General features: G+C 71.0%; 395 protein-coding genes, 6 tRNA genes, 3 rRNA genes, 5 pseudogenes and 3 riboswitches (1 of these 412 running past the window's edge). Of the genes and pseudogenes, 246 read left to right on the top strand and 163 right to left on the bottom strand.

The genetic code is table 11. The annotated features are described in order from the left end of the window. Nucleotides 1–275: 275 nt before the first annotated feature. Nucleotides 276–695, bottom strand: a complete 420-nt coding sequence (locus ACQUQD_RS14210) for a Fur family transcriptional regulator (protein ID WP_428952425.1) — start codon at nucleotides 693–695, stop codon at nucleotides 276–278. A gap of 135 nt (nucleotides 696–830) precedes the next feature. Between ACQUQD_RS14210 and katG the strand changes: the two genes are divergently transcribed. Beyond that, on the top strand, nucleotides 831–3047 hold the full coding sequence (katG, locus tag ACQUQD_RS14205; RefSeq protein ID WP_428952424.1) for a catalase/peroxidase HPI: 2217 nt from the start codon (nucleotides 831–833) through the stop codon (nucleotides 3045–3047). A gap of 175 nt (nucleotides 3048–3222) precedes the next feature. Here the strand turns inward: katG and ACQUQD_RS14200 are convergent, their stop codons facing one another. Together ACQUQD_RS14200 and hisN are read right to left on the bottom strand one after the other, a co-directional pair. Further along, nucleotides 3223–3624 (bottom strand): CBS domain-containing protein, encoded by a 402-nt coding sequence (locus ACQUQD_RS14200; protein ID WP_428952423.1) that lies wholly within the window; start codon nucleotides 3622–3624, stop codon nucleotides 3223–3225. A gap of 168 nt (nucleotides 3625–3792) precedes the next feature. Further along, a complete protein-coding gene (gene hisN / locus ACQUQD_RS14195; protein WP_428952422.1) occupies nucleotides 3793–4590 on the bottom strand; it encodes a histidinol-phosphatase in 798 nt (265 codons plus the stop codon). Nucleotides 4591–4741: 151 nt separating this feature from the next. On the opposite strand from hisN, the gene ACQUQD_RS14190 reads away from it, so the two are divergent. Then, entirely contained in the window at nucleotides 4742–5353 is a 612-nt protein-coding gene (locus ACQUQD_RS14190) for a TetR/AcrR family transcriptional regulator (RefSeq protein ID WP_428952421.1), read from the top strand. Here the strand turns inward: ACQUQD_RS14190 and ACQUQD_RS14185 are convergent. Further along, on the bottom strand, nucleotides 5346–7031 hold the full coding sequence (locus tag ACQUQD_RS14185; protein WP_428952420.1) for an ABC transporter substrate-binding protein: 1686 nt from the start codon (nucleotides 7029–7031) through the stop codon (nucleotides 5346–5348). The genes ACQUQD_RS14190 and ACQUQD_RS14185 overlap by 8 nt on opposite strands. A 203-nt stretch (nucleotides 7032–7234) precedes the next feature. Here ACQUQD_RS14185 and ACQUQD_RS14180 point away from each other — a divergent pair, with 203 nt between their 5' ends. The 3 genes from ACQUQD_RS14180 to ACQUQD_RS14170 are packed head-to-tail and all read left to right on the top strand — an operon-like array spanning nucleotide 7235 to nucleotide 11151. After that, nucleotides 7235–8218, top strand: a complete 984-nt coding sequence (locus tag ACQUQD_RS14180; RefSeq protein ID WP_428952419.1) for an ABC transporter permease — start codon at nucleotides 7235–7237, stop codon at nucleotides 8216–8218. 13 nt (nucleotides 8219–8231) lie between these two features. After that, nucleotides 8232–9137, top strand: a complete 906-nt coding sequence (locus tag ACQUQD_RS14175; RefSeq protein WP_428952418.1) for an ABC transporter permease — start codon at nucleotides 8232–8234, stop codon at nucleotides 9135–9137. Further along, complete coding sequence (locus ACQUQD_RS14170) at nucleotides 9127–11151, top strand: dipeptide ABC transporter ATP-binding protein (protein ID WP_428952417.1); 2025 nt, start codon at nucleotides 9127–9129, stop codon at nucleotides 11149–11151. The genes ACQUQD_RS14175 and ACQUQD_RS14170 overlap by 11 nt, the downstream gene beginning before the upstream one ends. Nucleotides 11152–11179: 28 nt before the next feature. On the opposite strand, the gene ACQUQD_RS14165 is transcribed toward ACQUQD_RS14170, so the two are convergent. The 4 genes from ACQUQD_RS14165 to ACQUQD_RS14150 all read right to left on the bottom strand — a co-directional run bounded on the left by ACQUQD_RS14165 (nucleotide 11180) and on the right by ACQUQD_RS14150 (nucleotide 14723). Then, nucleotides 11180–11503, bottom strand: coding sequence for a DMT family transporter (locus tag ACQUQD_RS14165; protein ID WP_188336959.1), 324 nt, complete (start codon nucleotides 11501–11503; stop codon nucleotides 11180–11182). 128 nt (nucleotides 11504–11631) lie between these two features. Further along, entirely contained in the window at nucleotides 11632–12642 is a 1011-nt protein-coding gene (gene rsgA / locus ACQUQD_RS14160; protein WP_428952416.1) for a ribosome small subunit-dependent GTPase A, read from the bottom strand. A gap of 11 nt (nucleotides 12643–12653) precedes the next feature. Then, complete coding sequence (aroA, locus tag ACQUQD_RS14155) at nucleotides 12654–13985, bottom strand: 3-phosphoshikimate 1-carboxyvinyltransferase (RefSeq protein ID WP_428952415.1); 1332 nt, start codon at nucleotides 13983–13985, stop codon at nucleotides 12654–12656. Between the two features lie 36 nt (nucleotides 13986–14021). Beyond that, the gene (locus ACQUQD_RS14150; protein ID WP_428952414.1) at nucleotides 14022–14723 is read right to left on the bottom strand and encodes a M50 family metallopeptidase; all 702 of its coding nucleotides are present in this window, start codon (nucleotides 14721–14723) and stop codon (nucleotides 14022–14024) included. A 60-nt stretch (nucleotides 14724–14783) separates the two neighbouring features. Here ACQUQD_RS14150 and ACQUQD_RS14145 point away from each other — a divergent pair, with 60 nt between their 5' ends. From ACQUQD_RS14145 to ACQUQD_RS14100, 10 genes are all read left to right on the top strand, one after another. Beyond that, a complete protein-coding gene (locus ACQUQD_RS14145; RefSeq protein ID WP_428952413.1) occupies nucleotides 14784–15599 on the top strand; it encodes an SOS response-associated peptidase in 816 nt (271 codons plus the stop codon). Between the two features lie 512 nt (nucleotides 15600–16111). Then, the gene (locus ACQUQD_RS14140; protein WP_428952412.1) at nucleotides 16112–16762 is read left to right on the top strand and encodes an alpha/beta family hydrolase; all 651 of its coding nucleotides are present in this window, start codon (nucleotides 16112–16114) and stop codon (nucleotides 16760–16762) included. A 229-nt stretch (nucleotides 16763–16991) separates the two neighbouring features. Beyond that, nucleotides 16992–17666: an RNA polymerase sigma factor SigR gene (gene sigR, locus ACQUQD_RS14135; RefSeq protein ID WP_428952411.1), complete on the top strand. Its 675-nt coding sequence runs from the start codon at nucleotides 16992–16994 to the stop codon at nucleotides 17664–17666. After that, nucleotides 17663–17953, top strand: coding sequence for a mycothiol system anti-sigma-R factor (gene rsrA, locus ACQUQD_RS14130; protein ID WP_428952410.1), 291 nt, complete (start codon nucleotides 17663–17665; stop codon nucleotides 17951–17953). Before sigR ends, rsrA begins: the two co-directional genes overlap by 4 nt. Before the next feature lie 177 nt (nucleotides 17954–18130). Continuing rightward, nucleotides 18131–19462, top strand: a complete 1332-nt coding sequence (locus tag ACQUQD_RS14125) for an HD-GYP domain-containing protein (RefSeq protein WP_428952409.1) — start codon at nucleotides 18131–18133, stop codon at nucleotides 19460–19462. Between the two features lie 62 nt (nucleotides 19463–19524). Beyond that, nucleotides 19525–20751: an HD-GYP domain-containing protein gene (locus tag ACQUQD_RS14120; protein WP_428957556.1), complete on the top strand. Its 1227-nt coding sequence runs from the start codon at nucleotides 19525–19527 to the stop codon at nucleotides 20749–20751. A gap of 108 nt (nucleotides 20752–20859) precedes the next feature. After that, nucleotides 20860–21840, top strand: coding sequence for a tetratricopeptide repeat protein (locus tag ACQUQD_RS14115; protein WP_428952408.1), 981 nt, complete (start codon nucleotides 20860–20862; stop codon nucleotides 21838–21840). A 126-nt stretch (nucleotides 21841–21966) separates the two neighbouring features. Beyond that, the gene (def, locus tag ACQUQD_RS14110) at nucleotides 21967–22626 is read left to right on the top strand and encodes a peptide deformylase (protein ID WP_428952407.1); all 660 of its coding nucleotides are present in this window, start codon (nucleotides 21967–21969) and stop codon (nucleotides 22624–22626) included. A 302-nt stretch (nucleotides 22627–22928) separates the two neighbouring features. Beyond that, nucleotides 22929–24014 (top strand): terpene synthase family protein, encoded by a 1086-nt coding sequence (locus ACQUQD_RS14105; RefSeq protein ID WP_428952406.1) that lies wholly within the window; start codon nucleotides 22929–22931, stop codon nucleotides 24012–24014. Further along, nucleotides 24011–25390, top strand: a complete 1380-nt coding sequence (locus tag ACQUQD_RS14100) for a cytochrome P450 (RefSeq protein ID WP_428952405.1) — start codon at nucleotides 24011–24013, stop codon at nucleotides 25388–25390. Before ACQUQD_RS14105 ends, ACQUQD_RS14100 begins: the two co-directional genes overlap by 4 nt. Nucleotides 25391–25438: 48 nt before the next feature. Here the strand turns inward: ACQUQD_RS14100 and ACQUQD_RS14095 are convergent, their stop codons facing one another. Next, nucleotides 25439–26428: a GlxA family transcriptional regulator gene (locus tag ACQUQD_RS14095; protein WP_428952404.1), complete on the bottom strand. Its 990-nt coding sequence runs from the start codon at nucleotides 26426–26428 to the stop codon at nucleotides 25439–25441. A gap of 94 nt (nucleotides 26429–26522) precedes the next feature. Here ACQUQD_RS14095 and ACQUQD_RS14090 point away from each other — a divergent pair, with 94 nt between their 5' ends. Next, nucleotides 26523–26690 carry a hypothetical protein gene (locus ACQUQD_RS14090; RefSeq protein ID WP_428952403.1) on the top strand — a complete coding sequence of 56 codons (168 nt, stop codon included), beginning with the start codon at nucleotides 26523–26525 and terminating at the stop codon, nucleotides 26688–26690. Here ACQUQD_RS14090 and ACQUQD_RS14085 read toward each other — a convergent pair. Together ACQUQD_RS14085 and ACQUQD_RS14080 are read right to left on the bottom strand one after the other, a co-directional pair. Then, on the bottom strand, nucleotides 26687–27706 hold the full coding sequence (locus tag ACQUQD_RS14085; protein ID WP_428952402.1) for a ribonucleotide-diphosphate reductase subunit beta: 1020 nt from the start codon (nucleotides 27704–27706) through the stop codon (nucleotides 26687–26689). The genes ACQUQD_RS14090 and ACQUQD_RS14085 overlap by 4 nt on opposite strands. Next, complete coding sequence (locus ACQUQD_RS14080; RefSeq protein WP_428952401.1) at nucleotides 27706–30072, bottom strand: ribonucleoside-diphosphate reductase subunit alpha; 2367 nt, start codon at nucleotides 30070–30072, stop codon at nucleotides 27706–27708. Before ACQUQD_RS14080 ends, ACQUQD_RS14085 begins: the two co-directional genes overlap by 1 nt. A 121-nt stretch (nucleotides 30073–30193) precedes the next feature. Beyond that, nucleotides 30194–30324: riboswitch (cobalamin riboswitch) on the bottom strand. Between the two features lie 85 nt (nucleotides 30325–30409). Between ACQUQD_RS14080 and ACQUQD_RS14075 the strand changes: the two genes are divergently transcribed. Next, entirely contained in the window at nucleotides 30410–31249 is an 840-nt protein-coding gene (locus tag ACQUQD_RS14075) for a hypothetical protein (protein WP_428952400.1), read from the top strand. A gap of 21 nt (nucleotides 31250–31270) precedes the next feature. Here the strand turns inward: ACQUQD_RS14075 and ACQUQD_RS14070 are convergent, their stop codons facing one another. From ACQUQD_RS14070 to ACQUQD_RS14045, 6 genes are all read right to left on the bottom strand, one after another. Further along, a complete protein-coding gene (locus ACQUQD_RS14070) occupies nucleotides 31271–32251 on the bottom strand; it encodes a nucleoside hydrolase (RefSeq protein ID WP_428952399.1) in 981 nt (326 codons plus the stop codon). A gap of 96 nt (nucleotides 32252–32347) precedes the next feature. Then, the gene (gene mctP, locus ACQUQD_RS14065) at nucleotides 32348–33970 is read right to left on the bottom strand and encodes a monocarboxylate uptake permease MctP (RefSeq protein ID WP_428952398.1); all 1623 of its coding nucleotides are present in this window, start codon (nucleotides 33968–33970) and stop codon (nucleotides 32348–32350) included. Further along, nucleotides 33967–34224 carry a DUF3311 domain-containing protein gene (locus tag ACQUQD_RS14060; RefSeq protein WP_428952397.1) on the bottom strand — a complete coding sequence of 86 codons (258 nt, stop codon included), beginning with the start codon at nucleotides 34222–34224 and terminating at the stop codon, nucleotides 33967–33969. Before ACQUQD_RS14060 ends, mctP begins: the two co-directional genes overlap by 4 nt. Before the next feature lie 116 nt (nucleotides 34225–34340). After that, nucleotides 34341–34544 (bottom strand): YbdD/YjiX family protein, encoded by a 204-nt coding sequence (locus ACQUQD_RS14055; RefSeq protein WP_428952396.1) that lies wholly within the window; start codon nucleotides 34542–34544, stop codon nucleotides 34341–34343. After that, complete coding sequence (locus ACQUQD_RS14050) at nucleotides 34513–36672, bottom strand: carbon starvation CstA family protein (protein WP_428952395.1); 2160 nt, start codon at nucleotides 36670–36672, stop codon at nucleotides 34513–34515. The genes ACQUQD_RS14055 and ACQUQD_RS14050 overlap by 32 nt, the downstream gene beginning before the upstream one ends. 81 nt (nucleotides 36673–36753) lie before the next feature. Then, nucleotides 36754–37518, bottom strand: a complete 765-nt coding sequence (locus ACQUQD_RS14045) for a GntR family transcriptional regulator (RefSeq protein WP_428952394.1) — start codon at nucleotides 37516–37518, stop codon at nucleotides 36754–36756. Nucleotides 37519–37924: 406 nt separating this feature from the next. Between ACQUQD_RS14045 and ACQUQD_RS14040 the strand changes: the two genes are divergently transcribed. The 4 genes from ACQUQD_RS14040 (at nucleotide 37925) to ACQUQD_RS14025 (ending at nucleotide 42617) form a co-directional block, all read left to right on the top strand. Then, nucleotides 37925–39202, top strand: coding sequence for an extracellular solute-binding protein (locus ACQUQD_RS14040; protein ID WP_428952393.1), 1278 nt, complete (start codon nucleotides 37925–37927; stop codon nucleotides 39200–39202). Between the two features lie 83 nt (nucleotides 39203–39285). Continuing rightward, nucleotides 39286–40278 carry a carbohydrate ABC transporter permease gene (locus ACQUQD_RS14035; protein WP_428952392.1) on the top strand — a complete coding sequence of 331 codons (993 nt, stop codon included), beginning with the start codon at nucleotides 39286–39288 and terminating at the stop codon, nucleotides 40276–40278. Beyond that, entirely contained in the window at nucleotides 40275–41105 is an 831-nt protein-coding gene (locus ACQUQD_RS14030) for a carbohydrate ABC transporter permease (protein WP_428952391.1), read from the top strand. The genes ACQUQD_RS14035 and ACQUQD_RS14030 overlap by 4 nt, the downstream gene beginning before the upstream one ends. A 9-nt stretch (nucleotides 41106–41114) precedes the next feature. Next, complete coding sequence (locus ACQUQD_RS14025; protein ID WP_428952390.1) at nucleotides 41115–42617, top strand: glycoside hydrolase family 3 protein; 1503 nt, start codon at nucleotides 41115–41117, stop codon at nucleotides 42615–42617. Nucleotides 42618–42716: 99 nt separating this feature from the next. Here ACQUQD_RS14025 and nagB read toward each other — a convergent pair whose 3' ends face one another. Continuing rightward, nucleotides 42717–43502: a glucosamine-6-phosphate deaminase gene (gene nagB / locus ACQUQD_RS14020; protein ID WP_428952389.1), complete on the bottom strand. Its 786-nt coding sequence runs from the start codon at nucleotides 43500–43502 to the stop codon at nucleotides 42717–42719. A gap of 309 nt (nucleotides 43503–43811) precedes the next feature. Here nagB and ACQUQD_RS14015 point away from each other — a divergent pair, with 309 nt between their 5' ends. The 3 genes from ACQUQD_RS14015 to ACQUQD_RS14005 all read left to right on the top strand — a co-directional run bounded on the left by ACQUQD_RS14015 (nucleotide 43812) and on the right by ACQUQD_RS14005 (nucleotide 47407). Continuing rightward, entirely contained in the window at nucleotides 43812–44924 is a 1113-nt protein-coding gene (locus ACQUQD_RS14015; protein ID WP_428952388.1) for an SIS domain-containing protein, read from the top strand. A gap of 52 nt (nucleotides 44925–44976) precedes the next feature. Continuing rightward, entirely contained in the window at nucleotides 44977–45600 is a 624-nt protein-coding gene (locus tag ACQUQD_RS14010) for a TetR/AcrR family transcriptional regulator (protein ID WP_428952387.1), read from the top strand. 340 nt (nucleotides 45601–45940) lie between these two features. Next, entirely contained in the window at nucleotides 45941–47407 is a 1467-nt protein-coding gene (locus tag ACQUQD_RS14005; protein ID WP_428957555.1) for a sensor histidine kinase, read from the top strand. Between the two features lie 235 nt (nucleotides 47408–47642). On the opposite strand, the gene ACQUQD_RS14000 is transcribed toward ACQUQD_RS14005, so the two are convergent. Both ACQUQD_RS14000 and ACQUQD_RS13995 read right to left on the bottom strand, forming a co-directional pair. Then, on the bottom strand, nucleotides 47643–47900 hold the full coding sequence (locus ACQUQD_RS14000) for a WhiB family transcriptional regulator (RefSeq protein WP_016639615.1): 258 nt from the start codon (nucleotides 47898–47900) through the stop codon (nucleotides 47643–47645). Between the two features lie 319 nt (nucleotides 47901–48219). Next, on the bottom strand, nucleotides 48220–49188 hold the full coding sequence (locus ACQUQD_RS13995) for a diacylglycerol/lipid kinase family protein (protein ID WP_428952386.1): 969 nt from the start codon (nucleotides 49186–49188) through the stop codon (nucleotides 48220–48222). Nucleotides 49189–49314: 126 nt separating this feature from the next. On the opposite strand from ACQUQD_RS13995, the gene ACQUQD_RS13990 reads away from it, so the two are divergent. Further along, nucleotides 49315–49767: a hypothetical protein gene (locus tag ACQUQD_RS13990; RefSeq protein WP_428952385.1), complete on the top strand. Its 453-nt coding sequence runs from the start codon at nucleotides 49315–49317 to the stop codon at nucleotides 49765–49767. 75 nt (nucleotides 49768–49842) lie between these two features. Here ACQUQD_RS13990 and ACQUQD_RS13985 read toward each other — a convergent pair whose 3' ends face one another. From ACQUQD_RS13985 to ACQUQD_RS13975, 3 genes are all read right to left on the bottom strand, one after another. Beyond that, nucleotides 49843–50868, bottom strand: coding sequence for an RNA polymerase sigma factor SigF (locus ACQUQD_RS13985; RefSeq protein WP_428952384.1), 1026 nt, complete (start codon nucleotides 50866–50868; stop codon nucleotides 49843–49845). Beyond that, nucleotides 50865–51278 (bottom strand): anti-sigma regulatory factor, encoded by a 414-nt coding sequence (locus tag ACQUQD_RS13980; RefSeq protein ID WP_428952383.1) that lies wholly within the window; start codon nucleotides 51276–51278, stop codon nucleotides 50865–50867. The genes ACQUQD_RS13985 and ACQUQD_RS13980 overlap by 4 nt, the downstream gene beginning before the upstream one ends. Before the next feature lie 263 nt (nucleotides 51279–51541). Next, entirely contained in the window at nucleotides 51542–51802 is a 261-nt protein-coding gene (locus tag ACQUQD_RS13975; protein ID WP_428952382.1) for a UBP-type zinc finger domain-containing protein, read from the bottom strand. Between the two features lie 51 nt (nucleotides 51803–51853). Between ACQUQD_RS13975 and ACQUQD_RS13970 the strand changes: the two genes are divergently transcribed. Then, the gene (locus tag ACQUQD_RS13970) at nucleotides 51854–53452 is read left to right on the top strand and encodes a Na+/H+ antiporter (RefSeq protein ID WP_428952381.1); all 1599 of its coding nucleotides are present in this window, start codon (nucleotides 51854–51856) and stop codon (nucleotides 53450–53452) included. On the opposite strand, the gene ACQUQD_RS13965 is transcribed toward ACQUQD_RS13970, so the two are convergent. The 3 genes from ACQUQD_RS13965 to ACQUQD_RS13955 all read right to left on the bottom strand — a co-directional run bounded on the left by ACQUQD_RS13965 (nucleotide 53431) and on the right by ACQUQD_RS13955 (nucleotide 55386). Further along, on the bottom strand, nucleotides 53431–54372 hold the full coding sequence (locus ACQUQD_RS13965; protein WP_428952380.1) for a 1-aminocyclopropane-1-carboxylate deaminase/D-cysteine desulfhydrase: 942 nt from the start codon (nucleotides 54370–54372) through the stop codon (nucleotides 53431–53433). The two genes, ACQUQD_RS13970 and ACQUQD_RS13965, sit on opposite strands and share 22 nt — an antisense overlap. Before the next feature lie 38 nt (nucleotides 54373–54410). After that, the gene (locus ACQUQD_RS13960; protein WP_428952379.1) at nucleotides 54411–55001 is read right to left on the bottom strand and encodes an N-acetylmuramoyl-L-alanine amidase; all 591 of its coding nucleotides are present in this window, start codon (nucleotides 54999–55001) and stop codon (nucleotides 54411–54413) included. A 151-nt stretch (nucleotides 55002–55152) separates the two neighbouring features. Beyond that, nucleotides 55153–55386 (bottom strand): hypothetical protein, encoded by a 234-nt coding sequence (locus tag ACQUQD_RS13955; protein ID WP_428952378.1) that lies wholly within the window; start codon nucleotides 55384–55386, stop codon nucleotides 55153–55155. Between the two features lie 188 nt (nucleotides 55387–55574). On the opposite strand from ACQUQD_RS13955, the gene ACQUQD_RS13950 reads away from it, so the two are divergent. The 3 genes from ACQUQD_RS13950 (at nucleotide 55575) to ACQUQD_RS13940 (ending at nucleotide 59104) form a co-directional block, all read left to right on the top strand. Continuing rightward, nucleotides 55575–56981 carry a family 2B encapsulin nanocompartment shell protein gene (locus ACQUQD_RS13950; protein WP_428952377.1) on the top strand — a complete coding sequence of 469 codons (1407 nt, stop codon included), beginning with the start codon at nucleotides 55575–55577 and terminating at the stop codon, nucleotides 56979–56981. Between the two features lie 112 nt (nucleotides 56982–57093). Next, complete coding sequence (locus ACQUQD_RS13945; protein ID WP_428952376.1) at nucleotides 57094–58254, top strand: family 2 encapsulin nanocompartment cargo protein polyprenyl transferase; 1161 nt, start codon at nucleotides 57094–57096, stop codon at nucleotides 58252–58254. 226 nt (nucleotides 58255–58480) lie between these two features. Next, nucleotides 58481–59104, top strand: coding sequence for a GNAT family N-acetyltransferase (locus ACQUQD_RS13940; protein ID WP_428952375.1), 624 nt, complete (start codon nucleotides 58481–58483; stop codon nucleotides 59102–59104). Between the two features lie 19 nt (nucleotides 59105–59123). On the opposite strand, the gene ACQUQD_RS13935 is transcribed toward ACQUQD_RS13940, so the two are convergent. After that, entirely contained in the window at nucleotides 59124–59714 is a 591-nt protein-coding gene (locus tag ACQUQD_RS13935) for a TetR/AcrR family transcriptional regulator (protein WP_428952374.1), read from the bottom strand. Between the two features lie 167 nt (nucleotides 59715–59881). Between ACQUQD_RS13935 and ACQUQD_RS13930 the strand changes: the two genes are divergently transcribed. From ACQUQD_RS13930 to ACQUQD_RS13905, 6 genes and pseudogenes are all read left to right on the top strand, one after another. After that, a complete protein-coding gene (locus ACQUQD_RS13930; protein ID WP_428952373.1) occupies nucleotides 59882–60469 on the top strand; it encodes a dihydrofolate reductase family protein in 588 nt (195 codons plus the stop codon). Between the two features lie 134 nt (nucleotides 60470–60603). Beyond that, entirely contained in the window at nucleotides 60604–61020 is a 417-nt protein-coding gene (locus ACQUQD_RS13925; protein ID WP_428952372.1) for a YciI family protein, read from the top strand. Next, the gene (locus ACQUQD_RS13920) at nucleotides 61017–62255 is read left to right on the top strand and encodes an RNA polymerase sigma factor (protein WP_428957554.1); all 1239 of its coding nucleotides are present in this window, start codon (nucleotides 61017–61019) and stop codon (nucleotides 62253–62255) included. The genes ACQUQD_RS13925 and ACQUQD_RS13920 overlap by 4 nt, the downstream gene beginning before the upstream one ends. Nucleotides 62256–62280: 25 nt before the next feature. After that, a pseudogene (locus ACQUQD_RS13915) lies at nucleotides 62281–62616 on the top strand (DUF952 domain-containing protein); the annotation flags it as partial. Between the two features lie 18 nt (nucleotides 62617–62634). Then, complete coding sequence (locus ACQUQD_RS13910; protein ID WP_428957553.1) at nucleotides 62635–63183, top strand: sugar O-acetyltransferase; 549 nt, start codon at nucleotides 62635–62637, stop codon at nucleotides 63181–63183. Next, nucleotides 63180–64097, top strand: a complete 918-nt coding sequence (locus ACQUQD_RS13905) for a hypothetical protein (RefSeq protein WP_428952371.1) — start codon at nucleotides 63180–63182, stop codon at nucleotides 64095–64097. Before ACQUQD_RS13910 ends, ACQUQD_RS13905 begins: the two co-directional genes overlap by 4 nt. A 22-nt stretch (nucleotides 64098–64119) precedes the next feature. On the opposite strand, the gene ACQUQD_RS13900 is transcribed toward ACQUQD_RS13905, so the two are convergent. After that, nucleotides 64120–64947, bottom strand: a complete 828-nt coding sequence (locus ACQUQD_RS13900; RefSeq protein WP_428952370.1) for a hypothetical protein — start codon at nucleotides 64945–64947, stop codon at nucleotides 64120–64122. 289 nt (nucleotides 64948–65236) lie between these two features. On the opposite strand from ACQUQD_RS13900, the gene ACQUQD_RS13895 reads away from it, so the two are divergent. Then, nucleotides 65237–65752, top strand: a complete 516-nt coding sequence (locus ACQUQD_RS13895; RefSeq protein ID WP_428952369.1) for a hypothetical protein — start codon at nucleotides 65237–65239, stop codon at nucleotides 65750–65752. Between the two features lie 122 nt (nucleotides 65753–65874). Here the strand turns inward: ACQUQD_RS13895 and sodN are convergent, their stop codons facing one another. Beyond that, the gene (gene sodN / locus ACQUQD_RS13890) at nucleotides 65875–66270 is read right to left on the bottom strand and encodes a superoxide dismutase, Ni (protein ID WP_428952368.1); all 396 of its coding nucleotides are present in this window, start codon (nucleotides 66268–66270) and stop codon (nucleotides 65875–65877) included. A gap of 158 nt (nucleotides 66271–66428) precedes the next feature. Between sodN and sodX the strand changes: the two genes are divergently transcribed. After that, nucleotides 66429–66872 (top strand): nickel-type superoxide dismutase maturation protease, encoded by a 444-nt coding sequence (gene sodX, locus ACQUQD_RS13885; protein WP_428952367.1) that lies wholly within the window; start codon nucleotides 66429–66431, stop codon nucleotides 66870–66872. On the opposite strand, the gene ACQUQD_RS13880 is transcribed toward sodX, so the two are convergent. Continuing rightward, complete coding sequence (locus tag ACQUQD_RS13880) at nucleotides 66776–67405, bottom strand: CGNR zinc finger domain-containing protein (RefSeq protein WP_428952366.1); 630 nt, start codon at nucleotides 67403–67405, stop codon at nucleotides 66776–66778. The two genes, sodX and ACQUQD_RS13880, sit on opposite strands and share 97 nt — an antisense overlap. Nucleotides 67406–67528: 123 nt before the next feature. On the opposite strand from ACQUQD_RS13880, the gene ACQUQD_RS13875 reads away from it, so the two are divergent. Continuing rightward, nucleotides 67529–68299: a class I SAM-dependent methyltransferase gene (locus tag ACQUQD_RS13875; RefSeq protein WP_428952365.1), complete on the top strand. Its 771-nt coding sequence runs from the start codon at nucleotides 67529–67531 to the stop codon at nucleotides 68297–68299. A gap of 201 nt (nucleotides 68300–68500) precedes the next feature. Here the strand turns inward: ACQUQD_RS13875 and ACQUQD_RS13870 are convergent, their stop codons facing one another. From ACQUQD_RS13870 to ACQUQD_RS13860, 3 genes are read right to left on the bottom strand one after another with little or no spacing between them, the layout of a single operon-like run. After that, a complete protein-coding gene (locus tag ACQUQD_RS13870) occupies nucleotides 68501–69253 on the bottom strand; it encodes an amino acid ABC transporter ATP-binding protein (protein ID WP_428957552.1) in 753 nt (250 codons plus the stop codon). An 11-nt stretch (nucleotides 69254–69264) separates the two neighbouring features. Continuing rightward, nucleotides 69265–70218 (bottom strand): amino acid ABC transporter permease, encoded by a 954-nt coding sequence (locus tag ACQUQD_RS13865; protein WP_428952364.1) that lies wholly within the window; start codon nucleotides 70216–70218, stop codon nucleotides 69265–69267. 42 nt (nucleotides 70219–70260) lie between these two features. After that, nucleotides 70261–71223 carry an ABC transporter substrate-binding protein gene (locus ACQUQD_RS13860; RefSeq protein WP_428952363.1) on the bottom strand — a complete coding sequence of 321 codons (963 nt, stop codon included), beginning with the start codon at nucleotides 71221–71223 and terminating at the stop codon, nucleotides 70261–70263. 565 nt (nucleotides 71224–71788) lie between these two features. Between ACQUQD_RS13860 and ACQUQD_RS13855 the strand changes: the two genes are divergently transcribed. From ACQUQD_RS13855 to ACQUQD_RS13840, 4 genes are all read left to right on the top strand, one after another. Further along, complete coding sequence (locus ACQUQD_RS13855) at nucleotides 71789–73012, top strand: NAD(P)-dependent malic enzyme (protein ID WP_428952362.1); 1224 nt, start codon at nucleotides 71789–71791, stop codon at nucleotides 73010–73012. A gap of 174 nt (nucleotides 73013–73186) precedes the next feature. Beyond that, the gene (locus tag ACQUQD_RS13850; RefSeq protein ID WP_428952361.1) at nucleotides 73187–74149 is read left to right on the top strand and encodes a zinc-binding dehydrogenase; all 963 of its coding nucleotides are present in this window, start codon (nucleotides 73187–73189) and stop codon (nucleotides 74147–74149) included. A gap of 100 nt (nucleotides 74150–74249) precedes the next feature. Continuing rightward, nucleotides 74250–74459 carry a helix-turn-helix domain-containing protein gene (locus tag ACQUQD_RS13845; protein ID WP_207827323.1) on the top strand — a complete coding sequence of 70 codons (210 nt, stop codon included), beginning with the start codon at nucleotides 74250–74252 and terminating at the stop codon, nucleotides 74457–74459. Continuing rightward, nucleotides 74459–75016, top strand: coding sequence for a Clp protease N-terminal domain-containing protein (locus ACQUQD_RS13840; protein ID WP_428957551.1), 558 nt, complete (start codon nucleotides 74459–74461; stop codon nucleotides 75014–75016). Before ACQUQD_RS13845 ends, ACQUQD_RS13840 begins: the two co-directional genes overlap by 1 nt. 28 nt (nucleotides 75017–75044) lie before the next feature. On the opposite strand, the gene ACQUQD_RS13835 is transcribed toward ACQUQD_RS13840, so the two are convergent. Together ACQUQD_RS13835 and ACQUQD_RS13830 are read right to left on the bottom strand one after the other, a co-directional pair. After that, nucleotides 75045–76076 carry a helix-turn-helix transcriptional regulator gene (locus tag ACQUQD_RS13835; protein ID WP_428952360.1) on the bottom strand — a complete coding sequence of 344 codons (1032 nt, stop codon included), beginning with the start codon at nucleotides 76074–76076 and terminating at the stop codon, nucleotides 75045–75047. A gap of 1 nt (nucleotide 76077) precedes the next feature. Next, complete coding sequence (locus tag ACQUQD_RS13830) at nucleotides 76078–76953, bottom strand: DUF4097 family beta strand repeat-containing protein (protein ID WP_428952359.1); 876 nt, start codon at nucleotides 76951–76953, stop codon at nucleotides 76078–76080. A gap of 168 nt (nucleotides 76954–77121) precedes the next feature. Between ACQUQD_RS13830 and ACQUQD_RS13825 the strand changes: the two genes are divergently transcribed. Continuing rightward, nucleotides 77122–77946, top strand: coding sequence for a hypothetical protein (locus tag ACQUQD_RS13825; RefSeq protein ID WP_428952358.1), 825 nt, complete (start codon nucleotides 77122–77124; stop codon nucleotides 77944–77946). A 12-nt stretch (nucleotides 77947–77958) separates the two neighbouring features. On the opposite strand, the gene ACQUQD_RS13820 is transcribed toward ACQUQD_RS13825, so the two are convergent. Next, nucleotides 77959–78141 carry a DUF6104 family protein gene (locus ACQUQD_RS13820; RefSeq protein WP_003961784.1) on the bottom strand — a complete coding sequence of 61 codons (183 nt, stop codon included), beginning with the start codon at nucleotides 78139–78141 and terminating at the stop codon, nucleotides 77959–77961. A gap of 169 nt (nucleotides 78142–78310) precedes the next feature. Here ACQUQD_RS13820 and ACQUQD_RS13815 point away from each other — a divergent pair, with 169 nt between their 5' ends. The 14 genes from ACQUQD_RS13815 to fxsT (ACQUQD_RS13750) all read left to right on the top strand — a co-directional run bounded on the left by ACQUQD_RS13815 (nucleotide 78311) and on the right by fxsT (ACQUQD_RS13750) (nucleotide 99185). Next, nucleotides 78311–78709, top strand: a complete 399-nt coding sequence (locus ACQUQD_RS13815) for a CU044_2847 family protein (RefSeq protein WP_428952357.1) — start codon at nucleotides 78311–78313, stop codon at nucleotides 78707–78709. Next, nucleotides 78709–80838 carry a trypsin-like peptidase domain-containing protein gene (locus ACQUQD_RS13810; RefSeq protein WP_428952356.1) on the top strand — a complete coding sequence of 710 codons (2130 nt, stop codon included), beginning with the start codon at nucleotides 78709–78711 and terminating at the stop codon, nucleotides 80836–80838. Before ACQUQD_RS13815 ends, ACQUQD_RS13810 begins: the two co-directional genes overlap by 1 nt. 121 nt (nucleotides 80839–80959) lie before the next feature. Further along, nucleotides 80960–81976 (top strand): AAA family ATPase, encoded by a 1017-nt coding sequence (locus tag ACQUQD_RS13805; RefSeq protein WP_428952355.1) that lies wholly within the window; start codon nucleotides 80960–80962, stop codon nucleotides 81974–81976. 5 nt (nucleotides 81977–81981) lie between these two features. After that, the gene (locus ACQUQD_RS13800) at nucleotides 81982–85239 is read left to right on the top strand and encodes an SAV_2336 N-terminal domain-related protein (protein ID WP_428952354.1); all 3258 of its coding nucleotides are present in this window, start codon (nucleotides 81982–81984) and stop codon (nucleotides 85237–85239) included. A gap of 67 nt (nucleotides 85240–85306) precedes the next feature. After that, entirely contained in the window at nucleotides 85307–85486 is a 180-nt protein-coding gene (locus ACQUQD_RS13795) for a YxD-tail cyclophane-containing RiPP peptide (RefSeq protein ID WP_428952353.1), read from the top strand. 34 nt (nucleotides 85487–85520) lie between these two features. After that, nucleotides 85521–86771, top strand: coding sequence for an FxsB family cyclophane-forming radical SAM/SPASM peptide maturase (locus ACQUQD_RS13790; RefSeq protein WP_428957550.1), 1251 nt, complete (start codon nucleotides 85521–85523; stop codon nucleotides 86769–86771). Nucleotides 86772–86898: 127 nt separating this feature from the next. Further along, nucleotides 86899–89859: an FxSxx-COOH system tetratricopeptide repeat protein gene (gene fxsT / locus ACQUQD_RS13785; protein WP_428952352.1), complete on the top strand. Its 2961-nt coding sequence runs from the start codon at nucleotides 86899–86901 to the stop codon at nucleotides 89857–89859. A 30-nt stretch (nucleotides 89860–89889) separates the two neighbouring features. Further along, entirely contained in the window at nucleotides 89890–90162 is a 273-nt protein-coding gene (locus tag ACQUQD_RS13780; protein WP_428952351.1) for a YxD-tail cyclophane-containing RiPP peptide, read from the top strand. Beyond that, nucleotides 90159–91364, top strand: coding sequence for an FxsB family cyclophane-forming radical SAM/SPASM peptide maturase (locus ACQUQD_RS13775; protein ID WP_428952350.1), 1206 nt, complete (start codon nucleotides 90159–90161; stop codon nucleotides 91362–91364). Before ACQUQD_RS13780 ends, ACQUQD_RS13775 begins: the two co-directional genes overlap by 4 nt. Nucleotides 91365–91395: 31 nt before the next feature. Then, nucleotides 91396–91758 (top strand): CU044_2847 family protein, encoded by a 363-nt coding sequence (locus ACQUQD_RS13770; RefSeq protein WP_428952349.1) that lies wholly within the window; start codon nucleotides 91396–91398, stop codon nucleotides 91756–91758. Then, complete coding sequence (locus ACQUQD_RS13765; RefSeq protein ID WP_428952348.1) at nucleotides 91755–92660, top strand: AAA family ATPase; 906 nt, start codon at nucleotides 91755–91757, stop codon at nucleotides 92658–92660. The genes ACQUQD_RS13770 and ACQUQD_RS13765 overlap by 4 nt, the downstream gene beginning before the upstream one ends. Before the next feature lie 9 nt (nucleotides 92661–92669). Next, the gene (locus tag ACQUQD_RS13760) at nucleotides 92670–94526 is read left to right on the top strand and encodes a hypothetical protein (protein ID WP_428952347.1); all 1857 of its coding nucleotides are present in this window, start codon (nucleotides 92670–92672) and stop codon (nucleotides 94524–94526) included. Nucleotides 94527–94650: 124 nt separating this feature from the next. Further along, nucleotides 94651–95814: a CHAT domain-containing protein gene (locus tag ACQUQD_RS13755; protein ID WP_428952346.1), complete on the top strand. Its 1164-nt coding sequence runs from the start codon at nucleotides 94651–94653 to the stop codon at nucleotides 95812–95814. After that, the gene (gene fxsT / locus ACQUQD_RS13750; RefSeq protein WP_428952345.1) at nucleotides 95811–99185 is read left to right on the top strand and encodes an FxSxx-COOH system tetratricopeptide repeat protein; all 3375 of its coding nucleotides are present in this window, start codon (nucleotides 95811–95813) and stop codon (nucleotides 99183–99185) included. The genes ACQUQD_RS13755 and fxsT (ACQUQD_RS13750) overlap by 4 nt, the downstream gene beginning before the upstream one ends. An 83-nt stretch (nucleotides 99186–99268) precedes the next feature. Here fxsT (ACQUQD_RS13750) and ACQUQD_RS13745 read toward each other — a convergent pair whose 3' ends face one another. From ACQUQD_RS13745 to ACQUQD_RS13730, 4 genes are all read right to left on the bottom strand, one after another. Continuing rightward, a complete protein-coding gene (locus tag ACQUQD_RS13745; protein ID WP_428952344.1) occupies nucleotides 99269–103084 on the bottom strand; it encodes a multifunctional oxoglutarate decarboxylase/oxoglutarate dehydrogenase thiamine pyrophosphate-binding subunit/dihydrolipoyllysine-residue succinyltransferase subunit in 3816 nt (1271 codons plus the stop codon). A 240-nt stretch (nucleotides 103085–103324) separates the two neighbouring features. Beyond that, the gene (locus tag ACQUQD_RS13740; protein WP_428957549.1) at nucleotides 103325–104383 is read right to left on the bottom strand and encodes a HAMP domain-containing sensor histidine kinase; all 1059 of its coding nucleotides are present in this window, start codon (nucleotides 104381–104383) and stop codon (nucleotides 103325–103327) included. Between the two features lie 74 nt (nucleotides 104384–104457). Next, complete coding sequence (locus ACQUQD_RS13735) at nucleotides 104458–105195, bottom strand: response regulator transcription factor (protein WP_428952343.1); 738 nt, start codon at nucleotides 105193–105195, stop codon at nucleotides 104458–104460. A gap of 94 nt (nucleotides 105196–105289) precedes the next feature. After that, nucleotides 105290–105994: a spermidine synthase gene (locus ACQUQD_RS13730; RefSeq protein WP_428952342.1), complete on the bottom strand. Its 705-nt coding sequence runs from the start codon at nucleotides 105992–105994 to the stop codon at nucleotides 105290–105292. Nucleotides 105995–106214: 220 nt separating this feature from the next. Here ACQUQD_RS13730 and ACQUQD_RS13725 point away from each other — a divergent pair, with 220 nt between their 5' ends. Further along, nucleotides 106215–107018: a rhomboid-like protein gene (locus ACQUQD_RS13725; RefSeq protein ID WP_428952341.1), complete on the top strand. Its 804-nt coding sequence runs from the start codon at nucleotides 106215–106217 to the stop codon at nucleotides 107016–107018. A gap of 28 nt (nucleotides 107019–107046) precedes the next feature. On the opposite strand, the pseudogene ACQUQD_RS13720 reads toward ACQUQD_RS13725, so the two are convergent. Next, nucleotides 107047–108048 (bottom strand): annotated as a pseudogene (locus ACQUQD_RS13720) (DUF3626 domain-containing protein); the annotation flags it as partial. A 93-nt stretch (nucleotides 108049–108141) separates the two neighbouring features. Then, the gene (locus tag ACQUQD_RS13715) at nucleotides 108142–108792 is read right to left on the bottom strand and encodes a GNAT family N-acetyltransferase (protein ID WP_428952340.1); all 651 of its coding nucleotides are present in this window, start codon (nucleotides 108790–108792) and stop codon (nucleotides 108142–108144) included. 177 nt (nucleotides 108793–108969) lie between these two features. On the opposite strand from ACQUQD_RS13715, the gene lon reads away from it, so the two are divergent. Then, the gene (gene lon / locus ACQUQD_RS13710) at nucleotides 108970–111390 is read left to right on the top strand and encodes an endopeptidase La (RefSeq protein ID WP_428952339.1); all 2421 of its coding nucleotides are present in this window, start codon (nucleotides 108970–108972) and stop codon (nucleotides 111388–111390) included. Between the two features lie 139 nt (nucleotides 111391–111529). Here the strand turns inward: lon and ACQUQD_RS13705 are convergent, their stop codons facing one another. Continuing rightward, entirely contained in the window at nucleotides 111530–112351 is an 822-nt protein-coding gene (locus ACQUQD_RS13705) for a lysozyme (RefSeq protein WP_428952338.1), read from the bottom strand. Nucleotides 112352–112620: 269 nt separating this feature from the next. On the opposite strand from ACQUQD_RS13705, the gene ACQUQD_RS13700 reads away from it, so the two are divergent. Next, complete coding sequence (locus ACQUQD_RS13700; RefSeq protein ID WP_428957548.1) at nucleotides 112621–113121, top strand: MarR family winged helix-turn-helix transcriptional regulator; 501 nt, start codon at nucleotides 112621–112623, stop codon at nucleotides 113119–113121. 96 nt (nucleotides 113122–113217) lie between these two features. On the opposite strand, the gene ACQUQD_RS13695 is transcribed toward ACQUQD_RS13700, so the two are convergent. Beyond that, entirely contained in the window at nucleotides 113218–114006 is a 789-nt protein-coding gene (locus tag ACQUQD_RS13695; RefSeq protein ID WP_428952337.1) for a protein phosphatase 2C domain-containing protein, read from the bottom strand. Between the two features lie 475 nt (nucleotides 114007–114481). On the opposite strand from ACQUQD_RS13695, the gene ACQUQD_RS13690 reads away from it, so the two are divergent. Genes ACQUQD_RS13690 through ACQUQD_RS13670 form a run of 5 tightly spaced genes read left to right on the top strand, consistent with a single transcriptional unit; the run spans nucleotide 114482 to nucleotide 119973 of the window. Further along, nucleotides 114482–117175: a nitrate- and nitrite sensing domain-containing protein gene (locus ACQUQD_RS13690; protein ID WP_428952336.1), complete on the top strand. Its 2694-nt coding sequence runs from the start codon at nucleotides 114482–114484 to the stop codon at nucleotides 117173–117175. Continuing rightward, on the top strand, nucleotides 117172–117663 hold the full coding sequence (locus tag ACQUQD_RS13685; protein ID WP_428952335.1) for a roadblock/LC7 domain-containing protein: 492 nt from the start codon (nucleotides 117172–117174) through the stop codon (nucleotides 117661–117663). The genes ACQUQD_RS13690 and ACQUQD_RS13685 overlap by 4 nt, the downstream gene beginning before the upstream one ends. Continuing rightward, entirely contained in the window at nucleotides 117660–118064 is a 405-nt protein-coding gene (locus ACQUQD_RS13680) for a DUF742 domain-containing protein (RefSeq protein WP_324766390.1), read from the top strand. Before ACQUQD_RS13685 ends, ACQUQD_RS13680 begins: the two co-directional genes overlap by 4 nt. Next, complete coding sequence (locus tag ACQUQD_RS13675; RefSeq protein WP_428952334.1) at nucleotides 118045–118674, top strand: GTP-binding protein; 630 nt, start codon at nucleotides 118045–118047, stop codon at nucleotides 118672–118674. The genes ACQUQD_RS13680 and ACQUQD_RS13675 overlap by 20 nt, the downstream gene beginning before the upstream one ends. A 42-nt stretch (nucleotides 118675–118716) precedes the next feature. Then, nucleotides 118717–119973 carry a styrene monooxygenase/indole monooxygenase family protein gene (locus ACQUQD_RS13670; protein ID WP_428952333.1) on the top strand — a complete coding sequence of 419 codons (1257 nt, stop codon included), beginning with the start codon at nucleotides 118717–118719 and terminating at the stop codon, nucleotides 119971–119973. Between the two features lie 67 nt (nucleotides 119974–120040). Here ACQUQD_RS13670 and ACQUQD_RS13665 read toward each other — a convergent pair whose 3' ends face one another. The 5 genes from ACQUQD_RS13665 to ACQUQD_RS13645 form a co-directional block, all read right to left on the bottom strand. Continuing rightward, nucleotides 120041–120676: a DUF4232 domain-containing protein gene (locus tag ACQUQD_RS13665; protein ID WP_428952332.1), complete on the bottom strand. Its 636-nt coding sequence runs from the start codon at nucleotides 120674–120676 to the stop codon at nucleotides 120041–120043. 382 nt (nucleotides 120677–121058) lie between these two features. Next, nucleotides 121059–122195, bottom strand: a complete 1137-nt coding sequence (locus tag ACQUQD_RS13660; RefSeq protein WP_428952331.1) for an NlpC/P60 family protein — start codon at nucleotides 122193–122195, stop codon at nucleotides 121059–121061. A 196-nt stretch (nucleotides 122196–122391) separates the two neighbouring features. Continuing rightward, nucleotides 122392–122667 (bottom strand): hypothetical protein, encoded by a 276-nt coding sequence (locus ACQUQD_RS13655; protein ID WP_428952330.1) that lies wholly within the window; start codon nucleotides 122665–122667, stop codon nucleotides 122392–122394. A gap of 10 nt (nucleotides 122668–122677) precedes the next feature. Further along, nucleotides 122678–123403: a TetR/AcrR family transcriptional regulator gene (locus ACQUQD_RS13650; RefSeq protein WP_428952329.1), complete on the bottom strand. Its 726-nt coding sequence runs from the start codon at nucleotides 123401–123403 to the stop codon at nucleotides 122678–122680. 111 nt (nucleotides 123404–123514) lie between these two features. Next, on the bottom strand, nucleotides 123515–124453 hold the full coding sequence (locus tag ACQUQD_RS13645; RefSeq protein WP_428952328.1) for an AurF N-oxygenase family protein: 939 nt from the start codon (nucleotides 124451–124453) through the stop codon (nucleotides 123515–123517). 124 nt (nucleotides 124454–124577) lie between these two features. On the opposite strand from ACQUQD_RS13645, the gene ACQUQD_RS13640 reads away from it, so the two are divergent. Beyond that, nucleotides 124578–125693, top strand: a complete 1116-nt coding sequence (locus ACQUQD_RS13640; protein WP_428952327.1) for a ferritin-like domain-containing protein — start codon at nucleotides 124578–124580, stop codon at nucleotides 125691–125693. A gap of 5 nt (nucleotides 125694–125698) precedes the next feature. Here the strand turns inward: ACQUQD_RS13640 and ACQUQD_RS13635 are convergent, their stop codons facing one another. The 7 genes from ACQUQD_RS13635 to ACQUQD_RS13605 all read right to left on the bottom strand — a co-directional run bounded on the left by ACQUQD_RS13635 (nucleotide 125699) and on the right by ACQUQD_RS13605 (nucleotide 132096). Beyond that, entirely contained in the window at nucleotides 125699–127171 is a 1473-nt protein-coding gene (locus ACQUQD_RS13635; protein WP_428952326.1) for a penicillin-binding transpeptidase domain-containing protein, read from the bottom strand. Then, entirely contained in the window at nucleotides 127168–128559 is a 1392-nt protein-coding gene (locus tag ACQUQD_RS13630) for an FtsW/RodA/SpoVE family cell cycle protein (RefSeq protein ID WP_428952325.1), read from the bottom strand. Before ACQUQD_RS13630 ends, ACQUQD_RS13635 begins: the two co-directional genes overlap by 4 nt. Nucleotides 128560–128599: 40 nt before the next feature. Further along, nucleotides 128600–128965: an SH3 domain-containing protein gene (locus ACQUQD_RS13625; RefSeq protein ID WP_428952324.1), complete on the bottom strand. Its 366-nt coding sequence runs from the start codon at nucleotides 128963–128965 to the stop codon at nucleotides 128600–128602. Nucleotides 128966–129102: 137 nt separating this feature from the next. After that, complete coding sequence (locus ACQUQD_RS13620) at nucleotides 129103–130374, bottom strand: ATP-binding protein (RefSeq protein WP_428952323.1); 1272 nt, start codon at nucleotides 130372–130374, stop codon at nucleotides 129103–129105. Next, a complete protein-coding gene (locus ACQUQD_RS13615; RefSeq protein ID WP_428952322.1) occupies nucleotides 130371–131120 on the bottom strand; it encodes a hypothetical protein in 750 nt (249 codons plus the stop codon). The genes ACQUQD_RS13620 and ACQUQD_RS13615 overlap by 4 nt, the downstream gene beginning before the upstream one ends. 28 nt (nucleotides 131121–131148) lie before the next feature. Next, nucleotides 131149–131769 carry a class F sortase gene (locus ACQUQD_RS13610; protein WP_428952321.1) on the bottom strand — a complete coding sequence of 207 codons (621 nt, stop codon included), beginning with the start codon at nucleotides 131767–131769 and terminating at the stop codon, nucleotides 131149–131151. A 33-nt stretch (nucleotides 131770–131802) separates the two neighbouring features. Continuing rightward, on the bottom strand, nucleotides 131803–132096 hold the full coding sequence (locus tag ACQUQD_RS13605) for a hypothetical protein (RefSeq protein WP_428952320.1): 294 nt from the start codon (nucleotides 132094–132096) through the stop codon (nucleotides 131803–131805). Nucleotides 132097–132357: 261 nt separating this feature from the next. Between ACQUQD_RS13605 and ACQUQD_RS13600 the strand changes: the two genes are divergently transcribed. Next, a complete protein-coding gene (locus ACQUQD_RS13600; RefSeq protein WP_428952319.1) occupies nucleotides 132358–133161 on the top strand; it encodes an NERD domain-containing protein in 804 nt (267 codons plus the stop codon). A 28-nt stretch (nucleotides 133162–133189) separates the two neighbouring features. Here ACQUQD_RS13600 and ACQUQD_RS13595 read toward each other — a convergent pair whose 3' ends face one another. Both ACQUQD_RS13595 and ligD read right to left on the bottom strand, forming a co-directional pair. Further along, nucleotides 133190–134080, bottom strand: a complete 891-nt coding sequence (locus ACQUQD_RS13595; protein ID WP_428952318.1) for an ATP-dependent DNA ligase — start codon at nucleotides 134078–134080, stop codon at nucleotides 133190–133192. Continuing rightward, on the bottom strand, nucleotides 134077–134961 hold the full coding sequence (gene ligD, locus ACQUQD_RS13590) for a non-homologous end-joining DNA ligase (RefSeq protein ID WP_428952317.1): 885 nt from the start codon (nucleotides 134959–134961) through the stop codon (nucleotides 134077–134079). Before ligD ends, ACQUQD_RS13595 begins: the two co-directional genes overlap by 4 nt. A gap of 73 nt (nucleotides 134962–135034) precedes the next feature. Between ligD and ACQUQD_RS13585 the strand changes: the two genes are divergently transcribed. Beyond that, complete coding sequence (locus ACQUQD_RS13585; protein WP_428952316.1) at nucleotides 135035–136096, top strand: Ku protein; 1062 nt, start codon at nucleotides 135035–135037, stop codon at nucleotides 136094–136096. An 80-nt stretch (nucleotides 136097–136176) separates the two neighbouring features. Here ACQUQD_RS13585 and ACQUQD_RS13580 read toward each other — a convergent pair whose 3' ends face one another. Then, nucleotides 136177–137328 (bottom strand): acyltransferase family protein, encoded by a 1152-nt coding sequence (locus ACQUQD_RS13580; protein WP_428952315.1) that lies wholly within the window; start codon nucleotides 137326–137328, stop codon nucleotides 136177–136179. A 248-nt stretch (nucleotides 137329–137576) separates the two neighbouring features. On the opposite strand from ACQUQD_RS13580, the gene ACQUQD_RS13575 reads away from it, so the two are divergent. From ACQUQD_RS13575 to ACQUQD_RS13560, 4 genes are all read left to right on the top strand, one after another. Then, a complete protein-coding gene (locus ACQUQD_RS13575) occupies nucleotides 137577–137972 on the top strand; it encodes a BlaI/MecI/CopY family transcriptional regulator (protein ID WP_428952314.1) in 396 nt (131 codons plus the stop codon). Nucleotides 137973–137975: 3 nt separating this feature from the next. After that, nucleotides 137976–138899 carry a M56 family metallopeptidase gene (locus ACQUQD_RS13570; RefSeq protein WP_428952313.1) on the top strand — a complete coding sequence of 308 codons (924 nt, stop codon included), beginning with the start codon at nucleotides 137976–137978 and terminating at the stop codon, nucleotides 138897–138899. A gap of 316 nt (nucleotides 138900–139215) precedes the next feature. After that, complete coding sequence (locus ACQUQD_RS13565; protein WP_428952312.1) at nucleotides 139216–140295, top strand: hypothetical protein; 1080 nt, start codon at nucleotides 139216–139218, stop codon at nucleotides 140293–140295. After that, nucleotides 140292–140519 (top strand): hypothetical protein, encoded by a 228-nt coding sequence (locus tag ACQUQD_RS13560; RefSeq protein WP_428952311.1) that lies wholly within the window; start codon nucleotides 140292–140294, stop codon nucleotides 140517–140519. Before ACQUQD_RS13565 ends, ACQUQD_RS13560 begins: the two co-directional genes overlap by 4 nt. A gap of 222 nt (nucleotides 140520–140741) precedes the next feature. On the opposite strand, the gene ACQUQD_RS13555 is transcribed toward ACQUQD_RS13560, so the two are convergent. Continuing rightward, nucleotides 140742–140813: transfer RNA gene (locus ACQUQD_RS13555), tRNA-Arg, on the bottom strand. Nucleotides 140814–141208: 395 nt separating this feature from the next. On the opposite strand from ACQUQD_RS13555, the gene ACQUQD_RS13550 reads away from it, so the two are divergent. The 26 genes from ACQUQD_RS13550 (at nucleotide 141209) to ACQUQD_RS13425 (ending at nucleotide 168203) form a co-directional block, all read left to right on the top strand. After that, complete coding sequence (locus tag ACQUQD_RS13550) at nucleotides 141209–141811, top strand: response regulator (RefSeq protein WP_428952310.1); 603 nt, start codon at nucleotides 141209–141211, stop codon at nucleotides 141809–141811. Between the two features lie 344 nt (nucleotides 141812–142155). Next, nucleotides 142156–143187: an ArgS-related anticodon-binding protein NrtL gene (gene nrtL / locus ACQUQD_RS13545; protein WP_428952309.1), complete on the top strand. Its 1032-nt coding sequence runs from the start codon at nucleotides 142156–142158 to the stop codon at nucleotides 143185–143187. Between the two features lie 26 nt (nucleotides 143188–143213). Next, complete coding sequence (lysA, locus tag ACQUQD_RS13540; RefSeq protein ID WP_428952308.1) at nucleotides 143214–144605, top strand: diaminopimelate decarboxylase; 1392 nt, start codon at nucleotides 143214–143216, stop codon at nucleotides 144603–144605. Nucleotides 144606–144722: 117 nt separating this feature from the next. After that, nucleotides 144723–146015, top strand: coding sequence for a homoserine dehydrogenase (locus ACQUQD_RS13535; RefSeq protein WP_428952307.1), 1293 nt, complete (start codon nucleotides 144723–144725; stop codon nucleotides 146013–146015). A 14-nt stretch (nucleotides 146016–146029) separates the two neighbouring features. Continuing rightward, nucleotides 146030–147088, top strand: a complete 1059-nt coding sequence (thrC, locus tag ACQUQD_RS13530; RefSeq protein ID WP_428957547.1) for a threonine synthase — start codon at nucleotides 146030–146032, stop codon at nucleotides 147086–147088. A gap of 366 nt (nucleotides 147089–147454) precedes the next feature. Then, nucleotides 147455–148372 carry a homoserine kinase gene (thrB, locus tag ACQUQD_RS13525; RefSeq protein WP_428952306.1) on the top strand — a complete coding sequence of 306 codons (918 nt, stop codon included), beginning with the start codon at nucleotides 147455–147457 and terminating at the stop codon, nucleotides 148370–148372. Between the two features lie 400 nt (nucleotides 148373–148772). Further along, complete coding sequence (gene rho / locus ACQUQD_RS13520) at nucleotides 148773–150815, top strand: transcription termination factor Rho (RefSeq protein ID WP_428952305.1); 2043 nt, start codon at nucleotides 148773–148775, stop codon at nucleotides 150813–150815. A 317-nt stretch (nucleotides 150816–151132) separates the two neighbouring features. After that, nucleotides 151133–152233, top strand: a complete 1101-nt coding sequence (locus tag ACQUQD_RS13515) for an LCP family protein (protein ID WP_428952304.1) — start codon at nucleotides 151133–151135, stop codon at nucleotides 152231–152233. Between the two features lie 144 nt (nucleotides 152234–152377). After that, a complete protein-coding gene (gene rpmE / locus ACQUQD_RS13510) occupies nucleotides 152378–152599 on the top strand; it encodes a 50S ribosomal protein L31 (RefSeq protein ID WP_018535357.1) in 222 nt (73 codons plus the stop codon). A gap of 119 nt (nucleotides 152600–152718) precedes the next feature. Beyond that, nucleotides 152719–153795 carry a peptide chain release factor 1 gene (gene prfA / locus ACQUQD_RS13505; RefSeq protein ID WP_428952303.1) on the top strand — a complete coding sequence of 359 codons (1077 nt, stop codon included), beginning with the start codon at nucleotides 152719–152721 and terminating at the stop codon, nucleotides 153793–153795. A 37-nt stretch (nucleotides 153796–153832) separates the two neighbouring features. Continuing rightward, nucleotides 153833–154678 (top strand): peptide chain release factor N(5)-glutamine methyltransferase, encoded by an 846-nt coding sequence (gene prmC / locus ACQUQD_RS13500; protein WP_428952302.1) that lies wholly within the window; start codon nucleotides 153833–153835, stop codon nucleotides 154676–154678. A 50-nt stretch (nucleotides 154679–154728) separates the two neighbouring features. Next, nucleotides 154729–155376: an L-threonylcarbamoyladenylate synthase gene (locus tag ACQUQD_RS13495; protein ID WP_428952301.1), complete on the top strand. Its 648-nt coding sequence runs from the start codon at nucleotides 154729–154731 to the stop codon at nucleotides 155374–155376. Further along, entirely contained in the window at nucleotides 155373–156059 is a 687-nt protein-coding gene (locus tag ACQUQD_RS13490; RefSeq protein ID WP_428952300.1) for a protein-tyrosine-phosphatase, read from the top strand. Before ACQUQD_RS13495 ends, ACQUQD_RS13490 begins: the two co-directional genes overlap by 4 nt. Nucleotides 156060–156196: 137 nt before the next feature. Further along, entirely contained in the window at nucleotides 156197–157441 is a 1245-nt protein-coding gene (gene glyA, locus ACQUQD_RS13485; RefSeq protein WP_428952299.1) for a serine hydroxymethyltransferase, read from the top strand. Nucleotides 157442–157598: 157 nt separating this feature from the next. Beyond that, the gene (locus ACQUQD_RS13480) at nucleotides 157599–158912 is read left to right on the top strand and encodes an MraY family glycosyltransferase (RefSeq protein ID WP_428952298.1); all 1314 of its coding nucleotides are present in this window, start codon (nucleotides 157599–157601) and stop codon (nucleotides 158910–158912) included. Nucleotides 158913–159085: 173 nt separating this feature from the next. Then, nucleotides 159086–159427 carry a hypothetical protein gene (locus tag ACQUQD_RS13475; RefSeq protein WP_428952297.1) on the top strand — a complete coding sequence of 114 codons (342 nt, stop codon included), beginning with the start codon at nucleotides 159086–159088 and terminating at the stop codon, nucleotides 159425–159427. 404 nt (nucleotides 159428–159831) lie between these two features. Beyond that, nucleotides 159832–160269 (top strand): hypothetical protein, encoded by a 438-nt coding sequence (locus tag ACQUQD_RS13470; RefSeq protein WP_428952296.1) that lies wholly within the window; start codon nucleotides 159832–159834, stop codon nucleotides 160267–160269. Nucleotides 160270–160494: 225 nt separating this feature from the next. Next, nucleotides 160495–161316, top strand: coding sequence for a F0F1 ATP synthase subunit A (atpB, locus tag ACQUQD_RS13465; RefSeq protein WP_428952295.1), 822 nt, complete (start codon nucleotides 160495–160497; stop codon nucleotides 161314–161316). 73 nt (nucleotides 161317–161389) lie between these two features. After that, nucleotides 161390–161614 carry an ATP synthase F0 subunit C gene (gene atpE, locus ACQUQD_RS13460; RefSeq protein ID WP_018521144.1) on the top strand — a complete coding sequence of 75 codons (225 nt, stop codon included), beginning with the start codon at nucleotides 161390–161392 and terminating at the stop codon, nucleotides 161612–161614. Between the two features lie 43 nt (nucleotides 161615–161657). Next, a complete protein-coding gene (locus ACQUQD_RS13455; protein WP_428952294.1) occupies nucleotides 161658–162203 on the top strand; it encodes a F0F1 ATP synthase subunit B in 546 nt (181 codons plus the stop codon). After that, on the top strand, nucleotides 162200–163021 hold the full coding sequence (locus ACQUQD_RS13450; RefSeq protein WP_428952293.1) for a F0F1 ATP synthase subunit delta: 822 nt from the start codon (nucleotides 162200–162202) through the stop codon (nucleotides 163019–163021). The genes ACQUQD_RS13455 and ACQUQD_RS13450 overlap by 4 nt, the downstream gene beginning before the upstream one ends. A gap of 114 nt (nucleotides 163022–163135) precedes the next feature. Next, complete coding sequence (atpA, locus tag ACQUQD_RS13445; RefSeq protein WP_428952292.1) at nucleotides 163136–164731, top strand: F0F1 ATP synthase subunit alpha; 1596 nt, start codon at nucleotides 163136–163138, stop codon at nucleotides 164729–164731. A 21-nt stretch (nucleotides 164732–164752) separates the two neighbouring features. Beyond that, nucleotides 164753–165673, top strand: a complete 921-nt coding sequence (locus ACQUQD_RS13440) for a F0F1 ATP synthase subunit gamma (RefSeq protein WP_428952291.1) — start codon at nucleotides 164753–164755, stop codon at nucleotides 165671–165673. Then, a complete protein-coding gene (gene atpD / locus ACQUQD_RS13435; RefSeq protein ID WP_428952290.1) occupies nucleotides 165673–167109 on the top strand; it encodes a F0F1 ATP synthase subunit beta in 1437 nt (478 codons plus the stop codon). Before ACQUQD_RS13440 ends, atpD begins: the two co-directional genes overlap by 1 nt. 114 nt (nucleotides 167110–167223) lie before the next feature. Continuing rightward, nucleotides 167224–167598, top strand: a complete 375-nt coding sequence (locus ACQUQD_RS13430) for a F0F1 ATP synthase subunit epsilon (protein WP_428952289.1) — start codon at nucleotides 167224–167226, stop codon at nucleotides 167596–167598. A 149-nt stretch (nucleotides 167599–167747) separates the two neighbouring features. Continuing rightward, nucleotides 167748–168203: a DUF2550 domain-containing protein gene (locus ACQUQD_RS13425; RefSeq protein WP_428952288.1), complete on the top strand. Its 456-nt coding sequence runs from the start codon at nucleotides 167748–167750 to the stop codon at nucleotides 168201–168203. 85 nt (nucleotides 168204–168288) lie between these two features. On the opposite strand, the gene ACQUQD_RS13420 is transcribed toward ACQUQD_RS13425, so the two are convergent. From ACQUQD_RS13420 to ACQUQD_RS13410, 3 genes are all read right to left on the bottom strand, one after another. Next, nucleotides 168289–170148 (bottom strand): glycosyl hydrolase family 18 protein, encoded by a 1860-nt coding sequence (locus ACQUQD_RS13420; RefSeq protein WP_428952287.1) that lies wholly within the window; start codon nucleotides 170146–170148, stop codon nucleotides 168289–168291. A 142-nt stretch (nucleotides 170149–170290) separates the two neighbouring features. After that, nucleotides 170291–170965 carry a response regulator gene (locus tag ACQUQD_RS13415; RefSeq protein WP_428952286.1) on the bottom strand — a complete coding sequence of 225 codons (675 nt, stop codon included), beginning with the start codon at nucleotides 170963–170965 and terminating at the stop codon, nucleotides 170291–170293. Then, a complete protein-coding gene (locus tag ACQUQD_RS13410) occupies nucleotides 170962–172149 on the bottom strand; it encodes a sensor histidine kinase (RefSeq protein ID WP_428952285.1) in 1188 nt (395 codons plus the stop codon). Before ACQUQD_RS13410 ends, ACQUQD_RS13415 begins: the two co-directional genes overlap by 4 nt. A 163-nt stretch (nucleotides 172150–172312) precedes the next feature. Between ACQUQD_RS13410 and ACQUQD_RS13405 the strand changes: the two genes are divergently transcribed. Beyond that, nucleotides 172313–172864: a hypothetical protein gene (locus ACQUQD_RS13405; RefSeq protein WP_428952284.1), complete on the top strand. Its 552-nt coding sequence runs from the start codon at nucleotides 172313–172315 to the stop codon at nucleotides 172862–172864. Here ACQUQD_RS13405 and ACQUQD_RS13400 read toward each other — a convergent pair. From ACQUQD_RS13400 to ACQUQD_RS13390, 3 genes are read right to left on the bottom strand one after another with little or no spacing between them, the layout of a single operon-like run. Continuing rightward, complete coding sequence (locus tag ACQUQD_RS13400; RefSeq protein ID WP_428952283.1) at nucleotides 172861–173433, bottom strand: cob(I)yrinic acid a,c-diamide adenosyltransferase; 573 nt, start codon at nucleotides 173431–173433, stop codon at nucleotides 172861–172863. The genes ACQUQD_RS13405 and ACQUQD_RS13400 overlap by 4 nt on opposite strands. A gap of 13 nt (nucleotides 173434–173446) precedes the next feature. Then, a complete protein-coding gene (locus ACQUQD_RS13395; RefSeq protein ID WP_428952282.1) occupies nucleotides 173447–174220 on the bottom strand; it encodes an ABC transporter permease in 774 nt (257 codons plus the stop codon). Nucleotides 174221–174225: 5 nt separating this feature from the next. Then, nucleotides 174226–175008 carry an ABC transporter ATP-binding protein gene (locus tag ACQUQD_RS13390; RefSeq protein WP_428952281.1) on the bottom strand — a complete coding sequence of 261 codons (783 nt, stop codon included), beginning with the start codon at nucleotides 175006–175008 and terminating at the stop codon, nucleotides 174226–174228. 82 nt (nucleotides 175009–175090) lie between these two features. Here ACQUQD_RS13390 and ACQUQD_RS13385 point away from each other — a divergent pair, with 82 nt between their 5' ends. The 4 genes from ACQUQD_RS13385 to ACQUQD_RS13370 all read left to right on the top strand — a co-directional run bounded on the left by ACQUQD_RS13385 (nucleotide 175091) and on the right by ACQUQD_RS13370 (nucleotide 180024). Then, nucleotides 175091–175729 carry a TetR/AcrR family transcriptional regulator gene (locus ACQUQD_RS13385; RefSeq protein ID WP_428952280.1) on the top strand — a complete coding sequence of 213 codons (639 nt, stop codon included), beginning with the start codon at nucleotides 175091–175093 and terminating at the stop codon, nucleotides 175727–175729. 159 nt (nucleotides 175730–175888) lie between these two features. Continuing rightward, complete coding sequence (locus ACQUQD_RS13380) at nucleotides 175889–176740, top strand: 3-hydroxyacyl-CoA dehydrogenase family protein (protein ID WP_428952279.1); 852 nt, start codon at nucleotides 175889–175891, stop codon at nucleotides 176738–176740. Nucleotides 176741–176911: 171 nt separating this feature from the next. Then, nucleotides 176912–177235: an STAS domain-containing protein gene (locus ACQUQD_RS13375; protein ID WP_428952278.1), complete on the top strand. Its 324-nt coding sequence runs from the start codon at nucleotides 176912–176914 to the stop codon at nucleotides 177233–177235. Between the two features lie 251 nt (nucleotides 177236–177486). Then, nucleotides 177487–180024 (top strand): ATP-binding protein, encoded by a 2538-nt coding sequence (locus tag ACQUQD_RS13370; protein ID WP_428952277.1) that lies wholly within the window; start codon nucleotides 177487–177489, stop codon nucleotides 180022–180024. 60 nt (nucleotides 180025–180084) lie between these two features. Here the strand turns inward: ACQUQD_RS13370 and nucS are convergent, their stop codons facing one another. Continuing rightward, the gene (gene nucS / locus ACQUQD_RS13365; protein ID WP_399066320.1) at nucleotides 180085–180756 is read right to left on the bottom strand and encodes an endonuclease NucS; all 672 of its coding nucleotides are present in this window, start codon (nucleotides 180754–180756) and stop codon (nucleotides 180085–180087) included. A gap of 241 nt (nucleotides 180757–180997) precedes the next feature. Between nucS and ACQUQD_RS13360 the strand changes: the two genes are divergently transcribed. After that, the gene (locus tag ACQUQD_RS13360) at nucleotides 180998–181390 is read left to right on the top strand and encodes an SCO5389 family protein (RefSeq protein WP_428952276.1); all 393 of its coding nucleotides are present in this window, start codon (nucleotides 180998–181000) and stop codon (nucleotides 181388–181390) included. 101 nt (nucleotides 181391–181491) lie between these two features. Here the strand turns inward: ACQUQD_RS13360 and ACQUQD_RS13355 are convergent, their stop codons facing one another. Then, the gene (locus tag ACQUQD_RS13355) at nucleotides 181492–182526 is read right to left on the bottom strand and encodes an LLM class flavin-dependent oxidoreductase (RefSeq protein ID WP_428952275.1); all 1035 of its coding nucleotides are present in this window, start codon (nucleotides 182524–182526) and stop codon (nucleotides 181492–181494) included. Nucleotides 182527–182739: 213 nt separating this feature from the next. On the opposite strand from ACQUQD_RS13355, the gene ACQUQD_RS13350 reads away from it, so the two are divergent. After that, nucleotides 182740–183069 (top strand): ATP/GTP-binding protein, encoded by a 330-nt coding sequence (locus ACQUQD_RS13350; RefSeq protein WP_428952274.1) that lies wholly within the window; start codon nucleotides 182740–182742, stop codon nucleotides 183067–183069. 14 nt (nucleotides 183070–183083) lie between these two features. Here the strand turns inward: ACQUQD_RS13350 and ACQUQD_RS13345 are convergent, their stop codons facing one another. The 8 genes from ACQUQD_RS13345 to mce all read right to left on the bottom strand — a co-directional run bounded on the left by ACQUQD_RS13345 (nucleotide 183084) and on the right by mce (nucleotide 193610). After that, complete coding sequence (locus ACQUQD_RS13345; protein WP_428952273.1) at nucleotides 183084–183950, bottom strand: ABC transporter permease; 867 nt, start codon at nucleotides 183948–183950, stop codon at nucleotides 183084–183086. Beyond that, nucleotides 183947–185074 carry an ATP-binding cassette domain-containing protein gene (locus ACQUQD_RS13340; protein WP_428952272.1) on the bottom strand — a complete coding sequence of 376 codons (1128 nt, stop codon included), beginning with the start codon at nucleotides 185072–185074 and terminating at the stop codon, nucleotides 183947–183949. Before ACQUQD_RS13340 ends, ACQUQD_RS13345 begins: the two co-directional genes overlap by 4 nt. A gap of 114 nt (nucleotides 185075–185188) precedes the next feature. Continuing rightward, complete coding sequence (locus ACQUQD_RS13335; protein ID WP_428952271.1) at nucleotides 185189–185938, bottom strand: hypothetical protein; 750 nt, start codon at nucleotides 185936–185938, stop codon at nucleotides 185189–185191. Between the two features lie 27 nt (nucleotides 185939–185965). Next, the gene (locus ACQUQD_RS13330; protein WP_428952270.1) at nucleotides 185966–186736 is read right to left on the bottom strand and encodes an ABC transporter permease subunit; all 771 of its coding nucleotides are present in this window, start codon (nucleotides 186734–186736) and stop codon (nucleotides 185966–185968) included. 1 nt (nucleotide 186737) lies between these two features. Next, nucleotides 186738–187736 (bottom strand): ABC transporter ATP-binding protein, encoded by a 999-nt coding sequence (locus ACQUQD_RS13325; protein WP_428952269.1) that lies wholly within the window; start codon nucleotides 187734–187736, stop codon nucleotides 186738–186740. A 73-nt stretch (nucleotides 187737–187809) separates the two neighbouring features. Next, a complete protein-coding gene (locus ACQUQD_RS13320) occupies nucleotides 187810–188745 on the bottom strand; it encodes a cellulose-binding protein (protein ID WP_018535394.1) in 936 nt (311 codons plus the stop codon). A gap of 183 nt (nucleotides 188746–188928) precedes the next feature. Continuing rightward, nucleotides 188929–192915, bottom strand: coding sequence for a polarized growth protein Scy (gene scy, locus ACQUQD_RS13315; protein ID WP_428952268.1), 3987 nt, complete (start codon nucleotides 192913–192915; stop codon nucleotides 188929–188931). 254 nt (nucleotides 192916–193169) lie between these two features. Then, nucleotides 193170–193610, bottom strand: a complete 441-nt coding sequence (gene mce, locus ACQUQD_RS13310) for a methylmalonyl-CoA epimerase (protein WP_428952267.1) — start codon at nucleotides 193608–193610, stop codon at nucleotides 193170–193172. Between the two features lie 137 nt (nucleotides 193611–193747). Here mce and ACQUQD_RS13305 point away from each other — a divergent pair, with 137 nt between their 5' ends. From ACQUQD_RS13305 to ACQUQD_RS13295, 3 genes are all read left to right on the top strand, one after another. Continuing rightward, nucleotides 193748–194950, top strand: a complete 1203-nt coding sequence (locus tag ACQUQD_RS13305; protein ID WP_428952266.1) for an acetyl-CoA C-acetyltransferase — start codon at nucleotides 193748–193750, stop codon at nucleotides 194948–194950. Nucleotides 194951–195014: 64 nt separating this feature from the next. Continuing rightward, nucleotides 195015–195971 (top strand): methylmalonyl Co-A mutase-associated GTPase MeaB, encoded by a 957-nt coding sequence (meaB, locus tag ACQUQD_RS13300; protein WP_428952265.1) that lies wholly within the window; start codon nucleotides 195015–195017, stop codon nucleotides 195969–195971. Between the two features lie 121 nt (nucleotides 195972–196092). Then, nucleotides 196093–197283, top strand: a complete 1191-nt coding sequence (locus ACQUQD_RS13295; protein ID WP_428952264.1) for an MFS transporter — start codon at nucleotides 196093–196095, stop codon at nucleotides 197281–197283. 35 nt (nucleotides 197284–197318) lie between these two features. On the opposite strand, the gene ACQUQD_RS13290 is transcribed toward ACQUQD_RS13295, so the two are convergent. After that, nucleotides 197319–197957: a PepSY domain-containing protein gene (locus tag ACQUQD_RS13290; protein ID WP_428952263.1), complete on the bottom strand. Its 639-nt coding sequence runs from the start codon at nucleotides 197955–197957 to the stop codon at nucleotides 197319–197321. Between the two features lie 123 nt (nucleotides 197958–198080). Between ACQUQD_RS13290 and ACQUQD_RS13285 the strand changes: the two genes are divergently transcribed. Then, nucleotides 198081–198752, top strand: a complete 672-nt coding sequence (locus tag ACQUQD_RS13285; RefSeq protein ID WP_428952262.1) for a response regulator transcription factor — start codon at nucleotides 198081–198083, stop codon at nucleotides 198750–198752. After that, on the top strand, nucleotides 198749–200167 hold the full coding sequence (locus tag ACQUQD_RS13280; protein ID WP_428952261.1) for an ATP-binding protein: 1419 nt from the start codon (nucleotides 198749–198751) through the stop codon (nucleotides 200165–200167). The genes ACQUQD_RS13285 and ACQUQD_RS13280 overlap by 4 nt, the downstream gene beginning before the upstream one ends. A gap of 76 nt (nucleotides 200168–200243) precedes the next feature. On the opposite strand, the gene ACQUQD_RS13275 is transcribed toward ACQUQD_RS13280, so the two are convergent. The 4 genes from ACQUQD_RS13275 to ACQUQD_RS13260 form a co-directional block, all read right to left on the bottom strand. Then, on the bottom strand, nucleotides 200244–200720 hold the full coding sequence (locus tag ACQUQD_RS13275; protein WP_428952260.1) for a MarR family winged helix-turn-helix transcriptional regulator: 477 nt from the start codon (nucleotides 200718–200720) through the stop codon (nucleotides 200244–200246). 129 nt (nucleotides 200721–200849) lie between these two features. Next, entirely contained in the window at nucleotides 200850–201599 is a 750-nt protein-coding gene (locus ACQUQD_RS13270; RefSeq protein ID WP_428957546.1) for an AIM24 family protein, read from the bottom strand. Nucleotides 201600–201622: 23 nt separating this feature from the next. Continuing rightward, on the bottom strand, nucleotides 201623–202273 hold the full coding sequence (locus ACQUQD_RS13265; protein ID WP_428952259.1) for an AIM24 family protein: 651 nt from the start codon (nucleotides 202271–202273) through the stop codon (nucleotides 201623–201625). Continuing rightward, nucleotides 202273–202911 (bottom strand): AIM24 family protein, encoded by a 639-nt coding sequence (locus tag ACQUQD_RS13260; protein WP_428952258.1) that lies wholly within the window; start codon nucleotides 202909–202911, stop codon nucleotides 202273–202275. Before ACQUQD_RS13260 ends, ACQUQD_RS13265 begins: the two co-directional genes overlap by 1 nt. A 139-nt stretch (nucleotides 202912–203050) precedes the next feature. Here ACQUQD_RS13260 and ACQUQD_RS13255 point away from each other — a divergent pair, with 139 nt between their 5' ends. The 4 genes from ACQUQD_RS13255 (at nucleotide 203051) to ACQUQD_RS13240 (ending at nucleotide 207532) form a co-directional block, all read left to right on the top strand. Next, the gene (locus tag ACQUQD_RS13255) at nucleotides 203051–203404 is read left to right on the top strand and encodes a DUF3817 domain-containing protein (protein ID WP_428952257.1); all 354 of its coding nucleotides are present in this window, start codon (nucleotides 203051–203053) and stop codon (nucleotides 203402–203404) included. Further along, nucleotides 203401–203697 carry an MTH1187 family thiamine-binding protein gene (locus ACQUQD_RS13250; RefSeq protein WP_428952256.1) on the top strand — a complete coding sequence of 99 codons (297 nt, stop codon included), beginning with the start codon at nucleotides 203401–203403 and terminating at the stop codon, nucleotides 203695–203697. Before ACQUQD_RS13255 ends, ACQUQD_RS13250 begins: the two co-directional genes overlap by 4 nt. A 112-nt stretch (nucleotides 203698–203809) precedes the next feature. Then, a complete protein-coding gene (locus tag ACQUQD_RS13245; protein ID WP_428952255.1) occupies nucleotides 203810–205561 on the top strand; it encodes a glycosyltransferase family 2 protein in 1752 nt (583 codons plus the stop codon). Nucleotides 205562–205564: 3 nt separating this feature from the next. Then, entirely contained in the window at nucleotides 205565–207532 is a 1968-nt protein-coding gene (locus tag ACQUQD_RS13240) for a galactose oxidase-like domain-containing protein (protein WP_428952254.1), read from the top strand. A 28-nt stretch (nucleotides 207533–207560) separates the two neighbouring features. Here the strand turns inward: ACQUQD_RS13240 and ACQUQD_RS13235 are convergent, their stop codons facing one another. Then, on the bottom strand, nucleotides 207561–208598 hold the full coding sequence (locus ACQUQD_RS13235; RefSeq protein WP_428952253.1) for a glycoside hydrolase family 6 protein: 1038 nt from the start codon (nucleotides 208596–208598) through the stop codon (nucleotides 207561–207563). 172 nt (nucleotides 208599–208770) lie between these two features. Here ACQUQD_RS13235 and ACQUQD_RS13230 point away from each other — a divergent pair, with 172 nt between their 5' ends. From ACQUQD_RS13230 to ACQUQD_RS13215, 4 genes are all read left to right on the top strand, one after another. Beyond that, nucleotides 208771–209280 carry a MarR family winged helix-turn-helix transcriptional regulator gene (locus ACQUQD_RS13230; RefSeq protein ID WP_428952252.1) on the top strand — a complete coding sequence of 170 codons (510 nt, stop codon included), beginning with the start codon at nucleotides 208771–208773 and terminating at the stop codon, nucleotides 209278–209280. Between the two features lie 56 nt (nucleotides 209281–209336). Next, the gene (locus ACQUQD_RS13225; RefSeq protein ID WP_428952251.1) at nucleotides 209337–209678 is read left to right on the top strand and encodes a DUF3817 domain-containing protein; all 342 of its coding nucleotides are present in this window, start codon (nucleotides 209337–209339) and stop codon (nucleotides 209676–209678) included. A gap of 83 nt (nucleotides 209679–209761) precedes the next feature. Continuing rightward, nucleotides 209762–211462: an acyl-CoA mutase large subunit family protein gene (locus tag ACQUQD_RS13220; RefSeq protein ID WP_428957545.1), complete on the top strand. Its 1701-nt coding sequence runs from the start codon at nucleotides 209762–209764 to the stop codon at nucleotides 211460–211462. A gap of 215 nt (nucleotides 211463–211677) precedes the next feature. Next, a complete protein-coding gene (locus tag ACQUQD_RS13215) occupies nucleotides 211678–212763 on the top strand; it encodes an alpha/beta fold hydrolase (protein WP_428952250.1) in 1086 nt (361 codons plus the stop codon). A gap of 18 nt (nucleotides 212764–212781) precedes the next feature. Here ACQUQD_RS13215 and ACQUQD_RS13210 read toward each other — a convergent pair whose 3' ends face one another. Next, nucleotides 212782–214152 carry a sensor histidine kinase gene (locus ACQUQD_RS13210; protein WP_428952249.1) on the bottom strand — a complete coding sequence of 457 codons (1371 nt, stop codon included), beginning with the start codon at nucleotides 214150–214152 and terminating at the stop codon, nucleotides 212782–212784. Next, a complete protein-coding gene (locus ACQUQD_RS13205; protein ID WP_428952248.1) occupies nucleotides 214149–214862 on the bottom strand; it encodes a response regulator transcription factor in 714 nt (237 codons plus the stop codon). Before ACQUQD_RS13205 ends, ACQUQD_RS13210 begins: the two co-directional genes overlap by 4 nt. Nucleotides 214863–214950: 88 nt before the next feature. Between ACQUQD_RS13205 and ACQUQD_RS13200 the strand changes: the two genes are divergently transcribed. Next, a complete protein-coding gene (locus ACQUQD_RS13200) occupies nucleotides 214951–216084 on the top strand; it encodes a UDP-N-acetylglucosamine--N-acetylmuramyl-(pentapeptide) pyrophosphoryl-undecaprenol N-acetylglucosamine transferase (RefSeq protein ID WP_428957544.1) in 1134 nt (377 codons plus the stop codon). Continuing rightward, nucleotides 216081–217079: a GDP-mannose 4,6-dehydratase gene (locus tag ACQUQD_RS13195; protein ID WP_428952247.1), complete on the top strand. Its 999-nt coding sequence runs from the start codon at nucleotides 216081–216083 to the stop codon at nucleotides 217077–217079. Before ACQUQD_RS13200 ends, ACQUQD_RS13195 begins: the two co-directional genes overlap by 4 nt. 221 nt (nucleotides 217080–217300) lie before the next feature. Here ACQUQD_RS13195 and ACQUQD_RS13190 read toward each other — a convergent pair whose 3' ends face one another. Beyond that, a complete protein-coding gene (locus tag ACQUQD_RS13190; protein ID WP_428952246.1) occupies nucleotides 217301–217918 on the bottom strand; it encodes a TetR/AcrR family transcriptional regulator in 618 nt (205 codons plus the stop codon). A 296-nt stretch (nucleotides 217919–218214) separates the two neighbouring features. On the opposite strand from ACQUQD_RS13190, the gene ACQUQD_RS13185 reads away from it, so the two are divergent. From ACQUQD_RS13185 to ACQUQD_RS13170, 4 genes are all read left to right on the top strand, one after another. Then, nucleotides 218215–219192, top strand: a complete 978-nt coding sequence (locus ACQUQD_RS13185; RefSeq protein WP_428952245.1) for a tetratricopeptide repeat protein — start codon at nucleotides 218215–218217, stop codon at nucleotides 219190–219192. Between the two features lie 641 nt (nucleotides 219193–219833). Then, nucleotides 219834–220451: a DUF6230 family protein gene (locus ACQUQD_RS13180; RefSeq protein WP_428952244.1), complete on the top strand. Its 618-nt coding sequence runs from the start codon at nucleotides 219834–219836 to the stop codon at nucleotides 220449–220451. Nucleotides 220452–220607: 156 nt separating this feature from the next. After that, nucleotides 220608–221168 carry a DUF6114 domain-containing protein gene (locus tag ACQUQD_RS13175; RefSeq protein WP_428952243.1) on the top strand — a complete coding sequence of 187 codons (561 nt, stop codon included), beginning with the start codon at nucleotides 220608–220610 and terminating at the stop codon, nucleotides 221166–221168. A 94-nt stretch (nucleotides 221169–221262) separates the two neighbouring features. After that, the gene (locus tag ACQUQD_RS13170) at nucleotides 221263–222435 is read left to right on the top strand and encodes a hypothetical protein (RefSeq protein ID WP_428952242.1); all 1173 of its coding nucleotides are present in this window, start codon (nucleotides 221263–221265) and stop codon (nucleotides 222433–222435) included. 99 nt (nucleotides 222436–222534) lie between these two features. Here ACQUQD_RS13170 and pyk read toward each other — a convergent pair whose 3' ends face one another. The 3 genes from pyk to pta form a co-directional block, all read right to left on the bottom strand. After that, entirely contained in the window at nucleotides 222535–223965 is a 1431-nt protein-coding gene (gene pyk / locus ACQUQD_RS13165) for a pyruvate kinase (protein ID WP_428952241.1), read from the bottom strand. A 74-nt stretch (nucleotides 223966–224039) separates the two neighbouring features. Next, nucleotides 224040–225266, bottom strand: a complete 1227-nt coding sequence (locus ACQUQD_RS13160) for an acetate kinase (protein WP_428952240.1) — start codon at nucleotides 225264–225266, stop codon at nucleotides 224040–224042. Next, entirely contained in the window at nucleotides 225263–227353 is a 2091-nt protein-coding gene (pta, locus tag ACQUQD_RS13155; RefSeq protein WP_428952239.1) for a phosphate acetyltransferase, read from the bottom strand. The genes ACQUQD_RS13160 and pta overlap by 4 nt, the downstream gene beginning before the upstream one ends. A 303-nt stretch (nucleotides 227354–227656) precedes the next feature. On the opposite strand from pta, the gene ACQUQD_RS13150 reads away from it, so the two are divergent. Then, entirely contained in the window at nucleotides 227657–228682 is a 1026-nt protein-coding gene (locus tag ACQUQD_RS13150; RefSeq protein ID WP_428952238.1) for a 6-phosphofructokinase, read from the top strand. A 49-nt stretch (nucleotides 228683–228731) separates the two neighbouring features. Here the strand turns inward: ACQUQD_RS13150 and ACQUQD_RS13145 are convergent, their stop codons facing one another. The 4 genes from ACQUQD_RS13145 to ACQUQD_RS13130 form a co-directional block, all read right to left on the bottom strand. Further along, nucleotides 228732–229352, bottom strand: a complete 621-nt coding sequence (locus ACQUQD_RS13145) for an XRE family transcriptional regulator (protein WP_428957543.1) — start codon at nucleotides 229350–229352, stop codon at nucleotides 228732–228734. Nucleotides 229353–229521: 169 nt separating this feature from the next. Beyond that, nucleotides 229522–230349: a carbohydrate ABC transporter permease gene (locus tag ACQUQD_RS13140; RefSeq protein ID WP_428952237.1), complete on the bottom strand. Its 828-nt coding sequence runs from the start codon at nucleotides 230347–230349 to the stop codon at nucleotides 229522–229524. After that, the gene (locus ACQUQD_RS13135) at nucleotides 230350–231213 is read right to left on the bottom strand and encodes a carbohydrate ABC transporter permease (RefSeq protein ID WP_428952236.1); all 864 of its coding nucleotides are present in this window, start codon (nucleotides 231211–231213) and stop codon (nucleotides 230350–230352) included. It lies immediately after the preceding gene. A gap of 88 nt (nucleotides 231214–231301) precedes the next feature. Then, a complete protein-coding gene (locus ACQUQD_RS13130; RefSeq protein ID WP_428952235.1) occupies nucleotides 231302–232675 on the bottom strand; it encodes an extracellular solute-binding protein in 1374 nt (457 codons plus the stop codon). Nucleotides 232676–232898: 223 nt separating this feature from the next. Between ACQUQD_RS13130 and ACQUQD_RS13125 the strand changes: the two genes are divergently transcribed. Continuing rightward, nucleotides 232899–233942 carry a YncE family protein gene (locus ACQUQD_RS13125; protein WP_428952234.1) on the top strand — a complete coding sequence of 348 codons (1044 nt, stop codon included), beginning with the start codon at nucleotides 232899–232901 and terminating at the stop codon, nucleotides 233940–233942. Nucleotides 233943–233945: 3 nt separating this feature from the next. Here ACQUQD_RS13125 and ACQUQD_RS13120 read toward each other — a convergent pair whose 3' ends face one another. Continuing rightward, entirely contained in the window at nucleotides 233946–234623 is a 678-nt protein-coding gene (locus tag ACQUQD_RS13120) for a response regulator (RefSeq protein WP_428952233.1), read from the bottom strand. Next, nucleotides 234620–236287, bottom strand: coding sequence for a sensor histidine kinase (locus ACQUQD_RS13115; protein ID WP_428952232.1), 1668 nt, complete (start codon nucleotides 236285–236287; stop codon nucleotides 234620–234622). Before ACQUQD_RS13115 ends, ACQUQD_RS13120 begins: the two co-directional genes overlap by 4 nt. Before the next feature lie 209 nt (nucleotides 236288–236496). On the opposite strand from ACQUQD_RS13115, the gene ACQUQD_RS13110 reads away from it, so the two are divergent. From ACQUQD_RS13110 to rrf, 4 genes are all read left to right on the top strand, one after another. Then, nucleotides 236497–237894 (top strand): cation:dicarboxylate symporter family transporter, encoded by a 1398-nt coding sequence (locus tag ACQUQD_RS13110; RefSeq protein WP_428952231.1) that lies wholly within the window; start codon nucleotides 236497–236499, stop codon nucleotides 237892–237894. A gap of 708 nt (nucleotides 237895–238602) precedes the next feature. Then, nucleotides 238603–240128: ribosomal RNA gene (locus ACQUQD_RS13105) — 16S ribosomal RNA — on the top strand. A 312-nt stretch (nucleotides 240129–240440) separates the two neighbouring features. After that, a 23S ribosomal RNA gene (locus ACQUQD_RS13100) occupies nucleotides 240441–243561 on the top strand. A gap of 89 nt (nucleotides 243562–243650) precedes the next feature. Beyond that, nucleotides 243651–243767 (top strand): 5S ribosomal RNA (rrf, locus tag ACQUQD_RS13095). The 16S, 23S and 5S rRNA genes sit together here, the layout of an rRNA operon. A gap of 64 nt (nucleotides 243768–243831) precedes the next feature. Here the strand turns inward: rrf and ACQUQD_RS13090 are convergent. Further along, on the bottom strand, nucleotides 243832–244434 hold the full coding sequence (locus ACQUQD_RS13090; RefSeq protein WP_428952230.1) for a TetR/AcrR family transcriptional regulator: 603 nt from the start codon (nucleotides 244432–244434) through the stop codon (nucleotides 243832–243834). A 158-nt stretch (nucleotides 244435–244592) separates the two neighbouring features. On the opposite strand from ACQUQD_RS13090, the gene ACQUQD_RS13085 reads away from it, so the two are divergent. The 6 genes from ACQUQD_RS13085 (at nucleotide 244593) to ACQUQD_RS13060 (ending at nucleotide 250846) form a co-directional block, all read left to right on the top strand. Continuing rightward, the gene (locus tag ACQUQD_RS13085; protein ID WP_428952229.1) at nucleotides 244593–246287 is read left to right on the top strand and encodes an MFS transporter; all 1695 of its coding nucleotides are present in this window, start codon (nucleotides 244593–244595) and stop codon (nucleotides 246285–246287) included. Nucleotides 246288–246446: 159 nt separating this feature from the next. Further along, nucleotides 246447–246995: a cysteine hydrolase family protein gene (locus ACQUQD_RS13080; protein ID WP_428952228.1), complete on the top strand. Its 549-nt coding sequence runs from the start codon at nucleotides 246447–246449 to the stop codon at nucleotides 246993–246995. Nucleotides 246996–247083: 88 nt separating this feature from the next. After that, nucleotides 247084–247446, top strand: coding sequence for a hypothetical protein (locus ACQUQD_RS13075; RefSeq protein ID WP_428952227.1), 363 nt, complete (start codon nucleotides 247084–247086; stop codon nucleotides 247444–247446). Nucleotides 247447–247667: 221 nt separating this feature from the next. Next, entirely contained in the window at nucleotides 247668–248117 is a 450-nt protein-coding gene (locus tag ACQUQD_RS13070; protein WP_428952226.1) for a MerR family transcriptional regulator, read from the top strand. Nucleotides 248118–248119: 2 nt separating this feature from the next. Next, nucleotides 248120–248434: a thioredoxin gene (gene trxA / locus ACQUQD_RS13065; RefSeq protein ID WP_428952225.1), complete on the top strand. Its 315-nt coding sequence runs from the start codon at nucleotides 248120–248122 to the stop codon at nucleotides 248432–248434. 168 nt (nucleotides 248435–248602) lie between these two features. After that, on the top strand, nucleotides 248603–250846 hold the full coding sequence (locus ACQUQD_RS13060) for a HelD family protein (RefSeq protein ID WP_428957542.1): 2244 nt from the start codon (nucleotides 248603–248605) through the stop codon (nucleotides 250844–250846). Here ACQUQD_RS13060 and glgB read toward each other — a convergent pair. The 6 genes from glgB to ACQUQD_RS13030 form a co-directional block, all read right to left on the bottom strand. Continuing rightward, entirely contained in the window at nucleotides 250833–253055 is a 2223-nt protein-coding gene (gene glgB / locus ACQUQD_RS13055) for a 1,4-alpha-glucan branching enzyme (protein WP_428952224.1), read from the bottom strand. The two genes, ACQUQD_RS13060 and glgB, sit on opposite strands and share 14 nt — an antisense overlap. Before the next feature lie 122 nt (nucleotides 253056–253177). Then, complete coding sequence (locus ACQUQD_RS13050) at nucleotides 253178–254560, bottom strand: maltokinase N-terminal cap-like domain-containing protein (protein ID WP_428952223.1); 1383 nt, start codon at nucleotides 254558–254560, stop codon at nucleotides 253178–253180. 176 nt (nucleotides 254561–254736) lie between these two features. After that, nucleotides 254737–255180 carry a hypothetical protein gene (locus ACQUQD_RS13045; protein WP_428952222.1) on the bottom strand — a complete coding sequence of 148 codons (444 nt, stop codon included), beginning with the start codon at nucleotides 255178–255180 and terminating at the stop codon, nucleotides 254737–254739. 57 nt (nucleotides 255181–255237) lie between these two features. Then, nucleotides 255238–256938 carry a maltose alpha-D-glucosyltransferase gene (treS, locus tag ACQUQD_RS13040; RefSeq protein WP_428952221.1) on the bottom strand — a complete coding sequence of 567 codons (1701 nt, stop codon included), beginning with the start codon at nucleotides 256936–256938 and terminating at the stop codon, nucleotides 255238–255240. A gap of 37 nt (nucleotides 256939–256975) precedes the next feature. Next, nucleotides 256976–259159, bottom strand: a complete 2184-nt coding sequence (locus ACQUQD_RS13035; protein WP_428952220.1) for a maltotransferase domain-containing protein — start codon at nucleotides 259157–259159, stop codon at nucleotides 256976–256978. 206 nt (nucleotides 259160–259365) lie between these two features. Continuing rightward, nucleotides 259366–260583 (bottom strand): S8 family peptidase, encoded by a 1218-nt coding sequence (locus tag ACQUQD_RS13030; protein WP_428952219.1) that lies wholly within the window; start codon nucleotides 260581–260583, stop codon nucleotides 259366–259368. A gap of 269 nt (nucleotides 260584–260852) precedes the next feature. Here ACQUQD_RS13030 and ACQUQD_RS13025 point away from each other — a divergent pair, with 269 nt between their 5' ends. From ACQUQD_RS13025 to ACQUQD_RS13015, 3 genes are all read left to right on the top strand, one after another. Then, complete coding sequence (locus tag ACQUQD_RS13025) at nucleotides 260853–261425, top strand: maltokinase N-terminal cap-like domain-containing protein (RefSeq protein ID WP_428952218.1); 573 nt, start codon at nucleotides 260853–260855, stop codon at nucleotides 261423–261425. A gap of 107 nt (nucleotides 261426–261532) precedes the next feature. Continuing rightward, nucleotides 261533–262060 carry a hypothetical protein gene (locus ACQUQD_RS13020; protein WP_428952217.1) on the top strand — a complete coding sequence of 176 codons (528 nt, stop codon included), beginning with the start codon at nucleotides 261533–261535 and terminating at the stop codon, nucleotides 262058–262060. A 390-nt stretch (nucleotides 262061–262450) separates the two neighbouring features. Continuing rightward, complete coding sequence (locus ACQUQD_RS13015; RefSeq protein ID WP_428952216.1) at nucleotides 262451–265069, top strand: glycosyltransferase family 1 protein; 2619 nt, start codon at nucleotides 262451–262453, stop codon at nucleotides 265067–265069. 18 nt (nucleotides 265070–265087) lie between these two features. On the opposite strand, the gene ACQUQD_RS13010 is transcribed toward ACQUQD_RS13015, so the two are convergent. From ACQUQD_RS13010 to ACQUQD_RS12990, 5 genes are all read right to left on the bottom strand, one after another. Continuing rightward, nucleotides 265088–268366 carry an NACHT domain-containing protein gene (locus tag ACQUQD_RS13010; protein WP_428952215.1) on the bottom strand — a complete coding sequence of 1093 codons (3279 nt, stop codon included), beginning with the start codon at nucleotides 268364–268366 and terminating at the stop codon, nucleotides 265088–265090. Nucleotides 268367–268483: 117 nt separating this feature from the next. Next, entirely contained in the window at nucleotides 268484–270049 is a 1566-nt protein-coding gene (locus ACQUQD_RS13005; RefSeq protein WP_428952214.1) for a M4 family metallopeptidase, read from the bottom strand. A gap of 269 nt (nucleotides 270050–270318) precedes the next feature. Further along, nucleotides 270319–272397 (bottom strand): M4 family metallopeptidase, encoded by a 2079-nt coding sequence (locus ACQUQD_RS13000; RefSeq protein ID WP_428952213.1) that lies wholly within the window; start codon nucleotides 272395–272397, stop codon nucleotides 270319–270321. Nucleotides 272398–273000: 603 nt separating this feature from the next. Beyond that, entirely contained in the window at nucleotides 273001–274875 is a 1875-nt protein-coding gene (locus tag ACQUQD_RS12995; protein WP_428952212.1) for an ABC transporter ATP-binding protein, read from the bottom strand. After that, entirely contained in the window at nucleotides 274872–276728 is a 1857-nt protein-coding gene (locus ACQUQD_RS12990; protein WP_428952211.1) for an ABC transporter ATP-binding protein, read from the bottom strand. The genes ACQUQD_RS12995 and ACQUQD_RS12990 overlap by 4 nt, the downstream gene beginning before the upstream one ends. Before the next feature lie 162 nt (nucleotides 276729–276890). Between ACQUQD_RS12990 and ACQUQD_RS12985 the strand changes: the two genes are divergently transcribed. From ACQUQD_RS12985 to ACQUQD_RS12970, 4 genes are read left to right on the top strand one after another with little or no spacing between them, the layout of a single operon-like run. Continuing rightward, a complete protein-coding gene (locus tag ACQUQD_RS12985; protein ID WP_428952210.1) occupies nucleotides 276891–277811 on the top strand; it encodes an ABC transporter ATP-binding protein in 921 nt (306 codons plus the stop codon). After that, the gene (locus ACQUQD_RS12980) at nucleotides 277808–278590 is read left to right on the top strand and encodes an ABC transporter permease (protein WP_428952209.1); all 783 of its coding nucleotides are present in this window, start codon (nucleotides 277808–277810) and stop codon (nucleotides 278588–278590) included. The genes ACQUQD_RS12985 and ACQUQD_RS12980 overlap by 4 nt, the downstream gene beginning before the upstream one ends. A gap of 37 nt (nucleotides 278591–278627) precedes the next feature. Next, on the top strand, nucleotides 278628–279920 hold the full coding sequence (locus ACQUQD_RS12975; RefSeq protein WP_428952208.1) for a sensor histidine kinase: 1293 nt from the start codon (nucleotides 278628–278630) through the stop codon (nucleotides 279918–279920). After that, nucleotides 279913–280554, top strand: a complete 642-nt coding sequence (locus ACQUQD_RS12970) for a response regulator (RefSeq protein ID WP_428952207.1) — start codon at nucleotides 279913–279915, stop codon at nucleotides 280552–280554. Before ACQUQD_RS12975 ends, ACQUQD_RS12970 begins: the two co-directional genes overlap by 8 nt. On the opposite strand, the gene ACQUQD_RS12965 is transcribed toward ACQUQD_RS12970, so the two are convergent. Next, the gene (locus ACQUQD_RS12965; RefSeq protein ID WP_428952206.1) at nucleotides 280551–281666 is read right to left on the bottom strand and encodes a haloacid dehalogenase-like hydrolase; all 1116 of its coding nucleotides are present in this window, start codon (nucleotides 281664–281666) and stop codon (nucleotides 280551–280553) included. The two genes, ACQUQD_RS12970 and ACQUQD_RS12965, sit on opposite strands and share 4 nt — an antisense overlap. Before the next feature lie 145 nt (nucleotides 281667–281811). Here ACQUQD_RS12965 and ACQUQD_RS12960 point away from each other — a divergent pair, with 145 nt between their 5' ends. Continuing rightward, nucleotides 281812–282681 (top strand): helix-turn-helix domain-containing protein, encoded by an 870-nt coding sequence (locus tag ACQUQD_RS12960; protein ID WP_428952205.1) that lies wholly within the window; start codon nucleotides 281812–281814, stop codon nucleotides 282679–282681. Next, nucleotides 282678–283097, top strand: coding sequence for a VOC family protein (locus ACQUQD_RS12955; protein WP_428952204.1), 420 nt, complete (start codon nucleotides 282678–282680; stop codon nucleotides 283095–283097). Before ACQUQD_RS12960 ends, ACQUQD_RS12955 begins: the two co-directional genes overlap by 4 nt. 74 nt (nucleotides 283098–283171) lie before the next feature. Here the strand turns inward: ACQUQD_RS12955 and glgX are convergent, their stop codons facing one another. Further along, on the bottom strand, nucleotides 283172–285451 hold the full coding sequence (gene glgX / locus ACQUQD_RS12950) for a glycogen debranching protein GlgX (RefSeq protein ID WP_428952203.1): 2280 nt from the start codon (nucleotides 285449–285451) through the stop codon (nucleotides 283172–283174). A gap of 146 nt (nucleotides 285452–285597) precedes the next feature. On the opposite strand from glgX, the gene ACQUQD_RS12945 reads away from it, so the two are divergent. The 6 genes from ACQUQD_RS12945 to ACQUQD_RS12920 all read left to right on the top strand — a co-directional run bounded on the left by ACQUQD_RS12945 (nucleotide 285598) and on the right by ACQUQD_RS12920 (nucleotide 292102). Then, the gene (locus tag ACQUQD_RS12945; protein ID WP_428952202.1) at nucleotides 285598–286815 is read left to right on the top strand and encodes an Ig-like domain-containing protein; all 1218 of its coding nucleotides are present in this window, start codon (nucleotides 285598–285600) and stop codon (nucleotides 286813–286815) included. A gap of 168 nt (nucleotides 286816–286983) precedes the next feature. After that, a complete protein-coding gene (locus ACQUQD_RS12940) occupies nucleotides 286984–288177 on the top strand; it encodes a L,D-transpeptidase (protein ID WP_428952201.1) in 1194 nt (397 codons plus the stop codon). A gap of 43 nt (nucleotides 288178–288220) precedes the next feature. Further along, nucleotides 288221–288988 carry an enoyl-CoA hydratase/isomerase family protein gene (locus ACQUQD_RS12935; protein ID WP_428952200.1) on the top strand — a complete coding sequence of 256 codons (768 nt, stop codon included), beginning with the start codon at nucleotides 288221–288223 and terminating at the stop codon, nucleotides 288986–288988. Between the two features lie 283 nt (nucleotides 288989–289271). Further along, nucleotides 289272–289775, top strand: a complete 504-nt coding sequence (locus ACQUQD_RS12930; RefSeq protein ID WP_428952199.1) for an ATP-binding protein — start codon at nucleotides 289272–289274, stop codon at nucleotides 289773–289775. Between the two features lie 309 nt (nucleotides 289776–290084). Further along, nucleotides 290085–290933 (top strand): polysaccharide deacetylase family protein, encoded by an 849-nt coding sequence (locus ACQUQD_RS12925; protein WP_428952198.1) that lies wholly within the window; start codon nucleotides 290085–290087, stop codon nucleotides 290931–290933. After that, complete coding sequence (locus tag ACQUQD_RS12920; protein WP_428952197.1) at nucleotides 290930–292102, top strand: PQQ-binding-like beta-propeller repeat protein; 1173 nt, start codon at nucleotides 290930–290932, stop codon at nucleotides 292100–292102. Before ACQUQD_RS12925 ends, ACQUQD_RS12920 begins: the two co-directional genes overlap by 4 nt. An 11-nt stretch (nucleotides 292103–292113) precedes the next feature. Here ACQUQD_RS12920 and ACQUQD_RS12915 read toward each other — a convergent pair whose 3' ends face one another. Beyond that, complete coding sequence (locus ACQUQD_RS12915) at nucleotides 292114–292752, bottom strand: GNAT family N-acetyltransferase (RefSeq protein WP_428952196.1); 639 nt, start codon at nucleotides 292750–292752, stop codon at nucleotides 292114–292116. A gap of 51 nt (nucleotides 292753–292803) precedes the next feature. Here ACQUQD_RS12915 and ACQUQD_RS12910 point away from each other — a divergent pair, with 51 nt between their 5' ends. Further along, complete coding sequence (locus tag ACQUQD_RS12910; protein WP_428952195.1) at nucleotides 292804–293718, top strand: MerR family transcriptional regulator; 915 nt, start codon at nucleotides 292804–292806, stop codon at nucleotides 293716–293718. Nucleotides 293719–293765: 47 nt separating this feature from the next. Then, on the top strand, nucleotides 293766–293981 hold the full coding sequence (locus ACQUQD_RS12905; RefSeq protein WP_428952194.1) for an EF-hand domain-containing protein: 216 nt from the start codon (nucleotides 293766–293768) through the stop codon (nucleotides 293979–293981). 82 nt (nucleotides 293982–294063) lie between these two features. Here the strand turns inward: ACQUQD_RS12905 and ACQUQD_RS12900 are convergent. Beyond that, nucleotides 294064–295134, bottom strand: a pseudogene (locus tag ACQUQD_RS12900) (2-isopropylmalate synthase); the annotation flags it as partial. A gap of 243 nt (nucleotides 295135–295377) precedes the next feature. Between ACQUQD_RS12900 and ACQUQD_RS12895 the strand changes: the two are divergent. Then, a complete protein-coding gene (locus tag ACQUQD_RS12895) occupies nucleotides 295378–296058 on the top strand; it encodes an NADPH-dependent F420 reductase (RefSeq protein WP_428957541.1) in 681 nt (226 codons plus the stop codon). 21 nt (nucleotides 296059–296079) lie between these two features. Here the strand turns inward: ACQUQD_RS12895 and ACQUQD_RS12890 are convergent, their stop codons facing one another. Further along, nucleotides 296080–296631, bottom strand: a complete 552-nt coding sequence (locus ACQUQD_RS12890) for a glycoside hydrolase family 25 protein (protein WP_428952193.1) — start codon at nucleotides 296629–296631, stop codon at nucleotides 296080–296082. Nucleotides 296632–296876: 245 nt separating this feature from the next. Here ACQUQD_RS12890 and ACQUQD_RS12885 point away from each other — a divergent pair, with 245 nt between their 5' ends. Then, nucleotides 296877–297869, top strand: a complete 993-nt coding sequence (locus tag ACQUQD_RS12885) for a L,D-transpeptidase (protein ID WP_428957540.1) — start codon at nucleotides 296877–296879, stop codon at nucleotides 297867–297869. 15 nt (nucleotides 297870–297884) lie between these two features. Here the strand turns inward: ACQUQD_RS12885 and ACQUQD_RS12880 are convergent, their stop codons facing one another. The 4 genes from ACQUQD_RS12880 to gcvT form a co-directional block, all read right to left on the bottom strand. Continuing rightward, on the bottom strand, nucleotides 297885–299255 hold the full coding sequence (locus ACQUQD_RS12880; protein WP_428952192.1) for an L-serine ammonia-lyase: 1371 nt from the start codon (nucleotides 299253–299255) through the stop codon (nucleotides 297885–297887). A 165-nt stretch (nucleotides 299256–299420) separates the two neighbouring features. Then, nucleotides 299421–300686, bottom strand: a complete 1266-nt coding sequence (gene glyA / locus ACQUQD_RS12875; protein ID WP_428952191.1) for a serine hydroxymethyltransferase — start codon at nucleotides 300684–300686, stop codon at nucleotides 299421–299423. Nucleotides 300687–300692: 6 nt separating this feature from the next. Next, on the bottom strand, nucleotides 300693–301070 hold the full coding sequence (gene gcvH / locus ACQUQD_RS12870; RefSeq protein WP_428952190.1) for a glycine cleavage system protein GcvH: 378 nt from the start codon (nucleotides 301068–301070) through the stop codon (nucleotides 300693–300695). 68 nt (nucleotides 301071–301138) lie between these two features. Continuing rightward, on the bottom strand, nucleotides 301139–302245 hold the full coding sequence (gene gcvT / locus ACQUQD_RS12865; protein ID WP_428952189.1) for a glycine cleavage system aminomethyltransferase GcvT: 1107 nt from the start codon (nucleotides 302243–302245) through the stop codon (nucleotides 301139–301141). Nucleotides 302246–302298: 53 nt separating this feature from the next. Continuing rightward, nucleotides 302299–302417, bottom strand: a riboswitch (glycine riboswitch). Then, a riboswitch (glycine riboswitch) is annotated at nucleotides 302418–302528 on the bottom strand. It abuts the riboswitch before it with no gap. 114 nt (nucleotides 302529–302642) lie between these two features. Between gcvT and ACQUQD_RS12860 the strand changes: the two genes are divergently transcribed. The 11 genes from ACQUQD_RS12860 (at nucleotide 302643) to ACQUQD_RS12810 (ending at nucleotide 314482) form a co-directional block, all read left to right on the top strand. Further along, entirely contained in the window at nucleotides 302643–303323 is a 681-nt protein-coding gene (locus tag ACQUQD_RS12860) for an AAA family ATPase (RefSeq protein WP_428952188.1), read from the top strand. Nucleotides 303324–303363: 40 nt separating this feature from the next. After that, a complete protein-coding gene (locus ACQUQD_RS12855; RefSeq protein WP_428952187.1) occupies nucleotides 303364–304140 on the top strand; it encodes an enhanced serine sensitivity protein SseB in 777 nt (258 codons plus the stop codon). 116 nt (nucleotides 304141–304256) lie between these two features. Continuing rightward, nucleotides 304257–305057 (top strand): enhanced serine sensitivity protein SseB C-terminal domain-containing protein, encoded by an 801-nt coding sequence (locus tag ACQUQD_RS12850; protein ID WP_428952186.1) that lies wholly within the window; start codon nucleotides 304257–304259, stop codon nucleotides 305055–305057. 433 nt (nucleotides 305058–305490) lie between these two features. Beyond that, nucleotides 305491–306489, top strand: a complete 999-nt coding sequence (locus ACQUQD_RS12845) for an ABC transporter permease (protein WP_428952185.1) — start codon at nucleotides 305491–305493, stop codon at nucleotides 306487–306489. Nucleotides 306490–306525: 36 nt separating this feature from the next. After that, nucleotides 306526–308298 (top strand): ABC transporter substrate-binding protein, encoded by a 1773-nt coding sequence (locus ACQUQD_RS12840; protein WP_428952184.1) that lies wholly within the window; start codon nucleotides 306526–306528, stop codon nucleotides 308296–308298. 72 nt (nucleotides 308299–308370) lie between these two features. Beyond that, nucleotides 308371–309378 carry an ABC transporter permease gene (locus tag ACQUQD_RS12835; protein WP_428952183.1) on the top strand — a complete coding sequence of 336 codons (1008 nt, stop codon included), beginning with the start codon at nucleotides 308371–308373 and terminating at the stop codon, nucleotides 309376–309378. After that, nucleotides 309375–310469, top strand: a complete 1095-nt coding sequence (locus tag ACQUQD_RS12830; RefSeq protein ID WP_428952182.1) for an ABC transporter ATP-binding protein — start codon at nucleotides 309375–309377, stop codon at nucleotides 310467–310469. The genes ACQUQD_RS12835 and ACQUQD_RS12830 overlap by 4 nt, the downstream gene beginning before the upstream one ends. After that, nucleotides 310466–311716, top strand: coding sequence for an ABC transporter ATP-binding protein (locus ACQUQD_RS12825; protein WP_428952181.1), 1251 nt, complete (start codon nucleotides 310466–310468; stop codon nucleotides 311714–311716). The genes ACQUQD_RS12830 and ACQUQD_RS12825 overlap by 4 nt, the downstream gene beginning before the upstream one ends. Nucleotides 311717–311798: 82 nt before the next feature. Beyond that, on the top strand, nucleotides 311799–312470 hold the full coding sequence (locus ACQUQD_RS12820; RefSeq protein ID WP_428952180.1) for a trimeric intracellular cation channel family protein: 672 nt from the start codon (nucleotides 311799–311801) through the stop codon (nucleotides 312468–312470). Nucleotides 312471–312544: 74 nt separating this feature from the next. Further along, the gene (locus tag ACQUQD_RS12815) at nucleotides 312545–313405 is read left to right on the top strand and encodes a thioesterase family protein (protein ID WP_428952179.1); all 861 of its coding nucleotides are present in this window, start codon (nucleotides 312545–312547) and stop codon (nucleotides 313403–313405) included. 99 nt (nucleotides 313406–313504) lie between these two features. After that, nucleotides 313505–314482 carry a helix-turn-helix transcriptional regulator gene (locus tag ACQUQD_RS12810; protein WP_428952178.1) on the top strand — a complete coding sequence of 326 codons (978 nt, stop codon included), beginning with the start codon at nucleotides 313505–313507 and terminating at the stop codon, nucleotides 314480–314482. On the opposite strand, the gene ACQUQD_RS12805 is transcribed toward ACQUQD_RS12810, so the two are convergent. Beyond that, nucleotides 314442–315293: an alpha/beta fold hydrolase gene (locus ACQUQD_RS12805; RefSeq protein ID WP_428952177.1), complete on the bottom strand. Its 852-nt coding sequence runs from the start codon at nucleotides 315291–315293 to the stop codon at nucleotides 314442–314444. The genes ACQUQD_RS12810 and ACQUQD_RS12805 overlap by 41 nt on opposite strands. 66 nt (nucleotides 315294–315359) lie before the next feature. After that, nucleotides 315360–315977 carry a TetR family transcriptional regulator gene (locus ACQUQD_RS12800; RefSeq protein WP_428952176.1) on the bottom strand — a complete coding sequence of 206 codons (618 nt, stop codon included), beginning with the start codon at nucleotides 315975–315977 and terminating at the stop codon, nucleotides 315360–315362. A 112-nt stretch (nucleotides 315978–316089) separates the two neighbouring features. Here ACQUQD_RS12800 and ACQUQD_RS12795 point away from each other — a divergent pair, with 112 nt between their 5' ends. From ACQUQD_RS12795 to ACQUQD_RS12785, 3 genes are all read left to right on the top strand, one after another. Then, nucleotides 316090–316248 (top strand): hypothetical protein, encoded by a 159-nt coding sequence (locus ACQUQD_RS12795; protein WP_428952175.1) that lies wholly within the window; start codon nucleotides 316090–316092, stop codon nucleotides 316246–316248. A gap of 121 nt (nucleotides 316249–316369) precedes the next feature. Continuing rightward, nucleotides 316370–316678 carry a hypothetical protein gene (locus ACQUQD_RS12790; protein WP_428952174.1) on the top strand — a complete coding sequence of 103 codons (309 nt, stop codon included), beginning with the start codon at nucleotides 316370–316372 and terminating at the stop codon, nucleotides 316676–316678. Between the two features lie 83 nt (nucleotides 316679–316761). Then, nucleotides 316762–317931 (top strand): cysteine desulfurase family protein, encoded by a 1170-nt coding sequence (locus ACQUQD_RS12785; protein ID WP_428952173.1) that lies wholly within the window; start codon nucleotides 316762–316764, stop codon nucleotides 317929–317931. Between the two features lie 84 nt (nucleotides 317932–318015). Here ACQUQD_RS12785 and ACQUQD_RS12780 read toward each other — a convergent pair whose 3' ends face one another. Beyond that, nucleotides 318016–318702 (bottom strand): N-acetylmuramoyl-L-alanine amidase, encoded by a 687-nt coding sequence (locus ACQUQD_RS12780; protein WP_428952172.1) that lies wholly within the window; start codon nucleotides 318700–318702, stop codon nucleotides 318016–318018. 85 nt (nucleotides 318703–318787) lie between these two features. Between ACQUQD_RS12780 and mnmA the strand changes: the two genes are divergently transcribed. Next, a complete protein-coding gene (gene mnmA, locus ACQUQD_RS12775) occupies nucleotides 318788–319924 on the top strand; it encodes a tRNA 2-thiouridine(34) synthase MnmA (RefSeq protein ID WP_428952171.1) in 1137 nt (378 codons plus the stop codon). 52 nt (nucleotides 319925–319976) lie between these two features. Here the strand turns inward: mnmA and ACQUQD_RS12770 are convergent, their stop codons facing one another. From ACQUQD_RS12770 to ACQUQD_RS12750, 5 genes are all read right to left on the bottom strand, one after another. Next, nucleotides 319977–320255: a hypothetical protein gene (locus ACQUQD_RS12770; protein WP_428952170.1), complete on the bottom strand. Its 279-nt coding sequence runs from the start codon at nucleotides 320253–320255 to the stop codon at nucleotides 319977–319979. A gap of 30 nt (nucleotides 320256–320285) precedes the next feature. Continuing rightward, nucleotides 320286–321404: a hypothetical protein gene (locus ACQUQD_RS12765; RefSeq protein ID WP_428952169.1), complete on the bottom strand. Its 1119-nt coding sequence runs from the start codon at nucleotides 321402–321404 to the stop codon at nucleotides 320286–320288. After that, entirely contained in the window at nucleotides 321401–321754 is a 354-nt protein-coding gene (locus ACQUQD_RS12760; protein WP_428952168.1) for a hypothetical protein, read from the bottom strand. The genes ACQUQD_RS12765 and ACQUQD_RS12760 overlap by 4 nt, the downstream gene beginning before the upstream one ends. A 196-nt stretch (nucleotides 321755–321950) precedes the next feature. After that, nucleotides 321951–322325: a hypothetical protein gene (locus ACQUQD_RS12755; RefSeq protein WP_428952167.1), complete on the bottom strand. Its 375-nt coding sequence runs from the start codon at nucleotides 322323–322325 to the stop codon at nucleotides 321951–321953. 39 nt (nucleotides 322326–322364) lie between these two features. Continuing rightward, on the bottom strand, nucleotides 322365–322691 hold the full coding sequence (locus tag ACQUQD_RS12750; RefSeq protein ID WP_428952166.1) for a DUF427 domain-containing protein: 327 nt from the start codon (nucleotides 322689–322691) through the stop codon (nucleotides 322365–322367). 154 nt (nucleotides 322692–322845) lie between these two features. On the opposite strand from ACQUQD_RS12750, the gene ACQUQD_RS12745 reads away from it, so the two are divergent. The 17 genes from ACQUQD_RS12745 to ACQUQD_RS12665 all read left to right on the top strand — a co-directional run bounded on the left by ACQUQD_RS12745 (nucleotide 322846) and on the right by ACQUQD_RS12665 (nucleotide 345249). Further along, nucleotides 322846–323385, top strand: a complete 540-nt coding sequence (locus tag ACQUQD_RS12745; RefSeq protein WP_428952165.1) for a TIGR00730 family Rossman fold protein — start codon at nucleotides 322846–322848, stop codon at nucleotides 323383–323385. A gap of 7 nt (nucleotides 323386–323392) precedes the next feature. Next, nucleotides 323393–324091: an SDR family oxidoreductase gene (locus tag ACQUQD_RS12740; RefSeq protein WP_428952164.1), complete on the top strand. Its 699-nt coding sequence runs from the start codon at nucleotides 323393–323395 to the stop codon at nucleotides 324089–324091. A gap of 63 nt (nucleotides 324092–324154) precedes the next feature. Next, on the top strand, nucleotides 324155–325162 hold the full coding sequence (locus tag ACQUQD_RS12735; protein ID WP_428952163.1) for a methionine synthase: 1008 nt from the start codon (nucleotides 324155–324157) through the stop codon (nucleotides 325160–325162). 32 nt (nucleotides 325163–325194) lie between these two features. Beyond that, the gene (ligA, locus tag ACQUQD_RS12730) at nucleotides 325195–327435 is read left to right on the top strand and encodes an NAD-dependent DNA ligase LigA (protein ID WP_428952162.1); all 2241 of its coding nucleotides are present in this window, start codon (nucleotides 325195–325197) and stop codon (nucleotides 327433–327435) included. Nucleotides 327436–327666: 231 nt separating this feature from the next. Further along, nucleotides 327667–330150, top strand: coding sequence for a putative bifunctional diguanylate cyclase/phosphodiesterase (locus ACQUQD_RS12725; RefSeq protein WP_428952161.1), 2484 nt, complete (start codon nucleotides 327667–327669; stop codon nucleotides 330148–330150). A 279-nt stretch (nucleotides 330151–330429) separates the two neighbouring features. Next, entirely contained in the window at nucleotides 330430–330726 is a 297-nt protein-coding gene (gene gatC / locus ACQUQD_RS12720; protein WP_018531282.1) for an Asp-tRNA(Asn)/Glu-tRNA(Gln) amidotransferase subunit GatC, read from the top strand. Nucleotides 330727–330731: 5 nt separating this feature from the next. After that, complete coding sequence (gatA, locus tag ACQUQD_RS12715; protein ID WP_428952160.1) at nucleotides 330732–332225, top strand: Asp-tRNA(Asn)/Glu-tRNA(Gln) amidotransferase subunit GatA; 1494 nt, start codon at nucleotides 330732–330734, stop codon at nucleotides 332223–332225. A 5-nt stretch (nucleotides 332226–332230) separates the two neighbouring features. Continuing rightward, the gene (locus ACQUQD_RS12710) at nucleotides 332231–332464 is read left to right on the top strand and encodes a hypothetical protein (protein WP_266873138.1); all 234 of its coding nucleotides are present in this window, start codon (nucleotides 332231–332233) and stop codon (nucleotides 332462–332464) included. A 16-nt stretch (nucleotides 332465–332480) separates the two neighbouring features. Continuing rightward, a complete protein-coding gene (gene gatB / locus ACQUQD_RS12705) occupies nucleotides 332481–333995 on the top strand; it encodes an Asp-tRNA(Asn)/Glu-tRNA(Gln) amidotransferase subunit GatB (protein WP_428952159.1) in 1515 nt (504 codons plus the stop codon). A 115-nt stretch (nucleotides 333996–334110) separates the two neighbouring features. Continuing rightward, a complete protein-coding gene (locus ACQUQD_RS12700) occupies nucleotides 334111–335349 on the top strand; it encodes an SLC13 family permease (RefSeq protein WP_428952158.1) in 1239 nt (412 codons plus the stop codon). Between the two features lie 160 nt (nucleotides 335350–335509). Next, the gene (locus tag ACQUQD_RS12695; protein WP_428952157.1) at nucleotides 335510–337585 is read left to right on the top strand and encodes a phosphocholine-specific phospholipase C; all 2076 of its coding nucleotides are present in this window, start codon (nucleotides 335510–335512) and stop codon (nucleotides 337583–337585) included. Between the two features lie 177 nt (nucleotides 337586–337762). Beyond that, entirely contained in the window at nucleotides 337763–340024 is a 2262-nt protein-coding gene (locus ACQUQD_RS12690) for an MMPL family transporter (protein WP_428952156.1), read from the top strand. After that, entirely contained in the window at nucleotides 340002–340571 is a 570-nt protein-coding gene (locus tag ACQUQD_RS12685) for a GNAT family N-acetyltransferase (RefSeq protein ID WP_428952155.1), read from the top strand. Before ACQUQD_RS12690 ends, ACQUQD_RS12685 begins: the two co-directional genes overlap by 23 nt. A 35-nt stretch (nucleotides 340572–340606) precedes the next feature. Beyond that, entirely contained in the window at nucleotides 340607–341224 is a 618-nt protein-coding gene (locus ACQUQD_RS12680) for a hypothetical protein (RefSeq protein WP_428952154.1), read from the top strand. Between the two features lie 235 nt (nucleotides 341225–341459). Next, nucleotides 341460–341642 carry a hypothetical protein gene (locus ACQUQD_RS12675; protein WP_428952153.1) on the top strand — a complete coding sequence of 61 codons (183 nt, stop codon included), beginning with the start codon at nucleotides 341460–341462 and terminating at the stop codon, nucleotides 341640–341642. A 158-nt stretch (nucleotides 341643–341800) separates the two neighbouring features. After that, nucleotides 341801–344902 (top strand): helix-turn-helix transcriptional regulator, encoded by a 3102-nt coding sequence (locus ACQUQD_RS12670; RefSeq protein WP_428952152.1) that lies wholly within the window; start codon nucleotides 341801–341803, stop codon nucleotides 344900–344902. Between the two features lie 74 nt (nucleotides 344903–344976). Beyond that, on the top strand, nucleotides 344977–345249 hold the full coding sequence (locus ACQUQD_RS12665; RefSeq protein WP_428957539.1) for a DUF6191 domain-containing protein: 273 nt from the start codon (nucleotides 344977–344979) through the stop codon (nucleotides 345247–345249). A gap of 14 nt (nucleotides 345250–345263) precedes the next feature. Here ACQUQD_RS12665 and ACQUQD_RS12660 read toward each other — a convergent pair whose 3' ends face one another. Both ACQUQD_RS12660 and ACQUQD_RS12655 read right to left on the bottom strand, forming a co-directional pair. Continuing rightward, a complete protein-coding gene (locus tag ACQUQD_RS12660; protein ID WP_428957538.1) occupies nucleotides 345264–346442 on the bottom strand; it encodes a PQQ-dependent sugar dehydrogenase in 1179 nt (392 codons plus the stop codon). Between the two features lie 112 nt (nucleotides 346443–346554). Then, the gene (locus ACQUQD_RS12655) at nucleotides 346555–347556 is read right to left on the bottom strand and encodes an aldo/keto reductase (protein WP_428952151.1); all 1002 of its coding nucleotides are present in this window, start codon (nucleotides 347554–347556) and stop codon (nucleotides 346555–346557) included. A gap of 76 nt (nucleotides 347557–347632) precedes the next feature. Here ACQUQD_RS12655 and ACQUQD_RS12650 point away from each other — a divergent pair, with 76 nt between their 5' ends. The 6 genes from ACQUQD_RS12650 (at nucleotide 347633) to serA (ending at nucleotide 357482) form a co-directional block, all read left to right on the top strand. Then, the gene (locus tag ACQUQD_RS12650; protein WP_428952150.1) at nucleotides 347633–348571 is read left to right on the top strand and encodes a 2-hydroxyacid dehydrogenase; all 939 of its coding nucleotides are present in this window, start codon (nucleotides 347633–347635) and stop codon (nucleotides 348569–348571) included. Nucleotides 348572–349011: 440 nt separating this feature from the next. After that, nucleotides 349012–351870: a putative bifunctional diguanylate cyclase/phosphodiesterase gene (locus ACQUQD_RS12645; protein WP_428952149.1), complete on the top strand. Its 2859-nt coding sequence runs from the start codon at nucleotides 349012–349014 to the stop codon at nucleotides 351868–351870. Between the two features lie 243 nt (nucleotides 351871–352113). Beyond that, on the top strand, nucleotides 352114–353964 hold the full coding sequence (locus ACQUQD_RS12640) for an acetolactate synthase large subunit (RefSeq protein WP_428952148.1): 1851 nt from the start codon (nucleotides 352114–352116) through the stop codon (nucleotides 353962–353964). Between the two features lie 29 nt (nucleotides 353965–353993). Then, nucleotides 353994–354521 carry an acetolactate synthase small subunit gene (gene ilvN / locus ACQUQD_RS12635; RefSeq protein WP_363198694.1) on the top strand — a complete coding sequence of 176 codons (528 nt, stop codon included), beginning with the start codon at nucleotides 353994–353996 and terminating at the stop codon, nucleotides 354519–354521. Between the two features lie 99 nt (nucleotides 354522–354620). Beyond that, nucleotides 354621–355622, top strand: a complete 1002-nt coding sequence (gene ilvC, locus ACQUQD_RS12630; protein WP_365511181.1) for a ketol-acid reductoisomerase — start codon at nucleotides 354621–354623, stop codon at nucleotides 355620–355622. A 258-nt stretch (nucleotides 355623–355880) separates the two neighbouring features. Next, entirely contained in the window at nucleotides 355881–357482 is a 1602-nt protein-coding gene (serA, locus tag ACQUQD_RS12625) for a phosphoglycerate dehydrogenase (RefSeq protein ID WP_428952147.1), read from the top strand. 82 nt (nucleotides 357483–357564) lie between these two features. On the opposite strand, the gene ACQUQD_RS12620 is transcribed toward serA, so the two are convergent. Next, on the bottom strand, nucleotides 357565–360552 hold the full coding sequence (locus ACQUQD_RS12620; protein WP_428952146.1) for a helix-turn-helix transcriptional regulator: 2988 nt from the start codon (nucleotides 360550–360552) through the stop codon (nucleotides 357565–357567). Nucleotides 360553–360675: 123 nt separating this feature from the next. Next, nucleotides 360676–362259, bottom strand: a complete 1584-nt coding sequence (locus tag ACQUQD_RS12615; RefSeq protein WP_428952145.1) for an MFS transporter — start codon at nucleotides 362257–362259, stop codon at nucleotides 360676–360678. An 83-nt stretch (nucleotides 362260–362342) separates the two neighbouring features. On the opposite strand from ACQUQD_RS12615, the gene ACQUQD_RS12610 reads away from it, so the two are divergent. The 3 genes from ACQUQD_RS12610 (at nucleotide 362343) to ACQUQD_RS12600 (ending at nucleotide 367171) form a co-directional block, all read left to right on the top strand. Beyond that, nucleotides 362343–362924, top strand: coding sequence for a TetR/AcrR family transcriptional regulator (locus ACQUQD_RS12610; RefSeq protein ID WP_428952144.1), 582 nt, complete (start codon nucleotides 362343–362345; stop codon nucleotides 362922–362924). Nucleotides 362925–362984: 60 nt separating this feature from the next. Continuing rightward, on the top strand, nucleotides 362985–363353 hold the full coding sequence (locus ACQUQD_RS12605) for a TetR/AcrR family transcriptional regulator C-terminal domain-containing protein (protein ID WP_428957537.1): 369 nt from the start codon (nucleotides 362985–362987) through the stop codon (nucleotides 363351–363353). Nucleotides 363354–363724: 371 nt separating this feature from the next. Continuing rightward, nucleotides 363725–367171: an NACHT and WD repeat domain-containing protein gene (locus ACQUQD_RS12600; RefSeq protein ID WP_428952143.1), complete on the top strand. Its 3447-nt coding sequence runs from the start codon at nucleotides 363725–363727 to the stop codon at nucleotides 367169–367171. A gap of 281 nt (nucleotides 367172–367452) precedes the next feature. Here the strand turns inward: ACQUQD_RS12600 and ACQUQD_RS12595 are convergent, their stop codons facing one another. Continuing rightward, nucleotides 367453–368619 carry a PucR family transcriptional regulator gene (locus ACQUQD_RS12595; protein ID WP_428952142.1) on the bottom strand — a complete coding sequence of 389 codons (1167 nt, stop codon included), beginning with the start codon at nucleotides 368617–368619 and terminating at the stop codon, nucleotides 367453–367455. A 185-nt stretch (nucleotides 368620–368804) separates the two neighbouring features. Between ACQUQD_RS12595 and ACQUQD_RS12590 the strand changes: the two genes are divergently transcribed. Continuing rightward, nucleotides 368805–369731 carry a proline dehydrogenase family protein gene (locus ACQUQD_RS12590; RefSeq protein WP_428952141.1) on the top strand — a complete coding sequence of 309 codons (927 nt, stop codon included), beginning with the start codon at nucleotides 368805–368807 and terminating at the stop codon, nucleotides 369729–369731. Between the two features lie 62 nt (nucleotides 369732–369793). Next, the gene (pruA, locus tag ACQUQD_RS12585; protein ID WP_428957536.1) at nucleotides 369794–371425 is read left to right on the top strand and encodes an L-glutamate gamma-semialdehyde dehydrogenase; all 1632 of its coding nucleotides are present in this window, start codon (nucleotides 369794–369796) and stop codon (nucleotides 371423–371425) included. Nucleotides 371426–371506: 81 nt separating this feature from the next. Here pruA and ACQUQD_RS12580 read toward each other — a convergent pair whose 3' ends face one another. Continuing rightward, nucleotides 371507–371878 carry a MerR family transcriptional regulator gene (locus ACQUQD_RS12580; RefSeq protein WP_428952140.1) on the bottom strand — a complete coding sequence of 124 codons (372 nt, stop codon included), beginning with the start codon at nucleotides 371876–371878 and terminating at the stop codon, nucleotides 371507–371509. A 57-nt stretch (nucleotides 371879–371935) separates the two neighbouring features. Between ACQUQD_RS12580 and ACQUQD_RS12575 the strand changes: the two genes are divergently transcribed. From ACQUQD_RS12575 to ACQUQD_RS12560, 4 genes and pseudogenes are all read left to right on the top strand, one after another. Beyond that, a complete protein-coding gene (locus tag ACQUQD_RS12575) occupies nucleotides 371936–373048 on the top strand; it encodes an alkene reductase (protein WP_428952139.1) in 1113 nt (370 codons plus the stop codon). Further along, on the top strand, nucleotides 373045–373629 hold the full coding sequence (locus ACQUQD_RS12570; protein WP_428952138.1) for a GNAT family N-acetyltransferase: 585 nt from the start codon (nucleotides 373045–373047) through the stop codon (nucleotides 373627–373629). The genes ACQUQD_RS12575 and ACQUQD_RS12570 overlap by 4 nt, the downstream gene beginning before the upstream one ends. A gap of 14 nt (nucleotides 373630–373643) precedes the next feature. After that, nucleotides 373644–373760, top strand: a pseudogene (locus ACQUQD_RS12565) (LysR family transcriptional regulator); the annotation flags it as partial. Nucleotides 373761–373974: 214 nt separating this feature from the next. Continuing rightward, nucleotides 373975–374118 carry a hypothetical protein gene (locus ACQUQD_RS12560; RefSeq protein WP_428952137.1) on the top strand — a complete coding sequence of 48 codons (144 nt, stop codon included), beginning with the start codon at nucleotides 373975–373977 and terminating at the stop codon, nucleotides 374116–374118. Between the two features lie 4 nt (nucleotides 374119–374122). On the opposite strand, the gene ACQUQD_RS12555 is transcribed toward ACQUQD_RS12560, so the two are convergent. Continuing rightward, a complete protein-coding gene (locus ACQUQD_RS12555) occupies nucleotides 374123–375691 on the bottom strand; it encodes a purple acid phosphatase family protein (RefSeq protein WP_428952136.1) in 1569 nt (522 codons plus the stop codon). Between the two features lie 155 nt (nucleotides 375692–375846). Between ACQUQD_RS12555 and ACQUQD_RS12550 the strand changes: the two genes are divergently transcribed. Further along, nucleotides 375847–376887 carry a 3-isopropylmalate dehydrogenase gene (locus ACQUQD_RS12550; protein ID WP_428952135.1) on the top strand — a complete coding sequence of 347 codons (1041 nt, stop codon included), beginning with the start codon at nucleotides 375847–375849 and terminating at the stop codon, nucleotides 376885–376887. A 259-nt stretch (nucleotides 376888–377146) separates the two neighbouring features. Further along, nucleotides 377147–378235, top strand: coding sequence for a branched-chain amino acid aminotransferase (locus ACQUQD_RS12545; RefSeq protein ID WP_428952134.1), 1089 nt, complete (start codon nucleotides 377147–377149; stop codon nucleotides 378233–378235). A gap of 78 nt (nucleotides 378236–378313) precedes the next feature. Here ACQUQD_RS12545 and ACQUQD_RS12540 read toward each other — a convergent pair whose 3' ends face one another. Next, a complete protein-coding gene (locus tag ACQUQD_RS12540; protein WP_428952133.1) occupies nucleotides 378314–379477 on the bottom strand; it encodes an FAD-dependent oxidoreductase in 1164 nt (387 codons plus the stop codon). Between the two features lie 147 nt (nucleotides 379478–379624). Next, entirely contained in the window at nucleotides 379625–380317 is a 693-nt protein-coding gene (locus ACQUQD_RS12535; RefSeq protein WP_428952132.1) for a TetR/AcrR family transcriptional regulator, read from the bottom strand. A 131-nt stretch (nucleotides 380318–380448) separates the two neighbouring features. Between ACQUQD_RS12535 and ureA the strand changes: the two genes are divergently transcribed. The 5 genes from ureA (at nucleotide 380449) to ACQUQD_RS12510 (ending at nucleotide 385961) form a co-directional block, all read left to right on the top strand. Continuing rightward, entirely contained in the window at nucleotides 380449–381168 is a 720-nt protein-coding gene (ureA, locus tag ACQUQD_RS12530; protein WP_428952131.1) for an urease subunit gamma, read from the top strand. Next, nucleotides 381165–382877 (top strand): urease subunit alpha, encoded by a 1713-nt coding sequence (locus ACQUQD_RS12525; RefSeq protein ID WP_428952130.1) that lies wholly within the window; start codon nucleotides 381165–381167, stop codon nucleotides 382875–382877. Before ureA ends, ACQUQD_RS12525 begins: the two co-directional genes overlap by 4 nt. Before the next feature lie 10 nt (nucleotides 382878–382887). Beyond that, entirely contained in the window at nucleotides 382888–383913 is a 1026-nt protein-coding gene (locus ACQUQD_RS12520; RefSeq protein ID WP_428952129.1) for an agmatine deiminase family protein, read from the top strand. 55 nt (nucleotides 383914–383968) lie between these two features. Continuing rightward, entirely contained in the window at nucleotides 383969–384517 is a 549-nt protein-coding gene (locus ACQUQD_RS12515) for a TetR/AcrR family transcriptional regulator (RefSeq protein ID WP_428957535.1), read from the top strand. 145 nt (nucleotides 384518–384662) lie between these two features. After that, nucleotides 384663–385961, top strand: coding sequence for a TolB family protein (locus ACQUQD_RS12510; RefSeq protein WP_428952128.1), 1299 nt, complete (start codon nucleotides 384663–384665; stop codon nucleotides 385959–385961). Here the strand turns inward: ACQUQD_RS12510 and ACQUQD_RS12505 are convergent. Genes ACQUQD_RS12505 through ACQUQD_RS12495 form a run of 3 tightly spaced genes read right to left on the bottom strand, consistent with a single transcriptional unit; the run spans nucleotide 385948 to nucleotide 388279 of the window. Next, nucleotides 385948–386811 (bottom strand): biotin-dependent carboxyltransferase family protein, encoded by an 864-nt coding sequence (locus ACQUQD_RS12505; RefSeq protein WP_428952127.1) that lies wholly within the window; start codon nucleotides 386809–386811, stop codon nucleotides 385948–385950. The genes ACQUQD_RS12510 and ACQUQD_RS12505 overlap by 14 nt on opposite strands. Then, nucleotides 386808–387530 (bottom strand): 5-oxoprolinase subunit B family protein, encoded by a 723-nt coding sequence (locus tag ACQUQD_RS12500; RefSeq protein ID WP_428952126.1) that lies wholly within the window; start codon nucleotides 387528–387530, stop codon nucleotides 386808–386810. Before ACQUQD_RS12500 ends, ACQUQD_RS12505 begins: the two co-directional genes overlap by 4 nt. Continuing rightward, the gene (locus ACQUQD_RS12495; protein WP_428957534.1) at nucleotides 387527–388279 is read right to left on the bottom strand and encodes a LamB/YcsF family protein; all 753 of its coding nucleotides are present in this window, start codon (nucleotides 388277–388279) and stop codon (nucleotides 387527–387529) included. Before ACQUQD_RS12495 ends, ACQUQD_RS12500 begins: the two co-directional genes overlap by 4 nt. A 224-nt stretch (nucleotides 388280–388503) precedes the next feature. Here ACQUQD_RS12495 and ACQUQD_RS12490 point away from each other — a divergent pair, with 224 nt between their 5' ends. From ACQUQD_RS12490 to cimA, 6 genes are all read left to right on the top strand, one after another. Next, a complete protein-coding gene (locus ACQUQD_RS12490) occupies nucleotides 388504–389247 on the top strand; it encodes a DUF969 domain-containing protein (RefSeq protein ID WP_428952125.1) in 744 nt (247 codons plus the stop codon). After that, nucleotides 389244–390209 (top strand): DUF979 domain-containing protein, encoded by a 966-nt coding sequence (locus tag ACQUQD_RS12485; RefSeq protein ID WP_428952124.1) that lies wholly within the window; start codon nucleotides 389244–389246, stop codon nucleotides 390207–390209. The genes ACQUQD_RS12490 and ACQUQD_RS12485 overlap by 4 nt, the downstream gene beginning before the upstream one ends. Before the next feature lie 19 nt (nucleotides 390210–390228). Next, a complete protein-coding gene (pcp, locus tag ACQUQD_RS12480) occupies nucleotides 390229–390873 on the top strand; it encodes a pyroglutamyl-peptidase I (protein ID WP_428952123.1) in 645 nt (214 codons plus the stop codon). Nucleotides 390874–391078: 205 nt separating this feature from the next. Continuing rightward, complete coding sequence (locus ACQUQD_RS12475; protein ID WP_428952122.1) at nucleotides 391079–392050, top strand: DUF2891 domain-containing protein; 972 nt, start codon at nucleotides 391079–391081, stop codon at nucleotides 392048–392050. A gap of 92 nt (nucleotides 392051–392142) precedes the next feature. Continuing rightward, nucleotides 392143–393456, top strand: coding sequence for an MFS transporter (locus tag ACQUQD_RS12470; protein ID WP_428952121.1), 1314 nt, complete (start codon nucleotides 392143–392145; stop codon nucleotides 393454–393456). Between the two features lie 316 nt (nucleotides 393457–393772). Next, entirely contained in the window at nucleotides 393773–395392 is a 1620-nt protein-coding gene (gene cimA / locus ACQUQD_RS12465) for a citramalate synthase (RefSeq protein WP_428952120.1), read from the top strand. A gap of 95 nt (nucleotides 395393–395487) precedes the next feature. Here cimA and ACQUQD_RS12460 read toward each other — a convergent pair whose 3' ends face one another. Then, nucleotides 395488–397365 (bottom strand): RICIN domain-containing protein, encoded by a 1878-nt coding sequence (locus ACQUQD_RS12460; RefSeq protein WP_428952119.1) that lies wholly within the window; start codon nucleotides 397363–397365, stop codon nucleotides 395488–395490. A 164-nt stretch (nucleotides 397366–397529) separates the two neighbouring features. Here ACQUQD_RS12460 and ACQUQD_RS12455 point away from each other — a divergent pair, with 164 nt between their 5' ends. Further along, a complete protein-coding gene (locus tag ACQUQD_RS12455) occupies nucleotides 397530–398900 on the top strand; it encodes a hypothetical protein (protein WP_428952118.1) in 1371 nt (456 codons plus the stop codon). 24 nt (nucleotides 398901–398924) lie between these two features. On the opposite strand, the gene ACQUQD_RS12450 is transcribed toward ACQUQD_RS12455, so the two are convergent. From ACQUQD_RS12450 to ACQUQD_RS12440, 3 genes are all read right to left on the bottom strand, one after another. Then, nucleotides 398925–399497: a shikimate kinase gene (locus tag ACQUQD_RS12450; protein ID WP_428952117.1), complete on the bottom strand. Its 573-nt coding sequence runs from the start codon at nucleotides 399495–399497 to the stop codon at nucleotides 398925–398927. A 94-nt stretch (nucleotides 399498–399591) separates the two neighbouring features. Then, nucleotides 399592–401217, bottom strand: coding sequence for a cytochrome bc1 complex cytochrome b subunit (gene qcrB, locus ACQUQD_RS12445; protein WP_428952116.1), 1626 nt, complete (start codon nucleotides 401215–401217; stop codon nucleotides 399592–399594). 121 nt (nucleotides 401218–401338) lie between these two features. Next, nucleotides 401339–402715, bottom strand: a complete 1377-nt coding sequence (locus tag ACQUQD_RS12440) for an oxidoreductase (protein WP_428952115.1) — start codon at nucleotides 402713–402715, stop codon at nucleotides 401339–401341. Between the two features lie 373 nt (nucleotides 402716–403088). On the opposite strand from ACQUQD_RS12440, the gene ACQUQD_RS12435 reads away from it, so the two are divergent. The 5 genes from ACQUQD_RS12435 to ACQUQD_RS12415 all read left to right on the top strand — a co-directional run bounded on the left by ACQUQD_RS12435 (nucleotide 403089) and on the right by ACQUQD_RS12415 (nucleotide 407640). After that, nucleotides 403089–403217: a keywimysin-related RiPP gene (locus ACQUQD_RS12435; RefSeq protein WP_428952114.1), complete on the top strand. Its 129-nt coding sequence runs from the start codon at nucleotides 403089–403091 to the stop codon at nucleotides 403215–403217. A 74-nt stretch (nucleotides 403218–403291) separates the two neighbouring features. Next, nucleotides 403292–405205, top strand: a complete 1914-nt coding sequence (locus ACQUQD_RS12430; RefSeq protein WP_428952113.1) for an asparagine synthase-related protein — start codon at nucleotides 403292–403294, stop codon at nucleotides 405203–405205. Continuing rightward, on the top strand, nucleotides 405202–405453 hold the full coding sequence (locus ACQUQD_RS12425; protein ID WP_428952112.1) for a lasso peptide biosynthesis PqqD family chaperone: 252 nt from the start codon (nucleotides 405202–405204) through the stop codon (nucleotides 405451–405453). Before ACQUQD_RS12430 ends, ACQUQD_RS12425 begins: the two co-directional genes overlap by 4 nt. Continuing rightward, complete coding sequence (locus tag ACQUQD_RS12420) at nucleotides 405450–405923, top strand: lasso peptide biosynthesis B2 protein (protein WP_428952111.1); 474 nt, start codon at nucleotides 405450–405452, stop codon at nucleotides 405921–405923. Before ACQUQD_RS12425 ends, ACQUQD_RS12420 begins: the two co-directional genes overlap by 4 nt. Then, nucleotides 405913–407640, top strand: coding sequence for an ABC transporter ATP-binding protein (locus ACQUQD_RS12415; protein WP_428952110.1), 1728 nt, complete (start codon nucleotides 405913–405915; stop codon nucleotides 407638–407640). The genes ACQUQD_RS12420 and ACQUQD_RS12415 overlap by 11 nt, the downstream gene beginning before the upstream one ends. A 16-nt stretch (nucleotides 407641–407656) precedes the next feature. Here the strand turns inward: ACQUQD_RS12415 and ACQUQD_RS12410 are convergent, their stop codons facing one another. Continuing rightward, the gene (locus tag ACQUQD_RS12410) at nucleotides 407657–408268 is read right to left on the bottom strand and encodes a YceI family protein (protein WP_428952109.1); all 612 of its coding nucleotides are present in this window, start codon (nucleotides 408266–408268) and stop codon (nucleotides 407657–407659) included. Nucleotides 408269–408519: 251 nt separating this feature from the next. Here ACQUQD_RS12410 and ACQUQD_RS12405 point away from each other — a divergent pair, with 251 nt between their 5' ends. Beyond that, nucleotides 408520–409029, top strand: a complete 510-nt coding sequence (locus ACQUQD_RS12405) for a hypothetical protein (protein ID WP_428952108.1) — start codon at nucleotides 408520–408522, stop codon at nucleotides 409027–409029. Between the two features lie 18 nt (nucleotides 409030–409047). Here the strand turns inward: ACQUQD_RS12405 and ACQUQD_RS12400 are convergent, their stop codons facing one another. Further along, entirely contained in the window at nucleotides 409048–409470 is a 423-nt protein-coding gene (locus ACQUQD_RS12400; RefSeq protein ID WP_428952107.1) for a MarR family winged helix-turn-helix transcriptional regulator, read from the bottom strand. Nucleotides 409471–409672: 202 nt separating this feature from the next. Here ACQUQD_RS12400 and eno point away from each other — a divergent pair, with 202 nt between their 5' ends. The 4 genes from eno (at nucleotide 409673) to ACQUQD_RS12380 (ending at nucleotide 416924) form a co-directional block, all read left to right on the top strand. Then, nucleotides 409673–411013 (top strand): phosphopyruvate hydratase, encoded by a 1341-nt coding sequence (gene eno, locus ACQUQD_RS12395; RefSeq protein ID WP_428952106.1) that lies wholly within the window; start codon nucleotides 409673–409675, stop codon nucleotides 411011–411013. An 83-nt stretch (nucleotides 411014–411096) separates the two neighbouring features. Beyond that, entirely contained in the window at nucleotides 411097–414918 is a 3822-nt protein-coding gene (locus tag ACQUQD_RS12390) for an endo-alpha-N-acetylgalactosaminidase family protein (protein ID WP_428952105.1), read from the top strand. Between the two features lie 170 nt (nucleotides 414919–415088). Further along, nucleotides 415089–416684 (top strand): acyl-CoA carboxylase subunit beta, encoded by a 1596-nt coding sequence (locus ACQUQD_RS12385; RefSeq protein ID WP_428952104.1) that lies wholly within the window; start codon nucleotides 415089–415091, stop codon nucleotides 416682–416684. Nucleotides 416685–416735: 51 nt separating this feature from the next. Further along, nucleotides 416736–416924, top strand: a complete 189-nt coding sequence (locus tag ACQUQD_RS12380) for an acyl-CoA carboxylase subunit epsilon (RefSeq protein WP_428952103.1) — start codon at nucleotides 416736–416738, stop codon at nucleotides 416922–416924. An 87-nt stretch (nucleotides 416925–417011) separates the two neighbouring features. On the opposite strand, the gene ACQUQD_RS12375 is transcribed toward ACQUQD_RS12380, so the two are convergent. From ACQUQD_RS12375 to ACQUQD_RS12365, 3 genes are read right to left on the bottom strand one after another with little or no spacing between them, the layout of a single operon-like run. Beyond that, a complete protein-coding gene (locus ACQUQD_RS12375; RefSeq protein ID WP_428952102.1) occupies nucleotides 417012–417269 on the bottom strand; it encodes a DUF397 domain-containing protein in 258 nt (85 codons plus the stop codon). Beyond that, the gene (locus tag ACQUQD_RS12370; protein WP_428952101.1) at nucleotides 417266–417496 is read right to left on the bottom strand and encodes a DUF397 domain-containing protein; all 231 of its coding nucleotides are present in this window, start codon (nucleotides 417494–417496) and stop codon (nucleotides 417266–417268) included. Before ACQUQD_RS12370 ends, ACQUQD_RS12375 begins: the two co-directional genes overlap by 4 nt. After that, nucleotides 417496–418353 carry a helix-turn-helix domain-containing protein gene (locus ACQUQD_RS12365; RefSeq protein WP_428952100.1) on the bottom strand — a complete coding sequence of 286 codons (858 nt, stop codon included), beginning with the start codon at nucleotides 418351–418353 and terminating at the stop codon, nucleotides 417496–417498. Before ACQUQD_RS12365 ends, ACQUQD_RS12370 begins: the two co-directional genes overlap by 1 nt. A 173-nt stretch (nucleotides 418354–418526) precedes the next feature. Here ACQUQD_RS12365 and ACQUQD_RS12360 point away from each other — a divergent pair, with 173 nt between their 5' ends. Next, nucleotides 418527–418973, top strand: coding sequence for an ATP-binding protein (locus tag ACQUQD_RS12360; RefSeq protein ID WP_428952099.1), 447 nt, complete (start codon nucleotides 418527–418529; stop codon nucleotides 418971–418973). A 600-nt stretch (nucleotides 418974–419573) separates the two neighbouring features. On the opposite strand, the gene ACQUQD_RS12355 is transcribed toward ACQUQD_RS12360, so the two are convergent. From ACQUQD_RS12355 to ACQUQD_RS12315, 9 genes and pseudogenes are all read right to left on the bottom strand, one after another. Then, a complete protein-coding gene (locus ACQUQD_RS12355) occupies nucleotides 419574–420236 on the bottom strand; it encodes an RNA polymerase sigma factor (protein WP_428952098.1) in 663 nt (220 codons plus the stop codon). 376 nt (nucleotides 420237–420612) lie between these two features. Next, the gene (locus ACQUQD_RS12350; RefSeq protein ID WP_428952097.1) at nucleotides 420613–421200 is read right to left on the bottom strand and encodes a GTP-binding protein; all 588 of its coding nucleotides are present in this window, start codon (nucleotides 421198–421200) and stop codon (nucleotides 420613–420615) included. Then, entirely contained in the window at nucleotides 421181–421765 is a 585-nt protein-coding gene (locus ACQUQD_RS12345) for a DUF742 domain-containing protein (protein WP_428952096.1), read from the bottom strand. Before ACQUQD_RS12345 ends, ACQUQD_RS12350 begins: the two co-directional genes overlap by 20 nt. A 93-nt stretch (nucleotides 421766–421858) precedes the next feature. After that, nucleotides 421859–422272, bottom strand: coding sequence for a roadblock/LC7 domain-containing protein (locus ACQUQD_RS12340; protein ID WP_026057603.1), 414 nt, complete (start codon nucleotides 422270–422272; stop codon nucleotides 421859–421861). Between the two features lie 10 nt (nucleotides 422273–422282). Beyond that, nucleotides 422283–425518 (bottom strand): annotated as a pseudogene (locus ACQUQD_RS12335) (nitrate- and nitrite sensing domain-containing protein). Nucleotides 425519–425890: 372 nt separating this feature from the next. Then, nucleotides 425891–426481: a GTP-binding protein gene (locus ACQUQD_RS12330; RefSeq protein ID WP_324775236.1), complete on the bottom strand. Its 591-nt coding sequence runs from the start codon at nucleotides 426479–426481 to the stop codon at nucleotides 425891–425893. Next, complete coding sequence (locus ACQUQD_RS12325) at nucleotides 426462–426875, bottom strand: DUF742 domain-containing protein (protein WP_428952095.1); 414 nt, start codon at nucleotides 426873–426875, stop codon at nucleotides 426462–426464. The genes ACQUQD_RS12330 and ACQUQD_RS12325 overlap by 20 nt, the downstream gene beginning before the upstream one ends. 183 nt (nucleotides 426876–427058) lie before the next feature. After that, nucleotides 427059–427472 carry a roadblock/LC7 domain-containing protein gene (locus tag ACQUQD_RS12320; RefSeq protein WP_164305831.1) on the bottom strand — a complete coding sequence of 138 codons (414 nt, stop codon included), beginning with the start codon at nucleotides 427470–427472 and terminating at the stop codon, nucleotides 427059–427061. A gap of 9 nt (nucleotides 427473–427481) precedes the next feature. After that, nucleotides 427482–431303: a nitrate- and nitrite sensing domain-containing protein gene (locus ACQUQD_RS12315; RefSeq protein ID WP_428952094.1), complete on the bottom strand. Its 3822-nt coding sequence runs from the start codon at nucleotides 431301–431303 to the stop codon at nucleotides 427482–427484. A gap of 600 nt (nucleotides 431304–431903) precedes the next feature. Here ACQUQD_RS12315 and ACQUQD_RS12310 point away from each other — a divergent pair. From ACQUQD_RS12310 to ACQUQD_RS12270, 9 genes are all read left to right on the top strand, one after another. Beyond that, nucleotides 431904–432077 carry a hypothetical protein gene (locus ACQUQD_RS12310; RefSeq protein WP_428952093.1) on the top strand — a complete coding sequence of 58 codons (174 nt, stop codon included), beginning with the start codon at nucleotides 431904–431906 and terminating at the stop codon, nucleotides 432075–432077. Between the two features lie 71 nt (nucleotides 432078–432148). Continuing rightward, the gene (locus ACQUQD_RS12305) at nucleotides 432149–432934 is read left to right on the top strand and encodes a fumarylacetoacetate hydrolase family protein (RefSeq protein ID WP_428952092.1); all 786 of its coding nucleotides are present in this window, start codon (nucleotides 432149–432151) and stop codon (nucleotides 432932–432934) included. Continuing rightward, on the top strand, nucleotides 432927–434411 hold the full coding sequence (gene gltX, locus ACQUQD_RS12300; protein WP_428952091.1) for a glutamate--tRNA ligase: 1485 nt from the start codon (nucleotides 432927–432929) through the stop codon (nucleotides 434409–434411). The genes ACQUQD_RS12305 and gltX overlap by 8 nt, the downstream gene beginning before the upstream one ends. A 69-nt stretch (nucleotides 434412–434480) precedes the next feature. Next, the gene (locus ACQUQD_RS12295) at nucleotides 434481–435212 is read left to right on the top strand and encodes an HAD family hydrolase (protein WP_428952090.1); all 732 of its coding nucleotides are present in this window, start codon (nucleotides 434481–434483) and stop codon (nucleotides 435210–435212) included. Between the two features lie 90 nt (nucleotides 435213–435302). Further along, a tRNA-Gln gene (locus tag ACQUQD_RS12290) sits at nucleotides 435303–435374 on the top strand. A 41-nt stretch (nucleotides 435375–435415) separates the two neighbouring features. Beyond that, nucleotides 435416–435488, top strand: a tRNA-Glu gene (locus tag ACQUQD_RS12285). 62 nt (nucleotides 435489–435550) lie between these two features. Further along, nucleotides 435551–435623, top strand: a tRNA-Glu gene (locus ACQUQD_RS12280). 32 nt (nucleotides 435624–435655) lie between these two features. Further along, nucleotides 435656–435727 (top strand) — tRNA-Gln (locus ACQUQD_RS12275). 40 nt (nucleotides 435728–435767) lie between these two features. Then, nucleotides 435768–435840, top strand: a tRNA-Glu gene (locus ACQUQD_RS12270). A gap of 152 nt (nucleotides 435841–435992) precedes the next feature. On the opposite strand, the gene ndgR is transcribed toward ACQUQD_RS12270, so the two are convergent. Then, the gene (ndgR, locus tag ACQUQD_RS12265) at nucleotides 435993–436709 is read right to left on the bottom strand and encodes an IclR family transcriptional regulator NdgR (RefSeq protein WP_026245909.1); all 717 of its coding nucleotides are present in this window, start codon (nucleotides 436707–436709) and stop codon (nucleotides 435993–435995) included. A gap of 186 nt (nucleotides 436710–436895) precedes the next feature. Here ndgR and leuC point away from each other — a divergent pair, with 186 nt between their 5' ends. The 4 genes from leuC to ACQUQD_RS12245 all read left to right on the top strand — a co-directional run bounded on the left by leuC (nucleotide 436896) and on the right by ACQUQD_RS12245 (nucleotide 440291). After that, nucleotides 436896–438320: a 3-isopropylmalate dehydratase large subunit gene (gene leuC, locus ACQUQD_RS12260; RefSeq protein ID WP_428952089.1), complete on the top strand. Its 1425-nt coding sequence runs from the start codon at nucleotides 436896–436898 to the stop codon at nucleotides 438318–438320. 6 nt (nucleotides 438321–438326) lie between these two features. After that, nucleotides 438327–438920, top strand: coding sequence for a 3-isopropylmalate dehydratase small subunit (leuD, locus tag ACQUQD_RS12255; RefSeq protein WP_428952088.1), 594 nt, complete (start codon nucleotides 438327–438329; stop codon nucleotides 438918–438920). 324 nt (nucleotides 438921–439244) lie between these two features. Continuing rightward, nucleotides 439245–439484, top strand: a complete 240-nt coding sequence (locus ACQUQD_RS12250; RefSeq protein WP_428952087.1) for a hypothetical protein — start codon at nucleotides 439245–439247, stop codon at nucleotides 439482–439484. A gap of 132 nt (nucleotides 439485–439616) precedes the next feature. After that, entirely contained in the window at nucleotides 439617–440291 is a 675-nt protein-coding gene (locus tag ACQUQD_RS12245; protein WP_428952086.1) for an HU family DNA-binding protein, read from the top strand. A gap of 111 nt (nucleotides 440292–440402) precedes the next feature. On the opposite strand, the gene ACQUQD_RS12240 is transcribed toward ACQUQD_RS12245, so the two are convergent. Together ACQUQD_RS12240 and cofC are read right to left on the bottom strand one after the other, a co-directional pair. Next, entirely contained in the window at nucleotides 440403–440606 is a 204-nt protein-coding gene (locus ACQUQD_RS12240) for a hypothetical protein (RefSeq protein ID WP_428952085.1), read from the bottom strand. Between the two features lie 13 nt (nucleotides 440607–440619). Further along, entirely contained in the window at nucleotides 440620–441252 is a 633-nt protein-coding gene (gene cofC / locus ACQUQD_RS12235) for a 2-phospho-L-lactate guanylyltransferase (protein ID WP_428952084.1), read from the bottom strand. A 135-nt stretch (nucleotides 441253–441387) separates the two neighbouring features. On the opposite strand from cofC, the gene ACQUQD_RS12230 reads away from it, so the two are divergent. The 3 genes from ACQUQD_RS12230 (at nucleotide 441388) to ACQUQD_RS12220 (ending at nucleotide 444398) form a co-directional block, all read left to right on the top strand. Then, the gene (locus tag ACQUQD_RS12230) at nucleotides 441388–442149 is read left to right on the top strand and encodes a lysophospholipid acyltransferase family protein (RefSeq protein ID WP_428952083.1); all 762 of its coding nucleotides are present in this window, start codon (nucleotides 441388–441390) and stop codon (nucleotides 442147–442149) included. Continuing rightward, nucleotides 442146–443156, top strand: coding sequence for an NAD(P)H-dependent glycerol-3-phosphate dehydrogenase (locus ACQUQD_RS12225; RefSeq protein WP_428952082.1), 1011 nt, complete (start codon nucleotides 442146–442148; stop codon nucleotides 443154–443156). Before ACQUQD_RS12230 ends, ACQUQD_RS12225 begins: the two co-directional genes overlap by 4 nt. A gap of 69 nt (nucleotides 443157–443225) precedes the next feature. After that, nucleotides 443226–444398 (top strand): D-alanine--D-alanine ligase family protein, encoded by a 1173-nt coding sequence (locus ACQUQD_RS12220; protein ID WP_428952081.1) that lies wholly within the window; start codon nucleotides 443226–443228, stop codon nucleotides 444396–444398. A gap of 241 nt (nucleotides 444399–444639) precedes the next feature. Here ACQUQD_RS12220 and ACQUQD_RS12215 read toward each other — a convergent pair whose 3' ends face one another. After that, complete coding sequence (locus tag ACQUQD_RS12215) at nucleotides 444640–445137, bottom strand: DUF3515 domain-containing protein (RefSeq protein WP_428952080.1); 498 nt, start codon at nucleotides 445135–445137, stop codon at nucleotides 444640–444642. Nucleotides 445138–445157: 20 nt separating this feature from the next. Further along, nucleotides 445158–445391: an Lrp/AsnC family transcriptional regulator gene (locus tag ACQUQD_RS12210; protein WP_016642988.1), complete on the bottom strand. Its 234-nt coding sequence runs from the start codon at nucleotides 445389–445391 to the stop codon at nucleotides 445158–445160. A 244-nt stretch (nucleotides 445392–445635) separates the two neighbouring features. On the opposite strand from ACQUQD_RS12210, the gene ACQUQD_RS12205 reads away from it, so the two are divergent. Together ACQUQD_RS12205 and thiD are read left to right on the top strand one after the other, a co-directional pair. Continuing rightward, entirely contained in the window at nucleotides 445636–446619 is a 984-nt protein-coding gene (locus ACQUQD_RS12205) for a thiamine-phosphate kinase (RefSeq protein WP_428952079.1), read from the top strand. Further along, nucleotides 446616–447563 carry a bifunctional hydroxymethylpyrimidine kinase/phosphomethylpyrimidine kinase gene (gene thiD, locus ACQUQD_RS12200; RefSeq protein WP_428952078.1) on the top strand — a complete coding sequence of 316 codons (948 nt, stop codon included), beginning with the start codon at nucleotides 446616–446618 and terminating at the stop codon, nucleotides 447561–447563. The genes ACQUQD_RS12205 and thiD overlap by 4 nt, the downstream gene beginning before the upstream one ends. Here thiD and ACQUQD_RS12195 read toward each other — a convergent pair. The 3 genes from ACQUQD_RS12195 to rpmB all read right to left on the bottom strand — a co-directional run bounded on the left by ACQUQD_RS12195 (nucleotide 447509) and on the right by rpmB (nucleotide 452434). Further along, a complete protein-coding gene (locus ACQUQD_RS12195; protein ID WP_428952077.1) occupies nucleotides 447509–448879 on the bottom strand; it encodes an FAD-dependent monooxygenase in 1371 nt (456 codons plus the stop codon). The genes thiD and ACQUQD_RS12195 overlap by 55 nt on opposite strands. 218 nt (nucleotides 448880–449097) lie before the next feature. Then, the gene (locus tag ACQUQD_RS12190) at nucleotides 449098–452103 is read right to left on the bottom strand and encodes a BTAD domain-containing putative transcriptional regulator (RefSeq protein WP_428952076.1); all 3006 of its coding nucleotides are present in this window, start codon (nucleotides 452101–452103) and stop codon (nucleotides 449098–449100) included. 145 nt (nucleotides 452104–452248) lie between these two features. Further along, entirely contained in the window at nucleotides 452249–452434 is a 186-nt protein-coding gene (gene rpmB, locus ACQUQD_RS12185) for a 50S ribosomal protein L28 (protein WP_003957616.1), read from the bottom strand. Between the two features lie 154 nt (nucleotides 452435–452588). Here rpmB and ACQUQD_RS12180 point away from each other — a divergent pair, with 154 nt between their 5' ends. Next, the gene (locus ACQUQD_RS12180; RefSeq protein WP_428952075.1) at nucleotides 452589–454397 is read left to right on the top strand and encodes a DAK2 domain-containing protein; all 1809 of its coding nucleotides are present in this window, start codon (nucleotides 452589–452591) and stop codon (nucleotides 454395–454397) included. A 12-nt stretch (nucleotides 454398–454409) separates the two neighbouring features. On the opposite strand, the gene ACQUQD_RS12175 is transcribed toward ACQUQD_RS12180, so the two are convergent. Both ACQUQD_RS12175 and ACQUQD_RS12170 read right to left on the bottom strand, forming a co-directional pair. Beyond that, the gene (locus tag ACQUQD_RS12175) at nucleotides 454410–457103 is read right to left on the bottom strand and encodes a tetratricopeptide repeat protein (RefSeq protein ID WP_428952074.1); all 2694 of its coding nucleotides are present in this window, start codon (nucleotides 457101–457103) and stop codon (nucleotides 454410–454412) included. Then, nucleotides 457100–457452: the 3' end of an HSP90 family protein gene (locus ACQUQD_RS12170; RefSeq protein ID WP_428952073.1), read on the bottom strand. The gene runs 1459 nt beyond the window's last position; the window shows 353 of its 1812 coding nt (coding positions 1460–1812); its start codon lies beyond the right edge, outside the window — the gene reads right to left on this strand; the stop codon is at nucleotides 457100–457102. The genes ACQUQD_RS12175 and ACQUQD_RS12170 overlap by 4 nt, the downstream gene beginning before the upstream one ends.

The raw sequence follows: 457452 nt of genomic DNA, 5'->3' as shown, positions 1-457452 counted from the left end.
GTTCTGGTGGGCGCCCGCGAGAATATGACGGTGTGTCAGATTGCGGAAGGGGTCCGTGCGTTGTGCAGGTTTGTTGCCGGGTGCGGGGCGGGGTGGGGTGCTCGCGCAGTTCCCCGCGTCCCTCGGATGCGGGTGCGTGGGGGGCGATCACGTAGTTCCCCGCGTCCCTCGGGTGGGGGTGTGGGGGGCGATCGCGCAGATCCCCGCGTTCCTTTGGGGTGCATCGAGAAGGCCCGCACCTCTTCGGTGCGGGCCTTGTCGGGAGCTGTGTCTCGCTACGCCTGTGTCGCGCAGGTCGGGCAGACGCCTCGGTACGTGACCTCCACGTCCGAGATCGTGAAGCCGAAGCGCTCGGAGTCGGGGAGGGCCGTCAGCGGGTTCCCCGTCGGGTGGACGTCGCGGATCTGGCCGCACTGGGCGCAGACCAGGTGCTGGTGCGGGCGGTGCGCGTTCGGGTCGTAGCGCTTCGCGCGCTTGTCCGTGGCGACCTCGATGACCTCGCCGAGCGACACCATCTCGCCCAGGGTGTTGTAGACCGTGGCCCGGGAGATCTCGGGGAGCTTCGCGGCGGCGCGCGCGTGCACCTCGTCCGCTGTCAGGTGGACGTGGTCCCCGTCGAGGACCTCGGCCACGACGCGCCGCTGCGCGGTCATGCGCCAGCCGCGTCCGCGCAGTCGTTCCAGAAGGTCACTCATAAAACCAGCCTAACAGCAAGGGGACTGAGTCCCGATCGAGTGTGACTTTGGAGCCTTACTTGACTTAGACATTGTCCATTGTAGGATCACGATTGGCTGAGGCCAAGCGACAGGACAGACTCCGGAAGGGTTCGCATGACCGAGAACCATGAAGCAATCGTCACGGACGCGAAGACGGAGGAGACGGGTGGTTGCCCGGTCGCGCACGGCCGTGCCAAGCACCCGACCCAGGGCGGCGGCAACACCCAGTGGTGGCCGGAGCGCCTCAACCTGAAGATCCTTGCGAAGAACCCGGCGGTGGCGAACCCGCTCGGTGAGGACTTCGACTACGCCGAGGCGTTCAACGGACTGGACCTCCCGGCCGTGAAGCGGGACATCGCCGAGGTGCTGACCACCTCGCAGGACTGGTGGCCCGCCGACTTCGGCAACTACGGCCCGCTCATGATCCGCATGGCCTGGCACAGCGCGGGCACGTACCGCATCAGCGACGGCCGTGGTGGCGCCGGCGCCGGTCAGCAGCGGTTCGCCCCGCTCAACAGCTGGCCGGACAACGGCAACCTGGACAAGGCCCGCCGCCTGCTGTGGCCCGTCAAGCAGAAGTACGGCCAGTCCCTCTCCTGGGCCGACCTGCTGATCCTCACCGGCAACGTCGCGCTGGAGACCATGGGCTTCAAGACCTTCGGTTTCGCCGGCGGCCGCCCCGACGTATGGGAGTCCGAGGAGGACGTCTACTGGGGCCCCGAGACCACCTGGCTCGGCGACGAGCGCTACACCGGCGACCGCGAGCTGGAGAGCCCGCTCGGCGCCGTGCAGATGGGCCTCATCTACGTGAACCCCGAGGGTCCCAACGGGAACCCGGACCCGATCGCCGCGGCCCGCGACATCCGTGAGACGTTCCGCCGCATGGCGATGAACGACGAGGAGACCGTCGCCCTCATCGCCGGTGGCCACACCTTCGGCAAGACCCACGGCGCGGGCCCCGCGGACAACGTCGGCGCCGACCCCGAGGCCGCCTCGATCGAGCAGCAGGGTCTCGGCTGGGCCAGCACGTACGGCACCGGCAAGGGCGGCGACGCCATCACCAGTGGCCTCGAGGTGACCTGGACCAGCACCCCGACCCAGTGGGGCGGCGAGTTCTTCAAGAACCTCTTCGGCTACGAGTGGGAGCTCACCCAGAGCCCCGCCGGCGCCAACCAGTGGGTCGCGAAGGACGCCGAGGCGACCATCCCGAACGCCCATGACGCGTCGAAGAAGCAGCTCCCGACGATGCTCACCACCGACCTGTCGCTGCGCTTCGACCCGATCTACGAGCCGATCTCGCGCCGCTTCCACGAGAACCCGGAGGAGTTCGCGGACGCCTTCGCCCGCGCCTGGTACAAGCTGACGCACCGTGACATGGGTCCGGTCGTCCGCTACCTCGGCCCGGAGGTCCCCTCCGAGGAGCTGCTCTGGCAGGACCCGCTGCCGCAGCGCACTGGTGAGGTCGTCGACGCCGCGGACATCGCCTCCCTCAAGGAGCAGGTCCTCGCCTCGGACCTCACGGTCGCGCAGCTGGTCTCGGCCGCCTGGGCCTCGGCCTCCTCCTTCCGCGGCAGCGACAAGCGCGGCGGTGCCAACGGTGCCCGTGTGCGCCTGGAGCCGCAGCGCAACTGGGAGGTCAACAACCCGGACGAGCTGGCGCAGGTGCTGCGCACGCTCGAAGGCATCCAGGAGTCCTTCAACGCGCAGGGCGGCAAGCAGGTCTCCCTGGCCGACCTGATCGTGCTCGCGGGCACCGCGGCCGTCGAGAAGGCGGCCAAGGACGGCGGCTTCGACGTCGAGGTGGCCTTCACCCCGGGCCGCGTGGACGCCACGCAGGAGAAGACGGACGTCGAGTCGTTCGCCGCGCTCGAGCCGTCCTCCGACGGTTTCCGCAACTACGTCGGCAAGGGCAACCGCCTGCCGGCCGAGTACCTGCTGCTCGACAAGGCGAACCTGCTGACGCTGAGCGCCCCCGAGATGACCGTCCTCGTCGGCGGTCTGCGCGTCCTCGGCGCCAACAGCGGCCAGTCGAAGCACGGCGTCCTCACGGACAGGCCGGGCACGCTGACGAACGACTACTACGTCAACCTGCTGGACCTGGGCACGACGTGGAAGTCGACGTCCGCCGCGCAGGACGAGTTCGAGGGCCGCGACGCGAGCGGTGCGGTCAAGTGGACCGGCACCCGTGCCGACCTGGTCTTCGGCTCGAACTCCGAGCTGCGCGCGCTCGCCGAGGTCTACGCGAGCGACGACGCCAAGGAGAAGTTCGTGAAGGACTTCGCCGCGGTGTGGAGCAAGGTCATGGACCTGGACCGGTTCGACCTGGTCTGAGTCCGGCCCGACGGTGCCCGGCCCGCACCGGGCCGGTCCGACGGTGACTTCGGCGGGCGCCGGGTGACGGCCGCGGTCATGGCCCTTCGCGGCCGCTCGCCCCGGCATCCGCCGTAAGGCAGGAGGGCCGGTTCCCCACGGGGAACCGGCCCTCCTCGTCATGTCAGGACGGGCCCTAGACCGTCAGGGGCGGTGCGTGCCGCCTGGCCGGTGTCCAGCAGCGGATGATGTCGCGGACCGAGACGATGCCGACCGGCTCCCGGCCGTCGAGCACGATGAGATGGCGGAAGCCGCCGTGGGTCATGGCGTCCGCCGCGTCCACCAGGGTCCAGGCCGGGGCGGCGAACACGACGTCGGTGGTGGTGTGGGTGCCGGCCGTCTCGCGGTCCGGGTCCTGGTTCAGGCCGAGGGAGTTGAGGATGTCCCGCTCGGTCAGGATGCCGATGCCGGAGCCGTCCGGGTCGAGGACGACGGCCGCTCCGACGCGGCGCGTCGACATCAGCCGGGCCGCCTGGCGCAGGGTGTGGGTGGGTCCGATGGTGAGGACCATCGTGCTCATGGCGTCACGGACGAGCATGGATGGAGCCACCTTCCTGTGTGAGGTACCTGTGGAACCGATCCGGGAACGAGAAAAGGTTCACAAGTTCACAAGTGGGGGGACTCTCAGAGTTACAGGTAAAGGGAGTGTCAACAAGAGGGCGCGGGAGGCGAGTTCAGGGGCGCCCAGGAGTCGTACGGACGCCGGTCAGCGCGCGGAGAGGTAGCTCAGCAGCTCGTCGTGGAGCAGCCCGTTCGACGCCGCCGCGTTGCCGCTGTGCGGGCCCGGGCGCCCGTCGAGGCCGGTGAAGGAGCCGCCCGCCTCGGTGACCACGATGGCGGTCGCCGCCATGTCCCACAGCGACAGCTCCGGCTCCGCGCACAGGTCGATCGAGCCCTCGGCGACCATCATGTACGGCCAGAAATCGCCGTAGCCGCGGGTGCGCCACACCGCGCGGGTCAGGTCCAGGAACCCGTCGAGGCGGCCCTGCTCCTCCCAGCCGGTCAGCGAGGAGTACGCGAAGGAGGCGTCGGCCAGCCGGTTTACCTTGGAGGCGTGCAGCCGGGACGCCGAGGTCAGGCTGCGGCCCGTGTAGGCGCCCGCGCCCTTCGCCGCCCACCAGCGCCGGCCGAGCGCGGGGGCCGAGACCACGCCGACGACCGGCTGGTAGCCGCCCTCGCCCGCCTCCATCAGGGAGATGAGCGTGGCCCAGACCGGGACGCCGCGGACGTAGTTCTTGGTCCCGTCGATCGGGTCGATGACCCAGCGGCGCGGGCCCGTGCCCTCGACGCCGTACTCCTCGCCGAGGACCGCGTCGCGCGGCCGCGCCCGCTGCAGATGGCCACGGATCAACTCCTCGGCGGCCTTGTCGGCCTCGCTCACCGGCGTCATGTCCGGCTTGGTCTCCACCTTCAGGTCGAGTGCCTTGAACCGGTCCATCGTGGCGGCGTCCGCGGCATCGGCGAGAACGTGGGCGAGGCGCAGATCATCGTGGTAGTCGGGCATGACTGCACAGTATCGATCGTGGTCCGTCCGGGGCCACAGGGCCTATGTCCGTACACGGACGTAGGCGCCTCGCACGGGCTATTGACAGTGCGGACAAGCCCGTCAACTCTGGCGGCAAGCCGTACGAAAGCGGCGGCCCGGGGAGGCGACGATGCCTGCAGCGCGGGAATCCTTACTGGACGCGGCCTACACGGCGCTCGCGCGGCGCCCCTGGTCAGGGGTGCGGATGGTCGACGTGGCGGCGGTCGCCGGGGTGTCCCGGCAGACCCTCTACAACGAGTTCGGCAGCAAGGAGGGGCTGGCCCGCGCCCTGGTGCGGCGCGAGGCCGACGCCTACCTCGCGGGCGTCGACCGGGCCCTGAGGGAAGGCGGGCTCGACACGGTCGCCGAGTGGACGGTGGCGAGCGCCCGCCGCAATCCGCTGGTGCGGGCCGCGCTCACCGGCTGCTGGAGCGAGCGGCTGCCCTCGCCGACGCTCTCCGCGGTGCCGTCCTCCTCGGCCGTGCCCGCGCAGCGCCGCGCGGACGGTCCGCTGCCCGCACCCGCCGACCTCATCGCCGCCGTACGCGACCGGGCCCTGGCCGTGCTCGGGGCGGCCGGCGCGGCCAAGACGGACCTGGAGGCCCTCGCCCGGGACTGCGAACTGGCGGCGCGGATCGCGCTCTCGTGCGTCATGGTGCCGCCGGGGGAGGGCGGGGTCGCACGGATGGTGCGCGAGGCGCTCCGCGCGGGACGCCCGAGCCCCGCCCCGGGCGCTACTTGAGCCAGCCGATCTTCGTGTAGTCGCTGCTGGCGAGGCCCTCGGCGCCGTAGTTCGCGAGACCCGAGCGGACCGCGAGGATCTGCGGGCGCTGGTACAGCTCGATGGAGTGGCCGAGCTTCCACAGCTCCTTGTCGGCCTCGTTGTAGAGCTTGTTCGCCTCGGCGGTGTCGGTGGTCCGCTGGGCCTTCTTCAGTAGCCCGTCGATCTTCGGGGAGCCGATGGAGCCGTAGTTCTGGAGCAGGTTCTTGCCCTGCGGCTGCAGGAACGTGGGCACGATGGTCGACTTGAACACGGCGTCCACGTTGCGGAAGCTCGTGATGTCGAAGGTGCCGGTGTTCACGAACTTCGGGAAGTAGTCGTTCGCCGGGACCTTCTTCAGCGTGACCTTGATGCCGACCGCCGCCAGCTGCTGCTGCACCAGCTCCGCCTGGTCGACCTGCGCCGACGCGCTGCCCGCGCTCAGCGTGTACTCCAGGGTGAGCTGCTTGCCGCCCTTGGTGCGCGGCTCGCCCTCACCGGCCGACTTCCAGCCGGCCGCGTCCAGCAGCTTGTTCGCCTTCTCGGGGTCGTACGTCCCGTACTCGCCCGCGTTGTTCTCGTACCCCTCCTGGTTCGGCATGAAGAAGTGGTTGTCGAGCGGCTTCAGTTCGAAGGAGAGGTCCTTGCTGAAGGCGGTGTTGATGCCCTTGCGGTCGATCGCGTTGCCGAGCGCCTGGCGCACACGGACGTCCTTCAGCGGGCCGTGCGCGCCGTTCAGCGCGATGTGCACCTCGTCCCAGCGGGCGCCCCGCCGGATGTCCGTGTCCTTCGCCTTCACGAGCCGCTTGTAGTCCTCCGGCAGCAGCGCGGTGGCGAAGTCGATCTCCTTGTTGAGATACGCCTCGGTGCTCGCCGTGAAGTCGATGACGCGGTAGACGACCGAGTCCAGCCTGGGCTTCGGGCCCCACCAATGGGGGTCGGGCGTGATCGTCACGGTCTGCGCCGTCTTGTCGTACGACGTGATCCTGAAGGCGTTGCCGGAGACCGGCACCTTCTCCTGCCACGCCGCGTTGAACTTCTTCGGCGTGCTCGTGTACGCCGCCGGGTACAGCGGGTCGAACAGGCGCTGCCAGTCCGCGTACGGCTGGTCGAAGGTGATCCGTACACCGTGGGCGTCCTTGCCCCGCTCGACCTCGGAGATCTGGTCGTAGCCGGAGGTGTCGGCCACTTCGTACGCCTTGTCGCGCCCGCTCTGCGCCTTCCACTGGGAGGCGAAGTCCTTCCAGCTCAGCGGCGTTCCGTCGGACCACTTCGCCTTCGGGTTCAGCTCGTACTCGACGACTTGGGGGTCCGTGGAGACGACCTTCGCCGAGGTCAGGAAGTTCGGGTTGGCGTGGACGGCGCCCTTCGCGTCGGAGTCGAAGAGGTCGGGCAGGACCGCGCCGATGATCTCCTGGGTGTCGCCCTGGGCGCCGTCGGGGGTGTTGACGTTGTACTGGACGGGCCACTGCGTGATGTACGTCTTCAGCGTCCCGCCCTGCTTGAGATCGCTCACCGGGTGCGCGTTGATGTCCTGCCCGTCCACCGCCGGCGCGGCCTGCTTCTTCACCGGCTTGTCGTCGTCGGAGGACCCGCAGCCCGCGACCACCAGGGTGGCCGACAGGGCAGCGGCTATGGCGGTGACGGTGGTTCTGCGCATGGTCAGTCTTCCTCCGGGTCGTGCGCGGCCGGATCCGCGGCCGCAGTCGGCGCGACCGTAAGCCCGCGGAAGCGGCCCGTGGAAGGGCTCCCGGGAGATGACATGTGCTCTTCATAGTGCGGCAACAAAACGCGATCATGCTTGCTGCTGCGCGTCGATGACCTGCATGAATACCGGCACGACGGAAGACGGGGGCAGAACGGGTGTGGGGTTATCTGGCGAAGCGGACCGGCTACTACGCCGTCCTGCTCGCCGTCGCCGTCGGCCTCTCGTACCTGATCGCCTCGCTGGCCCTGGACCCGCGCGCGTACTACGAAGGCCGCCAGCCGCCGCTCTCCGCCGCCTCGGTCGACCATCACCTCACCGCGATCGGCGTCAACGACCACAGGCCGCTGCCCGCCCGGTTCCTCTCCTGGGCCGGGCACGCCGTCCGCGGCGACCTGGGGCGGACCATCGACGGGTCGTCCGTCAGCGCCGAGTTCGGCCGCCGGATCGGGGTGAGCCTGCGCCTGCTGCTGCTCGGCACGGTCGCCGGCACCGTCCTCGGAGTGCTCGCCGGGGCGTGGACGGCGGTCCGCCAGTACCGGCTGTCCGACCGGGCCCTGACGGTCGCCTCGTTCGCCCTGCTCTCCACCCCCGTGTTCCTGCTGGCCGTGCTGCTCAAGATCGGCGCGATCTGGTTCAACCAGCAGACAGGCACGGACATCATCCAGTTCACCGGCGAGAAGAGCCCCGGCGTCGACTCCGGAATCTGGGCGGTACTGAAGGACCGCTCGGTGCACCTGCTGCTGCCGACGGTCTCCATCGCCCTCGGCGCCATCGCCTCCTACAGCCGCTACCAGCGCTCCTCGATGCTCGACGTCCTCGGCGCCGACTATCTGCGCACGGCCCGCGCGAAGGGCCTGCGGCACCGCACGGTGCTGCTGCGGCACGGACTGCGCACGGCTCTCATCCCCATGTCCACCTTCTTCAGCTACGGCTTCCTCGCCCTGTTCACCGGCGCCACCTTCACGGAGACGATCTTCGGCTGGCACGGCATGGGCGAGTGGTTCGTCTCCGCCATCGGCAAGAACGACGTCAACTCCGTCGTCGCCGTCAACGTCTTCGCCGCCGTGGTCGTGCTGCTGTCCGGCTTCCTCGCCGACGCCCTGCACGCCGCACTCGACCCGCGCGTCCGCCGCGCCTGAGTGAGCAACCGCCATGACAGCCATCCCTGTTGAGACACCGCCCGTCGCCCGCCCCCGGGGCCGCGGCTCCGTCGTCGCCCGCCGCTTCCTGCGCAACCGGAGCGCCCTCGCCGGAGCCTGCGTCCTGCTCCTCCTCGCCGCCCTCGCCGTGCTCGGCCCGCACCTCACCTCATGGACGTACGAGAAGGTCGACTACACGGCGCTGCGCGCGGCGCCCTCGGCCGACCACTGGTGGGGCACCAACCGCATCGGCCAGGACGTCTTCGCGCAGACCGTGCGCGGGCTGCAGAAATCCCTGGTCATCGGGGTGCTCGTGGCCCTGTTCGCGACCGGGCTCGCCGCGTTCGTCGGCGCGTGCGCCGGGTACTTCGGGGGCTGGGCGGACCGCCTGCTGATGTTCGTGGTCGACCTGCTCCTCGTCTTCCCCTCCTTCCTCATCATCGCGATCGTCTCGCCGCGGCTGCGCGGGGCCGGCTGGTTCGCGTTCGTGGGGCTGCTCGCCGTGTTCGGGTGGATGATCACGGCACGGGTCGTGCGATCCATGACGGTGTCGCTGAAGGAGCGCGAATTCGTGCGCGCGGCACGGTACATGGGCGTCGCACCGTTCACGGTGATCCGGCGGCACGTGCTGCCGAACATCGCCTCGTTCCTCATCATCGACGCCACCATCGCCGTCGGCGGCGCGGTGATGAGCGAGACGGCCCTGTCCTACTTCGGGTTCGGCGTCCAGGCACCGGACGTCTCGCTCGGCACCCTCATCGCCTCGACGACCGGGGCCGCGATCACCTACCCCTGGATGTTCTTCTTCCCGGCCGGCCTGCTGATCGTCTTCGTCCTCGCGGTGAATCTGGTGGGCGACGGGCTGCGCGACGCGCTCGACCCGTCCGCCTCGGGAAAGGGCGCGCGCCGTGCTGCTTGAAGTGACCGACCTGCACGTCGAGTTCGACGGGAAGCCCGCCGTGCGAGGCGTCGACCTGAGCCTTCGGCGGGGTGAAGTCCTCGGCCTCGTGGGGGAGTCGGGGTCCGGCAAGTCGGCGACCGCACTCGCGCTCCTCGGTCTGCTGCCGGGCAACGCGACGGTACGAGGATCGGTGCGCCTCGACGGACAGGAACTGGTCGGGGCGTCCGACCGGGACCTGTCGCGGGTGCGCGGCGCGCGGATCGGCGTGGTCTTCCAGGACCCGCTGTCCGCGTTCACGCCCGTGTACCGGATCGGCGACCAGATCGCCGAGGCCGTGCGCGCGCACCGGGACGTCTCGCGCGAGGCCGCCCGCGAGCGGGCCGTCGAACTCCTCGACCTGGTCGGCATCCCGCGGGCCCGGGAGCGGGCGGACGCCTACCCGCACGAGTTCTCCGGCGGCATGCGGCAGCGCGCGATGATCGCGATGGCCATGGCGAACGACCCCGACGTCATCGTCGCCGACGAGCCGACGACCGCGCTGGACGTGACGATCCAGGCCCAGGTCCTCGACGTGCTGCGCACCGCCCGGCGGGAGACGGGCGCCGCCTTGGTGCTGGTCAGCCACGACCTGGGCGTGGTCGCCGGGACGGCCGACCGGGTGGCCGTGATGTACGCGGGCCGGGTGGTGGAGAACGGGCCCGTGGACGAGGTGTTCCGGGCGCCCGGGATGCCGTACACGCTCGGGCTGCTCGGCGCGGTGCCCCGGATCGACGAGGCGGCCCAGGTGCTGGTCCCGGTGCCCGGAGCGGCGCCGGGCGCGGGCGAGCCGGGGCGGGGGTGCGCCTTCGCGCCGCGCTGCCCGCTGGCCGAGGAGCGGTGCCTGGCGGGCGTGCCGGAGCCGGAGGCGGTGGGCGCCGGGCACACCGCGGCGTGCCTGCGGTCGGGGGAGGTGGCGGGGCTCGCGCCCAGGGACGTGTTCCCGGTGCCCGAGATCCCCCGGCCCGACAGCCACCTGCCCGACAGCAAGGCGGTATTGAAGGTACGCGGACTGGCCAGGACCTTCCCCGTGCACAAGGGGAACGCCTTCAAGCGACGCGTGGGCAGCGTGTACGCCGTCGACGGCGTCGACCTCGACATCGGGCGCGGCGAGACCCTCGCCCTGGTCGGCGAGTCCGGCTCCGGGAAGTCGACCACGCTCTTCGAACTGCTGGAGCTGAAGCGGCCCGAGGGCGGCGACATCGAGCTGTTCGGGCGGTCCGTGGACGGACTCGGCACGGCCGGACGGCGGGCCGTGCGACAGCGCGTGCAGATCGTCTTCCAGGACCCGATGGCCTCGCTCGACCCGCGCATGCCCGTCGGCGACATCGTCACCGAGCCGCTGCGCGCGCAGGGCACCGACCGGGCCACCGCCGCGCGGCGCGCTCCCGCACTCCTCGAACTCGTCGGGCTCGACCCGGCGCACACGGAGCGCTATCCGCACGAGTTCTCCGGCGGGCAGCGCCAGCGGATCGGCATCGCGCGGGCCCTCTCGGTGGAGCCGGACCTGCTGGTCCTGGACGAGCCGGTGTCCGCGCTCGACGTGTCGGTGCAGGCGGGCGTGCTGAACCTGCTGCGCCGGCTGAAGGCGGAGCTGGGCCTCGCGTACCTCTTCGTCTCGCACGACCTGTCCGTGGTGCGGCACATCGCGGACCGGGTGAGCGTCATGTACCTCGGGCGGACCGTGGAGTCCGGGCCGGTCCAGGACGTCTTCGAGCGCCCGCTGCACCCGTACACCCAGGCGCTGCTGTCGGCGGTACCGGTGCCGGACCCGCCCCGGGAGCGGGCGCGGCAGCGGGAGCGGATCCTGCTGACGGGGGACCCGCCGAGCCCCACGGAGCGCTACGCGGGGTGCCGGTTCCGGGCGCGGTGTGCGGTGTACGCCGAGCTGGGGGCGCCGGAGCGGGCCCGGTGCGAGGGGGAGGTGCCGGTGGCGCCGGACCCCGGGCACCACGGGGCCGCGTGTCACTTCCCCCGGGTGCGGGAGGTCGTGTGAGCGGTGCGCCGGTGCGCCCGGCGCGGGGTCAGTGCGCCGACCCCGACAGCTGGAGACCGATCACGCCCGCGATCACCAGACTGATCGAGACGATCTTCAGGGTGGAGACCACGTCGCCGAGGAAGACCATGCCGTAGATCGCCGTGCCCGCCGCTCCGATGCCCGTCCACACCGCGTACGCCGGTCCCACGTCGAGCTTCTTCAGGGACAGCGTCAGCAGACCGAAGCTGCCCAGCGCGAAGGAGGCGAACGCGACCGTCGGCCACAGGCGGGTGAAGCCGTGCGAGAGCTTCAGACAGACGGCGAAACCGGTCTCCAGGATCCCCGCGACGATGACCAGCAGCCACGCCATGTGATGTGCCTCCCGCGTTCCACTGATCTCGTACGGCTTCGATCTTGCGTCCGGCTTGGTGCGATTATGCCTTTACCGGAGCGCCGGGGCAGCAAACAAGACAGAGGTCAGCGCGTGGCGGCCGGGGTTCAGTCGCCCTCGCGGCGCTCGCGCGTGGCCAGCAGCCGGCGCAGCGAGTACAGACGCGCCGGGTCCGCGTGCCCCTCCGCCACCCAGGCGTCCAGGGCGCAGTCCGGCTCGTCGTGGCTGCACGCGCGCGGACAGTTCTCGGTGCCGGCCTCCAGGTCCGGGAACGCGTGGATGACGCGCGACGGGTCCACGTGGAACAGGCCGAACGAGCGCACGCCCGGGGTGTCGACGACCCAGCCCGCGTCGTCCGACAGGGGGAGCGCCAGCGCCGACGTGGTCGTGTGGCGGCCGCGGCCCGTGACCGCGTTGACATGGCCCGTCGTACGCCGCCGGTCCTCCGGGACCAGGGCGTTGACCAGCGTCGTCTTGCCGACACCGGAGTGCCCGACGAACGCCGTGACCTTGCCGTCGAGCTGCTCGCGCACCCGCGCCACCGCCGTGCCGTTCTCCAGCTCCTCGCGGCTGGTCACCACGTACGGGATGTCGAGATCCCCGTACAGGCCGAGCAGCTTGTCCGGCGAGGCCAGATCCGACTTCGTCAGGACCAGCAGCGGGTCGAGCCCGCCGTCGTACGCCGCGACCAGACAGCGGTCGATCATGCGGGGGCGCGGCTCGGGGTCGGCCAGCGCGGTGACGATGGCGAGCTGGTCGGCGTTGGCGACGACGACGCGCTCGTAGGGGTCGTCGTCGTCCGCCGTGCGGCGCAGGACGGACGTGCGCGGCTCGATCCGGACGATGCGGGCGAGGGTGTCCTTCTTGCCCGACAGGTCGCCGACGACGGACACCCGGTCGCCCACGACCGCCGCCTTGCGGCCCAGCTCACGGGCCTTCATCGCCGTCACCGGGATGTCGTCGATGAGAACGGTCAGCCGCCCCCGGTCGACGGTGAGGACCATGCCCTCCGCCGCGTCCTCGTGCTTGGGCCGGATGTTCGTCCGCGGCCGGTTGCCCTTGCGGTTCGGGCGCTGGCGGATGTCGTCCTCGTCGGTGTGCTTGCCGTAGCGGCGCATCGCGATGTTCCCTACGCCCCGAGCATTCCGGTCCACATGTCGGGAAAGTCCGGCAGCGTCTTGGCCGTCGTCGCCACGTTCTCGATCTGCACGCCGTCCACGGCCAGGCCGATGATCGCGCCCGCCGTCGCCATGCGGTGGTCGTCGTACGTGTGGAAGATCCCGCCGTGCAGGCGGCGCGGGCGGATGTGCAGACCGTCGGCGGTCTCCGTCACGTCACCGCCCAGCTCGTTGATCTCCTTGGTGAGCGCGGCCAGCCGGTCCGTCTCGTGCAGGCGCAGGTGCGCGACGCCGCGCAGCGTGGAGGGGCCGTCGGCCAGGGCCGCGACCGCGGCGATGCCCGGGGTCAGCTCGCCGACCTCGCTCAGGTCCACGTCGATCCCGTGGACCGAGCCGGAGCCGGTGAACTCCAGGCCCTGCGCCGTGAGCTCGCAGGACCCGCCCATCTGCGTGAAGATGTCGCGCAGCGCGTCACCGGGCTGCGTGGTGTGCGCCGGCCAGTCGGGGATCGTGACCGTGCCGCCGGTGACCAGCGCCGCGGCCAGGAACGGCTGGGCGTTGGAGAGGTCCGGCTCGATGGTGATGTCCCGGCCGAGCAGGGCGCCCGGCGTCACCCGCCACACATTGGCCTCACCGCCCGACTCCGGGGTGTCGACCTGGGCGCCGACCGCGCGCAGCATGTCGACCGTCATCCGGATGTGCGGCATGGAGGGCAGTGAGGAGCCGGTGTGCCGGACCTCCACGCCCTGGTTGAAGCGCGGCGCGGACAGCAGCAGCGCCGACACGAACTGGGACGACGACGAGGCGTCGATCTCCACCGGGCCGCCGTCGAGAGCGCCGCCGCCGTGCACCGTCAGCGGCAGCGCGCCCCGGCCGTCGTCGTCGATCCGGGCGCCGAGCGCGCGCAGCGCGTCGATCACGCCGTGCAGCGGCCGCTCGTACGAACGGGGGTCGCCGTCGAACCGGATCGGCCCGTCGGCGAGCGCCGCGACCGGCGGCAGGAAGCGCATGACCGTGCCCGCGTTGCCCACGTCGACCGTGGCCGGGCCCTGGAGACCGGAGGGGATGACGCGCCAGGCCTCGCCCGAGCCGCCCGCGACGGAGGAGCTGGAGGACACCGTCTCCTCGATGCCCACGCCCATCGCGCGCAGCGCGCCCGCCATCAGCAGGGTGTCGCGGGAGCGCAGCGGGCGGCGCAGCCAGCCCGGCTCCGCGGCGAGTGCGGCCAGGACGAGGGCCCGGTTGGTGACGGACTTGGACCCCGGCACCGAGACGGTCGCGTCGACGGCTCCGCTCGCGAGAGGGGCGGGCCAGAGTGCGGTGGGCGCGGGGTTCGAGGTCATGCCTTTACTTTAGTGGGCCCATCCGGAGCCACCCGTTCACAGGTCCAGCAGCCAGCGGCCCCCGCCCAGCAGTGAGCACAGTGAGACGGCGTGGAAGAAAAAGAGCCACATTCCCGCGGGGACGTGCGTGAGGCGGGAGAGCTGGTCGGCGTCCGAGTCGCCGGCCCCGCCGCGACGGCGCTTCGACTGGAGCTCGAAGGCCGGCCGTACGCCGCCCAGGAGCAGGAACCAGACGACCGCGTACGCGAACGCCGCCTGGACCTGGGGGCCGGCCAGCCAGGAGACCAGGAGGAACGCGCCGCCGGTGACGACGACCGTCAGCACCCCGTACGCGTTCCTGATCATCACCAGCATCGCCACGAGCAGGGCCGTCGCCAGCCAGAGCAGGAGCGTGATGTGGCCGCTCCCCAGGAGGGCCGCGCCGCCGAGGCCGAGCAGCGGCGGGGCCGTGTACCCGGCCGCCGCGGTCAGGATCATCCCGAGGCCGGTCGGTCTGCCACGGCTGACCGTGAGGCCGCTGGTGTCCGAGTGCAGCCTGATGCCGTCGAGGCGGCGGCCCATGAGCAGCGCGATCAGGCCGTGGCCGCCCTCGTGGGCGATGGTGATGGCGTTGCGGGAGAGCCGCCAGATGTTGTGCGGGACGATCGCTGCGAGCGCGACGACGCCGGTGGCGATGACCACCCACTGGTCGGGGTCGGACTGGGTACCGAAGATCCGGTCCCAGAGGCTGGCGTCCATTTTTTGGCGGCGCTCCCGTTCGGTGGTGGGTCTGCTTCTCGCTCTGGCACTGTGGCACGTATGTGCGGACGGTATGCATCGAGTCGTAGGCCCGAGGATCTCGCAGGAATCTTTGAGATCGAGAAGTGGGAGCCGGAGGAGACCCTGGCGCCCGACTACAACGTGGCCCCTACGAAGGAGGTCTACGCCGTCCTCGATCGTCCGGTGAAAGACGCCGAGGACCCCCGTCCGGTTCGCCAGTTGCGCACGCTGAAGTGGGGGCTGGTGCCGTCGTGGGCGAAGACGCCCGAGGGCGGGGCCCGGATGATCAACGCGCGGGCCGAGACCGTGCACGAGAAGCCGTCGTACCGGCGGGCCTTCTCCACGCGGCGCTGCATTCTGCCCGCCGACGGCTATTACGAGTGGGTGACCGGGGTCGGGGAGCGGGACCTGGAGGTCGAGGGGAAGAAGAAGCGGCCGCGCAAGCAGCCGTACTTCGTGACGCCGGCGGACGGGTCGGTGTTCGCGATGGCCGGCCTGTACGAGTTCTGGCGCGACCGGACGCTGCCGGACGAGCATCCGCTGGCCTGGTGGGTGACGTGCTCGGTGATCACGACGGAGGCGGAGACCGCGCCGCTCGGGGTCGCGCCGAAGGAGGGGCCGCGGTCGCTCGCCGACATCCATCCGCGGATGCCGCTGATGCTGACGCCGGACCGGTGGGACGCGTGGCTGGACCCGGGGCGGACCGACGTGGACGATCTGCGGTCCCTGCTGGCGGCTCCGCCGGAGGGGCTGATGCGGGCGTACCCCGTGTCGACCGCCGTCAGCAACGTCCGTAACAACGGGGCGGAGCTGTTGACGGAGCTGGAGGGGCCGGAGGAGGGCACCTTGTTCTGACGTGGAGGGCTGGGCGGCTTGTTCGGGGCGGGGCGGGGCGGGACGGGGCGGGGCTGGGTGCGCCGTCCGTTGTGGGGTGGGGCGGGGCCGCGTCGGCGTACCTCCTCGGCCGGCTGGGTCTCGTCGCCTCCGTACGCCGTAGGCGCGTCATCCGGCGCTGAGTTCCCGCTGTGTCCTGCGGGGGCACCCCGACACGTCCCCTCCCGCCGGCTTGCGGCCTCCGCCCGGTGGGGCTTTCGACGCCGCTGGCTCATGTCCTTGCCGCTCGTACGCGGCTGACCGCCGGTGGGCTGCCGCCCCGCCCGAGCAGGCGCCGCCCCGTCTTGGGCAGTCTGCCGCCTGGGGCGGCAGGGTGGGCAAGGCGGCAGCCCAGCGCCGGGCCACCGTTCAAGCAGGCCCGAGGGCAAGGCGGCAGCCCAGCGCCGGGCCACCGTTCAAGCAGGCCCGAGGGCAAGGCGGCAGCCCCGCGCCGGGTGACCGTTCAAGCAGGCCCGAGGGTGCACCATGATCCGATGAGCCGTACTGAGACCGTGCCCACCGACACCGGCGATGCCCGCATCACCTGGTACCCCGCCACCGCCCCCCACCTGGTCCTGGCGGCGAGCCACGGCGCGGGCGGCGGCATCGAGGCCAGGGACCTGCAGGCCCTCGCCGGCACCCTCCCGGCCCACGGAGTGACCGTCGCTCTTGTGGAGCAGCCCTGGCGCGTGGCCGGGAAGAAGGTGGCCCCGGCCCCGAAGACCCTCGACACGGGCTGGCGGGGCGTATGGCCCGCCCTCGCCGCAGCCGGCCTCCCCGTCGCCGCCGGAGGCAGAAGCGCCGGCGCCCGCGTCGCCTGCCGCACGGCGAAGGAGCTCGGCGCGGCCGCCGTGCTCGCGCTCTCCTTCCCCCTGCACCCGCCCGGCAAGCCCGAGAAGTCCCGCGCCGAGGAACTGCTGGGCGCCGGGGTGCCCACACTTGTCGTCCAGGGCGGGAACGACCCCTTCGGCAAGCCCGCGGAGTTCCCGGAATCCGATGCGTACGAGCTCGTCGAAGTGCCGTACGGGGATCACGGGTTCGCCGTGCCGAAGCGCGCCGGCATCGGGCAGGACGAGGCCCTCGCCGTCCTCACCGACGCCGTCACCGCGTGGACCCGGTCACTCGTCCGGCCGCCGGGAATGTAGAGCACGGGACTGCTGTTGTGCGGACTGTCGGTGCACACAGTTCGTACGAGAGGAAGTCCGCCGCATGGGTTCGACCATCTGCCCGAGCCGCGCCACCACTCCTGACCTGGAGTGGAGCGTGCTGAGCGCGGCCAAGACCGCTCCTATTCGGGCGGCGGGCGGACCGGATCGTCGTCTATCCTCCGATTCGAGTGGGACCTCTTTGGGTCCTGCGACGTCGTTTGAGGAGGTGGGTCCGGTCACAGGGACCGACGCAGGGACCGAACACGGCCAGGCGGACGAGGGGCCCGAGCCTGTGGAGAGCGCTGCCGAGCGCAGCGCGCGCTTCGAGCGGGACGCGCTGGAATTCCTCGACCAGATGTACTCGGCCGCCCTGCGCATGACGCGCAATCCGGCGGACGCAGAGGACCTGGTGCAGGAGACGTATGCCAAGGCGTACGCGTCGTTCCACCAGTTCCGTGAGGGTACGAACCTCAAGGCGTGGCTGTACCGGATCCTGACGAACACCTTCATCAACTCGTACCGCAAGAAGCAGCGCGAGCCCCAGCGCAGTGCCGCCGAGGAGATCGAGGACTGGCAGCTGGCGCGCGCCGAGTCGCACATGTCGACCGGTCTGCGCTCCGCCGAGTCGCAGGCGCTCGACCATCTGCCCGACTCCGATGTGAAGCGCGCGCTCCAGGCGATCCCCGAGGAATTCCGCATCGCGGTCTATCTCGCCGACGTAGAGGGCTTTGCGTACAAGGAGATCGCGGACATCATGGGGACACCCATCGGAACGGTGATGTCCCGGCTCCACCGGGGCCGTCGCCAGCTGCGCGGCATGCTCGAGGACTACGCCCGTGACCGCGGGCTCGTCCCGGCCGGCGCCGGAGAGTCGAACGAAGCGAAAGGCTCGGGCTCATGAGCTGCGGAGAGCCGCACGAGACGGACTGCAGTGAGGTCCTCGACCATCTCTATGAGTTCCTTGACCATGAGATGCCGGACTCCGACTGCACCAAGTTCGAGGTGCACTTCGAGGAGTGCTCCCCGTGCCTGGAGAAGTACGGCCTGGAGCAGGCTGTGAAGAAGCTGGTCAAGCGGTGCTGCGGGCATGACGACGTGCCGACCGACCTCCGGGCGAAGGTCATGGGGCGCATCGATCTGATCCGCTCCGGGCAGGCCACGCCCGACGAGGGCACGCCCCTCGCCTGAAGCTGAGGCGCGGGCAACTTCCGCATCGTGTGCGGGGGTTGGCCCCGTCCGCCACCCGGTTCACCCGATCGTGCTAATCCGGGGCCTCAGGCCCCGGCAATCCCCGCGATGCCGCCCGGAGGGCGCGGATCGCGTCCTATTCTCCGTGAACTGAATGCCACGGGGAGGGAGTTGGGCATGCGGTCGGTTCCGCCGGTGGCCCGCGCGTACGTACTCCTGACGGTCGTCGGCGCCCTCGTGTGCGCCGCTCCGGCCGTCTCCCGCGACACCTCCTGGTCCGCCGTGGCGCTGCTCGCCTGCGTGTACGCGGGCTGCGAGCAGGTCGGCCGCTGCCGGCTCGTCGGCCGGCGCGCCCCCAAAGGCATGGGCACGTTCTTCCCGGTACTGCTTGCAGGAGCGTTTCTGCTGCCGCCCGCGGCCGCCGCTCTCGTCGCCGTGCCCGGCGCCCTCCTCGCCCGGGTGGAACAGCGGCCCCGACGGCTGCGCCGCCTGTGGCGGGCGGCCCAGCTCGCCCTCGGCATCGGAGCGGCCGCGGAGGTCTTCGGCGCCCTCGGCGGCTCGGACGCCGTCTCCGGGGCCCGCCTCCCGTACGCGCTCGTGCCCGCTGCCGCCGCGGTGCTCACCTTCTGTGTCGTGCTCACCGTCCTCGACGGCGGCATCCTCGCCGCCGCCGAGCGCGTACCGCTGCGCTCCGCCTGGCGCGGCCTCTTCCTGCGGTCCCTGGCGCCGGTGGCCGTGCACGGTCTTGCGGGTCTGCTGATGGCGGTGCTGTGGGCGAGTTCCTACGGGCCGGTGGCCTCGCTGCTCGTGCTGCTGCCGATGTACATCTCCTGCTGGGTGTTCGCCCAGTACCAGCGCGAGCGCGCCGCTCATCAGGCGACCATCCGGGCCCTCGTCCAGGCCGTCGACATCAAGGACGGATACACGCGCGGGCACAGCGAGCGCGTCGGGCAGGCGTCCATGATGATCGCCAGGGAACTGGGCATGGCCGACGAGCGGGTGGAGGTCCTGCGGTTCGCCGGGATCCTGCACGACGTGGGCAAACTCGGCGTCCCCACCCGGCTGTTGCGCAAGGACGGGCCGCTCACCCCAGAGGAGCGCGAGATCATCCAGCTGCATCCCGAGTACGGGCACGAGATGGTGCGCGGCATCGGCTTCCTCGGCGAGGCCCGGGCGGCGATCCTGCACCACCACGAACGGCTCGACGGCAGCGGGTACCCGTACGGGCTCGCGGGGACGCAGATCCCGGAGTTCGCGCGGGTGGTGGCGGTGGCCGACGCGTTCGACGCCATGACGTCCACGCGCACGTACTCGCGGGCGCGGCCCGTGGACGTCGCCCTGGCGGAGCTGGAGCGGTGCGCGGGCTCGCAGTTCGACCCGGTGATGGTGCGGGCGCTGGTGCGGGTCCTCGGGCGGGACGGCTGGCATCCGGTGGTGACCGCCGACGAGAGCGTGCTGCCCGCACCCCGCCCGCAAGGCGTGGCCGTACCGGGGGCGGCCTCCCGGTGACGGCCTGGGCACCCGCCCGGGGCGGCAGCGCGGCCGGGGCGGCGGCGCGGGTGCCCGCCGCCGTGGTCCTCGTCCGCGTCCTCGCCGGCGCGGTCACCCTGCTCGCCCTCGGCGACACCGTCTGGCACGGGCTCGCCGACCGCGGGGTCGCCCTCGCCTTCGGGCTCCTCGTCGCCGTGGGGGAGCTGGCGCGCTGGGGCGGCGGCGAGGACCGGGAGTCCGCGCCGCTGGGGGCCGCGGGGGCCCTCGCGTACGCGCTGCTCGGCGAGGCGGCCGGCCGGCCCACGCACCACGGCGTGCTCCAGGTCGTCACGGTCGCCGTCGCGGGCGCGCTCGTCGGGTGTGTCCCGCACGTGGCCCGCGGCAAGGGGCCCTCGTTCGACCACATGGCGCGCCGGGTGCTCACCGTCGCCTTCGCCGCCGTCTGCTTCCAACCGCTCTACAACCAGGGAAAATTGGAGGAGTGGTTCGGCGACGGGGCGTCCTACGCGCTGCTCGTCGCCGGGCTGCTCGTGCTCACGGCGCTGTGCGACGCCGTGCTGGCCGCCGCCCTGGCCCACGCGCGCACCCGCTGGCCGTTCGGGCCGCTGCTGCGCGACGAACTGCGGGCGATGCTCGGCATCGGGTCGGCCGTCTGCGCCACGGGGGCCGTCATGGCGCTCGCGGTCGCCGTCGCCGGGGTGTGGGCGCTGCCCGTCATCAGTCTGCCGCTGCTCCTCACCCAGCTGGCCTTCCGGCGCTACTCCGCGGTGAAGGCCACCTACCGCCAGACCATCGCCTCGCTGGCCCGCGCCACCGAGATCGCCGGTTACACGCCGCACGGGCACGCCCACCGGGTGGCCGCGCTGAGCCGGTCGATAGGCCGTGACCTGGGGCTCTCCGGGCCCGATCTGACCGTTCTGGAGTACGCGGCCCTGATGCACGACATCGGGCAGCTGTCGCTGCTCGACCCGGTCGCCCAGGGCGCCACGGCCGGGCTGCCCGCCGCCCAGCAGCGCCGTATCGCCCTGCTCGGCGGCGCCGTCGTCCGGCAGACCGGAGTGGACGCCCAGGTCGCCGTGGTGGTCGAGCGGCAGGCCGATCCCTACCGGGAACAGCCGCTCACCGCGCGGATTGTGCGGACAGCGAACGCGTACGACGAAATGGCCAGGGAAGAGGGCCCCCAGGGCCCGCTCACGGCCCTGGAACGGCTGCGTCTGGCCACGGGCCGGGACTATCAGCCCGAGGTCGTCGAGGCGCTGGCCAGAGTGGTCGCGCACCCCGGTCTGAGCCTAGGGTCGGCTGGGTAACCCATGGGTAATGAGCGGGCGTCCGACCGTACGTGGTTGGATGCGAAGGAGCCCACAAAAGAGGAGTGTCCAGGGGGCACAGGCCTCGAGTATCGGCAGGCGGGAATCGTGAGGATCTTCGGCAAGGGACGACACCGGCCCTCCGCCTCGTGGCGGCAGGCCACGGACCGCGCGTTCACGCTGATCGGGGACGGCCGGTACGAGGACGCGGGCGCCCTGCTCACCCGCGCCGCGGACCTGGAGCCCTGGCTGTCGGAGTCCTGGTTCAACCTCGCCCTGCTGCACAAGTTCCGGCACGACTGGGAGCAGGCGCGCGCCGCGGGCCTGCGGGCCGTCGCGCTCCTCGACCGGGAGACCGGCGCCCCGGACTGGTGGAACGTGGGGATCGCCGCCACCGCCCTGCAGGACTGGCCGCTGGCCCGGCGGGCCTGGCAGGCGTACGGGCTGAAGGTGCCCGGTGGCGCGACCGCCGCGGGCGAACCGACCGGCATGGACCTGGGCAGCGCCGCCGTGCGGCTGTCGCCCGAGGGCGAGGCCGAGGTGGTGTGGGGGCGGCGGCTCGACCCCGCCCGCATCGAGGTGCTGTCCATTCCGCTGCCCTCGTCCGGGCGGCGCTGGGGCGAGGTCGTGCTGCACGACGGGGTGCCCCACGGGGAGCGGACCACCGCGACCGGGCACTCGTACCCGGTGTTCGACGAGATCGAGCTGTGGGCGCCCTCGCCGGTGCCGACCTGGGTGGTGCTCCTGGAGGCCGCCACCGAGTCCGACCGGGACGCCCTGGAGCGGCTCGCGGCCGATGCCGGGTTCGCCGCCGAGGACTGGTCGTCGTCGGTGCGGCTGCTGTGCCGGATGTGCTCGGAGTCGCGGATGCCGTCCGACGAGGGCGACGGTGAGCACCTCGATCCGCACGACCACAGCGAGCCGGGGCATCCCGGGCCGCTGGGGCACCGGACCGACGGGCAGCTGTGGGTGCCGGAGCGGGAGTGCGGGGTGGCGGCGCCGGCTTCTCTGGTGCGGGGACTGCTGGACGGCTGGGTCGCGGACTCGCCGGACTCGCGGGACTGGCGGGATCTTGAAGAGGTCTGTTAGCCGCCGCGGCCGGGTGCGGGGTTCTTCGTCGCCCGCGCCGTTCCCCGCGCCCCTGACGGGCCGGTCCTGAGCTCCCCGTACTCTGGTAAAGACATCCCCCGTTCCCTAGGAAGGCTTACGTCCGTCATGGCGCAGCAGGACACCGATCAGCAGCACGTTGCGGGCGCGGGCGTGCTCCCCGTGGACGACGAGGGCTTCGTCATCGACACCGAGGACTGCGAGGCGCGGGAGGCGGCGTACCGGGAGCGCGGGACGTCGCGGCCGATCACCGTCGTCGGGAACCCCGTCCTGCACAAGGAGTGCAAGGACGTGACGGAGTTCGACGACGAGCTGGCCGCGCTGGTCGACGACATGTTCGCCAGCCAGCGCACCGCCGAGGGCGTGGGCCTCGCCGCCAACCAGATCGGTGTCGACCGCAAGGTCTTCGTCTACGACTGCCCGGACGACGAGGGCGTGCGTCACACCGGCGTCGTCGTCAACCCGGTCCTGCGGGAGCTGCCCGCCGACCAGCGCCGGCTCGACGACTCCAACGAGGGCTGCCTGTCCGTGCCGACGGCGTACGCCGAACTCGCCCGTCCCGACTACGCGGTGGTCACCGGGCAGGACGAGAAGGGCAACCCGATCACGGTGCGCGGCACCGGGTACTTCGCGCGCTGCCTGCAGCACGAGACGGACCACCTGTACGGGTACCTGTACATCGACCGCCTGTCGAAGCGGGAGCGGAAGAACGCCCTGAAGCAGATGGACGAGGGCACGCCCCGCTACCCCGTGGTCCCCAACGACTGAGCCCAGCGGGGCAGTTGCGCGCCGAGCGGCGCCTGGTACGGATGTTTCCGGCCAGGCGCCGCTCTTGTGCATGCCCGCACCCTTGCTTGTACGGCCGCGTGTGCGAACAGGACCGGCCGCATGTGACCCATATTCGGTCATGTAAGGGGACGATTCCGGCGGTGGGGGGTAGTGAGGGGAGCAAATCCGTTCCCAGAACGGTCAGTTGTAGTGCTGAATAGAAAGCGCGGGGATACGCAACGGCGCGCGCCCGGCACTGCGGGAGGGGCGTACGCCATCAGGCAGCAGAGAGGGGTTTGTTCGTGCCTGCTTATCCACAGACAGCGGTCCCACCGGCGCTGGCGCTTCCGGTGATCGAGGACGCGTTTCCTCGCAATCTGCACCCGTATTGGCCGAAGCTCCAGGAGAAGACCCGCTCCTGGCTGCTCGAAAAGCGCCTCATGCCTGCCGACAAGGTGGAGAAATATGCCGATGGTCTGTGCTACACGGACTTGATGGCGGGCTATTACATGGGTGCCCCCAACGAGGTGCTGGCCGCGATTTGCGACTACAGCGCGTGGTTCTTCGTCTGGGACGACCGGCACGACCGTGACGTGATCCACGGGCGGACGACGAGCTGGCGGCGGCTCGCCGTCCAGTTGCACGCGGCCACGGAGGCACCACAGCTTCACCTGCGTCACAAGGATCCGCTGGTCGCGGCCTTCGCGGAGAGCGTCGACCGGCTCTACGGCTCGCTGAGCCGGACGTGGAGCGCCCGGTTCGCCCGCCACTTCCACGTGGTGATCGACGCGTACGACCAGGAGTTCCACAACCGGATGACGGGCACCGTTCCGTCCGTCGACGAGTACATTTCCCTGCGCAGGAATACGTTCGCGCACTGGATATGGCTCGACCTGCTGGAGCCGACCGCACAGTACGAACTCCCCGCGTGGGTGCGGAAGAATGCTGCTTTCACCCGTGCGGCACTCGCCTGCCAGGATTTCGCCGCCTGGTACAACGACCTGTGCTCATTGCCCAAGGAGCTCGCGGGCGACGAATTGCACAACCTCGGGATAAGCCTCATCAAGCACGAAGGGCTTTCCCTCCAGGAAGCAATCGTGGAAGTACGCCGAAGGGTTCAGGGAACCATCGAGGAATTCCTTGCCGCGGAGGTGGAGGTGGAGCAGCTCGCGGTCGCCACGGAAAATATCGGACCGCACGGCAGGGAACTCGCGACGGCCATCAGGTCGTGCGTGGGAAATATGCGGAACTGGTTCAGTTCCGTGTACTGGTTCCATCACGAATCCGGCCGCTACGCGGTCGACAGCTGGGACGACCGGTCCACGCCGCCCTACGTCACCGACGACGAGCCGACCGAACAGACCAACCAGGTAGGTGAGTGCGCATGACGGTCGAATCGACCCTGGCAGCGGCACCCGGTACGGACCCGGGGCAGCCGCCGCCCGCCCCCGGCGGCGCGCCGCTGATGGGCCACGCCTGGAACCTGCTGCGCGACCCGCTCGGCTTCCTGACCCGGCTGCGCGACGGCGGCGACGTCGTGCGGCTGAAGCTCGGCCCGAAGACGGCCTACGCGGTGTGCGACCCGGAGCTGGTCGCCACGCTGCTCAAGAGCCCGGACTTCCTGGTCGGGGGGCCGCTGTGGGAGACGATGGGCGTCCTGCTCGGCAAGGGCGTGGCGACCAGCAACGGGCCGCTGCACCGACGCCAGCGCCGGGCGATCCAGCCCGCGTTCCGGATGGACAAGATCCATGAGCACGCGACCGTGATGGAGGAGGAGGCGCGGGCGATGGCCGCGCGGTGGAGCGACGGGCAGACCGTCGACATCGCGGCCGAGGTGTTCCGCACGGCGACCCGGATCGTGGCCCGTTCCGTGCTCCAGGTCGAGTCCATCGACGAGCGGGCCGACCGGCTGAGCGCGGCGCTGCACACCGTCTTCGAGGGCCTGTACCGGAGGATGATCCTTTCCTTCGGCCCGCTGTACCGACTGCCACTTCCGGCCAATCGGCGATTCGAGAGCGCGCTGGCCGATTTGCATCGGCTGGTCGACGAGATCATCGCCGAGCGAAGGGCTTCGGGAAGCAATCCGGGCGATCTGCTCGCCGCATTGCTCGAGGACCGCGACGAGAATGGTGAAACCGTCAACGAACAGGAGGTGCACGACCAAGTCGTGTCCCTCGTCGTGGCCGGTGCCGAGAATGTCGCGAAGACCCTGACGTGGGTGTTCCAGCTTCTCGCCGAACACCCCGAGCAGGAAAAGCGGTTGCACGACGAGGTCAAATCCGTGACCGGTGGCAGGCCGGTCGCTTTCGGCGACCTCAAGGAACTCGCATATATGCGGAATCTGATCACCGAGTCCATGCGGATACGGCCCGCTGTCTGGATATTGACGCGGCTCGCCGCCGTCGACACGACACTCGGCGGGTATCGCATTCCGGCCGGTTCCGACATCGTCTACAGTCCGCTGGCCATGCAGCGCGACCCGCGCGCGTTCGCCGACCATCTGGCGTTCGACCCGGACCGCTGGCTGCCCGAACGCGCCGCGGACGTCACGCCGGCGGCGCACGCGCCGTTCAGCGTCGGCAACCGCAAGTGCCCCGGTGATCACTTCAGCATGGCCGAACTGTCCCTGGTCCTGGGCGCGGTGGTGTCCAAGTGGAGACTGGTTCCGACCGACAGGACGGACAGCACCGCCCGGATCGGCATCACGCTGCAGCCGCGCAGCGCGCTGCTGCGGGTCGAGGCGCGGGCCGCCTCGACGCCGTAGGGGCGCCGGGGCGCGGGTGAGGAGTCAGGCGCCGACGTCACCGGTGCCTCACGCGGACCGACGGCCCTCGGACAGGTGGCTGACCGACCGCACCCGGAACGTCCTCCGGAAGGCGTTGGGCGTCGTGCCCAGCGCCTTCATGAACTGGTGGCGCATCGCCGCCGCGTTGCCGAACCCGGCGCGGAAGGCGATCGCGTCCACCGTCTCGTCCGTGCTCTCCAGCAACTGCTGGGCGAACAGCACCCGTTGGCGCAGCAGCCAGCGGTACGGCGTCGTGCCCGTCTCCTGCTGGAAGCGGCGCGCGAAGGTGCGCGGTGACATGTGCGCCCGCGCCGCCAGCTCCTCGACGGTCACCGGCGCGTCCAGATGCCGCTCCATCCATGCCAGGACCTCGCCGACGGTGTCGCAGCGCGTCGCGGGCAACGGCCGCTCCACGTACTGGGCCTGGCCCCCGTCGCGGTGCGGCGGCACGACCATGCGGCGCGCTATCGCGTTGGCCACCTCGGAGCCGTGCTCGGTGCGCACGATGTGCAGGCAGGCGTCGATGCCCGCGGCCGTCCCGGCGGAGGTGATGACCGGGCCCTCGTCGACGTACAGGACATCGGGGTCGACCCGGGTGCGCGGATACATGACGGAGAGCTCGCGCGCGTACCGCCAGTGGACCGCGCAGCGGCGGCCGTCAAGGAGTCCGGCCTCGCCGAGCACGAAGACCCCCGCGCACAGGCTGAGCACGCGCGCGCCCCGGTCGACCGCCCGCCGCAGCGCGTCGAGCAGCTCGGGCGGGTACTGGTCGAACCGCCGCCCCGCCGAGGGGATCGCGATGAGGTCGGCCTCCTCCAGGCGCTCCAGGCCGTGCGGGGTCGAGACCGTCATACCGGGCACGTGCGTGGTGAGCGAGGGACCCTCCACGGAGGCGACCGCGAAGTCGTACACCGGAAGCCCGGCGTCGCTGCGGTCGAGGCCGAACACCTCGCACACGACGCCGAGTTCGAAGGGATGCACACCGTCGAGCAGCACTGCGGCCACGTTCTTCAGCATGCCCGCCAGTGTGCCGCAGAGTTGGCAGTAAATCGAGGGTCAGTGACAGTCCTGCCACTGCCGGGCGGGGCCCGGCGGCGGGAGAGTGGAGGACATGAACACAGCGATGAACTACCTCACCGTCCTCTTCGTCTTCCTCCTCCTCGCCGCCCCGTCCCTGTACGGGATCGCACACGACCGCCGCATCGACCGGCAGCTCCGGCAGGCGCGACGGGACGCCGAACAGGCCTCCCACCGCGCCGAGTTCACCCGGGCCGCCTAGAACTCCTCGTCGAAACCGACCGAGCCCTCGACCGCGACCTGGTACGCCGAGGGCCGCCGCTCGAAGAAGTTGGTCAGCTCCTGGACACCCTGCAGCTCCATGAAGGAGAAGGGGTTCTCGGAGCCGTAGACGGGCGCGAAGCCGAGGCGCTGCAGGCGCTGGTCGGCGACGCACTCCAGGTACTGCCGCATCGACTCGGTGTTCATGCCCGGCAGCCCGTCCCCGCACAGGTCGCGCCCGAACTGCAGCTCGGCGTCGACCGCCTCCCGCAGCATGTCGGTGACCTGCTGCTCCAGTGCGTCGTCGAACAGGTCCGGCTCCTCCTTGCGGACCGTGTCGACCACGTCGAAGGCGAAGCTCATGTGCATCGTCTCGTCGCGGAACACCCAGTTGGTGCCGGTCGCCAGGCCGTGCAGCAGGCCGCGCGAGCGGAACCAGTAGACGTAGGCGAAGGCGCCGTAGAAGAAGAGCCCCTCGATGCACGCCGCGAAGCAGATCAGGTTGAGGAGGAAGCGGCGCCGGTCCGCCTTGGTCTCCAGGCGGTCCAGCTTCTCGACCGAGTCCATCCACTTGAAGCAGAACTCGGCCTTCTCGCGGATGGACGGGATGTTCTCCACCGCCGCGAACGCCGCCGCCCGGTCGTCCGGATCGGGCAGATAGGTGTCGAGCAGCGTCAGATAGAACTGGACGTGCACGGCCTCCTCGAACAGCTGACGGCTCAGGTACAGCCGCGCCTCGGGGGAGTTGATGTGCTTGTAGAGCGTCAGGACCAGGTTGTTCGCCACGATCGAGTCGCCCGTCGCGAAGAACGCGACCAGCCGGCCGATCATGTGCTGCTCACCCGGGCTGAGCTTCGCGAGGTCGGCGACGTCCGAGTGGAGGTCGACCTCCTCGACGGTCCAGGTGTTCTTGATGGCGTCCCGGTAGCGCTCGTAGAAGTCCGGGTAGCGCATGGGACGCAGGGTCAGTTCGAAGCCCGGGTCGAGCAGGTTCTTCTCGGCAGTGGTGTCGGACATTACTGGCAGGCCTCGCAGGACTCGGGGTTTTCCAGGGAGCAGGCGACCGCGTCCGCCTCGACGACGGGCGTGGCGGTCTGCGCGGGGACGCTGGAGCGGCCCGCCGCGCGGGCGATGCGCGTCGCGGGGCGCGAGCGCAGGTAGTACGTCGTCTTCAGGCCCGACTTCCAGGCGTACGCGTACATCGAGGAGAGCTTGCCGATGGTCGGGGTCTCCATGAACAGGTTCAGGGACTGGGCCTGGTCGAGGTACGGGGTGCGCGCCGCCGCCATGTCGATGAGGCCGCGCTGCGGGATCTCCCACGCCGTGCGGTACAGCGCCCGCACCTCCTCGGGCACCCACGTGAAGCCCTGCACCGAGCCGTTGGACTCGCGCAGCGCCTCGCGGGTCTGCGCGTCCCACACGCCGAGCCGCTTCAGCTCGTCCACCAGGTACGAGTTGACCTGGAGGAACTCGCCGGACAGCGTCTCGCGCTTGAACAGGTTGGAGACCTGCGGCTCGATGCACTCGTAGACACCCGCGATGGACGCGATGGTGGCCGTCGGGGCGATCGCGAGCAGCAGCGAGTTGCGCATGCCGACCGCGGCGATACGTTCCCGCAGCGCGGCCCAGCGCTCCGGCCAGGTGAACTCGACGCCGTAGTGGTCGGGGTGCAGGACACCGCGCGCGGTCCGGGTCTTCTGCCAGGCGGGCAGCGGCCCGTTGCGCTCGGCGAGGTCGGCGGACGCCTCGTACGCGGCGAGCATGATGCGCTCGGCGATCCGCGTGGACAGCGCCCTGGCCTCGGGCGAGTCGAAGGGCAGCTTCAGCTTGAAGAAGACGTCCTGCAGGCCCATCGCGCCCAGACCCACCGGACGCCAGCGGGAGTTGGAGCGGCCCGCCTGCTCGGTCGGGTAGAAGTTGATGTCGACGACCCGGTCGAGGAACGTGACGGCCGTGCGGACGGTCTCGTCGAGCCGCTCCCAGTCGATGTCCCCGGTCGCCGTGTCCACGAAGGAACCCAGGTTCACGGAGCCGAGGTTGCAGACGGCCGTCTCCCCGTCGTCCGTCACCTCCAGGATCTCGGTGCACAGGTTCGAGGAGTGGACCGTGTGGCCGGGCTCCGCGGTCTGGTTGGCGGTCCGGTTGGCGGCGTCCTTGAAGGTCAGCCAGCCGTTGCCGGTCTGCGCGAGCGTGCGCATCATGCGGCCGTACAGGTCCCGTGCGGGGATGGTCTTCTGGGCCTTCCCCTCGGCCTCGGCCTTCCGGTACGCGGCGTCGAACTCCGCGCCCCACAGGTCGACCAGCTCGGGCACGTCGGCCGGCGAGAACAGCGACCAGGTGCCGCCCTCGTTGACCCGGCGCATGAACTCGTCGGGGATCCAGTGCGCGAGGTTCAGGTTGTGGGTGCGGCGCGCGTCCTCACCGGTGTTGTCGCGCAGCTCCAGGAACTCCTCGATGTCGGAGTGCCACGTCTCCAGGTAGACGGCGGCGGCGCCCTTGCGGCGCCCGCCCTGGTTCACGGCGGCGACCGACGCGTCCAGCGTCTTCAGGAACGGCACGATGCCGTTGGAGTGCCCGTTCGTGCCGCGGATCAGCGAACCCCGGCTGCGGATGCGGGAGTACGAGAGGCCGATGCCGCCCGCGTGCTTCGACAGCCGGGCCACCTGGTGGTAGCGGTCGTAGATCGAGTCCAGCTCGTCCAGCGGGGAGTCCAGCAGGTAACAGCTCGACATCTGCGGGTGCCGGGTGCCGGAGTTGAAGAGGGTGGGGGAGGAGGGCAGGTAGTCGAGGCGGCTCATCAGGCCGTACAGCGCGGCGACCTCGTCGACGGCGCGGGCGCTGTCGTCCTCGGCGAGACCGGCGGCGACGCGGAGCATGAAGTGCTGCGGGGTCTCGACGACCTGGCGGGTGATCGGGTGGCGCAGCAGGTAGCGGCTGTGCAGGGTGCGCAGGCCGAAGTAGCCGAAGCGGTCGTCCCCGGCCGGGTCGATCAGCGCGTTCAGCCGGGCGGCGTGGATCCGCACGAACTCGGCGGTGCGGTCGGCGACGAGCCCCTCGCGGTGGCCGACCGCGACCGACTCGGTGAACGAGGTCACGCCCTGCGAGGCGGCCTCGGCGGCGATGGAGAGCGTCAGGAGCCGGGCGGCCAGCCGGGAGTAGACGGGGTCCTCGGAGATGAGCCCCGCCGCTGCCTCGGTGGCGAGTCCGCGCAGCTCGGCCTCGTCGGCGCGGGCACTGCGGCCGCGCAGCGCGGCGGCTGCGACCCGGCCGGGGTCGGCGTCGGGGAGGTCGGCGGTCAGCTCGGTCAGGGTGCGCAGCAGCGCGGTCCCCGGAGCGTCGTCCGGTGCGGCTGAGACCGGTTCGGCGGGCGGCGCGATGGTCACGTGGAGGCTCTCCCTCGCTCGGCTCGGGGCCTGCGGGGAGGGAGTGGCTCGGGCGCACGGAGGCGCCGTCGTCACCGGCCCATTCCGCGAGGCCCGGACGTCGTCGACGCCCGGGCCGGACGGCTCGGGCGTGCTGTCGACAGGTCATCGGACTCACGCGGACGCTTATGTGCGCTTACGTTCACCGTTGCGGGACAGTTCCGGATTTGCACCGGATTCCCCTGCGGCGACAGCGAGAGTGAGCATACATCTTGTGTCAGGCTTTCGCGGCAGGCCCACATCTTGTGTCGGATAGGGTGACGGCGATCTACGGGCGGGCGATCTTGGGGAGGGCTCGATGCGCGCGTGGCAGGGGACGGCCGTGGTGCCGCTGGTGACGGTGCTTCTGGCGGGGTGCGGCGGGGGAGCGGCGGACCGGGCCGCGGCCGGGCCGTCGTCGTCCGCCTCTTCGAAGACGTCCGCGAGTCCGAAGACGTCCGCGAGCCCGACGGCGCCGAGCCCCGAGGTGGTCCGGCCCACCGGCCCCGCGACCGCCCCGGGCCGGGACGCCGTCGCCGCGCCCCGGCAGGTCTTCACCGCCGAGCAGTTGAAGAAGGCGCTGCTGCCCGACGCCGCGTTCGGTACGGGGCTGGAGCGCGGGGAGACCCAGGCGGGCCCGTACGAGAGCACCCACGACCAGCGCAGCGGCCGCTGGTCGTACTGCCTGGACGCGGCCGGGGAGAAGGACCCGGCCTGGCTGGGCCCGGCGGCGTACCGGGGCGCCATGGCGCTGGCCCGCACCCAGTGGGTGGACCGTGCGACCCGGCCGCCGGAGGGGCACCTCGTGGCGACGCAGATGATCGTGTCGCTGCCCGTCGCCGAGGCCCGCGACCATCAGCGCGTCGAGCAGGACATCCTGCGGCACTGCCGGGAGTTCGCCTCCGACATGGAGGCGGGCTCGGCGACCGAGCGGTACGGGACCGTGCCGCTCAAGGGCCTGGGCGACGAGGCGTTCCTGGAGGTCCAGGACGTGATGTACGAGGGCGGGACGACCACCCGGTACCGCGCCCATGTGCGGGTCGGCGGAGTGCTCGTGCTCCTCCTCGGCGAGGAGGGCGCGGGCCGCGACGAGACCGTCCGCTGGGCCGCCCACCTCGCGCGCGAGGTGGGCGGGACGCTGTACGGGGCCGGCGCGTGAGCACCGGCCCCGGCGCCGGTGCTACCCGGCCGCGGGCCGCTTCAGGAGCGTGTTCACGAAGTCCTCGGTGAAGTTGCGCGGGCCCGTGCCCAGGGCGACCCGGCCGCGGTGCTCGGTGCGGGCGGCCACCAGGGGCGACTCCGAGTAGTAAGCGCGCGGGTAGTCGGAGTCGTAGGGGACGAACACCGTCTTGCCGCGGGTGAGTTCGCTCGCGCACTCCACGACGACCGTGCCCTCGGCGGCGGTCACGAACGACTCGTCGGCGCACACCCCGACGGCCAGCGGGTCGTGCAGGGGGCTGCCCCCGGTCTCCTCGTACGCGCCGAGGTAGAAGCGCATCAGGCGCGCGGTCAGCTCCATGCCCTCGCCCGCCTCCTCCAGAGTCTTGAGCTCGTCGGGCCCGAACCGCCAGCCGTGCGTCGCGTCGAGCCCGACCATCGTGTACGGGATGCCCGACGACACGACCAGGTCCGCCGCGTCCGGGTCCGTCCACGCGTTGAACTCGGCGACCGGCGTGATGTTCCCGGGCACCTCGGCCGCCCCGCCCATGAAGACCAGCCGCTTCACGCGCCGGGCGAAGTCCGGGTCCTCGCTCAGGGCGAGCGCCACATTGGTGAGCGGGCCCGTCGCGCACACCGTCAGCTCCCCCTCGTACGCGCGCGAGAGCCTCAGCAGGGCCTGCGCGGAGGACTCGGGGTGCTCCGGCGCGGTCGAGTCCGGCAGCTGCTCCGTACCGAGTCCCGCGGAGCCGTGGAACTCGCCGGCGGCCGCGTACGGCAGGCGGGTCAGCGGGCGGCCGGCGCCCCGGTGCACCGTCACGTCGCCGTCGATGCCGAACACCCGGGCGAGGGCCCGGCCGTTGCGGAAGGTCTGCCCGGCGGGCACGTTGCCGCCGACGGTCGTGTAGGCCTTGAGGTCCCACAGCCCCGTGCCGAGCAGGTACTGCAGTGCGACGGCGTCGTCGATTCCGGGATCGCTGTCGAGCACGATGGGGGCGGCCATGGTTCCTCCGGGGCAGATGGTGCGTTGTATCGATCACCGTAATGCGACGGGCCCCTCCGTGAAGGAGGGGCCCGTCGTCGGCGGGGGAGGCGATTCCTAGTGGCCGGAGGCCCCGACGGTGGGCAGGTCGACCTGCACGCCCTTGTCGCCGGCGTCCGCGGTGTAGTCCTCGGGGGACGTCTCGTCGACGCCCTCCGGGGCCTTCACGGCCTTCAGGACGAAGGTGAGGACCACGGTCACGATCACGTTCAGCACGAACGCGGTCAGACCGATGTAGCCGATCTCCCCGATGCCCGGGATCTCCTTCGAGGAGCCGCCGAAGTGCTTCTGCGTCGGCGAGGCCACCCCGTACGCGGCGAGGGTGCCGTAGACCATGCCGACCGCCCAGCCGGCGAGCAGCGCCCACCGGTGGAACCAGCGGGTGAACAGGCCGCCCACCAGCGCGGGCATGGTCTGCAGGATCCAGATGCCGCCGAGGAGCTGGAAGTTGATGGCGACGGTCTTGTCCATGGTCAGGACGAAGGCCAGCGCGCCGACCTTCACCAGCAGCGACACCAGCTTGGAGACCTTGGTCTCCTGCTGGGGCGTCGCGTCCGGCTTGAGGAAGTCCTTGTAGATGTTGCGGGTGAAGAGGTTCGCGGCGGCGATGGACATGATGGCCGCCGGGACCAGCGCGCCGATGCCGATGGCGGCGAAGGCCACACCCGCGAACCAGTCCGGGAACATGTCCTCGAACAGCTGCGGAATCGCCAACTGCCCGTTCTGCACCTTGATCCCGGCCGCGATCGCCATGAACCCGAGCAACGCGAGCAGGCCCAGCATGAGCGAGTACAGCGGCAGGATCGTGGTGTTGCGCCGGATGACCTCGCGGCTCTTGGACGACAGGGTCGCCGTGATCGAGTGCGGGTACATGAACAGCGCGAGGGCCGAGCCGAGCGCGAGCGTCGCGTACGTCCAGGTGCCCTGCGAGCCGGGCGCGAGCGCCCCGACGGGCTTCTCGGTCGCGGGGTTGATCGCCTCGAACTTCTTGCCCGCGGCGGCGAAGATGTCGTCGAACCCGCCCAGCTTGATCGGGATGTAGATGATGGCGACCGCGATCACGATGTAGATCAGCGTGTCCTTGACGAACGCGATCAGCGCGGGGGCCCGCAGACCCGACGAGTACGTGTACGCGGCCAGCACGCCGAAGGCGATGAGCAGCGGCAGGTCCTTGATGAACCAGTTGGTGTTCTCGCCGCCGCCGACGCCCATCACGTCCAGGACGGCCTGGATGCCGACCAGTTGGAGCGCGATGTACGGCATGGTGGCGAGGATGCCGGTGATCGCGACGGCCAGCGAGAGGCCCTTGGAACCGAACCGGCCGCGCACGAAGTCCGACGTGGTCACGTACCCGTGCTTGTGCGAGACCGACCACAGGCGGGGCAGGAAAGTGAAGATCAGGGGGTAGACGAGGATCGTGTACGGCACCGCGAAGAAGCCGGACGCGCCCGCCGCGTAGATCGCCGCGGGGACGGCCACGAAGGTGTACGCCGTGTAGAGGTCGCCGCCCAGCAGGAACCAGGTGATCCAGGTGCCGAACGACCGGCCGCCCAGGCCCCATTCGTCGAGCGAGTCGTTCTCGGACCGGCGCCAGCGCGCGGCCAGGAAGCCCATGACCGTGACGGCCAGGAAGAAGATGATGAAGACGGTGAGCGCGACACCGTTGACGCCGTCGTTCATCCCTGGCTCCCGGTGGCCTTGCGGGCGCGCTGGTCACGCTGCCACAGCTTGTACGCGGTCATCGTGAGCGCCGTCGAGATGAGCACCCAGAGCATCTGGTACCAGTAGAAGAACGGGATGCCGATGAAGGTCGGGTCGATCTTGGCGTAGGAGCTGACCCAGAGCATCGCCACGAACGGCGCGGCCAGGCACAGCGCGATGACTACGCGCACCGGTGTCACCACCGGTCTCCTCACTTCAGGCGCATCGGACATGTCGCGGCTCCGTCCCCTCGCTGGTCGCACTTATCTCGTGCTTAACGTGCGGGAAATCTAGGCGAGAGTCTTGATCTATGGAACCCCTGTCCGGATAACGGACGAGCTCTTTACCCTCAACAGCAGCGGAACCCGCGCCCCGGGTCCTTTTCCTGGCGGTCCGTCCGCATGCGCTCGAACTCGCGCCGCGAGGCCACGGAGGCACCCGGGTGCGCGGAGCGCGCGTGCGCGACATAGCGCTCGTACGCCGATTCGTCCGTCAACTCACGTACGTACCAGCGCACATGTCTAACCACCCGAAGCAGCACCGATGCCGGCATCGCGCGCCTCCTTCATCTCCGCCTTCTCCTGCCGGCTGGGGACGAGCCCGGCCGGTGCGATCAGCGTGGACTCGACGTACGGTGCCTCGCTGAGTTTCGACGATTCCGGATCCCGTACGTGCCTCAGGCACACCCGTGCCGCGTCCACGATCACCACGACGACGAGCACGGCGAGCGCGGCCGAAAGGACGCCGTCCACCGTGGAGTTGGTGACGACGGTGTGCATGTCGTCCATGGTCCGGGCGGGCGGCAGGACCTTCCCCGCGTCGATGGCGTCCTGGTAGTCCGAGCGCTGCTGGAAGAACCCGACGCGCGGATCGCCGGAGAAGACCTTCTGCCAGCTCGCGGTCAGGGTGACGGTGGCGTCCCAGGCGAGCGGGATCCCGGTGATCCAGGCCCACTTGAGCCGCCCGGACTTCACCAGCAGCGTGGTGCAGACGGTCAGCGCCACCGCGGCGAGCAGCTGGTTGGCGATGCCGAAGATCGGGAAGAGCTGGTTGATCCCGCCGAGCGGTTCGTGCACGCCGACCCAGAGGAAGTAGCCCCACAGGGCGACCACGAGGGCGCTGGTGAGCAGCAGGCCGGGCTTCCAGCTCACGTTCTTGAACGGCCTGTACACGTTGCCGAGCATGTCCTGGAGCATGAAGCGGCCCACGCGTGTCCCGGCGTCGAGCGCGGTCAGGATGAACAGCGCCTCGAACATGATCGCGAAGTGGTACCAGAAGGCGCGCAGTCCGTCCCCGGTCACCTTCGAGAAGATCTCTGAGACGCCGACGGCGAGGGTCGGCGCACCGCCCGTACGGGACAGCAGGCTCGACTCCTCGACCTGCTGGGCCGCCCGCGCCAGCTCCGCAGGTGAGATCGAGTAGCCCAGGTTCGCCACGGCCTGCGACGCGGACTGCACGGTGTCGCCGATGACGCCGGCCGGGGCGTTCATGGCGAAGTAGAGCCCCGGGTCGATGATCGAGGCCGCGACGAGCGCCATCACGGCCACGGACGACTCCATCAGCATGGAGCCGTAGCCGATCATCCGGACCTGCGTCTCCTTCTGGATCATCTTCGGCGTCGTGCCGGACGCGATGAGCGCGTGGAACCCGGAGAGCGCGCCGCACGCGATGGTGATGAAGACGAACGGGAACAGCGACCCCGCGAACACCGGCCCGTCCCCGCGCGAGGCGAAGCCGGTGACGGAGTCCATCTTCAGTGTCGGCAGCGTGACGACGACCCCGACGGCCAGCAGCGCGATCGTGCCCAGCTTCATGAAGGTCGACAGGTAGTCGCGCGGCGCGAGCAGCATCCACACCGGCAGCACCGAGGCGACGAAGCCGTACGCCACCAGCCAGATCACCAGCGTCGACGGCGCGAGCGTGAAGGTGTCCGCGAAGGACGACTCGGCGACCCAGCGCCCCGCGACGAGCGCGAACAGCAGCAACGCGACGCCGATCAGGGAGACTTCGCTCACCCGCCCGGGCCGCAGCACCCGCAGGTAGAACCCCATGAACAGCGCGATCGGGATCGTCATCGCGATGGAGAAGGTGCCCCAGGGGGACGCGGCCAGCGCGTTCACGATCACCAGCGCGAGCACCCCGAGCAGGATGATCATGATGGCGAACGCGGCGAGCAGCGCGGCGGCCCCGCCGAACGGGCCGATCTCCTCGCGCGCCATCTGCCCCAGCGAACGCCCGTCGCGCCGGGTGGAGAAGAACAGCACGACCATGTCCTGGACCGCGCCCGCGAAGATGACGCCGACGATGATCCAGATCGTCCCCGGCAGATACCCCATCTGCGCGGCGAGCACGGGTCCGACGAGCGGTCCGGCCCCGGCGATGGCGGCGAAGTGGTGGCCGAGCAGCACGCGCCGGTCGGTCGGGTGGAAGTCGATGCCGTTGTTCAGCCGCTCCGCGGGCGTGGCCCGGCGAGCGTCCACCCGCAGCACCTTGTGCGCGATGAACTTCGCGTAGAAGCGGTAGCCGATGGCGTACGAGCCGAGGGCGGCGGCCACCATCCACGCGGCGGAGATCTCCTCGCCGCGGGAGAGGGCGAGCACGGACCAGCCGGCCGCGCCGACGAGCGCGACAAGGGTCCACAGGGCGATGGTGCGCGGAGAGCGGCGAGATCCGGTACGCACGTGTGCGTCCTCCCGTCCATGCGACGACGGGAGGACCGTAGGGCAGAAAGGTGAGCCGCGCTACACCGCGTGCGGAGCCGTTCAGTCCATGGGCCGCTTGAGGCGCGCCACGAACTTGTAGCGGTCGCCCCGGTACACCGAGCGCACCCACTCCACCGGCTGGCCCGAGCCGTCGATGGAGTGGCGGGAGAGCATCAGCATCGGCAGGCCCACGTCGGTGCCGAGCAGGCCGGCCTCGCGCGGTGTGGCCAGCGATGTCTCGATGGTCTCCTCGGCCTCGGCGAGGTGGACGTCGTAGACCTCGGCCAGCGCCGTGTAGAGGGACGTGTACTTGACGAGCGACCTGCGCAGCGCCGGGAAGCGCTTGGCCGAGAGGTGCGTCGTCTCGATGGCCATCGGCTCGCCGCTGGCCAGCCGCAGCCGCTCGATGCGCAACACGCGTCCACCTGCGGAGATGTCGAGGAGCCCGGCGAGCGTGTCGTCGGCGGTGACGTACCCGATGTCGAGCAGCTGCGAGGTCGGCTCCAGGCCTTGCGCCCTCATGTCCTCGGTGTACGAGGTGAGTTGGAGGGCCTGTGACACCTTGGGCTTGGCGACGAAGGTGCCCTTGCCCTGGATGCGCTCCAGCCGGCCCTCGACGACCAGCTCCTGCAGGGCCTGGCGGACGGTGGTGCGGGAGGTGTCGAACTCGGCGGCGAGCGTGCGCTCCGGCGGCACCGGCGTGCCGGGCGGCAGGGTCTCCGTCATGTCGAGGAGGTGCTTCTTCAGGCGGTAGTACTTGGGCACGCGTGCGGTACGGACGGGCGCCCCGCTCTCGTTCTCCGCACTGCTGACGTCGGTGCTCATGCTCCGCCTTCCCGGCTCCGGTGCCGATGCGACCGGCGTACCCGTCGGTCACGGCTCACATCGTGGCACGGCTCGCTGCGGGGGACTCCCCGCACGCTCCGTGATCCCTCCTTATACCGTCCGGTGACCGTCTGGTCTAGTCCACGCTGCCGGGCGGTGGGAGCGGTCCCTCATTTCCGCTCAACACCCGTGCCGCGATGGGCGGGTGTCGTTCCGATAACGGACGCACGGACCTTTCTCGGCCACTCTTGACACGCTTATTGGTCTGGGCCAAGCTCCCGGTACTGGTCTACACCATTAGTGGCCAGGTCCCAGTCCCATCAGCCGTATCCGCGTACGTATGTTGCGTACTCGCCGTATGTCATCGCTGTGGGTGGGGGGTTCAGGCATCCCTGAGGAGGGTGACATGAAGCGCAAGCTCATTGCGGCCGTCGGCGTCGCGGCGATGATGTCCGCGGTCGCGGCCTGTGGGGGCGACGACGGTGACAGCGGCAGCAAGGCGGGCCCGGACAGCTTCAAGGGCCAGACCCTGACGGTCTGGGCCATGGACGGCTCGACGCCGCCGAACTGGACCAAGGACCTCACGGCCGCCTTCGAGAAGAAGACCGGCGCCAAGCTGAAGTTCGAGACCCAGAAGTGGGACGGCATCCAGCAGAAGATCACGACCGCGCTGTCGGAGTCGACCCCGCCGGACGTCATCGAGGTCGGCAACACCCAGACCCCCGCCTACGCGGCCACCGGCGGCCTCGCCGACCTGAGCGACCTCAAGGAGGAGATCGGTTCGGACTGGACCGAGTCCGTCTCCAAGTCCTCGGTCTACGAGGGCAAGCAGTACGCCGCGCCGTGGTACTTCGCCAACCGCGTCGTCGTCTACAACAAGAAGGTCTGGGCCGACGCCGGGATCAAGGACACCCCGAAGACGCGCGACGAGTTCTACAAGGACCTCGAGGCCATCGGCAAGAAGACCAAGGCCGAGCCGATCTACCTGCCCGGTCAGAACTGGTACTTCTTCGACGGCCTGACCATCGGCCAGGGTGCCGACCTGGTGAAGAAGGAAGGCGACAAGTACGTCTCCAACCTGGGCGACCCGAAGGTCACCAAGGCCATGGAGATCTACAAGAAGTACGCCTCCTACTCCAAGGCCCCCAAGGACAAGGACGAGGCCACCCCGCAGCAGGCCGAGGTCTTCGCCAAGGGCAACGTCGGCGCCTTCATCGGCATGGGCTGGGAGGGCGGCACCGCCATCGCGGCCAACAAGAAGGTCGAGAAGGACATCGGCTACTTCACCATCCCGGGTGAGACGGCCGACAAGCCCGAGGGCGTCTTCCTCGGCGGCTCGAACCTCGCCGTCGCCGCGGGCAGCAAGAAGCAGGAGCTGGCCAAGGAGTTCCTGAAGCTGGCGCTGTCCGACAAGTTCGAGGGCGGGCTCGCCAAGGAGAGCGGTGTCATCCCGAACAAGACGTCGCTCGAGTCCAACCTCAAGGGCAACGCCGTCGCCGAGGCCGCCGCTCCGGGCGCCGCGGTGGGTGGCACCACCCCGCTGATCCCCGAGTGGGCCGCGGTGGAGAACACCCCGAACCCGATCAAGAGCTACATGACCGCGGTGCTCAACGGCAAGTCGCCGGAGGAAGCCGCCAAGTCCGTCGAGGGCGAGATCAACAAGCGCCTCGCGCAGAAGAACTGATCACCCTCGGCCGGGGGCGCCCCTGACGGGGTGCCCCCGGCACAGGCGTGTCGACCGTACGGCCACGGAAGAGATGGCGAGTCATGTCAGTGCAGACTGAAGGCACGGACACGGCCGGGGTGACCGGTGTCCGCAAGACCGAGGCGCCGCCCCCGCGCAGGCCGGAGGGATCCGGCGAGAAACGACGCAAGGGCGCGCCCGCCCCCTACCTCCTGCTGCTGCCCGCCCTGGTGGCCACGATCGTCCTGCTGGGCTGGCCCCTGGTGAAGAACGGCATGCTGTCGTTCCAGAACCTCAATCCGCGCCAGCTGATCCTCCACCTGACCGAGTGGAACGGGGTCGAGAACTACAAAGAGGTCCTGGGCAGTTCGGACTTCTGGCGGGTCGTCCTCCGCTCGGTGATCTTCACCGCGGTCAACGTGGTGCTGATCATGCTGCTCGGCACCCTGGTGGGCCTGCTGCTCGCCCGGCTCGGCAAGAAGATGCGCCTGCTGCTGCTGTTCGGCCTGGTGCTCGCGTGGGCCATGCCGGTGCTCGCCGCGACCACCGTCTTCCAGTGGCTGTTCGCCCAGCGCTTCGGTGTCATCAACTCCGTGCTGGACTCGCTCGGCTGGCACTCCATGGCGGACCACAACTGGCTCGCCACCCAGCTGTCCACCTTCTCGGTGGTCACGCTCCTCATCGTCTGGCAGTCGATCCCGTTCGTGGCGATCAACCTGTACGCCGCCACGACCACCATCCCCAAGGAGCTGTACGAGGCCGCTTCGCTGGACGGTGCCGGCACGTGGAAGTCGTTCACCTCGGTGACCTTCCCGTTCCTCAAGCCGTTCCTGCTGGCCACGACGTTCCTCGAGGTCATCTGGGTCTTCAAGGCGTTCCCGCAGATCTTCGCGATGAACGAGGGCGGTCCTGACCGCCTCACCGAGACCCTGCCCATCTACGCCTTCGTCGAGGGCTTCGGCAACCAGCACTTCGGCATGGGCTCCGCCATCGCGTTCCTGACGATCCTGGTGCTGCTCGCGCTCACCTCGTACTACCTGCGTCTGGTGCTCAAGCAAGAGGAGGACGAGCTGTGAGGCGCTCACTCGTCGGACGGATCTGGCCGGGGACGGTCGCCGTCGCCCTGTTCGTCGTCTTCGCCTTCCCCGTCTACTGGATGTTCGCCACGGCCTTCAAGCCGACGAACGACATCGTCACGGACAGTCCGGTCTGGATCCCGACGAACGTCACGCTCGACCACTTCGACAAGGCGATCCACGCCGACCACTTCTGGACCCTGGTGGGCAACTCGCTCACCGTGACGATCCTCTCGGTGGTCTTCTCCCTGATCATCGCGCTGTTCGCGTCCTTCGCCCTGGCCCGCATGCGGTTCAAGGGACGGCGCGGCTTCATCATCGTCTTCATGATCGCGCAGATGGCCCCCTGGGAGGTCATGGTCATCGCGATCTACATGCTGGTCCGCGACAACGACATGCTGGACAGCCTGGTCCCGCTCACCGTCTTCTACATGATGATGGTGCTGCCCTTCACGATCCTGACGCTGCGCGGCTACGTCGCCGCGGTGCCCAAGGAGCTGGAGGAGTCCGCGATGGTCGACGGCTGCACCCGGCCGCAGGCCTTCATCAAGGTGATCTTCCCGCTGCTCGCGCCCGGCCTGATGGCCACCTCGCTGTTCGGCTTCATCACCGCCTGGAACGAGTTCCCGCTCGTCCTGATCCTCAACAAGGCCGTCGAGAAGCAGACGCTGCCGCTGTGGATCTCCCAGTTCCGCACCGCCTTCGGTGACGACTGGGGTGCGACGATGGCGGCGTCCTCGCTCTTCGCGATCCCGATCCTCATCCTCTTCGTCTTCCTGCAGCGCAAGGCCGTCAGCGGCCTCACCTCCGGCGCCGTGAAGGGATAACGCCACCTGATGACCACTCTCACCAGCGGCACCGACACGCTCACCCGCGACGCGCTGACCGTCCTGCAGCCGGGCTTCACCGGCACCACCGCCCCCGACTGGCTGCTGCGCCGCCTCGGTGAGGGCCTCGCGTCGGTCGGACTCTTCGGCCGCAACATCCAGACCGCCGAGCAAGTGGCCGCCCTGACCGCCCAGTTGAAGGCGGAACGCGGTGACCTCCTCGTCGCCATCGACGAGGAGAGCGGCGACGTCACCCGCCTCGAGGTCCGTACGGGCTCCTCGTTCCCCGGCAACCACGCCCTCGGCGCCGTCGACGACGTGGACCTCACCCGTGCCGTCGCCCACGAGCTCGGCCGCCGCCTCGCCGAGTGCGGCGTCAACCTCAACTGGGCGCCGTCCGCCGACGTCAACGCCAACCCCGACAACCCGGTCATCGGCGTCCGTTCCTTCGGCGCCGACACCTCGCTCGTGGCCCGGCACACCGCCGCGTACGTGGAGGGCATGCAGGCCGCCGGCGTCGCCGCCTGCACCAAGCACTTCCCCGGGCACGGCGACACGGGCGTCGACTCGCACCACGACATGCCGCTCATCGACGTCGGCCTCGACGTGCTGCACGCCCGCGACCTCGCCCCGTTCCGCGCGGCGATCGCGGCGGGCAGCCGGGCCGTGATGAGCGCCCACATCCTGGTCCCGGCCCTGGACCCGGACCGCCCGGCGACCCTGTCCCGCCGCATCCTCACGGGTCTGCTCCGCGAGGAACTCGGCTACGACGGCCTCATCGTCACCGACGGCATGGAGATGCAGGCCATCTCCTCGACGTACGGCATCGAGCGCGGCAGCGTGCTCGCCATCGCCGCCGGGGCCGACGCCATCTGCGTGGGCGGCGGCCTCTCCGACGAGGAGACGGTGAACCGGCTGCGGGACGCCCTCGTCACCGCCGTACGCACCGGCGAACTGCCCGAGGAACGGCTCGCGGACGCCGCCGCCCGGGTGCGTGCCCTGGCGGAGTGGACCGCGGCGGCGGGCCGGGCCGAGCGGTCGGCGGGCGCGTCGGGGGGCGCGTCCGGCACCGAGGTCGGCCTGGTCGCGGCCCGTCGCGCGGTCACCGTGACCCGCGACGGCTACGCCCCGCCGGTGCTGGACCCCGTGCACGTCGCGGCCTTCTCGCCGGTCGCCAACATCGCGGTCGGCGACGAGACCCCCTGGGGTGTCGCCGCCGAACTCGAGCGGCTCCTGCCCGGCACCACCACCGGCTCCTACACGGGCCCGGACGCGGGCGCGGCCGCACTGGCCGCGGCGGGCGAACAGCGCATCGTCGCCGTGGTCCGCGACGAGCACCGTCACGCGTGGATGGCCGGGGCCCTGGACACCCTGCTCGCCGCGCGCCCGGACACGGTGGTCGTGGAGATGGGCGTGCCGCAGGCCCCGCCGCGGGGCGCGCTGCACATCGCCACGCACGGCGCGGCACGGGTGTGCGGGATCGCCGCCGCGGAGGTCATCGTCGCCGGCTAGCGGCCCGGGACACAGAGAAGGTGCCGGTCACCCCGCTCGGGGTGACCGGCACCTTCTCTGTGTCCGACGCAGTGGTCCGGGCCGGCTTACACGCCTGGCTTACAGGCCCTGCCACTCCGGCTTGTTCACGTACGTGTGCCGGAAGTAGTCCGCGAGCTTCAGCTTGGACGCCGCCGCCTCGTCGACGACGACCGTCGCGTGCGGGTGCAGCTGCAGCGCCGACGCCGGCACGACCGAGGCGACCGGCCCCTCGACGGTCGCCGCCACGGCGTCCGCCTTGCCCTCGCCGGTGGCCAGCAGCACCAGGTGCCGGGCCTCCAGGATCGTGCCGATGCCCTGCGTGATGACGTGCCGCGGCACCTGGCTCAGGTCACCGTCGAAGAACCGCGCGTTGTCCGTGATGGTCTGCTCGGTCAGCGTCTTGATCCGGGTCCGGGAGGCGATCGACGAGCACGGCTCGTTGAACCCGATGTGCCCGTCGGTGCCGATGCCGAGCAGCTGCAGGTCGACGCCGCCCGCCTCGGCGAGCGCCTTGTCGTACGCCACGCACGCCGCCTGCACGTCGTCCGCGCTGCCGTCCGGGCCCATGAAGGAACCCTCGTCGAGCCCGAGCGGCTCCACGACCTCGCGCAGCACGGTCGCCCGGTACGACTCGGGGTGCCCGGTCGGCAGCCCCACGTACTCGTCGAGCTGGGCGATGCGGGCCTTCGACGCATCGACCTCACCGGCGCGCACCTTGGCCGTCAGCGCCTCGTAGATGGGCAGCGGGGTCGAGCCGGTGGCCACGCCGAGCAACGCGTCGGGCTTGCGCCGCAGCAGCTGGGCCATGGCCTCGGCGATCAGCTCGCCACCTGCCTTGGCGTCCGGAACGATCACAACTTCCACGCTGGGCCTGCCGTTCTGGTCGGAGGAGACTGAGGGGAATGTGGTATAGACCAATCTAGCAGAGCGAACCCCAGCCGGTCAGGCCCCGCGCGGGCCCCATTGCGTCCATGCTCGGCGCTGCGCCGGTGCTCGGCATGTCGAGGGGCCGGGCGTCGGGGAACGGCGGGGGCCCGGTCGCCCGGCACCCGCGCCGCACCCCGGGGCCGCTCCGCTGGGCGGGCCGGACGGCGGGCGTTCACAGTGGAAGGTGCCGAAGGCGCCCGGACCACGTGGCCCGGGGGCCCGCGCCCACCCACAGGAGGTGCCCGCATGTCCGCCACGCCAGACACCCCACCCCCACAGGACCGGCCGTCGGATACTTTGTCGCGGGAGCCGGAGGGGGAGCGGCCCGGGCGGATCATGTCCCGCGAGATCCGCGAACAGCCCGACGTGCTGCGCCGCCTCCTCGACACCGGCGCCCCGCGCATCCGGGAGGTCGCCCGTCAGGTCGCCGCCCGCGGCCCCCGCTTCGTCCTGCTCGCCGCCCGCGGCACCTCGGACAACGCCGCTCTCTACGCCAAGTACCTCCTCGAGATCCGGCTCGGCCTGCCCTGCGGCCTCACCTCCATGTCCACCACGACGGCCTACGGAGCCCGGCCCGATCTGCGCGACGTCCTCGTGATCATCGTCAGCCAGTCCGGTGGTTCGCCCGACCTGGTCGCCTCGACGAAGGCCGCCCGCCGGGCCGGCGCGATCACCCTCGCCGTGACCAACAACCCGGACTCCCCGCTCGCCGCCGTCTGCGAGCACCACATCGACGTCCTCGCCGGACCGGAGAAGGCGCTCCCCGCGACCAAGACGTACACCGCCGCGCTGCTCGCGCTGTACCTCTTCGTCGAAGGGCTGCGCGGCGGCGACGGGTCGGCCGCCGCCGTGCTGCCCGGTCTCGCCGCCGACCTGATCGCCCGCGAGGACGAGGTCCGCACCCTCGCCGCCCGCTACCGCTTCGCCGACCGCATGGTGATCACCTCCCGCGGCTACGGCTATCCGACCGCCAAGGAAGCGGCCCTGAAGCTCATGGAGACCAGCTACATCCCGGCTCTCTCGTACTCCGGCGCCGATCTGCTGCACGGCCCGCTCGCCATGGTCGACAACGTCTCCCCGGTCATCGCCGTGGTGACCGACGGCCCGGGCGGGCTCGCGCTCCAGCCGGTGCTCGACCGGCTGCGCGGGCGCGGCGCCGACCTGGTGGTGATCGGCCCCGAGGCGCAGGTGGCTCAGGCCTCCGCCGGGTTCGTCCTGCCGACCGCAGGGGTGCCGGAGGAGCTGCAGCCGGTGCTGGAGATCCTGCCGCTGCAACGCCTCGCGTACGAGGTGACCATCGCCCGGGGTCAGGACCCGGACGCGCCGCGGGCCCTCGCGAAGGTCACGGAGACGCGGTAGCGGGGCCCCACGCCCGCCCTCGTTTTCTAGCGGGCGCTATAGAATTCGCCCCATGGCGACCAAGCAGCGCGGACGGCCCCGCTCCTTCGACCGGGATGCCGCCCTGGAGAAGGCCATGCGGGCCTTCTGGGAACACGGGTACGAGGCGACCTCGGTCTCCGACCTGACCCGCGAGATGGGCATCGGCGCCCCCAGTCTGTACGCCGCCTTCGGTGACAAGCGGTCGTTGTTCGAGGAGGTCGTGCGGGTCTACGCCGTCACGCACGGCTCCCGGCCCGGCCGCGCCCTGACCGAGGAGCCCACGGCCCGCGGCGCCGTCGAGCGACTGCTGCGGGAGGCGGCCGACGAGTTCACCGACCCGTCCCATCCGCACGGCTGCCTCGTGATCCACGCCGCGGCGAACTGCGCGACCCCCGAGGTCGAGCAGGCCCTGCGCAAGCAGCGCGGCGCCAGCCTCGGCGCCATCGAGGACCGGCTGCGCCGGGGGGTGGCCGCCGGCGAGCTGCCGGAGCACACCGACGCGGCGGCGCTCGCCCGCTTCGTGGGAGCCGTCTTCCAGGGCATGTCCCAGCAGTCGCGGGACGGCGCGAGCAGGGCCGAGCTGGAGTCGATCGCCGGCCTCGCGATGGCCGCCTGGCCGGGCGGTGAACCGACGCGCCCCGGCACCCGTGAGTGAGGACGGGCGCCCCCGCGGGCTCGGAGGAAACGACGACAACAAACCTCTGCCGACGCATAGACATGGGAGAATGGTCTAGTCCACAATGCGTAATGAAGACCTCCGCCCTCCCCGCACAGGAGGACGGACAGAGGTTCCGCGCTCTCTGCCCTGACTGCGGCGGATCCTCGATCGGCACCCGGGAACCGCACACCTGGAAGCCGATGCACCTGAAGGGCTGCGGTGCCAGGGAAAGGGTTGAGGGTCCCGACCCCCGGCGCCGCGGCCCGTCGGTCTTTTCAGGAGCCTCCCGACTTTTCGGGCCCGTTCGGCCGCCGGGTACGCTCGGCTCGTGCCCTCCATGAACGATCTCGTACGCCAGCACACCGCCCTCGGTGACTCCGACCTCGAGTGGCTCCACCTGCTGGTCTCGGAGTGGCAGTTGCTCTCCGACCTCTCCTTCGCCGACCTCGTGCTGTGGGTGCCCACCCGCGACGGCACGCGCTACGTCTCCGTGGCGCAGATGCGTCCGAACACCGGGCCCACGTCCTACCAGGACGACATGGTCGGACATCTGGTGCCGCGCGGCCGCCGCCCCATGCTGGACGCCGCGCTCGACGAGGGCCGCATCGTGCGCGAGGGCGACCCCGAGTGGCGCGAAGAGGTCCCGGTGCGGGTCGAGTCCATCCCCGTACGCAGGGAGGGCCGGGTCCTCGGTGTCATCGCCCGCAACACGAACCTGCTGACCGTCCGCACGCCGTCCCGCCTGGAGCTGACCTATCTGCAGTCGGCCTCCGACCTGGCGCAGATGATCGCGGCCGGCTCCTTCCCGTTCCCGGGGCAGCAGGTGGACATGGACGCCTCCCCGCGCGTGGGCGACGGACTGATCCGGCTCGACGCCGACGGTGTCGTCCAGTACGCGTCGCCGAACGCCCTGTCCGCGTACCACCGGTTGGGCTTCTCGGCCGATCTGGTCGGACACCACCTGGGCCGGACCACGGCCGAACTGGCCCCGTCCCGCGGCCCGGTGGACGAGGCGCTCGCCAAGGTGGCCAGCGGGTGGGCGCCGCGCGAGTTCGAGATCGAGGGCGAGGAAGGGTCGATCCAGCTGCGCGCGATCCCGCTCAAGCCCAAGGGCGCGCGCATCGGATCACTGGTCCTGCTGCGGGACGTCACCGAACTGCGGCGCCGCGAGCGGGAGTTGATCACCAAGGACGCGACCATCCGGGAGATCCACCACCGGGTGAAGAACAATCTGCAGACCGTGGCCGCGCTGCTCCGGCTCCAGGCCCGGCGCATCGAGTCGGACCGGGGGCGCGAAGCGCTGGAGGAAGCCGTCCGGCGCGTCGGTTCCATCGCGATCGTGCACGAAACCCTCTCCCAGAACCTTGACGAGCGCGTGGAGTTCGACGAGATCGCCGACCGGGTGCTGGCCATGGTCGCCGAGATCTCGCCGGGCCAGGTGACCGGGCGGCGCACCGGCCGCTTCGGAATCCTGGACGCCGAGGTGGCGACCCCGCTGTCGATGGTCCTGACCGAAGTCCTGCAGAACGCGCTGGAGCACGGCTTCCGCCAGGGCGACACCGGCACCGTCGAGGTCTCGGCCGTGCGCGGCGGCACCAGCAAGGACGCCCGCCTGCTGATCACCGTCCAGGACGACGGCGTCGGTCTGCCCGAGAACTTCGACCCGAAGCGGGCCGGCAATCTGGGGCTGCAGATCGTACGCACGTTGGTGGAGGGCGAGTTGGGCGGAACGTTCGACATGGTTCCCGCACCCGAGCGCGGCACCCAGGTGGTCCTCGACATCCCGGTACGCACCCAGAAGTAGCTCCACCACATCCGCACATGTGACCCCGCCCGCAGATGTGGAGATGCTGCACAGAAGCAAACAGCAGTGAGCCCCGGACCGTTGAACGGTCCGGGGCTCACTGCTCGCGTTGCTCGGGTCATGTCCCGGGCTGAGCCTGGGGGAGCATCGGGGGTACTGCGCGCTGCGGCTCGGGGGCGGGAGATGCGTACTCGCTGTACGCGCCGCCGGGCTCAGGCTCGTGAGGGGTGGGGAATCAGGCGGAGGCCTGACGGGCCCGGTTGCGAGCGGCGCGGCGCTTCATCGCGCGGCGCTCGTCCTCGCTGAGGCCACCCCAGACGCCGGAGTCCTGGCCGGACTCGAGCGCCCACTGCAGGCACTGCTCCATGACGGGGCAGCGGCGGCAGACGGCCTTGGCTTCCTCGATCTGCAGCAGCGCAGGACCAGTGTTGCCGATGGGGAAGAAGAGCTCGGGGTCTTCTTCGCGGCAAACGGCGTTGTGACGCCAGTCCATGGCTGCTACCTCTCCTTGGTATTACGTGCAGGTTGCTTGTGAATGTGAACGCTTTCACGAATCCCTCAACAAGTGAAGGGCCGAACGTCACATGGGCGACGGTGGTCCGTTGCTTTGAGGAGGGGATTCGGGCTCTCTGTGGGGCCGATGTTGCGGGCCGTCCCGAGTGCCATGTAGAGATTCGCAAACCTCGGCGGCGGATACAACCCCTTCTGGAAAGTTTTTTTTGATTCCTCGGTGTCGGCTAGGTCACAGCCGTACTTCCATGGGGTGGAGCCTGGCCCAAACGTTCGAGATAAAGGACTTTGGGCCCTTCCACTCACACAATCACACGCAGTGCACGGCGTACGCCTGTGAACGTCACGCTCGTCCGCAGCCCCAGGTGGTCACCGTCCATCTGAAGGGGCAGCGGCACCTTGGAATGCAAGGTGAAGTCGGTGAGGTCGTGGAGCGTGACCGCGTTCCTGCCGCGGGGTCCGCGTTCGGGTGTCGACGTCAGCAGCTGGGTGCCGTAGCGGGCCACCGCGGGAGTCGACAGTTTCTTGAGTCCGAGCACGTCAAGGCCGGTGTCGAAGGACGCCTGGGGCGTCGGATAGAGCGGCCGGTTGCCCAGGAAGGACCACGGCGAGGTGTTGCTGACTATGGAGACGACCAGATCCGTGACCGGGTCCTCGCCCGGGCGTTCGAGCGTGATCGTGCCGTGCCGGCGGTCGGGCTCACCGAGGAACTGGCGCACGACCTGTCGCACATACAAGGCATGTGTCGAACGCTTGCCCCGCTCGCGCTGCTGCTCCACCCGGCCGACCACACCCGCGTCGAACCCGAGGCCCGCGCTGAAAGTGAACCAGCGGGACGGGACCGCCTCGTCCTCCGTGCCCGTGGTGCCCGCGGCGAGGCCGAGGCCCACCGTGCGCTCGCGGCCCTCGCGCAGGGCGTCCAGGAGCTGCCCCGTGGCCTCCACGGGCTCGTTCTGCAGCCCCAGGGCGCGCGCGAAGACGTTCGTGGAGCCGCCGGGCACGACGGCCAGGCCCGGCAGGCGGTCGAGGTCGGGGCCGTTGTGCAGCAGCCCGTTCACCACCTCGTTGACCGTGCCGTCGCCGCCGAGGGCGACGACCAGCTCGATGTCCTTGCTCTCCGCCGCCTGCCGGCCCAGGTCGCGGGCGTGGCCGCGGTACTCCGTGGTGACGGCCTCGAGCTTCATCTCGCTCGCCAGGGCGTGGATCAGGACATCGCGCGTGCGCGCACTGGTGGTGGTTGCCGCTGGATTGACCACAAGAAGTGCACGCATGCGATGCAGGGTACCTAGCGGCCTTGATCGCGCCCAGACCGAGGTAGGAGTCGGGTAAGAGTCCGGCGGGCCCGGGCCCGGGGTGCGCCCTGCGGGACGGCAGCGGGCGGGGGCTACTCTGCAAAGGTGACCTCAGAGCAGAACCCCGCCCCCGAGACCTCCGAAGAAGACGGCCCGCGCCCCGGCCGGCTGACCGCCGCGGCGGCCCTGGCCGGACTCGAGGGGGCCGCGCTCGTCGTGGGCGGTGCCTACATGCTGGTCGCCGGGCTCACCGGGAACCCCGACAACCCGGAGCAGGCCGTCACCGGCGGCGTGACCCTGATCGTGCTCGCGCTGCTGCCGCTGCTGGCCGCGCGCGGGCTGCTGGCCCGCAAGGGCTGGAGCCGCGGCCCCGCGATCATCACGCAGATCATGGCGCTGCCCGTCGCCTATACGTTGCTGCAGGCCGACAGCGTGGCCATCCCGGGCGGGATCGCGCTCGCCGCGGTGGCGATCGCCGCACTGGTGCTGCTGGTCAATCCGGCGACCACGCGCGCGCTGGGCATCCGCACGCCGGGGAGCGCACAGCAGCCCAAGTAGGCGCAATGGAGCGACACGAAGGCGCCCGGTGCGGTGAACGCACCGGGCGCCTTCATATGCGTACGTGCTCGGAGGTCACTCCTCGACCAGGAGCCTCTCGCGCAGCTGGGCCAGCGTGCGGGCCAGCAGGCGCGAGACGTGCATCTGGGAGATGCCCACTTCCTGGGCGATCTGCGACTGCGTCATGTTCCCGAAGAAGCGCAGCAGCAGGATGCGCTTCTCGCGCGGCGGCAGGTCCTCCAGGAGCGGCTTGAGGGACTCGCGGTACTCGACGCCCTCCAGCGCCTCGTCCTCGGCGCCCAGCGTGTCGGCGACCGCCGGGGACTCGTCGTCCGTGTCGGGGACGTCCAGGGACAGCGTGGAGTACGCGTTGGCCGACTCCAGGCCCTCCAGGACCTCCTCCTCCGAGATGGCCAGCTTCTCGGCCAGCTCGTGGACCGTGGGGGAGCGGCCGTGCAGCTGGGACAGCTCGGCCGTCGCCGTCGTCAGGGCCAGGCGCAGCTCCTGGAGGCGGCGCGGGACGCGCACGGCCCAGCCCTTGTCACGGAAGTGCCGCTTGATCTCGCCGACGACCGTCGGGGTCGCGTACGTGGAGAACTCGACGCCGCGCTCCGGGTCGAAGCGGTCGACCGACTTGATCAGGCCGATCGTCGCGACCTGGGTGAGGTCGTCCAGCGGCTCCCCGCGGTTGCGGAAACGGCGCGCCAGGTGCTCGACCAGGGGCAGGTGCATGCGCACGAGCTGATTGCGCAGCTCCGCGTACTCGACGCTGCCGTCCTTGAGAGTGCGCAGCTCGATGAACATCGCCCGCGCACCGCTGCGGTCGCGCGGATCGTGCCGGCCCTGCTGCTCACCGTGTCGCTCGTGGTCGCTCATCAATCCCGCCCGTCGCGCGTCCGATCCCCCAGGTCCCCCGCGAAGCCCGGTCCCGGGGGCCGACACTGCCTGCTGTGGCCCGTCGGCCGCCGGGTCCTCCGGGTGGGGCCGGGCCTGCTGCTCGGGAATACCGACGACCGGCCGCCGCACGCCGTCCGTGCCGCCGGCCGGGAGATCCCGTGTGCCGCGCTTGTCGTCCCGCACCGGACCGTCCCCGTTCATCACGTCGGGCCGGGGCCCGCGCCGCGCTTCTTGTAGAGGCTGATCGAGACGGTGTTGTCCTCGGCCACCGAGGAGTCGACCTGGCCCGCGAGGGCCGACAGCACCGTCCACGCGAAGGTGTCGCGCTCCGGCGCCCGGCCGTCGGTGGTCGGCGCGGAGACGGTCACCTCCAAGGAGTCGTCGACGAGACGGAACACGCAGCTGAGTACGGAGCCGGCGACGGCCTGCTGGAGCAGGATCGCGCAGGCCTCGTCGACCGCGATGCGCAGGTCCTCGATCTCGTCGAGGGTGAAGTCCAAACGCGCTGCGAGGCCGGCCGTGGCCGTCCGCAGCACCGACAGGTAGGCACCCGCAGCCGGCAGTCGGACTTCCACGAAGTCCTGATTCCCGGGCTCGCCTGCGATCTGGGACACCCTCACCTCCAAGGTGGTACAAGCACTTTCGGGCTCCGGAGGTCCTCCCCCGGGTGATGCGCCACATATATCTGCGGTGACGCTACCGCGCGCCCGACTTTCCTGTCCCGGGGGCCCCCGGCCCGTTGCTGTCACTCATAGTAAGCCTACGGGTACGGACAGTGGCTAGAGGGTGTGCGGGCCCAATTGGAAAGAGCGGGCGCCGGGTTGACGTACCCAAGCACTCACGGGTCGAACCCCGACGCGGGTGCGGATCGCCCGTATCAGACAAGCACGTCGTCCACGAAGCACCAGCGCCAGCTCTCACCAGGCTCGAAGGTGCGCATCACGGGGTGGCCGGTCTCCTTGAAGTGCTCCGTCGCGTGCCGGTACGGCGAGGAGTCGCAGCAGCCGACGTGGCCGCAGATCAGACAAAGCCGCAGTTGCACAGGGTGACTGCCGACGGCGAGACACTCCGGACAGGTCTCACTGAGGGGAGCCGGTTCGGGGTGCGGCAGCGCGTCGACGTGCGAGCACTCGTTCATGATGGCCAGGTTACGACGGGCGGCGCGAAGAGGGATGGTGGAAAGCGGGCCATGGACGTATTGCCACTGGTGGGGCTGATCGCGGCGAGTGCCGCGGTGGCGGGGGCGGCACGCAGGACGCCGGTTCCGGCACCGCTCCTTCTTGTCGCGGTCGGGCTGGCGGCCTCGTATGTGCCGTGGATTCCGGAGTACACACTCGACCCGCACATCGTGCTGCCGCTGATCCTGCCTCCGCTGCTGCACACCGCCGCTCTGGAGAGCTCCTATCTCGACCTACGGGCCAATATCAGGCCGGTCGCCCTGCTGTCGGTGGGCTACGTCCTGTTCGCCACGGTGGCGGTGGGCTGGCTCGCGTACGAGCTGATCCCGGACCTGCCGCTGACCGCGGCGCTCGTCCTGGGCGCGGTGGTCGCGCCGCCGGACGCGGTGGCCGCGACCGCGATCGCCCGCCGGGTGGGGCTGCCGTCGAAGCTCACCACGATCCTTCAGGGCGAGTCGCTCGTGAACGACGCGACCGCGATCACCGCCTACAAGGTGGCGCTCGCCGCCGCTGTGGGGGAGGGGGCCAGCTGGGCGGGCGGTATCCGGGAGTTCCTGGTGGCGGCCGTCGGCGGGGTCGGGGTCGGGCTGCTGCTGATGGTGCCGCTGCACTGGCTGCGCAAGCACCTCACCGAGGCCATCCTGCAGAACACGCTCTCGCTGCTGATCCCCTTCGTCGCGTACGCCGCCGCCGAGCAGGTGGGCGCCTCCGGGGTCCTCGCCGTCGTGACCGTCGCCCTGTATCTCGGGCACCGGTCCTGGCAGGTCGACTTCGAGACGCGGCTCCAGGAGGCCGCGGTGTGGAAGGTCGTCTCGTTCATCCTGGAGTCGGCCGTGTTCGCGCTCATCGGCCTCCAGTTGCGCGTCGTCCTGCAGGACCTCGGTGAGTACAGCGTGGGCCAGGCCCTCTGGTACGCGATCGCGGTGTTCGTCCTGGTGGTCGTGATCCGCTTCGTGTGGTCGTATCCGGCGACGTACCTGCCGTTGTGGCTGTCGTCGCGCATCCGGGAGCGGGAGAGCGACACCGACTGGAAGCGGCCGCTGATCGTGAGCTGGGCGGGGATGCGCGGTGTCGTGTCGCTGGCCATCGCGTTCTCCATCCCGCTCGTCACGGACGAGGGGGAGCCGTTCCCCGCACGCAACCTGGTGCTCTTCCTTACCTTCACCACCGTCATCGGCACCCTCGTCGTGCAGGGGCTCACGCTGCCGCCGCTCATCAAACTGCTGAAGCTCCCGGGCCGGAACGTGCAGGCCGAGACGCTCGCCGAGGCGCAGGCGCAGAACGTCGCCTCCACGGCCGCGGAGGAGCGCGTGGACGCGTTGATGCAGGACCGGCGCAACTGCCTGCCGCAGCCGCTCCAGGACCGTCTGCACACCGTTCTGGAGCGGCGCCGCAACTCCGTGTGGGAGCGGCTCGGCCAGCCCAACCCGGTGACCGGGGAGTCCGCCGACGACACGTACCGCAGGCTCGCGCGGGAGGCGATCGCCGCCGAGCGCGAGGTCTTCGTGCGGATGCGGGACGAGCGGCGGATCGACGACGAGATGATGCGGACCCTGCTGCGCAAGCTGGACCTGGAGGAGGCCGCCGCCTACCGGGAGGTCGACGACTGAGGGTCCTCGAACGGGCTCCCCGTGATGACGGCCGCCAGCGTCGTGCCGGATGCGAACGCGCCCTCCTCTGCGAGCGCGACGAGCGCGTACAGCATTTTGGCGACATAGAGCCGCTCGACCGGAAGGCCGTGGCGCTGCGCGAAATCGTCGGCGAAGGCGGCCAGCTCGGCCGGCACGCGCGCGTAGCCGCCGAAATGGAAGCGGTCCTCCATGCGCCAGGTGCCGCGGGGGCCGCCGAACGCCGCCGCTTGCAGGGCGCGGACGTCGGCCTCCAGGAAGCCGCCCTTGAGGACGGGGACGCCGAGGGCCGACTGGTCGGGCGCGAGCCCCGCGGCCAGACCCGCGAGGGTGCCGCCCGTGCCGCAGGCGAGCGCGACGACGTCGGCGCGGCCGCGCAGTTCCCGGCCGAGGTCCGTACAGCCCCGGACGGCGAGAGAGTTGCTGCCGCCTTCCGGGACCACGTACGCGTCGGCGGCGCCGGTGGAGTCGAGGAGCGCGGCGAGGACGCCGGGATCGCTCTTGTTCCGGTACGTCGATCTGTCGACGAAGTGCAGGCGCATGCCGTCGGCCGCGCAGCGGGCCAGGGACGGGTTGAGCGGGCGGTCGGCGAGCTCCTGGCCGCGGACGATGCCGAGGGTGGGCACGCCCAGGAGGCGGCCGGCGGCGGCCGTGGCCCGCAGATGGTTCGAGTAGGCGCCGCCGAAGGTGACGAGCGCGCGGCCTCGCGCCGCCGTCAGGTTCGGGGCGAGTTTGCGCCACTTGTTGCCGATCAGATCCGGGTGGATCAGGTCGTCCCGCTTGAGCAACAGGCGCACGCCGCGGCGCGCGAAACGGTCGTCGTCGACCTCGGTGAGCGGCGAGGGCAGCCGGGGGCGCAGATCGGCGGTGGGCGGGCGGGGCACCCGGCCATTGTCGGACATGTGTCCGGGTGCCCGCGCGGCCGACGCGTCGTGGTGCGCTACTTGAGCCGGTCGCGCACACGCCCTCGCATCGACGCCATCGTGAAGCCCTTCGGGTCGACCTTCCCGGGCTGCCACTCCAGGTGCCCGATGACCGAGCGCTCCGTCCAGCCGTGGTGACGGCAGATCGCCGCGGCCGCCTTCTCGATGGCCTCCAGCTGGGCCGCCGGCCACGGGTCCTGCCCGTCGCCGAGGTTCTCGCACTCGAAGCCGTAGAAGTGGCGGTTGCCGTCCGTGTTCGCCTCGTTGTCGTGCGGCAGCGCCTTCTCCGCGATCACGGCCCGCAGCACGTCGTCGTCACCGAGCCCCGCATGGTTCGCCCGCCCGTAGCCGACCAGATGGACCCGGCCGTCCTTGGTGATGACGCCGTGGCACAGCGGGCCCGGCAGGTCCGCGTGGCCTTTACGGCAGATGTCCACGGTGCGCGCGCTGCCCGAGGTGACGGTGTGATGGATCATCACGCCGTGCATCGGGCCCCAGGCGCCCTTGTGGTTGCGGTTGTGATGCTTCCAGTCGCCGACTTCGACCACCGTCAGTCCCTCGCGCTTCAGGGCGGCGAGAAAACTGCTCGCGGACATGGGTGGGGCCATGGCCGTCTCCTTCGCGGGGCGCGACGGCCGCCGGTCGCGCACCGTCTCGTACCGCTTGCTTGTACCCGCAACTACCGCGCACGGACTACTCGTTCGTATTCCGTGCGAGCCGTTCCGGACACCGGTGGCCGGAGTGCGCTGTGCCGGGACCTCAGCCGCGCAGGAATCCGTCCCCGTTCGTCGCGATGTGTGCTTCGAGGGCCTGCAGCGCCTGCTGCGTGGCCTGCGGGCTGCCGGTGCCCTTGCGCTCCTCGTAGTACGCCGCGCCCAGCTTCTTGAGCAGGTCGCCGCCGGCCCGCTGTGCCTGTACGTCGTCCAGCTTCTGCTTGCCCTGCGTCAGGCCGCGCTGCGCCTGCTCCTTGGCGCGGTCCAGGAAGCCCGCCATGGTCGTCTCCTCTGTCTGCTGTCTGCCGTTTCCCGATCAACGCGCGCCGGGATCTTCGAGTTCCGAAAAACGCGACCAATGCCCCGACTGCCCCAGATCCATTCCCGCTCATTTGTGTAATGGCGCGTGCACGATCCGTGCTGGAAGTCTTGTCCGCGCAGGTCAGTTCATGATCGGGAGGGCAATCCATGTCGGTAGGCGAAGAGATCCGCACGGAGCAGTCGGGGCCGCAGAAGAGCCTCGGGGCGTCCGCCGCGCGGAATCTGGCCACCACCACCAAGTCCGCGCCGCAGATGCAGGAGATCAGTTCCCGCTGGCTGCTGCGGACGCTGCCCTGGGTGAACGTGCAGGGCGGCACGTACCGGGTGAACCGGCGGTTGAGCTACTCGGTCGGTGACGGACGGATCACGTTCGTGAAGACAGGGGATCAGGTCCGGGTCATCCCGGCCGAGCTGGGGGAGCTGCCCGCGCTGCGGGACTTCGAGGACCCGGACGTCCTGGGGGAGCTCGCCCAGCGCTGCACGCAGCGGGAGTTCGCGGCCGGTGAGGTGCTGGCCTCGTTCGGCAGCCAGGCGGACGAGGTGTTCCTGCTCGCGCACGGCCGCGTGGAGAAGATCGGCACGGGGCCGTACGGCGACGACGCGGTGCTCGGCGTCCTCGCCGACGGCGCGTACTTCGGCGACCAGGCGCTGCTCGACCCGGAGACGATCTGGGAGTACACGGCCCGCGCGGTCACCGCGTGCACGGTGCTCACACTGCCGCGCCGCGACCTGGAGCAGATCGCGGAGCGGTCCGAGCCGCTGAGGGCCCATCTCCAGGCGCTGCGCTCGATCCCGGCGCAGCGGGCCAACAAATACGGAGAGAAGGAGATCGACCTCTCCGCGGGGCACGTCGGCGAGGCGGTGCTGCCCGGCACGTTCGTCGACTACGAGTCGGCGCCGCGCGAGTACGAACTGAGCGTCGCGCAGACCGTACTGCGCATCCACACGCGGGTCGCCGACCTCTACAACCAGCCCATGAACCAGACGGAGCACCAGCTCCGGCTCACCGTCGAGGCGTTGAAGGAGCGCCAGGAGCACGAGCTGATCAACAACAGGGAGTTCGGCCTGCTCAACAACTGCGAGTACGACCAGCGGCTGCAGCCGCACGACGGCGCGCCCAGCCCGGACGACATGGACGAGCTGCTCAGCAGGCGGCGCGGTTCCAAGATGTTCCTGGCGCACCCGAAGGCGATCGCCGCGTTCGGCCGGGAGTGCAACAAGCGGGGTCTGGTCCCCGAGAGCATCGACGTGGGCGGGCACCGCATCCCGACCTGGCGCGGTGTGCCGATCTACCCGTGCGCCAAGATCCCGATCTCGGAGGCGCGGACCACGTCCATCATCTGCATGCGTACGGGGGAGGACGAGCAGGGCGTCATCGGCCTGCGGCAGGCCGGCATCCCGGACGAGATCGAGCCGAGCCTGTCGGTGCGGTTCATGGGCATCAGCGAGCAGGCGATCATCTCGTACCTGGTGACCACGTACTACTCGGCGGCGGTCCTGGTGCCGGACGCGCTCGGGGTGCTGGAGAACGTCGAGATCGGCCGGTGGCGGTGACGATCCGCCCCCGGGACGTCGTGTCCCCGCCCGGAAGGGCGGGTACACCGAGGGGGTATGCGCCCAGCAGCAGTGGAACGGCCACCGTCCGTGGCCTCCCCGGGGTGAGCCCATGACACAGACGACCCAGACGACGCAGGCGCGAGCGGCAGCTGAGTCCGCCGGGCCGGGCACAGCAGGAGAGGGGGCGTTGCCCGGCCCCGCGGGGGACGACGGTGCGGGCCGGGGCGGGGGAGAGGAGTGCGAGGCGCAGGAGGCGGCGCTGATCCTGGCGCAGACCAGGGCGTCCGTCGACCCCGAGATGCGCCGGGCCGTCGAGGCCCTGCCGGGGTCCATACGCCGCGTCGCCCGGTACCACTTCGGCTGGGAGCACGCGGACGGCACACCCGCGGCGGGGAACGGGGGCAAGGCCGTGCGGCCCGCTCTCGTCCTGGCCGCGGCGCGGGCCCTCGGCGGACGGGCCGAGCGGGCGGTACGGGCGGCGGCCGCCGTGGAGCTGACCCACAACTTCACGTTGCTGCACGACGACGTGATGGACCGGGACGCCACGCGCCGGCACCGGCCGACCGCGTGGACCGTGTTCGGGGACGCCGACGCCATCCTGACGGGCGACGCGCTGCAGGCACAGGCCCTGCGGCTGCTCGCCGAGGACGCGCATCCGGCGGCCCCGGCCGCGGCGGCCCGACTCGCCGCCTGCGTCGTGGAGTTGTGCGCGGGCCAGTCCACGGACGTGGCGCTGGAGGGGCGCGACCCGCGGGCGGTCTCGCTGGCGGAGACCCTGACCATGGCGGAGGCCAAGACCGGGGCGCTGCTCGGCTGCGCGTGCGCGATCGGCGGGCTGTACGCCGGGGCGGGGCAGGAGGAGGCCGCGGCGCTCGACGCGTTCGGGCGGGCGGCGGGGCTCGCCTTCCAGCTCATCGACGACGTGATCGGCATCTGGGGCGACCCGGCCCGCACCGGCAAGCCGGCCGGGGCCGACCTGGCCGTCCGCAAGAAGTCCCTGCCGGTCGTCGCGGCGCTCGCCTCCGGGGGCCCGGCCGCGGAGGAACTGGCCGCGCTGTACGGGCCACCGGGCCCGGGGAAGGAGGGCGAGGCCGAGCTGGAGGCGATCGCGATGGCCGTCGAGCGGGCCGGCGGGCGCGACTGGGCGCAGGCGCGGGCGGCGGACGAGATGGCGCGGGCGCTCGACCAGTTGGCGAGAGCGGTTCCGGTACCGGAGGAGGCGGGTGGGCTGCTGTCACTGGCGGAGTTCGTGACGCGGCGCGGCTATTGAGGGGGAGGTAATTGGGGGGGCGCGGCCTGGGGTCGCGGTGACTCGTCGCCGCGGCTCCGGGCCGCTGCCGCAGCTCCGGGCCGCCGTGTCCGCCCCAGGGGTCGGGGCTGAAACCCGGGCCGCGATCCCGAGTGCGGGGCCCGTGTCCGGTGCGGGGAGTGATCGCTTAGGCTGCCAACGAGCGTACGAGGCACGCAGGTTGGTGACGGGCCAGGGGGGATCCAGAGTGGGTGTGGGGATGCGGCGGGCGCAGGAGGCCGACCGGGACTTCGTCGTGGAGCTGCTCGACGAGGCGTTCATGGACGACCCGGTCAGCGGCTGGGTGTTCCCCGGCGAGGAGCACCGGCGGGCCCGGCACGCGGGCCTGATGGGGGTGTTCACCGATGTCACGTTCGCCGAGGGGTTCATCGATCTCGCGGAGGACGGCTCGGCCGTCGCGCTGTGGCTGGACGTCCCGGACGAGCCGCACGGCCCCGAGGGCGGCGAGGGCGCCGACGGTGACGAGGAGGACGTGCCCGCGCAGGTGCGGGCCGCCGTCGACCCCGACAACGAGCGGGTCGAGCAGATAGCCCGGTTGACGGACGCCATCCACCCGGTGGGCCGCGCGCACGTCTACCTGTGGATGATCGGCGTACGGCCGGACCGGCAGGGCGAGGGCCTGGGCACCGCGCTGATGGCGCCGGTCCTGGAGCGCTGCGACCGCGAGGGTCTGCCCGCCTATCTGGAGGCGAGCAACGCCCGCAGCCGAGCCCTGTACGAGCGGCTCGGCTTCGTCTTCACCGGCACGGCTCTCGACCTGCCCGACGGCCCGTCGCTGTGGCCCATGTGGCGGGAGCCGCAGGCCGGCTGAGCCCGGACGCGGGGCTTGCTCACGCCTCGGGCAAGATCCGCTCCACCAGGCGTTCCACCACGCCCTCCGGCACGCTCACGCCGGGGATCGCGCCGTCCAGCATGCCCGGCATCGTCAGGTGTTCCAGGATGAGCCCGAGCATGCCCAGATAGAGGAGGGTGATCTCCTCGGCGCCGCCGGGCAGTTCCGACTCGGCGTTGAACGCGATGCCGAAGTCGAGATCGCCGCGCAGCGACTTCATCAGGGACGCGCGCAGCTCGGGCCGTCGCCCGGCTTCGAGGCGCATCTCCAGCATGGCGAGGAACCCGGTGCGGTCGCCCTGCGCGCGGCCGATCAGGTCGTACATGAACGCCAGGACCAGTTCCCGGTCCCTGGGCCGCTTCAGCAGGTCCTCGACGACCTTCGGGTCCGGGGCGAGCCGCTCGTGCAGCCAGCTGTCGATCTGGTGGAGCAGGTCGTCGCGGTTGGCGAAGTAGTTGGACGACGTGCCGGTCGGGACGCCCGCCGCCGTGTCCACCGCGCGGAAGGTCAGGCCGCGCGCACCCTCGGCCGCGAGCACCTCGACGGCCGCGTCCACGAGGGCGGCTCGGCGCTCCGGATTCCTCACCATGTCTGCCACTCCCATCCCCGGTCCCGGGAAAGCTCTTGCAACCACTACAGGTGAAGCACTATAACTGAAGTGGTTCGGGCGGAGTGTTTCGGGCGGAGTGCGCGGAGAGCCGCCGAGGACCGCTGAGAGTCGCCCACAGTCCTTGTCCTCCACGAAAAGAGACCAGCTTGCGCAAGCTCACGTACTTCGTCGCCGTGTCCGTCGACGGTTTCATCGGGGACGAGTCCGGTGACGGAATGATGTTCGTGCCGTTCGTCGACGAGGAGTTCCTGGGGTTCCTCAAGGAGGAGTACCCGGAGACGATCTCGACCGAGGGCCGCAAGATGCTCGGCTTCGACGGGATCACGAACAAGAAGTTCGACACCGTGCTCCAGGGCCGCGGCAGCTACCAGGTCGGTATCGACGCCGGCTTCCTCAGCCCGTACGGGCATCTGCGCGAGTACGTCGCCACGCGCAGCCTGAAGGAGTCCCCGCACCCGAACGTCGAGCTGATCCGCGACGACGTCGTCGGCACGGTGCGCGCGCTCAAGGCGGAAGAGAGCGAGCTGGGCATCTGGCTGTGCGGCGGCGCCCGGCTGGCGGGGCTGCTCGCGGACGAGATCGACGAGCTCGTGATCAAGACGTACCCGGTGGTCTTCGGCGCCGGCATGCCGATGTTCGCCGGCCGCGCATACGACCTCACCCGGTTCGACCTCGCGGAGAACCGCACGTTCGGGAACGGCGTGATCGTCCGCCGGTACAGCAGGAAGCGGTAGCGCTCCGCTGTCAGACTGGAGACCCGCGGAGAAAAAAGATGCGCGGGCGGTGTCGAGAGCGCTCCGGCCGCTCCGACGTCCCAGGTGAAGCCGCCCGCAGCGAGCGAGCGGCCGCACCGAAGGAGCGCAGGACCATGAAGTACATGCTGATGATCCAGGCCTCGCAGGCGGACTACGAGGCCATGCGCGGCAAGGCGTCCCAGGGGGTTCCCGCCTGGGGCGAGAAGGACCTGCAGGCGATGTACGCCTTCATGGAGCAGCTCAACAACGATCTGGCCGAGACCGGCGAGATGATCGACGGGCAGGGTCTGGCCGAGCCGGCACAGACCCGGACCGTCTCCCCCGGCGGCGAAGGACGGCCCGTGATCAGCGACGGGCCGTACGGGGAGACGAAGGAACTCCTGTGCGGCTACTGGGTGCTGGACTGTCCGAACCTGGACCGGGTCACCGAGATCGCCGAGCGGATCCTCCAGTGCCCGGCGCCCGAGGGCTCGCCCGCCTACCCCGTCGTCATCCGGCCCGTCATGGAGGGCGGCGGCGACGTGTGCTGAGGCCCGACGCTCCGGACACCACCGAGGACCTGCTGCGCCGCCACGCGCCGCAGGTCCTCGGTGCGCTCGTGCGCCGGTACGGGCACTTCGACGCGGCCGAGGACGCCGTGCAGGAGGCGCTGCTCGCCGCCGCGCGGCAGTGGCCCGAGCGCGGGATCCCGGACAATCCGCGCGGCTGGCTGATCAAGGTCGCGTCCCGGCGCCTCACCGACGCGCTGCGCAGCGAGACGGCGCGGCGGCTGCGCGAACAGACGCAGGCCCAGCTGCTGCCGCGCGACGCCCACACGGCGCCGCCGCCGGACGCGCCGCGCGCCCCCGCCGAGGACGACACGCTCACCCTGCTCTATCTGTGCTGCCACCCGGACCTCAGTCCCGCGTCCCAGGTGGCGCTCACCCTCCGGGCGGTCGGCGGTCTGACCACCGCGGAGATCGCCCGCGCCTACCTGGTGCCCGAGGCGACGGCGGCGCAGCGGATCAGCCGGGCCAAGCGGCAGCTGCGCGGCGCGGAGTTCCGGCGGCCCGACCGCTGGCGGGAGCGGCTGCCCGCACTCCTCCAGGTGCTGTACCTGATCTTCAACGAGGGCCACACCGCGACCTCGGGCCCCGAAGTGCGCCGCGCCGACCTGGCCGCCGAGGCGATCCGGCTGGCCCGCGCCGTGCATGCCCTGCTGCCCGCCGACAGCGAGGTCACCGGGCTGCTCGCGCTGATGCTGCTCACCGACGCCCGGCGCGCGGCCCGCACCGACGCCGCCGGTGACCTGGTCCGGCTCGACGAGCAGGACCGCACCCTGTGGGACCGGGCCGCGATCGCCGAGGGCGTCGCGCTCGTCGAGCGGGCGCTGCCGCACGGGCCCGTCGGGCCGTATCAACTCCAGGCCGCCATCGCAGCCCTGCACGACGAGGCCGATCGCGCGCAGGACACCGACTGGCCGCAGATCCTCGCCCTCTACGACCTGCTCGTCCGGCTCGCGCCCGCTGGGGAGCCGATGGCCGCGCTCGGCCGGGCCGTCGCCGTCGCCATGGTGCACGGCCCGGCCGCCGGGCTCGCCGAGACCGACCGGCTGACCGACGCGCTCGGCGGACATCACCGGCTCGCCGCGGTCCGCGCGCACCTGCTGGAACGCGCCGGGGACCGCGACGGGGCCCGCACCGCCTACCAGGTCGCGGCCGCCTGCACGCTCAGCGGACCGGAGCAGCGGTATCTGCGGGTGCGCGCGGCCCGGCTCACCCCCTGACACAGCGGACTCATAGATTGGGCGCATGGCGATCGAACTGCTTCACCTCACCGAGCGCGCCCTGTGGGAGAGCGCCCGGGCCACGGGCACGTACACGATGTCGACCCGCGGCAAGAGCCTCCAGGAGGTCGGGTTCATCCACTGCTCGTTCCCGCACCAGCTGCGCGGTGTCGCCGAGCTGCTGTACGGGACGGAGCCCGCGCCCGGCGAGCTGGTGGTCCTGGTCATCGACCGGGAGCTGCTCGACGTGCCGGTCCGGGTGGAGCCCGGGGAGCCCGGCGGGGCGGAATTCCCGCACATCTACGGCCCGTTGGCGGTCGCCGCGGTGACCGAGGTGCGTGACTGGCCGCGCCCCGAGGAGCGCAGCCAGAAGGAGCGCATGCTCGCCGGTGACCTCTACCTCGCCGACGATCCCGACATCGAGGCCGACGCGCTGCGCGGCGCCGAGCTCGCCGAGCGCTACAACGCGAGCAGCGTCACCGACCTGCCCGCGCGCCGTGCCCTGCTCCACGAACTGATCGGCGAGGTCGGCGAGGACGTCGTGGTGCGCCCGCCGCTGTCCGTCGACCACGGGCGGTACATCAGCATCGGCGCGCGTACGTTCGTCAACTGCGGGGCCGTGATGCTGGACGTGGCGCCGATCCGGATCGGCGAGGACGTGCAGATCGGCCCGAACGTCCAACTCCTCACCCCCACGCATCCGTTGGAACCCGAGCCGCGCCGCGCCAAGTGGGAGGCGGCGAAGCCCATCACCCTCGGCGACAACGTGTGGCTCGGCGGCGGCGTCATCGTCTGCCCCGGCGTCACGATCGGCGCGAACACCGTAGTGGGCGCGGGCTCCGTCGTCACCCGGGACCTGCCGCCGGACGTGGTCGCCGTGGGCAACCCCGCGCGGGTCGTGCGGGGGCTCGGGGAGGCCGGGGCGTGAGACGACGGGGGGTGGCCTGCGTGGTCGCGGGGGCGGCGCTGATCGGGTTCACCGGGGGCGACGGCTTCGCCGGCGGTCACGCGAAGACCTGGGCGGACGGGACGCCGGTCGTGTGGACGGACCAGGAGATGCCCGAACTGCCGCTGGAGAGGTACGAGTTCGACGGTACGGACAAGCAGGCGTACGACCGGATGGAGCGCGCGCGGCAGCTGCTCACGCAGCGCTGCATGGTCCGGCACGGCTTCGCCGACTTCCCGCGGGACCCGAAGTACCCGGGCTTCGGCAACCGGTACACCACCGTGATGGTCGCCGTCGGCACGGGACCCGTCGGCTCCTACGACCTGGAGAAGGCGCGGCGCTGGGGCTACGGCTGGGACCCGGGGAAAAAGGTCCGCCCGCGCGAGCCCGAGGGGCGGGAGATGACGACCGAGGAGTCCGCCGTCTACTACGGCGACCGGCGGGGCGAGCAGAGCGGCTGCGCCGGGGAGGCCTCCCGGCGGCTGGAGCGCGGTGTGCGGGACCGCAGGAACACGTGGGTGTACGTCTCCGGACGCGCCACCGCCGTCCGCAAGCAGGCCGGGCGGGACCCGCGCCTGCGCCGCGCCTACCGGGAGTGGGCGGACTGCGTCGTCGACAAGGGCTTCAAGCGGTACCCCGATCCCGTGAAGGCCTTCGGCGACAAGGCCTGGGGACGCGGCCAGGACGGCAACACCAGGCGCACGGAACGGGAGCTGGGCACGGCCGCCGCCGATGTCGAGTGCAAGCGTGCCCACAACACGGGCGGGGTGTGGTGGTCCGTGGTGAACCGCCTCCAGCGAGCCGAACTGACGCTCCACCGAAAGGAGTTCGCGGCGGTGCGCGTGGACCGGGACCGGATGCTCGCGAACGTGCGGGCGGTGCTCGAGACGGCCTGAGTCCGCCCGCGCCGCGCCCCGGCTAGCGAGCGACGGCCCCGCGCACCGACGCGGCCATCGCCCACACGAAGGCGTCCCGCGTCGCGTCGTCCAGCAGGTCGAGCGAGAGGTACGGGTTGAGGTCCTCCAGCTCCACGAGCAGCAGCTCGCCCTCCGGGGTGCGGCAGGCGTCGACGCGCTGGATGCCGTGCGGGAGGGTGTTCCACTCGATGAAACGGCGGGCGAACTCCCGGTCGGCGGCGGTGGGTTCGTACGGGCGCAAATCCCAGCGCCGCCCCGGGTCCGGCGCGTACAAGGCGTACTGGAGCGTGTCGTCGACGAAGTAGAAGGAGACCTCGTACTGGAAGTCGACGTGCGGCTGCACCAACAGGCCGTCCGTGAAGGGCAGTTCGCCGAGCTCGGCCGGGGTGACGACGCGCAGGCCGATCGAGTCCGCGCCCAGCTTCGGCTTCGCCACGTAACGATCGGCCGCGGGCAGCCGCCGGAGGTCCGCGGCGCGGTCGACCGTCGGGATCACCGGGTACCCGGCGCCGGTCAGGTCCAGCAGGTACTGCTTGCCCGCCATGTCGGCGCGGCCGGTCAGCGGGTTGTAGACGTTCGTGCCCCGCTCCAGCGCCCGCGCGCGGAACGCCTCGTACGCGTCCTGGTGGCCGAGCACCGGCCCGCTGTTGCGGACCACGACCACGTCGAAGCCGTCCATGAGCGCGGCCGCGTCCAGGGGGTGGCACAGGGCGAGGTCGAACGACGGGCGGAGCCGGGACGTGAGGAAGATGTCCTCGTCGCAGTAGCGGCGGCCGCGGGCCTCGTAGGCGAGGTCGGTGACGTAGAGGACGCGCGGGTGGCGGGACATCGGTGACTCCTGGGTCGCGGTGTGGTCCGCCCATTCCACCAGGGGGAGGGGGGGACCGAACCGTGCGGTTCCATGGGGCCACGACCCGCGCCTTCCCGGCCGCGGTCGGCGGGACCCACGGACCGGTTCGCGGAGCGGGACCTGCCGCTCCGCCGCCGGACTCTTTTCGTGTGACAAGCACACCGCCACGGGGCGGCGAGGGGCGAGATCCGGACATTCTGTGCATAGGTGAACGGGTTCGCGCGGGGTGTACCGCACCCCGTTCCCCGTTCACCGAAGGAAGCGCACCGTGACCTCTCGCTCGCTCACCCGGATCGCCGTCACCGCCGTCTCCCTGTTCGCCGTCGCCCTGCCGGGGGTGGCGCAGGCCGCCGATGCCGCGCCGAAGGGGCCGTGTCACCGGTACCAGGCGACCGTCAACCGGCACCAGGACCGTCTCGACGCGCTGAACGCGCAGATCGTCCCGGTCACGAAGAAGATCGAGCAGCTCGACCACGCGTACGAGGAGGCCAACAGCGCCGCCGAGTACCGCGCGACCGTCTGGGCCGAGGCCCGCGACTGGGTCACGTACCTGGAGGAGGACGAGTCGGGCGAGTTCTCCGCGGCCGACTACCAGCGCGCGGTCCAGGAGCGTGACGAGGCCCGCCAGGCGCTGGACAAGGCCAACGCGGAGGAGCGGAAGGCCTACGCGGCCCTGCGGGCCGTGCAGCAGGACCCGAAGCTGGTCGAGGAGCGCGCCAGGACGAAGAAGCTGCTGACCAGGGCCGAGAACGCGCTCGCCAAGTGCGAGGCGAACGCGGCCTGACGCCCGACCCATGCCGAAGGGGCCCGGCCGAGTTCGTCGGCCGGGCCCCTTCGGTGCGGCCCGGGACCCGCGAGGGTGCACCACCCGCCGGTCGGCCGGGGCCGGTGCCGGAACAGCCCGGATCAGGCCTTCTTGGTCTCCCAGAAGATCTTGTCGATCTGGGCGATGTAGTCCAGAGCCTTCTGGCCCGTGGCCGGGTCCGTCGAGCCCTTGGCGGCCGAGAGGGCCTTCAGGGTGTCGTTGACCAGCTGGTGCAGCTCCGGGTACTTCTCGAAGTGCGGGGGCTTGAAGTAGTCGCTCCACAGCACCGAGACGTGGTGCTTGGCGAGCTCGGCACGCTGCTCCTTGATGACCGTGGCGCGCGCCTGGAAGTGCACGTCGTCGTTGCCGGCCATCTTCTCCTGGACGGCCTTGACCGACTCGGCCTCGATGCGGGCCTGGGCCGGGTCGTACACGCCGCAGGGGAGGTCGCAGTGAGCGCTGGCCTTCACCTTGGGGGCGAACAGGCGGGAAAGCATGTTGCTGTCCTTCCTCGTGATCGTCTTCTCAGGTGGGACATTACTCCGTGCAGAACGGGTTTTCTCGAGTGCCCCCGGGGGCTTAGGACAAAAGTCCAGGGCGAGACTGGGACTGGTGGACGATGGGACCGGCGGATGGAAACCGGGGAGGATGTCTGATGCCCGAGGCGATCGAGGAAGCACGCGAGGCGAAAGTGCCGTTCCAGATCATCGAGGTGGTCGGTCCGTCCATGGTGCCGACCCTGTACCACGGTGACTGGATGCTGGTGCACTACGGCGCCCGGGTGCGGCCGGGCGACGTCGTCGTCCTGCGCCACCCCTTCCAGCAGGACCTTCTCGTCGTGAAGCGGATCGCCGAGCGGCGGGACGGCGGCTGGTGGGTGCTCGGGGACAACGCCGGGGCCGGCGGCGACAGCAGCGTGTACGGCGTCGTCCCGGACGACCTGGTGCTCGCCAAGGTCCGCGGCCGGCTGCGGCGGCGCAGGCCGTGGGCCGAGGGCGAGGGTCAGCGGTCCGTGGCGGCCGTGGTGTCCTGGGCGCTGCGCGCCGTGCGCCCGGTGCTGTCCGACCGGTCCGTCTCCAGGCGTTTGCGGGCCCGGTAGGCGGCGACGTTGGCGCGGGTCGCGCAGCGGTCCGAGCAGTAGCGGCGGGAGCGGTTCGTGGAGGTGTCCAGGTACGCGTTGCGGCACGGCGCCGCCTCGCACAGGCCGAGGCGGTCCACCCCGTACTCGGTGAGGTGGAAGGCGAGCCCCATCGCGGCGATGGAGGCGTAGCCGGCCGTCGCGTTGGACGGGTGGTCGGCCAGGTGCATGTGCCACAGCGGGCGCCCGTCGTCGTCCCGGTGGTTGTGACCGGAGATCTGCGGGCTCACCGGGAACTCCAGCAGGAGCGAGTTCAGCAGGTTCACCGCGAGCTCCTCGTCGCCGCTGTCGGCCGCGTCGAACACCGCGCGCAGACGGCCCCGGACGCTCCTGAAGCGGGTCAGATCGGAGTCCGTCGCGCGGCGGGCCGCCTCCTGGCTGGCGCCGAACAGGTCGCGCACCGCCTCCACGGAGGTCAGGTTGTCCTTGCCGCGGCCCGGCTCCTCGGTGTTGACGAGACGCACTGCGTAGTCCGAGTAATAGGCCAGTTCCACTTGTAGTCCTTACCGGGGCGGTCTATCGTCTGGGGCGAGCGAGAGTAATGCTCGCTCTGGCTTTCAGGGTATTACGCACCGTCGCTCGCGGTGCCGACCGTGTCGCTCGTACGGGAGGGCTTCATGACCGAGACCACCGCCGACACCCGGGCTGCCGACTGGCGGGCCTGGCAGGACAGCTGGGACCGGCAGCAGGAGTGGTACATGCCGGACCGCGAGGAGCGGTTCCGGGTGATGCTCGACATGGTCGAGGCGTGCGTGGGCCGGGCGCCCCGCGTGCTCGACCTCGCGTGCGGCACCGGCAGCATCACCGACCGGCTGCTCACCCGCTTCCCGGACGCCACGAGCGTCGGCGTCGACCTCGACCCGGCGCTGCTCGCCATCGCGCGCGGCACCTTCGACGGGGACGAGCGCGTCACCTTCGTGACGGCCGACCTCAAGGACCCGCAGTGGACGCAGGCGCTGCCGCACGACTCGTACGACGCCGTGCTCACCGCCACCGCCCTGCACTGGCTGCACTCCGGCCCTCTCGCGACGCTCTACGGTCAACTCGCCGGCCTCGTCCGCGACGGCGGCGTCTTCATGAACGCGGACCACATGATCGACCAGACGACGCCCCGGATCAACGCCGCGGAGCGTGCGCTTCGCCATGCGCGGATGGACGCGGCGAAGGCGGGCGGGGCGCTCGACTGGGCCGAGTGGTGGGCGCTGGCCGCTCAGGACCCGGTCCTGGCCGGTCCGACGGCCGAGCGGTTCGAGATCTACGGGGAGCATGCCGACGGGGACACGCCGCCGGCGGCGTGGCACGCGGAGGCGCTGCGCGGGGCAGGGTTCGGGGAGGCGCGGGTGGTGTGGGGCTCGCCCTCCGATGCGCTGGTGCTCGCGCTGAAGTGACGGTCGCGGCTGCGGGGTGAGCGTCTCGTCGCGGGCCGCGGCCCGGTGGGGCTGCTTCGCCGCTGCCTCCTCGATGAGATGCCGCACGCGGTGCGCATCTCAGGGGCGCGGGGAACTGCGCGACCGCACCCGCCTCCCACTCAAAAAGGGGCGCCCGGGGTCCACGACCCCGGGCGCCCCTTTCCTGTCGGCGTCGGACGACTACAGCACCTTGGAGAGGAACGACTGCGTCCGCTCGTGCTGAGGGTTCGTCAGAACATCGCGCGGGTGGCCCGATTCGACCACCACGCCCTCGTCCATGAAGACCAGGCTGTCGCCGACCTCACGCGCGAAGCCCATCTCGTGCGTGACGACGACCATCGTCATGCCGGACTCGGCGAGGTCGCGCATGACATCGAGGACGTCACCGACCAGCTCCGGGTCGAGCGCCGACGTCGGCTCGTCGAACAGCATCAGCTTCGGGTCCATCGCGAGCGCCCGGGCGATCGCGACGCGCTGCTGCTGGCCGCCGGAGAGCTGGGAGGGGTAGTTGCCCGCCTTGTCGGCGAGGCCCACCCGGTCGAGCAGCTCCTGCGCGCGCGTCCTGGCCTGCGCCTTGGCGACGCCCTTGACCTGGACGGGCGCCTCCATGACGTTCTCCAGCGCCGTCAGGTGCGGGAAGAGGTTGAAGCGCTGGAACACCATGCCGATGTCGCGGCGCTTCAGGGCGACCTCCCGGTCGCGGAGCTCGTACAGCTTGTCGCCCTGCTGCCGGTAGCCGACCAGCTCGCCGTCGACGTACAGCCGGCCGGCGTTGACCTTCTCCAGGTGGTTGATGCACCGCAGGAAGGTCGACTTGCCGGAGCCGGAGGGGCCGATGAGGCAGAACACCTCGCCCTGCTTGACCTCCAGGTCGATGCCCTTGAGGACCTGCACGTTGCCGAAGGACTTGTGGACGCCCTCGGCCTTGACCATCGCGTTCGCGGTCATGCTCCCACCCCCGTGCCCGAACGGTTCGAGAAGGAGAGCATGTTGGCCTTCACCTTCTGCCAAGGCGTGTTCGGCAGCTGACGCAGGGTGCCCCGCGCGTAGTACCGCTCGATGTAGTACTGCCCGACGCTCAGGATCGACGTCATGATCAGGTACCAGGCCGCGGCGGTGAAGTACATCTCCACCGGCGAACCGGACTGCTGGCCGATGTCCTGGGCGTACCGGAAGAGTTCGTTGAACTGGACCGCCGCGACGAGCGAGGTGGTCTTCAGCATGTTGATGAACTCGTTGCCGGTCGGCGGCACGATCACCCGCATCGCCTGCGGGATCACGATGCGGCGCAGGGTCTTGGCGTGGCTCATGCCGAGCGCGTGCGACGCCTCGGTCTGGCCCTCGTCGACCGACATCAGACCGGCGCGGCAGATCTCCGCCATGTACGCCGCCTCGTTGAGGCCCAGGCCGAGCAGGGCCGTGAGCAGCGGCGTCATGAAGGACGACCAGTAGTCCTTGTAGATCGGCCCGAGGTTGATGTACTCGAAGACCAGGCCCAGGTTGAACCAGATGAACAGCTGGACCAGGACCGGCGTGCCGCGGAAGAACCAGATGTAGAACCAGGCGATGGAGCTGGTCACCGGGTTCTTCGACAGGCGCATCACGGCGAGCGTGACACCGCCGACCACGCCGATCAGCATCGACAGGACGGTCAGCAACAGGGTCTTGCCGACGCCCGTCAGGATGCGGTCGTCGAAGAAGTAGTCGGGGACCGCACCCCAGTTGATCTTGCCCTGGCCGAAGGCGTAGATGATCGAGCCGAGGAGCGCGAGGGCGACGACGGCGGCGAGGTACCGCCCGTAGTGCCGGACCGGAATGGCCCTGATGGCCTCCGGCGCGGCCGCGGGCGGCGGCGTGTCCTCGGGGCCGCCGCCCGTCTTCTCTATGTCAACAGACACGGATCTTGCCTTTCAACGACTTCGATGACGCGTCGTACGCGGTCACTTGCCGCCGTTGACGGTGGCTTCCTTCACGGCGCCGGCCTCGACGCCCCACTTGGCGATGACCTTGTCGTACTCGCCGTTCTTGATGATCGCGTCCAGCGCGGCCCGGAGCGCGTCGCGCAGTTCCGTGTTGCTCTTGGCGACGGCGATGCCGTACGGGGCGGCCTCGACCTGGTCGCCGACGATCTCGAAGTCCTTGCCGCCGCCCGAGGTCTTCACCGCGTACGCGGCGACCGGGAAGTCGGACGAACCGGCGTCGGCGCCGCCGGAGCGCAGCCGGGTCTGGGCCTGCTGGTCGTCGTCGAAGGCCTGGATGCCGAGCTTCTTGGAGCCGCACTTCTTGGCCTGCGCCTTGGCGAGGTCGTGGGAGACCGTGCCGCGCTGCACGACGATCTTCTTGCCGCACAGGTCTTCCCAGGTCTTGATGTCCTGGGTCTTGCCCTTGGGGGTGTAGATCGAGACGCCCGCGTTGAAGTAGTCGACGAAGTCGACGCCCTCGCCGACCTTCTTGCCGGTGTCCGAGTCCACGCCGTCCTGGCGGTCCTTGGTGTCGGTCATGGCCGACATGGCGATGTCGTAGCGGTTCGAGCGCAGGCCCGTGACCAGGGTGTCGAACGTGCCGTTCTGGAACTCGAACTTCACACCGAGCTGCTTGCCGAGCGCGTCGGCCAGGTCGGGGTCGATACCGATGGCCTTGCCGGACTTGTCCTTGAACTCGACCGGGGCGTAGGCGATGTCCGAGCCGACCCGGATGACGCCCTTGTCGCGGATCTCCTTGGGGAGCTTGTCCGCGAGCGGTGCGCTCTTGCTCGACGCGGAGCCGCTGTCGGCGTCCTTGTCCTTGGTCTGGTCACCGCAGCCGGTCAGCAGCAGGGTGCCGGCGACCGCGATCGCGCCGACCGCGGCTATCCGGGACTTCGCGGACTTCGCGGTCGTGCGACGGGTGGTGCTTGCGGTCATGGTGGGGTCCTCCGGCAGGGTGGGTGGAGTTGCCGTGTCGGTCGCCTTGGCACACACCTTCGGGTGTCGCGACCTCGCGTGATGACGGCATCTTGCCATTCGGACTGACCCGTGCAGGGCGTCAGAGATGTCAAAATCGGATAACAGGTGCGCCAAGAGCCCCAACAGGGCGGCATGTCACGGTGCATAGGGCCGCATCATCTGCGGACCCACTGTCCGGAGGCGGGAGATTCTCCGGCGAACTGCCCGCAGTCTCACCATTCGGGCGTGCTTCCACCGCGCTTCGAGCGCGACTTGATGACTTGTCCAGATATTCGGCTATGAGTCATGTCACCGGGCCGTGATCGATCACGTATGGGCTCGTCCGCAGCACCGTCCGTCAGGTAAGAAGGTTCTTTACACCCCTCATCCGGGGCTCAGGGCGCGCGTGCGGCGCGCCCGTCGCGTGCGGTCCCGTACAGCGGTTCACAAACGGGACCAGCTGGGCCGTACGCGGTGCCCGCCCGCTCCTCAACCAGGAGCGGACACCCTCAACTGATGTTTTAAGACTTAAGGGGTCAGACAAGTGGCAGCGGAGATCGTCAATCCTCGCAGCGACACCAGTACCGGCAACGAAGGCGACGTGGATCCCGTCGATTCCTTCGACCCGGCGTTCGCGCTGCACCGCGGCGGCAAGATGGCCGTGCAGGCCACCGTGCCGGTCCGTGACAAGGACGACCTGTCCCTGGCGTACACGCCCGGCGTCGCGAAGGTGTGCAGCGCGATCGCCGAGCAGCCGGAGCTCGTCCACGACTACACCTGGAAGCCGAACGTCGTGGCCGTGGTCACCGACGGCACGGCCGTGCTCGGCCTCGGGGACATCGGCCCCGAGGCGTCCCTCCCGGTGATGGAGGGCAAGGCCATTCTCTTCAAGCAGTTCGGCGGCGTGGACGCGGTGCCGATCGCGCTCGCGACGACCGACGTCGACGAGATCGTCGACACCGTCGTGCGCCTCGCGCCGTCCTTCGGCGGCGTCAACCTGGAGGACATCTCGGCGCCGCGCTGCTTCGAGATCGAGCGCAAGCTCCAGGAGAAGCTGGACATCCCGGTCTTCCACGACGACCAGCACGGCACCGCCGTGGTGACGCTGGCCGCGCTGAAGAACGCGGCCCGGCTCAGCGGGCGCTCGCTCGGCGAGCTGCGGGGCGTCATCTCCGGCGCCGGCGCGGCCGGTGTGGCGATCGCGAAGTTCCTGCTGGAGGCCGGTCTCGGTGACGTCGCGGTCACCGACCGCAAGGGCATCGTCAGCCGGGACCGCGAGGACCTCACGCCGGTCAAGCGCGAGCTCGCCGAGATCACGAACAAGGCGGGTCTGTCCGGCTCGCTGGAGGACGCCCTCGCGGGTGCCGACGTCTACATCGGCGTCTCCGGCGGTACGGTCCCCGAGCCCGCGGTCGCCTCGATGGCGCCGGGTGCCTTCGTCTTCGCGATGGCCAACCCGAACCCCGAGGTGCACCCCGACATCGCCCACAAGTACGCGGCCGTGGTCGCGACCGGGCGCTCGGACTTCCCGAACCAGATCAACAACGTGCTGGCGTTCCCCGGGATCTTCGCGGGCGCGCTGCAGGTGCGGGCCTCCCGGATCACCGAGACGATGAAGATCGCGGCCGCGGAGGCGCTGGCCGCGGTGGTCGGGGACGAGCTGACGGCCGAGTACGTCATCCCGTCGCCGTTCGACGAGCGGGTGGCGCCGGCGGTGACGGCCGCCGTCGCCGCCGCCGCGCGGGCCGAGGGCGTCGCGCGACGCTGAGTACCGCATGTGGTCGAGGCCCCGCTCCGGCGGGGCCTTCTCCATGCCCTTCCCCTGCCCTTCCCCTGCTCTTCCCGTGCTCGTCCAAGCCCTTTTCCGGGCTCCGCGCCAGGGGACGTGTGTCACAGGCGGAGGTGGTTCCCCGGCCCCCGCGCGGCGCCTATCGTCAAGGTCATGTTCGCTGCCTATGCCGCCCGCATCGACCGTGACCAGCCGCTGAACGGACTGGAGTTGGGGGAGCGGCCCGCCCCCGAGAACCGGCCCGGCTGGACCACCGTGAACGTCAGGGCCGCCTCCCTCAACCACCACGACCTGTGGTCCCTGCGCGGGGTCGGGCTCGGCGAGGAGGCGCTGCCCATGATCCTGGGCTGCGACGCCGCCGGGACCGACAGCGACGGCAACGAGGTCGTCCTGCACTCCGTCATCGGGCAGACCGGTTACGGGGTGGGGCCCCGCGAGGGCCGCTCCATCCTCACCGAGAAGTACCAGGGCACCTTCGCCGAGCAGGTCACCGTGCCCGAGTGGAACGTGCTGCCCAAGCCGAAGGAGCTCTCCTTCGAGGAGGCCGCGTGCCTGCCCACCGCATGGCTGACCGCGTACCGGATGCTCTTCACCAACGCCGGTGTGCGCCCCGGTGACTCGGTGCTGGTCCAGGGCGCGGGCGGCGGTGTCGCCACCGCCGCGATCGTGCTCGGCAAGGCGGCCGGTCTGCGGGTCTTCGCCACCAGCCGCGACGAGGCCAAGCGCAAGCGGGCCCTGGAGCTGGGGGCCGTGGAGGCCGTGGAGTCCGGGGCGCGGCTGTCGCAGCGGGTGGACGCCGTGATCGAGACGGTGGGCGCCGCCACCTGGTCGCACTCGGTCAAGTCCCTGAAGCCGGGCGGCACGCTGGTCATCTCGGGCGCGACCAGCGGACCGAGCCCGAAGGCCGCCGAGCTGAACCGCATCTTCTTCCTGGAGCTGAAGGTCGTCGGCTCGACCATGGGCTCCAAGGACGAGCTGGAGGACCTGCTGTCCTTCTGCGCCGCGACCGGAGTGCGGCCCGTCATCGACGAGGTGCTGCCCCTCGACCGGGCCCGCGAGGGCTTCGAGAAGATGGCCGGCGGCGAGCTGTTCGGGAAGGTCGTGCTGACCGTCTGAACCGCTTCGCGGACAAGGGGCGCCGTGAAGGCGCCCCTTTTTCATACCCGCCATGTCAACTGTGGTTGACGCGGTGGGTGTGTCAACCTACATTGACATCATGACCGAGGCAACGGATCTCGCCGAGCAGGCGGGCGCCCGCGATCCGCGGGTCGGGCTGCGGGCGGTCGCCGCACTGCGGCGGCTGCTGGAGCAGCTGGAAGCGGTACAGGTGCGCAGCGCGCGCAATCAGGGCTGGTCGTGGCAGGAGATCGCGGCCGAGCTGGGAGTCAGCCGACAGGCCGTGCACAAGAAGTACGGGAGGCGATGATGTTCGAGCGGTTCACCAAGGGTGCCCGGGACGTGGTCAAGGGCGCCGTCGCCCACGCGGAGCGCGAGCGCGCCCCGTACATCGACGAGGGGCATCTGCTCCTCGCGGTCCTCGACGCCCGCGGCACCCGGGGCTCCTTCGTCCTCGGCGCGCTCGGTGCGGACGCCGAGGGGAAGCGCGCGGCCATCGGGGAGGCCCTCGTCGCCGCGCGCCGCCGGGCGGGCCTGAGCCAGGCGGACGCCGAGGCCCTCGCCGGGCTCGGCATCGACGTGGACGAGATCGTCGCCCGGGTCGAACAGACCCATGGCGTCGGCGCGTTGAGCGGTGGCCGCCGGCTCGGCGGGCGGCGCCCCTTCGCCAAGGAGGCGAAGGGGGTCCTGGAGTCGTCCCTGCGGGCGGCCCTCGCGCACGGCGACCGGTCCATCGGCGACGAGCACCTCCTCCTCGCCCTCGCCTCCCGCCCCGGCATCGCGTCCGAGGTCCTCGCCGGGCACGGCGTGACCGTACCGGCGGTGGAGCGGGTGCTGTACGGCGGCGGGGAGGCGGCGGCGAGCTGAGCCGCCCCGGCGGCCCGCCGCCCGCGGCTCACGCCTTCGGCGCCCGCAGTGCCGCCCCGATGCGCGCGGCCGCCTCCGACAGATGGCGCCGGGCCGACCGGAGCTGGTCCTCGGAGACGCCGTGGTCGCGGGCCGCGTCGCGGATGTCGTCGCGGAAGCGGTCCAGGAGACGGTCCAGGTCGCGGGCCGGGTCGCCGGTGGAGTCCGCCGTCGCCCAGGACGGGACGTACTCGGCGGGCACCTCGTCGGATGCCGGGCGGTACTCGGGCCCGGGCGGCGCAGGGGGCGTACGGCCGGAGTCCTTGCCGAGGTCCTTGCCGAAGGACTTGCCGAACTCGCCGAACTCCTTGGCCAGTTCGGACAGGCCCTCGCGCACGCCCGTCGGCCAGTCACCCCGCGCGAAGTGGTCCTGCACCTGGTCCTGGACCTGCTTGGCCACGCGCTGGAACTCCTCCTGCGCCTGGACCCGCACCCGGTCCTGGGCCTCCTTGGCCTGGCGGCGCGCCCGCTGCGCCTCCTCGCGGGCCCGGCGGCTCTCGTCCTTCGCGCGCCGCGCCTGCTCCTTCCACTCCTGCTTCGCGCGGCGCAGCTCCTCCTTGGCGGCGCGCCAGGAGTCCTTGTCCACGAAGTCCTTGAAGTCCCCGAAGTCGGGGCCGGAGCCGGAACGGGCCCCGCCGGCCCCCGAGGTGGCCGCCCGCACCTCGCGGCGGAGCTCGCCCGCCGCGCCGCGCACGTCGTCCCGGATCTCGGCGGCCAGCTCGGCGACCGACTCCCGGATCTCCAGCTCCAGATCGGCCAGCTCACCGCTGCGGTCGGCCAGCTCGGCGCGGCCCGCGTCGGTGATCGCGTAGACCTTCCGGCCGCCCTCCGTGGTGTGCGTGACCAGGCCCTCGGACTCCAGCTTGGCCAGACGCGGGTAGACCGTGCCCGCCGAGGGCGCGTACAGCCCCTGGAAGCGCTCTTCCAGCAGGCGGATCACTTCATAGCCGTGGCGCGGGGCCTCGTCGAGGAGCTTGAGGAGGTACAGGCGCAGGCGGCCGTGGGCGAAGACGGGAGGCATGTCAGAGCACCTTCTTGTCGGCGGGCTGGTCCTTCGGGTCGTCCTGCGGCTCCGCGTCGAACGGCTCGTCCTCACCCGACGGCCTGCGCAGCAGGGCGATCGAACCGGAGACCGTCGTCGCCTTCAGGCTGCCCGTGCCCGCGCCGAGCCGGCCCGTGATCTTGTGCGCGCCCCACTGGCCGGACACGCGCAGACCGTCGAACGCGTTGGACACCGCGCCGCTCGCCGTGTTCGCCTCGACCTCCGTGTCCGCCGGGTGCGGGATGCGGATGGCGATCTCGCCGGAGACGCTCGCCAGGCTCACGTCCGTCGGTCCGGCCGGGTCGAGGTCCACGATCATCGAGCCGCTGACCGTGTCCGCCTTCACGAAGGACCCCGAGCCCTCGACCACGGTCAGGTCGCCGGACACCGAATTGAACCGGAGGTCACCGGTGACCGCCTGGGCCTCGACGCTGCCGGAGACCGTGCTGGTGCGCACCGGGCCCGTGACGCCCACCAGGGTCGTGTCGCCGGTGACGCCCTTCACCTCCGTACGCCCCTCTATGCCGGAGACGACGGCGCCCGCGCCGACCACGCCCACCTCGACCCGGGTGCCGCTGGGCACGGCGAGCGTGACGACCGCGCTGCGGTGCCACCCCTTGGGGTCGAGCCACTTGAGGAAGCCCTTCCAGGGCAGATCGTCGTAGGCCACGGAGAGCGTGTCGTCCCGCTGCCGCACGATGAGCGGGGGCCCCTCGACGTCGGAGACCTCCAGACGGGCGGAACTCTCGTCCGTGCCCACCACGTTCACCGTTCCGTTCACGATGCGTACGTGCAGGGCCGTCACCGGCTCGTCGAAGGCGAGCTTCCGCGGCTCCGCGACGGACCACTCGGGCATGGTGCGACCTCCTCCGGAGTGAACGCGCCATATCGCGTCCTCTGCAAAACACGATATATCGCGGATGGGGAAAGTGCAAGACAGGTCGCCGCGGGATCCGCCTCGCCCGCGGGCGGCGCGGGCGGACATCTGTGGTCCGATGCGGGCAAATTGCCCTAGCGTGGGGCCATGCCGTCGTCCCCTGAACCCGCCGGCGCGCTGCTCCTGTGCCGCGCCGACCCCGCCGCTGTCGGCCCCGCCGCCCAGCTGCTGCGCGAACGGATGCTGCTCGCCCCGGCCGGACCCGAGTGGAGCGTCCTCGTGCCCGAGTCGAAGCCCTGGCTCGCCGGGGCCGACGGCGGCGGCGAACCCGTCGACCGGGTCCTCGGCGGCTGGGCCGGCGCCCTCGCCGTCGGCGCGCCCTGGCCGGTGCTCGCCCTGTGGTGGGACGCCGACCGCAGCGGCTTCACCCTCGCCGCCGGCTTCCGCCGCCCCGTCGGCTACGTATGGCTGGCGAACGGCACCCCGGCCGGCGAGGGCGAGGCCATGCGCACCTTCGCCGCCCGCCTCGGCCTCGACCCGGTGCTCGACATGCAGTCCCTCGACGCCCTCACCGAGCCCGACACGGAGGCCGACGCCCGGGCCCGCATGCTCGGCCTGCTCGCCGTCCTCACCCGCACCGGGCTCACGCTCCCCGCGGGCCTGACCCCCGGCGAACCGGCCGACCGGCTGCGCGAGGTCGCCCGGGTGCAGCCGCACGCGGAGAGCGTCGAGTGGTCGGGATGGCGGGACGCCGTCCGCGCCGAGCTCGACGTCGTCGAGAACACCAGCATCGGCCCCTGGCTGCGCGGCCCCAGGGCGCGCTGCCTCGCCGCCGCCCAGCTGGCGGCCGGGGTGCCGCTCACGCTGCACGGCCTGCGGCGGCGCAGCGGGGGCTGGATCACCGCGGCGGCGCTGCTGCTGGTGCACGGGGCGCTCGGATTCGCGTACGACCGGATGCGCGCCCGCCCCTGAGGGCCCGGACGGCTACTCGTCCTCGTCCTCGTCGTCCAGACGCGCCAGCCACGTCGCCAGCCGTTCCACCGGCACCTCGAAGTCCGGGTTCAGGTCGACGAACGTCCGCAGCTGCTCGGCGAGCCACTCGAAGGTGACCTCCTCCTCGCCGCGCCTCTTCTCCAGTTCTTCGATGCCGCGGTCGGTGAAGTACAAGGGGTGCTCCGTGTGCCGGTGGATGCCGCTCTGGGCCGCTCTGTCCCCGCCAGGATAGGAGAGCGCGGGAGACTCTCGCCCCGTCGGCCGGTGCGGGTTAGCCTGATGAATCATCAATGCCTGTGAGGCGTACGTGATGCGGTGCGCCGCGGCGACGGGGGAGTGCGCCATGGGGGACGGGATAAGGCCGATACAGCTGCCGGACGGCACCGAGGTCTGGGTCAGAACCTCGCGGCTCGACGGACCCGGCGACGGCACCGACGATTACGACGACCTGTACGAGGACGTCGGCGTCTGGGAGACGGTGACCACCAAGGTCGAGGGGCTGAAGGAGACGGTCGAGGGCGTCGCCCGGTCGGTCCGCGCGGCCACCGCCGCGGCCGCGCCCGACGAGACCGCGGTGACCTTCGGCATCGAGGTCAGCGCCAAACCCGGGCGGGCCGTGGCCGTCCTCGCCGACGGCGAGGCCAAGGCGAACCTCTCGATCACCCTGACCTGGCAGCACGACCGGCGCCGTGCGGATCCCGGCGGCACCGGCGAAGGAGGCGGCGACCGGGCCGGGGCCTGATGCCGGCCCCCGACCGGGAGCCGCTGTGGCACCTCGCCGAGCAGGCGACCGTCGGCATGGGCCCGCCGCCCGCCGCGGCGGACCACGGCGGCCGGGACCTCCTCGCACCGCCCCGCGATCTGTGGGGCAGCGGCTTCTTCGTGGCGCCGGGCTGGGTGCTGACCTGCGCCCATGTGCTGGTCGACGGGACCGGGCGGCGGCGGCCGGGCGCCGCCGCGGGGCAGCCGGATGTCGGGGTGTACGTCGACGGCAGGGTGTTGCCGGGACGGCTCGCGTACTGCATGCCGCTACCGCGCCGGTCCGTGCCGAGGAACGGCGGCGCCGGTGACCGGGAGACGTTCGCGTCCGCCGTCGAGGGCATCGAACCCGACCTCGCCCTGATCGCCCTGCTCGAACCGATGGAGCGCGAGCGCTGCGTCTGGCTCACCGACCGGCCGCCGGGCGAGTTCGCCCGCGACGACGGGGGCGGCATCATCGGCCGGTTCGCGCCCAGGTCCCGCGACGGCGGGCACTGCGTCGTCGAACGGCTCACCTGCGGACACGGCAGCACGAAGGGCACCCGCATCAAGTTCGGGCTCAGCGTCGACATGCGGCCCGGCACCTCCGGCGGACCCCTCGTCGACCTGGAGCGCGGCGAGGTCGTCGGAGTGGTCAAAGCCCGCTTCCGGGACGGGGGTTCGGGGCTCGCGGTCGCGGTCAGCGCCCTGCGCGAACTGTCGCCCGACGCGCACCTGGACGGCGCGCCGGACCTCGGACCCGAGCCGTACCACGAGCTGATGCGGCGGCACGACTCCTGGCACTGGCGGCGCCAGCACCCCGAGCACAGCGACGGCGAACCCACCTGGATCGACGTACAGCGCGAACTGCCCCGGCGGCGCGGCACCTGGGACGTCCTGGACCGCCTCGACGCGCTGCACCGCCTGGCCGGCGTGCCCGGACCGACCGCCCCCGCCGTCGTACGGCAGCTCGCCAGGGACGCCCTGGGCCGGTCCCTCGGCCACCCCGTCGGACCCGTCAGCTGGCGCGACGGCCACGGCATGCTGCACGGCTTCGGCGGCCGCGACGACCTCGCCGTGCACCTGCGCTACCTCTCCCTCGTGGCCGGATGGATCACCGCCCACGCGGCCGGCGCCGAAGCCGCGGCCGCCGCGCGCGACCTGTACGAGTCCGTCATGCAGCGCGGACAGGCGCTCGGCGCCAAGGAGCGGGCCGGGCTCGGCAGCCTGCGGCCCCGGCCCCGCGCCGTCCTGCTGGAGTTCGACCACGCGCCGCCGCCCGCCTACCTCGACGAGGGCGAGGTGGAGACCCGCCGGTACACCTGGACGCTCTTCAAGGGGTACGACGACGGGCGCTGGGAGCTGGCCGTGCCGCCGCCCGCCGAGGGACGCCCCTTCGAGCGGGCCAGGGCCGAGGCGCTGGACGCGCTCGCCGAAGTGCTGGCCGCGGCCGACGCGGCCCGGCCCGTGGAGGACCCGGTACCGCTCGAAGTCGCCCTGCCCGGCGTCGAGTTCGCCGCCACCGTCGCCGAGTGGGAGATCCGGGAGGACCCCCGCCCCAGCTCGCCGCGCAGCCCCATGGGGATCGACCGGCCCGTGGTGCTGCGCGACATCGAGCGGCGCGGCGAGGTGCTCGACCGGGACAGCGCCGCGGCGCTCGCCGAGCGGTGGCAGGAGCGCTGGCGCGGCCTGGTCGGAGCGCCCCGCCTGGTACCGCTGCGCTCCGCCGCCGCACCGGCGCCGCTGCGCCGCCCCGACCTGCTGCGGGCGCCCCACGGATCCGTGCCCGTGCTGTGCCAGCAGGTCGGCGAGGGACCCGGCCACGACGCGGTCCAGCGGGCCGTGGGCCTGGGCTATCCGGTCGCCCTGTGGCGGGCGGACGGGCACCGGATCTCGGACGGCTGCGGCACCCGGTGCACCGCCTTCCACGACGGCGTCGAAGGGCTCCTGGACCGGGAGGGCGACGCCGTGCGCACCCTGCCGGGCCGGCTCTGGCGGCTGCGCAGCGAGCAGACCGACGAGTGGGTGCGCGGGGTGGTCCTCTTCTACGACAGCCCCGACCACCCCCTCCCGCAGGCGGCGGGCAGACCGCTCGAACCGCCCGGCTCCCGACCCGGCCGGAAACAGTCGTGAGCGGGTCGCGCGCCCGGCGCTCCCGCGGTCCAACACCCGCACCCCCGGGCCGACTTGAAACAGACCAGAGGGGGCCGCGCCCCCGGTATTTTCGTGGCAGCCTGTCGCGGAGGGGGCCGACATGAGCGAGTGGCTGATCTACCGGGGCGCCGGAGCCCCGCACGACGAGATCCAGCGGCTCCCCCCACCACCGCCCTGGCGGGATTTCGACGGTGCGCCCGCGCTGCCCTCGCCCGGCGAGCTGGACAGCGCCTCCGTGCGCCGGCTCGGCGTGCGCAGCCGCCAGGCCCAGATGCACCGGCCCGGCGCCGAGGAGCGAGAGCTGGTCAACGCGGCCCTGTACCTGCGCAGACCGCTGCTCGTCACCGGGCAGCCCGGCAGCGGCAAGTCGACCATCGCGCACTCCGTCGCGTACGAGCTGAAGCTGGGCCGCGTCCTGTCCTGGCCCGTCGTCAGCCGCAGCACCCTGCGCGACGGCCTCTACCAGTACGACGCCATCGGGCGCCTGCAGGACCTCCAGATCCGCACCGCGCTCGGCGAGGACACCGCCGCGGGCATCGCCGACATCGGGCGCTACATCCGGCTCGGCCCGCTCGGCACCGCGCTGCTGGCCTACGACCGGCCGCGCGTCCTCCTCGTCGACGAGCTGGACAAGAGCGACATAGACCTGCCGAACGACCTGCTGAACGTGCTGGAGGAGGGCGAGTTCACCGTCCCCGAGCTGGAGCGGATCGCCGACGTCGCCCCCGAGGTCGAGGTGCTGACCGACGACGGAGCCAAGGTGACCGTGCGGCACGGCCGCATCCGCTGCCGCGCCTTCCCGTTCATCGTGCTGACCAGCAACGGCGAGCGGGACTTCCCCGCACCGCTGCGCCGGCGCTGCATCCAGCTGGAGATGACGCCGCCGGACGCCGAGCGGCTCGCCGGGATGGTGCGCGCCCACTTCGGCGAGGGCGCCGACCACGAACACGCCTCGCTCATCGAGCAGTTCCTCGACCGCGACCCCGGTGACGTCCTCGCGGTCGACCAGCTGCTCAACGCGATCCACCTGGTACGGCAGACGGGCTGGGACGAGGACAGCGGGGCCCGCGCCCGGCTGGCCGCGGAACTGATGCACCCGCTCGACCGGACCCGGTGACGGCGGTGCCCGGACAGGAGGCCCCCGACCCTCTCGCCCGGCTCGTCCGCACCCTCGACGAAGCAGGCACCCCCCTCGACAGCCGGGAGCTCGCCGACGCCCTCTGGCTGGCCCGCTGGACCCGCCCCGACAGCGCGCAGCGGCACCGGCCCGACGGGGCACCGGCGACCGGACAGCCGGCCGCCGAACCCCGGGAACCGCACCGCGACCCCGGTACGCACCGATCGGATCCGGCCAATCCCGGGCCGGCGCAGCCGACGGAGCCGCGCACCGCACCGGCCGGCGCGGCCCACCTCAGGGAGGCCGCGCCCGCCGAGGTGCCCGCCCCCTCGTCGACGTCCGAGCGCAGACCCGGCGCCGCCGTGCTCCCCGGCCTGCCCCCGCTCCCCGCGCTGCGGCGCTCGCTGCGCTCCCTGCGCGCGTACCGCCCCTCGGGAGTGTTCGCGCCCAGCGAGCTCGACGAGATCGCCACGGCCGAACTCACCGCCACCACCGGCCTGTTGAGCCCGGTACGACGTCCCGTACGGCGCCGCACCGCCGATCTGGTGCTGCTGATGGACGGTGCCCCGTCCATGGCGGTGTGGGACGGCCTGCTGGAGGAACTGCGCCGCGCCTGCGTCCAGGTCGGGGCGTTCCGCGACGTCGTCGTGCAGTACCTGCACCCGCTCGGCGCCGGCCTCGGCGTCACCGCGCAGCCCGGCCTCGGCCATGTGCTGCGCCCCGCGCAGGAGGTGTCCGACCCCTCGGGCCAGCGCGTACACCTGCTGCTCAGCGACTGCACCGGGCCTCTGTGGCGCGACGGCACGTTCCAGCGGCTGCTGCGCGCCTGGGCGGCGACCGCCCCGCTCGCCGTGCTGCAGCCCCTGCCGCGCCGGTTCTGGCAGCGGACCGCACTCCCGGCCACGGCAGGCATACTGACACGACGTCAAGGCCCGTACCGTGCACTGGAGTTCAGCCGACTCGGCCGGGGGAGCGAACCGGGACCGCCGCAGCCCGGCCTGCACGTCCCCGTCCTGATGCCCACCCCCGCCGCGCTCAGCACCTGGTCGCGCCTGGTGTCGGCCGACGGCGGACTGCGGCTGCGCGGCGCCGCGGCGCCCCTGGACCCCGCCGCGCACCCCGCCGAACCGGCCCCACTGCCCCCGGACCCGGCCGACGACGAGGCCGAGCGGCTCCTCGTGGAGTTCGACGAGACCGCCTCGCCCACCGCCCGCAACCTCGCCGTCCAGCTCTCCGCCGCGCCGCTCGCGCTGCCCGTGATGCGGCTGGTCCAGCGCACGATGCAGCCCGGCAGCGGCCCCGGCGAACTGGCCGAGATCCTGCTCGGCGGACTCGTCACCGAACGGCCGCCCGGCCCCGGACCGGGCCCCGGCCAGGAGCAGGAGAGCCGCACCGGCCCCTGGTTCGACTTCAAGCCGAAAGTGCGCACCCTGCTCCTGGAGCGGCTCAGCGCGGGCGAGGCGGCGCTCGTCCTCAAGCACTGCGCCCTGTACATCGAGCGGACCTTCGGCCGCGGCGCCCGCAACTACCCGGCCGCCGTCGTCGCCTACCTGGAAGGCACCGGGCGCCGCCCCGCCGGCGGCACCGACAGCGTCCCCGAACCCTTCGCGACGGTCTCGGACCTCGTGCTGCGCCACTTCGAACGCAGCCTCGCCGAACTGCCCGGCTCACCCCGGCTCCCCGGCCACCCCCTGCGCGCGGCCCAGAAGCGCCTGCGCCGCTACGAGAACGGGGGCGGCGCCGACGACCTCCTGGAGGCACTGCGCCTGCTCCGCACCCCGAAGGCCGCGGAGCACCCGGACGGGAACCGCCTGTACGCGCGAGCCCTGCTGCACGCCTGGCGGGAATGGCGGGACCCGCGGCAGCTCGCCGAGGCCGAGGACGTGGCGCGGCGCGAGGTCGACACCCTCGCCCGGCAGCCCGCGCCCGACCCCGGGGCGCTCGGCGCCGCCCGCCTCACGCTGGCCGAGGTGCTGCGGGCGCACGGCGAGGACCGGATCGCCGCGGCGGCCCGGCGGCGGCCCCCGGACGCCGCCGAGGAGCGGGCCCGCGGCGAGCTGCTGTTCGACGAAGCGCTGAGCCAGCTCGAACTCGCGCTGGAACAGCCCGGGTCGACCGCCACCACACGACTCGAATGCGCCGTGCTGCTCACCGCCCTGGTCAACCGCCGCCTGGACCGCTCACCCGCCGGCGACCTCGCGCCCCTCGACGTCTCCATCGCCCTCCTCGACCGCCTGACCCGGCACTGGCCCACCGCGCACCCGCCCGCCGACCTCTGGTACGCCCTGGGCCGGGCCCTGCTCCGGCGCGCCGAACTCGCCCCCGGCGCGACCCCCGAACAACGGGAACTCGCGCTGCGCGCCGCATCGGCCCTCGCGTCCGGGGTACAGCGCACAGGGGGCGCGAGCGGCAGCGGCGTACCCCCCGCGCGTGCGTTGTTTGATCTCGCCGAGGCACACGCGCTCGGCGCAGAGCCGTTCGGTTCCCCGGCGGAGGGGGAAGCCTTGAAGCGGGCCGCCCACGCGGCGCGGGCCGAAGGAGACACGCAACTGGAGGCGGCGGCGCGGGGCAGGCTCTCCGTATGGCTATGGAAACGTGACCAAGCGGAACTAGAGACGGCCGAGGCGGAGATGAAACGGGCACTGAGTCTGTTGCGACCGGGCGATCCACAACGAGCCGAACTTCTCGTCTCCTACGGTCAGATGCTGCTGGAGTCGCAGCGGGACCCCGAGGAGACCGACGACACGAACACGGTTTCCGAGGCCGTGCACAGCCTGCGCGAGGCCGTGGCCGACACCGCACCCAGCCACCCCTCCGCCATCGACCGCCGGCTCCTCCTCGCCGGCGCCCTGCGCAGGCGCTACCGCGCCGAGTCCATGATCGCCGACCTGTACGAGGCGTGCTGGACCCTGGACCAGGCACTGAGGGACACCGAAGGCGCCGCCCCGCGCGCCGCCGTCTGCCTCGAACTCGGCGTACTGCACCGCCTGCTGGCCCAGCGCACCCAGGAGCGCGAGGAATGGGTCCGCTCCGACGAGGCGTTCGCGCGGGCCGCGCAGGAGGCCGACGAGGCACGCGACCCGCGGACCGCGGCGCGGGCACTGCACGGACGCGGCGAGGTCCTGGAGTATCTCGCCGGCCCGGCCCGGGCCCTGGAGATGTACCGCGCGGCCAAGGAGCGCTGGACACGCACCCGCGCCGCGGACCCGGCCGAGACGCGCCTCACGGATGACCGGATCCGGCGGCTCGACGGCACGGAGTGACTCGTACGTGTTTCCGGGCCGGGGCGAGAGGGCATGCCCGGTGAGTTGATTGTCCCGAGGAGGCGATGTGCAGACCCCGGCCGCGAGCGATCCCATCGAGCCGCTCCCCGACTTTTCCGGGCTGGATCTGGCGGAGCTGCGGGACCGGAGCGGTCACCCGGTGCTCGGCGCGGTACTGGACGGACTTCTGGAGCGGCCGCGCCCGGCGGGGCGAACGGTGGCCATGTTCAGCGACGGGCCGGACTGAGCGAAACCCACGCGACGGGGGGAGAGGCGTGGAGTTGGACCGCACGGCGCCAGGGGCGTCGAGTGCCCTCGCCACCTGGCCGCTGCGCGACCTGGACGTGCCGGGGCTGCGCAGGTCGGGTGTGCGGCCGGTGCCGTTCAGGCAGTTCGTGCTCAAGGTGCGCAGCCGGTGCAACCTCGCCTGCTCGTACTGCTACATCTACGAGGGCGCGGACAGCACCTGGCGGGAGCGACCCACGCAGGTCACCGGTGCCACCGTGCGGGACACGGCCGCCCGGATCGCCGAGCACGTCCGTACCCACCGGCTCACCTCCGTACGGGTCGACCTGCACGGCGGGGAGCCCCTGCTCGGCGGCGCCGGACCCTTGCTGCGCCATGTCACGACGCTGCGCGAGGCGTTGCCCGCCAACTGCGCGGTCGACTTCGGACTGCAGACCAACGGCACTCTGCTGACCACGCGGGCCCTGACCGACCTCACCGCCGCCGGTATCCGCGTCGGCCTGAGTCTCGATGGCGGGAGCGCCCGGCACAACCTCCTGCGGACCGACCACGGGGGCCGTCCTGCCTGGCCCGCGGTGGCCCGGGCGGCCCGGCTCCTGGCCCGTCACCCGGGCGCGTACGCGGGCATTCTGTGCACCATCGATCTCTCCAACGACGCGACGGATGTGGTGAGCTCACTCTTCGAGCTGCACCCGCCCGCCCTGGACCTGCTGCTCCCGCACGCCAACTGGAGCACTCCGCCGCCCGGCGTCGCCCCGGCGGATCCCGGCATGCTGCGGCTGCCGCACGACCGCCCCACCCCCTACGGGGACTGGCTGGCCGAGGCCTTCGACCTGTGGTGGGCGCGGCGGAGCCGCCCTTCGGTACGGATCCGGCTGTTCTCGGAGATCATCGCACTGCTCCTCGGCCGCCCCAGCGTGACCGAGGCAGTCGGCCTCTCACCCGTGGCCACGGTCGTCATCGACACCGACGGCGCCATCGAGCAGGTCGACTCGCTCAAGACGGCTTACGAAGGCGCGCCCGCAACCGGTCTCGACGTTCGCCGCAACAGCTTCGACGAAGCTCTCGACCACCCGGGCATAGCCGCCCGCCACCTGGGCCGCGACGCCCTCGGACCGGCATGCCGCGAATGTCCGCTCGTCGCGGTGTGCGGCGGCGGCAACTACGCCCACCGCTACCTTGCCCTCAGCGGGTTCCGCCATCCCACGGTCTACTGCGCCGACATGGCCCGCCTGATACGCCATGTCTCCGACCGCCTCAGCACCGAGATCGGCACGTCGCCGTAGGCCACCCGGCCGAATACGGATGATGCCCGACGCTTAGTCAGATTTGCGGGGTGGGCATGAACTACCGTTCCAGCAGCCCACGTTCCACTACGCACGCCCATCGTTCGCAGGACAGGGAGACGGTCGCATGGCCGAGTTCATCACCATCAGTCACGCGGGCTCCAGCCGTCCTTGGGCGGCCTGGGTCTCGCACCAGCTGGAGCGGCAGGGAATCGGCACCGCGATGCTGCGCTGGGACCCAGCGGTGGAGACCTCCCTCGTCGACGCACTGACCGGTCTGCTCGACGCGCCGGGACGCATTCTGCTTGTCCTTGACGACTGGTACTTCGGCCTCGGTCCACGCCCGATGACGGAGTGGGCGGAAGCTCTGCGCGAGGTGATGTCCGAGCACGGCGACCGGTTCCTCGCGGTCAACATCGCCGCGGGCGCACTGCCCGCCGCGGCGGCAGCGCTCGCGCCCGTCAGCCTGCTCGGTCTCGACGCACGGGAGGCGAGTCGCCGGCTCCTTCGCCGGATCGGCGTCGAACGGCCACGTCCCGCCGAGGAGGGCGACGGAGGACCCCGCTTCCCGAACGACGATCAGGTGCAGTGGAACGTACCGCCACGCAACGAGCGCTTCACCGGCCGCGACGAGATCCTGGAGCGGATCCATAACGTCTTCGCGGACAGCGCCGAGGGCGAGCGCTGCGTGCTGCGGGGTATTTCCGGTGTCGGAAAGACGCAGATCGCCCGCGAATACGCGTACCGCTTCCGCAACGAGTACGACATCGTCTGGCAGGTCAACTCCGGCTACCCGGGCACCGCCCGTGAGCAACTCGCTGAACTCGCCACCCGGCTCGACCTGCCCGCGGGCCGCGAGACCGGTGACCGGATCCGTGCCGTACAGGGAACCCTGCGCAGCGGCCGCCCCTACCGCAACTGGCTGCTGATCTTCGACGGCGCCGACAATGTCGACGGCATCGAGGCGCTGCTGCCCGACGGTCCCGGCCATGTATTGATCACCACCCTCACCCGGGACTGGGCCGCGTTCAGCCGCACGCAGGAGATCGAGGTCCATCCCTTCACCCGGCGGGAGAGCGTTGCCTTCGCCTGCCGACGCGCGCCCCGGCTCAGCCCCGTGCAGGCGGACGCGCTCGCCGAGGCCGTGCAGGACCTGCCGCTCCTGGTCAACCAGACCGCCGCCTGGCTCGCCATCAACGAGACCATGCCCATCGAGACGTACATCGAGAGCATCCGCAGCGGTCGGCCCAACGAGTTCGGGCTTAGCATCATCGACGACGACTACAAGAAGAGCGTGTGGACCAGCTGGTCGCTCACGCAGAACATGCTGCGCGAGAAGCACCCCGACGCCTCCGAACTCCTGAAGATCTTCGGCTTCTTCTCGCCCGACGCGATCCCCGTCGGCCTCATCCAGTCCGCCAGGCCCGGCGACCTGCCGCCGCACCTGGAGGCCCTCACCGCCGATCCGATCGGCTGGCACACCAACCTGCGCCGCCTGAACGAGGCGACCGCCGTGATGCGCATGGACTATCCGGTCGCCGACACCCGGATCGACCAGGGTGTCGAGACCGTCCAGATGCACCACCTGTACCACAGCTATCTGCGCACGGGCATGCCCGAGGCGGAGCGCGAGCAGGCCGCCGCGGCGGCCTGCCGAGTCCTGGTCAGCGCCTCGCCGCGCAACCCCAACGACACTCGCCTGTGGGAGCGTTACGCCCAGATCATCCCGCACCTGGACCACGCGGGGGTGTTCGACAGCGCCGACCCGGACGTCCAGGGTCTCGTCCTGGACTGCATCAACTATCTGCGCGTACGGGGTGAGTACTCGGCCGGTCTCGAACTGATCCAGAAGGCTCTGCCCCGTTGGCAGCAGCGCTTCCAGCCCATCGACCGCAACTTGCTGCTGCTCGACTATTACCACGCGATCATGCTCCGTCGAATCGGTCGCTACCGCGAGGCCGAGGCCGCGGGCCGCAACTCGGTGGCCCTGCTTGAGGAGCACGCGCCGGACAGCGGCGAACTCCTGCTCGCCAAGCAAGGGCTGGGCGGATCGCTGTGGGCGCTCGCCGCCTACGAAGAGGCCCGCGACCTCTTCAGGGAGGTGGGAGAGGCATACCGCGGGCTGCTGGGCGAGCAGCATCCGCGAACCCTCGACCAGAACCACAACTATGGTTCCGTGCTGGCCCAAATGGGTCAGTACGAAGAGGCCTTGGCCATCGAACTCGCCGTGTTGCAGGCCAGGGAGCGGGTGCTCAAGCTGCGCCACCCCGCCACACTGGAGAGCGGCACCATCTGCTCCAGCCTCATGCGTTGGCTCGGCCGATACGCGGAGGCGCTCTCGCGCCAGGAGCAGAACGTACGCGTTCACCGTCAGATCATGGATCTCCACCACCCGCAGACCTTGCGTGCCGAACACAACCTCGCGCTCTGCCTGCGTCGTTCCGGCGAATACCAGCAGTCCGACGTCCTGATGCAGACCGTGCTCACCCGCTCCGAGCAGGTCCACGGTCCCGGCCACCCGGACACCCTCGCCGTGCTCGCCGACTACGCGACCCTGCAGCGCTCCCACGGCGACCCCGGCCGGGCGAGGGAACTGGCCGAGCGCGCCGCGGCCGGGCACGCTTCCCTGCTGGGTGACGGCCACCCGTTCTCCGCCGGTGTCCTCGGTAACCTCGCCCTCGTCCAGGCCGAGTTCGACGACCGCGACGAGTCCCTGCGCACCTCGGAGCGGGCCCTGGCCCGGATGCGTGCTGCTGTCGGGGACCGGCACCCGTGGACGCTCGGCTGTGCTCTCAACACCTCGGGAGCCCGTGCCCTCGCGGGCGACGTGGAAGGTGCGGAGGAGCTCAGTCTCGCCACCATGGAGAAGGCCGCGGAGGTGCTCGGCGCACGCCACCCGCTCACGCTCTCCGCCGGGGCTGCCTACGCCACGGACCTGCGCCTGTTGCGCCGCGGCAAGGAGGCGGGGGAGAAGGAACAGGAAGTCATCCGGGCGCTCGCCGAGACTCTCGGCGACCAGCACCCGCACACCGTCAGCATCCGCCGCCGCTTCCGCCCCTACTGGGACTTCGAACCCCAGCCGGTCTGATCGGAATGGCGGCCCGCACGCGGGCGTAGCATGGCACCGTCGCCGCTCTGCGGAACGAGCGGTCTGCGCGAGGACGTCACAGAGGTGGGGCCGGTGCCGGTTACTGATCAACCGTCGACGACTCCGCATGCCCGCCACGCGCCGGAGCCGCTGCCCGACTTCGCCGACGTGGACCTGCACCTGCTGGCCCAGGGCCGGGCGCACCCCGTGCTGGCCGATGTGGCCGCGGTTCTGCTGGCCCGGTCCGCGGGCGGGGAGGACACCGTCGCGTTCTACGACGACTCACCGGGAATCGCCTGGTGAGCGGACCGGCGCGCTGGCCCCTCGAGACCCTCGACGTGGGTGGGTTGCGTCGGGCGGGCCGTGCGGCGGTGCCCTTCCGGCAGTTCGTGCTGAAGATGCACAGCCGCTGCAACCTCGCCTGTGCGTACTGCTATGTGTACGAGGGAGCCGACGAGAGCTGGCGTGAGCGGCCGTCCAGGGTGGGCCGGGACGTGATGGCGAAGGCCGCCGTACGCATCGCCGAGCACGCCGCCCGGCACCGGCTGCCCGTCGTGCATGTCAACCTGCACGGCGGAGAACCGCTGCTGGCCGGTGCCGCACCCCTCATCGCCTACGTCAACGCCGTGCGGGAGGCCCTTGACGCACGCTGCGAGCATCCCTGCGAGGTCCGCCCTACCGTCCAGACCAACGGGACCCTGCTCACCGAGCGCACGGTCACCGATCTCGCGGCCGAGGGCATCGGCATCGGCATCAGCCTCGACGGCGGGACCGCGTCGCTCAACGCGCGCCGGGTCGGGAGGCAGGGCCGCTCCGCCTGGCCGGCCATGCTCAGGGGAGTGCGGCTGCTGAGCCGGCACCCGGGTACGTACCTGGGAATTCTCTGCACGATCGACCTGGAGTCCGACCCGCTGGCCGTCTACCGCTCCCTGGCGGGGCTGAGCCCTCCCTCGCTCGACTTCCTGCTGCCGCACGCCAACTGGTCCGCTCCGCCCGCAGGGAACGGGTCGGCCACTCCATACGCTGACTGGCTCATCCGGGTCTTCGACGCCTGGTTCGACGCGGGCCGGCCGGTGACCCGGGTCCGGCTGTTCACCGAGATCGTCGGACTGCTGCTCGGCGTGGCCAGTGCGATCGAGGCGGTCGGCACCTCGCCGGTCACGGCCGTCGTCGTCGACACGGACGGGGCCATCGAGCAGGTGGATTCCCTCAAGTCCGCCTACGAGGGTGCGCCCGCCACCGGACTCGACGTCTTCCGGAACTCCTTCGACGAGGCACTGGAGCACCCCGGCGTGGTGGCACGGCAGTTGGGCGCCGACGCCCTCGCGGCGCAGTGCGTCGACTGTCCCGTGGTCTCCGTGTGCGGCGGCGGCAACTACGCACACCGGTACCGGAAGGGGGCGGGGTTCCGGAATCCTTCCGTGTACTGCGCCGACCTGGAGCGGCTCATTCGGCACATCGCGCGTCGACTCGACAACGGAGTTCGGCCAAATCCCCTTGATTGAAATGTATTTGAGGGAACGTCATCATCGTGGAATGACGATCGTGACAGTGGCCGGCGCGAACGGCCGGGAGACGCCCCTGTACATAGAAGTCGACGAAGTGACGCCTGAGGACGGGCTCGACAGCGTGTACGGCGGGCTCACCCGGGGAAATCCCGCGGCGCGGGTCATGGAGATAGCGCACGACGTCTACGACGAGGGACTGGACCTGGCCCGGCGCTGCGCCGCGCAGGCGGCCACCAAGCTGGCCGAGCTGGGGCAGGGCGTCAGGCCCGACGAGGTCGAGCTCCAGCTCGCCATCAAACTCGACGCGACGCTGGGCGCGGTGCTGGCCAAGTCCGGTGCGGAGGCCCAGCTCCAGGTCACCTTCCGATGGAAGCCGGGTGGCGAGGCATGAGCGGACGCGAGCGCCCGTCCGTCCTTCCCTACAGTTCCGTCGTCGGCCAGGAGGAGTCCAAACTCGCCCTGGAGCTGAACCACATCGAGCCGCGCATCGGCGGGGTCCTGATCAGCGGGCCGCGCGGCACGGCCAAGTCGACCGTCATCCGCGCGTTCTACCTGATGGCGCACGGCGACCTCCCGGTGACGCTGCCGATCAACGCCACGGACGACCGGGTCCTCGGCGGCTGGGACCTCGGGGCGTTGATGCGAGGCGAGGCGCGGGAGCAGCGCGGGCTCCTGGAGCAGGCGAGCGACCGCGGTCTGCTCTACATCGACGAGGTCAACCTCCTGGACGATCACATCGTCAACATCATCCTCGACGTCGCCTCGACCGGTGTCCTCACCGTCCAGCGGGAGGCCCTGGACCGGGAGAAGAACATCGACCTCTGCCTGGTCGGGTCGATGAACCCCGAGGAGGGCGGCCTGCGCCCCCAACTGCTCGACCGGTTCGGCCTGCTGGCGGGAACATCCGGTGACCTCGACGTCGAGCAGCGGCGGGCCGTGATCCGGGCCAATCTGTCGAACGGCGACCCGAGCCCGGAGCGGGACGAGGCCAAGCGCCGGGCGCTGCGGCAGGCCAAGGAGGCCTACCACGACGTGGACGTACCCGAGAGCATCCTCGATCTGTGCGCCGACGTCGCGGCTGCTGTCAAGGCTGTCGGACACCGGGGCGAGGTCACCACCATGTTCGCTGCCCGTGCCCTCGCCGCGCTGGAGGGCGCGCCCCGCGTGGAGCCAGGACACGTACGCACCGTCGCCCCGCTCGCCCTGCGGCACAGACGTCCCGACGCCGTGCACGGCGGGTCCGTCGAGTGGTCCGGTGGCGAACTGGCCGACCTGCACCGGCTCTTCGCCTGAGGGGGCGGCGTGGGGGAGAGGGAGGAAAGGCTGCTGCGCGCTCTGGCGTGCGCGGCGCTGGACCGCGAGCTCGACGGGGTGCTCCTCTTCGACGCGGAACCGCAGGTGTTCGCCGAGGCTGCGCGCCGGGCCGCCGAACTGCTCGCGCTGGCCGACGGACAGCCACCACGCACCGTCGCGCTGGGCGCGTCGACCCGGGAGGACGAGCTGTGGCTGAACGTCGAACTGCGGGTCGAGAACGGGTCCGTCGGTGTGTCCACCCGGCCGGGACCGCTCGTCGACCTGCCGGATGCCGCGCGCCGGCTGGTGCTCGTCCCCGACTTGACGCGGCTGAGCCTGGCGGGCACCCGGGCCGCGATCCAGGTACTCGGTGCGGCCAGCGCCCACGTCGAGCGGTACGGACACACCCACCGATGGCAGCCCCGCGCGCGCTGGATCGCCGCGTGCCGGCGCGATGAGGCGGGCCGTATATCGCCGCATCTGCTGGACCGCTTCCCGATCCGGATCGACGCCGCGGACCTGTCGTCGGCTCCGGACCCCGCGCGCCGGTTCGCGTCGGCACGGGGCGACGACCGCCCCGATGCCACGAGCCTCCCCGTGCCGCACCGGTGGACGGAGATCCTCACCCGTTCCGAGGCCACTCGCCCCGGGCTGACCGAAGAGGCCGTCCGGCGAGTGACGGACCTGGTCGATGCCGCCGTCGGCAACCGGCGGGCCCTTGCCCTGGCCCGGACCGGGCGAGCTCTCGCCGCGCTCGACGGCGCCGAAGCGGCGGACGCCGCCCACATGGACGCGGCGGCGCGGCTGCTGGGCCTGCTCACGGCGCCGGCTCGGCGCCCGCCCGAGCGGGACGAGCCGGAGAGCGACCGCCCGGCACGACGGCAGACCCCCTCGCCCGCGACCGGGCGGCCCCCTGCGACGTCCCACGGACAAGAGGTGGCAGCGGTGCCGCCCGAGCCCGCGGAACCCCTGACCGCGTTCGAACTGGACGACGAAGGGCAGCCGTCGGGGCATCCGGAGGACGAGCCCGACCCGCTGCGCGCGCCCGACTCCCTGAGGGTGCCGCCGCGCCGGCACCCCGGCACGGCGCCCGCACGCGGCCCCGTCGTCGGCGTGCGGCGGGCCACCGGGCTGCGTGACCTGGCCTTCATCCCCACGGCGATGGAGGCGGCCAAATATCGGCAGCTGCCGGAGCGGCGGCCGTCCGACGAGGGGACACCGCCGGGCCACCTCGTCGTGACCCCCGCGGACCTGCGCTCGTACGCCCGCTCGCCCGAGCCGGAACTGATGCTGGCACTCCTGCTGGACCACACCTGCCGCAAGGGGTGGGCCTGGGAAAGCACCCTCGCGCCCTACCTCCAGTGGGCCTACGCCGGCCGGGCCTCCCTGGGCGTCGTCGAACTCGGCCATGAAGAGGCCGTTTCGGAGCTCAGAGCCGAGGCGTTCACCACCCGCAACGTGCTCGATCCGAGAGTGTCGACGGCCCTGAGCCGGACCGCCGGACGCGGCACACCCCTGGCCCACGGCCTGCTGCTCGTCCAGCAGCTGCTGCGGCGATCCTTCCAGCACCAGCGGTCCGGGCTCGCCGAGGCCTGGCTCGTCGTGGTCACGGACGGGCGCGGCAACGTGCCGATGTCCGCGAGCGGCGCCGACCGAGTGGCAGGGCCCGTCGGCAGGACAGGGGTGGACGACGCCCTCACCGTCGCGCGGCAGATCGGTGCCCTGGACCGGATGCGCCTGCGTACCGTCGTCGTCGACCCCGTGGTGCGACCGTACGGAGACCTGCCCTTCGCCTTGGCACAGGCGTTGGGCGGCGAGGTCGTGGCGGGCAGGGAAGAGCTGGTGACCGGCGATGTCGAACACTGACGAACGCTCCTCCGGCCACTGGTTCGCCGGGGCCGAGGGCCTGGGACCGGGCGGCGGAAGACGCCGTCCCGCGCCACGCCCGGTGCCTGCGCCGCGGTCGGCCGAGGTGCCGCCCGGCGTTCTGATGAGTGAGGAGAGCGCATTTCCCGCGCAGGCCGTCGACATCGACCGGAAGCCGCCCACCGGGTTCGCCGTGCTCAACGTGCACCGTCACCGGGACCACGAGCACCGACCGGCGTTCGGGGTGTCGGGGGTGTGCGGTGAGAGCACGCTGCCGTTCACGGTCACCGCCGCCCAACTGCGCCCCGATGCAATCCGGTTGGGAAATCTTCGCAAGGGCGGGAACTGGCCCAGCGAGATCCACCGCATCATCCGTACCTGGTCGCGACGGCAGGACGCTCTGCGCGGCTGGATCGACGGTCTGCGAGCGCGGTACGGAGCCGGGTTGCGGCTGGTGATCTGGGACGACACCGACTACGACATCCCCTGGGAACTGCTCTGGCTGGAGGCGGACGCCGAACGTTCGCTCCCTGCCGGCCACTTGGGCGCTCTGATCACGGTGGCCCGCTGGACGACCGTGCGCGAGGCGGGAGTCCGGCCGATGGAGCACGGCGCGGAGTGCTCAGGGCCCGTGGTCGGATACTACGACCCCGCCATGCGGCGTGACGCGGACGTCTTCCAGGACTTCGCCCATCAGCACCACGACGCGCTGCATTCGCTGCTGGGGGAGCTCACCCAGCAGGAGCTGCGGGCCGGACTCGTCTATCTCGCCTGCCACGGGCAGTACGGTACCGAGCTCACCGATCTCCGCCTGGATGTGGCCAGTTGGGAGGAGATGGACGAGCTCGACATGACCGCGCTGCGATCCCACGCCACACTGGTGTGCCTCAACGCCTGCCACTCGGCCCGTTCGGTCCACAACGTGGCGCAGGGCGAGGACGCCCTGCGCGGCTTCGCCGAACTCTTCCTGCGCCAGGGGGCATCGGGCTGCATCGCCAGCTCCGGGCAGGTGGGAGACGACATCGCCCACGCAGTGATCCGTCGGATCGTCGCCGAGATCGCCGCCGATCCGGCCAAGCCGGTGGCCCAGACGCTCAGGGACTTCCGGGCCCGCGCGACCGCCGCGCTGCCGACCGTGATCCCGTGGACGTCCGGCGCCGGCGGACGGCCGGACGAGCAGGGCCAGCACGGGGTCCTGGCCTTCCTCTACAGCTTCATGTTCCTGTACTTCGGCTCCCCGCTCACCACGTTGCGGCTCACGCCCCGGGGCCACGAGGAGGCGTCGTGAGCGGCGACCGACAGCTCGTCCTCGAACCGGTCGTCAGCTGGCCGCGGCAGGCGGAGGCCGGACGCACCTATCTGATGACGGTCGACCTGCGAATTCCGGTGACCGATTGGCCGTACGCGGAAGAGGAGTTCACGTTCGGACTCATGGTCGACGGGGCTCCGCGGTTCCGGGTGGAGTCGCTGGGCGACCCGAGCGTGGTGGTGCACCGCTTCGGTGGCACGTACGGTCCCGCCCGCTTCGCCGTCACCTCCGGGGCGTCCACGGGGCCCGGGGTGCTGTGGCTGACGGTCACCAACCGATGGGGGCTTCCGGTACGCAAGATCGAACTGCCCTCCCGCGTGGTGGCCCCGGCGGACGAGGCGGCGGGCGGTGGACCGACCTGGTCGGTGCCCACCGGGCTGCCGCTCAGTACCCCGGAGGCGGGCGCGGTGGAGCAGCACCTCACCATCTGCCACACGGGCTCCGGCCGGCCCTGGGCCGCCTGGATCGCGCACCAGGCGGAATCGGCGGGACTAGGCACCACATTGCTGCGCCGGGCGCCGGAGGCGCAGACCGCACCCGGAGACGTCCTGGACACCCTGTTCGCGACGCCCGGACGCATCCTGCTGGTCCTCGGCGCCGACTTCTTCGGCCCGGAGAACCACGCTGCGGCCGAGTGGGCGCGGGCCCTGCGCGCAGCCGCTCCCGCCGACGCCGAGCGGCTGGCGGCGGTCAGCGTCACCACCGGCGTTCCGCCCGCGGTGGTGGCCGCCCTCGACCCCGTTCCGCTGGCCGGTCTCGACGCCCGCCGGGCGCGCGCCCGGCTCCTCCACGGGCTGGGCGTCGACCCGCCGGGGACGGCCCGCGCCGAGGATGGCCCGCGCTACCCGGGCGATGCCCAGGCGCTGTGGAACGTGCCGCCGCGCAGCGAGCGGTTCACCGGCCGCGACGAGATCCTGGACGCGATCCACGACACCTTCGCGACCGGCACCCGGCGCTGTGTGCTGCACGGGGTCGCGGGCGTGGGCAAGACACAGATCGCGCGGGAGTACGCATACCGCTTCCGCGACGAGTACGACATGGTGTGGCAGATCGACGCGGGGCACCCGAACACCGCGCGCGAGCAACTGGCCGGGCTGGCCGCGCTGTTGGAGGTGCCCGCAGGAACCGGCACCGGGGACCGTATCCGTGCGGTACGGGACGCGCTGCGCAGGGGACGCCCCCACCGGCGCTGGCTGCTCGTCTTCGACGGAGTGCGCAGCGTCGCGGAAGTGGCGGAACTGCTGCCCGAGGGGCCCGGCCACATCCTGATCACCGCCCTCGCACCGGACGAGGCGGACCCGGACGGGGACGACGCCATCGAGATCCCGCCCTTCACACGGTCCGAGAGCCTGGCCCTGGCCCGCGTCCGCGCACCCCGCCTGACACCGGAGGAGGCCGATGCCCTCGCCGACGCGGTGCGGGACCTGCCGCTGCTGCTGAACCAGACCGCGGCCTGGCTTGCGATCAACGAGACGATGCCGGTCCGGTCGTACATCGAAGGGATCCGGACCGCCGAACCGGGGGAGTACGCCTCGGGCACCCCGGCCGAGATTTATGGGGCGAGCGTGCGGACGTCGTGGGCGCTTGTGCAGAACATGCTGCGCGAGAGTGACCCGGACGCCCGCGAGTTGCTGAACCTCTTCGCCTTCTTCTCACCGGACGCCATTCCGGTCGGGTTCATCCGGAGCACACCACCGGACGACCTGGACGAGCATGTCGCGGCGCTCGCCGGCGACGCCGAATGGCACGAGATGCTGCAACGCCTGCACGTCGCGATGTTGGCGATACGCAGGGACCCGCCGCTCGGCACCGAGCAGGTCGACGAGGACGCCACCGTACAGATGCACCGCCTGCACCACGACCAGCTGCGTGGCGCCATGCCGGAGAACGAGCGGGCTGCGGCCTCGGCAGCCGCGTGCCGGGTCCTGGCCGCGGCCGCTCCGGGGGACCCCAACGACACCCGGAAGTGGCCGAGGTACGCCCGGATCATTCCGCACCTCGACCACGCGGGAGTCTTCGACAGCACCGACGGGCGCGTCCAGGACCTGGTACTGGACTGCGTCGACTACCTGCGGGTCCGCGGCGAGCACGCGGCCGGCCTGGAGCTGTGCGAGAAGACCCTGCCGCTGTGGCACCAGCGGCTCGAGCAGAGCGACCGCCGTCTGATCCTGCTCGAGTTCCTGCACTCCGTGATGCTGCGCAGGGTCGGCCGCTACCGAGAGGCCGAGGCCATGGGCCGCACCTCCGTCGTACGGCTCCAGCGGCACGCCCCCGACAGCAGCGAACTGTTGCAGGCCCAGGCCGGGCTCGGCGGGAGCCTGATGGCCCTGGCCGCCTACGAGGAGGCCCGGCAACTGTTCCACAGCGTGTGGAAGGCCCGGCGGCGCCTGCTCGGCGGCGACCACCCCCGCACGCTCGGCGACTACCACAACTACGCGGAGGTGCTCTCCCAACTCGGCCAGTACCAGCAGGCGTTGGAGATCGAACAACAGGTGCAACGGGACCGGACCCGGATCCTTCGGGCCCGCCATCCGTCCACCCTCGCCAGCGGCACCGTCTGCGCCACTCTGTTGCGCCTGCTCGGCCACTACGGCGAAGCGGCCTCGCTCCAGGAGCAGAACGTCCGCGTCCACCGGCAGGCCATGGACCGCCACCATCCCCAGACGCTGCGCGCCGAACAGAACCTGGCGCTCTGCCTGCACGCCGTCGGCGAATCCCGCCGGGCCGAGGAGCTGATGCGCACCGTCCTCACCAGGGCCCGCCAGGTCCATGGGCTGCGCCACCCCGACACCCTCGCCGTGCAGACCGGCTACGCGGGTCTGCTGCGGGCGCGGGGGGCGGGCGAGCGCGCGCAGGAACTCGCCGACATCGCTGCCGAAGGCTACGCCGATCTGCTCGGCGACGCGCACCCCTTCACTGCGGGCGCCCTCGGCAACGTCGCCCTGGTGCGGGCGGCCGCGGGCGACCACGACCGTGCCGGGCCCCTCGCGGAACTCGCGCTGGCCAGAATGAGCGTGGCCGTCGGCACGGAGCACCCGTGGACCGTGAGCTGCGCCCTCAACGCCTCCGGCGTGCGCGCGGCGACAGGAGATGCCCGGGGCGCCGCCGAGCACAGTGCGCACGCGGTGCGGGCGGGGCGCGCGGTACTTGGTGACAGGCATCCGCTGACCCTGCTCGCCATGGCTGCGCAGGCCTTCGACCTCCGCACTCTCGGCAGCCGCGAGGCGGACGAACAGGAGACCGGGGTGCTCAGCGCCCTGTCCGACACCCTCGGCGACCAACACCCCCACACCGTCAGCGTCCGCCGCCGCTTCCGCCCCTACTGGGACTTCGAACCCCAGCCGGTGTAGCGGCGCACCCGGGTCGTCCGGACGCAGCAGGGCCCGGCACCCCCGAGGGGTGCCGGGCCCGACCGGTGTACGGGGGGCGAGACCTACGCCTCGAACACCTCACGCACCAGCTGCTCCTGCTCCGCCTGGTGGCGCTTCGCGGAGCCCACCGCCGGCGAGGAGCCGTGCGGGCGGGAGATGCGGCGCAGCCGCTCGGCGCCCGGGACGTCGGCGCCGACCGCCAGGTCCAGGTGGTCGATCAGGTTGAGCGCGTTGAACGGCCAGGCACCCTGGTTCGCCGGCTCCTCCTGCGCCCAGATGTACTTCTCGGCGTTCGGGTACTTGGCGATCTCGGCCTGGAGCTCGGTACCCGGCAGCGGGTACAGGCGCTCGACGCGGATGATGGCGGTGTCGGTGACACCGTTCTTCTTCCGCTCGGCCTCGAGGTCGTAGTACAGCTTGCCCGCGACGAAGACGACCTTGCGGACCGCGTTCGCGTCCACCGCGTCGTCGCCGATGACCGGACGGAAACCGCCCGACGTGAACTCCTCCACCTTCGACGCGGCGGCCTTGAGACGCAGCATCGACTTCGGGGTGAAGACCACCAGCGGCTTGTGGTGCGGGTTGTGCACCTGCCACCGCAGGAGGTGGAAGTAGTTCGACGGGAGCGTCGGCATCGCGACCGTCATGTTGTTCTGCGCGCAGAGCTGGAGGAAGCGCTCGACACGGGCCGAGGAGTGGTCCGGGCCCTGGCCCTCGTAGCCGTGCGGGAGCAGCAGGGTGACGCCGGACGTCTGGCCCCACTTCTGCTCGGCGGCCGAGATGTACTCGTCGACGACGGTCTGCGCGCCGTTGACGAAGTCACCGAACTGCGCTTCCCACATCACGAGGGACTCGGGACGCGCCAGCGAGTAGCCGTACTCGAAGCCCATGACCGCGTACTCGGAGAGCAGCGAGTCGTAGACGTTGTAGCGGGCCTGCTCGGGGGAGAGGTACAGCAGCGGCGTGTAGTCCTCGCCCGTCTCGCGGTCGATCAGCACCGCGTGGCGCTGGCCGAACGTGCCGCGGCGCGAGTCCTGGCCGGACAGGCGGACCGGGGTGCCCTCGAGGAGGAGCGAGCCGACGGCGAGGGTCTCGCCCATGCCCCAGTCGATCGTGCCGTCCTCGATCATCGCGGCACGGCGCTGCAGCTGCGGCAGCAGGCGCGGGTGCACCGTGACGTTGTCGGGGATGTTGACCTGGGACTCGGCGATGCGCTTGACGACCTCCTGGGAGATCGCGGTCTGCACGGCCACCGGGAACTCGGCCTGCGGGTCCGGGTGCTGGGACTCGCCCGGGTGCGCGACGGCCTCGCGGACCTCGGTGAAGACCTTTTCCAGCTGGCCCTGGAAGTCCTGCAGCGCCTGCTCGGCCTCTTCCAGGGTGATGTCGCCGCGACCGATGAGGGACTCGGTGTAGAGCTTGCGCACCGAGCGCTTCTTGTCGATCAGGTCGTACATCAGCGGCTGCGTGAACGCCGGGTTGTCCGACTCGTTGTGACCGCGGCGGCGGTAGCAGATGAGGTCGATCACGACGTCCTTGTTGAACGCCTGGCGGAACTCGAAGGCCAGACGGGCAACGCGGACGACGGCCTCGGGGTCGTCGCCGTTCACGTGGAAGATCGGCGCCTCGATCATGCGGGCCACGTCGGTGGCGTACATGGAGGAGCGCGACGACTCCGGGGCGGCGGTGAAGCCGACCTGGTTGTTGATGACGATGTGGACCGTGCCGCCCGTGCGGTAGCCGCGCAGCTGCGACATGTTCAGGGTCTCGGCCACGACGCCCTGGCCCGCGAAGGCCGCGTCACCGTGCAGGGCGACGGGCAGGACCGTGAAGTCCGTGCCGCCCTTGTTGATGATGTCCTGCTTGGCGCGGACGATGCCCTCGATGACCGGGTCGACCGTCTCCAGGTGGGACGGGTTCGCGGCCAGCGAGACGTTGATCTGCTCGCCGTCCAGGCCGGTGAAGGTGCCCTGGGCGCCCAGGTGGTACTTCACGTCGCCGGAGCCGTGCATCGACTTCGGGTCGAGGTTGCCCTCGAACTCGCGGAAGATCTGCGCGTACGACTTGCCGACGATGTTCGCCAGCACGTTCAGGCGGCCGCGGTGGGCCATGCCGATGACGACCTCGTCGAGGCGGGCCTCGGCGGCGGAGTCGATGACGGCGTCGAGCAGCGGGATGACCGACTCGCCGCCCTCGAGGGAGAAGCGCTTCTGGCCGACGTACTTGGTCTGCAGGAACGTCTCGAAGGCCTCGGCCGAGTTCAGGCGGCGCAGGATCCGCAGCTGCTCCTCGCGCTCCGGCTTGGAGTGCGCGCGCTCGATGCGGTCCTGGATCCACTTGCGCTGCTTCGGGTCCTGGATGTGCATGAACTCGACGCCGGTGGTGCGGCAGTACGAGTCGCGCAGCACACCGAGGATGTCGCGCAGCTTCATCATCGACTTGCCGGCGAAGCCGCCGACGGCGAACTCGCGCTCCAGGTCCCACAGCGTGAGCCCGTGCTCGGTGATGTCCAGGTCGGGGTGCTTGCGCTGCTGGTACTCCAGCGGGTCGGTGTCGGCCATGACGTGGCCGCGGACCCGGTAGGAGTGGATCAGCTCGAAGACGCGGGCGGCCTTGGTGACGTCGTCGTCGTGCGAGGCGTCGATGTCCTTGAGCCAGCGGACCGGCTCGTAGGGGATGCGCAGGGCCTTGAAGATCTCGTCGTAGAACTCGTTCTCACCGAGGAGGAGGTTCGCGACGATGCGCAGGAACTCGCCGGAGGCGGCGCCCTGGATGACCCGGTGGTCGTAGGTCGACGTGAGCGTCATGACCTTCGAGATGCCGAGCTTGTTCAGCGTGTCCTGGGACGTGCCCTGGAACTCGGCCGGGTAGTCCATGGAGCCGACGCCCATGATGACCGACTGGCCGGGCATCAGACGCGGGACCGAGTGGACGGTGCCGAGGCCGCCGGGGTTGGTCAGCGAGACCGTCACGCCGGAGAAGTCGTCCATCGTCAGCTTGCCGTCGCGGGCGCGGCGGACGATGTCCTCGTAGGCCTGCCAGAACTCGAAGAAGTTCAGCGTCTCGGCCTTCTTGATGCCGGCGACGACGAGCTGGCGGTCGCCGTTCGGCTTCACCAGGTCGATGGCCAGACCGAAGTTCACGTGGTCCGGCTTGACCAGGGTCGGCTTGCCGTCCTTCTCCTGGAAGGAGTAGTTCATCGACGGCATGGCCTTGATGGCCTGCACCATCGCGTACCCGATGAGGTGCGTGAAGGAGATCTTCCCGCCGCGGGCGCGCTTCAGGTGGTTGTTGATGACGATGCGGTTGTCGAACAGCAGCTTCACCGGGACGGCGCGCACGGACGTGGCCGTGGGGACCTCGATGGACGCGTTCATGTTCTTCGCGACGGCGGCGGCGGGACCGCGCAGCGTCACGAACTCGGGGCCGGCAGGGGCCTCGGTCGTCACTGGTTCAGCCTTCTTCGGTGCGGGGGTTGCGGGAGCGGGCTTCGCGGCGGGCGCGGGAGCCGGAGCGGCGGCAGCCTGTGCGGGAGCTGCGGCAGCGGGCTTCGCGGGGGCCGGAGCCTGAGCCTGAGCCGGGGCCTGCGCTGCGGGCGCGGGCTGGGCCGGGGCCGCAGCCGGAGCCGCGGCGGGGGCCGCGGGCTTCTGGGCCGGCGGCGCGGTCGGCGCAGCCCCCGCGGCCGCGGCACCGGGCTTGTAGTCGGCGAAGAAGTCCCACCAGGCTCGGTCTACCGAATTCGGGTCCTGGAGGTACTGCTGATAGATCTCGTCGACGAGCCACTCGTTGGGACCGAAGGCGGCGGCAGGGCTTTTGCCCTGCGCGGCTTGGTCGGTCTCGGTGGAGATGCTCGAGTTACTGGGGGACTGTGGCGACACGGCGGTAACCGCCCTCTTCCGCTTCTCACAAGGTGATGGACAGCGGGAATAAAGGCTACGCCTCCATCAGCGGCACGTGCAGACCGGGCCGGTGATCCGTCGCGTAAGTCACACTGGAAGCAGGGTTTCGGGCCGAGAAATGGCGGGAAACAAGCGGGGTTCCGGTACGTTCGGGCGCGCGCCCGGCGTGCTCGTGTACGCCTGCGCGCGGCTTGACCCCTGCCTGACCGAAACCCTACGTCAACTTTGCGTTCGGGGCTCTCCCGGAAGAGTGACCTTGATGCGGCAGCCCCGAGTCGATTCGGCCACACCTATCCGGCCGCCGTGGAGGTCCACGGCCCAGCGGGCGATGGCGAGGCCGAGGCCCGTGCCGCCGTCCCCCTTGCCCTTGGCCGTGTTTCCGGCGTTCCCCCGGTTGAAGCGCTCGAAGACCCGGTGCCACTCCGACTGCGGGATGCCCGGACCCTCGTCCAGCACCTCCAGCTCCAGGGACTCGGGGTAGGGGCCGCGCCGTGCCTGCACGGTGACGCGGCCGTGCGGCGGGGAGTGCTTCACCGCGTTGTCGATGAGATTCGCCACGACCTGGTGGATGCGCTCCGGATCGGCGTGCGCGGTCAGCTCGGGCGGCGAGACGTCGAGGTGGAGATGGACGTCCGTACGCGTATGGGTGCCGGAGCCGGAGGCGATGCCCGCGCGCTGGGACACCGCCATGTTCGCTTCCTTGAGCACGCCCGACAGGTACGGCCAGACCTCGAAGCGGCGGGCCTTGAGCGGGACCACGCCGTTGTCCAGGCGGGAGAGGTCCAGGAGCGTCTCGACCAGGCGGCCCAGGCGCTCCGTCTGCTTGAGCGCCGTGCGCATCGTCTCGGGGTCCGCGGACATCACGCCGTCCACGACGTTCTCCAGGACCGCGCGCAGGCCCGCGATCGGGGTGCGCAGCTCGTGCGAGACGTTCGCGACGAGCTCCTTGCGCTGCTCGTCCTGGGCCGCCAGCTCGTCGGCCATGCGGTTGATCGTGACCGCCAGGTCGCCGAGCTCGTCACGGCGGTCCGCACCCCGGACGCGGCGCGTGTAGTCGCCGTTCGAGATGGAGCGGGCCACCGTGTTCATCTCGTCGAGCGGCGCGGTGAGGCTGTGCGCCACGAACTGAGTGATCAGCAGGGTCGCGATGATCGAGAACACGGTGATGAAGCGCAGCTCCGTCGCCGTGTACATCGCCACCATGAGCAGGCCCGTGGTGATGAAGACGGAGACGACGACGAGCGTGCCGAGCTTCGCCTTGATCGAGAACGGCCGCAGACCGCCCGACGCCCAGTGCGCGGTGAGGGGATGCGGCCGGTGGGGGCGGCTGTACGGTGCCCGGTCCCCGGCGCTCATGGGGTCGGCGTCTCCAGCGCGTAGCCGACACCGTGCACGGTGCGGATGCGCTCCGCGCCGATCTTCCGGCGCAGCGCCTTGATGTGGCTGTCGACGGTGCGGGTGCCCGAGGCGTCGGCCCAGTCCCAGACCTCGGCGAGCAGCTGCTCGCGGGAGAGGACGGCACGGGGGGTGTTCGCCAGGCACACCAGGAGGTCGAACTCGGTCGGCGTCAGGTGCACGTCCTCGCTCCTGACCCGTACGCGACGCTGCGCGTGGTCGATCTCCAGCTCGCCGAGGCGGAGGATGCCGCTGCGCGGGGTCGACGCGGCGAGGGCCGCGCGCTCGACGCGGCGCAGCAGCACGTGGACTCTCGCGGCCAGCTCCCGCATGGAGAACGGCTTCGTCATGTAGTCGTCGGCGCCGACGCCGAGCCCGACGAGCATGTCCGTCTCGTCGTCGCGTGCCGTCAGCATCATGACCGGCACCGGTCGCTGCGCCTGCACGCGGCGGCAGACCTCGAGCCCGTCGAAGCCGGGCAGCATGATGTCGAGAATCAGCAGGTCCGGCTGCCATGCCTCGGCCGTGTCGACCGCGGCCGGCCCGTCCTGCGCGGTTTGCACGAGGAATCCCTCGGCCCGTAGCCGGGCGGCGATGGCGTCCACGATCGTGGGGTCGTCCTCGACGACGAGAATCCGTCGCTGGGCACCCGGGGTCGCCGTGCTGCCGTTCTGGGAGGTGTGTGTCTGCTCCATCGCCCCGCCCCTGAATGCGCGCCTTCGTGACGCGCTTGACGCTTGAATGATCTGGGTTTCGGACGTCAGCGTACGGGGAGTTACCGCCGGTCGGCTACGCGGCCCGTACTGCGAGGTGCACCACGTCGGGTACGCCTCGGACAACGGGGATCTCTTCGGTGCGGACCGCCTGGAATCCGGCATTCCGCAAGGTTCCTTCAAAATTTGCGGAGGGCTGTGCGGACCAGACGGCCAGCACGCCGCCCGGGTTCAGACGAGCCCGGCAGGCGGCCAGCCCCGCGGGTGAGTAGAGGCTGTTGTTGTCCTCGGTGACCGTCCAGTCCGGGCCGTTGTCGATGTCGAGGCAGAGGGCGTCGTAGGTCGTCGCCGTCGTGCGGACGTGCTCCACGAGGTCGGCCTCGACGATCTCCGTGCGGGGGTCCGCGACGGCGTCGGCGGACAGCGGGGCCAGGGGGCCGTCGAGGTGCCAGCCGATGATCGCCGGTTCGCGTTCGACGACGCTGATGCGGCCCCAGCGCGGGTTCGCCGCCGCGTGGGCCAGGGAGAAACCCACGCCGAGGCCGCCGATCAGGACGGCGGGCTCGGCCCGGTCGGCGGGCAGCGCGGCCAGCGCCGCGTCGATCAGCAGCCGCTCCGAGCGGCCGTCGGACGTGTCCATCAGGAACGTGCCGTTGGCGATGATCTGGAGCAGGTCGCCGTGGCGGCGCAGGACGACTTCGCCGTAGGGGCCGTCGCGGCGGTCCAGGACGACCGGGATGTCGAGCGGGTCGGGGCCTTCGGCGAGGTACGTGCTGCTCATCCGGCCATCCTCGCGCAGCGCGGGGGCGGCCGGCAGGCCTTTTCGGCCGGGCGCCGGCTGCCGCGGCCGGCTGCCGCGGCCCGGCCGGTGCGGACGGCTTGCGGACGCGGCCGGGGCCTGTGAGGTTGCTGTGGATCGCGTCTCACGTGGCGTCCGTCATAGACAGCGGTGCCGGGTGCGGCGAAGTGTGGGGTGGATCTGTACGAAAGGGGTGCCCCACGTGGAACCAGGCGTGACGGCCGGTGTCGAGGCGACACCCCCTCCCGACGTGCACGGTCCGCTGAACGGCATCCCGGCGCAGCCGCGGCCCCCGGCGCCGGAGGCGGCGCCGCGCAGGCGCTCCATACGGTTCCCGGCCGGCCGGCTGCTGCCGACGCCGACCGGGACCCCGTTCACCTTCGCCTACACCGCCGTGCTCCTCGGCACCTCGCTGTTCATGGAGTTCGCGAACCCGGACACCGTCGCGGCGGCGCTGCGGGCCTCCAGCACCGATGTCACCCATCTGGCCCAGTCCCCGCTGCTCGTCCTGGTGGCCAGCGCGCTGTGGATCGCGGGCGGCATCACCTCACCGTTCGTGATCGCCTTCGTGGTCGTGCTGACCGCGCTGGAGCGGCGCATCGGCGGGCTGCGCACCGCCGGTGTCTTCCTGCTCGGCCATGTCCTGGCGACCCTCGCCACCGAGATCCCGGTGGGCCTGTCGGTGATGGCGGGCCATCTCCCCGACAGCTCGCTGCACCGCCTCGACTACGGCATCAGCTTCGGCGTCGCCGCGAGCATCGGGGCATTGGCCGGGCTGCTCGCGCCGTGGCCGCGCCGGCTGGTCCTCGGCGGGTTCGGGGCGATGCTGGTCGAGGACCTGATCGCGTTCACCGACCCGATGACGAACTGGGGTCATCTGCTGGCCCTGGCGATCGGCGTCGCCACGTGGCCGCTGGTGCGCCGGTGGCGGACCCGGACGCGCCGGGCGTCCGCGCCGGGCGTGCGCTCGTCCCGAAGCGCACGACGCAGTGCCACAGCTGCTTGAGGTACTGCAGGACCTCGTCCGGTGTCCCGTACGCCGCCCAGTTCCCGGGTGATCTGACCGCGTCCGCGGCGGCCCGTCCGACGGCGGCCGCGTCGACGGCCCCGTTGTCGCCGTCCGCCACGAACAGTTCGCGCACGCGCGCCGCGACCGACGGCAGCGCGGGGCCGCGGAAGTCCGCGAGGTCCGCGTCCGGGACGTCGGGGCGCAGCTCGAACCCCGTGTGCCACTCCACGGGAAGGCCGATGCCGGTGAGCAGTTCGCCGGTGCGGGTGCCCCGGAACGAGGGGTCGAGGACGAGCGCCTCGGCGTCCCTGCGCAGGTCCACGTCGCCGTGCACCTGCGCCTCCACGTAGAAGTCGAGGGACCGGCCGACCCGGGGCGGCACGGGCGGGTGCGGCAGAGCGTGGATCACTGCCGCCGGATCCGTGCCCGCGATCCCCAGCGACTGCCCGCTGTCCGCCGCGTCGGCCACCAGCGCGGCCAGCACCGGGTGCCATGCGTCGAAGGTGCCCAGGGCGGACGGCCCGACGTGGCTGTCCCCGAAGCAGAACGTCGACCGCTCGCCCACCCCGGCCCGCAGCCGCACATGGCACGAGCCGAACCGGGGAGCGGCCCCGTCGGCGTGCCGCATCACGTTCAGGGCGCCGTACTTGGGCCGCTCCACGGCGCCGGCACCCGTGTACGCCCCGCCGAACAGCCGCTCCTCCCAGCCGTCGCGCAGGCCGCCCGGGTGCGCGGTGCGGCTGCCGTTCGACAGGCCCGTCTCGTACTGGCCGCGGTACCGGCCGTCGGCGGCGAGCCGGTCGGCGACGGTGCTGCGCCGGTCCGCGAGCAGCCGGTCCGGATGGAAATTGAAGGTCACGCGCGCGTGGGCGCGCAGATTCGCGATCAGGGCGGCGGCCGCGTCCGGGCCGACGCCCCGCTCCCGCAGCCGGGCCAGGGCGGGGTCACGGCCCTCGCGCCCCGCCGCGCGCAGATGGCGCAGGGCGGCGTCCTGCGCGGCGGTCAGCAAGATCGTGGGCGCGGTCATCGCCGCAGTATCGGGCGGGCCCGCCGCGCCCGGCAAAGGAATTCGCCGGTGCTCCCGGGCCCCTCGCGGGCCGCCCGACCGCCTGATCAGGCCCTAGGCGCCCGCGTGCTTCGCGTTCGTCAGCGGTGCCACGATCCGCCAGCCCACCGACTCGTACAGGAGCCGTCCGTCGGGGGTGCAGGCGAGCACCGCGCGGGTCGCGCCCAGGGCGTGGGCCGCGGCGTGCAGCGTGCCCATGATCACCGTGCCGAGGCCCTTGCGGCGGTGGTGCTCGGACGTCTCGATCTGGTCGACGACCGCGCTCGCGCCGGTCGGGGCGACCTGGCCGCGCGCGGCGAACGCCCCGTCGGTGTCGGTGAGCAGGACGCGGGTGACGCCGGAGCGGGTCCAGGTGCGCAGCCGGTAGCCCGCGGGGACGTCCGGCGCGGCGGTGGCCGTCAGCTCCCGCGCCATCAGGAAGTCGCCCGAGCCGTAGGGGCGCCACTCGGGTCCGAGCCACGGCAGCACGCGCTCGGGGTCGGCGAAGACCTTGAGGTGGAAGGCGCGGGCGTGCGTCGACTCGGCCGCCTTGCGGACGTCGTCCTCGCGCACGCCGTCGTTCGTCGCGCCCAGGACGTGCCGGCCGACGTGCTCCTCGAGCCCCACATGGATCGTGTACCCCCAGGGCTCGGCGCGCGGGGGAGTGGCCCCGCGCGAGACGACCCAGCCGTCGACCCAGTCCCGTACGAGATCGTCGCCCGCCATGTGCACACTCCTCGGCCCGTGCGGCCTGTAATGGTCCGTTGCCTGGAGAGAACCTTACGAGGGTCGATTTCCGCTGTGACAGAGGCGATCGCTGAGAGCGAACGCGTGCTGGGGAACATCCACGGGCGCTCGTGCATTGAGTCGACATAGCTCAACTTGACTGCCGAAGGGGAGATCATGGCTTCGACGTCCACACCGCTCACCTTGCCCGTGCTGCCGCTCGACGACGAGGTCGTGCTGCCCGGGATGGTGGTGCCCCTGGACCTGAACGACACGGACGTACGCGCCGCGGTGGAGGCCGCCCAGGCCGCCGCCCGGTCCAGCGGATCCGGTGGGGGAACCAAGCCGAAGGTGCTGCTTGTTCCACGCATCGACGGCACGTACGCGAACACGGGGGTGCTCGGCACCGTCGAGCAGGTGGGACGCCTCGCCGACGGCGACCCCGGCGCCCTGATCCGCGCCCGCGGCCGCGTCCGCATCGGCGCGGGCACCACCGGGCCGGGCGCCGCCCTGTGGGTGGAGGGCCTGACCGTCGAGGAAGAGGTGCCCGAGCCGCTGCCCGGCTCCGTGACCGAGCTGGTCAAGGAGTACAAGGCGCTCGCCACGAACTGGCTGAAGAAGCGCGGCGCCTGGCAGGTCGTGGACCGCGTCCAGCAGATCGACGACGTGTCCGCGCTCGCCGACAACTCCGGCTACTCGCCCTTCCTGAGCACCGCCCAGAAGATCGAGCTCCTGGAGACCACCGACCCGGTCGCCCGCCTGAAGCTGGCCACCGCGCAGCTGCGCGAGCACCTCGCCGAGCAGGACGTCGCCGAGACCATCGCCAAGGACGTCCAGGAGGGCGTCGACAAGCAGCAGCGCGAGTTCCTGCTGCGCCGCCAGCTCGAAGCGGTCCGCAAGGAGCTGCGCGACCTGAACGGCGAGGCCGAGGGCGAGGAGTCCGACGACTACCGCGCCCGCGTCGAGGCCGCCGACCTGCCCGAGAAGGTCCGCGAGGCCGCGCTCAAGGAGGTCGAGAAGCTGGAGCGCTCCAGCGACCAGTCCCCCGAGGGCTCGTGGATCCGCACCTGGCTCGACACCGTCCTCGAACTGCCGTGGAACGAGCGGACCGAGGACCAGTACGACATCCCGGGCGCCCAGAGCGTCCTCGACGCCGAGCACTCCGGGCTGCAGGACGTGAAGGAGCGGATCACCGAGTACCTGGCCGTGCGCAAGCGGCGCGCGGACCGCGGGCTCGGCGTCGTCGGCGGGCGGCGCGGCGGTGCCGTGCTCGCGCTCGTCGGCCCGCCCGGCGTCGGCAAGACGTCGCTCGGCGAGTCCGTCGCGCACGCCATGGGCCGCAAGTTCGTCCGCGTCGCCCTCGGCGGCGTACGCGACGAGGCGGAGATCCGCGGCCACCGGCGTACGTACGTCGGCGCGCTGCCCGGCCGCATCGTCCGCGCCGTCAAGGAGGCCGGGTCGATGAACCCGGTCGTGCTCCTCGACGAGATCGACAAGGTCGGCTCCGACTTCCGCGGCGACCCGGCCGCGGCCCTGCTCGAAGTCCTCGACCCGGCGCAGAACCACACCTTCCGGGACCACTACCTGGAGGTCGAACTCGACCTGTCCGACGTCGTGTTCCTCGCGACGGCGAACGTGCTCGAAGCCATCCCGGAGGCCCTGCTCGACCGCATGGAGCTGGTCCGCCTCGACGGCTACACCGAGGACGAGAAGGTCGTCATCGCCCGCGACCACCTGGTGCCGCGCCAGCTGGAGCGCGCGGGTCTCGACAAGGACGAGGTCGTCATCGGCGAGGACGCGCTGCGCAAGCTGGCCGGCGAGTACACGCGCGAGGCCGGTGTCCGCAACCTGGAGCGGTCCGTCACGCGGGTGCTGCGCAAGGTGGCCGCCCAGCACGAACTCGGCGAGCGGGAACTGCCGTTCACCGTCGGCGCGGACGACCTGCGCGCGCTCGTCGGACGGCCGCACCACGTGCCCGAGTCGGCGCAGGACCCGGCCGAGCGGCGCACCGCGGTGCCGGGTGTCGCGACCGGTCTCGCGGTCACCGGAGCGGGTGGTGACGTGCTCTTCGTCGAGGCGTCGCTGGCCGACCCGGAGACGGGCGCGGCCGGTCTGACCCTGACCGGTCAGCTCGGCGACGTCATGAAGGAGTCGGCGCAGATCGCGCTCTCCTTCCTGCGCTCGCACGGCGCCGAACTGGAGCTGCCCGTCGCGGACTTGAAGGAGCGCGGCGTGCACATCCACTTCCCCGCGGGCGCGGTCCCCAAGGACGGGCCGAGCGCGGGCGTCACCATGACGACCGCTCTCGCCTCGCTGCTGAGCGGGCGCCTGGTCCGCACGGACGTGGCGATGACCGGCGAGGTGTCGCTGACCGGGCGGGTGCTGCCCATCGGCGGCGTCAAGCAGAAGCTGCTCGCCGCGCACCGGGCCGGCATCACCACGGTGATCATCCCGAAGCGCAACGAGCCCGATCTGGACGACGTCCCGGCGGAGGTCCTGGAGAAGCTGGACGTGCACCCGGTGACGGATGTGCGCCAGGTCCTGGAGCTGGCCCTGGCTCCCGCCTCCGCGGACGTGGAGGTTCCGGTCGCGGCGTGACGGACGCGGGCGGATGACGAAGGCCCGGCCCCTTCCCGGGGGCCGGGCCTTCCGCGTGCTCCGAGGGCGCCGGCCGGTCCGGGCCCGTGCGGGCTCTGCCCCGGACCCCGGTCCCCGATCGCCGGACGGGCTCGAACGGTCAGCCGTTGGCGAGCGCCTGGACCCGGTCCAGGGCGCCGTTGAACTTGTCGTGGTCGCCGACCGTCGGGCCGGTCGAGGTGTACTGCCACATCGTCTGGACGCCCCAGCCGGCCGGCAGGGTGCCCACGGTGGAGGCGTAACGGGCGATCCACAGCGGGTTGGTGGAGCCGAACGCGCCGGAGTTGCCGGTGCACTGGGTCCACCAGCTGGTGGCCGTGTAGATCACGGCGTCGCGGCCGGTGCGCGCCTTGTACTGGTTCACGAAGTCCCGGATCCACGTCACCATCGCGGCGGCCGTCTTGCCGTAGCACGCGGCGCCGTACGGGTTCCACTCGATGTCGAGCACACCCGGCAGCGTCTTGCCGTCCTTGGACCAGCCGCCGCCGTGGTCGACGAAGTAGTTGGCCTGGGTGGCCCCGCTCGTGGTGTCCGGCGTCGCGAAGTGGTACGCGCCGCGGATCATGCCCACGTTGTACGAACCGTTGTACTGCTGGGCGAAGTACGGGTTCGTGTAGTACGTGCCTTCGGTGGCCTTGGTGTAGGCCCACTTCACGCCGCTGCTCCAGAGTGTCGACCAGGCCACGTTGCCCTGGTGGCCGCTGACGTCGACCCCCTCGGTCTGGGTCACCCGGCCGACCGGGCCCTCACCGGTGTCGCCGTCGTGCTCGGCCACTCCCATGCCCATGTGGGCTTCACCCCGGGCGGGGACGTCGGCGGCCTGCGCGGCACTCGGCAGGGTGAACAGGAGGGAGAGGGCGGCGAGCAGGGCGCCGGCCGCGATGCTTCTGCGTCTGGGGGTTCCGGGTCTGTGCACGGGCATTGCATGCCTCCGAGGGCCTCGTGGGGGACCAGCGGGTCGCTGATCGGGGGACCTGTGCTGTGGTGACCTGTCGACATGTCGCCGTGACGCTACTGGTGTGGACATGCCATGCATGACGCTACGCATGTAGACCTGTGTGAGGGAAGGGGGCCTGGATGCTGCCGTTGGTCTACTCCTGCGAAATACTGACGGAGCTGCGGTAATGGCGGCGATTGGCGAAAACTTTCAGAATCGGGAAACCCGGGGAAACTCTGGCCATGGGCGCTGACGTGCACGAAGACGGGAACGGCGAGCGGCGGAACGCCGAACGCGACACGAATTCCGATGCCGCGCCGACTGGTGTGGACCACGAATTCCTCTCCCTGGAGCGGGAGTTGACCGTCCTGCTGCGCCGCGCCCGGGCCTCCTCCGGCGAGATGGCCCGCGAGGTCCACCCGGACCTGGAGCCGGCCGCGTACGGGCTGCTCGTGCGCCTGGAGGAGTGCGGCGCGCAGCGGGCCACCGAACTCGCCGCGTACATCGGCGTCGGCAAGGCGACGATGAGCCGGCAGCTGCGCGCCCTGGAGGACCTCGGCTTCGTCGCCCGCGAACCCGACCCGGCCGACGGCCGCGCCTGGCTCGTCTCCCTCACGGAGCGCGGCCGGTCCGACTTCAGCCAGGTGCGGGACGCCCGGCGCATGCGGTACGTGCGGCAGCTCGCGGGGTGGGATCGGCGGGAGGTCGCCGAACTGGCCCGGCTGCTGCATCAGTTGAACGCCGGGGCCGAGTAGGCCTGGTCCGCCCGGCCTGCCGCTCCGGGGCTCCGCCCCGGACCCCGCTCCTCGATCGCCGGAGGGGATTGATCCATGCCGGAGGGGGCTCTGCGGCTACAGCTCCGCGTACACGACGCTCGCGTCATCGTGGGTCTTGCCGCGGCGCAGATACGTCCGCGCTTGCGCGTCCGCGTCCTCCAGCGCGCGGACCCGGGCCACCGTCGCCTCCGCTCCCTCCTTGCGCACCAGCGCGAACAGCTCGGCCCAGTCGCCCTCGTGGAACTTCTCCACCCAGCGCGTCACCCCGTCGGTCAGCGCGGCCAGCGCCCGGACCTCGGCGCGGGGGAGCGCGCCGGTCACCGCCCGGTCCGCCACCGACGGGTCCGCCGCCGCCGTGAAGAAGCCGCCCTCCTTGTTGCGTACGGTCGCGTCCGCCACCTCGTCCGAGACCAGGGAGGTGCGCGGGACCCGGTCGAGGCGGTCGTCGAGCAGTGCGGTCACCGTGCCGTCCGGGGACTCGACCAGCAGCGCCGAGTCGGACAGCACCAGATGCTCGACCCGGTCCGCGTCCCAGCGGGCGAGGACGACGGTCGCCTGCGGAGTGCGCGGGTGAGAAAGGTCACAGGTCTCGCGGTGAACCCCGGCGGTCCGGGCGATCGCCGCCGCGAGGACGTCACGCAACGTCATATCCCGCCGCGAACTGGACAGTTCGGCCAGGGCGCCGCCCAGTCGGGCGGTGAACCAGGGGACGGAGTGCAGGCAGCCGTCGTCGCCGGCCGGCGGTGTGACACCGTCGAGGACCACCAGCGATCCGCCCTGTCCGGAGGCCGGAACCGCCACCGATGCGTAGTCCTCGTTCGGGCGGGCGGGGTCACCGGGTTCGGTGGTCAGTTCGATGCGCATTCGGCCAGTCTGCACGAGGTCTTCACGGGGCCGGCCGATCGCCGCGAGTTGGCCTGCACCAGCAGGTCGACGCCGGTTTTGGGGCGGAATGATCGACTCCGACGGGGCGCGGCGGGGCATCTTGCCAAAGCCTGTGAAGGACGTCCAACCGGCGCACCGTGGAGGACTCGTGACCGTGCCGGGGGAACTTGCCCCTCAACTCCCCGTCGATGTTCACTCCTTCGGGTGGCGGGCAAGGTGATGTGCGCCCCCTGCTCAACGGCACTGGAATGGTCAGGAGCCATCCCAGCAGGGCGCGTGTGTTGACGGACCGTCACCTGGGCCCATGCGTACGACGAGTCAGGAATGCGAGCACCAGGTGCGGAACACCTCCGGCGGTAACAAGGCCAGTGGGCTGGATGGGCCGGACGGTGCGGGTGGCTCGGAATCGACCACGCCCGGTGCGGGCGGTCCGGGGCCGGCTCCGGCCTCCGGCGTGCCCGACACCCCCGTCGCCGCTGCTCCCGTCCCTGCCGCTCCCGTCGCCCAGGGCAAGCGCGCCCGCGTACGGAACCGGCTGATCGTCGCCGTCGCCGTCGTGGCCGCCGCCATCGCGGGCGCCGGTGCCCCCGCCATCATGGCCGCGTCCGGCCAGGTCGGGGAGTCGCAAGGACTCGTCGACGACGCCCAGCGGACACAGCGCGCGCTCGCGCTCTCGCACGCCCTCGCCGACGAGCGGGACGAGGTCACCGCCTTCATCGCCGCCGGACGCCCCAAAGGCCAAGGGCTGAGCGAGGCCCGCAGCGCCCGTGTCGACCGGCAGGTGGACGAGCTGCGCGTCGACGCCGGCGGCTCGCTGCGGCGCACCGTCGACGACGTCGCCGCCGTCCGCCGCGCCGCCCTCACCGGCAAGGGCTCCGCCCTGGACGCGCACACCGCGTACTCCAAGACCATCACCGAACTGCACCGGCTCGCCGAGGAACTGGCCGACGCGATGCCGCCCCGCGCGGGCTCCGGCGCGCACGCGCTCGCCGACCTGGACCGGGCCGTCGACCAGGCCTCCGCCGCGCGCGGCCTGCTGCTCGCCGCGTACTCCGTGCCGCGGTCGACGTCCGGCACGACCGTCATCGACCCCGTCACCGGGCTGCCGAAGACCGTCGTGAACGAGGACTCCGCCGACAGCAGGCAGCGCGACGCACTGACCGCCGCCGCCCAGCAGGCCCGCGTCCGCGAGCAGGCCGCCCTGGACGACTTCCGGGACTCCGCCCCGGCCGCGTCCGTCGCCTCGTTCGACTCCACCGTCACCGGGCCCGACGTCACGAAGGCCGACAAGTACGCGGTGCGGCTCACCGACGCCCCGACGCTCTCCGACGACGAGCTGGCCTACAACAAGAAGAGCGTCGACGCCGCCCTGACCGCCCGCGTCGACCTGATGCGCGGCGCCGAGTCCGCGCTCGGGGACCAGCGCGTCAAGCAGCTGGAGCAGCTGCGGGACGACGACGTCACCGGCCTCGAGATCCGGATCGCGCTGGTCGGCGTCTGTCTCCTCGCCGCCGTCGGCTTCGCCATGGGCACGGCCCGGTCGCTGACCCGGCCGCTCGCCGTGCTGCGGATCGGCTCCGCCCGCGTCGCCGGGTCCCCGGCGACCGAGGAACCCGTCAAGTTCACCGGGCGCAACGACGAGTTCGCCCAGGTCGTCCGCTCCGTCAACGCCCTGCACGCGCACGCCGTGGCCCTGCACGAGCGGCAGGGCACCCTGGAGTCCGACCGCAAGCACCTCATCGGCGAGCGCCAGCGCATGGCCGACGACCGCGACGCGCTGCGCGCCGAACTCGCCGCGGCGACCGAACAGCTGGAGCGGGCCAGGCACTCCATCCACGGCACGTTCGTCAACCTCGCCCTGCGCACCCTCGGACTCGTCGAGCGGCAGCTCGGCGTCATCGAGGGCCTGGAGGAGCGCGAGCAGGACCCCGAGCGCCTCGCCACCCTCTTCAAGCTCGACCACTTCGCCACCGTCATGCGACGCCACAGCGAGAACCTGCTGGTCCTCGCCGGCGCCGAGCACGGCCAGCAGCACGCCGGATCCGTGCCGCTCGTCGACGTGCTGCGCGCCGCCGTCTCCGAGATCGAGCGCTACGAGCGGGTCCGCATCGCCGCGCTGCCGCCGCACGCGCACATCGCCGGGTTCGCCGCCGACGACCTCAGCCACCTCGTGGCCGAACTCCTGGAGAACGCCACGTCGTTCTCGCCGCCGGACGCCGCCGTCGAGGTCTCCGCCTGGCTGCTGGAGAACGGCGAGGTCATGCTCTCCGTCCAGGACGAGGGCATCGGCGTGACCGAGGAGAAGATGGGCGAGCTGAACGCGCGGCTCTCCTCCTTCTCGGCCGACCAGGCCCACGACCCGGAGGACGCCGACGGGCTCGGGCTCGGCCTGTACGTCGTCGCGCGGCTCGCCGCGCGGCACGGGCTGCGGGTCCGCCTGCGCGAGCAGAAGCAGGGAGGTGTCGCGGCCGTCGTCGTGCTGCCCACCACACTGCTCGCCGCCGTGCCCGCCGTCGCCTCGCCGCCGGCCGTGCCGGTGCCGGGCGGGGCGCCCGCGGTGCACCTGCCGGGCTCCGAGGCCGAGGCCAACTCCAATGTGCTCAGCGGCCGTTCCGCCGACCCGGTGACGGCGCCGATACCGGCGCCGGACGCCGCGGACCCGCTCATCGAGGCCGCCGAACAGGCCGTCCGCGAGGCCGAGTCCGGCGCCGCGGCCCCGGCGGAGTCCGAGTCCGAGACCACGATGGAGCTCGTCGCCCCGCTGACGGCCGCCGTCCCCGAGCCGGACACCCACGAGCGCACCCCGGACGAGAGCCCCGCCGAACCCGCGGCCGAGGCGGAGACCACGCCCGCGCCCGCCGCCGAGGTCCCGCCGCAGCACACCCCCCAGCGGGAGCGGCTCACCGACAAGGGGCTGCCCAAGCGCACCCCGAAGGTGACCGCGCCCGCCGCCGCTCCCAAGCCGCGCACCGGCTCCGTCGACGCGGACAAGCTGCGCCGCAGGCTCGGCGGCTTCCACCGCGGCGCCCAGGAGGGCCGGCGCGACGTGGAGGCCGAGATCCAGGACGGTACGGCCACGACCAGGGCCGGAGCACAGGAACGTAGTGGAGAAGCCAAGGGGGACACAGCCGAGGAGGCAAGCAGTTGACTGCGCCCCACCCTGCACTCAACAACCCCGCGCTCAGCACCGAAGCACGCAATCTGCACTGGCTGCTGACCAATCTGGTCGAGGAGGTGCCAGGGCTCCTCTCCGTCGCGGTCGTCTCGTCCGACGGGCTGCTCCTGCTCTCCTCCGACCCGGGAAGGAACAGCGAGGCCCCCGTCGACCACAGCGGCGGCCCCAAGGGCTCCAGCGCCGACCTGGCCACCATCGTGTCCGGCGTCGGCAGCCTCACCATCGGCGCCGCCAAGCTGATGGACGGCGGAGGCGTCAAGCAGACCATGGTGGCCATGGAGGAGGGCAGCCTCTTCGTCATGTCCATCAGCGACGGCTCCCTGCTCGGCGTGCACGCCACCCCGGACTGCGACATGAGCGTCGTCGCCTACCACATGGCGCTCTTCGTCGGCCGTGCCGGGCACGTCCTGACGCCCGAACTCCGCAGCGAACTGCGCCAGTCGATGGAGAGCACCCGGTGACCAGTCCGAAACTTCCGGTACGCGGCGGCGACCGCAAACCCGCCCGCGTACGCCCCTACTCCCTGACCGGCGGCCGCACCCGCTTCGGGCACGTGCTGCTCGTCGAGACGTTCATCGCGAGCACGGCCGCCATCGAAGGGCCCGACGAGCGCCTCGAAATAGGCAAGGGCACCCTGGCGGGCGTCATGCCGGAGATGCGGGCCATCGTCGAGCTGTGCCGCCGCATGCGCACGGTCGCCGAGATCGCCGCGCTCCTCAAGATGCCCCTGGGCGTGGTCCGCGTCCTGCTGAGCGACCTCGCCGACCAGGGAAAGATCCGCGTGTACGGAACCGGTCACGGCCCGGGACAGCCGGACCGCGCGCTCCTGGAAAGGGTGCTGAGTGGACTCCGCCGTCTCTGAGCTCTTCGCCGGACTCCCCGGCGAGGAGGAGCAGCTGCAGCCCTGGCAGACGGACCGGACCAGGGCCCCCATCGCCACGAAGATCGTGGTGGCGGGCGGCTTCGGCGTCGGCAAGACGACCCTGGTCACCGCCGTCTCCGAGATCCAGCCCCTCCAGACGGAGGCGCTGATGACCCAGGCGAGCGAGGACACCGACGACCTCACCGCGACGCCCGGCAAGACGACCACGACCGTGGCCATGGACTTCGGCCGCATCACGCTCGACGACGACCTGGTCCTGTACCTGTTCGGCACGCCGGGCCAGCAGCGGTTCTGGTTCATGTGGGACGACCTGGTGCGCGGCGCGATCGGTGCCGTCGTCCTCGCCGACACCCGCCGCCTGTCGGACTGCTTCCCCGCCCTCGACTACTTCGAGAGCTGCGGACTGCCGTACGTCGTGGCCGTCAACCACTTCGACGGATCAGAGGAGTTCGAGGCTGCCGACGTACGGGAGGCCCTCACGGTGCCGCCGCACGTACCCGTGCTGATCATGGACGCGCGCCGCCGGATATCGGCGATCGAGACGCTGCTCGCCCTGGTCGGTCACGCCCTGGACGCCACCCCCGAATAACTTCCCCTGTCCGTAAGCCAGTTATCAGTTAGAGGCAGTCGTATGTCGCGGAAGATACTCGTCGTCGGAGCCGGCCAGTCCGGTCTCCAGCTCGCCCTGGGCCTGCAGTCCCACGGCTACGAGGTCACCCTGATGTCCAACCGCACCGCCGACGAGGTCCGCTCCGGCCGGGTCATGTCGACGCAGTGCATGTTCCACACCGCGCTCCAGCACGAGCGCGACCTGCAGCTCAACTTCTGGGAGTCGCAGGCCCCGAAGATCGAGGGCCTCGGCGTCTCCGTCGCCGCCCCGGGCTCCTTCGACCCCGGCCCCTCGCAGCGCGCCATCGACTGGGTCGGCAAGCTCGACGGCTACGCCCAGTCCGTCGACCAGCGCGTGAAGATGGCCGGCTGGATGGAGACGTTCGCGCAGCGCGGCGGCCAGCTCGTGATCCACGGCGCCGCCGTCTCCGACCTGGACTACTTCTCGCGTACGTACGACCTCGTGCTGGTCTCCGCGGGCAAGGGCGAACTGGTCTCGATGTTCGGCCGCGACGCGTCCCGGTCGCCGTACAGCGAGCCGCAGCGGGCCCTCGCGGTCGCCTACGTGCACGGCCTGGGCGTCCGCCCCGAGCACCCGGACTTCGACGCGGTGCGCTGCAACCTCGTGCCCGGTGTCGGCGAGCTCTTCATCATGCCGACGCTGACGACGACGGGCCGCGCGGACATCCTCTTCTGGGAGGGCATCCCCGGCGGGCCGCTCGACGCGTTCAAGGGCGTCAAGGACCCCTCCGAGCACCTGGCGCTGACCCTGGAGCTGATGGAGAAGTTCACGCCCTGGGAGTACGCGCGCGCCACGAAGGTCGAACTGACCGACGCCAACGGCACGCTGGCCGGCCGCTACGCCCCCACCGTCCGCAACCCCGTCGGCCGGCTGCCCGGCGGCGGCGCGGTCCTGGGCGTCGCCGACGTGGTCGTCGCCAACGACCCGATCACCGGCCAGGGCTCCAACTCGGCGTCCAAGTGCGCGGCCGCGTACCTCGCCTCGATCGTCGAGCGCGGTGACCAGCCGTTCGACGAGGAGTGGATGCAGTCGACGTTCGACCGGTACTGGGACACCGCCCAGCACGTCACGAAGTGGACGAACACGATGCTCCAGGCCCCGCCGGAGCACGTCCTCAACCTGATCGGCGCCGCGGGCCAGCTCCAGCCGGCGGCCGACCGCTTCGCGAACGGCTTCAACGACCCGTCCGACTTCGAGAACTTCTTCTATGAGCCGGAGAAGACGGGCGCCTATCTGGCGTCGCTGACGGGAGCCTGACGACCGGGCCCGCCGTGGCGAGGAGTCGTCCCTCGCCGCGGCGGGCCGCCGGGTGCGAAGCGCTCGGTCACTGCTTGCCGGTGCCGACCGGGTCGACCGTCACTGAGCTGTCGGCCTTGTCCGAGACGGGCAGGTTGACGGCGACCGGCAGCGTCTTGGAGTGGGTCTCGTTGGGCGGCGTGACGACCATGCTGGTGAAGTTCACGCCGCTGCCGCCGCTGTCGTTGCGCGGGTAGTGCAGGGTGAACCGGGTCTCCTCGCCGTTCTTGAGGACGACCACAGGGGCGGCGAGCCCGCTGCGCCCGGCGCTGATCGAGCCGCCGCCGTTCGCGGCCTTCAGGTCGACGCCGGGAAAGCCCTTGAGGGAACAGGCGTCGCCGGTGTTCTTGAAGCTCACCATGAGGGTGCCCTCGCCCATGCCGTGAGCGGAGTCGAAGTCGAGGTTCGCCGTCTTGCAGGGGCCGGTGTTGATCTGACCGCCGCCGCTGCCCTCGTCGCCGGTGCTCGTGGCGTTCTTGTCGGAAGAGCTCCCGGAGGTGCTGTCGGCGCCGCTGTCGGAAGCGCCGTCCGAGGACGAGGACGAGGACGAGGCGGACGCGGAGTCGTTCGTGCCCGCGGCGGAATCCCCGCTGCCCTGGCAGGCGGTGAGCGAGAGGCCCGCCGTCAGGGCCAGGGCGGCGAGGGTGAGCTTGCGAGCGCGCATCGTTTCTTCCTTTGCGGTCGGTACCTGCTGCTCGGTACGAGCGAGCCTTGCTGACCATGAGGACCCCGCCCGGCCCCCGGGCCGTTCCGTCCGGCCGCCGCCTTGTACATGCCTGTTACATGCGATTGTGCGGGGTGGGTGGATCCCGGGCCGGCGGTGCGTCGCCGGAACCCGGCGAAGCACCCCGGCTCGTACCCCAGTTCGGCCCGTGACATGGGCCCGAGCGCCGCCCCCGCCCCGGCGGCGACGCCCGTCCGGCGCCCCGTTCCCCTGTTCCCGCCCGGACGTGGGCGGCTGTCGGACGCCGGGACAGTTCCGTGACGCGGCGGGCATTGCACTCGGCGGACCCGGTGGACTCACCTGTTCCGCATGCGGCCCGCGGTCACTCGTCCCCGGGCGCCCCGGCCGCGGCGTACCCGGTGTCGCCGCCGTCCAGGGCCCCGGCCGGCAGCTCCGGCGCCCGGTAACCGGTCATCGGGCCGGCCCCCGGATCCGGCCGCACCGCCCCGAGCAGCGGATTCGCGGCGATCGGCGACACCTTGACGCGGGCCCCGGGCCGCGGCGCCTGCACCACCATCCCGTCGCCCAGGTACATCGCGACATGCGTGGCCTTGGGGAAGTACACGACGAGGTCACCGGGCCGCAGCTCGGACAGCGGCACCCGCGGCAGCGTCGCCCACTGCTCCTGCGACGTCCGCGGAATCACCTGCCCCGCGTGCGCCCACGCCTGCGAGGTGAGCCCGGAGCAGTCGAAGGCCTTCGGCCCCTCCGCGCCCCACACGTACGGCTTCCCGATCTGCCGCACCGCGTACGACAGCGCCGCGTCCCCGACCCTCGACGGCGACCGGCCGACCGAACTGAGCGCCCCCGACGCCATGAACGACCGCTGCGCCTTCGCCATCCCCGCGTCCTCCAGCCGCGCCAGCTCGGCCAGCTGGTCGGCGGTGAGCGAGGCGAGCAGCTCCTCGACGTCCTTCAGCCGCTTCTGCACGGCGTCCCGGTCCTTCTTCTGCCGCTCGGCAAGCCCCATCTGACGGTCGAGCGCGGCCCGCGCCTCGGTGGCCAGCCCGTCCGCCTTCTTCTCGTCGCCCACCAGCCGGTCGACGGTGGCCTCCTGCTTCTTGGCGGCCCGCAGGATCACCCGCCCCTGGTCGAGCGCGTGCTCGGGGTCGCGGGCCAGCAGCAGTCGCACGTACGGGGAGATCTCGCTGCGCCCCTGGTACTGCTCCCGCGCGAGGCGCCCCGCCGCCACCCGGCTGCTGTGCAGCGAGCCGCGCGCCGTGGCCAGCTTCTTGGCGAGGGCCTCGGCCTCCTTGCGGCGCTCCTTCAGTTCCTCTTCGGTGGCGTTGTACGTCTCGGTGGCCTCCTCGGCCTCCTGGTACAGCGCCTGAAGATCCGTCAGCAGCTCGGCCACGGACTTCTCCCCGCCCGGCTCCGGCACCGCGTCGGCCGGCCCCGGCGCCAGCAGCACCCCCGCGACGGCCGCCGTGCACACCCACCGCACCAGCCTGACTGACACCTCATCACCTCCGGTGCCGGGCAGCGTTTGTGCCCCGCACCGTGTACATCAACAGACCGGCATCCGGTCCACGCGGCAGGCTGCGCGGTTCGGCGCAACTCCACCACTCCTCCGGAGGTCCCCCGGCGAGCCTTCTTTACGGCCCCACCACGAGGGGTGCTTCACCTGGTCGGCGAACCCGATCGCGGAGCCGCCTTCACGCCCCGCCGTCACGCCTCTTCGACCACGGCCACCGCACGGCCCGTTCCACCTTCCCGTCGGGCACGAACGCGTACCGCCACTTCTGCAGCCGGACGGCCTTCGTGCCGGGGACGGGTTCGCGTACGTACACGAGCACGGTGCCGGGCTCGCCGTCCGGGCCCGGCACCGGCACCTTGTACACCTTGGGCGGATTGCCGGTGGCGGTCACCAGGACGGGCAGCGTCCGTCCGTCCAGGGGGCCGCCGACAAAGGGGATGTCTTCGCTCTTCACGTCACCAGTGTCACAACAGATGCGCCGCGTCACTCACCACGGGCAGCACGCGCCGCGCGAGCTCGCCCACCGGGCCGTCCGGTGTCTCCAGGGCGAGGGCGTCGCGGACGACCTCGGCCGTCTGAGGGTCGCGGCCCGCCGTCGCCGTGAGGACCGCCATGAACTGGTCGACCAGGCCGTCCCGCAGCTCGTCCAGCGGCGGTTGCTTGTCCTCGTCGAGCCAGATCAGGGAGGCCGCCTCGACCGCGGTGATCCACATGCGGACCGTCATGCGCAGCCGCGGGCCGGGTTCGGCCACCGGCAGATGGCTGAGGATGTGGTCGGCGGCGGCCCGGCGCACCCCGTCCACGATCGCCGTCGTGCGGGAGGTCTCCACGACGCTGCCGCCCTGCAGCAGCGCCGCGAAGCCCATGTCGTGACCGTCGACGAAGCCCAGGTAGCGGTCGAGCGCGCGGGTCAGGCGGGAGGTGAGCGGACCCTCGGGGGGCTCCGCGAAGCACTGCTCCAGCACGTCGGCCGCGGAGCGGAGCGCGGCCTCGTACAACTGCTGCTTGCCGCCCGGGAAGTAGCGGTAGACGAGCGGCCGCGAGACGCCCGCGGCCTCCGCCACGTCGTCGAGCGAGACCTCTTCGGGGGCGCGGTGCGCGAACAGGGACAGCGCCGCTTCGAGGAGCTGGGCGCGCCGTTCCTCGACGCTGAGCCTTCTGTAGGCGGGCGTGCCGGTCGCGGAGGTCATGCTTGGCAGCGTAACCGGCTCCTTCCGGGTGTCGTCCAGGCTGTGCCCCGCCAGGACGGCGGAGCCGCACCGCGCCGGGGACCGCATCCCCGGGCGGCGCCCACCCGGCTGTCAGGCCAGCAACCCCGACGACCGCCACAGCTGCCGCCCCACGCCCCGCAGCACCCCGATGTCGTCCAGGAAGTCCGTGAGCCGCTTCGCCCCGGTCTGCATGATCTCGCGGCGGTGGCCGCTCGCCTTGACCTGGGCCATGGCCTCCTTCTTGTCGAGGCCGACGTTCGTATAGACCTCGGGGTTGATGAAGGCGACCGAGAAGACGCGGGCGAACTCGCCGGACGTGAGGCGCGTGAACTCCTGCGACCAGCGCGGCGCCGTCACCATCTGACGCCGCAACTCCTCACGCGCGTACCGGACATGGCGGGCCTCCTCGACCACGTGGATGCGCGTCACGCCACGCACCAGGGGCTGGACGCGCTCGTCCGGGAAGGTGAGACGCTGCATCCAGTCGAGGATCTCCTCGCCGAGCAGCGTCGCCGTGAAGGAACCCGGCGTCGTGGAGATCGTCTTGAAGAGACGGCCGAGATGATGGTGGACGCGGGCCACCGGGTAGTGCGGCGTCTCGCCGCGCGTGATGAGCCGCGCGAACATCTTGGAGTGCCGGCACTCGTCCTCGATCTCGGTGAGGGCGTACCGGACGTGCGCGCTCGTCGCCGCCTTGTCGTAGACGTGCCGCACGAGCAGCTGCATCAGGATCAGCTCGAACCAGATGCCGAGCGAGGCGAGTGCCGCCGCCTCGTGCCGGGACAGGTCGATCCGCTGCTCCTCGCTCATCCTCTTCCACAGCGGGGTGCCGTACAGCGACACCAGCTCCGGCGGCCAGAACCACTTGCCGTCCTCGAACGGCGCGTCCCAGTCCAGTTCCTTGTCCGGGTCGAAGGAGTGCTTGGCGGAAGAGTCGAGCAGCCGCTCGGCCACCTGCTCCCGGTCCTTGAGCAGACCGAGCGCGTCACGCAGCCCTTCCAGCGCTTCGGCTTCCGTCATGGTCGTCATGGCACGTCCCGCTTCCGTGAGGGTTACCGGCGGTCACTTTTATGAGACTGCTTGTCAGCAAGGGCGTCAATCCCTTGCGCACGACTTGTTGACCCCGCGTCTACCACCGTGTGAGCCTGCCGGTATGTCGACGCATGAGCTGTACACCAGGGCGCCAGAAGAGCCCAACTGGTCGGTACCGTCGGCCAGTTCGGCCCGCTTCAGCTGGGATTACGACGACGGGCGCGACCGTCTGCTCGCCCTCTACCAAAAGGGCAAGGACAAGCAGTGGGACGGCGCCAAACGCATCGACTGGGACCTGGAGGTCGACCCGTACGACCCTCTCGGCACCCCGGACGAGGCGATGTCCCTGTACGGCACGCCCCACTGGGCGAAGATGACCGAGAAGGACAAGGGCGAGCTGCGCAAGCACTACGCCTCCTGGCAGTTCAGCCAGTTCCTGCACGGCGAGCAGGGCGCGATGGTGTGCGCGGCGCGCATCGTCGAGTCCGTGCCCGACCTCGACGCCAAGTTCTACTCGGCGACCCAGACCATGGACGAGGCGCGGCACGCGGAGATCTACGGCCGCTTCCTCCACGAGAAGATCGGGATGCTCTACCCGATCAACGACAACCTCCAGGCCCTGCTCGGCGACACGCTCCGTGACTCCCGCTGGGACATGCCGTACCTGGGCATGCAAGTCCTCATCGAGGGGCTGGCGCTGGCGGCGTTCGGCATGATCCGCGACACCACCGACAAGCCGCTGCCCAAGCAGATCCTCGCCTACGTGATGCAGGACGAGGCCCGCCACGTCGCCTTCGGGCGGATGGCGCTGCGCGACTACTACAAGCAGCTCACCGACGCCGAACTGCGCGAGCGCGAGGAGTTCGTCATCGAGGGCTGCTACCTGATGCGCGACCGGCTGCGCGGGGTGGAGGTCCTGGAGGACTTCGGTATTCCGAAGGCGCAGGCCGACGAGTACACCGAGCAGTCCGAATTCCTCGCGCTGTTCCGGCAGTTGCTGTTCTCGCGGATCGTGCCCTGCGTCAAGGACATCGGCCTGTGGGGCAAGCGCCTCCAACAGGCCTACGTCCACCTGGGCGTCTTCGAGATGGGCGACTCGAACCTGGACCTGCTCATGGCGCAGGACGAGGAGATCGCCGAGAAGCTGGACGCGGAGCGGTTCGCCGCCGAGGAGCACGACCGGGTCGCGGAGGTGGACGCGGCGATCAGCGCGGGATCGGAGGGCGCGGCGACGTAAGGACCCTACTGGTCGGCGGAGTTGAGCACCGCCTCCATCACCGCCCTGGCGATCGGCGCCGCGCTGCCGCCGCCGCTGACGTCCGCCCGGTCCGCCGCCGCGTCCTCCACCACCACGGCGACCGCCACCTGCGGCTGGGAGGCGTCGTCGGCCTGGGCGTAGGAGATGAACCAGGCGTACGGCACGCCCTCGTTGTTCACGCCGTTCTGCGCGGTGCCGGTCTTGCCGCCCACCGTCGCCCCGGGGATCTGCGCGTTCGTGCCGGTCCCCTTCGTCACCACGTCGACCATCATCTGCTGCAACTGGGTCGCCGTGTAGGGGGACATCGCCTGCTTGTAGGTCTTGCTGCCGGTGGTGGCGACGGTGTCGCCGTCGCTGGTCGTCGTCCGGTCGACCAGGTGCGGGGACATCAGCGTGCCGCCGTTGGCCACGGCCGCCGAGACCATCGCCATCTGCAGCGGCGTGGCCGCGGTGTCGTACTGGCCGATGGAGGAGAGCGCCAGCTGCGACTTGTTCATGTCCGTGTCGAAGTTGGACCTGGCGGCGGTCATCGGGATCCTGAGCCCGCTGTCGTTGAAGCCGAAGTTCTCCGACATCTTCACCATGTCGGAGAGACCGACCTCGACCCCGAGATGCGCGAACACCGTGTTGCAGGAGACCTGGAGCGCGTACTCCAGGGTCGCGTCCTCGCAGGCGGCGGACGCGGACTCGTTGGCCAGCTGGGTGGTGGTGCCCGGCAGCGTGTACGGGGACGGGGTGTCGGTCGGCGTGCTGACACCGTTGACGACGTTGTTCTCCAGCACGGCCGCGGCCGTGACCACCTTGAACGTCGAACCGGGCGGATACGTCTGCCGGATCGCCCGGTTGAGCATCGGCTGGTCGGGATCCGCGATCAGCCGCGCCCACGCGCCCGTCGTGGCCGAGCCGGTGCCCGCGATGTCCCCCGGGTCGTACGACGGCGTGGAGACGAGCGCCAGGATCTTCCCCGTCGCCGGGTCGACGGCCGCGACCGCGCCCTTCTTGCCGCCGAGCCCGGCGTACGCGGCCTGCTGCGCGGCGGCGTTGATGGTGGTCACCGCGTTGCCGCCGGGGTCCTGGGTGCGGGAGATGTCGTTCCAGAACGGGATCGGGGAGAGCATCGGATCGGTCCCGGACAGGATGTCGTCCTCGGCGTTCTCGACGAACGTCGTGCCGTACGTCTGCGAGGCGTACCCGGTGACGGGGGAGTAGAGCGGGCCGTTCTTGTACGTGCGCTCGTAGCGCAGGGACTGGCCCGAGTCCCGGGAGCCGGTGACGGGCTTGCCGCCCACGAGGATGTCGCCGCGCGGCTGGTCGTAGCGCTGGATGGTGGAGCGGCGGTTGGCCGCGTTGTCGTCGAGGGACTCGGCCTGGAAGACCTGGACGCGGGCCGCGTTGACGAGCAGCGCGACCAGCAGGACCAGACAGAAGACCGAGGCGCGGCGGATGTACTTGGTCATGCGGCGGCCTCCACCGTGCCGGTGTTCGCGGGGCTCTCGGGCGGCAGCGAGCCGCGGGCCCGGTCGCTGACCCGGACGAGGATCGCCACGATGACCCAGTTGGTGACGAGCGACGAGCCGCCCTGCGCGAGGAACGGCATCGCCATACCGGTCAGCGGGATCAGCCCCATCACACCGCCCGCGATGACGAAGACCTGCAGCGCGACGATCGAGGCCAGGCCGATGGACAGCAGCCTGCCGAACGGGTCGCGCAGCGCGAGCCCGGCCCGGTAGCCGCGCTCCACCAGCAGGGCGTACAGCAGGAAGATCGCGGTGAGGCCGGCCAGGCCCAGCTCCTCGCCGGCCGTCGCCAGGATGAAGTCGGACTTGGCGGCGAAGCCGATCAGGATCGAGTGACCGAGGCCCAGCCCGGCGCCGAGCATGCCGCCCGCCGCGAACGCGAAGAGCGACTGGGCGAGCTGGCCGGGCCCGTTGCCCGCGTCGATGGAGGCGAAGGGGTGCAGCCAGTCCTCGACGCGGCTGTGCACATGCGGCTCGAAGGACGCCACGACGAAGGCACCGGCGGCGGCGAGCAGCAGCCCGATCGCGATCCAGCTGCCGCGCCCCGTCGCCACGTACAGCATCACGATGAACAGGCCGAAGAAGAGCAGCGAGGTGCCGAGGTCGGTCTCCAGGACCAGCACACCGACGCTGATCAGCCAGATCGCGAGGATCGGCGCGAACACCCGCATCGTCGGCAGTTGCAGCTTCCAGATCTTCCTGCCGGTGTATCTGAGGGCGTTGCGGTTGGCCGCGAGATAGCTGGCGAAGAAGATCGCGAGCAGGATCTTGGCGAACTCGCCGGGCTGGATGGAGAAGCCGCCGATCCGGATCCAGATCCGGGCGCCGTTCACGGCCGGGAAGAAGATCGGCAGGATCATCAGGATCAGCGCCGCGACGACGGAGAGGTACGCGTACCGCTGGAGCACCCGGTGGTCGCGCAGGAACACCACGAACGCGATGAACAGACCCACGCCGAGCGTCGACCAGATCAGCTGGGTGGGGGCCGCCTCGTCGCTGGGGGTCTCCAGGTCGAGGCGGTAGATCAGCACCAGGCCGAGGCCGTTGAGGAGCACCGCGATGGGCAGCAGCAGCGGGTCCGCGTACGGGGCGCGCAGCCGGACGGCGAGGTGCGCGAGGAGCGCGAGCACGCCGAGCCCGGCGCCGTAACCGGCGGCGCCGGGCGGGACGGTGCCGTTCTTCGCGAGCCCGACGTCGCAGTAGCCGTAGACGCTGAGCAGCACGGCCAGGACGAGCAGGGCGAGTTCGGTGCCCCGGCGCCGGGGGACGCGGACGGCGGGTACCGAGGACGGTGCTTTCGTTCCTGCCGAGCCCGTTGAACCGGTCATGGCGGGAACGTAGCAAGGCTGTCCGCGATATCCGGTTATGTCAGCACCAGCGGGGCGCGGCGCCGATGTTGTTGATGTACTTCGCCGAGCCCCAGGCCCAGGTGCCGTCGGTGAGCAGGTACCACAGGTGGTTGCCGCCCACGCTCTCGCCGCCCGTCTTGCAGAAGATCGGGACCTTCGCCCAGTACGGCTCGGTGCGGACCACACGGCTGCCGCGGGTGGGGGAGTCCCGCAGGACCAGTCCGGACTTGGCGACGACGCGTCCCCAGTAGACCGGCGGGTGGTTGTTGGCGCCGCTCGCGCTGTCGTCGGCGAGGGCGGGGGACGCGGTGGCGGTGACACAGGCCAGCGCGGCCGCGGCGGCGACGGCTATGCCGAGACGGTGGGTGACGGTCCGTGCGCTCACGAAAGCCTCCTGGGAACAGGGATCGAGGCGGACCCGGGGAGGGTCCTGTGCTCTCACCTAATGCGGCACGGGAGGGATGCGCACGGCGGCGGGCGCCGCCAGGGTGACCGGAGCCGCGCGGCGTTCCGGGGCAGGCCCTAACCGGGCCAGACCGCCGGCTCCTCGTACGGGAGCGTCAGCGTCGCGAGGGCGCCGCCGTCCGGCGCGTTCGCGAACCGCAGCCGCGCGCCCAGGATCTCGGCCTGCCCGAGCGCGATCGTCAGGCCCAGGCCGTGGCCCTTCGCGCCGCCCTCCGTGCGGAACCGCTGCGGCCCGTGCTCCACCAGATAGTCCGGGTAGCCCTCGCCGTGGTCCCGCACCGTGATCACCGGGCCGTCCACCGTCAGCACGACGGGCGGACCGCCGTGCCGGTGCGCGTTCGCCACGAGATTGCCGAGCACCCGCTCCAGCCGGCGCCGGTCCGTCACGACGCACACGTCCCGGGCGACGACCACCTCGGTCCCGGTGCCGGACGCGCGCACCACCCGCTCGGCCACCGGACCCAGCCAGGCGGCGTCCAGGTCCACGCGCTCGCTGCGCGCGTCGAGCCGGGAGATCTCCAGCAGGTCCTCCGTCAGCGTGCGCAGCGCCGCCACCCGGTCCCGCACCAGCTCGGTCGGGCGACCCGGCGGCAGCAGCTCGGCCGCCGCGTGCAGTCCGGTCAGCGGCGTACGCAGCTCATGGGCGACGTCCGCGGTGAACCGCTGCTCGGTCAGGATCCGCGCCTGCAGGGACGAGGCCATGCTGTCGAGAGCGCCGGCCACATCGGCCACCTCGTCCTGGTGCCGGTCCGGATCCTTGGTCCGCGGGTCGTTGACCCGGGCGTCCAGATCGCCGGCGCTGATCTTGCGGGCCACCCGGGCCGTCGTGTGCAGCCGCCGCGTCACTCGGGTCACCGCGAACGCGCCCACCAGCAGCGTCGCCCCGATGGCCAGCACCGACGAGCCGAGGATCGCCTGGTCGAGCCCGTCGATGGTGCGGGCGCCCTGCGAGTAGTCGATCTGCACGGCCAGCGCCCGGTCACCCGCCGCGGGGCCCGCCGCCCACATCGTCGGGTTCGAGCCGTGCCCGCCGACCATGGTGCCGCGCTGCCCCCGCACGGCCAGCTCGCGCAGTTCCGCGGGGAGCCCCGGCGGATCCAGGCCCGCGCCCGGCGGCAGCCTGCTCCCCGCCTGATAGCGGGTGGTCGACTCCGCCAGCAGGGTGAGCGCCCGCTCCCGGGCCTGGCTCACGGTCTGGTCGGTGACCGAGACGTGCACGAGGATGCCGAGCAGCGCCGCCAGCGCACAGCAGATCACGGCGAGGAACGCGGCCGCCTTCCACGTCAGCGACGCGGTCCAGGCGGGCAGCCGCAGCCGGTGGCGTCTCATGAGCGGCCCGGCGACGGCTCGGGCGACGCGGCGTCGGACGGCGTGCCGGACGGTTCGTCCGGGGTCGGGGTCCCGGGCGGGCCGGTGCGGATGATCTCGTCGCGCGTCGGCAGCATCGCCTTCTGATGCGGGTCGTACGACCAGGAGGTGCGGTACTCGTACCCGGGCAGGTCGGCGACCGCGCGCACCACCACGTTGCGGTCGGCCAGCTGCACGTTGATGACCGCGTCGCTGTCGTCCATGATCTGGGTCAGCCTGCCGTCCGCGTACATGTACGCCTGCGTGTACAGCGTCCCCTTCGAACCGCGGACGGCGATCAGCAGGTCGGCCTTCCCGTCGCCGGTCAGATCCGGGTAGTACGCCTTGAGGACCGGGCACTTCGAGCCCGCGCCGCCCTTGCCGCCCTTGCCGCCGTTGTCCCCGTTGTCTTCGCAGGCGTCGAGCTCCCCGACGACGTCCTTGTAGTCGTCCGGGGCCGCCGTCATGCGCGCGCGCACGACGGTCACCGGATTCACCTTGCGCAGATCGCCGCCGGGCACGTCCACGCCCTTGATCACATGCGTGTCGCCCGCGCTGTAGTCGTCGGCGGGCTGCGTCGCCGGCGGCAGCGTCGGCCACAGGTGCCGGGGCCCCACCGCCGTCGGGGTCGGGCCCGCGCCCTCCAGACCCCCGGTGTCCCCGCAGCCCGCGAGGAACAGGGCGGCGGGCACCGCGAGAGCCGCGATACCGAGGCGCCTGGGCGTCACTGCACTCCTGCCTGCCGGGCCGCTCGCCTCAGCGCTGGACGAGATCGGCGTAGAGAATGATGTTGTCGCTGCGGTGACCGTCCACGAGGGGGCCGCCGCAGGTGATGAGGCGCAGCGTGGGCCGGCCGGTCGCTGCATACACCTTATTGGTCGGGAAGTCCTTTTTATTGACCTGCTGGATCTGCCGCACCTCGAACGTCGCGGTCCGCCCGTCCGCCCGCGGCACCTCGACGCGGTCCCCGGCCCGCACCTTCGCGATGTTCCGCATCAGTGCAGGACCGTTCGCCGTGTCGTAGTGCGCGACCAGCACCGCGGCCCCCTTCTCGCCGGGCGTCGGGCTCCCCGTCCACCAGCCCGGCTCCGCGCCCTTGTCGGCCGGCGGGACCTGGAGCGCGCCGTCCGCGTCGAGCCCGAGGCGCAGCATGCCGGTGGCGTCGACCCCGGCGGCCGGGATGCGCAGGCCGGTCGGCGTCGAGCGGTCCAGCGCCGGGGCGGCCCCGGCCCGCGGGGTGACGGGGGCGGTGGTGTCGCGCACCGACACGTCGGGCGCCGGGCCGCCGCCGCTCGACCCCTGGCCGCAGGCGGTGACACCGGCGGCCAGGGAGGCCGTCAGGACGGCGGTCGTCACGACGCGCGCGGAGATCTTCACGGGTGCTCCTGTGGGGGGACGGAGGGGGCGGGCTCAGGCGTCGGCGCGGCCGCGGCGCATCGTCGAGTACACGAGGCCCGCGGCCCCGGCGGCGGCCATCGCGCCGCCCGCCACCAGGAAGTACGGATTGGCCGTCGCGTCGTCCGGGGCCTGGGCCGCCGGCCGCTCCTCGCCCTGCTGCTCCTGCGGGGCGTACCGGGTCCGGGCCTGGACCGTCGCGGCCGCCGGGGCGTGGGCCTGGGCGTTTGCGAACGCGGCGGTGGGGACCAGCACGGCGCCGCCGAGAGCGGCGGTCACGACGGCGCTGCGGAGGAGGGCGGGGCGCATGAGGGCTCCGATCGCTGATGAGGTGCACCGAGGTGTACCGAGGTGCCCGGACCGGGAGTGCTCCGGAGTGTCCGGTTTGACTTCCTCACCGTAAAAGTCGGCCATCACGGCAATTCGGCGGCTGTGTAACAGGGGGCCCTCGCTCTGCGCCCGATGCGGTTAATACCGCCGGTCCTGGCGGTTACGGACGTCCTGTCGGGCTTGCGGCCTTCTTGCCCTGTCGTGGTGCTTGCTGCTCCCATGGTCGTGGGGTGATGGGGCATGAGCGGACTGCGCGTCATACCGACCTGGCGGCATGGTCAGGAGCGGCTCTACGTATACGGGGAGGACGGCCGGACCCTCGCCTGGTACGACCGGGACACGGGCCGGGTGAACCTCCTCGCCGAGTCGCACGGAGAAGCCGTGCTCGACGTGCTCCGCCCCTTCGTCGCCGGGCACGTCACGGTCGGGCCGCCGCCGGTGCCCACGCCCGCCGAGCTCGCCCGGCTGAGCCTCCACCCGGACGACGACCTCGCGCCGAACCGTCCCGGCGAGGCCCTCGTCATCGCCCTCGACCGGGACCCGGCCCCGCAGCGCAGGCTGCGCACCGACCCGCGCCGCCGGGCGCTCGCCGCGCAGCAGCTGGTCGGCGAGGCGCTCGACGGGCTGGAAGGGGTGGGCTGGCGGACCCTGCACTCGGTGCCGCTGCCCGGCGGATCCTGCCTGCACCACCTGCTGATCGGTCCCGGCGGGCTGTTCGCGCTGCACGTGCTCCCGGCCCGCAAACAGCGGGTGCGGGTGAGCGACCCGATGGTCACGCTGGGCCGGGGCGAACCGGACCCGCTGCTGCGCCGGCTGCGCGGCGAGGCCTCCCGCGCCTCGTTCGCGCTCACCGCCGAGGTGCGCGGCGCGCTGGTCCTGGTCGGCGCGGGCCCGGTGGAGATCCGGCCGGCCCCGCGGGACGTACAGGTCCTCACCGACGACGACCTGGAGTCGTTCGCCCGGACCGGCGGCGCCCTCAAACCGGCGGACGTGGAGGCACTGTTCGCGATGGCCAGGGACCGCACCGCCTGGGTCAACCTCTGAACGGCCCCGCGGCAGCCCTGCCGAGGACTCAGCGGAACCTGACGGGCTCCGCCGAGAAGGCGCCGTGCCGGGTCGTCCGCTGCCGCACCTCCAGCGTCAACGGGGGCTCCGGCGGCAGCAGTCGATACGTGACCTCGCCCACGCCGACCGCCGTGATCCGCGCCTCCCGCCCCGTCGCGGGCGGCAGCAGGTCCGCCGCGTCCGCGCGCAGCGCCGCCGGCAGCGGTGTCGTCAGCAGGGGAGTGCCGTCGCCGGGCAGCGTGACCACCAGGGCGCGCGGTCCGGTCGCCGGGCCCGTGAAGCCCACGACCAGGGCGTCCCGGGTGTCGCTGTGCCGCAGCTTCAGCCAGCTGCGGCGGCCGCCGCGGTAGGGGCCGTCCAGACGTTTGGCCACCAGACCCTCGATGCCGGTCGCGGTCAGGGCCTCGTACCAGGTCAGAGCCGTCTCCCGGTCGGTCGTCGACGGGACCGGCTGCAGCGGCGGGCCGAGCGGTTCCAGCAGGGCGACCAGGCGGGCCCGGCGCTCGGCGTACGGCAGGGCGCGCAGGTCCGTGCCGCGCTCTGCCAGCAGGTCGAAGGCCGCGTACGAGGCGGGCAGCTCGCGTGCCAGGACGCGGGCCCGGGCCGTGGACGCCGCGGCCGCCCGGCGCTGCACCGCCGCGAAGTCGGTGCGCCCGGCGTGCCAGACGACGACCTCGCCGTCGAGGACGGTCCCGGCGGGCAGCGCCCGCGCCGCCGCGGCGAGATCGGGGAACGCCCGCGCCACGAGCCGCCCCGAACGGGCCTGGAGCAGGACGTCGTCGGCCCCGCGGAACACGACCATCCGGTGCCCGTCGAACTTCGGCTCGAAGGCCCAGCCGTCGCCCGGCGGCAGCGCCTCCACCGACTCGGCGAGCGCCACGTCCAGCGGCGGCCTCACGACGGCAGCCGCCCGGCCCGGTTCAGATTGATCAGCGGGCCGAGCAGATCCCCGTACCGCCGCAGCCGGGGCGCGATGTCGTCCGCCAGGAACACCAGGTCAGGGGCGTTCTCACAGGCCTCGACCTCCTCCCACGTCACCGGCGTGGACACGGTCGGCTCGGGGCGGGCCCGCAGCGTGTACGGGGCGGCCGTGGTCTTCGCGGCGGAGTTCTGGCTGTGGTCGACGAACACCTTGCCGGGGCGCAGGCTGCGCGTCATGCGGTGCACCACCAGATGCGGCAGGTCCGCCTCGGCCTCCTGCGCGAGCGCCTTCGCATAGGCGCTGACCTGCTCGGACGGTGTCGGAACGAGCGGGACCAGCAGATGCAGCCCCTTCGACCCGGACGTCTTCGCGTACGTGTGGAGCCCGTCCGCCGCGAGCCGCTCCCGCAGCCACAGCGCCACCTCGCAGCACTGGACGACGTCGGCCGGGGCCCCGGGATCCAGGTCGAGGACGAGGCGGTCGGCCCGGCCCGGCGCGTCCGCCTGCCACTGCGGGGTGTGGAACTCCGTGACCAGGTTCGACGCCCACATCAGCGTCGCGAAGTCCTGCACCACGATCTGCCGCGAGACGCCCTCGGAGCGCGGCACCTCCGCCGTCTTCACCCACGCGGGTGTCCCCGGCGGCACGTTCTTGGCGAAGAAGCGCTGGCCGTCGGGCCCGTCCGGGAAGCGCAGGAAGGAGACCGGGCGGTTGTAGAGGTGCGCGAGCAGGGAGCCGGCCGTCGTCGCGTAGTAGTGCAGCAGCTCGCCCTTGGTGAAGCCGGTGGCCGGGTAGAGCACCTTCTCCAGATTGCTGAGCGCGAGCCGCCGCCCCTCCACTTCTGTGATGGGCGTCATACCGTAATACTCTGGCAATCCGCATCAATGCGGAGCATTCACGAGCTAAACGGGGCGAACAGGGAGGTCCATCGTGCGCTCCATATGGAACGGCGCCATCTCCTTCGGCCTGGTCAGCATCCCGATCAAGCTGGTCAACGCCACCGAGAACCACTCGATCTCCTTCCGCCAGATCCACCTGGAGGACGGCGGCCGCATCCGCTACCGCAAGGTGTGCGAGCTGGAGGACAAGGAGGTCACCTCCGCCGAGATCGGCAAGGGGTACGAGGACGCCGACGGGTCGATCATCCCGATCACCGAGGACGACCTCGCGGCGCTGCCCATCCCCACGGCCAAGACCATCGAGATCGTCGCGTTCGTCCCGGCGGACCGGATCGACCCCCTCCAGATGGACACGGCCTACTACCTCTCGGCGAACGGCGTCCCCGCCGCCAAGCCCTACACCCTGCTGCGCGAGGCCCTCAAGCGCAGCCAGAAGGTGGCCATCGCCAAGTTCGCCCTGCGCGGCCGGGAGCGGCTCGGGATGCTGCGCGTCGTCGACGACGTCATCGCGATGCACGGGCTGCTGTGGCCGGACGAGATCCGCGCCCCGCAGGACGTCGCCCCCGACACCCACGTCACGGTGCGCGACGCCGAACTCGACCTGGCCGACGCCCTGATGGACACGCTCGGCGAGGTCGACATGGACTCGCTGCACGACGACTACCGGTCCGCGGTGGAGGAGATGATCGCGGCCAAGACGTCCGGCGAGGCACCGGAGGAGGCCCCCGCGGCGGCGAAGTCCGGCGGCGGCAAGGTGATCGACCTGATGGCCGCGCTGGAGAGCAGCGTGCGGGCCGCGAAGGAAGCACGCGGCGACACCACCTCCGACGGCGCGGGGGACGTGGCGGAGGTGACTCACCTCAAGGAGCGGACCCGCAAGAAGACGGCGACGAAGACCGCGGCGAAGAAGACGTCGTCGGCGTCCGGGGCGTCCGGCGCGAAGAAGTCGACCTCCACGAAGGCGAGTGCCGCGTCGTCGAAGTCCGGAGCCGCCGCGAAGAAGAAGGCGGCCTCGGGGAAGAAGTCGACGTCGACCTCCGCCAAGAAGACCCCCGCCAAGAAGACGACGCCCCGCAAGAGGGCGTCGGCCTGACCCAGCGGGTGAACGGGTGAGGGGCTCGGCGGTGACATCACCGCCGAGCCCCTCACCCGTTCACCCGTTCACTGTGCGCGTCAGCGCCGTCGGGCCAGCGCGGCGGCATCCCGCTTGAAGGCCCACTCCATCTTCGGCTCCATCACGAACCGGAACATCCGCTGCACCGGTGGTGTGCACAACACGGTGATGATGCTCGCCGCGATCAGGGTCACCGCGATCTCACCGAGCGGCGAGTGCATCCAGTCGGCCTCGTACCAGTCCCAGAAGCGGGAGCCCTTGGCGAGGAAGCCGTGCAGCAGGTAGCCGTACAGCGTGCCCGCGCCCAGCGCCGTGACCCAGAGCTTGCGGCCCGGCACCCACGCGAAGAAGCAGGCCGCCAGGACCACCGAGCAGCCGAACATCGCCAGCGTCATGACGGCGCCGCTCCAGCCGGGGGCCGCCAGCTCCTGCGCGCTGTCGCGCCGGTAGAACCAGGCGGCGTTCATCCGCGGCGCCGCCCAGTACGCGAACAGCAGCGCGGACGCGAACACCGGCACCGCCAGGAGCCGCGCCTCACGGCGCCGCACCAGCTGGAAGTGCTCCGGCTTGAGGCACAGGCCGAGGACGAAGAAGGGGAGGAACTGCAGGACGCGCTGCAGGTCCAGGTCGTCACCGATGTCGGGCGAGACGGACGCCAGCACGGCGATCGCGAGCGCGACCGGCAGCGGCCAGCGGATCACCTTCCACAGCGGTGTGCTCAGCCGCCACACGAACAGCGCGATGAGGAACCAGGTCAGGTACCACGGGTCGAGCAGACTGATCGGGTAGTCGGGATCGCCCCCGGCCGTCCGCTTGAACATGGTGTACGCCACCTCGAACACCACGTACGGCACGGCCACACCCGTGATCAGCCGCTTCAGCCGCTCCGGACTCGCATCGAAGCTGCGTGAGAAGTAGCCGGAGATCACGATGAACGCCGGCATGTGGAACGCGTAGACCGTCATGTACAGCGCGGCCGCCGCCCGGCTGTCACCGCGCAGCGGCTCCCAGGAGTGCCCCATCGCGACCAGCACGATCGCCAGGTACTTCGCGTTGTCGAAGAACGCGTCGCGCTTTTTGGCGGGCTTGGCCCCGTCGGCGGGCCTGCTCCCCGCCCCTGGGGCGGAGGTGCTCGCAGGAGCGGGTGCTGTGGTGGCGCGCTGTGGGGGCAGAGGCGTCCGCTGAGCCGTCACCCGTGCCGATTCGCTCATGAACCCTCCCGCGTGGAACCCCGACTCCAGAATTCACGTCTTCTCAGGTTTGCGGGATTCATGTGGCTGCGAGACATCCCACGCACCGTAGTCACCCATCGAGGCACACGTAAACCTGTGCTGGTCATGGGTGGCGCCTGTCACAACCCGACGAACGGTCGAGTCGGGCATTGTCGACGAAGTCGGACGCGACGTCGTGGTCACTACGATGAGGCGCGGTGCACAGGAGGAGGCCGAGGAGGGACGACGTGGCGAATCAGGACGAGAGCGGGCGCAGGCGCGGCCAGGGCGAGCTGGAGGGACAGGTGCTCGCGGCGCTGTGCGAGGCGCCGGACCCGGTGACGGCGGGATGGGTGCGCGAACGTCTCGGCGGCACCCTCGCCTACACCACCGTGATGACGATCCTCACCCGGCTCCAGGCGAAGGGCGCCGTCACCCGCGAGCGCGTCGGCCGCTCCTTCACCTGGACCGCCGCGTCCGACGAGGCAGGCCTCGCCGCGCACCGCATGCGCCGCGTCCTGGACGGCGAGACCGACCGGGCGGCCGTCCTCGCCAGCTTCGTGTCGAGCCTGTCCGCGCACGACGGGCAACTGCTGCGCGACCTGCTCGCCGAGGACGAGACGGAAGGCGCCGAGGACCGCTGAGCCATGGGCGTCGCCGTGTTCCTTCCTCTCGTTCTGCCGCTGACCGCCTGGCCGGTCGCGCGGCTCGCCGAACGGCACCTCCACCCGCGCGCGGCGACCCTGCTGCTCACCGCGGTCGGCGTCGTCCTCGGCCTGTGCAGCACGCTCTGTCTGGGCCTGCTCGCGGTCGTCGGCACCGCGCAACTGCCCGGCAACCCGCTGCCGGACGGCTGGGCCGATCCCGAGGTGCGCGAGGCGGTGCCGCACGACGAGGTCGTCGGCAAGGCCGCCGTCGGCGCGCTCGGCGCGGTCCTCACCTCCTGCGCGGCGTTCCTGCTGCACCGGCGCAGAACCGCCCGCCAGGCCGCGCGCGCCCTCGCCGGACTCCCGCCCCGCCGCCGGATCGCGGTCCTGCCCGACCGCATGCCGTACGCCCATACGCTCCCGGACGGCCGCATCGTCGTGTCGACCGGAATGCTGGCGGGCCTCAAGTCAGCTGAACGCAGAGCCCTGTTCGCGCACGAGCGGGCCCACCTGGCGGCCGGCCACCACCGCCACCTCCTGCTCGTCGGCCTCGCGGCCCGCGCCAACCCGTTCCTGCGCCCCCTGCGCACCTCGGTCACGTACACGGTCGAGCGCTGGGCCGACGAGGAAGCGGCCCGCACGGTCGGCGACCGCCGCCTCACGGCCCGCGCGGTGGGTAAGGCGGCCCTCCTCACCCCCCGCCCGCTCCCCGCACTCCCCGCCTTCGCCACCCCGGGCCCGGTCCCGCGCCGCGTAGCCGCCCTCCTGGGCCCACCACCGGCCCCTCGCACCTGGCCCCCACTGTTCACGGCGGTGGGCGCGGCGGCCTGGGCGGCACTGGCGGGCACGGCGATCTCGGCCTTCGCCTCGGCCAATTCGGCGTTGACGCTGATCTTGATCTTGCATGCGGCTACGCCGCTCTAGCCCGACGCGACTTTCGAGACGCATTGCGGACTCCGGTACTGCCATTGCCTCGGCATCCGGGGTACGGAGTATCGGTCCGGAAGCCGAACCGGGAGACCAAATGCCTTTCCTTCAGGGCGCCTTGTGCACATCCAAGAGTGTTCGCTACTCTCCTGTCAGTCTTCACGGAGGCATGTCCTCGGGAACCAGGAACCGGTCTTCTTGGTCGAGGCAAAGGACTCTCCCGTAGTCCCCGTGGCGTGTAGCAGCACTGCAATGGATGTACAGAACTCTCTCTGAAGCGCTGGGGCCGGTAACAGCAGGAGACGGGTGACGTATGTCCAAACAGGACAATCATGGCCGAGCTGCTGCCGCCCACTCGAAGGCAACGGGGTCCTCGTACAAGACTTCTCGCCGCTGGGCCGAGCAAGGATTCATTTCTCTGCGGCGCCCGTTCCCAGAGCACCGCGACGAATCGCCCGAGAGCGCTGCTGAACTCTGCGTGGAGGCGACCGGATGGCGAGAAGCCGAGTGCCTGAAGTGGGCGGAGCAGGGCTTCATCTCCCACGCCTTTCCGATTCCGGATGCGTCGAGCGCTCAGCAGCGGCACCTTGAAGCATTCGTCGTGCACGTGCTGGCCGATGCGCTCAGGGACGGCCAGCTTGACAGTGCGGTATTCGGGGTGACGCGGCTCGTTCCTCTCCCGTCGTACCCCGTCCTCTACCTCCATGCGGGCATGGCCGATGTGGTCGTGTCCGAGGTCTTGCCCAGGTATGAAGCGGGATACGGAGGGATCAGGGGAGTCCCGGGCCTGCGCCCCTCTCCTTCACCTCAGGGCGGCCTGGAACTGCGCCTGGTGGGGACCGGTGCGCGCATACGTCTCGTCAGCGAGGACGAGAGCTGGAGGCCGGAACTCCCCGGTGACGTTGCGCCTGGCGAGGCGCGTGCCGACGGCGAGGACGATCAGGAGGTGCGGCAGCTCTGGAGGTCCGCGAAAAGGATGGACCCCCTGGAGGAAGAGGAACTCAGATTCTGGAACATGGAGCCCTTCACGCACAGGAAGGAGGCCATCGAGCGAAACTGGCTTCTCAGCAGACTCCTGCGGAGGTCCGCGATCGTCAATCTCGCGGGAAAATCCCATGGTTGGGCCAACACCTACACCCACGCCTACGAAGACATCGTCGTGGAGTGGTGTTGCGGGGAAGACCCTGACCACGTGAAATCAAAGCTCTTCAGCAGCGGCCTGGTAAATCCGCCGCCGGGCCTGAGGGTGGCCCCCGAGCCGAATCTCACGCACCCTACGACGATCTGCTTCGGTTCCGGACGTGCCTACGTCCGCCGACTCCCGGACTGCACGATCACGGAGGGCTCGGCGGAACGCATCAGGGGAATCATCCGCGAAAGGTACTCCCGATGATGCTCGCCGCCGGCGTGATCGTCGGAATTCTCCTGCGCTCCCTGCTTCCGGTTCTGACGCTCTACCGTGACGTAGTGATCGTGCGGCACATCCGAGACCTGATGAACGGCTGCTCACCGGAGGACCGGTCCCGCCTCTGCCGAGAACTCGTGGCCGCGCTTCAAGTATCCGATTTCCGAGATCCGGAACCCGCGGAACCGCCGCAGGAGGGCGCAGGGCGATAGGGCCAACGACATCGACGGCGACCGGGGAGGCTCACCGGTCGCCACTGCTGTGGCCCTGCGCCTTGTTGGCAGCGGGGGCTGTCGTCCAGGTACGGCTGTGAGGTGGATGTCAGGTGGGGTCTGCGCCTCAGCTACGTGCATCAGCACAGGCTCACCGATACAAAAAGACCCCGTCGTCAGCGTCTCCGCTGGTGACGGGGTCTCTAGGCACCTAATCCAAGGTGCCCCCGGCAGGATTCGAACCTGCGCACACGGCTCCGGAGGCCGTTGCTCTATCCCCTGAGCTACGGGGGCGTGCGCCGCGTGGTGTGCGGCGACGGGTAGAACCCTACCAGCTCCCCCGGGGTCCTCATGAACAGGTATTTCAGGGCCGACTGACGGGCTGGGGGAGTAGTTGGCGATGAGCCCGGCCTTCGGCTCGGCGGATGCCGAACGAAGGGCTGAGCGAAGGCCCGAGGAAGGAGCCGGCCCAGGCCAGTCGGGGGCCGGGCGCAGGCCCGACGAGGTCGGGCGGAGGTCGGTACGAGGAGCCGGACTCGAGCCGGGCGCGGAGTCGGACGAAGGTCTGGCGAGAACTTGGCGCGGAGCCGGACGAGGGACTGGCGAGAACTCGACGAGGAGTCGGACGAAGGCCTGGCGAGAACTTGGCGCGGAGCCGGATAAGGGCCCGGCCGCAGGCCAGGCAGGGGATGCCCGGGCCGCGCGGCTCCAGGCCCCTTCCCCGGTACGGGGTGGAAGTGGGGAAAACCCGGACGCGGTGCTGTGCGCCGACCTACTCTCGAGTTGTGCCAGGCGCGTCCGGCCGGGTCCTCGTTGTGGACGACAACAAGGTCATCCGGCAGCTGATCAGGGTCAATCTCGAGCTGGAGGGCTTCGAGGTCGTGACCGCGGCCGATGGTGTCGAATGCCTGGACGTGGTGCATCAGGTGCAGCCCGATGTCGTCACCCTCGACGTGGTCATGCCGCGTCTCGACGGCCTGCGGACCGCCGCGCGGCTGCGTGCCGACGCCCGGACCCGCGATCTGCCCATCGTCGTCGTCAGCGCCTGCACCCAGTACGAGATGGACAGCGGGCTGGATGCCGGCGTCGACGCCTTTCTGGCCAAGCCCTTTGAACCCGCTGAACTCGTGCGCCTCGTAACGCAGTTGAGCGAGCGGGGTCGGGCGTCATCCGCCCCGAGAGGGCAGAGTGAAGAAGGCGGAGGCGGCAGCCCGGCCGACGGCCCCCGGCGTGGCTCCTCCGCGCACACCGCGGACGAGTCCGAGCACGCGGGCCGCACCGCGGACGCCTGACCGTTCCTCAACGCCTGACCATCCCTCGACGGCTCGACGGCTCGACGGCTCGACGGCTCGACGGGTCGACGGCTCGACGGCTCGACGGGCGACCCGAGGACCTGTCCCAGCCCAGGACCGGCTACCCCAGGCCCGGCAGCCCCCGCACCCAGGCCTCCCCGACGGCCCGCCCAATCCAGCCGCACTTCGTCCAGCCCCAGCCCCGCCGACCCTCACCCGGTACCCGCCGACCCTCACCCGGCAACTCCAGCGGGCGACCTCACCCGGCCCCACCGCGTCCGCATCCCGGACCATCCACCAAACCGACTCGCCTACCCACCCCCCTCCTCCCCTACGCTTACCCCGTGACCCCCGCAGAGCTCTCCCACACCGTCCTGCGCGCCGTGCGCCGCGCGGTCGACGACGGTGAGCTCGGTGCGGGCACCGTGGAGAGTGTCGAGCGGGGCGGCGCGCGGATCGTCGTCGAGCGGCCGCGGGCCGGTGGGCACGGGGACTACGCCACGAACGTCGCTCTGCAGCTCGCCAAGGGAGCCGGACGGCCGCCGCGGCAGGTGGCCGAGATCCTGTCCCGGCGGCTCGCCGACAGCCCGGGGATCGCCGCCGTCGACGTCACCGGACCGGGGTTCCTGAACCTCACCCTCAGCCGGGGCGGAGCCTTCCGTGACGTACACGCGCTCGTCGACGAGATCCGGCGCCTCGGCCCCGCCTACGGGCACGGCGAGGCGCTCCGCGGCCACCGCATCGAGCTGCGCATCCCGTACGAGACCCGCGCGGAGATCGTCGCCGACGCCGTCGCCCGCATCGGCCGCAGCCAGGGAGCCGAGGCCGAGGTCGAGCGCGTCGCCGATCCGGCCGAGGTGACCTTCCGGCCCGTTCCCGCCGACCCGCAGGGGCTCGGCGCCGAAGCCACCCGATGGGCCCTGCTGCACCCCGCCGCGCACGACCGGCCGCGTACCGACACGGCCGAGGACCGCGCCGCCCACCTCGCCCAGCGCGAGTCGAACCCGCTCTTCCGCGTCCGCTACGCCCATGCCCGCACCCGCGCTCTCAGCCGCGGCGCCGCCGACCTCGGCTACACGAGCGCCCCCGGTGACCCGGCGGCCGGGCACGACGACCTCGTGGCCGCCCTCGCCGACCACCCGCGGATCCTCCTCGCCGCGGCCCGCCACCGCGCCCCGGACCGGGTCGCCCGGCACCTCGTCGGCGTGGCGGACGCCTTCCTCGCCGATCCGGGGATCTTCGCCGGCGCGCTGCCCAAGGGCGAGGAGAAACCCTCGGCCGCCCATCGCGCCCGGCTCGCCCTCGCCGAAGCCGCCGGGACGGTGCTGGCCGGTGGCCTGACCCTGCTCGGCATCGACGCCCCCGCATACCTGTAAGAAGACGAAGAGAGCGCCACGCAGCCATGAGCCGTTCCGCACACCCCGCAGGCCCCCGCCACGCAGACGTCCTGTCCGAGGGGCACTACGCCGCCCCGCCCGCCGACCTCAACGCCCTCGACCCGAAGGTGTGGGCGCAGACCGTGGCGCGTACCGCCGAGGGCGCCGTCAGCGTCGGCGGGATCGAAGTGGCCCGGCTCGCCGAGGAGTTCGGCACCCCGGCCTACTTCCTCGACGAGACCGACTTCCGCGCCCGCTGCGCCGCCTGGCGCGACGCCTTCGGTCCGGACGCGGACGTCTTCTACGCCGGCAAGGCCTTCCTGTCGCGTGCCGTCGTGCGATGGCTGCACGAGGAAGGGCTCAACCTCGACGTCTGCTCCGGCGGCGAGCTCGCCACCGCGCTGCTGGCCGGCATGCCCGCCGAGCGCATCGCCTTCCACGGCAACAACAAGACCGAGGACGAGATCGAGCGGGCCGTCGAGGCGGGCGTCGGGCGCATCGTCCTCGACTCCTTCCAGGAGATCGTCCGCGTCGCCCACATCGCCGACCGGCTCGGCAAGCGCCAGCGCGTGCAGATCCGGGTGACCGTGGGCGTCGAGGCCCACACCCACGAGTTCATCGCCACCGCGCACGAGGACCAGAAGTTCGGCATCGCGCTGGCCGGGGGACAGGCGGCGGAAGCCGTGCGCCGTGCCCTCAAGCTCGACGGGCTCGAGCTCATCGGGATCCACTCGCACATCGGGTCGCAGATCTTCGACATGGCCGGCTTCGAGGTCGCCGCCCGGCGTGTGGTCGGGCTGCTCGCCGAGGTGCGTGACGAGCACGGTGTCGAGCTGCCCGAGATCGACCTCGGCGGCGGCCTCGGCATCGCGTACACGAGCGACGACGACCCCCGCGAGCCGCACGAGATCGCCAAGGCGCTGAACGAGATCGTGACCCGCGAGTGCGAGGCCGCCTCCCTGGCGACTCCGCGCATCTCCGTCGAGCCGGGCCGCGCCATCGTCGGCCCGACCGCCTTCACGCTCTACACCGTCGGCACCGTGAAGCCGCTGGACGGGCTGCGCACCTACGTCTCCGTCGACGGCGGCATGTCCGACAACATCAGGACCGCCCTGTACGACGCCGAGTACACGGTCGCCCTGGTCTCGCGCCGCTCCGACGCCGAGCCGATGCTGGTCCGCGTCGTCGGCAAGCACTGTGAGAGCGGCGACATCGTGGTGAAGGACGCCTTCCTGCCGGCCGACGTCGCGCCGGGCGACCTGATCGCGGTCCCGGCCACCGGCGCGTACTGCCGCTCCATGGCCAGCAACTACAACCACGCACTTCGCCCGCCGGTCGTCGCCGTGCGCGACGGCGAGGCCCGGGTGATCGTCCGGCGTGAGACGGAGGAAGATCTCCTGCGTCTCGACGTCGGATAAATGAAATATCTGTCTCATCATCCGGACCGGGGGCAGAAAGCCCGGTCCGGTGGGTGAGACTGGTCCCACCGTAGAGATACGTCGAAGTATCAGCAGTAATAGAGGAGACGAGGTCGGATGATGCGTACGCGTCCGCTGAAGGTGGCGCTGCTGGGCTGTGGGGTAGTCGGCTCAGAGGTGGCGCGCATCATGACGACGCACGCCGACGACCTCACCGCCCGCATCGGTGCCCCGGTGGAGCTCGCCGGGGTGGCCGTGCGGCGCCCCTCCAAGGTGCGTGAGGGGATCGACCCCGCCCTCGTCACCACCGACGCCACCGCGCTCGTCAAACGAGGCGACATCGACGTGGTCGTCGAAGTCATCGGAGGGATCGAGCCGGCGCGCACCCTCATCACCACCGCCCTCGAGCACGGCGCCTCCGTCGTCTCGGCCAACAAGGCGCTGCTCGCCCAGGACGGCGCCGCCCTGCACGCGGCCGCCCTCGACCACGACGCGGACCTCTACTACGAGGCCGCCGTCGCCGGTGCCATCCCGCTGATCCGCCCGCTGCGCGAGTCCCTCGCCGGCGACAAGGTCAACCGGGTCCTCGGGATCGTGAACGGCACCACGAACTTCATCCTCGACAAGATGGACTCGACCGGCGCCGGCTACCAGGAGGCCCTCGACGAGGCCACCGCGCTCGGGTATGCCGAGGCCGACCCGACCGCCGACGTCGAAGGCTTCGACGCCGCCGCCAAGGCCGCCATCCTCGCCGGGATCGCCTTCCACACCCGGGTCCGTCTCGACGACGTGTACCGCGAGGGCATGACCGAGGTGACCGCCGCCGACTTCGCGTCCGCGAAGGAGATGGGCTGCACCATCAAGCTGCTCGCCATCTGCGAGCGGGCCGCCGACGGCGGCAGCGTCACGGCCCGCGTGCACCCCGCGATGATCCCGCTGGAGCACCCGCTGGCCTCCGTGCGCGGCGCGTACAACGCCGTGTTCGTCGAGGCCGACGCCGCGGGCCAGCTGATGTTCTACGGGCCCGGTGCCGGCGGTTCGCCGACCGCGTCCGCCGTACTCGGCGACCTCGTCGCCGTCTGCCGCAACCGCCTGGGCGGCGCTACGGGACCCGGCGACTCCGCGTACACGCAGCTGCCCGTCTCCCCGATGGGCGACGTCGTGACGCGGTACCACATCAGCCTCGACGTGGCCGACAAGCCGGGCGTCCTCGCCCAGGTCGCGACGGTCTTCGCCGAGCACGGCGTCTCCATCGACACCGTGCGGCAGTCGGGCAAGGACGGCGAGGCCTCCCTCGTCGTCGTCACCCACCGCGCGGCGGACGCGGCCCTCACCGGGGTCGTGGACGCGCTGCGTCAGCTCGACACCGTGCGCGGTGTCGCCAGCATCATGCGTGTTGAAGGGGAGTAGCAGGGATGACCGGAATGACCCACCAGTGGCGCGGCATCATCGAGGAGTACCGGGACCGGCTCCCGGTGACCGGGACCACGCCGGTCGTGTCGCTGCGCGAGGGCGGCACGCCGCTCGTGCCCGCGCAAGTCCTCTCCGAGCGCCTCGGCTGCGAGGTCCACCTGAAGGTCGAGGGTGCCAACCCCACCGGCTCCTTCAAGGACCGCGGCATGACCATGGCCATCACCAAGGCCAAGGAGGAGGGCGCGCAGGCCGTCATCTGCGCGTCGACGGGCAACACGTCGGCGTCCGCCGCGGCCTACGCCGTGCGCGCCGGCATGGTCTGCGCCGTCCTCGTGCCGCAGGGCAAGATCGCGCTCGGCAAGATGGGCCAGGCGCTGGTCTACGGCTCGAAGATCCTCCAGGTCGACGGCAACTTCGACGACTGCCTGAACCTCGCCCGCAGCCTCTCCGAGAACTACCCGGTGGCGCTGGTCAACTCGGTCAACCCGTTCCGTATCGAGGGCCAGAAGACCGCCTCGTTCGAGATCGTGGACGCGCTCGGCGACGCGCCCGACATCCACGTCCTCCCGGTCGGCAACGCGGGCAACATCACGGCCTACTGGAAGGGCTACAAGGAGTACGCCGCCGACAGCGTGTCGTCGCGCACTCCGCGCATGTGGGGCTTCCAGGCCTCCGGTTCCGCGCCGATCGTGCGCGGCGAGGTCGTCAAGGACCCCTCCACGATCGCGACCGCGATTCGCATCGGCAACCCCGCCTCGTGGCAGCACGCGATCGCCGCGCGCGACGAGTCCGGCGGCTTCATCGACGAGGTGACGGACCGTGAGATCCTGCGCGCCTACAAGCTGTTGGCGTCCCAGGAGGGTGTCTTCGTCGAGCCCGCGTCCGCCGCGTCCGTCGCCGGTCTGCTGAAGGCCGCCGAGCAGGGCAAGGTCGACAAGGGCCAGAAGATCGTCTGCACCGTCACGGGCAACGGACTGAAGGACCCGGACTGGGCCGTCTCCGGCGCCCCGCAGCCGGTCACCGTGCCCGTCGACGCGGCCGCGGCCGCCGAGCGCCTCGGTCTCGCCTGAGCCGGATCCCGACGCTGACGGCCCGTCAACCGGGCGTCTCGGCACAGGGGGTGCACGGGGGGCTTACGACACGCATCGTGCGCCTCCTGTGCGCCCTATGTCGCCACAGAACCTTCCTTCGATAGGCTGTACCGAACCCGCCCGCCGCATATGCCGCGGTGCCGCCGCCGTTCCGTCGTATTCCGGCGAATTTCCGCCGTGGTTCCGTCGTTCGTGGCCCGGGTGTCGACGTACGCATCACAAGACATCGGAAGTCTCGGAAGTTCTCGAATACCTCGACCGTCGTACATCTCCCAGATCTCGTCAGTCCCGCCAGTCTTCGGAAGTTCCAGAAACATCCCGCAGCTCAAGGAGAGTCATCGAGCGATGGCCGGTCCCGCGTTCCGCGCCGCCGCCGTCAGGGTGCGCGTCCCCGCCACCAGCGCCAACCTCGGCCCGGGCTTCGACGCCCTCGGCCTGTCGCTGGGGCTCTACGACGACGTGGTCGTCAGGGTCGCCGACTCCGGGCTGAACATCGACATCGCGGGCGAGGGCTCCGAGACCCTGCCGCGCGACGAGTCGCACCTCCTCGTACGGTCCCTGCGCACCGCCTTCGACCTGCTCGGCGGACAGCCGCGCGGCCTCGAGATCGTCTGCGCCAACCGCATCCCCCACGGCCGGGGCCTCGGCTCGTCCTCCGCCGCGATCTGCGCCGGCATCGTCGCCGCGCGCGCGGTGACCATAGGCGGCGACACCCGGCTCGACGACGCCGCGCTGCTCGAACTCGCCACCGAGATCGAGGGCCACCCCGACAACGTGGCCCCCTGCCTCCTCGGCGGCTTCACCATCGCCTGGACGGAAGCGGGCGCCGGGCGGGCGATCCGCCTCGACGCCGCGCCGTCCGTCGTCCCGGTGGTCTTCGTGCCGGGCAAGCCGGTCCTCACCGAAATGGCACGAGGCCTGCTGCCGCGCACCGTCCCCCATGTGGACGCAGCGGCCAACGCGGGCCGGGCGGCCCTGCTCGTCGAGGCCCTGACCAGGCGCCCCGAGCTGCTGCTGCCGGCCACCGAGGACCGCCTCCACCAGGAGTACCGGGCTCCCGCCATGCCGGAGAGCGCCGCACTGGTGGAGCGGCTGCGGGCCGACGGGGTGCCCGCCATGATCTCCGGGGCGGGCCCGACGGTCATCGCCCTGGTGGAGGACGGTGCGGCCGACAAGGTTGCCCGGCTGGCCGGAGAGGGATGGGCGGCCAACCGCCTGGCCCTCGACGTCGACGGAGCGAGCGTGCTGCCGCTTGGCTCCTGACACACGGTTGCCGGATTTGGAGAGGGGGAATGTTTGTTGGATCCGGTAGTGTTAACCTCAAGTCTGCACCCGACCCCACCATGGCGAGGTGCTGTGTGTCCCCGTCCGGGACAACCATTCTTCCGGGAGCCTCCCCAGCAATTCCGTGCATCGTCCTCGTATGTCGGGACGCGGCACTGAACGTTGGCGAGCATGCTCCGGAACCGGCGTGACCGAGCCGCGTGACACAGAAATTCAGTGCACCCGCGGAATCCGGAATCGCCGTCACCAATGAATTCTTCCGCCTCATCGGCGGACAACCGCCCCGGCACGGTCCGTACAGGCTGGACCACCACCGCCGGACAGCACGACCGGTCGCCGAGCCAGACAGGCCGACGTCCGCTCCAGGGAAGGACCCTTCGTGAGCGACACCACCGATCTGATGGGCGTGACTGCCGACAGCTCCGCTGCCGCGCCCGCCGCGTCCGCAGGGGACGCCTCTGCGCCTGCCGCCGGTGCTTCGGGCTCCCGGCGGCGCCGCGGTACCGGCCTCGAGGGCATGGTGCTGGCCGAGCTGCAGCAGGTCGCCTCGGGCCTCGGCATCAGGGGCACCGCGCGGATGCGCAAGAGCCAGCTGATCGAGGTCATCAAGGAGGCGCAGGCGGGCGGCGGTGCCCCCGCGAAGAGCGCCGACGCCGCTGAGACGAAGCCGAAGCGCCGGGCCACCTCGAAGGCCCGCACCGGCGAGGAGCCCGCGGCCGACGCCGCGCAGGCCAAGACGGAGAAGGCCGACACGGCCGACACCAGCGCGGCCAAGGCGAAGAAGGCCACCGCCCAGCAGCAGATCGAGATCCCGGGCCAGGGCGCCGGGGACGAGCAGCCGGCCGGCGAGCGCCGTCGTCGTCGGGCCACCGCCGAGGCGGGCAGCCCGGAGACGGTCACCGCCGAGGCCAAGGCGGAGACCAAGCAGGACAACCAGGGCGCCGAGAACAAGGGCGACGGCGGCCAGGAGAACAACAACGAGGGCCGCCGTGAGCGCCGCGACCGCCGTGACCGTGGCGACCGGGGCGACCGGGGCGACCGCGGTGACCGGGGTGGCCGCGACCGCCGCGGCAAGGGCGACGACCAGGGCAACAAGGACCAGGGCGGCGGCCGGCAGCAGCAGGGTGGCGGACGTCAGGACCGGGACCGCAACAACGGCCCGCAGGACGACGACGACTTCGAGGGCGGCCGGCGCGGCCGCCGGGGCCGCTACCGCGACCGCCGCGGGCGCCGCGGACGCGACGAGGGCTTCGGCAACGAGCCGCAGGTCTCCGAGGACGACGTCCTGATCCCCGTCGCGGGCATCCTCGACATCCTCGACAACTACGCCTTCATCCGTACGTCGGGCTACCTCCCCGGCCCCAACGACGTGTACGTCTCGCTGGCCCAGGTCCGCAAGAACGGCCTGCGCAAGGGCGACCACGTCACCGGTGCGGTCCGTCAGCCCAAGGACGGCGAGCGTCGCGAGAAGTTCAACGCGCTCGTCCGCCTCGACTCGGCGAACGGCATGGCGGCCGAATCCGGCCGCGGGCGCCCGGAGTTCAACAAGCTGACGCCCCTCTACCCGCAGGACCGGCTCCGTCTGGAGACCGACCCGGGCGTGCTCACCACCCGCATCATCGACCTCGTCGCGCCGATCGGTAAGGGCCAGCGCGGTCTGATCGTGGCCCCGCCGAAGACCGGCAAGACCATGATCATGCAGGCGATCGCCAACGCGATCACGCACAACAACCCCGAGTGCCACCTGATGGTCGTCCTGGTCGACGAGCGTCCGGAAGAGGTCACCGACATGCAGCGGTCGGTCAAGGGCGAGGTCATCTCCTCGACCTTCGACCGTCCGGCCGAGGACCACACGACGGTCGCCGAGCTCGCCATCGAGCGCGCCAAGCGTCTCGTCGAGCTCGGTCACGACGTCGTCGTCCTGCTCGACTCCATCACGCGACTGGGCCGCGCCTACAACCTGGCGGCGCCGGCCTCCGGCCGCATCCTGTCCGGTGGTGTCGACTCGACCGCCCTGTACCCCCCGAAGCGCTTCTTCGGCGCCGCGCGCAACATCGAGGACGGCGGCTCGCTCACCATCCTCGCCACCGCGCTCGTCGACACCGGGTCCCGCATGGACGAGGTGATCTTCGAGGAGTTCAAGGGCACCGGCAACGCCGAGCTCAAGCTCGACCGCAAGCTCGCCGACAAGCGCATCTTCCCCGCGGTGGACGTCGACGCGTCCGGTACCCGTAAGGAAGAGATCCTGCTCGGCAGCGACGAGCTCGCGATCACCTGGAAGCTGCGTCGCGTGCTGCACGCGCTCGACCAGCAGCAGGCGATCGAGCTGCTGCTCGACAAGATGAAGCAGACGAAGTCCAACGCGGAGTTCCTGCTGCAGATCCAGAAGACGACGCCCACGCCCGGTAACGGGCAGGACTGACGCCCAGCGGCGCCACATCGTCTCCAGGGGCCGGGCCCGTCACGCGAGTGACGGGCCCGGCCTTTTGACGTCTCCACGGGGTAGGCGGTCCCAGAGACCTTCACCACAGGCATAAGAATTCGCGGCTTCTGTGAAGCATGCGCTCCATGAGGACAAAAGTGCAGGTGGGAGGGGTACGGGACCTTGGTCCCGTGACGATCCGTCGTGGCGGGAGCACGCTGTGACCACAGGACGCTGTGCAACCCTTCATGACGGTTCGCCGTCACACCGAGTGAAGAGCAAAGCGGACCGAAGGAAGACAAACCTGCGAGGGGTACATGCCGGACAGTGACAGCAAGCCCGGGCGCCACCGCGCCAAGGGCCGCCGCCGCAAGCCGCGCGCCGGACGCGGAAAGGCGCTGCGTGTCGTGGCGTGGAGCGCGGCGGGCGTGATCGTCCTCGGCGGCACCGGCCTCGGGTACGTCTACTTCAAGCTCAACGGCAACATCAAGAGCGTCGACATCAACCAGGCGCTGGGCAGCGACCGCCCCGAGAACGTCGACAACGGGTCGCAGGACATCCTGGTGCTCGGCTCCGACAGCCGCGCCGGCAGCAACAAGAAGGTCGGCGGCGGCCAGGACGAGGGCTCGGCCCGCTCGGACACCGCGATGGTCGTCCACATCTACAAGGGCCACAAGAAGGCGAGCATCGTCTCCATACCCCGGGACACGCTCATATCCCGGCCCGCCTGCACCGACAAGGACGGCACCGAGCACCCCGCCGCGCAGGACGTCATGTTCAACTCGGCCTACTCCACGGGCGGCGCGGCCTGCGCGGTCAAGACCGTCGAGTCCATCAGCGGTATCCGCATGGACCACTACGTCGAGGTCGACTTCAGCGGCTTCCAGCAGCTGATCGACGACCTCGGCGGCGTCGAGGTCACCACCAGCAAGGCGATCAACGACCCCGACAGCCATCTGAACCTCGACGCCGGCACCCACAAGCTCAACGGCGAGCAGTCGCTCGGCCTCGTCCGCACCCGGCACGGCGTCGGCGACGGCAGCGACCTGGGCCGCATCCAGCTCCAGCAGGCGTTCATGAAGGCCCTGATGGACCAGATCAAGCAGGTCGGCGTCTTCACCAGCCCCAAGAAGCTGTACGACCTCGCGGACACCGCCACCAAGTCGGTGACCACCGACTCCGACCTGGCGTCCGTCAAGGACCTGACCTCGTTCGCGAGCGGGCTCAAGGGCATCGGCTCGAACGACATGAACATGGTCACGATGCCGGTGCAGTACGACCCGGCCGACGCCAACCGCGTCCTGGTCGACCAGACCAAGTCCGACCAGGTCTGGAAGGCCCTGAAGGCCGACCGGGCCGTCCCGAAGTCGGCCCGTGAGGGCACCGCCAGCGGCACCGCGGACGGCGTCGTCAAGTAGCCCGGAAGGCCGCCGGGAATAGATCCTGGCCCACCCCGGTTTTGGGGGATGCGGCCAGTCCTGGCAGACTGGTACGTCGGCTCCGGTTCACGCTCCCGCAATCCGCGTCTGCGACCCGGCGCCCTCCCGAACCTAGGAGACACCTTGAAGCGCGACATCCACCCCGAGTACGTCGAGACGCAGGTCAGCTGCACCTGTGGCGCGTCGTTCACCACTCGTAGCACCATCGACTCCGGCACCATCCGTGCCGAGGTCTGCTCCGAGTGCCACCCGTTCTACACGGGCAAGCAGAAGATCCTCGACACCGGTGGCCGTGTGGCCCGCTTCGAGGCCCGCTTCGGCAAGGCTGCCGCTGCCAAGAAGTAGCGAGGCTCCAGCGCCGGTCTCCGGTGCCCCGATCGCTGGGGCACCGGGACCGGCGCTTTGCGGTGCAGCCCCCTTGTCGTTGGAATGACACAGCACTCTCGTACACGCAGGAGCCGGAGATGTTCGAGGCCGTCGAGGACCTCATCGGCGAGCACGCCGATCTGGAGCAGAAGCTCGCGGACCCGTCGGTCCACGCCGACCAGGCCAACGCGCGCAAGCTGAACAAGCGCTACGCAGAGCTCACCCCGATCGTCGCGACGTACCGCTCCTGGAAGCAGACCGGCGACGACATCGAGACGGCCCGTGAACTGGCCGCCGACGACCCGGACTTCGCGGCCGAGGTCAAGGAGCTCGAGAAGTCGCGCGAGGAGATCACCGAGAAGCTGCGCCTTCTCCTGGTGCCCCGCGACCCGTCCGACGACAAGGACGTCATCCTCGAGGTCAAGGCCGGCGCGGGCGGCGACGAGTCCGCCCTGTTCGCCGGTGACCTGCTGCGCATGTACCTGCGGTACGCCGAGCGCGTCGGCTGGAAGACCGAGATCATCGACGCCACCGAGTCCGAGCTGGGCGGCTACAAGGACGTCCAGGTCGCCGTGAAGACCAAGGGCGGCAACGGCGCGACCGAGCCCGGCCAGGGCGTCTGGGCGCGGCTGAAGTACGAGGGCGGAGTGCACCGCGTGCAGCGCGTCCCGGCGACCGAGTCGCAGGGCCGCATCCACACCTCCGCGGCCGGTGTGCTGGTCACGCCCGAGGCCGAGGAGGTCGACGTCGAGATCAACATGAACGATCTGCGGATCGACGTCTACCGCTCCTCCGGGCCCGGCGGCCAGTCCGTCAACACGACCGACTCCGCCGTGCGCATCACGCACATCCCCACCGGAGTCGTCGCCTCCTGCCAGAACGAGAAGAGCCAGCTGCAGAACAAGGAGCAGGCGATGCGTATCCTGCGCTCCAGGCTGCTCGCGGCGGCGCAGGAGGAAGCGGAGAAGGAAGCCGCGGACGCCCGGCGCAGCCAGGTCCGCACCGTCGACCGCTCCGAGAAGATCCGCACGTACAACTTCCCGGAGAACCGCATCTCGGACCACCGCGTCGGCTTCAAGGCCTACAACTTGGACCAGGTGCTCGACGGTGACCTCGACGCCGTGATCCAGGCGTGCGTCGACGCGGACTCGGCCGCCAAGCTCGCCGCCGCGTAACTCCCGTACGCCCACAGCTCAGCCCCGGAGGACCAGCGTGAACCTGCTGCTCGCGGAAGTGGCCCAGGCCACCCAGCGGCTGGCCGACGCCGGCGTGCCCTCGCCGCGCAACGACGCGGAGGAGCTCGCCGCCTTCGTGCACGGCGTGAAGCGGGGCGAGCTGCACACCGTCAAGGACGCGGACTTCGACGCCCGGTACTGGGAGGTGACCGCGCGCCGCGAGGCCCGCGAGCCGCTCCAGCACATCACCGGCCGCGCCTACTTCCGCTACCTGGAGCTCCAGGTCGGACCCGGCGTCTTCGTGCCGCGCCCGGAGACCGAATCGGTCGTCGGGTGGGCCATAGACGCCGTGCGCGCCATGGACGTCGTCGAGCCGCTCATCGTCGACCTCTGCACCGGCTCGGGCGCCATCGCGCTCGCGCTCGCCCAGGAGGTCCCGCGCTCCCGCGTACATGCCGTGGAACTGTCCGAGGACGCCCTCCAGTGGACGCGCAAGAACGTCGAGGGGTCCAGGGTCGACCTGCGCCAGGGAGACGCCCTGGAGGCCTTCCCCGACCTCGACGGCCAGGTCGACCTCGTCGTCTCCAACCCGCCGTACATCCCGCTCACCGAGTGGGAGTACGTCGCTCCCGAGGCCCGCGACTACGACCCGGACATGGCCCTGTTCTCCGGCGAGGACGGCCTCGACCTGATCCGGGGCATCGAGCGCACCGCGCACCGCCTCCTGCGCCCCGGCGGCGTCGTGGTCGTCGAGCACGCGGACACCCAGGGCGGCCTGGTGCCGTGGATCTTCACCGAGGAGCGGGGCTGGGCGGATGCCGCCGACCACCCGGACCTCAACAACCGGCCGCGGTTCGCCACCGCCCGCAAGGCGATGCCGTGACCGACCAGCTTCATCATTCCGAGCAGTACGCAGAGCAGGAGGCCCGTTAAATGGCACGGCGTTACGACACCAACGACGCTACCGACCGCGCTACCGGTCTGCGTGAAGCCGCGTCCGCCGTCCGCCGCGGCGAGCTCGTCGTGCTGCCCACCGACACCGTCTACGGCATCGGCGCCGACGCGTTCACCGCCGAGGCGGTCGGCGACCTCCTGGAGGCCAAGGGCCGCGGCCGCAACATGCCGAGCCCCGTCCTCATCGGCTCCCCGAACACGCTGCACGGCCTCGTCACGGACTTCTCCGAGATGGCCTGGGAGCTCGTCGACGCGTTCTGGCCCGGCGCCCTGACGATCGTCGCCAAGCACCAGCCGTCCCTGCAGTGGGACCTGGGAGAGACCCGGGGCACCGTCGCCGTCCGGATGCCGCTGCACCCGGTCGCCATCGAACTGCTCAACGAGGTCGGCCCGATGGCCGTCTCCTCCGCCAACCTGACCGGCCACCGCGCCCCCGAGGACTGCGACGCCGCCCAGGAGATGCTCGGCGACTCCGTCTCCGTCTACCTCGACGGCGGCCCCACCCCGGGCATCGTCCCGTCGTCGATCGTCGACGTCACCGGCAAGGTCCCGGTGCTGCTGCGGGCCGGCGCGCTCACCGCCGACGAGCTGCGCAAGGTCGTACCCGACCTCGAGGTGGCGAATTGACAGCCCCTGAGACGGGGCGTGGCATAGGCACCGAGTACGTGGGAAGCACAGCGCCGCTCGCGCTCCCCGGCGACTCCTTCCGCATCCTCCACGTCAGCACCGGCAACGTGTGCCGCTCGCCGATCACCGAGCGGCTGACCCGGCACGCCCTGGCGGACCGGCTCGGCGACCCGCTGGCCGGCGGGCTCATCGTGGAGAGCGCGGGCACCTGGGGCCACGAGGGCGCCCCGATGGAGGCCAACGCGGAGCAGGTCCTCGCCGACTTCGGCGCGGACGCCTCCGGCTTCGTCGGCCGCGAGCTCCTGGACGACCACGTCATAAGAGCCGACCTGGTGCTGACCGCGACCCGCGACCACCGGGCCCAGGTCATCTCCATGGGGCACAGCGCGGGCCTGCGCACGTTCACGCTGAAGGAGTTCACGCGGCTCGTGCAGGCCATAGACCCGACGACCCTCCCCGACCCGCTGGAGGGCGGCGTGGTGGGCCGTGCGCGGGCCCTGGTGCGTGCTGCCGCGGCTCTACGCGGGTGGCTGCTCGCCCCGAGCGTCGAGGCGGACGAGGTGTACGACCCGTACGGGGCGCCGCTGCCGTTCTTCCAGGCGGTGGGCGGCGAGATCAACGAGGCGCTGGACCCGGTGGTCGCGGCGCTGACCGGCAAGCCCACCCCGTCCGCGCGCGCCTGAGCCGCACAGCGAGCCCTTCCGGCGATCGAGGAACGGGGTCCGGGGCCGAGCCCTGTGACAGCAACCCCAGGCGGCAGGAAGCTCTCGGATCTACATTGGGAAGCACCACCTCCCCTCCGCGAGGCCCGGAGCCGAAGATGCCGGTCACCACAGATCCAGCCCCCCTGGCGGAGCTACAGCGCCAGGACCCCGAACTGGCCGAGATCATCCTCGGCGAGGCGGCCCGCCAGGCCGAGTCCCTCCAGCTGATCGCCGCCGAGAACTTCATGTCCCCGGCCGTGCTGGAAGCCCTCGGCTCCCCCCTCGCCAACAAGTACGCCGAGGGCTACCCCGGCGCCCGCCACCACGGCGGCTGCGAACTCGTCGACCTGGCCGAACGCATCGCCGTCGACCGGGCGAAGGCCCTCTTCGGCGCCGAGCACGTCAACGTGCAGGCACACTCCGGCTCCTCCGCCGTGCTCGCCGCGTACGCGGTGCTGCTGCGCCCCGGCGACACCTTCCTCGCCATGGGGCTGCCGTTCGGCGGTCACCTCACGCACGGCTCACCGGCCAACTTCTCCGGCCGCTGGTTCGACTTCGTGCCCTACGGCGTCGACCCGGAGAGCGGGCTGATCGACTACGACCAGGTCCGCTCCATCGCCCGCGCCCACCGGCCCAAGGCCATCGTGTGCGGCTCGATCTCCTACCCCCGGCACATCGACTACGCCGCCTTCCGCGCCATCGCCGACGACGTGGGCGCCCACCTCATCGCGGACGCCGCGCACCCCATCGGGCTCGTCGCCGGGGGAGCGGCCCCGAACCCGGTTCCGTACGCCGACATCGTCTGCGCCACCACCCACAAGGTCCTGCGCGGCCCGCGCGGCGGCATGCTGCTGTGCGGCGCCGGGCTCGCCGACCGGGTGGACCGGGCCGTCTTCCCGTTCACGCAGGGCGGCGCCCAGATGAACACCATCGCCGCGAAGGCCGTCGCGTTCGGGGAGGCGGCGACGCCGGCCTTCAGCGGGTACGCGCATCAGGTCGTCGCCAACGCCCGGGTGCTGGCCGGGGCGCTGGACGCGCAGGGGTTCGCCGTCACCACGGGCGGCACCGACACCCATCTCGTGACCGTCGACCCGGCGCCGCTCGGCGTACCGGGCCAGGTGGCCCGCGGCCGGCTGGCCTCCGCCGCGATGGTCCTCGACACGTGCGCGCTGCCCCACGGCGAGGGCCGCGGCCTGCGGCTGGGCACCGCCGCCGTCACCACCCAGGGCATGGGGGAGGCGGAGATGGCCCGGATCGCGGTGCTCCTCGCGGGTGTCGTACGAGGAGATCTCGACCCGCGCACGGCCCGCGAGGAGGTGCGCGTGATCGCCGGTACATTCCCCCCGTACCCCGCCGGATAACGGGTAGGCGGCCCATCGGGACCGCACTCGCCCGGCACCGCGACGTCACCGGCCCGTCACTCGTGCAACCATCGTCGCTACCCGGAAGTCTCCATCCTCAAGCACGCGAAGCTAGGGTGTGGGGCTGAGATGGCCAGCGATACCTGTGGGGAAGCCCGTGCGTGAATACCTGCTGACGCTCTGCATCACGGCCGCGGTGACTTATCTGCTCACAGGCCCGGTGCGGAAGTTCGCGATCGTGGCCGGCGCCATGCCGGAGATCCGTGCGCGTGACGTGCACCGTGAACCCACGCCGCGGCTCGGCGGTATCGCCATGTTCTTCGGACTGTGCGCGGGACTCCTGGTCGCCGACCACCTCACCAACCTGGACACGGTCTTCGACTCGTCCAACGAGCCGCGGGCCCTGCTCTCCGGCGCCGCGCTGATCTGGCTGATCGGTGTGCTGGACGACAAGTTCGAGATCGACGCGCTGATCAAGCTGGGCGGCCAGATGATCGCCGCCGGCGTCATGGTCATGCAGGGCCTGACGATCCTGTGGCTGCCGATCCCGGGCGTGGGCACGGTCTCCCTGACCCAGTGGCAGGGCACGCTCCTCACCGTCGCGCTCGTCGTCATCACCATCAACGCGGTGAACTTCGTCGACGGCCTCGACGGCCTCGCGGCGGGCATGGTCTGCATCGCGGCAGCGGCGTTCTTCCTCTACGCGTACCGCATCTGGTACGGCTACGGCATCGAGTCCGCGGCCCCCGCCACGCTCTTCGCCGCGATCCTGATGGGCATGTGTCTGGGCTTCCTGCCGCACAACATGCATCCCGCCCGGATCTTCATGGGCGACTCCGGCTCGATGCTGATCGGCCTGGTCCTCGCGGCCGGCGCCATCTCCATGACCGGTCAGGTCGACCCGGACGCGCTCCGCCTGAACCTCGGCAGCGGCCGGGACGCCACGCACGCGATGCTCCCCGTCTTCATCCCGCTGGTCATGCCCCTCACGATCATCGCCATCCCGTTCGCGGACCTGGTGCTCGCGATCGTGCGCCGCACCTGGAACGGCCAGTCGCCGTTCGCCGCCGACCGCGGCCACCTCCACCACCGGCTCCTGGAGATCGGCCACTCCCACAGCCGCGCGGTCCTGATCATGTACTTCTGGTCGGCGCTCATCGCCTTCGGTGCGGTCGCGTACTCCGTGCACTCCGCGTCCGGCATGTGGGTCGTGCTCACCATCGTCGCGCTCAGCTTCGTCGGCCTGGTCCTGCTCCTGCTGCCCCGCTTCACCCCGCACGCCCCCCGCTGGGCCCAGCACGTGGTCCCGCCCCGCTACCGGCGCCGTACGGCCGTTGCCGAGGCCACTGAGCCCTCCGAGGCCCCCGAGGACGGGGACCGCACCCCGATCCCCGCGGGAGTCAACGGAGCGACCGCGATCGGCGCCCGTTCGCGGTTCACGGACCGGCGCAAGGACAAGAGCTTCAGCTGAGCCGTGCTCCGGCTGCCACGTGCGCTTCGGGACGTGCGCAGCCGTCGCTCTGTGATCAGAACCCAGTGCCCTGCGTGATCGTCTGTGCTAGGAATGTTCACGTCATAGGGGGAACGCGCCGCCCCTGACCAGGGTGGCGCCCTCCTCACTCATTCATGAGCAGAGGATGATCCATGCGTAAGTTCGCTGTGCTGGGTGTTGCTGTCGTGGCGCTCAGCGGTTCGCTGGGACTGATGGGGACCGCGGCCGTGGCCGCTCCCGGGACGCAGGCGGTCGCCGCTGGGGACGTCAGTGCCCAGGGTGCCGTCCCCAGCTGCGTCAAGGTCACCAAGACCCGCCAGGACGAGGGGTACAAGACCTTCAAGGTCAAGAACAACTGCGCCGGCACGAAGAAGCTCAAGGGCATCTTCAAGTACGGCTACGACTCGGCCTGCGAGTCCGTGAAGTCGGGCAAGACCGAGTTGCTCTCGTCCACGCAGCCCTGGGCCGACTGGGACAAGGTCGTCACCTGCTGAGCGGGCTCGGCGTGACCGCCGGCTGAACAGCACGACCGACGCCCCCGGGATCCGATCGGATCCCGGGGGCGTCAACGTGAGGGCCATCGGCAGGGTGGCCAAGTTGGCGACTGTCGACGAACGTTGGGGTGGCGGGCGTCCGAGATCGACACCCAAAACCGCCCATTACAGGATGAGTTCGCGTCGCGGGTGCACAGACGCGCAGGTTCCCCCTCACGTGTGACGGTTGGCACACCATCTAGGTAAAGACCGCATCAAATAGTTTGTGATACCGTTCACGAAACCCGGGGATAGAGCCGAAAGACCGTAGTGCGACGGTCCCTTGGCCCGAAATTCCCTCTCGGCCCCGGACTACGCTCGTCCATGACGACACCCTGCCCCCATCAATAAGCGGAGTTGCCGCCATGCCGTCCAATGACGCACGGACCCTTCTCAAAACTGCCGTACCCACAGCCGCAGTTGGCGTGATCACCATCGTGGTCAGCGCTGCTGTCGCGGGCGGCAAGGGGGCCCTCGGTGCGCTCGTCGGAACGCTGGTGGCGATCTTGTTCATGGGGCTCGGACTCGTCGTCCTCGAGCGCACTGCCAAATCGCTTCCGCACCTGTTCCAGATGATGGGCCTGATGCTCTACGCAGCCCAGTTGCTGCTCATGGTCATCTTCATGGCGCTCTTCAAGGACACGACGCTGTTCAACTCGAGGGCCTTCGCCATCGCCCTCGTGATCTCGACCCTCGTGTGGATCGCCGCGCAGACGCGCGCCCACATGAAGGCCAAGATTCTCTACGTCGATCCCGACTCCCAGAAGGGCGAGAAGCCCGAGAAGACGGGGCCGAAGTCGTGAACGGTAGGGGCGGGATAAGTGAGGCTTCACGACCCTGCTATCGTCCGGTGCCAACTGCGGCATCGCGGGCGCGGGCATCTGAGCTGACGCCTGCTGTAGCGCGAGGCTCGATGCCCGACCGCCGCCCCCACATCCGAAACACCAGTCCCGTGCCGAACTGCGGCTGCGCGCCGCGCCGACACAACGAGGTTGCCGTACCTATGCGCCACGCTGAAGGAGCCCGCGGTGAGTGCTGACCCGACGCAGGTGCTCGCCTTCGAGACCGACTGCCACCTTTTTGATGGGTGTGCCTTCCCGGCTCCCGGCCTGCACTCGTTCCTGTTCGAGCCCCTCTGGGGCGACGCGGACAGCAACCTGTACTTCAACAAGACGATGCTGCTGGCGCTGCTCGGCTCGATCATCATCGTCGGCTTCTTCTGGGCCGCCTTCCGAAAGCCGAAGGTCGTCCCGGGCAAGCTCCAGATGGTCGCCGAGACCGGCTACGACTTCGTCCGGCGCGGCATCGTCTACGAGACGATCGGCAAGCGCGAGGGCGAGAAGTACGTTCCGCTCGTGGTCTCGCTGTTCTTCTTCGTGTGGATGATGAACCTCTGGTCGATCATTCCGATCGCCCAGTTCCCGGTGACGGCGATCATCTCCTACCCGGCAGTGCTGGCCGCCATCGTCTACATCACGTGGGTCAGCCTGACGTTCAAGCGTCACGGCTTCGTCGGTGCCTTCAAGAACTTCACCGGCTTCGACAAGTCGCTCGGCCCGGTCGCCTACCTCGCTGCCTTCATCGAGCTGTTCTCGAACCTGCTGGTCCGGCCGTTCACGCACGCGGTCCGACTCTTCGCGAACATGTTCGCCGGTCACACCCTGCTGCTGCTCTTCACGATCGCCAGCTGGTACATGCTGAACGGCATCGGCATCGCCTACTCCGCCGTCTCGTTCGTGATGGTCATCGTGATGACCGCCTTCGAGCTCTTCATCCAGGCTGTCCAGGCGTACGTCTTCGTCCTGCTGACCTGCACCTTCATCCAGGGCGCGCTCGCCGAGCACCACTGAGTCCCGCCCTCCGCAATCCCCAGTCGTCCGGTGGCCAACCCCCACCGGTCCGTAAAGAGAAGGAAGAACTGGCATGTCCCAGACCCTCGCTGCTGTCACCGGTGACCTCGGCTCTGTCGGTTACGGTCTCGCCGCCATCGGCCCCGGCGTCGGCGTCGGCATCATCTTCGGTAACGGCACCCAGGCCCTGGCCCGTCAGCCCGAGGCCGCCGGCCTGATCCGTGCCAACCAGATCCTCGGCTTCGCCTTCTGTGAGGCGCTCGCCCTCATCGGTCTGGTCATGCCGTTCGTCTACTAGGACGAGTTCGGACGACCAGCCTCATTAGACGAAAGGCACTGATGTGAACCCCCTGGTTCAGCTCGCAGCGGAAGAGGCGGAGAATCCGCTCATCCCGCCGATCCCCGAGCTCGTCATCGGCCTGATCGCCTTTGTCATCGTCTTCGGCTTCCTCGCCAAGAAGCTCCTCCCGAACATCAACAAGGTTCTGGACGAGCGCCGCGAGGCCATCGAAGGCGGTATCGAGAAGGCCGAGGCCGCTCAGACCGAGGCGCAGAGCGTTCTTGAGCAGTACAAGGCTCAGCTCGCCGAGGCTCGGCACGAGGCCGCGCGGCTGCGCCAGGAGGCGCAGGAGCAGGGCGCCACGCTCATCGCCGAGATGCGCGCGGAAGGCCAGCGGCAGCGTGAGGAGATCATCGCCGCCGGTCACGCCCAGATCGAGGCCGACCGCAAGGCCGCCGCTCAGGCGCTGCGTCAGGACGTGGGCCAGCTGGCCACCGACCTGGCCGGCAAGCTGGTCGGCGAGTCCCTCGAGGACCACGCCCGGCAGTCGCGCACGATCGACCGCTTCCTCGATGACCTCGAGGAGAAGGCAGAGGCCGCTCGATGACCGCCCACGGAGCGAGCCGCGAGGCCCTCGCCGCCGCGCGTGAGCGCCTGGACGCGCTGACCGACTCCACGTCGGTCGACGCCAAGGCGCTCGCCGGCGACCTGGCCGCGGTCACCGCGCTGCTCGACCGCGAGGTCTCGCTGCGTCGGGTCCTGACCGACCCGGCGCAGGCCGGTGACGCCAAGGCCGAGCTTGCGGGCCGTCTGCTCGGCGGTCAGGTCAGCGGCGAAGCCGTCGACCTGGTGGCCGGTCTGGTCCGCTCCCGGTGGTCCGCCTCGCGTGACCTGGTCGACTCCCTCGAGGAGCTGACCAACACCGCGGACCTGACCGCGGCGCAGAACAGCGGCGAACTCGACGACGTCGAGGACGAGCTGTTCCGGTTCAACCGGATCGTCGGCGGCAACGCCGCACTGCGCTCCGCGCTCACCGACCGCACCGCCTCGGGCTCGGCCCGCGGCACCCTGGTCAAGGAGCTCCTCGGCGGCCGGGCCCGGCCCACCACCGAGCGGCTCGTCGAGCGTCTTGTGACCGCGCCCCGGGGACGTAGCCTGGAAGCGGGACTCGAGTCCCTCTCCAAGCTCGCCGCCGAGCGCCGGGAGCGCATGGTGGCGGTCGTCACCACGGCGGTCCCGCTGAGCGACCAGCAGAAGCAGCGCCTGGGCCAGTCCCTGGCGAAGCTCTACGGCCGCCAGATGCACCTGAACCTGGACGTGGACCCCGAGGTCCTCGGCGGGATCAAGGTGCAGGTGGGCGACGAGGTCATCAACGGCTCCATCGCGGACCGCATCGAGGCCGCCAGCCGCCGTATGGCCGGCTGACACCTCACCACGTACCAAATACGGCCCTAGTTGGGCCGTGCAGAGGATTCCTGGGGGCTGACCCCAGACCCCCCAAGAACACTTCGGGCCCAACAAGGAGAGCAGGGAACCCAGATGGCGGAGCTCACGATCCGGCCGGAGGAGATCCGGGACGCGCTGGAGAACTTTGTCCAGGCGTACAAGCCGGACGCGGCCTCGCGCGAGGAGGTCGGTACGGTCACCCTTGCCGGCGACGGCATCGCGAAGGTCGAGGGTCTCCCCTCGGCCATGGCCAACGAACTGCTGAAGTTCGAGGACGGCACCCTCGGCCTCGCGCTCAACCTGGAAGAGCGCGAGATCGGCGCCATCGTCCTCGGTGAGTTCAGCGGCATCGAGGAGGGCCAGCCGGTCACGCGTACCGGTGAGGTCCTGTCCGTCGGTGTCGGCGAGGGCTACCTGGGTCGCGTCGTCGACCCGCTCGGCAACCCGATCGACGGCCTCGGCGAGATCGAGACCACCGGCCGCCGCGCCCTCGAGCTGCAGGCCCCCACGGTCATGCAGCGCAAGTCGGTGCACGAGCCGATGGAGACCGGCTACAAGGCCGTCGACGCGATGACCCCCGTCGGCCGTGGTCAGCGTCAGCTGATCATCGGTGACCGCCAGACCGGCAAGACCGCCCTGGCCGTCGACACGATCATCAACCAGCGCGACAACTGGCGCTCCGGTGACGTGAACAAGCAGGTCCGCTGCATCTACGTCGCCATCGGTCAGAAGGGTTCGACCATCGCCTCCGTGCGTGGTGCCCTCGAAGAGGCCGGCGCGCTGGAGTACACGACCATCGTCGCCGCCCCGGCGTCCGACCCGGCCGGCTTCAAGTACCTGGCGCCGTACACCGGCTCGGCCATCGGCCAGCAGTGGATGTACGAGGGCAAGCACGTCCTCATCATCTTCGACGACCTCTCGAAGCAGGCCGACGCCTACCGCGCCGTGTCCCTGCTGCTCCGCCGCCCGCCGGGGCGCGAGGCCTACCCGGGTGACGTCTTCTACCTGCACTCCCGTCTGCTCGAGCGCTGCGCGAAGCTCTCGGACGACATGGGCGCGGGCTCGATGACCGGTCTGCCGATCGTGGAGACCAAGGCGAATGACGTGTCCGCGTTCATTCCGACCAACGTCATCTCCATCACCGACGGCCAGTGCTTCCTGGAGTCCGACCTGTTCAACGCCGGTCAGCGTCCGGCCCTGAACGTCGGTATCTCGGTCTCCCGCGTCGGTGGCTCCGCCCAGCACAAGGCCATGAAGCAGGTCTCCGGCCGACTCCGCGTCGACCTGGCCCAGTTCCGTGAGCTGGAGGCGTTCGCCGCCTTCGGTTCCGACCTGGACGCCGCGTCGAAGGCGCAGCTGGACCGCGGTCAGCGCATGGTCGAGCTGCTGAAGCAGTCGCAGTACCAGCCGATGCCGACCGAGGACCAGGTCGTCTCCGTCTGGGCCGGCACCACCGGCAAGATGGACGACGTGCCGGTCGCCGACATCCGCCGCTTCGAGCGCGAGCTGCTCGACCACCTGCACCGCAAGGAGCAGGGCCTGATGACCTCCATCAAGGAGGGCGGCAAGATGTCGGACGACACGCTCACCGCTGTCGCCGATGCCATCGCCGAGTTCAAGAAGCAGTTCGAGACCTCGGACGGCAAGCTTCTCGGCGAGGACGCTCCGGCCGTCAACGTCTCCAAGTGACGTAAGGAAGGGACCTGACTCATGGGAGCCCAGCTCCGGGTCTACAAGCGTCGCATCCGATCCGTCACCGCGACCAAGAAGATCACCAAGGCGATGGAGATGATCGCCGCCTCGCGCGTCGTCAAGGCGCAGCGCAAGGTGGCGGCCTCCACGCCGTACGCGACCGAGCTCACGCGCGCGGTCACGGCGGTGGGTACGGGGTCGAACACCAAGCACCCGCTGACGACCGAGGCCGAGACGGCGACCCGTTCCGCGGTTCTGCTCCTCACGAGCGACCGCGGTCTGGCCGGCGCCTTCAACTCGAACGCGATCAAGGCCGCGGAGCAGCTCACCGAGCGGCTCCAGGCCGAGGGCAAGCAGGTCGACACGTACATCGTCGGCCGTCGCGGTGTCGCCCACTACAACTTCCGCGAGCGCAAGATCGCGGAGCAGTGGGCGGGCTTCACGGACGAGCCGACGTACGCGGACGCCAAGACGGTCGCGGGCCCGCTGATCGAGGCCATCGAGAAGGACACGGCCGACGGCGGCGTGGATGAACTCCACATCGTCTACACCGAGTTCGTCTCGATGATGACGCAGACGGCCGTCGACAGCCGACTGCTGCCGCTCAGCATCGAGGACGTGGCGGAGGAGGCGTCGTCCCAGGGCGACGAGATCCTTCCGCTCTACGACTTCGAGCCGTCGGCGGAGGACGTCCTGGACGCCCTCCTGCCCCGGTACGTCGAGAGCCGTATCTACAACGCGCTGCTCCAGTCGGCTGCCTCCAAGCACGCCGCCACGCGCCGCGCGATGAAGTCGGCGACCGACAACGCGGGCGACCTCATCAACACGCTTTCCCGGCTGGCCTCCGCGGCCCGCCAGGCGGAGATCACCAACGAAATCAGCGAGATCGTCGGCGGCGCTGCCGCTCTGGCCGACGCGACCGCGGGGAGTGACAAGTAATGACGACCACTGTTGAGACGGCCGCTGCCACGGGCCGCGTCGCCCGGGTCATCGGCCCGGTCGTCGACGTGGAGTTCCCCGTCGACGCGATGCCGGACATCTACAACGCCCTTCACGTCGAGGTGGCCGACCCGGCCAAGGACGGCGAGAAGAAGACCCTGACGCTCGAGGTCGCCCAGCACCTCGGTGACGGCCTGGTCCGCGCGATCTCGATGCAGCCCACCGACGGTCTGGTCCGCCAGGCCGCGGTCACCGACACCGGCACGGGCATCTCCGTTCCCGTCGGTGACTTCACCAAGGGCAAGGTGTTCAACACCCTCGGTGAGGTGCTGAACGTCGACGAGCAGTACGACGGCGAGCGCTGGTCCATCCACCGCAAGGCGCCGAACTTCGACGAGCTCGAGTCGAAGACCGAGATGTTCGAGACCGGCGTCAAGGTCATCGACCTTCTCACCCCGTACGTCAAGGGTGGAAAGATCGGTCTGTTCGGTGGTGCCGGCGTCGGCAAGACGGTGCTCATCCAGGAGATGATCTACCGCGTCGCCAACAACCACGACGGTGTCTCCGTGTTCGCCGGTGTCGGCGAGCGCACCCGTGAGGGCAATGACCTCATCGACGAGATGAGCGAGTCGGGCGTCATCGACAAGACCGCGCTGGTCTTCGGTCAGATGGACGAGCCGCCGGGCACGCGTCTGCGTGTCGCCCTCGCCGGTCTGACCATGGCGGAGTACTTCCGCGATGTGCAGAAGCAGGACGTGCTGTTCTTCATCGACAACATCTTCCGCTTCACGCAGGCCGGTTCCGAGGTCTCGACCCTGCTGGGTCGCATGCCCTCGGCCGTGGGTTACCAGCCGAACCTGGCCGACGAGATGGGTCTCCTCCAGGAGCGCATCACGTCGACCCGTGGTCACTCGATCACGTCCATGCAGGCCATTTACGTGCCCGCGGACGACCTGACCGACCCGGCCCCGGCGACGACCTTCGCCCACCTCGACGCGACGACGGTTCTCTCCCGTCCGATCTCCGAGAAGGGCATCTACCCGGCCGTGGACCCGCTGGACTCCACGTCCCGCATCCTGGACCCGCGCTACATCGCGCAGGACCACTACGACGCCGCCATGCGCGTCAAGACGGTTCTGCAGAAGTACAAGGACCTCCAGGACATCATCGCGATCCTCGGTATCGACGAGCTCGGCGAGGAGGACAAGCTCACTGTCCACCGCGCCCGTCGCGTGGAGCGCTTCCTGTCCCAGAACACCCACGTCGCCAAGCAGTTCACCGGCGTCGACGGGTCGGACGTCCCGCTGGACGAGTCGATCGCGGCCTTCAACGCGATCATCGACGGTGAGTACGACCACTTCCCGGAGCAGGCGTTCTTCATGTGCGGTGGCATTGAGGACCTCAAGGCCAACGCCAAGGAGCTCGGCGTCTCCTGAGCCCTGTGCTCGCAGGGAGGGCCGGGTGTGTCCCGGCCCTCCCGCAACGCCCACTAGACTTTGACCCAACACCCGGCAGCGAGGGCCGCCGGGTGGTGACCCGAGGAGCCCACCTTGGCTGCTGAGCTGCACGTCGAGCTCGTCGCCGCGGACCGCAGTGTCTGGTCCGGCGAGGCCACCCTGGTCGTCGCGCGCACCACGTCCGGCGACATCGGCGTCATGCCCGGTCACCAGCCGCTGCTCGGTGTGCTGGAGTCGGGCCCGGTGACGATCCGTACGAGCGACGGTGGAACGGTCGTGGCGGCTGTCCACGGCGGTTTCATCTCGTTCGCGGACAACAAGCTGTCGCTGCTGGCCGAGATCGTCGAGCTGTCGGACGAGATCGATGTCCAGCGGGCGGAGCGGGCGCTGGAGCGCGCGAAGTCGGACGCGGACGCGTCCGCCGAGCGTCGTGCCGACGTCCGACTGCGTGCGGTGGCGGCCCGCTGATCCCAGCGAGCCCGTAGACGCGACTCAGCCGCGGCCCAGGCCGGAGAAGACCTCTCCGGACCGGGTCGCGGCTGAGGCGATCTATAACTGTTTTTGCTGTTCCGTTATCTGGCGTTTGGATCTGTCGAGAAGCGAGGAGGTCGGTGCAGATGGTCCTCGTTCTCGTGCTGTGCGTAGTCGCGGTCGTCGTACTCGTATTGCTGGGGCTCTTTGTCTTCGGGCTGCGGCGCCGGCTGATCCAGCGCTCGGGCGGCACCTTCGACTGCTCGCTGCGGTGGGACGCGCCGGCCCCCGATGCTGCGGACACCTCCGGCAAGGGCTGGGGCTACGGCATCGCCCGCTACAACGGTGACCGCATCGAGTGGTTCCGCGTCTTCTCGTACGCGCCGCGGCCGAAGCGGATCCTGGAGCGGGCGGCCATCGAGGTCACGGGGCGCCGGGCTCCGGAGGGTGAGGAGGAGCTGGCGCTGCTGTCCGACGCCATCGTCCTCGCCTGTACGCACCGGGGCACGCGCCTCGAACTGGCGATGACCGAGGACGCCCTGACCGGATTCCTCGCCTGGCTGGAGGCGGCGCCGCCCGGCCAGCGGGTGAACGTGGCGTAGCGGCCGGCCCCGGACATGGAAGAAGCCGGGCTGGTGGGGGGCGTTCCCACCAGCCCGGCTTCGGTCTTTTCGGGTGCTCCGGGGGCTACTTCAGGCCGGAGTCGATCGCGCTGACCAGCTCACCGTTCGACGTGTCGCCGGAGAACTCCCAGAAGAAGGCGCCGCCCAGGTTCTGCGACTTGGCCCAGCTCATCTTGGAGTTGATCGTCGCGGGGGTGTCGTACGACCACCAGTCCGAGCCGCAGTACGCGTACGCCGTACCGGCCACCGTGCCGTTCGCCGGGCACTTCGTCTTGAGGACCTTGTAGTCCTCGATGCCCTGCTCGTAGGTGCCGGCCGCCGGGCCCGTCGCGGTGCCGCCCGGCTCCTTCTGCGTGACGCCGGTCCAGCCGCGGCCGTAGAAGCCGATGCCGAGCAGCAGCTTGGCCGCCGGGACGCCCTGGGCCTTCAGCTTGGCGATGGCGTCCGCCGAGGTGAAGCCCTGCTGCGGGATGCCGGTGTACGAGGTGAGCGGGGAGTGCGGGGCCGTCGGGCCCTGGGCCGCCCACGCGCCGAAGAAGTCGTAGGTCATGACGTTGTACCAGTCGAGGGACTGGGCAGCGCCCGCGTAGTCGGTCTTCTCGATCTTGCCGCCCGCGGAGCCGTCGGCCGTGATCGCGGCGGTGACCAGGTTGTTGGAGCCGAACTTGGCACGCAGCGCCGAGGTGAGGCCCTTCAGCGCGGCGGGACCGGACGTGTCGCAGGTCAGGCCGCAGGCGTTCGGGTACTCCCAGTCGATGTCGATGCCGTCGAAGACATCGGCCCAGCGCGGGTCCTCGACCAGGTTGTAGCAGGACTCGGCGAAGGCGGCCGGGTTCTTCGCGGCCTCACCGAAGCCGCCGGACCAGGTCCAGCCGCCGAACGACCAGAGGATCTTGAGGTTCGGGTGCTTGGCCTTCAGCTGGCGCAGCTGGTTGAAGGCGCCGCGCAGCGGCTGGTCCCAGGTGTCGGCCTGGCCGGAGACGGAGTTGGCGGCCGTGTAGGCCATGTCCGTGTCGGCGTAGGAGTCGCCCATGGTGCACTTGCCGCCCTGGACGTTGCCGAAGGCGTAGTTGATGTGCGTGATCTTCGCGGCCGAGCCGGAGGTCTCCAGGTTCTTCGGGTAGTACTGGCGGCCGTAGACGCCCCAGTCCGTGAAGTAGCCCAGCTTGACCTTGCCGCCGCCGTTGCCCGGGTCGGTGCCGCCGCCGCCAGTGGTGTGGACCTTCACCGCGCCGGAGACCGGGCCCGTCTGGTCGGCGGTGTCGCGCGCCTGGACCGTGTACGAGTAGTCGGTGCCGGCGGTCAGGCCGCTGTCGGAGTACGACGTCCCCGTCACCGTCGCGACCTTGGCGCCGTCGCGCAGCACGTCGTAGTTCTTGACGCCCTTGTCGTCGGTCGCCGCCGACCAGGAGAGCTTCACCGAGGTGTCGGTGACGGCGGAGGCGGTCGGGGTGCCGGGGGCGGAGGGGGCCGCGTCGCCGGGCACGTCGCCGCCGTCACAGGAGGCGCCGTTGATCTTGCAGCCGGTGGGGGCGCCGGAACCGGAGCCGTTGAAGCCGAAGGAGACCGAGGCGCCGGGGGCGAGCGTCCCGTTCCAGGAGAGGTTCTTGCCGGTCCAGTGGTTCGCGGAGTTGGTGACGGTGGCGTCCCAGGCGGAGGTCACCTTGGTACCGGAGGGGTAGTCCCACTCGACGGTCCACGAACTGACGCTCGTGGTACCGGAGTTCTTGATCGTCCACTTGCCCTCGAAGCCGGTGCCCCAGTCCTGGGTCTTGGCGTACGTCGCCGTGACCGCGGTGGCCTCGGCGGCGGCGTGGGACGGGGTGGCGAGGCCGACCAGGGCGGCCGCGGGCAGCAGCAGCGTGGTCAGTGCCGCGGTGGTTCTGTGCCGGAGTCTGGGTCGGGGTACGTCACTTGAGCGCATCGAGTGCTCCTCGGGTGGTCCTGGGTTCATACGGGGACGGCAACGAACCCTGCGACGCCCGTGAGCACCGGAGTGGGGGGTGTGCTCACCGCAGTGCGGTGAGAATAGAAAGGTCTGGACCAACGGTCAAGGTCTAAACCAATTACGGGTTTCGGCCAACCTCCGGAGGAGCCTGGATGTCCAACTCCTGTGCCAGTACCGCCGCTTGCACCCGGCTGCGCAGCTCCAGCTTGCCGAGCAGCCGGCTGACGTGGGTCTTCACCGTGGCCTCGGCCATGTCGAGCCGGGCGGCGATCCCGGCGTTGGACAGGCCCTCGCCGAGACAGCCGAGCACTTCCCGCTCGCGACGGGTCAAGGTCGCCAACTGAGGTGGAGCGGCGGCCGCATCGCGGCGCGCCGCACCGGCCGCGAACTCGGCGATCAGGCGGCGCGTCACGGCCGGCGCGATCAGCCCCTCGCCGCGCGCGACCGTCCGCACGCCCTCGATCAGGTCCTTCGCGTCGGTGTTCTTGAGAAGGAACCCGCAGGCCCCGGCGCGCAGCGCCCCGAAGACGTACGCGTCGAGGTCGAAGGTGGTCAGGACGAGGACGTCGGCGAGGCCCTCGCCGACCACCGTGCGCGTGGCCGAAACACCGTCGAGGCGCGGCATCTGTACGTCCATGAGGACCAGATCCGGCCGCAGTTCCCGGGCCCGGGCCACCGCCTGCTCGCCGTCCTCGGCCTCGCCGACGACCTCGATGTCGGGCGCGCTGTTCAGGATGAGCACGAGCCCGGCGCGCACGGCGGACTGGTCCTCGGCGACGAGCACACGGATCACGCGGGGTCTCCTTCGGACGAGGGGGTTTCCAGGGGCAGGGCGGCCCGCACCCGCCAGATCTTGCCGCCCGGGTCGGCCTCCGGACCGGCCTCGAACGTGCCGCCGAGCAGCGCCGTGCGCTCGCGCATGCCGACGAGCCCGGCACCCGAGCCGGGCGCGCGCGGGCCGTCCCGGTCCCCGTACGGACTTCTCACGCACACCTCGATCCGCTCGCCCGACCGATGGACCGTGACCGTGACACGGCCCGGCGCGGCGTGCTTGAGGGCGTTCGTCAGGGACTCCTGGACGATGCGGTAGGCGGCGAGCCCGACCGGCGCGGGCAGGTTCCCGGTGGCGCCGGTCAGGGTGAGACCGACGTCGAGACCGTTCGCCCGGGACTGCTCCACCAGCGCGCCCAGTCCGTCCAGGGTGGGCGCGGCGGCCGGCTCGGTGTCGCCGCTGGAGTCCCGCAGGATGCCGATCAGTCGGCGCATCTCGGCGAGTCCGTCGACGCTGTTCTCGCGGATCGTCTCCAGGGCGGTGCGGGTGGTGGCCGGCTCGTCGATGGAGAGCGCGGCCGTGGAGTGGATGGCGATCGCCGACAGATGGTTGGCCACCATGTCGTGCAGCTCGCGGGCCATCCGGGCACGCTCCGCCGTCACCGCCTGCGCCCGGTCCATCTCCGCGAGCAGCGCGGTCTGTTCGGCCCGCAGGCGTTCCTCCGCGGCCCGGTCCCGGTGGTTGCGGACCAGGACGCCCGTCGCGGCGGGCCCGAACGAGACGAGCCCGGTCGCGACGCCGACGAGGACCGCCTCCGGCTGCCGCCACCACGCCAGGAAGCCGAGCGTGACGGCGACCGTGATCAGCCCGGTGGTCACCGGGATGCGGCGGGCCGCGGCCGGGGTCCCGTACAGCACGGCCGCGTACATCAGGTCCGTGAACATCAGCACCGTCGCCAGGCTGCCCTGGGTGAACTGGTCGGCGACCACCACCAGGGTTCCGGCCAGCGCCGCGAACCGCGGCCGGGTGCGGCGCAGCAGCTCCAGGGCGGACATCGCGACGAGCGGGACGAGCAGCCAGGCCCCGTCGAGCAGCCGTCCCTGGTTCATGCCGAGCCCGATGCCCCACAGTGCGAGGCCGCCCAGCAGACCCACCGCGGCGATACGGACGTCGTCGCGGTGCGGGCGGGGGAGCGGCAGGTGCATGCCCCCATCCAACACGCACGGCGCGGGCCGGGCATGGTGCCGCGGGACGAAGCCCGGCGGGCGGCCGCTACATCGAAGGATGCAGTCGCACTTCGTCACTGACGACGACGATCACGCGACGTGCGGCGGCGAGGCTGGAGGGCAGGAGCGAGAGGAGTCCACCGTGATCGTCACGCTGATCATCATCTGCGAGGTCGGCTTCTGGGTACTGCTGGCCGCCGGCCTCGCCCTGCGCTACTGGGCGAGGATGCCGCGAGCGGGCGCCGCGGTGCTGCTGTGCGAGCCGCTCCTGGAGGCGCTGCTCTTCGTCGTCACGGTCATCGACCTCAAGAACGGCGCCGAGCCCGACTGGAAGCACGGCCTGGCCGCCGTCTACATCGGCTACTCGGTCGCCCTCGGCCACTACACGGTCACGTGGGTCGACGTCCGCGTCGCCCACCGCTTCGCGGGCGGCCCGCCCCCGTCGACCCCCAAGTACGGGGTACCGCGCGCGATCCACGAGTGGAAGATCGCCGCGCGCTGGATCCTGGCCGCCCTCATCGCGATCGGCCTGCTCCAGGGCGCCGTCTGGTACGTCGGCGGGGACGGCGACACCGGCTCCCTGGAGCAGTGGCAGCAGCGCATGCTGTTCCTGATCGCGATCAACGTGATCATCGCGCTGAGCTACACGGTGTTCCCGAAGAAGGCGCCGTCCGTGACGCACACCAGGGGCTAGCGCTCACCGCCCGGCACCCACAGCACGTCCCCGACCTCCTTGTTGGCCGTCCGCGCCAGGATGAACAGGAGGTCGGAGAGGCGGTTGAGATACGTCGCCGTCAGCGGGTTCATCGTCTCGCCGTGCACCTCGAGCGCCGCCCACGTCGAGCGCTCCGCCCGCCGCACCACGGTGCACGCCTGATGCAGCAGCGCCGCTCCGGCCGTGCCGCCCGGGAGGATGAACGAGCGCAGCTTCTCCAGCTCCGCGTTGAAGCGGTCGCAGTCCGCCTCCAGCTTGTCGACGTAGAACTGCTCGACGCGCAGCGGCGGGTACTCGGGGTTCTCCACGACCGGCGTCGACAGGTCGGCGCCGACGTCGAAGAGGTCGTTCTGGACGCGGGTGAGGACCTTGACGACCTCCTCGTCGAGGCCGCCGAGCGCGACGGCGGTGCCGATGACGGCGTTCGCCTCGTTGGCGTCGGCGTACGCCGAGATCCGCAGATCGGTCTTGGCGGTGCGGCTCATGTCGCCGAGGGCGGTGGTGCCCTTGTCTCCGGTACGGGTGTAGATGCGCGTCAGATTGACCATGCGGCCAGCGTAGTTATGCTCCTGCCCGGCGGAAGACACGTGTGCCCACTGTCACGGCGAGTCCGGCGAAGGCGGCCGCGACCAGCGCGCCGTACAGCATGTGCGCCGTCGCGTACCGGCCGACGTACGCGTCCCGCATCGCGTCGACCAGGTACCGGACCGGCATCACGTGCGAGACCGCGTCCAGCCACCCCGGCGCGAGCGCCATCGGCAGCATCAGGCCCGACAGCAGCATCGACGGCATGGTGACCGCGTTGATGACGGGCCCGAACTCCTGCGGTGTGGCGACCTTCATGGCGAGCGCGTACGACAGCGACGCCAGCGCGACCGTCAGGAGCGCCACGAACGCGAAGCCGATCAGGACACCGGCGAGCGGCGCCCGCAGCCCCATCACCAGCGCGGCGAGCACCAGCAGCACCGCCTGGAAAAGGAACAGCACGGTGTCCCGCAGCACCCGGCCGAGCAGCAGCGCGAGCCGGCTGACCGGCGTCACCCGCATCCGCTCCACGACGCCGTGGTGCTTCTCCAGGATGATCCCGAAACCGCAGAAAGCGGCCCCGAACAGGCCGAGTTGCAGCAGCAGCCCCGGCACCAGGACCTGCCAGGAGCTGCCCGTGTCGCTCAACGGCAGATCGGTCAGCAGCGGCCCGAAGAACAGCAGGTACAGCAGCGGCATCAGGATGCCGAAGAGCATCTGGAACCGGGAGGAGAGCGTCTGCCGGGCGTACCGCCCGAAGATCAGCCGGGTGTCCGAGACGAGGTCGGCGAGGTGGGCGAGGCTCTTCATCCGGCTCACACCGCCACCGGGGTCGTGTCCACCGGCGCCGGACCCCGCCCGGTGATCGCCAGGAAGGTGTCCTGGAGCGTCGCGTCGACCGACCCGCCGTGCGCCAGTTTCAGCGCGCTGGGCGTGCCCTGCGCCGCCACCACGCCCCGGTCGACCACGACGATCCGGTCCGCGAGCGCGTCGGCCTCGTCGAGGTAGTGCGTGGTGAGGAACACCGTCGTGCCGAACTCGGCGCGCAGCCGGCGCACCAGGTCCCACAGGTCGCTGCGGCTGCCCGGGTCGAGCCCGGTCGTCGGCTCGTCGAGGAAGAGGACCGCCGGCCGGTGCGCGAGCCCCAGCGCGATGTCGAGGCGGCGCCGCTGACCGCCGGAGAGCGCGGCGGCCTTGCGGTCCATCAGCTCGGCGAGGCCCAGCGCGTCCGCCAGTTCGTCCGCGCGCGCCACCGCCTGACGCTTCGTGAGGCGGTACAGCCGGCCCTGGGTCACCAGCTCCTCGCGTACGGAGACGGCCGGGTCCACCCCGCCGGACTGGGCGACGTAACCGACCGCGCGCCGCACCCCCGCCGGATCGGTCGCCAGGTCGCAGCCGGCGACGGTGGCCGCGCCACCGGTCGGCGGCAGCAGGGTCGTGAGCATCCGCAGGGTCGTCGTCTTGCCCGCCCCGTTCGGGCCGAGGAAGCCGAGGATCTCGCCGGGTTCGACGCGCAGGTCGATGCCGCGCACGGCGTCGACCGGGCCCCGTTTCGTCTGGAAGGTCCGGGCGAGGCCGGACGCACTGATGACTGCCATGCGGGCCAGAAAAACAGAGTCAGTGAAATTTTGCAATGTCCCCAAAATTTAAGGGAGGCCAGGAACGGCTAGGATCAGGCCCATGGCAGAGGGGCTCAGGGAGCGGAAGAAGCGCCAGACCAGGCAGTACATCTCGGACGTCGCGACCGGGCTCTTCCTGGAACGAGGCTTCGACGCGGTGACCGTCGCGGAGATCGCGGACGCCGCGAACGTCTCCGTGAACACCGTCTACAACTACTTCCCGGCCAAGGAGGACCTGTTCCTCGACCGCTCCAGGGGGGTCGTCGACCGGATGTCCCGCTGGGTGCGCGGCCGCGCCCCGGGCGAGTCCGCGGCCGCCGCCGTCCTGCGCGAACTGCGCGAGGAGATCGAGGCGGTCTCGCCGCGCGTCGGCCTGATGGACGGCTACAGCGCATTCATGCGCGTCGTGCACGCCGCCCCGGCGCTGCGCTCCCGGCTGTGGGCCATCCAGCAGGAGGTCCACGACAACCTGACCGAGACACTGCGCCAGGAGACCGGCGCCGACGCCGACGACCCGCTGCCCGACCTGATCGCCGGTCAGATCGGCTGGGTGCACCAGACCGTCATGGCGGCCATCGGGCGGCGCATGCTCGCGGGCGGCACACCGGCCGCGGTCTCCCGGCACATGCTCGACGTCCTCGACGACATCGAGGAACTCCTGAGCGAAAAGGTGCTCAACTACGCCGTGCGCGACGCCTGATGCCCGCCGTGTGCCGCGCACCGGTGTGATGTCCGTCATTCGAGACGTGACGCGCATCTCTAAGCGGTCACACGGCCCCTCACGGACGCTAAGGTCCGCGAAAGAGCAATGTGAACAGTGGTCGAGCGGTATGCGGGTACGCGGTTAGGGGAGTCGCACGTGGCAGGGAAGCTTGCCGTCATCGGAGCCGGTCTCATGGGATCCGGCATCGCCCAGGTCTCCGCCCAGGCGGGCTGGGACGTCGTCCTGCGCGACGTCACCGACGAGGCCCTCACCCGCGGCACCGATGGCATCAAGGCGTCGTACGACAAGTTCGTGGCCAAGGGCAGGCTGGCCGCCGATGACGCCGAGGCCGCGCTCGCGCGCATCACCACGACCACCGATCTCGACGCGGCCGCCGACGCCGACATCGTCGTCGAGGCCGTCTTCGAGAAGCTCGAGGTCAAGCACGAGATCTTCCGGGCGCTCGACAAGATCGTGCGCGCCGACACCGTGCTCGCCTCGAACACCTCGGCCATTCCGATCACCAAGATCGCGGCGGTCACCGAACACCCCGAGCGCGTCGTCGGGGCGCACTTCTTCTCGCCCGTGCCGATGATGCAGCTCTGCGAGCTGGTGCGCGGCTACAAGACGAGCGACGAAACCCTCGCCACCGCGCGGGAGTTCGCCGAGTCCGTCGGCAAGACCTGCATCGTCGTCAACCGCGACGTGGCCGGCTTCGTGACCACCCGGCTCATCTCCGCCCTCGTCGTCGAGGCCGCGAAGCTGTACGAGTCGGGCGTCGCGACCGCCGAGGACATCGATGTCGCCTGCAAGCTGGGCTTCGGGCACGCCATGGGGCCGCTGGCCACCGCCGACCTCACGGGCGTCGACATCCTGCTGCACGCGACCGGCAACATCTACACCGAGTCCCAGGACGAGAAGTTCGCGCCGCCCGAGCTGATGCGCCGGATGGTTGACGCCGGTGACATCGGACGCAAGAGCGGGCAGGGCTTCTACAAGCACGCCTGAGACAAGCAAGGCTGACACCGTGTCACCCCTGAGGGTGAATTCGGTATCGGTTCGCTTACAGACGGCAACTTCTGGCCCTCCGAGCCAGTCAGTTCCAGTGACATACACAGATCACCCGGATCACATGACCACCTGAGTACCCGAGTACTTCTGCTTTCACGGGGAGCGCATATGCACATCAGGGGCGACCACGTCGAGCTGGTCGTCGGGGGCCGCCTCGACGTCCGCAGCGCGGCGGACGCCCGTACGGTCCTGCACACCGCCGTCGACGACGGACACGGTGACCTGGTGCTCGACCTGTCCGAACTCGACTCGTGGGACGCGACCGGACTCGGCGTCATCATGGGCGCCCACCGGCGCGCGGGCCGCTGCGGACGCCGGCTCGTGCTGCGCGGGGTGCCGCCCCAGATGCAGCGCCTGCTCGTCGCGACCCGGCTGCACCGCATCCTGGCCATCGAGGGCGGCATCGGCGTCGAGTCGCTGCCGCGCGTCTGAAGCACACGCGCACGGGCCGCGGGGATGAATGCTTCCTTCCTGTCGGAAGCGACCACAATCCTCACGAGACTGTGACGTCTCGGACCGCGCGGTACCCCGCGTGTTCGTAGATACTGTGCGAAGGTCTAGGGTTCGCTCGCCCGCGGAATCATCACGAACCCGCCGCGCGGGGACCGGACCAGAAGCGACAGCGCAGTGTGCACAGGCCGGGAGGGGCAAGGGGCACACCACGCTTTTGGGGGGCTTTGACCATGGACCCGATGAACCGGGGACCGGAAGATTTCAGCCAGGAACGGCGCGACGACGTGTCCGGAAGCGGTGGCCGCCAGCGCCCGCCGCGTGACCCGCTCACGCCCGATTTCGGACAGCCGTCGCCCGCGCTCGCACGCACCGTGCAGCTCGTCTCCGGCGACTACCTCCTGACCGTCAACCCTGTCGACGGCAGCGAGATCGAACCCTGCCCGCCGGGCGAGCGCCCCGGCAGGCCCGTCAAGTACGACGCCACCGAGCGCATCGAGCTCGCGCGCGCCGCGCGACCGCCGCTGCCGCCCGGCCCCGCACTGCCCCGGCTGCCGCTCCTGGAGCGACAGGAGGAGCGCGAGCGCCTCGTCCGGCTCCTCGCGCGCGGCCGGTCCGTACGGCTCACCGGACCGTCCGGCTCCGGGCGCACCGCCCTGCTCGACCAGATCGCCGAGGACTGCCTCGACATCGCGCCGGACGGCGTCGTCCGCCTGTCCGGACACCGGCGCTCGGCCGACGACCTCCTGTACGACCTGTTCGGCGCCGTCTACAACGCGCCGCTGCACCGCCCCGACCGCGCCCTGCTGCTCGAACTCGTCCACGAGATCGGCGCCGTCGTCGTCCTCGACGACCTGGAGTTCGGCGGCGCCGCGCTCGACGAACTGCTCGAAGCGACACCCGAGTGCGCCTTCCTGCTGTCGGCGACGCCCGATGTCGCCGCGCCGTCCGCCGACTCCCACGTCGAGGAGGTCTTCCTCGCCGGGCTCGGCCGCGGCAGCAGCCTGGAGCTCCTGGAGCGGGCCGTCGGCCGCGTCCTCACCGACGACGAGGCGCAGTGGGCCGGCGACCTCTGGTTCGAGTCCGAGGGACTGCCGCTGCGGTTCGCGCAGGCCGGAGCCCTGCTGCGGCAGCGCGACCTGCTCCGCGCCGACCCCACCGCCTTCGACGCGTTCGGCTACTACGAAGGACCCGATGCCGCGCCGGTCGACGCGCCCTTCGACGCCGACGACGGCCACGACGTACCGCTGCCCTCGCTCGCCGACGGGGCCGCGCCCGCCGCGCTGCTCGCCGCCCGGCTGAGCGAGTCGGCCCGCGCCACCCTGCGGTTCGCCGTCGCGCTCGGCGGCGAGATCCCGCACCAGGCGCACCTGCCCGCGCTCGTCGGCGACACGCACGCCGACGCGGCGCTCTCCGAGCTCGTCTCCTGCGCGCTCGTCACCGCGGTCGGCGGCCGCTACCGCCTCGCGTCCGGCGTGGCGACCCAGCTGGAAGCCGCCGGGTACGGCGACGGCATCGTCGAGCGCACGGCCACCGCCGCCCGGCACTACGCCTGGTGGGCCGGACACCCGTCCGTCGGACCCGAGCGGGTCGCCGCCGAGGCCGACGCGGTGCTCGCCGCGCTCACCGGCCTCGTCCCGTCGACCACACCGCCCGTCGAAGGCGAGACCAGCGCCTCCGTGGAGCTGGCCCGCGCGGCCGCGCCCGCGTTCGCCGCGGGGCTCTCCTGGGGCGCGTGGGAGCGCGCCCTGCGCTCCGGCCAGGAGGCGGCCCGGCTCGCCGGCGAGGTGCCCGAAGAGGCCTATTTCCACCACGAGTTGGGCATCCTCGCGCTGCTCGGCGGGAACCTCGACCGGGCCCGCGCCGAACTGGAGGCCTCCATCGCCCTGCGCGGCGCCCTCGCCGACAAGCGGGGCACCATCGCCGGGCGCCGGGCTCTCGCGCTCGTCGCGGACCGCTCGGGCGGCGCGCTGCCCGGCGGGCGCACGCCCGCCGGTGAGGAAGTCCCGGACGCCATGTACGAGGAGTCGGCGTCGCCGCCCGGCGGCGTCCCGGCCGCGTACGCCCTGCCCGAACCGCCGCCCGCCCCGGACCCGCTGGTGACCCGGCAGGCCCCCGTCACCGCGCCGACGATCGTCGGCGGCAAGGTGCCCACGCGGAAGTCGATCGTCAGCGGCACCCGGCGCAATCTGGTCGCGGCCGGTGCCGGCGCCCTGCTCGCCGCCGTGCTCGGCACGGTCGTGACGCTCGGCGCCACGTCCAGCAACGACGAGCCGCCGTCCGACCAGGTCAACACCAACCCGTCGGCGACGGCGGGGGAGAACGGCGGCGACCTGGGCGCCGACAAGGCCGATCAGGGCGGCGGCGACAGCGGCGGCTCCGACGACGCGGGGGCCGAGCCGAGCGATCCCGGCGAGGACGGGATCCCGGGCACGGCCGACGACCCGACGCCGTCCACGAGCGCCAGCGGCACGCCGTCGGACGACCCGACCGGCTCCAAGAAGCCGGACGACCCGACGAAGTCGCCCACCAAGTCGCCCTCGAAGCCGCCGACCAGCAAGCCGCCGACCTCGAAGCCGCCGACGAGCAAGCCGCCGACGTCGTCCGAGCCGCCGGAGACCTCCGAACCGCCGGAGACCTCCGAGCCGCCGTCGCCGCCGGAATCGTCGCCGGACACGTCCGACTCCGCCAGCAGCCCGGTCAGCAGCGCGCCGGTGAGCAGCAGCGCGGCGGACTCGCCGAGCGCGAGCGGGGCCACGTCGGTCATGTGACCGCGTGCGAACGCCGGAGGGGCTGGACGTCTGTCCAGCCCCTCCGGCGTTCGCGTGCTGTCAGAACAGCCGGAGCTTGTCGTCCTCGATGCCCCGCAGGGCGTTGTAGTCCAGGACGGCGCAGCCGATGCCGCGGTCCGTGGCGAGCACGCGGGCCTGCGGCTTGATCTCCTGCGCGGCGAAGACACCGCGGACCGGGGCCAGATGCGGGTCGCGGTTCAACAGCTCCAGGTAGCGCGTGAGTTGCTCCACGCCGTCGATCTCGCCGCGCCGCTTGATCTCGACCGCGACGGTCTGCCCCTCGGCGTCCCGGCAGAGGATGTCGACCGGGCCGATCGCCGTCATGTACTCGCGGCGGATCAGCGTGTAGCCCTCGCCGAGCGTGTCGATGCGGTCGGCGAGCAGCTCCTGAAGGTGCGCTTCCACGCCGTCCTTGATGAGGCCCGGATCGACACCGAGCTCGTGCGAGGAGTCGTGGAGGATCTCCTCCATCGTGATGATGAGCTTCTCGCCCGCCTTGTTGATGACGGTCCAGGTGCCGGCCTCGTCCCCGGTCCCCTCCTTCAAGGTGCACGGAGGCGACATCCAGTTGAGGGGCTTGTAGGCCCGGTCGTCCGCGTGGATGGAGACGCTGCCGTCCGCCTTCACGAGGATCAGGCGGGGGGCCGACGGGAGATGGGCGGTGAGCCGGCCCGCGTAATCCACGGAGCAGCGGGCGATGACAAGACGCATGGTCGGCAACGCTACTCGACGCTCACTGGTCCACGCGATTCGCCCCAATAGACGTGCGTTCGTTATTGGCCGGTTGTGTGCGAACGAGGCGCTCCACGCCCTGTTGCCGCCCCGTCGCGTTGCATACCGTAGATGCAGGAGGTCGCGGCGCGTGCACGCTGCGTGTTCGGAGGGTGGTACGCCCGTGGGCTCCTGGCCTGTCCGTCAACCCCCGCTCCGCGGGGGTGCGAGAGGAGAACCCATGTCGCTCGACGTCTCACCGGCACTGTTGGAACAGGCCGAGCGAGGCGAGGTTGACGAAGCGGAATTCGTCGACTGCGTCCGGACCTCCCTGCCCTACGCGTGGGAGATGATCAGCTCCCTGGTGGCCCAGCTGAAGGTCGACGGCGGAGAGTTCGCCGACAACCAGACGCCGCCGCCGGACGAGCAGGCACGTGGGCAACTGCTGCGTGCGCTCGCGAGCGACGCGATACGTGGCGCGCTGCAGAGGCACTTCGGTGTGCGCCTGGCGTTCCAGAACTGCCACCGGGTCGCGGTGTTCCCGCAGGACCCGTCGGTGGACGACACGCTGGCCCGCTTCACCTCGGTCCGCAACCAGCTGCTCAACCAGTCGCCGGAATTCCGTGACTGCTGACGGCTGAACCGGAATGCCTGCCGTCCCGTACGCGGGAGGTGCATCTGTACGGGACGACAGGCATCGCGGGTCAGGACCCTTCTGGATCAGCCGAGTTGAGATCAGCCGAGTTGAGGAAGCACCTCGGCACCGAGCCGCCGCACGTTCTCCTCCGTCGTCGCGAGGTCCCCGGAGCCCTCGACGAGAAGCGCGAAGCGTGTGATGCCCGTCCGCTCGGACGTGGCGGCGAGCCGGTCCGCGCACAACTGCGGGGTGCCGACCGGGTGCAGGGAACACAGCAGCTCCGTGTACGCGAGAGGGTCCCGCATCGCCCGCGCGCGTCCGTCCACCGTCACATGGGCGTCCAGGCCCTGCTTCAGCCAGCCCGGCATGGCCTTCAGCAGCGCCTCTGCGGCCTCCGCGTGGCGGTCGCCGATCTGGGCGACACCGGCGGAGACATGGGGCGCCCCGAGTATCTCCTCGGACGAGCGGCCGGCCTCGCGCGCGCAGCGCCGCCACAGAGCGACCATCTCGGCCTTCTCCTGGTCGCCGATGTGCATGCCCAGTAGCATCGGCAGACCCCGCTCCGCGGCGAGCCGCACGCTCTTCGGCGACGTACAGGCGACGACGACCTCGGGCCCCGCCGGATCCGTCTCGCCGATCGCCTCCGCGGGGCGCGGGACGACGGGCACCTCCCGGAAGGCGAACCGCTCTCCCTCGCTCGCCACCCGGGCGTCGCGCAGCCAGCGCAGCAGCAGGTCCAGGGAGTCCGGGAACCCCTGCTCGTACGCCTCGATGCCCGCGCCGAAGACCTCCAGGTCGACCCAGGGCCCACCGCGGCCCACGCCCAGCGAGAACCGCCCGCCGGAGGTCAGGTGCAGCAGGGCCGCCTGCTCGCCCAGGGCGACCGGATGGGCCGTCGGCAGGACGCTCACCGCCGTGCCGACCCGCAGCGTGCGGGTGCGGCCGAGCAGCAGCGCGGCCAGCGTGATCGCCGACGGGCAGGTCCCGTACGGCACGAAGTGATGCTCGGCGAGCCATGCCGAGTCCAGGCCGGCCTCCTCGGCGACCTCGGCCGAACGCACTGCCCGGTGCAGCGCCTCCCCCTGCCCCTGCCCCGGGAACTGGGCTGCCAGTACAAACGTTCCTACGCGCATCGCACTCCTGCCTTCCTTGGTGCCGACGCAGGCACTCCCCCTGAAGGCATTAACGGCTGGCAAGTGCCAAAGACACGGCCTGGCATGAAGATTGGCAGATTTTCCGCAGAACCTCGGTGCGGGTGCGCAGGAGGCGGCGGGCCGGTGCCCCGGTGACCTCGGCGTAGGCTGGACATGCCCCCCTACCGCGTACACACCCCCAAGAGGTGAGCCGTGTCCCCGCGTCGCAACCGCCCCAAGGCCGGCGGATCGTCCGCCGGCAGCAGCGAGGACGAGGGGAGGCGCTACGGCGGGTTCCAGTCCACCGAGCACTGGCAGGGCGAGGAGTGGTGCGTGCGCCACGTGGCGGGCGCGAGCGCGGCCGGCAAGACGTACCGCTGCCCGGGCTGCGACCAGGAGATCGCCTCCGGGGTCGCACACGTCGTGGCGTGGCCGCAGTACGGGGGAGTGGACGACCGGCGCCACTGGCACAAGGCGTGCTGGAACGCGAAGGACCGCCGCACCACGAAGGTGCAGCGGTCCCGGAACGCGCCGCGCTACTGAAGCGCGCAACCGCCTTACACGTCGCGGTTGTTGAGCGAGAGGAACGCGCCGCCCAGCGCCACGACGACGAGCCCGGCCATGATCCACAGCGGGTCCCAGCCGGACGGGCCCGAGCCGCCGGCCACCGAGTTGTCGTAGAGCACGGCGAGCTGGCTCGGGATCGAGTACTCGAACAGGGCCTGCTGCAGGTCCTTGAGCGAGTCCGAGAACATGAACATCGCGAGCACCAGCGGCAGCAGCACGACACCGATCATGATCGTGATGGCGCCCGCCGAGTGCCGCACCAGCGTGCCCACGGCGAGCCCCAGCAGCCCCAGCAGCGCCACGAACAGGCCGACGCCGACGGTCGCCTTGAACCACTGCGAGCCGCTCGGCGAGTCCACGCCCAGGATGCCCACCTGGAGCGCGGCGACGAGCGCCGCGAGCACGGTGGTCAGCACGAAGACCAGAGCGAAGAAGACGATGGCCTTGGCGGCGAGCACCCGGCTGCGGCTGGAGCAGGCGGTCATCGTCGTACGGATCATGCCCGTGCCGTACTCCGACGCGATGGTCAGGACGCCCAGGGTCATCACACAGATCGTGCCGAGGAGCACGCCGAAGAAGCCGAAGCTGAGCACCTCCTCCGGGCGGGGCTGCGCGGTGTCGGCCGCGGCGACGACGGCCGCCGAGGCCAGACCGATGCCGACCATCAGCAGGATCATCACGCCGAGCGTCCACATCGTGGAGCGCACCGAGCGGATCTTCGTCCACTCCGAGGCGAGCGCGTCGCCGAGGTGCGCGCGGCGCACGGGGATCGGCGAGGCGTACGAGCCGGCCGCCTGCCAGCCGGGCGTCGCCGGAGGCTGCTGCGGGGCGGCGTAGGGCGGGGGCGGCGTGCTCATCGGGCGTCCTTGTCCATGGTCGGGGCGGCGGCGGGCGGCTGAGGCGCGGGAGAGGCCGCGTACGGGTTCTCGGCCGGAACCTGCTGGGGCTGCGCCTGGGGCGGCGGCGGGGCGTACCAGCCCGGCTGGCCCTGCCCGGCCACCGGCAACTGCTGCGGCGCCAGCACGCCCGGCGGCAGCGGCTGCTGCAGGCCCGCCCGCTGGTCCGTGGTCGAGCGGTAGTCGACGGCGCCCTGCGTCATCCGCATGTACGCCTCCTCCAGCGACGCCTGGTGCGGCGACAGCTCCCACAGCCGCACGTCGGCGTCGTGCGCCAGGTCGCTGATCCGCGGCAGCGCCAGTCCGGTCACGCGCAGCGCGCCGTCCTGCTCGGGCAGCACCTGGCCGCCGGCCTCGGTCAGCGCCGCGCTCAGCTTCTCGCGGAGCTGCGGCTCGGTGTCCGGGGTGCGCACGCGCGCGAACCCCGCCGAGTTGTGGGCGATGAAGTCCTTGACGCTCATGTCGGCGAGCAGCTGGCCGCGGCCGATGACGATCAGGTGCTCGGCGGTGAGCGCCATCTCGCTCATGAGGTGCGAGGAGACGAAGACCGTGCGCCCCTCGGCGGCGAGCGACTTCATCAGGTTCCTGACCCAGAGGATGCCCTCGGGGTCCAGGCCGTTGACCGGCTCGTCGAAGAGCAGCACCTGCGGGTCGCCGAGGAGCGCGGCGGCGATGCCGAGCCGCTGGCCCATGCCGAGCGAGAAGCCGTTGGAACGTCTCTTGGCGACGTCCTGGAGGCCCACGACGCCGAGCACCTCGTCGACGCGGCGGGCCGGGATGCCGGCCAGCTGCGCCAGGCACAGCAGGTGGTTGCGGGCGGCCCGGCCGCCGTGCATCGCCTTGGCGTCGAGCAGCGCCCCGACCTGGCGCGGCGCGTTCGGCAGCTGCTTGTACGCGTAGCCGCCGATGGTCACATGACCGGTGGTCGGCCGGTCGAGGCCGAGGATCATGCGCATCGTCGTCGACTTGCCAGAACCGTTCGGTCCGAGGAAGCCGGTGACGGTTCCTGGCCGTACCTGGAAGGAAAGGTTGTACACGGCCGTCTTCGCGCCGTAGCGCTTCGTCAGGCCGACTGCCTCGATCATTCTCCGCACCCATCGGAAGTTTCTGAAAGGTTCAGGACGTCGGGGCACACGCCCCCGTAAGGGTTAGGAGGATATCCGGGCGCTGACGGTTCCGGCCAAGAGTGGGTAAAGGGTTCAGTGGGCCTGGAGCAGCCGTGTGCCCCGTTCCCGTACGTCGGCGGAGGCGGCCGCCCGGCGCACCCAGTCGGCCGGGGTCGGCCCGAGCAGCGCCCGCAGCGCCGCGGAACCGGCCATGAGGGTGCTCAGCAGCTCCGCCTGGTCGCCGCCGCCGGGCCGCGGGGCGCCCGTGCCCGGGTCGTGCAGCACGCCGTGCTCGCTCACGTAGAGCTGGATCCCGGGCAGCGGGGCGTCCGCGAGCGGCGTCCTGCGGTAGTTCGGCAGCTCGGTCGCGTCGACCGCCGCCAGCTGGGCCGCGTCGAGCCAGGAGACGACGAGTGTGCGCTCCTCGCCGGGCGCGACGTACGGGGCCGCCGCCACGTACCCGTTCCGCCCGATGTGGGCGGAGCAACCGATGCCGACGCCGCGGACGCGCAGCGGGACCATCGGGACGGCCACGGGCGGGCCCAGCCGGCCGAGCTTGTACGCGACCTGCGCCGGGGAGGCGTTGGAGCCGACGGCCAGGACGGGCGTGCGGGCGGAGGTGCCCGGCAGGCCGGTGCCGGCGAGCACGTCGTCGAGGGGACCGCGCCCCGCGACCGTCCAGCGGGCCGGGTCCGGATCCCGTACGTCCAGATCGAGCAGTTCGTCGCCGAGCAGCAGGGACGGGGCGGGGACCGGCCGGCCCGGGTAGCTGAGCGGGGCCAGGGCGGGGACGGTGTCGTAGCCGAGGGACGCGAGGGTGCGGCAGGGGTCGGTGAGCGCCATAGAGCGGCAGGTTAGACCCGGGGAGCGCTACGCATCCCGCTTCTTCAGCAGCACGTACCCGACGAACAGCGCCGCGGCCACCCACACCAGCAGGATCGCCAGGCCGCCCCACGGCCCGTACGGGGCGTCGTCGTTCGGCGGTGTCACCACCTGCATGATCTTCAGGCCCGCCTGGTCGGGGAAGTACTGGGCCACCTTCTTCGTCGCCGACACGTTGCCGAGGATGGGGGAGACCAGGAAGAGGAACGGCATGAGGATGCCGAGCGCGAGCATGGGGGAGCGGAGGATCGACGCGACGCCCATGGAGAACATCGCCATCAGCGTCATGTAGACGGCCGCGCCGAGGACCGCGCGCAGCACGTTCGGCGAGCCCAGGTCCGTGCTGTGGTCCCCGAGCATCGCCTGGCCGAGGAAGAACGCCGCGAAGCTGGTGACCAGCGAGACGCCGAGCGCGAGCAGCGCCGCGACCGCGACCTTGGAGAAGAGGAACGTGCCGCGCTGCGGGACCGCGGCCAGCGATGTGCGGATCATGCCCGTGCTGTACTCGCTCGCCACCACCAGGACGCCGAAGACGACCAGCGCCAGCTGGCCGAGGGTGAGCCCGGAGAAGGCGATGACGGTCGGGTCGAAGGTCAGCTTGTCCTCGGCGGACAGGTTCTTGAACTCGTTCTTCGACAGCGCGCTGATCAGCATGCCGAGCCCGACGGAGACGATGACGGCCAGACTGAGCGTGAGGGCCGTCGAGTTCACCGACTTGATCTTCGTCCACTCGGACCGGAGGACCTGGGCCGCGGCCATCTCAGGCCCCCTTCCCGTCGTTGTTCCGCTGCTGCCAGCCCGCACCCCAGCCCGGCCCGGGCCCGGCCGGTGGGGGCCCGGCCTGCGGGGGTGCGCCGGAGTGCGCGTGGTACTCGACCGACTCGGCCGTCAGCTGCATGAACGCCTCTTCCAGCGATGCCTGCTGGGGACTCAGCTCGTGCAGGACGAGCTGGTGGCTCGCGGCGAGTTCGCCGAGCTGCTCGGGGGAGCCCCCGTCGACCTCCAGGCAGCCGTTGCCGGACTCGACGACGGTGATCCCGGCTTCGTGCAGGACGTCGAGGAGCCGCTCGCGCTGGGGCGAGCGCAGCCGGACGTAGCTGCGGGAGTTCTGCCGGATGAAGTCCGCCATCGAGGTGTCGGCGAGCAGGCGGCCCTGGCCGATGACCACCAGGTGGTCGGCGGTGAGCGCCATCTCGCTCATCAGGTGCGAGGAGACGAAGACCGTACGGCCCGCTCCCGCCAGGGACTTCATCAGGTTGCGGATCCAGTGGATGCCCTCGGGGTCGAGCCCGTTGACCGGCTCGTCGAACATCAGGATCTGCGGGTCGCCGAGGAGCGCGCCCGCGATGCCGAGCCGCTGGCCCATGCCGAGCGAGAAGCCCTTGGCCTTCTTCCTGGCGACCGCCGTCAGGCCGACCGTGTCCAGGACCTCGGCCACCCGGCGCTTGGGGATGCCGTTGGACTGGGCGAGGCACAGGAGGTGGTTGTAGGCGCTGCGGCCGCCGTGCATCGCCTTCGCGTCGAGCAGCGCGCCGATGTACTGGAGGGGGTTCTTCAGCTGGGCGTAGCGCATGCCGTCGATACGGACCGTGCCGGCCGACGGATTGTCGAGCCCGAGCATCATCCGCATCGTGGTGGACTTGCCCGCGCCGTTCGGTCCCAGGAAGCCGGTGACGATGCCGGGCCGCACCGTGAAGGTGAGGTTGTTGACGGCCGTCTTCTCGCCGTAGCGCTTGGTCAGCCCCTCTAGCTCGATCATGCGGCCACGCTAAAACGGGCAAAAGCCCCCTGCCACTTAGACGTGGCAGGGGGCTCCTGTGCTGCTGAGTGTCCTAGCGGGACTGCTGTGCCGGAACCCCACGGGAGATGGGCTCGTCCTCGGCAGGCGCACCGGCGGCGGCCACCGCCGCACCGGTCAGCGTCGCCAGCATCTCGCGGACGTTCGTCAGCTGGGCGTTGATCGAGTCGCGGCGGTTCGTCAGCGCCGCCAGCTCGCGCTCCGATTCGCTGCGGATCCGGTCCGCCTTGGCGTTGGCGTCCGCCACGATGTCCTCGGCCTGACGCTGGGCCGTCTCCACCGTCTGGCGGGCCCGGCGCTCGGCGTCGGTGCGCAGCTTCTCGGCCTCCAGGCGCAGCTGCTCGGCCCGGTGCTCGATCTCCGCGAGACGCTTCTCGGCCTTGGCCTGACGCGAGGCCAGGTCGCGCTCGGACTGCTCGCGGCGCTTGGCCAGGTTCGTCTCGAAGTCCGCGGCGGCCTGGGCGGCCTTGGCGCGGGTCTCCTCGAAGAGGGCGTCCGCCTCCTCGCGCTTGGACTGCGCGTCCTTCTGCGCCTCGGTGCGCAGCGCGGTCGCCTCGCCCTTGGCCTTCTCGACGATCCGGACGCCCTCGTCCTCGGCCTTGGACTTGCGCTCGGCGGCGAACGACTCCGCGTCGTTGCGCACCTGCTGGGCCGCCGACTCGGCGAGCTCGCGGTGCTGCTCGGCGGCGCGGCGGGCCTCCTCGCGCAGGTCCTTCGCCTCCTCCTCGGCGAGGCGGAGGATCTTCTCGACGCGGGCGCCGAGCCCGGCGTACGACGGCTCCGCGTCGTTCACCTGGGCCTGGGCGTTCTGCGTCTCGAGGTGGAGTTCCTCGATGCGCTTTTCCAGAGCAGTGATACGGGCCAGAGCGCTGTCACGGTCGGAGACGAGCTTCGAAATGCGTTCGTCCACCTGAGCGCGGTCGTACCCACGCCGCACAAGCTCGAAGCCGTAGGGGGAAGTGTCGCTCATGGGGTTCCTGTCGAATGAGACCGGTGAGGTGATAGAGGGAATCCTAGGGGTCAAAGCGGCGTGTCATCGAGCAGATGCCCGTTTGATCTGGAGAATGACACCCCTTTTGAGTGGCGTAGCGGCGGAGTGCTTGCCAGATGAAGGGCCGAAGGTCCTTACCAAGCACGCCAGTTGCCTTCCTGGCTAGCCCTCTGCTCCCTTGCCACTCGAACGTGTGGATCCTGCCGCGGCGCCCGCCTTGACGCCACCGTCCTTGCCCCCGCCGCCGGACGGCGTCTCAAAAGACTCCAACGCCTCCAGGACGTCCTGGACACGGGAGATCTCGGCATTGATGTCCTCGCGGCGCCGGACCAGCACGTCGAGCTCGTGCTGACCCTTTTCGATCATGCTCGCGGACTCGGCCTCGGCATCGGCCTTGATCTTTTCCGCCTCGCGCGTGAGCTCGGCCTTTTTCTGCTCGGCTTCCTTGAGCAGCCCCTCGGCCTTCTTCACCGCGGCGATCCGGACCTTACCGGCCTCCGAATTGGCGTCGTTCAGCAGTTCCTTGGCCTTGGCCTGCGCCTCGGCGAGCTGCTCCTCCGCGGCCTTGACCAGGGCGTCGCAGCGCTCTCCCGCGTTGCGCATGGCCTCCGACGACTCGCGCCGGGCCCGCTCGTGCAGCTCCTCGATCTCGCCCGTGATGCGGTCGCGCAGCTCCTCGGAGCGCTCTCTTATCTGCGTCGCGTCCCGGCGGGCACCGACGAGCAGCTCGTCCGCGTCCGTACGGGCCTTCTCCACCAGCGCGTTGCCCTCGACGGTGCCCTCGGCGACCAGCCGCTCGGCCTCGGTGCGGGCCGCGCCGACCATCGTGTCGGCCTGCGCCTCCGCGTCCGCGGTCGTCTTCTGCGCCGCCTCCTGCGCCTCGCGGGTCAGCTTGTCGGCCTCCGCGGCGGACTCCGTGATGAGCTTGTCGACCTGCTCCGCGGCCTCCGTACGCCGCTTGTTGGCGTCCTTGCGGGCCTCGTCCAGGGTCTGATCGGCCTCGTCCCGCGCGGCCGACGTGATCCGCTCGGCCTCCGCCGCGGCGTCCGCCTTGACCCGCTCGGAGTCGCTGCGGATCCGCTCGGCGTGCTGCTGCGCGGAGCCGACCGTCTCGGCGGCCTCGGCGCGCAGCCGCTCCGCGTCGCCCGTCGCGTCCGAGATCAGCTTCTCGGCCTGGGCCACGGACTCGGTGCGCACCCGCTCCGCCTCGGTGCGGGTCTCGGCCGTCAACTGCTCGGCGGCGGACGTCGATTCGGTGCGCAGCCGCTCGGCCTCGGTGGTCGCGGTACCGACCAGCTCCTCGGCCGTGGCGGTGGACTCGGCGCGGACGCGCTCCGCCTCCGCGTTCGTCTCCGACGTCAGGCGCTCGGCCTCGGCCGTCGCCTCGCCGATGAGGGTGTCGGCCTGCGCGGCCGCGTCGGACCGGATCCGGTTGGCGTCCTCGCGGGCCTCCGCACGGGTACGGGAAGCGTCCTGGTCGGCGGCCGAACGGAGCTCCGACACCTCCGTACGCACCCGCTGGGCCTGCTCGGACGCGTCCGTGCGCAGCCGCTCCGACTCGGTGATCGCCTCCGAGACGGTGCGCTCCGCAAGGGACTTGGCGGCCTCCGACTCGGCGGCGGCCTCGCTGCGGACCCGGTTCGCGTCCTCGGTGGCGCGCTCGCGCTCCGCGTAGGCGTCGGAGCGGACCCGGTCGGCCTCCTCCTGCGCCTCCTGCTTCGTACGCTCCGCCGCGTGCTCGGCGGCGCTGCGCAGCCCGGCGATCTCCTCCTGGGCCTGCTCCTGGAGCCCGGACACGGAGTCGCGGACCTGCTGCGCGGTCTGCTCGGCGGTGGTGACCATCTCGGTCGCCCGCTGGTCCGCCTCCTCGACGAGCCGCGCGGCCTCCGCCTGCGCCTCGTCGACCCGGGCCCGCGCCACCGCGAGGAGCTCCTCGCTCTGCTCGCTGGCCCGCTCGCGCTCCTGGTCGGCCTCCTGGCGGGCGCTGCCGAGCGTCTCCTCAGCCTCGCGGCGCCGGCGCCCGGCCTCCTCCTGCGCGGCGGCCAGCGTCTCGGCGGCCTCCGTGGAGATGCGCTCCGCCGCGTTCCTCGCCTCGGAGCGGATCCGGTCGGCGGACTCCTGCGCCTCCGTCTTGAGCCGCTCGGCCTCGGTGGCGGCCTCCGACCGCAGCCGCACCGCGACGTTCTCCGCCTCGGAGCGGGTCGTCGAGGCGTCCGCCGCGGCCTCCGTGCGCAGCCGCTCGGCCTCCGTCTCGGCCTGCGCCTGCAGCGTCCGAACCCGCTCGGCGGCCTCGGACCTGAGGCGCTCGCTCTCGTCGGCGGCTTCCTTGCGCAGCCGCTCGGACTCCGCGCGCGCGTCGTTCAGCGTCGTCTCCGACGCGGTCAGGCGCTCCTCGGCCTCGGTGTGCAGCCGGGTCAGCTCACGGGCCGCCTCGTCCTGCCGGGCGCTTATGGCCCGCTCGGTCTCCTCCTTCAGGGCCTGCGCGGCGCGCTCCGCCTCGGCCCCGGTGGCCTCCGCCTGCTCCTCGGCCTCGGCGCGGTACCGCTCGGCCTCGGCGCGCGTGCGCTCCAGCGTCTCCTCGGCCTGCTTGCGCAGCGACGTGGCCCGCTCGATCGCCTCGGTGCGGACGCGCTCGCTCTCCGCCGTCGCCGTGGCGCGCAGCTCGTCGCCGTCGGTGCGCGCCTTGGACAGCAGCTGCTCGGCGGTCTTGGCCGCCTCCTCGATCTGCTGGACGGCCTCGCGGCGGGCCTCGGCCCGGATCCGCTCGCCCTCCTCGACGGCCTCGGCGCGCAGCTGCTCGGCCTCGCCGCGCAGCCGCCGTGCCTCCTCCTGCAGCTCGACCGTCTTGGCCCGGTACTCCTTGGTGTCGTCCTTGGCCGCGCCCTTGAGCTCCTCGGCCAGGTCGTGCGCCTCACCGCGCAGCCGGTCCGCCTCGGCCTCGGCCTCGGTGCGGATCCGCTCGGCCTCCTCGGTGGCGGCCCTGGTCGTCGACTTCGCTTCCTCGGACGCCTTGTTGAGCACGTCCTCGGCGGTCCGGGCGGCCTTCGCGAGCTCGCCCGCGGTCTCCTCCGCGGTGACCGTGCGGGCCTTCTCCTTGGCCTCCGCGATCAGCTTCTCGGCCTCGGCCTTGGCGTCGGCGACGACCTGCTCGGCGTCCGTCTTGGTGGACTCGGCCTCCTTGGTGGCCTCCGCGACGAGGCGGGCCACCTGCTCCTTGGCCGTGCGCGTGCGCTGCTCGTTGGCCGACTCGGCGCTCGCGAGCTGCTTGGCCGCGGCCTCCTTGGCCTCGGTCAGGACCTTGTCGGCCTCGGCGCGGGCCTCGCGCAGCGCCGTCTCCGCCTCGGACATCCGCTGCTCGGCGGCGCGGCTCAGCTCGGCGGACTGGCGGCGGGCCTGGTCGGACTCGGCGGTGGTCGAGGAGCGCAGCTGCTCGGCGTGGTCGGTGGCCTCCTGCGCCTGCGTCGACGCGGCATTGAGCAGGCGCTCGGCGTCCTGCCGGGCGCGCGCCAGGATCGCCTGCGCCTGGGCGCTCGCGTTCTCCGCCTCGCTGGTCAGCCGCTGGCGGGCCTCCGAGGCGACCCGCTCGGCCTCCGCGCGGGCCGCGGCGAGCGACTGGTCGGCCTCGGAACGGGACTCGTCGAGCAGCCGTCGGGCCTGCTGCTCGGTGCGGGCCCGCAGCTGCTCGGCCCACTGCACGTTCTCGTTGACGTGGTTCTCGACCGTGCGCCGGCGCTCGGCCAGCTCCTGGTCGAGCTGCTGGCGCCGGTTGACCGCCTCGGTGTGCAGTTCCGCCTGGAGCCGGGACTGCTGTTCGGCGTGCTCCTGGAGGATGCGCTGGGTCTGCGCCCGGGCCTCGCGCAGCTCGCGCTCGGCATCGGCGCGCAGCTGGTCGGCCTGGATCTGGGCATTACGGAGCAGCTGCTCGGCCTGGTAGCCGATGTCCGCCCCGTCGTAGGAAGGCCGGGTCGCGAGGCTGCGCCGCGCCTCGTGCAGCTTGGCGCGCAGCACCTCCACCTGGTAGCCGAGGTCCTCGGCGTGCTGGACGGCCTTCTCCCGCTCGGTCTTCAGCCGGTCCATCTCGGCCTCGAACCGCGAGAGATGGTCGGTCTCAGCCGGCTTCCGGCCGTCCTGGCTCTCGTAGCCCCGCACTGCGCGGTCCCATCCGTCCCCTGGTCGCAAGTACTTCCTTACGAGCTCCGTCCATCCGCCGAACGGGGCCCCCGGGGAATGGTGTCAGATCGAAAACGTCGGCGCCTCGGGCTTGCGGTCTACTGCCCGCCTGGCTGCCCGACTGCTCCGACCCTTTGTCCCCCGATACCCGGACCCCGGCCCACGGCTGCCCCGTCACGTCCGCTTGCACGCGACAGCCGCCCCCCAACCCTACCGGCCCGAGTATGTGGAGGTCAGTGCTCCGCCGACTCCTGTGGGGCGGCAGTGACGAGTTCGGTCAGGACACCGTGGCAGTCCTTGGGGTGCAGGAACGTGATGCGCGACCCCATGGAGCCCCGTCGCGGCTCGTCGTACAGGACGCGTACGCCCTTCTCCCTGATGTCGGCGGCGTCCGCGTCGACGTCCGCCGTACCGAAGGCGATGTGGTGCACGCCCTCGCCGTTCTTGGCCAGCCACTTGCCGACCGCGGAGTCCTCGCGGGTGGGTTCGAGCAGCTGGAGGTAGGAGGCGCCCCCGTCGCTCGTCTCATTGATCTTGAGCATGGCCTCGCGCACGCCCTGCTCCTCGTTGACCTCGGTGTGGAACACCTCGAAGCCGTACGTGGCCTTGTAGAACTCGACGGTCGCGTCGAGGTCGTGGCAGGCGATCCCGATGTGGTCGATTCGCGTCAGCATGCTGTCAGTGCAGCGCGGTCCGGGGTGGTTACGCAACGTGCGCGCGATCACACTTGCCGGGCGATGACGCGCGGCGTACCGCTCAGTACATTCGAGTAAACCCTCGTTCACTCCTCATCTCCAAGGGGCCGTGCCTCATGTCTGGAACGACCGGTACCACCTCAGTGATCGTCGCGGGCGCGCGGACGCCCATGGGCCGACTGCTCGGCTCGCTGAAGTCCTTCTCCGGGGCCGACCTCGGAGGTTTCGCGATCAAGGCCGCCCTCGACCGTGCGGGAATCGGTGGCGACCAGGTGCAGTACGTGATCATGGGCCAGGTGCTGCAGGCCGGGGCAGGGCAGATCCCGGCACGGCAGGCCGCGGTCAAGGCGGGCATTCCGATGAACGTCCCGGCGCTCACGATCAACAAGGTCTGCCTGTCGGGCCTCGACGCCATCGCGCTGGCCGACCAGCTGATCCGCGCCGGCGAGTTCGACATCGTGGTCGCCGGCGGCCAGGAGTCCATGACCAACGCCCCGCACCTGCTGCCGAAGTCCCGCGAGGGCTACAAGTACGGCGCGGTCGAGATGCTCGACGCGATGGCGTACGACGGCCTGACCGACTCCTTCGAGAACATCCCCATGGGTGCCTCCACGGAGAAGCACAACACCCGCCTCGGCATCGCCCGCCCCGAGCAGGACGAGGTCGCCGCGCTCTCCCACCAGCGGGCCGCCGCCGCGCAGAAGAACGGCCTGTTCGAGGCCGAGATCACGCCCGTCGAGATCCCGCAGCGCAAGGGCGACCCGGTCCTGTTCAGCAAGGACGAGGGCATCCGCGCCGAGACGACCGCCGAGTCGCTGGGCAAGCTGCGCCCCGCGTTCGCCAAGGACGGCACGATCACCGCCGGCACCTCGTCGCAGATCTCGGACGGCGCCGCCGCCGTCGTCGTGATGAGCAAGGCCAAGGCGCAGGAGCTCGGCCTGGAGTGGATCGCCGAGATCGGCGCGCACGGCAACGTGGCGGGCCCGGACAACTCCCTGCAGTCGCAGCCCTCGAACGCGATCCAGCACGCCCTGAGGAAGGAGGGCCTGGAGGTCGGCGACCTCGACCTGATCGAGATCAACGAGGCGTTCGCGGCCGTCGCGGTGCAGTCAATGAAGGACCTCGGGGTGTCCTCGGAAAAGGTGAACGTCAACGGCGGTGCCATTGCCCTGGGTCACCCGATCGGAATGTCCGGCGCGCGCATCGTGCTGCACCTCGCCCTGGAGCTGAAGCGGCGCGGCGGCGGCGTCGGCGCGGCCGCCCTGTGCGGCGGCGGCGGTCAGGGTGACGCGCTCGTCGTGCGGGTACCCAAGGCGTAACCGGTCGTTGTCCGTACGGCCCTTCGTACGGCCTTCCGTACGGAACTGAGTGAACGGAGCTGTGATGCAGGACGTCCCCACGCTGGTCGCCCAGGCGAGAGAGGGCAGGCCGCGCGCCGTGGCCCGGCTGATCTCGCTGGTGGAGGGGGCGTCCCCGCAGCTGCGTGACGTGATGGCCGCGTTGGCGCCCCTCACGGGCAACGCGTACGTGGTCGGGCTCACCGGCTCGCCCGGCGTCGGCAAGTCCACGTCGACGTCGGCGCTGGTGAGCGCGTACCGCCGGGCCGGCAAGCGGGTCGGGGTGCTGGCCGTCGACCCGTCGTCCCCCTTCAGCGGCGGCGCGCTGCTCGGCGACCGGGTGCGGATGTCGGACCACGCGTCCGACCCGGGCGTCTACATCCGCTCGATGGCCACCCGCGGCCACCTCGGCGGCCTCGCCTGGGCCGCACCCCAGGCGATCCGGGTGCTGGACGCCGCCGGCTGCGACGTCGTGCTCGTGGAGACCGTCGGCGTCGGGCAGTCCGAGGTCGAGATCGCCTCGCAGGCCGACACGAGCGTCGTGCTGCTCGCCCCCGGCATGGGCGACGGGATCCAGGCGGCCAAGGCCGGAATCCTGGAGATCGGCGACGTGTACGTGGTCAACAAGGCCGACCGGGACGGCGCCGACGCCACCGCGCGCGAGCTGAACCACATGCTGGGCCTCGGTGAGTCACGCGCGCCCGGCGACTGGCGGCCGCCGATCGTGAAGACCGTCGCGGCGCGCGGCGAGGGCGTCGACGAGGTCGTCGAGGCGCTGGAGAAGCACCGCGCGTGGATGGAGGAGCACGGGGTGCTGGCCGAGCGCCGGGCGGCCCGCGCGGCACGGGAGGTCGAGACGATCGCGGTGACCGCGCTGCGGGAGCGGATCGGCGACCTCTCCGGGGACCGGCGGCTCGGCGCGCTGGCCGAGCGGATCGTGGCCGGGGAGCTCGATCCCTACCGGGCGGCGGACGAGCTGGTGGAGGGCCTCACGGGCTCCTGAGAAAGACCTGTTCCCGCGCGCCGCCCCCTGTTACGGTGCCGGCATGTCATTCCTCCGTGCGTAGAGCTCCGGTGCGTCCACGCCCCGTCGAGCTCTCCCGCATGCCCGGAGGACAACCGTCATGTACGCCGCTGTGTTGCGGTACCCGTACGCCCTGCGCACTTTCGGCGCCGCCCTGCTCGGGCGGCTGTCGTACGGGACCGTCGCTCTCTCCCTGATGCTCGCGGTCAACGCCGCCACCGGCTCGTACGCCGTCGCCGGTGCGGTGATGGCGCTGTACGGCGCCGCCAGCGTCCTGCTGTCGCCGCTGCGGGCCCTGTTCATCGACCGGTACGGCCCGCGCCGCGCGCTGCCCCCGATGGCCCTCGGGTACGCCGCGCTGCTCGCGGTCTTCGCCGCCCTCACCTGGCGGCCGGGAACGCCCGGCGCGCTGCTGGTGGCGCTGGCCCTGCCCATCGGCTGCCTCACTCCGCCGCTCGGGCCCACCATGCGCGCGGTCTGGGCCGGGCTCCTGCCCGACCGGAAGCTGCTGCAGCGCGCCTACAGCCTGGACGGCGTCGCCGAGGAACTGCTCCTCGTGGGCGGGCCCCTGCTGGTGGGCGTCCTCGTCCTGTTCGCACCGGCCGCCCTCGGGATCGCCCTGAGCGCCGCCCTGGTGGCGGTGGGCACGCTGGTGTTCGTGGCCTCGCCCCCGGTGGCGGCGGTGGTCCCTGAGCCGCGGACCCGGCGCCCGCGCGCGGCCCGCGGGAAGCTCGCCCGGGGGCTGCGCCGGCCCGTGATCGTGACGCTCGGGGTCGGGCTCGCGCTCGGCGCGGCCGATCTGCTCGTGCTGGCGTTCGCCGAGGACCGGGGGCGGGACGGGGCGGCCGCGTGGATCCTGGCCGCCCTGTCCGCGGGCAGCGCCGCCGGCGGTCTGCTCAACGGCGCACTGGACCTGCCCTGGGCCGCCCGCTCCCGGCTGCCGTTCCTGGCGCTCGGCCTGGCACTGGCGCTGGGCGGCGCGGCCCTCGCCCCCTCACTGCCCGCCCTCGCGGTGGCGGCGGCGTGCGTGGGCCTCTTCGTCGCACCGGCCCTGACCACCGCCTACCTGACCGCGGACGAGGCGGTCGATCCCGGGTTCCGCACGCAGGCCGGGGCGTGGGTCAACACCTCGCTGAACGCGGGGAGTTCGGCCGGCACGGCCGGGGTGGGGCTCCTGGTGGGCCAGTTCCCGCTGCCCGTGTGCTTCGCGGCGGCGGCGACGGCTCCGCTGGTGGCTGCGGCCGTGTCGGTGGGGTGGCGGCGGACTCCGGCCCTGGAGCCCGCCGCGTGAACCGCGCCCCGGTTCGGGCCGGCCGCTGCGGACGGTCAGTCGTCGTCCGCGTCGGAGGACGACGCCCGGTCCACCGTCACCGCACCGGACCCGAGGTCCACGTGCCAGTCCCGCTGCGTCCCGTCCGCCGAGGTCGTCTCGACCTCCCAGACCCGGACCGATCCGTCGTCGTCCGCGTCCACCGAGGTCACCGTGCCCTTGGCGGCCGCGGCGCGGGCCGCGTCCTCGGCGGACGTCGACGCGTTCTTCAGCGCGCCCGCGACGCGCGCCGGGTCGTCGTCCTCGTCCTTCTCGTCCTTCTCGACGTGTGAGCCGAGCACCTTGCCCGTGCCCGGGTCGACCTCGATGTGGTGCCAGGTGCTGCCCGAGCCGATGACGTCGACGTCCCAGACCAGGCGGCCGTCGTCGGAGTCGAGGTCGGCGCCCACCGCGACGCCCGGGGTCCGCTTCAGGGCGGCGGCGATCGCGTCCTCGGCCTTGACCTGGGCGCCCTTCGCCTCGTTCACGTTCTCCTGCGCGTCGCTCACGCCGTCGTCGACGACCCGCACGCTGGAGCGGTTCGCGGTGGACTTCGCGGAGCCGTCGTCGCCGGAGACGGCGACCGCGGTGGCGGTGCCCGCGCCGATCAGCGCGACGGCGGCGACGGCGGAGATGACGGTGGTACGGCGCTTCATGAGGATCTCCCGTTCGGTACGGCATCGTGTGGTCCGACGGGAACCAAGCTGCCTGAGTGATCCTGAAGCCCCGCTGAAGAAGCCTGAAGGAGTCTTCAGGTTCGGCCTGCCACCCTTGCCCGTATGCGCCTACTGATCGTCGAGGACGAAAAGCGGCTCGCCCTGTCGCTGGCCAAGGGGCTCACCGCCGAGGGCTACGCCGTCGACGTGGTCCACGACGGGCTCGAGGGACTGCACCGCGCGAGCGAGGGTGCCTACGACCTGATCGTCCTCGACATCATGCTCCCCGGCATGAACGGCTACCGGGTCTGCGCCGCCCTGCGCGCCGCCGGCCACGACGTGCCGATCCTGATGCTCACCGCGAAGGACGGCGAGTACGACGAGGCGGAGGGCCTCGACACCGGCGCCGACGACTACCTGACGAAACCCTTCTCGTACGTCGTCCTCGTCGCCCGGGTGAAGGCGCTGCTGCGGCGCCGGGGGAGCGCGGGCAGCGCCTCGCCCGTGCACACCGTCGGGCCGTACGCGGTGGACACCGCCGCCCGCCGGGTCACCCACGCCGAGAACGGTGAGGTCGCCCTGACCGCGAAGGAGTTCTCCGTCCTGGAGCAGCTCGTGCAGCGGGCCGGTGAGGTGGTGTCCAAGAGCGACATCCTCGAGCATGTGTGGGACTTCGCGTACGAGGGCGATCCGAACATCGTCGAGGTGTACGTCAGCGCCCTGCGCCGCAAGCTCGGCGCCTCCCTCATCCGCACCGTGCGCGGCGCCGGGTACCGGCTGGAGATCCCCCGGTGAGGCGGGTCTTCGGCTCGGTCAGGGCGCGCGCGGCGCTCGCCGCCACGCTCGTGGTCGCCCTCGCCCTCGTCGCGGCCGGCGCCGCCGTGCTGCTCGCCCTGCGCACCAACCTCACCGAGCAGGCGGGCAGCGCCGCCGACTCGGGGGCGCGCCGCGTCGCCACGTCCCTGGCCACCGGGACCGGGCCCGGCGAACTGGACCTGGACGACGAGGACCAGCCCGTCCAGGTCGTCGACGAGGACGGCAGACTGCTGGCCGCGTCCGAGGACCTGGAGCGGATCGAGGGGACCGGCACGAGCGCGGTGCGGCCCGTGCCGGCCCGGACCGACGACGGGGACGACTCCGGCGACGATGACGACCGCGGCCGCGGCAAGGTCTCCGACCGGACCGCGTACCACGAGGGCAGCGCGACCGTCGACGGCGACAGCGCCGACTACCGGTTCGCCGAGGTGGAGGTCGAGGACACCGCGTACGGCGAGCTGACCGTGTTCGCGGGCGCCCCGCTGTCGGCCGAACAGGGCGCCGTGTCCACGGCGTTGACCGCCATGCTGATCGGCTTCCCGGTGCTGCTCGTGGTCGTCGGCGGCGTCACCTGGCTGGTGACGCGGCGCGCGCTGCGGCCCGTCGAGGGCATCCGCGCCGAGATGGCCGCCGTCACCGCGTCACAGGACCTGGCGCGCCGGGTGCCCGAGCCGGACACCCATGACGAGGTGGCGCGGCTGGCGAGGACGACGAACGAGACGCTCGCGGCCCTGGAGCACTCGGTCGAGCGGCAGCGCCGGTTCGTCGCGGACGCCTCGCACGAGCTGCGCAGCCCGATCGCGAGCCTGCGCACCCAGCTCGAAGTCGGCGCCGCGCACCCGGAGCTGCTCGATGTGGAGGGCGCCGTCGAGGACACCGTACGGCTGCAGGAGCTGGCCGCCGATCTGCTGCTGCTGGCCCGGCTCGACGCGGGCGAGAAGCCCGGCGGCGCGGGTGTCGACCTGGCCGCGCTGGTCCGCGAGGAGCTCTCCCAGCGGACCGGGGACCGTCTCCCGGTCACCGTGGACATCCGGGGCAGTGCCCAGGTCACCGGCTCCCGGGGCCAGTTGGCGCGGGTGCTCGGCAATCTGGTGGACAACGCGCAGCGGCACGCCCGCACCGGCGTCCGGGTCACGCTGACCGTCGGGGGCGCCGCCGGGGACCGGGTGAATCTTGCCGTCGCCGATGACGGGGACGGCGTGCCCGAGAGCGAGCGGGAGCGGATCTTCGAGCGGTTCGTGCGGCTCGACGACGCACGCTCCCGGGACGGCGGCGGGGCGGGTCTGGGCCTTGCCATCGCCCGGGACGTGGCCGTGCGGCACGGCGGCACGCTGACGGTGCGCAGCGCGCCGGAGGGCGGGGCCCTGTTCGAACTCGGGCTGCCCGTCGGCTAGTCGGGAAAAATCGCCGTGCTGCGACGGGGCCCGGAGAAGGTCGGCGGTCCTCCGTGGCCCCGGGGATTCGCAACTGTCACGGTTTGCCGCGCTGCGAACGCAAGTGCTCGGCGATGGGGCTGAGTGCCTTGTGGAGGTTGCTCAGGCCCTCCGGCGGGACGAGGTCCACGAAGTGCTGCCGCACGGACGCCACATGGTGCGGGGCGACCTTCTGCATGGTCTCCATGCCGAAGTCCGTGAGCACGGTGTAGAGGCCGCGCCGGTCCGACTCGCAGTTCTCGCGGCGCACCAGGCCCGCGTTCTCCATGCGGGTGATCTGGTGCGAGAGCCGGCTCTTGGACTGCAGGGTCGCCGCAGCCAGGTCGCTCATCCGCATCCGTTGGTCCTCGGCCTCGGAGAGGTTCACCAGGATCTCGTAGTCGTTCATCGTCAGGCCGAAGGGCTGGAGATCCTTCTCCAGCTGGTAGTTCAGCAGCCTGTTGACCTCCAGGTGGGTGCGCCAGGCGCACTGTTCCTCGTCGGTCAGCCACTGCGTGGCCGTTTCGGTCTCCATGAAATCGATTCTACCTAAGAAGTTGAAAGGCGAACGAACGTGGGGATTGTGACGCCTCCCACCCCGGTGCGCCCGCGGGCCGCACGGAAAGGGGTCACGCGTTCGACGTCACACTCCGCAGACTACCGCTCACAGCCCGAAGCGACGCTGGAGGTCTCCGAGCTGTCCGGGAAGACGCGGTGCCGCCGGCTGGCCCGTGGCGCCGGCCGGGCCGGCGCCCGGGACGCCCGCCTGGTGAGGCACGTCACCCGCCACCCGCTCCGGCATCAGCGCCTCACTGGACTGCAGCAGGACCGTCCCCGCGCCCACGAACTCGAACTGGTGCTCCTCGCCGGAGACCCCGCCGACGCCCGTCATCGCACGTAGACCGCCGATCACGCCGGTCAGATAGCCGTGGTCGTAGTGGTGGCACGGCGACGGACAGTCGGCCCAGCCGACGAGGGCCTGCGGATCCACCCGGATCGGCGGCTCCATGAACACCACCGGACCATTTGATGCCGCAACGAATTTGCCGGTGCCAATGAGTGTCAGAAAGCCCGGCACGATGGACTGCTTCAGCGCGAGAGTTGGCTGAAAAGCGAGCAGATTGCCCGCGCGGATGGTCAGGTTGCCGTCATCGAGGTCGTACGAGTTCACATCGAAGGCCCGGTCCGCGAGCAGCATCTTGCCGCTGCCCTCCGCCACCACCCAGTCGCTCGCGTGCAACGGCGAGTGGAACGACGTACGGATCAGCCGGTCGAGCCGGCCGTGCCCGATGCCGTTGAACTCCATGCGCCCGTAGTAGGCGATCATCTTGCCCTTCTGCAGGAACCACTGGCTGTTCTTGAGTTCCACGCAGAAGGTGTACGCGTTGACGTTGTCGTCGACGGGCAACGTCATGGGGTCGAAGACCACAGGGCCGGTCACAGCTTCTCCTCCGAGGCCTGGACGTACACCGCGCCGTTCCCGCTGAGCTCCAGCTGGAACGCCTCGCCGCTGCCGCGGCCCACCATGTCCCGCCAGCCGAGCGCCGTGGACAGCTTGTTGCGCACGTCGCCGTGGTGGGCGACGTACGCCTGCGGGTCGACATGCACGGCCCGCCCGGGGGTGATCGGCACCTCGATGACGCCGCCGTGCGCCATCACGGCCACGGCCCCCTGACCCTTGAGCGTCGTCGTGAAGAGCCCCTGCCCGGTGACCTGCCCGCGCACCATGCCCATGACGCCGCCCTGCGCGCCCATGAACATCGTGCCCTGCTGCAGCGACCCGTCGAAGGCGAGCAGCCGGTCCGCCTCCACGTACAAGGTGTCGCCCGACAGGCTGATCACCTGCACATGGTGGCCGCCGTGCCCGAACAGCACGGTCCCGCTGCCCTCGACGGTCATCAGCGGCGTCGCCTCGTTCGCGACCCGCCGCCCGAGCATGGACATCAACCCCCCTTGCCCGCCCTGGAGGTTGGGCGTGAAGGAGACGTCCCCCTTGTACGCGAGCATCGCGCCGCGCTGGCTGTAGAGGCGCTGCCCGGGCAGGACGGTCGCCTCGACCATCTTCGAGTTGATCTCACGGAAAGGCATCAGACGTCCCCCGCGATCGTGTTGCGCTCGCTGGGCTGGACGTAGACGAGCCCGTCGCCCTCGAACCGGATCTGGAACGCCTCGCCGCCGCCTTCCCCCAGGAACGTACGGAAGGTGACGCCCGACTGGAACGACTGGTGCAGATTCCCCTGGTGCGCGATGTACGCGCCCGGGTCGACGGTCAGCGGGTGGTCGCGGCCGACCCGGAGCACCACGGCCGGACCGTCGCTCATGATCGCCGCCTGGCCGTGCCCCTCGACGGTCGTGGTGAACAGGCCGTTGCCCTGGGAGGCGCCGCGCATCCCCGTGAAGGAGGTCCCGGTCCGCAGGCCCGCGTCCGTGCACAGCAGATTGCTCGACTCGACGTACAGCCTGTCCCCGCGCAGATCCACCAGGTTGATCTCACTGGCCCGGTCGGCGAACCAGCAGGTCCCCTGGCCCTTCACCTCCATCACCACCATCTGCTCGCCGGTGATGCGCCGGGTCACCATGCCCCGTATCCCCTCGCCACCCCCGCTCAGCTTCTTGAACGTCATCCGGCCGTCGTAGGCGACCATCGATCCGTTCTTCGCCTTGACGCTGTCGCCCGTCATGTCGACGGCCAGCATCTTGCTGCCCTGGAGTCGGAACGTTGCCACGAGGTCGAAGGTAGCTGGCGCGGGGAGCCCGCCGACAGGCCCCGACGGGCGCGATGCCACAATGGGAAACGCTTGTGCGTACATTCACAAGATCAATGACCGCTTGCCCGTAGCCCGCCGCTTCTGCCGAAGGTGCCCCGTGGACATCAAGACCGCCTCCGCCCTCCGACGCCTCCGCCTGGTCTCCGCGCCCGAGGCCGTCTCGTTCATCCTGCTGCTCGTCTGCTCGGTCCTGAAGCGCACGACCGAGTTCAACGCGGTGCCGGTGATGGGCATGGTGCACGGCGTCCTGTTCGTGCTCTACGTCCTCTTCTGGCTGGACGCGTGGAACCGTGCCAAGTGGGGCTTCGGCCGGGCCGCGCTCTACTTCGTCCTGTCCGTCCTGCCGACCGGCGGCTTCTTCGCCGAGCGCAAGCTCAAGCGGGAGGCCGAGACCGCGGTCGACGCGGCCATCGCCGCCCGCGCCCGCCAGGAAGGGATCGTGAACGCATGATCGTCGCCTTCTCCGTGACCCCGCTCGGGGTCGGCGAGGACGTGGGGGAGTACGTCGCCGACGCGGTCCGCGTGGTCCGCGAGTCCGGCCTCCCGAACAGCACCGACGCCATGTTCACCTCCGTCGAGGGCGAGTGGGACGAGGTCATGGACGTCGTCCGGCGCGCCGTCGCCGCGGTCGAGGAGCGGGCGCCGCGGGTCTCCCTGGTCCTGAAGGCCGATATCCGGCCCGGCGTCACCGACGGCCTGACGTCGAAGGTCGCCACCGTGGAGCGGCATCTGGCCGACGGCTGAGCCGTCCGCGTTCTTTACCTCACTCGTACGCGCCCTCTGGTTCGACACGCCGAGAAATCTCACCTTTTGTGAGGGTATCGGCACGCTCGATCACCAGAACCTGGAGGGCGCTGTGCGGCCTGAGGGCTATGACTACGACACCTACAGCAGAATCGCGGGGCCGCTCACCGAGCCGCCGCGCGACCGCGGCTACAAGGTGCAGTACATATCGCTGCTCTCGCGTGAGCCCCACCGAATACGCGCCGTCCTGCTGATGACCCTGGCGCCGGTGCTCACCGGGGTGCTGCTCGTCTATCTCGTGTGGCCCACCCACTGGGTGGAACGCGAGGGCGGCGAGAGCTGGCTCGTCTCGCTCGACATCGCGATGCTCGTCGCGATCGGGCTCATCGAGCTGTTCATGCTCATCAACGTCATCTCGATCGCCCACGCGACGATGGTGGCCAGGGACCCCGTGCCCGTCGTCCCCGAACGGGGCACCCGGGTCGCGTTCCTGACGACGTACGTCCCCGGCAAGGAACCCCTCTCGATGGTGCGGGCCACCCTCGAAGGGGCCGTGCGCCTCACCCACGACGGGCCGCTCGACGTCTGGCTGCTGGACGAGGGCAACGACGAGACCGCCAAGGCGCTCTGCGCCGAACTCGGCGTCCGCCACTTCACCCGCTTCGGCGTCCCGGAGTGGAACCAGAAGAAGGGCGCCCACAAGACCCGCACCAAGCACGGCAACTACAACGCCTGGCTCGCGATGCACGGCGAGGACTACGACTTCTTCGCCTCCGTCGACACCGACCACGTGCCGCTCCCCGAGTTCCTGGAGCGGATGCTCGGCTACTTCCGCGACCCGGACGTCGCCTTCGTCGTCGGACCGCAGGTCTACGGCAACTACACCTCCCCGGTCACCAAGGCCGCCGAGTCCCAGCAGTTCCTCTTCCACGCGCTGATCCAGCGCGCCGGGAACCGCTACCGGGCGCCCATGTTCGTCGGCACCAACAACGTCGTACGGATCAGCGCCCTGAAGCAGATCGGCGGACTCGTCGACTCGATCACCGAGGACATGGCGACCGGCTTCGAGATCCACCGCCACAAGAACCCGCGCACCGGCCACAACTGGCGCTCCGTCTACACGCCCGACGTGCTCGCGGTCGGCGAGGGGCCCGCCTCCTGGACGGACTTCTTCACCCAGCAGATGCGCTGGTCGCGCGGCACGTACGAGACGCTGTTCAAGCAGTACTGGAAGGCACCGTTCTCGATGCCGCCGGGCCGTCTCTTCTCGTACACGATGATGCTCGTCTACTACCCGATGACGGCCGTCAACTGGCTGCTCGGCGTGCTGAGCTGCGTGCTGTTCCTGTGGTTCGGCGCCTCCGGCACCGAGGTCTCCGCGTCCGTGTGGCTCATGCTCTACAGCGACGCGGCCGCGCTCCAGATCGGCCTCTACCTGTGGAACCGGCGGCACAACGTCTCGCCGCACGAACCGGAGGGCTCGGGCGGTCTGGCCGGTATGGCCATGTCGGCGATCTCCGCGCCCATCTATCTGAAGTCGCTCGGCGCGGCCCTGCTGCGCCGCCCCAGCCGCTTCGTCGTCACCCCCAAGGGCGGCGACGCCAGCCCCGACCGGGTGCTGACGTTCCGTATCCATCTCTTCTGGGCGGCCGTGCTCGCCACGTCCCTCGCGGCGTCCGTCGTCCTCGTCCACACCCATGTGGCCATGCGCACCTGGGCGGCTCTCGCGCTGTGCATCGCGCTCGCGCCGGTCGCGGTGTGGGCCGTCTCGCAGCGCCGGGCCGCCCCCAGGACCGAACCGGAGCCGGCCCCCATCACCGTCACGCGGCGGGTCACCAGCACGACGAGTACAGGAGGGAACTGAGTCATGGCCTACCGGCCTTCCAAGCGCATGAAGAAGACGGTCCTGGGAGCGGGCGGTATCACCCTCCTCGTCGGCCTGAACGCCCCGGCCGCCTGGACCTTCGCCTCCGAGCAGTACTACGACTGGAAGATCGCCCAGCCCGGCTACCAGGCGAAGTACGGCTCGTGGTCGTCGGTCGACATCCCCGAGGAGTTCCGCACCAACGCCATCCACGCGACGCTCCTGCACACCGGCAAGGTGCTGATCGTCGCCGGGTCAGGCAACGAGCAGAAGAAGTTCGACGCGGGCTCCTTCGACACCGTCCTGTGGGACCCGAAGGCGAACACCTTCAAGAAGATCGCCACCCCCGAGGACTTCTTCTGCTCCGGGCACGCCCAGCTCCCCGACGGGCGGCTCCTGGTGGCGGGCGGCACCGCCCGCTACGAGCTGCTCGACGGCGAGGTCAAGCGGGCCGGCGGCGGCATGCGGGTCAAGAACGAGAGCCCGGACAAGGAGGTCGTGCTGAAGAAGGGCACCAGGTTCCGCTCGCCGTCGGGCGTCACGTACGTCTCGCAGTTCGACGTCACCGTGCCCAAGGCGAAGCGGTCCTTCGACATCACGTACAACCGGGCCGGTGTCATGCAGCCCTGGAAGACGAAGATCAAGGCGAGCGAGGCCCGCGTCTTCGTCCAGGCCACCCAGGACGGCAAGCAGTTCGAGACGAAGAAGCAGGCGCAGTACGAGGTCGAGGGCCTCAGGGGCGACGAGGCCGACAACGTCTACGGGCTCTCCGAGAAGATCACCATGGACAAGGAGGACTTCCAGGGGATCAGGGCGGCCTACGAGTTCGACCCCGTCGCCGAGAAGTACGTACCGGTCGACCCGATGGAGAAGGCCCGCTGGTACCCGACCCTGGTCGGTCTGGAGGACGGCAAGGTCCTCGCGGTGTCCGGGCTCGACGACGTCGGTGTCATCGACCCCGGCGACAACGAGATCTACGACCCGAAGACGAAGAAGTGGACGATGGGGCCCAAGCGGTACTTCCCCACCTACCCCGCTCTCTTCCTCACCAAGGGCGGCAAGCTCTTCTACCCGGCCTCCAACGCCGGGTACGGGCCGGCCGACAAGGGCCGGGTGCCGGGCCTGTGGGACCTGAAGACGAACAAGTTCGAGAAGGTGCCGGGCCTGACGGACACGGACCAGACGGAGACGTCGGCGTCACTGATGCTGCCCCCGGCGCAGGACCAGAAGTTCATGATCCTGGGCGGCGGCGGGGTCGGCGAGTCCAAGAAGGCGACCTCGCGCACGGCGGTGGTGGACTTGAAGGAGGACAACCCGTCCTTCAAGACCGGGCCCCAACTCCCGCAGGGCACGCGGTACTTGAACAGCGTCATCATGCCGGACGACTCCGTGTTCACCACGAACGGCTCCTCCGACTACCGCGGGCGCAGCGCCAGCAACATCCTCAAGGCGCAGTTCTACAGCCCCAAGGACAACGCGTTCCATGACGCCGCGTCCCCGACGGTCGGCCGCAACTACCACTCGGAGGCGCTGCTGCTGCCGGACGGGCGTGTGGCCACCTTCGGCTCGGACCCGCTGTACGACAACGAGCAGAACACCAAGCTCGGCCACTTCGAGCAGCGCATGGAGATCTACACCCCGCCCGCGCTGCACCGCGGCGGCGACAAGCGCCCCTCGCTCGGCGCGGGTCCCGAGACCCTGCCGTCGGACGGCAGGGCCACGTACCGCACGGACCAGGCCGACCGGATCGTCAAGGCGCGGCTGATGCGCCCGTCCTCCGTCACCCACACGACGGACGTGGAGCAGCGCTCGATCGACGTGGGCGTGACGAAGGGCGACGGCTCGGTGACGGTCGACGTCCCCAAGGACCCGACGCTGGTCCCGCCGGGCTGGTACATGCTGTTCGTCTCGGACGCGGACGGTGTGACGTCCGAGGCGAAGTGGGTGAAGGTCGGCGGCGCCGACGACTGAGGAGCGGGGCCCGGGACGGTGGCGGGCGTCAGGACTGCGCGTTGCGGGCCAGCCCCAGCGCGTAGTCCGCCCACCATGTCCCGGCCGCGGGACCGCCCCGGCACGAGCCGTCCGACTCCCCGGGCCGCTTGACCCACAGATACGCGTCGACCAGCGGGTCGCCGGTGTCCGTGGTCGGGGCGGAGCCCAGCGCGCGGCCGGGCGGATTGCACCAGGCGTCCGCCTGGCCGTCCGCGTAGGGGCCGATGCCGTTGCGGCTGGTGTCGACGACGAAGTGGGTGCCGCCCAGCCGCTGCGAGAGCCCGCGCCCGTAGGCCGTGCTCGCCTTGTCCGTCTGGAAGTTGGAGACGTTGAGCGCGAAGCCGTCCGCCTTGTCGACCCCGGCCCGGCGCAGCGGCTCGACGAGCTTGCCGGCGTCGGGGATCCAGGCCGGGTTGCCCGCGTCGACGTACACCTTGGTGTGCGGCTGCTTCTTCAGCCGGTCGATCGCCCCGGAGATCAGCTGGTAGCGCTCCTCCTGGTACTCGGCCGGGGTGCAGCCGTCGACGATGTGCCCGAGCGCGTCGGGCTCCAGGACGACGAGCGCCTTGGCGTCACCGATGCCCGTCGCGAACGCGTCGATCCACTGGTAGTAGAAGGCCGCGTCGTGCGCCCCGCCCGCCGAGTGCTGTCCGCAGTCGCGGTGCGGAATGTTGTACGCGACCAGGACCAGGGTCTTGTCCGACCGCTCGGCCTGCGCCCCGGCCTGCGCGATCGCGGGCCGGGGGTAGTCGCCCGGTGCCCACATGGCCTGAGGGTGCCGGGCGATGCGCCGGATGACGGCAGCGTCGGAGGCGCGGCCCTGCTTCTCCCACTGGTCGGCCTGGACGGCGGCGGCCGAGGCCGGGTCGACCCAGAACGGCGAGGAGTCGGCGGCCTGCTTCGTGGGGGCGGTCTGGCCCCCGGCCTCGGCGGCGGAGTCGGGCCCGCCGCCGTCGGAGCAGCCGGTGGCGAGGGTGGACAGGAGGAGTGCGGCGGTGGCGAGGGCGAGCGTGCGTGCCGGTGTACGGGTGGACGGGACGGACATCCTGACCCCTGGTTCGGAGCGGTTCGATCAACGGCGGATTCCGGCAATCGTGGCATAAGGGACGGCTGTGAAGGGGGATTGCCGCCGCGGCCCAGCGGGCCGTGTGCGAGGCAACCGGCCAAAGAGTGGGACGGGGCTGACCAGCATGTGACCGGCCGGTAGGGTCGGAGGCGTGCCGAAGCCGCTCAGTCTTGCCTTCGATCCGATCGCCCGCGCCGACGAACTCTGGAAGCAGCGCTGGGGATCCGTGCCGTCCATGGGCGCGATCACCTCGATCATGCGCGCGCACCAGATCCTGCTGGCCGAGGTCGACGCCGTCGTCAAGCCCTACGGGCTGACCTTCGCCCGCTACGAGGCGCTGGTGCTGCTCACCTTCTCCAAGGCGGGCGAGCTGCCCATGTCGAAGATCGGCGAGCGCCTCATGGTGCACCCGACGTCGGTCACGAACACGGTGGACCGGCTCGTGAAGTCGGGCCTCGTCGACAAGCGGCCCAACCCGAACGACGGCCGCGGCACCCTCGCCACCATCACCGACAAGGGCCGCGAGGTCGTCGACGCGGCGACCGCCGACCTGATGGCGATGGACTTCGGGCTCGGGGTGTACGACGCCGAGGAGTGCGGCGAGATCTTCGCGATGCTGCGGCCCCTGCGGGTGGCGGCGCACGACTTCGACGAGGAGTGAGCGAGGCCACCGGGCCCGCCTGAAGATCCCGCAAAACGGGCGGTTACGCTCGACCCATGAAGAAGAGCGTGCTGACCCGCTACCGGATCATGGCCTACGTGACCGGTGTGCTCCTGGTCCTCCTGTGTCTCGGCATGATCGCCAAGTACGCGTTCGAGATGGACGGCGCCGGTGACGTCACCCGGGTCATCGCCATCGCGCACGGCTGGCTGTACGTGCTCTACCTGGTGTTCGCCTTCGACCTCGGGTCCAAGGCGAAGTGGCCGGTCGGCAAGCAGCTGTGGGTGCTGATCGCGGGCACCATCCCGACGGCCGCGTTCTTCGTGGAGCGCAAGATCTCCGCGGAGCTGGACGCCAAGGTCGCCGACGGCGACGACGCGAAGCTGGCCAAGGCGTAACACCCCACCGCTCGCACGATGTGCGAGCGGTTGCCCATCGACATTTACTAGGACGTCCTAGTAAATTGGAGTGCATGGGAAGCATGGACGCTGACGCCATCGCAGAGGGCCGCCGCCGCTGGCAGGCCCGGTACGACTCCGCCCGCAAGCGGGACGCCGACTTCACGACGCTCTCCGGCGACCCGGTCGAGCCGGTCTACGGACCACGGCCCGGGGACACGTACGAGGGGTTCGAGCGGATCGGCTGGCCGGGCGAGTACCCGTTCACGCGCGGCCTCCACCCGACGGGCTACCGGGGCCGGACCTGGACCATCCGCCAGTTCGCGGGGTTCGGCAACGCCGAGCAGACCAACGAGCGGTACAAGATGATCCTGGCCGCGGGCGGCGGCGGCCTCTCCGTCGCCTTCGACATGCCGACGCTGATGGGACGCGACTCCGACGACCCGCGCTCGCTCGGCGAGGTCGGGCACTGCGGTGTCGCCATCGACTCGGCCGCCGACATGGAGGTCCTGTTCCGGGACATCCCGCTGGGCGACGTCACGACCTCGATGACGATCAGCGGCCCGGCCGTGCCCGTGTTCTGCATGTACCTCGTGGCGGCGGAGCGGCAGGGCGTCGACCCGGCGGTCCTCAACGGCACGCTGCAGACCGACATCTTCAAGGAGTACATCGCGCAGAAGGAGTGGCTCTTCCAGCCCGAGCCGCATCTGCGCCTGATCGGCGACCTGATGGAGCACTGCGCCGCGTCCATCCCGGCCTACAAGCCGCTGTCGGTCTCCGGCTACCACATCCGCGAGGCCGGTTCGACGGCCGCGCAGGAGCTGGCGTACACGCTCGCGGACGGGTTCGGCTACGTCGAGCTGGGCCTGAGCCGCGGCCTCGACGTGGACGTCTTCGCCCCCGGCCTGTCCTTCTTCTTCGACGCGCACCTCGACTTCTTCGAGGAGATCGCCAAGTTCCGCGCGGCCCGGCGCATCTGGGCCCGCTGGATGCGCGACGTGTACGGGGCGACCAGCGACAAGGCGCAGTGGCTGCGCTTCCACACCCAGACGGCCGGCGTCTCCCTGACCGCCCAGCAGCCCTACAACAACGTCGTACGCACCGCGGTCGAGGCCCTCGCCGCGGTCCTCGGCGGCACCAACTCGCTGCACACGAACGCGCTGGACGAGACGCTCGCGCTGCCCAGCGAGCAGGCGGCGGAGATCGCGCTGCGCACCCAGCAGGTGCTCATGGAGGAGACCGGCGTCGCCAACGTCGCGGACCCGCTGGGCGGCGCCTGGTACGTGGAGCAGCTCACCGACCGCATCGAGGCCGACGCCGAGAAGATCTTCGACCAGATCAAGGAGCGCGGGCTGCGGGCGCACCCCGACGGGCAGCACCCCATCGGGCCCATCACGTCCGGGATCCTGCGCGGCATCGAGGACGGCTGGTTCACCGGGGAGATCGCCGAGTCCGCCTTCCAGTACCAGCAGTCCCTGGAGAAGGGCGACAAGCGGGTCGTGGGCGTCAACGTCCACCACGGTTCCGTCACCGGTGACCTGGAGATCCTGCGGGTCAGTCATGAGGTGGAGCGCGAGCAGGTACGGGTTCTCGGCGACCGGAAGTCGTCCCGGGACGACGCCGCTGTGCGCGAGGCGCTGGACCGGATGCTCGGCGCGGCGCGCGACGGGTCCAACATGATCGGGCCGATGCTCGACGCGGTGCGGGCGGAGGCGACGCTGGGCGAGATCTGCGGGGTGCTCCGCGAGGAGTGGGGCGTGTACACGGAGCCGGCCGGGTTCTAGCGGTCTCCCGTCTGCCGGGTGACGTCTCGTTGCCGGGTGCGGGCCGGTGGGGCTTCTCGCGCAGTTCCCCGCGCCCCTGGAGGCGCGAGAAGCCCCCGCCCACCGTTCGCCCGCGACACGACAGAACCAGGCAGACGCAAACGGCATCCCCCGGCCCCGGCAGGGTAGGCGCGGCACGTCACGTACACCCGCCGCCACTGGAGTCACCCGTGCCGATGCCCCGCCCCAGCCGCACCGCAACCACCGCCGCCATAGCCACCCTCGCCCTCCTCGGCGGCGTGGCCATCGGCGGATCCGGCGCGGTGAGCGCGAGTCCGCCGGCGGAGCCGAAGGTGCAGAACACGTTCGACTCCCTCGGCCCGGACGTGCACGCGGCCAAGCTGCCGAGCGGGCGCACCGCGCACTACACCGACTCGGGCCCCGCGGACGGCACCCCGGTCCTCTACATCGGCGGCACCGGGACCAGCGCCCGCGCCGTCCACATGACCGACTTCTTCCGCACCACCAGACAGGATCTGGGGCTGCGGATGATCTCCGTCGAGCGCAACGGCTTCGGCGACACCGACTACGACCCCGCCCTGGGGAAGGCCGACTTCGCCGCCGACGCCCTCGACGTCCTCGACCGGCTCGGCGTGAAGGACTTCAAGGTGGTCGCGATATCCGGCGGCGGCCCGTACGCGGCCGAGCTCGCCGCCAGCGCCCCCGGACGCGTCTCCGCCCTGCACCTCGCCGCCGCGCTCCCGCCCTACGGCACGAAGCCCGCCTACTGCGGCCTGTCCGACGACGCGCTCGCCGCCGCCGTCAAGGACCAGATCAAGGACCCGCGCACGTGGTGGGCCTTCCCGGACGACAGCCCGGTCAAGTCGATCCCCGGCTTCGCCGACACCGCGTACGAGGACGGCGCACGGACGTACAACCAGCGCGGCCAGCAGGCCGACCCGGCGCCGCAGGTGCACGAGCAGAAGCTGTACTGCGAGCGCCCGGGCCCCGACCTGTCGAAGCTCTCCGCGTCCGTCCACCTGTACGGCGGCGACAAGGACACGACCGTCCCGCCCGCCACGCTCAAGACCTGGCGGGCTCAGCTCCCGTCCGGCGCCACCGTGAAGACCCGTACGTACGCCGACTCCGGCCACGACGTCCAGTACCGCCACTGGGACCAGATCCTGGTCGACCTGGCCGGCCGCGCGGACCGCACCGTCGTCTGCCGCGGGGGGCACACCCGCGCCCTCCCGGCGGTCGAGGCGGACCGACTCGTCGCCAAGAAGCGCGCCACGCTCGGGAGTTGTGCCTGGAACGACTGACGCCCGGCCCGGCAGGCCTCATGCGCGGGGCGGGAACGCCAGCCGGAACAGCGCCCCGCCGCCCGGCGCCGCCTGCGCGGTCAGCTCCGCCCCGTGCGCCTGCGCGATCTGCCGGGCCATCGCCAGACCGAGCCCCGACCCGGGCAGCGCGCGGGACGCCTCGGCGCGGTAGAACCGGTCGAAGACATGGGGGAGGTCCTCGGGCGCGATGCCGGGGCCGTGGTCCCGTACGGTCAAGTCCCCCGCGGACAACGTCACTTCGACCTCGGCGCCCGGCGGGCTGAACTTGGCCGCGTTGCCGAGCAGGTTCGCCAGCAGGCGGGAGAGGCGGGACGGGACGCCGGGGAGCGTGGCCGACGCCGCCTCCGGCGCCACCGTGAGCGTGAAGGCGACCAGCGGCCAGTGGGCGTGGGCCGCCTCCACCGCGTGCGTCACCAGCGGCGCCAGCGCCACCTCCTCGACCAGCGGCCGCGGCTCCTCGTCACGGGCCAGCTCGATCAAGTCGTTCACCAGAGACGTCACTTCATGGATCTGGCGGCCCAGCGCGGCCGAGGCCCGGTCGCGCTGGGCCGGTGTCAGACGGTCCGCGCGGGCGAGGAGCTCCGCGTTCGTGCGCAGCGCGGTCAGCGGCGTACGCAGTTCGTGGGAGGCGTCCGCGACGAGGCGGCGGCGGGCCGTCACCGAGTCCTCCAGCTCGCCCAGCATCGTGTTGAACGAGGCGGCGAGGCGCGTCACCTCGTCCCGGCGGCCCGGCGGCAGGTCGATGCGCAGCCGGGCGTCCCGCGTCTGCGCGATCCGCTCCGCCGTCGCCGTGAGCCGGGCGACCGGCGCGAGACCCCGCCGCGACACCCAGTACCCGCCCGCCGCCGCCAGCGCGATCCCCGCCAGGCTGATCGCGGCCAGCAGCGCGGTCGCCTGCCGCAGCCCCTTCGCCGTCGTGTCCGAACGCAGCGCCACCTGCAGCGCCTTGCCCTCGCCCGCGGTGTACGGGGTGGTGAGCATCCGCACCCGGTGCCCCTGCAGCGTCAGGTCCGTGTAGTACGGGGCCCGCGTGCCCGCCGCGACCTCGCGCGTGCTGTCCGCGACCGGCAGCAGGTACGGCTCCCGCGGGTCGTCCGCCGGGTCCGCGGGGGCGAGCTGCGCGCAGGCCGGGGCCGCCAGGAAACGGCACTCGCCGGACAGCACGCCGGGCGGCTCGCCCCGGTTCTGCTGCGTGGCCAGGGTCGCCGCCTGGGTGAGCTGCAGATCGAGCTGGTGGCCGAGCTCGTAGCGGATCACGGCGTACGAGGCCGCGCACACGCCCACCGTGATCAGCGCGACCGTGGCGGAGGCGAGCAGCGCGAGCCGGGTGCGCAGCGGCGTGCGGTCCTTGATCCGGGCCCGGCTCACGGGGTGCCCAGCCGGTAGCCGACGCCGTGGACCGTGTGGACCAGGCGCGGCTCCCCGGGCGTCTCCAGCTTGCGCCGCAGATACCCCACGTACACCGCGAGGGAGTTGGAGTCCGGACCGAAGTCGCGGCCCCACACCGTCTGCTGGATCACGTCCCGTGGCAGCACCTGCCCGGCGTTGCGCACCAGGACCTCCAGGAGCGCGAACTCCGTGCGGCTGAACTCCAGGGCCCGGCCGCCGCGCCGGCCCGTGCGCGTCGCCGGGTCGAGGACCAGGTCCCCGTAGGCCAGTGCGCCGGGCGAGTCGTCGGGCTCCGGACCCGGTGCCGCGCGGCGCAGCAGTGCCCGTACCCGCGCCGTGAGCTCGTCGAGCGCGAACGGCTTGACCAGGTAGTCGTCCGCGCCCGCGTCCAGGCCGTCCACGCGCTCGCTCACCGAGTCCAGGGCGGTCAGCACGAGCACCGGCGTGCGGTCCCCCACGGCGCGCATCTGACGGCACACGGCGAGCCCGTCCAGGACCGGCATCATCACGTCGAGGACGACGGCGTCCGGCTCCCAGCGGGCGAGCGCGGTCAGCGCCCGCTGGCCGTCCGGCGCGGACGCCACCCGGTAGCCCTCCACCGTCAGCGCGTCCTCGACCGCAGAACGGACCTCGGGGTCGTCGTCCACGACCAGGATCCGAGCCGGGGCGGGTGTGTTCCCTGTCGTCATGGCACAAAGGTGCCAAACCGGGCTCTTAAAACCCTCTTAGAGCGGCCCGCGACGCTCACTTCTCATGCGAAGCGACTCGCGCAGCGCCCTGCGCACCCCTCTGTCCGTCGTCATCGGCGCGGGCGGCACCGGCGGGCACATCTACCCCGGTCTCGCCCTCGCCGACGCGCTGCGCCGGGCCGTCCCGGACGCGGTGATCTCGTTCGTCGGCACCGAACGCGGCCTGGAGACCCGGCTGATCCCGGACGCCGGGTACCGCCTCCACACCGTCGACATGATCCCCTTCGACCCCGCCCTCGGCGCCCGCCGCTACCTCCTTCCCGCGGCGCTGATGAAGTCCGGCGCCCAGTGCAGGGCCGTCCTGCGCGAGCAGGGCGCCCAGGTCGCCGTCGGCATGGGCGGCTACCCGAGCGCGCCGGTGATCGTCGGCGCCCGCACGGCCGGACTGCCCAGCCTCATCCACGAGTCCAACGCGGTCCCCGGCCGCGCCAACCGGTTCGCCGCCCGCCTCACCCCGCACATCGCCGTCGCCTTCGACCGCAGCCGGGCCCATCTGCCGGGCGGCACCCGGGCGTTCACCACCGGCATGCCGATCGCCGCGGCCCTCGCCGACCTCGACCGGCCTTCCCTGCGGGACACCGCCCGTCGCGCACTCGGCGTCCCCGACGGCGCCCGGCTCGTCCTCGTCAACGGCGGCAGCCTCGGCGCCGCCCGGCTGACCGAGGCGGCGGTGGGCCTGGCCGGGCGCTGGCGCGGCCGCGCCGACGTCCACCTCCTGATCAAGACCGGCCCGGCCGCGCTGGAGGACACCCGGCGTCGGCTGCTCGGCACCTCCGCCGTCGCCGTGCCCTACCTCGACCGGATGGACCTCGCCTACGCGGCCGCCGACCTGGTGGTGTGCCGGGCCGGTTCCGCGACCGTCGCCGAACTCGCCACGACGCGCGTGCCCGCGGTCCTCGTCCCGTACCCGCACGCGCCCGGCGACCACCAGACCCACAACGCGCGGGTGCTCTCCGACGCGGGCGCGGGGCTGCTGCTCCCGGACGCGGAGGCGACCCCCGGCACCCTCGCCGCCCTCGTCGAACCGCTGCTCGCCGATCCGGCGCGGCTCGCGGCGATGTCGTCGGCCGCACCCGCCGGGCCGCACGCCAGGGCGGCCGATCTCCTGGCGGACCACGTACTCGAACTGGCAGGACAACCAAGGGAGTTGCAGTACATATGAGCACCACGTCCACCTGGACCGGCCGGACCGTACTCGTCACCGGCGCCGAGGGCTTCATCGGCTCGACACTCGTCGACCTGCTCCTCGACGCGGGCGCGCACGTCCGGGCCTTCGTCCACTACAAGCCGTACGCGGAGAAGGGCCATCTGGCGCATCTGCTCGACGACCCCCGGGTGGAGATCCTCGCGGGCGACGTCCGCGACCCCGGCCGCGTCGCGGACGCCGTCGCCGGCTGCGACACCGTCTTCCACCTGGCCGCGCTGATCGGCATCCCGTACTCGTACGACTCCCCGGGCGCGTACGTCCAGACGAACGTCGTCGGCACGGAGAACGTCGCCGAGGCCTGCCGCAGGCACGCCGTCCGCCGCCTCGTCCACACCTCCACCAGCGAGGTCTACGGCACGGCGCTCACGGCCCCGATCTCCGAGGAGCATCCGCTCCAGCCGCAGTCCCCGTACTCCGCGTCGAAGATCGGCGCCGACATGATGGCGCTCTCGCACTGGCACGCCTTCGAACTCCCGGTGACCGTGGTCCGCCCCTTCAACACGTACGGCCCGCGGCAGTCCGCGCGGGCCGTCATCCCGACGATCCTGGCCCAACTGCACGCCGGGGCACGGGAGATCAAGCTCGGCTCGCTGACCCCGACCCGCGACTTCACGTACGTCTGCGACACGGCGCGGGGCTTCATGGCGGTCGCCGAGTGCGACCGGGCGCTCGGCCGGGTCGTCAATCTCGGCACGGGCCAGGAGATCTCCATCGGCGACCTGGCCCAGGCCCTGATCACGGCCTCGGGCCGCGACGCCCGCATCGTCTCCGACACGGCACGCCTCCGCCCCTCGGGCAGCGAGGTCCATCGCCTGCTGTCGGACAACACGCGGGCGCGTGAATGGGCGGGCTGGGAGCCGGAGTTCTCGTTGACGGAGGGGCTGAAGCGGACGTCGGAGTGGGTGGCGTCGAACCTCGACCGATTCGCTCCCGCTCGGTACCAGGTCTAGCTCCCCGGTGGTCGGGTGCGGCTTGCGTCGTGGCTGCTAGCGCCCTGCGGCGGAGTCGCTGATCGGATACAGCCCCGCGCCCCTGAGATGCGCACTTCGTGCGGCATCTCATCGATGAGGCAGCAGCGAAGCTGCATGCCTCAGGGGCGCGGGGAACTGCGCGAGAAGCCCCACCGGCCCGCACCCGACAACGCGACCGACACGCCCCACCGCACCGGCACCTACTCGGACGCGGCCGCCAGACCACCCAGCAGCAACGCCGTGAACCTGCGCACCCACTCCGCATCGACCGGCTCCGCACTGACCAGCGTCCGGTGCACGACCGCCCCGGCCGCCACGTCGAAGATGAGATCCGCCGTCGCCGCCGCGGCCACCGGGTCCGGCGGCGCGGGCAGCTCCCCGCGCCGCTCGGCGCGCGCCCGGCCGAGGAGCACCAATCGTTTCTGCCGGTCCACGATCGACGTCCGGATCCGCTCCCGCAGCGGAGCGTCCCGCGTGGACTCGGCGACCACCGCCATCAGCGCCGTCTTCGTCTCGGGCCGGTCCAGGATCGCCGCGAACTGGAGCACCACGCCCTCGATGTCCGCGGCGAGGGAACCCCGGTCGGGAAGCTCCAGCTCGTCGAACAGGACCGCGACCGCGTCGACGACGAGCTCGTTCTTGCCGGCCCAGCGCCGGTACAGCGTCGTCTTCGCGACGCCCGCCCGCGTCGCCACGTCGCCCAGCGTCAGCTTCGACCAGCCGAGATCGACCAGGGCAGCGCGCGTCGCCTCCAGGATCGCCTCGTCCGCTGCGGCGGATCGGGGGCGACCGGTACGGGACGGGCTGCGGCTCTGCATGATCGGACCATACCGGCCGGTAGGGAAAGTGGCGTGCGTGAGGCAGATCACCGGAACCGGGTTCCATCGGCGGAGCCCCGGCAGTTACGCTACGACGCGTAGCGAAAGCTCGATCTCGTACGACCGACTCGGCTCTGCACCCCGAGCGGCCCCGGCGAGCGGCAACCACTGGTGCCGGGTGGGGACCCGGCGCCGAGCGTCCCGGCCGAGTCCGCTCCGTACGTCTCGCAATCCGGCGGGAGGCGACGGAGGCGGACCCGGCCCACAACCGTCCGCGGAGGGGGGAGACTGTACGCATGCAGCCACGGAACATGTCCATGAGCGGAGTCGTCGATCTCGCCGCGGTGAAGGCGGCCCAGGAGGCCAAGGCGAAGGCGGAGCAGGCGCGCGCCGAAGCGGCCCGGCAGGGCGGCGGCGGGGCCGTGTCCCCGTCGAGCCTCGTCATCGACGTCAGTGAGGCGGACTTCGAGCGCGACGTACTGCAGCGCTCCACCGAAGTGCCCGTCGTCATCGACTTCTGGGCCGAGTGGTGCGAGCCCTGCAAGCAGTTGAGCCCGTTGCTCGAGCGCCTCGCCGCCGAGTACAACGGCCGCTTCGTGCTCGCCAAGATCGACGTCGACGCCAACCAGATGCTGATGCAGCAGTTCGGGGTCCAGGGGATCCCGGCCGTCTTCGCCGTGGTCGCCGGCCAGGCGCTGCCCCTCTTCCAGGGTGCGGCCCCCGAGGCCCAGATCCGCGGCACCCTCGACCAGTTGATCCAGGTCGCCGAGGAGCGCTTCGGGCTCACCGGCATCGTCGTCGACGGGAACGCCGGGGATGCGGAGGGCGCCGCACCGGTCGTGGAGGCTCCGGCCGGTCCGTACGACGCGCTGCTCGAAGCGGCCGTGCAGGCCCTTGACGCCGGTGACATGGCGGGCGCCGTCCAGGCGTACAAGAACGTGCTCTCCGACGACCCCGGCAACACCGAGGCCAAGCTCGGCCTCGGCCAGGCCGAGCTGCTGCAGCGGGTGCAGGACCTCGACCCGCAGCAGGTCCGCAAGGACGCCGCCGAGAAGCCGGGCGACGTGGCGGCGCAGATCGCGGCGGCCGACCTGGACCTGGTGGGCGGTCATGTCGAGGACGCCTTCGGGCGGCTCGTCGACGTGGTGGCCCGCTCGGCCGGCGACGAGCGGAACACGGCGCGGGTCAGGCTCCTCGAACTGTTCGAGGTCGTGGGGTCCGACGACCCCCGCGTGACCACGGCCCGTACGGCTCTGGCCCGGGTTCTTTTCTGAGCCGCCGGTGACCTGTCCGTAAACGCCACGGCTTGTGATGCCGGGGTGAAAGTTCTGCCTCCAGAGGCGCACAGCGGCCGCGCTTTACCAAAACTTGGTAAACGCGGCCGCTGTTACTTGGAGTAAGTCGAGGGCATCCTTCTGCCCGGTTTGGTCACTGAATCAACCACATTGGTAACTCGGTTGACGGCACCCTGTGTTGCTGTCCGATGCCGGGCGGTCGTGGTTCGGTTATCCGTCCGTTACCCGTGAGTAACGAACCCCCTTGTGCGAGCGCCGGGAATGCACCACGATCGGGCACGCTCGGTCCACTTCCCACCGTCCGACAGCCATTCGGGCAGCGGGGTTGTTGGGTCCCCACCGGGCAGGTCGGCGGCGGAACCAAGGGGAGCGCCGCTGATCTGGGACAGGGGGGTCTCAGCCGTCCGGCTGAGCCTGTCCGGCAGGTTGCGCGTGATGGCTCAGGTGCGACCAGTGGTTGTCGCTCGGGGGTGATCGCCGGTGATCAGGGTGCGGATGCGCGCCTCCGATGCGGGCGCTCTCCTTCCCGAGGACGTAGCACTTCTCCCATCCCTGCCCGGCTGAGCCGCCGCAAGGGGCAGTCAGGGCCGGAGATGTACGTCCGAGAAGGAGGAACAGTCATGAAGTCCGTGACTCGTGGCGGAACCAGATGGAAGCGGTTCGCCGTAGTCATGGTGCCGAGCGTCGCGGCGACTGCCGCGATAGGTGTCGCCCTGTCCCAGGGCGCGCTTGCGGCATCGTTCAGCGTTTCCGGTCAGTCGTTCAAGGTGACGGCGGACTCTCTTGATGGCGAGGGCTTCGCCCAGTACGGCGCCATCGACAGTGGCAAGACGGGTGTCCACCCGGTCGCCGTGGTCGGCATGAAGTCGGCGACGATCAACAATCTCTGCCAGTCCGTCGTCGTCCCGGTCCCGGTCTTCGGCGACGTGTCGATGAAGCTGTCGGCCGGTAGCGACCCGAAGAACCCCGTCAAGGCCAAGACGCTCTACATCGACGCCGATGACCTGAAGGCCGACGCGACCTTCAAGAACATCGACATCGGTGTGGCGGCGGGTGACGCCAACAAGGGCCCGGGTATCCACCAGGGCGACAAGGCCGACCCGAACTCGTTCGCCCAGCAGGCCGACTCGGTGCACTTCGAGAACGTCCAGCAGCGCGCGTGGGCCACGACGGCCGGCACCTTCCAGCTCTCCGGCCTCAAGATGAGTGTCTCGAAGGGCAAGAACGAGTGCTACTAGTCCACAAGGGTCCGAAGCGGGCCCGGGACTAGGCACTTGATGTGCTGAACGGCCGGGCGCGGGGACGTGCGGGAAACGCTCCGGGCCGTCCCCGTGCCCGTATCCGGACAGCCATCGTCACCACAGATCAACGCCATTCCCGAGGAGCTGTACGACATGAGCGCCGAAGCGCACGCAGGGCTGGGCCCGAAGCTTGGTCACATGCGCCAATCGTTCCGAGGGTGGCGCGGTCAGCGCCCGTTCTGGGGTGGCCTGCTGGCCATTCTCGGCGGCATCCCGATCATGTACTTCCCGTACGCGAATCTGACGCTCGGCAGCATGACGATTCGGATGGCGACGACGGCGGGAGCCGGGTCGCTCATCATCGGCGTCCTGCTGGTCGTGCTCGGCCTGACGATGTGGTTCCAGCCGCACTCCCGGGTGTTCGCGGGTGTGGCGGCGATTCTTCTCGCCCTGGTCTCCCTGGTGGTCTCCAACTTCGGAGGCTTCGTCATCGGTTTCCTGCTCGCCCTCATCGGTGGCGCTCTCGGCGTCTCCTGGGCTCCGGGCAGGCCGCAGGAGAAGACGGCCGCGCAGGGCGGTGACGGCGCCGGGTCGGACGACCCGAACGTCGTGCCGCCGATCGCGGGTGCCACCTATCGGGTCGCGGGCGCAAACGACGACGTGTCAGGGACGAGCCCGGACAACGGGACGAACGGGAGGCACCGTGCCGGCTGACGAGGTGCACCACGAGGACTCGCTCTTGGAGTCCCGTGCGAGAACCGGGCCGCGGCATGCAGCACCGAGGAAGCACCTGTTCACCAGGTTGCACATGCCCGCGGGCAAGGCGATAGCCATCGCGGCCATGCCCACGGCCGTACTGATGGGACTTGGTCTGACGCCCACGCTGGCGGCGGCCAAGGACAACCCGACCAAGTTCTCGGCGGACGACTACAAGGCGTGCGCCGACGCGGTGGAGGCGGAGCGGGACGCCAAGGACGGCACCGCCGCGGACAAGGACAAGGCGGAGGAGTCCAAGACCCCGACGCCGTCGGCCTCGGCCTCCACGGACAAGGACGGCGGCAAGGACGCGGACTCCGGCGCGGGCGGCGCGGACGACAAGGAGACGGCGCAGCCGACTCCCTCGCCGTCGGCCTCCTCCGGGACCAAGTCCGGCGCGGACGACAGCAAGGACACGGCCACGCCGTCGCCCTCGGCGTCCGAGACCAAGAACCCGCTCGACCCGCTGGGTGTCGGCGACGCGCTCAAGGACCTGTTCACGCCGAAGGACAAGGAGACGGCCGAGCCGACTCCCAGCCCGTCGGCGTCGGAGTCCGGGTCCAAGGACGTCGGCGACGCGGTCAAGGACACCGTCGACGGTGTCGGGGACACGGTCAAGGACACCACCGACAGGGCCGGCGACGCGGTCAAGGACACCAAGGACAGCGTCGACAAGGCCACCGAGGACGCCGCGAAGAAGGCCGAGGAGGCGGCGACCCCGTCCCCGAGCGCCAGTGGCATCCCGGACGACTGCCCGGTCGCGACCGACGCCGCGGGAGCCGACGAGGACACCCCGGCGCAGCTGCCCAACGACGTCTGGAAGCTGCAGGCCAGCTCGCTCCTGCTGAAGGGCGCGGACTACAAGGGCCTCGTGGACGTCCGGATGGCCGACGGCACCACCAAGCGCGTGATGAAGTACATCATCTCGAACGGTACGGACATCGGGGATCTGCACCAGATCGCCCCCGGCCCGGACGGCAAGTACTTCCACATCCGGTCCGACAAGGGTTCCACGTCGACCATCCGGGACGGGAAGACGACGATGTACACGGAGGAGCTCTCGGGCAATCTGCTCGGGCTCATCCCCATGACGTTCAACGCGAAGAACCCGCCGCCGATCAACCTGCCGATCCTGTACTTCACCAACGTGAAGGTCACGCAGGCCGCGCAGTTCGGCGGGAACCTGCACGTGCCCGGGCTGCACACCACGGTCGAGGACAGCTGACCGTACCTTCAGGACCCGTTCGGGAGCCGCACAACGCCGAGGGCGCCCCCTGTCTCGTACAGGAGGCGCCCTCGGTGCGTGTTCCGGGCGGTACCGCGGTCAGTCGCGGTCGCCGCCGCCCAGGTGGTGCACCCGGACCATGTTGGTGGTGCCGGGGACGCCGGGGGGCGAGCCGGCCGTGATGACCACGGTGTCGCCGTCGTTGAAGCGGCTCAGCTTCACCAGCTCGGCGTCGACCAGCTCGACCATCGCGTCGGTGGAGTCCACGTGCGGCACGACGTACGTCTCGACGCCCCAGCTCAGCGACAGCTGGTTGCGGGTGTTCTGGTCCGTGGTGAAGGCCAGGATCGGCTGGGCCGCGCGGTAGCGGGACAGCCGGCGGGCCGTGTCACCGGACTGCGTGAAGGCGACCAGCGCCTCACCGTTCAGGAAGTCCGCGATCTCGCAGGCGGCGCGGGCCACGGAACCGCCCTGGGTGCGCGGCTTCTTGCCCGGGACCAGCGGCTGCAGGCCCTTGGAGAGCAGCTCCTCCTCGGCCGCCTTGACGATCTTCGACATCGTCTTGACGGTCTCGATCGGGTACGCGCCGACCGAGGACTCGGCGGACAGCATGACCGCGTCGGCGCCGTCCAGGATCGCGTTGGCCACGTCGGAGGCCTCGGCGCGGGTGGGGCGCGAGTTGGTGATCATCGACTCCATCATCTGGGTCGCGACGATCACCGGCTTGGCGTTGCGGCGGCACATCTCCACGAGGCGCTTCTGCACCATCGGGACCTTCTCCAGCGGGTACTCGACCGCGAGGTCGCCACGGGCCACCATCACCGCGTCGAACGCCGCGACGACGCCCTCCATGTTGGCGACGGCCTGCGGCTTCTCCACCTTGGCGATGACGGGGACCCGGCGGCCCTCCTCGTCCATCACCTTGTGGACGTCCTTCACGTCGTTGGCGTCGCGCACGAAGGACAGGGCGACCATGTCGCAGCCCATCTTCAGGGCGAAGCGCAGGTCCTCGATGTCCTTCTCGGACAGGGCCGGGACGTTGACGGCCGCGCCGGGCAGGTTGATGCCCTTGTGGTCGGAGATGACACCGCCCTCGATGACGATCGTCTTGACCCGGGGGCCCTCGACGTCCATCACCTTGAGCTCGACGTTGCCGTCGTTGATCAGGACCTGGTCACCGCGCGAGACGTCGCCCGGCAGCCCCTTGTACGTCGTGCCACAGATCGACTTGTCACCCGGGACGTCCTCGGTGGTGATGGTGAACTCGTCACCGCGCACCAGCTCGACGGGGCCCTCGGCGAAGGTCTCCAGGCGGATCTTCGGGCCCTGGAGGTCGGCGAGCACGCCCACCGCGCGGCCCGTCTTCTCGGCGGCCGCGCGGACGCGGTCGTAGCGGCCCTGGTGCTCGGCGTGGGTGCCGTGGCTGAAGTTGAAGCGGGCCACATTCATGCCGGCCTCGATCAGCGAGACGAGCTGCTCTTCGGAGTCGACGGCGGGGCCCAGCGTGCAGACGATTTTGGAACGGCGCATGGGGGCGATCCTATCGGTTTGTTTCGCTACGGAATATTCCGTCTGGTGGAATCTACAAATGGGCGGACGGGTGCTCAGGCGTTGCGGTCGTCACGGTCCCCGACCAGCGCGTAGGTCTGCTGCGCGATCTCCAGCTCCTCGTCGGTCGGGACCACGGCGACGGCGACCCGTGCGTACTCCGGCGAGACGATCCGGGCCTCGTCGGAACGTACGGAATTGAGCTCGCCGTCGACCGCCAGGCCCAGCTCCTCCAGGCCCGCGACCGCAGCTTCCCGCACCGGCGCCGCGTTCTCGCCGACCCCGGCGGTGAACGCGATCGCGTCCACCCGGCCGAGCACCGCGTAGTACGAGCCGATGTACTTCTTCAGGCGGTGGATGTAGATGTCGAAGGCGAGCTGCGCCTCCTGGTCGCCCTCGTCGATCCGGCGCCGGATCTCCCGCATGTCGTTGTCGCCGCACAGGCCGACCAGACCGCTCTTCTTGTTGAGCAGGACGTCGATCTCGTCCGCCGACATGGTGCCCACCCGCATCAGATGGAAGATGACGGCCGGGTCGACGTCCCCTGAACGCGTACCCATCACCAGGCCCTCAAGCGGCGTCAGACCCATGGATGTGTCCACGCACACCCCGCCGCGCACGGCCGACGCCGAGGCGCCGTTGCCCAGGTGCAGCACGATGACGTTGACCTCCTCCGGCTCCTTGCCCAGCAGCTCGGCGGTCCTGCGGGACACGTACGCGTGCGACGTGCCGTGGAAGCCGTAGCGGCGGATGCGGTGCTCGTCGGCGGTCTTCACGTCGATCGCGTAGCGCGCCGCGGACTCCGGCATCGTCGTGTGGAACGCCGTGTCGAAGACCGCGACCTGCGGCAGGTCGGGCCGGAGCGCCATCGCCGTACGGATGCCCGTCAGGTTCGCCGGGTTGTGCAGCGGCGCCACCGGGATGAGCCGCTCCACCTCCTTGAGCACCGCGTCGTCGATCACCGTCGGCTGCGTGAAGAACATGCCGCCGTGCACCACCCGGTGGCCGATCGCGGCGAGCTCGGGGGAGTCCAGGCCGAGCCCGTCCCGCGTCAGCTCGTCGGCGACCGCCTTGAGGGCCTCCTCGTGGTCGGCGATCGGCCGGTTCTGCTCCCGGGCCTCGCCGCCCCCGCCGAGCAGCGGCGTGTGCTTGAGCCGGGAGGTCTCCTCACCGATGCGCTCCACGAGGCCCGCGGCGAGCCGCGCGCCGTCGCGCATGTCGAGCAGCTGGTACTTCACCGACGAGGAGCCGGAGTTGAGGACGAGGACACGGGTGGCGGTCACTGAGCGGCTGCCTTTTCGGTCGGGGTCTGGGCCTGGATCGCCGTGATGGCGACGGTGTTCACGATGTCCTGCACGAGCGCGCCGCGGGACAGGTCGTTGACCGGCTTGCGCAGACCCTGCAGGACCGGGCCGACGGCGATCGCGCCGGCCGAGCGCTGCACGGCCTTGTACGTGTTGTTGCCGGTGTTGAGGTCCGGGAAGATCAGCACGCTGGCCTGGCCCGCCACCTCCGAGTCCGGCAGCTTGGTGGCCGCGACGCTGGGCTCGACCGCGGCGTCGTACTGGATCGGTCCCTCGATCCGCAGCTCGGGGCGGAGCGAGCGCACCAGCTCGGTGGCCTCGCGGACCTTGTCGACGTCGGCGCCCGAGCCGGAGGTGCCGGTGGAGTACGACAGCATCGCGATCCGCGGGTCGACGCCGAACTGCTCGGCGGTGGCGGCCGACTGCACGGCGATGTCGGCGAGCTGCTGGGCGTTCGGGTCCGGGTTCACGGCGCAGTCGCCGTAGACGAGGACCTTGTCGGCCAGGCACATGAAGAAGACCGAGGAGACGATCGCCGCGTCCGGCTTGGTCTTGATGATCTCGAAGGCCGGCCGGATCGTCGCGGCCGTGGAGTGCACGGACCCCGACACCATGCCGTCGGCCAGGCCCTCCTGGACCATCAGCGTGCCGAAGTAGTTCACGTCGGCGACCACGTCGTGCGCCAGCTCCACGGTCACGCCCTTGTGGGCGCGCAGCTGCGCGTACTCCTGGGCGAAACGGTCCCGCAGCTCGGAGGTCTGCGGGTCGATGAGCTGGCTGTCCGCGAGGTCGACACCGAGATCGGCGGCCTTCTTGCGGATCTGCTCGACCGGGCCGAGCAGTGTCAGGTCGCACACGCCCCGGCGCAGCAGCACATCGGCGGCGCGCAGCACCCGCTCCTCGGTGCCCTCCGGCAGGACGACGCGACGCTTGTCCGAGCGGGCCTGCTCCAGCAGCTTGTGCTCGAACATCATCGGGGTGACCCGGTCGGTGGACGGGGCCTGGATCGTCTTGAGCAGCCCGGCCGTGTCGACGTACCGCTCGAAGAGGCCGAGGGCCGTCTCCGCCTTGCGGGGCGTCGCCGCGTTCAGCTTGCCCTCCAGCGCGAAGAGTTCGGCCGCCGTGGGGAACGAGCCGCCGGACACCGCGATCACCGGGGTGCCGGGCGCGAGCCGGTCGGCGAGCTTGAGGATCTCCTCGCCGGGCCGCTCGTTCAGGGTCAGCAGCACGCCCGCGATCGGCGGCGTGCCCGCGCTGTGCGCCGCGAGCGAGCCCACCACCAGGTCCGCGCGGTCGCCGGGGGTGACGACCATGCAGCCCGGGGTCAGTGCGTTCAGGAAGTTCGGCAGCATGGCACCGCCGAAGACGAAGTCGAGGGCGTCGCGCGCCAGGCCCGAGTCGTCGCCGAGCAGCACCGTGCCGCCGAGCGCGTGGGTGATCTGCGCGACGGTCGGCGCGGAGAGCGCGGCCTCGTCGGGCAGGACGTAGGCGGGCACCGGGAGACGGGCCTGGAGCCGCTCGTGTATCTCGTCGCGGTCCTCGGGGGCGACCCGGTTGGCGATCATCGCGAGGACGTCGCAGCCCAGGCTGTCGTAGGCGCGGTAGGCGTTGCGGACCTCGGCGCGCACCGACTCGGCCGTCTGCTTCTTCCCGCCGACGACCGGCAGCACGGACGCGCCGAACTCGTTCGCCAGGCGGGCGTTGAGCGCCAGCTCGTCCGGCAGCTGGGTGTCGGCGAAGTCGGTGCCGAGCACCAGCACGACGTCGTAGTCGCGGGCCACGGCGTGGAAGCGGTCGACCAGGAGCGAGAGCAGCTCGTCGGTGCCCTGCTCGGCCTGGATCGCCGAGGCCTCGTGATAGTCGAGGCCGTACACGCTCGCCGGGTCCTGGGACAGGCGGTAGCGCGCCCGCAGCAGGTCGAAGAGCCGGTCGGGGCCGTCGTGGACGAGTGGACGGAAGACGCCCACCCGGTCGACCTGGCGGGTCAGGAGCTCCATGACTCCCAGCTCGACGACCTGGCGGCCGTCGCCCCGGTCGATCCCGGTCACGTACACGCTGCGCGTCACGCGTGCTCTCCGTTCCCCTAGTGGTCCTGCGTCGTCCTACGCGGTCGAACCCGGCTGATCCGGGTCGATCCGGCCTCTTTCGGGCAGAAAAAATGGCCGTAATGGAAGCCATGCCCTCTTGACAATACCTCCGGCGATGGCTAGGTCGCCCGCCGGACAAAAGTCCTGAACAGCAGGGTCCCCGTGCCCGTGGACAGTGTGCCCAAGCTCCCCTCCTGAGCGCGCGCGAACGCGGCGCCCCGCGGAGCGTGGAAGAATCGACCTGGCTCACACGTACCGGCAGCGAGCAGGAGACACAGCACGATGCGTATCGGAGTTCTCACCGCAGGCGGCGACTGTCCTGGCCTGAACGCCGTGATCCGTTCGGTCGTGCACCGCGCCGTCACGCACTACGGCGACGAGGTGCTCGGTTTCGAGGACGGCTACGCGGGACTGCTCGACGGGCGCTACCGGCCCCTCGACCTGAACGCGGTCAGCGGCATCCTCGCCCGTGGCGGCACCATTCTCGGCTCGTCCCGCCTGGAGCGCGACAAGTTCCGCGCGGCGTGCGAGAACGCCAAGCAGCTCGCCGAGGAGATCGGCTTCGACGTCCTCATCCCGATCGGCGGCGAGGGCACCCTCACCGCGGCCCGGATGCTCTCCGACGCGGGCCTGCCCGTCGTCGGCGTCCCGAAGACGATCGACAACGACATCTCCTCCACCGACCGCACCTTCGGCTTCGACACCGCCGTCGGCGTCGCCACCGAGGCGATGGACCGCCTCAAGACGACCGCCGAGTCCCACCAGCGGGTGATGGTCGTCGAGGTCATGGGCCGGCACGCCGGCTGGATCGCCCTGGAGTCCGGCATGGCCGGCGGCGCCCACGGCATCTGCCTGCCCGAGCGGCCCTTCGACCCGGCCGACCTGGTCAAGATGGTCGAGGAGCGCTTCGCCCGCGGCAAGAAGTTCGCCGTCATCTGCGTCGCCGAGGGCGCGCACCCCGCCGACGGCACCATGGACTACGGCAAGGGCGCCATCGACCAGTTCGGCCACGAGCGCTTCCAGGGCATCGGCACCGCCCTCGCCTACGAGCTGGAGAGCCGCCTCGGCAAGGAGGCGCGGCCCGTCATCCTCGGCCATGTGCAGCGCGGCGGCACCCCCACCGCCTACGACCGGGTGCTCGCCACCCGGTTCGGCTGGCACGCCGTGGAGGCCGCGCACCGCGGCGAGTTCGGCAAGATGACCGCACTGCTCGGCACCGACATCTCGATGGTGCCGCTCGCCGACGCGGTCACCGAGCTGAAGACGGTCCCCAAGGACCGCATGGACGAGGCCGAGTCGGTCTTCTAGTCCGTCGCGTTCCCGCACGGATCACGGATCACGGATCACGGATCACGGATCACGGGTTACGGATCCTGGACCAGAACTCGTCCAGGATCCGCTCCAGGAAGTCCCGCCCCGCGTCCCCCGCCTCGGGCGACGAACCGCCGCCCCAGCTCAGCGTCGCGGCCATCAGCGCCTGGTACTCCAGGTGCATCTCGTGCAGCACGTCCTCCGTCTCGCGCCGCTGCACGGGTACGAGCCGGGTCACCGGCCGCACATAGCCCTGCCAGCGGGTGGTCGCCGCGCTGCGCAGCAGTTCCGTCAGCTGTCCGTCCCGCCCGGTCACCGTCGCGAACGCGCGCGGCGCGAGCCGCAGCGTCCCGGCGAGCGCGCTCGACTGACGGTCGGTGCCCCGCCACTCGCCGGTCTCCTCCATGCGCAGATACGCGTGGATCTCGATGCCGACATCCCGCGCCACGTCCTCCGGGGGCAGCCCGAGCGCGAGCCGGTGCTCGCGCAGCGTCCGCGGGGCGCCGATGAGTTCACCCGGCGAGCACCACAACGCCCCGGCGAGCGCGGTGAGTTCACCCGCCGTGGGCGACGCGTCGCCGCGCTCCCAGGCGATGATGATCTCCGGGGTGATGTGCGCGAGCCCGTAGGAGGCGCGCATCCCGTACGCGACATGGCCCGGCGCCATCCCGAGCGCCTCACGGAGGCGGCGGGCGGCGGAGGCGTTGAACGGTGGGGTGGGCTGATGCGCCGCGGCGGTGTGCTGCACGGGCACAAAGTAGGGGGGAACGGGCCGCTTGGCTACGGTGTGTTCGTCTTGCGTGACATATCGTAGGAACGTACAGCCGTGGTTTCGGTCAGCCCTTGACGGCACCGCCGAGCGCGAAGCCCCCGCCGAAGCGGCGCGACACCAGGACGTACAGCAGGATCACCGGCGTCGAGTAGATGATCGAGAACGCCGCGAGCTGGCCGTAGACCACCGTGCCGCGGTTGCCGAAGAAGTCGTTGATGCTGACCGACGCCGGCATCTGGTCGGGGGAGAGCAGCAGCATGAACGGGACGAAGAAGTTGCCCCACATCATGGCGAAGCAGAACACCGTGACGACGGCGATCCCCGGCCCCATCAGCGGCAGCACGATCCGCACCAGCGACTGGAAGGTGCCCGCGCCGTCCGTCCAGGCCGCCTCCTCCAGCTCCTTCGGGACGCCGTCCATGAAGTTCTTCATCAGCCAGATGGCGAAAGGGAGTTGGGACGCGGTGAAGAAGTAGATGGTGCCCGCCATCGTGTCGATCAGGTTCACCTGCACGAACAGCGCGTACACCGGGACCATGATCGCCGTGATCGGCAGACACGTGGCGAACAGGATCGTGCTCAGGTACGGGGTGTTCAGGCGCGAGCGGTAGCGGGACAGCGGATACGCGGCGAGCGCCGCGCAGGCGACGGTGAGGGCCGTCGCGCCACCGCACAGGATCAGGCTGTTCAGCAGTGGGGTGAAGGTGATGTCCGGCTTCAGGATCGCGTCGAAGTTGTCGAACGTGGCATGCGCCGGCAGCTTCACCTTGAGGTTCGCGTCGGCGTCGAGCGAGGACAGGACGACCCAGGCCAGCGGCAGCGCGAAGGCGAGGGCTACCAGCAGCAGCGTCGCGTCGGCCGTCAGACGGGTACGGGTACGTCGGCGGGTCACTCATGCCTCCGAGCGCAGCAGGCGCATGTAGACCAGCGAGAACAGGGCACCGACGACGAGCAGGAGCAGGGCGACCGCGGTGCCGTAGCCGATCATGCTCTTCTGGAAGGCCTGCTCGTACATGAACAACGGGAGGGTCTGGCTGCGATTGCCGGGCCCGCCGCGGGTCATCACCCAGATCAGACCGAAGACGGACAGCGTCTGCAGGGTGTTGAGCATCAGGTTCGTGCCGATGGAGCGGCGGATCATCGGCAGCGTGACGTGCCACAGCCGCTGCCAGGCGTTCGCACCGTCGACCTCGGCGGCCTCGGTGACCTCCTTCGGGATCTCGGAGAGCGCCGCCGAGTAGACGAGCATCGAGAAGGCCGTGCCGCGCCACACGTTCGCGAACGACACCGCGAGGATCGGCAGCGTGAACAGCCAGTTCTGGCCGGGCAGATGGAGCCAGTCGAGGATCGCGTTGAGGGTGCCCTCGCGGCGGAAGAAGGCGTAGAGCAGGAAACCGGCGACGACCTCCGGCAGCACCCACGCCGTGACGACCACGGCCCCCGTGACCGTGCGGACCGGTTTCGAGGCGCGCTGCATCAGCGCCGCGAGGGCCAGGCCCAGCGTGTTCTGGCCGACGATCGACGACAGGAACGTGAAGACGAGGGTGAGCCGGACGGCGTTGAGGAAGGCGTCGTCCTCGAACGCGGCCCGGAAGTTGTCGAAGCCGACGAACGACGACTCGGCCTGCCCGGTCAGCTGGAGATCGGTGAAGGCGATATAGGCGCAGTAGGCGATCGGCCCCGCGAGGAACAGGACCATGATGATCGTGGCGGGGGCGATCGGGAGGGCTCGCAGTGCTGTGGTGCGACGGGTCACGAGGTTGCGGTCACCTTTCGTTCCGGCCCCCGCGGCGTGCGAGGAGCGGGGCCCGGGACAGCGCCCCGGGCCCTCGACGCGGAGGGGCTCAAGGCTTCTCGACGACCTTGCCGTCCGCCGCCGTCTTCACCTGCTCGTCGTACGTCGCCGCCGCCTTGTCCACCGAGGCGTCACCGGTCGTCACCGACTCCATCGCCTCCTGGATCGCCGTGGAGACCTTCGGGTACGCCGGATAGGCCGGGCGGTAGTGCGTCGTGGCGACCAGGTCCGTGAAGAACTTGATGCCGGGCTGCGCCTTCACGTACTCGGGGTCCGCGGCGACGTCCTTGCGGACCGAGATGCCGGAGTTGGCGATGTACCAGCGCTGCGCGTTCGCCTTGGTCTGCATCGTCTTGATGAACTCGAAGGCGAGGTCCGGGTTGCTCGACTTGGCCGGGATCGCCCAGGTCCAGCCGCCGGACATGGAGACCTTGCCGGGCGCCTGCCCGTTCTGCGTCGGCATGTGGGCGAGGCCCAGCTTCTGCGACCACTCGGGCCATTCGTGCCCGGCGCCCTTGATCCAGTCCTGCGGGAGCCAGGACCCGTCGAGGTCGATGGCGAGCTTGCCCTTGGGCAGGAGATCACCGCGGACGGTGGTGCCGATGTTCGGGTCGAGCGCGTCGGAGACGTCGGGGCCGAGCTTCTCCTTGTAGACCGTCTCGACGAACTCCAGGCTGTCCTTGAAGGCCTGTGAGCCGGCCACCCACTTGCCGGACGACTTGTCGTAGAGCGGATCCGAGCCGCCGTCGCCCGTGCCGTACAGCAGCATCTCGAAGCCCTGCATCGTCGACTGCTCGCCGCCCGGCTTGCCGGTGTAGACGTTCAGCGGGGTGACACCGGGGACCTTCTTCTTGATGGTGCGGGCCGCGTCGAGGACCTCGTCCCAGGTCTTCGGCTGCCAGGGGGTCTCGATGCCCGCCTTCTTCAGGGTGGCCTTGTCGTACCAGAGGCCGCGGGTGTCGGTGCCGTCCGGAACGCCGTACGTCTTCCCGTCCTCGGCCTTCGCGGCGGTCTTCGCGGTGTCGATGAACTGGTTCCAGTCCGACCACTTGTTCAGATACGTGTCCAGGGGCCTCAAGTACCCGCTGGTGATGTCGGAGTTGATGAGGAACGTGTCCTCGTAGACCAGGTCAGGGGCCGTCTTCGGCGACCGGAGCATCTGCTGGAGCTTGGTGTAGTAGTCGGCGTCGGCGGCCTTGATCGGCACGAGTTCGACCTTCTTGCCCGGGTTGGCCTTCTCGAACTGCTTCTTCATCGCGGCCAGATAGATGTCCGGGACCCGGCTCTTGTTGTCCGTGGACTGCTTGAACGAGACCTTGATCGTGTTCGAGTCGCTGCCGGAGCCGCCGCCACAGGCGGTGAGCGTTCCGGCGGCCAGCAGGGCAGTGGCGACGAGGAGCGGGGCGGTGGGGCGCACGGGCACGACCTCCTACGGAGCGCCGCGGGCATCGTTGCCTCGCGGGGCTGCCCGTGAACGTAAGGGCCCGTTCGTCGCAAGGTCAATGGGTGTGCGGCGACGCACGTCACCACGGTGACAACGTTGTTGTCGAGTCCGGGGAGCCGAGTGGAAAGTTAGGTAAGGCTAAGCTAAGTTAATCTTCGGTTGGTCTCGCAACACCCCTGTCCCTGAAGGAGATTGACGCCGCATGCCTCGCATCACGCCCAGGATCCGTCGTTCCGCCGCCGCCGTGGTGGCTCTCGTCGCGGGTGCGACGACGGCCCCGGCCGCCGTCGCCACGGCCGGCACCGGAGCCCCCGCCGCCGTCTCCGCCCCCGTCACCAAAGGCCTCTACCAGTCGGCGTACTCGGAGCGGAACCACGTCCTGTGGACCGCGTCGGCCGTCGGCCGGCCCCCGGTGACCACCTCCGCGCTGAGCAAGGTCGACCCGAAGACCCTGAAGGTGCTGGCCACCTGCACGCCGCCGGTCACCGACGCGGCCACCGGCGCCCTCGAGGCGGTCTACGGCATCGCCGTCGACGACGAGCACAACACCGTCTGGGTCACCAACACCCGCAACAACAGCGTCGCCGTCTACAGCCAGCGCGACGGCGCGCACCTCGCGACCCTGCCGAACGTCGCCCACGCCCGCGAGATCGTCGTCGACGAGAAGCACGACACCGTGTGGGCGAGCGGCTTCGGCGACGGCAGCCTGGTCGCCTTCGACAGCCGCACCTACGCGGAGAAGAAGCGCGTCACCGTCGAGGGCGCGGGCCCGACCGGCCTCGCCGTGAACGAGCGCACCGGCACGGTCTACGCCGCCGACCTCACGAACGACCAACTCATCGAGGTGGCCCGGAAGTCCGCCACGCCGCGGCTCATCCCGACCGGCGACGGCCCCCTCTCCGTGGCCCTCTCCAAGAACGGCCGCACCGCCTACACGGCCGACAACACCGCGGGCACCGTCTCCGTCGTCGACCTCGACAAGGGCCTGGTCAGCAAGTCCGTCCCGACCGGCGCCGGCCCGCTGTCCGTGGCCGCCGACGACCGCTCCGGCGCCGTCGTCGCCGTCAACCGCACCGACGCCACCGCGACCGTCGTCGACCCGCGCAAGGGCACCGTCGTCAAGACCGTCACCACCGGCGCCAACCCCAACCACGTCGAGATCGCCCACGGCACCGCCTACGTCGTCGACAAGTCCGGCACGGGCCCGACGGGCGAGGACCTGCTCACCCGCTTCCGGGTGCGCTGACCGCTACTTCCAGCAGTAGATCAACTCGGGCCGGCCGACCTGCCCGTACTGCGGACTGCGCACGGCCAGCCCCGCGTCGACCAGATGCTCCAGATAGCGGCGCGCGGTGATGCGCGAGATACCGACCGTCCCGGCGGCCGCCGCCGCTGTCACGCCCTCGGACGCGGCCTCGCGCACCGCCTGCGTCACCCGCTCCAGCGTGGGCGCGCTCAGCCCCTTGGGCAGGGCGGCCGGAGCCGGGGAGCGCAGGTTGGCCAGGGCCCGGTCGACCTCGTCCTGCCCGGTCGCCTCGCCGCTCGTCGTGCGGTACTCGGCATAGCGCGCCAGCCGGTCCCGCAGCGTGGCGAACGTGAACGGCTTCAGCACGTACTGGACGACACCCAGCGAGACCCCCTCCCGCACGACCGCCAGATCACGGGCCGACGTCACCGCGATGACGTCCGCCTGGTGCCCCGCGGCACGCAGCGACCGGGCCAGCGCGAGACCGTGCCCGTCCGGCAGGTGCAGATCGAGCAGGATCAGGTCGACCGGCGCCCGGTCCAGCGCACGACGCGCCTCGGCGGCCGTATGGGCCTTGGCGACGGTCACGAAGCCGGCCACACGGTTCACATAGAGGGCATGGGCGTCGGCCGCCACCGGGTCGTCCTCCACCACCAGGACTCTGATCTGCGGATCCGTCATGACATGCCGTCCTGGGTCGTGGTCGAGGCCGTGCGCACAACGCCCGGCGCGGGAATACTGCCGGCCCTGGCCGCCCCCTTCAGAGGCAGCGCCACCGTGAACTCGGCTCCGCCGTCCGGCGGTTGGGTCAGCTCCAGGGTGCCCGCGTTACGGCGCACCGCCTGCCGTACGAGAGCGAGGCCGAGCCCCCGCCCGCCCGGACCGGCCGGCTTCGTCGACCAGCCCCGCTCGAACACGGCGTCCGCGTGCTCCGGATCCACCCCGGGACCGGTGTCCCTGACCCGCAGCAACAGGGCGTCGGACGTGGCCCGGGCCGTGACGGTGACCCGGGCGCGCGGCGAGCCCTGCGCCGCGTCGACCGCATTGTCGACGAGATTGCCGAGGACCGTGACCAGGTCCCGCGCCGCCAGCTCCGGCGGCAGCAGCCCGTCGTCGATCCGCGTATCGGCGGACACCACCAGCTCCACCCCGTGCTCATTGGCCTGCGCCGCCTTGCCCAGCAGCAGCGCGGCCAGCACCGGCTCGCTGACGGCACCGACGACCTGATCGGTCAGCGTCTGGGCCAGCTCCAGCTCCGCGGTGGCGAAGTCCACGGCCTCCTCCGCGCGCCCCAGCTCGATCAGCGACACGACCGTGTGCAGCCGGTTCGCCGCCTCATGGGCCTGCGACCTGAGCGCCTGCGTGAACCCCCGCTCCGAATCCAACTCGCCCATCACCGACTGCAGTTCGGTGTGATCGCGCAGGGTCACGACCGTGCCGCGCCGCTCACCGCTGGCCACCGGCGAGGTGTTCACGACCACGACCCGGTCGGCGGTCAGATGCACCTCGTCGACCCGCGGCTCGGCCGCCAGCAGCGCACCGGTCAGCGGCGCGGGCAGCCCCAGCTCGGCGACGCCCCGGCCCACCGCGTCCTCACCGACACCGAGCAGCGCCCGGGCCCCGTCATTGATGAGCGCCACCCGCCGCTGCCCGTCGAGCATGACGAGCCCTTCCCGCACGGCGTGCAGCGCGGCCTGGTGATAGGCGTGCATCCGGCTCAGCTCGGTGGCGTTCATCCCGTGGGTGTGACGGCGCAGCCGGGCGTTGATGACGTACGTGCCGATACCGCCGAGCACCAGCGCCGCCCCCGCCACCCCGGTCACCGCGAACACCTGACCGCGGGCCTGCGCCGTGATCTCGTCGATGGTGATCCCGGCGCTGACCAGGCCTACAATCCGGTTCCCCGAGTCCCGGACCGGAGTGATGACCCGCACCGACGGCCCCAGGGTCCCGGTGTACGTCTCCGCGAACGTCCGCCCCCGGAGCGCCGGCCCGATGTGCCCGAGGTACCGCTTGCCGATCCACTTCTCCGTCGGATGCGTCCACCGGATGCCCCGCGGATCCATGATCGTCACGAAGTCGACGCCGGTATGACGCTGCACGTCCAGGGCGTACGGCTGCAGGGACACCGTCGGATCCCCGGCCCCCGTGATCGCCTCGCGCACCGAGGGGGCGTCGGCCACCGCCGTCGCCGCGGCCGTCGCCTGCCGCCGCGCCGCGGTCTCCGCCTGGTTCCGGTCACTGACGTACGTGAACAGCGCGCATCCCGCGACCACGACCGCGACGAGCACGGCCTGCATCGCGAAGAGCTGGCCCGCCAGGCTGCGGGGGAGGGGGAGACGCATGGCGCCAGTCTGCCCGCTCGTACAAGTGCGAACTAAATGAACGGAAGGGTGACGGTCCTCACGGGCTGGGAGATAGTCACCGGGATCCGCAGACCGTGAGCCGCACGGCCCCTGCGTACGTGAACCCTTCCGGAACCCCCTCAACGGGCCCCTTTCCGGAACCCCTTCCGAATCGTTCCAGTACGCCGACGTCGTCGTCAGGAGGAACCGTGGCCGAAACCGGGACCAAGACCACGCCCCCCGCCGCCAAGCGGGACCGCACGCACTATCTCTACATCGCCGTCATCGTGGCGGTGCTGCTCGGCATCGCCGTCGGCTTCATCTGGCCCGACTTCGCCAAGGAGCTCAAGCCCATCGGCACGGGCTTCGTGAACCTGATCAAGATGATGATCTCGCCCATCATCTTCTGCACGATCGTGCTCGGCGTCGGCTCGGTACGGAAGGCCGCGAAGATCGGCAAGGTCGGCGGCCTCGCCCTCGGCTACTTCATCGTCATGTCGGTCGTCGCCCTGGCCATCGGCCTCCTCGTCGGCAACATCCTGCACCCCGGCGACGGCATGCACCTGACCGAGGCCACCAAGGAGGTCGGCCACACCGCGGCGGAGGACGCCGCGGAGGGCCCGGTCGACTTCATCCTCGGCGTCATCCCGACGACGCTGGTCTCCGCCTTCACCGAGGGCGAGGTCCTGCAGACCCTCCTCGTCGCCCTCCTCGTCGGCTTCGCCCTCCAGGCCATGGGCCGCGCCGGCGAGCCGGTCCTGCGCGGCGTCGAGCACATCCAGAAGCTCGTCTTCCGCGTCCTCGGCATGATCATGTGGGCCGCCCCGCTCGGCGCGTTCGGCGCGATGGCCGCCGTGATCGGCGAGACCGGCGTCGACGCACTCAAGGCACTCGCCACGATCATGATCGGGTTCTACGTCACCTGCGCCCTGTTCGTGGGCATCGTCCTGGCGGCGATCCTGCGACTGGCGACCGGATACAACATCTTCTCCCTGCTGAAGTATCTGGCCCGGGAGTTCCTGCTGATCCTGTCGACGTCGTCCTCCGAGTCGGCCCTGCCGCGCCTCATCGCGAAGATGGAGCACCTGGGCGTGAGCCGTCCGGTCGTCGGCATCACCGTCCCGACGGGCTACTCCTTCAACCTCGACGGCACCATGATCTACCTGACCATGGCGTCCCTGTTCATCGCCGACGCCATGGACCAGCCGATGAGCGTCGGCCAGCAGATCGGCCTGCTCCTCTTCATGATGATCGCGTCGAAGGGCGCGGCAGGCGTCTCCGGCTCCGGCATCGCGGTGCTCGCGAGCGGACTGCAGTCCCACAAGCCGGCACTGGTCGACGGGGTCGGCCTCATCATCGGCATCGACCGTTTCATGAGCGAGGCGCGCGCCCTGACGAACTTCGCGGGCAACGCGGTGGCCACGCTGCTGATCGGCACCTGGACCGGCGAGGTCGACCGGGACCGGGTCAAGCGGGTGCTGGCCGGCGATCTGCCGTTCGACGAGCGGACCCTGCTGGACTCCAAGGACGGCGACACGGACGTCCCCGAACCACGGGACGGCGGGGCCGGCACGGGAGCCGGAACCAAGGAGCCCGTGGGGGCCTGACCTGGTCATTCCCCGAGCGGGGTCCGGTGCGCCGTGTCGCACCGGACCCCGCTTTTGTCGTACCGGGCCACGTGGCGTAGAGTCCTGCGAGTTGTCCGGGTCACCACGGCTCACGGCAGCGCTCCCGCCGCTGAAGCGGCACCCAAACCACCAGCACGATCTCCCCCTGGGATTGATTTCGGCTTGCCCGAATTCAATTCGATTTCGGGGCGCGTCCGGCCTGATCGACCCGATTAGGAACCGCCGCGAGGATCCGCTAAAGTCTGGGACGTCGGAACGGCCCAACAGCCGCGAAGACAAACCCGGTTGACAGGGAATCAGGCCCGAAAGGATCTGATAGAGTCAACACCGCCGGAAGGCCGAAAGGCCGGAAAGCGGAGCACGACCCCGAGGAAATCGGCCGGTGAAACGGTCTGATAGAGTCGGAAACACGCAGTAACATTAAAAAGAAGTACCGAAGGGAAGCGCCCGGAGGAAAGCCCGAGAGGGTGAGTACAAAGGAAGCGTCCGTTCCTTGAGAACTCAACAGCGTGCCAAAAATCAACGCCAGATATGTTGATACCCCGACTCACTTCGGTGAGTTGAGGTTCCTTTGAAAAAGTCCTGCCGGTCACTGACCGGTAGGCGCACAGCGAGGACGCTGTGAACAAGGAGATTATTCCTCTCCTTGTTCCGCTCTCGTGGTGTCACCCCGATCACGGGGAAACATTCACGGAGAGTTTGATCCTGGCTCAGGACGAACGCTGGCGGCGTGCTTAACACATGCAAGTCGAACGATGAAGCCCTTCGGGGTGGATTAGTGGCGAACGGGTGAGTAACACGTGGGCAATCTGCCCTGCACTCTGGGACAAGCCCTGGAAACGGGGTCTAATACCGGATGACACTCCTTCAGGCATCTGAGGGGGTTGAAAGCTCCGGCGGTGCAGGATGAGCCCGCGGCCTATCAGCTTGTTGGTGAGGTAGTGGCTCACCAAGGCGACGACGGGTAGCCGGCCTGAGAGGGCGACCGGCCACACTGGGACTGAGACACGGCCCAGACTCCTACGGGAGGCAGCAGTGGGGAATATTGCACAATGGGCGAAAGCCTGATGCAGCGACGCCGCGTGAGGGATGACGGCCTTCGGGTTGTAAACCTCTTTCAGCAGGGAAGAAGCGAAAGTGACGGTACCTGCAGAAGAAGCGCCGGCTAACTACGTGCCAGCAGCCGCGGTAATACGTAGGGCGCAAGCGTTGTCCGGAATTATTGGGCGTAAAGAGCTCGTAGGCGGCTTGTCGCGTCGGTTGTGAAAGCCCGGGGCTTAACCCCGGGTCTGCAGTCGATACGGGCAGGCTAGAGTTCGGTAGGGGAGATCGGAATTCCTGGTGTAGCGGTGAAATGCGCAGATATCAGGAGGAACACCGGTGGCGAAGGCGGATCTCTGGGCCGATACTGACGCTGAGGAGCGAAAGCGTGGGGAGCGAACAGGATTAGATACCCTGGTAGTCCACGCCGTAAACGGTGGGCACTAGGTGTGGGCAACATTCCACGTTGTCCGTGCCGCAGCTAACGCATTAAGTGCCCCGCCTGGGGAGTACGGCCGCAAGGCTAAAACTCAAAGGAATTGACGGGGGCCCGCACAAGCAGCGGAGCATGTGGCTTAATTCGACGCAACGCGAAGAACCTTACCAAGGCTTGACATACACCGGAAAGCATTAGAGATAGTGCCCCCCTTGTGGTCGGTGTACAGGTGGTGCATGGCTGTCGTCAGCTCGTGTCGTGAGATGTTGGGTTAAGTCCCGCAACGAGCGCAACCCTTGTTCTGTGTTGCCAGCATGCCCTTCGGGGTGATGGGGACTCACAGGAGACCGCCGGGGTCAACTCGGAGGAAGGTGGGGACGACGTCAAGTCATCATGCCCCTTATGTCTTGGGCTGCACACGTGCTACAATGGCAGGTACAATGAGCTGCGATACCGCGAGGTGGAGCGAATCTCAAAAAGCCTGTCTCAGTTCGGATTGGGGTCTGCAACTCGACCCCATGAAGTTGGAGTTGCTAGTAATCGCAGATCAGCATTGCTGCGGTGAATACGTTCCCGGGCCTTGTACACACCGCCCGTCACGTCACGAAAGTCGGTAACACCCGAAGCCGGTGGCCCAACCCCTTGTGGGAGGGAGCTGTCGAAGGTGGGACTGGCGATTGGGACGAAGTCGTAACAAGGTAGCCGTACCGGAAGGTGCGGCTGGATCACCTCCTTTCTAAGGAGCATCTAGGCCGCCGGGCTTGCTCGGTGGTCCAGGGCCATTACGTCGGCAAACGTTCGACGGTGGTTGCTCATGGGTGGAACGTTGATTATTCGGCACCGTCAGTCAACTCGGGCTGCAAGTACTGCTCTTCGGAGCGTGGAACGCAGACCACGAGGGGCGAGGGTGTCGGGCACGCTGTTGGGTATCTGAGGGTACGGACTTGTTCCCGACCTCAATGCCGGCCCCGGTAAAAATCTGCTTCGGTGGGTTGTGACGGGTGGTTGGTCGTTGTTTGAGAACTGCACAGTGGACGCGAGCATCTGTGGCCAAGTTTTTAAGGGCGCACGGTGGATGCCTTGGCACCAGGAACCGATGAAGGACGTGGGAGGCCACGATAGTCCCCGGGGAGTCGTCAACCAGGCTTTGATCCGGGGGTTTCCGAATGGGGAAACCCGGCAGTCGTCATGGGCTGTCACCCGCTGCTGAACACATAGGCAGTGTGGAGGGAACGCGGGGAAGTGAAACATCTCAGTACCCGCAGGAAGAGAAAACAACCGTGATTCCGGGAGTAGTGGCGAGCGAAACTGGATGAGGCCAAACCTACGACGTGTGAGACCCGGCAGGGGTTGCGTCGTGGGGGTTGTGGGATCTCTTTTCTACGGTCTGCCGGCCGTGGGACGAGTCAGAAACCGTTGATGTAGGCGAAGGACATGCGAAAGGTCCGGCGTAGAGGGTAAGACCCCCGTAGTCGAAACGTCAGCGGCTCGTTTAAGAGACACCCAAGTAGCACGGGGCCCGAGAAATCCCGTGTGAATCTGGCGGGACCACCCGTTAAGCCTAAATATTCCCTGGTGACCGATAGCGGATAGTACCGTGAGGGAATGGTGAAAAGTACCGCGGGAGCGGAGTGAAATAGTACCTGAAACCGTGTGCCTACAAGCCGTGGGAGCGTCGGATATGTGCTTGCACATATCTCGTGACTGCGTGCCTTTTGAAGAATGAGCCTGCGAGTTTGCGGTGTGTTGCGAGGTTAACCCGTGTGGGGAAGCCGTAGCGAAAGCGAGTCCGAATAGGGCGATTCAGTAGCGCGCTCAAGACCCGAAGCGGAGTGATCTAGCCATGGGCAGGTTGAAGCGGAGGTAAGACTTCGTGGAGGACCGAACCCACCAGGGTTGAAAACCTGGGGGATGACCTGTGGTTAGGGGTGAAAGGCCAATCAAACTCCGTGATAGCTGGTTCTCCCCGAAATGCATTTAGGTGCAGCGTCGTGTGTTTCTTGCCGGAGGTAGAGCACTGGATAGGCGATGGGCCCTACCGGGTTACTGACCTTAGCCAAACTCCGAATGCCGGTAAGTGAGAGCGCGGCAGTGAGACTGTGGGGGATAAGCTCCATGGTCGAGAGGGAAACAGCCCAGAGCATCGACTAAGGCCCCTAAGCGTACGCTAAGTGGGAAAGGATGTGGAGTCGCAGAGACAACCAGGAGGTTGGCTTAGAAGCAGCCACCCTTGAAAGAGTGCGTAATAGCTCACTGGTCTAGTGATTCCGCGCCGACAATGTAGCGGGGCTCAAGCGTACCGCCGAAGTCGTGTCATTGCAGCAAGAGGGCTAACGCCTGCTGTGATGGGTAGGGGAGCGTCGTGTGCCGGGTGAAGCTGCAGCGGAAGCTAGTGGTGGACGGTTCACGAGTGAGAATGCAGGCATGAGTAGCGATACACACGTGAGAAACGTGTGCGCCGATTGACTAAGGGTTCCTGGGTCAAGCTGATCTGCCCAGGGTAAGTCGGGACCTAAGGCGAGGCCGACAGGCGTAGTCGATGGATAACCGGTTGATATTCCGGTACCCGCTGTGAAGCGTCAAACATCGAATCCAGTGATGCTAAGGCCGTGAAGCCGTTCCGGACCCTTCGGGGAATGGAAAGTGGTGGAGCCGCCGGCCCAAGTTGGTAGTAGGTGAGTGATGGGGTGACGCAGGAAGGTAGTCCAGCCCGGGCGGTGGTTGTCCCGGGGTAAGGGTGTAGGACGTGATCCAGGTAAATCCGGTTCACATGAGTCTGAGACCTGATGCCGAGCCGATTGTGGTGAAGTGGATGATCCTATGCTGTCGAGAAAAGCCTCTAGCGAGTTTCATGGCGGCCCGTACCCTAAACCGACTCAGGTGGTCAGGTAGAGAATACCGAGGCGTTCGGGTGAACTATGGTTAAGGAACTCGGCAAAATGCCCCCGTAACTTCGGGAGAAGGGGGGCCATTCCTGGTGATGAGTCTTGCACTCTGAGCTGGGGGTGGCCGCAGAGACCAGCGAGAAGCGACTGTTTACTAAAAACACAGGTCCGTGCGAAGCCGTAAGGCGATGTATACGGACTGACGCCTGCCCGGTGCTGGAACGTTAAGGGGACCGGTTAGTCAAGATTCGTCTTGGCGAAGCTGAGAACTTAAGCGCCAGTAAACGGCGGTGGTAACTATAACCATCCTAAGGTAGCGAAATTCCTTGTCGGGTAAGTTCCGACCTGCACGAATGGCGTAACGACTTCTCGACTGTCTCAACCATAGGCCCGGTGAAATTGCACTACGAGTAAAGATGCTCGTTTCGCGCAGCAGGACGGAAAGACCCCGGGACCTTTACTACAGTTTGATATTGGTGTTCGGTTCGGCTTGTGTAGGATAGGTGGGAGACTGTGAACTCTGGACGCCAGTTCAGGGGGAGTCGTCGTTGAAATACCACTCTGGTCGTGCTGGATGTCTAACCTGGGTCCGTGATCCGGATCAGGGACAGTGTCTGATGGGTAGTTTAACTGGGGCGGTTGCCTCCCAAAGGGTAACGGAGGCGCCCAAAGGTTCCCTCAGCCTGGTTGGTAATCAGGTGTTGAGTGTAAGTGCACAAGGGAGCTTGACTGTGAGACCGACGGGTCGAGCAGGGACGAAAGTCGGGACTAGTGATCCGGCGGTGGCTTGTGGAAGCGCCGTCGCTCAACGGATAAAAGGTACCCCGGGGATAACAGGCTGATCTTCCCCAAGAGTCCATATCGACGGGATGGTTTGGCACCTCGATGTCGGCTCGTCGCATCCTGGGGCTGGAGTCGGTCCCAAGGGTTGGGCTGTTCGCCCATTAAAGCGGTACGCGAGCTGGGTTTAGAACGTCGTGAGACAGTTCGGTCCCTATCCGCTGTGCGCGTAGGAGTCTTGAGAAGGGCTGTCCCTAGTACGAGAGGACCGGGACGGACGAACCTCTGGTGTGCCAGTTGTCCTGCCAAGGGCATGGCTGGTTGGCTACGTTCGGAAAGGATAACCGCTGAAAGCATCTAAGCGGGAAGCCTGCTTCAAGATGAGGACTCCCACCCCCTTTGAGGGGTTAAGGCTCCCAGTAGACGACTGGGTTGATAGGCCAGATCTGGAAGCACCGTAAGGTGTGGAGGTGACTGGTACTAATAGGCCGAGGGCTTGTCCTCAGTTGCTCGCGTCCACTGTGTTGGTTCTGAAACCACGAACAACCGTCGAAGCCGATTGGCTACGGCTCCGGTTGACAGTTTCATAGTGTTTCGGTGGTCATAGCGTGAGGGAAACGCCCGGTTACATTCCGAACCCGGAAGCTAAGCCTTACAGCGCCGATGGTACTGCAGGGGGGACCCTGTGGGAGAGTAGGACGCCGCCGAACTATTGTTGAGAAAAGCCCCGGACCGGGATACGGTCCGGGGCTTTTCTGCGTTTACGGCGCCTTTTCAGGCGGCCTCGGCGAGACGTTCGGCCTCCTTCGGCGGGTAACCCGCCGAGGCCAGAACCGCGACGACTGCCGCGCGGCCGGCATCTGCCGCCGGGATCGCCCCGTCGTTCACAGCCTCCATCAGGCCGAACAGCACCTGCTCATGCACGTACGCGAGAGCCTGCGCCGGCAGCGGGGAAGTGAACTGGCCCTGGTCCAAGCCCTGTTGGATCAAGGCCACGCAGATCTCGCGGACCGGGGCGAGGGCCGCCCTGATGCCCTCCATCGTCATGCTGCGCTGGGCCAGACTGACCAGAAGGCGGTAGCGGTCCGCGATCGGCCAGATCGCCAGAATCGAACGGGCCACCGCCTCGGCCGGTTCCGTGATGCCCTCGCGGCCGGCCCGGTGAGCCTCGGCGACCGCCTGGGCCGCATCGTCCACCAACGCCCCGACGAGCGCGTCACGGCTCGGGAAATGACCGTAGACCGTACGGCGCACCACGCCCGCCGCGCGGGCGATCTGATCCATGGAGGCCTCGGGATCGCGCAGCAGCTCGGCGAGCGCGACGTCGAGGATGCGGCGGCGGTTGGCGTCGGCCCGTACGGAAGTCACGCCGTTCATTGTGCCTGCACCCCGGCCCGCCCCCGACACGCGCTCGGGCTCACGCGACCCACCCATTTTGCACACTCCTGTGCAACGGCGTAGATTGCACAGCGCTGTGTAATTGCACAGCCTTGTGCAAGTCCTGTCCGCTGTTCACCCGGGAGGGTCTCCGCGCCATGCGCCTCGTCATGAACGAGCCGGTCGCCACGATGGACCGGCCGTACACCCGCCGCTGGTCGGCGCTGCTCGTGCTCTGCCTGAGCCTGTTGATCATCGTGATGGCCAACACGGCACTCACGGTCGCGGCGCCCGACATGACCCAGGACCTCGGGCTCTCCAGCGCCGACCTGCAGTGGGTCATCGACGGCTACACCGTTCCGTACGCCGCGCTGATGCTGCTGCTCGGTGCCATCGGCGACAAGTACAGCCGGCGCGGGGCCCTGATCCTCGGGCTCGTCGTGTTCGGCGGCGGGGCCGTCGCCGGGTCGCTCGTCGACAGCTCCACCGGGGTCATCGCCGCCCGCGCCGTCATGGGTGTCGGCGCAGCGATGATCATGCCCGCCACGCTGTCGCTGCTCGCAGCCACGTTCCCGCGGGCCGAGCGCGCCAAGGCCATCGTGCTGTGGACGGCGACGGCCGGACTCGCCATCGCCGCGGGGCCGTTGGTGGCCGGCGCGCTGCTGCGCAACCACGGGTGGTCGTCGACCTTCCTGATCAATGTGCCCGTCGCCGCCGTCGCGATCGTCGGCGCGCTCGTCCTCGTACCGCCGTCGAAGGCCGACCACCACAGCCGGATCGACTACGTGGGCGGGCTGCTGTCCGTGATCTGGGTCGGCGCGCTGGTCTACATGATCATCGAGGGGCCGCACTTCGGGTGGGGCGCGAAGGCGGTCACCGCCGCCGTGGTGGCGGGAGTGGCGCTCGTGGCCTTCATCGGCTGGGAGCTGCGGCATCCGCGCCCGGTGCTGGACGTACGACGGTTCACGAACCGCCGCTTCGCGGGGTCGAACCTCGCCGTCGCCCTCTTCTTCCTGGCCGTCTTCGGGGCGTTCTACTACCTCACCCAGCACCTCCAGTTCGTCCTCGGGTACGACGCCCTGGAGACGGGTGTGCGGATGCTGCCGCTGGCCGCCGCGGTGTTCGTCGGCTCGGCGCTCACCGGGTACCTCACGCCCCGGATCGGCATGAAGATCACGGTGACGGCGGGCATGGTCGGCGGCACGGCGGCGCTCGCGCTGCTGACGCGGGTCGACGCCGCGTCCACCTACGGCGACTTCGTCCTGCCCCTCGTGATTCTGGGCCTGGCCATCGGCCTGGCGCTGTCACCCTGTACCGACGCCATCATGGGCGCGTTCCCGGAGTCCGAGCTCGGTGTCGGCGGCGCCGTCAACGACACGTCGCTCGAACTCGGCGGCTCCCTAGGGATCGCCATCCTCGGCTCCGTGCTGGCCGGCTCGTACTCCTCGCACCTCTCCGACGCCGCGTCCGGCACCAAGCTGCCCGGCAATGCGCTGGCCACGGCGCAGGACTCGGTCGGCGCCGGATACGTCGTCGCGCAGCGGATCGGCGAGCAGGCGCACAAGCTCGCCGAGCGGGCGGCCGGTGCCACCGATCCGCAGCAGGCGGCGCAGCTCAAGGCGCAGGCCGCCCAACTTGCGGACGGGGCACGGCAGATGACGCGGGCGGTCGGCTCCTCGTTCGCCGACGCGGTGGCGCACACCAGTGTCGTCGGAGCCGTGATCCTCGGCGTGGGGACAGTGCTGGTGGCGGTGCTGCTGCCGCGCAAGGGCAAGGCGGCCGCCGGGCCCGGTGCCCCTGAGGACGACACGGAGCAGCGGCCTGCCGGCGAACTGGCCGCGAACAAGGGTTAGGCAGAGAGGGCCGCAGGACCGCAGCAGCTCGGCATCCCCGGCGCGGACAGGGGGGGCGATGGTCATCGGGCGAGCCTGTCCGCACCATGCGCAGGTCGGGGGCGTTGTCAGTGGCACCGTCTACTGTGGCGGCAGTCCGCAACGACCAGGAGGCCCGCCATGACGACCCTGCCCGACCGGCCCGGCACCGCACTGCTCGTCATCGACGTACAGAACGGGGTGGTGGAGGGTGCTCCACGCCGCGACGAGGTCGTCGCGCACATCAACACCCTCGTGGACAAGGCCCGAGCCGAGGGCGTCCCGGTGATCTGGGTGCAGCACTCGGACGACGGCCTCAAGGAGGGCACGGAGGCCTGGAGTTACGTCCCCGAGCTGGTGCGCCGGGAGCAGGAGCCTCTGGTGCACAAGAAGTACGGCGACTCGTTCGAGGCCACCGACCTGGAGGCGCTGCTCGCCGAGCGCGGCGTCGGCAGACTCGTCGTCACTGGGGCCCAGAGCGACGCCTGCATCCGCTCGACGATCCACGGTGGCTTCGTGCGCGGGTACGACGTGACGCTCGTCGGTGACGCGCACACCACGGAGGACCTCAGCGCGTACGGGGCGCCGGCCCCGGAGCTGGTCATCGCGCACACCAATCTGTACTGGAAGTTCCAGAGCGCGCCGGGCCGCAGCGCGGGGACGGTGGACACGGCCGACGTGACGTTCTGAGGTCCCCCTGGGCACGGGGTACTCAGGGGACTGAGTAGCACCACTCATGTCATGCCCACCGCCCGAGCGTTGGATGGTGGGCATGACGATGGACCTCGCCGCAGACGCGCCCGCACGACCCGCCCGGTACGCCCGTCACTGGGTCGCCCCGCTGCTCTCGTCGCTGGTGACGCTGCCGGCGGCGTTCTTCGCGTACGTCTTCGCCGGGCTCTCGCCGATGGCCTGCGACTCGTGCACGGATGCGCAGCTGGACTGGTTCGAGCCTAGCTTCGACCGGGCCTTCACGGTCTTCGGACTGAGCCTGACCGTCTCGCTGCTCGTCCTGGCGACGGCGTGGTTGTTGCCGTGGCAGGAGCGGTATGCGGAGCGCAGGACCGGGTTCGCGGTGCTGGCGCCGATAGCGGTGGTGGTCACGTACGTCGTGTTCGTGGCGATGGTCGACTGGCCGTGAGCCGGGCTGTGCGATGCGTGTTCTCTTGCCCCGCGCTGTAGCCCAGCCCCGGGGCTCTGCCCCGGCCCCCGCTCCTCAATCGCCGGAGGGGCTTGATGTGCCCGGCCCCCACTGGCGTCCGGTCGCGTACGAGAGGGGAGAAGCCGGTCTGGGTGTGTGCGCGCGCCCTTCAACGCGCAGCGCTGGCCTTGACGTCGGCGGCAAGGTTTACCGTCGTACGCATGCGCATCGGAGAGCTCGCGGCCCGTGCCGGTACCAGTACGCGGACGCTCAGGTACTACGAGTCGCGCGGGCTGCTGCCCGCGCGGCGTGGCGGCAACGGATACCGGACCTATGACGAGGCGGACCTGCGCGCGCTGCGGCAGATCCGCACGCTCCAGGACTTCGGGTTCGACCTGGAGGAGACCCGCCCGTTCGTGGAGTGCCTGCGCGCGGGCCACCCGGAGGGCGACTCGTGCCCGGCGTCCCTCGCCGTGTACCGCAACAAGCTCTCCGAACTCGACGCGCTGATCGGCGAGTTGACCACCGTACGGGAGAAGGTCGGCGCGCAGCTGGAGCGCGCCGAGCAGGCGATCGTCGCGCTGGACGCGGAGCAAGCCGCCCCGCGCTGCGAGCTCAGCGAAGCACTCGACGACGCGCACAGCGAAGAACACGGCGAACGACAGGAGTGATCATGCGGGACGTGACCGACGCGGACTTCGACGAGCAGGTGCTGAAGTCCGGGCGACCGGTGCTCGTGGAGTTCACGGCCGCCTGGTGCGGGCCGTGCAAGCAACTGGCACCGGTGCTGAAGTCCATCGCGGAGGAGGAGAGCGAGCGCCTCGACGTCGTGGCGATCGACGTCGACGCCAACCCGGAGACGGCGGTGAAGTACGGCGTGCTGTCGATGCCGACGCTGATGGTCTTCAAGGAGGGGGAGCCCGTGTGGTCCCGGGTGGGCGCCAGGCCCAAGCGGCGACTGCTCGAGGAATTGGCCGAGACCGTCTGAGAACGGCAGGGCGGAGATAACCGCGGTTGGAATTAACCCCTGCCCGGGGTATATTCGGTGTTTCTGTGTGCCCACAGAAAAGGCCCCTCACCGGGGGCCAACTAAACACACCGTACCGGGCAGGGAGCAGTTTTGTCAAGCCGGGAATCCGCCGCATCGCAGAAAGAACTGCAAAAGGAACAGGAATTCATCGACCGGCTCTACGCGCGGGTCGACGCGCTGCGCGGCCTGGCCGCGGACTCGGTCACGGACGCCCTGACACCCGTCGGCACAGGTCAGCAGGCCCGGCTCGAACGCGACCTGCTGGTCGTGGAGCGCTCCGGCCTGCTCGCCGCGCTGAATGCGGTCGACGGTTCGCTCTGCTTCGGCCGAATCGATCTCACGGACGGAGTGACGCATCACATCGGCCGTATCGGAATTCGCGACGACGACACCGAACACACCCCGATTCTGATCGACTGGCGCGCACCGGTCGCCCGCCCCTTCTATCTCGCCACCGGTCATCTTCCGATGGGCCTGCGCCGGCGCCGCCACCTCACCACCGAGGGCCGCACGGTCACGGAACTCCACGACGAGATCCTCGACCTGGGCGACGACGAGCGCACCGGCTTCGAGGACCCGACCGGCGACGCCGTCCTGCTCGCCGCGCTCAACTCGGCCAGGACCGGCCGCATGGGCGACATCGTGCAGACGATCCAGGCCGAGCAGGACCGCATCATCCGGCACGACCACCGCGGCGTCCTCGTCGTCGAGGGCGGCCCGGGCACCGGCAAGACGGCGGTCGCGCTGCACCGCGCCGCGTTCCTGCTCTACGAGCACCGGGAGCTGCTGGCCAAGCGGGCGGTCCTCATCGTCGGCCCGAACCCGGCGTTCCTGTCCTACATCTCCGAGGTGCTGCCCGCGCTCGGCGAGACGGGCGTGCTGCTCGCGACGGTGGGCGAGCTGTACCCCGGCATCAAGGCGACCGCGACGACCGACTCGCCCCGGGCCGCCGCCGTGAAGGGCGCCGCGTCGATGGCCGAGGCCCTCGCGCTCGCGGCCCGTGACCGGCAGCAACTGCCCGAGCCGGGAGCGCCGTTGGTGATCCCGCACGACGACGGCGACCTGATCATCGACTGGGAGATCGCGTACGAGGCACGGCAGGCGGCGCGCGACACCCTGCTGCCGCACAACCTCGCCCGGCCGCACTTCGCCTTCCGCATCCTCGACGCGCTCACCGAACAGCTCGCGGAGCGGATCGGCGCGGACCCGTACGGCGGGCCGAACTTCCTGGGCCCGGACGACCTCGCCCAGCTCGGCAAGGGCATCGCCGCGAGCGCAGACGTGCACGCGGCCATCGAGGAGCTGTGGCCGAGGCTCACCGCGGAGGACTTCGTCGGGGACTTCCTGGCGGAGCCGGTGCACCTGGCGGACGAGGACGCGCGGGCCATCCGCCGCCCCGTCACCGGACCGGCCGACTGGACGCCCGCGGACGTACCGCTGCTCGACGAGGCGGCCGAGATCCTCGGGTACGACGACGCCGCCGAGCGGGCCGCCGCCGAGGCCGCCCGGCAGGAGCGGATCGCCTACGCGCAGGGTGTGCTCGACCTGTCCCGGGGCTCGGAGACGTACGAGTTCGAGGACGAGGACGAGTCCGAGGTGCTCGCCGCGCACGACATCGTCGACGCGGAGCGGGTCGCCGACTGGTACGGGGAGGACGACCACCGCAGCGCCGCGGAGCGGGCCGCCGCCGACCGGACCTGGGCGTTCGGGCACATCATCGTCGACGAGGCGCAGGAGCTGTCGCCGATGGCGTGGCGGCTGCTGATGCGGCGCTCGCCGACCCGCTCGATGACGCTGGTCGGCGACCCGGCGCAGACGGCCGAGGAGGCCGGGGTCGGGGCGTGGGACAAGATCCTCGCCCCGTACGTAGAGGACCGCTTCGAGCACACCCGGCTCGGGGTCAACTACCGTACGCCGTCAGAGATCATGGACGTCGCGGCGGCCGTGCTGCGTGCCGCGCACCCGGACTTCGAGCCGCCGTCGTCGGTGCGCTCGACGGGCGTACGCCCCTGGCGGCGGGCCGTGACGGGAGATCTCGCCGAGGCGGTCGCGGAGCTCGCCGCGGCCGAGACCCCCGAGGAGGGCCGGCTCGCGGTGATCGCGCCGCGCCGGCTGCACCAGGCGCTGGCGGCGCGGCTGCCCGGGATCGAGGCCGGGGCCGCACCCGACCTGACCCGGCACCTCGTGCTCCTCGACCCGCGCCAGGCCAAGGGGCTCGAGTTCGACCGGGTCGTCGTCGTCGAGCCGGGGGAGTTCGGGACGAGCGACCTGTACGTCGCGCTGACCCGGGCCACCCAGACGCTGGGCATCGTGCACAGCGCCACCGAACTCCCCGCCGCACTCGCCGAGTCGGATCTCAGGCAGGCCTGAACCAGACCGTCGCCAGCGGCGGCAGCGTCAGCCGGATGCTCGCCGGACGGCCGTGGGCCCCCACGTCGTCCGGCTTCACCGGCTCGGGGTTGCCCACACCGCCGCCGCCGTAGCGAGTGGCGTCCGTGTTCAGGACCTCGTGCCAGGCCGGGACGTCGTCGGGCACCCCGAGGCGGTACTCGTGGCGCACCACCGGCGAGAAGTTCGACACCGACAGCAGTGGAGCGCCGTCGGCGGCGTGCCGCAGGAACGCGAAGACGTTGTCCTCCGCCGCGTCGCCGACCACCCACGAGAACCCCGCGGGGTCGGTGTCACGCTCCCAGAGCGCGGGCTCCTGCCGGTAGACGCCGTTCAGATCTCTGGTCAGGTCGCGCACGCCGCGGTGGTCGGGCTCGGCGCCGTACGCCGGGTCGAGCAGCCACCAGTCCGGGCCGTGCGCCTCCGACCATTCGGCGCCCTGCGCGAACTCCTGGCCCATGAAGAGGAGTTGCTTGCCGGGGTGGGCCCACATGAAGCCCAGGTAGGCGCGGTGGTCGGCGCGCTGCTGCCACCAGTCGCCGGGCATCTTCGAGACGAGTGAGCGCTTGCCGTGCACGACTTCGTCGTGGGAGATGGGCAGGACGTAGTTCTCGCTGTACGCGTAGACCATCGAGAACGTCATCTCGTGGTGGTGGTACTTGCGGTGCACCGGCTCGTGCTCCAGATAGTCGAGCGAGTCGTGCATCCAGCCCATGTTCCACTTCAGCCCGAAGCCGAGCCCGCCGAAGCCGCCGGGCCCGACGTGGTGGGTCGCCCGGGTCACGCCGTCCCAGGCCGTCGACTCCTCGGCGATGGTGACGACACCCGGCACCCGCCGGTACAGCGTGGCGTTCATCTCCTGGAGGAAGTCGACCGCGTCCAGGTTCTCGCGGCCGCCGAACTGGTTCGGGGTCCACTGCCCCTGCTCGCGCGAGTAGTCGAGGTAGAGCATCGAGGCGACGGCGTCGACGCGCAGGCCGTCGATGTGGAACTCCTCGCACCAGTAAAGAGCGTTCGCGACAAGGAAGTTGCGCACTTCCTTGCGGCCGTAGTCGAACTCCAGGGTGCCCCAGTCGGGGTGCGCCGAGCGCAGCGGGTCCTCGTGCTCGTACAGGGTGCGGCCGTCGAACTCCGCCAACGCCCAGTCGTCGCGCGGGAAATGGGCCGGCACCCAGTCCATCAGCACGCCGATGCCGGCCTGGTGCAGGGCGTCGATCAGGAACTTGAAGTCGTCGGGGGTGCCGAGCCGGGCCGTGGGTGCGTAGAAGCCGGTGACCTGGTAACCCCAGGAGCCGCCGAAGGGGTGCTCGGCGACGGGCATGAGCTCCACGTGCGTGAAGCCCAGGTCGGACACGTAGGCGGGAAGCTGATCGGCGAGCTGGCGGTACGTCAGGCCCGGTCGCCAGGACGCGAGATGGATCTCGTAGACGGAGAACGGCGACGCATGGACGGGGCGTTCGCCGCGCGCGCTGAGCCAGGCCTCGTCGTGCCAGGTGTGATGGGAGGCGTGCACGACGGACGAGTTCGCCGGGGGCGTCTCGGTGCGGGTGGCGAGCGGGTCGGCGCGCTGGGTGCGGCTGCCGTCGGGGCGGGTGATGTCGAACTTGTAGAGCTCGCCCTCGCCGATGTCCGGGACGAACAGCTCCCAGATCCCGGTCGAGCCGAGCGAGCGCATGCTGTGGGCGGCGCCGTCCCAGTAGTTGAAGCCGCCGATGACGCGAACGCCCCGGGCGTTGGGCGCCCAGACCGCGAAGCGGGTCCCCTGGATGCCCTGGTGCTCCATGGGGTGCGCGCCCAGCGCCGTCCACAGCTGTTCGTGCCGGCCCTCGCCGATCAGGTGGAGGTCGAGTTCACCGAGGGAGGGCAGCAGCGCGTAGGCGTCCGCGATGGTCTGCGTGGCGTCGCTGTAGGCGATCTCCAGCTCGTACGACGCCGGGACCTCGGTCAGCGGGAGCAGGGCGGAGAAGAACCCGTCGCCGTCGTCGTGGAGCGCGGCGAGACCCGCCGGGGTGCGCACGGAGACCCGCTCGGCATAGGGGCGCCAGGCCCGGAAGACGGTGCCGCCGCCGGCCGGATGGGCGCCCAGGACGGAGTGCGGGTCGTGATGGGTCGCCGCCAGGAGGCGGGCGCGGTCGGTCTCCGGGACGGGAGCGGGGACCGGGGGCGGGGTCTGCGTCGAGCGGCGGGTCACGGGTGGGGCCTCCTTGGTGGCCTACGCGTCTGCCGGGCTTCTCGTTCGTCGGCTGATACGGCTGGTGGTCGGTTGCTCGCGCAGTTCCCCGCGCCCTTGGGCGGGCTGTCCGTCCCTGCGCCCTAACCCCCCTCCGCCAGCCGTGCCAGGGCCGCCAGGGGGACCGGCAGCCAGTCGGGGCGGTGGCGGGCCTCGTACAGGGCCTCGTAGACCGCCTTGTCCGTCTCGTAGGCACGCAGCAGGACCGGTTCCGTACGCGGATCGGTGCCGGTGACCTCCGCGTAGCCGGTGCAGTACGCGGCGCGGCAGGCGTCCGACCAGGCGGGGTTCCACGGGGACGGGTTCTCCGCGGTGGGCGGCAGGGAGCGGGCCGCGTAGTCGAAGGAGCGGAGCATGCCGGCGATGTCGCGGTGCGGCGGATGCGGCATGCGGCGCTCGGCGAGCGGACGGGACGGCTCGCCCTCGAAGTCGATGAGCTGCCAGGTGCCGGAGGGCTCGCGCAGGCACTGGCCCAGGTGCAGATCGCCGTGGACGCGCTGGGCCTGCCAGGTGGTGCCCTCGGCGGCGAGGTCGGTGAGCGCCTCGAACGCGGTGCGCAGCGCGGGCACATGGGGCAGCAGCGCGGGCACCTGGTGGGCGGTGGTCTCCAGGCGGTGGATCATCGCCTCCGCCAGCTGCTCGGTGTGCGCGCGGGAGCAGGTCACGGTGGGCAGGGCCCGGGCGAGCGCGGCGTGCACCTCGCCGGTCGCGCGGCCCAACTCCCGTGCCTCAGCGGTGAAATCCTCTTCCTTGGTGAGGTGGCGCAGGGCCAGGTCCCAGCCGTCGGCGGCGCCCTTGAGATAGGGCTGCAGGACACCCAGCGTCTTGCTTCCCGTCTCGAACCACGCGATCGGGGCCGGGACCCGCGGGCAGCCCTCCCGGGCCAGGGCCAGGGGGAGTTCGAGGTCGGGGTTGGTGCCGGACCGCACCCGGCGGAAGAACTTGGCGATGAGCCGGTCGCCGTAGACCACCGACGAGTTGGACTGCTCGGCGCGCAGCGGCCGGGGCATCAGGCCGCGCGGCACCTCGCCCTGCGGGCCGCGGTGGAAGCGCAGGTCGCCGAGGGTGCCGGGGATGCGGAGACGTTCCAGCAGGACGGACGCGAGGCGCGGGTCGTGCAGCGCCTCGTACGCGGTACGGCCGGCCAGCGGGCCCTGGGTGATGTGGCCGATGGCGGCCGCCGCGAGGCGCGGAGGCAGGGCGTCGCTGATGCCGATCAGCAACTGGTAGCAGTCGCCGGGGCCCTCGTCGGCGGGTGGCTGGTGAGCGCGCAGCAGCAGGTGCAACAGGCCCGAGCGGGGCAGGAGTTCGGTGACCGAGTCCAGCGTGAAGCCGGTGATCGGGCGTCCTTTCCCGGCGAACCAGCGCTGCCGCGGCAGCCATTCGCGGAGCAGCGGATCGAGGGACGAGAGCAGTTCCGGATTCCCCTCGGCGGGGGCGGCGGGCCGGGCTGCGGCTTCCGACATGGCGTCGCGTCCTTTCCCCAGGGGAGAGCGACGGGCGTTCCGCACGGTATTGGTGGAGAGTGCCCAGGGCCCGGAGGCGGAAACCGGGTTTTGAGCGCTTTTTGGCGACCCGGGACACGGGTCACCGGCCACGGTCGCGGGGCCCGCGCCACACTCGGCACGACCCCGCGACCGGCTCACCGCCGGCGCGCGTAGGCCTCGAAGTAGTACTCGGCCTCCGACACGACGACGAGGCTGTCGAGCGTGCCCGACAGGAACATCCACGGCTCCCCGACCGCCGCGCGCACCCGGGCCGTCCAGCCGCCCGGCGGGACACGGCACTCCAGCCAGGGCAGCAGGCTCACGTTGCTCGCCACGTAGAGCCGCCCGGTGATGCCATGGGCCGTCAGGAGCTCCTCGATCCAGCCGTCGAGCTCCTGCGACGTGGTGTCGTCCGAGATCAGCTCGTCCGGCTCGGCGTGGAGCCCGCGGGACACGTCGATCGCGGCGCGCGCCCACGCGGGCTCCTCGCCGGGCCGCAGGGCACCGCCCGTGCGCAGGTCGCCCAGCCGGACCTCGACGGTCTTCAGGGCGGCCTGCTCCCGGCGCTCGCGCAGCTTCTGCTGGAGCCTGCTTTCCATTGCATCGTTCCTGCGTCGGTACGGGCGGTGGCGGCCCGGCCGGGCCGGGGAGCACGGTCAGGCGCCCTCCTTGCGCAGCCGGAACCAGTAGAACCCGTGCCCCGCCAGGGTCAGCAGGTAGGGCAGCTCACCGATCGCCGGGAACCGCACGCCGCCGATCAGCTCCACCGGATGCCGTCCGTTGAAGGCCTGGAGGTCGAGTTCGGTGGGCTGGGCGAAGCGGGAGAAGTTGTGGACGCACAGCACCAGGTCGTCCTTGTACTCCCGCAGGAAGGCGATGACCGCCGGGTTCGTGGACGGCAGCTCGGTGTACGAGCCGAGGCCGAACGCCGGGTTCTGCTTGCGGATCTCGATCATGCGTCGGGTCCAATGCAGCAGGGACGACGGCGAGGACATGGAGGCCTCGACGTTGGTGACCTGGTAGCCGTAGACGGGGTCCATGATCGCGGGCAGGGACAGCCGGCCCGGGTCGCACGAGGAGAAGCCCGCGTTGCGGTCCGGGGTCCACTGCATCGGGGTGCGCACCGCGTCGCGGTCGCCCAGCCAGATGTTGTCGCCCATGCCGATCTCGTCGCCGTAGTAGAGGATCGGCGAGCCGGGCAGGGACAGCAGCAGGGCGGTGAAGAGCTCGATCTGGTTGCGGTCGTTGTCGAGGAGCGGGGCCAGGCGGCGGCGGATGCCGATGTTCGCGCGCATCCGCGGGTCCTTGGCGTACTCCGCGTACATGTAGTCGCGTTCCTCGTCGGTGACCATTTCGAGGGTGAGCTCGTCGTGGTTGCGCAGGAAGATGCCCCACTGGCAGCTCGACGGGATCGCCGGGGTCTTGGCGAGGATCTCCGAGACCGGGTAGCGGGACTCCCGGCGCACCGCCATGAAGATGCGCGGCATGACCGGGAAGTGGAACGCCATGTGGCACTCGTCGCCGCCCGACTGGAAGTCGCCGAAGTAGTCGACGACGTCCTCGGGCCACTGGTTCGCCTCGGCGAGGATCACCACATCCGGGTACTGGGCGTCGATCTCCTTGCGGACCCGCTTGAGGAAGTCGTGGGTGGCGGGGAGGTTCTCGCAGTTGGTGCCCTCCTCGGCGTACAGGTACGGGACCGCGTCGAGGCGGAACCCGTCGATGCCGAGGTCCAGCCAGAACCGCAGCGCGGCCAGGATCTCCTCCTGGACGGCCGGGTTCTCGTAGTTGAGGTCCGGCTGGTGGGAGAAGAAGCGGTGCCAGAAGTACTGCTTGCGCACCGGGTCGAAGGTCCAGTTCGAGGCCTCGGTGTCGACGAAGATGATCCGCGCGTCCTGGTACTGCTTGTCGTCGTCCGCCCAGACGTAGTAATCGCCGTACGGGCCCTCGGGGTCGGAGCGCGACTGCTGGAACCACTCGTGCTGGTCACTGGTGTGGTTCATGACGAAGTCGATGATGACGCGCATCCCGCGCTGGTGCGCCGCGTCCACGAACTCGACGAAGTCGGCCAGGTCACCGAACTCGGGGAGCACCGACGTGTAGTCGGAGACGTCGTAACCCCCGTCCCGCAGCGGCGACTTGAAGAACGGGGGCAGCCAGAGGCAGTCGACCCCGAGCCACTGGAGATAGTCCAGCTTCGCCGTGATGCCCTTGAGGTCGCCGACGCCGTCTCCGTTGCTGTCCTGAAAGGAACGGACGAGCACCTCGTAGAAGACGGCGCGCTTGAACCAATCGGGGTCCCGGTCCTTGGCGGGGGTGTCCTCGAAGGTGTCCGGGACGGGCTCATTCATGATCATGGTGTGGGTGACCCTCCGAATCCCTTTTCCAGAGAATTCATCGCGGCGTGGACGGTCGCAGGACGGTGAGGATGTGCGCGGGTGCGCGGCCCGGTTCGAGCCGTACGTAGTTCGTCCTGCCCCAGTGATGGATGTCGCCGGTGAGCTCGTCGCGCACCGGGGTGGACTCGTGCCAGCCGAGCCCCAGTTGCGGCATGTCCAACGAGACGGTCGCCTCCTGGGTGTGGTGCGGGTCGAGGTTCACGACCACCACAACCGTGTTCGAGCCACTCTGTTTCGAGTACACGATCACCTCGTCCTTGTCGGCGTGATGGAAGTGCACCTGACGTAGTCCGCGCAGGGCGGGGCTACGGCGGCGGATGTCGTTGAGCGCGGTCAGGAGCGGGGCGATCGTGCGCCCTTCGCGGGCAGCCGAATCCCAGTCCCGAGGCCGCAGTTGGTACTTCTCGGAGTGCAGATACTCCTCGCTACCGGGTCGTAGCGGTGCGTTTTCGCAGAGTTCGTATCCGCTGTAGACGCCCCAGGTCGGCGAGAGGGTCGCGGCGAGCACCGCGCGGAGCTCGAAGGCGGGGCGGCCGCCGTGCTGCAGGAACTCGTGCAGGATGTCCGGGGTGTTCACGAAGAAGTTCGGTCGCATGACGGCGGCCGACTCCCCGGCCAACTCCTGTACGTACTCCGTGAGTTCGGACTTCGAGTTGCGCCAGGTGAAGTACGTGTACGACTGCTGGAAGCCGATCTCGGCGAGGGTGCGCATCATCGCCGGACGGGTGAACGCCTCGGCCAGGAAGATCACGTCGGGGTCGGTACGGTTGATGTCCGCGATGACCTGCTCCCAGAAGACGACCGGCTTCGTGTGCGGGTTGTCGACGCGGAAGATGCGTACGCCGTGCGCCATCCAGTGGCGCAGGACGCGGGTGGTCTCCGCGATCAGCCCCGGCATGTCCTGGTCGAAGGCGATGGGGTAGATGTCCTGGTACTTCTTCGGCGGGTTCTCGGCGTAGGCGATGGTGCCGTCGGAGCGGTGGTGGAACCACTCGGGGTGCTTCTCCACCCAGGGATGGTCCGGCGAGCACTGCAGCGCGAAGTCGAGGGCGATCTCCAGGCCCGCGTCGCGCGCGGCCGCCACGAACCGGTCGAAGTCCTCGATCGTGCCGAGGTCCGGGTGGATCGCGTCGTGACCGCCCTCCGGGGAGCCGATGGCCCACGGCACACCGACGTCGTGCGGGCCGGGCGAGAGACTGTTGTCCGGGCCCTTGCGGTACGTCGTGCCGATGGGATGGACCGGCGGCAGATAGACCACGTCGAAACCCATCGCGGCGATGGCCGGCAGCCGGCCCGCGGCGGTGGCGAACGTGCCGCTCACCGGCGGCGCGCCCGCTTCCACCACGGCGCCCTCCGAGCGGGGGAAGAACTCGTACCACGCCCCGTACAGCGCCCGCTCGCGCTCCACCAGCAGCGGCAGCTCCTCGGAGGAGGAGACCGGCTCGCGCAGCGGATGGCGGGAGAGGACCGCGTCGACGTCCGGCGCGAGCGCGGCGGCGAGCCGGGCGGCGGCCGGGCGGGTCGTGTCGCGGAGCGCGGCAACGGCCTGCAGAACCGTTTCGCGCAGCGGTTTGGGAAGGTCCGGTACGGCGCGTTCGTACAACAACGCGCCGTCCTCCAGGACCAGTTCCGTGTCGATCCCCGCGGGGATCTTGATCCCGGCGGCGTGCCGCCAGGTCGTGACCGGGTCGCCCCACGCCTCCACGGCGAAGGTCCACGCCCCGGTCGCGTCGGGGGTGACCTCGGCGCCCCAGCGGTCGGTGCCCGGGGCGAGTTCGCGCATCGGGGTCCAGGGGCCGGGCGTCCCGTCGGGGCCGCGCAGTACCACGTTCGCCGCGACGGCGTCGTGGCCCTCGCGGAAGACGGTGGCCGTGACCTGGAACGTCTCGCCGACGACCGCCTTGGCCGGGCGGCGGCCGCGATCGACGACCGGACGTACGTCGCGGACGGGGATACGGCCGATGGTGACTTCCGCCGGCGGCGACGGGACCTTGGCGGGGGCCGGCTTCTTCGGCGCGGCGGTTTTCTTCGAGGCGGTTTTCTTCGCGGCGGCTTTCTTCGACTTGCCCGGGGCTGCCCCGTTCGTGCGGGTGCGCTGCGCCGATGACGCGGCCGCGGGGGCTGATGACTTGCCGGACGACTTGCCGGAGGACGTCGATGACGGGCGTTGTGCGGGCATGACCGCTCCTGTCCGCGGGGCTCGGGGGTTGCGGAGACGACATTCGGGGAGAGGGCCGTGCAGTGGTGCCGAAAGGCGTACCGGGGGAGCCTTCCACGCTCTTCGGGCGGGCAATCCGGTGCTTTGTTAACTACTCGCGCGTAAGAGCACACACAAGACCGGTCCCGCTCGAGGAGACGGGACCGGCTCATGAACTCACCTTTCGCCTAGGGGGTGTTGACCTGGAGCAGCTTGTTCGGTGAGCCGAGTCCGGCACCGGTCACCCGGTCCGATGCGGTCCGGTCGGCCAGTGCCTTGCCCACCTCCGCGGGCGTGGCCCCCGGATGGTCGGCGAGATAGAGCGCGGCCGCGCCCGCGGCGTGCGGCGTGGCCATCGACGTACCGGAGAAGGTGGCCTTCCCGGTGTCACTGGCGTACGACGCGGACGTGATGTCCACCCCGGGTGCGAACAGGTCGACTCGAGTACCCCAGTTGGAGAAACTTGCACGTGCGTCCTGCTGGTCGGTCGCGCCGACCGTGACGGCCTCCTGGACCCGAGCCGGGGAGTACAGGCTCGCCGGGAGACCGTCGTTGCCCGCGGCCACGGTGTAAGTGACCCCGGAAGCAATGGAGTTGCGTACCGCTGCGTCGAGCTGGGCATTGGCGTACCCGCCCAGGCTCATGTTGGCCACTGCGGGTTTCTTCGCGTGCTTGGTCACCCAGTCGATGCCCGCGATGACCTGGGCCGTGGTCCCCGACCCCTCGTCGTCGAGCACTCGCACGGCGACCACGTTAGCCTTCTTCGCGACCCCGTAGCTCGCGCCCGCGACGGTTCCGGCCACGTGCGTGCCGTGCCCGTTGCCGTCCTGCGCGGTGGCGTCGTCGTCCACGAAGTCCCAGCCGTAGGACGCCCGTCCGCCGAAGTCCCGGTGACTGATGCGGACGCCCGTGTCGATCACGTACACGGTCGTGCCGGCCCCCGCCGACTCCGGCCAGGTGTACGACGTGTCGAGCGGCAGATCGTTCTGGTCGACGCGGTCCAGGCCCCACGAGGGCGGGTTCTTCTGGGTGTGGTCGTTGGCGACCTTCGTGTCCTGTACGACCGAGGCCACGCTCGGATCGGCCGCGAGCTGTCCGGCCCGCGCCTCGTTGACCTTCACCGCGTACCCATTGAGCGCCTTGCTGTAGGTGTGGCGTATTTTCGCCCCGTACCTGTCGGCGAGGTCCTTGCCGGCCTTGGACGGAGCGCTGGTTCCCCCCTTCAGTGTCACGATGTAGCTGCCCGTCACGGCGCCGGGGTCACCGGCCCCGAATATCCGCCCCTGCGCGGGGGCGGCGTGTGCGGGCAGTGTGATGGCCGAAACCACCGCGGCCGTGGCGATGGCGATGAGCCCGCCGGTCCAGCGCGTCCGCCGCTTCCGTGTCACTGGCACGGTCACTGCCATGTGTGAGTTCCCCTCCTCAACTCGACGCATTCAAGCGCCAGTTGGCAGCCTCTCGTGCGGTGTGAAGTGCCACAAGGATGCACGAGGGGGCGGAATCGGCCATATCGCCCGTGGTCGAGTCGTGGCGGCGGCATGAGGGTTGCGGCGACTTCCGGCCGTTCGAGGTGCCGATCCGGGGCCGCCCCATCTCTCCCGTCGCCCGCCGACGGGAAAAGCGAGGGCGGCAGAAGAAGCGGCGGGGCCTTGCTCGGGCGTGCGAGCCTGAGCGCATGTCGATCATTCACCGCACCACCCTCCGGCCCACCAAGCTCGAACTCCTCACCGACTGGCTGCCGAAGCAGTCCTGGTTCGAGGGTTCCGGCAGCCCGGAGCTGACCAAGGCCGGCGGATTCCGGCTCGACGACCCGGACGGCGAGGTCGGGATGGAGTTCATGGCCGTCACCGACGAATCCGGCGCGCGCCCGGTGACGTACCACGTGCCGATGACCTACCGCGGCGCCCCGCTGCCGGACGCGGCCGAGGACGCGCTCATCGGCACCCTCGTGCACGGCGTGCTCGGCGAGCGGTGGGTGTACGACGGCGCCCGGGATCCGCTGCTCGTCGGCCAGTTGGCGGCGCTTCTGCGGGGCGAGGTGCCGGCGCACGCGCAGAGCGTCGACGGCGCGCTCGACCCGGCGGTGCGCGTACGGCTCGACGGAGCCGCCGCGTCGCGGCCGCAGATCGTCCGCGTGCTGGAGCCGGGCAGCTCGGTGCCCGACGCGCCGGGCGAGGTCGGCGCCGAGTGGCGGCGCGCGGACGGGAGCGTGGTGCGTGGGGTGTTCGTGACGGTTCGGGCGGACTGAGCTGTTCCGGGCGTTGCGGGGTGGTCCGTGCCGAAGTGATCTGCCATCGTGGACGGGCCTCCGGTGACCGCCGGGCGGCGTGTTTCCCGAGCGGGGGAGAGGTACGGATGAGCGCGACACGACGGCTCGCGAGGCTGTTCACGGGGGCTGCCCTGGCGACGGGGGCCCTGATCGGTACGGCCGCCGCCCCGGCGACGGCCTACAGCCCGAACCCGACGGTCAGTGCCTACTACCGCGACACGGGGTCCTGCCCGTGCAGCGGCGGCACGCTCGACGACCCGTTCGACGGCACGTACTTCGGGAAGGACGCGGGCGGGTACGCGGTCAAACTGGAGCTGAACCAGGGCGGTTCGTTCGTCGGCAAGGTGGAGTTCCACCCGAACGACGAGAAGCTCCGGGTCTACGACACCAAGAACGACGGCGACACGTTCCACGTCCGGATCTCGTACACCTCGGGCGGCACCACCCACAACCTCGGCACGTACGTGGCGCCCGGCACGGACGCCGTCGCGGACCGCGTCGTCAAGGACTTCGACATCCCCGAGGGCGCGGGCGTCGACATCTCCGTGTACGACGACGCCGGGCTCACCGACTACATCGGCGGGGCGCGCGGCACGGGCGGGGCGGTCGCCTGACCTGATCGCGGTGCGGGGCGCCCGCCGCGTGCACGGCGGACAGCGCGCGAGCCGTGCCCTCGCCGAGTCGGGGCGCGGCGAACTCGCCGCCGGGCGCGACACGTTCGGGCCAGTGTCACGTACGGTCCCGCCGCTCTCGGGGACGGCTCCCGCAGCTGCCCCGGCACCATGTGTTCCCCCAAGTCACCTGCTCCCCACGCGTGTTCTGTCGGCGTTCCAGGAGGTCGCGCCGCGGGTGGCTCCATGCGCCGTGGCCCACGGGGCCGCCGCGCACTAACGTCGTGGATGACGTCCGGGACGCGCGACGTGGTGCGTCCCGCAGCGGAGCACCCGGCCGCGCTCCCCCCGACCGACCGCCGACGCCCCCGCTGCACGCGCGAAAGGGGAACTGTGAAGGCCATCCGTCGTTTCACCGTCCGCCCGGTCCTGCCCGAACCGCTCGCCCCGCTCCATGAACTGGCCCGCAATCTGCGCTGGTCGTGGCATACCGCCACCCGTGACCTGTTCGCCGCCGTCGACCCGGAGCGCTGGGCCGGCTGCGACGGCGACCCGATGCGTCTGCTGGGCAGCGTGGCCCCGTCCCGGCTCGCCGAACTCGCCGGGGACGAAGGGTTTCTGGCCACCCTCAGCGAGGTCGCCGACGATCTGCGCGGCTACCTCCAGGACGACCGCTGGTACCAGACACACGCGCAACAGGCCGAACTCCCGTCCGCCATCGCCTACTTCTCGCCGGAGTTCGGCATCACGGCCGCCCTGCCGCAGTACTCCGGCGGCCTCGGCATCCTCGCCGGCGACCACCTCAAGGCCGCCAGCGACCTCGGCGCCCCGCTCATCGGCGTGGGCCTGCTCTACCGGCACGGCTACTTCCGCCAGTCACTGTCCCGGGACGGCTGGCAGCAGGAGACGTATCCCGTCATCGACCCGAACGAACTGCCGCTGACCCTGTTGCGCGAGCCCGACGGCACGCCCGCACACCTCGCGATCGCGCTGTCCGGCGAGCGCCGGCTGCTCGCCCGCGTCTGGGTGGCGCAGGTCGGCCGCGTACCCCTGCTGATGCTGGACTCGGACGTCGAGGAGAACGACGTCCACGAACGCGAGGTGACCGACCGGCTGTACGGGGGCGGCAGCGAGCACCGGCTGCTCCAGGAGATGCTGCTCGGCATCGGCGGCGTACGGGCCGTGCGCACGTACTGTCGCCTCACCGGCCACCCCGCCCCCGAGGTCTTCCACACGAACGAGGGCCACGCGGGACTCCTCGGCGTGGAGCGCATCGCCGAACTGGTCGCCGAGGGGCTGGACTTCGACGCGGCGCTCGAAGCGGTCCGGGCCGGCACGGTCTTCACCACGCACACCCCCGTCCCGGCCGGTATCGACCGCTTCGACCGCGAACTCGTCGCCCGGCACTTCGGATCCGCCGCCGAACTCCCCGCGCTGGACGTGGAGCGGATCCTCGGCCTGGGCATGGAGACGTACCCGGGCGGCGACCCGAACGTCTTCAACATGGCGGTGATGGGGCTCCGGCTCGCCCAGCGCGCGAACGGCGTCTCCACGCTGCACGGCGCGGTCAGCCGGGAGATGTTCTCCGGGCTGTGGCCGGGCTTCGACCCCGAGGAGGTGCCGATCACCTCCGTCACGAACGGGGTGCACGCCCCGACCTGGGTCGCGCCCGAGGTCTTCCGGCTCGGCGCCCGCCAGATCGGCGAGCGGCGCACCGAGGACGCCCTGTCGGTCGGCGGCTCGGACCGCTGGGACGCCGTCGGCGAGATCCCCGACCGGGACATCTGGGACCTGCGCCGGGAGCTGCGCGGCCAGCTGGTCGACGAGGTGCGCGCACGGCTCACCGCGTCCTGGCGGCAGCGCGGCGCCGGAGCCGCCGAACTCGGCTGGATCGACGGGGTGCTGGACCCGGACGTCCTGACGATCGGCTTCGCCCGCCGCGTCCCCTCGTACAAGCGGCTCACGCTGATGCTGCGCGACCCGGACCGGCTGATGCGGCTGCTGCTCGACGAGGAGCGGCCGGTGCAGATCGTCGTCGCGGGCAAGGCCCACCCGGCCGACGACGGCGGCAAGCGCCTCGTCCAGGAACTGGTCCGCTTCACCGACGACCCGCGCGTGCGCCACCGCATCGTGTTCCTGCCCGACTACGGCATGGCGATGGCGCAGAAGCTCTACCCCGGCTGCGACATCTGGCTCAACAACCCGCTCAGGCCGCTGGAGGCGTGCGGCACGTCCGGCATGAAGGCCGCCCTGAACGGCTGCCTCAACCTGTCGGTCCTGGACGGCTGGTGGGACGAGTGGTTCGAGCCGGACTTCGGCTGGGCGATCCCCACGGCCGACGGCACCGCCACCGACGAGCACCGCCGCGACGACCTGGAGGCGGCCGCGCTCTACGACCTCCTGGAACGCCGGGTGACCCCGCGCTTCTACGAGCACGGCCCCGACGGGCTGCCCGACCGCTGGATCGACATGGTCCGCCAGACGCTCACGCACCTCGGCCCGAAGGTCCTGGCCGGCCGGATGGTCCGGGAGTACGTCGAGAAGCTGTACGCCCCCGCGGCCCGCTCCGACCGGGCGCTCACCCCGGACACGGCACGGGAGCTGGCGGCCTGGAAGTCCCGGGTCCGTACGGCCTGGACCCGCGTCGCGGTCGACCACGTCGAGGCGTCGACGGCCACGGCGGAACTCGGCGCGACACTGTCCCTGCACGTCCGGGTGGCCCTCGGCGACCTGGTCCCCGACGACGTGGAGGTACAGGCGGTGGCGGGCCGGGTCGACGCCGAGGACAGCATCGCGGAGGCCACCACGGTCCCGCTGAAGTCGGTCTCGGGCCCCGACGAGGAGGGCCGCTGGTCCTACGAGGGCCCCCTCGCCCTGGACCGCACCGGCCCCTACGGCTACACGGTCCGCATCCTGCCCACCCACCGGCTGCTGGCGTCGGCGGCCGAGGCGGGCCTGGTCACGGAGCCCTCGGAGACGCTCGGGGAGGGGGCCGGGGTGCTGATGCGGTGACCCCGCGGGCGCGCACGGTCAGTCGAGGGCGAGGAGCACGATGCTCTCCGAGGCCGGGCGCGCCCTGTCGTAGCGGTCCTCCAGCCAGGCCAGTGACGCGGCGGCGAAGCGGAACTCCGTGGCCGACGCCTCGTCCCCGGGGCCGCCGCGGTCCGAGGGGCGCTCCGCTTCGGCGGCGAGGATCGCGAGGGCGAGCCGGGCCCGCCGGAACGTCCGGGCGTCGGGGCGGTGCCCGCGGCGCAGCAGCGAGACGGCGTGCTCGTCGACGGCGCGGGCCTGTTCGGCGAGAAAGCGGTGTGCCGCGGCGTCGCCACGGACGGTCTCCACCAGGCGGTGCGCCAACGGGCCGATCCGCCGGGCCGCCTGATGGGGCTCGGCGATCCACTCCCGCGGGGACCCGAGGGGGAGTTCGAAGGCCACCGTGTCCCGCTTGTCCGACGGTGTGTGATGCAGCCGGGCGGAGTACCGCGACGCCGCCAGTGACAGGGATCCGCCCACGTCGAGTGCGTACACGTCCTTGCGCAGGGCCAGGATCCGTTTCGTCGCCGCGTCGGGGCGAGGGGCCGTCGCGGCGCGGTCGCCGTCGGAGCGTCGGGCGGCCGCCCTGAAGCGGTCGCCGTCGGAGCGACTGGTGGCCGCGCTGGCGAGGTCCCCGGCGAGTGCCGTCTCCACGAGGTCCAGGTGCGGGCGTCGCTGGCGGCGCCGCTGGTCGGAGCCCGGAGCCGACAGCTCCTGCACCGTCACCTGGACCCGCTGCCAGACGCCGCTCAGCGAACGGGCCGCCTCGTCGTTCCTTCCCTCGGTCAACCTCCTGGGCAGGGAACCGAGTTCACGCAGGACATCCTCCTCCAGGAGCGTGATGAACCGGTTGCAGTCGTCGAGGTGCAGCTGACGGGCGTGCCGGGCCACGGCGTCGACCGCCGCGAGATCGTCGGTGACGCCCAGACCGAAGTCCGGGTCGAGGGCGAGGCTCTGCCGGTGCAGCGTGCTCAGCGTCTGTTCTAGGTGCGCCCACTGGGCACGGAGCGGCTGGTCGGTGTCCGTGGTCAGCCGCACCACGAGCTTGACCGCGCGCCGCACCCGCATGACCAGCACCGCCGTCCGCAGGCTCAGGGCCAGCGACGGCCCGGAGACGTCCTTGCCGACCCGGGCCTGGAGTTCGGCGGTCGTCACGCGGCGCGGGTCGAGGCGGGCGGCCCCGACCCACAGCGGATCGCGGCCGAGGCCGTCCGGCGGCTCCGCCGTCCAGACGTCGTACACCTGCTGCGGGTCCATCTCCGCCGTGTGCGGCAGCCGGAACCGGGCCGGTCCGCCCACCGTCTCGTTCACCCAGTCCACGAACGCGCGGGCGTCGCGCCAGCGCACGCCGGTCACCACTTCGTGATCGGCGGGAACGTCGGCGCAGTCGGGGCGCGCCGCTCCGTCCCAGCCGCCGCGGTCGCGCAGGAAGCGGGCGTAGGTGTGGGCGTCGACCGGGGCGCACAGCCGTCCTCCGTCGCCGGTCCGCTTGGTGCCGCGCAGCCGTCGCAGCAGGAAGACGCCGTCGACCAGCTTGCGGTGCTCGTCGTCGAACCGGGCGTCGGCGGGCGCGTCCAGCAGCCGCTCCAGGCGGGCCCGCAGCTCCGGGTCCAGCTCGTTGCCCTCCTCGGCGCACTCGAAGGCCAGGGCGAGGGCCGACACGCTGCCCGCGCGCAGACCCGCCTCCACCACGGGACCGACATCGGCTCCGGCCGCGTACAGCAGGGTGCACTCCCGCCACCAGTCGTCCTCCACGGCGTCGACCAGTGTCTCGACGAGTCCCTTCTCCCGTACGTGTTCGGCGGCGAGGTACTCCTGGATGGTGAGGTGAGCGAAGCCGTACAGGCCCTTCTCGCGCTCCACCAGCAGACCGTTCGAACTGACGTCGTCGAGGAAGGCCTCCGCGGTGAGCTGTGCGGAGACGCGCGGCAGGACCTGGCGCAGGGCCTCTTCGCACTGGCTGCGGCTGTGGGTGGCGGTGCGCGCGGTCATCATCTTGAACGCCAGCTCCCGCAGGACCGTCTCCTTCTGCGCGCCGCGCGGCTGCACCACGAGTTGCTTGGCGTCGTGCCGGCGCCACAGCATCACCTGGCAGATCTCCCGGTACAGATCGGCCCGGCTGCCGGGCAGCGCGCCCCGGTAGCGGTGCACATTGGCGATCATGGTGAGGAGCAGCGGGTTCACCGTCAGGTCGTAGAGGTCGGGGTTGGCCCGCAGCCGGGTCAGCAGGTCCCCGGCCTGGTCCTCCGCCCGTGACGTGGTGTCCTCCGCGCCCTCGGGGCTCGCGTGCCGTTCGACCGCCAGGTACCAGCTGTGGATGAACCTGGCCATCTGCTCGTCGGTGAACTGCCGGGTCTGCAGGACCGTCGCGCCTTCCACCGGGGCGCTCAGATAGCCGCGGGGCCGGGACGTGATGACGTAGTCGTTGCCGGGGTACTCCTTGATCTGCCGCTCGACCCAGTTGACGACGATGCGGCGGTCCAGCAGATCCGCGACCTCGTCGAGGCCGTCCAGCAGGACGAGGCAGTCCCCGGCCTCCAGCCGTTCCTCGAACCAGCCCGGCGGTTCCTCCTGCGCGTACCGCCCGAGGCCCGACCGGATCACGTCGGCCAGCGGGAGCCGTTCGTTCGCCACGAGATCGTCGGCGACGCTGCGCAGGTACAGCAGCACGGGAACGCCACGGGTCCGCCGCTCCCTGGCCAGGCAGGCGCGGCGGGCCGTGTGCCGCAGGAGCGTCGTCTTGCCGGTGCCGGGAGCGCCGACGACGGCGAGGACCTGGCCCTGTTCGCCGTCGAGGAAGTCGGTGATCGAGCGGCGCTCGTCCGTGGGGTGGTCGGTGAGCACGTCCTCGGGGATCTGTCCCGGGGCCCGGTAGGCGAGGCTCACGTTGACGTAGACGTCGTCGAGCTCGGGCGCGTAGTGCCCGATGGTCGCGAGTCCCTTCTGCTCCATGACGCGCAGGCTCTGCGCCAGGAACTGCGTGTAGACGCGCCCGAAGGAGCTCATCCGGCGGCTGAGGGCGCTGTCGGCGCTGTCCAGCCAGCGCCGGCGGCGCATCGCCACGAGATCCCGGGCGAATCCGCCCGCGAACCGGCCCGCGGTGAGGACCACCGCGTACCCGAGGAAGAGCACGGCGGCCACCACGTAGTGCTCGCGGACCAGATCGTGGAAGAACCCGGTCAGCGCGGAAGGCGGTACGAGGAGAGCGGCGAGCCAGCCGAGTCTGGGCAGCAATTCCGCCTTGGACGCCGTCTCTTGGCGGTCCGCATCCGCAGTCATCCGTCAATTATCGGGCAGACAGGGGACGTTGGGGCTGCGGATGCGCCCAACAGGACAGAATCAGGGGCGCACGGGAGTCGGCTCCCGTGCGCCCCTCGGATCAGGCTCGGTGATCGGCTACTTGACGTTCACGCCCGCCCAGGCCGCGTCCACGGCCTTGTACTCGGCGGAGTCCGCGCCGTACAGGTCCTTCGCCGCGCTCAGCGTGCCGGTGCGCGCCGCCGCGTAGTTGGTGCTCGACGTGAAGTACGTCGTCAGCGCCTTGAACCAGATCTGCTCGGCCTTGTCGCGGCCGATCCCGGTGACCGTCGAGCCGTCCGAGGTCGGCGAGTCGTAGTCGACGCCGTTGATCGTCTTCTTGCCGCTGCCCTCGCTGAGCAGGTAGAAGAAGTGGTTCGCGATGCCGGACGAGTAGTGCACGTCGACGTTGCCCGCGCCGGTCTTCCACGCGTCGAGCGAGGCGCCGTCCTTGCTCGGCTTGTCCATGTAGCGCAGCGGGGAGCCGTCGCCGTTGATGTCGATCTTCTCGCCGATGAGGTAGTCACCGGCGTCCTCGCTGTTGTTCGCGTAGAACTCGACCGAGGTGCCGAAGATGTCCGAGGTCGCCTCGTTCAGGCCGCCGGACTCGCCGCTGTAGATCAGGCCGGCGGTGGCCGCCGTGACGCCGTGGCTCATCTCGTGCGCGGCCACGTCGAGGGCGGTGAGCGGGTTCTTGTTGCCCTCGCCGTCGCCGTACGTCATGCAGAAGCAGCTGTCGTCCCAGAACGCGTTGACGTACGCGTTGCCGTAGTGGACGCGGGAGTAGGCGCCCTTGCCGTCGCCGTTGATGCCGCTGCGGCCGAAGACTTCCTTGTAGAAGTCCCAGGTCTCCTGGGCGCCGTAGGCGGCGTCGACACCGGCGGTCGCCGGGTCGTTGACCGTGCCGTCGCCCCACTTGTCGTCGGCGTCGGTGAACAGCGTGCCCTTGCCGGACGAGCCGTTCTTGAGGTCGTACGTGGAGTGGCCGCCGCGGGTGCCGTCGGTCAGCGCGTACGACGAGCCCGACTGGGTCGTGCCGATCTCGACGCTGCCGCTGTACTCGGACTCGCCGGTGCCGGTCTTGATCTCGTCGAACTGGGTGATCTTCTTGCCGGTCGCGGCGTCCGTGACGACGTGCAGCCGGCTCGGCGTGCCGTCCTTCTTGGTGGACTTCACGACCTTCTCGTACGCGAGTCTGGGCGTGCCGGTGGCCGCCCAGACGATCTTGCGGGCGCCGGACGGGGCCGCCTTGAGGGAGGCGCCGCCGGTCGCGACGTCGATCGACTTCGACGTGGCCTTGGTGACGCCTTCGCGCTTGCCGGACTTCGACTCGTGCACGACGAGGTCGCCGCCGAGGACGGGCAGGCCGTCGTAGGTGCGCTCGTAGCGGGTGTGCGTGGTGCCGTCGCGGTCCTTGACCACGTCACGGACGACCAGCTTCTCCTTCGAGTCGAGCTTCAGCTCCTTCGCCGTGGCGGCGGTCTTCGCGCTCGCGTCCTGGATCAGGTCCGCCCGGGCCGATGCGCTGAGGGCCAGTGGGGTGGCCGCGGGCGCGGAGGGCTGGGCGGAGGCGCCGGTGGTGGTCAGCGCGGTGGTCAGCAGAGCGCCGGCGGCGACGGCCGTGGCGATGGACAGGGTCGTGCGACGGGATATGTGGGGAGTCACGAAGAAAGCTCCTTGAGTGATGTGGGGGGAGTGAGCTTTGCCGTGCGGGTGGTGCGGATGATGCTTGCGGTGCGAACACTGCGGGAAAACTTTGACAGTTGAGGACCGGCTGTGTCATGTACGCGATCGCAGGTTGGCCGGAATTCGTCCGTTGAGCGAAAACTGACGCACGTATTGCGAACGGAACATGAACGGGCCGGCACGTGAACGGGCGCGCCGCCCCGGGGAGTCGAACCACCGGAGCGACGCGCCCAGCTGGGGCGGGACGGTTACGGGAACGTCAGCTTGAAGCTGTTGATGTAGCCCGTGTCCTGCGCGCCGAGGTCCTGGACCTTCAGCTTCCAGACGCCGTTGGCCGTCTCCGTGGAGGCGTTGACCGTGTACGTGGTCTGGATGTTGGGGGTCGGGTCGTACACCGACGAGTGCAGCCGGTACGCCTTCCCGCTCGGGCCGACCAGGTCGACCTGGAGGTCACCGCTCCACGTGTGCACGATGTCGACGCCGACCTTCAGGGTGGACGGCGCCTTGCCGGTGATGCCGGAGACCGTCACGGACGAGGTGACCGCCGCGCCGGGGGAGTCCGGGATGTTGACGTTGGCGTCGTTCGTGAACGTCTTGCCGGTGCCCGGGTCGCCGCCGCCGGAGCGGGCGCCGACGTTGATCGCGGCGAACGCGTCCTGCACCGCCTTGTACTCGGTGGACGTCGTCCCGTACAGCTCACCGGCCGCCGCGAGCGCACCGGTGCGCGCCCCCGCGTAGTTGGTGGTCGACGTGAACTTCGTGGTCAGCGCCTTGAACCAGATCAGCGCGGCCTTGTCGCGGCCGATGCCGGTGACGGGCAGGCCGTCGGAGGTCGGCGAGTCGTAGCTCGTCCCGTTGACGACCTTCGCGCCGCTGCCCTCGCTGAGCAGGTAGAAGAAGTGGTTGGCCGGGCCCGACGAGTAGTGCACGTCGATCGAGCCGATACCGGAGTACCAGGCGTCCTTGGACGCGCCGTCCTTGCTCGGCTTGTCCATGTAGCGCAGCGGGGTGCCGTTGCCGTTGATGTTGATCTTCTCGCCGACGAGGTAGTCGCCCGGGTCGGAGGTGTTGCCCGCGTAGAACTCGACGGCCGCCGCGAAGATGTCGGAGGTCGCCTCGTTCAGACCGCCGGACTCACCGCTGTAGTTGAGGCCCGCGGTGTTCGAGGTGACGCCGTGCGTCATCTCGTGCGCGGCCACGTCGATCGAGGTGAGCGGCTTGGTGTTGCCGCTGCCGTCGCCGTACGTCATGCAGAAGCAGCTGTCGTCCCAGAACGCGTTCACGTACGCGTTGCCGTAGTGGACCCGGGAGTACGCGCCGACGCCGTCGCCGCGGATACCGGTGCGGCCCTGCACGTTCTTGTAGTAGTCCCAGGTCAGCGCGGCGCCGTAGTGGGCGTCGGCCGCGGCCGTCTCGGTGTTGGAGGCCTGGCCGTTGCCCCAGGTGTCGTCGGTGCCCGAGTAGAGGGTGCCGGTGCCCGACGTGCCGCGGTTGAGGTTGTACGTCTTGTGGCCGCCGCGCCCGGTGTCATTGAGGGTGTACGACGATCCGGACTGCGCGGTGCCGAGCGTCACGGTCCCGCTGTACTGGGTGTTGCCGGTGCCGGTCTCGATGGCCTGCCACTCGTGCAGCTTGTTGCCGGTGGCCGCGTCCGTGATGACGTGCAGCTCGTTCGGCGTGCCGTCCTCCTGGAGACCGCCGACCACGGTCTCGTACGCGAGCGTGGGCTGCCCCTTGGCCGCACCCTGCCCCAGCCACACGACCTTGCGCGGCGCGCGGGACGCCTCGGTCTTCTTCGAACCGTCGGCCTTCGCGAGCTTCAGCGCCTGCGTCTCGGCGACGGCCGGCTTGACGTCGGCCGTCGTGTCCACGCCCTTGAGCTGGGCCTTCGACGCCTTCGTGACACCCTGCTCGGCACCGGACTTGGCGGTGTCGACGATCAGGTCGCCGCCGAGGACCGGGAGTCCGTCGTAGGTGCGCTCGTAGCGGGTGTGGGTGGTGCCGTCGCGGTCCTGCAGCACGTCACGGACGACGAGCTTCTCCTTGGCACCGAGGCCCAGGTCCTTCGCGGTGTCGGCCTTCGCCTTCGTGGAGTTCGCCGAGCGCAGCAGTTCGGCGCGCTTGGAGGGGGAGAGCTTCACGGGCAGGGCGCCCGGGTCGGCACCGCGCGTGGCGTTCGCGGTGGCCTGTGCCGCCGGACTCGCGTCCCGGGCGTCGGCCGCGGTGGCCGGGCCCGACTGGAACGCGACGGCGAGCAGGGCGGTGACGGCTCCGACGGCCGCGGCGGCAGTGGCCCGGCGTCTGTGGGAGGTGGAGGTGCTTCTCAACGCTGACTCCTTCTGCGTGGCCGCGGTGGTTGCGCGGCCAGTGGGGACCGGACGGCGGGTGGCCGTGCGGGCAGAACGCAGTGCAGGCAGTGCGGGTTTGACGCATGGAGAAGGTGCGGTGGCCGCGCGCTTCGGTGCTGTGGGGCAGCTGTGCGGCGGCCGTTGGGAAGAGTGGCAGCAGAGAGCGCCGTCTGTCAGGAGCGCGCCAACAGGTTGGCCAGAAATGGTTCGGTGCGCGGGGGGCCATGTTCGATATGCGGGGTGGGGGTGGGTGGGGTGGGAGTGGTCCGGAGGGTGGGGGTGTGGGGCGTCTACCTCGCGGTACGTCGTGGTGAGGAGTCTTGCCGGGTGTCCGGAATGGTGGGGTCCGGCTGGTGGGCGGGGGTGGGGTGTGCATGTGGGAGCGGTGGGGTGGGTGGGGGGCCTTGCTCGGCCGTGGCTGCTTTTCGTCCCCCGTGCTGGTGTTGAGGCCGCGGGGCTCTGTTGTGGGCCTCGCGTGTCGAGCGGCTGGGTGTGTGTTGAGGTTGCGGGGCTCTGCCCCGGGCCCCGCTCCTCAAGCGCCGGAGGGGCTGGATTTGCTTGAGGTCGCGGAGGCGGGCGGGGTCAGGACACCAGGCTTTCGCGCCAGGCCCGGTGCAGGTCCGCGAAGGAGCCCGTGCCCGCGATGAGTTCCGCCGGGGAGCCGTCCTCGACCACCCTGCCGTGCTCCATCACCAGGACCCGGTCCGCGATCTCCACCGTGGACAGGCGGTGCGCGATCACCACGGCCGTGCGGCCGCGCAGCACCGTGAGCATCGCCCGCTGCACCGCCCGCTCCCCGGGGATGTCGAGGGAGCTCGTCGCCTCGTCGAGGATCAGCACCGCCGGGTCCGCGAGCAGTGCCCGGGCGAATGCCACCAACTGCCGCTGCCCCGCGGAGATCCGGCCGCCGCGCTTGCGCACATCCGTGTCGTAGCCGTCGGGCAGCGCGGTGATGAAGTCGTGCGCGCCGATCGCCTTCGCCGCGCGCACGATCTCCTCGCGGCTCGCCTCCGGTCGCCCGATCGCGATGTTCTCGGCGACGGTCCCGGAGAACAGGAACGCCTCCTGCGTCACCATCACCACCCCGCGCCGCAGCTCCGCGTTGGACAGCTCGCGCAGGTCGACGCCGTCGAGCAGGACCCGCCCGTGCGAGGGGTCGTAGAAGCGGGCGAGCAGCTTGGCCAGCGTGGACTTGCCCGCACCGGTGGAGCCGACCACGGCGACCGTCTGTCCGGCGGGCAGGGTGAGGTCGAAGCGGGGCAGCACCTCGCCGCCCGTGCGGTAGCCGAAGGAGACGTCGTCGAACGCGACCTCGCGGCCCGGCCGTTCGTCGGCGAGCGCGGGCAGCGGGCGCGGCGTGCCCGGCTCCGGCACCGACGGCGTCTGCTCCAGCAGGCCCGCGATCTTCTTCAGGGACGCGGCCGCGGACTCGTACGAGTTGAGGAACATCGCGAGCCGGTCGATCGGGTCGTAGAGCCGGCGGACGAAGAGCACCGCGGCCGCCAGCACGCCCAGCGCCAGGGTGCCGCCCGCCACCCGGTACGCGCCCCACAGCACCATGCCCGCCACCGCCGTGTTCGCGATCAGGCGGGAGGCGACGACATAGCGCGCCATCTCCAGCATGGCGGTGCCGTTGGCCCGCTCGTGCCGGTGGTTCAGCACGCCGAAGTGCTCGTCGTTCGCCCGCTCCCGGCGGAACGCCCGCACCGGCCGGATCCCGTTCATCGTCTCGACGAACTTCACGATGACCGCCGCGATCGCCGACGACCGCTCCCCGTACGCCTGCGCGGCCCGCCGCCGGTACAGCCGGATCAGGAAGTACAGCGGCACGAAGGACAGCGCCGCGACCGCGCCGATGCCCAGGTCCAGCCAGAGCAGCATCGCCGTGATGTAGAGCGAGGCGAGGATGACGTTGACCAGTTCCTGCAGGCCCTCGGAGAGCAGCTCGCGCAGCGACTCGACGTCCGTCGTGGCCCGCGAGATGACCCGGCCCGAGGTGTACCGGTCGTGGAAGTCGACGCTGAGCGCCTGCGCGTGCCGGAAGATCCGGCCGCGCAGATCGAGCAGCACGTTCTGGCTGACGCGGGCGGACAGTTGGACGTACGCGTACTGGAAGGCGGCCGAGCAGCACGCGGTGAGCAGGAAACCGACGCCGACCGCGACCAGCGGACCGTAGTCGTGCGTCCGGAACGCGGGCACCGCGCTGTCGATGGCGTACGCGACGATCAGCGGTCCGGACTGCACCGCCGCCTGCTGCAGCAGCAGGGCGAGGACGGTGAGCCAGGCCGTGCGCCGGTGCGGCGCGAGCAGCGAGCGCAGCAGCACGCCCGTCGCGCCGCTCGACGTGGGCAGGTCGTCCTGGTCGAACGGGTCGCCGGGGCCGCCGGGGTAGGGGAGCCGGACCTCCTCGTCCTCCTCGGGCTCCGTGGTCATGTCCGTGTTCGTGGTGGTCGTCATGCCCGCGCCGCCTTCCCCGTGTCGCCTGCCGTGTCCGCCGTGTCCGCCGTGTCCCCCGACATCAGATGCCGGTACTCCGCGTTCGTGCGCAGCAGTTCGTGGTGGGTGCCCACCGCCGTGACGCGCCCCTGCGAGAGCAGGGCGACCCGGTCGGCGAGCAGCACCGTGGACGGGCGGTGCGCGACGACGAGTGCGGTGCTGTCCGCGAGGACCCGGCGCAGCGCCGCCTCCACCGCGGCCTCCGTGTGCACGTCGAGCGCGGACAGCGGGTCGTCCAGGATCAGGAAGCGCGGCCCGCCCACGACGGAGCGGGCCAGCGCGAGGCGCTGCCGCTGGCCGCCCGACAGGCTCAGCCCCTGCTCGCCGACCTCCGTGCCGACGCCGCCCGGAAGCCGCCGCACGAAGTCGGCCTGCGCCACCCCGAGCGCCCGCTCCAACTGCTCCGGCGTGCTGTCCGGCGCGCCCATCAGCACGTTCTCGGCGACCGACGCGGAGAACAGGGTCGGCTCCTCGAACGCCATCGACACCAGCGTGCGCAGCTCCTCGCGCGGGACGGCGGTGATGTCCCGCCCGTCGAGCGTGATGCGCCCCGCCGTGACGTCGTACAGCCGGGGCACGAGCGCGGTCAGCGTCGTCTTGCCGCTGCCGGTCGCGCCGACCAGGGCCATCGTCTCGCCGGACCGGATGTGCAGATCGATGCGGCGCAGCGTCGGCTCGGAGTCCTCGGCGGCGTCCGGGTAGCGGAACTCCACGCCGTCGAAGCGGAGTCCGCCGTCCGTGCCGTCGGCATCGGCCTGCGGGCGCACGCGTGGATCCTCCTCCGCGGCGTCCATCACCTCGAAGTACCGCCGGGTCGCCGTCGCCGCCTCCTGGCTCATCGCCAGCAGGAAGCCGATGGACTCGATGGGCCAGCGCAGCGCGAGCGCCGTCGACAGGAACGCCACCAGCGTGCCCGCCGACAGCGCGCCGTCCGCGACCTGGACCGTGCCGATGACGAGGGCCGCGCCGAGGGCCGCCTCCGGCAGCAGCGTGATCACCGCGAGGATGCCGGCGAGCAGCCGCGCCTTGGCCAGCTCGGTGCCGCGCAGCGTACGGGACAGGTCACGGAAGGCGCGGGCCTGGCTGCGGTGCCGCCCGAACCCCTTGATGATCCGGATGCCGAGCACCGACTCCTCGACGACGGTCGTCAGATCGCCGACCTGGTCCTGGGCGCGGCGGGACGCCTGCGCGTACCCGTGCTCGAACCGGTAACAGACCACGATCAGCGGCACGGCCGGCGCGAGCAGGACCAGGCCGAGCCCCCAGTCCTGCACGACGAGCAGGGCGAGCCCGGCGGCGATCGTCACCCCGTTCACGATCAGGAACGTCAGCGGGAAGGCGAGGAACATCCGCACGACCATCAGGTCCGTCGTGCCGCGCGACAGCAGCTGGCCCGAGGCCCACCGGTCGTGGAACGACACCGGCAGCCGCTGCAGATGCCGGTACAGATCGGCCCGCATCGCCGCCTCCACCCCCGCGAGCGGCCGCGCCACGAGCCAGCGCCGCAGCCCGAACAGCAGCGCCTCCGCGACGCCGAGCGCGAGCAGCACCCCGGCCCCGAGCCACACCCCGCCCGGATCACGGTCCGTGACCGGCCCGTCCACGATCCACTTCAGCACCAGCGGGAACACGAGCCCCAGACACGACGCGAGCACGGCCACCACGGCGGCGCCCGCCCACCGGGCCCGCACCGGCCGTACGTAGGGCCACAGCCGCAGCAGGGTCCGTACCGCCGACTGCGGTACAGGCGCCGCGAGTTGGGACGGTGGGTCGATCCGGCCGGGGTCCGTGGTAGCTGCATCATCAGTCGCCATCAGGGGTGAGACTACGGTTCGGCACTGACATCGCCCACCGGGTTTCGGACGGCGTCCGGCCGCCGGCGTCCGAGGTCGTACCCCTCATCAACCGATCGGTTGATCCCCCTTCGAGCGCGATGGCCGATGCCCCGGCCGCCCCCGTCCGGCGACGCTGGTGCCATGACCACCACCGCCGCACCACTCATCGAGGTCGCCGGGCTGCGCAAGGCGTACGCCGGGCGGGCCGTCGTCGACGGGATCTCGTTCGCCGTCGAGGAGGGCGAGATCTTCGGGATCCTCGGGCCGAACGGAGCGGGCAAGACCACCACCGTCGAGTGCGTCGAGGGCCTGCGCGTCCCCGACGAGGGGCGGGTGCGGGTCGCGGGCCTCGACCCCGTACGCGACCACGACCAGGTCACCCGCATCCTCGGCGCCCAGCTCCAGGAGAGCGAGATCCAGCCGAAACTGACCGTCAAGGAGGCCCTGGAGCTGTACTCGGCCTTCTACCCGGACCCGCTCGACTGGCGGCCGCTGGCCGAGCGGCTGCGGCTCGACGAGAAGCTCGGCACGCGGTTCGCGGGGCTCAGCGGAGGCCAGAAACAGCGCCTGTTCATCGCGCTCGCCCTCGTCGGCAACCCGCGCGTCGTCGTCCTCGACGAATTGACCACCGGACTCGACCCACGCGCCCGCCGCGACACCTGGCAGCTCATCGAGGACGTACGGGACAGCGGAGTCACCGTCCTGCTCGTCACGCACTTCATGGAAGAGGCGCAGCGGCTGTGCGACCGCATCGCCGTCATCGACCGCGGAAGGATCGCCGCCCTCGACACCCCCGACGGGCTGATCCGCCAGGCCGCCGGGGCGACCGTCATCTCCTTCACCCCGTCCGCGCCGCTCGACGACCGCGAGCTGACGGCCCTGCCCCAACTGGCCTCCGTCGAGCACAAGGACGGCCGGGTGACCCTCACCGGCAGCGACGAGACCGTCGACGCCGTGCTCACGCTGCTCGCCCGGCACCGCATCACCGCCCACCAACTCCGCGTCGCCGACGCCACGTTGGACGACGCGTTCCTCGACCTGACGGGAGCCGGCCAGTCATGAGCACCGCCACCGCCACCCCAGCCACCCCGCGGCGCCGGCCCGCCGCCGACACCGCCGTCCTGAAGGCCGAGATCCGCCTCTTCCTGCGGGACCCCGGAGCCCTCTTCGGCGTCATGGCCTTCCCGCCGCTCCTGCTGGTGATCCTCGGCTCCGTCCCGGCGTTCCGGGAGCCCGACTCGGGCCCCGGCGGGCTGCGCCTGATCGACGCCTACGTGCCGATCACCGTGCTGCTCCCGCTCATCGTCGCGGGCCTGCAGGCCATGGCGCCGGTCCTCGCCGGATACCGGGAGCACGGCGTCCTGCGCCGCATGTCGACGACGCCGGTACGGCCGTCCGCCCTGCTCGGCGCGCAGATGGCCATCCACGGCGCCGCGGCCCTCGCCTCGTCGCTGCTGTCGCTCGCCATCGGACGGCTCGCCTTCGACGTCGCCCTGCCCGAGCAGGCCTTCGGCTATCTCCTCGCGCTCGTCCTGTCCGTCGTCGTCGCCCTGTCGCTCGGCGCGCTGGTCGCCGCCCGCGCCCGCACCCAGAAGCTCGCGAGCGCCATCGGCTCCTCCGTGTTCTTCCCCAGCATGTTCTGCGCCGGGGTGTGGCTGCCGGTGCAGTCGATGCCGCGCGTCCTCGCCGACATCGTGCAGGCCACCCCGTTCGGCGCCGCCGCGCAGGCCCTGAACGAGGCCGCCGCCGGACACTGGCCGTCCTGGATCCACCTGGGCGTGCTCGCCGCGTGGGCCGTCCTGCTGTCCGGCGCCGCCGCGCGCTGGTTCCGCTGGGAGTGACCCGATGAGCGAGGCCGCGGCCGTGCAGACTGGACGCATGACGACGGGAACGGGACCGGACAGCGCCGCTGCCGCCGCGGCCATGAGCGTGGAGGAGCGCTGGGCCAGCTTCCACCGCTACGGGCCCCTGGGCCTGCTCGGTGTCTCCGTCGTCCTGTCCGCCGCGACGGCCGACGTCGTCGGCATGAACCGCCTCGACTTCTTCGTCTGCGTGCCGCTGTCGCTCGCCGCCCTGGCCCTCCAGGTGTGGTGGTACCGGGCGATGCGCACCAGGCCCGGCCGGACGCCGGTCAGCGTCGCGTACTTCTGGATCCGCTGGGCGCTCGCGTTCGTCCTCGCCCTGACCAATCCGTTCTTCTCGTTCTACGCGGCCGCCGCCTACTTCGACGTCGAGCGGCTGGTGCCGCGCCGGATGGTCCGGCCGGGCGTGTTCGCCGCGGTCGTCATCGTGGCCGGAGCCCAGTCCGGCGGGCTGCCGCCGCAGGGCGCCGTCGCCTGGGCCGTGTTCGGCGGGCTCCTCGCCGTCAACCTGACCCTCGCCGCGATCATGGGGCACCTCAACGCCAAGGAGAACGAGCGGGCCCTGATCCAGGCCGAGACGATCGCCGAGCTGGAACGCACGAACACCGCGCTCCAGCAGGCCCTCGACGAGAACGCCCAGCTGCACACCCAACTCCTGGTCCAGGCGCGGGAAGCCGGCGTCGCCGACGAACGCCGCCGGCTGGCCGCCGAGATCCACGACACCATCGCCCAGGGCCTGACCGGGATCATCGCCCAGCTCCAGGTCGTCGCCAACGCCCCCACCCCGGAGGCCGCCCGCGAGCACCTCGACCGCGCGTCCGGCCTCGCCCGGCACAGCCTCGGCGAGGCCCGCCGCTCCGTGCACAACCTTTCCCCGGCGGCGCTGGCCGACGCCTCTCTGCCCGAGGCGCTCAAGAAGACGGTCGCCGACTGGGCCGACCGCACCGGGGTACGCGCCGAGTTCACCCTCACCGGCGCCGCCGAGCCACTGCACGACGAGATCGAGGCGACCCTGCTGCGCATCGTCGAGGAGGCCCTGTCGAACGCGGCCCGGCACGCCCGCGCCACCCGTCTCGGCGTCACCCTGTCCTTCATGGCCGGCGAGGTCACCCTGGACGTCCGCGACGACGGCATCGGCTTCGACCCGCTCACCGTGTCCCATCGCACCGCCCGCACCGGCAGCGGCGGCTTCGGCCTCGACGGCATGCGGGCCCGGGCCGAGCGCATCGCGGGCGACCTGACGGTCGAGGCGGAGCCGGGCGGCGGCACGGCGATCTCGGCTCGCGTACCGTTGGTGCGCCATGACTGACCCAGTGATCACGCTCCTGATCGTCGACGACCATCCCGTGGTCCGTGACGGCCTGCGCGGCATGTTCGACTCCGCCGCCGGATTCCAGGTGCTCGGCGAGGCCGCGAACGGGGTCGAGGCCGTCGCCCGCGTCGCCGAACTCGACCCGGACGTCGTCCTGATGGACCTGCGCATGCCGGGCGGTGGCGGCGTCGACGCCATCCGGGAGCTGACCCGGCGCCGGGCCCGCGCCCACGTCCTCGTGCTCACCACGTACGACACGGACTCCGACACCCTGCCCGCGATCGAGGCGGGCGCCACCGGCTATCTGCTCAAGGACGCCCCGCGCGAGGAGCTGTTCACCGCGGTCCGCGGCGCCGCCGAGGGCCGCTCCGTGCTCTCCCCGGCGGTCGCCTCGCGCCTGGTCACCGCCGTGCGGACGCCCACCGCCCCCGCCGACGAGACACTCTCCTCGCGCGAGCGCGAGGTCCTGCTCCTGGTGTCCAGGGGCACCTCGAACAAGGAGATCGCGCGCGAGCTGTTCATCAGCGAGGCGACGGTGAAGACCCATCTCACGCACATCTACGCCAAGTTGGGCGTGAAGGACCGGGCGGCGGCGGTCGCGGTCGCGTACGACCGCAAGATCCTCGGCTAGCCGATCTGGTCCGGTGTGACCGTCACCCACCGCTTGTCGGCGGTGACTTTCTGGCCCAGCTCCTTCTGCCGCTTCACGCCGTCCGCCTTCATGGCGTCCAGCTCCTTCATGTAGCTGTCCTTGCGATTGACCCACACGCGGACCCCGCCGTGCGCCACGTCCACCGACCGGAACAGCATCGGACCGTCGCTCTTCGGCGTGTCCCCGGCGGCGAGAATCGGCTTCCGCCACGCGTCGACGTACGTGCTGATGGCCGCGGGCTTGCCCTCGTACCAGGTCGCCGGGGCCCACAGCGTCGGCGTCAACTCGCGCTTCTCCAGGGCCTTCTGGTCGAACGTACCGGCGGCGATCTCCTTGCGGGAGCTCGTCACGTCACCCGTCTTGCGGTCCTTCAGGAGCGCGGCGACACCGATGACGTTCTCCGGCTTCACGTCGTAGCCGTACTTCGGATCGGCCAGCACCATCCGTACGAGGTCCTCGCTCGCGGCGCTCACCACGTACACCTCGATGCCGTGCGAGCGCAGCGCGTGGTACAGCTCGCGCATCCCCTCGGAGAACTCCGGCGGCTCCGCGCCGCCCGGCAGCGGCTTGTCGTAGGCCAGCAGCTCGTCGACGTACCCCTTGAGCTGCTTCAGCGTGAACCCGGAGAAGATCTGCGCGGCCCACGGGTAGCAGACCTGGTCGTCGACCTCGCACAGCCGGTCGTAGTACTCGGTCAGCGTCTCCTTGTGCGCGGCCGTGTCCTTGAAGGGGATCACCTTCAGCGACGGGTCCATCGTGTCCCGCGTCAGGACGCCCTTCGTCTCCAGGAACGGCAGCAGCGACTCTTCGAGGTCGTTGCGGTACGTCGTGTTGTCCGCGTCGAAGGTGGCGTACGCGCCCTGGTCCGCGTGCGCCGCGATCACCCGGGCGAGCCGGGTGGCCTCCGGCCGCGGCCAGTGCTTCAGCTCGGCGGCCACGCTCCGCACGGCGGCGTCGTCACGGTCTGCCGCCGCGGTCGCGTCGGCGCCCGGCCACAGCACGGTCGTGGCGACAGCGGCGGCGACCGCGACGCCCACGGCACCGAACAGGAAGGGCTTCTTGCGCAGGGAGTCTCTCTTGGCGAGGTTCACGGCGGGCCACGGTAGGGCGGCCCCGGTCCCCGCGCCATGATCGAAGTCACCGCGCGTGACGGGCATGCACCTGACGGACACGGGTAGCGGCAAGCCCCGTGAGACCGCCCGGCGAGCTCCGCCCCGGCGCCGCATACTGGAAGGCATGAGCCCCGGCTCCCGCGAATTCGTCCGGGCCACGCCACGGCCCGGCGGGCCGATCGTCTCGGCGGTCGGCTACCGCACGCAGGGCATGCGCCCCGCGCTCCACCGTGGCCTGCCCTCCCCGTACCTCACGGTGATCTTCTCCCTCGACGGTCCCGTCGTCAGCGGCGGGACCCCCGAGCAGGCCACCGGCGCGGACGCGCACCGCACCGACATCGTCGTGGGCGGCCTGCACCAGCGTCCGGCGTTCATCGCGCAGCCCGCGCACGAGGCCGGCGTCCAGCTCGCCGTGCACCCGCTGGCGGCCCGCGCTGTCCTCGGCGTGCCGAGCGCGGAACTGACCGGGCACGTGGTCGTCGACGGGACGGACGTCCTGGGGCCCTCCGCCGCCCGGGTCCGCGAGGAACTGGCCGAATCCGCCGACTGGCGCGCACGGTTCGCCCGGCTGTCCGGCTACCTGACAGAGCGGGCCGGCGACCCGTTCGCGGGCGTACGGCCCGAGGTCGTCGAGGCCTGGACCTGGCTCGCCCGGCACCGCGGCGCGGGCACCCTGCCCGGCCTCGCGGCGCACGTCGCCCTGAGCGAGCGCCGCCTGACCACCCTCTTCCGCGCCGAGACCGGCCTGAGCCCCGGGCAGGCCGCCCGCCTCATGCGCTTCGGGCACGCGAAGGCCGCCGTGGTGCGTGCCGTCGCGGCCGGCGCCCCGCCGGACCTGTCCCGGGTCGCCGCCGAGCACGGCTACTGCGACCACTCCCACCTGGTAAGGGCGTTTCACCGGTACACGGGGCTGAGCCCGACCGGGTGGATCTCGGAGGAGTGCCGGAACATCCAAGCCGGCGGCCACCTCAACGGCGAAGAATCGACGTCATGAACGCCCACGAGAACACCCTGCGCGAACCGGCGATCTGGCCCTCCCTCCAGGCCGAGGACGCCCACGCCCTGATCGACTTCCTCGTGAACACCGTCGGCTTCCTGCGCACGGCCGTCTACGAGGACGGCGACCGCGTCGCCCACGCCCAGCTCGACTGGCCCGAGGGCGGCGGCATCATGATGGGCTCCCACAAGCCCGACGCCGATCCTGGCACCTGGTGCCTGAAGCCGGGCACGTTCGGCGCGTACGTCGTCACCGACCGGGTCGACGAGCTGTACGCGCGGCTCGTCGACGCGGGCGTCAAGATCCTCCGCGAGATCGAGGACCAGCCATACGGAAGCCGCGAGTTCGCCATCCTCGACCCTGAGGGCAACAAGTGGTCCTTCGGCACGTACCGGGGTGAGCCCCGGGCCTGACCGCCTTGGAGGCGCACGGAGTGTGCCTTTCAGGGGCGCGGGGAACTGCGCGACCAGCCCCCGCCCACCCGCGGCTAGGACCGGACCCGCAGCAGCAGAACGCTCCGCGCCCCCACGGTCACCACATCCTCCGCGGCATGCGCGACCCCGGGCTCCGCACCCTGCGCCTCCAGACCCGTGTCCACCACCACCTCGTACGCCCGGGCCCACGGCTCACCCGGCAGCACGAAGCTCTCCGCACGGTCACCCGCGTGCAGGACGGCAAGGAAGCTGTCGTCCCCGACCGGCTCGCCCCGCGCGTCCCGGCCGGGTATGTCCCGCCCGGACAAGTACATGCCGAGCGTCGCCGCGGGCGCGTACCAGTCCCGCTCCGTCATCTCCGTACCGCGCGACGTGAACCAGGCCAGGTCGCGCAGCCCGTCCGCCGAGTGCGCGCGCCCGGAGAAGAACGCCCGCCGGCGCAGCACCGGATGCGCGTGCCGCAGCGCGATCAGCCGGGACGTCAGGTCGAACAGCGCCCGCCAGCCGGGATCGTCCAGGAGCCCCCAGTCGACCCAGCTGATCTCGTTGTCCTGGCAGTACGCGTTGTTGTTGCCGCGCTGGGTGCGCCCGAACTCGTCGCCCGCGACCAGCATCGGCACGCCCGTCGACAGCAGCAGTGTCGTCAGCAGATTCCTCAACTGCCGCCTGCGCAGGGCGAGTACGGCGGCATCGGCCGTCTCGCCCTCGGTGCCGCCGTTCCAGGACCGGTTGTCGTTCGAGCCGTCCCGGTTGCCCTCGCCGTTCGCCTCGTTGTGCTTGCGCTCGTAGCTCACCAGGTCGCGCAGCGTGAAACCGTCGTGCGCGGTGATGAAGTTGACCGACGCGTACGGCCGCCGCCCGCCCCACGCGTACAGGTCGCTCGATCCCGACAGGCGGTAGCCGAGGTCCCGTACGTCGGGGAGCGCACCGCGCCAGAAGTCCCGTACGGCATTGCGGTACCGGTCGTTCCACTCCGTCCACAGCGGCGGGAACGCGCCCACCTGGTACCCGCCGGAGCCCACGTCCCAGGGCTCGGCGATCAGCTTCACGCGGCGCAGCACCGGATCCTGCGCGATCACCGCGAGGAACGGGGACAGCATGTCGACGTCGTGCATCGAGCGGGCCAGGGCCGCCGCCAGGTCGAAGCGGAAACCGTCGACGCCCATCTCCGTCACCCAGTAGCGCAGCGAGTCGGTGATCAGGCGCAGCACGTGCGGCTGGACCACGTGCAGCGTGTTGCCGCAGCCCGTGTAGTCGGCGTAGCGGCGCGCGTCGCCCTGCAGCCGGTAGTAGCCGCGGTTGTCGATGCCCTTCAGGGACAGCATCGGGCCCAGCTCGCCCGCCTCCGCCGTGTGGTTGTAGACCACGTCGAGGATGACCTCGATCCCGGCGTCGTGCAGCGCCCGCACCATCCGCTTGAACTCGCCGACCTGCTGCCCGGCCGTGCCGGACGCCGCGTAGCCCGCGTGCGGGGCGAAGTAGCCGATCGAGTTGTAGCCCCAGTAGTTCCTCAGGCCCCTGCGCAGCAGATGGTCCTCGTGGGCGAACTGGTGCACCGGCAGCAGCTCCACCGCCGTCACCCCGAGCCGGGTGAGATGCTCGATCGCCGCGGGATGCGCGAGGCCCGCGTACGTCCCCCGCAACTCCTCGGGGACACCGGGATGCCGGCGGGTGAAGCCGCGCACATGGAGCTCGTAGATCACCGAGTCCGCCCACGGTGTCTTCGGGCGCCGGTCGTCGACCCATTCGTCGTCGGGCGCGTCGTCGTGGACCACGACGCCCTTCGGCACGTACGGCGCCGAGTCCCGGCTGTCGCGCACGGTGTCGGCCACGTGCTGCTCGGGCCAGTCCCGCACATGCCCGTACACCTCGGGCGGCAGCCGGAACTCGCCGTCCACGGCCCGCGCGTACGGGTCGAGCAGCAGCTTCGCCGGGTTCCAGCGGGCGCCGGTCCACGGGTCCCAGCGGCCGTGCACCCGGAAGCCGTAGCGCTGCCCGGGCAGCACGCCCGGCACGAAGCCGTGCCAGATCTCATGGGTCAACTCGGCCAGCGGCGCCCGGCGTTCACGCCCCTCCTCGTCGAACAGGCACAGTTCGACGGACTCGGCGCCCCCGGCCCACAGCGCGAAGTTCGTCCCCGCGACCCCGTCCGGGCCGACCCGGAACCGGGCGCCGAGCGGCACGGACGTCCCCGGCCACACGGGCGCGACCCGGGCAGCGGGCTCGCGCTCGCGGCCGTACGGCGCCGACGCGCGGGCCGGTGGCCGTCCGTTCCCCGTCCGTCCGGCCGGAACGCCGGCCTGCACTGCCTCCTGCTCGGGTGCGCTCGACACCTGACAGCCTCCCGCGGCTCCACGACCGATGGGCAGCAGGGCGCACGGCGTCCCGGCCGCGCTCCCTTGCGTCCCCCCTCCCTGTTCTGCCCAGAGCTCGGGTCGCACTCACGTTTCCCCAGCGGGGGGAGCGTCGTTGGCCTGACGTGAGAACAGCTGTGAGGCGCGCGCGGCGCGCAGGGGCGACACTGGCCGCCGTACTGACATGGGCAGGACTGGTCGGCGGGCTCGCCGGATGCGACTCGGGCGAGGTGTTCGGCAAGCCACGCTCGCCCGAGGACCTGATCCGGGTCACGCCGGACGACGCGAGCAAGGAAGTGAAGGCGGACGGACGGCTCCAGGTCGAGGTTCCCGAGGGGCGGCTCGAGTCGGTCAAGGTCGTCCGGATCCAGGACGCGCAGGAGGAGCGGGTGCCGGGGCGCCTGGAGGAGGACGGCACGCGCTGGCGGCCCACGGGCCCGGGCGCGGACCGGCTGACGCTCGCCGCGAAGTACACGGTCGACGCGGTCGCGGTCGACGACGCCGGCCGCCGCATGGCCCGCCACACCACCTTCACCACGTTCGTCCCCGACGAGCGCTTCATCGGCTACGTGACGCCCGAGAACCGCGCCACGGTCGGCACCGGCATGATCGTGAAGCTGGAGTTCAACCGGGAGATCGAGAACCGCGCCGCGGTCGAGCGCGCCGTCCGGGTCACGTCCCGGCCCGCGGTGAAGATCGCCCCGCACTGGTTCGGCAAGACGCGGCTCGACTTCCGCCCCGAGAAGTACTGGAAGCCGGGCACCAAGGTCACCGTCGGCCTCGGCCTGCGCGATGTGGAGGCGGCCCCCGGCGTCTACGGACTGCAGGACAAGTCGTTCTCCTTCACCGTCGGCCGCAGCCAGGTCAGCCTGGTCGACGCGGCGGCCCACACCATGGAGGTCCGCAGGAACGGCGAGCTGGTCGACACCCTGCCGATCACCGCGGGGGCGCCGCGCTCGACGACGTACAACGGGAAGATGGTCGTCACCGAGATGCTCGACGTCACCCGGATGAACAGCCGCACCGTCGGCTTCGGCGGCGAGTACGACATCCCCGACGTGCCGCACGCGATCCGGCTCACCGACTCCGGCACGTTCCTGCACGGCAATTACTGGTCGGGCGGTGTCTTCGGCTCCAGCAACGTCAGCCACGGCTGTGTCGGTCTGCGCGACGTGAAGGGCGGCAGTTCGCTCACGCCGGCGGGCTGGTTCTTCGACCGCACGCTGATCGGCGACGTCGTCGAGGTCAGGAACAGCGCTGACAAGAAAGTGGCTCCTGACAACGGCCTCGGGGGCTGGAACATGGACTGGAAGGAGTGGCGGGCCGGCGCCGCGGCGGGCTGACCCCCCGGGAGCCGCGGAAAGGGGGCTGCCGCGCGGGCGTTGGGACCGAACGGTGACATTAGCGGGGATCCGTTTTCCCAGGTCGTGCGGTTAATCTTTCGCAGTGCGCGCGCAGACGCGCAGGGGTGCGGGCCTTGGACCGAGGCCGTGCGAGGGGAGAAGAACATCTTGAACGGGCGACGACCGATATCGGCGGCTCTGCTGGGGGCGGCTCTGCTGCTGGTCACCGCGTGCGGTGGCGGGGGCACCGACTCGGGTCACGACGGCAAGGGGAAATCCGGCAAGGCGGCCGAGGCGAACAAGCCGTCGCAGGCCGTCGTGACCGTCGCGCCGAAGGACGGCGCCGACGACGTCGCCACCAGCGGGGCCCTCAAGGTCACCGCGGACAAAGGCAAGTTGACCGAGGTGAAGGTCGCCGACTCCAAGGGCAACGCGGTCGAGGGCGAGATCACCGGCGGCAGCAGCTGGACCCCCGCCCACCACCTGGCCGCGGCCACCAAGTACAAGGTGCACGCGGTCGCGAAGGACGCGGACGGCCGGGAGTCGGCCAAGGACACCACCTTCACCACGCTCACTCCGAAGAACACCTTCATCGGTACGTTCACACCGGAGGACGGTTCCAAGGTCGGCGTCGGCATGCCGTTCTCGGTCCGCTTCACCCGGGGCATCACGCACCCCGAGGACGTCGAGAAGGCGATCACGGTCACGACCGAGCCCTCCGTCCCGGTCGAGGGCCACTGGTTCGGCAACGACCGCCTGGACTTCCGCCCCGAGGAGTACTGGGCGTCCGGCACCAAGGTCACGGTCAAGCTGAACCTCGACGGCGTCGAGGGCCGGCCCGGTGTCTACGGCAAGCAGGTCCGCACGGTGAAGTTCACCATCGGCCGCAGCCAGGTCTCCACGGTCGACGCGAAGACGCACACGATGACGGTCAAGCGGGACGGCAAGACCCTCAAGAAGATCCCGATCACGACGGGCAAGCCGGGCTACGAGACCTGGGACGGCCAGATGGTCATCAGCGAGAAGCTCGCGGTGACCCGGATGAACGGCGAGACGGTCGGCTACGGCGGCGAGTACGACATCAAGGACGTCCCGCACGCCATGCGCCTGACCACCTCCGGCACGTTCATCCACGGCAACTACTGGGGCGGCGACGCCTTCGGCAACTACAACGCCAGCCACGGCTGCGTGGGCCTGCGCGACGTCCGCGGCGGCTACGACAGCAAGGTCCCGGCGGCCTGGTTCTTCAACCAGTCGATGATCGGCGACGTGGTGATCGTCAAGAACACCCACGACAAGACGGTGGCCCCGGACAACGGGTTCAACGGCTGGAACATGTCCTGGGCGGACTGGAAGAAGTAGGGCGACAGCCGCGCGGGTGTGAACGCCCGCTAACGTGCGGGGCATGACCGTACACCTGGAAATCGCCGACGGGGTGGGCACGATCCGCCTCGACCGCCCCCCGATGAACGCCCTCGACATCGCCGCCCAGGACCGCATCAGGGAACTGGCGGCAGAGGCCACGGCCCGTACCGACGTACGGGCCGTGGTCGTCCGCGGCAGCGAGAAGGTCTTCGCGGCCGGTGCGGACATCAAGGAGATGCAGGCCATGGACCACGCGGCCATGGTGGTCCGGTCCCGCGCGCTCCAGGACTCGTTCAGCGCGGTCGCCCGCATCCCCAAGCCGGTCGTCGCCGCCGTCACGGGCTACGCCCTGGGCGGCGGCTGCGAGTTGGCGCTGTGCGCCGACTTCCGCATCGCCGCCGACAACGCCAGGCTCGGCCAGCCGGAGATCCTGCTCGGCCTGATCCCCGGCGCGGGCGGCACCCAGCGCCTGGCCCGGCTGGTCGGCCCCTCCAAGGCCAAGGACCTGATCTTCACCGGCCGGCACGTGAAGGCCGACGAGGCGCTCACCATCGGCCTGGTGGACCGGGTCGTCCCGGCCGACGAGGTCTTCTCGGCGGCCCACGCCTGGGCGGCGAAGCTGGCCCAGGGCCCGGCGATCGCGCTGCGCGCCGCGAAGGAGTCGATCGACGCCGGTCTGGAGACGGACCTGGAGACGGGGCTCGCCATCGAGCGCAACTGGTTCGCGGGTCTGTTCGCGACCGAGGACCGGGAGACCGGAATGCGCAGCTTTGTGGAGGAGGGTCCGGGCAAGGCGAAGTTCGCCTGAGGGACCCTCAGATGGCGCGGTCAACTCCCTTGTCACTGAGTCGAGTTGATCGCGTCCCCCATTGGGGCACATTATCCTGGCCTTAAGAGAACCTTAAACAAACCTTGCCCGTGACGATCACGATCCGGTCGCGCACGGTAAGTCATCGCAGGTCAGGCGGTGCGCGCCGGACCCTTAACTGCCGGCGGCATATGCCAAACCGGCCCTCCGGAATGAGGCGTTCCGGGGGGCTTATTCAGCCGGAACGGCCCCACGGCCGCCTTTGTGCAGCCATCATGGGGGCATGGCGGGGCTTGAGGGTGTGGAACATCCACGGCGGCACGGGAGTGCGACCGCGGCGCGCTGGTCTCCCGCGGTCGAGGACGAATACGCGCTGAGGGCGCTGGAGTTGTTCGGGAATCCGACCGAGGCGGAGGTACCGCTGCCGTCGCGTCCCGAATCGGCGGCGACCGCCCGGCGGCTGGCCCAGGTGGTCGTCCTGCGGCACTGGGGACTGTCCCCGAAGATGACCGAGGACGCGGTCCTGCTCGTCTCCGAGCTCGTCGGCAACGCGGTGCGGCACACCGGTGCCCGTGTCTTCGGGCTGCGCATGCTGCGCCGCCGCGGCTGGATCCGCGTGGAGGTGCGCGATCCGTCCCGCGGCCTGCCGTGCCTGATGCCCGTGCAGGACTTCGACGTCTCCGGGCGGGGCCTCTTCCTCGTCGACAGGCTCTCCGACCGCTGGGGCGTCGACCTGCTGCCGCGCGGCAAGACGACCTGGTTCGAGATGCGGGTCGCCGACCGCTGACCCCCCGCGCGGACCCCGGACGCACGAAAGCCCCCGTTTTCGCCGTCGTGCGGCGCCGCGGGGGCTTTCGTGTGATGCGCCGCGAACAGTGGGGGGTGTAGTCCGCGGCGTCTGACGACGACCTGGCCCGGGTCAATGGGGGTCGTGCCACCGATCATGGCAGACAAGGTCACCCAGGGCCAAATGAATCATTGGTGATGTGGGCCACGGGCCTGGTAAATGAAGAATGAATACACCCGGCATCCAGTAATCCTTAAGGCCCCCGGGTCGGTAAGAGGCTTTTGTCGGTGATCCCCCTTAAATGGGCGGGTGACCAAGGCAGAACCGATCCGACGCCGCTCGGCCCTGCGCGTCGGCGCCGGGCTCACCGCCGCCCTCGCCACCGGCTGCGCCGCCGACCAGCAGACGGCCACCCCCGCACCGGCCGCCCACCCTGCATCCCCCCGGCCCGCCCACCCGGCATCCCCCCGGCCCGCCCACCCTGCATCCCCCCGGCCCGCCCACCCTGCATCCCCCCGCCCCGCGCGAGCCGCCCCCGCACCCCGCCGGCTGCCCGGTCTGCCCGCCCAGATCGCCCACGGCCCGCGCACCGGCGACCGCGTCGCCCTCACCTTCCACGGCCAGGGCGACCCGGCCATCGCGAACGCGGTCCTGAAGGAAGCCGAGCGGGCCGACGCCCACGTCACCGTGCTCGCCGTCGGCACCTGGCTCGACGCACACCCGGCCGTCGCCCGGCGCATCCTCGACGGCGGCCACGACCTGGGCAACCACACCCTCCACCACATCGACATCAACACCCTGTCCGAGGCGGACGCCTACGCCGAGATCACCGGCTGCGCCGACCGCATCCGCCGCCTCACCGGCTCCATCGGCACCTGGTTCCGGCCCTCGCGCACCCAGACGGCGACCCCGCTCGTCACCCGCCTCGCCCAGCGCGCGGGCTACCCGCACCTGCTGTCGTACGACGTCGACTCGCTGGACTTCACCTCGCCGGGCGCGAGCGCCGTCGTCGAGAACGTCACCTCGGCCGTACGGCCCGGCTCGGTCGTCAGCCTGCACTTCGGATACGCGGACACGATCGCCGCCCTGCCGCCCCTCCTGGACCACCTCGACCGCCGTGGCCTGACCGCGGTGACCTGCACGGAGCTGCTCACGTGAACATCAACTCCCGCCGCACCGGTGTCCTCCTCGCGGCCGCCGGCACCGTCGTCCTCGCCGCGCTCACGGGCTGCGGAGCCGAGCGGGCCGAGATCGCCAAGCCGGTCCGGCCCGCCGTGCCGAAGCAGCAGGCCGTGTACGGGCTGCCCGGCATGCCGCCCGTCCTCGACCCGAAGGACGTCTACGCCGCCGACCGCCCGAACAAGCTCTCACCGGTGGTCAAGGACTTCCCGTCCCGCGTCTACGTCCCCAACACCGAGTCCGACACGGTCAGCGTCATCGACCCGAAGACGTTCGAGGTCATCGAGACCATCCCCGTCGGCCGCGAGCCCCAGCACGTCGTCCCCTCCTGGGACATGAAGACGCTGTGGGTCAACAACGACAAGGGCAACAGCCTCACCCCCATCGACCCGAAGACCGGCAAGGCCGGAAAGACGGTCGACGTGCACGACCCGTACAACCTCTACTTCACGCCCGACGGCAAGCACGCCGTCGTCATGGCCTCGCTCGACCGCGAACTGGTCTTCCGCGACCCGCACACCATGAAGGTCCAGCACACCGAGCCGGTCAGCTGCTACGGCGTCAACCACGCCGACTTCTCCCTCGACGGCCGCTACTTCATCGTCAGCTGCGAGTTCAGCGGCGAACTCCTCAAGGTCGACACGGCGAAGATGAAGGTCGTCGGACAGCAGAAACTCCCCTTCGAGGGAGCCATGCCGCAGGACGTGAAGATGTCGCCCGACGGCAAGAAGTTCTACGTCGCCGACATGATGGCCAACGGCATGTGGATCCTCGACGGCGACACCTTCTCCAAGCCGAAGCTGCTGCCCACCGGCAAAGGCACCCACGGCCTCTACGTCGGCCGCGACTCCAAGGAGATGTACGTCTCCAACCGCGGCGAGGGCACCGTCTCCGTCTTCGACTTCGCCCAGGACAAGGTGACGAAGAAGTGGAAGCTGCCCCAGGGCGGCAGCCCCGACATGGGCGGCGTCTCGGCGGACGGCAACACGCTGTGGCTGTCCGGCCGGTACGACTCCGAGGTCTACGCCATCGACACCCGCACCGGTGTCCAGATCGCCCGCATCCCGGTGGGCCGGGGCCCGCACGGCCTCGCCGTGTACCCGCAGCCTGGGCGCTACTCCCTGGGGCACACCGGAATCTTCCGGTAGGAGCGGCCCCGCTACTCGGCCATCTTCAGCATCAGCGCTTCGGAGCCGGCCGCCCGATACCCCGCCGCCTGGAACACCCGCACGCTGCGCGCGTTGCCCGGCGACTGCTGGGCCCAGACGAACCCGTCCGGGACCACGTGCCGGGCCGCGCGCGCCAGCTGGCGGCCGAGCCCACGGTGACGTGCCGCCTCGTCCACCTCCAGGGACGCCTCCCAGCGCCCGCCGAGCCCCCGGCCGAGGGCCAGCACCCCGCCGTCCGTCTCCCACACCCGCACGTCGTCCCGGTGCGCGAGCGCCCGGACGACCCGGGGGTGCGCGCGGTCGTGGATCTCGCGCAGCGCGAGCGGAGGCGGCCCCGCCAGCGCCGGAGCCACCGTCACCAGGTCGATCGTCTCGTGCGTGCGTCCCGTACGGTCCATGAACGCCGTCAGGAACCGGGCGTTCATCGGCGCCGAGAACGGATCGCAGTCCACCGCCGCGAGCGTCTCGCGCACCCACGCCGCCGGCTCGTCCGTGACCACCACCGTGTGCGCCGTGAACGCGAGGATCCCGGCGTCCCGCTCGTTCGTCTGCGGGACGACCGTCAGGGTCCCGTCGGGCGCGGGGAAGACACCCTTGGCCGCCGCGTCCAGAATGTCGCGCAGATTCACTTCGGCTCCTGACTTGAGTCTCCACCCACTGGAAGGCCCAGACTCCCAGACATGATCGACGACGGCCCGCCGCTGCTCACGATCGGACAGCTGGCCCGCCGCACCGGACTCACGGTGCGCACCATCCGCTACTGGTCCGACGAAGGTGTCCTGCACCCCGTGACCCGCAGCGACGGCGGCTACCGACTGTACGACGCGGAGTCCGTGGCCCGCCTGGAACTGATCCGCACGCTGCGCGAGTTGGGCCTCGGCCTGGACGACGTACGCAAGGTGCTGGGCGGCGAGCGGGACATCGCGTCCGTGGCCGCCGCCCACGTGCGGGCCCTCGACGCGCAGATGCGCGCGCTGCGGCTGAACCGGGCGGTGCTGTCGACGGTCGCGAAGCGCAACTCGACCACCGAGGAGATGGCCCTCATGAACAGGCTGGCGCGGCTCTCCGCCACCGAACGCAAGCACATCATCGACGACTTCATGGAGCAGACGTTCGGCGGCCTGGACGCCGCCGACCCCGACATCCGCAACCGGCTGCGGGTCATGGTCCCCGATCTGCCCGACGACCCGTCGAGCCGGCAGGTCGATGCCTGGGTGGAACTGGCCGAACTGATGCAGGACCGGGCGTTCCGGGCCCATATGCGCAAGATGTTCGAGTTCAACGCGGCGGACCGGGGCCCCGACGTGCCGCCCGGCAGCTCCCTGTGGTTCATGAGCCGGCTCGTGCAGCTCGCCGGGGAGGCCCGGCAGCGCGGCGTCGAGCCCGGATCGGGCGAGGCGGGCGAGGTGCTGCGGGGCCTGCTCGGCGACGCCGACCTGGCCGACGTCCTGGAACGCCTGGAGGCCGCGGCCAACGACGACGTCGCCAGATTCCGCGACCTGGTGTCCCTGGTGCGGGGGCTCGACCCGCTGCCGCGTCACAACGAGGAGTTCGCCTGGGTACTCGCCGCACTGCGCGCACGGCTCGCCAGCTAATCTGACCCCCGTCAACACAGCAGTAAGCAAAACGAGGGGTGGTCCCGGTGGCGGACATCGAGGAAGCACGCAAGGCGTTCGATCGGTTCGACGCGGACGGCGACGGCTTCATCACGGCGGCCGAGTACAAGAGCGCCATGGCGCAGATGGGCGACTTCAACGTCACCGAGTCGGTGGCCGAGGTCCTCATCGCCCGGCAGGACGCCAACGGGGACAAGGTCCTCTCCTTCGACGAGTTCTGGGCCAACCTCAACAAGGTCTGAGCCGGGAACCGAACCCCGTCCGCCGGGGCGGGAGCCGTCCGCTCCCGCCCCGGCGGACGCATGCCGGGCCTCTGGCGCCTGCTCACATCGCGTGGGCCGCGGCCCGGTTCACCGCGGACAGCACCGCCCCCACGGAGGCGGTCAGCACCGAGGTGTCCCGGGCCGCGCCCCACGCGTGGACGTCGCCGACCCGGCAGAGGACATAGGCCGCGGCCTCGCTGTCCGGGCCCGCGCCCAGGCCGTGCTGGGTGAAGGACTCGATGCCGACGTCGAGACCGGCGCCGCGCAGCGCGTCCGTGAACGCGGCCAGCGGGCCGTTGCCCTTGCCGTCCAGCTCCCGCACCGCGCCGTCGATCTCGGCCGTGCAGGCGAAGCGGTGCACGGCGCCGTCCTGCCGGGTCGTCCAGTCGACGAGGCGGACCGGCCCGGTGACGTCCAGATAGGCCGTGCGGAACAGCTCGTACAACTCCTCCGCGCTCGCCTCCCGGCCACTGTCGTCGGTGGCCTCCTGCACGACGCGCGCGTACTCCGGGCGCATCTCCCGCGGCAGGTCGATGCCGTGGTGCTCCTTGAGCAGATACGCCATCCCACCCTTGCCCGACTGGGAGTTGACGCGGATCACGGCCTCGTACGTGCGCCCGACGTCCGCCGGGTCGATCGGCAGGTACGGCACCTCCCACAACTCCTGCGGATGCTCCGCCCGGTGGGCCAGGCCCTTGCTGATGGCGTCCTGGTGCGTCCCGGAGAAGGCGGTGTACACGAGGTCGCCGCCGTAGGGGTGGCGCGGGTGCACCGGGAGGCGGTTGCAGTGCTCGACCGTCTCGCGCACCGCGTCGATGTCCGAGAAGTCGATCATCGGGTCGACGCCCTGCGCGTACAGGTTCAGAGCGAGGGTGACCAGGTCGACGTTGCCCGTGCGCTCGCCGTTGCCGAACAGGCAGCCCTCCACGCGCTGGGCGCCGGCCAGGACCGCGAGTTCGGCACAGGCGACGCCGGTGCCGCGGTCGTTGTGCGGGTGGACGGAGAGGACGACCGACTCGCGGCGCTCCAGGTTCCGGTGGACGTACTCGATCTGGTCCGCGTAGATGTTGGGCGTCGCGATCTCCACCGTGGCGGGCAGATTGTGGGTGACCGGGCGGTCCGGGCTCGCGTCCCGACGTACGGCACGCCGAGCGCGACCACGGAGACGCCGCGCACGCGGAACTGGTGGAGGCCGTCGCCGCGGGGGACGCGGAGCGGGCGGGGCGGGCGGCGCGGGAGGAGCTGACGGCGATCCAGCGGAAGCTGACCGCACCGGCGCCGGCCGAAGACTGACGCGAAGCCCGCTTCACTCTTTGAGTCGACCCGAGGAATAGCCCGCGCACCCCGGAGGTTCGTACTCCATGCACATGCATGAATCTCTCGCGAAGGGCATGACATGAAGATCGGCATCATCGGCGCGGGCAACATCGGCGGCAACCTCACCCGGCGCTTCACCACCGTCGGCCACGACGTCCACGTGGCCAACTCGCGCGGACCGCAGACCCTCACCGCGCTCGCCGAGGAGACCGGCGCCACGCCCGCCACCATCGAGGACGCCGTGCGCGACGCGCAGGTCGTGGTCGTCACCGTCCCGCTCAAGGCCGTCCCGAACCTCCCCGACGGCTTCCTGGACGCGGCCGCCGCTGACGTCACGGTCATCGACACCGGCAACTACTACCCGCAGCAGCGCGACGGGAAGATCGCCGAGATCGAGGAAGGCCTGACCGAGAGCCGCTGGACCGAGCGCCAGATCGGCCACCAGGTCGTCAAGGTCTTCAACGGCACCTACGCCCAGGACATCCTCGACAAGCCCCGCCCGGCCGGCGACCCGGCGCGCGTCGCCCTGCCGATCGCGAGCGACGACGCCGCGGCCAAGCAGGTCGTCACCGCACTCCTCGACGAGATCGGCTTCGACGCCGTCGACGCGGGCGGCCAGGACGACTCGTGGCGCCAGCAGCCCGGCACCCCGGTCTACGGCCTCGCCTCCGACGCCACCGCCGTCCGCAAGGCCCTGGAAGCGGCCTCCCCGGAGCGCACCCCGGACTGGCGCGCCTGACCCGCACCGCGTCGACTCCCGTCAGGGCGTGGCCCATTCACGCAGCGCCGTCTTGGTCGTGAAGCGGGCCACGTTCTTGTCGAGGGGACGGTCGGTGTACTGGTGGACGGTCCAGTCGGCCTTGATGCGCGGCTTGCCCGCCGTCACGTAGTCGGCGATCCAGAGGCCGTCGCCGGCGTACGAGGTCGTATCCCGATTGAGCCAGAAATCGCGGTTGCAGTACAACATGACCCGGTGGTTCGGCCGCAGCCGCTTCACCTCCCGGATGAACTTGTCCTTCTCCGCGTTGCTCGCCCGCGAGCCGTCCCCGGTCGTCTCCCAGTCGACGGCCAGCAGATCACCGGCCCTCTCGGGGGCCTTGCTCACGAAGTACTCGGCCTGCGCCGTGAGGTTCCCCGGCCACAGGAAGTGGTAGAACCCGACGACGCAGCCGCCGTCGCGGGCCAGTCTGGTCTGCGCGGCCAGCCGCGGATTGACGTAACTGCGGCCCTCCGTCGCCTTGATGAGGACGAACGACAGGCCGTCCGTGTCGAACGTGGTCTGGTACGCGCTGACGTCGATACCGCGGATCATGCGGGCCTCCTGGTCGGTGGGGGCGACGAGATCGGCATACCCATCGTCGACGACCGGGCACCGCCGGCCCGTCATCTTCTCCGGCAGGCCAGAAGCCCGCCGTTTGCCCACCCGCAGTCTTGGAACACGCTTTACACAGAGGTACGCAACTACCGCGGCCCGCTGAGCTGTCTGAAAGGGAGTCGGAACAGGGAGAGTCGGCCCCGTCAGGGGCGCGCGGGGTGACGGAGAGAGCGGGGCAGTTCGTGGGACGGCGCAAGGGTGGCGGCATAGGGGTCGCGCTGGTGACGGTGCTGGCGCTGGCGGGCGTGAGCGCCTGCGGCGGGAGCGGCAGCAGCGACAAGGCGGGCGGGGACGACGGAAAGGCGTCGGGGAAGCCGAGCGCGAGCGCGTCGCCGTCGCCGACGAAGCCCAAGGGGCCGCCGATGCTCCTGGAGACGATCATGCCGCAGACCGGCACCACGGTCGGCGTGGCCATGCCGGTCTCGGTGGTCTTCACCGACCCGGTGGCCGCCAAGGCGCGCGCCTCCGTGGAGAAGCACATGAAGGTGAGCACCTCGCAGCCGGTCGAGGGCGCCTGGCACTGGTTCGGCGACAAGCGCGCCGACTGGCGTCCGAAGGAGTACTGGCCCTCCGGTACGCAGGTGAAGGTCGTCGCCGACATGGAGGGCGTCAGCAACGGCAACGGCCGCTACGGCGTGCACAGTTACACCCACACCTTCAAGGTCGGTGACGATGTGCGCGCCGACGTGTCCGTCACCGGACACACCATGAAGGTCACCAAGAACGGCTCGACGGTGCGCACCCTGTCGATCAACGCGGGCAGTGCCGAGTACCCCACGTGGAACGGCACGATGGCCGTCATCGACAAGCAGAAGGAGGTCCACATGACCTCCTGCAGCGTCGGCATCAGCTGTGACAAGGGCAGCGCCAACTACTACGACCTGACGCTGCCCTGGGACGTCCACCTCACCCAGTCCGGCACCTACGTCCACTACTCCACCGGCGACCCGAACCCGGGCAGCGGCAGCGCCCGCGGTTCCCACGGCTGCGTGCATCTGTCCATGTCGGACGCCAAGTGGTTCTACGACCAGGTCAAGCAGGGCGACCCGGTGACCATCTCCGGCTCCCCGCGCGCGAAGGCCCCGGCCGACAACGGCTACGCGGCCTTCAACCTGAGCTGGGACCAGTGGCTGTCGGGGAGCGCCTCGGGGGAGGGGACGAGCGCGGCCCTGTGAGGCCGCGCCCGGCCGTCAGCACTCGATGATGTTGACGGCGAGCCCGCCCCGCGCCGTCTCCTTGTACTTGACGCTCATGTCCGCGCCGGTGTCCTTCATGGTCTTGATGACCTTGTCGAGGGACACCTTGTGGGAGCCGTCGCCGCGCATCGCCATCTTCGCGGCGGTGACGGCCTTCACGGCGGCCATGCCGTTGCGCTCGATGCAGGGGATCTGGACGAGGCCGCCGACCGGATCGCAGGTCAGACCCAGGTTGTGCTCCATGCCGATCTCCGCCGCGTTCTCCACCTGCTCGGGGGAGCCGCCGAGGACCTCGGCGAGGGCGCCCGCCGCCATCGAGCAGGCCGAGCCGACCTCGCCCTGGCAGCCGACCTCGGCGCCGGAGATCGAGGCGTTCTCCTTGAAGAGCATGCCGATCGCCCCGGCGGAGAGGAGGAAGCGGACCACGCCCTCCTCGTCGGCCCCGGGCACGAAGTTGACGTAGTAGTGCAGGACCGCGGGGATGATGCCGGCCGCGCCGTTCGTCGGCGCAGTGACCACGCGGCCGCCCGCCGCGTTCTCCTCGTTCACCGCCATCGCGTAGAGGGTGATCCACTCCATGGCGTGGGCCAGCGGCTCGCCCTCGGCGCGCAGCTTGCGGGCCGAGCCGGCGGCGCGGCGGCGGACCTTGAGGCCGCCGGGCAGGATGCCCTCGCGGGACATGCCGCGCGACACGCACGCCTGCATCACGCGCCACAGCTCCAGCAGACCGGAGCGGATCTCGTCCTCGGTGCGCCAGGCCTTCTCGTTCTCCAGCATCAGCGCCGGGATGGACAGGCCGGTCTCGCGGGTGAGGCGGAGCAGCTCGTCGCCGGTGCGGAAGGGGTACTTGAGGACGGTGTCGTCGGGCACGATCGGGTTCTCGCCGGCCACGGCGTCCTCGTCGACGACGAAGCCGCCGCCCACCGAGTAGTACGTCTTCGAGAGCAGCTCGGTGCCCTCGGTGTCGTACGCCCACAGGGTCATGCCGTTGGCGTGGTAGGGCAGGGTCTCGCGGCGGTGCAGGATCAGGTCGTCGTCGAAGGAGAAGGCGATGTCGTGCACGCCGAGCAGACTGATCCGGCCCGATTCCTTGATCGTCTCCACCCGCTCGTCGGCGCGCTCGACGTCGACGGTGCGCGGGGACTCGCCCTCCAGGCCGAGCAGGACCGCCTTCGGGGTGCCGTGCCCGTGGCCGGTCGCGCCCAGCGAGCCGTACAGCTCGGCGCGTATCGAGGCGGTGTGGGCCAGCAGGCCCTCGTTCTTCAGGCGGCGCGCGAACATCCGCGCCGCGCGCATGGGGCCGACCGTGTGGGAGCTGGACGGGCCGATGCCGATCGAGAACAGGTCGAAGACCGAGATGGCCACGGTGGAACTCCAATGGTGGTTGGTAGACGCCGTTGTCTGCCGGGTCGTGCGGAACGTTCAGGAACACGGGCGGGGCACCGTGCGCGCTGGATGCTTCTGGTTCCAGTGTGCGCGGTGCCCCGGAAGTGTGTACGTACGCAAGGGTACGTAACTGCCTCTAAACCCTTACAGGCCGGGGTACAGCGGGTGCTTCTCGGCCAGAGCGGTCACCCGGGCCTTGAGGGCGGCCGCGTCGTAGGCCGGCTTGAGGGCCTCGGCGATCACGTCGGCGACCTCGCGGAAGTCCTCGGCGTCGAAGCCGCGGGTGGCGAGGGCCGGGGTGCCGATGCGCAGGCCGGAGGTGACCATCGGCGGGCGCGGGTCGTTCGGGACCGCGTTGCGGTTGACCGTGATGCCGACCTCGTGGAGGCGGTCCTCGGCCTGCTGGCCGTCGAGCTCGGAGTCGCGCAGGTCGACGAGGACCAGGTGCACGTCCGTGCCGCCGGAGAGCACGTTCACGCCGTTCGCGCGGGCGTCCTCGGAGGTCAGACGCTCGGCGAGGATGCGGGCACCCTCGACCGTGCGCTGCTGGCGCTCCTTGAAGTCCTCGCTCGCCGCGATCTTGAAGGAGACCGCCTTGGCGGCGATCACGTGCTCCAGGGGGCCGCCCTGGAAGCCCGGGAAGACCGAGGAGTTCAGCTTCTTCGCGAAGTCCTTCTTGGCGAGGATGATGCCGCCGCGCGGACCGCCGAGCGTCTTGTGCGTCGTGGACGTGACGACGTCGGCGTGCGGGACCGGGTTCGGGTGCAGGCCTGCGGCCACGAGGCCCGCGAAGTGCGCCATGTCGACCCACAGGTACGCCTCGACCTCGTCGGCGATGCGACGGAACTCGGCGAAGTCCAGCTGGCGCGGGTACGCCGACCAGCCCGCGATGATCACCTTGGGGCGGTGCTCCTTGGCGAGCGCCTCGACCTCGGCCATGTCGACCAGGCCGTTGTCGTCCACGTGGTACGGGACCACGTTGAACTGCTTGCCGGAGAAGTTCAGGCGCATGCCGTGCGTGAGGTGACCGCCGTGCGCCAGGTCCAGGCCGAGGATCGTGTCGCCCGGCGTGGCCAGCGCGAACAGGGCGGCCTGGTTCGCGGAGGCGCCCGAGTGGGGCTGCACGTTGGCGTACTCGGCGCCGAACAGCTCCTTGACCCGGTCGATCGCGATCTGCTCGGTGACGTCGACGTGCTCGCAGCCGCCGTAGTAGCGGCGGCCGGGGTAGCCCTCGGCGTACTTGTTGGTGAGGACCGAGCCCTGGGCCTCCATGACGGCGACCGGCGCGAAGTTCTCCGACGCGATCATTTCCAGCGTCGACTGCTGGCGGTGCAGCTCGGCGTCGACGGCCTTGGCCACGTCCGGGTCGAGCTCGTGCAGGGACTCGTTCAGTACGGACTTGTCGGACATCTTCGGTCAGCTCCCGGAGAACTCGGTGTACTCGTCGGCGGTGAGCAGGTCCTTCGGCTCCTCGGCGATCCGGACCTTGAACAGCCAGCCGCCCTCGAAGGGGGCCGAGTTCACCAGGGACGGGTCGTCGACGACGTCCTGGTTGGTCTCGGTGACCTCGCCGGACACGGGGGAGTACAGGTCGGAGACCGACTTGGTGGACTCCAGCTCGCCGCAGGTCTCGCCCGCGGTGATGGTGTCGCCGACCTCGGGGAGCTGGACGAACACGATGTCACCGAGCGCGTTGGCCGCGTGCTCCGTGATGCCGACCGTGGCGACGCCGTCCTCGACGGCCGACAGCCACTCGTGCTCCTTGCTGTAACGCAGCTGCTGGGGGTTGCTCATGATGCGAATTCTCCTGTACGCGGGACGGTGCTGGTGACAGTGGGGTGAGCGCTACGGGGTGGCGCGGGTTACTTCTGGCGCTTGTAGAACGGCAGCGCGACGACCTCGTAGGGCTCGTGCGTACCGCGGATGTCCACGCCGACACCCGCCGTGCCCGGCGCGGCGTGCCCGGCGTCGACGTAGGCCATGGCGATCGGCTTGCCGAGCGTCGGGGACGGGGCGCCGGAGGTGACCTCGCCGATCACCCGGCCGTCGTGGACGACCGGCATGCCCGCGCGCGGGACCCGGCGCCCCGCGGCGACCAGGCCGACGAGCTTGCGGGGCGGGGCGGTCTCGGCGCGCTCGGCGGCGGCCGTCAGCGCCTCGCGGCCCACGAAGTCGCCCTCCTTCTCGAACTTCACGACCCGGCCGAGGCCCGCGTCGAACGGCGTCAGCCCGGTGGTCAGCTCGTGCCCGTACAGCGGCATGCCCGCCTCCAGGCGCAGCGTGTCGCGGCAGGACAGGCCGCACGGGACGATGCCGTACTCCGCGCCCGCCTCGGTCAGCGCCTGCCACAGCTTCTCGGCGTCGGCGGGGGCGACGAACAGCTCGAAGCCGTCCTCGCCGGTGTAGCCGGTGCGCGCGATGAGCGCCTCGACACCGGCGACGGTGCCGGGCAGACCCGCGTAGTACTTCAGTCCGTCCAGGTCGGCGTCCGTGACGGACTTCACGATGGCGGGGGAGTGCGGGCCCTGCACGGCGATCAGCGCGTACGCGTCCCGGTCGTCGCGGACCTCGGCGTCGAACCCGGCGGCGCGCTCGGTCAGGGCGTCGAGGACGGTCTGCGCGTTGCCCGCGTTCGCGACGACCATGTACTCGGTCTCGGCGAGGCGGTAGACGATCAGGTCGTCGAGGATCCCGCCGTCCGCGCGGCAGATCATGGTGTAGCGGGCGCGGCCGACGCCGACCGTGGCGATGTTGCCCACGAGGGAGAAGTTCAGGAACGCGGCCGCGTCCGGCCCGGTGACCGTGATCTCGCCCATGTGGGACAGGTCGAAGAGCCCGGCCTTCGTACGCACCGCGTTGTGCTCGTCGCGCTCGCTGGCGTAGCGCAGCGGCATGTCCCAGCCGGCGAAGTCGGTCATCGTGGCGCCCAGCGAGCGATGCAGGGCGTCGAGGGCGGTGGTACGGGTCATGGCTGGTGCTCCCGGGCGTGACGGCGATGGCGAGGGGTCCCCCGTGGCGGAGGTCCTCCCCATCTGTCATCGGAACCTGAGAGGTTCGCCCCGACCACACGTACTGGTGGTCATGGCTTGCACCTTGGGTGGGGCCGCCGTGCTGGACGGACGGCCCGCTTTTCAGATGTGCCTCGCCCGCGCGGTACGGGGCCTGAGAGATTCAAGGGAGGAACTTGCTCCTTCGGCGTCCGGGTACCCGTATGTCTCGAGTAGGTGTCCGGAACTCTCCCGCGCGGATTCAAGCGGCCGGTATGCGGTTGTGTGCGCTTGGCGCGCACATCATTGCATGCCCGCCGAACGGGGAAACCCCTTGTAGGGCATTACCTTCTCTTTACACTTGGCGGGCAGGAGTGGCGTGACCGGAACGGGGAGGACGATCACGGTGCACAAGGCAGTCGTGGGGGCGTACGCGACGACGGCATCAGCCGTCACGGTGGTGCCGGGGGTGCGGGTGCCGCGGCAGCGTTCGGTGCGGGATCTTCGCGGGCGCGGCGGCCGTACGCCGCGCCGGATCGGGTTCGCGGCGGGCGACCTCGTCGTGCTGTCGGGGCTGCCGGGCAGCGGCAAGTCGACCCTGATGCGGCGGGCCGTCACGGTCGTGCGCATCGACTCCCAGGACACCCGGGAGCGCTGGGCCGCCCGGCTGCCGCGCGGCGTGCCGTACGCGCTCTACCGCCCGCTGGTCCGCATCGCGCACTACGTGGGCCTGCGGCGGGCGATGCACTCCGGCGCGAGCGTCGTCGTGCACGACTGCGGCACCCAGGCCTGGGTGCGCCGCTGGGTGATCCGCACGGCCCGGCGGCGCGGCGTCGCCGTCCATCTGGTGCTGCTCGACGTCCCGCCGCGGGCGGCGCTCGACGGGCAGCGGGAGCGGGGCCGCGGGGTGTCGCGGTACGCGTTCGCGCGGCACCGCCGGGCGGTGGGCGCGCTGGTGACGTCGACGGAGCGGGGCGAGCTGCCGGAGGGCATCGAGTCGGCGGTGCTGCTGGACCGGGCGGCGACCGACGCGCTCGGCGGGATCACGTTCCGGGAGTAGCCCCGCCGGGCCCGGCCGGCGACGCGTATCGTCGGCGGCTATGGAACACCCGGCACACCACGAGGGCGCCCACGCCCACCCGGCCCAGGGCTGGCCTGCGAACGAGCTGGAGGAGGTCCTCGCCGCGGCGCTCGGCGTCGACGGGGCGGGCGGCCGCATCGTCGAGGTCCTGGGCCGCAGCCCGATCTGGATCCCGCTGCCCCAGGGCGGCAGCGCCGCGAGCCGCGACCTCGATCTGCCCACGCTGGAGATCGAGGGACAGGCCTACGTCCCCGTCTTCAGCTCCGAGCAGCAGTTCATGCAGGTCACCGGCGGACGGATGGACTGCACCGTGGCCCCGGCCGCCGAGTTCGCGCGGGGACTGCCGGCCCAGGTCGGGCTCGCCCTGAACCCGGACGGCGCCGTCGGTGTCCCGCTGCCCCCGGCCGCCGTCGCCGAGCTGGCCCGCAGCGGCCGCACCCCGCTCGACGGCCCGTCCTCCGGCGGCCGCGTCGTCCTCTCCGAGCCGGACTGGCAGCACGACCCGGTGGACTTCCTGACGGCAGTGCGCGAGGAGTTCGCGGCGGCCGGCACCGTGCTGAGCGCCCGCCGCTGCCTCGCCGTCGTCGAGGACGGGGCCCCGTCCCTGTTCATCGGCGTGGAACTGACCCAGTGGGAGGGCTCCGCGCGCGACATCCCGCTGGACGCGCTGGGCCGTGCGCTGGGCCGGACGCCGGTCGGCTGGCCGGTGAACCTGGTCTTCCTCGACGTCACGCAGGACCCGGTCGCCGACTTCCTGCGCACCCGGGTACGCCCGTTCTACGTACAGGAACGGTGACCCCGTCCGTCAAGTCGGTGTCAGTAACGCCGCTTAAGCTGGTTTCATGACCTGACCGGGCGGCACTGTGCCCCCGGTCACGGCGAACACGGACGTTCACGAAGGGGCGGTTACGGGTGAGTGCGTCGGGCACGGCCGCGGCCGGACAGGTCGAGCACATGCTGCGCCAGGTGACTCCCGGGCGCTACGACGCGTACGAGGCGCTCCTCGCGGCCCTCGCCGACCCCGCGGCCGGACAGGTCTGGATGCTGCTCTGGCACGGCCAGGCCGGCTCGCCCGACGCCCAGTACGGGAACATGGACGTCGACGGATTCTCGTACGCCCCCTGCGTCACCTCCGCCCAGGAGCTGTCCGCGTCCGGCTGGTCGCGGGCCTACGAGGTGGTCGGCGGCGTCGACGCGGCCCGCACCCTCTACCCCGACCACTACGGCCTGTGGCTCAACCCGCACGCGCCCGGCGGCGGCGTCGGGGTGCCCTGGCTCGATCTGCGCCGCATCGCCGGCGGCCTCGACCGCCAGCCCGCCGGACCGCTGCGGCTGTCCGACCCGACCATCGAGATCCCGCAGTTCTACGCGGTCCTCGCGCAGAACGCGCACCGCACCACCGCGATCCGCTCGCTGCGCCGCGCCTGGGTGCAGCCCGCGCTCGGCGCCCCGTATCTCGCGATCGGCCTCGACGTCTACGACACGTCCCCGGCGTCCGTCGACTCCGTGCGGGCGATGATGCAGCAGTCCATCACGGCGGTGCCGGACGGACTGCCCGTCTCGACGGTCGCCATGTCCGACGAGTACGACCCGGTGGCGATGTGGCTGCGGGCCAATGCCCGGCCGTTCTACGACCGGGAGGCGCACGCGGCCCCCGCGGCGCCGGCCGGCGGGGGCTACGGCTACCCGCCGCCCTACGGCGCGTCCTACTGACCGGTCCCGCCCGCTGACCGGCCCGCTCGCCTCCTCCATCGGTTCCCGCCCGGTTCCCCGCTCAACTCCCCGCGTACGGCCGTGATTTCGAGTACGGGTGGGTTGGGGAGAGAAGCGCACATGTGGGCCCAATGTCCGACCTGGCGCCGCTTCCATCCCAACTGCCCACTGTCCGACCGTCGTTCACGGCCGTCCGGATAACGGAACACCCCTGACCGCATCACGTTTAGGCATCCTTTCAACGTGAGATCTGGCGGCTGATCGCACGCGCGTTGAAGACTCCCCGAATGCAGGGCCGTTCGGGCCCTTGTGCGAGTCGCCCGCGCCGGAGCCCGGTCCGCGGAGCAGCGGCATCCGCACCGCAGTCGAGTACGGGGCCGCCACAGCGGCAAGCGCGGGCCGGTCATCCCCGGCCGGGAAGGGGCAGTCACTCGTGACCGCACCGATCGAGACCACCGGAGCAGCGACCGAAGTGTCGCCGGAGGCGGTCCTTGCCGGGGCGGGGGCCGAGCGCATCGAAGGCCGGTCTCTCGGGCGGATCGCCTGGAACCGCTTCAAGAAGGACAAGATCGCTGTCGCCGGCGGCGTCATCGTCGTCCTGCTCATCCTCATCGCCGCCTTCGCGCGCCCCCTCCAGCACCTCTTCGGCCTCGACCCGAACACCTTCCACCAGGACCTCATCGACCCGACGACCTCGCTCCCCAAGGGCGGGCTCGGCGGCATGAGCGCCGACCACCCGCTGGGCGTGGAACCGAAGTTCGGGCGCGACATCCTCGCCCGCATCCTCGAGGGCTCCTGGGTCTCGCTCGTCGTCGCCTTCGGCGCCACCGTCCTGTCGAACGTCATCGGGGCGATCCTCGGCGTCGTCGCCGGGTACTACGGCGGCCGCGTCGACTCGATCATCAGCCGCATGATGGACACGTTCCTCGCGTTCCCGCTGCTGCTGTTCGCGATCTCGATCTCCGCGACGCTGCAGGGCGGCGCGTTCGGCCTGAACGGTCTGCCGCTGCACATCTGCGTCCTGATCTTCGTGATCGGCTTCTTCAACTGGCCCTATCTGGGCCGGATCGTGCGCGGCCAGACCCTGGCGCTGCGCGAGCGGGAGTTCGTGGACGCCGCGCGGGGCATGGGTGCCCGCGGCCCGTACATCCTCTTCCGCGAACTGATGCCGAACCTGGTCGGCCCGATCATCGTCTACTCGACGCTGCTGATCCCGACCAACATCATCTTCGAGGCGTCCCTCAGCTTCCTCGGCGTGGGCATCCAGCCGCCGCAGGCCTCCTGGGGCGGCATGCTCAACCAGGCCGTCGACTACTTCCAGGTCGATCCGCAGTACATGATCGTTCCGGGCCTCGCCATCTTCGTCACCGTGCTGGCGTTCAACCTGCTCGGTGACGGTCTCCGCGACGCTCTCGACCCGCGCAGCCGCTGACCCCGGCCACTTCGAGAGCTCCACAAGTTTCCGACAATGGAGGGGAATTCGACCATCATGCGAAGGTCATCAATCGCCGCGGTCGCGGCCATCGGCAGCGTCAGCCTGCTGCTCGCCGGCTGCAGCAAGGCAGACGACGGCTCGGACGACAACGCGAAGTCGGCCGGTGCGAACGCCGCCACGAAGGACGTCGTCAACGCCTCCACGAAGAAGGGCGGCACGGTCACCTACGCGATGTCGGACGTCCCCGACTCGTTCGACCCGGGCAACACGTACTACGCCTACATGTACAACTTCAGCCGGCTGTACGCCCGCCCGCTGATGACGTTCAAGCCCGACGCGGGGGAGAAGGGCAACACGCTCGTCCCCGACCTCGCCTCGGCGCCCGGCAAGTCCTCGGACGGCGGCAAGACCTGGACGTACACGATCCGCAAGGGTCTGGAGTACCAGGACGGCACGCCGATCACGTCCAAGGACGTCAAGTACGCCGTCGAGCGCTCGAACTTCGCGCGTGACGTGCTCTCGCTCGGCCCCAACTACTTCCAGCAGTTCCTCAAGGACGGCGACAAGTACAAGGGCCCCTACAAGGACAAGAGCGACGAGGGCCTGAAGTCCATCGAGACGCCGGACGACAACACGATCGTCTTCCATCTCAACCAGGCCTTCCAGGAGTTCGACTACCTGGTCGCCACCCCGCAGACCGCGCCGGTGCCGAAGGCCAAGGACGACGGCATCGACTACGTCAAGCACATCGTCTCCTCGGGCTCGTACCAGTTCCAGAGCTACCAGGAGGGCAAGCAGGCCGTCCTGGTCCGCAACAAGAACTTCGACCCGAAGACGGACCCGCTGCGCAAGCAGTACCCGGACAAGATCGTCGTCAACCTGAAGGTCAACCAGCAGACGATCGACAAGGACCTGCAGTCCGGCGACACCCTGATCGACCTGCAGGGCAAGGGCGTCGACACGCAGACCCAGGCGCAGCTGGTCAACGACAAGTCGAAGATGGCGAACACGGACAACGCCTACGGCGGCCGTCTCGTCTACGCGGCGATCAACACCAAGCTGAAGCCCTTCACGAACGTCGAGTGCCGCAAGGCCGTCGAGTACGCGATCGACAAGGTCTCGGTGCAGACCGCGCAGGGCGGCCCGATCCGCGGTGACATCGCCACCACGGTGCTGCCCCCGGACATCACGGGCTACGCCAAGGAAGACGTCTACGCCACCAGCGGCAACAAGGGTGACGTGGCCAAGGCCAAGGACGCCCTGAAGGCCTGCGGCGAGAAGAAGATCAACACCACGATCACGGCGCGCAGCGACCGTGACGAAGAGGTCTCCGGCGCCCAGGCGCTCATCGAGTCGCTGAAGAAGGTCGGCATCAACGCCAGCCTGAAGCAGTACCCGTCGGGCAAGTACTTCACCGACTACGCCGGTGTCCCGAAGTTCAACCAGAAGAACAACGTCGGCATCATCATGATGCAGTGGGGCGCCGACTGGCCGTCCGGCTACGGCTTCCTGCAGCAGATCCTGAACAGCAAGGCGGTCGGCCAGTCCGGCAACACCGCCCTGTCGGAGCTCGACGACAAGAAGGTCGACTCGATGCTCGCCGAGGCCATCGGGACGCCCGACGAGGCCAAGCGCAACGAGCTGTACGCGCAGGTCGACAAGCAGGCCATGGAGGACGCGGCGCTCGTTCCGCTGACCTACTTCAAGGTCCTGCTGTACCGCTCGCCGTACGCCACCAACCTGGTGTCCACGGCCGCCTTCAGCGGGCAGTACGACTACCTCAACGTCGGCACCACGAAGAAGTAGCAGCCCCGGAAGGCAGGTGAAGGCATTGGTGCCCGCGGGCCGCACGGTCCGCGGGCACCAGCGCCGGTCCCCGTGATCTCGTACATCATCCGCCGGTTGATCGCGGCAGTGATCCTGCTGCTGGTCGTCACCGCGGTCACCTTTGGCATCTTTTTCCTGCTGCCGAGAATTGCCGGCCAGACCGCCGACCAGCTCGCGCAGCAGTACATCGGCAAGAGTCCCTCGGCCGCGGACATCGCGGCGGTCAAGCGCAACCTCGGCCTGGACGAGCCCGTCTACACGCAGTACTGGCACTTCATCAAGGGGATCTTCGCGGGCTCCACCTACGACCTCGGCCCCACCACGGTGCACTGCAACGCGCCGTGCTTCGGCTACTCCTTCAAGAACCACGTCGCGGTGTGGCCCGAGCTGACCGACCGGCTGCCCATCACCCTGTCGCTGGCCGCCGGTGCCGCCGTCATCTGGCTGCTGTCCGGTGTCACGGTCGGTGTGATCTCGGCACTCAAGCCCGGATCGTTCTTCGACCGCGCGTTCATGGGCGTCGCCCTCGCCGGTGTCTCGCTGCCCATCTTCTTCACGGGCCAGCTGGCGCTGCTCGTCTTCACCTACCAGATTCCGATCTTCGGGCGAACGTACGTACCGTTCACGGAGAATCCGGCGCAGTGGGCCAACACCCTCTTCCCGGCCTGGTGTTCACTCGCTCTGCTGTACTCCGCCATCTACGCCCGGCTGACCCGCTCGGGGATGCTGGAGACGATGAACGAGGACTTCATCCGCACCGCGCGCGCCAAGGGCCTGCGCGAGCGCACGGTGGTGGGCCGGCACGGCCTGCGCGCCGCGCTCACCCCGATCATCACCGTCTTCGGCATGGACGTCGGTCTGCTGCTCGGCGGCGCCGTGATCACCGAGAACGTCTTCTCGCTGCACGGCATCGGTGAGTACGCGGTCCAGGGCATCACCGACAACGACCTGCCCAAGGTCCTCGGTGTGACGCTGCTCGCCGCGTTCTTCGTCGTCTTCTGCAATCTCCTGGTGGACCTGCTCTACGCCGCCGCCGACCCGCGGGTGAGGCTCTCGTGACCGAACTGTCCAAGACCGGCGCGGCAGTCGGCGAACCCGTCGCCGCCACCGAACCGCCGAGCGCGTTCCTCGAAGTGCGTGACCTCAAGGTGCACTTCCCGACCGACGACGGCCTGGTCAAGTCCGTCGACGGGCTCAGCTTCTCCCTGCAGAAGGGGGAGACGCTCTCCATCGTGGGCGAGTCCGGGTCCGGCAAGTCCGTGACGTCGCTGGCCATCATGGGCCTGCACCGGCTCGGCGCGCGCGGCAAGAACGTGCGGATGTCCGGCGAGATCTGGCTCGACGGCAAGGAACTGATCGCCGCCGCCCCCGACGAGGTCCGCCGGCTGCGCGGCCGCGACATGGCGATGATCTTCCAGGACCCGCTGTCCGCGATGCACCCGTACTACACGATCGGCAACCAGATCGTGGAGGCGTACCGCATCCACAACGACGTCAGCAAGAAGGTCGCCAAGGCGCGGGCCGTCGAACTCCTCGACCGGGTCGGTATCCCCGAGCCCGCCAAGCGCGTCGACAGCTACCCGCACGAGTTCTCCGGCGGTATGCGCCAGCGCGCGATGATCGCGATGTCGCTCGCCAACAACCCGCAGCTGCTCATCGCCGACGAGCCCACCACGGCCCTCGACGTGACGGTGCAGGCGCAGATCCTCGACCTGATCCGGGATCTGCAGAAGGAGTTCGAGTCGGCGGTCGTGCTGATCACCCACGACCTGGGTGTGGTCGCCGAGATCGCCGACCAGGTGCTCGTGATGTACGGCGGGCGGTGCGTGGAGCGCGGCCCCGTCGAGCAGGTCTTCGAGGCGCCGCAGCACCCCTACACCTGGGGCCTGCTGGGCTCGATGCCGCGCATCGACCGGGAGCAGACCGAGCGTCTGGTGCCGGTCAAGGGACAGCCGCCGAGCCTCATCAACGTGCCGTCCGGCTGCGCCTTCCACCCGCGGTGCCCGTACGCCGACGTGCCCAAGGACAACGTCACCCGTACCGTGCGCCCCGAACTGGCGCTCGCCGAGGGCGGCCACTGGTCGGCCTGCCACCTGTCGCCCGAGGACCGCACGCGGATCTGGACCGAAGAGATTGCGCCGAAGCTGTGAGTGACACCGAGTCTGTAGAGACGAAGAAGACGGCCGGCGTCCCCGCACCGGCGAAGTCCGCCGAGAACTCCGGGAACGCCGAGGTGCTGCTCGACGTCCAGGGTCTGGTCAAGCACTTCCCGATCAAGAAGGGCCTGCTGCAGCGCCAGGTGGCGGCCGTGCGTGCCGTCGACGGCATCGACTTCCAGGTGCGCAGGGGCGAGACCCTCGGCGTCGTCGGCGAGTCGGGCTGCGGCAAGTCGACCATGGGCCGCGTGATCACCCGGCTGCAGGAACCGACCGGCGGAAAGATCGAGTTCGAGGGCACGGACATCACCCACCTGAAGACCGGTGGGATGCGGCCGATGCGCCGGGACATCCAGATGATCTTCCAGGACCCGTACGGCTCCCTGAACCCGCGGCACACCATCGGGTCGATCGTCTCCGCGCCGTTCCGGCTGCAGAACGAGACGCCCGAGGGCGGGGTGAAGAAGGAGGTCCAGCGCCTCCTGGAGCTGGTCGGCCTCAACCCCGAGCACTTCAACCGCTACCCGCACGAGTTCTCCGGCGGGCAGCGCCAGCGCATCGGCATCGCCCGCGCGCTGGCCCTGAAGCCCAAGCTCGTGGTGGCCGACGAGCCGGTCTCGGCCCTCGACGTGTCGATCCAGGCCCAGGTCGTGAACCTGCTCGACGACCTCCAGGACGAGCTCGGCCTGACGTACGTGATCATCGCCCACGACCTCTCGGTCATCCGGCACGTCTCGGACCGGATCGCGGTGATGTACCTCGGCAAGATCGTGGAACTCGCCGACCGCGACGACCTGTACGCGGCGCCGATGCACCCGTACACCAAGGCGCTGATGTCCGCGGTCCCCGTCCCGGACCCCAAGCGGCGCGGCACCAAGAGCGAGCGCATCCTGCTGCGCGGCGACGTCCCCTCGCCGATCAACCCGCCCGCCGGCTGCCGTTTCCACACGCGCTGCTGGAAGGCGACGGAGCTCTGCGCGACGAAGGAGCCCCCGCTCCTGCAGATCGGAACCCACCAGGTCGCCTGCCACCACCCGGAGAACGCCCCCGACCAGGCCCCCGAGGACACCAAGCTGCTCTCGGCGGCCAAGGAGGCGATCGAGATGGTGTCGGTCCAGGCCCCGCCAGACGCGGCGGACGCGGCGGACACGCCTGACACCTCTGAGACCTCTGGCACCTCCGACACGTCCGGCACGGCGGACGCGGTGAAGGACCAGCCGGAGTCCCCCGAGGAGAAGTAGCGCGGCGGCGCGGGGCCCCGGCCCCGCGCCGTACCGGGCGGCGCGACACGGTCCGGGAAGTCCGCGCTGCAACAATCATCGGGTGCTCCAGGATCTGTTCACCCCCTCTGTCCAGCATTGGCTCGACCTCATCGGCATCTTCGTCTTCGCGATCTCCGGTGCGCTGATGGCCGTACGCAAGAACTGGGACGTCTTCGGCATCGCCGCCCTCGCCGAGGTCACCGCGCTGGGCGGAGGGCTGTTCCGCGATCTGGTCATCGGGGCGGTGCCCCCGGCCGCCTTCACCGATCTCGGCTACTTCCTGACCCCGCTGATCGCCGCGGCCCTGGTCTTCTTCCTGCACCCCGAGGTCGAGCGGACCCAGACCGCGGTGAACGTCTTCGACGCGGCCGGCCTCGGCCTGTTCTGCGTCACCGGCACGACCAAGGCCTACGACTACGGGCTCGGCCTCACCGCGTCCGCCGCGCTGGGCCTCGCCACCGCGGTCGGCGGCGGCGTGACCCGCGACATCATCGCCAACGAGGTGCCGTCCCTGGTCCGCTGGGACCGTGACCTCTACGCGGTCCCGGCCATGGTGGGCGCCGCGATCGTCGTCCTGTGCATCCGCTTCGACAGCCTGAACGGCATCACCAGCGGCATCGCGGTCCTCACCGCGTTCGTCCTGCGGCTGCTCGCGATGCGCTACCACTGGCGCGCCCCGCGCGCGTGGAACCGCCGGTCGGCCGCGGTGGAGGTCACGGAGGAGACCCCGTAGCCCCGGCGTACCCGTAACAAGGGCTTCACAGTCGAAAGCTACCGCTTAGTAATTTCTTGTTGTACGTTGCCGGTATGGCAGAAGCAGCATCTGTGCAGGCCCGAATCGGCGACAGCGAGTTCGACCGCGACACGACCGTCACCCGGCGGGAGCCCGGTGTCTACGACATCGACCTCTCCGCCGGGTGGACGATCATCAACGCGGTCAACGGCGGCTACCTCCTCGCCGTCCTCGGCCGCGCCCTCGCGGACGCCCTGCCGCACAGCGACCCGTTCACGATCTCGGCGCACTACCTGACGGCCTCCGCCCCGGGCCCCGCCGTGATCCGCACGGACGTGGTCCGCACCGGCCGCACCGTCTCCACCGGCCAGGCCTCCCTGTTCCAGTACGCCGAGGACGGCACCGAGGTCGAACGCATCCGGGTCCTCGCCTCGTACGGCGACCTGGACGCGCTCCCCGACGACGTCCGCACCAGCGCGCAGCTGCCGCCCATCCCGCCCATCGAGCAGTGCTTCGGCGCGGGCGACGCCCCCGAGGGCGCACCCCCGGTGCCCGGCAGCTCCGCGATCACCGAGCGCCTCGATCTCAAGCTCGACCCGGCCACCCTGGGCTGGGCGATCGGCGCCCCGTCCGGCAAGGGCGAGATGCGCGCCTGGTTCGCCCTGGCCGACGGCCGTGACGCCGATCCGCTCTCGCTGCTGCTCGCGGTCGACGCGCTGCCGCCGACGGCCTTCGAGATGGGCCTCAAGGGATGGGTGCCGACGGTCGAGCTGACCGTGCACGTGCGGTGCCGGCCCGCGCCGGGACCGCTGCGGGTCTCCATCACGACGCGGAATCTGGCCGGGGGTTTCCTGGAGGAGGACGCGGAGGTCTGGGACTCGGCGGACCGTCTCGTGGCCCAGTCGCGACAGCTGGCCAGGGTGCGGCTGGGCTGACGTGCCCGGTCGGGTGCGGGTGATGTGCGGCCGGGTGCGGAGCCTCGACCGGCGCGCGGCCGGGGCGGACGGCGGGGCGCCCTGGGCCAGACTGGCCCGGTGAAGTCCGACCGCCTGCTCTCCGTCCTCCTGCTCCTGCAGACCCGCGGCCGCGTCCCCGCCCACGAACTCGCGGACCGCCTGGAGGTCTCGGTCCGCACGATCTACCGGGACATCGAGGCGCTGAGCGGCGCCGGCGTACCCGTCTACGCCGAGCGCGGACGCCACGGCGGCATCACCCTCCTGCCCGGATACCGCACCGACGTCACCGGACTGACCGCCGACGAGTCCCGCGCCCTGTTCATCCTCGCCGCGCAGGGCGCCCACGCCGCCCTCGGGCTCGACTCGGCGATCGGCTCGGCCCTGCGCAAGGTCATGGCCGCCCTGCCCGAACCGCACCGCCCCGCGGCCGAGTTGACCAGCCGGCGCATCCTGGTCGAGCCCTCGCGCTGGATGGGCCCGCCCCCGGCCGAGGTCGACGTCAGCGACCTGCGGGACGCGGTCTTCGCCGACCGGCGGCTGCGCATCCGCTACCGGCACAGCGGCACCGACGCGCCCCGCACGTACACCGTCGACCCGTACGGACTCGTCTCCAAGGCGGGCGTCTGGTACCTGATCGCCGACCGCCGATCCGTGCCGCGCCTGTTCCGCGCCGACCGGATGCACTCGGCGACGCTCACCGACGCCCCGGTCCGGCGCCGCGCGGGCGTCGAACTCGCCGACGTATGGGCCGTGTTGAAGCGCCAGGTCGAGGTGCGGCCGGGCGGCATCGACGTCACCGCCCGGGTCCGGCGCAGCCGCTTCGACCTGTTCCTGCGGATGTGCGGGAACTCCCTGACCGAGCAGCCCGAGGACGACGGCGTCAGCGAGTGGATCACGGTCCGCCTCGGCTACGGGGTCGTGGGGGCGGCCCGTACCCTGGCGCCCTTCGCCGACAACCTGGAGGTCATCGAACCGCCCGAGGTGCGCGCGGAGCTGGCGCGCTGCGCCGCCGCGATCACCGCCCTGTACGCAGGAACCGACCCAGCGCGGCCGTGAGTTCGGCCGGCGCGTCCTCCTGGACCAGATGCCCGGCGCCCTCGATGACGCGCAGCTCCGCGCCGGGGATCAGCTTCGCCAGCTCCTGCCCGCGCGCGAGCGGGATCCAGGTGTCCTCGGCGCCCCAGCAGACCAGTACCGGCAGGTCCAGCTCCCCGTAACGGCCCTGGATGTCGTCGGTGCCGTCCTGAGGGATGTTCTGCTCGATCTGCCGGTAGAACGCGTCCTTGCCGGCCCCGGTCAGCCAGGGGGCGACGAGCCGTGCGTGCGTGTCCGGGTGCAGCCCGGGGTGACTCGCCGAGCTGACGTAGCGGTGCACCAGCGCCTCGTGCAGATCGTCCGGCAACTGCCGGAAGACATCGGCTTGTTCGGCGATCAGGCGGTACGTGGCGGAGCCCCACGGCGCGATCGCCACCGGGTCGACCAGGGCGAGCCGGGAGTAGGCGGCACCGTGCAGCAGACGCGCGCGCAGCGCGACGCAGCCGCCGAAGTCGTGCGCCACGACGGCGGGTTCGGCCAGGCCCCAGTGGTCGAGCAGACCGGTCAGGGCGCGGGCCTGCGCGTCCAGGGTGACGTCCTGGCCCGGGCGCATCTCGGAGGCGCCGTAGCCCGGCAGGTCCCAGACGTACACGCGGTGCTCGGCGGCCAGTGCCCGCGCCGGTCCCCGCCACACGTACGACGAGAACGGCGTGCCGTGGACGAGCACGACGGGCGGGGCGTCCGCGGGGCCGAGCGCGGTCCAGCGGATCTCGCCGGACGGGCCGTGATGGCCGCGGTCGAGATTCCAGTCGTTCCGATCGGCTGCTGTCATGACCGTAAGGCTAGTCACTCCTTACGTGAGGGGGAAGGGGCGCTCCGTGCGAACGGGGCGGCCGGGTCAGTCCAGCCAGTGTCTGCGGCCCAGGCTCACCAGCCGCAACTGCCGTTCCGCCAGGCCCGCCACGCGTGCGAAGTCCTCGGGCGGCGCGGTGAGGAACATCGACGCCGTCATCACCATGTGGTCGACGTACAGGCCCGCGAGCATCAGCAGGTCCTCCTCGGTCCAGCCCGCCGACTCCGGGTCGTGACGCAAAGCCTCGCGCACCTCCTCGGCGAACTGCCCGAGCTGCGCCCCGATCGCCTCGCTGACCCGCAGCACCCCGCCGTGCCGCTCACGCGCGATGAAACGCACATGGGCGGGGTGGGCGCGCACGTGCGCGGCGATCAACTCCACGGTGCGCGCGATGCGTTCGTCGCTGTCCCAGGTCGCCGTGAGCAACTCGGAGACGACCGCGTGCAGACGGCCGAGCGCCTCGTCGACCAGCGCGACGCCCAGGTCGGCCGTGCTCTCGAAGTGCCGGTAGAACGCGGTCGGTGCCACCCCTACGGCGCGCGTGACCTCCCGCAGGCCCAGGCTGCTCAGGCTCTGCTCCTCCAGCAGCTCCAACGCCGCGTCCAGGAGGGCCTGCCGGGTCTTCTGCTTCTGCGCCTGCCGGATGCCGAGTGTGTGACTCATGTCATCCAGTTAACAACTGTTCTCTGTGATGGGGAAGCCGCGTGCGGCGCTAGACTCATCAGTCAGTGAACAGTTGTAACCCAACTCTGCATCCGACTCCGAGAGGTCTCCCATGCTGTTCCTCGTAGCGGCCCTCCTGCTCCTGGGCTTCGCGCTCGGCACCGTGGCCCACGCCCCGCTGTCCTTCACTCTCGTCGCCGCCGCCGTCATCGGCGTCTGGCTGACCGTCTTCGCGGTCCGCGAGCGGCACGGCCGCCGCCACCAGAACTGACGACTCCGACCGTCGGCACGTCTCGCCGGCACCTCTTGTCAGTGGTGCGCGGCAGCAGTTCACGTCAGCAGTTCACGTCATCGGTGCACGTCATCGGTTCACGTCATCAGGGGGTACCACCATGCAACTCACCACCGAGCCCGTCACCCGGCCCCGGCCCGACGGCGAGCGTCCCGCCGAGCGCCCCACCGGCCGCCGGGACACCGACGGCATGGCCGTCGCCTCGTTCGTGCTGGGCCTGGTCGGCCTGCTCGTCCTGAACGTCTTCCTCGGCCCGATCGCCATCGTCCTCGCGGGCATCTCCCTGTGGCGCGGCACCGCACGCCGCGGCCGCGCCCTGCTCGGCCTCGGACTCGGCGTCGCCGACCTCGTCGTGCTCGGCGCGCTCGTCGCCGCCGACGGCACACTGTCCTGGAGCATCGCCGGCTGACACCCGGTGCGGCCCACCGTGTGGGAACGGGACCCCACGCGGCGGCCGAGGACCATCCGCGGGCTCGTAGAATCGTGCCCACCATGGCCTACCTCGACCACGCCGCGACCACTCCGATGCTTCCGGAGGCGGTCGAGGTGATGACCGCCCAGCTCGGCGTCACCGGCAACGCCTCGTCCCTGCACGCCGCGGGCCGCCGCGCCCGGCGCACCGTCGAGGAGTCCCGCGAGACCCTCGCCGCGTCCCTCGGCGCCCGCCCCAGCGAGGTCGTCCTGACCTCGGGCGGCACCGAAGCCGACAACCTCGCCGTCAAGGGCCTGTACTGGGCCCGCCGCGCCGCCGACCCGGCCCGCATCCGCGTCCTGGCCAGCCCCGTCGAGCACCACGCCGTCCTCGACGCCGTGCACTGGCTCGCCGAGCACGAGGGCGCCACCGTGGAGTACCTGCCGGTCGACCCGCACGGGCGCGTGCACGCCGACGCCCTGCGCGAAGCGATCGAGCGCAACCCGGACGACGTGGCCCTGGCCACCGTCATGTGGGCCAACAACGAGATCGGCACGATCCAGCCCGTCCGTGAACTCGCCGACGTGGCGAGCGAGTTCGACATCCCGCTGCACGCCGACGCGGTCCAGGCCTACGGGCAGCTCCCGGTCGACTTCGCCGCCTCGGGCCTCGCCGCCATGACCGTCTCCGGACACAAGGTCGGCGGCCCCTACGGCATCGGCGCGCTCCTCCTCGGCCGCGCCTACACCCCCGTCCCCGTCCTGCACGGCGGCGGCCAGGAGCGCCACGTCCGCTCCGGCACCCTCGACGTCCCGGCCGTCGCCGCCTTCGCCACCGCGGGCCGGATCGCGGCCGAACAGCGCGACTGGTTCACCCGCGAGATCGGCGCCCTGCGCGACGAACTGGTCGCAGGGGTCCGCGCGGCCGTCCCCGAGGCGATCCTCGGCGGTGATCCGACCCCCGGCGGCCGGCTCCCCGCCAACGCCCACTTCACCTTCCCCGGCTGCGAAGGCGACTCCCTCCTGCTGCTCCTGGACGCCCAGGGCATCGAATGCTCGACGGGCTCGGCCTGCACCGCGGGCATCGCCCAGCCCAGCCACGTCCTGCTCGCCACCGGCACCGCCCCGGACCTGGCCCGCGGCACACTCCGCTTCTCCCTCGGCCACACGTCGACGAGGGCGGACGTGGAAGCGGTGGCGAAGGCGATCGGCCCGGCGGTGGAGCGGGCGCGGTCGGCGGGGCTGACGTAGCGCGGCTGACGTGGCGGGGGCCGACGCAGCCGGGCTGCCGTGGCTGGGGCTGAAGTGGCGGGGGCTGACGTGGCGGGGCGGGGCTCAGGCCGTGGCCTTGCCGGCCCGCTCGTACGCCGCCCGCACCAGTCGCATGTACCGGTCCCAGTCCCAGTGCGGCCCGGGATCGGTGTGGTCGGTGCCCGGCACCTCCACATGCCCGATGATGTGCTTCCGGTCCGCCGGGAACCCGTAGCGTCTGCATATCGCCGCGGTCAGCCGGGCCGAGGACGCGTACATGGCCTGAGTGAAATCCGCCGGACGGTCGACGAACCCCTCGTGCTCGATGCCGACACTGCGCTGGTTGTAGTCCCGGTTCCCCGCGTGGAACGCGACGTCCAGCTCCCGGATCATCTGCGCTATGTGTCCGTCCTTGCGCACCACATAGTGCGCGGCCGCGCCGTGCCACGGGTCCTTGAAGACCTTCAGCGTCCCCTGATAGCTGCCCTGCGTGACATGGATGACGACCCGGTCGACGGGGTAGTCGGCGGGCCGGTCCGCCCGCCGCCAGTTCGCCGCGGCCGCCGCCACCCACTCCGCGCCGCCGAAGTCCACCGCGCCGGCCTTGCGGGGCTTGTCGACCCCCGGCACCTGCCACCACATGTGCGCGAGATCGCTGCGCGCGAGCAGGCCCACGCCCACGGCCGACGCCGCACCGGCGATGATCAGGCTCCGCCGGCTGACCACTCGGTCCCGGTCCCGGCCGCCCGCCGTGGCTCCCTGCTTCCCCATACGACACCCCCCGTCGTCCCCGTACGAGATCCACAACGGATATCCGACGGATTCGGTTCCCGCGGCCCCGTACCCTGTTAGGGCTATGACTTCGCAGACCTCGATGCTCCCCGCCGACCGCCCCCTCCGCGTGCTCGCCGCCATGTCGGGCGGCGTCGACTCCGCCGTCGCGGCGGCCCGCGCCGCCGAAGCGGGCCACGACGTGACGGGCGTACACCTCGCCCTCTCGGCGAACCCGCAGTCCTTCCGCACCGGGGCCCGCGGCTGTTGCACCATCGAGGACTCCCGCGACGCGCGCCGCGCGGCCGACGTCATCGGCATCCCGTTCTACGTCTGGGACCTCGCCGACCGCTTCCGCGAGGACGTGGTCGAGGACTTCATCGCCGAGTACGAGGCCGGGCGCACCCCGAACCCGTGCCTGCGCTGCAACGAGAAGATCAAGTTCGCCGCGCTCCTCGACAAGGCGCTGGCCCTCGGCTTCGACGCGGTCTGCACGGGCCACTACGCCCAGGTCGTGGTGAACGAGGACGGCGACCGCGAACTCCACCGCGCCTCCGACATGGCCAAGGACCAGTCCTACGTCCTCGGCGTCCTGGACGACCGCCAGCTCGCCCATGCGATGTTCCCGCTGGGCGACACGGTCACGACCAAGGAGGAGATCCGGGCGGAGGCGGAGCGCCGCGGACTGGCCGTCGCCAAGAAGCCCGACTCCCACGACATCTGCTTCATCGCCGACGGCGACACCCAGGGCTTCCTGGCCTCCCGGCTCGGCAAGGCGGAGGGCGACATCGTCGACGAGTCCGGCACCAAGCTGGGCACGCACGAAGGTGCCTTCGGCTACACCATCGGCCAGCGCAAGGGCCTGCGCATCGGCACCCCGGCGCCCGACGGCAAGCCCCGCTACGTCCTGGACATCTCCCCGGTGGACAACACGGTGACGGTCGGCCCCGCGGCCGCCCTCGACGTCACCGCCCTCACCGCGATCAAGCCCCGCTGGTGCGGCGCGGCGCCCTCCGGCCCCGGCACGTACACGGCGCAGCTGCGCGCGCACGGCGGGGAGACCCAGGTATCGGCAGAACTGATCGACGACACCCTGCAGGTGTCCTTCAGCGAGCCAGCCCGGGGGGTGGCCCCGGGCCAGGCGATCGTTCTTTATGACGGGACGCGGGTTGTGGGGTCGGCGACCATTGCGACGACCACTCGGGCTGCGGCGGTGGCGTAGGTCCGGCAGGGCGGCTGTTCCGTCGATGACGGCCCGGATCCGGATCCGACGCCTACCTCATGAGGTGAGCGGCGAACAACATTCCGGGCAGCACCAGCATGGCGGCGCAGGAGAGCCGTGTTTCTTTTTGTCGCCATCCCTGAAACGCCAGATACACGCCGTAGAGCAGCACCGAGTTCACGCCGATCATCGGCAGTGCGAGCGTGCCGTCCAGTGCGTTCGTCACGGTTCCAAATGTCGTCAGCGCGGCGAATAAAAGCACGCTGACGGCGGTGAACCGCCGGTCACGGTTTTCTCGCGTCTCGTCGGCCAGTTTCTTTTCGAGGTTCATGCGATCTTCCTGCTGGAACTGATGGATGTGCTACACCAGTGCGTTGTCGTAACTCTTGCCCACTACGGGGAACTTCCGCATTTCTCCGACGAGAGCACACATCCCACCGGCGCCGGCGAAAGTCACATTGACCGCGGCCATGAGCCGGTCGTACTGCTCCGTGAGTTCCCGATACCGCTTGACCATTGCAGTCAAGCGCTCGGCCGCATAGGCCGCGCCGACGAAGGAGCCGGCGATGCCGACACCAGAGGCTGCCATCGCGGTGGAGGCGGCGGCTGAGATGGCGACCTGAATTCCCCAGTCGCAGAGTTCCGCAACGCCTCCTTTCACAGTTTCGGCGAACGAAAAGACGAGCGTGGCCACGTTGTGGTATCGGTCCCGAAGGTCATGGAAGGCCTCGCACGCCGATTCGAGTTTTCTCGCCGAGTTGTCGAAGTACTTCCATGCGGCGTCCGCGGCGTTTCCGTGCCACGTGATGCCGAGCACGGAATTTCCGTGGCGGATGTTCGCGGCCATGTCCGCGCACGCGTTCCCGAGACAGTCCCATGCGTCGGCACAATCGGCGTAGCTCTGCCAGTCGCCCGCGAGCCAGTTGGCGATGAGCCCGAGGACGTCCCAGCCGAAAGCCAACTTGAGGCCTTCGTTCGCCAAGGCGGACACACTGCCGAAGTCGAGCAGACTTCCCGCAACTTTGTTGGCGGGCGCGAACTGGAGTTCCGCCAGGTGCCCCTGGAGCCAGCCGTCCGCGCCGCCGGGCGGTTTGAGGCGGCTGACGGCGTCACGAACGTCCCGGAACGACGCACCGCCGCTCGGGCGGACCCTGAGGACGGCGGAGGGCTTCGCAGCCGGATAGGTCGCATCGATCTTGCGTGCCTGCTCCAGGTCGACCGAGTCGTACCAGACGGCGGTCTTCTTCAGCTCGCCCACCGAGGCGCCGAGGACCGTGTCGAAGCGGCTCAGGACGTCGCGGGCGTCACGCACCCGCTGTGTGTGATCACCAAGGGCCCAGTTCCAGAGGTCCCCGACGAACGAGGAGTCGATACCGGTGGTGCGATCGAGGTAGGCGCGGGCACTCCCACAGTCCCCACCAGCCCTGTGCACCAGCCCCGCATAGCCGACCAGGTCCTCCGACTTCACCGCCAGCGTCATGCTGGCCTCAGCCCCGTGCGTTCCGCCCTCATGAGGGCCCGTTCCGCCGTCAGTTGCCAGTCGCCGCTCCGCGCCAGCGCGTCTCGTTCCCTGTCCGGCATCACATTCCAGCTCTGGCGGAACTCCTGCCCCCCTTCGATGAGCGCCTCCGCGTAGGCGGAGATCCGGGTGGCCTCACGCAGCCCCACCCGCCCTGCCAGCACCTCCTGAGCCATCTCTTTCAGAACGGGCCCGGCGTCGCCCTGTCGGAACACCTCCATGGCCTTACGTAAGAGGCGTTGCTGGACCGGATCGTCGGTCAGGTCCATGTGCGCGGCTCCGTCGAGCCGTTGCGTTTTCTCGGTGGTCACCAGAACTCCTCGGTGCGTTATCGCAGGAAGCGGCACATTAGCGATGCCGAACGCTGCGAAACGCACACCGGGAGAGCAGGATCGCCGCAGGTCGCGGCGGGGTCCCAAGGGGCCCTTGACCGGGCCGGGGTGCGCGGCTCATCCGATCGGGCGAGGCGTCAACTCCCGGCAGGGGGAGGTGAATCGGCGGGGCGGATCAACCCCGCCCCTGAAGATAGTGATGGAGCACCCCGGCCAGATCGGTGCACCACGTCGGTACCTGTGACCGGCGCCGAGCCCGCACCCGGCATACGTAGAGGTGCCCCTCCAGCGTCACCGCGGTCACGGACAGCCCCGCGTCCAACGGCTGGAACTGCACCGTGCGCACGGCCTCCCAGGGCAGCTCGACGCTGTGCGGGCCCTGCTCGAAGTGGACGCCCTCGGAGTCGATCACCAGCCCGTTGTACTCGTCCGCGGCCACGAACTCGGGCCCGGCCGGGGGAGCGGGCGGCGTCGGGTCGAACGTCGGTGGCGGCGGCCCGAACCCGCCCGCCGCTCCACCCTGTTGCCCGTACTCGTACCCGTGCGTCACGCCACCCGCCCCGCTCCTACCTAGCGACCCGTACGCCCCTCATCCCACCACCTCGACCTCGTAGAAGCACAAGTGGTCCTTGATCGCACTCACTTCGGACTTCGGCTCCGGATACGACCAGACCAGGTCGGCGGCGTCCGGAAGCGACCAGTAGGAGGCCGTTCCCTTGAAGGGGCAGTACGTAGTGGTGTCCGACGGCGCGAGGAACTCCGTGCGGACGTCCTCCGGCGGGAGGTAGTAGCGCACGGGACACCCCGTCTCCCGCAGCAGGAGCGGCCGCGCGCTCTCGGCCAGCACCTGCCCGTCCCGCACCACACGCACCCGCTGCGAACCCTGCTCGATCGTGATCGTGTGTCCTTGAGTCATACCTGGTTCAGCGCCTCTCGCCGCGGGGTTCTTCCCGGCCTGACCATTCCCTTCCCTCGACCATGACCGTTCCTTCGGCCAGTCCTTTGCCGACCCGTCGCGGACCGGTACTCCCGACGGATGACTCCGTCGGCCGGGTCGTACCGTGGACCCCATGAACATCTGTGTCTTCCTCTCCGCCGCCGACCTCGACGACCGCTACACCCGCCCCGCCCGCGAGTTCGCCGAGCTGCTCGGCAAGGCCGGGCACACGCTCGTGTGGGGCGGGTCGGAGAGCGGGCTGATGAAGGTCGTCGCGGACGGCGTGCAGGAGGCCGGCGGGCGGCTCGTGGGGGTCTCCGTGGACTTCCTCGCCGCGAAGGCGCGGCAGAACGCCGACGAGATGGTCATCGCCAAGGACCTCGCCGAGCGCAAGGCGCTGCTCCTGGAGAAGGCCGACGCCGTCGTGATCATGGTGGGCGGTACCGGGACGCTCGACGAGGCCACCGAGATCCTCGAGCTCAAGAAGCACGGCAAGACCGACAAGCCGATCGTGCTGCTCAACTCGGCCGGCTTCTACGACGGCCTCAAGCAGCAGTTCCGGCGCATGGAGGACGAGGGCTTCCTGCCGATCCCCCTCACAGACCTGGTGTTCTTCGCCGAGGAGCCGGTCGGTGCCCTCGCCTACCTGGAGGAGTCGCAGGGCATCGAGTAGTGCGAGCATGGCGGGCATGGCTACACATGTGATCACCGGTGCCGGTTCCGGCATCGGCGCCGCCGTCGCCCGCCGTCTCCACGCGCGCGGGGACGAAGTCTTCCTCCACGCGCGCGATGCGGGCCGCGCCAAGGAGCTCGCCGCCGAGTTCCCCGGCGCCCGGACCCTCGTCGGCGACCTCTCCGACCCCGACAAGCTGTCCTGGGCGTTCTCGCACCAGACCCTGCCGGACCGCATCGACTCGCTGCTGCACATCGCCGGCGTCGTCGACCTCGGCCCGGTCGGCGAGCTCACCCCCAAGGCATGGCGCCACCAGCTCAACGTCAACCTCGTCGCGCCGGCCGAGCTGACCCGCCACTTCCTGCCGCAACTCCGCGTCGCCCAGGGCCACGTGATCTTCGTGAACTCCGGCGCGGGGCTCAACGCCCACGCCGACTGGTCCGCCTACGCCGCCTCCAAGCACGGCCTCAAGGCCCTCGCGGACTCCCTGCGCCAGGAGGAGCACGGCAACGGGGTGCGCGTCACGTCCGTCTACCCCGGGCGGACCGCCAGCGCCATGCAGGCCAAGGTGCACCAGCAGGAGGGCAAGGAGTACGACCCGTCGCGCTGGATCGACCCCGAGTCCATCGCCACGACGATCGTCATGGCCCTCGACCTGCCCCGCGACGCGGAGGTCAACGACCTGACGGTGCGCCCGGGCCGCTGACCGGCCCCGCATCGTTCCCGGACCGGGACACCGCCCGCCGGAGGCGTTACGTACCCTTCCTGAGTGAGTGAAAAGAGCGACTTCAGGTGGGGGCCGGCCACAGGCGTCGGCTCGATGCCCGGCGGTGACGCCCGGGAGGCGGCCAAGACCGTCACCGGGTCCTTCGAGGACTTCCCCTTCCTCGCCGAGCTGCCCGCACGCGGTCCCGGCGCCGACATGATCGGCCGGACCGCCGGGCTGCTGGTGGACCTGTACGCGCGCGTGGAGCCCAGCGGCTGGCGCATCGGCGACCGCCCGGGCCGCGACACCAAGCGCGCCAGGTCGTGGCTCGGCGAGGACCTCGACGCGCTCGAGGAGTTCACGCAGGGGTACGAAGGCCCGCTCAAGGTGCAGGCCGTCGGGCCGTGGACCCTCGCCGCCGCACTGGAGCTGCGGAACGGCGAGGCCGCGCTCTCCGACCCCGGCGCCTGCCGTGACCTCGCCGGATCGCTCGCCGAAGGCCTGCGCGCCCACCTCGCCGACGTCCGGCGCCGCATCCCCGGCGCCCGGATCGTCCTCCAGCTCGACGAGCCCTCCCTCATCGCCGTCCTGCGCGGACAGATCAAGACCGCCAGCGAGTACCGCACGCACCGCGCCGTCGACCGCCAGCTCGTCGAGAGCGCGCTGCGGGACGTCCTCGGGGTCCATGAGGACGGGCCCGTCGTCGTGCACTCCTGCGCCCCCGACGTGCCGTTCGCCCTGCTGCGCCGGGCCGGAGCCGACGCGATCTCGTTCGACTTCTCCCTGCTCACCGAGCGTGACGACGAGACGATCGGCGAGGCCGTCGAGGCAGGTACCAAGCTCTTCGCCGGTGTCGTGCCCGGCGTGGACGGCCCATTGTCGGACCCTGCCGGTAGCGTCATGGGTGTCAGGACGCTGTGGCGCAGGCTGGGGCTGAATCCGGGGTCGCTCGCGGAGTCGGTCGTGGTCACCCCGTCGTGCGGTCTCGCGGGTGCCTCACCCGCGTACGCCCGCGCGGCACTCGCCCACTGCGCCCGGGCGGCGAGATCACTCGCGGACAACCCTGAGTGACCGGGGACCGAAGGCAACGGGAGGACGAGACGGTGGCTGCCGGAAAGGCTGAGCAGGCCGGACAGGCCGAGAAGATCGACCAGGTCGCACAGCAGAGCGCCGTGCCCGCCGAGACGCGGGACGAGCACGGCCGGCTGGCCGAGCAGATCGAAGAACACCGCTTCCGCTACTACGTGAACGACGCGCCGGTCGTCTCCGACGCCGACTTCGACAAGCTGCTGCGCGCCCTGGAGGCGCTGGAGGAGAAGTACCCGGAGCTGCGCACCCCGGACTCGCCGACCCAGAAGGTCGCGGGGGCCTACCAGACGGAGTTCACGTCCGTAGAGCACCGCGAGCGCATGCTCTCCCTCGACAACGCCTTCGACGACCTCGAACTGGCGGCCTGGGCCGAGCGCGTCGCCAAGGACGTCGGCGCTCCCGGCTACCACTTCCTGTGCGAGCTCAAGGTCGACGGCCTCGCGGTCAACCTCACCTACGAGGACGGACGACTGACGCGCGCGGCCACGCGCGGCGACGGCCGCGTCGGCGAGGACATCACGCCGAACGTGCGCACCATCGCGGAGATCCCCGACCGCCTCAAGGGCGACCGTATCCCCGCCCTCGTCGAGATCCGCGGCGAGGTCTACTTCCCGATGGAGGAGTTCGAGGCGCTCAACGCACGGCTCGTCGAAGCCGGCGACAAGCCCTTCGCCAATCCCCGTAACGCGGCGGCGGGTTCGCTGCGCCAGAAGGATCCGCGCGTCACCGCCACCCGCCCGCTGCACATGGTCGTCCACGGCATCGGCGCCCGCGAGGGCTTCGACATCGACCGCCTGTCGCAGGCGTACGACCTGCTGCGCGAGTGGGGCCTGCCCACCGCCCAGCACAACAAGGTGGTCGACGACCTCGACGGCGTACGGAAGTTCATCGCGTACTACGGAGAGAACCGGCACTCCGTGGAGCACGAGATCGACGGCGCGGTCATCAAGCTCGACGAGATCCCGCTCCAGGGCCGCCTCGGCTCCACCGCGCGCGCCCCGCGCTGGGCCATCGCCTGGAAGTTCCCGCCCGAAGAGGTCAACACCAAGCTGGTCAACATCCGCGTGGGCGTGGGCCGTACCGGCCGTGTCACACCGTACGCGCAGGTGGAGCCGGTGACGGTGGCGGGCTCCGAGGTCGAGTTCGCGACGCTGCACAACCAGGAGGTCGTCAAGAAGAAGGGCGTCCTGATCGGCGACACCGTCGTCATCCGCAAGGCCGGTGACGTGATCCCCGAGATCCTCGGGCCCGTCGCCGACCTGCGCGACGGCAGCGAGCGGGAGTTCGTGATGCCCGCCGAGTGCCCCGAGTGCGGCACACCGCTGCGGGCCATGAAGGAAGGCGACATCGACCTGCGGTGTCCCAACGCCCGCACGTGCCCCGCCCAGTTGCGCGAGCGTCTCTTCTACCTCGGTGGCCGTCAGTGCCTGGACATCGAGAACTTCGGGGCGGTCGCCGCCGCCGCGCTCACCGCGCCGCTGGAGCCCGCCGAACCGCCGCTCACCGACGAGGGCGACCTCTTCGACCTCGTCATCGAGCAGCTGCTGCCCATCAAGGCGTACGTCCTCGACCCCGACAGCGGTCTGCCCAAGCGCGACCCGAAGACCGGCGAGGACAAGGTCGTCACGGTCTTCGCCAACCAGAAGGGCGAGCCGAAGAAGAACGCCGTCTCGATGCTGGAGCACATCGCGGCGGCCAAGGACCGCCCGCTCGCCCGCATCATCAACGGCCTCTCCATCCGGCACGTCGGCCCCGTCGCCGCCGAGGCGCTCGCCCGCGAGTTCCGCTCCATCGACCGCATCGACCAGGCCACCGAGGAGGAGCTCGCCGCGACGGACGGCGTCGGCGGGATCATCGCCGCGTCCGTGAAGCAGTGGTTCGCCGAGGACTGGCACCGCGAGATCCTGCGCAAGTGGCGCGAGGCCGGCGTGCGCATGGAGGAAGAGGGCGGGGGCGAGGACGAGGGGCCGCGGCCCCTCGAAGGACTCACCGTCGTCGTCACCGGAACGCTGCAGCGCCACACGCGCGATGGTGCCAAGGAGGCCCTGCAGACCAGAGGGGCCAAGGTCACCGGTTCCGTTTCCAAGAAGACGTCCTTCGTGGTCGTCGGGGAGAACCCTGGGTCCAAGTACGACAAGGCCATGCAGGTGAAGGTTCCGGTTCTGGACGAGGACGGGTTCGCCGTGCTCCTCGACCAAGGCCCGGAAGCGGCCGCCGAAGTGGCACTTCCTGCTGAAGAACCGACCCCGGAGTAGCGGTTGAAGGCCACCCGTTCGGCGCATACCAGATGCATACGGGTGGCCGGGTCGCATTCGGGCAACCGCGCTCGGGCGCATCCGTCTGGTGCCCGTGGAAGCCTTCTGCGGCCTACTGTTGAGGGTGTGCGCCTGCCGAGTCCTGCTGCGGATGGGGCAAATCCCCCGGCTCTCCGGAGCCGGAGGAGCGGGCAGTGGACGTGGGCACCGCCGGCTGTGAGAGGGACGGGAATGGAACCGACCGAGAGCGCCGCTGCGGACTCACGGCTGCGCCCGCGACGACGTGCGCGGCGCGGGACGACTCATGACGACGGGGGCGACGGCGGCGAGAGCGGTCGCGGGGAGAACGAGCGCGGTGGTGTGGTGAACTGGCGCAATTGGTGGCGCGAGGCGGGACGGGGACTCCTCGGACCGCGCGGAGACCGGATCCGGACGGCCCTCGACCGTACGGGCGGGGCCCGGGGCCCTCACACCCCGGCGACCGGCCCCGGCGGCGCGGTCGCGCCCGGCGGCGAGCGTCGCTCGACCGGAGCACGGACCACGGGCGGACCGGCCCCGCTCGGCGTGACGGCCACCGGCACGGCATCGCCCGGGGGCGGTCACGTCGGCGCGGCGACGCCGGCCCACAACCAGCACACCGGACAGGCCGACAGCACCTCCCGGGCCGCCGCGCTGCCGCTGCTGCCCGGCGCGATCGTCACCCTCGCCGCGGTCGTCCTCGGCGCCGGGTTCTACCGGGCGTTCACCGGCGACCACGCCCTCTTCCCGTCCGGCACCGTCGGCTGGTCGCTCGCCGTCCTGACCGGCATCATCGTCGGCCATCTCGTCGCGCTCGGCCGCGACCGCTGGTGGGGCGGCACCGCATCCGGCGCCGCCCTCACCCTCGCCGTGCTGCTGCTGTACGGCTGGGTGCCCGCCGGGATGGTCAGCCTCACCGTCGTCGTGCTCGTCGGCATCGCCCGCCGGCACCGCTGGCGCCAGGGCGTACTGCACGGGGCGATCGACATCCTCGGGATCGGCGCCGGCGCCCTCGTGCTGGCCGCGTTCGGCCGCGTACCGTCCGTCGAGGCCCCGTGGGAACCGGAGACCTGGAACTTCTACGCGGTGCCCGAGGTCGTGCTCGTCGCGGCCGCGTATCTGCTGGTCACCCGTGGTCTGCTCTGGTACGTCCACGCGCCGCGCCCCTCCGGCCTGCCGACGGTCGCGCGCACCGCGCTGGTGCGGCAGGGCCTGGTCGGAGTCGCGCTGCTCGGCATCGCCCCGCTGGTCTGCGTCGTGGCGATCGCCCTGCCCGTACTGCTGCCGCTGTTCGCGATCCCGCTGATCGCGCTCGACTCGACGCTGTGGATCGCGCGGGCCCGCGCCGAGGAGCAGTTGCGCGACCCGCTCACCGGACTGCCCAACCGGCAATGGCTGTTGGAGCGCACCTGGACCGCGCTCGACGACGCCGAGCGGATCGGGGCGCGCAGCGCGCTCATGCTGATCGACCTCGACCGCTTCCGGTCGGTGAACGACACGCTGGGGCACCTCGCCGGTGACCGGCTCCTGCTGCAGATCGCGGATCGGCTGAGAGCCGCACTGCCGCGCGGGGCGGAGGCCGCGCGCCTCGGCGGCGACGAGTTCGCCGTGCTCCTCCCCGTCGCCGACTCCACGACGTCCGCGTCACGCGTCGCCCGGAACCTCGTCGCCGCGCTCGGCTCACCGCTGGACCTGGACGGGCTGACGCTGGTCCTGGAGGCCAGCGCCGGGCTCGCCGTCTTCCCCGACCACGCGCTCGACGCCGAAGGGCTGCTGCGGCGCGCCGACGTCGCGATGTACCAGGCCAAGCGGGACCGCACCGGCGTGGAGGTGTACGAGTCGAAGCGGGACTCCAACACCCCCGACCGGCTGGGCCTGTTGGGCGATCTGCGGCGCGCGCTCGACGCCGGGGACGTGGAACTGCACTACCAGCCGAAGGTGCGGTTCGACGGACAGGTGGCCGGCCTCGAAGCGCTCGTACGGTGGGTGCATCCCGAGCGAGGGAAGGTTCCTCCGGACGAGTTCATCGCCATCGCCGAGTCCTCCGGGCTGATGCCGCACCTGACCGAGTACGTCCTGGAGACGGCGCTGGCCCAGGTGGCGCGCTGGCGTGCCCAGGGGCTGCACGTGCCGGTCGCGGTGAACGTGTCGCCCAGAGACGTGCACACGCCCGGGTTCGCGGGCGCGGTCGCGGCGCGGCTCGCCCGGCACGGGGTCCCGGCCGGATCGCTCCAGCTGGAGATAACGGAACACGTGCTCCTGGAGGACCCGCAGCGGGCCGCGGACACCCTCGCCGGGCTGACCGGCCACGGCGTAAAGATGTCCCTGGACGACTTCGGCACCGGCTACTCGTCCCTCGTGCACCTGCGACGGCTCCCGGTGAGCGAGCTGAAGATCGACCGCTCGTTCGTGGCCCGGCTCGCCGTGGACAACGAGGACGCGGAGATCGTGCGCTGCACCGTCGACCTGGCCCATTCGCTCGGCCTGCTGGTCGTCGCCGAGGGCGTCGAGGACGACGAGACGTGGGAGCGGCTGCGGGACCTCGGCTGCGACGCGGTGCAGGGCTGGCTCGTCGCCGCCGCGATGCCGCCGGACGAGACGACGGCCTGGCTGCGCGCCCGTGGCTCCCGCGGCTGGCAGCGGACGCCCGCGGCGCTCCCGGCGGCCAAGGGCGACGACCCTCATCCGCTGGGCTGAGGGCGCCCGCGCAGGGGAGACCGTCACGTGAACGGCGTACGCCTCGGGCCGAGCCGTTCGCGTGGGCCCCGAAGCCGGCGACCAGGAGCGCCGGTCGCCGGTCCCCTGTGCGCCGGTGTGCGCCGGCTGAATGCGATGGGTGCCGTCGCCGCGAGGCGCGGTGCCGAACCGGACAAAAGGCGCTGAGTCGGCGCCGGGAACAAACCGTTTACCGGGCACGGTGTCGGGCCCCATAGGATTGGGCTCAAACCACACACTCTCACCCCAGAGGATCGCTGCATGCCTGGCATCACGCGCGAGGAGGTCGCCCACCTCGCCCGGCTGGCGCGTCTGGAGCTGAAGCCCGAAGAGCTCGACCACTTCGCCGGCCAGCTCGACGACATCATCGGCGCGGTCGCCCGCGTCAGCGAGGTCGCCGACCAAGACGTACCGCCGACCTCCCACCCGCTGCCGCTGACGAACGTCATGCGCGCGGACGAGGTCCGTCCGTCGCTCACCCCCGAGCAGGCGCTCTCCGGCGCCCCGGCCCAGGAGCAGCAGCGTTTCAAGGTGCCGCAGATCCTGGGGGAGGACTAATCACCATGACGGACATCATCAAGCTCACCGCCGCCGAGACCGCCGCGAAGATCGCTTCCGGCGAGCTCACGGCCGTCGAGGTCACCGAGGCCCACCTGGCCCGGATCGAGGCCGTCGACGAGAAGGTGCACGCCTTCCTGCACGTCGACCGTGAGGGCGCCCTCGCGCAGGCCCGCGCCGTCGACGAGAAGCGCGCCAAGGGCGAGAAGCTCGGCCCGCTGGCCGGCGTTCCGCTCGCGCTGAAGGACATCTTCACCACCGAGGGCGTTCCGACCACGGTCGGCTCCAAGATCCTCGAGGGCTGGATCCCGCCGTACGACGCGACGGTGACGAAGAAGCTGAAGGCCGCCGACGTCGTCATCCTCGGCAAGACCAACATGGACGAGTTCGCCATGGGGTCGTCGACGGAGAACAGCGCGTACGGCCCGACCGGCAACCCGTGGGACCTCACCCGCATCCCCGGCGGCTCCGGCGGCGGCTCGTCCGCCGCGCTCGCCGCCTACGAGGCCCCGCTCGCCATCGGCACGGACACCGGCGGCTCGATCCGCCAGCCCGCCGCCGTCACCGGCACCGTCGGCGTCAAGCCCACGTACGGCGGCGTCTCGCGGTACGGCATGGTCGCGTTCTCGTCCTCCCTGGACCAGGGCGGCCCGTGCGCCCGCACCGTCCTCGACGCCGCGCTGCTGCACGAGGTCATCGCCGGGCACGACCCGCTCGACTCGACGTCCATCGACGCCCCGGTCCCGCCGGTCGTCGAGGCCGCCCGCAACGGCAGCGTGCAGGGCATGCGCGTCGGCGTCGTCAAGCAGTTCCGCGGCGAGGGCTACCAGGCCGGCGTCGTGCAGCGCTTCGACGAGTCCGTCGAGCTGCTCAAGTCGCTGGGCGCCGAGATCGTCGAGCTGGACTGCCCGACCTTCGACCTGGCCCTGTCGGCGTACTACCTGATCGCGCCGTCCGAGTGCTCCTCGAACCTCGCCCGGTTCGACGCCATGCGCTACGGCCTGCGGGTCGGCGACGACGGCACGCACTCCGCCGAGGACGTCACCGCCCTCACCCGTGAGGCCGGCTTCGGCGACGAGGTCAAGCGCCGCATCATCCTGGGCACGTACGCGCTGAGCTCCGGCTACTACGACGCGTACTACGGCAGCGCCCAGAAGGTCCGCACGCTCATCACCCGCGAGTTCGAGGCCGCCTTCGAGAGCGTGGACGTCATCGTCTCGCCGACGACGCCGACCACCGCCTTCCCGATCGGCGAGCGCGCCGACGACCCGATGGCGATGTACCTCGCGGACCTGTGCACCATCCCGACCAACCTGGCCGGCAACTCCGCCATGTCGCTGCCCTGCGGCCTGGCTCCGGAGGACGGGCTGCCGGTCGGCCTGCAGATCATCGCCCCCGCCATGAAGGACGACCGCCTGTACAAGGTGGGCGCCGCCGTCGAGGCCGCCTTCGTGGAAAAGTGGGGCCACCCGCTGCTTGAGGAGGCTCCGTCGCTGTGAGTGCCATGGCAAAGAAGGCCAAGAACTTCAAGAAGTCCAAGACCGGCGTCTACGTCTCGCTGGCCAGCACCGCCTTCGGCGCGATCAGCGTCGCGAAGCAGGCGAAGATGGCCCGCAACGACAACGACACCCTGCGGCTGATCGACGCCGCCGTGTCCGCCGCCGCCATCGCTACCGGCCTGGCGATCCTCTACCGGGAGCTCAAGCGCCTGGGCGACGACGACGTCCTGCTGGGCTGAGAGGGAAAGTTTCACCGTGACTGCCACGACTGACCTGGTGTCGTACGAGGAAGCCCTCGCGACGTACGACCCCGTCATGGGCCTCGAGGTCCATGTCGAACTCGGCACCAAGACGAAGATGTTCTGCGGCTGCTCCACCGAGCTGAAGCAGGACGCCAACAGCCAGACCTGCCCGACCTGTCTCGGCCTGCCCGGCGCGCTGCCGGTCGTGAACGAGATCGGCGTCGAGTCCGCCATCAAGATCGGTCTCGCGCTGAACTGCGAGATCGCCGAGTGGTGCCGCTTCGCCCGGAAGAACTACTTCTATCCGGACATGCCGAAGAACTTCCAGACCTCCCAGTACGACGAGCCCATCGCCTTCAACGGCTACCTCGACGTACAGCTGGAGGACGGCGAGGTCTTCCGCGTGGAGATCGAGCGCGCCCACATGGAGGAGGACACCGGCAAGTCGACGCACGTCGGCGGTGCCACCGGCCGCATCCAGGGCGCCTCGCACTCGCTGCTCGACTACAACCGCGCCGGCATCCCGCTCATCGAGATCGTCACCAAGCCGATCGAGGGCGCGGGCGAGCGGGCCCCCGAGGTCGCCAAGGCGTACGTCGCCGAGCTGCGCGAGGTCATCAAGGCGCTCGACGTCTCCGAGGCCCGCATGGACAAGGGCCAGATGCGCTGCGACGTGAACCTCTCCCTGCGTCCCAACGGGACCAAGGAGTTCGGCACGCGCTCCGAGACGAAGAACGTGAACTCCCTGCGTTCCGTCGAGCGCGCCGCGCGTTTCGAGATCCAGCGGCACGCGGCCGTCCTGAACTCCGGCGGCACCATCGTGCAGGAGACCCGTCACTTCCACGAGGAGGACGGCTCCACCACGTCGGGCCGCATCAAGGACAACGCCGAGGACTACCGGTACTTCCCGGAGCCCGACCTGGTGCCCGTCGCCCCGTCCCGCGAATGGGTCGAGGCGCTGCGCGCCGAGCTCCCGGAGCTGCCGCTCGCGCAGCGCAACCGGCTGATCGAGGAGTGGGGCATCACGTCCCACGACATGCAGTCGATCCGCAACGCCGGCGCCATCGGCCCGATCGTCGCCACGATCAACGCCGGTGCCGACTCGGCCTCCGCCCGCAAGTGGTGGATGGGCGAGCTGGCGCGCAACGCCAACGAGCAGGGCGTCGAACTCGGCGAACTGCCCATCACGCCCGAGTACGTGGCCCGCGTGTCCGAGCTGGTCGCCAAGGGCGACCTCAACGACAAGCTGGCCCGCCAGGTCATCGACGGTGTCCTGAAGGGCGAGGGCACGCCGGACGAGGTCGTCGACAAGCGCGGCCTGAAGGTCGTCTCGGACGAGGGCGCGCTGTCCGCGGCCGTGGACGAGGCCATCGCCGGCAACGCCGGGATCGTCGCCAAGATCCAGTCCGGCAAGGTCGCGGCCGCCGGTGCCCTCGTGGGCGCCGTGATGAAGGCGACCCGGGGTCAGGCCGACGCGGCGCGCGTCAAGGAGCTGATCCTGGAGAAGCTGGGCGTCAGCGAAGGCTGAGCCGTTCCGGGCGGCGGCGCACCGGTTCTCCGGTGCGCCGCCGCCCGCTTGTGTCCACGTCACGGGGCTCCGCCCCGGACCCCGCTGCCTCCCGTCCGAAAGGCGGGGCTCGTCCGTGCTGCTCGTCTCCCTCGCCCTTCTCGCCGTCGTCCTCGCCTTCGCGGTCGTCCGTCCCCGTAACTGGCCCGAGGCCGTGGCCGCCGTGCCCGCCGCCGGTGTCGCCGTCGCCCTGGGGCTGGTCACGCCCGACCACGCCTGGGCCGAGACCAAGGACCTCCTCCCGGTCGTCGGGTTCCTCGCCGCGATCCTGCTCCTCGCGCAACTCTGCGCCGACGAAGGGCTGTTCAAGGCGGCCGGTGACGCCGTCGCGCGGGCCTGTCACGGCAGTCCGAAGCGGATGCTCGGCGGGGTCTTCGCGGTCGCCGCGGGCGTGACCGCCGTGCTCAGCCTGGACGCCACCGTCGTCCTGCTCACCCCGGTCGTCTTCGCCACCGCGGCCCGCATCGGCGCCCGCCCGCGCCCGCACGTCTACGCGAGCGCCCACCTCGCCAACTCGGCGTCCCTGCTGCTGCCCGTCTCCAACCTCACGAACCTGCTGGCGTTCGCGGCGAGCGGCCTGACGTTCAGCCGGTTCGCGGGGCTGATGGCCCTGCCGTGGCTGGTCGCGATCGGCGTCGAGTACGCGGTGTTCCGGTGGTACTTCGCCGACGATCTCGCGGCGCCCGCACACGACCCCGACCCCGAGGAGCCGCCCGGCGTCCCGGTGTTCACCCTCGTGGTGCTGGCGCTGACGCTGGCCGGGTTCGTCGTCACGTCGTTCGCGGGGATCGAGCCGCTGTGGGCGGCGCTCGCGGGCGCGGCCGTGCTCGGGGCCCGGTCGCTCGGGCAGCGCCGCAGCACCCCCGGCGAACTCCTCAAGGCCGCCAACCTGCCCTTCTGCCTCTTCGTCCTCGCCCTCGGCATCGTGGTCAAGGCGGTCGTCGACAACGGGCTCGGCGACGGCATCGCGCACCTCCTGCCCGACGGCTCGTCCCTGCTCACCCTGCTCGCGATCACCGGCGTGGCCGCGCTGCTCGCCAACCTCATCAACAACCTGCCCGCGATCCTGGCCCTGCTGCCCGTGGTCGGCCCCGCGGGCCCCGGCCCGGTGCTCGCCGCGCTCATCGGCGTCAACCTCGGCCCGAACCTCACGTACGTGGGATCCCTGGCGACCCTGCTGTGGCGGCGCATCGTGCACGCCCACGGCACGGAGCCCGACCTCGGCGACTTCACCCGGCTCGGCCTGCTCACGGTGCCCGCGACGCTGATCGCCTCGACGGCGGCCCTGTGGGCCGGACTGGCGCTGCTCGGCTAGCACCCACCGGAGCGCGCCCTCGCGGTTGGACCTTTGTCCTGGATGCTTGGACGTTTACGTTTCGGCTGGTTCGCGTACTTCCCAGGGACATCTGGCGTCGCTACCGTCCCCGCCGAACCAGTCAATGGGTCAGTTGCAGACCATTACACGCGGAGGTCCCGTGTCACCGTCCTCGGAGTCCCCGGAGTTGTCCCGCAGACGCCTCGTGGCCATCGGCGGGGGAGCGCTCGGCGCCGCAGCCGCCGGATCCTTCCTGCCGCCCTCGCTGCAGCAGGCCCTCGCCGCCCAGGCCGAGACGGGCGCACCGCCCCGCGGCGGGCTCGACGCGATCGAGCACGTCGTGATCCTGATGCAGGAGAACCGGTCCTTCGACCACTACTTCGGCACCCTGCGCGGCGTGCGCGGCTTCGGCGACCGCAACGCGATCCGGCTCCCGAGCGGCAGAAGCGTCTTCGAGCAGCCGGGTGTGCTGCGTACCGTCCTGCCGTTCCCCGTACGAGAAGCGGCCGCGACGCAGAAGAAGGACCTCCAGTACATCGGCGCCCTCGACCACTCCTGGTCCGGCGGCGCCAAGGCCTGGCACGACGGCTGGCACGACGGGTGGATCACCGCGAAGACCGCGGCCACGATGGCGTACTACACGCGCGAGGACATCCCGCTCCACTACGAACTCGCCGACACCTTCACCGTCTGCGACGCGTACCACTCCTCCATCCACTCCTCGACCAGCCCCAACCGCAACCACCTGTGGAGCGGGAAGACCGGCTTCGAGGCGAACGGGAACCGGGCCGTCGGCAACGACGCCTACGACGAGGGCACCCACCCCGGGTACGACTGGGGCACGTACGCCGAGCGCCTGGAGAAGGCGGGCGTGAGCTGGCGGACGTACACCGAGTGGGAGAACTTCACCGACAACCAGATCGAGTTCTTCACCACCTTCAAGGCCATCGCGCGCAAGGTGCTGGCCGGCACCGGCCTCACGTACATGGAGGCCTTCTACGCCAAGGTGCGCGACGCGAAGGACGACGCCGAGCGCGCCGCACTGCTCGCCACGCTGGACAAGGGCGTCGCGACGCTGAGCAAGAGCGAGCGCTCCCTGTTCGAGCGGGCGCTGCGGCGCGTGCCGACCGGGAAGCTCGCGGAGACCTTCGCCGCGGACGTCGCCGCCGGGAAGCTGTCGCGCGTCTCCTACCTCGTGCCGTCCGCCGTCGACTCCGAGCACCCCTCGGTCTCCTCGCCGATCCACAGCGCGACCATCGTCTACAAGGTGCTCGACGCGCTCGCCTCGCACCCGGAGGTGTGGAAGAAGACCGCCGTGTTCATCAACTACGACGAGAACGACGGCTTCTTCGACCACGTGCCGCCGCCCGTCCCCGGACCCGACGTCACCGAGGAGCGGTGGCAGGGCCTGCCCACCGGGCTCGGCGTGCGGGTGCCGATGCTCGTCGTCTCGCCGTGGACCGTGGGCGGGTACGTGTGCTCGGAGGTCTTCGACCACACCTCCGTGATCCGGTTCCTGGAACAGTGGACCGGCGTGCGCGAACCGAACATCGGCGCCTGGCGCCGCCAGGTCACCGGCGATCTGACCGGCGCCTTCGACTTCCGGCACGGCCACCGGCAGCCCGAGGCCGAACAGCCCGGCGCCATCCCGGAGTTCAGCGGACGCTGGGCCCCGCAGCCGCCCCTGAAGCAGTCGATGCCCGAGCAGGAGCCCGGCACCCGCCCGGCCCGCGCCCTGCCGTACCAGCCCGACGCCCACGTGCGCGTGCACGACGGGAAGCTGACGCTGAACCTCGCCAACACCGGCCGCTCCAGCGCCCACTTCACGCTCTACCCCTACGCGGGGGAGTTCGCGCTGCCCCAGCACTTCGACGTCGTACGGGACGCGACCGTGACCGTGCCCGTCCGCGACGGCGCCTACGACTTCGTGGTGACCGGCCCCAACGGATTCCGGCGCGAGTTCCGGGGACGTACGGACTTCGGGGCCGACGTCACGACCACCGTGGACGCCCGCGCACGTGCCCTGCGTATTCGGCTGCGTGGCACGGGGGAGACGGCGCGGACGTTCACCGTAGGAAAGCGGACGGTTGCCGTCCGGCCCGGCCGGACCGTCACCGTGGTGCACGAGACGGAGCGGACGCACGGCTGGTACGACGTCGAGGTCAGCTCCGGCGGCGACTTCGAACGGCGTCTCGCGGGGCACATCGAGAACGGCCGGACGAGCGTGTCCGGCTGATCGGTACACCCCGCGCCGGCCCATGTGAGTAAACCCACGAAAGCGACAAAGGATCACTTCTGCCTGTAAGAGTGGCTGGCCACTGCTCAAGTGTTCTTTGCGGGTTAGTTCAGATGGTTTCAGCTGATCACCGACTGTTCCCGATAAAGATCCATAAAACCCCCAGGGAGCACGTCCGTGGCCGCACTCGCACGGTGGTGTGTCAGGCACCGGCTCGTCGTCGTTCTGCTGTGGCTGCTCGCGCTCGGCGGTACGAGCGCGGCGGCCGCGGTCGCCGGATCCGCGTACTCGAACGACTACGAGGCACCCGGCACCGAATCGGGGCGGGCCACCCAGCTCCTGAACGAGGGCTTCGCCGGCCTCGGCGGCGACAGCGACACCGTCGTCTGGCACATCGACGGCTCCACCGTGCGCGCCGCCGACGTCGAGACGGCGATGAGCAACACGCTGCGCCAGATCGGGAAACTGCCCGGCGTCTCGTCCGTCGTCTCGCCCTACGACGCCCAGGGCGCCGGGCAGATCAGCGCCGACGGGCACACCGCCTACGCCACGATCACCTTCGAGCGGCAGGCCGACGACATCCCGAAGAGCCAGGCCCGGACCGTCGTGGACACGGCGCGCGACGCCGAGGCGCACGGGCCCGACGGACTGCAGGTCGAGCTCGGCGGCAGCGCCGTCGCGCTCACCGAACCGGCGTCGGCCCATCTGTCCGAGATCGTCGGCGTCGTGGTCGCGGCCGTCGTGCTCTTCCTCGCCTTCGGATCCCTCGCGGCGGCCGCCCTGCCCATCGCCACCGCGCTCGTCAGCGTCGGCACCGCCTACGCGGGCATCGTGCTGCTCGGCCACGCGATGACCGTCGCGGACTTCGCCCCGATGCTCGGCATGCTCGTCGGACTCGGCGTCGGCATCGACTACGCGCTGTTCATCGTCACCCGGCACAGACGCGGCCTGAAGCGCGGCCTGCCGGTCGCGGTCGCCGCCGAGCGGGCCGTGGCCACCACCGGACGGGCCGTCGTCTTCGCGGGCGCCACCGTCTGCATCGCCCTGCTCGGCATGCTCATCCTGCGGCTCAGCTTCCTCAACGGCGTCGCGATCGCCGCGTCCGTGACCGTGCTGCTCACCGTCGCCGCCTCGGTGACCCTGCTGCCCGGACTGCTCTCCTTCATCGGGATGCGGGCCCTGTCGCGGCGCGAGCGGCGCCGGCTCGCCGCCCACGGGCCGGAACCGGAGATCCCGACCGGGCTCGCCGCCCGCTGGGCCGCCTTCGTCGAACGCCACCCGAAACTGCTCGGCGGCCTCGCCCTCGCCGTCATCACGGTCCTGGCCCTGCCCACCCTCTCCCTCCACCTCGGCACCTCCGACCAGGGCAACAACCCCAGGTCCAGCACCACGCGCCAGGCCTACGACCTGCTCGCCGACCACTTCGGCCCCGGCGTGAACGGGCCGCTCACCCTGGTCAGCGAGGTGGACGGGGCCCAGGACAAGCGCGCCCTCGGACAGCTCGCGGGCCAGCTGCGCCACACCGAGGGCGTCGCCGCCGTCTCCCCGGTGACGTACAACCACGACGACAGCGCCGCCCACCTCACCGTCGTCCCGGCCTCCGCGCCCCAGTCCGACCGGACCAGCGACCTCGTCGACCGGCTGCGCTCCGACATCGTCCCCGACGCCGAGCAGGACAGCTCGCTGAACGTCCAGGTCGGCGGTGTCACCGCCAGCTACGACGACTTCGCCGAGGTCATCATCGGCAAGCTGCCGCTGTTCGTGGGCGTCGTGGTCGGCCTCGGCTGCGTGCTCCTGCTGCTCGCGTTCCGCTCGCTCGGCATCCCCCTGAAGGCCGCCGCGATGAACGTCGCCGCCGTCGCCGCCGCCTTCGGTGTCGTCGTCGCGATCTTCCAGTGGGGCTGGGGGAGCGAGCTCCTCGGTCTCGGCAGATCCGGCCCGATCGAACCGTTCCTCCCGGTGATCATGGTGTCGGTCCTCTTCGGGCTCTCCATGGACTACCAGGTGTTCCTCGTGAGCCGGATGTACGAGGAGTGGCTGGAGACCGGGGACAACCGGCGGGCCGTCCGCGTCGGCCTCGCCGAGACCAGCCGCGTGATCAACTCCGCGGCGGTGATCATGATCTCGGTCTTCCTGGCCTTCGTGCTCAGCGGGGACCGGGTGATCGCGATGTTCGGCATCGCACTGGCCGTCGCGGTCGCCGTCGACGCGTTCATCCTGCGTACGCTCCTGGTACCCGCCCTGATGCATCTGCTCGGCGGCGCCAACTGGTGGCTGCCCAAGTGGCTCGACCGGTGCCTGCCCCGCCTCAGCATCGAGCCTCCGGAGTGCCGGGCGGCCGCCGCGGGTGCGAGGATCCCCGGGCAGCGCGGCGCGGTGGGCGACGCGCTGGACGACGTGACCACGAAGGAGCCCGATGTACGCGATACCGCTGGGTGACGGCAGCGCCGAGCTGCGCCCCCTGGAGACCTGGCACGCCGAGGACCTCCTGAGCCACCTCGACCGCGGCCGCGAGTTCATCGGGCGCTTCATCCCGTTCGGGCAGGACGCCACCGATGCCGACTCCGCGCGCGCCCTCATCCAGCGCTACGCGGACAAGCGCGCCGCGGACAACGGCAGCCTGCACGGCATCTGGCTGGACGGAAAACTCGTCGGCGGCGTCCTCTTCCGGGTCTTCGACGCGGCCGCCGGCACCTGCGAGGTCGGCTGCTGGCTGGAGCCCGCGGCCACCGGACGCGGCCTCGTCACCCGCGCGGCCCGGATCCTCATCGACTGGGCGGTCGAGGAGCGCGGCATCCACCGCGTCGAGTGGATCGCCGCGGCCGGCAACGCACCCAGCATCAATGTCGCCCGCCGCCTCGGAATGCGGCGCGACGGCGTACTGCGCGAGGCCTTCCTCTACGACGGAGTACGGCACGACGAGGAAATCTGGTCCGTCCTCGCCCCGGAGTGGCGCAGCGCACGCGACGCGCACAGGAAACATTAAGAGACCTCTCAGACTCCGTCCGTACGGTGCGCAGCATGACTACGAAGACTGATGCGCAGCCCGACGCCGCCGAGCGGAAGGAGAACGAGGAGGCCGTCGAGGCGACCGAGCCGACGGCCGGCCCCGAGGCCGCCGAGGTGACCCGGACCGAGGCCACCCAGACCGAGGACAGCGCGCCCGAGGACAACGCCGACACCGCGGACGACGTGGCCGCGGACGACGAACTCGACGCCGAGGCCGCCGAGGCCGCCCCGCGTCCGGTCGGTGTCGGCCAGGGCGCCGGCGCCATCGTGTCCGTCGCCCTCGGCGTCGTCGCGCTCAGCGGCGGCTGGCTCGGCACCATCGCCTCGGCCCGCGAGTCGCTCATCGGCCAGCTCAACACCACGCAGACCGCGAGCGTCGCCAAGCAGGTCTCCGAGGTCTACGGCGACTCCTGGCACGCCGCCGCCGTGGTCGGCGGGATCTTCTCCCTGGTCGCCCTCCTCGTCGGCGCGTTCGTCCTGGTGAAGCCCGCGTTCGGCGTGCCCGGCAAGGCGCAGGCGACCTGGATCAAGTCGACCGCCTGGGCCGGCGTCTCGCTCGGCGTCCTCGGACTGCTGCTCGCCGTCGCCAAGTACTCCGACCTGATCCTGGGCCTGCCGAAGACCAGCTGAGGCAGTGCCGGTACCTGCCTCGGCCGCCTCAGGCGCCTTAGGCAGCTCGGGCGCCTTAGGCGGTCGCGGCCGTCCGGCCCCGGGCACCTAAGGCCCCCCTGGTCCGGCGTAAGGCATCCCCGTCCCCGAACATGCGGCACTCTCCCGATGTGGCGCACCCCCCTGGGAAACGACAGTTGAGGCATCGCGGAAAACGGTCCGCGAGAACCGCAGCGATCGTCACCAGGGAGACGACATGTTCGAGTACGAGATCCACCAGATCCGCTCCGCCGAACTCATCCAGCAGGCCGAGGCCCACCGTCTGGCCCGCACCGCCTCCAAGGCCCGCCGCGCCGCGCGCCGGTCCGGCGGCCAGGAGGCCGAGGGGCGGGTGAGTACCCACCGGCCGCGCCGGCACCGTGCCGCACGCACGGCATGAGCGCGACACCTCGGTCCGGGGGAACGGTGACGGGGGAGCCCACCGGGGAGGGCGGACTGCCTGCCGCCCTCCCTTCCCGCCCGGCCCCGGCCCCCCAAGGCCGAGCACCCCTTCTGCCCAGCGCCGAAAACCCTGCCGCCCTCTCGTATCCGTGTGCGATGCTCGGCGATGTGGAAACCAGGTCCGTCAGCCCGGTCTTCGTCGGCCGCGCCGACGAACTGGGCGCACTCAACACCGCTCTCGCACGCGCCGTCGCCGGCGAGCCGCAGGCGCTGCTGCTCGGCGGTGAAGCCGGGGTCGGCAAGACCCGGCTCGTCGAGGAGTTCGCCGCCGGAGCGTGCCGGCGGGACGCCGTCGTCGTCACCGGCGGCTGCGTCGAGATCGGCGCCGACGGGCTGCCCTTCGCCCCCTTCTCCACAGCCCTGCGCGCCCTGCGCCGCAAGCTCCCCGACGCCTTCGACACCGCCGCCGCCGGCCGCGAGGACGAACTGGCCCGGATCCTGCCCGAGCTGAGCGACCGGGCGCACCGGGGCCGGGGCCTCGACGGACGCAGCGACGAGAGCACCACCGCCCGCCTCTTCGAACTCACCGGGCGCCTCCTGGAGCGCGTCGCCGCCGAGCACACCGTCGTCGTGGTCCTCGAAGACCTGCACTGGGCGGACGCCTCCACCCGCCACCTCCTCTCGTACCTCTTCCGCACGCTGCGCAGCGGCCGCCTCGCCCTCGTCGCCACCTACCGCGCCGACGACGTGCACCGCCGCCACCCGCTGCGCCCCCTGCTCGCCGAACTCGACCGGCTGCGCACCGTCACCCGCATCGAACTCGGCCGCCTCAACCGCGGCGAAGTGGCCCGTCAGGTCGCCGGGATCATGGCCGCCGAACCCGACCGGACCGTCATCGACGACATCTTCCGGCGCTCCGACGGCAACGCCTTCTTCGTCGAGGAACTCGCCGTCTCCGCCGCCGAGGGCTGTGCCACCGGCCTCACCGACTCGCTGCGCGACGTCCTCCTCGTCCGTGTCGAATCGCTGCCCGAGTCCGCCCAGCGCGTCGCCCGGATCTGCGCCGAGGGCGGCTCCACCGTCGAGTACCCGCTGCTCGCCGCCGTCGCCCGGCTCGGCGAGGACGAACTCATCGACGCCCTGCGCGCCGCCGTCGGCGCCAACATCCTGCTCGCCTCCCAGGACGGCGACGGCTACCGCTTCCGCCACTCCCTGGTCCGCGAGGCCGTCAGCGACGACCTGCTGCCCGGCGAGCGCTCCCGCCTCAACCGCCGCTACGCCGAAGCACTCGAGGCCGACCCGGCGCTCGTCCCCGCCGACGCCCGCGCCATGCGCCTGGCCACGTACTGGTACCACGCCCACGACCCCGCGAAGGCCCTGCCCGCCGTCCTCGACGCCTCCGTCGAGGCCCGCCGCCGGCACGCCTACTCCGAGCAGCTCAGGCTCCTGGAGCGGGCGATGGAACTGTGGGACGCCGCACCCGAGGAGATCCGCGCGGCCCTGCGCATGGGCGACTACGCGGAGGCCTATCTGGCCTGCAACTGCGACCCGGCCGAGACCCCGCTCACCTATCTCGACCTGCTGGCCGAGGCCGCCGACGCCGGCCGCCTCTGCGGGGAGCGGGAACGCGCCATGAAGATCGGCAAGCGTGCGCTCGGGCTCCTGGAGGAGGCCGCGGCGGGCGGCGACGGCGACCCGCTGCGCGCCGCCTGGTTCTGGATCCAGCGCTCCCGGATCATCTCCCACACCGGCCGCGGCGACGGCTGGCACGAGATCGCCACCGCCCAGGAACTGGTCCGCGGCCTGCCACCGTCCGAGGTGCACGCCGAGGTCCTCACCCACGCCGCCGCCTGGGGCATGCTGCACAGCCCGGGCGCGGAGACCCTGGCCGCGGCCGAACGCGCCGTCGAGTACGCCCACATGGTCGGCGCCGCCGAGACCGAACTGCACGCCCGCCTCATCCTCGGCGGCCTCCTCGTCGACGCCGGCGACACCGAGCGGGGCTTCGCCGAGATGTACGCCGCCCGCGACGGCTCCATCGAGCTCGGCCTGCTCACCCGCATCAACAACGTCAACGTCAACCTGCCCTCCGTCCTCGAGGGCGTCGGCCGCTCCGAGGAGGCCGTCCGCATCTGCGACGAGGGCATCGCCCTGTGCCGCCGCTACGGCCTCACCGACACCAAGGGCTGGGTCCGCTCCAACAAGGCCGAGTCCCTGCTCTCCCTCGGCCACTGGGACGAGGCCTTCAAGGCCGCCGACTGGACCCGCCGCTCCGCCCTCAGCACCAAGCCCCGCGGCACCTCCTGCGTGCACCTCGCGACCCTCGCCCTCGGCCGCGGCGCCCTTCAGGAAGCGGCCGACCAGCTGGCGGCCGCCCATGAGCACCACGGCACGCACGACCCGATGCCACAGCACTCCCTGCCCCTCGCCCATCTCGCCCTCGCTCTCGCCGCCGCCCAGGGCCGCCTCCTCGACGCCCGTGCCGAACTCGACGCCCTCGTCACCGCCGGCCTGCCGCACTCCAGTCACCGCTACATCTGGCCGTTGCTGCGCACGGCCGCCGCCGCGGAGGCCGACGCCCGCGGCCTGCCCGCCGCCGACACCGGCCGCGCCGACGCCATCGCCCGCATCAGGGACGCCGCCAAGCACCAGGCCGCCCTGGTCCCCGTCTGGCACGCCCACGAACAGTGGGTCCGCGCCGAACTCCTGCGCGCCGAGGGCCGCGACACCCCCGACGACTGGTCCGCCACCGTCACCTCCCTCGAACCCCTCGACCGGCCCTACGACCTGGCCCGCGCCCGCCTCCGCCTCGCCGAGTCCCTCCTCGTCCCCGCCCCCACGAGCGGCGGCACGACCGAGAACGACCGCGACCGCGCCACCGAACTGCTCCGCCTCGTCAGCGCCGTCGCCGACCACCTCGGCGCCCGCCCGCTCAGCGAGTCCGTCGCCCTGCTCGCCCAGCGCGCCCGGATCAGCCTCCACCGTGACGAGCCACGCCGGGACGCCCCGGCCGACCCCGCCGAGGAGTTCGGCCTCACCAGCCGCGAGCGCGACGTCCTGCGCCTGGTCACCGCCGGCCGCAGCAACCGGCAGATCGCCGAGGAGCTCTTCATCTCCCCGAAGACGGCCAGCGTCCACGTCTCCAACATCCTCGCCAAGCTGGGCGTCGCGGGCCGCGGTGAGGCGGCGGCCCTGGCCCACCGGCTGCGCCTCTTCCCGGAGCATCCGGCGCTCGTGCCGCCCGGCACCACGGCCTGACCCGACGGCCGGGCCCTCCCGTACGCTGAACGGGAGGCTCGGCTGTCACGCCATCTGGAGGCGCGGTGTTCAACATGTTCGAGGAGTTGTTCGCCCCCGGCCGCAAGCACACCAACGACGAGCGCAAGCGCCTGGAGCTCACCCGGGTCGACCTGAACGACGGCGACCCCGGCCGCGGCCCCATAGACCTCTCCTCCGGCAAGGTCGTCGTCCGTCCCCCGGGCAGGACCGAGGCGCAGCCCGAGACGGAGCCCGAGTCCGAGGCGGAGCCCGAGGCAGGGACATCGCCGCCGGAGGCCTCCGGGACCGCGGCGGCCTTGGAGGGCCCGGCGCCCGCGCGCGACTGAGGGCACCCCCGGGGTCAGCTCACCTTCAGCTCCAGAATCCGGTCGTCCCCCTTCCCCGGCGTGCCCCGTGTGTCCGTCTCGCTCGTCACCAGCCACAGCTTGTCGCCACCCGCGGAGACCACCGTGCGCAGCCGCCCGTACTTCCCCTTCAGGAACGCCTGCGGATCATGCGCCGCCTTGGTCCCGTCGAGCGGAACGCGCCACAAGCGCTCGCCCCGCAGTCCCGCCATCCAGATCGAGCCCTCCGCGAAGGCGACCCCGCTGGGGGAGGCGTCCTGGGTGTGCCACTGGGCGATCGGATCGTGATACCCGGCCTTGCCGCTCTCGCCCTCGGCGTCGGGCCAGCCGTAGTCGTCACCCGCCACGATGTTGTTCAGCTCGTCCCAGGTGTCCTGGCCGAACTCCGAGGCCCACAGCCGCTTGTCCTCGTCCCAGGCCAGGCCCTGCACATTGCGGTGCCCGTACGAGTACACCGGAGAGTCGGCGAACGGATTGCCCGGTGCGGGGGCGCCGTCCGGAGTGAGCCGCAGGACCTTGCCGCCCGTGGACTTCTTGTCCTGCGCCAATTCGGTGCGGTACGTCTCGCCCGTGCCCACGTACAGCAGGTCGTCCGGGCCGAACGCGATCCGCCCGCCGTTGTGGTTCGTGCCCTTGGGGATGCCCTTGAACACCGTGTCCGGAGCGCCCAGCTGCTCACCGGCGGGCTTCTTCTCGTCGTACAGCATCCGCGCGATGCGGTTGTCCGACTCCGTCGTGAAGTACGCGTAGACCATGTGGTCCGAGGCGTAGGAAGGCGAGAGCGCGAGGCCCAGCAGGCCGCCCTCGCCGGCCGGTGCCACACCGGGCACCGCGCCGAGCTCCGTCTTCTTCCCGGTCTTCGTGTCGACGCGGGTGATCGTCCCCTCGTCCCGCGACGAGACCAGCAGGTCCCCCTCGGGCAGGGGAGCCAGCCCCCACGGCGATCTCAGGCCCTCGCTGACCGTGCGCACGACGGTCACCGACCCCTTGGCCGGCGGCACGTCGCCCGACTTCGGAGTCGTGGACCCGCCCGGATCGCTCGCGCTCGGCGCGGATGTCTTGTCTTTGCTCGGCGGCCCGTCGCCACCGGACGAGCACCCCGCCACCGTGAACAGGAGCGCGGCACAGGCGGCCACGGCACACGCGGGCCGCACAGCTGAACGTTGCACGATCAGGATCCCTTCGACGCGACGGTTCTACCGTTCATACACCGCTCGCCCCGCGCAGGTTCCCGATCTCCGTCCACCGAATCCGACCCGGTCGGATCCCGATGGCGCGCGGCCGCCGTCAGTCCCAGGACCCCTGCGCCGCGGGCAGCTCCGCGATCTCCGCCAAGTCCGCCTCCGTCAGCGTCAGTTCGGCGGCCGCCGCGTTCTCCACCGCCCACCGCTCGTGCTTGGCCCCGGGCACCGGCACCACGTTCCGCCCCTGCGCGAGCACCCAGGCCAGTGCCACCTGCGCCGGTGTCACGCCCTCGCCGTGGCGCGCCGCGACCCGTCGCAGGCCCGCCACGATCGGCTGGTTCGCGGCCATCATCTCGGCGGTGAAACGGGGATGCCGGGCCCGCACGTCGTCCGGCTCGAACCCCTGGCCAGGCGTCAGCGTCCCGGTCAGGAACCCGTTGCCCAGCGGCATCGCCGCCAGGAAACCGATGCCGCGCGCCGCACACCACGGCACCAGCGACTCCAGCGCCTCGGGGGACCACACCGACAACTCGGCCATCACCGAACTCACCGGGAACACCTGCTGGACCCGCTCCAGCTGCCGGATCGTTTCGCCGTACAGCCCGGCGCGGCCGCCGCGACGCGTGGCCCGCGCGCCCACCGCGCACAGCCCCAGGGAGCGCACCTTGCCGGCGCGCACCAGCTCCGCCATCGCGCCCCAGGTCTCCTCGACCGGGACCTCGGGGTCGGCCCGGTGCAGCTGGTACAGGTCGATGACGTCGGTCTGCAGGCGCCGCAGCGACGCGTCGCAGGCCCGCTTCACATAGCCCGGCCGGCCGTTGGCGACGATGTGCTGCTCGCCGACGAGCAGCCCCACCTTCGTCGACACGAAGGCGTCCGCACGCCGTTCCTTCAGGACCCGGCCGAGCAGCAGCTCGTTGGTGAACGGCCCGTACATGTCGGCGGTGTCGATCAGGGTGCAGCCCCGGTCCAGCGCGGCGTGCGCGGTACGCAAGGACTCCTCGCCGCGCTGCCGGGATCCGGTGTAGGCCCAGTTCATCGGCATGCAGCCGAGTCCGACCGCACCCACCTCGAGCGCCGCCGCCCCGATCGCCTTGCGCTCCACCTGCTCGTGACCCTCCCTGTCTTTGGTCCCCAACCTAACCTCTGCACGTCGGAGGGTCTGACATAGCCTCCTGACCATGACTGGTGATGTATGGCTGCCCTTCCGCGCCGACGAGGTCCCCGGCCTTCCCGAAGGCCTCAACTACCGTTTCTGGAACGGTGAGCCGGACTTTCCCGCGGACCCTGCCGACTGCGCGTACTACGTCGTCCCCTACATGAAGAGCATCGAGATCGCCGTACGGCCCCTGCCGGAGATGGCGTCCCTGCGGGTGCTGCAGACCCTCTCCGCGGGAGTCGACCACGTACAGAGCGGGCTCAAGTACCTGAGCCCGGGCGTGGAGTTGTGCAATGCGCGCGGTGTGCACGACGCCAGCACCGCCGAACTCGCGCTGACCCTGATCCTCGCCTCCTTGCGCGGAATCCCGGACTTCGTGCGCGGACAGGACCGCGGGGAGTGGCGCTCCGGGTTCCGTCCCGCGCTCGCCGACAAGAACGTGCTCATCGTGGGATACGGGGCGATCGGCGCCGCCATCGAGGACCGGCTCGTCCCCTTCGAGGTCGCGCGGGTGGCGCGCGTCGCACGCTCCGCACGCACGGCGGAGCGCGGGCCCGTGCACCCGCTCACCGACCTGCCGGAGCTGCTGCCCGAGGCCGACGTCGTCATCCTGGTGACCCCGCTCACCGAGGACACCCGCGGCCTGGTGAACGCCGAGTTCCTCGCGCGCCTCAAGGACGGCGCACTCCTGGTGAACGTCGGCCGCGGTCCGGTCGTCGACACCAAGGCGCTCCTCGCGGAGTTGGAGAGTGGCCGTATCAATGCGGCCCTGGATGTCACCGACCCCGAACCGCTGCCCCGGGACCACCCGTTGTGGCAGGCTCCGGGAGTGCTTATCTCCCCGCACGTCGGTGGTCCCACGTCCGCCTTCCTGCCGCGCGCCAAGCGACTCCTTGCCGCCCAGCTCACCCGCTTCGCGGCCGGACAGCCGCTCGACAACATCGTCCTCACCATCAGCTGACCGACGCACCACCGGCCCCACGGACAACTCCCGTGCGGCCGCCCGCCTTTGGGCGCGCACGCTCCGCGCCCGTCCGGCTGCACCCCGTGCCTTCATCGTCGCTGGTCGTCACGGAGAGTAGAGGAACTATGTCCCTGAGTGACGAGACTGGTGTATCGTCCCGACTGGGGCAGCGCCGCTCAGTACGCGGCGCCGGGGACGAATGTCGGACTGCGAGGGGGGCGACGGGCGATGCACGGCCTATGGGCGAACGATCCGACGCGGCGGGGCCGCCGGCGGCTGGTCTGTCTGGCCTCACGCGCACCGATGCACGGGCGAAGTCCGGGCTGCCGCAGGAGCCATACGCACCGGGCCGGGGCCCGCGGAGGCCGCAGAAGGCACCCGCACGCCAGGCAGGGCGAGCGGGACACCGGAGCGGCCCGATGGACCGAGGCGGTCCGATGACCGCCCAGTCGACGCCGACCACCGCTCTGGGCGCCCCCCTGCATTCCGGAGGGCCGGTACCCGCCCGCGCCCCGCGGGGCGGCGCGGGCATGGGCCCCCAGCTGGCACTCACCCTGCTCTGCGCGGCCTACGCCACAGGGTCCGCGATCGGCTGGGGAAGCGACGGACTCGCCCTCTTCATGGGCGACTTCGGGCTGAGTATCGCCGCCGCCGTCGCCGCTGTATCGAACTTTCTGTACGCGCGCAGCCGGCGCAGCCGCTTTCGACCCGCCTGGCTCCTCTTCGCACTCTCCTCCCTGATGGCTTCGCTCGGTAACGGGGTGTGGGGCTGGTACGAGGTCGTCCTGCGCGCGCCCGTGCCGACCCCGAGCCTCGCCGACCTGTTCTTCCTCTGCTTCGCGCCGCCCGCGATCATCGGTCTCCTCGTCCTCGCCAAGCGGCCCGTGACGAAGGCCGGCTGGATCTGCCTCGCACTCGACGCGTGGCTCATCGCCGGATCCCTGGTCACCCTCTCCTGGAGCCTCGCCCTCGCGCACACCGCCGAATTCGAGGGGCAGAGCGTCACCCGCACCGCGCTGTCACTCGCGTACCCGCTGCTGGACATCGCGCTGGTCAGCATGGTGCTCGCGCTGCACTTCCGGCGCTCGCCCGGCAACCGCACGGCGGTGAACACCGCGATCGGCGCGCTCGCCCTGACCGTGATGTGCGACGCGCTGTTCACCTCCCCCCTGCTGCACGCCAGTTACCGCTCGGGGGAGATCCTCGACGCGGGCTGGTTCGCGGGGTCGCTGCTGCTCGCGTACGCGCCGTGGGTGGGGCCCAAGGCGGGGCCGTCGCACGAGGAGCGTCCGCAGGGACCCGGCGGGCGCTACCAGGTCAGCTACACCCGGCCCATCTCGGGTTCGCTGGCCGCGCTCACGCCGTATCTGGCCGCCGCCGTCTGCACGTTGGGGATTCTCTACAACGTCCTGAACGGGCACAGCGTGGACCGGGTGGTGCTCTTCACGGCCTGCACCGTCGTCCTGGCCCTCGTCGTGCGCCAGGGCATCATGCTCCTCGACAACATCACCCTCACCCAGGAGCTGGCGCAGAAGGAGAACCACTTCCGCTCCCTGGTGCAGGGCTCCAGCGACGTCATCATGATCGCCGCTCCGAACGGGATCCTGAGGTACGTCAGCCCCGCCGCCGCCGGGGTCTACGGACGGGAGGCGGAGGAGCTCGTCGGATCCGAGCTCGCCTCGATCATCCACCCCGAGGACCTCGGGCGCGTGGTGCACGAGGTGCGCCGGTTCCTCGCCGCGAGCCAGGTCGAGGAGCCCACCACCCGCATCGAGTGCCGCTTCCGGTCCGGCACCGGAGCCTGGCTGAACGTGGAGTCCACGATCAACCGCCACCACGGCGGCCTGATCCTCAACAGCAGAGACGTCACCGAACGGGTGCGTCTCCAGGCGCAGTTGCAGCACAACGCCGAGCACGACCCGCTCACCGACCTGCCCAACCGGGCCCTGTTCACCAAGCGGGTCGGTCAGGCCCTGACCGGACGACGGGCCACCGACCGGGGCACCGCCGTGCTCTTCATCGACCTCGACGGCTTCAAACAGGTCAACGACACGATCGGCCACCAGGCGGGCGACGAACTGCTCGTGCAGGCGGCAAGAAGGCTGGCCGACTCCGTACGTTCCGGAGACACCGCGGCCCGTCTCGGCGGTGACGAGTTCGCGGCACTGATCGTCGGCGACGGAAGTCGCGACCACACCGCCAGGGAACAGCAGATCTACGAGCTGGCCGACCGGCTCAGGATCCGGCTGTCCCAGCCCTACACGATCGGCAGCCACGACAACGTGCGCGTCGCCGCCTCCATCGGCGTCTCCTTCGCCGAGCCCGACATCACGGCGGGCGAGCTGCTGCGCAACGCGGACCTTGCGATGTACCGGGCCAAGGCCGCGGGCAAGGGCCGCGTCGAGCTGTACGCGCCCCAGATGCAGGCCGACGTGGTCCGCAAGGCCGAGCTGGCCACGCGGCTGCGCTCGGCCCTGCACGACGGCGAGTTCGCGCTCCTGCACCAGCCGATCGTCTCCCTCGACGACGGACGGATCACGGCGGTCGCCGCGCAGGCGCGCTGGCGCTCGGCGCAGGGCATCCTCTTCACGCCCGCCGAGTTCCTGCGCGTGGCCGACGACAGCGAGCGCACCGCGGAGCTGGGCCGCTGGATGCTGGAGGAGGCCGTCGAGCAGGCCGCCGAGCGCGGCCACAGCGGCCACGCGACGCCGGTCGCCGTGCGGATAAGCGCCCGCAGGCTCCTCGACCGCGCCATGCCGCTCGGCTCCATCGAGGCGCTGCTGACCCGCCACGGGCTGCCGTCGGGCGCGCTGATCATCGAGCTCGCCGACAGCGACCCGAGGGCGCCGCTGGACGAGCTGGAGCGGCGTCTCACGGCACTGCGCAGACTCGGCGTCCGCATCGCCCTGGACGGATTCGGCAGCGGCTATGCGGCGATCACCGCGCTGCGCAGGCTCCCCGTGGACGTACTGAAACTGGACAGGTCGCTCGTCGAGGGAGTCGTCGAGTCCGCGCGTCTGCACAAGATCACCAGCGGGCTGCTGCGGATCGCGGGCGACCTCGGGCTGACCTCCGTGGCCGACGGGGTGGACCTGCCCGAGCAGGTTCTCGCGCTGCGGGAGATGGGGTGCACGCACGGTCAGGGGATGGCGTTCTCCGGGCCGCTCGACGAGTACCGGCTGCGGCGCGCGCTGGCCTCGGGGGAGTACCCGGTGCCGACGGGACCGGCCGAGCCGGTGTTCGCCGGCATGCCCGCACTGCGCTCACATAATGAGACTCCCGTCCCACCCACTTGACACGCCCTGTGTGCCGGGGGGAGGGTCAATGCCATGCGCACCCGAATTCTCGTACTTGGAAAGCGCGTCGGCTGAAGCTGGGACCCACCGGTCCGCACCGGAATCCCCAGCAACCGCTCCCGGCGCGCTCCCCTCGCTTGCCCCACGGCACGAGGGGTTTTTTGTTGCACCGGCACAGGACGCAACCCGTAAGACCCCTGCACAACCCTCGCAAAAACCCTCAGCATCGAGAAGAGAATGCCGATGACCGAGCAGGCCACCGGGGCCCACCATCCGCAGCCGCGGCCCCGTTCCGGAGGACAGCAGTCCGCCCCCGTCGAGCACGTCACGGGTGCGAAGTCCCTCATCCGCTCGCTTGAGGAGGTCGGGGCCGACACCGTATTCGGCATTCCCGGCGGCACGATCCTTCCCGCGTACGACCCGATGATGGACTCGAGCCGCGTGCGCCACGTGCTCGTCCGTCACGAGCAGGGCGCGGGGCACGCCGCCACCGGTTACGCGCAGGCCACCGGCAAGGTCGGGGTGTGCATGGCCACATCGGGCCCGGGTGCCACCAACCTGGTGACGCCGATCGCCGACGCGTACATGGACTCGGTGCCGCTGGTCGCGATCACCGGCCAGGTCGTCTCCGCCGCGATCGGTACGGACGCCTTCCAGGAGGCGGACATCGTCGGCATCACGATGCCGGTCACCAAGCACAACGTTCTCGTCACCAAGGCCGAGGACATCCCGAAGGCGATCGCCGAGGCGTTCCACATCGCCTCCACGGGGCGTCCGGGTCCGGTCCTCGTGGACATCCCCAAGGACCTGCTGCAGGCGCAGACCACGTTCTCCTGGCCGCCGCAGGCGGACCTGCCCGGCTACCGCCCGGTGACCAAGCCGCACGCCAAGCAGATCCGCGAGGCCGCGAAGCTGATCACGGGTGCGAAGCGGCCCGTCCTGTACGTGGGTGGCGGCGTCCTCAAGGCGCACGCCACCGCCGAGCTCAAGGTCCTCGCCGAGCTCACCGGAGCGCCCGTCACCACCACCCTGATGGCGCTCGGCGCATTCCCCGACAGCCACCCGCTGCACGTGGGAATGCCGGGCATGCACGGTGCGGTCACCGCCGTCACCGCGCTGCAGAAGGCCGACCTGATCGTCGCCCTCGGTGCCCGTTTCGACGACCGCGTCACCGGCAAGCTGGACAGCTTCGCGCCGTTCGCGAAGATCGTCCACGCCGACATCGACCCCGCGGAGATCGGCAAGAACCGCGCCGCCGACGTGCCGATCGTCGGGGACGCCCGCGAGGTCATCGCCGACCTGATCCAGGCCGTGCAGAAGGAGCACAGCGAGGGCCAGACCGGCGACTACAGCGCCTGGTGGAAGGACCTGAGCCGCTGGCGCGACACCTACCCGCTCGGCTACGAGCAGCCCGAGGACGGTTCGCTCTCCCCGCAGCAGGTCATCGAGCGCATCGGCCAACTCGCCCCCGAGGGCACGATCTTCGCCGCCGGCGTGGGCCAGCACCAGATGTGGGCCGCGCACTACATCCAGTACGAGAAGCCGTCGACCTGGCTCAACTCGGGCGGCGCCGGGACCATGGGCTACGCGGTGCCCGCCGCGATGGGCGCCAAGGCCGGCGCACCGGACAAGCCGGTCTGGGCGATCGACGGCGACGGCTGCTTCCAGATGACCAATCAGGAGCTGACCACCTGCGCCCTGAACAACATCCCGATCAAGGTCGCCATCATCAACAACGGCGCCCTCGGGATGGTCCGCCAGTGGCAGACGCTGTTCTACAACCAGCGCTACTCGAACACCGTGCTGCACGCCGGCCCCGAGGGTGACACCCCGCCCAACAAGGGCACCCGCGTCCCCGACTTCGTGAAGCTGTCCGAGGCGATGGGGTGTTACGCGATCCGCTGCGAGCGCCCCGAGGACCTCGACAAGTGCATCGAGGAGGCGAACGCGATCAACGACCGCCCCGTCGTGATCGACTTCATCGTCCACGAGGACGCCATGGTGTGGCCGATGGTCGCCGCCGGCACCTCGAACGACGAGGTCATGGCCGCACGCGGTGTCCGCCCCGACTTCGGCGACAACGAAGACGACTGAGAGCTGTCAGGAAGCAGGGAACACACACCATGTCCACCAAGCACACGCTCTCCGTCCTGGTCGAGAACAAGCCGGGCGTGCTCGCCCGCATCACCGCACTGTTCTCACGCCGCGGCTTCAACATCGACTCGCTCGCCGTCGGTATCACCGAGCACCCCGACATCTCCCGCATCACCATCGTCGTGAATGTCGAGGGCCTCCCGCTCGAACAGGTCACCAAGCAGCTCAACAAGCTGGTCAACGTCCTGAAGATCGTCGAACTGGAGCCGGGCGCCGCCGTCCAGCGCGAGCTCGTGCTCGCCAAGGTCCGCGCCGACAACGAGACGCGCTCGCAGATCGTCGAGATCGTCCAGCTGTTCCGCGCCAAGACCGTGGACGTCTCGCCCGAGGCCGTCACCATCGAGGCCACCGGCTCCAGCGACAAGCTCGAGGCGATGCTCAAGATGCTGGAGCCCTTCGGCATCAAGGAGCTCGTCCAGTCCGGGACCATCGCGATCGGCCGCGGCTCGCGCTCCATCACCGACCGGAGCCTGCGGGCGCTCGACCGCACGGCCTGATCCACGCGTCACCGTGCTCGCATAGCGAGACCTGAAAACTTTCCGTCCTTCTCCCGCCGTACGGTGGGACGCAACACCAGCACACCAAGGAGAACCCCAGTGGCCGAGCTGTTCTACGACGACGACGCCGATCTGTCCATCATCCAGAACCGCAAGGTCGCGGTGATCGGATACGGCAGCCAGGGCCACGCCCACGCGCTGTCCCTGCGCGACTCGGGCGTCGACGTGCGCGTCGGTCTGCACGAGGGCTCCAAGTCCAAGGCGAAGGCCGAGGAGCAGGGCCTGCGTGTCGTCACGCCGTCCGAGGCCGCGGCCGAGGCCGACGTCATCATGATCCTGGTGCCGGACCCGATCCAGGCCAAGGTCTACGAGGAGTCCATCAAGGACAACCTGAAGGACGGCGACGCGCTGTTCTTCGGTCACGGCCTCAACATCCGCTACGACTTCATCAAGCCCCCGGCCGGCGTGGACGTCTGCATGGTCGCCCCCAAGGGCCCGGGTCACCTGGTGCGCCGCCAGTACGAGGAGGGCCGCGGCGTTCCGTGTATCGCGGCCGTCGAGCAGGACGCCACCGGCAAGGCCTTCGAGCTCGCCCTGTCCTACGCGAAGGGCATCGGCGGCACCCGCGCCGGCGTCATCAAGACGACCTTCACCGAGGAGACCGAGACCGACCTCTTCGGCGAGCAGGCCGTTCTCTGCGGCGGTACGGCCGCGCTGGTGAAGGCGGGCTTCGAGACCCTGACCGAGGCCGGCTACCAGCCGGAGATCGCGTACTTCGAGTGCCTGCACGAGCTGAAGCTCATCGTGGACCTCATGTACGAGGGCGGCCTGGAGAAGATGCGCTGGTCGATCTCCGAGACCGCCGAGTGGGGCGACTACGTCACCGGCCCGCGGATCATCACGGACGCCACCAAGGCCGAGATGAAGAAGGTTCTCGCCGAGATCCAGGACGGCACCTTCGCCAAGAACTGGATGGACGAGTACCACTCGGGCCTGAAGAAGTACAACGAGTACAAGACGCAGGACGAGAACCACCTCCTGGAGACCACCGGCAAGGAGCTGCGCAAGCTCATGAGCTGGGTGGACAACGAGGAGGCGTAAGCCTTCGCAGAACGGGGCCGCGGCACACGCCGCGGCCCCGTTCTCCATAGGTTGTCCACACGGTTGTCCATGGCGTCCAGCCACGGACGAGTGATCCTTCCAGGGAGGCGCAAGACGGCCTCCCGCGCGCCACTACACTGCTGAACTATTCGCGTCGGGCCCACAGCGTCGTGCGTCTTCCACGCGGCCATGCACCCACCCCTCCACCGCTTGCGGCCGTCGGGACGGCCGTCCGCATTGGGACTTGTGAGGACTCACGTGAGCACTGCTGCCAACGGCAAACCCGTCGTACTCATCGCTGAAGAGCTGTCGCCCGCGACCGTGGACGCGCTGGGCCCGGACTTCGAGATCCGCCAGTGCAACGGCGCGGACCGGGCCGAGCTGCTGCCCGCCATCGCCGATGTCGACGCGATCCTGATCCGCTCGGCCACCAAGGTCGACGCCGAGGCGATCGCCGCCGCCAAGAAGCTGAAGGTCGTCGCACGAGCCGGCGTCGGCCTCGACAACGTGGACGTCTCCGCCGCCACCAAGGCCGGCGTGATGGTCGTCAACGCCCCGACGTCGAACATCGTGACCGCCGCCGAGCTGGCCTGCGGCCTCCTCATCGCCACCGCGCGCAACATCCCGCAGGGCAGCCAGGCTCTCAAGGGCGGCGAGTGGAAGCGCAGCAAGTACACGGGTGTGGAGCTCGCCGAGAAGACCCTCGGTGTCGTCGGCCTGGGCCGCATCGGTGCCCTCGTCGCGCAGCGCATGTCCGCCTTCGGCATGAAGGTCGTCGCGTACGACCCGTACGTGCAGCCCGCGCGCGCCGCGCAGATGGGCGTGAAGGTGCTGTCGCTGGACGAGCTGCTCGAGGTCTCCGACTTCATCACCGTCCACCTGCCCAAGACCCCCGAGACGCTGGGCCTGATCGGCGACGAGGCCCTGCACAAGGTCAAGCCCTCGGTGCGCATCGTGAACGCCGCGCGCGGCGGGATCGTCGACGAGGAGGCGCTGTACTCGGCGCTCAAGGAGGGCCGCGTCGCCGGCGCCGGCCTGGACGTGTACGCGAAGGAGCCCTGCACGGACTCCCCGCTGTTCCAGTTCGACCAGGTCGTCTGCACCCCGCACCTCGGCGCCTCCACCGACGAGGCGCAGGAGAAGGCCGGTATCGCCGTCGCCCGCTCGGTGCGCCTCGCGCTCGCCGGTGAGCTCGTGCCGGACGCGGTGAACGTCCAGGGCGGCGTCATCGCCGAGGACGTCAAGCCGGGTCTGCCGCTCGCCGAGCGCCTCGGCCGGATCTTCACCGCGCTCGCGGGCGAGGTCGCGGTCCGGCTCGACGTCGAGGTGTACGGCGAGATCACCCAGCACGACGTGAAGGTGCTCGAACTCTCCGCGCTCAAGGGCGTGTTCGAGGACGTCGTCGACGAGACGGTGTCGTACGTGAACGCGCCGCTGTTCGCCCAGGAGCGCGGTGTCGAGGTCCGGCTGACCACGTCCAGCGAGTCGCCCGACCACCGCAACGTGGTCACCGTGCGCGGCACCCTCGGTGACGGCCAGGAGGTCTCGGTCTCCGGTACGCTCGCCGGCCCCAAGCACCTGCAGAAGATCGTCGCCGTCGGCGACTACGACGTGGACCTGGCGCTCGCCGACCACATGGTGGTGCTGCGCTACGAGGACCGTCCCGGCGTCGTGGGCACGGTGGGCCGCGTCCTCGGTGAGGCGGGCATCAACATCGGCGGCATGCAGGTCGCCCGTGCGGACATCGGCGGAGAGGCGCTGGCCGTGCTGACCGTCGACGACTCGGTGCCGCAGAGCGTCCTCACCGAGGTCGCCGCGGAGATCGGCGCGACGTCGGCGCGGTCCGTCAACCTCGTCTGAGGCCTGACGACCACGACGGTTTCCCGAACGGCCGAGGGCCGGGTCACCCACGGGTGGCCCGGCCCTCGGCCGTCGCGGCACGTCAGCCCGAGCTGCCGGTCTCCGGTTCGATCAGGCCCTCGCGGTAGGCGATGCCCACGGCCTCGGTGCGGCTCGTGGCGCCCAGCTTCGCGAGGATGTTGGAGACGTGGACGCTCGCCGTCTTCCCGCTGATGAACAGCTCCTCGCCGATCTGGCGGTTGGTGCGTCCCCGGCCGAGCAGCCGCAGCACGTCGCTCTCCCGGACGGTCAGGGCCGCGATCCGCTCCTCGGTGGCCGGTGCGTCGGCGAGGCGGCCCCGCCGGACCAGGTCGTCGAGCGCCTCGCGCAGCGGCACGGCGCCGAGCCGCACGGCCGTGTCCCGGGCCGCGGCCGCCTGCTCGGCGGCCTCCTCGCGGCGGTCGGCGGTGAGCAGGGCCTCCGCGAGCCGGCGTCGGCACCGGGCCAGCTCGTACGGATCGCCGTAGCCGAACGCCGTCACGGCCCGCTCCCAGGCGGCGACGTCCGGGCCGGTGGCCGCGCGTACGGCCTCGGCCTCGGCACGGGCCAGCCAGGCCAGCCCCTCGGGCCCCTGCTCGGTGCCGTCCTCGCCCTGGGCCGCCGTGCTCCGGGCCAGCTCCACGAGCTCGGTCGCGGTGTGCGCCCAGCGCCCGGCGCCCGCCGCGTCGCCGGACAGGCGGGACTCCTCCGCCGCGTCCGCGACCGCCGACAGGGCGAGCGCGGCGAGCCGGACCACGGCGTCGGGCCGGTCGGAGCCCGAGCCCTCCGTGAGCCGCTCGACCGAGGCCTCCATCTGCCGCACGCAGCCCTCGGCGTCACCGCGCAGTGCCGCGGCGTCGGTCAGCACGATGCTCGCGACGAGCGACGCCATCCAGTCCTGGGGGCCGTCGAGCAGTGCGCGGGCGCCGGTGACCGCCACGTCGAACTCGCCGCGCGCGACCGGGACGTACAGCGCGGGCGCGGTCGCGAAGCCGGACGTGGCGGTGAGCCGTTCGACGTCGGCGGCGGCCGTGCGCGTGCACTCGTCCCAGCGGCCCAGCGTGTAGAGCAGCAGGGACTGCATGTAGCGCAGTTCCACGGCGTACGGCGAGGAGAGCAGACCGGCGCGGCGGGCGCGGTCGAGGCCGTCGCCGATCCAGCCCAGGCACGCGTCCAGTTCGCCGCACTCGTAACAGCCGATCGCGAGGTTGTAGAGGGCGCGCATCTCCACCTGGAGGTTCCCGGCGGCGCGGGCCAGTCCACGGGCTTCGAGCAGTCGCTCGCGGCCCTTGGGGGTGCGCCGGTTGTGCTCCTCCAGGCCGACCAGCGAGATCGTCAAGTCGGCCTGGGCGTCGGTCAGCCGGAGCCGTTCGGCGATGCCGATCGCCTGCCCGGCGACACGCTCGGCGTCCTCGTCGCGGCCCACGTACCGGGCCGCCATGACGTAGGTCGCGGCCGCCCACACCCAGGTGCGCGAGGGCGGCTGGGCCGGGATCAGCGCGAGCGCCTCGCTGCTGTACGTGAACGCGGCCTCCAGGTTGTCGATCCGCATCAGGTTGCCCGCGAGGGTGTAGCGCACCCGCGCGGCGAGTTCGGAGTCGGCGTCCGAGCCGGCCCGCGCGAGCGCGGAGCGGGTGAGCTGGACCGCGCGATGGGGCTCGCCGGCGTGGGCGGCGGCGGCCGAGGCACGCAGGGTGAGGGTGACCGGGTCGCTGTGCTCGGGACGGGCGGACGCGTCCACCACGGACCACAGTTCCAGCGCGGTCTCCAGGTGACGCAGTTCCTCGGCGGGCGCGCGGACGCGCTGGGCGTGGTCGGCGGCTTCGAGGGAGGCCGCCAGCGCGTCGGCCAGGTCGTGGCTCTCGCGTGAGTGGTGGGCCCGCTCCGCCGCGCTCTGCGCCGAGCGGCCCTCGCCCCCGAGGAGCGCGGCGAACACCCCGTGCAGCCGGACCCGTTCGCCGGGCAGCAGGTCCGCGTACACGGCCTCGCGGGTCAGCGCGTGCCGAAAGGAGTACGTCGCGTCGTCGTCGGGCAGCAGCAGCTGGCGGCCGACCGCCTCGCGCAGCGCCGACTCCAGTTCCTCCTCCGGCAGTTGGACGGCGTCCCGCAGCAGGTCGTGCCCGACCCGCCGCCCCGCCACGGCCGCCGTGCGCAGGACCTGCTGGGCGGTCTCGGTCAGCTGGTCGATCCGGATGAGCAGCACATCGGCCAGACCGCCCAGGCCGCCGGGCACGGCGGGGGAGCCGGGGTCCTCGTCGTCGCCGGGCAGCGCGGCGAGCAACTCCTCGGCGTAGAAGGCGTTTCCCTCGGCGCGGTCGACGATGCGGCGGACCGTGCTGTCGGGGACGGGTCCGGTGCGCTGCGAGCGCACGAGCCGGGCCACGTCCGCGTCGGCCAGCGGGCGCAGTTCGAGCCGGTCGACGGCGGGCAGCCTGACCAGCTCGGCGAGCAGGGGCCGCAGAGGGTGGCGGCGGTGCAGGTCGTCCGTGCGGTACGACGCGAGGACCGCGAGGCGGTGGGGCGGGCCACCGGGGGTGGGCCGCTGGAGGACGCCCCGGCTGAGCAGGAAGCGGAGCAGGTCGCGGGAGGACTGGTCCGCCCAGTGGAGGTCCTCGATGACGAGGAGGAGCGGGGTGAGGTCGGCCAGTTCGGCGAGGAGTCCCGCGACGCCCTCGAAGAGCTGGAGGCGGCTGCCGGGGTCGGGGGCGGGACCCGTCCCGGGGGCGGTGCCGAGCAGGCGGTCCACCGCCGGGTAGGCGGCGACGGCCGGGGCGAGCCGTTCGTCGGCGGCCGCCGCGCCGAGGATCTCCGTGAACGGGAGGTACGGCAGACCCACGTCGCCGAGGTCCACGCAGTGGCCGGTCAGGACGGTCATGCCGGTGGCGGCGGCATGCGCCGCGGCCTCCGTGAGCGTGCGGGTCTTGCCGACGCCGGCGTCCCCGGCCACGAGGACGGCGCGCGGATCGCCGGCCGCGGCCCGCTCCAGCACGCCGGTGAGCCGGGCGAGTTCGTCCGCCCGGCCGATGAACGGCGTCTCGAATGTCTGTGCCACGGGCCCATCCTGGCACGCTCCGTCGTTGCCGCAGGTGGGTCCGGGTTCTCCGGTGTGCTGAGTACGGCGGTGCCGGGCGGGCCGACGCGGTCCGGCCGGCCCGGCACCTGACCGACGAGGGCGTCAGGCGGTCGCCTTCCCGCACGTCGCCGTGGCGGGAGCCGCAGGCTCGGGCGCCGCCGGCCCGGCGGCCGGGCCGGCGGCGGCAGGGGTGTTCCGCAGACCGCGGGCCGCGAGGAACGCCGCCGCCAGGAGCACCGCGATCCCCGCGAACGCCGCCATGTGCATCCCGCTGGTGAACGCCTCCCGCGCGGTGGCGAGCAGCGTCTCGGCCGCGCGGGGCGGCAGGTGCCGGGCGGCGGCCAGAGCCCCGCCCAGGGTCTCCCGGGCCGCGTCCGGCGCGCCGGCCAGGTCGTGGCGGTAGACCGCGGTGCCGATCGAGCCGAGGACCGCCATGCCGAGCGCGCCGCCGAACTCCTGGCCCGTCTCCAGGAGGGACGAGGCCGCGCCCGCCTTCTCCGCCGGGGCCGCGCCGAGCGCCAGGTCGGTCAGCTGGGAGCCGACGATGACCGCGCCGGACGCCAGCACCCCCGCTCCCGCCAGGGCGGTCCACAGCGAGTCGGTGCCGGTGAGGGCCAGCAGGCCGTAGCCGCAGGCGCTGGTCAGGAAGCCGATCGCGACGACGGTGGCGCGGTGCACGCCCCGCTGGACGAGGACCATGGAGACGGGCGCCGCGACGCCGACGAGGACGGTGGGCAGCAGGGCCCACAGAGCCGCTTCCAGAGCGCTCCTGCCGAGGACCGCCTGCAAGTACTGCGTCGTGAAGTACGCCGAGCCCATCATCGCGAACGCCGAGACGAGGTTCAGGGCGACGGCCGGGCCGAAGCCGCGGTGCTCGAACAGGGCCGGTGAGATCAGCGGCGACGCGACCGTGCGCTGGCGGCGGACGAACAGGGCCGTGAAGAGGAGTCCGACGACGAGCGAGACGACGTACTGCGGCGCGAAGCCCTCGGAGGGGATCTCCTTGATGCCGTAGACGAGCGGGAGCACGGCGGCCATCGACAGCGGGACGCTCAGCAGGTCGAAGCGGCCCGGCTCCGGGTCCTTGAACTCCGGGAGAAGAACCGGGGCGAGGACCAGGAGCAGCACCATCGCGGGGATGTTCACCAGGAACACCGAGCCCCACCAGAAGTGCTCGACGAGGATGCCGCTCATCACCGAGCCGAGCGCGACGCCGCCGGTCATGACGCCGGACCAGATGCCGATGGCCTTCGCGCGCTGCTTGGCGTCGCGGAACATGTTGCGGATCAGGGCCATGGTGGACGGCATCAGGGTCGCCCCGCCGATGCCCAGGACCGCGCGGGCCGCGATGAGCATCTCGGCGCTGTTCGCGTACGCCGCGCAGACCGACGCGGCGCCGAACGCGACCGCGCCGATCATCAGGAGCCTGCGGCGCCCGATCCGGTCGCCGAGCGAGCCCATCGTCATCAGCAGGCCGGCGAGCACGAACGCGTAGATGTCGAAGATCCACAGCTGCTGGGTGCCGGTCGGCGCCAGGTCCGCGCCGATCGCGGGGATCGCGAAGTAGAGGACGGAGACGTCCATCGAGACCAGGAGCAGCGGCAGCATCAGGACGCCCATCGCGGTCCATTCGCGGCGCCCCGCAAGGGAGTTGGAGGGCGTGGTGGTGCTCGTCGAGTTCGTCATGCCGGGAACTGTACGAGCGTCTTAAACGCTTGTCTAGTACGGGCGTATAGAACGGCTGTATGGATCGGGGGTACGGTGACCGCATGGGACATCGCGAGGATCTGCTCGAAGGCGCCAAGCGCTGCCTTCTGGAGAAGGGGTTCGTGCGCACGACCGCGCGCGACATCGTCAAGGAGTCGGGGACGAACCTGGCGTCCATCGGCTACCACTACGGCTCGAAGGACGCGCTGCTCGCGCAGGCCTACGTGGCGCTGGCCGAGACGGCCTCGGACGACTGGGGCGACGTCGGTGAACTGCCGGGCGAGCCAGGGTCGTTGGAGCGGTTCCGTGCGGTGATGTCGGGGATCACCGACAGCCTCGGCAAGCCCGGCTCCCTCTGGCACCTGAGCATCGAGCTCATCACGATGGGGGACAAGCTCCCGGCCGTACGGGAGTACTTGTCGGCGGCTCAGCGCGAGGCCGGGCGCGGCTTCATCGGCATGATCATGGGGGGCGAGGAGCCCCCCGCCGACGACCCGAGCGTGGACACCCTCGGCAAGTTCTTCTCGGTGCTGGTGCTCGGCCTCATCGCCCAGCACACCTTCGACCCGGAGTTCTCGCCGAGTGCGGATCAACTTGCCGAGGGGCTCGGGCAGTTGGCGGCCGCGATGGCCGCCGCGGACTAGGGCCGGTCCGGCAGGTCGCCGGACGAACCCCGCGCGCGGCTCCGCGATCCCGGCGACGATCTGCGAGCGGATCTGGAGGACGTCGGGCACCGGTTGCTGACGGTGCGCTGCGGTCAACGGGAGCGTGCGTTGCGGGCGTTGACGTACGCGCAGCTCGCGACGTTCCCCGATCTCGCCGAAGTGGTGCAGGGGCGGACCGCGGAGCGGCTGGGCGAGGCGCTCGCCGACCGGTTCGCGCGGCTGGTCCTCGCCGGTCGGCTGGGCGCAGCGGACCCGGCCGTCGCCGCGGAGCAGTTTCTCGCCCTGCTCACCGGCCCGATGGAGGCGCGCTCCCGTCTCGGCACCAAGGCCGTGACCGCCGCCGAGACGGGGGAGATCGCACGGGCGGCCGTCGACATCTTCCTGCGGGCGTACGGGACGGTGGGCTAGAGCCGGGGTCCTGCGGGCGTACGGGACGGTGGGTGTAGGGTCCGCGGTTTCGTTGGCAGGGTTTCCTGGCGAAACTCTGGAATCCGCGTGCGGTTGGCAACGGCAGCGTCGGTTGTTTGCTGACAATCAGTGGTCACTCCTCGGTCGAGCTCCTGACAGCGAGTGAGGTTCTATGGTCTGGTTGATCGCCGGTTTCGCTGACCTGGGGTCGGCGGCCTGCTCGCCTGACCACCCTGCGACACGGCTGCGGGGCGTGGAAGGTCCTGGAGCCTGCCGAGTTGTGATTCGTCGGCGAAGTGGACATGCCGCGGCCCCGGGTTGTTATGAGGATCTGCCCATCTCGGCCTCGGTGACAGCTAAGTTGTCGATCTATGGATCGACGCCCCATCAAGCTCGTGGTCGATGTCCTGCTCATGCTGGTCGGGACCCTGTTGGGTATCGCGACGAACTACGCGACCGGCCAGTCGGACCATGTGCCGCTGGCGCTGCGGCTGTTGCGGGACTGGTCGGCGCCGCTGATCGGCGTCGCGCTGGTGCTGCTGGTCGGGGGCCAGATCGCGCTGCACCTCCTCGATCGGCCGGCGCCGGTGCGCCGGGTGTGGAACAACGCCCAGCCGCCGTACCCGGGGCTTGAAGCTTTCACGGCGGACGACGCGGCCGTCTTCTTCGGGCGGGACCGGGAGATCGCCGAGATGGTCGGGCGGCTGCATCCGGCGGTGCCGGGGCGGGCGCAGCGGTTTGTGACCGTGGTCGGGCCATCGGGGAGCGGAAAGTCGTCGTTGGTGCGGGCCGGGCTGCTGCCGGCGCTGGCCCGGCGGCGGGGGCGCTGGGCGGTCGCGGTACCGTTCTCGCCCGGTGTGGACCCGGTCGGCACCTTGCAACGGCGGCTGGCCCAACTGCCCGACGAACGGCCAGCGTTGCTGGTGATCGACCAGCTGGAGGAGTTGCTCACCCTGTCCGGTCGCGAGGAGCGGGACGCGTTCCTCACCGCCGTGTGCGACGCGCTGCGGCGTGACCCGCGGCTGTGGATCGTGGCCACCTTGCGCTCGGACTTCCTCACCGGGTTCTTGGAGTCCGGTTTCGCCGAGCTGGTGCGTAACCCGGCCGTCGTCGGCGCACTCGCCCGGGACGCGCTGTATGAGGTCATCGAAAAGCCCGCCGAGCAGGCCGGGCTGACCTTCGCACCTGGCGTCGTGGCCCGCATGGTCGATGAATGCGGCGGAGGCGACGCGCTGCCGTTGCTCGCCTACACCCTCCAAGAGCTGTACCTGCGCGCCGGAGGGTCCGGCGGGACGGTGACCGAGGAGGCTTACCGCGCCCTCGGCGGCGTCGCCGGGGCCCTGTCCGAGCGAGCCGACCAGATCACCAGCGAGCTGGCGGACGCACCCGTGATCCCCACCTTGCTGCGTTTCGTCACCATCGACCGCAACGAAGCCACCCGCCGCCGGGTCCGTCGTACCGACCTCACCCCGCGGGAACAGGAGGTCGCCGACGCCTTTGTCGCCGGACGCCTGCTTACCGGCGACGGGGGCGTCCTGGACGTGGCGCACGAGGCGCTGTTCCGCCAGTGGGCGCCGCTGCGCCAAGCGGTCGCCGCCCGCACCGATGACCTGCGCCGCCGCACTGAGCTGGAACGCTGGGCGCAGGACTGGGACCACGCGGAGCGCCAGGACGCCTACCTCCTCACCGGGGAGCGGCTGTCTGTCGCCCGGCGGTGGCTGGCGCAGTCCTCGCGGACGGTCGGTGCGACGCTACTGGTCGAGGAGTTTGTGGACCGGTCGCTACGGGCGGACCGGGCGACGATGGAACGTGCCGCGGACGCGGTGGCCGTCCGGGCCCTCGGAAGCCTCGACACGGAGCCGGAGACCGCCGTGCTCGCCGCCCTTGCGGCGGTCGAGGAGTGCGCGGCCACACCCGGCGCGGTCCAGGCGCTGCACACGGCCCTGGGCGCCTCACGGCTGCGAGCTGTGCTGCGCGGCTTCGAACGCGGCGCGTCCGGGGTGGCCTGGTCGCCGGACGGGCTGCGGCTGGCCGTGTCTAGCGACGACGGCACCGTACGGGTGTGGCGTCTGGACCGCGACGACCAACCGGTAGTGCTTGCGGGGGACGGCGCCTGGGTACAGGGGGTGGCCTGGTCCCCCGACGGACGCAGGCTTGCGGCCGGCTGCAGGGACACCACCGTGCGCGTCTGGTCCTCCGACGCCTGGGCCGAACTGGCCGTCCTGCGCCACACGGCGGCGACCGGCGACCGGGAGGAGGGGGTCGGTGGTGTCGCCTGGTCGCCTGACGGCAGCCGCCTCGCGTCGGTCGGCAGCGACTGCGCCGTGCGGATCTGGGACGCCGACACCTACGCTGAATCCGCAGTGCTGCGCGGGCACCAGCGCATGGTCTGGAGCGTGACGTGGTCACCTGACGGGAAACACGTGGCCAGTGGCGGAGAAGACGGCACGGTACGGGTCTGGGCCGCGGCCACCGCAGCCGTCGTCACTGTGCTCACCGACCACCAGAACAACGTCGAGTCGATCCGGTGGTCGCCGGATGGCCGCTGGCTCGCTTCGGCCTCCGGTGACCGAACCATACGGATCTGGGACACCGGCAGCTGGCAGGTGCAGCGCACGCTGGAGAGCCCGGAGGTCATCAACTCCTTGGCCTGGTCACCGGACGGCACGCGCCTCGCCGGTGGTGACGCGGACCGTACGGCCTGGGTCTGGAGCCTCAATGGGGCCGAGGGCGAGGTCCGGCTCACCGGGCACGCCGACACCATCTACGGCGTCGCTTGGTCTCCCGACGGGAAGCGGCTGGCGACTGCCTCCCGCGACCGGACCACGGCCGTGTGGAACGTCACCGAAACCACCAACGTCTTCAGCGACCGCGATGGCGCGGTCCTCCGAGTCGCCTGGTCGCCCGACGGGACGTCCATCGCCTCCGTCTACCAGGACGGCTCCCTGAGCATCCGGGACTTCGCCACCGGCCGTTCGACCGGCGGGTGGCACGGCGGTGAGGTGTCCGATGCGGCCTGGTCCCCCGACGGCACCCGTCTGGTCATCGCCCTGCGCGATGGCGCGGCCGTCGTGTGGCGGGAGGACGGCAGCGACGATGACATCAACCTGGTCGGACACACCGAGGAGCTGTCCCACGTCTCCTGGTCCCCTGACGGCACCCGCATCGCCACCGGATCCCGCGACGGCACAGCCCGCGTCTGGGACGCCGCCACCGGTGCGACCGTCCACATCCTGCGGGGCCACGAGGACTGGATCGGCGGCACAGCCTGGTCACCGCAGAGCCGCTATCTCGCCACGTCCAGCACGGACCGCACCGCCATCGTCTGGGACACCACCGACGGCACGGCTGTCACCACCCTGCACGGTCACCTGGACTACGTCTGGAAGGTCCACTGGTCACCCGATGGCCGCCGCCTCGTCACCGGCTCCCGCGACCGCACGATCCGTCTGTGGGACCCCTTCGCGGGCGCCGAACTCGCCGTCCTGGCCGGCCACGAGGAGCGAGTCCAGGACGTTGCCTGGTCGCCCGACGGCACCTGCATCGCGTCCGTGTCCCAGGACCGCACGGTCCGGCTCTGGGACCCGGACAGCGCCACCCAGACCGCAGTACTCGGCGTCCACGCCGACCGGGTGAGCGGCCTCGCCTGGCACCCCGACGGCTCGCGGCTGGCGACCGCCTCCCGCGACCGCACCGTACGCATCTGGACGTTGGCCGATCACGACGTCGACGGCCTGCTGCGCCGCGCCCGCCGGCGGGTCTTCCGGGAACTCAGCGTCGAGGAGCGCCGCGCTTTCCTGCTACCTGACAGGAACTGACGCCCACGTTCGGCGCCTGCCCAGTGGAAAGGAGTGGTGTAAAGGATCGCGGACGAATCGACGCCGTAGGAACCGTGCACGTCCGACGGGCGCCGCCCGAACTCCGTACTGCCATGACGGAGACGGTACGCCGCACGGGCAGCACACACCCGGTGAAGATCGAAAGAGACCCAGTGAGTACCGCTACTGAACGTAGCCGTTGTCAACGGGACCCCGGATTTGCCAATCCACTGTCAATGAGGCGCCTTCATTGTCAGCGAAGTCGCGGATCCTAGAGTGGGCTAGAGACGCGCCGCCTTCAGCCCCATGTGGAGCAACAACCGGTCCTCGCCCTCGTCCAGGTCGAGGCCGGTGAGCTGTTCGACGCGGGAGAGGCGGTAGTACAGCGTCTGGCGGTGGATGCCGAGGGCCGCGGCCGTGCGGCCCGCCTGGCCCGCGCAGTCGAGGAACACCTCGGCGGTGTGCGCCAGCTGGCGGTGGGCGGGGGCGAGCAGCGGGGTCACCACCGGGTCGTGGGCGGCCTCCGCGGGCAGTGCGGTGAGCAGGCGGTAGGGGCCGATCGCCGACCACTGGGCGTCGGGGCCGAGATGCGGGGCGGCCAGGGCCGTGCGCGCCGCGGCCGTCGCCTCGTGCCAGGCCGCGGCGAGCTCCGCGAGGTCCGTGCGGGGCGCGCCGATGCCCGCCGCCACCGGGCCCGCACCGGCCCGCGCCCGCAGTTTCCCCGCCGCCGTGAGCGCCGGCGTGAGCACCTCCGCCGAACGCAGCCTGACCAGCAGCGCCAGACACTGGCCCGTCGCCCCCCACGGCACCGTGCACAGCGCGTCCGCCGCCGGGATCGTCCGTACGGACGGGGCGTCGTCCGGGTCGGCGGACGGCCAGGGGGCGACGCAGACCACCGTGTGCAGCCCCTCGGCGCGGCTGCCCAGCGCGGTGCGCAGCGCGGCCACCGCCATGTCCCGCTGCCAGCCGCGCTCCGCGGTCAGTACCGAGTGGAACTCGCGGGTGAGGTCGGCGCCCGCCTGCGCCTCGTCCGCCAGCAGCGCGCCGATCCGGCCCGCCACCTCCATCGCCGCGTCCAGCTGCTCCCGGGTGGGCCCCGGATCGTCGTCGAGCAGCCACACGTAGCCGAGGACGATGCCCCGGTGCCGTACGGGAAGGCAGACACGGCCGCGGTAGACCCCGGCCTCCGGCGTCGCCGGGATGCGTACCGGCTGCGTCGCGCGGGCGATGCCGAAGCCCTCGAACCAGGCCCGGACGGCCGGTGTGGAGCTGCGCGTGAGGATCGAGCGGGTGCGCACCGGGTCGAGCGCCGACGCGTCGAAGTCGGCGTCGGCCTCGCTGGCCTGCGCCCCGAAGGCGATCAGCCGGAAGTCGCGGTTCTCCAAGGTCGCGGGGGCGCCGAGCAGCGCCGAGATCTCGTCGACCAGTTCCTGGTAGTCGCCTTTCACCCCACCATTCTCACGCACCCCCCGCGTTGCTTCATACAGATGTCTGAGGTGGCGGCCACAGATGCGTGACAGCTGTCGATGGCACAGGATCGGAGGGATCCTTAGATTTCACGGTGGTTCCCCGTGCCGTACCCGCTTTGCGGTGGTTCGGCCTGTCCGCAACTCATGCTCCGTGGAGGTGCCCCGTGCTGGCTCCCCTGATCCTCGCCGCGTCGCGCAGCGACAAGATGCGCGCTTTTGTGTCGGCGGCGCCGGGCACCAAGCAGGTCGTCGACCGCTTCATCGCCGGTGAGAGCGTCGACGACGTCGTGCCCGTCATCGAGGACGCCGCCGCCAAGGGCCTGGAGGTCACCCTCGACGTCGTGGGTGAGGACATCACCACCGTCGAGCAGTCGCACGCCGCCCGCGACGCCTACCTGGAGCTGATCGGCCGCCTCAAGGACCTCGGCCTGGGCGCCCGCGCCGAGATGTCCGTGAAGCTCTCCATGTTCGGCCAGGCGCTGGAAGGCGGCCACGAGCTGGCCCTCGCCAACGTCCGCCCGGTCGTCGAGGCCGCCGCCGAGATCGGCACCACGGTCACCCTGGACGCCGAGGACCACACCACCCTCGACTCGATGTTCGCCATCCACGAGGAGCTGCGGAAGGACTTCCCGCAGACCGGCTGCGTCATCCAGGCCTACCTCTTCCGCACCGAGGACGACGCCCGCCGCCTGGCCGGGAACGGCTCGCGCGTGCGCATCGTGAAGGGCGCCTACAAGGAGCCCGCCGAGGTCGCGTACCAGGACAAGGCCGAGATCGACAAGGCGTACGTGCGGATCATGCGCATCCTCATGGAGGGGGACGGGTACCCGATGATCGGGTCCCACGACCCGCGCCTGATCTCCATCGCGCAGGAGCTCGGCCGCCGCGCCGGCCGCAAGCTGGACGAGTACGAGTTCCAGATGCTCTACGGCATCCGCAGCGAGGAGCACCTGCGGCTCGCCGCCGAGGGCCACCGGATGCGTGTCTACACCGCGTACGGCACCGACTGGTACGGATACTTCATGCGCCGCCTCGCGGAGAAGCCGGCCAACCTGCTCTTCTTCGCCCGCTCCGTCCTCACCAAGGACTGAGCCCCACCACTTCCGTAAGACCCGACTCCCCGACCCCCCGAAGGAGATACGGACCCATGACGCTGGACGCCGTGACCCAGGTCCCCGCCCCGGTCAACGAGCCGGTGCACGGCTACGCCCCCGGTTCCCCGGAGCGCGCCCGCCTGGAGGCCAAGCTCAAGGAGCTGGCCGAGAACCCGATCGAGCTGCCCTGCACCATCGGCGGCGAGAAGCGGATGGGTGGCGGCGAGCGCTTCGACGTCGTGCAGCCGCACCACCACAAGGCCGTCATCGGCACGTACGCCAACGCCACGACCCAGGACGCCCAGGACGCGGTCGACGCCGCCCTGGCCGCCGCCCCGGCCTGGCGCGCGATGTCCTTCGACGACCGCGCCGCGATCATCCTGCGCGCCGCCGAGCTGCTCTCCACCACGTGGCGCGAGACCATGGCCGCCTCCACGATGCTCGGTCAGTCGAAGACCGCCCAGCAGGCCGAGATCGACACCCCCTGCGAGCTCGTCGACTTCTGGCGCTTCAACGTCCACTACGCCCGCAACCTGCTCGCCGAGCAGCCGCCGGCGAACTCCACCGGCGTGTGGAACCGCATGGACCACCGCCCGCTCGAGGGCTTCGTCTACGCGATCACGCCGTTCAACTTCACGGCGATCGCGGGCAACCTGCCCACCGCCCCCGCCCTCATGGGCAACGTGGTGGTCTGGAAGCCGTCCCCGACGCAGACGCACGCCGCCGTGCTGCTCCTCCAGCTCCTGGAGGAGGCGGGTCTCCCGAAGGGCGTCATCAACCTGGTGACCGGCGACGGCCTCGCCGTCTCCGAGGTGGCCCTCAACCACCGCGACCTCGCGGGCATCCACTTCACCGGTTCGACCAAGACCTTCCAGCACCTGTGGAAGACGGTCGGCACGAACATCGAGAAGTACCGCACCTACCCGCGTCTCGTCGGCGAGACCGGCGGCAAGGACTTCGTCGTCGCCCACCCGAGCGCCGACCGCGCCGTCCTCAAGACGGCCCTGACCCGCGGCTCCTTCGAGTTCCAGGGCCAGAAGTGCTCCGCCTCCTCGCGCGCCTACATCCCGGCGTCCATCTGGAACGACGGGTTCAAGGAGGAGTTCGCGGCCGAGGTCGACGGCATCACCATGGGTGACGTCACCGACCTGTCGAACTTCATCGGCGCCGTCATCGACGACCGCTCCTTCGCCAAGAACAAGGCCGCGATCGACCGCGCCAAGGACGACGCGTCCTGCACGATCGTCGCGGGCGGCACGTACGACGACTCGACCGGCTACTTCGTGCGGCCGACCGTCATCGAGTGCACGGACCCGGAGAACGAGGTCTTCAAGACGGAGTACTTCGGTCCGATCCTCGCCGTGTACGTCTACGAGGACGACCAGTACGACGCCATGCTGGAGCAGATGGAGTCGGCGTCGGACTACGCGCTGACCGGCTCGGTCATCGCCAACGACCGTGCCGCCGCCGCGGCCACGATGGAGAAGCTCCGCTACGCCGCGGGCAACTTCTACATCAACGACAAGTCGACCGGCGCCGTCGTCGGCCAGCAGCCCTTCGGCGGCGGCCGCGCGTCCGGCACCAACGACAAGGCCGGTGCCCCGCAGAACCTGATGCGCTGGACGCTGACCCGTGCCATCAAGGAGACGCTGGTCCCGCCGACGGACTACACGTACCCGCACATGGGCTGACGTCCGTCCTCCCACCCCCGCCCCCGGTCCTGGGCCCCACCCCGGCCGGGGGCGGTGTCGTACCCGGACGGCGCGAGGCGGTCAGTGGGGCGCCGGCCCGTCCGTCGCCGCGTCGATCACCTCGTCGAGGACCGCGCGGGCCCGCAGCAGGTCGGCGATCGTGGTGTCGATCCGGGCCCGCTCCTGCGCCAGCTCGGTCAGCAGCCACGGTGTGGCGCTCGCCGAGGGACCGCCGTCCTCGTCGCGGGTGCAGGGCAGGAGCTGGGCGATCTTCGCGCTGCACAGGCCCGCCGCGAAGAGCTCCTGGATGCGGACCACCCGGGCGACGGCGCTGTCCGGATAGGACCGGTGGCCGCCCGGGGTACGGTCCGCGGTGAGCAGGCCCTGCTGCTCGTAGTAGCGCAAGGAACGCTCGCTCACCGCGGTGCGCTGCGCCAACTCACCGATGCGCACGGGCCGTTCACCTCCGGGCTTGAAATTGACACTGGTGTCAGGATCTACCGTCCCGGCATGACGAACAGCTCGCTCCTCACTCCCTATTCCCTCGCCCGGGCCGGCCTGTCGCTGCCCAACCGCATGGTCATGGCGCCGATGACCCGGTACCGCGCCGCCGAGGACGGCACCCCGCTGCCGGTCGTCGCCGACCACTACGCCCAGCGGGCGAGCGCCGGCCTCATCGTCACCGAGGGCATCTGGCCCAGCAGCCGCGGGCAGAGCGGCTGGCGCATCCCCGGACTGCAGACGCCGGAGCACATCACCGGGTGGCGGCACGTCACCGACGCCGTGCACCGGGCGGGCGGACGGATCGTCGCGCAGCTCATGCACGGCGGACGGCAGGGGCACCCGCTGTCCCGGCTCGACGGCGACGTGCCCGCCGGCCCGTCCGCCGTCCCGCAGCCGGGCCCCGTGCACGTACGGGACGGGGGCAAGGCCGACGCGGTCGTGCCGCGCGTGATGAGCGCCGACGACATCCGGACCGCGATCGAGGACCATGTCGCCGCCGCCCGCAACGCGCTCGCCGCGGGCTTCGACGGCGTCGAACTGCACGGCGCCAACAGCTACTTGATCCACCAGTTCCTCGCCGACAACACCAACCTGCGCACCGACCGGTACGGGCGCGGTTCGGTCGCCGACCGCATCCGGTTCGCCGTGGAGATCGTCGGTGCCGTCGCCGACGCGATCGGCGCCGGGCGGCTCGGACTGCGCCTGTCGCCCGGCAACCCGCAGTTCGGCATGGCCGAGGCCGACCCGGCACCCGTCTACCGCGCCCTGCTCGACGAGATCGACGGGCTCGGGCTCGCCTACCTCCACCTCACCGACGACGACCACTACCCGGCCCTCGACGACCTGCGGCCCCGCTGGAGCGGCACGCTCATCGCCAACGTCGGCGAGAACCACGAACCCACCACCCAGGCGCAGGGCGAGGCCGTCCTCGACGCGGGGCGCGCCGACCTCGTCTCGTACGGCCGCGCCTTCCTCGCCAACCCGGATCTGCCCCGCCGGTTCGCGACGCCGGGCGCCCCGCCGCTCAACCAGGTCGACGAGACGCACCTCTACACGCACGGCGCCGAGGGCTACACCGACTACCCGTCCCTGGACGACCTGATGACCCGCGCCGGGTGACGGCCGGGCCGGCCGCGCGTCACCCGTACCGTGTCCGGGTGACCACGATCCGCACGGCCCACACCGCCGATCTCACCGGCCCCGAACTCGCCGCCGCCCGCGCCCTGTTGGACGACGCCTTCGACGGCGACTTCTCCGACGCCGACTGGGCGCACGGCCTCGGCGGCGTGCACGCCCTCGTCCACGACGGCTCGGGCGCGCTCCTCGCCCACGGCTCCGTCGTCCAGCGCCGCGCCGTGCACGACGGGCGCACGCTGCGCGTCGGGTACGTGGAAGCCGTCGCCGTCCGCGCCGACCGGCGGCGGCGCGGCCTCGGGGGACAGGTGATGGACGCCCTGGAGCGGGTGATCGTGGGCGCCTACGACATCGGCGCGCTCTCGGCGTCGAGCGACGGGGCGCTGCTGTATCCCGCGCGCGGCTGGGCCGCCTGGACCGGCCCGTTCGCGGCGTACGGGCCGAGCGGGGTCGTCCGGCTGCCCGCCGACGAGGCTCCGCCGTACCTGTTCCCGGCGCCGGCCGCCCGGGCCCTCGACCCGGCCCGTGAGCTGCTCTTCGACTGGCGCGACGGCGATCTCCTCTAGAGGCCGTCCGCACGCACGATCTCGGACCGGACCGTCCCGTGCGTTCCATCGGCTACGTCACCACGCCCGAGCTGGCTGGAACCGCACCGGTGCGTGGCCTGATCCGCGAGCTCAGAGGGCTGAAGGCATGAGGTCCGTCTCAGATAGTAGGAAGTCCGAGTAATTGTGGAGACAGAAGCGAAGACCTGTCCTAGCTTTGTAGAAGCCGAACGTCTCGCTTACCTGGCGAATGGCGGCCGCGAGCCGGAGCACCACGCAGGCAACCCCTGCCGCTCCTGGCTCCCCGCCCCTTCCGGCGCCTCGAAATCCCCGCCTTCCCAAGGATTCTCAAGGAGTCGATCCGTCATGGCCACTGCGACGCCCGTCCGCCGCCGAGTCCGTCACGTCTCCCCGTCGAGCGAAGCCGACCGACACACCGCCAAGAACGCCGCCGCCGCCCTCCAGCGCGCGCTGGACCGCAGGGACAACGGCGGCGAGACCGGTCACTGACCGGTCAGGAACCCCGCCGTACCTCGAAGTGGTCGATGCGCCGGCCGCTCTCGGCCAGCGCGGAGACCTTCATACGCCCCTTCTCCACCTCCACCGCGAGGAACGAGAAGCCGGTGTACCGCACCCGGGACCACTCCACGGTGTCCGGGTCGGGCAGGCGTGACCTCGTCCAGTGGAAGGTGACGATCGACTCGCGATCGTGCACGTCGCCTTCAAAGCTGTCCGGCACGCCGGGCCCGAAGCCGTAGAGGTCCTTGCCGGCGCCGCCCGCGGTGACGTACACGATGCCGTCGCGCGTCGGATCGGTCGACGCGCCGACCGGCACCGGCTTGCCGACCTCTCCCTTGCCACCGCCCCTGATGGCGTCCGTGCGCTCGTAGACGTGGTTGTGCCCGTTGATCACCAGGTCCACCTGGTGCTTGGTGAAGAGCGGCACCCACGCGTCACGCACCCCGCCGTCCGAGGCGTGCGTGGACGTCGAGTACGCGCAGTGGTGGAAGAACACGACGACGAACTCGATGTCGTCGCGCGCCCGCAGCTCCCCGAGCCGCCGGTCGAGCCAGGCGGTCTGCTTCCCGTCCGTGCAGCCCCTGTTGGCGGGGATCTCGTACGAGACGTCGTTCGCGTCCAGCGCGACCACGCCCAGGTTCCCGTACGTGAAGGAGTAGACGCCCGGCGCGTCGCGCGGGTCCGGGCCGTTGTCCGGCAGCGACCAGCGCGCGCTCTGCCCGCCGTAGCCGTGGGGCGAGTACCAGGCCTCCATGTCGTGGTTGCCGGTCGTCACCATCCACGGCACCGACTTCGCGACCGTCTCCGTCTGCGCGAGGAACTGGTCCCACACCCGCGCGTCGTAGGTGTCCGACTCCTTGCCGTGGCCGGTGGAGTCGGCGTAGCAGATGTCGCCCGCGTGCAGATGGAACGACGGGTTCTGGCCCAGGATCACCTGGTCGTTGGCGAGCGCGTCGTAGCTCACGCCCTGGTCCCCGAAGGCGGTGAAGACGAACGTCTCCGCGGCGGCCGGCGCCGTACGGAACGTGCCGAGGGTGCCCATGCGGTCGGCGGCTGCCGGGTCGAAGCCGTCGTGGCCGACGCCGTAGTAGTACGTCGTGCCCGGCTTCAGGCCGTCGAGCGCGACATGGAGGTAGTGCTGCTCGACCGCCGGCAGCTTTCCGGACAGCGCCGGTGTGTGCAGCGCCCGCACCTCCGCCGCGATCTTCCCGCTCAGCTCCCACGGCTTCGACCCCACCCGCACATAAGGGTTGTCGACCGTGAAGGGCACCTGCCAGGAGATCCGCATCTGCGTCCTCGGGTCGGCGCCGAACGCGAGATGCCGTCCGAAGGGGGCGACCAGCGAGCCGTCCACCTTCGCCGCGGAGCCGCGCACCGGCGCCGCCGCGTACACCTGCCCCGCCGTCGCGGCCCCGCCGCCGAGCAGAGCCGCCCCGCCCACGGTGGCCGCCGCCCCGGTCAGGGCCCGCCGCCTGCTGAACTTCGTGCGGAGGTACTCGTGCTGTTCGGGCATGCTCATCCGCCGGGCGAGCCGCTCGGGGATGCCGACATCGGGGGTGTCCATGACGGGAGAACTTCCCAGTGACCGTCAACACCCGCCATACGTAAGGGTGAACAACTTCTGGCGAGGAGAGAACGGCCCCGCGGCCCACCCCTCGTCCGAGTCCGGATGCTGGACACCGCGTGTCATCCCATGGGACAAGGAGTACGGTGCTGTGCATGTCTCGCAGCATCAATCTCGCAGTGATCCCCGGTGACGGCATCGGCCAGGAGGTCGTGGCCCAGGGTCTGAAGGTCCTCTCCGCCGTGCTTCCGCAGGATGTGAAGCTGGAGACCGAGGACTTCGACTTCGGCGCCAAGCGGTACCACGCGACCGGTGAGACGCTCACCGACGCCGACCTCGACGCCCTCAAGAAGCACGACGCCATCCTGCTCGGCGCCATCGGCGACCCGTCGGTCCCGTCCGGAGTCCTGGAGCGCGGCTTCCTCCTCAAGCTCCGCTTCGCCTTCGACCACCACGTGAACCTGCGTCCGTCGAAGCTCCTCCCGGGTGTCTCGACGCCGCTCGCCGGCCAGCCGGAGATCGACTTCGTCGTCGTCCGCGAGGGCACCGAGGGCCCGTACACGGGCAACGGCGGCACGATCCGCAAGGGCACCGAGCACGAGGTCGCCACCGAGGTCTCCGTCAACACCGCCTTCGGTGTCGAGCGCGTGGTCCGGGACGCCTTCGCCCGCGCCCAGGCCCGCCCCCGCAAGAAGCTCACGCTGGTCCACAAGAACAACGTGCTGACCTTCGCGGGCCACCTGTGGACGAACGTCTTCAACAAGGTGGCGGAGGAGTTCCCCGAGGTCACCACCGACTACATCCACGTCGACGCGGCGACGATCTACCTCGTCACCGACCCGGCCCGCTTCGACGTGATCGTCACCGACAACCTCTTCGGCGACATCATCACCGACCTCGCCGCGGCCGTCTCCGGCGGCATCGGCGTCGCGGCCTCCGGGAACATCAACCCGAGCCGCGAGTTCCCGTCCATGTTCGAGCCCGTCCACGGCTCGGCCCCGGACATCGCGGGCCAGGGCAAGGCCGACCCGACCGCCACGGTCCTCTCGGTCGCCCTCCTCCTGCGTCACCTCGGCTACGAGCCGGAGGCCGCGCGCATCGAGACCGCCGTCTCCGCCGACCTCGGCGAGCGCGGCGACTCGGTCCGCTCCACCGAGGAGATCGGCGACGCGCTCGCCGCCCGAGTAGCCGGCTGACCCGGCGCTCATCCACGTAAGAGAAGCCGCCGGGTCATATGACGCCCCGGCGGCTTCTCGTATGCGGCCCCGGGGTGCCACCATCAACCCTGGGCCGCACTACACACCACCGCACTCACCGGGCCCGTCCGGAGCACGCCGCCCCACGCGCGATAATCGAACGTGAGGCCGCGACGTACGTGAAAGCTCGGACGTCCTAGTACAAGGAGTGCAGACGTGAGCGCGGTCCGTCACAACCAACGGTGAAGGACACGCAACCATGACGACGCCCACGATCGAGCTCAAGCCCTCATCCACCCCGCTGTCCGCCGCGGAGCGCGAGGGGATCCTGGCCCATCCGGGATTCGGCCGCCACTTCACCGACCACATGGTGACGATCAAGTGGACCGAGGGCCGCGGCTGGCACGACGGGCAGCTCGTGCCCTACGGCCCGCTCTCCCTCGACCCGGCGACGAACGTCCTGCACTACGCGCAGGAGATCTTCGAGGGGCTCAAGGCCTACCGCCGTCCCGACGGCACGGTCGCCACGTTCCGCCCCGACATGAACGCCAAGCGCTTCCAGCACTCGGCCTGGCGCCTGGGCATGCCGGAGCTGCCGGTCGAGACGTTCATCGAGGCCTGTGACGTGCTCGTCCAGCAGGACAAGGACTGGGTCCCGGCGCACGGCGGCGAGGAGTCCCTCTACCTGCGCCCGTTCATGATCGCGACCGAGGTCGGCCTGGGTGTGAAGCCGGCCTCCGAGTACCTCTTCATCGTCATCGCCTCGCCGGCCGGCGCGTACTTCCCGGGCGGTGTGAAGCCCGTCTCCATCTGGCTCTCCGAGGACCGCGTGCGCGCCGTCCCCGGCGGTGTCGGCGACGCCAAGACCGGCGGCAACTACGCCGCCTCGCTGCTCGCGCAGGCCGAGGCCGCCGCCAAGGGCTGCGACCAGGTCGCCTACCTCGACGCCGTCGAGCACAAGTGGGTCGAGGAACTGGGCGGCATGAACCTGTACTTCGTGTACGGGAACAAGATCGTGACGCCGACGCTGACCGGCTCGCTGCTCGCCGGTGTCACCCGCGACTCGCTCCTCCAGGTCGCCCGCGACCTCGGCTACGAGTCCGAGGAGGCCCGCGTCTCCATCGACCAGTGGCAGGCCGACTCCGAGTCCGGCGCGCTCACCGAGGTCTTCGCCTGCGGCACCGCCGCCGTGATCACGCCGGTCGGCACCGTCAAGCGCGCGAGCGGTGAGTGGCAGCAGTCCGGCGGCGAGGCGGGCGAGGTCACGATGAAGCTGCGCAACGCGCTCCTCGACATCCAGCGCGGCACGTCCGAGGACACGCACGGCTGGATGCACCAGCTCGGCTAGTCCTCGGCCGCGAAGGCCGAAAGGGCCGCGCACACGACGTCCCCCGTCCCGCAGCCGCGGGACGGGGGACGTCGTGTGTCAGGCCTGGGCGTCGGGGGCGTCGGGGGCCGTGATGATGCCGAGCAGGTCCTCGCGCGCGTTCGGGCCGAACATCATCGTGAGGTTGGCCGCGGACTCGGCCGCCTTCTCCTCGCCGCGCGGGAACATCTCCTTCTCGTAGGCCGCGAGCGCCGCCTCCGGGTCGTCCGGGTGCTCGACGATCGCGCGGGCCAGCTCGGCGCCGTCGAACATCGCGAGGTTGGCGCCCTCGCCGGCGAACGGCGACATCAGGTGCGCCGCGTCGCCGAGGAGGGTGACGCCCGGCGTCCGCTCCCAGGTGGCGCCGACCGGCAGGGCGTGGATCGGACGCGGCGTCAGGGGCAGTTCGGCGTCCGCGATCAGGGCGCGCAGCCGGTCGTCCCAGCCGTCGAAGACGGCGAGCACCGCGGCGCGGGCGGCCTCCGGGTCGGTGAAGTCGATCGTGCCGAGCCAGTCCTCGGGCGCCTTCACCGCGGCGTACGTGTGGACGCGGTCGTCGCTCTCGCGGTGCGTGAGCAGGGCGCGCTCGTCACCGAGGGCGAAGGCGCTGCCGCCGCCGGTGAACGCGGCGATCTCCGCGTGCCGCTCGCTGCCCGGCAGCACGTCGGCCTCCACGAAGGAGATGCCGGTGTACGCGGGACGGGCGTCGGTCAGCAGCGGGCGGATCCGGGACCAGGCGCCGTCGGCGCCGACGAGCAGGTCCGTGGTGAAGCGCTCGCCGTCGGCGAGGGTGACCAGGTGGCGGCCCGGGACGTCGGTGGGCTCGGCGGCGGTGACCTTCGCGCCCCAGCGGATCGTGCCGTCGGGGAGCGAGTCCAGCAGGAGGCGGCGCAGGTCGGCCCGGTTGATCTCGGGGCGGCCGCCGTTCCCGTCGTCCGGCTCGTGGTGGCGCAGGGTGCCGTCCGGGTCGATGACCTTGGTCTCCTCGCCGCCGGTGAGGACCAGGGCGCGGAACGCGTCGTGGAGACCGGCGGCGCGCAGCGCGACCTGCGCGGTGTCCTCGTGCAGGTCGAGCATCCCGCCCTGGGCGCGGGCGTCAGCAGAGGCGTCCAGGTCGAGGAGGGTGCAGGGGATGCCGTGCACGTGCAGGACACGGGCGAGCACGAGGCCGCCGAGGCCCGCGCCGACGACGGCTATGGGGTGGTGGGGCGTGGTGGTGGTCATGGTGGCCTCCCTGGGTGCCGCGGCACGGGCACGGTCGTCATGGTGTCCCCGAGGTGTCCGGTTCTTCCCTTTCACGATAACGAACATGTTCGTAACGAACAAGTTCGTCGCAGGGCCGCCGGAAGCCCGGTGCCGGTGCCGGGTGGGTCAGGGGCTCGTGACGGGCGGCTCGGGCGCCGCCGTGATGCCGGCGATCAGGGCGGCGAATCCCCAGTTCAGCCGTCCGGGGGCGCCCGCCGTGAGCACGTCGGCGAGCCGGACGAGCTCCGGGTGCCGGGCGGGAGAGGCCGAGGTGATCGCGGCGAGGGCGGCGTCCATCGTGCCCGCGTCGTCGCCCGCGTGTTCGGCCGCCGTCGCGGTCGCGTACTGCAGGAGCAGGTCCACCCCCCAGGCGGCCCGGGTGTCCGGCACCCCGCCCTCGCGGAGCAGCACGAGCACGGCCTCCACCAGGTCCAGGTAGTGGTCCCCGGCGGGGTGCACGGTCAGTGCGGACCTGGCCAGCGACGGATAGCGGAACAGCATGTCCAGGTACGAGGTCAGCAGGCGGGTCAGCCGCTCCTGCCAGTCGCCGGAGGTCTCCCGCGCGGGCCCGAGATCCACCTCGGCGAGCAGCTCGTCGAGGACCGCCGCGTGCAGCTCGTCGGTGTTGCGGACGTAGACGTACAGCGAGGCGGGGCCGGTGTCGAGCTCGTGGGCGAGGCGGCGCATCGTCACCTTGCCGAGGCCCTCGGTGCGCAGGACGTGGACGGCGGCGGCCACGATGCCGTCCCGGCTCAGGGCGGGCTTCGCGGGCCGCTCGCGGCGGCTGCGCGGGGTGCGGTTCGGGTCGGTGCTGGTCACGGGCCTACGGTAGCCGCAGCGCCCGCCCGACCCGGTTGTTAGAACAGTGCTCAAACGAATAATGCAAGCATTTCCCCGATGCCCGGTCCTGTGTTTAGAGTGGCATTCAAACCACGAGGAGGTGCGACGGCGTGCGACTGACCCCCACCGAGCGCGACCGGCTGCTGCTGTTCGGCGCGGCCGAGCTGGCCCGCGCCCGCAAGGCGCGCGGCCTGCGGCTGAACGTGCCGGAGGCGACGGCCCTGATCGCCGACACCGTCTGCGAGGCGGCCCGGGACGGGAAGCGGCTCGCCGAGGCGATCGAGGCGGCCCGGTCCGCGCTCGGCCCGGACGACGTACTGCCCGGTGTCGCCGACGTCGTCACCGAGGTCCACGTCGAGGCCGTCTTCGACGACGGCTCGCGGCTCGCCGTCGTGAGCGACCCGATCGGCGCGGGCGCCGGGAGCGAGGCCCCGGGCGCTCTGCTGCCGGGCCCCGAGCACACCGACCGGGAGCCGGAGGTGACGCTCACCGTCACCAACACCGCGACCGTCCCCGTCTCCGTGACCTCCCACTTCCACTTCTTCGAGGCCAACCCCCGCCTGGACTTCCCGCGCGCCGCCGCGTACGGCATGCGGCTCGCGGTGCCCGCCGGCTCCTCGGTGCGGTTCGGGCCCGGCGAGAGCGCCGAGATCGGCCTCGTGCCCATCGGCGGCGCCCGGATCGCCGTCGGCTTCGCCGGTCTCGTCGACGGACCGCTCGACGCGCCCGGCGCCCGCGAGGAGGCCCTGCGCCGCGCGGCCGCCTGCGGCTACCTGGGCGTCGCCGCACCCCCCGAGGACCCCGCGACCGATGAGGAGGCCGCCCGATGAGCCGCCCCGGAGGCCACCCGGCCGAAGCCCGCCGCCTCACCCCGTACGAGTACGCCGCCACGCACGGCCCGCGCGCCGGTGACCGCGTCCGGCTCGGCGACTCCGGGCTCACCGTCAAGGTCGAGTCCGACTCCCAGGCGTACGGCGACGAGTTCCTCGCCGGGTTCGGCAAGACCGCGCGCGACGGGCTGCACCTGAAGGCCGCCGCCGTCCGCGACACCTGCGACGTCGTGATCAGCAACGTGGTCGTCATCGACGCCGCGCTCGGCATCCGCAAGGTCTCCATCGGCATCCGCGAGGGCCGTATCCACGCGATCGGCCGCGCCGGGAACCCGGACACGCTCGACGGGGTCGACGTCGTCGTCGGGACCGGCACGTCGATCGTGTCCGGTGAGGGGCTGATCGCCACCGCCGGAGCCGTCGACACCCACGTCCACCTGCTGTCGCCGCGCATCATGGAGGCCTCGCTCGCCTCCGGCGTCACCACGATCATCGGCCAGGAGTTCGGCCCGGTGTGGGGCGTCGGCGTGAACTCGCCGTGGGCCCTCAAGCACGCCTTCTCCGCGTTCGACGCCTGGCCCGTCAACATCGGCTTCCTGGGCCGGGGTTCGTCCTCCGACGGCGCCCCGCTCGTCGAGGCGCTCGCCGAGGGCGGCGCCTGCGGATTCAAGGTGCACGAGGACATGGGCGCGCACACCCGCGCCCTGGACACCGCGCTGCGCGTCGCCGAGGAGCACGACGTCCAGGTCGCCCTGCACAGCGACGGGCTGAACGAGTGCCTCTCGGTCGAGGACACCCTGAAGGTGCTGGAGGGCCGGACCATCCACGCCTTCCACATCGAGGGCTGCGGCGGCGGTCACGTACCGAACGTGCTGAAGATGGCGGGCGTCCCGAACGTCATCGGGTCCTCCACCAACCCCACCCTGCCCTTCGGCCGGGACGCGGTCGCCGAGCACTACGGCATGATCGTCTCCGTCCACGACCTCAAGCCCGACCTGCCCGGCGACGCCGCCATGGCCCGCGACCGGATCCGCGCCGGGACGATGGGCGCCGAGGACGTCCTGCACGACCTGGGCGCCATCGGCATCACCTCGTCCGACGCGCAGGGCATGGGCCGGGCGGGCGAGACCGTCCGCCGTACGTTCGCGATGGCCGGGAAGATGAAGGCCGAGCTCGGCGACCCGGGTGTCGGCCACGACAACGACCGCGTCCTGCAGTACATGGCCAAGCTGACCATCAACCCCGCCATCGCGCACGGCCTCTCGCACGAGATCGGCTCGCTGGAGCCCGGCAAGATGGCCGACATCGTGCTGTGGCGCCCCGAGTTCTTCGGCGCGAAGCCGCAGCTCGTGCTCAAGTCCGGGTTCCCCGCCTACGGCGTCGTCGGTGACCCGAACGCGGCCACCGACACCTGCGAACCCCTCGTCCTCGGGCCCCAGTTCGGGGCGTACGGCGCCACGGCCGCCGAGCTGTCGGTCGCGTTCGTCGCGCAGGCCGCCGTCGACCAGGGCCACGACGGGATGCCCACGCGCCGGCGCCGCGTCGCCGTGCGCGGCACCCGCGGCATCGGACCGGCCGACCTGCGCCTCAACTCCCGTACCGGCGCCGTCGACGTGGACCAGCGCACCGGCCTGGTCACCCTCGACGGCGAACCGCTCAGCTCCGAGCCGGCCGAGTCCGTCTCCCTCAACCGTCTCTACTTCCTCTGAGGTCCTCGCGATGACGTACTTCATGCCGCCCGAGTGGGCCCCGCACCAGCGCACCTGGATGGCGTGGCCGGGCCCCAACCCGACCTTCGCCGACGACACCGAGCTGGCCGAGGCGCGCTCCGCCTGGGCCGCCGTCGCCCACGCCGTACGCCGCCACGAGCCCCTGACCATGGTCGTGGGAACGGGCCAGCTCGACTCGGCCCGCGCACTCCTCACCCCCGACATCGAGGTGGTGGAACGGGATCTCGACGACGCGTGGATGCGCGACATCGGCCCGACCTTCGTCAAGGACCCGGCGAGCGGCGAACTCGCCTCCGTGGACTGGACGTTCAACGGCTGGGGCGCCCAGGACTGGGCCCGCTGGGAGCACGACTCCAAGATCGCCCGGCACGTCGCCGACCTCGCGGGCACCCCCGTGCACTCCTCGCCCCTGGTCAACGAGGGCGGCGCCATCCACGTCGACGGCGAGGGCACCGTCCTGCTGACCGAGACCGTGCAGCTCGACCCCGACCGCAACCCGGGCCGGACCAAGGAACAGGTCGAGGCCGAGATCCACGCCCGTATCGGCACGTCCAAGGCGATCTGGCTGCCGCGCGGACTCACCGGCGACTACGGCGAGTTCGGCACCCGCGGGCACGTCGACATCGTCGCCGCGTTCGCCGCGCCCGGTGTCGTCATGGTGCACTCCCAGCGCGACCCGGCCCACCCCGACTTCGAGGTCAGCCGGGAGATCACCGGGCTGCTCGGCGCCGCGACCGACGCCCAGGGCCGCCCCCTGGAGGTCGTCGAGATCCCCGCCCCGACCCTGCTCGCCGACGACGAGGGCTGGGTCGACTACTCCTACATCAACCACTACCTGTGCAACGACGGCGTCGTGCTGTGCGGCTTCGACGACCCGCGCGACCAGGAGGCCGCCGCCCTGTTCCGCCGCCTCTTCCCGGGCCGGGAGGTCACGCTCGTCGACGCGCGGACGATCTTCGCGGGCGGCGGCGGCATCCACTGCATCACGCAGCAGCAGCCCGTCGCCGGGGTCTGAGGTGAACCGCCGCCGCACCCCGGCCCCGCCCCTGGACACCGTGCTGGCCGCGGCCATGGCGATGATCGCCGAGAGCGGTCTGGAGCGGCTCACCATGGCCGCGCTGGGCCGCGAGGTCGGCATGAGCAGCGGCCACCTCGCGTACCACTTCGGGTCCAAGGACGAACTGCTGCTGCGGACACTGGAGTGGAGCGAGGGTCAACTGGGCCGCGAACGGAGCCAGTTGCTCTCCCGGGAGGGCGGTGCGCGGGAACGCCTGGACGCGTACGTCGACCTGTACGTGCCCGAGGGGCACCGCGATCCGCACTGGACGCTGTGGATGGAGGTGTGGAACCGCTCGCGCAACGCCGACGACGACGCCCGCGCCCGGCAGGCCGCCATCGAGCGGGCCTGGCACCGCGACCTCGTGGCGCTGCTGGCCGAGGGGATCTCGCAGGGCGCGTTCCGGGCCGTCGACCCGGACCGGTTCGCGGCGCGGCTGCGCGCGCTGCTCGACGGGTTCTCCATCCACGTGGCGATCGGTCTCAGAGGGGCCGGCCGGGACCAAGTCCTCACCCACGTGCGGGAGTTCCTGGACGACGGGCTCGCCGTTCCCGACGCATAGCGGCGCGTCCAGGTTGTACGTCTTACGAAGGATTGCCCCCGTTGTGAGGGTTGCGCTTGTATCGGTGCGGGCTCCCGGTGTCGGACCGGGACGCCCGTGCCGGTCAGCGGCACTCATGACACCGACACCACGGGGGAACCACCACATGCACCGCACCGCACGCGTCGGCCTGCCCGCCGTCCTCGCCGCCGCGGCCGTCGCGCTCGCGACGACGTCCGCGTCCGCCGCGCCACCGGCGCCCCGCACCGAGCGGATCTCCGTCACGGCCACGGACGCCGAGGCGGACAGCGGCTCCGGCGGAGCGCAACTGAGCGCCGACGGCCGCTACGCCGCGTTCACTTCGTACGCCGGCAATCTCGTGCCCGGCGACCCTCACGACACGAACGACGTCTTCGTGCGCGACCTCGCGAAGGGCACCCTGGAGCGGGTCAGCGTCGCCTCCGACGGCACTCCCGGGGACCGCCAGTCCGAGGCCGCCGGGATCAGCGCCGACGGCCGCTACGTCGTCTTCCGCTCCAACTCCACCAACCTCGCGCCCCGCGATCCCGCGGCCGCCGACTGGGCCTACGACGTCTACGTCCACGACCGCAGGACCGGCACCACCGAGCGCGTCAGCACCACACCCGACGGCGCTCCCGCGTACGCGAACTGGACGGCCGGCATCTCCGACGACGGCCGCTACGTCGCGTTCAACGCCCGCCCCTCCCAGCTGGAGCCCGGCGAGACGGACATCAACCCGGCCGTCTACGTCCACGACCGCACCACCGGCGCCACCGAGCGCGTCAGCAACCGCGCCCACCCGGCGCTCGCCGGGTACGGTCTCGCGATCAGCGGCAACGGCCGCTACGTCGCCTACACCCAGAACGGGGTGCGCAGCGGCGACGGCCTCGTCCACGTCCACGACCGGCGGACCGGCACCGAGCAGCAGGTCAACGTCACCCCGGACGGCGCGCCGTCCGCCCTCGGCGGCTGGTCCCCGTCGCTCTCCGACGACGGCCGGACCGTCGCCTTCGTGTCGTCCGCGCAGGACCTGGTGGCGGGCACCCCGGACGTCTCGCCCCGCCAGTACGTCCGCGATCTGCGCACCGGCACCACGCGGCGCGTCGACCCGGTGGACGGCGGTGAACCCGGTTCGTACGCCGGACAGTTGAGCGGCGACGGCCGCTATCTGGCCTACGGGGTGCGGCTGCGGGTGCCCGGCACCGAGTACGACGTCGCGGAGAACGTGTACGTACGCAACCTGCGTACGGGCGCCTCGACCCTGGCGAGCGTGTCCGCCGGCGGCGGGCCCGTGACGGACGCGGACGTGTACGCGGGATCCCTCGACGAGCACGGCCGCCGCATCGGCCTCGGCACGGGCTCGGCCCAGCTGGTGCCGGGGGACACCAACGGGCTGTCGGACGCCTTCGTGCGCGGGCTCCGGCCGGGCTCTAACCGACGGTGAAACGCACGGGCGTACCCGGTACGGCCTGCGCCGCCGCGGCCAGGGCCGCCTCCGGTACGACGGCGATCACCGGGTAGCCGCCGGTCGTCGGGTGGTCGTGCAGGAAGACCACCGGGCGGCCGTCCGGCGGCACCTGCACCGCGCCGAGCACCATGCCCTCGCTGGGCAGTTCACCCGCCGACTTCCGCTCCAGGGCCGGGCCCTCGGTGCGCAGGCCGATGCGGTTGCTGTGCACCGAGACCGTGAACGTCGCGGTCAGGAAGGTCCGCAGCGCCGCGTCGGTGAACCAGTCGGCACGGGGGCCGAAGCGGGCCGGGAGGACCAGCTCGGCGGGCGGCGCGGGCCAGGGTGCGGCCCCGGACAGCGCCGGGGGAGCGGTGCGGGCGGACCGGCCGACGGGGAGCAGGTCGCCCTCCGCGAGCGGGGCCGGGCCGAGGCCCGACAGCAGGTCGGTGGAGCGGCTGCCGAGGACCGGTTCGACGGTGATGCCGCCGGCCAGGGCGACGTAGCTGCGGATGCCGTGCGTCGCCGGGCCGATGTCGAGGGCGGCGCCCGCCGGGACGCGGACCGGGGCGCCCCAGGCCGCGGGGCGGCCGTCGACGGTGACCCGGCACGGGGCGCCGCCCACGACGGCGGTGACCGGCCGGTCGGGGCGCAGGGCGCAGCCGGTCAGGGTCGTCTCCAGGACGGCGGTGCCCTCCGGGTTGCCGGCCAGTCTGTTCGCCAGGTGCATCGCGGGGGCGTCCAGGGCGCCGGAACGGGGGACGCCGAGGTGGGCGTGGCCCGTGCGGCCCGTGTCCTGGATCGTGGTGAGGGCGCCGGGCCGGGTGACCGTCAGTTTTGTCGTCATCGTTCGTCCGGTTTCGGCTGGGCGCCGTGGGGGGTGCTGTCGTTCGCCGGCCGGCTGTCGTTCGTTGCTGGTCGCGCAGTCGGGGCGAACTCGACGCGGGTTCCGGGGGAGAGGAGGGCCGCCTGCTCCCTCCCGGGGTCCCACAGGGCGGTCGGGTCCGGCATCGTGCCGATGATCTGCCAGCCGCCGGGGGTCGCCCTCGGGTACACCGCCGCGTACGGGCCCGCCAGGGCCACCGCGCCCGCCGGGACCCGGGTGCGCGGGGTGGACCTGCGCGGGACGTGCAGTTCCCGCGGGAGTCCGGTCAGGTAGCCGAAGCCGGGGGCGAAGCCGCAGAACGCGACGCGGTAGGAGTACGCGGCATGGCGCGCCGCCACCTCGTCCTCGGGCACGCCCCACAGCGCGGCCACCTCGGCCAGGTCCGGACCGTCGTACACGACCGGGATCGTCACCACGTCACCGTCCGCCGGGGGCGTCGCCGGGACGTCCCAGGTGGTCAGCGCGCGGGCGAGCACGGCGGGGTCCGGGACGCCGTCGAGCAGCACCGTGCGCGCCCCGGGCACGATCTCGGCGACCGGCGGCAGCGTGCCCGCCGCCCGCCGCCGCAGCAGCTCCGCGTGCAGCGCGCCCGTGCGCTCGGCGTCGGGCAGTTCCACCAGGAGCGCGTGGCGCCCGGCGGGCCGGACCACGAGGCCGGTGCCGGTGGCGTGTGCGGTCACGCGAACGCCCCCACCCGCACCCCGGCGTCCTCCAGCGCGGCCCGGACCCGGGCCGCGATCCGGGCCGCGCCCGGGGTGTCGCCGTGCACGCACAGGGAGCGGGCGGCGACCGCGACGCGCGTGCCGTCGACGGCCTCGACCCCGCCGTCCACGGCGAAGCCGACGGCCCGGCGCACGACCGTGTCCGCGTCCTCGACCACGGCGCCGGGCTCACGGCGCGGCACCAGCGTGCCCTCTGGGGTGTAGGCCCGGTCGGCGAAGGCCTCGCGGACCGGGGTCAGGCCCGCCTCCTCGGCGGCGGCCAGGAGCCGTGAACCCGGCAGCCCGAGCACCGGCAGCGCGCCGCCCGCGAGCCGGACCCCCGCCACCACGGCGTGCGCCTGCGCCTCGTCGCGCACCGTCCGGTTGTAGAGGGCGCCGTGCGGCTTCACGTACGCCACCTCGGCGCCCGCCGCTTCGGCGAAGACTCTCAACGCGCCGATCTGGTACGCCACTTCGGCCGCCAGCTCGTCCGCCGGTACGTCCATGGCGCGGCGACCGAATCCGGCGAGGTCCCGGTAGGAGACCTGCGCCCCGATCCGCACCCCGCGCGCGGCGGCCAGGTCGCAGACCCGGCGCATGACGGAGGGGTCGCCGGCATGGAAGCCGCAGGCGACGTTGGCACTGGTCACCACGGAGAGCAGGGCCTCGTCGTCGGTGAGGGTCCAGCGGCCGAAGCCTTCGCCGAGGTCGGCGTTGAGGTCGATCACGCCGGGAGTGTCACCGGGGGTGCCGCCGTGGATGTCGTCCTGGATCACCCCCTCAACGTAAGCGATCGTTCAACAATCCGACAAGGGGTCGATTTGATGGCTGATGCGCCACAACCTCTTGTTCGATCGTTGAACGATCACCTAGGGTCCGTGCATCCCCCACGGAAGCGGACCATCCGTTTCCGTGCCCCTCCCCGTGCCCTCGTCCTGAAGAAGGCGGCCGCATGATCGTGCTTCTCGGCGTGCTCGTGGTGATCCTCGGATTCGTCACGCGCCGCAATCCCGTCCTGGTGGTCGGCGTCGCCGGTATCGTCACCGGACTGCTCGGCAAGATGAACCCGCAGGAGATCCTCGCCGCCTTCGGCAAGGCGTTCGCCGACAGCCGGTCCGTCACCGTCTTCGCCATCGTGCTGCCGGTGATCGGCCTCCTGGAGCGCTACGGCCTGCGCGAGCAGGCCCGCACCCTCATCGGGAAGCTCGGCAAGCTCAGCGCCGGCCGCTTCCTCACCGTCTACCTGCTGGTCCGCCAGGTCACCGCCGCCTTCGGGCTCAACAACCTCGGCGGCCCCGCGCAGACCGTGCGCCCGCTCGTCGCGCCCATGGCCGAGGCCGCCGCCGAACGCACCGCCGGGGCGAAACTCCCCGACAAGCTGCGCGAGAAGGTCCGCTCCTACTCCGCCTCCGCCGACACCGTCGGTCTCTTCTTCGGTGAGGACTGCTTCATCGCGATCGGCTCCATCCTGCTGATCACCGGCTTCGTGAACTCCACGTACCACCAGGAACTCGAACCCACCCAACTCGCGCTGTGGGCCGTGCCGTTGGCCGTCTGCGCCTTCGTCATCCACGGCGCCCGGCTGCTCCTGCTCGACAAGAAGCTGGAGCGCGAGATGGCGCTCGCCGCCGCCGAGCACGACCTGCCGCTGCCGCAGCAGACGCCGGGACAGTCCCGTGAGGAGTCCGCCAAGTGATCAAGGTCGAGTGGCTCTACTGGCTCATCGGTCTCGTCTTCGTCGTCATGGCCGCGCAGATGGCCATGGACCGCAGCAACCCCAAGCGCTGGACGTCCGCGGCGTTCTGGGGACTGCTCGGACTGACCTTCCCCTACGGCACCGGCGTCGTCGAGGGCGGCGCGAGCTGGACCCTGCCCGCCGAACCGCTCGGCGTCGCCGTCCTCGCGCTGATCGTGCTCGCCGGGTTCAACTTCATCGGCAAGGGCGTGCCCGTCACGACGACGGGGGAGCAGCGCGAGGCCTCGGCGGCCCGGCTCGGCAACAAGCTCTTCGTCCCGGCGCTGACGATCCCGCTCGTCGCCATCGTCTGCGCGTCCTTCCTCGACGAGTCGGGGCTGTTCGAGACCGGCAAGGCCACGCTCATCGGGCTCGGGCTCGGCTGCATCGTGGCGCTGGCCGTCGGCATGCTCGTGACCGGCGAGCGCAAGGTGTCAGTCCCGGTCCACTCCGGCCGCTCGATGCTGGAGGCGATGGGCTCGGCGCTCCTGCTGCCCCAGCTCCTCTCCGTGCTCGGCTCGATCTTCGCGGTCGCCGGGGTCGGCACCCAGGTCGGCAAGATCGTCAACGACGTCCTGCCGGACAACTCCACGTACTTCGCCGTGGTCGCGTACTGCGTCGGCATGTTCCTGTTCACCGTGATCATGGGCAACGCGTTCGCGGCGTTCCCCGTGATGACGGCGGCGATCGGCTGGCCGGTCCTCATCCAGCAGATGCACGGCAACGAGGCCGGGGTGCTCGCGATCGGCATGCTCGCCGGGTTCGCCGGCACGCTCTGCACGCCCATGGCGGCCAACTTCAACATCGTTCCGGCGTCGCTGCTCGAACTGAAGGACCAGTACGGGCCGATCAAGGCCCAGCTGCCGACGGCGCTCGCGCTGCTCGTCTGCAACATCGTGATCATGGCGCTCTTCGCCGTCTAGCCCTCCAGGAGGTTTGTCGATGACCCGGGTCCTGCTCACCGGATTCGAACCGTTCGGCGGGGAGTCCGTGAACCCGTCGTGGCAGGCGGCCGAGCTGGTCGCCGCGGCGCCGCCGGAGGGCCTCGACGTGCGGGCCGTCCAGCTCCCCTGCGTCTTCGGGGAGTCGCTCACCGCGCTGCGGGCCGCCGTCGAGGAGGTGCGGCCCGAACTGGTGGTGTGCCTCGGGCAGGCGGGTGGACGTCCCGGTGTCACGGTCGAACGGGTCGCTCTGAACGTCGACGACGCGCGCATCCCCGACAACGCCGGGGCCCAGCCGATCGACGAGGCCGTGGTGGCCGGCGGGCCCGCCGCGTACTTCTCTTCCCTGCCGGTGAAGGCGTGTGTCGCGGCGATGCGTTCCGCCGGGGTTCCGGCGGCGCTCTCCAACACCGCCGGCACCTTCGTCTGCAACCACGTCGCGTACGGCCTCGCGCATCTGCTGGCGACCGAACTCCCGGGCGTCCGGGGCGGGTTCGTCCATGTGCCCTGGGCCCCGGAGCAGGTACCGGACGGCTCGGCGCCGTCCGTCCCCGCCGGGTTGGTGGCCTCCGGGCTCGGCGCGATGCTGGTTGCCGCCGCGTCCACCCGGGACGACCTGAGGGTGACGGAGGGCGCGACCCACTAGGCGCCGTCGGGGTACCGCCTCTCCGCCGTTCGCGGGTTTCGTCGTGGCTGGTCGCGCAGTTCCCCGCGCCCCTGGAGCATGCGGCTTCGCCGCTGCTCCCTCGATGAGATGCCGCACGCAGTGCGTGCATCTCAGGGGCGCGGGGAACTGCGCGACCAGCCCCCACCGGAGCCGCACCCACCCACTCACCCCGAAAGGTCACCCCATGCTCACCCCGGAGGAAACCGCCAAGCTGGCCGCGGCCAACGTGACCCGCGAGTTTCCCAACTTCCCCGCCCACCTGGTCACTTCCCCCACCGAGGACACCCGCCCCCGCACCCTCCACCCCGCCTTCTACGGCGCCTACGACTGGCACTCGTCCGTCCACATGCACTGGCTGCTCGTACGGACCCTGCCGGACCTCCCGCCCGCCGCCTCGGCGACGTACACCGGCATCCTCGACCGGCACCTCACCACCGCCCACCTCGGCACCGAGGCCGCCTACCTCCTGGACCGCCCGGGCTTCGAGCGGCCCTACGGCTGGGCCTGGCTGGTCGCGCTCGCCGCCGAGTGCCGGGACACCCCGTGGGGCGACGCGTTCGGGCCCGCCGTCGACGCCGTCGAGCGGCTCCTCGCCGGGTGGCTGCCGAAGGCCACGTATCCCGTGCGCCACGGCATCCACACCAACAGCGCCTTCGCCCTCGGCCTGATCCTGGACAGCGCCGAGCGCGCCGGGCTCACGGCCCGCACCGCCGACGCCGTACGGGACCGGCTGCACACCTGGTTCGCCGACGACCACGACGCCCCCGCCCACTGGGAACCCTCGGGGCAGGACTTCCTGTCGCCCGCGCTGACGGAGGCCGACGCGATGCGCCGCGTCCTGGCCCCGGACGCGTTCGCCGGCTGGCTCGACCGGTTCCTGCCCGCCCTGCGCACCGGCGCGCCCTGCGCCCTGCTCGACGTGCCCGTCGTCTCCGACCACGCCGACCCGCAGATCGGCCATCTGCTCGGCCTCGCCCTCTCCCGCGCCGCCGCGCTCCGCTCCATCGCGGGCGCCCTGCCCGCCGGACCGGTCCGCGACCGGCTGACGGCGGCGGCCGCCGCGCACCTCGCCGCCGGTCTCCCGGCCGTCGACCGCGGCGACTTCACCACGGACCACTGGCTGGCCACCTTCGCGGAACTCGCACGCCGGGCATGAACCGGCCGTGAACGCAATGAACGCAAGTACGCGCGATCGTTGCGCGTTACACCCTTGTCACCCGGCGCCGCGGTCCTCCATCGTGGCGCCTCATGGGACGAGAGCAATGGAAGAAAGTCCTGGTCGGATCGGCCGGGAACATGGTCGAGTGGTTCGACTGGTTCGTGTACGCGAGCTTCGCCACGTACTTCGCGGGGGCCTTCTTCCCCGACGGCAATCCGACCGCGCAGCTCATGAACACCGCCGGCATCTTCGCCGTCGGCTTCTTCATGCGCCCGGTCGGCGGCTGGCTGCTGGGCCGGGTCGGTGACCGCAAGGGCCGCAAGGCGGCACTGACCCTCACCGTCACCCTGATGTCCGCGTCCGCGATCCTCATCGCCGTCGCGCCCACCTACGCCGTCGCCGGGTACGGCGGCGCGGTCGTCCTGCTCCTCGCCCGGCTCCTGCAGGGGCTCTCGGTCGGCGGCGAGTACGCGGCCAGCGCCACCTACCTCACCGAGGCGTCCGACCCGAAGCGGCGCGGCTTCGCCTCCAGCTTCCAGTACGTGTCCATGACCGCGGGCCAGATCGTCGGCCTCGGGCTCCAGATCGTCCTGCAGCGCACCATGTCCGACGACGCCCTGCACAGCTGGGGCTGGCGCATCCCGTTCATCGTCGGCGCCCTCGGCGCGGCCATCATCTTCTACCTGCGCCGCAACATGCTGGAGACCGACGTCTACGAGGAGTCCGCCGACGACGACGCGGGCGTGGGCGGCGACGACAAGGGCACCATGAAGGCCCTTTGGGCGCACAAGCGCGAGGCGTTCCTCGTCATCGCGCTCACCATGGGCGGCACCGTGGCGTACTACACGTACACGACCTACCTCACCAAGTACCTGTCGAACTCGGCCGGGCTGAGCAAGCAGACGGCGACGCTCGTCTCGTTCTGCGCGCTCATCGTCTTCGCCTGTCTGCAGCCGCTCGCCGGAGCGCTCTCCGACCGCATCGGGCGCCGCCCGCTGCTGATCACCTTCGCGGTCGGCTCGACCTTCCTGACCGTGCCGATCATGACGCTGCTCCAGCATGCGGGGTCCTTCTGGCCGGCGCTCGGCCTGTCGCTGCTCGCGCTCGTCGTCGTCACCGGCTACACGTCCATCAACGCGTGCGTGAAGGCCGAGCTCTTCCCGACCGGCATCCGCGCCCTCGGCGTCGCCCTGCCGTACGCCATCGCCAACGCCCTGTTCGGCGGCACCGCCGAGTACGTCGCCCTGTGGTTCAAGAACGGCGGCATCGAGTCCGGCTTCTACTGGTACGTCGCCGGCTGCGCGGCCGTGTCGCTCATCGTGTACCTGACCATGCGCGAGACCCGCGACATCGACCTGAACCGGGTGAAGCCGACGGACGACGCCCTGGAGCCGGTGGCCTGACCAGCGGCCCGAGAGGACGCCTGTTCGCATCGTGAGACCACGGCCCGGGCGCCGCCCGGGCTGTGGCAGACTGCCGCCGTGCTCTCGTTCGCCATGATTATTGGCAGCAGGCGCGCCGGTCCGCAGTGACCGCCTCGTACGACCACGTACGGGCGGACACCGTCGTCCTCGACCCGCGCGCAGACCTCTCGCACCCGCGAGAGGTTTTTCTGTTTCTGGCCCACCCCCAGCCAGGCGGAGAGCGCGAGGGATCATAGATGGACGGTGGAGCCGGTCATTCCGGTAGACCGAGATCCCATACAGGAGCCAGATCAGCATGAGCAGCAGCCCGAGCGAACGTTCCGACGAACTCGACGATTCCTTCCACGTCTTCGACACGACGCTGCGCGACGGCGCGCAGCGCGAGGGCATCAACCTCACCGTCGCGGACAAGCTGACCATCGCACGGCACCTGGACGACTTCGGCGTGGGCTTCATCGAGGGCGGCTGGCCCGGCGCCAACCCCCGCGACACCGAGTTCTTCGCCCGCGCGCAGGAAGAGATCGACTTCCAGCACGCGCAGCTCGTGGCCTTCGGCGCGACCCGCCGCGCCGGCGCGAAAGCGGCGGAGGACCCGCAGGTCAAGGCACTTCTCGACTCCGGCGCACCGGTGATCTGCCTGGTCGCCAAGTCCCATGACCGGCACGTCGAGCTGGCCTTGCGCACGACCCTCGACGAGAACCTGGAGATGGTCCGCGACACCGTCTCCTACCTGGTCGCGCAGGGCCGCCGGGTCTTCGTCGACTGCGAGCACTTCTTCGACGGCTACCGCGCCAACCCCGGGTACGCGAAGCAGGTCGTGAGCACCGCGCACGAGGCGGGCGCCTCGGTCGTCGTACTCTGCGACACCAACGGCGGCATGCTGCCCGCCCAGGTCCAGGCGGTCGTGCACACCGTGCTCGACGACACCGGCGCCCGGCTCGGCATCCACGCCCAGGACGACACGGGCTGCGCCGTCGCCAACACCCTCGCCGCCGTCGACGCGGGCGCGACCCACGTGCAGTGCACGGCCAACGGCTACGGCGAGCGGGTCGGCAACTCCAACCTCTTCCCGGTCGTCGCGGCCCTGGAGCTCAAGTACGGCAAGAAGGTCCTGCCCGACGGCGCGCTGCGCGAGATGACGCGCATCTCGCACGCCATCGCCGAGGTCGTGAACCTCACCCCGTCCACGCACCAGCCCTACGTCGGCGTCTCCGCCTTCGCGCACAAGGCGGGCCTGCACGCCTCCGCGATCAAGGTCGACCCGGACCTGTACCAGCACATCGACCCCGACCTCGTCGGCAACCGCATCCGGATGCTGGTCTCCGACATGGCGGGCCGCGCCTCCATCGAGCTCAAGGGCAAGGAGCTCGGCGTCGACATCTCCGGCGACCGCGAGCTGGTCGGCCGCGTCGTCGAGCGGGTCAAGGAGCGCGAGCTGCGGGGCTACACCTACGAGGCGGCCGACGCCTCCTTCGAGCTCCTGCTGCGCGAGGAGGTCGAGGGCCGCGCCCGCCGCTACTTCCGCGTCGAGTCCTGGCGGGCCATCGTCGAGGACCGCCCCGACGGCACCCACGCCAACGAGGCCACCGTGAAGCTGTGGGCCAAGGGCGAGCGCATCGTCGCCACAGCCGAGGGCAACGGCCCGGTCAACGCCCTCGACCGGGCCCTGCGCGTCGGCCTGGAGCGCATCTACCCGCAGCTCGCCAAGCTGGAGCTGGTCGACTACAAGGTCCGCATCCTGGAGGGCAAGCACGGCACGTCCTCCACGACCCGCGTCCTGATCTCCACGACCGACGGCGCCGGCGAGTGGTCCACGGTGGGCGTCGCCGAGAACGTGATCGCGGCGTCGTGGGGTGCGCTGGAGGACGCGTACACGTACGGTCTGCTCCGCGCCGGTGTGGAACCGGTCGAGTAGTCCTGCCCCTCGGTGCCAGGTCACGGGGCTCCGCCCCGGGCTCCGCTCCTCGATCGCCGGAGGGGCTTGATCCTCCCCTCCGGCGATCGTTCGGCCTACTGCAAGTGCCACTTCTGGTTGGCCGCTCCCGTGCACGACCAGATCTGCGTCAGCGTCCCGTCGGCCGACGAATTCCCGGTCACATCAAGGCACTTGTCCGCCGGAACACTCACCAGGTCACCGGACGGTTCGAGCCGCCACTGCTGCGCACCCGAGCCGTTGCAGTCGTACAGCTGGACCTTCGCCCCGTTCGCCGTCGACCCCCCCGACACGTCCAGGCACTTGCCCCGCGCCCGCACGGTCCCGTCGGCGCGGACCGTCCAGGTCTGATTGGCGGAGCCGGTGTAGCACGTCCAGATCTGCGCGGCCGTCCCGTTGGCCGTCGAACCGTCCTTCACGTCGAGGCACTTGTCGCCCAGACCGTGCAGCGCGCCGGACCTGTCCGCCCCGCCGGCCTGCGTCCCGCTCCACGTGAACGTCGCCGAGGTCTTGCCCGGCAGCGAGTACGTCACGTGCTGGCCGCCCCAGTTGAGGGTGACGTCCTTCGCCGACGAGGCGTCGTTGTAGGCGATGACGGCCTTGGAGCCGTCGGTGTTGCGCCAGGCGACGTTCGGCACGGCGGCCGAACCCGTCGAGGCGATGCGGGACGCCCCGGGCCGGACGAACTTCGTCAGGTGACCCATCGTGTAGTACTCGATGGTGTAGTCGACCTGGCCGGAGCGGCTGTCGCCGTTGTGGACGGTGACGAGGCCGTCGCACGTGCCGCAGCCGCCGTTGTGCGGCCCCCGGTTCTGGTCCACGGCCAGCGACCACTTCGTCACCGACTTCGCCCAGTTACGGGTGTAGTCGATGATGTTCATCATGTCCTCGCGCTGCTGGTTCGCGATCCAGGTGCCGCCGGAGTGCTCGGTCTGGAAGGCGTCCAGCTGCGGGTACTTGGTGTGGATCTCGGTCTGCTTGGCGATGTCGCCGCCGTAGCCGTGCCAGGCGATCCCGCCGAAGTTCGGGTGGCTGCGCACGGCCGCGTCGTCCACGGTCGGCGCGGCGTACGCGTCGTAGGTGTCCCAGTTCCAGTCGTGGGCGAGGACCTTGGTCTTCAGCCCGGCACCCGCCAGCTTCGGCAGCAGCTCGCTCTTGGTGAAGTACGCGAGACCCGAGCCGTTCCAGCTCATCGACGGGTACCCCGAGCAGCACGTCGGCTCGTTCTGCGCGGTGACGTAGTCGATGGGCACGCCCGCGGCCTGGTAGCCCTGGATGTACTTCACGAAGTAGTTCGCGTACGTCCCGTAGTTCTCGGCCTTCAGCCAGCCGCCGTTGAGCTGCCCGCTGTCCTTCATCCAGGCGGGCGCGGTCCACGGCGAGGCCATCACGGTGGCCGCCGGGTTCAGCTGCTTGGCCTGCTTGGTCAGCGGCAGGACGTCGGCCTGGTCGTGGGCGAGGGAGAACTTGGCGAGCGAGGTGTCGCTCTGCCCGGCCGGCACGTCGTCGTAGGTGTAGCCGAAGCGGGCCAGGTCCGAGCCGCCCATCGGGTTGCGGATGAAGGACAGGCCGATGCCGTCCGTCGGCGAGAACAGCTTCCTCATCGTCGCGTCGCGCGTCGCCGCCGACAGGGCGCCGCTGCTGTTCATCAGCCAGGCCGCGGTGTCCGTGAAGGACGCGCCGCCGCCCGTGAACGTCTGGTAGCGGGTGTTCTCGTCGACGGTGATCGCGGTGCCGCCGCCACCGGTGCCCGACTGGAACGACACCGGGGTCTGCTGCTGCAGCCCCCGGGTGACATGGCGGCCGCCGGTGTCGTCGGTCGTGGTGAGCCAGACGGAGACCTGCTCGCCCGCGGCATGCGCCGGGCCGGCGCCGGCTCCGGCGAGTCCTGCGGTGGTCAGGGCCCCGGCCAGCAGCAGTCTGGCCAGGCGCCCGGAGCGTGTGGGGGTGCGCACGAATGCCTCCTGAATCGAGAAGCTGTGTCCCGACAGCCTCAACAGTCAACTCTCATGGCTTAGTTCAAGACGTGAGTTAAAGGGCGTTCCCTGCCGGCGTCAAGACTTCACGTCGCGAACACCCCGACCCGTCATTCACACCCCGACTGGGTTAGCGTCGAGGTATGAGGCCCCTCATAGCGGCCCTCGCCGCTCCGCTGCTCGCCCTCGGCGCGACGCTCACCGTCACGCCCGCCGCCTTCGCCGCGACGGACGTCTCCACCGTCGCGGACGCCCTGGAGAAGAGCCCCGTGTACGTCGATCCGGCCCTCTCCGGATCGCTGACCTCGGCGGACGTCGACGCGCTCGAGAAGAAGATCAAGGACGCCGACAAGCCGGTGATGGTGGCGGTGCTGCCCGCCGACTTCCCCCGGCAGGACCTGTTCACCGACCTCCGCACGAAGACGGGGGTCGTCGGTGTGTACGGGGTCCGGCTCGGCGACGCCTTCGACGCGCGCGCCGATCACCAGGTCATGTCGGCCGACGCCGTTCGCAACCTGACGACGAGTGTCCGCGGCGAACCGGTCGGGCGGCAGCTCGACGACTTCGTCGACGGCGCCGTCCGGACGGCCAAGGGCTCGGCGCCCTCGTCCTGGGGCGCCGCCGGCGGTGACGACGACGGGGTGCCGGTCGGTGCGCTGATCGGCGTCGGCGCGGTCGTCGTGGCCGGCGGCGCGGGCGCGTACGCCCTGGTCCGGCGCAATCGACGCCGGCGCGAGGAGGAACAGCGCCAGGCCCTCGAAAAGCTGCGGGTCGTCGTCGACGAGGACATCACCGCGTTCGGCGAGGAGCTGGACCGGCTCGACTTCCACCCCGCGGAGGCGGGCGCGGACGACGCGATGCGCGCCGACTACGAGCGGGCGCTCGACGCGTACGAGAAGGCCAAGCAGTACATGGCCGAGGCCCGGCGCCCCGAGGACGTACGCGGTGTCACCCAGGCCCTGGAGGACGGCCGCTTCTCCCTCGCCCTGCTGGCCGCCCGCCGCGAGGGCCGCCCGCTGCCGGAGCGCCGCGCGCCCTGCTTCTTCGACCCGCGTCACGGCCCCTCCGTGGCGGACGCCGAGTGGACGCCGCCCGGCGGCGCGCCCCGCGAGGTCCCGGTGTGCGCGGCGGACGCGACCCGGCTGCGCGACGGGGACGAGCCGATGGTGCGCACGGTCGACGCCGGGTCGGGCGAGCGCCGCCCGTACTACGACGCGGGCCCGATGTACGGCCCGTGGGCCGGCGGCTACTTCGGCGGCGGCATCCTGCCCGGCCTGCTCGTCGGCACGCTGCTCGGCTCCATGATGGCGAGCCCCGCGTACGCCGCGGACTACGGCTCCGGGTACGGGGACTTCGGCGCCGACGCCGGGTACGACGGCGGTGACTACTCCGGCGCCGACTTCGACTCCTCGGACTTCGGGGGAGGGTTCGGCGACGGCGGTGGGGGCGACTTCGGGGGCGGCGGCGACTTCGGCGGGGGCGGCGGGGGCGACTTCGGAGGCGGCGGCTTCTGACCCCGGCCGCCGGTCGTGCCCTGATCAGCCGCCTGCGAGCAGGCGCGTGGCGGTCCGGTCGGGCGTCTCGTCGCCGGTGTGCACCGTTCGCGTCGTGACCGGCCCGGCCCCCGGGTCGTCGAGCCAGTGGGCGAGGAAGTCGTGTCCGTCGACGATCCAGGAGCGGCCCTTGTCCGCCGTGCAGCGTTCGCGCAGGACGGCCAGCGCGGTCTCGCGGTCGGCCGAGGGCAGGACGCGGACCACCTCCCGGCAGCGGCTCAGCGCGGTCCGGGCCGTGGCCAGGTGGCGCGGGTCGGTGTAGCTGGTGTGGCCCGCGCCCAGCGCGATCACGGCGTCCGGGTGGTCGGCGACGGCACATGCCACGGCGTGCGCCCGCGCCGGTTCCCACTCGGCCTCCGCCGCGAGCCGCCCGACGGCGGCGATGCGCTCGCGGAGCCGGTCCAGGCTCCAGCCCACCTGCGCGTAGTACCCGTCGGCGACGGCGTCCAGGTCGACGAACGGCCGCCGCGTCCGCGCCGCTATCTCCCGGCCGAGCACGGTCTTGCCGGCGCCGGCCGGTCCGACCAGAACCATCCAGGGCGCCGCCGCGGTGTTCATGGGTCTCCTGGCAGGGTGACCAGCAAGCGGGCGCTGCGCTGGGGTGGTGCCTGCGACCGCAGCATTCCATACGGAGCCGCCGCGGGTGCGGGGTTCAGTGACGCGTGCGCCCCGACTCCAGTTCCTCCGGCCGCACCTTCGGGACGTGCGCCCCCTCCCCGTACATCCACCGGGACAGCGCCACCCGCAGCCGCAGCGCGGACCGCACCCGGCGCCGTACCCCGTGCTCGTCCGTGTCGGGCACGGGGTCCAGGGCCACGGGCTCCTCGTGCTGGGTCAGGTGGTACACCTCGGCCTGCGGCAGGGGCTCGTGGACCTCCACGTACGCGCCGTGGGGGAGCCGCTTGATCACCCCGGTCTCCCGGCCGTGCAGCACCTTGTCCCGGTCCCGCCGCTGGAGCCCCAGGCACACCCGCTTCGTCACGATGAACGCGAGCACCGGCCCGGCGAACAGCGCGATCCGCGCGCACCAGGTGATGGCGTTCACGGAGAGGTGGAAGTGCGTGGCCCACAGGTCGTTGCCGCCGGCCGCCATCGCCACCAGGAACCCCGTCAGCCAGGCCACGCCGAGTGCCGTGCGCACAGGGCGGTTCCGGGGCCGGTCCAGGAGATGGTGCTCGCGGCGGTCGCCGGTGATCCACGCCTCCACGAACGGATACACCCCGATCAGGACCAGCCACAGCGGGAACGCGAGGAACGGGACGAGGATGCCGAGGTTCAGGGTGTGGCCCGCGAACACGATCTCCCACCCGGGCATCACCCGGACCAGCCCCTCCGCGAACCCCAGGTACCAGTCGGGCTGGGCGCCCGTGGAGACCTGGTCGGGGCGGTAGGGCCCGTACACCCAGACCGGGTTGATCGACGCGACGGCCGCGATCACCGCGAGTACACCGAACACGAGGAAGAAGAACCCGCCGGCCTTGGCGACGTACACGGGGAAGAACGGCTGGCCCACGACGTTGCGCTCGGTCTTTCCGGGCCCGGGGAACTGGGTGTGCTTGTGGTAGAAGACGAGGATCAGGTGGGTGACGACGAGCACCGCCATGATCCCCGGCAGCAGCAGGACGTGGATCGAGTAGAAGCGGGCCACGATGTCGTCGCCCGGGAACTCGCCACCGAAGAGGAAGAACGACAGGTACGTCCCGACGACCGGGACGGAGAGCGTCATCCCCTCGATGAGGCGCATGCCCGCCCCGGACAGCAGGTCGTCCGGCAGCGAGTACCCCAGCAGGCCCTCGAACAGGGCGAGGAACATCAGCAGCCAGCCGAACAGCCAGTTCAGCTCCCGGGGCTTGCGGAACGAGCCCGTGAAGAAGTGCCGCATCATGTGGACGAACATCGCCGCGACGAAGATCAGCGCGGCCCAGTGGTGGATCTGCCGGATGAGCAGTCCGCCGCGCACGTCGAAGCTGATGTCGAGCGTCGAGGAGTACGCCTCCGACATCCGGACGCCGTTCAGCGGGACGTAACTGCCGTGGTACTCCACCTCGTTCATGGACGGGTGGAAGAAGAGCGTCAGATAGACACCGGTCAGGATCAGGACGACGAACGTGTAGAGGCAGACCTCGCCCAGCAGGAACGACCAGTGGTCCGGGAAGACCTTCCGCAGGTACTTCCGGCCCAGGCCGTGGATCCCGAGCCGGCCATCGGCCCAGTCGGCCACGCGCTCGCCCGCCCCGGGTGCGCGCGGCCGCTCGACGCGGGTGGTGCTGTCGGACATGACTGCCTCCCGTCGGTGCTCACAGTCGAGACGGCCGGGGAGGGGCGGGATGTGACATCACGGAGGCGCCTTGTGAGCCACGTCACTTGATCCGTGGGTCCGGCGGCCCGGGCGGCGGGGCCTAGTTCCGGCTCAGCGTCCGCGTCACCCCGGCCACCACCGCCGTGGTCAGCACCCAGCCCACCGCGATCAGCCCGTACGCGAGCCCCTGCACGCCCGCCTCGGCCCAGTGCCACGCGCCGCGCTGCCCGAGCCCGCCGACGGGGATCAGCAGGTCGAGCGTGTACGCCACCGGGTTGAAGGGCGGGCCCTCGCCCTGCTTGTTCGCCACCGGGGTGAACGCGTGGAAGACGAGCGATCCGGCGAGCGTGAGCAGCGCCAGCCAGATCCCCGCGAGCCACGGCCGGTAGCCGTACCCGACGGTGGCGTCCAGCAGCCGTCCCCAGGCCCGCCCGGCCGGCTTCTGCGTCACCCGTCGCTGCCGCTCCCGCGTCAGCAGGACCCGCCGCGCCTCGTCGTCGTGGCCCAACCGGCGGTAGTGCGCAGCCAGTTGCTCGTACGGCTGCGGCGCGTACGCGGGCTGGAAACGCAGCCAGGCCAGCCGGTTGGTGATGTCGTCGCGGCGCGTGGAGGCCGTCGACTCCAGCCAGTCGTACGTCAGGCCGTCCAGGCCGAGCGGGGAGCGCCAGGTGTACGTGTGGTCCTGGATGCGCGACGCGTGGGCGTTGCGCAGGTTCACGCCACCGGCGGGCTGCCTGCGCAGCCGCAGGTCCAGCGACTCCACCCGCGCCCCCACGCACATCAACGACGAGCCCTCGCCGAGGAGTTCGGCGTCGTGGAACGAGAGCAGGTCGTCGATGTGCGCCCCGCGCAGCCGCACCCGTCCCTCGGCCCGGAACCCTTTCTGGAGGCGGACGGTCGAGGCCCGCAGCCCGTCCCCGTTGAACGCGATCCCGGACCGCTCCGCGACCGTGATCCGCGCCCCGCGCATCCACAGCCCTCCGGCCAACTCGGCTCCGGGAAACAGCACTTGGCCATGTGCGACGAATCCGTCGTCGCAGAACACGCCGCCCTGCATGACCACGCCGCCCGCGTTCAGCGCGATCTGCTCCGTCGACGTCAGGCGCGCCCCGTCGAGCCGCAGCCCGCCCGTGATGTGCGTGTGCACGAGGTTCACGGCGCCGCGCCGGCCCCCGCTGATCGTGGATCCGCGCAGGTCGAGTCGCCCGCCTATCTGCGCGGTCGGCGCGTGGAAGCCCGGGAGGTCGCAGCCGGTGACGGTGAACGCGAGGGTGCTCGCGCCCTCCAGGGTCACCGGCTCCTCGAACCGGCACCCCTCGAACCGCACGAGCCGTCCGATCCCGGCCCCGTCCAGCCGCAGCGCACCCCTGACCAGGACGCCCCGCAGCTCGTACGGCAGCGATCCCGCGTCCGCGTCGAGGATGTCGCGTCTGACGTCCTCCGCGTCGACGCTCCGCTCAGGAGTGGGCGTCGGCACGGGCGTCGGGTCGTGCTGCGGTGTCCATCACGCTCCTGGCGGTCCGTCCGGCGTACAGGCGCTCTCGTCGAAAGGCGGCGCCGGTGGCCGCAGCATTCCACAGTTCGAGTGCGGTGCGCCCGTGGTCCGGACCCCGCCCTCGTTCCGGCTTCAACCGCTGGCCCGTTCCCCGGCCTTACCGGCGGTTACCCCGACCGGACTTCCGCTGCCCCGTCATGACAAGTCCGACTCGATCCGGAAGTGATCAGGTCAATCATCGAAAACGGTCGCTCTATGCGCATGTCCGCTCACGAACTGGCTATGCATCGTCATGGCGTTCACACGCTGCACACCAATCACATCCGTTACGTACACGTGAGAGGGAGCGATGGTCTTGAAGAAGCAGGCGCAGAAGCAGAGTTACGCCAAGCCGACCATGGTCAAGCAGGGCGACTTCACCAAGACGACGGCCGGCTACTTCGTCGGCGCCTACAAGGAGTGGGTCGTCCGCCGCTTCACCTGAGAGACCCGACGGACCTGACGGAGCCGTCGGCCCCGTTGCCCGGTGCCGTTGCCAGTGAGCGAGGAAAGGTGAAGATGCCCGGCCGTCCCGTCCAGCCGCCCCACGCGCGCGACTGCTTCGTCGTCCTGCCGGACACCCCGGCGGGGCAGGCGGCGGCCGGGCGTCTTCCCCTCGGTGCCGAGCGGGACAGCGAGGGCGATGCCGCCCGCGCCCGGGTGTTCCGGTACCCCTCCGGCCGCCCCTGGGTGGTCGTCCGCACCCCGCTGCGCCGCGTGAGCAGCGCCCTCGTCGGAACGGACGCCGTCGTCCTCGTCGGGCCCGACGAGATCCCCGGACCCGACCTCGCGCAGGACCTGCGCGCGGCCCGCGACAACGCCGACCTGCACGAGCGCCTGGCCCGGCGGCTGCCCGGCGCGCACCACGTGGTGTCCCGCGTCGGGGACGTGACCTGGGCGCGCGGCACCGCGTCCGGCCTGCGCCGCGTGTACGCCACGAGCGGTTCGGAGCCCTGTCTGGCCTCCGACCGGCCCGCCGTCCTCGCCCATCTCACCGGCGCCGCACTCGACGAGACCGCGCTCGCCCTGCGCCTCCTCGACTTCGTGCCGCACCCGCTCGGCGGGCGGCCCGTATGGCGCGGTGTCACCGAGACCGACGCGGGACACGCCCTCGTCCTGCGCGCCGACGGGACCGCCGCAACCCGTCGCTGGTGGCGGGCGCCCGACGCCGAACTCCCCATGGAAGAAGGGGCCGCACGGCTCGGCGACGCGCTCGACCGGTCCGTCCGCGCCCACCTCGCCGACCGCACCCGGGCCAGCTGCGAACTCTCCGGCGGATTCGACTCGACGTCCCTCGCCTTCCTCGCCCGCCGCGCGGGCCCCGCCGAACTCGCCCTGCTCACCGTGGCCTCCAGGGAACACGGCGCACAGGACGAGACCTGGGCGCGCCGCGCCGTCGACCTCGCCCGGACCGCGGCCGGCCCCGGCCCCCGCCTCACCCACACCGTCGTCCCCGCCGACGAGACGCCCCTCTTCTACGCGGGCGTCGGCGCACCGCAGGCCGGCCCCGACGACATCCCCACCGATGAACCGCTGCCCGTCGCGCCCGCCCGGGCCCGCGCCCGGATACTGCTCGCCCGCGCCGCGGCCACCGGCTCCGAGTGCCACCTCACCGGCTACGGCGGCGACGAGCTGTTCATGGCGCTGCCCGCCACCGCCGGCGACCTGTTCCCCCGGCGCCCCCTTGCGGCCTGGAACCGGATCAGCGCCGTGCGCCACCAGCTTGGCTGGCCGCTGACCGGCACCGTGCGCGACCTGCTGATCCGGCCCTCCTTCCGTACGTGGCTCGCGGGCGCCGTCACCGAAGCGGCGCCGCCGACCGCCCGGACTCCGCAGCTGTCGTGGGGAGTTCGCCAGTCGCTGCCGCCCTGGCTGACCCCCGACGCACGCACCCTGATCCGCGACACGTTCCGCACGGCCGCCGCGCACGCCGAACCGCTCGCCCCGCGGCCCGGCCGCCACCTCGACCTCGACACCGTCCGCATGGGCGCCCGCCACTTCCAGGCCATGGAGGACCACGGGCTCGCGCTCGGGCTGCCCGTGGCCGCGCCGATGTACGCCGACCACGTGATCGAGGCGACCCTCGCCGTGCGCCTCACGGACCGGCTCGATCCCGCGCGCTACAAACCACTGCTCGCCGAGGCCGTGCGCGGCGTCGCACCCGAACCGCTGCTCGCCCGCACCACCAAGGACCACATGAGCAGCGACACCGTCCAAGGGCTGGTCCAGCACGCCGATGAACTGCGGCAGTTGTGGGGACCCGGCCTCTCGCGCCTGGCCGCCCTCGGCCTGGTCGACGCGGCGCAGCTCGACGCGCTCGCCGCCGACCCGTACTCACCCCTGCACACCCGGTACTCCATCGACTCGACGGTCGCCTGCGAGATGTGGCTGCGCGCCGCCGACATCCCCCACGGAAAGGCGGTCACCCCGTGAGGCTCAGACCCGGCATCACGGTCACCAGCACCGACTTCGGCGGCGTGCTCCTCGACCAGCGCACCGGCACCTACTGGCAGTTGAACGCGTCCGGCACGGTCGCCGTGACCGCCCTCGCCGACGGCCTCGGCCCGCACGAGGCGGTGGAGCGGATCCTCGCCGCCTTCGACGTGGACCGCGCCCGCGCCGAGGCCGACGTCGCCGACCTCACCCGCCAGCTCGTCGAGGCGAGGATGGCCACCCCGTGAGCACCGAGATGACGATGCCGGACCGCGGTGTGCGCGGCCCGCGCGTGCGGGCCGCGGTCGCGGTGGCCCTGCTCATGGCGCGGCTGCGCCCCGACCGGCTGCGCCGCCTGCTCGCGTTCCTCAGCCGCGGCGCCCGCCCCGCGCCGCATGCCACAGCGCTCGCCGCCCGCGCGTCGGTCGTCGCCACCAGCCGGCGCTGCGCCGGCTGGTACGGCTGCCTCCCGCGCTCGATCGCGACCGCCCTGCTGTGCCGGACGACGGGCACCTGGCCCGCCTGGCACGCGGGCGTCCGCGCCGCGCCCCCGTTCGCCCCGCACGCCTGGGTCGAGGCCGAGGGCCGGATGGTGGGGGAGGGGACGGAACCGGACGCGTACCGGCCTCTCATGACGGTGACGGTCGCGGGCGACCTCGTCACCGCCCCCGGACGGCCGGCCGAGCCCGGCGAGAAGGCAGCCGGGGATGCCCGCTGAACTCGGCCGTCTCCTCGCCCATGCCCGCCCGCACGCCCGCACCCTCGCACTCGGCGGCGTGCTCGCGCTCGCCGGTTCGGGGGCCGGGCTCGCCATGCCGGTCATGGCGAAGCACGCGGTGCGGGCCTTCGCCGAGGACCGCTCACCCGCCCCGGCCCTGGCCCTGCTCACCCTCGTCGTGCTCGGCGGGGCCGCGCTCACCGCGGGCGGCAGCTACCTCATGGCGCGCACCGGGGAGGCCGTCGTGCTCGGCGCCCGCGAACGGCTCGTCGCCCGCATGCTCCGGCTGCACGTCGCCGCCGTGGACCGCCTCACCCCCGGCGACCTCCTCACCCGCGCCACCGGCGACACCACGCTGCTGCGCACGGTCCTGTCGCGCAGCCTCGTCGAGTCGGCGAGCGGCGCCCTGACCCTGCTCGGCGCCGTCGTGCTCATGGGCGTCATGGACCTGGTGCTGCTCGGTGTGACCCTGCTGGTCCTCGCCGTCGTCGCGGCCGCGGTCGCGCTGCTCATGCCGCACATCCGCCGCGCCCAGACCGAGGCCCAGGAAGCCGTGGGGGAGATGGGTTCGACGCTCGACCGCGCCCTGCAGTCCTTCCGCACGGTCAAGGCGAACGGCGCCGAGGAGCGCGAGCGGGCCGCCGTCACCGCGGCCGCCCGCCGCGCCCGCGACAAGGGGCTCGGCGTCGCCCGCTGGACCTCCGCGTCCGACGTGTCGATGCTCGTGTCGGTGCAGGTGGCGTTCCTGTGCGTGCTCGGCGTCGGAGGGGCACGCGTCGCGTCCGGCGCGCTCGACATCGCCTCACTGATCGCGTTCCTGCTGTACCTGTTCTATCTCGTCGCGCCCCTGGGGCAGTTGACGGAGGGCTGGATCGGCCTCAACAACGGCATGGCGGCGATCGACCGGATCACGCAGATCGAGGACCTGCCGGGGGAGAGCGGTCAACTGCCCCCGTCCGCAACGGAACCGGGGCCCGTCGCCGTCGCCTTCACCGACGTGGTCCTGCGGTACGACGCGGCACGCGCCCCGGCCCACGACGGCGTCACCTTCGACGCCCCGGCCGGCGGTCTCACCGCGCTCGTCGGCCCGTCCGGCGCGGGCAAGTCCACGGTCTTCGCGCTCCTGGAACGCTTCTACGACCACGACGGCGGCACCGTCACCGTCGCGGGCCGCGACGTGCGCGACTGGCCGCTCGCCGACCTGCGCGCGAGCCTCGGGTACGTGGAACAGGACGCGCCCGTCCTGGCGGGCACCCTGCGCGACAACCTGCTCTACGCGGCTCCCGGGGCGACACAGGACGAGCTCCTCGACGTCGTGGCCCGCACCCGGCTCGACGACCTGCTGGCCCGGCTTCCCGACGGCCTCGACACACCGGTCGGGCACCGCGGAGTACTGCTGTCGGGCGGCGAGCGTCAGCGGGTCGCCATCGCCCGCGCGCTGCTGCGCCGGCCCCGCCTGCTCCTGCTCGACGAGGTCACGGCCCATCTGGACGCGGTCAACGAACAGCATCTGCGCGAGGTCGTCCGCGGCCTGGGCACGGACACCACGGTCCTGGTGATCGCCCACCGGCTCTCCACGGTGGTCGACGCGGACCGCATCGTGGTCCTGGAACGCGGCCGCGTACGGGCCCAGGGCAGCCACGCCGAACTGCTCGCGTCCGACGCCCTGTACGGCGAGTTGGCGGCCACGCAACTCGTGGCCGCCTCAACTCGCTGAGTGTCCCGCCCCCGTGTCAGGCGTTCTTGATCGCCGAGATGTCGAAGTTCAGCTTGATCTTGTCGGAGACGAGGACGCCGCCGGTCTCCAGCGCGGCGTTCCAGGTCAGGCCCCACTCAGAGCGCAGGATCTCGGCCTTGCCCTCGAAGCCGGCGCGCTCGTTGCCGAACGGGTCCTTCGCGGAGCCGTTGAACTCCAGGTCGATGCTGAGCGGCTTGGTCGTGCCCAGGATCGTCAGGTCACCGGTGATGCGGTAGTCGTCGCCGCCCAGCGCCTCGGCGGACGTCGAACGGAACGTCATCGTCGGGAACTCGTCGATCTTGAAGAAGTCGGCGCTCTTCAGGTGGCCGTCACGGTCGGCGTTGCCCGTGTCGATGCTGGCCATCTGCACGTCGAACGACGCGGTGGACTTCGCCGGGTCCGAGCCGTCGAGGTGCAGCTCACCGGTGAAGTCCGTGAAGCTGCCCTTCACGTTGGTCACCATGGCGTGCCGGGCGACGAAGCCGAGCGTGGTGTGCGCGGGGTCGACCGTGTAGTCGCCGGTGACGGCGGCCAGGTCCGGGCCGACCGCGGCGGGGGTGCCGGCGGCGCTGTCGGTGGTCTCGTTCTTGCGGCCGAAGATGCCCATGACGTGCTCCTTGGGGACGGTCGGCACGGTGGGTGCCGGGTGATGTTGAAAGTTGAACCATCAACTGAGGGAGACTCTAGCGCGGTGATGTTCAACTTTCAACATCAAGCGCAGCGTGTCTCTCCGATTACACCCGGTGGATCCGGGAGGCGCTCTTCCGGACGCGCGTAGAACACGGCACCATCTCCTTGCTCCACCTGCACCACAGCCGTCTCACAGTCAGCACGGTCAACAGCAGGAAGGAATCCCCCATGCGCATCCGCTCAGCGCTCACCGCGCTCGCGCTCACCACCGGCGCCCTCGTCGCGCCCGGCTTCGGCGTCCTCGCCACCGCGACCGACGCCTTCGCCGCCACCAAGATCAGTCACGCCACCGCGACCTCGATGTTCAGCTCGGTCGGCATCACCTGGTCGTCCTCGGGCGGCTGCTCGAACCGCAACAACTCCACCTGTACGTCGTTCGACCAGCTCAACCTCGCCACGGCCCAGGGTGCCCAGACCCTGAAGAAGGCCACCGGCTGCGCCCTCAACATCACCGGCGGCACCGAGACCGGCCACGCGAGCGGCACGTACTCGCACTGGAACGGCTACAAGCTCGACTACGGCAAGAACACCTGCGTCACCAACTACATCAAGGGCACCTTCACCTACATCGGCCTGCGCGGCGACGGCGCTCCCCAGTACAAGTCGGGCTCCGGCAACATCTACGCCGACGAGGGCAACCACTGGGACGTCCTCTACTACAACTGCGGCGGCTGCTGAGCCGGCGCGCACGCAGGGCTAGCGCGCGGCGAGACGCTCCATGAGGGCGGCGCCGCGCGCCAGCAACTCCCGCTCCTGGTCGGTGAGTTCGGCCTCGATGGCCTGGGCGAGCCAGCCGGCCCGGCGGCCGCGCTCGGTCTCGAGCGCGGCCCGTCCGGCGTCCGAGAGCTCCACCAGGGACTTGCGCCCGTCCGTGGGGTGCGGGCGGCGGGTGATCAGCCCCTGCTCCATCAGCAGGCCCACGGCGCGGGCCATCGACTGGGGGCGCACGCGCTGGTCCGTGGCGAGGTCGCTGGTGGTCATGGCGCCGTCGCGGTCGAGCGCGCCGAGCACAGCGACCTGCCCGAGCGGGATCCGGTCCTCGTGCTTCACGCGCCGCGTGAGCTTGCCCATCGCGGTACGCAGTTCGGCGGCGACGGCGGCGGATTCCGGGGTGGGCATACGGCACCTTAACCCGCCGGTATCCGGCGCGACCGCCGATCTGACCTGCGCAGGCGTGCTGTGCGGCGCGGGCCCTGGGGAAGTAGACAGCGGGACTGAACAGCAGAACTGAACAGCAATGCTGTAGAGTTTTCCTCGGTCGGGCCCAGCGCCAGCGTCGTCGCAGCCGGGGCCCGGCACGCGACCACGCGAAGGAACTCCCATGCCCGCACCGGCAGCCGGACCCACCACCATCAGCACCGTCACCGCCCGCGCCGTCCTCGACAGCCGCGGCAACCCCACCGTCGAGGTCGACGTCGTCCTCGCCGACGGATCCCTGGGCCGCGCCGCGGTCCCCTCCGGCGCCTCCACGGGCGCCCGCGAAGCCGTGGAACTGCGCGACGGCGAACCGCGCCGCTGGCACGGCAAGGGCGTCGACCGGGCCGTCGCCCACGTGAAGGAGGAGATCGCGGCCGCCGTCACCGGGCGCGACGCCGACGACCAGGCCGGCCTCGACGCCGCCCTCGTCGCCCTCGACGGCACACCGGCCAAGTCCCGGCTCGGCGCCAACGCGCTGCTCGGCGTCTCCCTCGCCGCCGCCAAGGCCGCCGCGGCCGCCCACCGTCTGCCCCTGTACCGCTACCTCGGCGGCTCCGACGCCCGCGTCCTGCCGATGCCGATGATGAACATCGTCAACGGCGGCGCCCACGCCGACAATCCGCTGGACTTCCAGGAGTTCATGATCGCGCCGGTCGGTGCGGCGACCTTCGCCGAGGCCGTCCGGATGGGCTCCGAGGTCTTCCACACGCTGCGCCGCGACCTGCTCGCCGCCGGCCACTCCACCGGCGTCGGCGACGAGGGCGGCTTCGCGCCCGCGCTGCGTACGGCCGAGGAGGCGCTCGACTTCGTCATGGCCGCGATCGAGCGCACCGGCTACCGGCCGGGCGCGGACATCGGGCTCGTCATGGACCCCGCGTCGTCGGAGTTCTACCGCGACGGGGTGTACGCGTACACGGGCGAGGGGGTCCGCCGCACCTCGGCCGAGCAGGTCGACTACCTGGCCGGGCTGATCGACGCCTACCCCGTCCTGTCCGTCGAGGACCCGATGGCGGAGACCGACCTCGACGGCTGGCGCGAGCTGACCGCCCGGGTGGGGGACCGCTGCCAGCTCACCGGCGACGACGTGTTCTGCACGAACGAGGCGCTGGTCAAGGAGGGCATCCGCACGGGTGTCGGCAACGCGGTCCTCGTCAAGGTCAACCAGATCGGCACGCTCACCGAGGCGCTCGGCACGGTCTCCGCGGCCCGCCGGGCCGGCTGGGCCGCGGTCATCTCGCACCGCTCCGGCGAGACGGAGGACACCACGATCGCGGACCTGGCGGTCGCCACGGGCTGCGGCCAGATCAAGACGGGCTCCCTGTCCCGCTCCGACCGCACGGCCAAGTACAACCGCCTCATCAGGATCGAGGAGGAGCTGGGGGCCGCGGCGATCTACATCTCACGCCCCTCCGGCGACCGAGGAGCGGAGTCCGGGGCGGAGCCCCGTGGCGGCGACTTGGACTAACCGGAACCACTTCTTGGACTGCCAACCCGGTTGAAGGCCGACGCCGTTGACCCGAGGCACCCGCCACGGATACCCAGAGCGGCATGTCCCGAAGATCCCGCGCCACCCAGGCCCTGCTCCTGGCGGCAGCCACCGGCATCGCGCTGGCGTCCCCCGCCACGGCGAAGGAGGACCAGGACGAGGCCCCCGGCCTCGTCCTGACCTCCCCGCGGCTCACGGTCACCGTCGCCGACGACTTCCCCCGAGTCCTGTCCTACGCCGACGCGTCCGGCGCCCGCCTCCTCGGCAGCACGCACGCCGTCACCGAGGTCACCCTCAACGGCAGGGCGTACCCGGTCCGCCTCAAGGCCGCGCCCGAGGTCACCGGGTCCACGGCCGCGTACACGCTCACCTTCCCCGATCTCCCGGACGTGGAGCTCGACGCCACCCTCGGCGTCTCGGGCCGGACGACGACGTTCAAGGTCACGGCCGTCCGCGACACGACCGCCTTCCGTGTCGGGACCATCGACATCCCGGGCCACGACCTCGTGTCCGTGGGCAGCGCCGACGGCGGCGCGGAGACCGCCTTCACCAAACTGGACCCGGACTCCACCCGCACCGCGGACGTCTTCGGCAAGGTCACCGCCGGCACCCCCGCGGAGCAGGCCGCGACCGGCGCCGCGTACGCCCTCGTCAACACCGGGAAGCTCGCGGCGGCCGTCGAGTCGAACTCCGCGTACGACAAGCCGAGCGGGGCGACGAACGGCGACGACGCCCGCTTCTGGCACCAGGCCCGCAAGGACGCCGACGGCGGCACCCGGGTCGGCGTCTGGTCCGGCCAGTGGACGTACCGCGGCGCCGGGTCCCCGGCCGCCGCGACCGGCAAGGACCTGCCGTGGGCCAAGGTCGTCGTCACGCCCGACGCGAACGGTGACGGCGCCGTCGACTGGCAGGACGGCGCGGTCGCCTTCCGCTCCATCGGCATCCGGGCCAAGGGGAGCGAGGACACGGCCGACCGGGTCGTCACCCACATCCCGTTCAACTTCGCGAGCCAGGCCCAGCACCCGTTCCTGCGCACCCTCGACGACGTGAAGCGGATCTCCCTCGCCACCGACGACCTGGGTCAGTTCGCCCTGCTCAAGGGGTACGCGTCCGAGGGCCACGACTCCGCGCACCCCGACTACGGCGGCACCATCAACCGGCGGGCCGGCGGCCTGAAGGACCTCAACAAGCTGCTGAGGACCGGCAAGAAGTACGGCGCCGAGTTCGGCGTCCACGTCAACGCCACCGAGGCGTACCCGGTGGCGAAACACTTCAGCGACAAGCTCATCGACCCCAAGTCCCCCGGCTGGAACTGGCTCGACCAGAGCTACTACATCGACCAGCGCCGCGACATCACCAGCGGCGACCTCGCCGCCCGCTTCAAACAGCTGCGCGACGAGACCGACAAGAACCTCACCACGGTCTACGTCGACGTGTACTACACCCACGGCTGGATCGCCGAGCAGACCGCCAAGGCCATCAACGGCCAGGGCTGGAACATGGCCACCGAGTGGGCCGACAAGTTCGAGCGGCAGTCCCTGTGGTCGCACTGGGCCAACGACCTCGACTACGGCGGCGCCACCAACAAGGGCCTCAACTCGAAGATCATCCGGTTCATCCGCAACAGCGAGAAGGACGTCTGGAACAACGACCCGGTCCTCGGCCAGAGCGCCCTCGTCGACTTCGAGGGCTGGACCGGCGAGAACGACTGGAACGACTTCTACGCCAACATCTGGCAGCGCGACCTGCCCGCCAAGTACCTCCAGCACCAGCAGATCACCCGCTGGGACGGCAACGACATCACCTTCACCGGCGGCCTGCGCGGCACCGTCGAGGACGGCCGGCGCACCTTCTACGACCACGACCGCAAGGTCCTCGACGGCGACAGCTACCTGCTCCCGTGGGACGGCGGAAAGAAGCTGTACCACTACAACAAGCAGGGCGGCAGCAGCAGTTGGGTCGTGCCCCGGGGCTCGTACACCGTCTACAAGCTCACCGGCAACGGCCGCGTGAAGACCGGCACGGTCCGCACCGGCGCCGACGGCAAGGTCACCCTGAAGTCCGCCGCCGGTCAGCCCTACGTCCTCTACCCGTCCGGTGACACACCCCGCGCCGCCGACCCCGCCTGGGGCGAGGGCACCGGCCTGACCGACCCCGGCTTCAACGACGCCCGCCTCAGGGGATGGGACAAGAGCGGCACCGTCGCGCGCGACACGGACGCCAACGGCCGCAACAGCGCGGCGCTGAGCGGGACCGGAGCCGCCTCGATCGCCCAGCGGATCACGGGACTCGAGCCCGGGAAGCGCTACACCGCCTCCGCCTGGGTCGAGGTCGCGCCAGGAAAGACGCGCCGCACGACCCTGAGCGCGGGCGGCGCCTCCGTGGGCATCGACCGCTCCACGCTGCCCGACACCATGGCCGCGAGCGACTGGCACGGCACGAACATGCAGCGCGTGAAGGTCAACTTCACCGCGCCCGCGCACGGCGCCCCGGCCCTGCGCCTGGCGACGGCGAAGGACCCGGACGCCGCGAAGGTCCGGGTGGACGACATACGTGTCGTGCGCAACGCCCCGGCCACCCGCCCCGGCACGGTCGTCCACGAGGACTTCGAGGACGTCGACCAGGGCTGGGGGCCCTTCGACAAGGGCGACGCGGGCGGCGTCACCGACCCGCGCACCCACATCGCGCAGAAGAACTCCCCGTACACACAGGCCGGTTGGAACGGGAAGCTCGTCGACGACGTCATCGGCGACGGCGAGTCCCTCAAGTCGCACGAGGAGAACGACGGCGTCGTCTACCGCACCTCGCCCGCGTCCGTCCCGATGAAGGACGGGCACGCGTACCAGGTCGACTTCGCCTACCAGTCGAGCCACGCCGGCGCCTACCAGTGGATCAGCGGCTACGACCGCGGCGACGACGCCGTCGAAACCGCCGCCGTCCCCGTAGGGGAGCAGCGCACCACCGGCCGTCTCACCACCACCGTCACCGCGGGCTGCGGCGACACCTGGACCGGACTGCGCAAGCTGCCCGGCGCCCCGGACGGCGCGGACTTCGTGCTCGACGACTTCACCGTGACCGACCTCGGCCCGGCGAAGGAGCCCGCCGCCTGCGGCACGCTCGCCCTCAAGGCGGGGCAGACCCTCGAACCCGGACGGGCCAACAAGGTCGAGGCCACCTTCACCAACTACGAGAAGGACCCGGTCACGGACGCGTCCGTCACCCTCGGCCTGCCCGAGGGCTGGAAGGCCGATCCTGCCGGACCCACCGCCCTCGACCCGGTCGCCCCGGGCGCGAAGGCCACCACCGTCTGGCAGGTCACCCCGCCCGCCGACGCGACGTACCAGCCGTACGAACTGACGGCGAAGGCCGCGTACTCCGTCGGCGGCGCGCACCGGACCCTCACGGCGGTCGCCCCCGTCCGCACGCTCCCGCCGCCGCCCGCCCACGACGCCTACGCCAGCGACCTGGACTGGACGTCGGCCGAGAACGGCTGGGGGCCGGTCGAGAAGGACCTCTCCGTCGGCGAACAGGGCCAGGGCGACGGCACCCCGCTCACGATCGGCGGAGTCTCCTACGCCAAGGGCCTGGGCACCCACGCACCCGCCCAGGTCCGGTACTACCTCGGCGGGCAGTGCACGTCCTTCACCGCGGAGGTCGGCGTCGACGACGTCCAGGCCGGCCGGGGAAGTGTGCAATTCTCGGTGGTGGCCGACGGCGCCGAGAAGGTGAAGTCGCCCGTCCTCAAGGCCACCGACCAGGCGTGGTCGCTCAGCGCCGACGTCACCGGCGCCGCGTACGTCGACCTGATCGTCGGCGACGGCGGCGACGGCAACGGCAACGACCACGCGGACTGGGGGAGCGCCCGGTTCCGCTGCGGAGTGTGACCGGCCTCTCACGCGCCACCTTTGTGTGACCCCTACAACGCGATGGGGCCCTGAGCAGTAACTTCGGCTGTACGACGCCGCGGTTCTGTTCGGGGCTACCAGGAAAACGGGCCGGAGACTGTACAGAGTCGACGGCCCGTTTTCCTTGGTCGCTTTCGTAAGGTCACTACATGACCGTTTTGGACGACACCGCCTCCACCCCCGGGGACGAGCCCACCGACGCCCGCGGGCGGGTGGCCGAGCTGCACGCGATCCGTGAGCAGGCCCTGCGCGGCCCGAGCGACAAGGCGACCGAGGCCCAGCACGCCAAGGGCAAGCTGACGGCGCGCGAGCGCATCGAGCTGCTCCTTGACGAGGGGTCGTTCAACGAGGTCGAGCAGCTGCGCCGGCACCGCGCGGTGGGCTTCGGCCTGGAGGCGAAGAAGCCGTACACCGACGGTGTCATCACCGGCTGGGGCACGGTCGAGGGCCGGACGGTCTTCGTGTACGCGCACGACTTCCGGATCTTCGGCGGCGCGCTGGGCGAGGCCCACGCCACGAAGATCCACAAGATCATGGACATGGCCATCGCGGCCGGTGCCCCGCTGGTCTCGCTCAACGACGGCGCGGGTGCCCGCATCCAGGAGGGCGTCTCGGCGCTCGCCGGGTACGGCGGCATCTTCCAGCGCAACACCAAGGCGTCCGGCGTCATCCCGCAGATCAGCGTGATGCTCGGCCCGTGCGCGGGCGGCGCGGCCTACAGCCCCGCCCTCACCGACTTCGTGTTCATGGTCCGTGAGACCTCGCAGATGTTCATCACGGGCCCGGACGTGGTCAAGGCCGTCACCGGCGAGGAGATCACCCAGAACGGTCTGGGCGGCGCCGACGTGCACGCCGAGACCTCGGGCGTGAGCCACTTCGCCTACGACGACGAAGAGACCTGCATCGCCGAGGTCCGCTACCTGCTGTCGCTGCTCCCGCAGAACAACCGGGAGAACCCGCCGACGGTGGACTCGGACGACCCGGCGGACCGCCGCAGCGACGTGCTGCTCGACCTGGTCCCGGCCGACGGCAACCGCCCCTACGACATGGCCAAGGTCATCGAGGAGCTCGTCGACGACGGCGACTACCTGGAGATCCACGAGCGCTGGGCGCGCAACATCATCTGCGCCCTGGCCCGCCTCGACGGCCAGGTCGTCGGCATCGTCGCCAACCAGCCGCAGTCGCTGGCCGGCGTCCTGGACATCGAGGCCAGCGAAAAAGCTGCCCGGTTCGTCCAGATGTGCGACGCTTTCAATATCCCCATCGTGACCCTCCTCGACGTGCCGGGCTTCCTTCCCGGGGTCGACCAGGAGCACGGCGGGATCATCCGGCACGGCGCCAAGCTGCTGTACGCGTACTGCAACGCCACCGTGCCGCGGATCTCGCTGATCCTTCGCAAGGCGTACGGAGGTGCGTACATCGTCATGGACTCGCAGTCCATCGGTGCCGACCTCACCTATGCCTGGCCGACCAACGAGATCGCCGTGATGGGCGCCGAGGGCGCGGCCAACGTGATCTTCCGCCGTCAGATCGCCGAGGCCGAGGACCCCGAGGTCATGCGCACCCGCATGGTCAAGGAGTACAAGGCCGAGCTGATGCACCCCTACTACGCGGCCGAGCGCGGCCTGGTCGACGACGTCATCGACCCCGCCGAGACCCGCGAGGTACTGATCAGGTCGCTGGCGATGCTGCGCACGAAGCACGCCGACCTGCCGTCCCGCAAGCACGGCAACCCGCCGCAGTAAGCGGCCCCGGACCACACGATCTTTCCCATCTGACCGAGGAGACCTGCCGCAATGTCGACTCCTGACATCCGCGTCGAGAAGGGCCACGCCGAGCCCGAGGAGGTCGCGGCCATCACCGCGATCCTGCTGGCCCGCGCCGCCACCCCGCCGGCCGCGCCCGCCCGGGGCCGCGACAAGGCCGGCTGGCGCCGCCTGGAGCGCCAGCACGGCTTCCGTGCCCCGCACTCCTGGCAGGGCTGACCCCGCCTCGCACCGGCGCGCACGACCTGCGGAAGTGGGCCCCGTCCTTTCGGACGGGGCCCACTTCTTCGTGTGTCAGGGGCTCACTCAGTCGAACTCGCCGTGCAGCGCCCCGAGTTTGAACGCCTCCCATTCGTGGGCGGTGAAGCGCAGGACGAGCCCGCGCGGGTCCGCCGGGTTACGCATCGCCACCCCTCCGTCCCGGAGTGCGGCGATCTCCACGGGGCCGCCCGCAGGGCTGCCCGGGGCGCTTCGCCACTGGGCGTCGGAGAGATCGAGGGAGTACAGCAGTTCCTTTTCCCGGTCGAGACCGGTGGAAGGGCTGTCCGTTGTCCGCGTACTCATAGCGACAAGGCCCCCGAGTTGACGCCTGAAACAAATGCTCGCCAGGCCGGCGATTCGAAGATGATCGCTCCGGACTCCCGGTTCTTGGTGTCACGGATCGCACGCCTTTCTGATGAAAGCTCGGCGTGTTCGACACATCCGTTGGATGCGCCGCTGAAAGTGCTCTTGTGCCACACCGCTGACCCGATTTCGAGGTGCGTTGCGGTGGGTGCGGAAGTGGGGGGCATCACAACCCGCTTTCTTGCTTGATTCGGTCATTGATGTACCGGCGGGACTGTGCCGGCGAAAGCGCGGCAGCTGTCAGGTCGTCCCACGCCTTGGTGTACATCTCCACGTCGGGGCGTTGCTCGAGGAGCGTGCCCCCGGTCATGTGCTCCAGCCATGCCACCTGTACCGGAGGCTCTCCGCGCATGGTGAAGAGCGTGTACGGAGCGTACTGCGCGAGGGGCAAGGTTATGTCCAGGGGCAGGACCTGGAGGGTGACATTCGGCAACTCACCTGTTTCCATCAGGTGTTCGAACTGTTCACGGATCAACGTCCGTGGCCCGGGTATCCGGTGCAGCGCGGGTGTGTCGATGACCACTCTCAGGCGGAATTCTGCAGCTCCGCTGAGCAGATCCTTGCGCTTCATTCGAGTATTCACAAGGGGTTCGACCCGATCCGCTTCCGCCCCTGCGGTGAATATCTCGCGCATATATGCCTCTGTCTGGAGCAGTCCCGGCAGCACCGATGGCTCGAAAGAGCGAACGAGTGAGGAATCCGCTTCCAGGGTCAAGTAATCGCGCAAGTCGTCGCTGAGCAGCGGCCCTTGGCCGGACCACCAGTCGACCTTGTGGACGTCCTTGGCCAGCCGCTTGAGGTTCGTCCGCTGCCGGTCGTCCACAACTCCGTACAGGTTGAGCAGAGTTGTCAGATCGAGTTGGCGTATGCCTCGTTTGCCCGTCTCGATCTGACTGATCTTCGGCTGTCCGCACTCGAGTGCCAGGGCCGCGTCGTTGACCTTCAGGCCGGCATCGGTGCGCAGTCGGCGCAGCTCGGCTCCGAGCCGGCGGCTGCGCATCGTGGGCATCTCGCTCTGGGACATGGCCACATGATGTCCCGCGCCTTCTGGCCACACAACTGTCATATGCCTTCCCATCGCATCGGCATAGTACTCGTGCGTAATACTTGCCTACGGAATACTTTCGACGCCATGCTGTTCGAGCAACGTCCTTTGCCCACAAGCGAGTTGACCGCTACGCAACCCCCGGAGGGGTAATGCCGGACCAGCCAACGGATGAGGTCGACGTCATCGACGTGATCGATCGGCCGTGCGCGATCCGTATGGAGTACAGCCCGCACCGCCTGGAGCAGATCCGCAGGATCGTGGGGTCCCGCCTGCGGCGTTGGGGTCTGGAGAAGCTGGTGTACGACACCTCGTTCGTGGCGACGGAGCTGTGCAGCAATGTGCGGCACTGCGACGACGGCGTGTTCGAGTTCGTCATACGCCGTACCGACGACGGTGTCCGTCTGGAGGTGGCGGACTCGTCGCCCGACCTCGTGGTCATCCCCACCGAGCCGCCGGACCTCTTCGAGACCGGCGGGCGGGGCCTGTTCCTGGTGGCCGCCCAGGCCTCCGCGGTCGGCATGACGCCGACGCCCACCGGCAAGGTGGTGTGGGCCGAGCTGGCTCTCGGAGACGTCGACGCGGGCGCGTCCGGCTGACGGAGCCGACGCCGCGCGGGCCCTCGGGAGAGGGCCGTACGCCACCGTCACCGACGGCCTTCGGGCCGACGGGGGCGGTGGCGTTGTCGTGTCTCTGTGCGTATGCATCCGAATCCTCTGCGTGGTCGTTCTCGGGCGTGCGGAATCGCGGCCGCCCGGGCGGTGCGCCCGGCGCGGGCCGATGTGCGGACAGATCCCCGCGGACCGGCCGTACGCGCCCTGGAGGGCCCGTACGGGGCTGTCGGAGCCGGACGGGCGCGAGGGGCGGGCGGTATCCGCGCGCCGGGCCCGGTGAGGGGGCGGCGCGGAGGGTGGGGCCCGTCCTCGCGACCGGTCCGTCATCGACCGGTGACGCGGGTGTGGACGCGACCCGGGGACACGCTCGATCCCGCTCCGTGTCGACGGAGCCGTGTGTCCGGTGGGTGCGTCCGCGCCGGGGGCCTGGGCGCGCCTTCCGCGACGTGCGGAAGGTGTGGCGGGGGCTCTTGGCGCCGGATGGGCCGCCAGGAGGTCCCGGGGCGGTACGGGCGTCGCCGGGTACCGGGGCGCCGCCGAACCGTCAGGGTGCGGGTGCGGGCCGAAGCCCACCCTGCGGGCCCGTCAGGGGTGTGCGGTCTCCGTCACGAGACAGGAGAGCTTGCGGATGCCGCGGTGCGCGGCCGTGCGGACGGCACCGACACGCTTGCCGAGGATGCCGGCCGCCCGCTTGGCGTCGAGTCCGACGACGGCCAGCAGCATCACCGCCTCCGCCTGCTGCTGCGGGAGCTGGGCCACGAGGGCCATCGCCCGCTCGGTCCCGATGGTGCTCAGGGCCTGCTCGGACGTGTCGTCCGGCGCGGGCCGCTCCAGGATCTTGGTCATGTCCTCGGTGGACTCGGGGCGGCGCTTGTGCCAGCGGATGTGGTCCAGCGCCCTGTTGCGCACGATCCGGTTGCACCAGCCGTGGAAGCCCGCGCCGTCACCCCGGAACTTGTGCAGGTCCCGGGCGATCTGGAACCAGCTGTCCGACAGCACGTCCTCCGCTTCCGTCGCGCCCACCAGGGCGCGCGCGTAGGAGAGGAGCCGGGGCTGCAACATCTCGTAGACGGTACGGAAGGCCCGTTCATCGCCTTTCTGTGCCTCGCGGACCGCGTCGTGCAGAGGGTGCTGTTCACCCTCGCAGGCGGTGTGCGTTGTCTCTGGCCTTGGACTCGGGGGCCGTGCGGGTCGCGCGATGGCGGCACCGACTCTGGTGGCCCTGGTGCCCGAGTGGGACAAGCTCATCGGGTGGCTCCGCTTCCTGCTCTCAATTCGCCCGGAGTTGGGCGGGCACGGCACATCGTCCCGCCCCTAATAGGTCAGCGCGAGAGCCAGCGAAATCATCACTGTGGCAGGTATGCGGATCCGGTCAGATGTCCGCCCGGACATTGCGGACGAACTCGACCTCTAGCCAAGGGTGTTACTACGTGTACGCACTGTTGTCGAGGCAAGACGCGCTGTGAGGGGCATCGTGATTGCGGCCGGGAACACTGTCGGAGCATGGCCGAGACATGGCCGAGACATGGCTCGGCGCTTCGTGCGGTGGCACTGATCCGGAGAACGACATCGCCCCGCTGGTACACACCAGCGGGGCGAAGGTACCGGGCGAACCGCGATCCGGCTAGCGCAGGCGCGCCATCAACGCGTGTTCGACCAGAGTGATCAACGAGGACTTTGCATCCGCACGGTGTCGGGCGTCCGTCGTGATGATCGGGGTGTCCGGCCCGATCTGCAGCGCCTCACGCACCTCGTCCGGGCCGTAGGGCTGGTTGCCGTCGAAGCCGTTGAGGGCGATGACGAAGGGGAGGCCGGAGTTCTCGAAGTAGTCGACCGCGGGGAAGCAGTCGGCGAGGCGCCGGGTGTCGACGAGGACGACGGCGCCGATCGCGCCGCGTACGAGGTCGTCCCACATGAACCAGAAGCGGTCCTGGCCGGGGGTGCCGAACAGGTAGAGGATCAGGTCCTGGTCGAGCGTGATGCGGCCGAAGTCCATGGCGACCGTGGTGGTCGTCTTGTCCCCGGTGTGGGTGAGGTCGTCGATGCCGGCACTCGCCGACGTCATGACGGCCTCGGTGCGCAGCGGGTTGATCTCGGAGACGGCACCGACGAACGTCGTCTTGCCGACACCGAAGCCGCCCGCCACCACGATCTTCGCGGACGTGGTGGAGCGACTCTGAGAAGGCCCTCCGCTAGAGCTTGCGAAGTCCACTGAGCACCCTTTCGAGCAGTGTCACGTCTGGCTGGCCGCCGGCGTTCTCGTCGCCGCCGGGCTGATGAATGGCGACCAGGCCCGCCTCCGCCAAGTCGGCGACGAGAATCCTGGCCACGCCGAGGGGGATGGTGAGCAGGGCCGAGATCTCGGCCACCGACTTGATCTCCCGGCAGAGGTTGCAGATCCGCTGGTGCTCGGGCAGTTGGCCCTGCAACTGGTGCGGCTGCGCGGTGGTGTGCACCAGCGCCTCGATGGCGAGCTGGTAGCGCGGCCTGGTGCGGCCGCCCGTCATGGCGTACGGGCGCACCAGGGGATTGTTCGCGGCGGCGGGCTTCGCGTCAGGACGCGGCTGCGGCTGCACAGGCTGGATGCGCGGCGCCGGCGGCTGGTCGTAGGGACCGGGCTGCCGGGTCGGCCGGGCGTGGCTCGGCGCGGAAGGGAAGTTGTACCGGTTCTGCGACCCGTCCTCACGGCCCGCGCCGGCCTGTCCCTGACCCTGGGCAGGGCCGTAGGGCGGCCAGTGGGCCGACGAACCGCTCGGGGGTGTTGCTGAACCAGACACGTACTCCTCCTCCGACTGCGCTGGGCACCATCACTGTGGAGCCGCGTCCCGAAACTTTACGGCCACGGGACGCGAAAACGCACCGCCTGTCTGTTAGTTGAGAAGGCTTCCCTGAAGCTCCGCACGCAGGTCGGGCGTGAGAACCGTGCCCGCGCGGTCGACAAGAAGTGCCATCTCGTACCCAACGAGACCAATGTCCGCCTCGGGGTGTGCAAGGACAGCGAGCGAAGAACCGTCAGAAATGGACATGATGAAGAGGAATCCTCGCTCCATCTCCACAACTGTCTGGTTCACGGCGCCGCCCTCGAAGATGCGGGACGCGCCCGCGGTCAACGAGGTCAGACCCGACGCGACAGCCGCCAACTGATCGGCGCGGTCACGGGGGAACCCTTCGGACATCGCCAGAAGGAGTCCGTCGGCGGAGACCACCACGGTGTGGGACACCCCGGGGGTGTTGTCCACGAAGTTGGTGATCAACCAGTTCAGGTTCTGTGCCGCCTGGCTCATCGGGCTCACACTAACGCTCCTGGTGGTAGGTGCTGTCAGGGCCACCGGGAAACCCGCTGTCCTGGCCGTTCATCGTCACTACGGTCACTGCTGCTCACTACTGCCTTCACTGCGCCCGCGCTGCACGCCCCGGCGCAGATTGCTCAGCCTGCCCCGCACGTCCTCGGGAGCGCGGGAGATCTGGGGACCACCCTGCGGCGTCGCCTCCGCGGTGCCCTCGACCAGGTTGGCCTTGGGCACCCGGCGCGGCAGGCCGGACGAGGTGACCCCGCCCGCCTTCGGCCGCTTCAGCGACTCCGCGCGCTCCCACCGCTCGTCGTTGGACGAGCGCCAGTTGTCGTCGGAGGCGGCCTCCGCGGGCTGGTCCTGCGCCGGTTCCTGATGCTGGGGGGCGCTGGAGCCGCGGCGCGGAAGCCCGGCGTCGGTCAGATCATGCGCGACGGAGGGGGACGGGCCGGCCGTCATTCCTGAACCGGCGGGAACGTGCGGGTCGAAGCCTACGCTCTCGCGGTCCGCCGCGTCAGCGGCCTGCGCCGATTCCGCTTCGGTGGAGTAGGACGTCTGGAAGCCGTTCTGGAAAGCGCCCTGCGCCTGCCAGTCAGCCTGCCGGACGGGCTCCTCGAAGGCGTTGTACGAGCCCCGGGGAGCTTCCGTATAACCGTCCCGCTGCGCGTGGCCGGGCTCGTACGCGCCCTGCTGGGCATCGTCGTAGGCCGTCTGCGCGGGAGCGTAGCCGTCGTACGAGATCTGCTGCCGCTCGTCGTAGACACCTTGGCCCTGATCGTCGTACGCGATCTGCTGCTGGTCGTCGTATCCGAGCTGCTGCCCGTCGTAGGCGGCCTGCTCCGCGTAGGGCTGCTGGTTCTGCTGGGACTGCTGAGCCGCGATCTCGTCCCGGAACAGCGGCCGGTCGTCCGCGGAGTCCGGGCCCTGCGTCTGCGCCTCCAGGGCCGCACGACGCTCCTCGCGCATCAGGGACCGGCCGACCGGGTCCAGCTCGCGCGCGTCGTCCGGCACGTCGTAGCGGCTGTCGTCGAAGCCGAGCTCGGCCGCCGTGCGCAGCGGTGCCTTCTCGAAGGCCGGCTGCTGCGGAATCATCGTCGAGACGGTGAACTCGGAGAACTCGGAGTCGCCCTGCTGCTGCTGGCCGCCGCCACCGTGCGTGATCACGTCCGGGAGCATGACCAGCGAGGTCGTGCCCGCCTGCTCGCCCGAGGGGCGCAGCTGGACGCGGATGCCGTGCCGGTCGGACAGCCGCCCGACCACGAACAGGCCCATGCGCTGGGAGATCGCGGCGTCCACGGTCGGCGGGTTGGCCAGCTTGTGGTTGATGTCCGCGAAGTCCTCGGCGGTGAGGCCGATGCCCTTGTCGTGGATCTCGATCATGACGCGGCCGTCGGGGAGACGGGTCGCGGTGACGCGGACCTTGGTCTGCGGCGAGGAGAACGTGGTCGCGTTCTCCAGGAGCTCGGCGAGCAGGTGCACGAGGTCGGTGACCGCGCGGCCGTGGATCTCGGCCTCCGGGACGCCCTGCAGCTCGATGCGCTCGTACTGCTCCACCTCGGAGGTGGCGGCGCGCAGCACGTCGACCAGCGGGACCGGCTGGTCCCAGCGGCGGCCGGGCTCCTCGCCCGCGAGGACCAGGAGGTTCTCGCCGTTGCGGCGCATACGGGTCGCGAGGTGGTCCAGGCGGAAGAGGTTCTCCAGCTGGTCCGGGTCGGCCTCGTTGTTCTCCAGGTCGGTGATGAGGGTCAGCTGGCCCTCGATCAGCGACTGGTTGCGGCGCGACAGGTTGGTGAAGATCGCGTTGATGTTGCCCCGCAGCAGCGCCTGCTCGGCGGCGAGCCGCACGGCCTCGCGGTGCACCTGGTCGAAGGCGCGGGCGACCTCGCCGATCTCGTCGGTCGTGGTGATCGGGATCGGCTGGACGCGGGTGTCCACGCGGCCCGGGTCGGTGCGCGAGAGCTGGTCGACCAGCGTCGGCAGCCGCTGCTCGGCCACGTCGAAGGCGGCGGAGCGCAGCCGGCGCATCGAGCGCGACATCTGGCGGGCCATCATCCCGGCGAGCAGGAACGCGGCGAGCAGCGCGACCACGACGGCGGCACCGATGATGACGGCTTCCTGCTTCGCGTCGGCGGCGATGCCGGAGGCCTCGGTCACGGCCTTGTCGGCGAGGTCCGACTCGATGGTGCGGTAGGCGTCGAACTTCGCGGTGTTGACCGCCCACCAGTTCTCGGGCGTCACGCCCTTCTCGGCCAGGGCGAGACGGGCGCTGGGCTGGGTGCTGGGCAGGGCCACGATGTCGCCGACCATCTCGGTGGAGTCGGCCGGCGGCGGGACGTACGAGGGGTCCTTGGCCTTGGCGGCGGCGGCCTGCTTGGCGCCGTCCGACTTCAGCTTCTTGATCGCGGCGTTGAGCTTGTCGAGGTCCTGCTGCGTACCGCCGCCCTTGTACTCCTCCAGGGCGATGCCCTCGAGGTAGGCGTAGCTGCCGAGCGCGGTGCGCTGCTTGGCGAAGCTCGTCATGGCCGGGCCCGGCTTCACCAGCAGGTGCATACCGATGGAGCGCTCCAGGGAGAGCGCCGCCTTGGTGAGCGAGATCGCGTAGACGGTGCGGCCGTAGCTGGTGATGTTTCCGGTGCCGAGGCCCAGCTCGTTGGCGAACTCCATCAGCGGGTGCTGGATGGCGACGTAGCCCTCTTCGGTCTGCACACCGTCGAGCTTCGAGGTGTAGGCGGCGGCCCGCAGCTTGCTCAGACCGCCCTCGACCTTGTTGAACTGCGCCATGCGGCGCTCCAGGCCGGCCTTGTGCGGCATGCTCTGCGCCGCGGCGTGGAAGGCGTCGGCGGCGGCGTCCGTCGCCGCGCGGGCCTTGACGACCGAAGGGTCGTTCTTCTTTCCCTGGAGCAGGGGCGCGGCGGAGATGTCGCGCTCCTGGATGAGCTGGTCGCCGTACTTCAGCGACGCCTGGACCAGACGTGCGGTGTTCTCGGCGTCCTGGGCCTCGTGCCAGGTGTCGATGGAACCCTTCACCTGGAAGCCGCCCATGACCAGGCCGACGACCACGGGTATGAGCAGGATCGCGTTCAGCTTGGTGGGCACGCGCCAGTTGCGCGGCGACATCCGTCCGCCCGAGGGCTTCGGCGCCGCCGTCTCGGCCGGTGCGGCCTGTGCCGCTGTGCGCGGCGGCGGGGTGAAGTTGCCCCGTGCCGACGCCGGCTCGGGACTGTTCTTGCTTCGCCTCACTCGACCAACAACCTCTCGGCGTCGGCACCTACGTTGTGCCGCTGTATGTCTCCAGGCCCGTTCTTACTGGGCAGTTCAGCGCATTCCAGCACGTCAGGAGGTGCACTTCCAAACAGTCGGAACCGGAAGCTCCGCGTGATGTATGCCCTAGATAAAACGGTCATAAAGAGCGAGCCCCGCCAAAAGGCGGGGCTCTTGTGAGCACAGTGGAACCGGCTGTGCGCGACGTGTGTCGGCGTCCCCGGAATTCTCTGTCGAAACGTTATGAACACAGCGGCCCCGCGTGTCAAAGGCCACAGGAGCCGCTGAACGGACTGGAACAACTGCCGTACGAATCTGGCCACTTGGTGGCCGAGTTCCGACTGCTTCTGTCTACTTGAGCCGGGCCATCAGTGCGTGCTCCACCAGCGTGATCAGCGCACTCTTTGCATCCGCACGGTGTCGGGCGTCCGTCGTGATGATCGGGGTGTCCGGCCCGATCTGCAGCGCCTCACGCACCTCTTCGGGGTTGTACGGCTGGTGCCCGTCGAAGCCGTTCAGCGCGACGACGAAGGGGAGGCCGGAGTTCTCGAAGTAGTCGACCGCGGGGAAGCAGTCGGCGAGGCGCCGGGTGTCGACGAGGACGACGGCGCCGATCGCGCCGCGTACGAGGTCGTCCCACATGAACCAGAAGCGGTCCTGGCCGGGGGTGCCGAACAGGTAGAGGATCAGGTCCTGGTCGAGCGTGATGCGGCCGAAGTCCATGGCGACCGTGGTGGTCGTCTTGTCCCCGGTGTGGGTGAGGTCGTCGATGCCGGCACTCGCCGACGTCATGACGGCCTCGGTGCGCAGCGGGTTGATCTCGGAGACGGCACCGACGAACGTCGTCTTGCCGACACCGAAGCCACCGGCCACCACGATCTTGGCCGAGGTGGTCGAACGGGGAGCGGCCCCCGTCGCCCCGTCAGAGCTTGCGAAGTCCACTGAGCACCCTTTCGAGCAGAGTCACGTCCGGCGCACCGCCGTTGTTCTCGTCGCCGCCCGGCTGATGGATCGCGACGAGGCCGGCCTCGGCCAGGTCCGCGACGAGGATCCGGGCCACCCCGAGCGGCATCGACAGCAGGGCCGACACCTCCGCCACCGACTTCACCTCGCGGCACAGGTGGCAGATGCGCTGGTGCTCGGGCAGCAGCGTCATCAGGGCCGCCGGGTCGGCGGTCGTGGAGACGAGCGCCTCGATGGCCAGCTGGTAGCGCGGCCGGGTCCGGCCGCCGGTCATCGCGTACGGGCGGACCAGCGGCTGGTCGCCCTCATGACCGTAGGCGGCGTGTGCGGCTGCACTGCCGTACGGATCGTGAGGAGCGGTGGGCGGGGTCATGGATCCTCCGGGCGGGACGGCAGGGCGGGGGCCTGCCGTCTGAGGGTGGGCCGGTGGGGGGATTGTGACGGCCGTACGGTGACGGGACGCAGATCGGAAGGGGATTACGTGACTTCTCTGGATTCTGGGGCTGATGGTGCGCCAGACTTCAGGTGTGGCCGGGGTTACCGGCCGTCACCCCGGTCAGTGCAGCAGGCTGCCCTGCAGCTCGGCGCGCAGATCAGGCGTGAGCACGGCGCCCGCCCGGTCGACGAGGAGCGCCATCTCGTACCCGACGAGGCCGATGTCGCAGTCCGGGTGCGCGAGCACGGCGAGAGATGATCCGTCGGAGACGGACATGATGAAGAGAAAGCCGCGCTCCATCTCCACGACCGTCTGATTCACCGGCCCGCCCTCGAAGATTCTCGAGGCCCCCGCCGTCAGCGAGGTCAGACCCGACGCCACGGCCGCCAGCTGGTCCGCGCGGTCACGCGGAAAGCCCTCGGACATCGCGAGCAGCAGACCGTCCGCGGACACCACGACGGTGTGGGAGACCCCCGGCGTGTTGTCCACGAAGTTGGTGATCAACCAGTTCAGGTTCTGTGCCGCCTGGCTCATCTGGCTCAACTAACGCTCCTGCTGGTGAGTGGGGCGGGGGTAGCTGCCGGTCTGACCGGTGCCACCGGCCTGCCGGCCCTGCTGGATGCCCCTACGGAGATTGGTCAGCCGTCCCCGCACGTCGTCGGGCGCGCGCGAGACCTGAGGACCGGTCTGGTTCTGCTGCTCCTGGGCCGTGCCCGCCACGAGGTTCGCCCGGGGCACACGACGCGGCAGACCCGACACGGTGACGCCGCCCGCGGCGGGCTTGCGCACCCGCTCGGCCTGACGCATCAGCTCGTCGTTCGGGGACTGCCGCCAACTGGCCTGGTTCTGGCCGGAAGTGGGGGAGGCGGGCGCCGGTCGCGCGGGCGCCGCCGGGGCCTGTGCCTGCGGACGCTGCGGAGCCTGCTGCTGCGGGGCCGCCTGCTGGGCGCCGCGCTGCGGCAGGGACCGGGCCTGCTGCCCGTACTGCGCATCCTGGCTCTGACCCTGGGGCCGGCCCTGAGCCTGCGCCTGGCCCTGGCCCTGCTGCTGACCGTGGAACCAGTTGGTCTCCAGCGTGTCGTACAGCGGCGTGCGGCCGTCACCCGCATCGGTGGCCGGCGGCAGGTAGTCCTGCTGCGGCTGCGCCGGGATGCTCTGGTCCTGCGCCGGGCGCTGCACGGGCGGGAAGTCCTGCCCGCCGCCGCGCTGCCGCGGAGCCGCCGGACGCTCGTACTGACCGGTGCCCTGGGGCTGCCCGTACTGGCCGGTGCCCTGGGGCTGCCCGTACTGGCCCGTGCCGGACGGGTCCTGCGGACGCGCGTACTGGCCCGTGCCGGACGGGTCCTGGGCACGCTCGTACTGGCCGGTCGTCGACGGATCCTGCGGACGCTCGAACTGGTCGGTGCCGGACGGGTTCTGACGGTTCGGCAGACCGTTGTCCCGGAAGCCGCCCGCACCCGCGGCCGGCCCCCCGTTCCCGTTCGGTACGGCACCGAAGACATCGGGGCGCACGAACTGACCGGTGCCCTGGCCCTGGTTCTGGTCCTGGCCGGACCGGGGCGCGGGCGGCGGCGCGTCGTAGTCGGGGCGCGCGAACTCGGCCGTGGAGCCAGGACCCTGACGATCGTCCCGGACCGCCGGGAACTGCGCCGTCGAGTCCGGCTCGTCGTGACCGCGCGGCGCGTCGAGGTGCGGCTGTGCGTTCTCGTCGCTCCAACTCGGCACGCGCGGCTGCGGGTTGCCGCCCGGCAGCTCGGCACGCGGACCACCGCGCGGCGGCAGCACCGGACGTCGGCCCTGCTGCTCGGCCGGGTCGTTGTGGGTGCGCTGCTGCGGCGGCACGGGACCCTGACCGGCGCCGTTGAAGACACCGGTACCCGGGCCGGTCGGGGCCTGCGGGTTCTGGGCACGAGCCGGCTGCGGGCGCTGCGGCGCCTGCGGGTTCTGTGGACCGCGCTGCTGCCCCGGGTCGCGCGGACCCTGCGGGTTCTGCGGGTTCTGGGAGCCGCCGTCCCGGGCGGGCAGCGCCGCGCGCGGACCGCCGCCACCGGCACCGACCTGCGGCCGCGCCGCACCGGGCCCGGCACCGAGCCGGCCCGCGGCGCCACCACCGGCACCCGGCGTGACACCGCGCCGCGCGCCTGCGGCACCGGCGGAGGCCTGCGCAGCGGCCGGACCGCCGCCGGGGCCACCCTGGCCCGGGAGCTTCTTGCCCTGGGCGACGTCCACGGGAAGCATGACCAGCGCGGTCGTGCCACCGGAGTCCGAGGGACGCAGCTGGATACGGATGCCGTGGCGCTGTGACAGACGACCGACCACGAACAGACCCATGCGGCGGGAGACCGACACGTCCACGGTGGGCGGCGACGCGAGCCGCTCGTTGATCGCGGCGAGGTCCTCGGGGGAGAGGCCGATACCGGTGTCGTGGATCTCGATCAGCACACGGCCGTCGGGCAGCGCGTGACCGGTGACCTTCACCTTGGTCTGCGGCGAGGAGAACGAGGTCGCGTTCTCCAGCAGCTCGGCGAGCAGGTGCACGAGGTCGTTGACGACGCGGCCGGCGACCTCGGTCGCGGGCACGGCGGCGAGCTCGATCCGCTCGTACTGCTCCACCTCGGACGCGGCGGCACGCAGCACGTCGACGAGCGGCACGGGCCGGGTCCACCGGCGGCCCGGCTCCTCACCCGCGAGGACGAGGAGGTTCTCACCGTTACGGCGCATGCGGGTCGCGAGGTGGTCGAGCTTGAACAGCGAGGAGAGCTGGTCCGGGTCGGCCTCGCGCGACTCCAGCTCGGAGATGAGCGAGAGCTGGCGCTGGATGAGGCCCTGGGAACGGCGCGAGAGGTTGGTGAACATCGCGTTGACGTTGCCCCGCAGCAGGGCCTGCTCGGCGGCGAGGCGGACCGCCTCGCGGTGCACGTCGTCGAAGGCCGCGGCCACCTGGCCGATCTCGTCCCGGGAGTGCACACCGACCGACTCGACGGAGGTGTCGACGTCCTGCGGGTCCGACTCCGAGAGCTGCTTGACCAGCTCGGGCAGCCGGTCCTGGGCGACCTTGGTCGCGGTGTCCTGCAGCCGGCGCAGCGAGCGGATCATGGAGCGGGCCACGACGAACGCGCCGACGAGCGAGACGCCGAGCACGATCAGGATCAGCGCACCGTTGATGATGGCGGACTGCTCGGAGGAGTTGCGCAGCTCGCGCGCCTGCTGCTCCATCTGGTTGAGCAGCGTCAGCTCGATCTTGGACATCTCCTGGATACGGGAGCTGTCCGCGTCGACCCAGTCCTTGTAGGAGCGCTTGTCCTGGCTCCTGATGCCGTCCGTCTTGGACAGGACCCGCTCGGCGTACTTGTCCGCCGCCGTGATGGTGGCGTTGTTCTCGGTGAGCGGCTTGAGCAGTTCCTGCGCGGCGACGACGCCGTAGACGCTCTTGAAGGAGTCCAGCTGGGACGCCTGGTTGTCGTGAGCGGCGTCGGCGTACTGCCGGTCGACCTCGGTGAGCTTGCCGAACGTGGTGCTGTTCGGCGGCAGGGCCGCGGCGATGACGGCGCGCTGCTCGGAGGCGTACTCCTTGGCGGACGAGAACGCGGCGAGGGCGCGGGTGCGCTGGATCATCTCGGGGCTGCTCGTCGCCTGCGCCATGTCGGTGGACAGCGAGAGCAGCTGGTTGATGATGCGGGCGTACGCTTCGACGGTCTGCGAGGAGTTGGACTTGGTGGCGTAGGCCTCGGTGCGGATCTTCTTGAGCCGGATCAGGTCACTGGCGATCTGGACCGCGTGCTCCCGCACACCGTTCAGGCTGCCGGACTCGCTGTCGCCCTCGATGTCCGTCGTGCTCTGCAGGAACGTGGCACGGGCGCGGTCCGTCTTCTCCCGCGCCGCCTTGATGCTGAAGTCGTCCGTCGCCTTGGGGTCGTTGGACAGCGGCCCCGCCGACTGGTCGCGCTCCTCCTGGAGCGCCGACGCCAGGTCGGTGGCCTGCTTCGTCATCTCCGTCAGCAGCTTCATGTTGTCGAGCTGCTGGATGTCGTCCAGGGACTCCGCGATACGCAGGGCGCCCAGCGAGGTCGCGGCGACCACGGGCAGCGTCAGCAGAGCGACCAGGCGGGTCGAGATGCGCCAGTTGCGCAGGGCTATTCGGGGGCCGGGCCCGGTGGGCCCCTTGGCCTTGACCGAGGGAGGCGCGGGCGTGGTCGAACCGCCGGACACACCGGAGCGCCCGTCGCGCTCACCGACGTCGACGGACGCCGTGCGCCCCGGGTTCTGGGCGTGCGGGGGCTGGGAGCCGCCTGTTATCGGGCCGGTCCCGCCGCGCGGCTCCGGCTCCGCCGCAGCGCTGCCATCCCTGTTCTTACGTCCCTGCACTAGCGTCGCAACCTCTGGACCAGGCGCCCCACCCGCATGCGCGGACAGGACGGTGTCGGCGTAGTTCGAAGGGCGACCTGAAACGCCCCCCTGTTGGTCGTGAGTGACCGGCGCTGGCTCCCCCTCCCGCCGCTGCTCGACGCTGTCTCGCGCCCCTGTGCGTCGGTTCGATCCCGCGGTGGTCTCGGGAATTCCAGCACAGTGCAGGATCTCCAACAAGGCCCGAGAGACACGGCGTACCACCCGTGACCCCATGTGAGGAGGTTGTTACGAGCCGTAGAAAGTGATCTAGGGGAAACCGGGCATTCGCGGGCGTATCTGGTACGGCCAGGGGGTGTCCCAGTCGCCATGATCGGGAGCGGAATGGTGCCTTCAGTGATGCAATGTCCGTTTCACGGACGGCGCTTGGCGGCCCGAAGTGCCCCATTTGCGTGTCCACTGGTGAGCAAACTCACATGCGCCGGATCACAACTTCCCGGCTTTCGGCGGGAATCAGATGTTTAGCCTGACGCTTTACAGGGATGGCCCATCAGACAACCGCGTCGAACGACCAGGTCGGACGACCACGCCAGACAACCGAGAAGGTTCCAGAGCGCAGCCATGAAGACGACGACGATGTTCCTCAACCTCGCCAACCCGCGGCGCACCACGCTGGCGCACCTCAAGGACGCCGAGGAGATCCAGGCCGCGCCGTTCCTCCCGGAGCACTCCCTCGCGCTGCCGACGAACACGGCCAACCCGAAGCGCACCATCCTGATGGAGAAGCCGCAGTAGGGGCGCCGCGTTAGCCTGGAGCGGTCACATCCCACCCGGGCCCAACGCAAGAATGAGGGGCGCAGCCACCCGTGCGCATCGCCAGATTCTCCATCGACGGGAACGTCGCCTTCGGCGCGGTCGAGGGCGACAAGCCAGACGAGCTCGTCCTCGACATCATCAAGGGCATCCCGTTCGCGGACTTCGAGCTCTCCGGCACCAAGGTCCCGCTGAGCAAGGTCCGGCTGCTGCCGCCCGTGCTCCCGAACAAGGTGATCGCCTTCGGCCGCAACTACGCGGAGCACGCGAAGGAGCTGGGCAACGAGGTCCCCGACACCCCCTTCGCCTTCTTCAAGCCGTCCACGTCCGTGATCGGACCCGGCGACGAGATCCAGTACCCCTCCTTCTCGCAGGAACTGCACCACGAGGCGGAGCTGGCCGTCGTCATCGGCCGCATGTGCCGCGAGGTCCCCCGTGAGCGTGTGAACGACGTCATCCTCGGCTACACCGCCGCGAACGACGTGACCGCCCGCGACGTGCAGAAGCGCGAGAAGCAGTGGGCCCGCGCCAAGGGCTTCGACACGTCCTGCCCGCTGGGCCCCTGGGTGGAGACGGGCCTGGACGTGGCCGCCGCCTCCGACCTCGCGATCCAGTGCACGGTCAACGGGCAGCAGCGCCAGCTCGGCAGCACCTCCCAGATGATCACGTCCATCGCGGACCTGATCGCCAACATCTCCGAGGCCATGACCCTCCTCCCCGGCGACGTCATCCTCACGGGCACCCCGGAAGGGGTCGGCCCCCTCAGCGTCGGCGACGAGGTCGCCGTCAGCATCGAAGGCATCGGCACTCTCACCAACAAGGTTGTCAAGCGTGGCTAGCGCATCCGCCCCAGCAGTCCGTGTCCGTTTCTGTCCCTCGCCCACCGGTAACCCCCACGTGGGCCTGGTCCGCACCGCCCTGTTCAACTGGGCCTTCGCGCGCCACAACCAGGGCACCCTGGTCTTCCGCATCGAGGACACCGACGCGGCCCGCGACAGCGAGGAGTCGTACAACCAGCTCCTCGACGCGATGCGCTGGCTCGGCTTCGACTGGGACGAGGGCCCCGAGATCGGCGGCCCGCACGCCCCGTACCGGCAGTCGCAGCGCATGGACATCTACAAGGATGTCGCCGAGAAGCTCCTCGCCGCCGGCCGCGCCTACCACTGCTACTGCTCCACCGAGGAGCTGGACGCCCGCCGCGACGCCGCCCGCGCCGCCGGCAAGCCCTCCGGCTACGACGGCCACTGCCGCGACCTGACCGCGGAGCAGAAGCAGGCGTACGAGACCGAGGGCCGCAAGCCCATCGTCCGCTTCCGGATGCCCGACGAGACCATCACGTTCACGGACCTGGTCCGCGGCGACATCACGTACGAGCCGGAGAACGTGCCGGACTACGGCATCGTCCGCGCGAACGGCGCCCCGCTGTACACGCTGGTCAACCCGGTCGACGACGCCCTGATGGAGATCACCCACGTCCTGCGCGGCGAGGACCTGCTCTCCTCCACGCCCCGCCAGATCGCCCTCTACAAGGCGCTCATCGACCTGGGCATCGCCAAGCTCGTCCCCGAGTTCGGCCACCTCCCGTACGTCATGGGCGAGGGCAACAAGAAGCTGAGCAAGCGCGACCCGCAGAGCTCGCTCAACCTCTACCGCGAGCGCGGCTTCCTGCCCGAGGGCCTGCTCAACTACCTCTCGCTGCTCGGCTGGTCGCTCTCCGCCGACCGCGACATCTTCTCGATCGACGAGATGGTGGCGGCCTTCGACGTCAAGGACGTCCAGCCGAACCCGGCCCGCTTCGACCTCAAGAAGTGCGAGTCGATCAACGGCGACCACATCCGCATGCTCGACCCCAAGGACTTCGCGGCCCGCTGCGAGCCCTGGCTGAAGGCCCCGGTCGCCCCCTGGGCCCCGGAGGACTTCGACGAGGCGAAGTGGGCGGCGATCGCCCCCCACGCCCAGACCCGCCTCAAGGTCCTCTCCGAGATCACGGACAACGTCGACTTCCTGTTCCTCCCGGAGCCGGCCTTCGACGAGCCCAGCTGGACGAAGGCCATGAAGGAAGGCTCCGACGCCCTCCTGGTCACGGCCCGCGAGAAGCTCGAAGCGGCCGACTGGACCTCCCCGGAGTCGCTGAAGGAGGCCGTCCTGGCCGCCGGTGAGGCGCACGGCCTCAAGCTCGGCAAGGCCCAGGCCCCGGTCCGCGTGGCCGTCACCGGCCGCACGATCGGTCTCCCGCTCTTCGAGTCCCTGGAGATCCTCGGCAAGGACAAGACGCTGACCCGCATCGACGCGGCCCTGGCGAAGCTCGCCGGCTGACCGCGCCGTACAGCACCGAAAGACCCGGAAGCCGACCGCTTCCGGGTCTTTCGGCGTTACGGTCGTGACATGCGAGCCGGGGCCCCGATCAGAGCCGTCGTCTGGGACATCGACGACACGATCTTCGACTACGCGACGGCCGACACGACCGGCATGCGCGCCCACCTCACCACCGAGGGCCTCCTCGGCGCCTTCGGCACCGCCGAGCGGGCCCTCGCCCGCTGGAAGGCCCTCACCCGCGAGCACTGGGCCCGTTTCGAGACGGGCGAGGTCGACTGGGAGGGGCAGCGCAGGGACCGGGTGCGCGCCTTCGTGGGGGAGGCGCTGGACGACGCCGAGGCCGACGCCTGGTTCACCCGCTACCTCGCGCACTACGAGGCCGCCTGGAGCCTGTTCCCCGACACGGTGCCCGCCCTCGACACCCTCGCCGGCACCTACCGGCACGCCGTCCTCTCCAACTCCTCGCTGCACAACCAGGACCGCAAGCTCCGCGCCCTCGGTGTCCGCGACCGCTTCGAGGCCGTCGTCTGCGCGGCCGAACTGGGCGTCGCCAAGCCCGAGGCCGCTGCATTTCACGCCGTCTGTGAGCAGCTTGATCTGGCCCCGCACGAGGTCGCCTACGTGGGCGATCAACCGGACACCGACGCGCGCGGAGCGGTCGAGGCGGGCCTGACCGGCATCTGGCTGGACCGCGCGGAGATCGGCGGCCGGCCCGAGCTCGTCCGCATCACCGGTCTTGACCAGCTGCCCCCGTTGCTGGCGCGGGATACCCGTTTTGGAGCGCCGGAGACCTTCAGGTAATGTTCTTCCTGCGCCGAGGGGAGCGGGCCGAAAGGGCCGGAACCCGGAAGCGCAAGCCGAGCAAAGATCCCCGAGGGGTTGGCGTTCCGGTGGCCTATGGTGTAATTGGCAGCACGACGGTTTCTGGTTCCGTTAGTCTAGGTTCGAGTCCTGGTAGGCCAGCTCGCAGAGCTCATCTGCACCGTGGATTCCAGATCCACAAAGCCCCCGTTGTGTAGCGGCCTAGCACGCTGCCCTCTCAAGGCAGTAGCGCCGGTTCGAATCCGGTCGGGGGTACAGATCCTTCCCGCGAGGACGGCATGGGTAGCTCCCACCGACCTTGATGCAGGATCGCTAGGGCCCCCGTTGTGTAGCGGCCTAGCACGCCGCCCTCTCAAGGCGGTAGCGCCGGTTCGAATCCGGTCGGGGGTACTGGTCTAAACCAATATTGGTCTAAACCACCATGGCCTATGGTGTAATTGGCAACACTACGGTTTCTGGTACCGTCATTCTAGGTTCGAGTCCTGGTAGGCCAGCTCGCAGAGCTCATCTGCAACCGCGGATCTGATCCGCAAGGCCCCCGTTGTGTAGCGGCCTAGCACGCCGCCCTCTCAAGGCGGTAGCGCCGGTTCGAATCCGGTCGGGGGTACGTGAAGAAGAGGCCCTCCCCATTGCGGGGAGGGCCTCTTCTCGTGCGGCAGCCGGCCTGACCTCGAATTCAACGGAAGACAACTCCGGCCGGTCGCTGCGGCGTTGAAGCGACCGGCCGGGAACTGGCAGGAGAATAAGGCGCGTTGTGAGTCAGCCGGTGCGGCGCAGGGCCTCGGAGAGGCGGCCCGCGGCGTCGATCACGGCCTGGGCGTGCATCCGGCCCGGATGGCGCGTCAGGCGCTCGATGGGACCGGAGACCGACACGGCGGCCACCACGCGGTTCGACGGGCCGCGCACGGGCGCGGAGACGGACGCGACGCCCGGCTCCCGCTCGCCGATCGACTGGGCCCAGCCGCGGCGGCGTACGCCCGACAGAGCCGTCGCCGTGAAGCGGGCGCCCTGCAGACCGCGGTGCAGACGCTCGGGCTCCTCCCAGGCCATCAGGATCTGCGCGGACGAGCCCGCCTTCATCGTGAGCGTCGAGCCGACCGGCACCGTGTCCCGCAGTCCGGACAGGCGCTCCGCCGCGGCGACGCAGATACGCATGTCGCCCTGGCGGCGGTAGAGCTGCGCGCTCTCGCCCGTGACGTCCCGCAGATGCGTCAGCACCGGGCCGGCGGTCGCCAGCAGGCGGTCCTCGCCGGCCGCCGCCGAGAGCTCCGCGAGGCGCGGGCCGAGAATGAACCGGCCCTGCATGTCTCGAGCCACCATCCGGTGATGCTCGAGGGCCACTGCGAGACGATGGGCCGTGGGTCTTGCCAGTCCGGTGGCCGCGACCAGCCCTGCAAGGGTCGCGGGTCCGGACTCCAGGGCGCTCAGGACAAGGGCTGCCTTGTCCAGAACGCCGACGCCGCTACTGTTGTCCATGCGTCGATACTCCCGTCTCACTCTGTGAAACGCAAGTTCAATTTCCCGTGGAACTTGCCACTCTGTACGGACACCGGCCCGCGGACCAACGGGCCCGGCAGCCGACGTCCGGTACGAGGGGTACGAGCGACGGCGATCCGAATCTCTAGTTGGGCCGGCGTACCTGAGCCGGCCGGAGGGAAAGCGATGGGTAGGACACTCGCGGAGAAGGTCTGGGACGACCACGTCGTCCGGCGCGCCGAGGGCGAGCCCGACCTCCTCTTCATCGATCTGCACCTGCTGCACGAGGTGACCAGCCCGCAGGCCTTCGACGGCCTCCGGCAGGCGGGCCGCCAGGTGCGGCGCCTCGACCTCACCATCGCCACCGAGGATCACAACACCCCGACCCTCGACATCGACAAGCCGATCGCCGACCCGGTCTCCCGGGCCCAGCTGGAGACGCTGCGCAAGAACTGCGCCGAGTTCGGCGTGCGCCTGCACTCCCTGGGCGACGTCGAGCAGGGTGTCGTCCACGTCGTGGGCCCCCAGCTGGGTCTGACCCAGCCGGGCACCACCGTGGTCTGCGGCGACTCGCACACCTCCACCCACGGCGCGTTCGGCGCGCTGGCGTTCGGCATCGGCACCTCGCAGGTCGAGCACGTGCTGGCCACCCAGACGCTGCCGCTGGCCCGCCCCAAGACCATGGCCATCACCGTCGACGGCGAGCTGCCGGAGGGCGTCACGGCCAAGGACCTGATCCTGGCGATCATCGCCAAGATCGGCACCGGCGGCGGCCAGGGCTACATCCTGGAGTACCGCGGCTCCGCCATCGAGAAGCTGTCGATGGAAGCGCGGATGACCATCTGCAACATGTCCATCGAGGCCGGTGCCCGCGCGGGCATGATCGCCCCCGACGAGACCACCTTCGCCTACCTCGAGGGCCGCGCCCACGCGCCCCAGGGCGAGGACTGGGACGCCGCGGTCGCGTACTGGAAGACCCTGCGCACCGACGAGGACGCGGTCTTCGACGCCGAGGTGTTCATCAAGGCGGAGGAGCTCTCCCCGTTCGTCACCTGGGGCACCAACCCCGGTCAGGGCGCGCCGCTTTCGGCGGACGTCCCCGACCCGGCTTCGTACGAAGACGCTTCGGAGCGCCTCGCCGCCGAAAAGGCCCTGGAGTACATGGGGTTGGAGGCCGGACAGGCGCTGCGCGACATCAAGGTCGACACCGTCTTCGTAGGTTCGTGCACCAATGGCCGTATCGAGGACCTCCGGGCGGCCGCCGCGATCGTCGAGGGCCGCAAAGTCGCCGACGGCGTACGGATGCTGGTCGTCCCCGGCTCCGCGCGGGTGGGCCTGCAGGCCGTCTCCGAGGGCCTGGACAAGGTCTTCAAGGAGGCCGGCGCTGAATGGCGGCACGCGGGCTGCTCGATGTGCCTGGGCATGAACCCGGACCAACTCGCCCCCGGCGAGCGCTCCGCGTCCACCTCCAACCGCAACTTCGAGGGCCGGCAGGGCAAGGGCGGCCGTACGCACCTGGTCTCGCCCCAGGTCGCCGCCGCCACCGCCGTGCTGGGCCATCTGGCCTCCCCGGCCGACCTCGCCGACGACCGTACGCCTGCTGGAGTCTGATCAGCCATGGAAGCATTCACCACGCACACCGGCCGGGCCGTCCCGCTGCGCCGCAGCAACGTCGACACCGACCAGATCATCCCTGCTCACTGGCTCAAGAAGGTGACGCGGGACGGGTTCGAGGACGGGCTGTTCGAGGCCTGGCGCAAGGACTCCGAGTTCGTCCTCAACAAGCCCGAGCGCGCCGGGGCCACGGTGCTGGTCGCCGGTCCCGACTTCGGCACCGGTTCGTCCCGTGAGCACGCGGTGTGGGCCCTGCAGAACTACGGGTTCAAGACCGTCATCTCCTCCCGGTTCGCCGACATCTTCCGCGGCAACTCCCTCAAGAACGGTCTGCTGACCGTGGTCCTGGACCAGAAGGTCGTGGACCGGCTGTGGGAGCTGGTGGAGAGCGACCCGCAGGCCGAGATCACGGTCGACCTGCAGGAGCGCGAAGTTCGCGCCGAGGGCGTCACGGCCTCCTTCGAGCTCGACGAGAACTCCCGCTGGCGGCTGCTGAACGGGCTCGACGACATCAGCATCACCCTGCGCAACGAGGCCGACATCGCCTCCTACGAGGCGCAGCGCCCCGCCTACAAGCCCAAGACCCTCCAGGTCTGAGTCCGGCCCGGCCGCCGAGCCGGCTCCGCCCGGTCTGATCCGCCGCTGGGCAAGGCTCATTCAGGCCACATCTGCAGGACACGTACCCCCAATCGTGCACCGGTTGGGGGTACTTCTATGTCCGGCCCCGACGGCCCTCGGCCGACCCGCGCGGGCGGTCTCCGCGGCCTGTCAACTCCCTTGAATACCAGGGGTGTTCCTGGGGTACGCGAGCTTCGGCGCGGCTCCGGGCGGACGCGTCGCGCAAGGGGCCAGGAGGCCCCTGTGGGGCGGGAGTTACCCCCTGCGGAGGCGACAACTCGCCCCAGATGGCACAATCTGTGCATGGAACACGACGGCCAACTCCAGCTGTACGCGGCGGTCGCGAACCAACTCAAAGAAGCGCACGCCCGAGTGCGCTCACTGCAAGTCCCGGAGGGCGTACGGATGGCGCTGACCCGGAAGCTGCTGGCCATTACGGCCGCGGCCAAACACGACGTGGCCGGTGCGGCAAGGCGTCTGGAGCGATTCAGGGCGGACCTCGACGACTTCGAAGAGGGCTCCGGCACTGAAGAGGAACTCTGAGACTGCCGAGTTCGTTGCGGCACAAGGGTGATTAGCCCGTTTCGCGTTTGATTTGCGGTATATATCTGCCTAACGTGCGAAAAAGCCGGGTCGAAAGAGATTCGCTCCGGCAATGTCTCCGAAGGGGAAGACGTGAACAAGGCGCAGCTCGTAGAAGCGATTGCCGACAAGGTCGGTGGCCGTCAGCAGGCCGCCGAGGCTGTCGACGCCGTACTCGACGCCGTCGTCCGTGCCGTGGTCAACGGTGACCGCGTCTCGGTCACCGGCTTCGGTTCGTTCGAGAAGGTCGACCGCCCGGCCCGTTACGCCCGTAACCCGCAGACGGGTGAGCGCGTCCGGGTCAAGAAGACGTCGGTTCCGCGCTTCCGTGCGGGCCAGGGCTTCAAGGACCTCGTCGCGGGCTCGAAGAAGCTCCCGAAGAACGACGTCGCGGTCAAGAAGGCGCCCAAGGGCAGCCTGACCGGCAGCGCTTCGGCGACGGTCAAGAAGGCCGCGGCCAAGAAGACGACGGCCAAGAAGGCCGCCGCCAAGAAGGCGACGCCGGCGAAGAAGACCGCTGCGAAGAAGACCACCGCCGCCAAGAAGGCGACGACGGCCAAGAAGGCGACCGCCACGAAGAAGGCGACCACCGCCAAGAAGGCGACGACGGCGAAGAAGGCGGCTCCGGCCAAGAAGGCCACCACCGCCAAGAAGGCCACCGCGAAGAAGACGGCTCCCGCCAAGAAGGCCACGGCCAAGAAGGCGCCCGCCAAGAAGTCGACTGCGCGCAAGACCACCGCCAAGAAGGCCACCGCCCGCAAGAAGTAAGGGCGTATGCCACCAGGCTGCTCACGCGCCGGGCCGGGCTCCCCTCGGGGAGCCCGGCCCGCGGCATGTCCGGCGCCCTGAACCCCGCTCCCGAGGTCCGCGGAGCGGGGTTCAGAAGGTCTGCAGGGTCACCAGCGCGATCCGGCGCGCCTCGCCCTCTCCCTGTACCTCGATACGCACCCGCTGGCCGGGCCGCAGCAGGCGCAGCCCGCCGGCGTCGAAGGCGGCGGGGTCGAAGGGCATCGGCGTCCCGTCATCCAGAAGGACGCTGCCGGAGCGGGTATCGGGGTCGTACGTGTACGCGGTGGCCTGCATGCAGGCAGCGTACTCAGTCCACGGTCAGCAGCCCCGCCGTGGCCTTCGCGGTGTACGGGCCCACGCCCAGGGCGAGCGCGGCGCGCAGATCGTCGCCGGTGTCGACGTCCTGACGTACGGAGTCCACGCCGTCGAGGGGAAGTTCCGTGGCGCCCGACGCCGTGTGCCGGGCGCGGGAGGCCGCGCCGAATGCCGGAAGCAATTCCGTGCCCGGAGCCGCGGACAGGAGCGTGGTGCCGATTCCGGCGGCATCGGGCAGAAAAGCGCGGGGGAATGCGGTGGCCGCCGCGAGAACGCGGGCCAATTCGGCGGGACGCAGCGCGGGCAGGTCCGCGTTCAGGGCCGCCAGCGACGCGGCGGGGCGCAGGGAGCGTACGGCCGCCGCACCGTGCGCGAGAGCGGCATTGAGACCCGCCTGCGGGGTGTCGGCGACGATGCGGGCCCCCAGGGCCGCCAGTTCGCGGCCGGCCCGGGCGTCGTCCGTGACGACCACCACATCGCGGACCGCCGCACAGGCCCGTGCGGCGGCCACCGTGTCCTGCGCGAACGCCAGCGCCAGGCCCGGGCGCAGGGCCCCGGCCGCGGGCGCCAGCCTGCTCTTGGCCCGCACCAGCGGTTTCAGCGGTATCACCAGGGTCCACTGCACGCGCCTATTGTGACCTGTGCATGAGGTGCAGCTGTTCGCGCGGGCGTACGGTGTTCTCGACAGACCGGTGGCCTGGGGCGACACTTGTGCGGCCCGCCAGGCCCCGCCTGCAAGGTCCTAGAGGAAGGTGTCCGAGTGTCCCGCCGCAGAATCGGCTTCTGGTACCGCTTCGCAGCGGTCCTCTGCAAACCGCCCCTGGTGGTTCTGTTCAAGCGGGACTGGCGCGGAATGGAGAACATTCCTGCCGACGGCGGATTTATCACCGCGGTCAACCACAATTCGCATCTGGACCCGTTCCTGTACGCCCATTTTCAGTACAACAGCGGACGAGTCCCGCGATTCCTCGCCAAGCACGGCCTCTTCAAGAAGGGGTTCGTGGGGGCCGCGATGCGCGGCACCGGGCAGATTCCCGTCTATCGCGAGTCCACGAACGCGCTGAGCGCCTTCCGCGCCGCGATCAACGCCGTGGAGCGCGGCGAGTGCGTCGCCTTCTATCCCGAAGGAACGCTCACCCGGGATCCCGAACTGTGGCCCATGACCGGTAAGACCGGCGTCGCGCGCGTCGCGCTGCAGACACAGTGCCCGGTCATTCCCGTCGGCCAGTGGGGAGCCACCGAAGTACTTCCGCCCTATACGAAGAAGCCGCATTTCTTCCCGCGCAAGACGCACCATGTCCTCGCCGGTGAGCCCGTCGACCTGTCGCGTTTCTACGACAAGGAGATGACGCCGGAGCTGCTGAAGGAGGCGACCGAGGTCATCATGACCGAGATCACCTCGCTCGTGGCGGAGTTGCGCGGTGAGAAGGCTCCGCAGAAGCGCTACGACCCGCGCGAGGCGCGCATCGAGCAGCGCCGCAAGTCGCAGGAGCAGAGCGGCAGTTCGGAGGAGAACAAGTGACCCGACCCGTGAAGGCCGCAGTCTTCGGGACCGGCTCATGGGGTACGGCATTCGCCATGGTGCTCGCGGACGCGGGGTGCGATGTCACGCTGTGGGGCCGCCGCGCCGAACTGGCCGACGCCGTCAACTCCACCCGTACGAACCCGGATTACCTGCCCGGCGTCGAACTCCCCGCCGGTGTGCGTGCGACCACCGACGCGGCCGAGGCCGCGGCGGGCGCCGACTTCACCGTGCTCGCCGTGCCGTCGCAGACGCTGCGTGCCAACCTCGCCGACTGGACCCCGGTGCTCGCCCCCGACACCGTCCTCGTCTCCCTGATGAAGGGCGTCGAGCTCGGTTCGGCGATGCGGATGAGCGAGGTCATCGAGGACGTCACGAAGGTCGGCCAGGAGCGCATCGCGATCGTCACCGGCCCGAACCTCGCGCGGGAGATCGCCGCCCGGCAGCCCGCCGCCGCGGTCGTCGCCTGCCGCGACGAGGCCGTCGCCCAGCGCCTCCAAGTCGCCTGCCACACCCCGTACTTCAGGCCCTACACGAACACCGACGTGGTCGGCTGCGAGCTCGGCGGCGCCGTGAAGAACGTCATCGGCCTCGCCGTCGGCATCGCGGACGGCATGGGGCTCGGCGACAACACGAAGGGCTCGCTCATCACGCGCGGCCTCGCGGAGACGACGCGCCTGGGGCTGGCCATGGGCGCCGACCCGATGACGTTCTCCGGACTCGCGGGCCTCGGGGACCTGGTGGCCACCTGCTCCTCCCCGCTGTCGCGCAACCACACCTTCGGCACCAACCTCGGCAAGGGTATGACCCTGCAGGAGACCATCGCGGTCACCAAGCAGACCGCCGAGGGCGTCAAGTCGTGCGAGTCGGTGCTGGAGCTCGGGCGCCGCCACGGCGTCGACATGCCCATCACGGAGACCGTCGTCGGCATCGTCCACGAGGGGAAGCCGCCGGTCGTCGCTCTCAAGGAGCTGATGTCGCGCTCCGCCAAGCCCGAGCGACGCTGAGCGACGGCGGCGCGGCGGGGCTCTGCGGGCGCTGACTCCTGTGCTACCAGCAGGTACCCTCAACGCGATATGAGCAGCGAGAACCTCCCCCAGAGCCCTGCGTCCGCCGCGTCCGCCACCGGCGGACAGAAGCCGCGGGTCGCCGTCGTCTTCGGTGGTCGAAGCTCCGAGCACGGCGTCTCCGTCGTCACCGCCGGCGCCGTGCTGCGCGCCATCGACCGCTCCAAGTACGACGTGCTGCCCATCGGCATCACGCGTGAGGGGCGCTGGGCGCTGACGTCGGACGACCCCGAGCGGATGGCGATCACCGACCGCAAGGTGCCGGACGTGGCCGATCTCGCCGATTCGGCCGAGGGCGGGGTCGTGCTTCCGGTCGACCCGGCCTCGCGCGAGGTCGTCTACAACGAGCCCGGCTCCGTGCCCAAGGCCCTCGGAGACGTCGACGTCGTCTTCCCCGTGCTGCACGGCCCGTACGGCGAGGACGGCACGATCCAGGGACTCCTGGACCTGTCCGGGACGCCGTACGTCGGCTGCGGTGTGCTCTCCTCGGCCGTCGGCCAGGACAAGGAGTACATGAAGCGGATCTTCACGTCCTTCGGGCTGAAGGTCGGGCCGTACCTCGTCGTCCGGCCGCGCGAGTGGGAGCAGGACCAGGAGGGTGCGCGGCGCCGCATCGCGGAGTTCGTCGGCGAGCAGGGCTGGCCGCTGTTCATCAAGCCCGCACGCGCCGGTTCCTCGATCGGCATCACGAAGGTCGACTCCTTCGAGGGGCTCGACGAGGCCATGGAGACCGCCCGCGCCCACGACCCGAAGGTCATCGTCGAGGCGGCCATCGTCGGGCGGGAGATCGAGTGCGGCGTGCTTGAGTTCGAGGACGGCCCGCGTGCCTCCGTCCCGGCCGAGATCCCGCCGGTGCAGGCCCACGACTTCTACGACTTCGAGGCCAAGTACATCGACTCCGCCGCCGGCATCGTGCCCGCGCCGCTCACCCCGGAGCAGACGGCGGAGGTCCAGCGGCTCGCCGTCGCGGCCTTCGACGCCGTGTCCTGCGAGGGCATCGTGCGGGCGGACTTCTTCCTCGGGGAGGACGGCGAGTTCGTGATCAACGAGATCAACACGCTGCCCGGCTTCACGCCGATCTCCATGTACCCGCGGATGTGGCAGGAGAGCGGGGTCAGCTACCCGGAGCTGGTGGACCGGCTGCTGCAGGCCGCGCTGCGCCGGTCGACCGGGCTGCGGTAGGACTACTTCGCTTCGCGGGCCGCGCCCCGCATCGGTGGCCCGCATTGTCTGGATGCGGGCCGCGCCCCGCATCTTGTGTCCCGAGGCGTGTGCTCAGTCGTGTGCCACGCGTCGGATGCCCCGCGGGTGCGCGCTCTCTGGAGCGCGTGTCGCCGGGCGTGCGCCCTGTCGGGTGCGCGGTGTGTGGGGTGTGTGCGGAGTCTGGGGTGCGTGCGGTGCGCTGCGCGGGGCGCGCGTCGCGTCAGTCGGCGATCCCCTTCGGGATCGCCTTCTTGACGGCCTGCGCCAGATCGACGAGCGGGCCCGCCCCGCCCAGGGAGACCTGCTTCTTGGGGATCGTCAACTCCACATAGGCGAGACGCCCGCCCGTCGTCATGCGCTGCGCGCCGTCGTCGAGCCCCTCCACGACCCACTCCACATCGTCGACCGTCGCGGGCATGCTGCCCTTCTTCAATACCGCGTCCGGCCACGGCACACCGCAGCGCAGTATGATCGCCGGACTTCCCCAGGCCGCGGTCAACTCGGAGTGCGGTTCGGGATCGTTGCGCTCAAGTCCGTCGACCTTCTGCGGCAGCAGTTCGTGCAGATTCCGGCACAGCTTGGTGACCTTCGCGTCCGGGGTGGGAACCGTCGCCGCGGGCGCATCGTCCGTTGAAGCGCAGCCCGAAGCGGCGGCGATCATCAGGGACAGTGCGGGCAACCCGATGGCAAGGCGGAGCCGGTGGCGAAGAGAGTTCACCGGCACAGGGTAGACGGGGGCTAGAGGTGGACGACCGGGCAGGTCAGGGTTCGTGTGATGCCGTCCACTTGCTGGACCTTGGCGACCACCATGCGACCCAGCTCGTCGACCGTGTCGGCCTGCGCACGCACGATCACGTCGTAGGGGCCGGTGACATCCTCGGCCTGTATGACTCCCGGAATCTTTCCGATCAGCTCGGCGACGGTCGACGCCTTGCCTACTTCGGTCTGGATCAGGATGTACGCCTGTACCACGGAACCTCCAGGGCGGCCACGAGGATCATGTGGGGAGAAGGGACGCCACGGTATCGCGTCGCCGCTCGTCGCGGGGAGACCCGGGGTGGCTGTGGCGTACACACCGTGTACACGGCGGCCGCGCAAGGGATCGTGGAGGCACGCCCATGAGGGAAGAAGAGGGCAGGCCCGTGACACAAACCGTACCCATGACAGAGACGGCCCGCGACCGCAAGCAGGCCGGGGCAGAAGGGGCAGTACGCGCATGAAGGGCACCGTCGGCGAGCTGGGGGAGTTCGGACTCATCCGAGAGCTGACCTCGCGGCTCACCACCACCCCGGCCGTACGGATCGGCCCCGGCGACGACGCCGCCGTGGTCGCCGCGCCGGACCGCAGGGTCGTCGCCAGCACGGACGTCCTGCTGGAGAACAGGCACTTCCGGCGCGACTGGTCCACGGCGTACGACGTCGGCCGCAAGGCCGCCGCGCAGAACCTCGCCGACATCGCGGCCATGGGCGCCGTGCCGACGGCCCTGCTGCTCGGCCTCGTGGTGCCCGCAGAGCTGCCCGCGTCCTGGCCTTCGGAGCTGATGGACGGGCTGCGCGACGAGTGCCAGGTGGCCGGCGCCGCGGTGGTCGGCGGCGACGTCGTCCGCGGCGACACCATCACCATCGCGATCACCGCGCTCGGCGATCTGCGCAACCGCGAGCCCGTGACACGCGCCGGCGCGCAGCCCGGCGACGTCGTGGCCGTGACCGGGTGGCTCGGCTGGTCCGCGGCCGGGTACGCCGTGCTCTCCCGCGGCTTCCGCTCGCCGCGCGCCTTCGTCGAGGCGCACCGCCGGCCCGAGCCGCCGTACCACGCGGGCCCCGCCGCGGCCGGGCTCGGCGCGACCGCCATGTGCGACGTGAGCGACGGACTCATCGCCGACCTGGGCCATATCGCCGAGGCCAGCAAGGTCCGCATCGACATCAAGTCCGGGAAGGTGGACGTGCCCTCCCAGATGAACGACATCGGCCAGGCCGTCGGCGTCGACCCGCTGCAGTGGGTCCTGACCGGGGGAGAGGACCACGCGATCGTCGCCACCTTCCCGGCGGACGTGAAGCTGCCCGCCAGATGGAAGGTGATCGGCGAGGTGCTGAACCCCTCGGCCCTGCCCCAGGTCACCGTGGACGGCGCGCCCTGGACCAGCAAGGGCGGCTGGGACCACTTCGGGGACGACTTCCCCGGTGGGGAGATCGAGTCGTGACCGCCTCCACCACCGCGCCGGTACGAGTGCTGACCGTCGCCGGGTCCGACTCCGGCGGTGGCGCCGGGATCCAGGCCGACCTGAAGACCATGCTGGCCCTGGGCACCCACGGCATGAGTGTCGTCACGGCCGTCACCGCCCAGAACTCCCTCGGTGTGCAAGGAGCCTGGGAGCTGCCGGCGGAGGCGGTGCGCGCCCAGTACCGCAGCGTCGTCGACGACATCGGAGTCCAGGCCGTCAAGACGGGCATGCTGGCCTCGCCCGAACTCGTCGAATGCGTCGCCGAGTTGCTCGCGGGCACCGATGCCCCCGTCGTGATCGACCCGGTCGGGGTGTCCAAGCACGGAGACTCGCTGCTCGCCGCGTCGGCCCTGGACTCCGTCCGTACGAAGCTGCTGCCGACCGCCACCGTCGCGACCCCGAACCTCGACGAGGTGGCTCAGCTCACCGGTGTGCAGGTCGAGTCGGAGGACGGGATGCGGCGTGCCGCGGCGGCGATGCTCGCGTACGGGCCGCGCTGGGTGGTGATCAAGGGTGGGCATCTGCGTTCCGATGACGGGCATGCGCGCTCCGGTTCTGCGTCTGCATCTGTGTCTGCTCCTGCACCTGTGTCTGTTTCTGCTTCCGGTCCGGGTGGGGGCGGTTCCGTGGCTGGGGGATCCTCCGAGGCCGTGGATCTGCTGACCGACGGATCCGAGGAGCATTGGCTGCGTGCCCCGCGGCACGACAACCGCCACACCCACGGCACGGGCTGCACCCTCGCCTCCGCGATCGCGGCCCAGTTGGCCAAGGGGCAGTCCGTCCCCGAGGCCGTGCGCGCGGCCAAGGAGTACGTGACCGGGGCGATCGCCGCCGGATTCGCACTCGGCGGTGGGATCGGGCCCGTGGATCACGGCTGGAGGTTCAGGGCGGCCGCCGGCGTCGACTCGCCTGCCAGGCCGTAGTCCTTCAGCGCCAGATTGCTCGCCGCCTTCTCCGTGATGCGTTTGAAGAAGCCCGCCAGGAGACGTGAGCTGAGCATCCGGTACGCCCGGTCGCGGCTGCGGATCTTCTTCTCGGTGGGCGGGGCGAGGAACGGGCCCGCGTTCCCGGAGAGCTTCTGGCAGCCCTTCGCGTACTTCGTTATCCCCGCCTCGAAGGCCGCGAACGCGGTGCGGTGATCGCCGCGCGCCGCCACCAGTTCGCCCGTCAGGACGTAGGCCGACACCAGCGCCGTGCCGGTGCCTATGCCTCCCATGGTGGCGCCGTACCCCGCGTCGCCGAGCAGGATCACCCGGCCCTGCGAGAGCCGGTCCATGTGGACCTGGGCGATGGCGTCGAAGTACAGGTCGTCCGCCGTGTCGAGCGCGTCGAGGATCTGCTCCACATGGGGCCAGGCCATGCCCCGCAGCTTCTCGGCGACGATGCGCTTCTGCTGGTCGACGTCCTTGCGGTCGTACGTGAGCTGCGGTGACCGGAAGACCACGGCGGCGCCCGCCCGGTCGGCGTCGCCGTCGTAGTTGCTGATCATCGCGGTGCGGCCCGGCTCGGTGTACAGCCGGGCGGTACGGTCCAGGCCCAGGTGATTGGGCATGTCGAACCCGGCGACGTAGTGGTCGAAGAACCGCAGGTACCGGGACTCGTCGCCGAAGACCAGTCGCCGTGTGTTCGAGTGCAGGCCGTCCGCGCCGACGATCAGGTCGAAGGCGCGGGGAGCGCCATGGTCGAACGTGACGTCGACGCCCGAGGCCGTCTCCGTCAGGGTGGCGATCGAATCGCCGAAGACGTAGACGACGGTGTCCTTCGTGCGCTCGTAGAGGAGTTTGGACAGGTCGCCGCGCAGGACCTCGACATCGCCGCTCATCAGATGCGCGGGCAGGTCCACGCGCTCGCTGTCGTCCGCGTCGACGATGGTCTGGTGGCCCATGTCGGTCCGGATCCTGTGCAACTCGTCCCAGATGCCCATGCGGGTGAGGACGGTGCGGTGGACGTGGCCGCGGAAGTCGACCGCGAAGCCGCCTTCGCGCAGGGCCGGAGCCTTCTCGACGACGGTGACGCGAGCGCCCTGACGGGACAGCCAGAAGGCGATCGCGGGGCCGGCGACGCTGGCGCCGGAGACCAGGACGTCGAGGTGGGCGAGCGCGTCGCCGACGGACTCGGGCTTCGACTCGGGCTTGGGCTCGGACTCGGGCTTGGGCCGGGGCATGGCCTTGTGCGTGGCGGTGGTCGGGAGGCTGTCGGTGGCCCGGTGATTGCCGGTGGTGCGTGTCTGCTTCGTCATGGCAGTGAGCTTGCGGTCCGGCGCTTACCGTTCGCTGACCACTCGCTGACCGGGCCTTACCGGAACGTGCCGGGCCTTGCTGGGGCTTGCCGGGAGTCGGGCGTGTGCCGGGTGAGAGAGGGGGGTGGGGACGGGGCGGGAAGCTGTGAGCGGGGCGGGGCAGGGCGGGATCGAGCTCGAGCTGGGGGAGGTGAGGGCCTCGGCGACCGGTCAGCGCCCTAAGACTCGCGGACGGCGTCCTGCCGCAGGCTCCCGCCCAGCGCGAAGGCCTTCTTGTAGACCTCGGGCGCGAGCATCCGCCGGATCCGGCGCTCGACCGGGGTCACGTCCGGGTCGTCCACGATCAGCTGTCCGCGCAGCGCCGACGCGGCGCCGAGGAGTGTCGCGGCGCGCTCGGGCTCGACCGCCCGGGACGCCAACGCCTCGGCCACCTGCGCGACTTCGAGTCCATGCGTCTGGGCGCCCGTCGACAGCGTGCGGGCCTGCGCGAACCACTCGTCCGCCTCGTCCGCACGTCCCTCCGCGAGGGCCACGCGCCCCAGTCCCAGGAAGATGTGCACGGTCTGGCCGACGCTGTACCAGGAGCGTGCGCTCGTCTCCAGGGCCGCCTCGTAGTGCTCGCGCGCACGGGCCGTGTCCCCGGACAGACGCGCCGCGTCGCCCATGCCCCACAGTGCCCCCGCCACCTTCTCGGGCGCGCCCGCGACCCGCGCCAGCTCGCCGGCGCGCGTGAAGTCCGCGGTCGCCTCCTCGTACGCACCGCTGCGCAGCAGGACGGCGCCGCGCCGGCACAGCAGGTCGGACGTCTCCTCGGGTGCAGCCAACTCCCGTGCGTAGTGCAGTGCTTCGTCGATCAGTTCCAGTGCGCGGGTCCGCTCGCCGCGCCAGTCGGCGTACATGCCCAGCTGATCGAGGGAGTTGGCCATGCCCCACCGGTCGCCGGTCTCCCGGAAACCGGCCAGGGCCTGGGCGAACAAGGCCTCCGACGCCGCCGGGCGCCCCGCGAACTGCTCCTGGAACCCGAGGCCGACGGCGAGCAGCGCCCGACCCCACGGATCGCTCCCCACCTGGGCGTGCACTCGCTCGTCCCGGGACCGCTCGGGCCCGACGGCGAGCGTCCACAGCACCACCGTGAACGGCAGCCTCAGCTGGTGGTCGATCGAGGCCAGCACCTGGTCCGCGCACGCGAGCCGGGCCTCGTCGCCGTCCCCCATGACGGCGTTGAGCCCGCACAACGCGTACTCCTCCTCGAGGCCCGGCGGCGGCTCCGGCCCCACCGCGTCCATCAGCTCACGGGCGAGATCCACGCGTTCGCTGGCCAGCCCGTGCAACCGCCAGAACCACGACAGGGCCGCCATGAGGCGCAGCCCGTCGGACGGGGCGGCATCCAGGCAGTGGCGCAGCGCAGCATCGAGATTGCCCCGCTCCGTCGACAGCCGCTCCAGCCAGGGGAGTTGATCGCGCCCGCGCAGCCGTGGCTCGGCCTCCTCCGCGAGCCGCAGGAAATACGCGGCGTGCGCGTCACGCAGCTCCCGCAGAAGGGGATCCGGCAGCTGCTCGGCGCAGAAGGCACGGATCGTCTCCAGCATCCGGTACCGCCCGTCGGACGCCTCCAGGAACGACTTCTCCGCGAGGGAGGCCAACAGATCCTCCGGGTACGGGATGCCGCACACCGCCTCCACCGCGTCCAGCGTCGCGCCCCCGGACAGGCCCCCGCCCGCGAACACCGTCAGGCGGCACGCCAGGTCCCGCTCCTCCTGGTCGAGCAGCTCCCAGCTCCACTCCACGACGGCCCGCAGCGTGCGATGCCGGGGTGCCTTGGTGCGATCCCCGCGCGACAGCACCCGGAAGCGGTCACCGAGCCGCTCGGCCAGTTCGTCGACCGTGAGCGTACGCAGCCGGGCCGCGGCCAGCTCGATCGCCAGTGGCAGCCCGTCGAGGGCCGCGCAGATGCCGTCGATCGCCGCCACGCGCGCGTGCTCGTCCCCATCAAAACCGGGCCGGACCGCCGCCGCCCGGTCCCGGAACAGCTGGGCCGCCGGGCCCGCCGCGAGGGGCGGCACCGGACACAGCACCTCACCGGTGATGCCGAGCGCCTCCCGGCTCGTCGCCAGGATCCGCAGGCCGGAGCAGGTGCCCAGGAGCAGCCCCGCCACCTGGGCCGCGCCCTCGACCAGGTGCTCACAGTTGTCGAGCACGAGCAGCAGCTCACGGCCTTCGAGCGCGGCCACGAGCCGCTCCGTGGCCTCCTCGCCCTGCGGGCCGCGCAGCCCCTCGCGCACACCGAGCGCGGTGAGGATCGCGTACGGGATCCCCGTGCCAACGGTGAGCGGCGCCAGCTCCACGTAGCAGACGTCCGCGTGGGCCCGCCCCGCCTCGACCGCGAGCCGTGTCTTGCCCGCGCCGCCGGGCCCGGTCAGCGTCACCAGACGAGCGCCGGCCAGCAGCGCGTCGATCCGGGCCAGTTCCTCTGCCCGTCCCACGAAGCGCGTCAACTGCGCGGGCACCCCGCGCTGTCGCACGGGCTCCCGCCCCCGCAGCAGTTCCAAGTGCAGCGCCGACAGCTCCGGCGACGGGTCGGCGCCCAACTCGTCCGCGAGGACGCGCCGCGCCTCTTCGTAGACGCGCAGTGCCTCAGCGGGCCGCCCCGCCGCGTGCAGCGCGCGCATCAGCAGCCCGTACAGGCGCTCGCCGAGCGGATACCGCGCGATCAGCTCGCGCACCTCCGCCACCAGCTCCGCGCCGCCGCCCAGTGCCAGGTCGGCCTCGATCCGGTCCTGCACGGCCCCGAGGCGCAGCTCGTCCAGCTTCGGCAGGTCGTGCGGCGCCGGACCGCGCCACAGGCCGAGCCCCTCCCTCAGAAGCGCCGCCGCGCGCGCGTGGTCTCCCGCGCCCAGCGCCTGCCCGCCCTCGCGCGCGAGGCGCTCGAAGCGGTGCACGTCGACCGAGTCCGGGTCGACGACCAGCCGGTATCCGGCCGGCCCCGTCTCGATCTCCAGGCCGAGCCGCTTGCGCAGCCGGGAGACCTGCGACTGCAACGCGTTGGCCGCGTTGGCCGGCGGGGTCTCGCCGTACAGGCCGTCGATCAGACGCTGCACCGAGACCGTGCGGTCGGCGTCCAGGAGCAGCGCGGTCAGCAGCGCACGCGGCCGTGGCCCCCCGGCGTCCAGGGGGCTGCCGTCAGAGGCCCGCACATCGAGGGGGCCGAGAATGCCGAACCGCATGCGCAGAGTCTGGCAGCCACCACCGACAGTCATGCCCGGGACGGAGATCTTGAGCCCGTCCCGGTCGCGGGCACACGAAAAAGCCGGCCCCCGAGGGGACCGGCTGATTCAAGCAACCAGCGAGGTGGCCGCGCTACGCGAAACGTCAGCGCGAGACCTTGCCGGCCTTGATGCACGAGGTGCAGACGTTGAGCCGCTTCGGCGTCCGCCCGACCACTGCACGCACACGCTGGATGTTCGGGTTCCAGCGACGGGACGTACGGCGGTGCGAGTGCGAAATGTTGTTGCCGAAGCCCGGCCCCTTGCCGCAGACGTCGCAGTTGGCAGCCACGGGTCACTCCAAAGACTTCAGATGCACTTACGGTTGATCCCGGCATGCCGGGATCAAGATCAGAGGATCTGAGTGGCGGTGCCAGGGGAGAGCCCGATGGATATCGGGCAACCGGAGCAGCATACAACGGCTGCTTCGGTACAACGAAACTACCATGGCTGCCCGGGCCGCTGCCCCGGACCCCGGACCAGGCCCCTTTCCTGACGGCCTCCTGGCGGGGTCTACTCTGCGAGGCCAGTCCAGCTGCTCAAGGGAGGCGCAGGTGCCGCATGTGCTCGACGTCGTCGCGGTGCGCGCCTGGTGCTCACTCGCCCTGGAAGCGCTCGGCCGGGACCGTGCGGAGATCGACGCGATCAACGTGTATCCCGTGGCCGACGGGGACACCGGCACCAATCTCTATCTGACCGTCGAGTCCGCGCATCAAGCCGTCGAAGCCGTCTTCGCGGGCCTGGAGGCCGGTCCCGATCCGGTCGTCCCCACGCTGCCCGAAGTGATGCGCGCGATGGCTCACGGCGCGCTCATCGGTGCCCGCGGCAACTCCGGAACGATCCTCGCGCAGCTGTTGAGGGGCATGGCCCAGGTGCTCGCCGACGGTGCGGGCCGTGACGCAGATCACGGCTCCGGGGCCGAGGCAGGCGCACTGCGGCTCGCGCTGCGCCGGGCCGCCGAGTCCGCGCGCGAGGCGGTCGCCCACCCCGTCGAAGGCACGGTACTCACCGTCGCGACGGCGGCCGCGGACGCGGCGTCGGACGTCGGTGACGGGGACTGCGGCGCTGTGGCCCGCGCCGCATATGAAGGCGCGTGCGCGGCGCTCGACGCGACGCCCGGACAGCTCGCGGTGCTGGGCCGCGCCGGCGTCGTGGACGCGGGCGGGCGCGGTCTCGTCGTGATGCTCGGCGCGCTGAGCGAGGCCGTCTCCGGGCACACCACACCACTACGTGGCCGGGAAGACGGAAAGAAGCACGCGCGCGTGGACACGGTCGCGGCCACCAAGGAAGGCACTGACGGCGCCCCCCTTGAATGTGTGGAGGAGCACGGCGCTGCCGGGCCCGCCTTCGAGGTCATCTACCTTCTCGAAGCCGACGACCGGGCCGTGGCCCGGCTGCGGACCAGGCTCGACGCTCTGGGCGACTCGCTGGTGGTGGTCGGCGGGGACGGTCTGTGGAACGTCCACGTGCACGTCGACGACGCGGGCGCGGCCGTGGAGGCGGGTGTCGAGGCCGGACGGCCCTACCGCATCCGCATCACGCACTTCGGCCTCGGTGACGCCCACGCGGCCTCGGCGCCGCCGCGCGAGCGGGCACAGCGGGCCGTCGTGGCCGTCGTACCGGGCGACGGTCTGGCGGGGCTGTACACGGAGGCGGGCGCGACGACCGTGCCCGACCGGCCGGGCGAACCGCCGGCCAGCGGTGAGCTGGTCGACGCGATCCGGCGTGCCCACGCGCGTGAGGTGGTGCTCCTGCCGAACGACGCGGAGCTGCGGCACACCGCGGCGGCCGCCGCCGAGCAGGCCAGGTCCGAAGGGGTGCGGGTCGCCCTCATCCCGACCCGGTCCGCGGTGCAGGGCATCGCCGCGCTCGCCGTGCACGAACCCGACCGGCGCTTCGACGAGGACGTCGTCGCGATGACCTCGGCCGCCGGAGCGACCCGGTACGCCGAACTGGCCGTCGCCGAGCGCCAGTCCTGGACCATGGCCGGCATCTGCCAGGCGGGCGACGTCCTCGGCCTCATCGACGGCGACGTCGCCGTCATCGGCGGCGAGGTCCCGGCGACCGCCCGCACCGTCCTCGACCGGATGCTCGCGGCCGGCGGCGAACTCGTGACGCTCGTCCTGGGCGACGAGGTTCCCGACGAGATCGCGGACAGCCTCGAGCAGCACGTCCGCGAGACCTACCTGGCCGTGGACACCGTGGTGTACCGGGGCGGGCGGCAGTCGGCGCTGATGCTGATCGGCGTCGAGTAGCCGCCCGCCGGCCTACTCGGCGAGCGCCGCGCGGGCCTCGTCCCGCCGCTCCGTGTCGCCCGCCTCATCGAACGCGGCGGCGGCGCGCTCCAGTTGGACCGCGCGTTCCGCGTCGTCGCGCCGGTCCAAGAGCTGCGCGAACTGCCGGTGCGTATGGCCGAGCTCGGACAGCAGTGCATCCCGGTCGACGTCGTCCGAGGACAGCGCCTCCTCGCAGGCGCGGATCGACGCCGTCATCAACTCCCGTTCGTCGTCCGCCGACGCGGAGTCCAGCCAGGCACGCGCGCGCAGGCACCGCACCACCGCGTACACGTGCCCGAGGGAACGCCACAGCTCACCCGCGCGTGTGTAAGCACGATCCGCCTCTTCGGGGCGGCCGGCCCGGTCGAGGGCGTCCGCCGCCAGGTTCGCCAGCATCGCGTGGTCGCGCTGCTCGGGCCAGTGCTGGGCGATCTCCGCCGCCTTCAGCCAGGCCTCGGCGGACTGCAGGTGCTCGCCGAGCGCGCGGGCGCAGTCGCCGAGCCACCACTGGGCCTGCACGATCGCCCCGTCGCCGTGGTCCTCGGCGGTCAGGTCGAGCAGCGCCGACTCCAGCACCTCGGCCGCCTCTGCCATGCGCTCCTCGCGCAGCAGGTGGCCGCCCAGCTGGAAGCGCGCCCAGGCGCCGAACCCGGCGTCCCCGTCCGCCTCGTCGGCCCAGTGCGTGGCCTCCAGAGCGTGCGCGGACGCGAGCCCGAACTGCTCGGTGGCGGCCAGCACGTCGGCGAGCCGCAGATGCAGCTGCGCCGCGCTCGACGGGTCCAGGTGCCCCGCTCCGTGCTCCAGCGCCGCCCGGAGCGCCCGCTCGGCGCCCGCCGCGTCGTCCCGCTCCCGCGCGAGCCCCGCGAGGCGCACTTCGCAGTCCACCGCCAGCCAGGGGCGCCCCGCCGCCACGTGTGCGGCCGCGGACTCCTCGTACAGCGCCGCGGCCGTCTCCGGGTCGCCGCGGTGCACCGCGATGTCCCCGAGCATCGACCGTGCCGACGCCGCCTGAGAGGCGAGCCGGGGTACGTCGGGGAACGGTTCCGTGAGGGCGAGCAGTTGGTGGACGCACCCCTCGGCCGCAGCGACCTCGGCGTCCCCGGAGTGGGCCTGCAGCAGGATGCGCGCGCGGCACGCCAGGACGGCCGCGGCCGGACGGGCCGTCGTGGCGTCCAGATCCTTCAGGGCGCCGCGCACCTGCTCGTACGGCTCCTGGATCGCGGCGACGGCTTCAGCGCTCCGTCCCGCGACCGAGAGCGCGTAGGCGCCACGCGCGCGTGCCGCCCTCGCCTCGTCCGGCGCGCCGGCCGCCTCGTACAACTCGGCCGCCCGCGCGAACAGTTCGGGCGCCTCCTCGGCTTCCATCGCCCTGTAGTCGGCGATCTCCGCATGGTCGTGGTCGGTCAGCTCCAGGCCCTCCGACTCGGCGGCCCGCGCGGCCGCCTGCCAGGCGCGGGCCGCGGCGGGGCCTCCTTCGGCCTCCGACAGCCGTCGCGCCTCGGCCACCAGGGCCGCCGCGTCCACGGTCGCTTCCGCCGGGGGCGCGGCGACGGGCTTCGAAGGCGCCGTCCGTACGACCCGTACGCCCAGTGGCAGGCGCTCCAGCAGGGGCTGCTGGTCCATCCGCTCCCGGACCCGCGTGCCCACGCGCGCGGTGCCGTTGCGCTCGTCGAAGCGGGCCGCGATGGTCAGTGCCTCCGCGCGCGCGTGGACGGCGAGTTCGGAGGCCGTCCAGGCGCGGCCCGCCGGCCCGGGAACACTCTGCTCGCCCAGACCCAGCGCGACCAGCCGGTCCATCACCAGGGCGGTCACGGCGAGGAAGTCCATCAGGCCCTGCGGATTACCGCTGTCCGTGAAGTAGGCCGGCCGCTCCGCGAGCAGTTCGAGCGCCCGCGCCTCGTTCCCGGTCAGGGCGCAGAACTCCACGTGCGACGCGAAGGCGCCCCGCATCGACTCCATGGGCCGGACGAGACGGTAGCCGCGCAGGTGGTTCGCGCGGGCCTCCTCGACGCGCCCCAGCCTCAGCAGGGGAAGCAGCGAGGCGGGGAGCGTGGCGTGCGGCTCGTGGGCGCACGTGAACTCGCCCTCCAGCACCGGCCCCCACAGCTCCAGCGCCCGCTCGTCCCGGTGCAGGGCCGACTGCCGCTCGCCCTGCCCGTTCAGCTCGCAGGCATGGCAGTCGGCCATGTCGTCGCGGTCGGCCGCCAGCCAAGCGTCGTACGCGCGCGTGGCCCGCTCCTCGTCGCCTATGTGGTCCGCGACGTAGAACTCGCTCATACGGACGGCCCGCTCGGAGTGACCCGCCACCCTGTAGCGGTGCTCCATCTCGCCGAGCCACTTCTCTATGGAGGCGAGCGGAATGTGCGGCTGATGCAGCATGCCGCCGGACATCCACTTGAAGACCCAGTGCAGCGAGTGCGTCTCGTAGGCGTCGAAGTCCTCGGGGCGCTCGTCCCACATGCGCAGCAGACGCGCGAAGGGGACGAACATCTTGTCTTTCTCGGAGCTGTAGTTGTACATCTGCAGCTGATGGCCGAGCGCCTCGATCACGGCGAGCGGGACGCCGAGCTTCTCGGCCTCGGCGAGCAGCTGCTCCGCGCGGGCGCCGCGGGCCGGGCCCTCGGGCTGCGCCGCGTTCTCCGCCATCGCCCGGCGCAGCGCGTCCAGGTCCGTGCTCGCGTTCATCGGATGTCGTCCTTTCCGGTGCCGGGATGGGTGGCCCACTCCAGGAGGCCGATGAACGAGCGGTTCAGGAGCGCGGAGTCGGCGGGGCGCAGCGGGCGCTGCGCCATCAGGAGCGCCTGCCCGTACAGAGCCTCGGCGGCCGTGCCGATCAGCTCCGGGTCGGACAGTGAACTCACCCTGCGGATCAACGGGTTGAGGTGGTTGAGCACGAGCCGCGCGCGGGGGGCGCTGCCGCGCAGCGAGCCGAGGATGCCCGCCCACAGGTCGTCTGCCTGGGCCTCGGCGTCCGCGCGTGCCTGCTCGTGCCGGGCCGCCCGGTCGTCCAGATGCAGTGCCGGCACGGTGAGGG

The organism is Streptomyces sp. cg35 (assembly GCF_050410835.1).
Lineage (GTDB): Bacteria > Actinomycetota > Actinomycetes > Streptomycetales > Streptomycetaceae > Streptomyces.
The sequence above is the reverse complement of the archived record's forward strand: the minus strand, read 5'-3'. Positions and strand labels throughout refer to the sequence as shown.

What these genes read in the sequence shown, in the direction of transcription:
- ACQUQD_RS12780 (WP_428952172.1), bottom strand. Translation starts at nt 318,702, where the DNA reads ATGGGGAAGCAGGGAGCCACGGCGGGCGGCCGGGACCGGGACCGAGTG.
- ACQUQD_RS14010 (WP_428952387.1), top strand. Translation starts at nt 44,977, where the DNA reads ATGGCGACCAAGCAGCGCGGACGGCCCCGCTCCTTCGACCGGGATGCC.
- ACQUQD_RS12680 (WP_428952154.1), top strand. Translation starts at nt 340,607, where the DNA reads ATGACTACGAAGACTGATGCGCAGCCCGACGCCGCCGAGCGGAAGGAG.
- ACQUQD_RS13355 (WP_428952275.1), bottom strand. Translation starts at nt 182,526, where the DNA reads ATGCGCGTAGGAACGTTTGTACTGGCAGCCCAGTTCCCGGGGCAGGGG.
- ACQUQD_RS13115 (WP_428952232.1), bottom strand. Translation starts at nt 236,287, where the DNA reads ATGCGTCTCCCCCTCCCCCGCAGCCTGGCGGGCCAGCTCTTCGCGATG.
- ACQUQD_RS12415 (WP_428952110.1), top strand. Translation starts at nt 405,913, where the DNA reads ATGCCCGCTGAACTCGGCCGTCTCCTCGCCCATGCCCGCCCGCACGCC.
- ACQUQD_RS14040 (WP_428952393.1), top strand. Translation starts at nt 37,925, where the DNA reads ATGAAGCGCAAGCTCATTGCGGCCGTCGGCGTCGCGGCGATGATGTCC.
- ACQUQD_RS13665 (WP_428952332.1), bottom strand. Translation starts at nt 120,676, where the DNA reads ATGCGCGCTCGCAAGCTCACCCTCGCCGCCCTGGCCCTGACGGCGGGC.
- ACQUQD_RS12180 (WP_428952075.1), top strand. Translation starts at nt 452,589, where the DNA reads ATGGCTGCCCGGGCCGCTGCCCCGGACCCCGGACCAGGCCCCTTTCCT.
- ACQUQD_RS14165 (WP_188336959.1), bottom strand. Translation starts at nt 11,503, where the DNA reads ATGGCGTGGCTGCTGGTCATCGTCGCGGGGATCCTGGAGACCGGTTTC.
- def (WP_428952407.1), top strand. Translation starts at nt 21,967, where the DNA reads ATGGCGCAGCAGGACACCGATCAGCAGCACGTTGCGGGCGCGGGCGTG.
- ACQUQD_RS13650 (WP_428952329.1), bottom strand. Translation starts at nt 123,403, where the DNA reads ATGACCTCCGCGACCGGCACGCCCGCCTACAGAAGGCTCAGCGTCGAG.
- ACQUQD_RS12955 (WP_428952204.1), top strand. Translation starts at nt 282,678, where the DNA reads ATGAACGCCCACGAGAACACCCTGCGCGAACCGGCGATCTGGCCCTCC.
- ACQUQD_RS13330 (WP_428952270.1), bottom strand. Translation starts at nt 186,736, where the DNA reads ATGGCCGCGGCCCAGGTCCTCCGGTCCGAGTGGACGAAGATCAAGTCG.
- ACQUQD_RS13765 (WP_428952348.1), top strand. Translation starts at nt 91,755, where the DNA reads ATGAGCGGACGCGAGCGCCCGTCCGTCCTTCCCTACAGTTCCGTCGTC.
- ACQUQD_RS14090 (WP_428952403.1), top strand. Translation starts at nt 26,523, where the DNA reads ATGAACACAGCGATGAACTACCTCACCGTCCTCTTCGTCTTCCTCCTC.
- ACQUQD_RS13970 (WP_428952381.1), top strand. Translation starts at nt 51,854, where the DNA reads ATGGACGTATTGCCACTGGTGGGGCTGATCGCGGCGAGTGCCGCGGTG.
- ACQUQD_RS14190 (WP_428952421.1), top strand. Translation starts at nt 4,742, where the DNA reads ATGCCTGCAGCGCGGGAATCCTTACTGGACGCGGCCTACACGGCGCTC.
- ACQUQD_RS13825 (WP_428952358.1), top strand. Translation starts at nt 77,122, where the DNA reads ATGCCGTCGTCCCCTGAACCCGCCGGCGCGCTGCTCCTGTGCCGCGCC.
- ACQUQD_RS12295 (WP_428952090.1), top strand. Translation starts at nt 434,481, where the DNA reads ATGCGAGCCGGGGCCCCGATCAGAGCCGTCGTCTGGGACATCGACGAC.
- ACQUQD_RS13735 (WP_428952343.1), bottom strand. Translation starts at nt 105,195, where the DNA reads ATGGAGCAGACACACACCTCCCAGAACGGCAGCACGGCGACCCCGGGT.
- ACQUQD_RS13235 (WP_428952253.1), bottom strand. Translation starts at nt 208,598, where the DNA reads ATGTCCGTCCCGTCCACCCGTACACCGGCACGCACGCTCGCCCTCGCC.
- thrC (WP_428957547.1), top strand. Translation starts at nt 146,030, where the DNA reads ATGACCCACCAGTGGCGCGGCATCATCGAGGAGTACCGGGACCGGCTC.
- ACQUQD_RS12795 (WP_428952175.1), top strand. Translation starts at nt 316,090, where the DNA reads ATGCTGTTCCTCGTAGCGGCCCTCCTGCTCCTGGGCTTCGCGCTCGGC.
- ACQUQD_RS12545 (WP_428952134.1), top strand. Translation starts at nt 377,147, where the DNA reads ATGACGACGCCCACGATCGAGCTCAAGCCCTCATCCACCCCGCTGTCC.
- ACQUQD_RS14035 (WP_428952392.1), top strand. Translation starts at nt 39,286, where the DNA reads ATGTCAGTGCAGACTGAAGGCACGGACACGGCCGGGGTGACCGGTGTC.
- ACQUQD_RS12610 (WP_428952144.1), top strand. Translation starts at nt 362,343, where the DNA reads ATGGGACATCGCGAGGATCTGCTCGAAGGCGCCAAGCGCTGCCTTCTG.
- eno (WP_428952106.1), top strand. Translation starts at nt 409,673, where the DNA reads ATGCCCGCACCGGCAGCCGGACCCACCACCATCAGCACCGTCACCGCC.
- ACQUQD_RS14075 (WP_428952400.1), top strand. Translation starts at nt 30,410, where the DNA reads ATGCGCGCGTGGCAGGGGACGGCCGTGGTGCCGCTGGTGACGGTGCTT.
- ACQUQD_RS13385 (WP_428952280.1), top strand. Translation starts at nt 175,091, where the DNA reads ATGGCAGAGGGGCTCAGGGAGCGGAAGAAGCGCCAGACCAGGCAGTAC.
- gcvH (WP_428952190.1), bottom strand. Translation starts at nt 301,070, where the DNA reads ATGAGCAACCCCCAGCAGCTGCGTTACAGCAAGGAGCACGAGTGGCTG.
- lysA (WP_428952308.1), top strand. Translation starts at nt 143,214, where the DNA reads ATGAGCCGTTCCGCACACCCCGCAGGCCCCCGCCACGCAGACGTCCTG.
- ACQUQD_RS12455 (WP_428952118.1), top strand. Translation starts at nt 397,530, where the DNA reads ATGAGGCCCCTCATAGCGGCCCTCGCCGCTCCGCTGCTCGCCCTCGGC.
- ACQUQD_RS12405 (WP_428952108.1), top strand. Translation starts at nt 408,520, where the DNA reads ATGCGCATCCGCTCAGCGCTCACCGCGCTCGCGCTCACCACCGGCGCC.
- ACQUQD_RS13835 (WP_428952360.1), bottom strand. Translation starts at nt 76,076, where the DNA reads ATGCCTCCCGTCTTCGCCCACGGCCGCCTGCGCCTGTACCTCCTCAAG.
- ACQUQD_RS13910 (WP_428957553.1), top strand. Translation starts at nt 62,635, where the DNA reads ATGCTCGCCGGTGACCTCTACCTCGCCGACGATCCCGACATCGAGGCC.
- gatA (WP_428952160.1), top strand. Translation starts at nt 330,732, where the DNA reads ATGACGGACATCATCAAGCTCACCGCCGCCGAGACCGCCGCGAAGATC.
- ACQUQD_RS13400 (WP_428952283.1), bottom strand. Translation starts at nt 173,433, where the DNA reads ATGGTCAATCTGACGCGCATCTACACCCGTACCGGAGACAAGGGCACC.
- ACQUQD_RS12600 (WP_428952143.1), top strand. Translation starts at nt 363,725, where the DNA reads ATGGATCGACGCCCCATCAAGCTCGTGGTCGATGTCCTGCTCATGCTG.
- ACQUQD_RS12510 (WP_428952128.1), top strand. Translation starts at nt 384,663, where the DNA reads ATGCACCGCACCGCACGCGTCGGCCTGCCCGCCGTCCTCGCCGCCGCG.
- ACQUQD_RS13640 (WP_428952327.1), top strand. Translation starts at nt 124,578, where the DNA reads ATGTCGACGCATGAGCTGTACACCAGGGCGCCAGAAGAGCCCAACTGG.
- ACQUQD_RS12175 (WP_428952074.1), bottom strand. Translation starts at nt 457,103, where the DNA reads ATGAACGCGAGCACGGACCTGGACGCGCTGCGCCGGGCGATGGCGGAG.
- ACQUQD_RS13125 (WP_428952234.1), top strand. Translation starts at nt 232,899, where the DNA reads ATGCCTCGCATCACGCCCAGGATCCGTCGTTCCGCCGCCGCCGTGGTG.
- ACQUQD_RS13205 (WP_428952248.1), bottom strand. Translation starts at nt 214,862, where the DNA reads ATGACGACAGGGAACACACCCGCCCCGGCTCGGATCCTGGTCGTGGAC.
- ACQUQD_RS13170 (WP_428952242.1), top strand. Translation starts at nt 221,263, where the DNA reads ATGCCCGCGGGCAAGGCGATAGCCATCGCGGCCATGCCCACGGCCGTA.
- ACQUQD_RS14145 (WP_428952413.1), top strand. Translation starts at nt 14,784, where the DNA reads ATGTGCGGACGGTATGCATCGAGTCGTAGGCCCGAGGATCTCGCAGGA.
- ACQUQD_RS13320 (WP_018535394.1), bottom strand. Translation starts at nt 188,745, where the DNA reads ATGAGCGACACTTCCCCCTACGGCTTCGAGCTTGTGCGGCGTGGGTAC.
- ACQUQD_RS13345 (WP_428952273.1), bottom strand. Translation starts at nt 183,950, where the DNA reads ATGAGCACGCCGCCCCCGCCCTACGCCGCCCCGCAGCAGCCTCCGGCG.
- ACQUQD_RS14015 (WP_428952388.1), top strand. Translation starts at nt 43,812, where the DNA reads ATGTCCGCCACGCCAGACACCCCACCCCCACAGGACCGGCCGTCGGAT.
- ACQUQD_RS12360 (WP_428952099.1), top strand. Translation starts at nt 418,527, where the DNA reads ATGCCGGACCAGCCAACGGATGAGGTCGACGTCATCGACGTGATCGAT.
- ACQUQD_RS13045 (WP_428952222.1), bottom strand. Translation starts at nt 255,180, where the DNA reads ATGGAAAGCAGGCTCCAGCAGAAGCTGCGCGAGCGCCGGGAGCAGGCC.
- ACQUQD_RS14100 (WP_428952405.1), top strand. Translation starts at nt 24,011, where the DNA reads ATGACGGTCGAATCGACCCTGGCAGCGGCACCCGGTACGGACCCGGGG.
- ACQUQD_RS13645 (WP_428952328.1), bottom strand. Translation starts at nt 124,453, where the DNA reads ATGACGACCATGACGGAAGCCGAAGCGCTGGAAGGGCTGCGTGACGCG.
- ACQUQD_RS12815 (WP_428952179.1), top strand. Translation starts at nt 312,545, where the DNA reads ATGGCAGAAGCAGCATCTGTGCAGGCCCGAATCGGCGACAGCGAGTTC.
- ACQUQD_RS12675 (WP_428952153.1), top strand. Translation starts at nt 341,460, where the DNA reads ATGTTCGAGTACGAGATCCACCAGATCCGCTCCGCCGAACTCATCCAG.
- ACQUQD_RS12910 (WP_428952195.1), top strand. Translation starts at nt 292,804, where the DNA reads ATGATCGACGACGGCCCGCCGCTGCTCACGATCGGACAGCTGGCCCGC.
- ACQUQD_RS12615 (WP_428952145.1), bottom strand. Translation starts at nt 362,259, where the DNA reads ATGACGAACTCGACGAGCACCACCACGCCCTCCAACTCCCTTGCGGGG.
- ACQUQD_RS12250 (WP_428952087.1), top strand. Translation starts at nt 439,245, where the DNA reads ATGGAACACGACGGCCAACTCCAGCTGTACGCGGCGGTCGCGAACCAA.
- ACQUQD_RS13250 (WP_428952256.1), top strand. Translation starts at nt 203,401, where the DNA reads ATGATCGTCGCCTTCTCCGTGACCCCGCTCGGGGTCGGCGAGGACGTG.
- ACQUQD_RS13925 (WP_428952372.1), top strand. Translation starts at nt 60,604, where the DNA reads ATGAAGTACATGCTGATGATCCAGGCCTCGCAGGCGGACTACGAGGCC.
- ACQUQD_RS12310 (WP_428952093.1), top strand. Translation starts at nt 431,904, where the DNA reads ATGAAGACGACGACGATGTTCCTCAACCTCGCCAACCCGCGGCGCACC.
- ACQUQD_RS12195 (WP_428952077.1), bottom strand. Translation starts at nt 448,879, where the DNA reads ATGACGAAGCAGACACGCACCACCGGCAATCACCGGGCCACCGACAGC.
- ACQUQD_RS13145 (WP_428957543.1), bottom strand. Translation starts at nt 229,352, where the DNA reads ATGGCGCCGGGCCATGTCGCGTACGGGATGCGCGCCTCCTACGGGCTC.
- ACQUQD_RS13955 (WP_428952378.1), bottom strand. Translation starts at nt 55,386, where the DNA reads ATGGCGGGCTTCCTGGACCGCGCCAAGGAGCAGGCGCAGCGCGGCCTG.
- ACQUQD_RS13080 (WP_428952228.1), top strand. Translation starts at nt 246,447, where the DNA reads ATGACGACCCTGCCCGACCGGCCCGGCACCGCACTGCTCGTCATCGAC.
- ACQUQD_RS12320 (WP_164305831.1), bottom strand. Translation starts at nt 427,472, where the DNA reads ATGAGCCAGGCGGCACAGAACCTGAACTGGTTGATCACCAACTTCGTG.
- ACQUQD_RS12560 (WP_428952137.1), top strand. Translation starts at nt 373,975, where the DNA reads ATGGCCACTGCGACGCCCGTCCGCCGCCGAGTCCGTCACGTCTCCCCG.
- ligD (WP_428952317.1), bottom strand. Translation starts at nt 134,961, where the DNA reads ATGACGCCCATCACAGAAGTGGAGGGGCGGCGGCTCGCGCTCAGCAAT.
- ACQUQD_RS14045 (WP_428952394.1), bottom strand. Translation starts at nt 37,518, where the DNA reads ATGAGCACCGACGTCAGCAGTGCGGAGAACGAGAGCGGGGCGCCCGTC.
- ACQUQD_RS13270 (WP_428957546.1), bottom strand. Translation starts at nt 201,599, where the DNA reads ATGACGTTGCCCGTCGACGACAACGTCAACGCGTACACCTTCTGCGTG.
- ACQUQD_RS13390 (WP_428952281.1), bottom strand. Translation starts at nt 175,008, where the DNA reads ATGGCAGTCATCAGTGCGTCCGGCCTCGCCCGGACCTTCCAGACGAAA.
- ACQUQD_RS12555 (WP_428952136.1), bottom strand. Translation starts at nt 375,691, where the DNA reads ATGGACACCCCCGATGTCGGCATCCCCGAGCGGCTCGCCCGGCGGATG.
- ACQUQD_RS13440 (WP_428952291.1), top strand. Translation starts at nt 164,753, where the DNA reads ATGGGAGCCCAGCTCCGGGTCTACAAGCGTCGCATCCGATCCGTCACC.
- gcvT (WP_428952189.1), bottom strand. Translation starts at nt 302,245, where the DNA reads ATGACCCGTACCACCGCCCTCGACGCCCTGCATCGCTCGCTGGGCGCC.
- ACQUQD_RS12400 (WP_428952107.1), bottom strand. Translation starts at nt 409,470, where the DNA reads ATGCCCACCCCGGAATCCGCCGCCGTCGCCGCCGAACTGCGTACCGCG.
- ACQUQD_RS12800 (WP_428952176.1), bottom strand. Translation starts at nt 315,977, where the DNA reads ATGAGTCACACACTCGGCATCCGGCAGGCGCAGAAGCAGAAGACCCGG.
- treS (WP_428952221.1), bottom strand. Translation starts at nt 256,938, where the DNA reads ATGATCATGAATGAGCCCGTCCCGGACACCTTCGAGGACACCCCCGCC.
- ACQUQD_RS13285 (WP_428952262.1), top strand. Translation starts at nt 198,081, where the DNA reads ATGCGCCTACTGATCGTCGAGGACGAAAAGCGGCTCGCCCTGTCGCTG.
- ACQUQD_RS12650 (WP_428952150.1), top strand. Translation starts at nt 347,633, where the DNA reads ATGACTGGTGATGTATGGCTGCCCTTCCGCGCCGACGAGGTCCCCGGC.
- ACQUQD_RS12805 (WP_428952177.1), bottom strand. Translation starts at nt 315,293, where the DNA reads ATGACAGCAGCCGATCGGAACGACTGGAATCTCGACCGCGGCCATCAC.
- ACQUQD_RS13225 (WP_428952251.1), top strand. Translation starts at nt 209,337, where the DNA reads ATGAAGAAGAGCGTGCTGACCCGCTACCGGATCATGGCCTACGTGACC.
- ACQUQD_RS13220 (WP_428957545.1), top strand. Translation starts at nt 209,762, where the DNA reads ATGGACGCTGACGCCATCGCAGAGGGCCGCCGCCGCTGGCAGGCCCGG.
- ACQUQD_RS12790 (WP_428952174.1), top strand. Translation starts at nt 316,370, where the DNA reads ATGCAACTCACCACCGAGCCCGTCACCCGGCCCCGGCCCGACGGCGAG.
- ACQUQD_RS14150 (WP_428952414.1), bottom strand. Translation starts at nt 14,723, where the DNA reads ATGGACGCCAGCCTCTGGGACCGGATCTTCGGTACCCAGTCCGACCCC.
- ACQUQD_RS13180 (WP_428952244.1), top strand. Translation starts at nt 219,834, where the DNA reads ATGAAGTCCGTGACTCGTGGCGGAACCAGATGGAAGCGGTTCGCCGTA.
- ACQUQD_RS13290 (WP_428952263.1), bottom strand. Translation starts at nt 197,957, where the DNA reads ATGAAGCGCCGTACCACCGTCATCTCCGCCGTCGCCGCCGTCGCGCTG.
- ACQUQD_RS13695 (WP_428952337.1), bottom strand. Translation starts at nt 114,006, where the DNA reads ATGCGCATCGAACTGACCACCGAACCCGGTGACCCCGCCCGCCCGAAC.
- ACQUQD_RS13360 (WP_428952276.1), top strand. Translation starts at nt 180,998, where the DNA reads ATGTCGCTCGACGTCTCACCGGCACTGTTGGAACAGGCCGAGCGAGGC.
- mnmA (WP_428952171.1), top strand. Translation starts at nt 318,788, where the DNA reads ATGACTTCGCAGACCTCGATGCTCCCCGCCGACCGCCCCCTCCGCGTG.
- ACQUQD_RS13900 (WP_428952370.1), bottom strand. Translation starts at nt 64,947, where the DNA reads ATGTCCCGCCACCCGCGCGTCCTCTACGTCACCGACCTCGCCTACGAG.
- glyA (WP_428952299.1), top strand. Translation starts at nt 156,197, where the DNA reads ATGCCGGTCACCACAGATCCAGCCCCCCTGGCGGAGCTACAGCGCCAG.
- ACQUQD_RS14125 (WP_428952409.1), top strand. Translation starts at nt 18,131, where the DNA reads ATGCGGTCGGTTCCGCCGGTGGCCCGCGCGTACGTACTCCTGACGGTC.
- ACQUQD_RS12375 (WP_428952102.1), bottom strand. Translation starts at nt 417,269, where the DNA reads ATGAGTACGCGGACAACGGACAGCCCTTCCACCGGTCTCGACCGGGAA.
- ACQUQD_RS12640 (WP_428952148.1), top strand. Translation starts at nt 352,114, where the DNA reads ATGACCGAGCAGGCCACCGGGGCCCACCATCCGCAGCCGCGGCCCCGT.
- ACQUQD_RS13185 (WP_428952245.1), top strand. Translation starts at nt 218,215, where the DNA reads ATGCAGCCACGGAACATGTCCATGAGCGGAGTCGTCGATCTCGCCGCG.
- ACQUQD_RS13705 (WP_428952338.1), bottom strand. Translation starts at nt 112,351, where the DNA reads ATGCCCGTGCACAGACCCGGAACCCCCAGACGCAGAAGCATCGCGGCC.
- fxsT (WP_428952352.1), top strand. Translation starts at nt 86,899, where the DNA reads ATGGCCGAGTTCATCACCATCAGTCACGCGGGCTCCAGCCGTCCTTGG.
- ACQUQD_RS13580 (WP_428952315.1), bottom strand. Translation starts at nt 137,328, where the DNA reads ATGAGCGAATCGGCACGGGTGACGGCTCAGCGGACGCCTCTGCCCCCA.
- ACQUQD_RS14085 (WP_428952402.1), bottom strand. Translation starts at nt 27,706, where the DNA reads ATGTCCGACACCACTGCCGAGAAGAACCTGCTCGACCCGGGCTTCGAA.
- ACQUQD_RS13935 (WP_428952374.1), bottom strand. Translation starts at nt 59,714, where the DNA reads ATGGTGAGGAATCCGGAGCGCCGAGCCGCCCTCGTGGACGCGGCCGTC.
- ACQUQD_RS12205 (WP_428952079.1), top strand. Translation starts at nt 445,636, where the DNA reads ATGAAGGGCACCGTCGGCGAGCTGGGGGAGTTCGGACTCATCCGAGAG.
- ACQUQD_RS13960 (WP_428952379.1), bottom strand. Translation starts at nt 55,001, where the DNA reads ATGGCCCCACCCATGTCCGCGAGCAGTTTTCTCGCCGCCCTGAAGCGC.
- ACQUQD_RS13195 (WP_428952247.1), top strand. Translation starts at nt 216,081, where the DNA reads ATGAGCACCACGTCCACCTGGACCGGCCGGACCGTACTCGTCACCGGC.
- katG (WP_428952424.1), top strand. Translation starts at nt 831, where the DNA reads ATGACCGAGAACCATGAAGCAATCGTCACGGACGCGAAGACGGAGGAG.
- ACQUQD_RS12750 (WP_428952166.1), bottom strand. Translation starts at nt 322,691, where the DNA reads ATGACTCAAGGACACACGATCACGATCGAGCAGGGTTCGCAGCGGGTG.
- ACQUQD_RS13715 (WP_428952340.1), bottom strand. Translation starts at nt 108,792, where the DNA reads ATGGCGGGCGACGATCTCGTACGGGACTGGGTCGACGGCTGGGTCGTC.
- ACQUQD_RS12990 (WP_428952211.1), bottom strand. Translation starts at nt 276,728, where the DNA reads ATGGCGACTGATGATGCAGCTACCACGGACCCCGGCCGGATCGACCCA.
- ACQUQD_RS13020 (WP_428952217.1), top strand. Translation starts at nt 261,533, where the DNA reads ATGAGCGCGACACGACGGCTCGCGAGGCTGTTCACGGGGGCTGCCCTG.
- ACQUQD_RS12410 (WP_428952109.1), bottom strand. Translation starts at nt 408,268, where the DNA reads ATGGGCATCTTCGGCCGCAAGAACGAGACCACCGACAGCGCCGCCGGC.
- ACQUQD_RS12725 (WP_428952161.1), top strand. Translation starts at nt 327,667, where the DNA reads ATGGAACCGACCGAGAGCGCCGCTGCGGACTCACGGCTGCGCCCGCGA.
- ilvN (WP_363198694.1), top strand. Translation starts at nt 353,994, where the DNA reads ATGTCCACCAAGCACACGCTCTCCGTCCTGGTCGAGAACAAGCCGGGC.
- ACQUQD_RS13815 (WP_428952357.1), top strand. Translation starts at nt 78,311, where the DNA reads ATGGGGGACGGGATAAGGCCGATACAGCTGCCGGACGGCACCGAGGTC.
- ACQUQD_RS12960 (WP_428952205.1), top strand. Translation starts at nt 281,812, where the DNA reads ATGAGCCCCGGCTCCCGCGAATTCGTCCGGGCCACGCCACGGCCCGGC.
- ACQUQD_RS13995 (WP_428952386.1), bottom strand. Translation starts at nt 49,188, where the DNA reads ATGCGTGCACTTCTTGTGGTCAATCCAGCGGCAACCACCACCAGTGCG.
- ACQUQD_RS13780 (WP_428952351.1), top strand. Translation starts at nt 89,890, where the DNA reads ATGGCACCGTCGCCGCTCTGCGGAACGAGCGGTCTGCGCGAGGACGTC.
- ACQUQD_RS13845 (WP_207827323.1), top strand. Translation starts at nt 74,250, where the DNA reads ATGACCGAGGCAACGGATCTCGCCGAGCAGGCGGGCGCCCGCGATCCG.
- ACQUQD_RS13475 (WP_428952297.1), top strand. Translation starts at nt 159,086, where the DNA reads ATGCGTAAGTTCGCTGTGCTGGGTGTTGCTGTCGTGGCGCTCAGCGGT.
- ACQUQD_RS13215 (WP_428952250.1), top strand. Translation starts at nt 211,678, where the DNA reads ATGCCCCGCCCCAGCCGCACCGCAACCACCGCCGCCATAGCCACCCTC.
- ACQUQD_RS12520 (WP_428952129.1), top strand. Translation starts at nt 382,888, where the DNA reads ATGACGTACTTCATGCCGCCCGAGTGGGCCCCGCACCAGCGCACCTGG.
- ACQUQD_RS12340 (WP_026057603.1), bottom strand. Translation starts at nt 422,272, where the DNA reads ATGAGCCAGGCGGCACAGAACCTGAACTGGTTGATCACCAACTTCGTG.
- ACQUQD_RS13150 (WP_428952238.1), top strand. Translation starts at nt 227,657, where the DNA reads ATGCGTATCGGAGTTCTCACCGCAGGCGGCGACTGTCCTGGCCTGAAC.
- ACQUQD_RS13420 (WP_428952287.1), bottom strand. Translation starts at nt 170,148, where the DNA reads ATGCGCTCAAGTGACGTACCCCGACCCAGACTCCGGCACAGAACCACC.
- ACQUQD_RS13950 (WP_428952377.1), top strand. Translation starts at nt 55,575, where the DNA reads ATGTCGGTAGGCGAAGAGATCCGCACGGAGCAGTCGGGGCCGCAGAAG.
- ACQUQD_RS12505 (WP_428952127.1), bottom strand. Translation starts at nt 386,811, where the DNA reads ATGACGACAAAACTGACGGTCACCCGGCCCGGCGCCCTCACCACGATC.
- pcp (WP_428952123.1), top strand. Translation starts at nt 390,229, where the DNA reads ATGACCCGGGTCCTGCTCACCGGATTCGAACCGTTCGGCGGGGAGTCC.
- ACQUQD_RS13875 (WP_428952365.1), top strand. Translation starts at nt 67,529, where the DNA reads ATGACCGAGACCACCGCCGACACCCGGGCTGCCGACTGGCGGGCCTGG.
- ACQUQD_RS12390 (WP_428952105.1), top strand. Translation starts at nt 411,097, where the DNA reads ATGTCCCGAAGATCCCGCGCCACCCAGGCCCTGCTCCTGGCGGCAGCC.
- ACQUQD_RS13275 (WP_428952260.1), bottom strand. Translation starts at nt 200,720, where the DNA reads ATGGAGACCGAAACGGCCACGCAGTGGCTGACCGACGAGGAACAGTGC.
- ACQUQD_RS12670 (WP_428952152.1), top strand. Translation starts at nt 341,801, where the DNA reads ATGCTCGGCGATGTGGAAACCAGGTCCGTCAGCCCGGTCTTCGTCGGC.
- ACQUQD_RS13010 (WP_428952215.1), bottom strand. Translation starts at nt 268,366, where the DNA reads ATGACTGCGGATGCGGACCGCCAAGAGACGGCGTCCAAGGCGGAATTG.
- ACQUQD_RS13425 (WP_428952288.1), top strand. Translation starts at nt 167,748, where the DNA reads ATGGTCCTCGTTCTCGTGCTGTGCGTAGTCGCGGTCGTCGTACTCGTA.
- ACQUQD_RS13030 (WP_428952219.1), bottom strand. Translation starts at nt 260,583, where the DNA reads ATGGCAGTGACCGTGCCAGTGACACGGAAGCGGCGGACGCGCTGGACC.
- ACQUQD_RS12355 (WP_428952098.1), bottom strand. Translation starts at nt 420,236, where the DNA reads ATGAGCTTGTCCCACTCGGGCACCAGGGCCACCAGAGTCGGTGCCGCC.
- leuC (WP_428952089.1), top strand. Translation starts at nt 436,896, where the DNA reads ATGGGTAGGACACTCGCGGAGAAGGTCTGGGACGACCACGTCGTCCGG.
- glyA (WP_428952191.1), bottom strand. Translation starts at nt 300,686, where the DNA reads ATGTCCGACAAGTCCGTACTGAACGAGTCCCTGCACGAGCTCGACCCG.
- ACQUQD_RS12740 (WP_428952164.1), top strand. Translation starts at nt 323,393, where the DNA reads ATGGCGGGCATGGCTACACATGTGATCACCGGTGCCGGTTCCGGCATC.
- ACQUQD_RS13515 (WP_428952304.1), top strand. Translation starts at nt 151,133, where the DNA reads ATGCCGGACAGTGACAGCAAGCCCGGGCGCCACCGCGCCAAGGGCCGC.
- mce (WP_428952267.1), bottom strand. Translation starts at nt 193,610, where the DNA reads ATGCTGACGCGAATCGACCACATCGGGATCGCCTGCCACGACCTCGAC.
- ACQUQD_RS13470 (WP_428952296.1), top strand. Translation starts at nt 159,832, where the DNA reads ATGCCGTCCAATGACGCACGGACCCTTCTCAAAACTGCCGTACCCACA.
- ACQUQD_RS12710 (WP_266873138.1), top strand. Translation starts at nt 332,231, where the DNA reads ATGGCAAAGAAGGCCAAGAACTTCAAGAAGTCCAAGACCGGCGTCTAC.
- ACQUQD_RS13770 (WP_428952349.1), top strand. Translation starts at nt 91,396, where the DNA reads ATGACGATCGTGACAGTGGCCGGCGCGAACGGCCGGGAGACGCCCCTG.
- ACQUQD_RS13450 (WP_428952293.1), top strand. Translation starts at nt 162,200, where the DNA reads ATGACCGCCCACGGAGCGAGCCGCGAGGCCCTCGCCGCCGCGCGTGAG.
- rsgA (WP_428952416.1), bottom strand. Translation starts at nt 12,642, where the DNA reads ATGCGCCGCTACGGCAAGCACACCGACGAGGACGACATCCGCCAGCGC.
- ACQUQD_RS13635 (WP_428952326.1), bottom strand. Translation starts at nt 127,171, where the DNA reads ATGACCAAGTACATCCGCCGCGCCTCGGTCTTCTGTCTGGTCCTGCTG.
- ACQUQD_RS14210 (WP_428952425.1), bottom strand. Translation starts at nt 695, where the DNA reads ATGAGTGACCTTCTGGAACGACTGCGCGGACGCGGCTGGCGCATGACC.
- ACQUQD_RS13565 (WP_428952312.1), top strand. Translation starts at nt 139,216, where the DNA reads ATGTCCAAACAGGACAATCATGGCCGAGCTGCTGCCGCCCACTCGAAG.
- ACQUQD_RS13370 (WP_428952277.1), top strand. Translation starts at nt 177,487, where the DNA reads ATGGACCCGATGAACCGGGGACCGGAAGATTTCAGCCAGGAACGGCGC.
- meaB (WP_428952265.1), top strand. Translation starts at nt 195,015, where the DNA reads ATGCAGGACGTCCCCACGCTGGTCGCCCAGGCGAGAGAGGGCAGGCCG.
- ACQUQD_RS13075 (WP_428952227.1), top strand. Translation starts at nt 247,084, where the DNA reads ATGGACCTCGCCGCAGACGCGCCCGCACGACCCGCCCGGTACGCCCGT.
- pyk (WP_428952241.1), bottom strand. Translation starts at nt 223,965, where the DNA reads ATGCGCCGTTCCAAAATCGTCTGCACGCTGGGCCCCGCCGTCGACTCC.
- ACQUQD_RS13325 (WP_428952269.1), bottom strand. Translation starts at nt 187,736, where the DNA reads ATGATCGAGCTAGAGGGGCTGACCAAGCGCTACGGCGAGAAGACGGCC.
- ACQUQD_RS12220 (WP_428952081.1), top strand. Translation starts at nt 443,226, where the DNA reads ATGAGCAGCGAGAACCTCCCCCAGAGCCCTGCGTCCGCCGCGTCCGCC.
- ACQUQD_RS13375 (WP_428952278.1), top strand. Translation starts at nt 176,912, where the DNA reads ATGCACATCAGGGGCGACCACGTCGAGCTGGTCGTCGGGGGCCGCCTC.
- ACQUQD_RS13670 (WP_428952333.1), top strand. Translation starts at nt 118,717, where the DNA reads ATGTCGCGGAAGATACTCGTCGTCGGAGCCGGCCAGTCCGGTCTCCAG.
- ACQUQD_RS12550 (WP_428952135.1), top strand. Translation starts at nt 375,847, where the DNA reads ATGTCTCGCAGCATCAATCTCGCAGTGATCCCCGGTGACGGCATCGGC.
- ACQUQD_RS14175 (WP_428952418.1), top strand. Translation starts at nt 8,232, where the DNA reads ATGACAGCCATCCCTGTTGAGACACCGCCCGTCGCCCGCCCCCGGGGC.
- ACQUQD_RS12765 (WP_428952169.1), bottom strand. Translation starts at nt 321,404, where the DNA reads ATGACGCTGGCGGTGAAGTCGGAGGACCTGGTCGGCTATGCGGGGCTG.
- ACQUQD_RS14000 (WP_016639615.1), bottom strand. Translation starts at nt 47,900, where the DNA reads ATGGACTGGCGTCACAACGCCGTTTGCCGCGAAGAAGACCCCGAGCTC.
- leuD (WP_428952088.1), top strand. Translation starts at nt 438,327, where the DNA reads ATGGAAGCATTCACCACGCACACCGGCCGGGCCGTCCCGCTGCGCCGC.
- ACQUQD_RS14055 (WP_428952396.1), bottom strand. Translation starts at nt 34,544, where the DNA reads ATGCCGGCATCGGTGCTGCTTCGGGTGGTTAGACATGTGCGCTGGTAC.
- ACQUQD_RS12985 (WP_428952210.1), top strand. Translation starts at nt 276,891, where the DNA reads ATGACCACCACCGCCGCACCACTCATCGAGGTCGCCGGGCTGCGCAAG.
- ACQUQD_RS13830 (WP_428952359.1), bottom strand. Translation starts at nt 76,953, where the DNA reads ATGCCCGAGTGGTCCGTCGCGGAGCCGCGGAAGCTCGCCTTCGACGAG.
- ACQUQD_RS12745 (WP_428952165.1), top strand. Translation starts at nt 322,846, where the DNA reads ATGAACATCTGTGTCTTCCTCTCCGCCGCCGACCTCGACGACCGCTAC.
- ACQUQD_RS13630 (WP_428952325.1), bottom strand. Translation starts at nt 128,559, where the DNA reads ATGACCGGTTCAACGGGCTCGGCAGGAACGAAAGCACCGTCCTCGGTA.
- ACQUQD_RS13495 (WP_428952301.1), top strand. Translation starts at nt 154,729, where the DNA reads ATGGCACGGCGTTACGACACCAACGACGCTACCGACCGCGCTACCGGT.
- ACQUQD_RS13965 (WP_428952380.1), bottom strand. Translation starts at nt 54,372, where the DNA reads ATGTCCGACAATGGCCGGGTGCCCCGCCCGCCCACCGCCGATCTGCGC.
- ACQUQD_RS12475 (WP_428952122.1), top strand. Translation starts at nt 391,079, where the DNA reads ATGCTCACCCCGGAGGAAACCGCCAAGCTGGCCGCGGCCAACGTGACC.
- ACQUQD_RS13810 (WP_428952356.1), top strand. Translation starts at nt 78,709, where the DNA reads ATGCCGGCCCCCGACCGGGAGCCGCTGTGGCACCTCGCCGAGCAGGCG.
- ACQUQD_RS13410 (WP_428952285.1), bottom strand. Translation starts at nt 172,149, where the DNA reads ATGCACCTGCCGCTCCCCCGCCCGCACCGCGACGACGTCCGTATCGCC.
- thrB (WP_428952306.1), top strand. Translation starts at nt 147,455, where the DNA reads ATGGCCGGTCCCGCGTTCCGCGCCGCCGCCGTCAGGGTGCGCGTCCCC.
- ACQUQD_RS12575 (WP_428952139.1), top strand. Translation starts at nt 371,936, where the DNA reads ATGACGAACAGCTCGCTCCTCACTCCCTATTCCCTCGCCCGGGCCGGC.
- ACQUQD_RS13850 (WP_428952361.1), top strand. Translation starts at nt 73,187, where the DNA reads ATGTTCGCTGCCTATGCCGCCCGCATCGACCGTGACCAGCCGCTGAAC.
- prfA (WP_428952303.1), top strand. Translation starts at nt 152,719, where the DNA reads ATGTTCGAGGCCGTCGAGGACCTCATCGGCGAGCACGCCGATCTGGAG.
- ACQUQD_RS12890 (WP_428952193.1), bottom strand. Translation starts at nt 296,631, where the DNA reads ATGATCCGCGGTATCGACGTCAGCGCGTACCAGACCACGTTCGACACG.
- ACQUQD_RS14185 (WP_428952420.1), bottom strand. Translation starts at nt 7,031, where the DNA reads ATGCGCAGAACCACCGTCACCGCCATAGCCGCTGCCCTGTCGGCCACC.
- ACQUQD_RS12490 (WP_428952125.1), top strand. Translation starts at nt 388,504, where the DNA reads ATGATCGTGCTTCTCGGCGTGCTCGTGGTGATCCTCGGATTCGTCACG.
- lon (WP_428952339.1), top strand. Translation starts at nt 108,970, where the DNA reads ATGGCTTCGACGTCCACACCGCTCACCTTGCCCGTGCTGCCGCTCGAC.
- sodN (WP_428952368.1), bottom strand. Translation starts at nt 66,270, where the DNA reads ATGCTTTCCCGCCTGTTCGCCCCCAAGGTGAAGGCCAGCGCTCACTGC.
- ACQUQD_RS13025 (WP_428952218.1), top strand. Translation starts at nt 260,853, where the DNA reads ATGTCGATCATTCACCGCACCACCCTCCGGCCCACCAAGCTCGAACTC.
- hisN (WP_428952422.1), bottom strand. Translation starts at nt 4,590, where the DNA reads ATGCCCGACTACCACGATGATCTGCGCCTCGCCCACGTTCTCGCCGAT.
- qcrB (WP_428952116.1), bottom strand. Translation starts at nt 401,217, where the DNA reads ATGTCCGACAGCACCACCCGCGTCGAGCGGCCGCGCGCACCCGGGGCG.
- ACQUQD_RS14070 (WP_428952399.1), bottom strand. Translation starts at nt 32,251, where the DNA reads ATGGCCGCCCCCATCGTGCTCGACAGCGATCCCGGAATCGACGACGCC.
- ACQUQD_RS13035 (WP_428952220.1), bottom strand. Translation starts at nt 259,159, where the DNA reads ATGCCCGCACAACGCCCGTCATCGACGTCCTCCGGCAAGTCGTCCGGC.
- ACQUQD_RS12385 (WP_428952104.1), top strand. Translation starts at nt 415,089, where the DNA reads ATGACCGTTTTGGACGACACCGCCTCCACCCCCGGGGACGAGCCCACC.
- ACQUQD_RS12665 (WP_428957539.1), top strand. Translation starts at nt 344,977, where the DNA reads ATGTTCGAGGAGTTGTTCGCCCCCGGCCGCAAGCACACCAACGACGAG.
- ACQUQD_RS12540 (WP_428952133.1), bottom strand. Translation starts at nt 379,477, where the DNA reads ATGACCACCACCACGCCCCACCACCCCATAGCCGTCGTCGGCGCGGGC.
- ACQUQD_RS13535 (WP_428952307.1), top strand. Translation starts at nt 144,723, where the DNA reads ATGATGCGTACGCGTCCGCTGAAGGTGGCGCTGCTGGGCTGTGGGGTA.
- sodX (WP_428952367.1), top strand. Translation starts at nt 66,429, where the DNA reads ATGCCCGAGGCGATCGAGGAAGCACGCGAGGCGAAAGTGCCGTTCCAG.
- ACQUQD_RS14140 (WP_428952412.1), top strand. Translation starts at nt 16,112, where the DNA reads ATGAGCCGTACTGAGACCGTGCCCACCGACACCGGCGATGCCCGCATC.
- ndgR (WP_026245909.1), bottom strand. Translation starts at nt 436,709, where the DNA reads ATGGACAACAGTAGCGGCGTCGGCGTTCTGGACAAGGCAGCCCTTGTC.
- ACQUQD_RS12450 (WP_428952117.1), bottom strand. Translation starts at nt 399,497, where the DNA reads ATGAACACCGCGGCGGCGCCCTGGATGGTTCTGGTCGGACCGGCCGGC.
- ACQUQD_RS12645 (WP_428952149.1), top strand. Translation starts at nt 349,012, where the DNA reads ATGACCGCCCAGTCGACGCCGACCACCGCTCTGGGCGCCCCCCTGCAT.
- ACQUQD_RS12995 (WP_428952212.1), bottom strand. Translation starts at nt 274,875, where the DNA reads ATGACGACCACCACGAACACGGACATGACCACGGAGCCCGAGGAGGAC.
- ACQUQD_RS12470 (WP_428952121.1), top strand. Translation starts at nt 392,143, where the DNA reads ATGGGACGAGAGCAATGGAAGAAAGTCCTGGTCGGATCGGCCGGGAAC.
- ACQUQD_RS13190 (WP_428952246.1), bottom strand. Translation starts at nt 217,918, where the DNA reads ATGCAGAGCCGCAGCCCGTCCCGTACCGGTCGCCCCCGATCCGCCGCA.
- ACQUQD_RS13755 (WP_428952346.1), top strand. Translation starts at nt 94,651, where the DNA reads ATGAGTGAGGAGAGCGCATTTCCCGCGCAGGCCGTCGACATCGACCGG.
- ACQUQD_RS13805 (WP_428952355.1), top strand. Translation starts at nt 80,960, where the DNA reads ATGAGCGAGTGGCTGATCTACCGGGGCGCCGGAGCCCCGCACGACGAG.
- ACQUQD_RS12935 (WP_428952200.1), top strand. Translation starts at nt 288,221, where the DNA reads ATGACCGTACACCTGGAAATCGCCGACGGGGTGGGCACGATCCGCCTC.
- ACQUQD_RS13605 (WP_428952320.1), bottom strand. Translation starts at nt 132,096, where the DNA reads ATGCGCCCCGCCCTCCTCCGCAGCGCCGTCGTGACCGCCGCTCTCGGC.
- ACQUQD_RS12770 (WP_428952170.1), bottom strand. Translation starts at nt 320,255, where the DNA reads ATGAACCTCGAAAAGAAACTGGCCGACGAGACGCGAGAAAACCGTGAC.
- ACQUQD_RS12370 (WP_428952101.1), bottom strand. Translation starts at nt 417,496, where the DNA reads ATGCCCCCCACTTCCGCACCCACCGCAACGCACCTCGAAATCGGGTCA.
- atpE (WP_018521144.1), top strand. Translation starts at nt 161,390, where the DNA reads ATGTCCCAGACCCTCGCTGCTGTCACCGGTGACCTCGGCTCTGTCGGT.
- ACQUQD_RS12785 (WP_428952173.1), top strand. Translation starts at nt 316,762, where the DNA reads ATGGCCTACCTCGACCACGCCGCGACCACTCCGATGCTTCCGGAGGCG.
- ACQUQD_RS13050 (WP_428952223.1), bottom strand. Translation starts at nt 254,560, where the DNA reads ATGTCGGAAGCCGCAGCCCGGCCCGCCGCCCCCGCCGAGGGGAATCCG.
- ACQUQD_RS13265 (WP_428952259.1), bottom strand. Translation starts at nt 202,273, where the DNA reads ATGCCTTTCCGTGAGATCAACTCGAAGATGGTCGAGGCGACCGTCCTG.
- ACQUQD_RS13295 (WP_428952264.1), top strand. Translation starts at nt 196,093, where the DNA reads ATGTACGCCGCTGTGTTGCGGTACCCGTACGCCCTGCGCACTTTCGGC.
- ACQUQD_RS13335 (WP_428952271.1), bottom strand. Translation starts at nt 185,938, where the DNA reads ATGGCGCTCACCGACCCCTGCCGCACCCTCGCGTCCCTCGGCTACGAC.
- ACQUQD_RS13975 (WP_428952382.1), bottom strand. Translation starts at nt 51,802, where the DNA reads ATGAACGAGTGCTCGCACGTCGACGCGCTGCCGCACCCCGAACCGGCT.
- ACQUQD_RS12930 (WP_428952199.1), top strand. Translation starts at nt 289,272, where the DNA reads ATGGCGGGGCTTGAGGGTGTGGAACATCCACGGCGGCACGGGAGTGCG.
- ACQUQD_RS13550 (WP_428952310.1), top strand. Translation starts at nt 141,209, where the DNA reads ATGCCCGGGCCGCGCGGCTCCAGGCCCCTTCCCCGGTACGGGGTGGAA.
- nucS (WP_399066320.1), bottom strand. Translation starts at nt 180,756, where the DNA reads ATGCGTCTTGTCATCGCCCGCTGCTCCGTGGATTACGCGGGCCGGCTC.
- ACQUQD_RS13070 (WP_428952226.1), top strand. Translation starts at nt 247,668, where the DNA reads ATGCGCATCGGAGAGCTCGCGGCCCGTGCCGGTACCAGTACGCGGACG.
- ACQUQD_RS14095 (WP_428952404.1), bottom strand. Translation starts at nt 26,428, where the DNA reads ATGCTGAAGAACGTGGCCGCAGTGCTGCTCGACGGTGTGCATCCCTTC.
- ACQUQD_RS12970 (WP_428952207.1), top strand. Translation starts at nt 279,913, where the DNA reads ATGACTGACCCAGTGATCACGCTCCTGATCGTCGACGACCATCCCGTG.
- ACQUQD_RS12685 (WP_428952155.1), top strand. Translation starts at nt 340,002, where the DNA reads ATGTACGCGATACCGCTGGGTGACGGCAGCGCCGAGCTGCGCCCCCTG.
- ACQUQD_RS13240 (WP_428952254.1), top strand. Translation starts at nt 205,565, where the DNA reads ATGGCCTACCGGCCTTCCAAGCGCATGAAGAAGACGGTCCTGGGAGCG.
- ACQUQD_RS13305 (WP_428952266.1), top strand. Translation starts at nt 193,748, where the DNA reads ATGTCTGGAACGACCGGTACCACCTCAGTGATCGTCGCGGGCGCGCGG.
- ACQUQD_RS13570 (WP_428952313.1), top strand. Translation starts at nt 137,976, where the DNA reads ATGGGCGTCGCCGTGTTCCTTCCTCTCGTTCTGCCGCTGACCGCCTGG.
- cimA (WP_428952120.1), top strand. Translation starts at nt 393,773, where the DNA reads ATGAGCAGCAGCCCGAGCGAACGTTCCGACGAACTCGACGATTCCTTC.
- ACQUQD_RS12190 (WP_428952076.1), bottom strand. Translation starts at nt 452,103, where the DNA reads ATGCGGTTCGGCATTCTCGGCCCCCTCGATGTGCGGGCCTCTGACGGC.
- ACQUQD_RS13120 (WP_428952233.1), bottom strand. Translation starts at nt 234,623, where the DNA reads ATGACGGATCCGCAGATCAGAGTCCTGGTGGTGGAGGACGACCCGGTG.
- rsrA (WP_428952410.1), top strand. Translation starts at nt 17,663, where the DNA reads ATGAGCTGCGGAGAGCCGCACGAGACGGACTGCAGTGAGGTCCTCGAC.
- ACQUQD_RS13085 (WP_428952229.1), top strand. Translation starts at nt 244,593, where the DNA reads ATGCGCCTCGTCATGAACGAGCCGGTCGCCACGATGGACCGGCCGTAC.
- ACQUQD_RS14005 (WP_428957555.1), top strand. Translation starts at nt 45,941, where the DNA reads ATGAACGATCTCGTACGCCAGCACACCGCCCTCGGTGACTCCGACCTC.
- ACQUQD_RS13840 (WP_428957551.1), top strand. Translation starts at nt 74,459, where the DNA reads ATGTTCGAGCGGTTCACCAAGGGTGCCCGGGACGTGGTCAAGGGCGCC.
- ACQUQD_RS13560 (WP_428952311.1), top strand. Translation starts at nt 140,292, where the DNA reads ATGATGCTCGCCGCCGGCGTGATCGTCGGAATTCTCCTGCGCTCCCTG.
- ACQUQD_RS12515 (WP_428957535.1), top strand. Translation starts at nt 383,969, where the DNA reads ATGGCGATGATCGCCGAGAGCGGTCTGGAGCGGCTCACCATGGCCGCG.
- ACQUQD_RS13730 (WP_428952342.1), bottom strand. Translation starts at nt 105,994, where the DNA reads ATGAGCAGCACGTACCTCGCCGAAGGCCCCGACCCGCTCGACATCCCG.
- ACQUQD_RS13860 (WP_428952363.1), bottom strand. Translation starts at nt 71,223, where the DNA reads ATGACCGCAAGCACCACCCGTCGCACGACCGCGAAGTCCGCGAAGTCC.
- ACQUQD_RS12380 (WP_428952103.1), top strand. Translation starts at nt 416,736, where the DNA reads ATGTCGACTCCTGACATCCGCGTCGAGAAGGGCCACGCCGAGCCCGAG.
- ACQUQD_RS12855 (WP_428952187.1), top strand. Translation starts at nt 303,364, where the DNA reads ATGGAACACCCGGCACACCACGAGGGCGCCCACGCCCACCCGGCCCAG.
- ACQUQD_RS12975 (WP_428952208.1), top strand. Translation starts at nt 278,628, where the DNA reads ATGACGACGGGAACGGGACCGGACAGCGCCGCTGCCGCCGCGGCCATG.
- ACQUQD_RS13395 (WP_428952282.1), bottom strand. Translation starts at nt 174,220, where the DNA reads ATGAAGAGCCTCGCCCACCTCGCCGACCTCGTCTCGGACACCCGGCTG.
- trxA (WP_428952225.1), top strand. Translation starts at nt 248,120, where the DNA reads ATGCGGGACGTGACCGACGCGGACTTCGACGAGCAGGTGCTGAAGTCC.
- ACQUQD_RS12525 (WP_428952130.1), top strand. Translation starts at nt 381,165, where the DNA reads ATGAGCCGCCCCGGAGGCCACCCGGCCGAAGCCCGCCGCCTCACCCCG.
- atpA (WP_428952292.1), top strand. Translation starts at nt 163,136, where the DNA reads ATGGCGGAGCTCACGATCCGGCCGGAGGAGATCCGGGACGCGCTGGAG.
- ACQUQD_RS12840 (WP_428952184.1), top strand. Translation starts at nt 306,526, where the DNA reads ATGGAGGGGAATTCGACCATCATGCGAAGGTCATCAATCGCCGCGGTC.
- gatC (WP_018531282.1), top strand. Translation starts at nt 330,430, where the DNA reads ATGCCTGGCATCACGCGCGAGGAGGTCGCCCACCTCGCCCGGCTGGCG.
- ACQUQD_RS12325 (WP_428952095.1), bottom strand. Translation starts at nt 426,875, where the DNA reads ATGACCCCGCCCACCGCTCCTCACGATCCGTACGGCAGTGCAGCCGCA.
- ACQUQD_RS13600 (WP_428952319.1), top strand. Translation starts at nt 132,358, where the DNA reads ATGAGCGGACTGCGCGTCATACCGACCTGGCGGCATGGTCAGGAGCGG.
- ACQUQD_RS14025 (WP_428952390.1), top strand. Translation starts at nt 41,115, where the DNA reads ATGACCACTCTCACCAGCGGCACCGACACGCTCACCCGCGACGCGCTG.
- aroA (WP_428952415.1), bottom strand. Translation starts at nt 13,985, where the DNA reads ATGACCTCGAACCCCGCGCCCACCGCACTCTGGCCCGCCCCTCTCGCG.
- ACQUQD_RS13090 (WP_428952230.1), bottom strand. Translation starts at nt 244,434, where the DNA reads ATGAACGGCGTGACTTCCGTACGGGCCGACGCCAACCGCCGCCGCATC.
- ACQUQD_RS13175 (WP_428952243.1), top strand. Translation starts at nt 220,608, where the DNA reads ATGAGCGCCGAAGCGCACGCAGGGCTGGGCCCGAAGCTTGGTCACATG.
- ACQUQD_RS12980 (WP_428952209.1), top strand. Translation starts at nt 277,808, where the DNA reads ATGAGCACCGCCACCGCCACCCCAGCCACCCCGCGGCGCCGGCCCGCC.
- ACQUQD_RS13620 (WP_428952323.1), bottom strand. Translation starts at nt 130,374, where the DNA reads ATGAGACGCCACCGGCTGCGGCTGCCCGCCTGGACCGCGTCGCTGACG.
- ACQUQD_RS12430 (WP_428952113.1), top strand. Translation starts at nt 403,292, where the DNA reads ATGCCCGGCCGTCCCGTCCAGCCGCCCCACGCGCGCGACTGCTTCGTC.
- ACQUQD_RS14200 (WP_428952423.1), bottom strand. Translation starts at nt 3,624, where the DNA reads ATGCTCGTCCGTGACGCCATGAGCACGATGGTCCTCACCATCGGACCC.
- ACQUQD_RS13870 (WP_428957552.1), bottom strand. Translation starts at nt 69,253, where the DNA reads ATGGTCAAGGCCGAGGGCGTCCACAAGTCCTTCGGCAACGTGCAGGTC.
- ACQUQD_RS13945 (WP_428952376.1), top strand. Translation starts at nt 57,094, where the DNA reads ATGACACAGACGACCCAGACGACGCAGGCGCGAGCGGCAGCTGAGTCC.
- ACQUQD_RS14060 (WP_428952397.1), bottom strand. Translation starts at nt 34,224, where the DNA reads ATGTCCGATGCGCCTGAAGTGAGGAGACCGGTGGTGACACCGGTGCGC.
- mctP (WP_428952398.1), bottom strand. Translation starts at nt 33,970, where the DNA reads ATGAACGACGGCGTCAACGGTGTCGCGCTCACCGTCTTCATCATCTTC.
- ACQUQD_RS12365 (WP_428952100.1), bottom strand. Translation starts at nt 418,353, where the DNA reads ATGTCCCAGAGCGAGATGCCCACGATGCGCAGCCGCCGGCTCGGAGCC.
- atpD (WP_428952290.1), top strand. Translation starts at nt 165,673, where the DNA reads ATGACGACCACTGTTGAGACGGCCGCTGCCACGGGCCGCGTCGCCCGG.
- ACQUQD_RS12240 (WP_428952085.1), bottom strand. Translation starts at nt 440,606, where the DNA reads ATGCAGGCCACCGCGTACACGTACGACCCCGATACCCGCTCCGGCAGC.
- ACQUQD_RS13340 (WP_428952272.1), bottom strand. Translation starts at nt 185,074, where the DNA reads ATGATCGAGGCAGTCGGCCTGACGAAGCGCTACGGCGCGAAGACGGCC.